This window comes from Pseudomonas sp. L5B5, assembly GCF_020520285.1.
Classification (GTDB): Bacteria; Pseudomonadota; Gammaproteobacteria; order Pseudomonadales; family Pseudomonadaceae; genus Aquipseudomonas.
This window is the reverse complement of record NZ_CP084742.1, coordinates 5,313,598-5,765,587: the sequence shown is the minus strand read 5'-3', so window position 1 is coordinate 5,765,587 and position 451,990 is coordinate 5,313,598. Positions and strand designations below refer to the sequence as shown.

Genomic DNA, 451,990 nt, shown 5'->3' with positions numbered 1-451,990 from the left:
CGACAGCTGGCTGACTACCTGCGCGCACGCTTCAGTGAATGCCCCTGACCTTGCGGACCGACGCTTGCACGTCGCTCAGACCGGTTCGCCCAGCACCCGCCGCGCCTCGCGCCAGCCCGACAACAGCGCGCCATGGACAGTCCCGCTGTAGTCCGGGTGGGTGGCTTCCCCGGCGAACAGCAAGGTGGCGTTGACGGGCGCGGCAAGATCGTGCCGATCGGAAGGCCGCGCACCTGTCTTGGGAAACGAATAACTGCCACGGGCAAACGGGTCCGACTGCCAGCGCGTGATGTGCATGTCGGTGGGTAGCGGAATCGCGGCGCCGAAGATCTTGCGCAGGTGGGCCATGGCATCCTCGAGAATGTCCTGGTTGGACATGGCTTCGAGCACCCGGGCCGGGCTGCCTCCATGCAAGGCACACAGCACGGGCTTTTGCGCGTAGTGGTTCAAGGGATACCAATTGGCCCACAAGCCCTTGTCGGTGTGCAGTTGGCTGATGATGGCAGCCTGGCCCCAGAACACCTCCGGAAACAGGAACACCGCCTTGTTGTAGACCCCCATGCCCAGGCGATCGATGGCACCGCGCTTGTTCTCCGGCAATGCCGGCGAGAAGGTGACCCCACCTTCTTGCAGGACGCCCAGGGGCAAGGTGACGATCGCGATGTCGGCTGCCAGTTCGCCATGGCTGGTGAACACCCGCGCCCCCGAAGCGTCATGCTGAATACGGGTGACCTTGTGGTTGAAACGAAGGTCCAGGCCTTCGGCCATCTTGTCGACCAGTTGCCCGTAGCCTTGGGGAAAAACCACTTCATGCCCCTGGAACCCACTGCCTTCGTTCACCCCCCAGGCGGCGATGTCCTGCGGATCGGCGGCCAGCCCGTCTTCCAGTTCGCGACTGAAGAGTTCCAGGACAGTGGCTTTTTCGGCCGCCGTGCCGGCCAGCCCGGCGAGCACCTGCTCCATCGCATCCCGGGCATTCAGTTCCGGCGCCGCACCGCGCACCGTACGCCCAAGCACCTTGTTCGCCTGGTCCTGGAGGTGCGTAAGCCACTCCAGCTCCTTGCTGCCCAACTGGTGACCGTTGGCGTCGTAGACCGGATTGGATGCAGGCCTTTCCACGTCGTATACCGCGGTGTCGATGCCCAGCTGCCGGACCAGGTCTGCCACCGGGTTGCCATCGATGCCGTGGATCCAGGAGGCCCCCAGGTCCACCGGTACATCCTTCCAGTTGCGATTGGTCCATATCCGGCCGCCCACTCGGTCTCGGCCCTCGACCACCGTCACTCGATGGCCGGCAGCGTGCAGCATCCGGGCGGCGGCCAGCCCGGAAATACCGGCACCGATCACCAGGACGGTCTTGGCAGCGGGAGCTGGCGCGCCCCTGGCGATGGCAGGAGCCACCAACGGCGATGCCGCCAGCAGGCTCAACTTGATCAGGGTTCTACGGGAAAAGGGAGGCATGCGCCAAACTCCAGATTGGATAATCCGAATGGTCCGGCCTTGTACCATGCAGAAACATGTATTCATTGGGCCTCGAGATCCCATGCTCCACGCAGCAGACTTATCGAGGTTTCAAGCAATAGCCGGCAACTTGCAACTGCGCAACCGGAAGCACAGCAGAATTCAGTCCAAACTTCTTCAACGGGTTAATTCAATATCTACTTGATATAAAAACGCAGTACGGCTGCACGCGCCAAACCAGCCACAACCTATATTTCTTTGGCCTTGACCTTCAGCCAGCAGCTTGCATCAGAGTCCAAAAGAACCTCATCGAAGTTAAATTTTGGTAAAAATTCGATAAACCCCGGCATATTGCCGAAGCACTTGTTCGAACATGTCGAAATTGCAATGAACGCCGCAGGCTATTGAGCCCACTACATTAACAATCAGGAAAAATGACATCTGTAAATATAAGTAAAAACAAGTTCATTCATATTCACAGGATGCGCGAACAGGCCAGCCCATCCCCCTGTTCATCGGCACGGGTGGATAGCGAGTACCAGGCTCAACGGACCACAGCCGCCCAATCGCTGCACTGCCCTGCGTGGGCCCGGTCGGATTCCTGCAACTGCCGTTCCCGGGCGTAGACCGGGTCTGCCGCGATCTGCCGCTCCTGGGCCGGGTTCAGGGCGATGCCATGTTCGATTCCCGCGTGCTCGAAGAATGCCTGGGCGGCCAGATAATCATGCAGGTCGATGATCGAAGCCTGGGCACACTCCAGGCTCGCCCCCTGCCCCTCCTCGAAGTACAGCAACAGGTCCGAGAAGGCATACAGGTACAGGTTGCCCATTATCTGGGCGCTGGTTGCATCCTGCTCGTCCACCACCACTGCATCTACCGCCACCTCCAGGCCTTCGCAATCCGGCGCCGGCCCTCCGGCCAGGCAGGCCCAGGCCTGGTCGATGAAGTCCCGGCAGAATCCGGGGACAGCCAGCGCCCGGGGACCCTGGAGCCCCGCCAAGCGGTCAAGGGATTTCAAGGCGACATACAGCTCAATAAGCTCTTGTGCTTGCATGGAACCTGCTCAATCCTCGGATCAAAGATACGGCTGCAGCTCGTCGTTGATCAGGCTGCCCAGGTCGTCGGGGCATATCACCACACCTTGTTGCGTCGGCACGGGAAACACCTGGCAGACCCGGCTATCCGCGCGCAGCCCCGGCAACCATCGGCCGCGAAAGTCATCGAGGGATATCGGCTGCGCCACGAAACCGGCCCAGGCACCCGTGGCACAGGCCTCGGCAAGCGCCGCTTCGGGCCAGAGGGGCACGGCCTCGCCAACGTCAAAGGCCGAGGTGGCCCAACCGTCCTGATACAGCCCCCAGGCCTGCTCGAAGTCCACGATCTTGCGCACGAAATAATCGAGTCGCTCTCCCGGCGCCATGGCCAGGAGGTTATGCCGTTTACGCTCATGCATCCTGGGTACCTGCTGGATTTTGTCGCACAGTAATTGCCAACAGCCAGCCCCACAAGTCATTGGCTACTGCCGTCCACCTCCGGAACCCAATGTTCCTGGTTATCCCGGGGCGGCTGCGCGACAAAATACGCTCCCAGGTCCTAGTCGATCCGCGGGTGCTGTTGCGCCAGGTTCTTGCGCTTGGCCTCGAGCTCGGCGATCTGCGTATCGATGTCTTCGATCTTCTGCTCGATGGTGTCGTGGTGCTCCTGCAACAGCTCTCGCGCTTCCTCGATATCGGCAGCCGCGGGGGCCGCACCGCGCAACGGCTTGTTGGCCGTCTCGCGCATGGAAATGCCGGTGATCAGGCCGATCACCGCCACCACCATCAGGTAGTAGGCGGGCATGTACAGGTTTTCCGTGGTTTCCACCAGCCAGGCCGCCACGGTGGGGGTCAGGCCCGCGATCAGCACGGAGATGTTGAAGGCACTGGCCAGGGCGCTGTAACGGATACGCGTGGGGAACATGGCCGGCAGCGTGGAAGCCATCACGCCGATGAAGAAATTCAGCAGCACGGCCAGGATCAGCAACCCGGCGAAGATCACCCCCAGCACACCACTGTTGATCAGCATGAAGGCCGGAATGGCCAGTACGAACAGGCCGATGCTGCCGCAGATGATGAACGGCCGACGCCCGACCTTGTCGCTCATGAAACCGATGATCGGCTGCACGAACAGCATGCCGACCATGATCGCAATGATGATCAGCACCCCGTGGTCTTCGCTGTAGTGCAGGTTATGCGACAGGTAGCTGGGCATGTAGGTCAGCAGCATGTAGTAGGTGACGTTGGTCGCCACCACCACGCCGACACAGGTCACCAGGCTGCGCCAGTGCTGGGTCGCCACTTCCTTGAAAGACACGGCGGGACCGGAAGCCAGGCCTTCCCGATCGCCCTGCTCCAGCTTTTCGACATGCTGCTGGAAGGCTGGGGTCTCTTCCAGGGCATGGCGCAGGTAGAGCCCGATAAGCCCCAGAGGCAAGGCCAGGAAGAACGGCAGGCGCCAGCCCCATTCGAGGAATTTCTCCTCACCGAGGATGGTGGAGATCAACACCACCAGGCCCGCGCCAAGGACAAAACCCGCGATCGAGCCAAAATCCAGCCAGCTACCGAGGAACCCACGCTTGCGGTCCGGGGCGTATTCGGCAACGAAGATCGAGGCGCCGGTGTACTCCCCGCCCACGGAAAAACCCTGGGCCATCTTGGCCAGCAGCAACAAGATCGGCGCCCAGATGCCGATCGAGGCATAGGACGGAATCAGGCCGATGGCGAAGGTGCTCAGGGACATGATCACGATGGTCGCCGCCAGGACTTTCTGGCGACCGTAGCGATCCCCCAGGACGCCGAAGAACAGCCCGCCCAGGGGCCGGATCAGGAAGGGGACGGAGAACGTCGCCAAGGCGGCGATCATCTGCACGCTGGGGCTGGCGTTGGGGAAGAAGACCTTGCCCAGCGCATAGGCGACAAACCCATAGACACCAAAATCGAACCACTCCATGGCGTTGCCCAGCGCAGCGGCGGTGATCGCCTTGCGCATCTTGGCATCGTCCACGATCGTGATGTCCTTCAAGCCGATCGGCTTGACCCTTTTTTTGCGCGACTTCATGGCAGATTCCCTTTGACTGGACTGTGCTCGTGGATACGGTTGCCCCGGGCCGGGTAGAGACAGCTATGAGCGAACAGTGAGATAACCCATGTGCAGCGACCCGGGGTCTATGCCATCAGATAGCCAGGAATCCGAAATAATTCACTGCTCACGGTAATTGGCGATTGTTTTGTCCCTCCGCGCTTGCCGTCACGCCCTGGTCCGAGAGCGCCCTGCGCTTTCCACCCGTAGGGCTTTAGTGCTATTGAAAATGCCGATCCGGCTGTTCGACAGTGACCCCGTCGACGGCAGTCTGGAACTCTCGGTGCTACCCACCCACTAATTTCGGTCGCCACACCCCAGTACCCAGTCATGGCCTCGTGCCGATAAGGACATCCAATGAACATTCCAAAAATCCTGCGTCCCTTGGCTATCCTGGCCCCCGCCAGCTTGCTGGCAGCCTGCGCCTCGATTGGCGGACCAGCCAGCCCCCCACAACAGAACCCCACCGGCAAACTGCTGGACATGCTCGACCAGGCCACCCGCGAAGGCATGTCCGTGGTGCTGGTGCCGACGCTGATGCCCAACAAGAGCGTGACCGATCTTTCCAGCTATTCGCACCGGGTCATCTTCAAGAACAAGGACATGCCCGGCATCGCCTACATGCAGGCCTTCGCCAACAACGACCTGGAGAAGATCAAGGACGCCGTCTACCTGTGGGACTTCCTCGAGGTCAACATCATCCCGCCAGGGACCTACCTGTTGTCTGGCGGGATCGACTACAAGATCGACAGCACCCTGGCTGACATCAAGGCGCCCAAGGGCCAGCCTGGTGCCACGCCCTTGGGCGCGGTGAACCTGTCCGCCGTGCTGTATCGCCGGTTCGTCAAGGAAGAGTATTGGCGGGATGCTTCCTATGCTGACAGGACCTACTCCCAGAATGTCTGCAGTGCCGTGCACATGGCTTCCGGGCAATGCGTGAGCTGGACGCAGCAGAACTACAACCAGCGCGAGCAGGTCTCCCAGGGCGGCTGGACCGAAGGCACGAAGATCCAGGACGTCCAGTCCATCAAGCTGCAAGCGCAGATACCCGACGCCTATGCCCCGCTGGCCTTCACCATCAAGCCCGGCCAGATCCTGCTCAGCGACCGCTTCCACCTGAAGACTCCGGGCGTGCACTACGACCCGAAAACCTGCAAGGCCGTGGACACGCAGAACATCAAGTGCGCCCTGCGGGACATCCAGGTCTACATGCGGCCCGCGCCCATGGAGTTTACGAAGAAGTTCATCGATCACGAGCAACCGAAACTCTCCGAGACAGGCCGCCAGGTACTGGCGCGCATCCAGCCGATGCAGACCCAGGTACTGGGTGAGAAAGGCATGGAGGACCTGGTGTGGGGCTTGCCGGTCACCTTGAAGAAACCCGGAAAATAGCTCCGTCAGCGTGCCGAGCCGACCTTTGTGGGGGCTCCACCGAGGCTGAGGTCCAAGATTGACCGGCCAGCTACGTGGCATGGAAGAGCTATGGAAGAAGCAGGGAGATCAGGCCCCACGGGGTGACGATTACCGGGACCTGCCGCCCAACCGGACTTCATTGCAGGAGCCATCCGGACAATCCGCGAGGCGGCAAGGCAACCAGGATTCTCACCAGTGACGTAGCCATGGCCCGCCGGTATCTGCACCAGCGCGTCTTGAGATCGGGGCCCCTGGTTTTGACGAACGTAGATGCCTGCGTCGTATCGAGGGGCCTTGAGGCAGCCCCTCGATAGCCCTGAAATGCTGGGCCCGGGCTTTTCCTACTGGCGCAGCGACAGTGGCACGCCCCAGATCGGATCCTCCATGCCTTGCTTGCCCAGCGGCGTGATCTGCAGGGGCTGGAGTCTGGACAACAGTTGCCGGTGCTTATCGCTCAGGTTGCGTTGCTCGATGAGATTCTGCGTAAAGCTCATGGGCGCCGGCCAGGTGTAGACCGTCAGGTTGTCGAGCGGACACTCGATCTTTTGCGGATCGATCGCCCGGCACTTCGACTGCTGATACTTGTAGCCAGGGGTCTTGAGGTGCATGCGCGGGGCCAGCAGCAATTGCCCGCCCTGGACGGTGAAGCTGGCAAGCGCCTTGTCGGCAGGAAGGCGCGCCTGGACCTTGATCGACGGAACATCGCGGGAGTCGGTCTGCTGGTAATAACCGGCCCCAGAGCCCTGCGTCGTCTGGGTATATTGCTGCTCGCCCCAGCTCACGCAGGCACCTGACGCCATGTGCACGGCGGTACAGACCTTCTCGGTCTTGATCTCGCTGCCATAGGTGGCGTCCTTCCAGACCTCTTCCCGGTAGTACTCGCGATAAAGCTCGGGGGACAGGTAGGCGGTGCCATTGGCGCCACGACCCGAACCGGGTGGCCCGCTGCGAGCGCCGACCTGGTCGAGCAAGCCGCGGATCTGGTAGTCATCGCCTCCGGTCAGCAGGTATTTGCCAGGGGGCAGGATATGCACCTCCAGGGCCTTGAACAGGTAGGTTTCGCCAGGCTTTCTCTGCAGCGCATTGGTCTGGAACTTGCGGCCGAAGGTTATCTTCGGGTCCTTCTCGTATTCCCAGATCGCCGTCGGCGTCCACTGGGTCATGGTCAGCGCATCGCTCAGCGACTTGTGCGGCATCACGTCGGCCACCAGCACCACCGTCATGTTCGCCTTGAGTGCCGCGTCCACCTGGTCCAACAGCTGCGCGTAACGCGGATCGTCCATGCTGCCGTAGGCACCCGAATCGAGATCGGACACGCAGCCGGACAGGGAAAGAGAGAGAAGTAACGCAGCAGGCAGGGCTAAACGCGGCCAGGACAGTTTCATGTATCGATCCTTGATAGGCGTTGGTATGGGTCGTCGAGCAGCCATGATTACTGGCTTGGAGTCCGAGCGCAATATTCAGGAACCTGAATCGGATGGCATGCGCAACGCGGACGAACAAGACATGAACGGCCCAGGGCTGCGAATCCTGGGCAGCTCAAGGGCCGTGGGTTGATGCGGGAACTGGCGTTAGTCAGCAAACAGCCTGGGGCGCAGGGTTACCAGTAGACCCAGGCCATCACGGATCACTTCGCTTTCAGTGGCATATTCACCGGTAGCGACCTTGGCTTTCACCACGTCGCCCACCTCCAGCGACTGTGCCATGGCGCACGAACCTCGGCGTACACGCCGATCGCCTCGACCTCCGGCGGCACCACCGAGCGGCTGGTCACACGCCGCTCGCGCGCAACCACGCGCTGTAGCCCCGCGACGGATCGGCCCGCCCTGCTGCCGCCATCAGACGGCTTTCCCGTGGCGTATAGCCGAAATACTGCTTGTAGGCGCGACAGAACTGCGTCGGACTGTTGAACCCGTATCGATACGCCAGCTCGGAAATGGTCCGGTGCGATACCTGATGCGCGAGCAGGTGAGTGCGGATCTTGATGAGCCGACGCCGACGAATATAGGTGGCGACGCCATCCATCGGCGTAAACAGCCTGTACAGCGCCGAACGTGACAACCCGACCTCGCGGCAGATCTGCTCGACGTTCAGATCGGGCGAATCCAGGTGCGCCTCGATGTATTGCCGCGCGCGCTCGTGCTTCAGGCGGTCGACGCCGTGCGCAGACTGCTCGATCACATCGGCATCCTGCACGAACACGGCGTGCAGCAGGCTCAGCGTACCCTGCGCGATGTGCGCGATCTGCTTCGCGTGCAGCCCCGGCAGGTAGCGCGCGGCCAGTTGCAACTGGCTGATGAGCAGTAGGCTCGCGTGGCAATTCAGCAGTTGGCCATGCAGCAGGCTCGCCGACACTGGGATCATGCTGCGCGGAACGATGAGGATCACCGATTCACCCTCCGGCACCGTGGCGCTGAACGGCTTCGACATGTCCAGCAGCGCCAGGCACGCGCACGGCTGCTCGAACCCGCGCCCGTCGATCTCGTAGCGCAGCGTGCCGACGGGATTGAGCAGCAGGTAGAAGAAATCGAAACCGTCCTGCCGGATCAGCGCCATGGTCCGTTCGAAGCGATAGCTCGACGGCGCGGCCGCCGTGGTGCTCTCGAAGCGCCGGAAGCCGAGCACCATCGACCCGAACGGCACATCCACCTGATCGAACGCGAAACCGCCCGCCTGCACGCCGTGCATCGTCAGTTCGAGCAGCCGATTGTGCTCGGCCCATGATTCAACGCGCTGCTCGCTCGGATAGTCCCGCGTGGAAAACCGGTAGCCGTCGCGCTTGCCACCCATCCAGGCCGGGCGCTCGCCGAGGCCGCACCGGCCGAACTCGAGCGACAGCAGGGGCATGCACGGCGTGGCCCACGCCTCCGTACGCATCTCTTGCACTTCTTCCATGATGTGTCTCGTTATTCTTGTTGGTTGACACTACAAATGCTGGTCCGACCGGGCAAGGCAGATGGTCACGCCGTCGCCTATTCAGGCGCCCTCCGCGCCGTGGCAACGCTCAGCCGGCTTCCTTGCTCAACGACGCGTCCGGCAACGGCATCTCGGACTCATCGTGCGTCCGTACTGAGCCTAGCGCGGCAAACACGACGAGCGCCGTGATCACGGCCGCCCCCGCCAGCAAATAGAACTGGAACTCGAAGGCTGCGTTATACACCTGCAACAGCAGCGCCCGCGGCGCTTCCGGCAGCAGCGATACGGCGTGCGTGACATCCGAGATCGCGAGCCGGTTCGCCGCCTCCTTCAGCGCGACGGGCTCCGCGCCCGCGATCCCCGCGCGGCTCAGGTCGCCGAAGATTCGCGCCGACAGGATTGCGCCGACCACCGCGATCGCTACCCCATCCGCCGTGAGGCGCACCGCGTTGAAGATACCGGTCGCCATGCCGGCCCGTTCCTTCTCGACGACGCTGACCGCCATCCCGTCCATCAGCCCCCATGGCAGGCCGATGCCCACCCCGATCACGATCAACGGTGCGACCGAGTTCGCAAGCGTGCCGGACGCCATCGCGACGCCGAGCCACGCGAGCCCGACAGCCGCAATCAGCAGGCCGATGCCGGAAATCACGCCGGCCGTGAGCCAGCGCGCGAGATACGCTGCAACGAATGGCAGCACCAACAGCGGCGCGGACAGCGCGATCATGAAGCAGCCGGCCTCGAACGCGCTCTGCCCGTCGATGCCCATCAGGCGCATCGGCAGTAGCAGGATCAGCACCACATAGGTATAGGCCGGCGCGGCCGCGAGCACCTGCACGCCAATGAAGCGCGTGTTGCGAAACAGCGACAGTTCGAGCATTGGCCGACGCACGTGGGTTTCGATCGCGATGAAGATCGCGAGCAGCACCGCCGACGCCAGCAGCGAGCCGATCACGATGCGGCTGCCCCAGCCGTTTTCCGGCACCAGCAGGATCGCATAGGTGAACAGCCCGAGCGTGCTCGTGAAGCTGATCGCACCCGGCCAGTCGAGTCCGGCCGCGTTCGGGTCGCGCGACTCGCGTGCACTGATCTGCACGAACAGCACCACCAGCACGCCGAGCAGCGCGGGCAGCCAGAACACCCAGCGCCAACCGAGTGTATCGACCAAAAAGCCCGCCACCAGCGGGCCGAACGCGGCACCGAGCCCGAAGGTCGTGCCGATCATGCTGAACACCTTGGTGCGGTCGCGGCCGTGGAATTCTTGCGCGAGCGTTGCCATCGCGCCCGCGAACGCGGCGGCAGCGCCGAGTCCCTGTACCAGGCGCAGCACATCGAGCACCAGCACGGTCGGCGCAAACGGGATCGCGGCCGTCACCAGCACATAGGCCAGCATGCCAAGCAGCCACAGCAGCTTGCGCCCATATACATCGGCGAGACTGCCCGCCGCCATCGTCGCGCTGCCGTAGGTCAGCAGGTACGCGTTGGACACCCAGTTCAGTTCGACCGCCGTGCCCCCCAGCGCTTGGCTGATCGACGGCACGGTCACGACGGGTCCCGCGATGCTGAGCGGAATCAGCACGGCGGTCATGCAGGCGGTCAGCAACAGTAGGTTCGCGTGGCCCCGGTTCGGATGATGCTCGGATTGGCTCATAGAATGTCAGTGGCTCGGTAAGGAAGAGGAAGGAGAGTTCGCGCGCGGGCTGACACGCCCGGCGCAGTCGCGCATGCGAATGCACGAATTGCCTGCAAACCGATTCACCCGGTTTGATTCAAGCGTACGAGATTCAGTGGGAGAGAAAAATCACATACAATTCCTTTGACACGGGAAATATATTCCGCACGGAAATAGCCATGGATAGGTTGAGCGGCATCACAGTCTTCGTTCTGGTCGCCGAGACGCGTAGCTACGTCGGCGCCGGACAGCAACTCGGGCTGTCCGCGTCCGCGGTCGGCAAAAGCATCGCGCGCCTGGAAAAACGCCTCGGCGTCAGGCTCTTGCATCGCAGTACCCGCAGCATGAATCTGACCGCCGAAGGCGCGCTCTACCTCAAGCGCTGCCAGCACATTCTCGCGGAAGCCGCCGTGGCGGAATCGGAGCTGTCGCACACGCTCGACGCGCCGCGCGGCAAGTTCCGTGTCAGCCTGCCGCTGGTGCGCGACCTGATGCTGCCCGTCATCGCCGCATTCATGCAGCGCTATCCCGAGATCGAGCTCGATATCGATTTCACCGACCGGCTCGTCGACCTGATCGACGAGGGTTTCGACGCCGCGGTGCGCACCGGCACGCTCAACGATTCGCGACTGATGTCGCGCCGGCTCGGCGTCTACCGTCTGCTGCTGGTCGGCTCGCCCGACTATTTCGCGCGCAAGGGCGTGCCGGAGCGGCCCGCCGACCTGCGTGAACACGACTGCCTCCAGCACCGCTTCCTCACCACCGGCAAGCTCGAGAAGTGGCCGCTCTGCGCGGACTCGCTCGACGAAAGCCTGCAACTGCCAGCGCGGATGACCTGCAACAATATCGAGACCCTGCTGCATGTCGCGAAAGCCGGCCACGGCATCGCGTGCCTGCCGGATTTCGCGGTGCGCGACGCGTTCGCCGCGCGTGAACTGCAGATCGTGCTCGACAAGTACACGCAGAACTCCGGCGCGTTCCACGTGCTGTGGCCATCCGGCAAGCATCCGTCGCCGAAGCTGCGGGTCTTCGTCGACTTCCTGCATGCGAACCTGTTCACCACGCCCGACGCCGAGCGCCTATACGTAGACCATGCCGCCGTCAATGACGATCTCAGAGCCGAGCAGGAAGCTTGACTCGTCCGAGGCCAGATAGACGGCCGCGCGCGCCACGTCCTCCGGCAGCCCGACCCGGCCGGCCGGAATCATCGCCTTGACCTGCTCAAACACGCGCTCGGTGTTGTCCAGCCCGAGCTTGTCGAACGCGGGTGTGCGGATCGGACCCGGGCTGATGCTGTTGACGCGGATGCGCCGGCTGGTGAACTCGCCCGCCAGCGCGCGCGCCATCGACAGCAGCGCACCCTTGCTGGTCGCATAGGCCGCGCTCACGCCACTGCGCCCGAGATGGCCGCTGACCGAGCCACAGAGGATGATCGACGACGGCTCCGCCAGCAACGGCGCCAGCGCCTGGATCAGGAACAGCGGCCCTTTCACGTTGATCGCCATCAGCCGGTCATAGCTTTCCTCGCTCTCCACATCGAGCCCGTGGCTGGTGACGATGCCCGCGTTCACGAACAGCGCGTCAATGCGCGGCCAGCGCTCGCGCAGCACCTGAGCGAGCACGTGTTGCGCAGCGACCGAGCCCGCATCGCTGCGGATTACCCACACGTCCCGCCCGAAACGGCTTTCCGCCGCCGCGAGCGTGTCGGGGTTCTGGCCAGTGATCGCGACAATCGCGCCTTCCTCGAGAAACTGCCGGGCAGTCTCCAGCCCGATCCCCGTCGTGCCGCCCGTGACCAGTGCATACTTTCCTTCAAGCCTTGCCATACATCCTCCTTGAGTTGATCGACAGCGGGGCGACGCCGCGCACCACGTAGATTTACGTTGCATAACTGTGTCGATGCATCCGCATCCATTGGCCGGTCAGTGCACCGCTGGGTCCGGCTGCGCGACGTGCGCGACCGGGCGCGACAGGCCAAGCAGCGGCAGCAGCACCTCGCGCAGGCGCGTCGTGCAGGTCGCCTCGTCACCGGGCGCGACGCCGATCCAAGCGATGTGGCCGTCCGGGCGGACCAGCACGCACGACGCCTCGTCGAAACCGCAGCGGGCGTACAGGTCGCCGTACAAGTCCTCGACCGCCTCGCCCGGGCCGATCACTTGCGCCCGCACCGGCAGGCCGAGCTGCGCCGCGCAGCGCGTCGCGGCCTGCGCCCAGGCGCGACCGGCGATGCCGGTCAGCACGGTGAACGCGCCGTGTCCGACCAGCTCGAGCGACGACACCTGCGTGCCGCGCGACGACAGCCACACGTGCGGCACGCGCGCGCCCGCGACAAACGACGAATGGAAGCGACAGAACAGGTCAGGGTCCTCGGCCGGCGGCGGTTCCTGCGGATCCGGCGCGATCGCCGCGGACCGGTACAGGTGGTTGAGTTCCGTGCCATGCCCGTTGAACTCATAGTTCTTCGCGCGCAGCGCGCGGTAATAGTGCTCGCGCCGGCGCTGCCCAGCCTCGCCGCCCAGCGTGAGGTAGTCGTCGTCCAGCCCGCCGCGGTCCAGGCCGAGCGCCGCACTGAGCGTGCGGCTCTCGTCGATGCTCTTCATCGCGCGCTCGACGATCCCGCGCCCGACCGGCGCGCGCTCCTCGCTATAGGTGTCGAGCAGCCCGGCGCCGGCCTGCCCCTTGATGACATAGGCCAGTTTCCACGCCAGGTTGTACGAGTCCTGGATCGAGGTGTTCGAGCCCAGTCCGTTGTTGGGCGGATGACGATGCACCGCGTCGCCGACGCAGAACATCCGGCCGTTCGAATAGCGCGTCGCGTAGCGGCTGTTGACCGTCCAGGTCGAGATCGAGCGCACGCGGATCTCGGTGTCGTAATCGCCGATCATCTGCTTCAGGATGTCGGTCGCGTCGTCGGCGCTCAGCTTCGGCGGTGGCAGGTTGATGTCGTAGTTCCACACGCCGAGCCATTCGTGCCATGGCCGCACCATCCGCAACGCGCCGACGCCGATACCACCCGCCATCGCCGCGCGGCTGAAGATCAGGAAGATCGCGCTCGGCCGGTGCTGGACCAGCGGTGCGAGATCCGCGTCGAAGAAGATGTTGATGCAACCAGCCTGGTTCTCTTCGCCGGTCATCGGCAGCGCCGCGTCTGCCGCGACCTGGCTGCGCGCGCCATCGGCGCCGATCACGTATTTCGCGCGAATTTCGTATTCGCGATTGTCGAGACGGTCGCGCACCGTCACGATCACGCCGTCCGCGTCCTGCACCGCGCGCACGTACTCGGTCGAGAACTTCGCATGTGCGCCGTTCTGCAGGGCCTTGCCGAGCACGATCGGCTCGAGGTAGGTCTGCGGAATATCGCACAGCAGGAACGGGCTCGCGATCCGGTAGTCGCTGATGCGCTCAGGATGCGCGCCCCAGGATTTGAGGCGGGCGATCTCGTTGCCCGCGAGCGTCTCGCAAAAGACGGTGTTGCCCATGATGTCGTTGAGCACCGCGTTCGCCGCCAGCGATTCGCCGACGCCGAACTCGTTCAGGATCTCCATCGTCCGCTGGCCTGTGATATGCGCGCGCGGAGTGTTGGCGAGCCAGCGGTGCTTGGTCACCACCATCACCTCGATACCGTAGCTGCTCAGGAACAGCGCCGCCGCGGATCCCGAGGGGCCGCTCCCCACAATCAACACTTCTGTTTCAATCATCGTGTTCCCCCCGTGACAAGAAAACCCATCCACCCTGCGCGCGGCCGTCAGATCCGGCCCACCGCACGATCGAGCACCGCGCCCGCGTGGCGCGGCGCCGTGTCGCCGCGCCACGCGACGTGCTGGTCGGGCCGCACCAGAACCAAGCGCCGCGCGTACAACGCGCGCGCCGCATTCGATTCCACATCGACGATCGACAACGGGATCCCGCGCGCACGTGCCGCATCGGCCAGCCGCGCGGCGCAGTCATCGTTCACCCCGGCGGTCGCGCCGCACGCGCGGACCCGCAGCAGCGTGAAGCCCGTACCGAGCAGGTCGAACATCGAACGCCGCACGCCGTCCGCCCCCGTCACCCACATATGCGGCAGCCGACCGCCCGGCACGCTGCTCGGTCGGTAAGCCAGCAGATCGTCGTCGGGCGGCGCGCCGTCCGGCCACACGATCGGCGAACCGTCGTAGCGCGCGCCCAGTTCCACACCCGGTGCCTCGAACTGGCGACGAAACCCCGTCAGCTGTTCGCCCAGCTCGCGCCGCGCCGCCTCACCTGCCGCGTCGTCGGCCTCCACGTGCGCCGGCACCCGCAGTTCGCCGACCCGCTGCGTCAGGAAGCGTGCGGCAGCGGTGTTACGATGCGCGATCGGCCGGCGCTCCGCCTCGTATGACGCCAGCAGGCTGTCTCCCGCCCAGCCCTGCACCGCCGCTGCGAGCTTCCACGCGAGATTCGCCGCGCCGTCGATGCCGGTGTTCATGCCGAGCCCGCCCGTCGGCGAGAACAGGTGAATCGCGTCGCCGGCCAGATGCACCCGCCCCGCCGAGAAGCGCTCCGCCACCAGCGCCACGCCGCCTTGCCACGGCGCATGCGCGAGCACCTCCACGTCCACCGCGCAGCCCACGCCTTCCTGGATCCGCCGGATCACCGTCGCATCGTCCGGCTCCGCCGCGCCGACCTCCGGCTTCGACATCAGCAGGAACTCGTCGCCGCCGTCCAGGCTCACCAGCAGCATCCGCGCGCCCGGCGCCATCACGTTGTACATCCAGGCCTTGCGGTCGCCGAGCAGCTCGCCGTGCAACGCAGGGATCCGCACGTAGCTCGAGAACATGTGCCCGCCCAGGAAGCCGTCGTGCGCGCCGCCAGGTCCGGCGTAGGCGATCCCCAGCGTGCGGCGCACGAAGCTCGCGCCACCGTCGCAGCCCACCAGGTAGGCGGCGCGCCAGCGCTCGACCGCACCGCCGCCGGCCGGCTGCGCCGACAGTGTCACGCCAGTCGCATCCTGCTCGAAGCCGCTTACCCGCCAGCCGTAGCACAGCGTGATGTTCGGACGCGTGCCCGCGTGCGCGAGCAGGAAGCGCTCCACATACATCTGGTTGGCGCGCAGCAGTGGTTCGGGTTGCTGATCGAGCTCACCGCCTTCGTGAGCCGCGCGTGATCGCTCCCGCTCCGTGCCCATGCCGAGCCGCGCCAGCTCCCAGCCCGCAAGCCGCGTGAAGTAGGCGATGTCGCGCGGATGATCCGCCGGCAACCCCAGCCCACGCACCGCCTCCGAAACGCCCAGCCGCCGGTAGTGCTCCATGGTCCGCGTGTTGTGGGTGCTCCCCTTCGGATGCCAGCGGCTGTCCTTTTCCAGGTTGAACACCACGCTCGCCACCCCGTGACGATCAAGGAACAGCGCCAGCATCAGCCCCACCGGCCCACCGCCGACGATCGCCACGGGGCGCTGTGCGCCTTGCGACAGCGCATCGAATGCATCCGTCGTCACGCGCCGGCCCCTCCCGCGTCGCGCCCGGACTGCGCGCCACCGGGCCACAGCCGCAGGATGTCGTAACGGTGTGCGCCCGGACCCTCGCCATACGCCGACGCGACCACCGTCGATGTATAGCCGTGCTCCGTCAGCAGCGCCGTCAGCGCGGACTCGTCACCCTGGCTGCTGAAGCCGATCAGCAGCTGGCCCGACGGACTCAGGTACGACGGTGCTTCCCGCAAGAAGCGACGATGGGCGACGTAGCCCGCATCGCAAAACGCGCGCAGGATCGGTTGCTCGAACGCGTAATCTTCCGGCACGAACACGAAGTTCGAGTTCCAGAAAATCATGTCGAACCGCTCACCGTCGTCCAGCACGTCAAACAGGTCGCCGTGGCGCGTTGATACCCGCTGCGCCACGCCGTGACGCAGCACGTTCGCCCGCGCGTTGCCCACCGCCGCCTCGCTGATGTCCGACGCCACCACCCGCGCGCAGCCCGACAACGCAGCCGTCACCGCCGTCACGCCCGTGCCGCAGCCGATCTCCAGGAACGCGCCGCCGTGCGGATACGGCAGGTGCTGCGTGAAGATCCGGGTCGACTGGAAATGCGTCGGCGGAAACACCCCGTCGTGAACCTCGAAGATGCGCCCGTCGCATTCGTACTGCGTCAACCGCTCCGCCTCGGCGGCGGCCAGCCGCCGCCGCACCGACGCGACTGCGTCGGATTCATAGTTCTGGTCAGTCATCTCTCTTGGCATCTCCATTCAGACCCCCACACCGGCTGTCGCCCGACGCGTCACATGCAGTACGTCGCGGCTCGCGGCCCCGCCGTCCGCTACCTGTTCCAGCAAGTCCCCCGCCGAGTGGCGCAGCAGCCGCTTCAGCACTTTCCCAGTCGCGCCCACCGGCAGGAACGACAGGCTGCGCACCACGACCACCGCGACCAACTCCTCCGGCAGCTGCGCACCGATCGCGTCGCGCAACGCGTCCTGCACCTGCGAGGCCAGCGCGGCGGGGTCCGTCACACGGCGCTCCGGCAGCACCAGCGCGAGCAGCGCGGGATCTCCCTGCGCGCCGCCTTCCACGCCGACCACAGCCACGTCGCACACGCCGTCCACCTGCTGCGCGACCTCTTCCAGCTGCAGCGTGTACAGCGCGCCGAACGGCGATGTCACCACATCGACCTCACGGTCGATCTGATAGAACACGCCGTCCTCGCAGTACGCGACGTCGCCCGTCAGGAAGTAGCCGTTGCGCCACGCGCCCTGGGTGCGCTGCGGCTGCTGCCAGTAACCCGAGGTGATCGTGGGAGCGCGCACCGCCAGCAGCCCAGTCTCGCCCGGCGGCACCTCGTCGCCCGTTTCCGAGTGCAGGATCTTCGCCACCGCGATGTCCACCGGCCGGCCGATCGCACGCCGCGGCGCCAGCGCGTCCAGCGTCGATTCGCTACGAAACAGCGCCATGCCCAGTTCAGAACTGCCGAACGCATCGATGAAACGCGACGCCGGCGCGCCCACCAGCAGGCGGCGCGTGTGGCTCTGGTGGGCCGCGTCGCCCATGCTGAACCAGCGCCGCACCGTGGCGAATTCGCGCTCCGCCACGCCGCCCTCCACCAACTGCATGTAGCTTTTCGGGAACGCCAGCACCGTGGTCGGCATGAATGCCTTGATCGCCGCACGCACCCTCTCGCCGTCCTGCGTACCCATCACGCAGGTCGGGATCCCGTGCAGCACCGCCGTCTCCAGATGGCTGATCGCCGCCGAATGCGACTGCGGCAGTGCCGTCAACAGGCGTTCGTCCGGACCTTCCGCGAAGCGCCCGATGCGCGCCCGCTTGCCCATGAAGAACTGCCGGTGCTCGAAGCGCACCGCCTTCGGCACGCCAGTTGTCCCCGACGTGTGGCTCAACATCACCAGCGTCGAATCCTCCGGCGCGACCGGCCACCACTCTGGCAGCTCGACCTCCGGCTCGAGGCGCGCCTGCGATACATCGACGAGGGCAGATGCGTTCAGCACCCGCCACTGCCGCACGAAGCCGCTCGATGCCTGTGTCTGCGCATCTACCACCAGCTTGTCGAAGCCGTTCTCGCGCATGTAGGCCTCGCCCACCTCGGCGGGCATCGCCGGATTGATCAGCGCGATCGCCGCGCCCAGGCTCGTCAGCGCCAGGTAGTGCAGGAACGGTGCGATGCCGTCTTCCACGCAGACCGCCACCACATCGTCGCGGCCCACGCCTTGGCGCAGATACCAGTCCGCCAGCGAGCGCCGGTACTGCTGCAGCGTCGCCAGGCTCAGCGCGTGCAGCCGGGTGCCGTCCGCATAGCAAAGCGGCTTGTCGAGGTACAGGAACTCGACGCCCTTCACCGGGCTCAGCCCGAGGCACAAATCGAGGAAGTTGCCGCTGCCCAGCGAGGCATCCGCGCGCAATGCGGCCAGCCCCGCTTCCGGCAGGCGCGCACCGCCGCCACCGCCGTAGGCCATCAGCTCGCTCAGCATCGCCATCCGCAGCTGCACCATCTCCTCGCCGACCGCCACCACTCGAGCTCTGAGATAGGGTCGCTCGGCGATCATCCGGTCGATGATCTCGCGCATCACGATTGCGTGCTGCTCGTCTTCTTCCACATGGATCTGGAAGAACCGCAACGCCCGCATCGGCGCATGCCGGTGCCGCAGCGCATCGAGGATCGGCCCGTAGACGATCGGCACGATCGCCTCCGCGCCGAGGCACAGGGCTGCCAGCCCATCCAGCGGATCCCCGCTGCGGCAATAGCGGAACATCGCGTCGATCAGCGCCTGCGTGCTCGATAGCACCGGCAGGCTACGCGGCACCGCGCCCAGCTCGTCCATCGCCTCGCGGTAAAGCTCCGCATGCGAGACCTGATCCGTGTCATTGCCCGACAGCTCTTCTGCCAGGTTGTGCGACAGCGCCTTGAATTCGCCCAGGTCCGTCAGGCTCCCCATCAGCGAGCACAGGTAACGTGTGAAGTACTGCGAATAATGATGGTGCTGAATCAGGAAGCCGCGCAGTTGCGCGTCGCTCACCATGCCCGCCCGGCACGCCGTCAGGAACGGGTTTGCGCTCAGATCCTCCAGCAATCCCGCCGGAAACATGTCCACCCACAACGGCGAGAGCCCATGCGCGACCGGAGCGGACAAACCTGTTTCCTGGTGATTCATTGTATTCATCGGTTCCACCCTCAAGAACCGCGCCCAGCCCGGGCGCGGAGATCAGACTCATGTCGGATTCACCTTCGCGCTCACACTGCGCTGAGCTCCAGCACCCGTTCGGTTTCCTCTCCCTTCACGCAGCCGGCGAGCAGCCTCAACAACGCCTGCGGTCGCGCATGCTGGAACACGTTGCGACCGATACACAGCCCGCTCGCTCCTTGCTGCACCACCGCCCGCGTCATTGCCACCAGCCCTTCCTCGCTCGCCTTCTCCCCGCCCGCGAAGAAAATCCGAATGTCGCTGCCATGCCGCCGCACCAGCTCTCCGATTTCATGCAGCGATTCCGGGTACGCCAGCTTCACCGCGTCCGAACCCAGCTCCGTTACCACCCGCACCAAATGGTTCAGCCGTCCCAACCGCTCCGCCGCCGTCGCCGCCTTCACCTTGTCGTAAAGCATCGTCAGCAACGGCAGGCCTGCCTCGTGCGCCGCGTCCGTCACCGCGCCCAGCATCGTGAAGTTGTGCGCGAAGTTCTCTTCCGTGAAGTTCACCTGCATCGACACCGCGTCCGCACCCAGCCTCAGCGCCGATTCGATATCCGACACCATCACCTTGGTATCCGCGTGCGGCGACAGGCTCGCCATTCCGTTCAAGTGCACGATCACCCCCGTCGCCGGGTGCAGCTGCTCACGCACAATCAGCCGCTCGATCAAGCCCTTGTGCCCCAGCACTGCACTGATGTGCGGGCTGCCGATCCAGCCTTTGAAGGTGTCCGTCGCCTCCAGGCCCGCGATCGGCCCCAGCGTCAGGCCATGATCCACCGGTACGATCAGTCCGCGCTGCGAATCCGGGAACAGAATCCGCCGCTCTCTCAGTTTTCTGCCGACGTAGCCCATGTCCCCTCCTACTTCTCGATGATCGTCTCGTTGATCTTGATCCCAACGTGACGACCCGGCTCCGTCACATAGCCCAGTACCTTGTCTCCCGGTTTCAGCTCCGAGATGTTCAGCGGCTTAGCCCCATCCGAGAACACCCGCACATGCCAGTCGTCCTGCATCAGGATGTTCACCCGCTCCCGACCCGCGAACTCCACCTCGATCAGCCGCAGCGGCCGCTGCTCGATCTTCATCCGCCCCACCGATGCACGCCTCACCCGTCCCTTCGAGTTCACCAGCATCACCGGCGAACCCGCCTTCAGCTCGCTCATGTAGTCGGTCCGGTTGTCCGTGTTGAACACATATGAGTGCACCGCCCCCGCATTCACCCGGAACGGCCGCAGCTCCATGTAAGGCAGGAAGAACACCTCCGGACAGCACAGCAGCCCGCCCTGCGAGGTGCTCCCCACCAGCATCCCCTCGTCCGGTTCGAACAACGTCGAAGTATCGATGCACGCGCGATAGCCCATGCCCACCGGTCGGCTCTCCACCACCGTCCCCACCTGGATCGCCAGGTTGCCGTGCTCCGCGTCCGACAACTGCCCCAGGAAGCTCGTCATCACCGCGTGGTCGCGCGGCGAGAAGATCACCCCTTCCGCCCCGTACTCCATCACCCCGTAAGACACGATCGCGTCGTCCACGTCGGCCGGGTCCTTGATCTCCTTCATCAGGATCGTCTTGGTCGATTGCAGCGACGCGATCACCAGCTCCAGCGGAATGTTGGTCGGGTCGCGGAACAGGATCCACAGATAGTTGAACGCCAACCCCTCGTTGATCGCGCTCAGCAGACTCTCGCGATCATCCACATAGCTCGTGTAGCAGGTCGTGAAGCCTTCAGCGCCCAGTTGCCCCAGCGCGCCCGCCTCGTGGTACGCCACGCCCCGGCGGTGCTTGCCGTCCGCCTTGAAGTCCGCGGAATGCGGGCTGCCGCGGAAGGCTTTCAGATCTGCGGCGTCGCGCAGCTTCAGCACCACCTGCATCCGTTCCGGAATCGCTGGCAACAGGTCCGCCACGTTGTCCAGGTACACCACCACCCCGCTGTACTGCGAGTTGATCACCCGCATGAACACGCTATCGTCCGGCTGTGGCCTCGCCAGTTGCACCGTGTCGTACCACACCAGTTGGCTGTCCAGCCCCGAGCGCTTCGACTGCCCTGCGCTCCCCAGATTGGTCAGCTTCACCGAGGTTCGTTTCGATACCGTCTCCGGTGTTTCGAACTGCTCTGTCGCCACCGGCGCTTCCTTGATCGACAGTGCTTCCTTAGCCTTCGCTACAACACTCACGTTGCTCATGCGGGTTCTCTCCAGGTGGATGTATGAAGCTGCGCCGACCAGGCGAGCCGGTCGCCGTGTGCAGTACGACGTGAAAAACCTCGGGCGGCGTGGCCGCGCCCAGCTTTCGCAGCATGCTGACAATCACCGGCAGGCATTCATCAAATGCGCTGACGGGCTCATTCGGGTGACACACGTAGCTTTGCTTCTGGCAGGAAAAAACAAATCCCTGCTCTGGCAGGCACATCGTCTCGAACAATTTGACTTCCCATCTGATCTGTCGTGATTCCTCCATATGAGTGCTCCTATGGCCGGATTATTTTCGGTGGTCACGACGACTTGGTTATCGTAGATCCCACACCAATCCGACTGTTAAGCGTTTCGTCCCAATTGATTGACGTTTTGTCCCGCGGGAAAAAATCATCGGCAAAGAATTGGCTATGCGAAAACTTTGGAAATAATTAACTAAGCGAAACATTGAATAGGGAGAGGAGAACAACCGATCGGGGAATGGCGCGGACGGCCGTAGAGTCGGGAGTGGTCTAATCATTCTGGACACCCATTCAGGCGAGAATGCTCGCCATAAAGAGGTGTCTGATGACCAAGCAACGGCGCACTTTTACGCCAGGGTTCAAGCGCGAAGTTGCCAGCCTGGCGCCGACCAAGGCTAGAGCCACATCGAAGCAGCGCGTTCGCTCGGGTTGGTTGAGTCGGCCTTGCGCCACTGGGTGAGCCAGCTTCAGGAAGAGCGCAATGGTGTGACTCCGCAAAGCAAAGCGTTGACGCCCGAGCAGCAAAAAATCCAGGAGTTGGAAGCCCGGATCAATCGGCTGGAGGGGGAAAAAACGATCCTAAAAAAGGCCACCGCGCTCTTGATGGCCGAGGAACACGAGCGTTCGCGTTAATTGATCAACTTCGTTCTGAAGAACCTGTTGATCTGTTGTGCTCGGTATTTGAAGTCACCCGATCTTGCTATTACGCGCACTGCCGCAAGCGTCGATCTCCGAATGTTGAGCGACTAATTTTGCGCGGCCGCGTCAACGAGCTGTTTACCCAACGCCACAGCGTAGCGGGCAGCGTAAGCATCATGTTGATGATGAACGAGGACGGCATAGCGATTGGGCAATGCAAAGTTCGTAGACTGATGAACGAGATGAAGCTGATTAGCAAACAGCCCGCTACAAGAAAGCGACGGTGGGGCGGTTATTTCGCAGTCTAATGGGTACCGACCATTGGCTAAATAAGGGCATCGCTGGCACAGCTGAATATTGGCGGTGTCTTGATGCAGCGCTACAACTGGCAGCGTCTGCATTAGTTCAATAGCAGGCTGACGTCCGCTGTTGCTGAGGAAACACTTAACGCAGTGTCCGGGATTAGTTGACCACTACAAGTCAGTGTTTCTGTGAGAGTTGCTGACGTGAGCGTCGAAATGGATCAGTTCGCACTAAGGCAAAGCTAATTTCTTGAGCGCTTAAACGAAAAAACCCGCTGACCGTGACCGGTAGCGGGTTATTTCATATTTACATCATTTTGGATGTGAACCTGATGTTCACTTCCGATGGCTGCAAGACTAGCAGAGCGGCTTAGCCAAGCCCTTTCCAGTGCTGCATCCGACCATGAATATGGTGGGTCGTGTGGGATTCGAACCTACGACCAATTGGTTAAAAGCCAACTGCTCTACCAACTGAGCTAACGACCCGCTGTGTGGTGGCGCGTATAATACTGATTTCTAACGGGAATTCAACACCCTATGTGAAAAAAATCAAAAATAAGGTGTTGGATCGCAGATATCGGCCGCGCGGAAGCCATCGGCGCGCAAACGGCAGCTGTCGCATTTTCCGCAGGCATGGCCATTGTCATCCGCCTGGTAGCACGAAACGGTCAGCCCGTAGTCGACCCCCAGACGAACTCCGGCCTTGATGATGTCGGCCTTGCTGAGGTTCTGCAAAGGCGCCTGGATCCGAAAGCCCTGCCCTTCGACACCGGCCTTGGTCGCCAGGTTGGCCATTCGCTCGAAAGCCTCGACGAACTCGGGACGGCAATCCGGATAACCCGAGTAATCCACGGCATTGACCCCGATGAAGATATCCCGAGCCTCAAGGACTTCCGCCCAGCCGAGGGCCAGGGAAAGGAACACGGTGTTGCGCGCAGGTACGTAGGTGACAGGAATCCCTTCGCCGGGGGACTGCGGGACATCGATGGAAGTGTCAGTCAGGGCCGAGCCGCCGATACCATTGAGGTTGAGGCCGATGACTTTATGCTCCACCACTCCCAGGTCCCGCGCAACGCGCTGGGCAGCTAGCAGCTCCGCACGATGACGCTGACCGTAGTCGAAGCTCATGGTGTAGCAGCGATAGCCTTCGGCGCGGGCCATGGCCACGACAGTGGCCGAATCAAGGCCGCCGGAAAGGAGGATCACCGCTCGTTTTTCAGGTACGGCCTGGCTCTGTAGGGATTCAGTCATTTCAGCGGCCCGGCTCATCATTCCAGAGGTATTTGTGCAACTGCAATTGCAGGCGCACCGGCAGGTTGTCGGCCACGACCCAATCGGCAAGATCCCGCGCGTTCAGGTCATGATGGCTCGGCGAAAACAACACCTCGCCTGCCCGCTCTTCGAGACGATACTGGATGAGCTTGGACACCGCCCAGTCATAGTCCTCGCGGGAACAGATGACGAACTTGACCTGATCATTGGCCGTCAACAGCTCGATATTTTCGTAGCGGTTGCGATGGGCTTCCTTGGAACCGGGAGTCTTGAGGTCCAGGACCCGGCTGACCCGTGGATCCACCGCCGAAATATCGAGGGCGCCACTGGTCTCCAGCGATACCTCGTAGCCTGCATCGCACAATTGCTTTAGCAAAGGAATGGCGTTGGGCTGCGCCAGTGGCTCGCCACCGGTGACACAGACATAACGCGGACGGAATCCGCCAACCTGCTCGAGCAGGCTGTCGAGACTACGTTGGGTACCGCCACTGAAGGCGTAGGCACTGTCGCAGTATTGGCAACGCAGCGGGCAACCGGTCAGGCGCACAAAAACCGTGGGCAGCCCGGCAGTCCGAGTTTCCCCCTGCAACGAGTAGAAAACTTCGGTAATTCTCAATGTGTCTTGCATATTCGCCACGGGCGTAACAGCTAAACAGGCTGTCCGCCTCCGTCAGGCACTTCGGGGAACCTCGCCAACGCGTAGATCCCGGGAAGCGTGTTTCATAAAAAGGGCGTGGATTCTAACGAAAAAACCCGCGACAGGCGCGGGTTTCTTGTAACGGTCGCCAGCACACTACATGCGCTGCAGATCCCGTTGTGCCAATTGGGCAGCGGAAGTGCCAGGATACTGGGCCACGACCTGTTGCAGAATACCCTTGACCCGGTCGGCATGACCCAGGCGGCGTTCTACATCAGCCAGCTTGTACAGTGAATCCGGTACCTTGGCGTGCTTGGGATAGAGCTGGGAAACCTTGGCGAATGCCTGGCCCGCGCCTTGCAGGTCGCCCTTGGCCAGGTTCACTTCACCCAACCAGTACTGGGCATTGCCGGCGTACTGGCTGTTGGGGTACTTGCGCAGGAATGCCGAGAAGGCCTGACTGGCCTTGTCGAAGTCCTTGGCCTTGATCAGGTCGAAGGCAGCATCGTAATAGAGCTTTTCCTTGGCCGGATCGCCCGGTTCACTACTGGCGGCTGGAGCTTGAGCAGCAGCCCCTGCTGCAGCACCGGCGGCGTTGGCATTGCCACCGGCAGAAGAATTCTCAGGAGTCGCGGCAGGTGCAACACCGCTTCCTATGCGCCGATCAAGATCCTGGTAACGCTCCAGGCCTTCTTGTTTCATGCGCGCTACATCATTTTGCAGAACTTCGATCACACCCTGTTGCCGTGCAATCTGCTCCTGCATTTGCTGCAGTTGCTGGAACAGCTCGCCCTGTGCCGAGACAGGGGTCGAAACCCCTCCCCCGGCATAGGCGCCGTTCGTGCCATAACCCGCTGGTGGATAACTGCTCCCGCTATTTCCATAGCCAGAGTTGCTATCGACCACAGGAACCGCAGACCACGCCGCGAGCGGCGTGAGACTGAGAGCCAAAATAGTTACAGCACGACGGCACGTTCGCATGACGAATTACTTACGCAGTTCGACGCGACGGTTTTGAGCCCAGGACTGCTCGTCGTGGCCAGTGGCAACTGGACGCTCTTTACCGTAGGAAACCAGCTCCAGCTGAGCTGGGGACACGCCCTGCAGTACCAGGTAGCGCTGAACGGCTTTCGCACGACGCTCGCCCAGAGCCATGTTGTACTCACGGGTACCACGTTCGTCGGTGTTACCTTCCAGAACAACGCGAGCGCCGTTACCTTTCAGGTCCTTGGCGTGAACGTCCAGAGCGCGCATGGCTTCTGGTTTCAGGTCCGAGCTGTCGTATTCGAAGTAGAAGGTGGTGATTGCGCGCAGAGCTGCTTCTTCGCTCAGGGAACCATCAACAGCACCAGTGTTAGCGCCGTAACCAGCGTTTGGATCAACAGCGCCTTCACCAGCGTTGTCGCCGCCTTTGGAGGAGCAACCTACAGCCACAGCCATGGCCAGAGCCAGCGCAGCAAACTTACCAAACTTCAACATTTCCATCGTGAAACTCCTAATGAACCCCAGTGTGTTAAGTGAAACATTGTAGCGCCGCGTCAGTTCAGGTAAGGGGACCAGGACGGTTCTCTGACTTCGCCTTGAGCGGTAGGAAGCGGGAGCCTCACACGTCCATTAATGGACACGAGCATCAAGACTCCCCGGCCCTGCTGGCGGGTGGCGTAGATTACCATGGTGCCGTTGGGTGCAACAGTAGCTGACTCATCAAGGTTGGTGTCTGTAAGGATTTTTACACTACCGCGCTGCAAATCCTGAGCCGCTACCCGAAAGTTGGTGAAACCGTCCTGGCGGTGGATCATTACCAGGGTCTTTTCATCAGCAGAAAGTTTCGGGTTGGCGTTGTAGTTACCAATAAAGGTTACACGCTCGGCACCACCACCATTGATGTTGCTTTTATAGACCTGCGGCTTGCCGCCACGGTCGGAAGTGAAATAGATGGTCGACCCATCCTTGCCCCAGAACGGCTCGGTGTTGATGCCCGGACCGCTGGTGACACGGCTGATTTGGCGAGACGCCATGTTCATCACGTAGATGTCCGGGTTGCCGTCCTTGGACAGCACGAATGCCAGGCGGCTGCCATCCGGCGACCAGGCAGGAGCACCGTTCAGGCCTTCGAAGTTGGTGATCTGCTCACGACGCCCAGTATCGATGTGCTGGACGAAGATGCGCGGACGCTTCTGCTCGAACGACACGTACGCAATGCGCTTGCCATCCGGAGCGAAACGCGGCGACAGGATCGGCTCGCGGGACTGCAGCAGCGTTACTGCCCGGGCACCGTCGTAGTCCGAACGCTGCAGGGTGTAGCGAGTGTTGTTCACAGAAAAGCGCTCGGCCGTCACATACAGCAGGCGAGTCGAGAACGCCCCCTTGATCCCGGTGAGCTTTTCAAAGGACTGGTCGGAAATGTAGTGCGACATGTCCCGCAGTTGATCGACGCTGCCCGACACGCTGCCGGTCAGCACTTGCTGCTCGGTAGCGACGTTGAACAGGGCGTACTGCACCTGCAGGCGGCCGCCGGCCGGAACAATGCTGCCGACCATCACGTACTGGGCGCCCAGTGCTTTCCAGTCGCGGAAAATGACTTCGCTGGCCTGGGTCGGCAAGCTGATCATGTTCTGCTTTGGAATCGGTGCGTAGTAACCCGAGTTGCGCAGGTCGTCACCGATGATCTGTGCCATGTCGTCCGGCAGCACGCTACCGCCCTGCCAGCCAAACGGCACTACCGCGATCGGCGTTGCCCGATCACTGCCACTGGTGACCAGAATATTTTTTTCATCCGCCGCCGCTATCCCTGCCATACAGCAAATAACGACAAGCATTCCTCGAAGAAGGTTTCTCACAAGGCTAGATCCTCAGGTGTGAATGTCATCTTGAATGAACGATAGGGAGCGAAATCCTTTGGACTCAAACCCTGCATCTCTGTCAAACGCCCAATATTCTTGACTGCCGCCACCGCCGAAGCGTCGAACGGACCATCACCACTGGACTTGATCACGCTGACCGTGGTCACCGTGCCATCAGGCAACATGCCGATCCGCAGTTCCACCGTCATGCCCTTGCGCGCCGAAGGGGGACGAGCCCAGCCTTCCGCCGCACGAATACGAATCAGGTCATCGAAACTGCCCGCGACACTGTCACCCACCTCATCCGATTTCGTGGCTTCACGCTCCGGCTTGTCGGAAAGCAAGTCTGCCAGGGCCTGGGCCTTTTTCTCTTCGGCAGATTTGCGTGCTGCTTCCTGAGCCTTTTTCTTCGCGGCATCGGCGGCAGCTTTCTTTTTCGCATCCTCGGCGATCTTTTTCTTCGCTTCGTCAGCTTCAGCTTTTTTCTTCGCGTCTTCCGCGGCTTTCTTCTTCGCGTCTTCGACGATTTTCTTCTTCGCTTCTTCAGCGGCCTTTTTCTTGGCCTCTTCTTCAGCGGCTTTCTTGGCTTCTTCTTCGGACTTCTTCTTGGCTATATCAGCCAATTGCTTCTCTTCAGCCTTTTTCGCTTCAGCGGCTTTCTTGGCGTCATCGGCCTTCTTCGCCTCATCGGCTTTCTTGGCCTCGTCGGCCTTTTTCGCTTCCTCGGCTTTTTGAGCAGCCTCTTCTTTCTTTTGTTCCGCGGCCTTGATCTCTTCCTGCTCGACCTTCTTCTGCTCCAGCTGCTCGGCTTCGGTCTGGCGCGCGGCGGATTTCTTCGCCTCACCCGCAATCTTGTGATTGGTCTGAGTGGTCGCCGGACTCTTGGATTTCAGCTGATACAGGGTCGCCTGGACGATCGGCTTGCTCGGTGGCAGCTCCGGGGTCATGGCAAAGCTGACGAACAGCATGCCAAACACCAGAACGTGCAGGGCGATCGCCCAGACACTGGGCCAGAAGTAGCTTTCCGAAGCGGACGGCTCTCGCTGTTGCTGCATCAGGGCGCCTCGGTAATCAAGCCAACGTTGCCGACGCCGGCTTTCTGCAGGCCGCCCATGGCACCCATCACGGCGCCGTAGTCAACGGACTTGTCGCCGCGAATGAACACCTGGGTGTGTTTGCCGCCTTCATTGCCGGCACGGATGATCTTGGTCACCGCGTCGGTCATCTGCGGCAAGGTCATTGCCTTGTCCTGTTGCTTGTCGGTATCGACTTCGCTGCCAAGGTTCCAGTAGTAGGTCTTGTCAGCCTTGATCGAGATAGTCAGCACCTGGGTGTTGTTGTCCTGGGGCAAGGCTTCGCTGGAAACCTTGGGCAGGTCAACTTTCACGCCCTGGTTGAGCATCGGCGCGGTCACCATGAAGATAACCAGCAGTACCAACATCACGTCGATGTAGGGCACTACGTTCATCTCGGCAACCGGCTTGCGTTTGTGGCGAACTCGGGCCATGGGGTCTACCTGCTCACTCTTCGCTGGTGTGCACTTTGCGGTGCAGGATCGCCTGGAACTCGTCGGCGAAGGTGTAGTAGCGGCTGATCAGCGTCTCGCCACGAGCAGCAAAACGGTTGTAGGCGATCACCGCCGGGATAGCTGCGAACAGGCCGATGGCCGTGGCGATCAGCGCTTCGGCGATACCCGGGGCCACGGTGGCCAGCGTTGCCTGTTGCGCGGAAGCCAGGCCGCGGAAGGAGTTCATGATCCCCCACACCGTACCGAACAGGCCGATGTACGGGCTGACCGAACCGACGGTGGCGAGGAACGGCAGGCTCTGCTCGAGCTTCTCCTCCTCACGGGAAATCGCTACGCGCATGGCACGGGCCACACCTTCCATGACCGCTTCAGGATCGACACCCGGCTGCTGGCGCAGGCGGGAGAACTCCTTGAAGCCGGCACGGAAGATCTGCTCGACGCCGGAGTCCGGATCAGGATTGCTGCCCGCTTGACGATACAGCTTTGACAGGTCGATACCGGACCAGAAGCGCTCTTCGAAGCTCTCCAGGGCACGTCGACCGGCGCGCAGCAGGTTGCTGCGCTGAAAGATCATGATCCATGAAGTCACCGATGCGGCAACCAGGGTCAGCATTACCAACTGCACTACAACGCTGGCATTGCTGACCAGGCTCCACATGGAGGAATGGTCGACGACGTTAGCTTCCACGCTTTATCTCCTGCTCTGAGTGTGTACCCGCGCTGCCCTCGTCGGCAAAGGCCGTACGCAGAGCGTCTGGAATAGCGCGGGGTTTGAAATTGTCGGCGCGTACACAGGCCACCAGGAACCGCCCCTCACAGAGCAGCGCATGATCCGAGGACCGCCTGACCTGCTGGGTAAAACGCAGGCTGACACGGTTCAACTCGGTGACTTGGGCACTGACCAGCAGTTCGTCGTCCAGTCGCGCCGGCGCGTGATAACGCGCTTCGCAGGAATGCACGACAAACAACAGGTTCTCTCCTGCCAGCTGCGACTGGGCAAAACCCAGGTGTCGTAGCCGCTCGGTTCGAGCCCGCTCCATAAACTTAAGGTAATTGACGTAATACACGATGCCGCCGGCATCGGTGTCCTCGTAATAAACGCGACAACGATGTGCGAACGGCTCAAGCCCGTTTTGCGCGCGCATACTCTAGTGCTTACTCCTCAGGTTGCCAATCCGGCCAGACAACTGTTTTTTCATTCTTGAACGACTTTTCGTGAAGTTTCAACGAGGCCAGCCCCCTAGGACAGCACAAACCTCGGATAGGTCGACAAAAAGTCCCCAATCAATCGTCCACGGCATCGAGGAACTCGTCTACCACGGGAGCCCCTGCCAATCGTGACGGAATATTTAGCCCGAAGTGCAGGTAAGCATGCCGGGTCACCACCCGACCGCGTGGCGTGCGCATGATGTAGCCCTGCTGGATCAGGTAGGGCTCCAGCACATCCTCGATGGTATGGCGTTCCTCGCTGATCGCGGCCGCCAGGCTGTCGACCCCCACCGGACCACCGTCGAATTTCTCGATCATGGTCAACAATAGACGCCGGTCCTGATGGTCGAAGCCACGCTCGTCGACATCCAGCAGGTTCAGAGCCAGGTCGGCGACCGCCTTGGTGATATGCCCCTTGGCCCGAACCTCAGCGAAGTCGCGCACCCGGCGCAACAGGCGGTTGGCGATCCGAGGTGTCCCACGCGCCCGGCGCGCCACCTCGACGGCCCCCTCCGGATCCAGCGGCAAGCCGAGGATGCCGGCGGAGCGGCTGACGATGGTTGCCAGGTCCGCGACGCTGTAGAACTCCAGGCGCTGGACGATGCCGAAACGATCCCGCAGGGGGTTGGTCAGCATGCCGGCCCGGGTGGTCGCACCTACCAGGGTGAAGGGTGGCAGGTCGAGCTTGATCGAGCGCGCTGCCGGCCCCTCACCGATCATGATGTCGAGCTGGAAGTCTTCCATGGCCGGATACAGCACTTCCTCGACAATCGGCGACAAGCGATGAATCTCGTCGATGAACAGCACATCATGGGGCTCGAGGTTGGTCAGCAGCGCGGCCAGGTCACCGGGACGCTCCAGAACCGGCCCGGAAGTGCTCTTGATCGACACTCCCATTTCCTCGGCGATGATATTGGCCAGGGTGGTCTTGCCCAGCCCGGGAGGGCCGAAGATCAGGGTATGGTCCAGGGACTCGTTGCGCCCGCGGGCAGCCTGGATGAACAGTTCCATCTGCTCGCGCACCCCCGGCTGGCCGATGTAGTCGGCCAGGCTGACCGGACGAATCGCCCGGTCCTGGATTTCTTCGCGCTCACGGGGGGCCGTGGCAGCGATCAGACGGTCAGCTTCAATCACTTAAATCATTCCCTTCAGGGCTCGGCGGATCATGTCTTCACTGCTCAAGCCTTTGTCTTTGATGGCGGACACCGCCTTGCTGGCCTCCTGAGGCTTATAACCCAGGGAGATCAACGCACTGACCGCATCCGACTCGGCGCTGGCCACCGGCATCGGCGCATCCGGCTGGTTCGGTACCAGGGCGAACATGCTCGGCACCGCTTCCCAGGCCTTGAAACGGTCCTTGAGCTCCACCAGCAGGCGTTCGGCGGTCTTCTTGCCGACCCCCGGCACCTTGGTCAAGGCCGAGGTGTCCTGAGCCTGCACGCAGCGCACCAGTTCATCTACCTCGAGACTGGACATCAAGGCCAGGGCCAGCTTCGGCCCCACACCATTGAGACGGATCAATTCGCGAAAAAAGTCTCGCTCACGCTTGCTGGCGAAGCCGTAGAGTAACTGGGCGTCCTCACGGACGACCAAATGGGTGTGCAAGGTCAGGGGTTCGCCGACCGACGGCAGGCGATAGAGGGTGGTCATCGGCACCTCGACTTCGTACCCCAGCCCGTTTACATCAAGAATCAGGTGCGGCGGCTGTTTCTCAGCCAGGGTGCCGCGCAAGCGTCCAATCACGTTTCAGATCCTTAGGCGATGGCCAGCCCGCAGCTGGCAACTCGTTGAGCGAGCGTCCACGCCGACTATCGGACGCACGACACTCAACCCCTAAAATGACTGCGCAGATGCTATCAGAGACGCAGGCGGCCGCCACGACTGCGTGCCGTTCCCAGGCCATGGGGTAACAGGCTGGACCGCGTGTGGGCGTGGCAGATGGCAATGGCCAGGGCATCCGAGGCATCGATTTGCGGCTTGGCAGTCAACTTGAGCAGGTGCATGACCATCATCTGGACCTGCTCCTTGTTGGCCCCGCCCGTGCCGGCTACGGCCTGCTTGACCTGGGTGGCGGTGTACTCGGCAATCTCCAGCCCCTCTTCGGCACCGGCAACAATCGCCGCGCCCCGTGCCTGACCGAGCTTCAGCGCCGAGTCGGCATTGCGCGCCATGAACACCTTTTCGATCCCCATGGTGACCGGGCCGTAGGTCTGGATCACCTCGCGCACACCGCGATAGACGATCTGCAGTCGATCGGGCAACTCGCCAGCACCGGTACGGATACAGCCCGAGGCCACGTACACACAGCCGCGCCCAGTGTCTCGAACCACGCCATAACCGGTAATGCGTGAACCGGGATCGATGCCAAGAATAAGAGTCATAACGCCTGCTGCTGGAATAAAGAGGCTTGCCGGCCATGACCGGAACCGCGAAAAGGCAGAAGCCGGAAGCGCCCTGCCGCACAATGATCACGGCTTCGCACTTCCGGCTTCAAGATTAGTGCAACTGAATCAGCCAAGCTGGGCGGCAACCGACTCCGGAATGTCCGCATTGGAATAGACGTTCTGCACGTCATCCAGGTCCTCGAGCATGTCGATCAGCTTGAGGATCTTCTCCGCGCCGTCCAGGTCCAGTTCGGCACTGGTGGTGGGCAGCATGACGATTTCCGCATCGGCCGCCTTGAAGCCCGCGGCCTCCAGGGCGTTACGCACGCCATAGAAACCGGCGAACGAAGTGAACACATCGACCGAACCGTCTTCGTTGCTGACCACGTCGTCGGCATCGGCTTCCATCGCCGCTTCCATCAAGGCGTCTTCATCGACACCTTCGGCAAAGGTGATCTGTCCCTTGCGTTCGAACAGATAGGCCACCGAACCGTCGGTCCCCAGGTTGCCACCGCACTTGCTGAAGGCATGGCGAACAGCTGCCGCGGTGCGGTTGCGGTTGTCAGTCATGCACTCGACCATCACCGCCACGCCATTGGGGCCGTAGCCTTCATAGGTCAGCTCGACCACATCGTCGCTGCCTGCAGCACCGGTGCCACGGGCAATGGCGCGATCAATGATGTCGCGACTCATGTTGGCGCCCAGGGCCTTGTCCAGGGCCAGGCGCAGACGCGGGTTGGAGTTCGGATCGCCACCGCCCTGACGGGCTGCGACGGTCAGCTCACGAATCCACTTGGTGAAGATCTTGCCTCTCTTGGCATCCTGACGCTCTTTGCGGTGCTTGATGTTCGCCCACTTGGAATGACCTGCCATAACGTGCTCCAAATTCTCTTTGAAACATTGCCCACGCCACTTGGCGGGTGCGGGCAACAAAAAACTCGACCCCATGAAAAAGCGCACCCGAAGGTGCGCCTTGTCGGGCCGACTTACTCAGCCTTGGGCTGTTCGCGCAGACGGATGTGCAGCTCGCGCAGAGCCTTGGCATCCACCAGTCCCGGTGCCTGAGTCATGACGCAGGCCGCGCTCTGGGTTTTCGGGAAGGCGATCACTTCGCGGATCGACTGGGCGCCGGTCATCAGCATCACCAGGCGGTCCAGGCCGAAGGCCAGGCCACCGTGTGGCGGTGCGCCGTACTTGAGGGCGTCCAGCAGGAAGCCGAACTTCTCTTCCTGTTCTTCTTCGGCAATGCCCAGCAGGCGGAACACCGCTTGCTGCATTTCCTTGCGGTGGATACGGATCGAACCGCCACCCAGCTCGGTGCCGTTCAGAACCATGTCGTAGGCGCGGGACAGAGCGGTAGCCGGGTTGGCCTCCAGCTCTTCAGGCGAGCACTTGGGCGCGGTGAACGGGTGGTGCAAGGCGGTGAAGCTGCCGTCTTCGTTCTCTTCGAACATCGGGAAGTCAACCACCCACATCGGTGCCCATTCGCAGGTCAGCAGGTCCAGGTCGTGGCCCAGCTTGATCCGCAGCGCGCCCAGGGCTTCGCTGACGACCTTGGCCTTGTCGGCACCGAAGAACACGATGTCGCCATCGACCGCGCCAACGCGATCGAGGATCACGTTGAGGTTGGCTTCAGGGATGTTCTTGACGATCGGCGATTGCAGGCCTTCAACGCCCTTGGCGCGCTCGTTGACCTTGATGTAGGCCAGGCCCTTGGCACCGTAGATGCCGACGAACTTGGTGTAGTCGTCGATCTGCTTGCGCGGCATGCTTGCCCCGCCAGGAACGCGCAAGGCGGCGATACGGCACTTCGGATCATTGGCCGGGCCGCTGAACACCTTGAAGTCCACTTCCTTGAGCTGGTCGGCAACGTCCACCAGTTCCAGCGGGTTGCGCAGGTCGGGCTTGTCGGAACCATAGCGGCGCATGGCCTCTTCGAAGGTCATGTGCGGGAACTCGCCGAATTCCAGGTCCAGCACTTCCTTGAACAGGTTGCGGATCATGGCCTCGGTCAGGCCCATGATGTCCTTTTCATCGAGGAAGCTGGTCTCGATGTCGATCTGAGTGAACTCAGGCTGACGGTCGGCACGCAGGTCTTCATCGCGGAAGCACTTGGCGATCTGGTAGTAACGATCGAAGCCGGCAACCATCAGCAGCTGCTTGAACAACTGTGGCGATTGCGGCAAGGCGAAGAAACTGCCAGCGTGGGTACGGCTCGGCACCAGGTAGTCACGGGCACCTTCGGGGGTGGCGCGAGTCAGGATCGGGGTCTCGACGTCGAGGAAACCGTTCTCGTCCAGGAAGCGACGGATACTGGTGGTCATGCGCGAGCGCAGACGCAGTTTCTCGGCCATCTCAGGACGACGCAGGTCGATAAAGCGATAGCGCAGGCGGGTTTCTTCACCCACGTCGGAGTATTCGTTGAGCGGGAACGGCGGGGTTTCCGCTTCGTTCAGTACTTCCAGCTCGTAGCCCAGGACCTCGATCATGCCCGAAGCCATGTTGGCGTTGCCGGCACCGGCCGGACGCAAGCGCACCTTGCCGGTGATCTTGACAACGTATTCGCTGCGCACGCGGTCGGCGGCGGCGAAGGTTTCAGCGCGATCCGGATCGAACACCACCTGGGCCAGCCCTTCACGATCACGGATATCGAGGAAGATCACCCCGCCGTGGTCACGGCGACGGTGGACCCATCCGCAAAGGGTTACTTCCTGACCTTCCAGGCTTTCGTTCAGTTGGCCGCAATAGTGGCTGCGCATCATGGTAGTGGTTTCACTTCTCGTAATTCGAAATTCGATGGAGGCCTTGCGCACCCTTGGGCGCCGGATAGTGCAAGAACTCGCGCGTGTCGTTCAACTTAGTCAGCTTTGTCGCCACCGGCCAGGTTCTTCTTGGAGCCGGTCTTGAAGTCGGTTTCATACCAGCCGTTGCCGCTCAGGCGAAAGCCGGGCATGGACAGCATCTTTTTCAGCTCAGGTGCCTGGCAGGCAGGGCAATCGACCAGCGGCGCAGCGCTGATCTTTTGAATGGCTTCCAACTGATGACCACAGGAAGCACATTGGTAGTCGTACATCGGCATGGGGCGTCTCGGCAATCCAGGTTACTGCTTGAATACAGCCAGAGCCCACGCCAAAGCTCGGGCTACGTAGCAAAGAGCGGGATTATATCCATTAAATCGGCCCTGTGCAGCCGTATGCCCCACAAGCCCGAAGAGGCGGATGGCACACCAGGCACCATCCGCCACGAAGGACTTAACGGTTTTCCAGCAGGGAGCGCAGCATCCAAGCGGTTTTTTCATGCACTTGCATGCGCTGGGTCAGCAGGTCCGCCGTGGGTTCGTCACTGACCTTGTCCAGCAGCGGGAAGATTCCGCGGGCGGTACGGGTCACTGCTTCCTGGCCGGCGACCAGTTGCTTGATCATTTCCTCAGCGGCCGGCACCCCCTCTTCTTCCTTGATGGAAGACAGCCTGGCGTAGATGGAATAGGCCCCTGGAGCCGGAAACCCGAGGGCGCGGATGCGCTCGGCAATCAGGTCGACCGCCAGGGCCAGTTCGTTGTACTGCTCCTCGAACATCAGGTGCAGGGTGCGAAATTGAGGACCCGTGACGTTCCAGTGGAAGTTATGGGTCTTGAGGTACAACACGTAGGTATCCGATAGCAGACGGGAAAGACCGTCGACAATGGATTTACGATCTTCTTCGCTGATACCGATATCGATTGCCATGTTTATCTCCGTTAACCAGATGAATTCACCCAATCAGCTACCGGGCCACTCTAGCAAGAGCCTGGCTTGCCCGCTGCCTGCGATCACCGATCGGCGTGCGGTAGATTGTCCCGTGGCCCGTCAGCATTTTTGATTCGCCAGGCTCGAGCCTGGTCTGACCGCGGGAAAAACCCTGCGTTCATCGGAAAATCCGGCACCATGCGTCTAGGACAGGCCTTTGCCTGATAATCCGAACCACCACTGCACAGAGCGAGGTTTCCAGCCCCTCGCCAGCCAGCACTGCTGATTTGAGAAGGCCTGGGCTTTGCGGTTAAATAGAGGCCGTGTCGTTGTTGCCTATTTCTTCGGCCAACGCGCATAGGCTGACACCGCGTATGTATCCGCCTTACCTATTTTTCTCCAAAGCGAACCATGCGCGATCAGCTCTTCCTTGTGCTACTTCTTAACGTGAGTTAATCAAAATGTTGAAAATCGTCCACCTGCTGACAGGCATTGCAGCTTTGCTGCTGTCCTTGATTCCCAGTCTGAGATCTGACGCAGTTCCCTACCTGCAACAACCCGATGCTCTTTACCTGGCCCTTTTCGGCCTGCTCAACCTGATCATGGCTCCAGTTGCTCCTCACTGGAACAAAGGCCCGCGCCAGCACCTGCAGAACCTGTCCAGCGCCCTGCTGGTCCTGGTGGTAGTACTGCAAACCCTCACTCTGCTGGCTCCCATGCCGGTGATCGGTGGGCAGCCAGCGGTACTGGTCAGCCTGCTGACCGCCTTGATTGCGGTACTGCTGCACCTGGCCGTGAGCTTCTACAAATCGTCACCTGCCGCTGCTGCTTCGCCTGCCTACGACATGAGTAATCGTGATACCGGCACCGTGAAGTGGTTCAACACGTCCAAGGGCTTCGGTTTTATCTCCCGGGATTCCGGCGATGATATTTTCGTGCACTTTCGCGCCATTCGCGGAGAAGGCCACCGTGTCCTGGTCGAAGGCCAGCGTGTGGAGTTCTCGGTGATGAACCGCGACAAGGGCCTGCAAGCCGAGGACGTGATCGCTGCGCTGCCGCGCCGCTGATCCCCCTTGAAAAAAAACCGCGCCAAGGCGCGGTTTTTTTTGCTCTGCAATCGCCCCTCAATAGTGGGGAGGCGGCGCTTCCTCTTCGAAGGAACTGAACTGCCCGACCATCTCCTCCTGGCGCTTGAACATGGCCATCATCTGCAATTGCAGGCGCTCCACCAGTTTCTGCTGCGCCACCAGCTCATCATTGAGGGCCTGGATGGTGTCATCCTGAAATGCCAGGCGACTTTCCAGATCGGTTACCCGTGCTTCCAGACTCATGGCTCAGCCCTCCAGAAAGCGAAAATCATCGGTCAGTACGACCCGCAGCCGCTCGCGGATCTGCGTCACCTGCTGCTCATTGTAGGGCTTGGCTGGATGCTTGCCCCACACTGGCGCAGGCCAGGCCGCATCATCGCGCCGGCGGACGATTACATGCATGTGCAACTGGCTCACCACATTACCCAGCGTCGCAACGTTCAGCTTGTCGGCATCGAACGAATCCTTGAGGACCTCGGCCAGCGCGGTGGTTTCCCGCCACAACTGTTGCTGATCAGTGCCATCGAGTTGAAACAACTCGCTGATATCCTCACGACGCGGCACCAGAATGAACCAGGGATAGTTTGCGTCGTTGGACAGCAATAGCCGGCAAAGGGGGAAATCCCCGATGGGCAATGTGTCCTGCTGCAATCGTGAATCTAAAGTGAACACCGCGCTTGCTCCCGCTCAACTCATTACAGCCCGGCTGTCCAGTATTACTGACACCTGCCAGGCGACAGAGGCGCAGCATACCTGCGAATGCCTTGCGCTTCATGGGCAATGAGCCTGCGCCCCTCACCCCCGACTTGGCAAGGAGCCACTTCATGCAGCCGATACGCCCCACAGCAGAACACTTTTCAAAACCCCGCACCATTTGCCTACAAAACCTCAGATGCATCCAAAAGATGACCGGCCAAGCCTTTGATGTTTCTCGATCTTTGCGCCCTCGGCGGCCTGAAACGGGTACAGCAATCGAGAAGATCTGCACCAAAACCGCACAACGGATCTACGCTGAGTACCCCAAGCATCCGCCGTTTACTCACATTGCGGTGTGCACCGGTAACATTCTGTAAGCCTGTGCAACTTATTGCACACGCTTGCACCATGTACCGCGCCACGTCAAGCCAACTAAAAAGGCAGCTGAAACGGCGGTTTTATGCGGTTTCTACAGGTTCGCATGGCACCTTGGCGAAAAAACGCCGAACAGATCGATTTTGTGCACGCTTGTTGCATTCAGTCTGACATCGTCTGTAATGGCTCATTGAAAGTGAGACTTTATAGACTCATAACAATAGTGGCAGGGCTGCCCAGAAGTACTATGGAAGTGTTTGCCTGAGGGGTTCTTATTTCCTCCCTGCAACCCCTTGAAAAGTACTATTCAAGTTGTCGCCCAGGATACATTTCGAGCGAACAATTGCGACACCGAACGAGCAGTTTGCGACGGTGCCGTAAAGAAGCTGAAAGGATAGGTAGGCAAGTATCGCCAACAATGTCAGCGTGATATAAGTTTGCGCCGACACAAAAAGAAAGAGCCGCCCAGATAAAAAAACAGGTGGGACGGCAGTACTCTTCTAAAAACCAAAGGAGCAAATCACGATGCGCGTGATGAAGTGGAGCATGATCGCCCTGGCTGTATCTGCCGGGACCTCGCAGTTCGCAATCGCGTCCTCCCAGGACGATGCCAAGGGCTTTATCGAAGATAGCACCCTGACTGCGAAAACCCGTGCGCTGTACATGAACCGTGACTACAAGGACGGCGTGGGCAACGTACGTCGCGGCAACGGCACCTACACCACCGGCACCGACGACAGAACGAGCGGCTATCGCCAGGACACCGGCGTCAGTGAGCTGATCAACTACCAATCCGGCTTCACCCAGGGCACCGTCGGCTTCGGCATCGACGCCATGGCCATGGGCAGCGTTAAGCTTGACGGCGGCTCGGGCCGCGCCGGTAACGGCCTCTTCGCCACCAATGGCTCGGGCGAGCCGGAGACCACCCAGTCCAAGCTGGGCGCGGCGGCCAAGTTCCGCATCTCCGATACCGTTCTGAAATACGGCAACCAGGTCGTATCCAGCCCGGTCTTCACCACTGACGACGGCCGTCTGCTGCCTGAAGTCGCCACCGGTACCCTGATCACCAGCAACGAGATCAAGGGCCTGGAACTGAGCGCAGGGCGCTTTACCGCCTTGAGCGCACAAACAGGCATGGGTCGCGACAGCATCAACGGCCGTAGCCGTATCACCGGCAAGCAAAACCCGGGCTTGAGCGCAGCGAACATCGCCGGCGTCACCTACTCGGGCCTTGAGAACTTCATTTTCGCGGTACACGCCTCCGACGTCGAAGACTACTGGAAGAAGCAGTACATCAACGTCAACTACACCTTGCCGCTCAGCGAAAAACAATCGCTGAACTTTGACCTCAACGGCTACCGCAGCAAGGATGATGGCAAGAAACTCGGTGGTGATCTGGACAACCGCGTCTGGAGCCTGGCAGCAGCCTATAGCATCGAAGCCCACAAGTTCACCATCGCCTACCAGCAGTCCAGCGGTAAAACCGGTTACAGCTACGGCGTCGACGGTGGTGGCACCGTATACGTCGCCAACTCCGTGCAGATCTCCGACTTCGTTGGCGAAGACGAGCGTTCCTGGCAGGCTCGCTACGACCTGAACATGGCGTCCTTCGGTGTACCAGGCCTGAGCTTCATGACCCGTTACATTCGTGGCAGCAACGTAACCGTTGCCGACTCCAACGATGGCAAGGAACATGAATGGGACATCGAAGCCAAGTATGTGCTTCAGGAAGGTCCGGCCAAGGACCTGTCCTTCCGCCTGCGTAACGCGATCTATCGTGGCACCAACAGCGATTACCGCGCGACCAACTATGACAATCTGAACGACCTGCGTCTGATCGTAGAGTACCCACTGAGCATCTTGTAATTCACTGCTCGCCAGGTTGCACTAACGCTACACTCCAATAAAAACCGCCGCCCTGATTCAGGGCGGCGTTTTTTTTGTGCCTGTAAAACTAAACAAGTGCATAGCAAGCTAACTAACAAGCTTCCCTCAAAAGTTGTTTTCCAGTGCCTTACCGAACGGGACATTAGTTGGTCTGTTCTGTTCTTGAAACAAGAAAAGGGGCCAATGGCCCCTTGTCTTGAACAACATTAGCTGACCGAACGGCCAACTTATGAAACTGCCTTACTGCGCGGCAGTTTCCTGGACCACACGAATCACTCGTTGTGGAAACGGGATATCGATGCCAGCGGCTTTCAAGCGATCACGCGACAGCTCGTTGAACTGGAACATCACATCCCAGTAGTCGGCAGTCTTGACCCATACCCGCAGTGACAGAGTGATGGCGCTGTCGCCTAGGGTAGAGACCACCGCCACCGGGGCCGGATCGGCCATTACGCGCTCATCCTTGGCCAGCTCCAGGAGCACTTCACGCGCCTTCTGCAGGTCCGCGTCGTAATCCACGCCCACATCGAACACCACTTTGCGGGTCGACTGGCGGTTGTAGTTGGTAATGATGCCGTTGGACAGGTTGCCGTTAGGCATGATCACCGTCTTGTTGTCACCGGTACGCAGCACCGTGTGGAAGATCTGGATGCTGTCGACGGTGCCGCTGATGCCCTGGGCTTCGATGAAATCGCCAATGCGGAACGGCCGGAACAGCAGGATCAGCACACCACCGGCGAAGTTCGCCAGGCTGCCTTGCAGTGCCAGGCCGATGGCCAGGCCGGCGGCACCGATGGCGGCGACGAAGGACGTGGTCTCGACACCGATCATCGAGGCGACGCTGACGATCAGCAGGACCTTGAGCACGATGTTGGCCAGGCTGCTGATGAACCCCTGCAGCGCCAGGTCGGCATTGCGCAGCGCCAAGAGCTTGCCCACCTTGTGGGTCAGCTTGTTGATCAGCCACCAGCCGATGGCCAGGGTCAATACGGCGAGCAGCACACGGCTGCCGTACTCCATGATCATGGGAATCCAGGCCTGGGAAGCCCGGACCAAATTGTCTACTTCAGCGTTCAAATCCATCTATTTCTCCAGGTTTCCGTGATTGCGCAGGACGCATGACTGACAGGCAGAACGATCGGCTCCAGGGAAGCTCAATCGTTTCTGCCATTGCTCCGGCCTCGGACGCCAATTGAAGCTAGAGGTTCCCGGAGATGCGAATCAATCGCGGAAGTTGTTGAATTGCAGCGGCATGCCGAACTCTTTGGCACGCAAGGCAGCGATAGCCTCTTGCAGGTCATCGCGCTTCTTGCCAGTGACCCGGACTTGCTCGCCCTGAATGGCGGCCTGGACTTTCAACTTGGCATCCTTGATATGGGCGACGATCTTCTTCGCCAGCTCCTTGTCGATGCCTTCCTTGAGGACTGCTTCTTGCTTCATCACCTTGCCCGAGGCATAGGCGTCCTTGACCTCCAGGCACTGTACGTCGATCTTGCGCTTGACCAGGGCCAGCTTGAGGATCTCGATCATCGCTTCGAGCTGGAATTCGGCTTCGGCGGTCAGGTTGACGGCCAGGTCCTTGTCCTTGAACTCGAAGCTGCCCTTGCCCTTCAGGTCGTAGCGGCGATCCAGTTCCTTGACGGCGTTTTCCACCGCGTTGGTGACTTCGTGCTTGTCCAGTTCGGATACCACGTCAAACGACGGCATGTACTCTCTCCAAATAAAAAGGGGCGCTGTTCAAAACATCGAACACGCCCGGCTTGCGGTTAAAATCCGCGCTCATTATAACGGGTCTTTCCCCTCCTTCACCGCGCGCCCGACCCGGGCCTGCCAAACAGAGTGAAAACTTGATGTCTACCCCTTGGCACGTCCTGGGTGCCGGCAGCCTCGGCACCCTCTGGGCCACCCGCCTGGCTCGCGCCGGCCTGCCGGTACGCCTGATCCTGCGGGACCAGGCCCGCTTGCAGGCCTATCAGGCCGCCGGCGGCCTGACCCTGGTCGAGCACGACCGCAGCTGCCTGCATGCGATTCCCGGCGAAACCTGCGCCAGCCCGGCACCTATCCACCGTCTGCTGCTGGCCTGCAAGGCTTACGATGCAGAAGCCGCGGTGGCTAGTATCGCCACGCGGCTGGCGCCTGGAGCAGAGCTGATCCTGTTGCAGAACGGCCTGGGCAGCCAGGACGCAGTGGCCGCCAGGGTCCCCGGAGCCCGCTGTATTGCTGCTTCCAGTACCGAAGGAGCCTTTCGTGATGGCGATTGGCGCGTGGTGTTCGCCGGGCATGGTTATACCTGGCTCGGCGACGCCGGCCATCCCACCGCACCGATCTGGCTGGACGAACTCGCTGCCAGCGGCATTCCCCACGAGTGGACTACCCAGATCCTGACCCGGCTCTGGCGCAAGTTGGCGCTCAACTGCGCGATCAATCCACTGACGGTCCTGCACAACTGCCGCAATGGCGGTCTGCAACAACACCAGTGTGAAGTGGCTACCCTGTGCGCCGAGCTGAGCGAACTGCTGCAATGTTGCGGACAACCCGATGCCGCGCAGAACCTGCAGCAGGAAGTCGAACGGGTAGTCCAGGCCACCGCCGCCAACTACTCCTCCATGCACCAGGACGTCACTCAGCGGCGCCGTACCGAAATCCGCTACCTGCTGGGCCATGCCTGCGAGGCCGCCCGCCGCCATCAACTGGTGTTGCCACACTTGCAGCAGTTGCAACTGCGCCTCAAGGAACACCTGCACCTGCGCGGATTGCCCAGCGACTGAGCAGCGGCTACGCTGCCCACTTGCTCATTTCCAGCGAACCAGCCGATGCCATTGCGCCAGCGCCTCGAAAACCTGCCGGTGGGCCAAAAGCTCCTGGCGGCCCTGCTTGTCTTGTTGACCACCGTGCTGCTGGTCGCCAACCTGACCTTCATCAGCGCCGCCTACTGGATTTCCCAGGAAAGCATGGCCCCCCAAGCCTTGCAGACCATCGGCCGACTGGTGTCCAACCCGAGCCTGGCGCTTCAGGCACTGAATTCTCCCCAGGACGCGCAACGGCTGCTCAACGAACTCGACAGCTACTCTCCCCTGCGCGCGGCGGCCATCTATGACGGCAGCGGCGCGCGCATCGCCCAGCTGCAACATGGCGATCGCCTCAAGCTGCCTGAACGCTACCGGCACATCGAAGCCTGGCAACTCACTGAATTTCGCAGCAACCAGGTGATCCCCCTGCCCCGCCCGGGCCAGGCCCCCGGTCACCTGCTGCTGGTGGCCACCAGCGAGTTGCCCATGGCCTTCTATACCGGCACCCTGACCGCGAGCCTGGGCATCCTGATTTTCAGCGTGCTGCTATGGATGGTCATCGCCAGGCAGATCAAGCGCCTGATCACCCAGCCGATCCATCAGCTCGAGGAGCTGTCGCGCCAGGTCACTCGCGAAGAGAACTACGCCCTGCGCGCGGGCCGCGGCAACCATGATGAAATCGGCAGCCTGGCGGAGGCCTTCAACACCATGCTGTCGCGGATCGAGGCCCGGGAGCAGCAGCTCAAGCGCGCCCGGGACGACTCCCAGGCCGCCTATGACCAGGCCCAGGGCCTGGCCGAAGAGACCCGCCACACCAATCGCAAGCTGGAGCTGGAAGTTCAGGTGCGCAGCAAGATCGAGAAGAAGCTCACCGGTTTCCAGAACTACCTCAACAGCATCATCGACTCCATGCCCTCGGCGCTGATCGCCCTGGACGAACAGCTGTACGTGACCCAGTGGAACCAGGAAGCCAGCGCCCTTTCCGGGACGCGCCTGGACGAAGCCCTGAACCAGCCGATCTTCCTTGCCTTCGAGCCGCTCAAGCCGTTCTTGCCCCAGCTCAAGGAAACCGTCGAGCAGCACACCGTGACCAAGGTCGAGCGGGTCACCTGGTTCAAGGACGAGGAAGCCAGGCACTATGCCTTGACCTTCTACCCGTTGATGGGCGGCGCCGGACGCGGGGTGGTGATCCGTATCGACGACATCACCCAGCGCCTGTCCCTGGAAGAAATGATGGTGCAGTCCGAGAAGATGCTCTCGGTGGGCGGTCTTGCGGCCGGCATGGCCCACGAGATCAACAACCCACTCGGAGCGATCCTGCACAACGTGCAGAACATCCGTCGGCGGCTGTCCCCCGATCTGCCGAAGAACCTCGAACATGCCGAGCAGAGCGGCGTCGAACTGCAAACCGTCAATCGCTACCTGGAAAGTCGCGAAGTGCCCCTGCTGCTCGACGGTATCCAGCAGGCGGGAGCCCGGGCCGCGAAGATCGTCACCCACATGCTCAGTTTCAGTCGCCGCAGCAACCGGCAGATGGCTCCCTGCGACCTGCCGGCGCTGATTGACCAGGCGGTGGAGATCGCCGGCAACGACTTCGACCTGACGATCGGTTTCGACTTCAAGGGCCAGGCCATCATCCGCCAGTTCGACCCAAACCTCGGGCCGGTACCCGGCACCGCCAACGAGTTGGAACAGGTACTGCTCAACCTGCTGAAGAACGCCGCACAGGCCATCCATCAGCGCGACGACGACAGCGAGCCCGGCCGCATCATCCTGCGCACCCGGCTCAATCCACCCTGGGCGGAGATCCAGGTGGAGGACAACGGTATCGGCATGAACGAAAACGTGCGCAAGCGCACCTTCGAGCCGTTCTTCACCACCAAGGAAATCGGCCAGGGCACCGGCCTGGGCCTGTCGGTGTCGTATTTCATCATCACCAACAACCACAAAGGGCAGATGGAAGTGCAATCGACCCGGGGCCAGGGCACCTGCTTCACCTTGCGCCTGCCCCTGGCCAGCAGCTCGCCCCTGGTCCAAGCACCGCTACCACTGGAGAACTAGACATGGGTTTTCGCTTGTCGAAGATTTACACCCGCACCGGAGACAAGGGCGAGACCGGCCTGGGAGACGGCCGCCGGGTTCCCAAGGATCACCCACGGATCGAGGCCATCGGCGAAGTCGATACCCTCAACAGCCAGCTGGGCCTGCTCCTGGCCGGACTGGAAGAACAGCACACGACCTGTCCCGGACTGACACCGGTGATCGAGGTACTGGCGCCTTGTCAGCACCGGTTGTTCGACCTGGGCGGTGAACTGGCAATGCCGGTGTACCAGGCACTCGATGAGCTGGAGGTACAGCGCCTGGAGGCGGCAATCGATCTCTGGAACGAGGAGTTGGGGCCGCTGGAGAACTTCATCCTGCCCGGCGGTTCAGCGCTGATCGCCCAGGCCCACGTCTGCCGCAGCCTGGCCCGCAGCGCCGAACGCCGGTGCCAGCAGTTGAATGCCATCGAGCCGCTGCAAGGGGTCGGGCTGGCCTACATCAACCGCCTGTCGGACCTGCTGTTCGTCGCAGCCCGGCTGATCGCCAAGCGCCAGGGAATCGCCGAGATCCTCTGGCAGGCTGCAGCCAAGCCCTGAGCGCAACGGGGCGCCGCTGAAGCCTCACTTCGGCGGCGAATCCGCTACTGGTTCAATCCTGCGGCCAGAAGGCCCGGATTCCCGCAACCCCCTGGGCACCGACTGCCCAGGCCTGCTCGCAGTGGGACGCCCCTACCCCGCCCAGCAGATACACCGGTTTGTTGAAGGCGCCGATCAACTGTCCGGCCTGCTCCCACCCCAGCGGCTGGGCATCGGGGTGAGTCTGGGTCGGCTGTACCGGTGACAGGGTCACGAAGTCCACGTCCATCTGCTGCGCCAGGGACAACTCCTCGGCGTTATGACAGGAAGCGGCCAGCCAACGCTCCTTGCCGAAGGGACGCCCGGCACTGGCGTACTTGCGCAATTGCGCGGCAGTGATGTGCCAGCCGGCCGAGGGGAAGTCGCCCAGCCATTCGAAGGGCCCCTTGAGCATCAATTGCGCCTTGCCTGCACACAGGCCTGTCGCATCCACCGCCAGGTCGCGGTATTGCGGATCATAGCCACCGGGGGCCCGCAGCTGGATCAGCTTGCAGCCCTGGGCGATGGCTTTCTGCATGCCTCGCAACAGGGCCGGGGTTTCCAGGCCTTGCGGAGTGATCAGGTATTGGGATGGCAAGCGCGCGGCGGCAACAATCGGTTGATTGGCAGCGGGAAATTCATAGTCGGCCAGTTCACGAGCAGTGACCCACGCCAGAGGTTGTCCCTCGACACCGCGGGGTTCGCCGTTGAACGCCGAGACCTCCCAGACATCCAGTAGCACCTGTTTGTCCGGATAATCATGCTGCACCTTGATCAGCGGGCGCGCAGCAGCCACGGCAATGCCCAACTCTTCCTGCAGCTCGCGGGCCAGCGCGGCCTCGACTGCCTCCCCGGCTTCGACCTTGCCTCCGGGAAACTCCCACAAACCACCTTGATGTTGAGTATCGGCACGCCGGGCAATCAGGATCTTGCCGCTGGCATCCCGGATAACGGCCGCAGCCACATGTACTCGTTTCACCGCTTTTTCCTCTGGTCCGGCATTCGACCGACCTGGGCGGCCGGTCATTGAAAGATGATGGTCGCGATCCTGAACGGCCTGCCCCGGTGGCTTCGAGGCAGGCTCGCCAGGGATCAGGTACGGTATTCAGCGTTGATTTTCACGTACTCGTGAGACAGATCGGTGGTCCAGATGGTTTCGCTGCAGGTGCCACGTCCCAGCTCGATACGGATGGTGATTTCTTCCTGCTGCATCACCTCAGCACCCTGGGCTTCGGTGTAGCTCGCCGCCCGTGCGCCGCGACTGGCGATGCAGACCGCACCGAGGAACACATCGATCTTGCTGACATCCAGGTCCGGCACACCGGCACGGCCTACCGCCGCGAGGATGCGGCCCCAGTTAGGGTCGGAGGCGAACAGCGCAGTCTTGATCAGCGGCGAGTGAGCCACGGTGTAGCCCACGTCCAGGCATTCCTGGTGAGTACCGCCGCCGTTGACTTCCACGGTGACGAACTTGGTGGCACCCTCGCCGTCACGGACAATGGCCTTGGCCACGTCCATGCAGACCTCGAGGACCGCCTGCTTCAGCGCGGCGAACAGCGGGCCTGCGGCCTCGGTGATTTCCGGGAGGTCGGCCTGGCCGGTGGCGATCAGCATGCAGCAGTCATTGGTGGAGGTATCGCCATCGATGGTGATGCGGTTGAAGGACTTGTTGGCGCCGTCCAGCAGCAGGTTCTGCAGCACCTCGCGGGAGACTTTGGCATCGGTGGCGATATAACCGAGCATGGTCGCCATGTTCGGCCGGATCATCCCCGCCCCCTTGCTGATACCGGTGACCGTGATGGTCACGCCGTCATGCTGGAACTGGCGGCTGGCGCCCTTGGGCAGGGTGTCGGTGGTCATGATGCCGGTGGCTGCAGCGGCCCAGTTGTCCACGGACAGATCATCCAGGGCGGCCTGCAATGCCCCTTCGATCTTCTCCACAGGCAACGGTTCGCCGATCACCCCGGTGGAGTACGGCAACACGGCATTGGCGTCGACCCCGGTCAGTTCCGCCAGCTTGGCGCAGGTCCGGCTGGCCGCTGCCAGGCCAGGCTCGCCAGTACCGGCGTTGGCATTGCCGGTGTTGGTCAGCAGGTAACGCACCGCACCCTGCACTCGCTGCTTGGCCAGGATCACCGGCGCCGCACAGAACGCATTGAGGGTGAACACCCCGGCCACCGTGGAGCCTTCGGCACAACGCATGACCACCACATCCTTGCGCCCCGGGCGCTTGATGCCGGCCGAAGCGATACCGAGTTCGAAACCGGCAACCGGGTGCAACGTGGGCAACGGACCAAGACCAACAGCCATGAATGCGCTCCTCTTATCAGGTGTGTGCACCGTCGTCACAAGAGACGGTGTTGCAAATGGAAAAACGCCGCGACGGCTGATGCCGTCACGGCGCGGGTGTTTCAGTGTCTGGCGAGGATCTTAGTTGATCTGGCCGTGACAGTGCTTGAACTTCTTGCCCGAACCGCAGTAGCACAGTTCGTTGCGGCCCAGCTTCTGTTCATTGCGTACCGGCGCGGAGGCCAGTGCCACATCGACCTCGACGCCCTCTTCCATGGCCTCGGGCTGATCCAGGCCCGGGGCCTCGGCGTGCTCGAACTGCATGCGACGGGCCAGGGCCTCGGCTTCCTGGCGCAGGCGCGCCTCTTCCTCGGCCGGATCCTCGCGACGTACCTGGACGTGGGACAGAACCCGGATCGAATCGCGCTTGATGGAATCCAGCAGCTCGGAGAACAGGGTGAAGGATTCGCGCTTGTATTCCTGCTTCGGGTTCTTCTGCGCATAACCGCGCAAGTGGATACCGTGACGCAGGTGATCCATGGTCGACAGGTGGTCTTTCCACAGGTCGTCCAGGACGCGCAATACGATCTGCTTCTCGAAGGAGCGCAGCGCTTCCGCGCCTGCCTGGTCTTCCTTCTCGTTGTACGCGGCGATCAGTTCGCTGAGCAACTTCTCGCGCAGGGTTTCCTCGTACAGGTGATCGTCTTCGTCGAGCCATTGCTGGATCGGCAGGCTCACCCCGAAATCGCTCTGGATCGCAGCTTCCAGGCCGGCCACATCCCACTGCTCAGGCAGCGACTGTGGAGGAATGTGGGCGCTGACGGTAGCGCTCAGCACGTCCTGGCGGAAGTCGGCAATGGTTTCCCCGATGTTGTCCGCGGCCAGCAGCGTGTTGCGCATGTGATAGATCACTTTGCGCTGCTCGTTGTTGACGTCGTCGAACTCCAGCAATTGCTTGCGGATATCGAAGTTGCGGCCTTCGACCTTGCGCTGGGCCTTTTCGATGGCGTTGGTCACCATGCGGTGCTCGATCGCTTCGCCGGACTGCATCCCCAGGGCCTTCATGAAGTTCTTCACCCGGTCGGAGGCGAAGATGCGCATCAGGCTGTCTTCCAGGGACAGGTAGAAACGGCTGGAACCGGCATCACCCTGGCGGCCGGCACGACCACGCAGCTGGTTGTCGATACGGCGAGATTCATGACGCTCGGATGCAATAACCTGCAGGCCACCGGACTCCAGTACCGCCTGATGGCGCTTCTGCCAGTCGGCCTTGATCTGGGCGATCTGCTCCGGAGTCGGGCTCTCCAGGGAGGCAACTTCCACTTCCCAGTTGCCACCCAGCAGGATGTCGGTACCACGACCGGCCATGTTGGTGGCGATGGTCAGCGCGCCCGGGCGACCGGCCTGGGCAATGATCTCGGCTTCCTTTTCGTGGAACTTGGCGTTCAGGACCTTGTGCTCGATGCCTTCCTTGTTCAGCAGGTTGGATACGTGCTCGGAAGTCTCGATGGTCGCGGTGCCGACCAGGATAGGACGCCCCTGGGCCATGCCGTCCTTGATGTCGTTGATGATCGCCGCGTACTTCTCTTCGGCGGTCAGGAACACCAGGTCGTTGTAGTCTTTACGTGCCAGCGGCTTGTTCGGCGGGATGACCATCACCGACAGACCATAGATCTGATGGAACTCGAACGCCTCGGTGTCAGCAGTACCGGTCATGCCGGACAGCTTGTTGTACAGGCGGAAGTAGTTCTGGAAGGTGGTCGAGGCCAGGGTCTGGCTTTCGGCCTGGATGTTGAGGTTTTCCTTGGCCTCGATGGCCTGGTGCAGGCCCTCGGAAAGACGACGGCCGGGCATGGTACGGCCGGTGTGCTCATCCACCAGGACCACCTGGCCATCCTGCACGATGTATTCGACGTTGCGGTTGAACAGCTTGTGCGCCCGCAGACCGGCATAGACGTGGGTCAGCAGGCCCAGGTTGTGGGCCGAGTACAGGCTCTCGCCTTCGGCCAGCAGGCCTACCTGGGTCAGCATCTCTTCGATGAACTGATGGCCGGCTTCGTTGAGTTCGACCTGACGGGTCTTCTCGTCGACGGTGAAGTGACCGGCCTTGGTGACCTGGCCTTCCACTTCCTCGATGTGCTGTTCAAGACGCGGGATCAGCTTGTTGATCTCGGTGTACAGGCGGGAACTGTCCTCGGCCTGACCGGAAATGATCAACGGGGTACGGGCTTCGTCGATGAGGATCGAGTCGACCTCGTCGATCACGGCAAAATTGAGCTCGCGCTGGAATTTTTCTTCCATGCTGAAAGCCATGTTGTCGCGCAGGTAGTCGAAACCGAATTCATTGTTGGTGCCGTAGGTGATATCGGCGGCGTAGGCGGCGCGCTTTTCCTCCGGCGGCTGGAACGGCGTGACCACGCCGACGCTCAGGCCAAGGAACTCATACAGCGGGCGCATCCAGTTGGCGTCGCGACGTGCCAGGTAGTCGTTCACCGTCACAACGTGCACGCCCTTGCCGGACAGCGCATTGAGGTAGACACCCAGGGTCGCTACCAGGGTCTTGCCCTCACCGGTACGCATTTCGGCAATCTTGCCTTCATGCAAGGTCATGCCGCCGATCAGTTGCACGTCGAAGTGACGCATCCCCATGATTCGCTTGCCGGCTTCACGGGCGACCGCAAAGGCTTCGGGTAACAGCTTGTCGAGGGTTTCACCCTTGGCGATACGGGCCTTGAACTCTGCAGTCTTGGCACGCAATTGATCGTCCGAAAGGGCCACCATTTGCTCTTCGAAGGCATTGACGATCTGTACCGTCTTGAGCATGCGTTTGACTTCACGCTCGTTCTTGCTTCCAAAAAGTTTCTTTAACAAAGGCGCAAACATATCGGCAGGATCTTCCACACATAGGGTTGGAGGGCGGCCCCGTGAGTCGCCCGAGCAGCCCTCATGGCCGCACGCGAACGAGCATTCTACCCGGAAACGATGGTGAGGAAAGTGGCGTTATTCCACGATGCTGGCACAGCGCTTTGACGGGGCCCACTTAAAATAAGGGCTTTTCGTTGAACTTCAAGTGCATTCGCCACAGAAGTTACTGATCACGATCAGCAAAGGTTCGCAAACCCATCCGAGACCCGAAAACGACGAGCCAGGTTTGCCGGACGCTTTCTGTTACCATGGCGGCTCTGTAACTTCAGGTTTCTGATCATGGCATTTCGCCCCCTTACGGCACGTCCCCCTGCCGTTCTTCTTCGCGAAGCCAAACCCCTCAAGGCCATACTCGGCCATGCCCAGCGGCTGGCGCACCTGCAGCGCCTGCTGGACAGCCAGTTGCAACCCGCGGCGCGTGAACACTGCCACGTCGCGTCCTGGCGCGAAGGCAGCCTGCTGCTGATCGTCACCGACGGCCACTGGGCCACCCGCCTGCGCTACCAGCAAAAACGCCTGCAACGCCAACTGCTGGCATTCGACGAGTTTGCCCACCTGACGCGCATCCTGTTCAAGGTCCAGCCCCCTACCGTCCAGCGAGGAGCGGCGGGGCATAACCTGGACCTGTCGAACAACGCCGCCCAGACCATCCAGGCCACTGCCGACGGTATCTCCGACCCCAACCTGCGCGCCGCCCTGGAGCGCCTGGCCAGCCACGCCAGACCGCGCGACTGACTCAGCGGCGCTTGCTACCGCCCAGCAGCGACCCCATCAGGCCTCGCACCAACTGCCGGCCCAACTGATTGGCCGCCTGACGCATCGCCGACTTCAACGCCTGCCCGGCTGCAGTGCCAAGGAACTCGCCGGCACGATCGGCCAGGCTCGGCTCCTGGGCTGCCGGCTTGCCGGCCTCGGCCTGGTCCTGCGGCGCCAGGTCCTTGCGCCCCATCAGCACTTCATAGGCAGACTCACGGTCGATCGGCTTGTCGTAGCGCCCCAGCAGCGCAGAACTGGCGATCAGTGCCTGGCGCTCGGCCTCGGTCAACGGCCCGATCCGTGATTGCGGCGGTGCCACCAGCACCCGCTGGACCATCTCCGGCGTCCCCTTGTCCTGCAGCGTACCCACCAGCGCCTCGCCGATACCCAACTCGGTGAGCACCGCCAGGGCGTCGAACGCCGGGTTGGGCCGGAAGCCATCAGCCACCGCACGCAGCGATTTCTGTTCCTTGGCCGTGAACGCCCGCAGGCCATGCTGGATACGCAAGCCCAACTGCGCCAGCACATCGTCCGGCAGGTCCCCCGGTGACTGCGTCACGAAGAACACTCCCACGCCCTTGGAACGAATCAGGCGCACCACTTGCTCCAGGCGATCCTGCAATGCCTTGGGCGTACCGGCGAACAGCAGGTGCGCCTCATCGAAAAACAGTGCCAGCAGTGGCTTGTCGGCATCGCCACGTTCGGGCAACTGCTCGAACAGCTCAGCCAGCAGCCATAAAAGGAAGGTGGCATAGACTTTTGGTGCCTCGTGCACCAGGCGACTGGCATCGAGCAAATGAATCCGCCCACGGCCATCGGCGGCTGGTTGCAGGATGTCCTCCAACTGCAGCGCGGGCTCACCGAACAGCGATTCGGCACCCTGCTGCTCCAGCGTGGCCAGGCGTCGCAACAGCGCCTGACTGGAACCGGTGGTCATCAGCGCTGCGTCTTCGCCCAGCAGCTGCGGGTTGTCCTTGAGATGGTTGAGCAGCGCCTTGAGGTCCTTGAGGTCCAGCAACAGCAAGCCTTCGCGGTCCGCCACCTTGAACGCCGCATACAACGCCGACTGCTGGCTGTCGGTGAGCTCCAGCAAGCTGCCCAGCAACAGCGGGCCCATTTCGCTCAGGGTGGTACGCAGTGGATGACCGGACTGACCATGAACGTCCCACAAGGTCACCGGATAAGCCTGAGGCCGATGATTAAGCCAGGGCATGCCGGCAATCCGTTCGGCGACCTTGCCCTGGGGATTGCCCGCGGCACCCAGTCCGCACAGGTCACCCTTGATGTCCGCTGCGAACACCGCCACCCCGGCATCGCTGAAGGCCTCCGCCAGGCGTTGCAGGGTAACGGTCTTGCCGGTACCGGTGGCACCAGCCACCAGGCCATGGCGGTTGGCCAGGCGCATGGCCTGGGCGATCGGCTGGCCATCGAGGCCGGCACCGATGATGAGTTGCGATGAGTCAGGCATTTTGTCACCCCTGGTTAATCTTTGGCCTTACACGGTCGATATGAAGAAATGATGGATCAGAAGTATCTGAAATAAAGGTCAGGTAATTCCTTAGGGACAGATGGAGATATCAGCTTACTTATAACACCGCCTATTTTGCGCGCCGTTCCAACCCGATGCCCTGGACTCAAAGACCTTAGCGGACACCCCAAGCCATGAACAAAAATCTGCGCTTCAGCCACAAGATCCTGCTTGCCGCCTCGCTGATCGTCATAGCTGCCTTTGCACTATTCACGCTCTATAACGATTACCTGCAACGTAACGCCATCCGTGATGATCTGGACAACTATCTTCAGGAAATGGGTGACGTCACCGCAAAAAATATTCAGACCTGGCTCGCCGGCCGCGCCTTGCTGATCGAAAATCTCTCCCAGTCGGTAGCCCTGAACCCCGACCCGGCCAATGTCAGCAACTTGCTGGAACAGAAGGCCGTGAGCTCCACCTTCATGGGCGCCTACCTGGGTAACAAGGACGGCAGTTTCATCATCCGCCCGGACAGCAAGATGCCCGACGGCTACGATCCGCGTGCCCGCCCCTGGTACAAGAGCGCTGAAAGCACCAACGGCTCGGCCCTGACCGAACCCTATGTCGACCTGGCGACCGGACAGCTGGTGATCTCCATCGTCGACAGCGTGCTCAAGAACGGCCAGCGCGTCGGCGCCGTAGGCGGCGACCTGAGCCTGCAAGTCATTGCCGACAGCATCAACGCCCTGGACTTCGACGGCATGGGTTACGCCTTCCTGATCAGCGCCGACGGCAAGGTACTGGTCCACCCGGACAAGAACCTGGTGATGAAGAACCTCAAGGACATCTACCCCCAGGACACGCCGAAGATCAGCAATGAACTGAGCGAGATCAGCGTCGATGGCAAGCCTCGCATCGTCACCTTCACCCAGATCAAGGGCCTGTCGTCGGTCAACTGGTACATCGGCCTGTCGGTAGACAAGGACAAGGCCTTCGCCATGCTCAGCGAATTCCGCACATCGGCGCTGATCGCCACCCTGACGGCTGTGGCGCTGACCATCGCCCTGCTGGGCCTGCTGATCCGCTTGCTGATGCAACCGCTGCACGTGATGACCCGCGCCATGCAGGACATCGCCGACGGTGAAGGCGACCTGACCCGCCGCCTGAACATCCACAACCACGACGAGTTCGGCATCCTGGGTACGGCCTTCAACCGCTTCGTCGAGCGTATCCACGGTTCGATCCGTGAAGTCTCCTCGGCCACCGAGCATGTCAACGAAGTAGCCCTGCGCGTGGTGAGCGCCTCCAACTCGTCGATGCTCAATTCCGATGAACAGGCCAGCCGCACCAACAGCGTCGCAGCCGCTATCAATCAGCTGGGAGCTGCAGCCCAGGAAATCGCTCGCAACGCGGCCCAGGCCTCGCAACAAGCCAGCGACGCCCGCAACCTGGCCGAGGATGGCCAGCAGGTGGTGGATCGCAGCATCCATGCGATGAACCAGCTGTCCGACATGATCAGCGCCTCCAGCAGCAACATCGAGACCCTCAACAGCAAGACCGTGAACATCGGCCAGATCCTCGAAGTGATCACCAGCATTTCCCAGCAGACCAACTTGCTGGCACTCAACGCCGCGATCGAGGCTGCCCGTGCCGGCGAGGCCGGACGCGGATTCGCCGTGGTGGCCGACGAAGTGCGCAACCTGGCCCACCGCACCCAGGAATCAGCGCAACAGGTCCAGACCATGATCGAGGAGCTGCAGGTCGGCGCCCGCGAATCCGTCAGCACCATGAGCAATAGCCAGCGCCACAGCCAGGACAGCGTGGAAATCGCCAACCAGGCCGGAGAACGCCTGAACAGCGTGACCCAGCGCATCGGCGAGATCGACGGCATGAACCAGTCGGTGGCCACCGCCACGGAGGAACAGACCTCGGTGGTGGAATCCATCAACATGGATATCACCGAGATCAACACCCTGAATCAGGAAGGCGTGGAAAACCTGCAGGCGACCCTGCGCGCCTGCTCCGACCTGGAACAGCAAGCGGCGCGCTTGAAGCAGCTGGTCGGCAGTTTCAGGATCTGAACATCGGGGCCAAAGGCCCCTGACAGGCCGGCCCGAACCAGGGCCGGCCGCGACTTTCAGTGCGATTGCTCGTCGGGGGCTTGTTGCAACTGCTGCCACAACTCGGCAGCCCCCGGAAACTCGGTGCCATCGTCGGCATCGAGTTCATCGGGGTCGTAGCGACTCAAGCAACCCTCACCGAGAACGGAGGGCGCCTGGGAGGTGGCTTTATCCAGTGGATCGGTCATCGGGCTGACCTCTTAGATTGCAAACCAGGACCGGGATATTCAGCACCCGCTCCTGGTTTTTTTTCAATCAGAACACCACGGTCTTGTTGCCGTGCACCAGCACGCGGTCTTCCAGGTGGTAGCGCAGGCCACGGGCCAGGACCATCTTCTCCACATCACGGCCGAACCGCACCATGTCCTCGATGCTGTCGCTGTGGCTGACCCGCACCACGTCCTGCTCGATGATCGGACCGGCGTCCAGCTCTTCGGTGACGTAGTGGCAGGTAGCACCGATCAGCTTCACGCCACGCAGGGAAGCCTGGTGGTAAGGCTTGGCGCCGACGAAGGACGGCAGGAAGCTGTGGTGGATGTTGATGACCTGCTGGGCATACTCCTGGCACAGCTGCGGTGGCAGGATTTGCATGTAGCGGGCCAGTACCACCACGTCGGCACGGTGTTCCTTCACCAGGCGGGAAACCTCGGCGAAAGCCGGCTGCTTGTCCTTCGGGTCCACCGGAACGTGGAAGAACGGAATGCCATGCCACTCGACCATGCTGCGCAGGTCGTCATGGTTGGAAATGACGCAAGGAATATCGCAGTCCAGCTCGTTGCTGTGCCAGCGGTGCAGCAGGTCGGCCAGGCAGTGGGACTCGCGGCTGGCCATCAATACCACGCGCTTTTTCTCGGCGGTATCAGTGATCCGCCAGTCCATCGAGAACTCTTCGGCGATCGGCGTGAACGCCTCGCGAAACGCTTCTAGGCCAAATGGCAGGGAGTCGGCACGAATCTCGTGGCGCATGAAGAACCAGCCACTCTGGTTGTCCGAGTGGTGGCTCGCTTCGGTGATCCAACCGTTATGGGAGGCCAGAAAGTTACTGACTTTGGCAACGATGCCAACGCGGTCAGGGCAAGAAATCACCAACCGAAAGGTGCGCATGGGGGGAAAACTCCAGAACTTCGCAAAGGTCGCCATTCTAGCCATTGCGCAGCAAAACTGCAGTATTCATTGCGCCTCGTCAGCGGATCAAGATCGAAGACAGGGCCTTAGATCCCGCTTAACCAGCAGTGTTCCCACTGCAGATGCCGAGACTTGCAAATAGCACACAACTAGTTTTGAACATCACAAGAAAATGTGCCGAGCTATTAAATAGCGAAATGGCTGTTACCCCTGAAGATACTAAGAAGATCAAATAAAACACCGACATTATGTTTACTTGCACAAAGTCCGTGACTATTATTGCGACATTGTCACCCAGCCACCCAGCGCCCACCAAGGTAGCCCTCCATGTCTCTGATCAACGAATACCGTGCTACAGAAGAAGCCATCAAAGAACTGCAAGCACGTTTGAAAAACCTGTCGCAAGACGACAAGCTGAAGGCCGAACTGGAGTTCGAAGGCAAACTGCGCAGCCTGATGGGCGAGTACTCCAAGTCCCTGCGCGACATCATCGCGCTGCTCGATCCAGACTCCAAAGTTAAAGCGCCTCGCGCCGCTGTAAAAACCACTGGCACCAAGCGCGCTCGTAAAGTTAAACAGTACAAGAACCCGCACAACGGTGAAGTCATCGAAACCAAAGGCGGCAACCACAAAACCCTCAAAGAGTGGAAAGCCAAGTGGGGTGGTGATGTGGTTGAAGGCTGGGCAACCCTGCTGGGCTAAGGCTCACAGACTGGTTCCCGGTCTTTTCAGCACAACTAAAAAACGCCAGGTCACTGGCGTTTTTTATGTCCGATGATTTCTCCGATCATCGGCGTCAACTTCTCAAAGAGCCAGACGCAGGGCCAGAGCACGAACATATTCCTGCCACTGCTCCAGGACCTGGCGCTGCGCCGAATCCGCACTTAACAGGGACTGTTCCAGGCCCTGCCGAAAACTTTCCAGGGTATTGGGCGCCCCCAGTTGCGGATCAAGCAAACGCTGCTGGCAGAACCCTCGCCAGCGCTCTTGCTCGTCCTTGCTCAATGTTTCTGTAAAGTTACGAGCCCGGTAACGGAACAGTAGTTCCGGCAACCGCTCATCATCGAATGGCCATTGTTGCAACGCCAAATGCTGCGGATCGGCCTGCCGCACTTGTTCGCACAAACGTCGGTCACGGTCGCCAATAAACCCATCGTACAACTGTTGCTCCGGGTCCTCGCTGGCAGCGAACTCGTCGGGGCCATAAATCAGCGAAAGTTTGTCCTGCCAAACTTCCCGGGCCTCGCTCAGGCGCACAGCACGGCGCTGATATTCTTGCAGGTCCAAGTTCAGGCGCTGTTGATCTTCGCCACGCAATACGTTCAACGGCGCCACCACCGGGCAACGATTGATATGAATGAGCTTGAGCGGCACTGGCAACTCACCCTCGGCCAGGTCCTCGCGCCGGGTATACAGACGCTGGCGCAATGTCTCGGCATCCAGGTCCAGGAGCCCCTGGGGATCCAGGTGCAGGTCGCAGACGATCAACGCGTTACGGTTGCGGGGATGCCACGCCAGGGGCAGGACTACACCGACGTAATGCCGGGCCGCCGAAAAGCGTCCGGAGATGTGCACCAACGGTTGCAACAAGCGGATCTGATCCATGACCTTCTGCTTGCTGCGCAACTGGAACAGCCAGTCATAGAGTTTGGGCTGCCGGTCGCGAATCAGTCGTGCCAGGGCAATGGTCGCCCGGACATCGGACAAGGCATCGTGGGCCTGGCCGTGATCGATCCCATTGGCCGCCGTCAGACGCTCCAGTTTCAGTGTCACCTGGCCCTGCTCCTCGGGCCAGACGATACCTTGGGGCCTGAGGGCATACGCCGCACGGACCACATCGATCAGGTCCCAGCGACTGTTACCGCCCTGCCACTCCCGGGCGTAAGGGTCGAAGAAATTGCGGTACAGGCTGTAGCGGGTCATCTCGTCGTCAAAACGCAAGGTGTTATAGCCCACGCCACAGGTTCCCGGACGCGCCAACTGTTCGTGTACCCGAGTCATGAAGTCCGCCTCGCCCAGGCCACGCTCGGCCAGGCGGTCAGGCGTGATACCAGTGATCATGCAGGCCGCCGGGTGCGGCAGGATATCGTCGGCGAGCTGGCAATGGAGATTGATCGGCTCTTCGATTTCATTGAGCGCCAGGTCGGTGCGAATACCAGCCACTTGCAACGGGCGATCGTTGCGTGGGTTGATGCCTGTGGTTTCGTAGTCGTACCAAAAGAGGGAAGTCACGGCCTGTTCCTGAACTGAAAGACCGACGCAGTCTAGGCGTTCGCAGGCCGCCAGGGCCAGCCGCATGCGTCTTCGCTCCTGCCGCACAGTGGTTTAATTCGCAGTTAATGATGTCGTTTGCCCCTCAGACACTGCTAGCATCGGCGCTGGATTTTTCTCTACCAGCCAGCAAGTCGCCCATGCTCCAGACCTCAGCAACGCCAAGGAACGCATCGCTGCCCCCGCCACTGGATACGCGGTACCAGGTCGAAACCCCGGAAGGGATCGATCTGCCACTGCGGCCTGCGGGGCTGCTGGTCCGTGCCTTGGCCTACAGCCTGGACCTGGGCATCCGTGGGTTGGTCATGGGCGTGCTGTTCGTTGTCCTCGGCTTTTTTGGCGAGATCGGTATCGGCCTGGGCTCGATCCTGCTGTTCCTGACCAGTTGGTGGTACATGGTGCTGTTCGAAGTACTGAACCAGGGCCGCTCTCCCGGCAAACAGATGATGGGACTGCGAGTGGTGCAGGACGACGGCACGCCGATCGGCTGGAGCGCCTCCCTGACCCGCAACCTGCTGCGCTTTGCCGACATGCTGCCGTTCGGCTATTTCCTCGGCGCCATCAGCTGCCTGCAGCACCCGGCGTTCAAGCGCCTCGGCGACCTGGCGGCTGGCACCCTGGTGATCTATCGCGAGCAGCCGGTCAAGCGTCCGGAACTGCCTCCAGCCACGCCCCGCACCGCACCCTTTGCCCTGAGCCTCAATGAACAGCGGGCGATCCTCGGTTTTGCCGAGCGCCAGGCCCAGTTGTCGACCGAACGGACCCGGGAACTGGCGGCCATCCTGGCCCAGCCGCTGCACGTACCCACCGCCCAGGCCACTGCCGAACTCAACGGCATTGCCCGCGGTTTCCTGGGAGCGACATGAAACAAAGTCTTTTTGAAAGTCGCCACCAGGCTCAGTGGCAGCAGTTCGAACAACAGCTCGCAGACCTTGAACGAGGACGAGCCAAGGCCGAGCAATGCCAGACCTTCGTGCAGGACTACCGACGCTTGTGCCAACACCTGGCACTGGCCGAGGAGCGTGGCTACAGCAGCTACCTGATCGATCCCTTGCAGCAGCTGGCCCTGCGCGGCCATCAGCAGCTGTATCGCCGGCGCACCACCATCAGCGCCAGCGTGCTGGCTTTCCTGCTGGCCGACTTCCCGCGCCTGGTCCGCAGGGAATGGCGCCTGGTGCTGATCGCCAGCCTGTTGTTCTTTGCCAGCCTGCTGGGCATCGGCCTGCTGGTCTACCTGTTCCCGGAGCTCATCTACAGCCTGCTGGACCAGCAACAGGTGAGCGAGATGCAAGGCATGTACGATCCCGCTGCCGGCCGCCTGGGCCGAGCCGTCGAACGTGCCTCCAGTGAAGACTGGGTGATGTTCGGCTACTACATCATGCACAACATCGGCATCGCCTTTCAGACGTTCGCCAGCGGCCTGCTGTTCGGCGTCGGCAGCGTGTTCTTCCTGGTCTTCAACGGCCTGATCATCGGCGCCATCGCCGGCCACCTGACCCAGATCGGCTTCGGCCAGACCTTCTGGCCCTTCGTCATCGGCCATGGCGCCTTCGAGCTGACGGCCATCGCCCTGTCCGGCGCCGCCGGCCTGAAACTGGGCTGGGCGCTGATCGCTCCCGGTCGCCTGCCCCGAGGTGAAGCACTGCTGCAAGCGGCGCGCGTCAGCGTGCAACTGGTGTACGGCGTGATCCTGTTTCTGCTGGTCGCGGCATTCATCGAAGCCTACTGGTCCTCCATGACCTGGCCCGCACCCTGGATCAAGTACAGCGTCGGCGCCGTGCTCTGGGGCCTGGTACTGGCCTACCTGACCCTCGCCGGACGAGCCCCTCATGCGCCTGAGTGACGCCAGCGTGGTGATCCGCCCGCGCAACGCCTGGGAAGCCATGGACCTGGGGATACTCCTGAGCCAGCGTCACCGACGCCTGCTGATGGCCAGTTGGGCCATCGCCAGCCTGCCGGTATTTGCCCTGCTGAGCCTGTTGCTGTGGGATTGGCCGTCCCTGGCGCTGTTGTTGTTCTGGTGGCTGAAACCAGCCTTCGAGCGCTTGCCGCTGTACATCCTGTCCAAGGCCCTGTTCGGCGAAACCCCGGGGCTGGGCCAGGCCCTGCGGCAGTGGCCGCGCCTGCTCAAGCCGCAGTTGCTAGCCAGCCTGACCTGGCGCCGCTTGAGCATGAGTCGCAGTTTCCTGATGCCGGTGGTGCAACTCGAAGGACTCAGCGGCGATGCCCGACAGCAGCGCCTGGGCGTGCTGCTGCAGCGCAACGCCGGCGCCGCACGCTGGCTGACGCTGATCGGCATGCACCTGGAAGGCGCCCTGTGGATCGGCTTGATGGTGCTGTTCTACCTGCTGCTGCCACAACAGGTGGAACTGGAATGGAACTGGCAGTCCCTGATCGTCGCGGCCCAGCAGGACTGGCTGTGGCTGGAGCACCTGACCAACGTGTTCTACGCCCTGGTGCTGGTGGCCTGGGAGCCGATCTACGTGGCCTGTGGTTTCAGCCTGTACCTCAATCGGCGCACCGAACTGGAAGCCTGGGACATCGAGCTGGTGTTCCGCCGGCTGCGCCAGCGCCTTGCAGGCACCACGGCATTGCTGGTGATGGCTGGCGCCCTGTTGCTGGCCCCGACCCAATCGCTCTGGGCCGCCCCCGCCAGCACTGCCAAGCAGGCCGTGGCGGGCCCAGAGAGTCCGCGCCTGCTGCAACAGCCGCTGACCAGCCAGGCGGCACAGGACAGCATCAAGGCCATCCTGGAAAAGCCGCCGTTCAAGAATCAGGAGTCGGTGACCCGCTATCGCTTCGGCGAAGAACAGGCCCCGAAAAAAGACGCCAAGGGGCAACCACCAGGCTGGCTCAAGAGCCTGCTGGAAAGCCTCGACAAGGGCCATTTCAGCACCCTGGGCAAAGTCCTTGAGATCCTGCTCTGGGGTCTGCTGCTCGGGGCCCTGGCCTGGCTGCTGTGGCACTATCGCGACTGGCTGCGCACCTTCGTCGGCTGGCGCCCGCACCCACGCAAGAAACGCCCACCGGTCAGGCCCCAGCAACTGTTTGGCCTGGAGGTCGGTAGCCAGACCCTGCCGGACGATGTCGCAGCCCGCGCTGCCGAACTCTGGCCGAGCCAGCCACGCGAGGCTCTGGGCCTGCTCTACCGGGCCCTGCTCAGCCGATTGCTGGAAGACTTCCAGTTGCCCCTGGACATCGGCGACACCGAAGGCCAGGTGCTGGAACACGTCAAGGCCCTGCAGCACCCGCAACTGGAGAGCTTCAGCACCGAGCTGACCCGGCACTGGCAGAACATGGCCTACGGACACCAGACTCCCGGTGCCCAGGCCCAACCGCAACTGTGCGATGGCTGGCGCCAGCTGTTCGGCCCCGGAGCCACCTCATGACCCGCGTTGTCTGGAGCATCCTTGCCCTGCTGGTGCTGCTGGTACTCGGCGCCAGTGGCTACTACCTCTACCGCCATGCCACTCCCTATCAAGAGCTGGTGGATCACGGCCCCTCGCCGGAAGCCCTGGCCAATCCCTACCTGGCCGCCGAGACGTTCCTGCGCGAACGCGGCCTCAAGGTGGAACACGCCAACGGCCTGCAAGTGCTGGGGGCTCTCAAGCCTGCCGGCAACAGCCTGCTGATGCTGGGGGAGCGCTCGAACATGAGCCCGCACCAGGCCGACCAGGTCCTGGACTGGGCCCGCGCCGGAGGCCACCTGGTGTTCGTCGCCGAAGCACTGTGGGACGAAGAGACCGAACAGAGCGGCGACCTGCTGCTGGATCGGGTCAAGATCCACCAGATGATGAGCGAGGATCTCGAGGAGCCGCCGGAACCGGACGAGCACGATGCCCATCCGAAACTGACCAAGGTCCATGTCGACGGCGAAAAGGCCCCGGCCTATGTCGGCTTCGACACCGCCTACCACCTCGACGACCCGGACAGCCTCGCGCTGTCATGGGCCAACAGCGGCATGGCGACCCACATGCTCCAGCTCGAATACGGCAAAGGCAGCATCACCGTGCTGACCGACGCCGACATCTGGAAGACCCCGGCCATCGGTCGCTACGACAACGCCTGGCTGTTGTGGTACCTGAACGCCGATACCGCGGTGACGCTGCTGTTCAACACCGATCATCCGAACCTCTGGCAACTGCTGTGGAAGAACTTCCCCCAGGCCCTGGTCGCCCTCGGCCTGCTCATCGGCCTGTGGCTGTGGCACGCCAGCGCCCGCCAGGGGCCGCTGCAGGCGCCCAAGCCCAAGGCCCGGCGCCAGCTGCTGGAACACCTGCGCGCCAGCGCCGTCTTCCTCCTGCGCCATGGCGGTCAAGGCCCGTTGTTGCATGCCCTGCAACTGGACATTCGGCGTCGGGCCAGGCGCCGCCATCCCGGATTCGAACAGCTGGAGCCTGACGCCCAATGGGAGGTGCTCGCGCTGCTCAGCCAGCAATCCGTGGATGCGGTCAGGCAAGCACTGCAACCCTTGTCCGGGCAACGCCTGTCCAGCACCGACTTCAGCCACCAGGTCGCCCACCTGCAAACTCTCAGGAATGCCTTATGAGCGAACAACCCATAGAACCGCTCGAATCCGCCGAGCCGTCCCGGGCTACTGCGGCCCAGCAGCGTCAACGAGCCAGCCAGCTGGCCCAGGCCGTGCGCCAGGAGCTGCAAAAGGTCGTGATCGGCCAGCAAGCCGTGATCGATGATGTGCTCACCGCTCTGATCGCCGGCGGTCACGTGCTGCTCGAGGGTGTCCCCGGCCTGGGCAAGACCCTGCTGGTACGGGCCCTGGCTCGCTGCTTCGGCGGCGAGTTCGCGCGCATCCAGTTCACGCCCGACCTGATGCCCAGCGACGTTACCGGCCATGCTGTGTATGACCTTCAGACCGAGCAGTTCAAGCTGCGCAAAGGTCCGCTGTTCACCAACCTGTTGCTGGCCGACGAGATCAACCGCGCCCCGGCCAAGACCCAGGCCGCCCTCCTGGAAGCCATGCAGGAACGCCAGGTCACGCTAGAGGGTCAGGCGCTGCCCATTGCCCAGCCATTCATGGTCCTGGCTACCCAGAACCCTATCGAGCAGGAAGGCACCTACCCGCTGCCCGAAGCCGAGCTGGACCGTTTCATGCTCAAGCTGCGCATGGACTACCCGGACGCCGACCAGGAACTGGAGATGGTGCGCCAGGTGGCGCGCTCGACCCGCGCCGACATGCTCGATGTCCAGCCCCTGCGCACCGTGCTGCAGGCCGAGGACGTGCAGGCCCTGCAACGCATCGCCAGCGAACTGCCGCTGGACGAACAGGTGCTCGACTATGCCGTGCGCCTGGCCCGGGCCACCCGTAGCTGGCCAGGCTTGATCCTCGGTGCCGGCCCGCGCGCGTCAATCGCCCTGGTACGCGGTGCCCGGGCCCGGGCCTTGCTGCGGGGCGGCGAGTTCGTGATTCCCGATGACATCAAGGACTGCGCCATGGCCGTGTTGCGCCATCGGGTGCGAGTCGCTCCGGAGCTGGACATCGAGGGTCTGTCGGTGGAACAGGTGCTCAAGCAGATGCTCGAGCAGATTCCGGCACCTCGCCTGTGAGCTGCCTCCGTCGATGAAACCGACCCGTCTGTTGCTGACCTGGCTTGGCGTCCTGGCCGGCCTGGGCATCGTTCTTGGAGCGGTACGCGCCCTGGGCGTGGAGATCGCCCCGCGCCTGGACTCGATCGCCTGGGGCCTGTTGCTGGCGCTGTCGCTGCTGGCCTTGCTCGATGCCCTGCGCGTCATGCGCCTGCCTGCGCTGCAAGTCCGCCGGCACCTGCCCGGCAGTCTGCCCCTGGGACGCTGGAGCGAAGTGCAACTGGAGATCCAGCACCCCTACCGGCAAACGCTGGAGGCGCAGGTGTTCGACCATCCGCCCCTGGGTCTGGCTTTCGAACACCTGCCCCAATCGGTCAGCCTCGAGCCCGGTCATGCCAGCCGCATCGGCTACAGCGTGCGTCCGTTGCAAAGAGGACACTTCGACTTCGAGCACTGCGAAATCAGCCTGCCCAGCCCCCTGGGGCTGTGGCACATCCGACGGTTGATCAAGATCCAGGACAGCACCCGGGTCTACCCAGACTTCGCCCGTCTCTACGGCGGGCAACTGCTGGCGGTGGACAACTGGCTCAGCCAGCTGGGTGTACGCCAGCGCCAGCGTCGAGGCCTGGGGCTGGAGTTCAATCAGCTGCGCGAGTTTCGCGAGGGCGACAGCCTGCGGCAGATCGACTGGAAAGCCACCGCCCGCCAACGCACGCCCATCGCCCGGGAGTACCAGGACGAACGCGACCAGCAGATCATCTTCATGCTCGATGGTGGCCGCCGCATGCGCAGCCAGGACGGCGAGCTGGCGCATTTCGACCATGCCCTGAACGCCTGCCTGCTGCTCAGTTACGTGGCGCTGCGCCAGGGCGATGCAGTGGGCCTGTGCAGCTTCGCCACCAGCCCTTCACGCTATCTGGCGCCGGTCAAGGGCCCCGCCCAGCTCAGCGTGCTGCTCAACGGCGTCTATGACCTGCAGAGCAGCCAGCGCCCAGCCGACTACCAGGCTGCCGCCAGCGAACTGCTGGCCCGCCAGAAGCGCCGGGCACTGGTGGTCCTGGTGACCAACCTGCGGGATGAGGACGACGAGGAGCTGCTGACGGCGGTCAAGCGTATCGGTCGCCAGCATCGCGTGCTGGTGGCCAGCCTGCGCGAGGAAGTCCTCGACCAGTTGCGCCAGACCCCGGTGCAGACCTTCCCCGAGGCACTGACCTACAGTGCCGCAGTCCACTACCTCAACCATCGCGCCGAACTCCACGAACGCCTGGGCGCCCACGGCATCACCCTGCTCGACGTCCGCCCTGGAGAACTGGGAGCCGAGCTGGTGAGCCGTTACATGAACTGGAAAAAGGCCGGCAGCCTGTAGCGGCTGCCCTGCGGATCAGGCCGACGCCTGCAATGGGTGGAAGCTGAAGTAATGACGCAGCGCCTGTTCCAGCTCGGCCAGCTCCGGCGAGGAGCGTTGCAGGCTGAAGCCACTGTCATAGTGGCGTGGTGTAAGGTCTTCGTGACACCACAGGCAGCGTGCACTGAAATCCACCAGCTGCACCTGGCCGTCACCGGCGGGAATCTTTACCCGCAGCTCGAACACGGCACCGACCAGCATCGGCAACTGGCTGATCAGCATCAGTCCGTCGGCCGAGAGATTGCCCAGAAAACCGACGGGCTGGTCGGTGAACCGGTTGAAGACTTTCAAAAAAGACGGCAGCTGGTGCCGTTCGATCCGACGTTCCGTGAACATGCTGGATATCGCTATGGAAAGGTCATTAAGCATGACCGCACTAGTGCTTCGAAACGGGCCCCGTAGTGGCTCGCTCTCCTGATCAGGCAGGCGAGGAATGTCGCCAGAAGGGCTCCAGAGCCCCTGCCCCGGGCAAGACCGGGACAGCGTTCGAACTGCGCCTGCCGAGCTACGTCTACAGGACCACGTTTACAAATGTTAGCTCAAGCACCCGGGGCGATGGCAATGCCCCCGGATGAATATCACAAGGCTGTGCGACGAACCTGGGCGCCGCCGTTGGACGGGTAGTGTCCCAGTTGCTGCAAGGTGTCCAGCCGCGCCCGGGCGCGATAGGCATATTCGCTGGTGGGGTACTGGGTGATGATGAACTGGTAGGTCTGCGCGGCATCGACGAACAGCTTCTGGCGCTCCAGGCACTGGCCACGCAGCATCGACACTTCCGGCTGGACATAACGCCGCGAGCGGCTGGTGCGGTCGACCTGGCTCAACTCGAGCATCACCCTTTCGCAGCTCCCGGCATCATAGGCGCGGTAGGCATTGTTCAGATGGTGGTCCATCGACCAGCGGGTACAGCCGACAACACTGACGGCCAGGGCAGCAATGAGTACGAATCGCATGGGGTATCTCCTGTCTTGTGCAGTGTATCGACTCATTGGCGAAAATCTTCAAGGTTGTTGCTGCAAACAAACAAAGCAATAAGTAGTGCAAACGAACAATGACTACAGCTGCGGAGCATAGTAGCCTCTCGTTGCGCTTGAATTCAGGAGTCCGTGCATGTCCGTTCGTCGTACCAAAATCGTTGCCACCCTTGGCCCGGCCAGTAACTCGCCGGAAGTTCTCGAACAACTGATTCTCGCTGGCGTGGATGTCGCCCGTCTGAACTTCTCCCACGGCACTCCGGCCGAGCACAAGGCCCGCGCCAAACTGGTTCGCGACCTGGCCGCCAAGCATGGACGGTTCGTCGCGATCCTGGGGGACCTGCAAGGCCCGAAGATCCGCATCGCCAAGTTCGCCAACAAGCGCATCGAATTGAAGATCGGTGACAAGTTCACTTTCTCCACCAGCCACTCGCTGACCGAAGGTTCCCAGGACATCGTCGGCATCGACTATCCGGACCTGGTCAAGGACTGCGGCGTCGGTGACGAGCTGCTGCTCGACGACGGCCGCGTGGTGATGCGCGTGGAAACCGCCACCGCCACCGAACTGCATTGCGTGGTGACCGTCGGTGGCCCGCTGTCGGACCACAAGGGCATCAACCGTCGCGGCGGCGGCCTGACCGCTCCGGCCCTGACCGAGAAAGACAAGGCCGACATCAAGCTCGCAGCCGAGATGGAAGTCGATTACCTGGCCGTGTCCTTCCCTCGCGACGCCGCCGACATGGAATACGCCCGCAAGCTGCGTGACGAGTCCGGCGGCACCGCCTGGCTGGTGGCCAAGATCGAACGCGCCGAAGCGGTCGCCGACGACGAGACCCTCGATGGCCTGATCAAGGCCAGTGACGCCGTGATGGTGGCCCGTGGCGACCTGGGCGTGGAAATCGGCGATGCCGAGCTGGTGGGTATCCAGAAGAAGATCATCCTGCACGCCCGCCGCCACAACAAGGCAGTGATCGTGGCGACCCAGATGATGGAGTCGATGATCCAGAACCCGATGCCGACTCGTGCCGAAGTGTCCGACGTGGCCAACGCCGTGCTCGACTACACCGACGCGGTCATGCTCTCGGCAGAAAGCGCTGCGGGCGCCTATCCGCTCGAAGCGGTCCAGGCCATGGCGCGAGTCTGCGTCGGTGCGGAAAAGCACCCGACCAGCAAGACGTCCAGCCACCGCATGGGCCAGGTGTTCGAAAGCTGCGACCAGAGCATCGCCCTCGCAGCCATGTACACCGCCAACCACTTCCCGGGCGTGAAGGCGATCATCGCCCTGACCGAGAGCGGCTATACCCCGCTGATCATGTCGCGGATCCGTTCTTCGGTACCGATCTACGCCTACTCCCCGCACCGCGAGACCCAAGCCCGGGCCGCCATGTTCCGTGGCGTCTACACCGTGCCGTTCGACCCGGCGTCCCTGCCGCCGGAGCAGGTCAGCCAGGCAGCCATCGATGAGTTGCTCAAGCGCGGCGTCGTGGAAAAAGGCGATTGGGTGATCCTGACCAAGGGTGACAGCTACCACACCATCGGTGGCACCAACGGCATGAAGATCCTGCACGTGGGCGACCCGGTAGTCTGAAGCCGGCTACGTGCAACGCAAAAGCCCCGGTGTGAAGACGCCGGGGCTTTTTCATGTCCGCTGGGTCCTTGTGGAACAGGCTCCGGGAGCATCAGCCTCTGGAGAGGAATCCCGACAGCGCGGCAATCGCTTCCGGTGAACGCAGGCGCTGAGTGAACAGAGTCCCCTCTTCTTCTATGACCTGGCGCAGCCGTTCACGGTCCGGAGCCTTCATCAACTGCTTGCTGATCTGCACCGCCTGGGGCGCCAGCTGGCTGAAACGCAGCGCTGCCTCCCGGGCCTTGGCCAGGGTTTGCGCGCCATTCTCCAGGGCTGCGGTGGCAATGCTCCAGGCGGCCGCTTGCTCACCGGAAAAACCCTCGCCCAGCAACAGCAACTCGGCAGCCCTGGCCTGGCCAAGCAGGCGCGGCAGGATCAGGCTCGAACCGAACTCCGGACACAGCCCAAGATTGACGAACGGCATGCGCAGGCGTGCATCACGGCTGACATAGACCAGATCACAGTGCAGCAGCAAGGTGGTGCCGATACCCACCGCCGGGCCCGCGACCGCTGCCACCACAGGCTTGCGGCACTCCAGCAGGCTGCGCATGAAGTGGAACACCGGGCTTTCCAGGTCGCTGGGCGGTTGTTGGAGAAAGTCGGCGATGTCGTTACCGGCGGTGAAACATTCGCTGCTCCCGCAGATCAGCAAGGCGTTGATCTCGGGATCGGCATCGGCCTCGACCAGAGTCCGTGCCAGGAAGCTGTACATCTCACGGGTCAGGGCATTTTTCTTGTCGGGGCGGTTCAGGCGCAAGGTCAGCAGCCCACCCTCGCGTTGCAGCTCGATGGCATCGGTCATGGGGATCTCGCTCTGGAGGAATCAGCACTCAACCACGGGGCAGGAACACATCGGCCAGCAGTTGATTGCGCGGCAACCCCGCCAGGTACAGGCGCCTGGAGAACGCTTCGACACTGTCGGGGTGACCGCAGAGTAAGGCCTGGGTTTGCCGGGAAACAAGCCGCAATTGCGCCAGGAATGAGCCCAGCTGCGCCCCTTCCAGCAGTTCCACGGTCAGTTGGGGCCGATTGGCCGCCAGTGCCTCCAGGGGTTTGGCCAGGTAGTGCTCGCTCGCATCATGGGCCACGTGAATGACCCGTATGGAGCCCTGGTGATCCTGGCGCAGGGCTTCGCGCAGCACACCGAACAAGGGCGCCAGCCCGGTACCCGCAGCCAGCAGCCACAGCGGGCGCTGCTGCCAATCCGGATCGTAATGCAGGGCACCACCACGCAACTCGCCCAGGCGCATCGGATCGCCCAGACGCAACTGGCGGGCCGCATCGCTGAACTGTCCCGGATAACGGCAATCGAGGTGGAACTCCAGGAAGCGATCTTCCTCGGGCAGGCTGGCCAGGGAGTAAGGCCGGGCGACCTGGCTGGCGGTCCACAGCACCAGGTGCTGGCCGGCCTGGTAGCGCAACGGCCGCCCGGGCTGCAAGCGCAGGCGCAGGACCGTGGCAGACAGCCAGTCGAGCCCGATGACGGTGGCGGGCAAGCCATCTCGCATGGGGTCGAAGGTCTCCACTTGCAGGTCCTCGACCACCTGGCACTGACAGGCCAGGCGCCAGCCCAGGCGGCGCTGCTCAGGGTCCAGGGCATCCGGCCGACTGTCGTTGGGCAGGCCCTGGACGCAGTGCACCAGGCAGGCATGGCAACTGCCGGCCCGGCAGCTGTAGGGCACGCGAACACCGGCTTGGTTCAGGGCATCCAGCAGGTTGCTGCCAGGCGCCACCGGCCAGCACCGGTCCCCCACGGTCAACTCAGGCATCGAGTGTTTCCCAGGCTGCGCAGCAGCGATTGCGGCCATCGCGCTTGGCCCGGTACAGCGCCTGGTCGGCGCGCTGCAGGGCACTATCGAGGTCGTCGCCGGCCTGCAGCAGGGTCATTCCGGCCGACAGGCTCAGGTCAGGTATGTCCAGCCCCACCAGTTGCACCTGGGTGAAGGCCAGGCGCAAGCGCTCACAACAAGACGTGAGGCGTTCGGCATCGCATTCGGGTAGCAGCACCACGAACTCTTCCCCGCCATAACGCGCCAGCACGTCGCCATCCCTCAGGCAGGCCGTGGCCACCGCGGAAAAAGCCTGCAGCACCTGGTCGCCCGCGGCGTGGCCATGAAGGTCGTTGATGCGCTTGAAATGATCCATGTCGATCAGCGCCAGCCCATGCACCTGCTCCTGATCCATGGCATGCAATTCACGACTGGCGATGCGCAGGAAGTGTCGACGGTTGAACAGGCCAGTCAGTTCGTCGGTGGCTACCAGGTCCTCGAGCTGGCGCATCATTCCGCGCAGCGTGTCCTGGTGGGCCTGCAAGGCGAACCGCCGCTGGCGCATGCGTGAGCGCGAGGCCTGGACATAGGCGGCATACAGGCACAGCCACACCAGCAGCACCAGCAGCACGCAGACCTGCAGCGCCGCCAGTTGCGGATCGTCCAGGGCAAAACGATAGCCATCCCAGAGATTGACCCCGGCAAAACAGAAGAAGATCAGTGCCGAGCAACGCAGGTAGGCCCGGCGCGACAAATGGAACAGCCCGAACAGCAACGGCAGGACATAGAACACCAGGAAGGAGCCCCGGGCCTGGTCGAGCAAGGCGATCAACCAAGTCTGCCAGGCGATCCCCAGGACCACCTGGACCTCTGTCAGGCTGGGGTCGGCCAGGCGCAGGTTGCGCCCACTGAGGAACATCCAGCACAGCACGCCCTGGCTGGCCATGACCAGGGCCGTGCCCAGCAAGGCACTGGCGGTGGACGCACGGTAATGCCCCGTGAGAACGGCCAGCCAGAACAGCAGCAGGATCAGTCCGTAGGTGCCCGCAGCGATGGTAAAGCGCTTGAATAACAAGCTCTGGATGGCTTTATGGGTCAATCGTTGACTCACCTTGAGATAAAGAGGCTCAAGAGTTTCCTACTCTGCCGGCCACTCGCCACTTTAGTGCTGCGCCTGGCAAATGACTATCCAAATTTCGAGCTGTCCTCCCAGCGGTCGCCGAAGGTGTAGGCAAGAACAGTGCCCGCCCGATAGGCGACTTTCGTTTGCCTGCCAAGCGGGTGTACCCGCCCCCCAGGCGCGGTATACTGCCGCGCCTTTTTAGCGTCGCGCCAGCAGCCCCGGCGTGCCTTGTAAAGGTGCTTGCGACCGACCGATGCACCCAAGCCGCAGGCACCTTATTGAATGTTCCCGTCTTTTAGAGGAGCGCGACTCATGACCGTGATCAAGCAAGACGACCTGATTCAGAGCGTTGCCGACGCCCTGCAGTTCATTTCCTACTACCACCCCGTGGACTTCATCCAGGCGATGCACGAGGCTTACCTGCGCGAAGAATCGCCGGCAGCCCGTGACTCCATGGCGCAGATCCTGATCAACTCGCGCATGTGCGCCACCGGCCACCGGCCGATCTGCCAGGACACCGGCATCGTCACCGTGTTCGTGCGCGTGGGCATGGACGTGCGTTGGGACGGCGCCACCATGGGCCTGGACGACATGATCAACGAAGGCGTGCGTCGCGCCTACAACCTGCCGGAGAACGTCCTGCGCGCTTCGATCCTGGCCGACCCGGCCGGCGCTCGCAAGAACACCAAGGACAACACCCCAGCAGTGATCCACTACTCCATCGTTCCCGGCAACACCGTGGAAGTGGACGTGGCGGCCAAGGGTGGCGGCTCCGAAAACAAGTCGAAAATGGCCATGCTCAACCCGTCCGACTCGATCGTCGACTGGGTCCTCAAGACCGTTCCGACCATGGGCGCCGGCTGGTGCCCACCGGGCATGCTGGGCATCGGCATCGGCGGCACCGCCGAGAAGGCCGCGGTGATGGCCAAGGAAGTGTTGATGGAATCCATCGACATCCATGAGCTCAAGGCCCGCGGCCCGCAGAACCGCATCGAGGAGATGCGCCTGGAGCTGTTCGAGAAGGTCAACCAGCTGGGCATCGGCGCCCAGGGCCTGGGTGGCCTGACCACCGTGCTCGACGTCAAGATCATGGACTACCCAACTCACGCCGCCTCCCTACCGGTGTGCATGATCCCCAACTGCGCCGCCACCCGTCATGCGCACTTCGTGCTCGACGGTTCGGGTCCGGCCGCACTGGAGGCGCCGCCCCTGGATGCCTACCCGGAAATCGTCTGGGAAGCCGGTCCATCGGCCCGTCGGGTCAACCTCGACACCCTGACCCCAGAAGACGTGCAGAGCTGGAAGCCGGGCGAAACCGTCCTGCTCAACGGCAAGATGCTCACCGGCCGCGACGCCGCGCACAAGCGCATGGTCGAGATGCTCAACCGCGGCGAACAGCTGCCGGTGGACCTCAAGGGCCGCTTCATCTACTACGTCGGCCCGGTTGATCCGGTCGGTGACGAAGTGGTGGGCCCGGCCGGCCCGACCACCGCTACCCGCATGGACAAGTTCACCCGGCAGATCCTCGAGCAGACCGGCCTCTTGGGCATGATCGGCAAGTCCGAGCGTGGCCCGACCGCCATCGACGCGATCAAGGACAACAAGGCCGTGTACCTGATGGCCGTCGGCGGCGCCGCCTACCTGGTGGCCCAGGCGATCAAGAAGTCCGAGGTCCTGGCCTTTGCCGAACTGGGCATGGAAGCGATCTACGAGTTCGAGGTCAAGGACATGCCAGTCACTGTCGCTGTCGACAGCAAGGGCGAGTCGGTACACATCACAGGTCCCGCCATCTGGCAGAAGAAGATCAGTGACAGCCTGGCGGTAGAAGTGCAGTAAGCCTTCCCTGCCTGGCTGGAGCGGCGGCGCTGTTGACCCAACGGCCCGCCGCTTTTTTTATGCCGCGCCTTTTGCCGACACTGTCCGCGATCAACGTTCCACCCGGCGCTCATGCTATCGTTCCCGCCCCCATTGCAGCCTGCCCCGACCCATGGCCCAGATCTCACGCCCCTTTCGCCTGACGTTCTACATCCTGGTGATTCTCGCTGGCACCATTGTCAGCGCCGGCCTGGCCATGCGCCACGCCGAGCGCCAGACCCTGGTGGAAGAGGCCGCGCGGGCCAACGAGCAACTGGGGCTGTATGCCAATTCCCTGCACACCCTGATCGAACGTTACCGTGCGCTGCCGGCGGTGCTGGCGCTGGACCCGGAACTGCGGGCGGCGCTCCAGGGGCCGGTGACGACAGAGACCCAGGATGCCTTGAACCGCAAGCTGGAGAAGATCAACGGTGCGGCCCGTTCCTCGACCCTGGAACTGCTCGACCACGACGGCCTGGCCGTGGCCGCCAGCAACTGGCGCCTGCCCAGCAGCTACGTCGGCCACAACTACGGGTTTCGTCCCTACTTCAAGCAGACGCGCAGCCAGGGCAGCGGACGCTTCTATGCCATTGGCGTGACCAGCGGCATCCCCGGGTACTTCCTGTCCAGTGCGGTCAAGGCCGATAACGACGACTTTCTCGGGGCCATGGTGGTCAAGCTGGAGTTTCCCGAACTGGAGCATGAGTGGAGCCAGGGCAACGATACCTTGCTCGTCACCGACGCCCGCGGCATCGTGTTCATCGCCAACCAGCCAGGCTGGCGCTATCGCCACCTGCAGCCATTGTCGGCCAACGACCTGGAAGAGATCCGCCTGACCCGCCAGTACGACAAGCAGTTGCTCGAGCCCCTGCAACACTCGACCCTGCAACAGATCGACGACAGCAGCCGCCTGATCCGCATCCAGAGCGACGAAAACGCTGCCAGCTACCTCTGGGAGTCCCTGCCGCTCAGCGCCGAAGGCTGGACCCTGCACCTGCTGCGCAAGCCACCCAGCGCCTTCGAGGAAACACGCAATGCGGGCCTTGCCGCCGCCGGAGCCTGGCTGACCCTGGTGTTCCTGCTGCTGTTCCTCAACCAGCGCTGGCGCCTGGGCAAGGTCCGCCAGCGCAACCGCCAGGAGCTGGAGCAACTGGTGGAAGAACGAACCCGTGACCTGCGCACCGCCCAGGAAGGCCTGGTGCAGTCGGCCAAGCTCGCGGCCCTGGGCCAGATGTCCGCAGCCCTGGCCCACGAGATCAACCAGCCCCTGACCACCCAGCGCATGCAACTTGCGACCCTGAGACTGCTGCTGGAGCACGGGCGAGTGGAGGAAGCCTACAAGGCCCTGCGGCCGCTGGACGACATGCTGACTCGCATGGCCGCCCTGACCAGCCACCTCAAGACCTTCGCCCGCAAGAGCCCCGGCGGCCTGCGCGAACGCCTGGACCTGGCGGCGGTGGTGGACCAGTCCCTGCAACTGCTCGATGCCCGGTTGCGCTCGGAGAACATCCAGGTGGTGCTGGAGCTGGCCCGCCCGGCCTGGGTCCGAGGCGACGCCATCCGCCTGGAACAGGTGCTGATCAATCTGCTGCGCAACGCCCTGGATGCCATGCAGGACAAGCCCCACAAACACTTGCAGATCAGCCTCGAAGCCGAGGACCAGCTGTGGCAACTGCGGGTGGCCGACAACGGCGGCGGGATTGCCGAAGAGCACCTGCTGAGCGTGTTCGACCCGTTCTTCACCACCAAGCCGGTAGGTGACGGCCTGGGGCTCGGGCTAGCGGTCTCCTATGCCATCGTCCACGAACTGGGGGGCCGCCTGAGCGCCGCCAACCAGGACCAGGGGGCCGTGTTCACCCTGAGCCTGCCCATCGACCTGGAGGCGCATATCCAATGCTGAATTCAGTGACCGTGGTGGACGACGAAGCCAGTATCCGCAGCGCGGTCGAGCAATGGCTGAACCTGTCCGGCTTCCAGGTGCAGTTGTTCAGCCGTGCCCAGGAATGCCTGGCACAACTGCCGCGGGATTTTCCCGGGGTGATTCTCAGCGACGTGCGCATGCCCGGCATCAGCGGCCTGGAACTGCTGGCCGAGGTTCAACGCCAAGACCCGGACCTGCCGGTCATTCTCCTGACCGGCCACGGCGACGTGCCCATGGCAGTGGAAGCCATGCGCGACGGTGCCTATGACTTCCTGGAAAAACCCTTCAGCCCCGACACCCTGCTCAGCAGCCTGCGCCGGGCCCTGGACAAGCGCGGCCTGGTCCTGGAAAACCGGCGCCTGCATCAGCAGGCTGACAGCCGGGCCAAGCTCGACGCCACCCTGCTGGGAGTGTCCCAGGCCTTGCAGACCCTGCGGCGCCAGGTCCTGGAGCTCGCCCCCCTACCGGTGAATGTGCTGGTGCGCGGCGAAACCGGCAGCGGCAAGGAACTGATCGCCCGTTGCCTGCACGACTTCGGTCCCCGCGCCGGCAAGCCCTTCGTCGCCCTGAACTGCGCGGCGATCCCCGAGCAGCTGTTCGAGGCCGAGCTGTTCGGCCACGAAAGCGGTGCCTTCACCGGCGCCCAGGGCAAGCGCATCGGCAAGCTGGAGTACGCCCACGGCGGCACCCTGTTCCTCGATGAGATCGAAAGCATGCCCCTGGCCCAGCAGGTCAAGCTGCTGCGGGTGCTGCAGGAGCAGAAGCTCGAGCGCCTGGGCTCCAACCAGAGCATCACGGTCGACTTGCGGATCATCGCCGCCACCAAACCCGATCTGCTGGAAGAAGCCCGGGCCGGACGCTTTCGCGAGGACCTGGCCTACCGCCTGACCGTTGCCGAACTGCGCCTGCCACCATTACGCGAGCGCCGCGAGGACATTCCGCTGCTCTATGCACACTTCGCGCACCATGCCGCCCTGCGCCTGGGCCGCAAGGCAGCACCACTGGGCGGCCCGCAACTGGGCCGCCTGCTCAGTCACGACTGGCCGGGCAATGTGCGCGAACTGGCCAACGCTGCCGAGCGCCAGGTACTAGGATTGCAAGAGCCCCAGGCCGAGGCGGTCGACAGCGGCCAGTCCCTCGCCGCCCAGCAGGAAGCCTTCGAAGCCCAGTGCCTGCGTGCCGCCCTGACCCGGCACAAGGGTGAGATCAAGGCCGTGCTCAACGAACTCCAACTGCCACGCCGTACGCTGAACGAGAAGATGCAGCGCCATGGCCTGAGCCGGGAAATGTTCGTCAAGAACAGCTGAGCGCCATGAACATCAAGCCGCCGGCCTTGCCCCCCAGCAGCGATCCTTCCTCGGCAATTTCTTGCTCACTCCTCCCCTAGCGATAGGCGGATTTCCGCTCACTCCTTGATCAAAACCCTTCTAGACCGGGCTTCGCGCTCCTGGCACAGGTCCTGCTATGGGCATTGCAGGTCGCGTTTGCGCGCACTCCACAACAACAATGAATAGAAGGGTCCTTCATGGATATCTCCAATACCCTGCCTGCCGGGTCGGCCGTTGCGCCTGCCCAGGAAAAGACCACTGCCAGCCGCTTGAAATCGATTTTCAGCGGGTCGGTCGGCAACATGGTCGAGTGGTACGACTGGTACGTCTACGCCGCATTTTCGCTGTACTTCGCCAAGGTCTTCTTCCCCAAGGGCGACACTACCGCCCAATTGCTCAACACCGCCGCCATTTTCGCCGTGGGCTTCCTGATGCGGCCGATCGGCGGCTGGCTGATGGGCCTGTATGCCGACCGCAAGGGCCGCAAGGCAGCGCTGATGGCGTCGGTCCTGCTGATGTGCTTCGGCTCCCTGATCATCGCCCTGACTCCGGGCTACGAGACCATCGGCGTCGGCGCCCCCATCCTGCTGGTGCTGGCGCGCCTGATGCAGGGCCTGTCGGTGGGCGGTGAATACGGCACTTCGGCCACCTACCTCAGCGAGATGGCGACCAAGGAACGTCGCGGCTTCTTCTCCAGCTTCCAGTACGTGACCCTGATCTCCGGCCAGCTCATCGCGCTGGCGGTGCTGATCGTGCTGCAGAACGTGCTGACCACCGAGGAGCTGCAATCCTGGGGCTGGCGGATCCCGTTCGGCATTGGCGCCCTCTGCGCCGTGGTAGCGCTTTACCTGCGCCGTGGCATGGAAGAAACCGAATCCTTCACTAAAAAGAAGGAAAAGCCGAAAGAAAGCCTGATGCGCACCTTGATGCGTCACCCCAAGGAACTGCTGACCGTGGTCGGCCTGACCATGGGCGGTACCCTGGCCTTCTACACCTACACCACCTACATGCAGAAATACCTGGTGAACACCGTCGGCATGAGCATCTCCGACTCCACCACCATTTCCGCTGCCACGCTGTTCCTGTTCATGTGTCTGCAACCGGTGATCGGTGCACTCTCGGACAAGGTGGGCCGGCGGCCGATCCTGATCGCCTTCGGCATCCTCGGTACCCTGTTCACGGTGCCGATCCTCACCACCCTGCACACCATCCAGACCTGGTGGGGCGCGTTCTTCCTGATCATGGCAGCGCTGATCATCGTCAGCGGCTACACCTCGATCAACGCGGTGGTGAAGGCTGAGCTGTTCCCCACTGAAATTCGCGCCCTGGGCGTGGGCCTGCCCTACGCTCTGACCGTGTCGATCTTCGGGGGCACCGCCGAATACATCGCCCTGTGGTTCAAGAGCATCGGCATGGAAACCGGCTACTACTGGTACGTCACGGCCTGCATCGCCTGCTCGCTGCTGGTCTACGCGACCATGAAGGACACTCGCAAGCATTCGCGGATCGAGACCGACTGAGAAACACCAGCGCCCGGGTGCAAGGCCCGGGCGCTGTCTTTCCATCTGTGGTGCGGCTTTCGCCGGCAAGGCGGCTGCCAAGCAGGAGGGACAGGTCAGGAAAGCTCGGCGGCGGCCTGACGCGAGTAGCGGTTCTGGGCCCAGGCAGCGCCGACGATCATGACCAGCAGAATCCCCGCCAATACCGCCGACGAGCCAATGGTGCCGAAGTCCAGGCCACCCTTTTCATGGGGTTTGGTGAGGAAGTCGCCCAGGGTCGCGCCGAACGGCCGGGTCAGTACGAACGCCACCCAGAACAGCAGCACCGACGAGATCCGGGTGAAGTACTTGAGCACTACCACCACGGCGATGGTCGAGCCGATCAACAGCGCCCCGCCGGCAAAACCCAGCCCCGAGTCGTCCGCCAGGTAATCACCGAGGGCGGTGCCCAGGGTGTTGGAAAACAGGATCGCCATCCAGTAGAACATCTCGCCACGAAAGGTCTGGATCTTGTTGACGTTCAGCGAGTCGCCACTCAGGCGCCAGGCCGCGAAGATCGCCAGCAGAATGCCGATCAGGATCAGCGAGCCACTGGCATAACCCAGGCCCAGGGTGCGGTCCATGAAGTCCGACATGGTGGTACCGGCCGTGCTGGTGGAGAGAATCACGATCCAGTACAGCACCGGGTTGTAGCGCTTGGAACACAGCTGGGTGACCAGGGTCAGCAGGAACACGCTGATCAGGATCATCGAGCTGATGGCGTACCCCACATTCAGGGTCATCGACAGCAAGTCGCCTGCGGTTTCACCCAGGGTCGTCGCGCAGATTTTCATGACCCAGAAGGCCAGGGTGATCTGGGGAAGTTTGTTCATTGGTTTGTGAGCTCCAAGGGTCGCATTCAAGGTGGCCTGTCTGGGGGTGCAGGCCTGCGCGGAGGCTGGAGGGCAGCGGGTGAAAAATAGGTAGGGCCTGGATGAAAAAACCGTTGGAGGGCATTTTTCAACCAAAACTGTTCAATTAATGATCAGTTAATGCCTGGTACTTAGCCTGCTAACTAGCCGGCCAGCCCCTGTCTCCCGCCCTTGGTCCAGAGGCGCGCTGCCCCAGGTACCGGGGTGAATCGATGACAAAACAATCGATTTAGTTGATTTTTATTAGCGCTATTTTGCGCTTTTTAATCAATTTTACAGGTGTAGGATTCATTCCAAGCCCAACACCAACACCCCAAACACACCCGGAGTCGCCATCATGAAAAGCAAACTGATCCTGGCCCTGACCTTGTCTGTACTGGCTGCCAACACCTTCGCTGCCGATGGCTATGACCGCACCGGCTCCGCCACCTTCGCCGCCGATGGCTACGATCGCACCGGCTCCGCCACCTTCGCTGCCGACGGCTACGATCGCACCGGTTCCGCCACCTTCGCCGCCGATGGCTACGATCGCACCGGTTCCGCCACCTTCGCCGCCGATGGCTACGATCGCACCGGTTCCGCCACCTTCGCTGCCGACGGCTACGATCGCACCGGTTCCGCCACCTTCGCCGCCGATGGCTACGATCGCACCGGTTCCGCCACCTTCGCCGCCGATGGCTACGATCGCACCGGCTCCGCCAACATCGGCTGATCGCTCCCATGTGACACCAGAGCCCGACGCACCCGCCGGGCTCAGTCTTTTCCATGCTGGAAAATCCTTCGGTGCGCGCTGGAATTCAGCCGATGCGCACTGCACTATGGCGCCCCCAAAAGCCCTCCAGCAGGAACCGCGAGCCATGCCTGACGATGTCCATTACTACGAACCCGCCCAGGGCCACGGTTTGCCCCACGACCCGTTCAACGCCATCGTCGGCCCGCGTCCCATTGGCTGGATCTCCTCCCAGGATGACCAGGGTCGCCTGAACCTTGCGCCCTACAGTTTCTTCAACGCCTTCAACTACATCCCGCCGATCATCGGGTTCTCCAGCGTCGGGCGCAAAGACAGCCTGAACAACATCGAGAAGACTGGCGAGTTCGCCTGGAACCTGGCCACCCGGCCCCTGGCCGAACAGATGAACCAGAGCTGCGCCGCGGTGGGCCCCGAAGTCGATGAGTTCACCCTGTCGGGGCTGACGCCCGTGGCCTCCAGGGTCATCAGTGTGCCGCGGGTAGCCCAGAGCCCGGTGTCCTTCGAATGCAAGGTCACGCAGATCATTCAGTTGCAGAGGGCGGATCGGGAGCTGGTGCCGAGCTGGCTGATCCTTGGCGAAGTGGTCGCCGTGCACATCGCCAAGTGGCTGCTCAAGGATGGGATCTATGACACCGCCGCGGCAGAGCCGATTCTGCGCGGCGGCGGTCCGGCGGATTACTTCCAGTTGGGCCCCGAGGCCCTGTTCAAGATGTACCGTCCGGGAGCGGTCAAATAGGTTTCCAGCACAATTGACCATCGGCGTCGACGTCGATCAGCTGTTCGAGTTGTTGCGCGGCAGCCTCGTCGGCGCCATGAGCGGTCTTGAATGTTTGCTCGTCCAGGACCTTGTGAAAACGCGGTGCCCCTGAAACACCGAGGGCCTTGACGGCGATGGCGGCGCTGTATCCCCCCTCCCCTGGAACCACAGCGGAAACTGCTTCGTAGTGTGCAAACTCTTTGCGTGCCATGTTGCGGGTCCTGGCCAATGGAAAGTCGGCCATTCTAAACCTTCAGCTGGCCAGCTGGTGCAATGGTACGTGGTGCAGCGCAGGGGACTCGCCAGAGAACTCCAGCGCCGAAACGGTATTGAAGGTATGCAAATCCAGGCTGTTGACCACCAGGTCCTGCACCAGGTCGGTAAACACTTGCATGGCCGGCGAGCTGAAGTAGGCCGTCATCGCCTGCTGGTTGTTCCAGAACCCGGACACCAGCCACAAATCGGCATCGCACTGCGAGCGCTGCAAGGCGAAGTGCAGGCAGCCAGGTGCCTGGCGAGACGGTTCGATCAGGCTGCTCAAGCGCGCGCCCAGTTCCGAGGAGCGCCCGGCACGGGCACGAACGAAGGCCATGTGGCTGACGGGAATATGCGTGGACATGTGCGACCCTCCCAGGTGTCGTCGAGGCAGCCGGGGGACAGGCTGCGACAGGATCCAACGATACGGGCCGGCGGCCGGGCGGCGTTAGTCGATTCCTGCTCCTGAGTTGCCCAATCCTGCGATATCAACTGCCAGGGCCGCGCTCACCCAGCCCCGTGCGACAAAACGGCTACAGTGGTGTTTCAAGCAAGTGAAACACCGTGCCGTGGCACTAAACCCTCTGTTATGCGCGCAAGCAGCAGAATCAGGCAAGTTTTACGCAGGATCGGCCTAGCCTGCCTGCTTGCACAAATTTAAGCTGTGCCGACCGCGAAACACCGGAGGCCACCCATGTCATTGCTGGAAAACCCGCCTGCTCCCCTCGCCCCGGAAATGGAGCGCCAGCGTGGAGAACTGGCGGCGATCATCGATCGCCACACCGTCGAGGACGGTAGCCATGGCACGGCCATCGACTCGCTGTTCGTCTCGCGCCACAGCCACTCCCACCAGTTCGCCCCGGTGCTGGCCCAGCCGGCACTGTGCATCATGGCCCAGGGTCGCAAGGAAGTGCGCCTGGCCGACGAGACCTACAACTACGACCCGCTGAACTACCTGGTGGTCTCGGTGGCCGTGCCTCTGAGCGGCAAGGTGGCGATCGTGTCTCCCGAGCAGCCGATCCTGGCTCTGCGCCTGGATATCGATCCCGGCGAGATCAACGCCCTGATCGCCGATGCCGGCCCCCTGGGCGTGCCCGCCCGTCCCACCAGCCGCGGCCTGTATGTGGAGCGCCTGGATCCGGCGATGCTCGATGCAGTGCTGCGCCTGACCCGCCTGCTGGATACCCCCAAGGACATCGCCATGCTGGCGCCCCTGGTACGGCGGGAAATCCTCTATCGCCTGTTGCGTAGCCAACAGGGTCATCGCTTGTACGAAATAGCCACCACCAACAGCCAGAGCCACCGGGTCAACCAGGCGATCAAGTGGCTCAATGGCCATTTCGAGCAGTCGCTGCGGATCGACGAGCTGGCGCGGGAAGTGAACCTGAGCGTGTCGACCCTGCACCACCGTTTCAAGGCCATGACCGCCATGAGTCCGTTGCAGTATCAGAAGCAACTGCGCTTGCAGGAGGCCCGCCGGCTGATGCTGGCCGAAGGCCTGGAAGCCTCGGCGGCAGGCTATCGGGTGGGTTATGAAAGCCCCTCGCAGTTCAGCCGCGAATACAGCCGCCTGTTCGGCGCGCCACCGTTGCGGGACATGGCGCGCCTGCGGGTCGGCGGCTGAGGCCTGGCTAGCGCCCGCGTACCACGTGCTTGATCTCCTGGAACGCTTGCAGGCCCCAGGGACCCAGCTCGCGGCCGATGCTGCTCTGCTTGTAGCCGCCCCAGGCCGCCTGGGGAAAGATCACCTGGGGAGCGTTGATCCATACCAGGCCGGCCTGCAGGGCATTGGCCACGTTTTCGGCATTCGAGAGGTCTGCGCCCACGACGCTGGCCACCAGGCCGAACTCACTGTCGTTGGCCAGCTCGATGGCCTCCTGCTGGCTGCCGACACTGCGCACGCACAGCACCGGGCCGAAGATTTCCTCGCGCCACAGGGCGCTGTCCAGCGGCACCTCGGAGAACACCGTGGGCTGAATGAAATAGCCCCGCGCCAGGTGCGACGGGCGACCGCCACCGCACACCAGCCGGGCACCTGCACTCAAACCACGGTCGATATGCCCCAGCACACGTTGGTATTGCGCCTGGTTGACCAGCGCCCCCATCTCTGACTGAGCCTCGAATGGATCGGCCACCCGAATGCCTTCGGCCCGGGCCTTGAGCCGCAGGAGGAACTCGTCGGCCAGCTCGGCGGCCACCAGCACCCGACTGGTGGCCGAGCACATCTGCCCGGCATTGAAAAAGCCACCGCCGCAGGCCAGCTCCACCGCCAGTTCCAGGTCAGCGTCTGCCAGCACCAGCAGCGACGACTTGCCACCCAGCTCCAGGCTCACGCCCTTGACCGTTTCCGCTGCCCGCTGCATGACCTGGACCCCCACCGCATTGCTGCCGGTGAAGGAGATCTTCGCCACGCGCGGGTCCGCCGCCAGGGGAGCCCCCACTGCCAGGCCGGTCCCGCAGACCAGGTTGAACACTCCTCGGGGCAGGCCGCTCTCGGCGATGATCGCCGCCAACTCCAGCTCCGGCAGCGGTGTGACCTCCGATGGCTTGAGCACCACGCTGCAACCTGCAGCCAGTGCCGGCGCAAGTTTCCAGGCCGTGGTGACCATGGGAAAGTTCCACGGCACGATCAGCCCGACGATGCCGCAAGGTTCGCGCCGCAGGCGGGCGCTGAAGTCGGCGCTGGGCAGCGCCACCTCGGTGTCCTGGCGGGCGTCCAGGCCCTCGGTCAGCTCGGCGTAATAGTCGAAGGTGGCGATCACATCGTCGACATCCATGGCGGCCTCTGCCTGGGGCTTGCCGTTGTTGCTCGACTGCAACTGCATCAAGCGTTCACGGCGCGCGGCCACGCCTGCGGCGATCCTGCGCAGCACCACCGCGCGTTCGGCGCCACTGCTCCCGGCCCAGCGCCCCAGTCCGGCCGAGGCCGCGCACAAGGCCTGGTCCACCGCTTCCGGTCCACCGCCCGCCACCTCGGCCAGAAGGGCCTCGGTGGCCGGGTTGATCACTGGCAGCCGCTCACGGCCCGCCGACCATTGGCCGTCGATGTAGAGGCCGTCCAACAGAGTACGCAACGTCATGCCTGTACTCCCTGGGTCCAGCGGTTCTGGTCGATTTCAATCAGGCTCGGCCCCTGGCGGTCGACCGCCAGGCGCAAGGCCGCCCGCAACTGCGCAACGCTGTCGATGCGTTCGGCGGCGCAACCCAGGCCCTGGGCCACGGTGACGAAGTCCGGGGTGTAGATGTCGACGCCCACCGGTTCGATGGCGCGGTTGACCATGTACTTCTTGATCTCTTCGTAACCCTGGTTATTCCACAGCAGGACAATCACCGGCGTGCGCGCTTCGACCGCGCAGGCCAGCTCCGCCAGGGTGAACTGCAAACCGCCGTCGCCGATCAGGCAGGCCACCGGACGACGCTGGGCCGCGCTGGAGCCGCCGCCGAGCCAGGCGCCGATGGCCGCCGGCAGGGCATAACCCAGGGTGCCGTAGCCGGTCGAGGCATTGAACCAGCGCCGCGGCCGTTCGGGGTTGAAGGTCAAGTTGCCGCTGTACACCGGCTGAGTCGAGTCACCCACCATGACGATCTCCGGCAGCTCATCGACCACGGTTTGCAGCAGCACGGTCTGGGCCCGGGTCGGGGCATCCCAGAGGCGCTCCAACTCCTGGCGCAAGGCCCCGGCGCGGACCGCCCCCCAATCACCGCTACGCTCGGCCAGGGGCTGGCGCGCCAACTCCGACAACAGGGCCTGGGCGGCAATGCCGGCATCGGCCACCAGTGCCACTTTCGGTGGGTAGTTGCGCACCGTCTGGTCGGCATCGATGTCGATCCGCAGGAGCGTGCCGGGGATCTCGAAGCCGCCGGCAAAGGTCACGTCGTAGTCGGTCTCCGCCAGCTCGGTGCCGATGGCCAGCACCACATCGGCCTCGGCCACCAGCGCCCGGGTCGCCACCAGTGACTGGGTCGAGCCGATCAGCAATGGATGCGCCGAAGGGAGCAGGCCCTTGGCGTTGATGGTCAAGGCCACGGGCGCCTGCAGCAGCTGCGCAAGCTGGGCCAGGGGCGCGGCGGCCTCGATGGCGCCACCGCCAGCCAGGATCAGCGGGCGCTTGGCGGTCGCCAGCAACTGGCTCATCTGCGCCACGGCAGCGGGGGCTGCGCCGGCCCGGGCGATCTGCACCGGCTCGCAGGCCAGCAAGTGGTCGGCGTCCTGGACCAGTACGTCGAGGGGAATCTCGATATGCACCGGACGCGGCCGGCCGGCCTGGAACAGGGCGAAAGCGCGGGCCAGCACCACCGGCAGCTCATCGGCGCACATCAGGGTATGGGAGAACGCCGCCACCCCGGCGACCAGGGCACTCTGGTTCGGCAGTTCGTGAAGCTTGCCGCGCCCGCCGCCCAACTGACTGCGCGCCTGTACGCTGGAGATCACCAGCATCGGGATCGAATCGGCATAGGCCTGGCCCATGGCGGTGGTGATGTTGGTCATGCCCGGGCCGGTGATGATGAAGCACACGCCGGGCTTGCCACTGGTACGGGCGTAACCGTCGGCCATGAAACCGGCGCCTTGTTCATGGCGTGGAGTAACGTGCCGGATGGACGAGCGGGCCAGGCCCCGATACAACTCGACAGTGTGGACTCCAGGGATGCCGAACACCTGCTCGACCCCATAGCCCTCGAGTAACTTGACCAGTACTTCGCCACATGTCGCCATCTCATCGCCCTTCTTGTTGGTTTGGATACCGCGCTGCCGGCAAGCGCCGGCAGACATCGCAAGGGGCTATTGGAACGGGCGGCCGGTAGCCGCAACAATGGATAAAAAGTCATACTAGCCATGTCCCCACGTCATGCCTTGGCCCTCCATGAAACGCCTGCCTCCCCTGCCTGCGCTGCACACCTTCCTGGTCACGGCCCAGTGCTGCAACTTCACCCGCGCCGCCGAGCAGCTGCATATCACCCAGGGTGCGGTGAGCCGGCAGATCGCCGGGCTGGAAAGCCACCTGGGCTATCCACTGTTCCAGCGCCAGGCCCGTGGCCTGATCCTCACTGCCGAAGGGCAGGAATGGCTGCCCCGGGTGCAGCAAGTGTTCGAGCTGATCAATGGGGCGGTGGACGACATCGGCAGTCGCAGCCGCAACCTGCGCCTCAAGGCGCCGACCTGCGTCATGCGCTGGTTGCTGCCGCGTCTGCTGCAGTGGCAGAAGGAGCGGCCAGAGGTACCGGTGCAACTGACCACCACCATCCAGCACGGCGTGGACTTCACTCGCGAGCCGTTCGATGCCGCCGTGATGTATGGCGCCCCACCGTCCCCCAGCCTCGGCTCACGGCACCTGTTCAATGAACAACTGACCCCGGTGTGCTCGCGGCCCCTGGTAGAAGGACCGACGCCACTCAAGAGTCCGGCGGACCTGCAGCAGCACCTGTTGCTGCATCCCTCCCATGACCAGCGGGACTGGCAACGCTGGCTGAAGGCCGCGGGCACGCCGCTGAACACCCTGGGCAAGGGTCAGCACTTCGAGACGCTGGACCTGGCCATGTCGGTGGCGTCCCAGGGGACCGGGGTGGCGATGGGCGATTGGGCGCTGATTGGCGACGACCTGAGTGCCGGGCGGCTGGTCATGCCATTCGAATTGAAGATACCGACGGGCCAGGCCTATTACCTGGTCTACCCGGAACACCCGGGCCCCTCGGCTCAGTTGCAGGAGTTGCTGGACTGGTTGGTGGAGCAGGCCCATCAGCGTTGAGCACCTGCTCGTGTAGCCGCTGCCGCAGGCTGCGTACGGGGGCGTAGCACCGGCAGGGAGTTCCTGATGGGGCCCTGCGGGCCCGTCGCAGCCTCGCAGGCTCGGCAGCGGCTACATCGCAGTCGCTTCGTATAGCCGCTGCCGCAGGCTGCGCACGGGGGCGTTACACCCGCAGGGAGTTCCTGATGGGGCCCTGCGGGCCCGCCACAGGCTATAGCCTTGAGAATCCGTTAGCCGAATCAGTAACCGACGGTGAAACGCTGGCGGACGTGGGCGGGGGTTTCCACTTCGTCGAGCAGGGCGATGGCGAAGTCGGCGAAGCTGATCCAGCTACGGCCTTCACCGCTGACCAGCAGCTCGTCCTGGCCCAGGCGGAACTTCCCGGTGCGCTCGCCTTCGACGAATTCCGCCGACGGCGAAAGGAAGGTCCAGTCCAGGTCCTGCTCCTTGCGCAAGGTCTCCAGGTACACGCCCCCGGCACTCGCCTCGGCCCTGTACTCCTCGGGGAAACCGGGGCTGTCGATGACCTTGCCGCCGCCAGGCAACAGCAGCGAACCGGCACCGCCCACCACCAGCAGGCGCTTGACCCCGGCCTTCTTCACCGGCTCGACGATGGCGCTGGCGGCGATGGGGGCAAAATGCGCGGCGCTGAGCACCACATCATGCCCGGCCACCGCCGCCTGCAATGCAGCGCTGTCGGCCACATCCACGTCGCGGCAGGTGACACCGGCACGCTGGCCGATCTTCGCCGTGTTGCGGGCAATGGCGGTGACGCTGTGGCCACGACGCAGGGCTTCTTCCAGGAGTTGGCTACCGGCCCGGCCGGTGGCGCCGATGATTGCGATCTTGCTCATGACAGTTCTCCAGTTGGCAAAGAGAGTACAACAGCCCCGCCCCCGACTCGGGAGCGGGTCAGAACGGTTTCACCACTTCATTTCGCCCTTGGCGACCTTGGCGCTCAGCTCCAGCGAGCTGTCCTCGCCCAGGTCCGGGTAGCGCTTCTTCATGGCTGCGATCAGCGCGGCGGAGTCCTTGGCCTTGGCGGTTTCCTCGTCAAAGGCCTTGATGTAGTCCGCAGTGAAGTGCACCGGCTTCAGGGAGCGCGCGCTGTCACCCAGGTAGTGCCCGGGGATCACGGTCTCGGGCTTGAGACCCTCGATGGTCTTGAGGGTCTTGAGCCACTGCTGGTGGGACTCGGCAGTCTGGGTATCGGCCATCCACACATGGATGTTTTCCGAGACCACCACGCCGCCGACCACCGCCTTGATCGAAGGGATCCAGACGAAGCTGCGGTCCGGCTGTTTGCCGTCCAGGCCGATGACGTCGAGCTTCTGCCCTTCCAGGGTCAGGCTGTGGCCCTCGAGCACGCTTGGCACGATGGTCTTGGCCGGGACGTCTGCGCCCATTTGCGGGCCCCAGAAGGCCAGCTTGCCTTCAACGGTGGCCTTGATGTGTTCCACCGTCGGCTGCGAGGCCACGACCTTGGCGTCCGGGAAGGCGCTGGTCAGGGTGTCGAGGCCGAAGTAGTAATCCGGATCACCATGGCTGATGTAGATGGTGGTCAGGTGCTTGCCGCTGGCGCGGATCTTGTCCACCAATTGCTGGGCCTGGGACTTGCCGAACTGGGCGTCCACCAGGATTGCATCCTTCTTGCCGCTGACCAGTACCGAACTGACCGGGAAGATGGCGTTGCTGCCCGGGTTGTAGACGTCCAGTTGCAGGGCGGGTTCGGCAGCGGCGGCATGGGCGGCAAAACCCAGAACGGCGGTGGCCAGCAGCAGGCGTTTGAATGAAGTGAATCCGATCATGGGGGCAACTCCGGCAGCGGTTGGCGTATTGAGAATGGAGCAAGCTTAGTTGCCAGACTCGTTACAAAAAATGCGATGCTTGGACATAGTTTGTTTCTGAAAGCGGGCAAATCATGGATCGTCTCCAAGCAATGCGGGTGTTTGTCACGGTAGTCGACCTGGGCAGCCAATCGGCCGCGGCCGATCAACTGGACCTGTCGCGACCGGTGGTGTCGCGCTATCTGGCCGAACTGGAAGACTGGGTCGGCGCCCGGCTGATGCACCGCACCACCCGCAAGCTCAGCCTGACCGCCGCCGGCGGCGAGATCCTGCCGCGCTGTCGGCAGATGCTGGAGCTGTCCAGCGACATGCAGGCCGCCGTGGGCGAACCCGACGATGTCCCGCGCGGGCTGCTGCGCATCAGCGTCAGCACCTCGTTCGGCCAGTCACAACTGGCCGACGCCATGGCCGACTACGTCAAGCGTAATCCCGGGGTGAGCATCGACCTGCAAATGCTCGATCGCACGGTGAACCTGGTGGATGAGCGCATCGACCTGGCGATCCGCACCAGCAATGACCTGGACCCGAACCTGATCGCCCGGCGCCTGACCGTCTGCCGTTCGGTGATCTGTGCGGCCCCAGCCTACCTGCGAGAACACCCGGCGCCCCAGCGGGTGGAGGAACTGAGCCTGCACAACTGCCTGACCCACTCCTACTTCGGCAAGAGCCTGTGGCACTTCGAACAGGATGGCGAACCGGTGTCGGTGCCGGTGCAGGGCAACATCAGCGCCAACGAAGCCAGCACCCTGCTGCGCGCCACCATGGCCGGTGCCGGCATCGCCATGCTGCCCAGCTACCAGGCCGGAGAACACATCAAACGTGGGGAACTGGTGCGTCTGCTGAGCCATGCCGAACCCCGCCGGATGAACATGTACGCCGTGTATGCCTCGCGCAAGCACATGCCGGCGACCTTGCGCAGCATGCTCGACTTCCTGGTGCTCAGGTTTCCCCTGGAGCCTCACTGGGACCAGGGCCTGTAAACGCCCTGGCACAGCGCCAGGGTCGATCCATTTGCTGAATGTCCTGCCAAACAAGCGGGGCAGAACTCTGGCAGGTACTGGCAACTGGCCTATTCTGATAACAGTGCTTTCGAAAATACGAAAGCACGAGTTCAGAGGTCATCGCCATGAACGTCAAGACAAGAAGGTACCTGGCCATTTTCATGACCTGCACCGTGACCCTGGCGCTGTACGGCACCGCCGCCTACCGCGTCGAACAGGCCCGCATGCAGACCCGTGCCTATGCCAGTTGCAACCTGGAACGCTGCATTCCCCACAACGCCACCCTGAACGCCCTCAGGTAAGCGACAGGGAGCCACGATCGTCGGCCGGGTCGGCTTTCAGGCGATCGCGGAAGACCTTGGGCGAGATGCCTTCCCGGCGCCGGAACAGCCGGGTGAAGTTGGTCGGGTCGGAGAACCCCAGCTCGGCGGAAATCTCGTAGATGGTCATTCCGGTATAGGTCAGCAGGCGCTTGGCCTCCAGCAACTGGCGCTCGTGCATGATCTGCAACGCCGGCTGCCCCGCCAGTTCGCGGCAGGTGCCGTTGAGATGCGATACCGAGATCCCCAGTTTGTGCGCAAGGTCCTCCACCTTCACATGCTCGCGGTAGTGGGCCTCCACCAATTGCATGAAACCATTGAAGTACTCCCGGGCCCGTTGCGGACGCTGGGTGGACTTGTTGCGCTGCTGGGCCTGGCGTGCGACCCAGACCACGATCGTGCTCACCAACGCATGCATGTGCATTTCCCGCGCCGGCTGCTGGCCCTGGTACTCGTTCTGCAGCGCGCAGAACAACTCGCTCAGGTAATGCACATCGTCACCCGCCGGGTAGCTGGCACAAGAGGCCAGGGTGCCCTTCGCCTGTCCCAACTGGGCTTGCAGATAGGCCACCAGCGGCGCCGCCAGGGTCACCACATGACCTTCGACGTCCTCGGAGAATTGAAAGCCGTGGACCGACAACGGCGGCAGGACCAGGATCGCCGCTTCGTCCAGCTGGGTCCGCCGGTCCTCGACCTGCAACTGGACCTGGCCACGCTGCACGAACAGCAACTGGCAGAGGTCGGCGTGGCGGTGGGGTTTGACTTCCCAGTGCAACTCACGACCGCGCAAGCTGATGGGCTCGCAGTGCAACAGGTCGGGAGTCGGCCACTCCAGGCTCTGGCCATAGAGTTTGAATACGGGAATGGATGCAAGGGCTGGCTTGTTCATCGCTGCAGTCCGGGCCTCGAAGGGAACGGGCAGGCATCGTGCCCGGAGATGGGGACGTGCAGATCCGTCGGATGGTCTTGCTCAATTGACGGATTCACCCGATCAAAATGCAAGCATAGGCAACATTCATACACACTCATTCTGTCGCCTGCCGAACAGCGCGCACAGATCCGACACTATACAGAATGCTTCCCATTCCGCTGCAAGCCATCACTAGGCCATGCCCGGGAATCTTCATGAAATAACCGTCAGCAACAAGGTTGCAGCGCTATCCGGTAGGCACCTATCCAGTACACTGGCCTGCATCTGTGCCGGCTCAATTCGCCCGCCCCATCACTGCCCGCAGGTTCTTCCGTGTCCCATCCTCAACAACCTGGCCCGTCCCCGGTGGCCATCCGCAGCGTGCTGGCCGCCCTGATGCTGGCGATCTTCCTCGGTGCCCTCGACCAGACGATAGTCGCGGTCTCGATGCCGGCCATCTCCGCCCAGTTCAAGGACGTCGGCCTGCTGGCCTGGGTGATTTCCGGCTACATGGTGGCCATGACCGTGGCCGTGCCGATCTACGGCAAGCTGGGCGACCTCTACGGCCGGCGCCGGCTGATGCTGTTCGGCCTGGGGCTGTTTACCCTGGCCTCGCTGTTTTGCGGCCTGGCCCAGAACATGGAGCAGTTGGTGCTCGCGCGGATCTTCCAGGGCATAGGCGCCGGCGGCATGATTTCGGTCAGCCAGGCGATCATCGGCGACATCGTCCCGCCTCGGGAACGCGGTCGCTACCAGGGGTACTTCAGCAGCATGTACGCGGTGGCCAGCGTCGCCGGGCCGGTACTCGGCGGCTACATGACCGAGTTCCTGTCCTGGCGCTGGGTCTTCCTGATCAACCTGCCGCTCGGCCTGGGCGCCTTTTGGGTGACCCATCGCACCCTGGTCGGATTGCCGGTGCCCCAGCGCAAGCCCATCATCGACTACCTCGGCACCCTGTTGTTGATCGTCGGCCTCAGCGCATTGCTGCTGGGCATTACCCAGGTCGGCCAGGGCTACTCCTGGCGCAGCGCAGAAGTGCTCGAGCTGCTGGGCATTGCGGTCATCGTCCTGGCCCTGTTCGCCTGGCATGAGCGCCGGACCCGCGAACCGCTGTTGCCGATGCATCTGTTCGCCAACCGCGATGCCCTGCTGTGCTGGTGCACGATATTTTTCACCAGTTTCCAGGCCATCTCGCTGATCGTGCTGATGCCCCTGCGCTTGCAGAGCATCACCGGGGCCGGCGCCGACAGCGCCGCCCTGCACCTGCTGCCCCTGGCCATGGGCCTGCCCATGGGCGCCTATTGTGCCGGGCGACTGACCTCGGTGACCGGCCGCTACAAACCGATGATTCTCACCGGCGCCCTGCTGATGCCGATCGCGATCCTCGGCATGGCCCTGGTGCCGCCCCAGGCCGTGTTCTGGAGCAGCCTGTTCATGTTGCTCTGCGGCATTGCCGGCGGCATGCAGTTCCCCACCTCGCTGGTGGGCACTCAAAATGCGGTGGAGCAGCGGGATATCGGAGTCGCCACCAGCACCACCAACCTGTTCCGTGCCCTGGGGGGTGCCGTCGGGGTGGCCTTGATGTCGGCGCTGCTGCTGGCTCTGCTGCAGAACTCCGGCCTGCCCCACGCCGATGGCGCTGCAGTGCTGGGCGAAGGACACTCCGGCAATGCCCTGCTCGAAGGCCTGAATGCCGCACCGGGTGCGGCCCGAGACCTGTTGCGAGGCGAACTGCTGCAGACCTTCCGGCACCTGTTGCTGGTCAGCGCCGGAGTGTCGCTGCTGGGGCTGGCAGCAGCCATCGCCATGCCCAACCGCCTGCTGCGCGGGCGTGAAGACAAGGCCCGCTGAGCGGGCCGCGGCTTCAAGGGCTGTAGTACCCCACCGCGACCAGCAGCGAGCCGACCTTGCGCAGATAGGCGTGCTTGTCTTCGATCCGGCCGGTCACCGGATTCTTCCAGCGATACCTGTACTCGCCCTGGTCCTGGCGCGCCAGCAACGCCAGCATCGGCTCGCCCACCGGCTTGCCATCGGGGTCACGGACCTTGGCGAAGTCGGTGTCGAGCAATCGCAAGTTGGTGCCGTGGGCCAAATAACGTCGGGTATCCAGGCTCACCACGAACACGTACAAATCGTCTTCGATGAATCCACCCTGCAGGTCATTGATGGCCTTGAGCGTGCCCGCCTGGTCCTTGGCCAGGGCGTCGGCCGTACGCTCGAGCAGCGCCCGGGCCTGGTCCGCCGACGCTCGGGGCAGGTAATAACCCACCGCCAGGATCCGCTCGCCAACGCGCTGGAAGTACACATGCTTGCGTTCGATCTTGCCATCGGCCCAGTTCTGCCAACGGTACTCGGCCTGCTGGATGCCGCTGCCCTGCGGGGTCCGCAATGCCTCTTCGAACGCCTTGCGCAAATCCGCCCCCAGCACTCGCGATACGTCGCGGCCGATCAATGCCGACGATGGGCCGCCGCTGGCCAGCATCACCCCGTGGGTGTCCACCACAAACACATAGCGGTCCTGGTCGACGAATTCACCCTGGCGGCTGAACGCGGCAAACGCCTTGTCACCCTGTTCCTGATAACGGACCAAGGCCTTTTCCAGCAGCGCTCGCGCCAAGGCCCCGTCATCGGCGGGCTCAGCCGCCTGGAGCGGACCGACACACAGCAACAGCCACCAGCCCAGCCAGGCATGCTTGCGCAACCGTTTCATCGCCCACTCCTCATTCGCATTGACGTTCGAAGAGCGTAGCCGGCTGCGGGACATGGGTGAACATTCAGCGGATCGCGGTCGGGCCCGGCCGCGCAACACGCGACGGGGCCCGGCGGATCAAGGGCGGGTGTTGATCTGCTGCTGCAGGTTCTGGATCTGGCTCTGCAGGGTATTGATATTACGGGTGACCTGACCACGAAAGGCATCGAACTCGGCGGTGCTGGCACCGTTCTGCGAGGCAGCAGGCCGGTTGTCCTGCTGGCTCTTGAGCACGATCAGGTCCTGCTCCAGGCGCTCGATGGCGGCGCTGGGGTTGCCCTGTTTCTTCAGCGTGGCCAGTTCGGCGGCCAGGCTCTTGAGCTGGGCATCGACCTTGCCACCATCGGCTTGGGCCCCCTTGAGGCTCGCCAGCTCGCTACCCAGGGCTTTCACCTGGGCCTGCAACTGGGCATTGGCGGCCTGCTGCTCGGTGCCCTGGGTACTGATCTGGGCCAGGCGCTTGTCCAGGTCGGTGGCCTGGCCGGCCACGCCCTGCTGCTGGCGCCCCTGGTCCTGCAAGCGACTTTCCAGCTGCTTGATCTGCAACTTCAACGCTTCGCTGTCGCTGGTGACGTTGGTCTGGCTGGCCACCACCTTGCCGGAGATGTCCTGCAAGCGGCCTGCGGCCTCTTCGCTGATCCTGGCGAAACTTTCCTGGGTGGCCACCAACTGCTGCTCCATCAGCGAGATCTGCTGGAAGCTCCACCAGGCCAGGCCGAGGAAGGCAAAGAACAATGCCCCCACCAGGGCCCACAACGGGCCGGTGCTGGGACGCTTGAGCGTGGCAGCCGGGGTGCTGCGCGAATGAGCCGTGGTGCGCTCGCGGGCACCACTGGTGGTCGGGAAGACATCGTCGTCGAGGGAATCGGCGCGCAGACTTGGAACGTCATCGAAGTCATCGTGTGCATCGTTACGCATGGGGCAACCTTTCTGAACCACGGAGGGGGCTGAGTGCGGCGAGTATAAACCGCCAATGGGCCTGGCCAATGGACCGAGCCAGGCGAAACCGGTTCAGTCCTGGGGCTTCATCCCATGTCCTGGGCCTTCCACCAGCTGCAGAACTCATCCAGGGCGGCCCACAGGCTGACCCTGGGCTCATAGCCCAGATGATGCCGGGCCCGGCTGATATCCAGGGTGAAATCCTTGTTCATGACCTGCATGCCTAGGCGTGTCAGGGTCGGTTCCGGGCGCCCCGGCCAAATCCGGCAGAAGCCTTCGTTGAGCGCCGCCACGCTGTAGGCCAGGCCATAGGAGCGGTAGCGCGTGACCTGCGGCACCTGCATCTGGCGCATCACGTAGTTGACCACGTCCCACAGCGGCACCGGGGCGCCGTTACTGATGTTGTAGACCTTGCCCAGGGCCGAGCCACTGGCCTGCAGGCAACTGAACAGGGCGTCATTGAGGTTGTGCACACTGGTGAAGTCGACCTTGTTCAAACCATTGCCAACGATGGCCAGGCGGCCCTTGCGCTGCATCTTCAACAGCCGCGGGAAGATGCTCATGTCGCCGGCGCCAGTGACGAAACGCGGGCGCAGGGCCAGCACTTCCAGACCGAATTCCTGGGCACCGAAGACCTTCTGCTCGGCCAGGTACTTGGTGGCGGCATAGGGATGCTTGAAACGCTTGGGCACCTGTTCTTCGGTCAAGCCCAGGTGATCGCGCCCGTCGAAGTAGATCGAGGGCGAGGACAGGTGCACCAGGCGCCGGACCCGCTGCTTGAGGCAGGCTTCCACCACGTTCTCGGTAACCTGCACGTTGCCCTGGTGGAAATCCTGGTAACGGCCCCACAGGCCCACCGCACCGGCACAATGCACCACGGTATCGACGTCGCGGCACAGCTCGCGCACCAGGTCGGCGTCGCCCAGGTCGCCCTGGATGAATTCGGCGCCACGGCGCACCAGGTGCTCCGCGGCTTCGGCGCGACGTCCGTTGACGCGCACCTCCAGGCCCTGCTCAAGGGCGAAACGGGCGAAGCGCCCGCCGATGAAGCCGCTTGCGCCGGTGACCAGAATCTTCATGAAATATTCCTAAGAAAGCAGTGACGAACAACAGAAAAGCAGCGACCAGCCACAAGCTGCAAGTGAAGAACTGCTGACTTGCAGCTTGTCGCTTGACGCTTACGGCTGCTCCCAGGGCACCAGCCACTGTGCGGATAAACGTGCCAGGTGCTCGGTGAGCAACCCCAGCAGTTGTCCACCATTGCGCCAATGATGCCAGTACAGCGGCACATCGATGGGTTTATCCGGCAGGAGTTCCACCAGGACACCGCGCTGCAACTGCTCGCGAACCTGCAATTCGGGCACCAGCCCCCAGCCCAGCCCGGCTTCCGTGAGGCGGATGAAGCCTTCGGAGGAAGGACACAGGTGATGCTCGAAACCGCCGTCGACCCCCAGGGATGCCAGGTAGCGATGCTGCAGGAAGTCATCGGGGCCGAACACCAGGGCTGGCGTCCGGGCCAGTTGCTCGGCACGCACGCCCTGGGGAAAGTGTCGGGCGATGAACGCCGGGCTGGCCAGGGCCCGGTAGCGCATGGCGCCCAGCAACAGGCTGCGGGCTCCGGCCACCGGCCGCTCGCTGGCACAGACGCAAGCCGCCACTTCCCCGGCACGCATGCGCTTGAGGCCCACCGTCTGATCCTCCACCACCAGGTCCAGGAGCAGATGATGCTCGGCGCAGAAGTCCCCCACCGCCTCGGCCCACCAGGTGGCCAGGCTATCGGCGTTGAGGGCGATGCGCAGGCGCTCCGGCAGCCCTTCTTCGTCCAGGGCCGGCACCAGGCTCTGCAGGTCGCGCTCCAGCAAGCGCACCTGCTGCACATGGTTGAGCAGGCGCCGGCCGATCTCGGTGGGAGCCGGTGGCGTGACCCGGACCAGGACCGGCTGGCCGACCCGGGCCTCCAGCAGCTTGATGCGCTGGGAAATCGCCGATTGCGACAAGCCCAGCACCTGGGCCGCACGCTCGAACCCGGCCTGCTCGACCACGGCGGCAAGAGCCGAAAGCAACTTGTAGTCGAACATCAGTTTTCCTAATGAGAGATCAGCACTATTGGTTTTTCTTATACAGCCCCACACCGGAAAATAGCCAGCATAAAGCCTAATGCCAGTCAGTTAAGCCAGGTGATCCCCTGCCATTTCCTCAACTGATCGGCATTAAGCACAAAGCCTCCGTATCGCCTTTTCGTTCAAGGATCTTCTTCATGGCCGGTGAAACCTCCCTCGCCACTTTGCTGCGCAGCATGAGCCCGCAACTCAACGACGGTGAGTATGTGTTCTGTTCCGTCACTGACCCCAGCCTGCTGCAGGGCTGCGAAGTGCTGGGCAGTTTTCGCGAGCATGAGGGCCTGACGGTGATCGTGCGTCGCGAACAGGCCGAACACCTCGGCCTGGGCTTCGACTACGTGGCGGCCTGGATCACCCTCCAGGTGCACTCGGCGCTGCAGGCCGTGGGCCTGACAGCCGCCTTCGCCGGGGCCCTGGGCCGGGCCGGGATCAGCTGCAACGTGATTGCCGGGTACTACCACGATCACCTGTTCGTCGGCCAGGCGGATGCCGGGCGCGCCATGCAGGTGCTGCAACAACTGGCCGCCGGCGAGGAGCAGTAATCATGTGGCAAAGCTATGTAAACGGCCTGCTGGTGGCCGCTGGCCTGATCATGGCGATCGGCACCCAGAACGCCTTTGTCCTGGCCCAGAGCCTGCGCCGCGAACATCACCTGCCCGTGGCCGCGCTGTGCGTAACCTGCGACGCGCTGCTGGTAGCCGCCGGCGTATTCGGCCTGGCCACCGTGCTGACCCAGAGCCCGACGTTGCTGGCGGTGGCACGCTGGGGCGGTGCGGCGTTCCTGATCTGGTACGGCTCCCAGGCCCTGCGCCGGGCCTGCTCGAAGCAAAGCCTGCAACAAGGTGATGGCCAGACCGTGCGTTCGCTGCGGGCGGTGATGCTCAGCGCCCTGGCAGTGACCCTGCTCAACCCCCACGTGTACCTGGATACCGTGCTGCTGATTGGTTCGCTGGGGGCCCAGCAGACCGAGCCTGGCGCCTACGTGGTGGGGGCGGCCAGCGCTTCGCTGCTGTGGTTCTTCACCCTGGCCCTGGGCGCTGCCTGGCTCGCTCCCAGGCTGGCTCGACCCGGCACCTGGAGGGTCCTCGACCTGCTGGTGGCGGCGATGATGTTCAGTGTCGCGTACCAGTTGATCAGCGCGGCGTGACTTATTCCAAAAGGCTCTGGAACCTCTATCCCACACAGTTGTTGCGTGGTTAAGCCGCACCCCCGGTGCTATGATCCGAAGCTTGCGCCGCAAAGAGTACAAACTCCCCGGCGCTTGTCCGGCCGCCCGTGATCGGCCTTGCGCTCACCGCAACAGACCTGATTAGGAGAATCACCATGGCTTTCGAATTGCCGCCGCTGCCTTATGCACACGATGCCCTGCAGCCGCACATTTCCAAGGAAACCCTGGAATATCACCACGACAAGCACCACAACACCTATGTCGTGAACCTGAACAACCTGGTGCCAGGCACCGAGTTTGAAGGCAAGACCCTGGAAGAGATCGTCAAGACCTCCTCGGGCGGCATCTTCAACAACGCAGCCCAGGTCTGGAACCACACTTTCTACTGGAACTGCCTGGCGCCAAACGCCGGCGGCCAGCCAACCGGCGCCCTGGCTGATGCCATCAATGCAGCGTTCGGTTCGTTCGACAAGTTCAAAGAAGAATTCACCAAGACTTCGGTTGGCACCTTCGGTTCCGGCTGGGGCTGGCTGGTGAAGAAAGCCGACGGTTCCCTGGCCCTGGCCAGCACCATCGGCGCCGGCAACCCGCTGACCAGCGGCGACACCCCGCTGCTGACCTGCGATGTCTGGGAACACGCCTACTACATCGACTACCGCAACGTGCGTCCGAAGTACGTCGAGGCGTTCTGGAACCTGGTGAACTGGAAATTCGTCGCCGAGCAGTTCGAAGGCAAGCACTTCGTGGCCTGAACCTGCCCGCAGTGAAAAAAACCCGGCCTGGCCGGGTTTTTTTTGCCTGTGACAAAGCCGGGATCTTGTCCCGCCTGCTCGAAGCGCTAAGATTCCATGCAGGTAAAAAACCGCGCATTCTCCTCAAGTTGCACGGCGTCGCTACCGACACACTACCCACAGCTAGAGCAATCCTGATTCTGATCACCCGGGCCTCGCCCGCAGACGTCCTGTCCTCGGCATTGATGTCACTTTGACGGCAATCACGGGATTGCCAATACTCATGGCAACTTGACGCTACGCGCACGGAACAAGGAATAGCCCTTTGAAGCTGGAACTCAAAAACAGCTTGTCGGTGAAGTTGCTCCGCGTTGTGCTGCTGTCGGCACTCATAGTGGGCGTGGTCCTGAGCTGCGCCCAGATCGTCTTCGATGCCTACAAGACTCGGCAGGCAGTAGCCAACGACGCCCAGCGCATCCTCGACATGTTTCGCGACCCATCGACCCAGGCGGTCTACAGCCTGGATCGGGAAATGGGCATGCAGGTCATCGAAGGCCTGTTCCAGGACGATGCTGTGCGCATGGCCTCTATCGGCCACCCCAACGAAACCATGCTGGCGGAAAAAACCCGTGATCTGCAGCAGTCCTCCAGCCGCTGGCTGACCGACCTGATCCTCGGCCAGGAGCGCACCTTCACTACCCAACTGGTAGGCCGTGGTCCCTACAGCGAGTACTACGGCGACCTGAGCATCACCCTGGACACCGCCACCTACGGCCAGGGTTTCATCGTCAGCTCGGTGATCATCTTCGTGTCCGGAGTGCTGCGCGCCCTGGCCATGGGCCTGGTGCTGTACCTGGTCTACCACTGGCTCCTGACCAAGCCGTTGTCGCGGATCATCGAGCACCTGACCAACATCAACCCCGACCGCCCCAGCGAACACCAGCTGCCCCTGCTCAAGGGCCACGAAAGAAACGAGCTGGGCATCTGGATCAATACCGCCAACCAGTTGCTGGCCTCCATCGAGCGCAACACCCACTTGCGCCACGAGGCGGAAAACAGCCTGCTGCGCATGGCCCAGTACGACTTCCTCACCGGCCTGCCAAACCGCCAGCAACTGCAACAGCAACTGGACAAGATCCTGGTGGATGCCGGACGCCTGCAACGCCGGGTCGCCGTGCTGTGCGTGGGCCTCGACGACTTCAAGGGAGTCAACGAACAGTTCAGCTACCAGACCGGCGACCAGCTGTTGCTGGCCCTGGCCGATCGCCTGCGGGGCCACAGCGGTCGCCTGGGTGCCCTGGCACGCCTGGGTGGCGATCAGTTCGCCCTGGTCCAGGCCGATATCGAACAGCCCTACGAAGCGGCAGAACTGGCCCAGAGCATTCTTGACGACCTGGAGGCCACCTTCGCCCTCGACCAGCAGCAGATCCGCCTGCGCGCCACCATCGGCATCACCCTGTTCCCGGAAGATGGCGACAGCACTGAGAAGCTCCTGCAAAAAGCCGAACAGACCATGACCCTGGCCAAGAGCCGCTCGCGCAATCGCTACCAGTTCTACATCGCCAGTGTCGACAGCGAGATGCGGCGCCGCCGGGAACTGGAAAAAGACCTGCGCGAGGCCCTGGCCAGGGAGCAGTTCTTCCTCGTCTATCAACCGCAGATCAGCTACCGCGACCATCGGGTGGTAGGCGTCGAGGCCCTGCTACGCTGGCAGCACCCGGAGCACGGCCTGGTGCCGCCGGACCAGTTCATCCCGCTCGCAGAGCAGAACGGCACCATCATCGCCATCGGCGAGTGGGTGCTGGACCAGGCGTGCCGCCAGTTGCGGGAATGGCACGACATGGGCTTCAGCGACCTGCGCATGGCCGTCAACCTGTCCACCGTGCAACTGCACCATGCCGAACTGCCGCGGGTGGTCAACAACCTGCTGCAGATCTATCGCCTGCCGCCACGCAGCCTGGAGCTGGAAGTCACCGAGACCGGCCTGATGGAAGACATCAGCACCGCGGCCCAGCACCTGCTGAGCCTGCGGCGTTCCGGGGCACTGATCGCCATCGACGACTTCGGCACCGGCTACTCATCCCTGAGCTACCTCAAGAGCCTGCCCCTGGACAAGATCAAGATCGACAAGAGCTTCGTCCAGGACCTGCTCGAAGACGATGACGACGCGACGATCGTGCGGGCCATCATCCAGCTGGGCAAGAGCCTGGGCATGCAGGTGATAGCCGAGGGCGTGGAAACCGCCGAGCAGGAGGCCTACATCATTGCCGAGGGCTGCCACGAAGGTCAGGGCTACCATTACAGCAAGCCGCTGAATGCGCGGGAGCTGGGCGCCTACCTCAAACAGGCCCAGCGCAGCAACGCGGCGATCCTCTGAAGCCAGCGTGGTGCGCGGCTTTGCGCTCCACGCAGCGGCTTGCAGTGAAAGAAATAATTACCGGTGCAACCCTTTACACATAATGCAAATCTTTCGCATTATGTCGCAGTTTTTGCGCACCCCGCGCCGTCCACTCCCCTCTCGAAGCAGGATGTTCGCCATGATTCGTATGCCTCTGGCTACCGCCAGTCTGTTGGCCATCGCTATTTCCCTCGCCGGCTGCGGCGAAGGCAAAGACGACAAGGCTGCCGCTCAAGCGCCGACCCCGGCTACCAGCACTGCCACCCCGGCCGGCGACGCTGCCGGCAAGGTCGACGAAGCCGCCGCCAAGGCCGTGGTCGCGCACTATGCCGACATGGTCTTCGCCGTCTACAGCGATTCCGAATCCACCGCGAAAACCCTGCAGGCCGCTATCGACGCCTTCCTTGCCAAGCCCAGCGAGGACACCCTCAAGGCCGCCAAGGCCGCCTGGGTCGCCGCCCGCGTGCCATACCTGCAAAGCGAAGTGTTCCGCTTCGGCAACACCATCATCGACGACTGGGAAGGCCAGGTGAACGCCTGGCCACTGGACGAGGGCCTGATCGACTACGTCGACAAGAGCTACGAACACGCACTGGGCAACCCGGGAGCCACGGCCAACATCATCGCCAACACCCAGATCCAGATCGGCGAAGACAAGATCGACGTGAAGGACATCACCCCGGAGAAACTCGCCAGCCTCAATGAGCTGGGCGGTGCCGAGGCCAACGTCGCCACCGGCTACCACGCCATCGAATTCCTGCTCTGGGGCCAGGACCTCAACGGCACCGGCCCAGGTGCCGGCGCCCGTCCGGTTTCGGACTACCTGGAAGGTGCCGGTGCCACCGGCGGCCACAATGATCGTCGTCGTGCCTACCTCAAGGCCGTGACACAGCTGCTGGTCAATGACCTGGAGGAAATGGTCGGCAACTGGAAACCGGACGTGGCCGACAACTACCGCGCGACCCTGGAGGCAGAGCCTGCCGATACCGGCTTGCGCAAGATGCTGTTCGGCATGGGCAGCCTGTCCCTGGGCGAGCTGGCGGGCGAGCGGATGAAGGTGTCCCTGGAAGCCAACTCCCCCGAGGACGAACAGGACTGCTTCAGCGACAACACCCACAACTCGCACTTCTACGACGCCAAGGGCATCCGCAACGTCTACCTGGGCGAGTACACCCGTACCGACGGCACCAAGATGACCGGCGCCAGCCTGTCGTCGCTGGTGGCCAAGGCCGACCCGGCCGCCGATGCAGCACTCAAGGCCGACCTGGCTGCCACCGAAGCCAAGATCCAGGTCATGGTGGACCACGCCAACAAGGGCGAGCACTACGATCAGCTGATCGCCGCAGGCAACGAGTCCGGCAACCAGATCGTGCGCGACGCCATCGCCGCACTGGTCAAGCAGACCGGCTCGATCGAGCAGGCCGCTGGCAAGCTGGGCATCAGCGACCTGAACCCGGACAACGCCGATCACGAATTCTGATCAGCATTGCGCCAGGCAGAAAGGCGACCTTCGGGTCGCCTTTTTTGTGCCCGCCGCAGCGATTTGCGCAACCTGCAACATCGTTGCCTGCGCCCCGGCCAGCTTGTCCTGGGTCAAACCAAACGATAATCCCTCTTATTCAAACCAGGTTGCCCTGTTAGACTTTGCGCCCTTGTTTTGCTTGCCCTGCAGGATATCCGATGCTTTCGTCGCTGCTTCGCTGGTCCGCGCTGTTCATGGCCTTGAGCCTGAGCGCCTGCGATGACGCCCCGCGCTTCACCCAGGCCGAACCCGGCGAAGCCCGGGCCGGCGGCGCGACGACGGTCAACAAGGCTGATCGAAACGCCTTCTCCCTGCCTTCGGCCAACCTGCCGCCCACCCGCCGGCTGGACTTCAGCGTCGGCAACAGTTTCTTTCGCAACCCGTGGGTCATAGCGCCGTCCACCACCACCGCCCGTGACGGCCTGGGTCCATTGTTCAATACCAACGCCTGCCAAAACTGCCATATCAAGGATGGTCGCGGCCATCCGCCGGCCCCGGACGCGCTGAACGCCGTGTCGATGCTGGTGCGCCTGTCGATCCCCGATGACCCGACCCTTGCCAGGCTCATCGAACAAGCCGGCATCGTCCCGGAGCCGGTCTATGGCGGTCAGTTGCAGGACATGGCCATCCCCGGCGTCGCCCCCGAAGGTCGGGTGCGGGTGGACTACGATCCCCTGCCGGTACGCTTCGAGGATGGCACCCAAGTGGAGCTGCGCAAACCGCGGTTGCAGATCACCGACCTGGGTTATGGCCCGATGCATCCGGATACCCGCTTCTCGGCACGCGTGGCCCCGCCGATGATCGGCCTCGGGCTGCTGGAGGCCATTCCCGAAGAGGCAATCCTGGCCAACGCCAGGCCGGTGAGCAAAAGCGCCATCTCCGGTCGCCCCAACTGGGTCTGGGACGATGCCCAGCAAAAGACCGTGCTGGGGCGGTTTGGCTGGAAAGCCGGACAACCGAACCTCAATCAACAAAATGTTCACGCGTTTTCTGGTGATATGGGCCTGACCACCCGCCTGAGACCCTTCGATGACTGCACCGACGCGCAAACCGCCTGCAAAAAGGCCCCCAATGGCAACGGCCCGGATGGCGAGCCAGAGGTCAGCGACAACATCCTGCGCCTGGTGCTGTTCTACACTCGCAACCTGGCGGTACCGGCGCGACGCAACGTCGACTCGCCCCAGGTCCTGGCCGGCAAGAACCTGTTCTTCCAGGCGGGTTGCCAGTCCTGCCATGTCCCAAGCTTCACCACCTCGGCCAACGCCGCCGAACCCGAACTGGCCAACCAGGTGATCCGCCCCTACAGCGACCTGCTGCTGCACGACATGGGCGAAGGCCTGGCCGACCAGCGTACCGAGTTCAAGGCCGGTGGCCGCGACTGGCGCACGGCCCCGCTATGGGGAATCGGCCTGACCGAGACAGTCAGCGGTCATACCCAGTTCCTGCACGATGGCCGTGCCCGCAACCTGATGGAAGCGGTGCTCTGGCATGGCGGCGAGGCTGAAGGCGCCAAACGCCAGGTGCTCGCGTTCAATGCCGAGCAGCGCGCTGCACTGCTGGCATTCCTGAATTCCTTGTAACGCTCGACTCATATGCTTTCTCCACAATAAAGGGAGCCCGAACATGTTCCGCCCCAAACTGCTCTTCACCAGCCTTGCCGCCCTCGCCCTGGGTGCCTGCTCGCCCCAGGACCCGCAGGCCGTGACTTCCGCGGCCATCGCCCAGCAGGTAATCCTGCCGACCTACAGCCGCTGGGTCGATGCCGACCGCCAGCTGGCCGTCAGTGCGCTGGCCTTCTGCGAGGGCAAGGAAAGCCTGGAGACCGCCCGCGCCGACTTCCTCCATGCCCAAAAAGCCTGGGCCGAACTGCAACCGCTGCTGATCGGTCCGCTGGCCGAAGGCAACCGCTCCTGGCAGGTCCAGTTCTGGCCGGACAAGAAGAACCTGGTGGGCCGTCAGGTCGAACAACTGGTCAGCGCCAACCCGCAGATCGATGCCGGCGCCCTGAGCAAGTCCAGCGTTGTGGTGCAAGGCCTCTCGGCCTACGAGTACATCCTCTTCGACAGCAAGATCGACATGGCCGACGACGCGCAGAAAGCTCGCTACTGCCCGCTGTTGACCGCCATCGGCGAACGCCAGAAGCAACTGGCCGAAGAGATCCTGTCGAGCTGGAACACCACCGACGGCATGCTGGCGCAGATGAGCAAGTTCCCCAACCAGCGCTATGCCGACTCCCATGAAGCGATCGCCGACCTGCTGCGCGTACAGGTCACGGCCCTGGATACCCTGAAGAAAAAGCTCGGCACCCCGATGGGCCGCCAGACCAAGGGCATCCCCCAGCCGTTCCAGGCCGCTGCCTGGCGCAGCCAGTCGTCGCTGCAAGGCCTGGAAGCCAGCCTCAGTGCTGCCCAGACCGTCTGGGCCGGGGTCGACAACAAGGGCCTGCGCGGCCTGTTGCCGGCCGAGCAGAAGCCTCTGGCCGACAAGATCGACGCCGCCTACGCCGCCTCGCTGAAACTCTTCGCCAGCACCCAGCGCTCGCTGACCGAAATGCTCGGCGACGATGCCGGACGCCAGCAGCTCAACGACTTGTACGACAGCCTCAACGTGGTCCACCGCCTGCACGAGGGCGAGTTGGCCAAGGCACTGGGTATCCAACTGGGCTTCAACGCCAACGACGGTGACTGATGATGCTGCGACGTCAGGCTTTGGCACTGGGCAGCCTGCTGCTCAGTGCGGTGACCTTGGGCGGCTGGACGCTGTTCAAGCAAAAGGGCAAGCAACCCTTGCTGCTTTCGGCCAGGGATGACGGCGACGGCAAGCATTACGCCGTCGGTTATCAACTGGACGGCAAACAGGTGTTCGCCACCCAGGTCGGCCAGCGTTGCCATGACATCATCAATCACCCCAGCTTGCCGATCGCACTGTTCGTGGCCAGGCGCCCGGGCACCGAAAGCTACCTGGTCGACCTGCGCGACGGCCGGCTGCTGCAGACCGTGACCTCGCAACCCGACCGGCACTTCTACGGGCACGCGGTGATCCACAAGGACGGTGAATGGCTGTACGCCACCGAGAACGACACCCGCGATCCAGGCCGTGGCCTGCTGGGTGTCTACCGTTTCGAAGGCGAGCGCCTGGTGCACAGCGGTGAGCTGTCGACCCACGGCATCGGCCCGCACCAGGTGTCATGGATGCCCGATGGAGAGACCCTGGTGGTCGCCAACGGTGGCATCCGTACCGAAGCCGAAAGCCGGGTGGAGATGAACCTCGACGCCATGGAGCCGAGCCTGGTGCTGATGCAGCGTGACGGCACCCTGCTGAGCAAGGAAACCCTGGCCCAGCAGATGAACAGCGTGCGCCACATGGGCATCGCCAACGACGGCACCATCGTCACCGGCCAGCAGTTCATGGGCGCGGCCCACGAATCCTCCGAGCTGCTGGCAATCAAGCGACCGGGCCAGCCGTTCACCGCCTTTGCGGTGGCCGAACAGCAGTTGCAGGCCATGGGGCACTACACCGCCAGCGTTGCAGTGCACAGCGAGCTGCGGCTGGTGGCCCTGACGGCTCCCCGGGGCAACCGCTTCTTCATCTGGGACCTGGACAGCGGCACGGTGCGGGTCGATGCGCCACTGCCCGACTGCGCAGGGGTCGGCGCCGTGGCCGACGGATTCGTGGTCACCTCAGGGCAAGGCCGCTGCCGTTTCTACGACTGCCGCCAGGCGCAGATCGTCGCCAAGCCCCTGGATCTGCCCGCCGGACTCTGGGACAACCACCTGCACCTGGCCTGACGTGCGGATCGCGGAAAAGCAAAGGCCTCGCATCGCGAGGCCTTTTTCTTGGCAAGCAAATAGCTTCAACTCTGGGGTTTCAAGCCCTGGCTCATGCCGAACATGAACAGCAACAGGTCATGATCAGGCTTGACCGCCGTGGCCACCTTGGCCACCCGCGGCAACGGGCAGTGGGCATCCCCCTGAGCCGCGCTCAGTACCTGGGTGCGTGGCTGCTCCCAGACCACCAGCGCCAGGGAAGCAACTGCCAAGGCTCCTGCCAGGAAAATACCTCGTGCAATTTCTAGCTTCATAGCTATAAACCTTTGATAGAGCTGCCAAACGCCGTCTTGTAAAAGTAGTAGAGCTTTTGCCAGTCGGTGTCATTCCACGACGAATGGCGGCGCAGTTGCTTCAGGTCATGGGCCGCGGCCCGCTGACTGGTCAGGCGCTGGCGGCACTTCTCGAAATCCAGCAAGGCAATCTTCGCCTGGGCCTGCTCGCCCTCGCCGTCCACGCGGATGAATACATGCTTGATATACAGGCAGCCATGCTGCCAGCGCCCCTTGTGCATGCGCGACAGGGTCGTCGCCAGGGCTTGCAGCACCTGGTCATGGAAGGCTTCGCCATGGCGCTCGCGCCCACCGGCGGCATACCAGTGTTCGATCTCGATGAACCCGTCGAGCGCAGCCGTGACCAGCAAGGCCTGCCACTCGTTCTGGGGCCCGCGCCGGGCACCGCAGAACACCGGCTCCGGAACCGTCACCTCCAGCAGCCGCAGGCCTTGCAGGGCATCGAGCTCGCGCAGGACCGTGGGGCGGCCGAAGGGATGCAGCCAACTGCGATAGATGTGCCCCACCTGGCGCTTGGCATACAGCAGGCGTCCATTGCCGCTCACAAGCCGTTGAACTCCGCTCTCCCCGCCTCGACGCTTGTTGGGCTCCTCGACCCACTCGCCTTGTTCGTTCCAGAAGTATTCAAAGCGATCTGTGGGCACGGCATCCATTTCCGAAGCACATTCAACAGCCATCTTCTTACCTCTTGCGTAGTACGTAGACCCGCCACATGGCGTAGAGCGGAAGGAAGTCCAGGTGTCGCTGGACGCTAAAGCCGGCTTGCCGGAATTCTTCTTCGACCGTGGCCGCCGGTAACACGAAACGATTCTGGTAACCCTTTTGCCCAACCTCGGATAGTCGCTTGCGCTCCAGCCGCTTGCGTTTCCAGGCCTTGAAATTGCCATCGACCCACAGCGAGACGATCACGCTATCGCGGGTCACCCGCTGGAACTCGCGCAACAGCGCCATGCGGTCCTGTGCGTCACCGACATGGTGCAACAAGCGCATGGAGAAAATGCAGTCCACGGCGTTGTCCGGCAGATCGATGGCAAACGCCGATGTCTGCAAGGGCCGTACCCGTTTCACCACTTCGGCGGGTTGCGCCACCGTGGCGGTGTTGAGCATAGCCGCTGAATAATCGGCACCAATGATGATTCGATTGCTCTTTTCGGCCAATAACGGCCAGAAGCGCCCAGCACCACACGGCAGGTCCAGTACCAACCCGGGATCCCCCGCCAAGGACAGGGCCATACGAGCCAAATGCTCATCACGCTTGTGGGACAACTGGCGCGCCAGTCCATCCTGATGCTTGAGCAGATACTCGAGGGCATGCTGGGTATCGTATTTTTCGGAAAACTTGAGCTTGATCGGTGTCGCCATCGCCAGGATCTCCTGCAATTGATGGCACTACCTTAGGCAGCGCCATGTCAGCGACAGGTCATCCCGTTGTGAAAACTTTGTGCCGTCCAGCGAAGAAATATTGCAGTTTTTTACAACGGCCGCACAGTGGCCTGGGGCCACTTCAGCAGAGAAATCGACAAGTGACAGGCCCGGTAAAACCGGGCCAGACAAGAGCACTCAGGGCTTGGCTGATTGCAATTGAACGTGAAAACGACAGCCATTGGGGGTCATGGTGCTGAGGCTGACACTCCAGCCCTGGTTCTCGCAGATGCGCTGGACCAGGGACAACCCCAGTCCCAGGCCCTCCCCACGCTTCTCATCGCCACGCACGAAGGGCTCGAACATCGCCTCGCGCTTCTCTTCGGGAATCCCCACGCCGCTGTCCTCCACCACGAAACCATCGGGTTCCAGGCTCAGGCGAATGAACCCCTGCTCGGTGTAGTGCAAGGCATTGCGCAACAGATTGCCCATCACCGCATGCAGGAAGGTGGCGTGATAGCGGGTGTCATCGGGCCGGCCGGGGTCGAAGAACAGCTTGATCCCCTTGGCCTCGATGGCTTCGCTCCAGACGCCGACCAGGTCACTGGCGGCCTGGTTCAGGGTCAATTGCGGCGACATGGCGGCGTCTTCGCGCTGGGCCCGTGCCAGCATCAGGAAGGTCTGCACCAGCTCGCGCATTTCCCCGCATGCCCGGGTGATGCGCTCCACCTGCGCCCGTCCGCGCGGGTCCAGGGCCGGATTTTCCAGCAGCAGTTCGCAAGAGGTGGCCAGGACCATCAACGGCGTACGCAACTCATGGCTGACATCGCTGGTGAACAACCGCTCGCGATTGAGCGCCTGGCGCAAGCGTCCCAGGGTCGCGTCGAAGGCGATGGCCAGTTCTCCCACTTCGTCCGCTGCGTAGTCCGGTGCCAACGGAGGCGCCAGGCCCAGCAACTGGTCGCGGTGCCGGACCTGGCGAGCCAGGCGCACCACCGGCGCCATGACCCGCCGCGCCAGTACCCAGCCCAGGAAGACCGCCAGCGCCAGGCTGAGGATGAAGCCCACCAGCACCACCGCGAACAGCACCCGCTCGCGTTCTTCGAAATCGCTCTGGTCCTGCAACAGTACATAGCGCCGGCCATCCACCACTTCGACCATGGCGTGGTAGGACAACTGCTCGCGAAACACTTCATGGAACCCGGGGTCGAGGTGACGCAGGTCCTTGGGCAACTCGAAGTCACCACGGCCACCGCTGTAGTAGAACAACTGGTCGGGCTCGGGACGGTGGCTCCAGTCTCCGACGTTGTCCATCAGCAGCAGGCGTTGCAGGTCGCCGCCGAGGCCGGCGGAGATGAGCTTTTCTTCCACCAGGTGCACGGTCGCCACGATACCCATGGCAAAGGCCCCGGCCACCAGGGCGCTCATCAGCGCAAAGGCGATGATGATCCGTTGGGCAAGGCTCTGCTTAAACTCCATCGCGCCCCTCGGCCAGGCGATAGCCGACACCATGCACGGTGTGCAACAGCGGCTTGGCGAACGGCTTGTCGATCACCTGGCGCAGTTGATGGACATGGCTGCGCAGGCTGTCACTGTCCGGGCAGTCATCGCCCCATAGGGCTTCCTCGAGAATTTCCCGGCGCAGTACATGGGGACTCTTCTGCATCAGCACCGCCAGCAGCTTCAGGCCGACCGGGTTGAGCTTGAGCAGGCGTCCCTCACGGGTGACTTCCAGCGTATCGAGGTCGTAGCTCAGGTCGCCGACCTGCAACGCCCGCCGCCCGCCGCCCTGGCTGCGCCGCATCACCGCCTCGATTCGTGCGGCCAGCTCCGAGAGGGCAAAGGGCTTGACCAGGTAATCGTCGGCGCCGGACTTGAAACCCTGGAGGCGATCATCGAGCTGGTCGCGGGCAGTGAGCATGATGACTGGGGTGTCGCGCCGGGCGTCCTCGCGCAAGCGCTTGCACAGGGTGTAGCCATCGATTCCCGGCAACATGATGTCGAGCACGATCAGGTCGTAATGCTCGGTGGCGGCCAGGTGCAACCCCGACAGGCCGTCCTGGGCACAGTCCACGGTATAACCCTTGAGCCCCAGGTAGTCCGCCAGGTTGGCGAGAATATCGCGGTTGTCTTCAACCAGTAGGATTCGCATCGGCACTCTCTCCGGACACAGTTGCAGCCGTCTTGGCTCGCGCAGCTTAAGGCCAAGTCCGGCCCGCCGCCACCCTTGTCGAGCGGCGCCTGACAGAGTTTTCCAAGGCTTGGGGGCTTAACAATATTTTCACCAGAGGCTCACACGCTGACTACAGGGACAACTTCAGACTGCGTGCCATTTGCCTCCAAGGAACACCCCCTGATGGATCTTCTCAAGACAGCTCCGGCGCGCTTCGTGCTGCTGCTGACCAGCACCTGGCTGGCGATCTTCCTGCTGACCCGCGGCATTTTGCTGCTCACCCACCTCGATGAAGCCGGTAGCGGCTGGCTGCCGGTGTTCGGTGTCGGCCTGCTTTACGACCTGGGTTTCCTGGCCTACGCGGCCCTGCCCATGGGCCTTTATCTGCTGCTCTGCCCGCCTGCCCTGTGGCGTCGGCGCGGCCACCGCTGGTTGTTGCAGGGCCTCTTGAGCCTGAGCCTGTTCGCCATGCTCTTCACGGCCGTGGCGGAGTGGCTGTTCTGGGACGAGTTCGGCGTGCGCTTCAACTTCATCGCCGTCGACTATCTGGTGTATTCCGACGAGGTCCTCAACAACATTCTCGAGTCCTACCCGATCGGCCTGTACATGGGCTTGCTGGCCCTGGCGGCAATCGTCCTGAGCCTGGCCCTGCGCAAACCCCTGAAAGCTGCCCTGGATGCGCCATTACCGCCACTGCGCGCTCGCCTGCTCGGCGTCCTGGGACTGCTGCTGATAGCCGGCGCCAGCCTGCAACTGCTGAGCCAGGACAGCCCGCGCAATCAGGGCGGAAACGCCTATCAGAATGAACTGGCGAGCAATGGCCCGTACCAGTTCTTTGCCGCCTTTCGCAACAACGAACTGGATTACCAGCAGTTCTACCGCAGCCTGCCCACCGATGTGGTGGCCCGCCAGATGCGCGCCGAGCTGAACGAACCCAATGCCCGTTTCATCGGCAAGGACCCGCTGGATATCCGTCGCGCCATCGACAACCCGGGCACCCCGCGCACACCGAATATCGTCCTGGTGACCATAGAAAGCTTCAGCGCCAAGTACATGGGCAGCAACGGCGATGACCGCAACCTGACTCCCAACCTGGATGCCTTGCGCAGGCAGAGCCTGTACTTCAACAATTTCTATGCCACTGGCACCCGCACCGACCGCGGCCTGGAAGCCATCACTCTGGCGATTCCCCCCACACCAGGACGCTCCATCGTCAAGCGCATCGGTCGTGAAAGCGGCTTCGCCAGCCTTGGCCAGCAATTGCGTGCCGTGGGTTACGACAGCGTGTTCGTCTATGGCGGGCGTGGTTACTTCGACAACATGAACGCCTTCTTCAGCGGCAACGGTTATCGCGTGGTGGACCAGAGCAGCGTCGAGGAGTCCGAGATCCACTTCAAGAACGCCTGGGGCATGGCCGATGAAGACCTCTATACCCAGACCCTGAAGCTGGCGGATGCCGACTATGCACAACAGCGGCCCTTCCTGTTGCAACTGATGACCACCTCCAACCACCGGCCATACACCTATCCTGATGGCCGCATCGACATCAAGTCCGGCAAGGGCCGCGACGGCGCGGTGAAATACACCGACTACGCCATTGGCGAATTCCTCAAGGCCGCACGCCAGAAGCCCTGGTTCGACAACACCATTTTCGTGTTTGTGGCCGACCACACCGCAGGCAGCGCGGGCAAGGAAGACCTGCCCATCAGCAACTACCAGATTCCGTTGTTCATCTACGCGCCCACGCTGATTCCGGCGCAGGAAAATGCACAGCTGGCCAGCCAGATCGACCTGGCGCCCACCTTGCTGGGCCTGTTGAACCTGGACTACGAGTCGACCTTCTTCGGTCGCAACCTGCTGCAGGACAACCCGCTGCCGCCTCGGGTGCTAGTAGGCAACTATCAGCACCTGGGCCTGTTCGACGGCAAGGACCTGGCGATCCTCAGCCCGCGCCAGGGGCTGCGCCGGCATGACCAGGCCCTGGGCGTCAGCCAGGAATCCCGAGTGCCGGACAGCGACCCGTTGATCCAGCGCGGCATCAGCTATTACCAGAGCGCCAGCTACGACTTCAAGCAACAGCTGCTGAGCTGGAAGGCCCCCAAGACCCCGGCCGTGGCGGCCAGGCAGAACTGAAACCAACACCCCTCCTGCGAGTGCACCGGCATGCCCAGTGCACTCGCCAAAGCTGGCCAGCCTGGCACCCTGCCCTGCTCCTTCCAACCGACATAAAAAAACCCCGCCGGCTTTCGCCGGCGGGGCTTTTTCAGTGCTGGGGTAAGGCTGGCTTACATCATGCCGCCCATGCCACCCATGCCGCCCATGTCTGGCATACCGCCGCCAGCTGGAGCATCTTTCTTCGGAGCGTCGGCAACAGCGGCCTCGGTGGTCAGGATCAGACCGCCGATGGAAGCTGCAGCTTGCAGGGCCGAACGGGTTACCTTGGTTGGATCCAGGATGCCCATTTCGATCATGTCGCCGTATTCGCCGGAAGCGGCGTTGTAACCGAAGTTACCCTGGCCGTTCTTCACTTCGTTGACCACAACGCTTGGCTCGTCGCCGCTGTTAGCGGAGATCTGGCGCAGCGGAGCTTCAACAGCGCGACGCAGAACCGCGATACCCACGTCCTGGTCAGCGTTGTCGCCCTTGAGGTCGACGATCGCTTGCAGGGCACGGATCAGGGCTACGCCACCGCCAGGCACCACGCCTTCTTCAACGGCTGCGCGGGTAGCGTGCAGGGCGTCTTCAACGCGGGCTTTCTTCTCTTTCATTTCAACTTCGGAACCGGCGCCAACCTTGATCACCGCAACGCCACCGGACAGCTTGGCCAGGCGCTCTTGCAGTTTTTCACGGTCGTAGTCCGAGGAAGTCTCGGCCACTTGGGCACGGATCTGAGTGATACGGGCTTCGATGTCGGCCTGGTTGCCAGCACCGTCGACAACGGTGGTGTTTTCCTTGGACAGGGTCACGCGCTTGGCGCTACCCAGGTGCTCCAGGGTGGTGCTTTCCAGGCTCAGACCGATTTCTTCGGAGATCACGGTACCGCCGGTCAGGACGGCGATGTCCTGCAGCATGGCCTTGCGACGATCGCCGAAGCCTGGAGCCTTGACGGCTGCAACCTTCACGATGCCACGCATGTTGTTCACAACCAGGGTCGCCAGGGCTTCGCCTTCGACGTCCTCAGCCACGATCAGCAGTGGGCGGCCGGCTTTGGCAACGGCTTCCAGCACTGGCAGCATTTCGCGGATGTTGGAGATCTTCTTGTCCACCAGCAGGATCAGCGGGCTGTCCAGCTCGGCAACCATGGTGTCCGGCTTGTTGACGAAGTAAGGGGACAGGTAGCCACGGTCGAACTGCATGCCTTCAACGACCGACAGTTCGTTTTCCAGGCCAGTGCCTTCTTCAACGGTGATCACGCCTTCTTTACCCACTTTCTCCATGGCTTCGGCAATGATGTCGCCGATGGAGTTGTCGGAGTTGGCGGAGATGGTACCTACCTGAGCGATGGCCTTGGTGTCGGCGCATGGCTTGGACAGGTTCTTCAGCTCTTTGACGATGGCGATGGTCGCCTTGTCGATGCCGCGCTTGAGGTCCATCGGGTTCATGCCGGCAGCGACGGCCTTCAGGCCTTCGTTGACGATCGACTGAGCCAGGACGGTAGCGGTGGTGGTGCCGTCGCCTGCGTCATCGTTGGCACGGGAGGCAACGTCCTTGACCAGCTGCGCGCCCATGTTCTCGAAACGGTCTTCCAGTTCGATTTCCTTGGCTACGGAAACGCCATCCTTGGTGATGGTCGGAGCGCCGAAGCTCTTTTCCAGGATCACGTTACGGCCTTTCGGGCCCAGGGTCGCTTTTACCGCGTCAGCCAGGACGTTGACACCGGTGAGCATTTTCTTGCGGGCGGAGTCGCCGAATTTAACTTCTTTAGCAGCCATGATCGATATTCCTTAAATACTTTGTAGTAACGGGAAAATGAGCGGGGAATCAGCCTTCGATAACGGCGAGAATTTCGTTCTCGGCCATTACCAGCAGGTCTTCACCGTCTACCTTCACAGTGTTGCTGCCGGAGTAAGGGCCGAACACAACCTTGTCACCCACTTTCACGGCCAGCGCACGTACTTCACCGCTTTCCAGCACTTTGCCGGTACCAACAGCGATCACTTCGCCGCTGTTGGCTTTTTCAGCAGCCGAACCTGGCAGAACGATACCGCCAGCGGTTTTCTTCTCTTCTTCGCTGCGACGGATGACGACGCGGTCATGCAGAGGACGAAGCTTCATTGTCGATCTCTCCTAATTATGGTTTTCAGCGGCCGGTGTCGTTACCGGCGGGTTAACAAATCCGGCGTGGCCGGTTGCGGCTCGACGAGCGAGACGCGGAAGTCTGTCTGGTGTCGCCACCAGAAACCTTGCGGTGACCGATACATAAGGGCGCATAAGGCTATTACAAGGGCCGGCTGATGAAATTTTTTACATCGCCTGCGCAATAACGAACACGGCACCCGAAGGTGCCGTGTTTTCAAGGCTGGAGGCGATCAGTCACGATGCTCGAATTCGCCTTCGATGACATTCGGCTCGCGACCCAGCGGCTGCTGGGGCGCGGGACCACCACGGGCCGCGCGCATATCGTCGGCAAAAGCCCGTTGGCGCAGGGCCTGCTCCTCGGCACGCTGGCGCATCTTGTTGGCCAGCAGGCGACGGCTGATCGGCAACAGCATGAGCAGGCCGAACACGTCACTGATGAAACCCGGCAGGATCAACAGGCCGCCGCCCAGGGCCAGCATCAGGCCCTCCAGCATCTGCTGGGCCGGCAGCTCGCCGCGATTGAGGCTTTCACGGGCACGCAGGGCGGTGGCCAGCCCGGCCACACGCAATACCATCACACCCAGCACCGAACCGAGGATGATCAGCAGCAGGGCCGGGAAAAACCCTATGGCCGCGCTGACCTTGACGAAAACGAACAGTTCCAGCACCGGGAACAACAAAAAGAGCAACAGAAAAGGGCGCATCAAATGGTTTCCTCTACGGAAGAATGCCTTCCAGTAGACCGTAAATGACGTCGCCAATTCGTGAATTCAAGCATCCACGGCCTGATTTTTCGGCCACTGATCGGCACGAGCCAGAAAAACCAAGGCTTCGCGCACTTGTGTCGGCGTGTTGCAAGGCGCCTGGAACGGCAGCCAGTACAGCGCCTGGCCGATCCGCAGGTGCATGCCCTCGGTATCGATCCCGGCCATGTGAGCCGGTACCTTGTCAGGCAAGCCGGTCAGTTCGACGTAGTGGGCGATGGCATTGGCATGATCGCTGTTCATGTGTTCCACCATGCTCAGCTCGGCCTTGCCGGCAAACGGGTTGGCCAGGGTCAGCTGGTCAACCCAGTGGATGGCGCCGAAACCGCCGATGTACCGATGCCGCACCGGCTTGAGGACCCAGAAGTCGAAATCGTGGGCCTTGTGATAGTTCTGCGAATCGGGGAAGTAGCGATAGTAGCGCTCGGCGGCAGCTTCGATCGCGCCCTCGTCGGAGAGCTTCTCGGCCTCGGACAGGTAGGTCAGGCGCCCCACTGCCTGGATGTCGTCGGCATCACGCTCGCCCACCAGCAGCGAACACTTGGGGTCCTTCTGCAGGTTGTGGGTGTGCTGGGCGATGCGGCTGATGAGAATCAACGGATAGCCTTGCGCATCCAGGCAATACGGCACCACGGAACCGAAGGGAAAACCCGGCATGGACTTGGAATGCGTCGACAGCACGCCACGGTATTCCTTGAGCAGCAGTTCTCGTGCATTCTTGGCAGCTTCAACGCTCACTTTATGACTCCTTTGATGAAGTCCGTCGAAAACGGACGGGCTACCTGGACATGGTCCGGCTACGCCAGCGGGGGGAATACTTGTCTGCAGCCTGGCCCGGCTGTCGCAGAGGCTCCCCGACAAGGACCCCCTCTCACGACCACTAGCAGGGCATGCGAATGCAACTCACTGACAAAGTAATCATTATCACCGGCGGTTGCCAGGGGCTGGGCCGCTCCATGGGCGAGTATTTCGCCAGCCGCGGGGCCAAGCTGGCCCTGGTGGACCTGAACCAGGAAAAACTCGACCAGGCCGTCGCAGCCTGCGAGGCCCTTGGCGTCGAAGCCCGCGCCTATCTATGCAACGTGGCCAACGAAGAACAGGTCGAGCACATGGTGGCCCAGGTCGTCGAAGATTTCGGCGCCCTCCACGGCCTGATCAACAACGCCGGGATCCTGCGCGATGGCCTGCTGCTCAAGGTCAAGGACGGCGAAATGGCCAAGATGAGCCTGGCCCAATGGCAGTCGGTGATCGACGTCAACCTGACCGGCGTGTTCCTGTGCACCCGGGAAGTGGCGGCGAAGATGGTGCAGCTCAAGAGCAGCGGTACGATCATCAACATCTCGTCCATTTCCCGCGCCGGCAACATTGGCCAGACCAACTATTCCGCGGCCAAGGCCGGGGTGGTAGCGGCTACCGTGACCTGGGCCAAGGAACTCGCACGCTACGGCATCCGCGTGGCAGGCATCGCTCCGGGCTTCATCGAGACCGAGATGACCCTGGGCATGAAACCCGAGGCCCTGGAAAAGATGACCGCCGGCATTCCGCTCAAGCGCATGGGCACGCCGCAAGAGATCGCCCATTCGGCGGCCTACATTTTCGAGAACGATTACTACACCGGACGCATCCTGGAAATGGACGGCGGCTTGCGGCTCTAACCCCCTAAACGACTGCTCCCCACCCTTGCGGCGCGGGAGCGGACCCGACAGCGCTTGCCGCACCCAACGGGTACGGCAAGCAGCCAGGTCGCAATCAATCGTCGCTGATGGTGATGTTGGGCATCGCCGGGGCGGCGGCTTCCTGCAACACGATGCGCGCCCCGACGTGCCGGGCCAGTTCCTGGTAGACCATGGCGATCTGGCTATCCGGCTCGGCGATTACCGTCGGCTTGCCACCGTCGGCCTGCTCGCGGATCAGCATCGACAGCGGCAACGAAGCCAGCAGTTCGACGTCGTACTGGCTGGCCAGTTTCTCGCCGCCACCTTCGCCAAACAGATGCTCGGCATGGCCGCAATTGGAGCAGATGTGCACTGCCATGTTCTCCACCACCCCCAGCACCGGGATGTTGACCTTGTTGAACATCTCGACGCCCTTGCGCGCATCCAGCAAAGCCAGGTCCTGGGGAGTGGTGACGATCACCGCCCCGGCCACCGGAACCTTCTGCGCCAGGGTCAGCTGGATGTCGCCGGTGCCCGGCGGCATGTCGATCACCAGGTAGTCGAGGTTGCCCCAGTCGGTCTGGGTCACCAGTTGCTGCAAGGCCCCGGAGGCCATGGGGCCGCGCCAGACCATCGGGGTGTTGTCGTCGGTGAGGAAGGCCATGGACATGACCTCCACGCCGTGGGCCTGGATCGGCACGAACCATTTCTGGTCCTTGATCCTGGGTCGGGTGCCCTCGGCGATCCCGAACATGATGCCCTGACTCGGGCCATAGATGTCGGCGTCGAGGATGCCCACCCGGGCGCCTTCACGTGCCAGGGCCAGGGCCAGGTTGGCCGCGGTGGTGGACTTGCCGACCCCGCCCTTGCCGGACGCCACTGCCACCACGTTCTTGACATTGGCCAGAGCCGGCACCTGGGCCTGGGCCTTGTGCGCGACGATCACGCTGCTGATCTCGACCTTGGCCGAGCCCACGCCATCCAGGCCCTCGATGGCCAACTGCAGCATCTGCGCCCAGCCGCTCTTGAACAGGTCGGCGGCATACCCCAGTTCCAATCGGACCGAGACCCGGTCGCCCTGGACATCGATGTCCCGCACACAGCCGGCGCTGAGCGGATCCTGGTTCAGGTAGGGGTCGGTGTACTGGCGAAGCACGGCTTCCACCGCTGCGCGATTGACGGCGCTCATGGGCAACTCCGATAACAAGACAGGAAAATCAGCCGGCTATCCTACGCCGCCGTTCCCTTCGTGGCGAGGGAACGGCACTGGCCCCAGAGCCACCTGCGGCCACAAGCATGCCTGGAAGGGTGAAAATTCCGTCCCGGCGTTTTATAGTGGCCGACCTTCGTTTCATCAAGTAGCCGAGCCCCATGTCCGAGCCACGCAAGATCCTCGTCACCAGCGCCCTGCCCTATGCCAATGGTTCCATCCACCTTGGCCACATGCTCGAGTACATCCAGACCGACATGTGGGTGCGCTTCCAGAAGCACCGCGGCAACCAATGCATCTATGTCTGCGCCGACGACGCACACGGCTCGGCCATCATGTTGCGCGCGGAAAAGGAAGGCATCACCCCGGAACAGCTGATCGCCAACGTCCAGGCTGAACACAGCGCCGACTTCGCCGATTTCCTGGTGGACTTCGACAACTTCCACTCGACCCACGCCGAAGAAAACCGCGAACTGTCGAGCCAGATCTATCTCAAGCTGCGGGATGCCGGGCACATTGCCACGCGCTCCATCACCCAGTATTTCGACCCGGACAAGAAAATGTTCCTGGCCGACCGCTTCATCAAGGGCACCTGCCCCAAGTGCGGCACCGAAGACCAGTACGGCGACAACTGCGAGAAATGCGGCGCCACCTACGCGCCCACCGACCTGAAGGATCCGAAGTCGGCGATCTCCGGTGCCACGCCGGTGCTCAAGGAGTCCCAGCACTTTTTCTTCAAGCTGCCGGATTTCCAGCAGATGCTGCAGGCCTGGACCCGCAGCGGCACCCTGCAGGACGCCGTGGCCAACAAGATCGCCGAATGGCTGGACGCGGGCCTGCAGCAGTGGGACATCTCCCGCGATGCTCCGTACTTCGGCTTCGAGATCCCCGATGAGCCGGGCAAGTATTTCTATGTCTGGCTGGACGCGCCGATCGGCTACATGGCTAGCTTCAAGAACCTTTGCGCCCGTCGTCCCGAACTGGACTTCGACGCATTCTGGAGCAAGGATTCCAGCGCCGAGCTGTATCACTTCATCGGCAAGGACATCGTCAACTTCCACGCCCTGTTCTGGCCCGCCATGCTCGAAGGCGCCGGCTATCGCAAGCCGAGCGGCATCAATGTCCACGGTTACCTGACCGTCAATGGCCAGAAGATGTCCAAGTCCCGTGGCACCTTCATCAAGGCCCGCACCTACCTGGACCACCTGTCGCCGGAATACCTGCGCTACTACTACGCCTCCAAGCTGGGCCGTGGCGTCGACGACCTGGACCTGAACCTCGAGGACTTCGTGCAGAAGGTCAACTCCGACCTCGTGGGCAAGGTGGTGAACATCGCCAGCCGTTGCGCCGGCTTCATCCACAAGGGCAATGCCGGGGTAATGGTCGACAACAACGCCGCTCCCGAGCTGACCGAGGCGTTCCTGGCCGCCGCGCCGAGCATCGCCGACGCCTATGAGGCCCGCGACTTCGCCCGGGCCATGCGTGAAATCATGGGCCTGGCCGACCGCGCCAACGCCTGGATCGCCGACAAGGCGCCCTGGTCGCTGAACAAGCAGGAAGGCAAGCAGGATGAGGTCCAGGCCATCTGCGCCACCGGCATCAACCTGTTCCGCCAGTTGGTGATCTTCCTCAAGCCGGTGCTGCCGGCACTGGCTGCCGACGCCGAGGCCTTCCTCAACGTGGCGCCGCTGACCTGGAACGATCACCAGCAACTGCTGGCCAACCATCAGCTCAACGAATTCAAGCCGCTGATGACCCGTATCGACCCGGTAAAAGTGCAAGCCATGACCGACGCCTCCAAGCAAGACCTGGCCGCCACCCAGACCGACACCGGTGCAGCCACGCCAACGGGCAATGGCGAATTGGCCAAGGATCCACTGTCGCCGGAAATCGACTTCGACACCTTCGCTGCCGTCGACCTGCGCGTGGCACTGATCATCAAGGCCGAAGCCGTGGAGGGCGCGGACAAGCTGCTGCGCCTGACCCTGGATATCGGTGATGAACAGCGCAATGTGTTCTCCGGGATCAAGAGTGCCTACCCGGACCCGTCCAAGCTCGATGGGCGCATGACCATGATGATCGCCAACCTCAAGCCGCGGAAGATGAAGTTCGGTATTTCCGAAGGCATGGTGATGGCAGCCGGCCCTGGCGGTGAAGAGATCTACCTGCTGAGCCCCGACAGCGGCGCCAAGCCCGGCCAGCGGATCAAGTAAGGCGGCCTGCTGGACCCCATCCCCCCGTTGCCCCTCGCGCAACGGGGGGATTTGCATATCTGGGCAACCCCGCCTACGCGCCAGTTGCCTACTCTTGAGGGACAGCCTGCTTGCACCGGCACCGACCATGACCCACCTCCTGCTCGCTCTTGTCAGCACCGCCCTGGTCAACAACTTCGTGTTGCACTGGCCGCTGGGCGCCGATCCGCTGCTCCAGGCGCAGTCCGAGGACAGACGGCGGCTCCACGCCCTGGGCCTGGCGACCACGATCTTGATGCTGGTCAGCAGTGTCCTGGGAACACTCCTTTATCGTGCGCTGCTGGCACCCTGGGGCCTGGAGTCGTTGCAACTGTTCGTCTGGCTGCCCCTGAACCTGTTGTTGATCCAGCCACTGCTGCAGGTGCTGGCACGGGCCCTGCCCGGGCTGCCATTCGATGGTCTCTGGCCCTTGCTCCTGGGCAACGCCGGTGTGCTCGGCCTGCTGCTGGCTGGCAGCCAGGGCAACCTGGGGCTCGCCACCCTGGGGGCGATGAGCCTGGGGGCTGGCCTGGGGTTCTGGCTGGTGCTCGGCCTGTTCAGTGACCTGCGCCAGCGTGTCCGCAACAACGATATCCCCCTGCCCTGGCAGGGCCTGCCGCTCGACCTGATCGGCGCCGGCCTGCTGGCAGTGGCGTTCCTAGGCTTCAACGGACTGGTCAAACCATGAGTCTGATTCAACGCATCGATGCCCTCCTGCCCCAGACCCAGTGCGGCAAATGCGGCCATCCCGGATGCAAACCCTACGCCCAGGGCATCGCCCGTGGCGAGGCCATCAACAAGTGCCCGCCCGGTGGGCAGGAAACCATTGCCGGCCTCGCCCAACTGCTGCAACTGCCGGTCCTGGATCTGGATCGCAGCCGTGGCGAAGCCCCGGCCCAGGTTGCCTACATCCGCGAGGCCGAATGCATCGGCTGCACCAAATGCATCCAGGCCTGCCCGGTGGATGCCATTGTCGGCGCAGCGAAGCTGATGCACACCGTCCTCGTCGACGAATGCACCGGCTGTGACCTATGCGTAGCACCCTGCCCGGTGGACTGCATCGACATGCTGCCCCTGCCTCAGGACCGGGTCGTACCGATTGTCGGCGGCCTGGCCCATAGCCCGGAGCAACGGCAAGCGCGCGCCAGCAAACGCGAGCACGCCAGGCGACGCTTCGAGCAACGCAACGAACGACTGCAACGCGAAGAAGCCCGACGCCTGGCCGAACGCCAGGCCCGTGCCCAGAAAGCCGCCCAGCCTGCCGACAGCGGCGACAATCCGGTCCAGGCGGCTATCGAGCGGGTCCGCGCGCAAAAGGCCGCGGCAGCCGATGCCGCACTGAAGAAGGCCAAGATCGAACTGGCCATGAGCCGGGCCCAGTTGAACAAGTCGCTCAAGGCCTTCGGGCACCCGCCAACCTTCGAGCAGCAGTCGCAGTTGATCATCCTGCAACGCCAGTTCGAAGCCGCCGAGCAGGCCCTGGCCCACCTGGAGGCCCAGACCCCGGCCACGCCACCGCCAGCGGCTCCCAAGGATGCCAATCTCAAGCGCGCCAAGATCCAGCTGGCCACCCGCCGCGCCGAACTGAAAAAGGCCGAGGCTGCGGGCGCCCCGTCCGCCGAGCTGGAGGCCTTGAGCGCAGCCCTGGCGGCTGCCGAACAGGACCTGCATGCCGCCGAGGACGCCAGCGCGAAACCGGCGCCAGTGCTCACCCGTATCGAGAAACGCCCCATCGCCCCACAACTGCGACGGCTCAAGACGGAACTGGCCTACGCCCGGGCCGAACTGCACAAGCTGCAGCGCCAGGCTGACAGCAGCGCCGAGCAACTGGCCCGGGCCCGGGAGCGCCTGAGCGACGTCGAGCGCCAGGTGGATGCCCATGTCGCTGGCTGAGGGTACCGACCCACGCCTGCATCAAGCCATGCAGCGCGTGTTGCTGGCCCTCTTGCCGGGACTGCTGGTGCTGCTGTGGCTGTACGGCTGGGGAGTACTGCTGAACCTGCTGCTGGCCGCCAGTGGCGCGCTGGCCATGGAGGCCGTGGTGCTGTTCCTGCGCAAGCGCCCGCTTAGGCCCTCTCTGTGCGACGGTAGCGCGCTGGTCAGCGCCACTCTGCTGGCCCTGGCCCTGCCGGCCTATTGTCCCTGGTGGCTGGCGCCAAGTGCCGCGGCCAGTGCCATGCTCCTGGGCAAGCATGTGTACGGTGGCGTCGGGCAGAACCCCTTCAACCCGGCCATGCTGGGCTATGCCCTGGCTCTTGTATGTTTCCCGCAATCGATGACCCATTGGCCCGCCCCCCAGGCCCTGGGGTTGCTCGACGGCCTGCAACTGGCCTTCGGCCTGGACAGCCTGCGCCCGGATGCCTGGGCCCAGGCCACCGCACTGGACAGCTTGCGCATCAACAAGAGCCTGACCATCGACGAACTGTTTGCCGGCAACCCGGCCTTCGGTCACTTCGGTGGTCGTGGCGCCGAGTGGGTCAACCTGGGTTTTCTCGCCGGCGGTCTGTTCCTGTTGCAACAGCGCGTCATCAGTTGGCACGCCCCCATGGGCATGCTCGCCAGCCTGCTGCTCATCAGCCTGGTGTGCTGGAACGGCACGGGCTCCGACTCCCACGGCTCGCCGCTGTTCCACCTGCTCGCCGGCGCCAGCATGCTGGGTGCCTTCTTCATCGTCACCGAACCGGTATCGGGCCCCAAGACGGCCCGGGCTCGCCTGATGTTCGGCATCGGGGTCGGCCTGCTGACCTACCTGATCCGTACCTGGGGCAGCTACCCCGATGGCATGGCCTTCGCCGTGTTGCTGATGAACCTGGCGGTACCGGCCCTGGAACGCCATTGCAGCGCACAGCCAGCCGGGGATCGGCCATGAAGAACCTGCGCAACCTGTTGCTGCTGGCAGCTCTTGGTCTCCTGGGTATCGGCACCACCTTGTGGCTGCAACACGCCACGGCACCACGGATCACGACCGAACAACGGGCCCTGCAGGCACGCAAGCTCCTGGACCTGCTGCCGGCGGGCAGCTATGACAATCAACCCCTGGACCAGCCACTGCTCCTGCCTAACGTACAACTGGATCACAGCCGCCTGCTGGAGGGTTACCTGGCCACCCGCAACGGCCAGCCCAGCGCCCTGTTGCTGCGCAGCCAGGTCACGGGGTATGCAGGGCCCATCGAACTGCTGATCGCCATCGACAGCCAGGGTCGCCTGCTAGGCAGCAAGGCCCTGAAGCAGGGTGAAACCCCCGGGCTTGGGGGACGTATCGGCGAGCAGCCCAGTGCCTGGCTGGCCGGTTTCGCCGGCAAGTCCCGCAACGATCCGGGCGACAGTGCCTGGGCCTTGAAGAAAGACCAGGGCCAGTTCGACCAGATCGCGGGGGCCACGATCACCTCTCGTGCAGCGATCAGCGCCCTGCACGACGCCCTGCGCTACTTCGACGAGCACCGTGAATCACTGATCAACGGAGCCTCCCATGAATAAACCGCTGGCCCTGCCCGGGCTGCTGATGCTTCCCGCACTGATCGGTGCCACGGATTCCTGGGTCAAGGCCCTGGGCATGGTCCTGTGTTTCCTGTTGCTGATGACGCTCTACAGTATCGGCATGCGACTGTTGCGCCCGCGCCTGGGAGCCGACCGCCAGCACCTGCTGGCCAGTCTGTTGCTGGGAGCCTCTTTGGGCAGTTGCCTGTGGCTGGCAGTGCAAGCCTGGAGCTACCAACTGCATCAACAACTGGGCCTGTACCTGGCAGTGCTGCCGCTGCAATGCGTGGCCATGGAGCAGGCCGGTTTTTTTCAACGTACCGACCGACTGCGCCTGGGCATTGCCTTCTGTAGCGCCCTGATCGTCCTGGGCGCCTTGCGCGAACTGCTGGGAACCGGCGCACTGGGCCGCCACCTGGGCTGGCTCGTGGGCCTGGACGACACGGGAAACGGCTGGGTGCTGCTACCCGATGGCGGCCTGCACCTGCTGACTCTTGCCCCTGGCGGTTTTATCCTGCTGGGCCTGTTGCTGGCCGCCCAACGAGCCTGGTCCCTCAACCGATCGCCTTCGAGGAAATGAAGCACCCATGAATGCAGCCAAACGCCTGGAAATATTTCGCCGGCTCCACGAAGACAATCCCGAACCGAAAACCGAACTGGCCTACTCCTCGCCGTTCGAACTGCTGATTGCGGTGATTCTCTCGGCCCAGTCGACCGACGTCGGCGTCAACAAGGCGACCGCCAAGCTCTTTCCCGTGGCCAACACGCCCGCGGCCATCCACGCCCTGGGCATCGATGGCTTGTCGGAGTACATCAAGACCATCGGCCTTTACAACAGCAAGGCGAAGAACGTCATCGAGACCTGCCGCTTGCTGGTGGAGCGCCACGGCAGCGAGGTGCCGCAAACCCGTGAGGAGCTCGAAGCTCTACCCGGTGTCGGCCGCAAGACCGCCAACGTGGTGCTCAATACCGCCTTCCGCCAGCTGACCATGGCCGTGGACACGCACATTTTCCGGGTCAGCAACCGCACCGGCCTGGCACCTGGCAAGAATGTGGTGGAAGTGGAGAACAAATTGATGAAGTTCGTGCCCCGGGAATACCTGCTGGATTCCCATCACTGGCTCATCCTGCATGGCAGGTATGTCTGCCTGGCCCGCAAGCCACGTTGCGGTAGTTGCCGAATCGAGGACCTTTGCGAATACAAGCAGAAGACTTCCGATGATTGATCGAACATTGAATTTCTTCATGCATCGATTGAAAAAATCTTTTTTACCCGCCAGGAGATTATCGATATAAGGAGCGCCAACGGCAGTCCTAGCCTGGAGTTGACCTTATGAGTGCTGGCAAAGAACAACTGGACGTAGAAGACGATTTCACTGCGGCAGAAACAGAGGATGCCGAACCTGCCGTCGAGGTGGCGAAAACCAATCTGAGCAAGCGCCGTACCATCGACAACCTCCTGGAAGAGCGGCGTCTGAAAAGGCAGTTGGCCGATTACGACTTTGATCTTTAGCAACAAGAAAACCTCCAGCTGGAGGTTTTTTTGTACCCTGGTTTTCCCTGCTTCCTAGCGGTCGGCCCTACAGGCCGACCCAGCACTTGCCACACCTCGAGGACCACCCGGTTCCTTGCTACCGCTAAAAACCGCAAAGTTCATATCAGCCGATGTCGCTGGGCGAACTCAATCAAGTCGACCAATGATCGGGCATTGAGCTTGGTCAGCAGGCGACGCTTGTAGGTACTGACCGTCTTGTTGCTCAAGCACAAGCCTTCAGCGATCTCCTTGTTACTCATGCCGCTGGTAAGTTGCTTCAATACCACCAGTTCACGCCCTGAAAGCAATTCGATCATTTCTTCCTCGCTGCTGACCCCCTGGCTGGAACGGAAGGTGTGAAGGGCTTCATTGGGGAAATAGCTGTAGCCGGCCAGCACCGCCCGTACCGCACTGATCAGCTCGGTGATGTCCTGTTGCTTGCACACATAACCGGCAGCTCCAGCCTGCATGCAACGCATCGAAAAAGGCCCGGGAGTTTGCAAGGTCAATACCAGGATCTTTATCGGCATGGCCCGGGACATCAGCCGAGTAATGACTTCAAGGCCATCAAGTTTCGGAAGTCCAATATCCAGTATCAGGATGTCGGGTACATACTCCATCGCCAACTTCAATGCATCCGTACCATTGTCCGTTTCCGCTATAACTTCAAAACCATGTCGCTCCATCAACATACGTACAGCCAGACGAGTTACAGGATGATCGTCCACGATCAAGACTCTTTTCATAGGTCCGTCCAGGTCCTGAGATTTTTTAGAGCCAGCACCATACCCGAGAGAAATGACTCTGGCACGGCGTCTCGGGTGGCTACGACTGTCGGAGGACGTTCCTTACAAACAATACCGAATCGCCTTACAAAATAACTTTTACAATGGGCGATAAACTTGAAAAGCACATAGGACTAATCGACACGCAAGCTACTTTCCGTACTAACAGAAATTTAATAACAAAAGATAGAGTATTGTTTCCAAATCTTTAGAACATAAGAACAACCGCAATAGCTATTCAACCCACCCACTATAAATTTTCACCCAAAGAGTGGGCTACTGGACTTGCCGTCGATTGATCAAGTGCGCCTTTATTTCATCGGCATATGCCGTCAGACCCTCTTCATGCCCCTGGAACAACTCGCACATCCTCTGCAACGCGTCGGCGTCCGCGCCATTGCCGGATTGGCGTAGCAACTGGGCAATGCGCCTGAGTTCCACCGCCGACCAGCGCAGGTCCGAGGCTGTGCCTTGCAGGTCACGCCTGAAGTCATTTTCCAAGTCATTGAGCCGCATGCTGATCTCCTGGGCTGGTGCTCATCCGATCCTGAACATCATAGGCCCTGCCCTGCGACCTGCCAGATCAAACGTCGACTGGTGCCATGCAACCCACGGCCCGGACGGAAAAATCCGGAGCTCCCGAGGGAGCTCCAGAGCACCGGGACGTGCCCGACAAAGGATCGCCAGTCTTCGCATTCAATCGCAAGTGGCGTGGTAGCGCCCCTTGGGGTTCTTGAATGAGAAGGCATGGCAGGTCTTGAGGCGGGTATTGGGGTCCGTGGATTTATAGATGTAGGCCGTCACATGCTGCTTGCCCTTGAACGGCTCGATACCGCCTATGTGCCACAAGTTACTTTTCAGGTAGAGGTCGGTATTGGCGACGCTGTTGTAGCCATTGGTGATGGATTCGCTCGCCGATTGGCTGAGGGTCTGGCGAATGGTGGTGTCTTCTCCATCGGTGGATTTGGTCTCGAACTGTTCTTCGGTAATCGGTGCCCAACCGCTGCAATCGGCATCGCTGCAGACATAGACCGCCGCCAGCGAGTGGCTGGAAAGCGCAGCCAGGCCCAACGTCGATACCAGGGGTAGCAGGCAGGATTTGAGTGTTTTCATTGGAGTCCCTCCCAATCGGAACTTGATGGGTGCAATGTTGCGTGAAGGTCTTGCCACCCCCTGGCCGATTACCGATAGCCTCCTGGCAGCCAGGGGCAGGAGCCTTGATAAACCTTAGTCCTGCTCGCACCGGCCCCACCACGGAGAAATGCTTCCCCGACAACCCCGATGACCTCTCGGATTGCCTGCAGGCAGGACGTCTTTTGAGCCCCATAAAAAAACGCCGCGGGACTCAATGAGCCAGCGGCGTTTGTCTCGGGTCACCGCAGTGGGTAGCGGTGTGCCTGTCGCGACCTGACACGGCCGCTCAAGCGATCAGAGCAGGGTCCGACCCTTGTTGGCAGCAATGCGCATGCGCAGTGCGTTGAGCTTGATGAAGCCTGCTGCATCCGCCTGGTTGTAGGCGCCACCATCTTCTTCGAAGGTGGCGATGTTGGCGTCGAACAGCGAGTCGTCGGACTTGCGGCCGGTAACGATGACATTGCCCTTGTACAGCTTCAGGCGTACCACGCCATTTACGCTGGCCTGGGAAGCATCGATCATCTGTTGCAGCATCAGACGTTCCGGGCTCCACCAGTAACCGGTGTAGATCAGGCTGGCGTACTTGGGCATCAGCTCGTCCTTGAGGTGGGCCACTTCACGATCCAGGGTGATGGACTCGATGGCGCGGTGCGCGCGCAGCATGATGGTGCCACCAGGGGTCTCGTAGCAGCCACGAGACTTCATGCCCACATAGCGGTTCTCGACGATATCCAGGCGGCCGATACCGTTCTCGCCGCCAATGCGGTTCAGGGTCGCCAGCACGGTGGCCGGGCTCATGTCCACACCATCGATGGCCACGATGTCGCCGTTGCGATAGGTCAGCTCGAGGTAGGTTGGCGTGTTGGGAGCGTTCTCCGGGGAGACGGTCCAGCGCCACATGTCTTCTTCGTGCTCGGTCCAGGTGTCTTCCAGCACGCCGCCTTCATAGGAGATGTGCAGCAGGTTGGCGTCCATGGAGTAAGGAGACTTCTTCTTGCCATGGCGCTCGATCGGGATGGCGTGCTTTTCGGCATAGTCCATCAGCTTCTCGCGGGACAGCAGGTCCCACTCGCGCCAGGGAGCGATCACCTTCACGCCCGGCTTGAGGGCATAGGCGCCCAGTTCGAAACGCACCTGGTCGTTGCCCTTGCCGGTGGCGCCATGGGAGATGGCGTCGGCGCCGGTCTCGTTGGCGATCTCGATCAGGCGCTTGGCGATCAGTGGACGGGCGATGGAGGTACCCAGCAGGTACTCGCCTTCATAGACGGTGTTGGCACGGAACATCGGGAAGACGAAATCACGCACGAATTCTTCGCGCAGATCGTCGATGTAGATCTCTTTGACACCCATGGCTTGAGCCTTGGCGCGGGCCGGTTCGACCTCTTCGCCCTGGCCCAGGTCAGCAGTGAAAGTCACTACTTCACAGTTGTAGGTATCCTGCAGCCACTTGAGGATCACCGAAGTGTCCAGGCCGCCCGAATACGCGAGAACGACCTTGTTAACGTCCGCCATGCCATCACTCCACGGGTTGTACGGAAAGCCGTCGAGTCTACCGATCAATGCGGATAATTTACAGAGGCGCGACAGCTTATGACGCCCAGGCGACAAATTATGTCAGGCGGGCGACGATGAAAACCGGGTCATGAGGTGGCCGCGGCCCCAGCTCCGGACGCCGCCTGGGGCGTGGTGGCCGGTTTTTCAGTAGGTGCTACCCGCTCCAGATGCACATTGACCCGACGGTTCTTCGCCCGGTTGGCAGGGTTGGTGTTGGGCGCCAGGGGATAGCGCTCGCCATGAAAGCGCACGACGATCTGGCTCTCGGCCAGGCCGTTGGCCTTGAAGAACTCCATGACCGCCAGCGCCCGGCGGCGTGACAGGTCACGGTTGGTCAGGCGGTTGCCGCTGTTGTCCGAGTGGCCGTCGAGTTCGACGTGATTGACCGTCGGGTCGGCCTTGATGAAGTCCACCATCACCTGCAACTTGGCCTTGGCCCGGGCGTCGAGTTCGATACCGCTCCCCGGGAAGCCGATCTCGGCCTGCTTGACCTGCTCATAGTTCATCGGCAGCAGCTTGGTCATGCAGGCCTGGTAATCGCTGTAGGCCTTGCTGAATTTCACCGGCAGCAGGCGCACTTCGGAAACACCGCCCTCACGGGAATAGTGACGGACCACAGGACTGCGCCCTTCCAGCAGACCGATGATCAGACGACCGGCCTGCATCTGGTTGCTGTTGAACAACACGCCATCGGTGCCGGCCCTGACGGCGCCGAGGTTGATGTCGCCACGTCCCGGCTGCCAAGGCGCGGCCGCCGCGAGCAGGGTCGCCGAACCACCCGCCTGCATCGGGTTGAAACTCTTGAGGCGGAAGATCGCCTGCTCGCCGGCACGGCGTACGAATTCGCCGGAGCCGAAATCGGTAACCGGCTGGATCAGGCGGCACTCGAACTTATCGCCTTCGACCGTCCACTCAATGCTCTCCAGACGGGTCTGGAAAGTGAGAGCCATCGCGGGCAGGCTGGCAAACACACTGAGCAAGGCTAGATAACGCTGGCGCACGGGAGGCTCCACTGACGTGTACAACAGAAAAATCGACAGGCGTGAATACGCCATACCTTCGGGGTATCGGTCGTGCTGAGCAAAACTTGATAGCGAGTGCCTGCAAGAGTCTTTTCCGGTAGGATTCCCCCCTAGTTTTACCCGCCTGGAACCTCCCATGTCCGACCGCCTGACCCTGCTGCGTCCCGACGACTGGCATATTCATCTTCGCGATGGTGCCGTGTTGCCCAATACAGTCGCGGATGTCGCGCGTACCTTTGGTCGCGCCATCATCATGCCCAACCTGGTACCTCCCGTGCGCAACGCCGCACAGGCCGATGCCTATCGCCAGCGTATCCTCGCTGCGCGCCCGACCGGCAGCCGCTTCGAGCCGCTGATGGTGCTCTACCTCACCGACCGCACCCAGCCGGACGAGATCCGCGAAGCCAAGGCGAGCGGCTTCGTGCATGCCGCCAAGCTGTACCCGGCAGGTGCGACCACCAACTCGGACTCGGGCGTGACCAGCATCGACACGATCTTCCCGGTGCTCGAAGCCATGGCCGAGGTCGGCCTGCCCCTGTTGGTCCACGGCGAAGTGACCCACGGCGACATCGATGTCTTCGACCGCGAGAAAATCTTCATCGATGAACACATGCGGCGGGTGGTCGAGCGCTTCCCTGCCCTGAAAGTGGTGTTCGAACACATCACCACTGCCGATGCGGTGCAGTTCGTCAACGAGGCCCCGGCCAACGTCGCCGCCACCATCACTGCGCATCACCTGCTGTACAACCGCAACCACATGCTGGTAGGCGGGATTCGCCCGCACTTCTATTGCTTGCCGATCCTCAAGCGCAATGTCCACCAGCATGCCCTGCTGGACGCGGCCACCAGCGGCAGCGAGAAGTTCTTCCTCGGCACCGACTCGGCGCCCCACGCCCAGCATGCCAAGGAAGCCGCCTGCGGCTGTGCCGGCTGCTACACCGCCTTTGCCGCGATCGAGTTGTATGCCGAGGCCTTCGAGCAGCGCAACGCGCTGGACAAACTGGAAGCCTTCGCCAGCCTCAATGGCCCGCGCTTCTATGGTCTGCCGGCCAACACCGATCGCATTACCCTGGTTCGTGAAGAATGGACCGCCCCTGCCAGCCTGCCATTCGGCGAGCTGACTGTCATTCCGCTGCGCGCCGGTGAAAAACTGCGCTGGCGCCTGCTGGAGGATCACTCGTGAGTGACGACCATTTCGACGACGAACAAGAAGGTAACAGCGGCGGTCCTCGCCACCCGATGGCGGCGCGCTTTCGCGGTTACCTGCCGGTCGTCGTCGACGTCGAGACCGGCGGCTTCAATTGCGCCACCGATGCCCTGCTGGAAATCGCCGCCACCACCATCGGCATGGACGAAAAGGGCTTCGTGTTCCCCGAGCACACCTACTTCTTCCGGGTCGAGCCATTTGAAGGCGCGAACATCGAAGCAGCGGCGCTGGAGTTCACCGGGATCAAGCTCGACCATCCATTGCGCATGGCCGTGAGCGAAGAAACCGCCCTCACCGATATTTTCCGTGGCGTGCGCAAGGCGCTGAAGGCCAATGGCTGCAAGCGCGCGATCCTGGTAGGTCACAACAGCAGCTTCGACCTGGGTTTCCTGAATGCCGCCGTGGCACGACTGGACATGAAGCGCAACCCGTTCCATCCGTTCTCAAGCTTCGACACCGCTACCCTGGCGGGCCTGGCTTACGGCCAGACGGTGCTGGCCAAGGCCTGTCAGAGCGCGGACATCGACTTCGACGGTCGCGAAGCCCATTCGGCCCGCTACGACACCGAGAAGACCGCCGACCTGTTCTGCGGCATCGTCAACCGCTGGAAACAAATGGGCGGCTGGCAGGACTTCGACGACTGAATGTCGAGTTCCACAGTCCCATAAAAAAACCGGCCCTGAGGCCGGTTTTTTTATGCGAGACGCCAGGCGTTACAGCTTGCCGGCGTTCTCGGTCAGGTAGGCAGCAACGCCTTCTGGCGAAGCGGTCATGCCTTTGTCGCCTTTTTTCCAGTTGGCTGGGCAGACTTCGCCGTGCTCTTCGTGGAATTGCAGGGCGTCGACCAGGCGGATCAGCTCTTCCATGTTGCGACCCAGCGGCAGGTCGTTGACGATCTGGGAGCGAACCACACCCTTGTCGTCGATCAGGAACGCGCCACGGAAGGCTACGCCGCCTTCGGACTCGACGTCGTAGGCCTTGGCGATGTCGTGCTTCATGTCGGCAGCCATGATGTATTGAACCTGACCGATGCCACCAGCATTGATCGGGGTGTTGCGCCAGGCGTTGTGGGTGAAGTGCGAGTCGATCGACACGGCGATCACTTCCACGTTGCGAGCCTTGAAGTCAGCCATGCGGTGATCCAGGGCGATCAGCTCGGACGGGCAGACGAAGGTGAAGTCCAGCGGGTAGAAGAACACCAGGCCGTATTTGCCTTTGATGGCCGAGGACAGGGTGAAGCTGTCGACGATTTCGCCATTGCCGAGAACGGCCGGGACGGTGAAGTCAGGGGCTTGTTTGCCTACGAGAACGCTCATTGGATATCTCCTGGTGTGGACGTACTGATGGAAGAAGGGGACCGGCCCCGAGTCTGTCATGTTGATGCGACAGCTGCGTGACCCGACCCCGCTTCGCAAGAACCGACCATCATACACGGCGTTTTTGAGCTGTCCTTAGTGGTTTTTCTCCGAGCCGGCCCGCCAGGCGAAAAATGCGATCGATCTGTGATTAACGAGGACAAAAGCCGTTCGTCACCCCGACTGGAAACGATGGACAAGGCTGTCGAAACCACTTTGACAATCATTCTCGTTAACATTAAGATCCATCGCAATTGAGCCCTAACCAGCGACGGTTCTCATCCTATGTATGTCTGCCTCTGCACCGGTGTCACCGACGGACAAATTCGCGAAGCGATCTACGAAGGTTGCTGCAGCTACCGTGAAGTGCGCCAAGCGACCGGCGTTGCCAGCCAGTGTGGCAAATGTGCCTGCCTGGCCAAGCAGGTAGTCCGTGAGACCCTGACCGAATTGCAGAGTGCCCAGGCAGCGATTTCCTATCCAGTGGAATTTAATGTCGCTTGATTTAATCGCCAAGATTCAAGAACCGGACCTAGTGTCCGGTTTTTTTATGTCTGTAATTCAATTGCTTAGGTGCAAAACGCGGAACACAAACATTCTTATTCCGATTAATTTTCATATATTATTCAATAACTTAGGTTTGACAGTAATCTTTGTGCAGCTCAGACTCTGCCCATATTCACCTAATTAAAGGGCAGGACCCCATCATGAAAGGCGACATTACAGTCATCCAGCATCTCAATAAAATCCTTGCCAATGAACTGGTCGCGATCAATCAGTACTTCCTGCATGCACGCATGTATGAAGATTGGGGCCTGAACAAGCTGGGCAAGCACGAGTATCACGAGTCCATCGATGAGATGAAGCATGCGGACAAGCTGATCAAGCGCATCCTCTTCCTCGAAGGCCTGCCTAACGTCCAGGACCTGGGCAAGCTGCACATCGGCGAACACACCAAGGAAATGCTCGAGTGCGACCTGCGTATCGAGCGTACCGGCCATGCAGACCTCAAGGCAGCAATCGCCCATTGCGAATCGGCCGGCGACTTCGGCAGCCGTGAACTGCTGGAAGATATCCTTGAGTCCGAAGAAGAACATATCGACTGGCTTGAAACCCAACTGGGCCTGATCGATAAAGTGGGTATCGAGAACTATCTGCAATCGCAAATGGGTGACGAGTAATTTAACTCGTCATACTTTCCCGACAATAAAAAGCCCCGCTTCTGGAAAAGAAGCGGGGCTTTTTTTGCATTACGTGGGCATGTTCGCGTAATGCACAGGAGCAGGCGGGCCCGCTCCTGAATATCAGCCTGACTCAGGCTTCGGTTTTGGCTGCAGCGGCCTTTTCGGCAGCCGCCTTGACCAGGGTCTGCAGCTCACCGTTGGCAAACATTTCAGCCATGATGTCGCTGCCACCGACCAGTTCACCGCCGACCCACAGCTGCGGGAAAGTAGGCCAGTTGGCGTACTTGGGCAGGTTGGCGCGAATTTCCGGGTTCTGCAGGATGTCCACGTAAGCGAACTTCTCGCCACAGCCCATCACGGCCTGCGCGGCTTTCGCGGAGAAGCCACACTGCGGGGCATTCGGAGAGCCTTTCATGTAGAGCAGGATGGTGTTGTTGGCAATCTGCTCTTTAATAGTTTCGATGATATCCATGGAACACCTCGGCTGAACTTTCCGACTCTGTTGTCGGCACGGTGGCGCATTGTAACGGAATCCGCTGCGCACTGCTTGGCCTGTCCGACAGACATCTCAAGCCGCCTCCACCTTGACCGGCACCCCGTTCAACGCGGCATTTCCCGACAACTCATCCAGGTGGCGCTCATCGGTGAGGTCGTTGGCACTGCAGCCCGGTTGTCCGGAAGCGATCCCCATCTGTACCCCAGAACGGGCATGTCCCCAGCCATGGGGCAAGCTCACCACGCCCGGCATCATCTCGCCACTGGCCAGGACCTCCACTTCCACCGTACCGACCCGGGAACTGATGCGCACCCGCTGGCCGTCGCTAAGCCCGCGCCGGGCCAGGTCCTGCGGATGCATCAGCAACTGGTGGCGAGGCTTGCCCTTCACCAGGCGATGATAATTGTGCATCCAGGAGTTGTTGCTGCGCACGTGCCGCCGCCCGATCAGCAGTAGCTCGTCCGCCTGCGGTGCAGGCTGCGCGGCAAAGCGTTGCAAGTCCGCCATGATCGCCGCTGGCGCGGCCTGGACCCGCCGGTTCTCGGTCTTCAGGCGCTGCGCCAGGTTCGGCTGCAACGGCCCCAGGTCCATGCCGTGGGGATGCTGGTCCAGCGTAGCCAGGGACAGCTTGAGCGGCGAGGCATCGCCGTAGAGCCCGGCCCGCAACCCCATATCGATCATCTGCGCCGGGGCCATGGTGGGCTTGAGCGAGCTGCCGGTTCTTGCGGCGAATGCCTTGGCCAGCCCGACGAAGATCTCCCAGTCGTGCAGTGCGCCCTCGGGCTTGGGCAGGATCGCCCGGTTGAAACGACTGACATTACGCACGGCAAAGAGATTGAACGTAGTGTCGTAGTGGTCGTTCTCCAGGGCCGAAGTGGACGGCAGGATAAGGTCCGCATAACGGGTGGTTTCATTGATGTACAGATCGATGCTGACCATGAACTCCAGACCGTCCAGGGCCTGCTCCAGGCGTCGGCCATTGGGCGTGGACAGCGCCGGATTGCCCGCCACCGTGACCAGGGCCCGGACTTGCCCTTCACCCTCGGTGAGCATCTCTTCGGCCAGGGCGGATACCGGCAGCTCACCGCCATACTCGGGAAGGCCGGAGACCCGACTCTGCCAGGCGTTGAAATGGCCGCCCGAGGTCGCTGCCACCAGGTCCAGCGCGGGGTCGGTACACAGCGCGCCCCCCACCCGATCGAGATTGCCGGTGATCAGGTTGAGCAATTGCAGCAGCCAGTGACACAGCGTGCCGAACGCCTGGGTCGAGACCCCCATACGCCCATAACACACCGCTCTGTCGGCACTGGCGAACTCCCTGGCCAGCTGGCGAATCTGCGACGCCGGGATCGCGCACAGCGGGCTCATGGCTTCTGCGGTGAAACGGGAAATCGCCTGACGCACGTCGGCCAGCCCATCCACCTGCAAATGGCTGTCCCGGGTCGGCCCATCCTGGAAAATGCTGTTCAGCAGACCGAACAGCAAGGCCACGTCCCCCCCTGGGCGAATGAACAGATGCTGGTCGGCCATCGCTGCCGTCTCGGTGCGCCGCGGGTCGACCACCACGACCTTGCCGCCACGGGCCTGGATGGCCTTCAGGCGTTTCTCCACGTCCGGCACCGTCATGATGCTGCCGTTGGAGGCCACAGGATTGCCACCGAAAATCAACATGAAATCGGTGTGATCGATATCGGGAATCGGCAACAGCAGACCATGGCCATACATCAGGTAACTGGTCAGGTGCTGGGGTAACTGGTCAACCGAGGTGGCCGAGAAACGGTTGCGGGTCTTGAGCTGGCCCAGGAAGTAGTTGCTGTGGGTCATCAGCCCGTAGTTGTGGACGCTGGGATTGCCCTGGTAAGTGGCGACAGCATCCTTGCCATGGCGTTGCTGGATGTCCGCCAGGCGCTCCGCCACCAGGGCGAAAGCTTCATCCCACTCGATCGGCTGCCATTCGTTGCCCACGCGTCGCACCGGGTGGCGCAGGCGATCCGGGTCTTCCTGGATGTCCTGCAGGGCCACGGCCTTGGGACAGATGTGACCACGGCTGAACGTATCCTGGTGGTCGCCCTTGATCGAGGTGATACGCGGGGCGCCCGGCTCTTGCTCGGTGATCTCCAAAGTCAGGCCGCAAATGGCTTCGCACAGGTGGCAGGCACGGTGATGCAGAGTCTTGGTCATGGCCAGTCTCTATTGTTTGACAGCACCTGGTCAGGCACCGGAGACGAAAACTATGGCGCCAGCCTCCAGTACACACCAGTGACGTTCGTCATATGAATCCACGGCCATCAACCCGGGACATGATCGCCGCTGTCAATTGGGCGGGAGCCTGGGCAAGCTCTCTGCCCCCACCTGCCCCCTCGATTCCACAGGTCCCTGCCCGGGGTAGCTTCCGGACAGTTGCGCAAGCAGCCGCCAATGTTCGTCGAGACCGGCACTGAGGGTCATCATCCGGTCGATCATCTTGCGCGCGGCGTCCCGGGTCACCTGGTCATCACTGCGCAGCAACTCGAACGAAAATGCGGTCACCGAAGCGGTCATGTCGGTGAGAGCCCGGGCCGTGAGCCCCAGCAGCGTCATCAATTGTTGCTCCTTGGACTCCATCGCAAACGCTTCCAGGCTGCTGATCCGCCTTTATAACCTCAGCACTTTGCATTAGGAAATGTTTCAGGCTGGCGACCGGGCAAGCCCTCGCCGGCAGGTCCCCGGCCCATGGGTCAGAAAGCGACCACAGTCCCACGGGCAGCGCCCCACCAGTTTGCCAAGCCGTGCCTGAGCAGTGTACAAATGCCCGGCTGCCGTCCGGAAACGGGTTTCGACAGTGCCCGCGCACTCGTGTCCTGGCCTCTGTGAATGCCCCTGATCGCCGTAGCACTATTGGTAATACGCGACATTTAATTATAAGATCGCGCCTTCCCCTATTTCGTCGCCCCGTGCGGCTTCCGCCGCAGGTCCAGCCCGTTGTTCGATAAACCAAGGCGTTGAGAATCTGCGGTCCGTGGCAAAAAGGTAGTTAATGATGAGCGCAAGGCACTTTCTCTCCCTGATGGATTGCACGCCCGATGAGCTGGTCAGCGTGATCCGTCGAGGCACCGAGCTGAAGGACCTGCGTAACCGCGGCGTACTCTTCGAGCCGTTGAAAAATCGTGTTCTGGGCATGATCTTCGAGAAATCCTCGACTCGTACCCGCCTGTCCTTCGAAGCCGGCATGATCCAACTGGGCGGCCAGGCGATCTTCCTGTCGCCACGCGATACCCAACTGGGCCGCGGCGAACCCATCGGCGACTGCGCCATCGTCATGTCGCGCATGCTCGACGCGGTGATGATCCGCACCTTTGCCCACAGCACCCTGACCGAGTTCTCTGCCAACTCCCGCGTACCGGTGATCAACGGCCTGTCCGATGACCTGCATCCCTGCCAGCTGCTGGCCGACATGCAGACCTTCCTCGAACACCGCGGCTCGATCCAGGGCAAGACCGTGGCCTGGATCGGCGACGGCAACAACATGTGCAACAGCTATATAGAAGCCGCCATCCAGTTCGACTTCCAGCTGCGTATCGCCTGCCCGCAAGGCTACGAGCCCAACCCTCGATTCGTCGCTCAAGCCGGGGACCGCGTGACCATCGTCCGTGATCCGCGGGAAGCGGTGAGCGGTGCTCATCTGGTCAGCACCGACGTCTGGACCTCCATGGGCCAGGAAGAGGAAACCGCCAAGCGCCTGGAGCTGTTCGCTCCGTTCCAGGTCAACCGCGCCCTGCTCGACCTGGCAGCGCCGGACGTGCTGTTCATGCATTGCTTGCCCGCCCACCGCGGCGAAGAAATCAGCCTCGACCTGCTGGACGACCCACGTTCAGTGGCCTGGGACCAGGCGGAGAACCGCCTCCACGCACAAAAGGCCCTGCTCGAGTTCCTCGTCGAGCCGGCGTACCACCACGCATGAGCCAACCATTGCTACTGAACCTGCGCAACCTGGCTTGCGGCTACCTCGACCAGCGGGTGGTGCAGAACCTCAACCTGCACCTCAACGCCGGTGACATCGGCTGCCTGCTGGGCTCCTCCGGCTGTGGCAAGACCACCACCCTGCGGGCCATCGCCGGCTTCGAGCCGGTGCACGAGGGTGAAATCCAGCTGGCCGGCGAAACCATTTCCAGTGCCGGCTTCACCCTGGCTCCGGAAAAACGCCGGATCGGCATGGTGTTCCAGGATTACGCCCTGTTCCCTCACCTGTCCGTGGCGGACAACATTGCCTTTGGCATCCGCAAGCATCCACAGAGGGACCGGGTGGTCGCCGAGCTACTGGAACTGGTCAACCTCAAGCAGCTCGGCCAGCGTTTTCCCCACGAATTGTCCGGCGGCCAGCAACAGCGCGTGGCCCTGGCCCGCGCCCTGGCTCCCGAGCCGCAATTGCTGCTACTGGACGAGCCGTTTTCCAACCTCGATGGCGAGTTGCGACGCAAGCTCAGCCATGAGGTGCGCGATATCCTCAAGGCCCGTGGCACCAGCGCCATCCTGGTCACCCATGACCAGGAAGAAGCCTTTGCCGTGAGCGATCAGGTGGGGGTTTTCAGGGAGGGTCGGCTGGAACAGTGGGACACGCCCTACAACCTCTACCACGAGCCGCAGACACCTTTTGTCGCCAGCTTCATTGGCCAGGGCTACTTCATTCGCGGCCAGCTGAGCAGCCCGGAATCGGTGCAGACCGAACTGGGCATGCTGCAAGGCAACCGCGCCTACACCTGGCCGACCGGCGGCGCGGTGGACGTGCTATTGCGGCCGGATGATATCGTCCACGCACCGGACAGCGCCCTTAAGGCCCGAGTCGTCGGCAAGACCTTCCTGGGTGCCTCGACCCTGTATCGCCTGCAACTGCCCACTGGCAGCCAGCTGGAATCGATCTTCCCCAGCCACGCCGACCATCAGGTGGGCGCCGACGTGGGCATCCGCGTGGCGGCAGAGCACCTGGTGCTGTTCCAGGCCTCAGGCAACACTGCTGCGCAGATTGCGCAAAACGACTCTGGTGTACGGCGCTACAGCAACGCCCACTGAACCCCTGAACCGGCCGTGACGCCCAGCGCCCCAGCCGGTTTTCGCCCAGCCTTGCACCTTCACGGGCGACCAATGTCGGCGAAGCTGGCCTGGGTATGCTCGGCCAGCACCGCCGCCGACAACTCCACCTCCAGGCCCCGACGCCCGGCACTGACGAAGATGCTGGTAAGGGGCTGTGCGCTTTTGTCGATAAAGGTCCGCAAACGCTTCTTCTGCCCCAGCGGACTGATGCCCCCCAACAGATAACCGGTCGCTCGCTGGGCCGCGGCCGGATCAGCCATCTCGGCTTTCTTCACCCCTGCGGCATGGGCCAGGGCCTTGAGGTCGAGGCTGCCTGCCACCGGGACTACCGCCACCAACAACTCACCTTTCTCGCTACTGGCCAACAAGGTCTTGAAGACCCGGGCCGGGTCGAGACTGAGCTTCTCGGCCGCCTCAAGCCCATAGGACGCTGCCTTGGGGTCATGTTCGTAACTGTGAATGCAATGTTCGGCGCGAACTTTTTTCAGCAGGTCCAGTGCAGGGGTCATGACAGCTCCATGGCAATGATGAAAGGCAAAACGAAGCCTGCGGATTTTAGGCCATTGATCGGCAAAAGGCTCTATCCCGAGCCTTGAAAACCAGCCTCTGGATCTGATGAAGCAACCAGTCCTGTCACTCTTGGTACAGCCCCCGGTAATCATTCATTTGACTGATATCTATAAAATGACTACTCGTTCACTTTCGACCTTTGACAGCGGTGTTTCTTGTCTATATTTTTTCGTTTCTGAATATCATGCAGTAGATCCAGGTTGCACCCAGTAGCAAGACGACGCCGGAATGGGGATTCCGTCGCCGTTGGAAGTCGCGCTCCCTGCCTTTTGCAGCAGCGCCAGACAACAACAAAAACCGAGGTTCACAATGACAACTGCTCTGCAACAACCATCATTATCGGGCCAGTGCATGGCCGAGTTCCTGGGTACCGCCCTGCTGATCTTCTTCGGCACTGGCTGCGTCGCCGCGCTCAAGGTCGCGGGTGCCAGCTTCGGCCTGTGGGAAATCAGCGTCATCTGGGGCATCGGCGTCAGCATGGCGATCTACCTGACCGCAGGCGTTTCCGGCGCGCACCTGAACCCCGCCGTGAGCATCGCCCTGTGGCTGTTTGCCGATTTCGACAAGCGCAAACTGCCGTTCTACATTCTGGCCCAGGTTGCCGGTGCCTTCTGTGCCGCCCTGCTGGTCTACACCCTGTACAGCAACCTGTTCTTCGATTTCGAACAAGCCCATCAGATGATTCGTGGCTCCCAGGCCAGCCTGGAACTGGCGTCGGTGTTCTCAACCTTTCCCAACCCGTCCCTGAGCACGGCCCAGGCGTTCCTGGTGGAAGTGGTGATCACCGCGATCCTGATGGGCGTGATCATGTCACTGACCGATGACAACAACGGCTTGCCACGCGGCCCACTGGCGCCGCTTCTGATTGGCCTGCTGATCGCCGTGATCGGCAGCGCCATGGGCCCGCTGACCGGCTTCGCGATGAACCCGGCGCGGGATTTTGGTCCTAAACTCATGACGTTCTTCGCCGGCTGGGGTGAAATCTCCTTCACCGGTGGCCGTGACATCCCGTATTTCCTGGTGCCAATCTTCGCCCCGATCCTGGGCGCCTGCCTCGGCGCCGCTGTCTATCGCGGCATGATTGCCCGCTACCTGCCCAACGCGGCCCCGGCAACACCCGCCGAACAAGACGCAGACGGCAAGGTCAAGGCTTCCTGAATCCCGTGGCGCGTGATCCTGCCCAAATCGATCCCGCGCCTGTTTCCACTCCCTTATTTCGTCCAAGGCAATCGACATGACCGACACTCAGAATAAGAACTACATCATTGCCCTCGATCAGGGTACTACCAGTTCCCGGGCGATCATTTTCGACCGTGATGCCAACGTGGTCTGCACCGCCCAGCGCGAGTTCGCCCAGCACTATCCGCAAGCCGGCTGGGTCGAGCACGACCCGATGGAAATCTTCGCCACCCAGAGTGCAGTGATGGTCGAGGCCCTGGCACAAGCCGGCCTGCATCACGACCAAGTGGCCGCCATCGGCATCACCAACCAGCGTGAAACCACTGTGGTCTGGGACAAGACCACCGGCCGGCCGGTCTACAACGCCATCGTCTGGCAATGCCGCCGCAGCACCGAGATCTGCCAGCAGCTCAAGCGTGACGGCCTGGAAGACTACATCCGCGAAACCACCGGCCTGGTCACCGACCCCTACTTCTCCGGCACCAAGCTCAAGTGGATCCTCGACAACGTCGAAGGCAGCCGCGAGCGCGCCCGCAATGGCGAGCTGCTGTTCGGCACCATCGATAGCTGGCTGATCTGGAAATTCACCGGCGGCAAGACTCACGTCACCGACTACACCAACGCCTCGCGCACCATGCTCTTCAACATCCATACCCTGGAGTGGGACGCGAAGATGCTGGAGGTGCTGGACATCCCGCGCGAGATGCTGCCGGAGGTGAAGTCCTCGTCGGAAATCTACGGTCGTACCAAGAGCGGCATCGCCATCGGCGGTATCGCTGGCGACCAGCAGGCTGCGCTGTTCGGCCAGATGTGCGTCGAGCCTGGCCAGGCCAAGAACACCTACGGCACCGGCTGCTTCCTGTTGATGAACACCGGCGACAAGGCGGTGAAGTCCCAGCACGGCATGCTCACCACCATCGCCTGCGGCCCGCGCGGCGAAGTGGCCTATGCCCTGGAAGGCGCGGTATTCAACGGTGGTTCCACCGTGCAGTGGCTGCGCGATGAACTGAAGATCATCAACGACGCTCACGACACCGAGTACTTCGCTGGGAAGGTCAAGGACAGCAACGGCGTGTACCTGGTGCCGGCCTTCACCGGCCTGGGCGCGCCCTACTGGGACCCCTATGCCCGTGGCGCATTGTTCGGCCTGACCCGTGGCGTGCGCGTGGACCACATCATCCGCGCGGCCCTGGAGTCCATCGCCTATCAGACCCGTGACGTGCTCGACGCCATGCAGCAGGATTCCGGCGAACGCCTGAAGGCCCTGCGCGTGGACGGTGGCGCCGTAGCCAACAACTTCCTCATGCAGTTCCAGGCCGACATCCTCGGCACCCAGGTGGAGCGCCCGCAAATGCGTGAAACCACCGCCTTGGGCGCCGCCTACCTGGCAGGCCTGGCCTGCGGCTTCTGGGGCAGCCTGGAAGAACTGCGCGGCAAGGCCGTGATCGAGCGCGAGTTCGAACCACAACTGGCCGAGGCGGAAAAGGAAGGCCTGTACGCTGGCTGGAAGAAGGCAGTCAGCCGCACCCGCGACTGGGAACCCCACGACGAGGCCAAATAAGCCACGTCGTGGATTGGTAACCGCTTGTAACTGGTAGGGAGCGAATTCCTGCGGCATCATGGGCAAATTTTGCACGGCAGCCCAAAGGAAGCCCCATGAATCTGCCTCCCCGCCAGCAACAAATCCTCGATCTGGTCCGCGAACGCGGCTACGTCAGCATCGAGGAATTGGCCCAGTTGTTCGTCGTCACCCCGCAAACCATCCGCCGCGATATCAACCAGTTGGCCGAAGCCAACCTGCTGCGTCGCTACCACGGTGGCGCGGCTTATGACTCCAGCGTCGAAAACACCGCCTACGCCATGCGCGCCGACCAGATGCGCGACGAAAAGCAGCGTATCGGCGAAGCCGTTGCGGCCCAGATCCCCGATCACGCCTCGCTGTTCATCAACATTGGCACCACCACCGAATCCATCGCCCGCGCCCTGCTCAACCACAGTCACCTGAAGATCATCACCAACAACCTGCACGTGGCCTCGATGCTCAGTGCCAAGGACGATTTCGACGTGCTGCTCACCGGCGGCAATGTCCGCCGCGACGGCGGCGTGGTGGGCCAGGCCAGTGTCGACTTCATCAACCAGTTCAAGGTGGATTTCGCCCTGGTGGGCATCAGCGGCATTGACGAGGACGGCAGCCTGCTGGACTTCGACTATCAGGAAGTGCGGGTATCCCAGGCGATCATCGCCAATGCCCGGCAAGTGATCCTGGCTGCAGACTCCAGCAAGTTCGGGCGCAACGCCATGATTCGCCTCGGCCCGATCAGCCTGGTCGACTGCCTGGTCACCGATCAGCAGCCGGTACCGGCCCTGACCCAACTGCTCAACCAGCACAAGATCCGCCTCGAAGTGGTCTGAGCCCGCTTCCTCCTTCCTTGCACAGCTCGCGAATTCAAACGATATCCAGCCAACCGGCACGGGTATCGTCGCGCCTGCGCGTCCGCCATCGACCGGCATAGCAACTACAGTTACCCCTCGGCAATGTTCGAAAATTTTCCTTTAGCGCCGCTTCGATCAGTTTTTTCAATCGAAGCGCGCTGGATGCGTGCATCTTTATGCGCTAGTATTTTCGAAAATGAACATTAATGTTCGAATTCAAATATCAAAGCAACACGAGGCTTGTCGATGCCCACTTCTACCTTGCCCGCGCGCCCTCTCTCCGAGGTTTACGATATCGCCGTCATTGGCGGTGGGATCAACGGTGTTGGAATTGCCGCAGATGCGGCAGGTCGCGGCCTGTCCGTGTTCCTTTGTGAAAAGGACGACCTGGCCAGCCACACGTCCTCCGCCAGCAGCAAGCTGATCCACGGTGGCTTGCGCTACCTGGAACACTACGAGTTCCGCCTGGTGCGCGAAGCCCTGGCCGAGCGCGAAGTACTGCTGGCCAAGGCGCCGCACATCGTCAAGCCCATGCGTTTCGTCCTGCCGCACCGGCCACACCTGCGTCCGGCCTGGATGATCCGCGCCGGGCTGTTCCTCTACGATCACCTGGGCAAGCGCGAGAAGCTCGCCGGCTCGCGAAGCCTGAAGTTCGGCGCCGACAGCGCGCTGCAAGCGCAGATCACCCGCGGCTTCGAATACTCCGATTGCTGGGTCGATGACGCACGCCTGGTAGTGCTCAACGCCATGGCCGCTCGCGAACACGGAGCCCATGTTCACACTCAGACCCGCTGTGTCAGCGCCCGCCGCAGCAAGGGCCTGTGGCAACTGGAACTGGAGCGTGCCGACGGCAGCCTGTTCTCCATCACCGCCAAGGCCCTGGTGAACGCCGCAGGTCCCTGGGTCGCCAAGTTCATCAAGGATGACCTGAAGCTGGAATCGCCCTACGGCATCCGCCTGATCCAGGGCAGCCACCTGATCGTGCCCAAACTGTACGAAGGCGAGCATGCGCATATCCTGCAGAACGAAGACCAGCGCATCGTCTTCACCATTCCCTACCTCGACCAATTCACCCTGATCGGCACAACCGACCGCGAATACACCGGCGACCCGGCGAAAGTGGCGATCACCGAAGGGGAAACCGACTACCTGCTGCAGGTGGTCAATGCCCACTTCAAGAAACAGGTGAGCCGCGACGACATCCTGCACACCTACTCCGGTGTCCGCCCGCTGTGCAACGACGAGTCCGACAACCCTTCGGCGGTCACCCGTGACTACACCCTGGCCTTGTCCGGCAGCGGTGACGAAGCGCCACTGCTGTCGGTGTTCGGCGGCAAGCTCACCACCTACCGCAAGCTGGCCGAATCGGCCATGGCCCAGCTGACGCCTTATTTCAAGCACGCCAAGCCAAGCTGGACCGCACAGGCCAGCCTGCCCGGCGGTGAAGACATGACTACCCCGCAAGCCTTGGCCGAGGCGATCCGCGCCAAGTTCGACTGGGTACCCAGCCAGATCGCCCGGCGGTGGGCCACCACCTATGGCAGCCGTACCTGGCGTCTGCTGGAAGGCGTACATGGGCTGAGCGACATGGGCGAGCACCTTGGTGGCGGCCTCTACAGCCGCGAAGTGGATTACCTGTGCGATGAAGAATGGGTGGTCAAGGCCGAGGATCTCCTCTGGCGCCGAAGCAAACTGGGGCTGTTCACCACGGAGCAGGAACAGCAGCAGCTACGGGACTACCTGCAGAAAATCCAGCACCATCGCGGCAAGATCAAGGCAGCTTGAGCCCCCGCACCCGACCAGGCCCCTGAACCGCGAGGTTCAGGGGCTTTTTTGTGCCTTGCCGACGGCACCTGCCCCCAACAGACGGCTCATGATCGTTCGGTTTTCCGAACGACAAACATGGAAGCGATTCGGTTAACCGGATATTCCAACTGAAAGAGCAACGTCAAAAATGTTTAATTATCTTTAAAATCAATAGCTTAAATATGATTTGCTGGCCTGGCACGACTCATGCTCTACACTGTTCGACGAATGCCTGTCGTGCCAACACAACAGGAGCCGTCAAGGCATTCGCTGTATAAAAGAGCCGTCGAACTGGCTTCATAAAAAAAACAAATGTCGAGGAAATATTGATGCGCATCGTTCCCCATCTGTTGGGCGCAGCTATTGCTGCAGCTCTGATTAGCACTCCAGTTTTCGCAGCCGAACTCACCGGCACACTGAAGAAAATCAAAGAGTCCGGCACCATCACCCTCGGACATCGCGACGCTTCCATTCCGTTTTCCTACATCGCTGACGCTTCCGGCGTGCCTGTGGGCTACTCCCACGACATCCAGCTGAAGATCGTCGAAGCCATCAAGAAAGACCTCGACATGCCTGACCTGAAGGTCAAGTACAACCTGGTCACCTCCCAGACCCGTATCCCGCTGGTGCAGAACGGCACCGTGGACGTCGAGTGCGGTTCCACCACCAACAACGTCGAGCGTCAGCAACAGGTCGACTTCTCCGTTGGCATCTTCGAGATCGGCACCCGCCTGCTGTCCAAGAAAGACTCCAGCTACAAGGATTTCGCCGACCTCAAGGGCAAGAACGTGGTGACCACCGCCGGTACCACTTCCGAGCGCATCCTCAAGGCCATGAACGCCGACAAGCAGATGGGCATGAACGTGATCTCCGCCAAGGACCATGGCGAGTCGTTCCAGATGCTGGAATCGGGCCGCGCCGTCGCCTTCATGATGGACGACGCCCTGCTGGCCGGTGAAATGGCCAAGGCCAAGAAACCTACCGACTGGGCCGTGACCGGCACCCCTCAATCCTACGAAATCTACGGCTGCATGGTCCGCAAGGGTGATGCCCCGTTCAAGAAAGCCGTGGACGACGCCATCGTTGCCACCTACAAATCGGGCGAAATCAACAAGATCTACGACAAGTGGTTCCAATCGCCGATCCCGCCAAAAGGCCTGAACCTGATGTTCCCGATGAGCGACGAGCTCAAGGCCCTGATCGCCAACCCGACCGACAAAGCGGCTGACGACAAAAAGTCCTGATTCCTGACTAACCTTACTCCTGAAGGGGCCCTGGCCTCTTCGGGAGCCTGTCACTACCTGCTGGCACATTTTGGAAACACTCGAACCGGTGGTTGTCGAGCCGATAGCGTGTGCCTGGCCGTCCTGGCCGGGCGGGAACGGATCTCCCCCAAGCGGGTGCTTGTACATCGAACGATCTGAGGGGTAACCCCAATGAATTACAACTGGGACTGGGGCGTGTTCTTCAAGTCCACCGGCGTGGGCAGCGAGACCTATCTCGACTGGTTCATTTCCGGCCTGGGCTGGACCATCGCCATCGCCGTGGTGGCCTGGATCATCGCACTGCTGCTGGGGTCGATCCTGGGGGTCATGCGCACCGTGCCTAACCGTCTGGTGTCGGGCATCGCCACGGTCTACGTGGAGATCTTCCGCAACGTACCGCTGCTGGTGCAGTTGTTCATCTGGTACTTCCTGGTACCCGACCTGCTGCCGCAAAACCTGCAGGATTGGTACAAGCAGGACCTCAACCCGACCACCTCGGCCTACCTGAGCGTCGTCGTGTGCCTGGGCCTGTTCACCGCTGCCCGGGTGTGCGAACAGGTGCGTACCGGCATCCAGGCCCTGCCCCGCGGCCAGGAATCCGCCGCTCGCGCCATGGGCTTCTCGCTGCCGCAGATCTACTGGAACGTTCTGCTGCCCCAGGCCTACCGGATCATCATTCCGCCGCTCACCTCGGAATTCCTCAACGTCTTCAAGAACTCCTCCGTGGCGTCCTTGATCGGCCTGATGGAGCTGCTGGCCCAGACCAAGCAGACCGCCGAGTTCTCGGCCAACCTGTTCGAAGCCTTCACCCTGGCCACCCTGATCTACTTCACCTTGAACATGAGCCTGATGCTGCTGATGCGCCTGGTGGAGAAAAAAGTAGCGGTCCCCGGCCTGATCTCCGTGGGAGGTAAATAATGGAATTCGACTTCTCGGGCATCATCCCGGCCATTCCCGGCTTGTGGAACGGCATGCTGATGACCCTCAAACTGATGGTCATGGGCGTGGTCGGCGGGATCATCCTCGGCACCTTGCTGGCCTTGATGCGCCTGTCCCACAACAAGCTGCTGGCGAACATCGCCGGCGCCTACGTCAACTACTTCCGCTCGATCCCGCTGCTGCTGGTGATTACCTGGTTCTACCTGGCGGTGCCGTTCGTGCTGCGCTGGATCACCGGCGAAGACACGCCGATCGGGGCATTCACCTCGTGCATCGTGGCCTTCATGATGTTCGAAGCGGCGTACTTCTGCGAAATCGTCCGCGCCGGCGTGCAGTCGATCCCCAAGGGCCAGATGGGCGCCGCCCAGGCACTGGGCATGAGCTACGGCCAGACCATGCGCCTGATCATCCTGCCCCAGGCGTTCCGCAAGATGACCCCACTGCTGTTGCAGCAGAGCATCATCCTGTTCCAAGACACCTCCCTGGTGTACACCGTGGGCCTGGTGGACTTCCTCAACGCCTCGCGTTCCAGCGGCGACATCATTGGCCGCTCCAATGAATTCCTGATCGTTGCCGGTCTGGTCTACTTCACAATCAGCTTTGCCGCCTCGCTGCTGGTCAAGCGTCTGCAAAAAAGGTTCGCCGTATGATCTCTATCAAGAACATCAACAAGTGGTATGGGGACTTCCAGGTACTGACCGATTGCAGCACCGAGGTCAAGAAAGGTGAAGTCGTGGTGGTCTGCGGGCCGTCCGGCTCGGGCAAATCCACCCTCATCAAGTGCGTCAACGCCCTGGAACCCTTCCAGAAAGGCGACATCGTGGTGGACGGCACCTCCATCGCCGACCCCAAGACCAACCTGCCCAAGCTGCGCTCCCGCGTGGGGATGGTGTTCCAGCATTTCGAGCTGTTCCCGCACTTGACCATCACCGAGAACCTGACCATCGCGCAGATCAAGGTGCTGGGCCGCAGCAAGGAAGAGGCCACCAAGAAAGGCCTGCAGCTGCTGGACCGGGTCGGCCTCGCCGCACACGCCCACAAGCATCCGGGCCAGCTGTCCGGTGGCCAGCAGCAACGTGTGGCCATCGCCCGCGCCCTGGCCATGGACCCGATCGTCATGCTGTTCGACGAGCCGACCTCGGCCCTGGACCCGGAAATGGTCAACGAGGTGCTGGACGTGATGGTGCAACTGGCCAACGAAGGCATGACCATGATGTGCGTGACCCACGAAATGGGCTTTGCCCGCAAGGTGGCGAATCGGGTGATCTTCATGGACAAGGGCCAGATCATCGAGGACTGCCAGAAGGAAGAGTTCTTCGGTGACATCAACGCCCGCTCCGAGCGCGCGCAGCACTTCCTCGAGAAAATCCTGCAGCACTGAGACGGCAGCGTTCTGCCTGCCCTTGTGGCAAGGGAGCCTGCTCCCGCGGGGTCGCGCCGCGACCCCGAACCTGCAAATGCATCTTGCCTGGCATAACGCATTCAACGGTTCACGACGGCTTCGCCGTCGTGCGGGAACGTGCCCCGTCGCCATGCTGGTTGACCCAAGGCATCTGTGATGAAATGCGACCCCACTCTCTATCGCGCCACGCCGCCATCACTCGCCGTGAAACCCCGCCTGATCCGCCATCTGCTGCTACCGCCCCTGGTCATTGCCCTGATGGCCACCCTGGGCTACGCCGGGTTCTGGATCAGCGAGCACAACGGCATCCGCACCCTCAGTGAAAATGGCGCGCGCCAGCTGGAACTGCATGCCCGTGCCGTAGAGAGCGAGATCAGCAAGTACACCTACCTCCCGAGCCTGCTGGAGCTGGAATCCAGCGTCTCGCAGCTATTGGCCGATCCGTCGCCGGAGCACCGCCAGGCGGTCAACCAGTACCTCGAAGGCCTGAACCGGCGCAGCCGCAGCCGGGCCATCTATGTCATGGACACCACTGGCCGGGTAGTGGCCACCAGCAACTGGCGCGATGTCGACAGCTACCTCGGCGAAGACCTGTCGTTCCGGGCCTACTACCAGAATGCCGTGCGCGGCTACCCCGGGCGCTTCTACGGCATCGGCAGTACCAGCGGCGAACCTGGCTACTACCTGGCCCACGGCCTGGAGGAACAGGGCAAGATCATCGGCGTGGCGGTGGTCAAGGTCCGCCTCGAAGCCCTGGAAGAGCGCTGGCAACGGGCGCGCATGGAAGCCTTCGTCAGCGACGAGAACGGCATCATCATCCTTTCCAGCGACCCGAGCCGGCGCCTCAAATCAGTACGCCCCTTGAGCGACGACACCAAGGAGCGCCTGGCCCGCAGCCTGCAGTACTACTGGTTTCCGCTCAACGAGCTGGAACCCCTGGCCCGCGAACGCCTGGACGAAGGCGTGGAGAAACTGACCTTCCAGGCCAACACCGACCTGGCAGACGACGGCCAGGCCACCAGCTACCTGTCCCAGTCCCGCCCCTTGAGCGACACTCCCTGGAATTTCACCCTGCTGACGCCCCTGCAGGACCTGCGCCGCGAAGCCATCAACCAGGGCATCCTGGTGGCCGTGGCCTTCGCCCTGGTGGCGTTCCTGATGATCGCCTGGAACGAGCGGCGCAAAGTCATCGCCACCCGCCTCGCCGCCCGTGAAGCCTTGCAGGAAGCCAACAGCCAGCTCGAACGCCGGATCACGGAACGCACCGCCGACCTGCGCGCCAGCAACGAACGACTCAAGGCACAGATCCGCGAGCGTCGCCAGGCCGAGGAAACCCTGCGCCGGGCCCAGGACGAACTGATCCAGGCCGGCAAGCTGGCGGCCATCGGGCAGATGTCCACCAGCATTGCCCACGAACTCAATCAGCCCCTGGCAGCGTTGCGCACCTTGTCCGGCAACACCGTGCGCTTCCTCGAGCGCGGAGCCCTGGACACCGCCAGCGCCAACCTCAAGACCATCAACGAGCTGATCGATCGCATGGGCCGCATCACCGCCAGCCTGCGCTCCTTCGCCCGCCGTGGCGATGACCAGGGCCAGGCCAGCCTGGGCAAGGCCGTGGATGCGGCCCTGCAGGTCCTCGGCGCGCGCCTCGAACCACTGCCGCTGCAACTGCACCGCGACTTCAGCGAACAAACCCTGCAGATCGACCAGACCCGCCTGGAGCAGATCCTGGTCAACCTGATAGGCAACGCCCTGGACGCCATGCAGGCACAGCCTGCGCCGCAGCTCTGGCTGGAGGGCGAGTTCAGCGACGGCAAATACCGCCTGCGGGTGCGGGACAACGGCCATGGCATCGATCCCGAGACCCGAAAACACCTGTTCGAACCCTTCTTCACCACCAAACCCGGCGAGCAGGGGCTTGGGCTGGGCCTGACCCTGTCCGCCAGCCTCGCCGCCGCCACCGGTGGCAGCCTGGGGGTGGAACATCCGGCAAGCGGCGGCACCGCCTTTGTCCTCAGCTTGCCTCTGGCAAGCCCTACTCAAGCCGAGCCGATATGAACAACGAGCTGACCGTGCTGATCGTCGAAGACGACCCCCATGTCCTGCTGGGTTGCCAACAGGCCCTGGCCCTGGAAGACATTCCCTGCATCGGCGTGGGCAGCGCCGAAGAAGCCCTCACCCAGGTCGGAGAGAACTTTCCCGGCATCGTGGTCAGCGACATTCGCCTGCCGGGTATCGACGGCCTGGAGCTGCTGACCCGCCTCAAGGCCCGCGATCGCAGCCTGCCGGTGGTGCTGATCACCGGCCACGGCGATATCTCCATGGCCGTAGGCGCCATGCAGAAAGGCGCCTACGACTTCATGGAGAAACCCTTTTCTCCCGAACGCCTGGTGGACGTGGCCCGCCGCGCCCTGGAGCAACGGGGCCTGGCCCGGGAGGTGACGTCGCTGCGTCGCCAGCTGGCCGAGCGCAACTCCCTGGAGGGCCGGATCATCGGCCGCTCGCCGGCGATGCAGAACCTGCGGGAACTGATCGCCAACGTCGCCGACACCTCGGCCAACGTACTGATCGAAGGCGAGACCGGCACCGGCAAGGAACTGGTCGCCCGCTGCCTGCACGACTTCAGTCGGCGCCACCAGCAACAGTTCGTCGCCCTGAACTGCGGCGGCCTGCCGGAAAACCTGTTCGAGAGTGAAATCTTCGGCCACGAGGCCAATGCCTTCACCGGAGCCGGCAAGCGGCGGATCGGCAAGATCGAGCACGCCCACCTGGGCACCTTGTTCCTCGACGAAGTGGAAAGCATGCCCGTCAACCTGCAGATCAAGCTGCTGCGGGTCTTGCAGGAGCGCACCCTGGAGCGGCTGGGCTCGAACCAGAGCGTCGCCGTGGATTGCCGGGTGATCGCCGCGACCAAGTCGGACCTCAACCAGTTGAGCCAGGCCAAGGCGTTTCGCAGCGACCTGTACTACCGCCTCAACGTGGTGACCCTGGAACTGCCGCCCCTGCGCGAGCGACGCGAGGACATCCTGCAGCTGTTCGAGCACTTCCTGCAGCAGTCGTCCCTGCGCTTCGACCGTGTGGCACCGGAACTGGACAACCAGACCCTGTCGCACCTGATGAGCCACGACTGGCCTGGCAACGTGCGCGAGTTGCGCAACGTCGCCGAGCGCTTCGCCCTGGGCCTGCCGGCCTTCAAGAAATCCGGCAGCGGCGGCAGCGGCCAGGGCCTGGGTTTCGCCGAGGCGGTGGAAGCCTTCGAACGCAACCTGTTGAACGATGCCTTGCAGCGCAGCGGCGGCAACCTGACCCAGGCCAGCCAGGAACTGGGCATGGCCAAGACCACGCTGTTCGACAAGGTCAAGAAGTATGGCCTGAGCCACTGACCCCAAGGCGCCTCTATTCATGGATCTATTGTTGAAAGCCGCGCTGGGCGCGGCCGTGGTGGTGATTCTCGCGGCCCTGGCCAAGACCCGGAACTACTACATCGCCGGGCTGGTACCGCTGTTTCCGACCTTCGCCCTGATCGCCCACTACATCGTCGGCAAGGGCCGCTCGGTCGATGACTTGAAGACCACCATCGTGTTCGGCATGTGGTCGATCATTCCCTACTTCGTCTACCTGGCAACCCTCTACGTGATGGTCGACCGCCTGCGCCTGGAGGCCTCCCTGGCGGTCGCTGCGGTGGCCTGGCTGATGGCCGCGACGATCCTGGTCAGCGTCTGGGTCCGGGTCCACGCCTGAGGCCAGGGCCACGCGCTGCGGTGCGCCCTGGCCCGACCCTTGCATTTACCCGGCAAAGCCCGCCCAGCCTGCGTTTCAGCCTGACTACGCAGTTTCTGGAGGGCGCTGCCATGGGTAACGTACACCTTGAACATTCTAGATCTCGACCACAGCCTGACCGCCCAGGAGCCCATCACCCGGCGCCTGAAAAGCGGCCAGGCACGACGCATCGACCTGCTCGACCTGGGCCCCAGGCTCCGACTCTGGTCCACCGAGCGCACCTATCGCCAGTTCATCGAGCGCCTCGGCCAACGTCCGCGCCACAGCGGGCCACAGCCGGAAATATTCTTCGTCGGCTCCGGTGACTATCACCACCTGACCCCGGCCTTTCTGCAGGGCTTGCCGGAGCCGGTCAGCCTGATCCATTTCGACAATCACCCCGACTGGGTGCGCTTCGCCCCCCGCCGGCATTGCGGTTCCTGGGTCAACCGGGCGCTGCAGCTGCCGAACATCCGGCGCATCGTCACCCTCGGCCCCTGCAGCGAAGACCTGCACAATCCGCAACTGCGCGGCGGTAACCTCGGCGCCCTGAAGCACGGCAAGCTGCAGCTGTTTCCCTGGCAACACGAACCCTCCAGGGTCTGGGGCCAGGTCGGCGACGGCGCCGGCCACCAGCAGCAGGAGCAGCACCTGCACTGGCACAACCTGGCACAACAGGACTGGAGCGCGTTCCTCCAGCGACTGATCGACGACCTGCCCACCGAGGCGGTGTGGATCACCATCGACAAGGACGTGCTGGCCAGCGAGGACGCCGCCACCAACTGGGACCAGGGAGGCATGCGCCTGACCCACCTGCTGCAGGCCCTACGTGCCCTGGCGGCGGGCAAGCGCGTGCTGGGCATCGATGTCTGCGGGGAGTTCGCCCAGCCGGCCTTCAGCAATGCCTTCAAGCGCTGGGAGGCCAAGTCCGACCAACCTTCGCCCGAGCGCTGGAGCGAGCAGGACCTGCTGCGCAACTCGGTCACCAATGAAGCCCTGATTTCGCTGTTCGAGGAGCTGTTCCCATGACCTTGACCGTCGTGCTGCTGGTGGCCTTTTCCATCCTCCTGGATGTGATCGGCCAGTTGTGTTTCAAGCTGGGCCTGGATCGCCTGCCGGAACTGGAGGGCGGCTTTCGCCTGAATGCCTTCTGGGGCCAGGTGTTCAACGCACCGCTGCTGTGGTGTGGCGTGGGCGCCTATGCAGTGGAGTTCTTCGTCTGGCTCGAGGCCCTGTCCCGGGCCCCGCTGAGCCTGCTGTTCCCCGCCGCTGCCCTGGCCTATTGCGGCGTGGTCCTGGCCGGCAAGGTGGTACTGGGAGAAGCCGTCAGTCGCCGACGCTGGCTCGGCACCCTGGTGATCACCGGCGGGGTGATGCTGGTCTGCATCGCCAGCACCTGAGCCCTGTTCAACGCATACAAGGAAACACTTCATGAGTTCGAACCACACTTACGACTGGCTGCACGGGCGCCTGGGCACCCTGGTGCTCTGGTTCCTGCTGATCAGCTTCGAGGGCGCCGGCCAGATCGCGACCAAGATCGGCGGCGACCAGCTGGGCCAGATGGATTTCAACCTGCAATGGCTGGCGGCCGTGGCCGCCAATCCCGGCGTGCTGACGGCGATTGCCTGCTACATCGGCGCGTTCTTCGTCTGGATGCTGATCCTGCGGCGCAGCAGCCTGTCCCTGGCCTTCCCCCTGAGCGCCCTGGTGTACGTGGTCGTCCTGCTGGGATCGTGGCTGGGGCTGGGCGAGCAGATCAACCTGCTGCACTGGCTCGGGGTCTTCGTGATCATGGGCGGCATCGCCCTGCTGGCCGAGGGCGAGGGCGAGGAGGCCTGAAGAGGACCTTCAGCTCCTGCGCCCGCTGCGCGGTCGTGCGCAGCCTTCGGCAGCGGCTACAGGTCACTGGTGGTGGGACACCAAAAAGCCCAGGCCGTGGGACACCGGGATCACTTTCACCCCCGCCGCCCGTTGCTGCTCGCGGATCTCGCGGTGGAAGGCCTTGACCTTGGTCCAGTGCATCTTCGGCCGGTAATGGTGTTCGGCGTGATAGCCATTGTTCATCCAGATCAGGTTGTACAGCGGGCTGTAGGAGCTCACGCCCCAGGCGATCGGCAGGTCCGGGTTGCCGCCCAGGTGCTCGTAGTAGCCATTGAGCGATGACAGCGACTGGCCCAGGTACCAGAACGGCAGCAACACCAGCACCGCATGCCAGTCAAGGAACGCCAGCACCAGGTAAAACACCACGGTCACGGCGATTTCCACCTTCACCCAGCGAGCATCGTCAGGACGCTTGCGCTGCATTTGCTGGTAGATCTCCTTGGGATCGTCACGAAAGAAGCTCAGGAAGGTATAGGCCCAGGGGTTGTCCGGCTGGCCGTTCTTGCCATGCAGGTAGATCGACAGGGGGTCGACGGTCTTGCCCTGGGCATCCGGCAGATCGGAGTTGCCACGGTGGTGGCGGTTATGGATGTCGCGATACAGGGTCTGGGAGAAACCGATGGTCACCGACAGCAGCAGGTCGAAGGCCCGGTTCATCCAGGAGGGGGTGAAATAGGCGTTATGGATCTGGTTGTGGGAAATGCTGTTGATGCTCCACGACAGGCTGACTGCGTACAACAGCGCGGCCGGGAGGATGACCCACAAGGACAGGTCGTGGAAATCCAGCACCAGCCACAGGACAAAGGCAAAGTGCGCCAGCGCCATGCAGATGGGGATCAGGTCCCAGAGGGAATAGGCAAGCAGACGATAGGCAGGTCGGGCCATGAAGAACTTCCTGAGAAATTGGGTTCATGGCGCCTGTTGCAAAGGCCAGACCAGTTTTTGCCTGGCCACCGTGGACGGCTCAGAAGCGGTAGCTGATCGCCGTCTGCACCTGGCCCTGGTTGACCTCGCCCTTGTCGCGCACGATGGAGCTGTTCGCCGCCGAGTTGACCAGGCGAATCCAGCTGGCACTGGCCACCAGCGACCAGTTCCTGCCCAGCGGTACCTGGATGTTCTGGCTCAGGGTGAAGTTCTGCAGACCGCCACCGGCGTGGTAGCGCTCGATGCCCGAGGCCAGGAACTCCTTGGTACTGACGCCGAAGAAGGTCTGGTTCTGGCGGGCGTCGGCAAAGTTCAGGGTCAGGTTGTTGCTGCCGATGATGCCCATGCCCAGGGGGTAGCCGATCTCACCACCGACCTTGCCCAGCATGCCGCCCTGCCCACCGGAGCCGCCGACAGCCTGGCCCACCGCTGCAAACACCCGCCAGAAGTCATCCGGGGCGTACTGCACGAAGCCCCCGACGTTGGCCATGTCCGGTACGTCCCGCAGGCCTCGTAGCGAACCATCGGCATTACGTCCCTGCAGGTAATTGATGTAGGGCCCGGCACTCCAGCCATTGCTCTTGAAGGCATCCCAGGTCAGGCCATCGTCGCCGCTCAAGCTGACGTCTCCCCAGTCCAGGTCCAGGTACGGCAACGGGCTGGTGTCATAACGGCTGCCCGTGGGGTCATGGGGCTGGTAGCCGATCCCCAGGCCCAGTTCGCCGGTGATGCCGGAATCGCCCCAGGCATTGCAAGCCAGGCCCAGCGATAACAATCCGGCCAGCAGGGATGAAGGGAATAGCCTTGGCATGAATGAGTTTCCTTGTCTGAACAGGCGCGCATCAATCACCAGCAACACCTTCACACGCAAGCACTGATGTTGTTTGTAGGGACCTACAAAAATTGTAGCTAGAAAGCTACAAAACACCTCCCTCCTTGCTGAGAGCCCCAGCCCTGCTGGGTTTTCCCGTACTTGGCACAGTCCCTGCTCTACCCCTGCCACAAGCGCAGACAGCGCTCTTATTCAACAGGTAACAGCAGATGATGCACTGGCATATCGTATGTGACTTCGACGGGACCATCTCCCGCGCCGACGTGATCGATAACGTTCTCCAACGCTTCGCCGACCCGAGCTGGGAAGGCATCGAGCAGGAATGGCTGGACGGTCACATCGGCTCCCGGGAATGCCTCAGCCGCCAACTGGCCCTGGTCAAGGCCTCGCCCGCCGAACTGCTGGGCTATTTCGACAGTGTCGAGATCGACCCCGACTTCCCCGACTTCGTCGACCACGTGATCGGCCTGGGCGCCTCCATCGAAGTGGTCAGCGACGGTATCGAACAAGGCATCGCCCGCATCCTGGCTCGCAACTACGTGACCCTGCTGCCGATCCTCGCCAACCGCTTGCGCCAGGTCGACCACAACAGCTGGCGCATCGACTTCCCCTACGCCAGCGACGCCTGCCGCGCGGCTTCGGGCAACTGCAAGTGCAAGTCCGTCCCACGCGGCAAGCGCGTGCTGGTGATCGGCGACGGCCAGTCCGACATGTGCGTGGCTTCCACCGCCGACTTCGTCTTCGCCAAGGGCCGCCTGGCCGAGTACTGCGAACGCAACAAGATTCCCCACGCGCGGTTCGACTCCTTCGCCGAACTGCCGTCGCTGCTGGCCAGACTGCCACGCAACGCGGCCAACGCGACCAATTTCTCTCTTGAAACCCAGGAACTCTTCCACCATGTCTGATATCCGCATCGCTACCGCAGAAGACCAGATCCTTCTGGAAAAAGAAGCCAAGTACTGCTCCTACGGCGATACCGTGCACTACATCGAACCGCCGCGCATCTTCAGCCGCTGCGAAGGTTCCTACGTCTGGGATACCGAAGACCAGGCCTACCTCGACCTGCAGATGTGGTACTCGGCGGTGAACTTCGGCTACGCCAACCCGCGCCTGAACAACGCCCTCAAGCAACAGATCGACACCCTGCCGCAGATCGCCAGCCAGTACCTGCACAAGGGCAAGATCGAACTCTCGGAAATGATCGCGGTAGACGCCAAGAAGAAGTTCGGCCTCGATGGTCGCGTGCACTTCAACGTCGGTGGTTCGCAATCCGTCGAGGACTCGCTGAAAGTGGTGCGCAACGCCACCAACGGCAAGAGCCTGATGTTCGCCTTCGAGGGCGGCTACCACGGCCGTACCCTGGGCGCCTCGTCCATCACCTCCAGCTACCGCTACCGTCGCCGCTACGGCCACTTCGGCGAGCGCGCCCAGTTCATCCCGTTCCCGTACCACTTCCGTGGCCCTAAAGGCATGACCAAGGAAGAGTACGGCAGCCACTGCGTGCAGCAGTTCGCCCGCCTGTTCGAAACCGAATACAACGGTGTCTGGGACCCGAAAGTCGGCCAGAGCGAATACGCGGCCTTCTACGTCGAGCCGATCCAGGGCACAGGCGGCTACGTGATCCCGCCCATGAACTTCTACCGCGAGCTCAAGCATGTGCTGGATCAGCACGGCATCCTGCTGGTGGTCGACGAAATCCAGATGGGCTTCTACCGTACCGGCAAGCTGTGGTCGATCGAGCACTTCGACGTCCAGCCCGACGTGATCGTATTCGGCAAGGCACTGACCAACGGCCTCAACCCGCTTGGCGGCATCTGGGCCCGTGAAGAGCTGATCAACCCGGGCGTGTTCCCGCCAGGCTCGACCCACTCCACCTTCGCCTCCAACCCGCTGGGTACTGCGGTAGGCCTGGAAATGTTCAAGATGACCAGCGAAGTCGACTACGGCGCCATGGTCATGGAGAAGGGCAAGTACTTCCTCGAAGGCCTCAAGGACCTGCAGAAGCGCTACCCGATCATCGGCGACGTCGACGGCCTGGGCCTGGCCCTGCGCTGCGAGATCTGCACCACCGACGGCTTCACCCCGGACAAGGCGACCCTGGACTACATGGTCGAGGAAGGCATGAAGGGCGACATCGAGATCGACGGCCAGCGCCTGGGCCTGATCCTCGACGTGGGCGGCTACTACAAGAACGTGATCACCCTGGCCCCGTCGCTGGAAATCAGCTACGCGGAAATCGACCTGGGCATCGCGCTGCTGGACCGCCTGCTGGATCGGGCCATGAAGCGATGAGCATGGCTGAGATCGATCTGGGCGAAGGCAACGCCGGCTTCGTTCTCGGCACGGGCCAGGTCGGGATCCTGTTGATCCACGGCCTGACCGGCACCCCGACGGAACTCCGTCGGGTGGCCCAGGGCCTGGCCAAGGACGGTACGTGCACCGTATACGTACCGACCCTGCCCGGGCACTGCGGGGATAACAGCGACCTGCAGGCCACCGGCTGGCAGGACTGGTACGAGGGCGTGCGCAAGACCTTCAGCGCCATGCAGCAACGTCACGAGCAGGTGTTCGTCGGCGGCCTGTCCATGGGCGCGGTGATGTCCATGTACCTGGCCTCCGAGCACCCGGGACGGATCAGCGGCCTGCTGATGTACTCCACCACCCTCAAGTACGACGGCTGGAGCATCAACAAGCTGGCGTTCCTCACTCCCCTGCTGATGAAGATCCCGTTCGGCGTGCATATCTGCCGCTTCGAGGAAAAACCACCCTACGGCATCAAGAACGAGCGCCTGCGGGCCATCGTCGAAAAGCAGATGAAGGCCGGCGCCAGCAGCGATGCCGGGCTCCTGACCATGGAGGGCGTGACGGTGCGCGAGTTGCACCGGATGAACGCCGTGGTCAGGAAACGCATGCCTTCGATCATGACCCCGGCCCTGGTCCTGCACTCTAGCGAAGACGACATCACCAGCACCTGGAATGCCGACTACGTGGAGCGCAAGCTCGGCGGGACGGTCACCAAGATCCTCCTCGACAACTGCTATCACATGATCACCGTCGACCTGCAATACCAGCGCGTGATCGAGCTCAGCGCGGACTTCATCCGCCAGCGGGTACCCAGCCTCCCGGTGCGCGAAGACTACCGACAGCTGGCGTGATTTAAGGAAGATACGTGATTACCGCCCAAGCCTTTTCAACCATACAGGCCATCGAACGCAGTGCCTGGAATGACTGTTTTCCAGAGGTCCTGGAGGATTGGGACTACTACCTGGCCGTGGAGAAAGCCGCCATTGCCGACTTTCGCTGGCGCTACCTGGCGGTCTACGAGGGCTCGACCCTGGTGGCGGTCGCTCCGGCGTTCACGACCCAGTATCGACTCGACACCACGGTCTCGGGCCTGGCCAAGCGCTTTACCGACCGCCTGGAGCGCCAGTGGCCCGGCGTCCTGCAATTGCGCTTGTATGCCATCGGCTCGCCGGTGGCCGAACAGTGCAATGCCGGCACCGCCAGCCACGTGCCGAGCGAGCGCCGCCAGGCCTTGCTCGACGAACTGCTGAAGCTGGCCCGGGCCGACGCCGACAGCTTCGGCATCGGCCTGATGGCGGTCAAGGACGCTCCCAGCCATGACCGGCAATGGACCGCCAGTTGCCTGGCCGCCGGCCTGCAAGCCATGCCGAGCCTGCCCAGCGCCCTGTTGCCGATTCCGTACGCCTCGATCGATGCCTACCTGGGCACCCTGGGCAAGTCCACCCGCAAGGATCTGCGCCGCAAGCTACGGGCGCCGGGACCACGCATCGAATGGCGGCAGCAGATCGACGACGTGCTGCCGGACATCATGCGCCTGTACGAGGCGACCCTGAACCGCGCCGACCTGCAATTCGAACGTCTGCCGGCGGACTATTTCACCGGCATCCTCGACCAGCTGGGCGAACGTGCCGCCTGCGTCCTGTACTGGGTCGGCGAGCAACTGGTGGCGTTCAACCTGGTGCTCGTCGACCAGCATCGGCTGATCGACAAGTTCTTCGCCCATGACCTAGACGTCAGCCGCGAGCACAACCTGTACTTTCGCAGCTGGCTGGCCAACGTCGATCACTGCATCCAGCAACGTATCCCGCTGTACGAGTGCGGTCAGGCCGGTTATGCGAGCAAATTACGCCTGGGTTGCCGTTTCACCGCTAACATGCTGTTTTTCCGTCACCGCAATCCCTTGCTCAACGCAGCGCTCAAAGTGATAAAACGCTTTGTCCGCCCGGATCGCTCCGACCCCGCCATGGCCGCTGCTATAAGCGAAAGTACATGACCAGAAAAGATCGTCGTCCTCCCCGCCCCTTCGCCATCTCTCGCTGGAGCCTGCAACGCAAGCTGGTGCTGGCGTTCTGGCTGGTCAGCGTGATCCCCACCATGATCGCCGCCGAACTGGCGGCCACCACGCTGTCGGATATCTTCGACAGCAACATGCGTATCTGGCTGCAGGAGTCCACCAAGATCGTCGAGGACGAGATCACCGAGATCCTGCGCGACAACGCCCGGATCGCCCAGCTGTTCCTGCGCTATACCCGTCCGCCTGGCGACCGCACTGCGGCCAGGCATGACAAGCTGACCGCCGACATCGCCGATTCCATGGGCATCGATGTGGTGGCGCTGATTCGCAAGAGCGATCACAAGGTGGTGTTCACTACCGCCGCCGACGACGTGGTGGGACAGATCAGCACCGCCTCCAACGCCGTGCTGCAGACCATCCAGGTCGGCGGCGCGACCACCGGCGTGGTGGTCTCGACCTTCCAGACCAACCTTGACGGGGTCGACTACTCGCTGTTGATCGCCACCTACCTGGACGCCAGTTTCCTCACCAGCGTGGCCGAAGTTCACTCCCTGGACCTGCGCCTGTACCTGGCCAAGGCCGACAATTTCTCGGAGATCTTCGCCACCCAGCGTTTCGAGGATCACCCGCCACAGGTGCCGCACAAGATCGAGGACATCCTGCGCACCACCCGCCAGCCCACCGAGCAGTTCACCAACCGCTACAGTGGCCTGTACCGGCCGATCTTCAACGACAGCGGCGACCTGGTGGGGGTGATCTTCAGCGGCCTGCTGCGCCACAGCACCCTGGTGGGCCTGATCAACCAGAGCAACCTGTTCATCCTGATCTTCCTCCTCAGTTCAGCGGCCTCGCTGTGTGTCGGCTGGCAGATGTCGCAACGCCTGACCCGGCCGCTGCGCGGTCTGTCCAAGGGCGTGCAGGCGGTGATCGCCGGCGACTACCGGCAGCGGGTGCCGGTGATCGGTGGCGACGAGCTGGCGGAGCTGAGCAGCACCTTCAACCACATGACCGAGCGCCTGGGCGAGCTGCAGCACCTGGAGGCCCAGCTGCGGCGCCGAGATCGCCTGCATGCGCTGGGCGAGGTGGCCATGGGCCTGGCCCACGAGATCCGCAATCCGCTGGGCATCATCAAGACCGCCACCCAGCTGCTGCACCGGCGGGTCGACCTGCCCGAGAACGACAAGCGCCACCTGGAATACGTGATCAGCGAAGTCAGCAGGATCAACGACCTGATCACCGAGTTCCTCGATTTCGCCAAGCCCAGTGCACCAATCCGCTCGACCCAGCCGGCACGACCGCTGCTGGAGGAGCTGCTGGGTTTCTGCGGCCCGGAACTGGCGACCCACAATATCGATGCCAGGATCGAAGACCTGGCGCCGGGGGCGACCATCCACGCCGACGCGCGCCAGCTCAAGCAGGTCTGCCTGAACCTGATCCTCAACGCCATCGACGCCATGCCCGAGGGCGGCCGCCTGACCCTGGGCATCGCCCAGCAGGAAGATGAAACCATCATCAGCATCGCCGACACTGGCCAGGGTATCGAGCCGGACATGCTCGAACGCATCTTCACGCCGTTCGTGACCACCAAGGCCTCGGGCACCGGCCTGGGCCTGGCCAAGGTCTACTCGATTCTGGAAAGCCATGACGGCCACATCGAGTGCACCAGCGAAAAAGATGCCGGCGCCACCTTCAGCCTGTACATTCCGGCCAACGGTGAAGACGACGAGGACAATGAGGACAGCGATGACGCATAACCTGTTGGTGGTCGATGATGAACCCAAGCTCTGTGATCTGTTGTCCTCGGCCCTGGGCCAGAACGGCATCCAGGTGTTCACCGCCGGCAACGGCCTGCATGCGCTCAAGGTGCTGGAACAGGAAGACATCGACCTGGTGATCAGCGACTGGCGCATGCCCGGCATGGACGGCCCGCAACTGCTGGCGGAAATCAAGCAACGCTATCCGCAGTTGCCGGTGATCGTGATGACCGCCTACAGCACCGTGAAGAACGCTGTGCAGTCCATGCGCAACGGTGCCTACGACTACATCGCCAAGCCTTTCGACATCGACGAGCTGGACATCACCGTCAGCAAGGCCCTGCAGTTTCGCGACATCCTCAAGGACAACCAGCGCATGCGCGCCGAGCTTGAGGAGCACCAGCAGATCGACAGCCTGGTGGGCGACAGCCCGGCGTTCCGCCGGGTGTTGCAGGCAGTGGATTCGGTACGCGAAAGCAATGCCACCATCCTGCTCACCGGGGAAAGCGGCACCGGCAAGGAAATGGTCGCCCGGGCCATCCACAAGCACGGCAACCGGGCCGGCAAGCCCTTCGTCGCGGTCAACTGCGCAGCCATCCCCGAAGGTTTGCTGGAAAGCGAGATGTTCGGCCATCGCAAGGGCGCCTTCACCGGCGCCGTGGCCGACCGGGTCGGGCGCTTCCAGCAGGCAGACAAGGGCACGCTGTTCCTCGACGAAGTGGGCGACATGCCCCTGGCCCTGCAAGCCAAGATCCTGCGCGCCCTGCAAGAGCGGGTGATCGAGCCGGTGGGCGACCCCCGGGAACGCAAGGTCGATGTACGGGTGATTGCCGCGACCAACAAGGACCTGCTCGAAGCGGTGGCCAACAAGGAGTTTCGCGAGGACCTGTACTACCGCCTCAACGTGTTTCCCATTCCCCTGCCCGCCCTGCGCGAGCGGGTCGAGGACATCGCCCCGCTGGCCCGGCACTTCGCCCACAGCCTGGGAGTCACCGCCGGCAAGCGCATCACCGGTTTCAGCTCCCAGGCCCTGCAGGCCATGGCCAACTACACCTGGCCAGGCAATATCCGCGAACTGCAGAACTGCGTGGAACGAGCCACCATCGTCGCCACCGGCCAGACCATCGAGGAAAACGACCTGCCAGGCTATCTGTTCGACAGCCGGCCCCAGGGAGCCGAGGGCAGTGCCAGCATCAGCGTCGGGCCGCAAGTGCCCAGCGACCTGGACGCTGCCCTGGCCGAGGTGGAGAAAGCCTACATCCTGGCGGCCCTGCACCAGAGCAATGGCGTCCAGGCAGCCGCTGCCCAGATGATCGGCATCTCCGAACGCAGCTTCTGGTACCGCCTGAAGAAACTCGGGATCCAGGTGGACAAGATCGTCCGCTGACGCGAACAGCGACAAGCTGCAAGCTGCAAGCTGCAAGTGAAAATCTATCCGCTTGACGCTGGCCCTTCAGAGCACCCTGCCCGTCTCCAGCGGCTCGATCTGCACCCAGTGCGAAGTATCTTCGCGATGGCTTTGCAGGTATGGCAGCACCGCTCCCAACAGAGGAGCCTTGAACGCCTCCTGGAAACGGTGGGCCAGCCCCGGGATCAGCTTCAGCTGGCTGCCCTGGATCTGCGCCGCCAGGTGCACCCCGTGCATCACCGGCAACAATGGGTCGGCGGTGCCATGGACCACCAGGGTCGGTACCCGCAACTGCTTGAGCATGACCACCCGGCTCGGCTCGGCGAGGATCGCCATGATCTGGCGCTTGACCCCTTCGGGATTGAATGCCCGGTCATAGGCCACTGCTGCCTGGTGCAACAGCACTTGGCGATCGTCCCTCACCCTTGGGCTGCCCAGGGCCGCCAGCAGGTCCGCCTGCTGCTCCAGGGCCGCCTCACGGTTGGGCGCATTGCGCCGCGACAGCAGTTGCACCAGCGCAGCGTTGGGGGCCGGCAGGCCTTCGGCGCCCGAACTGGTCATGACCAGGGTCAGGCTCTCGACCCGCTGCGGAGCCATCGCCGCCAGGTGCTGGGCGATCATCCCGCCCATGCTCGCCCCCAGTACATGGAACTGCTCCACATGCAGGGCATCCATCAGCCCCAAGGCGTCATCGGCCATGTCGGTCAAGGTATAGGGCGCGGCGACCGGCAGGCCGAGCTTGTAACGCAGCACCTCGAACGTCAGGTTGGCGCTGGCCGGAGCCTGGCGCCAGGTGGACAGGCCAACGTCGCGGTTGTCATAACGAATGACCCGGAACCCCTGCTGACACAGGGCGACCACCACTTCGTCCGGCCAGTGGATCAACTGCCCGCCCAGGCCCATGACCAGCAGCAGTGCCGGGTCCGAGGCGCGACCGATGCTCTGGTAGGCCAGGCTCACCTGTGGCAGGTCGACCCGCTGGGTCGCCACGTTGACATCGCAGCGCCCGGCCGCAAAAGAAAACTGGCCGAGCAATAGCCCGGCCAGCAAGAAGCAACTTGATAGAAATCTTGCCCGCATGAAAAACACCGAAACGCAGAACCCCAGTAGAGCGCGAGTCTGATGAAGTTCGATGATTCGCGCTGCCACACTTGCGTGACAGTTTGATGAAGATTGCCCAGCGGTCATGGCCCCGCTAACGGCGCTGGCGGAGCAACCTCAGGGCAAAGCGGGTCCAGTGGTCGACAGCCCCCGGCGCCATGAGACAAACTCAACCTTTTCGCCTTTATCTCAAACTTTGTTCATGGAGAACCTGGTGCTCGAAATCCGTCACCTGAAGACCCTGCATGCCCTGCGCGAAGCCGACAGCCTGGTTGAAGCCGCCGAGCGCCTGCACCTCACCCAATCCGCCTTGTCCCACCAGTTCAAGGAGCTGGAAGAGCGCCTGGGCATGCCCTTGTTCGTGCGCAAGACCAAACCCGTACGTTTCACCAGTGCCGGCCTGCGCCTCCTGCAACTGGCGGACGCGACCCTGCCGCTGCTGCGCGGCGCCGAGCGCGATCTGGCGCGGCTGGCCGGCGGCACTGCGGGACGTCTGCACATGGCCATCGAATGCCACAGCTGCTTCCAGTGGCTGATGCCCACCATCGACCAGTTCCGCGATGCCTGGCCGGAAGTGGAACTGGACCTGGCTTCGGGTTTCTCCTTTGCCCCGCTGCCGGCCCTGGCCCGTGGCGACCTGGACCTGGTGGTGACCTCAGACCCGGTAGACCTGGCCGGGATCACCTACGTGCCGTTGTTCACCTACGAAGCCATGCTGGCAGTGGCCAACCAGCACCCGCTGGCCAGCAGGCCCTACGTGGTGCCCGAAGACCTGCGCAGCGAAACCCTGATCACCTATCCGGTGGAACGCGATCGCCTGGACATCTTCACCCGCTTCCTGGAACCGGCGGACATCGAACCGGCGCAGGTGCGGACCTCGGAGCTGACCGTGATGATGATGCAACTGGTGGCCAGCGGCCGTGGTGTGTGCGGCATGCCCCATTGGGCCCTGCATGAATACAGTTCGCGCGGTTATGTGAAGGCCAAGCGGCTGGGGGAAAAGGGCCTGTTCGCCACCCTGTACGCGGCGATTCGCGCCGACATGCTGGACGCGCCCTACATGCGTGACTTCCTGCTGACCGCCAAGGACACTTCGTTCTCGACCCTCGACGGGGTCAGCGCAGTACGTTGATGCTCCCGACCTGCCGGTGCAGCCTCAGGCTTGCGTCGGCAGTGCGTACCACATGTGGATCTTGTCGAAGTAATCGTCCCCTACCCGCACCGCCAGGGGCTCGAGGCCGTACTGGACGAAACCGCAGCGCCGGTACAGGGACAACGCGGCGTCGTTGCCCGCGGTTACCGTCAACTGCACCAGGCGCAATCCCTCGTACTCCTCGGCCTCGGCCAGCAGGCTCTGCACCAGGCGCTGGCCCAGGCCGCCATTGCGCTGTCCGGCGGTGACGTAAAGGCCGAAGAGTGTCGCCTTGTGCCGGGCTTTCTCGCGAAGGTCGAAGGCCAGGCCGACAATGCCCTGCAAGCGTCCTTGGCAGAACGCGCCCAGCAATACATCCAGTTCGCCGTCCAGGCGCGCCGCCCACCACGCGAGGGGCAGTTTTTCCCGCTCGCGGACACTGGAGGTAAACGCCTGGGGATGGCGGTCGTAGGCTTCGAGCATCAACGCCCGGTACTGCTCGACATCGTCGGGGACCAGGCGCTGGATCTGCAGGCTCAATCGAGGGTCTTCTGGCCGGTGATGAATGAAGCGCATTTTATCTTGCCGTCCTGCACCTCATAAATGGCCACGGTTTCCAGGGTTCCTGGGCCGTCGGCGAAAGTCCGGCTGATCAGTTCATGATCCACCACCACATTGCCCATCACCGAGCGCTGCAGCAGCCGGGCATGCAGATTGGGCTCCTGGAAGCGCAATTGCGCGCGGGCGCGAATCTCATCATGGCCACGGGCCAACAAGGTGGCCGGATGCTCGTATTGCCGGGCATCCCTGGCATAGGTCGCCAGCCAGGCGTCCAGGTCCTTGCGGTTGTAGGCTTGCAGTTGCTCCTCGACCACGGTCTCGGGGCTGGAAAACGCTGTCATCACGCAGCTCCTGTCTTCAGTTGGCACGACGTTGTTCGAACATCAGGCGCACCGCCAACCCGGCCAGCACAAAACCCATGAAATAGCGCTGCACCGAAAGCCAGGTCGGATTGCTGGCGAACCAGGAGGCGATGCCAGCGGCGAACAGGGCAATCAGCAGGTTCACCGAGAAGCTGACGGTGATCTGGGTCAGGCCCAGGATGATGCTCTGGGAGAACACCGAACCGTACTCGGGATGGATGAACTGCGGAAAGATCGACAGGTAGAACATCGCGATCTTGGGGTTCAGGGCGCTGGTCAAAAAACCCATGGTCATCAGCTTGCGCGGCGAATCCGCCGGCAGTTGCTGAGCTTCGAAAGGCGACCGGGCACCAGGCTTGAGCGCCTGCCAGGCCAGCCACAGCAGGTACAGGGCACCTGCCCACTTGAGGACTTCATAAGCCATGGGCACCGCCATGAAAACAGCGGTCAGCCCCAGGGCCGCAGCCATCAGGTGCACGAAGAACCCCGCCACCACGCCCAGCAGCGAAGTCACGCCGGCCTTGCGCCCCTGGCAGATCGAACGGGAGATCAGGTAGATCATGTTCGGCCCCGGGGTCAGTACCATCAACAGGGAAGCGGCAGCAAAGATCAGATACTCGTGCAGTGGAATCATGGCAGTCCTTGGCAAGTGATCAGTCAGACGAGGGTCGCTTGGGCCTGGCGATAAAACGGCAAGATCAGATCCCGTGTCAACGGGGCAAGGAAAAGATCACCGTCACCGGCCGGATCGATCCAGCGTACCTCTTCGATCTCCGCCGCCGGGGTCACCGGGGCATCGATGCGGATCAGGAAGACTTCAGCCTGCACCACATGGCCCGGCTCATTGGCGGCGGGAGCGGAAAACTGCTGCAGGTAGCGGGCCTGGGCCGGATCGATGCGCAGGCCCAGTTCTTCTTCCAGTTCGCGGGCCAGCGCATGCACCGGCTGCTCGCCGGCCTCGATCTTGCCGCCAGGCTGCATGAAGGCGCGGGTACCACGCTTGCGCACCAGCAGGGTGTGTCCGTCGGCACCGATCAGTAGTGCAGCGGCGATGCGAATGATGGAGGAATCAATGGCTGAGGAGGCAGGCATGGCAGTTCGAAGACCTTGAAAATGAAGGTTCAAGGATCACACGCACCTGCCTTCAGCGCCATTGGCCAATGGTATTTTTGCCGTTCAGGCGCTCACGGGCGCTTCACTGGGCAGCTTGACGAACACGCTGTAGCGAGCGCCCTCCATGGTTTCGAAGGCGATCAGCTTGTCCACCAGCGGCAGGCTGAGCACCTTGCCGGCATTGAGCAACAGCATGCCATTGTCGGCGTTGAGGTTGCGCGCCAGGATCATGCCCGGCGCCAGCTCCCGGGTGCCCAGGACCTTGACCGAAGGATCGCCCAGGGTCACGTCGTGCAGGTACACCGAGCACACCTGGATGAAACCTTCCACCCGTTGCGGGTCGTACAACCGGCCGGCGTACTTGCGGATGAACACCAGGGCCTCGTCGCTGTTCATCCGCCGTTCCAGGATCAGGCCGCACTGCAGCTCGATGAAGTCCACCGCCAGCTTGAGTATCCGCGACCCCACGGGAATGGCTTCGCCCCTGAGCCGATCGGGGAAACCGGTACCGTCCCAGTGCTCCTGATGATGGCGGATCAGGCGCGCGGCATCCTGCACCGGCTCCAGGGTCATCAGCAATGACTCGCTCTGTTGCGGATAGGCCCGGTAGCGCTCGCGCTGCTGATGGTGCAGCAGGTCCGCCGGGGTGGTCATCATCTGGTCGCTCCAGCTCAGCTTGCCGATATTGTGCAAGGCCGCGGCCATGGCCAGGTCGCGCTGGTCGACCTCCCCCAGCCCCTGGATCGTGCAATAGGCGCGTACCAGCTCGATGATCCGCCGGTTGGTCTGCTTGGCCAGGGGCAGGCGCTGGTTCACCAGCAGGGAAAACAGCTCCGCACCGGTGGCGTAGCTGTGCTTGAGCTCTTCGTAGGCCAGGTCGAGCATGTCGGCGGTCTGCCGCAACTCGGCAGTGCGAGCCTCGACGCGCTTTTCCAGCTGGGCATTGAGCATCTTGAGTTCTTGGTTCTGCTGGCGGGCCAGGAGCTCCAGGCGTTGGCGCTCATGTTCGGAATGCTGGTGATCGAGGGCCTGGCGCAAGGCCAGCAACAGCTCCTGGTCGTCCCAGGGCTTGTTCAGGTAGCGGTAGATCTCACCTTCGTTGATAGCCCTGGCAATCAGCTTCGAATCCGGGTCGCCGGTCAGCAGGATCCGGGTGGTGGCCGGGTACTGCTGGTGAATGCGCGCCAGCAGGGCTGGGCCATCCATCTGCGGCAGATGGGCTGCACTGATCACCAGGTCCACCTCGCAATGGGCCATGACGTGCAAGGCCTGGATGGCGTCCCGAGCAAAGTGCAGCGTGTAGGGATGAGGGCTGAGCAACTGGCGCAGGCGCTGCAGGACAAGGTCCTGGGCATCCACCAGCAGGACCCCGGGCAAACGGGAGACTGTGACAACGTCCGGATTACCCATGGCATACCTCGGGTCAACGTTGATGCACGCGTCCATCATTGGGAGTGCTGGCAACCACAACTGTGGCTGCCTGATTCAAGCGTAGAAGAATTTCCACCCGAAATGATGGCTTTTTAACACCACCCATCCAGCCACCGTGTTTCTCGAGCGGTCGGCGTCCCCCTGCCTTGCTGCCGACAGGGGGCGTTGCCCGTGCACTCACTGGGCAGCCTTGCCACCTGAACCGAAGGAGGCGAAGCGCTTGTTGAACCCGGCAATGCGGCCTTCGGACTGGGTCTTGCGCTGCTGGCCGGTGTACACCGGATGAGAGGCGCTGGAAACGTCCAGGGCCACGTAGGGATAGGTCTGGCCGTCGCTGTACTGCTGGGTGCGGTCGGTATCGACTGTGGAACCGATGAGGAAATACACATCGGCAGCGGTGTCGTGGAACAGAACGGTACGGTAGTCGGGATGGATACCAGGTTTCATGGGGGCCTCCAGGGCGCGTGTTGAACTAGATATGTTACACAATAACATATCATAAACCTCATAAACGAGAAACGATTGCAACAACCGCCATGCCATCCACTACACAGGTCCCAGGTTGGAGACCGGGAAACTGGGTGCCCGGTGTTCAACGGTTGCCCCGATAAGGAAATCGCCCGTAAGCTGGAAAATTCCAGCAAGACCGTGAAACCCCAAAAAAACCCATCGATAGCAAGCCGGCCATCAAGCCCGGCCCTAATCGTTCTCGAATTTTCTCCAGGCGCCCAGCGCCTGGTTCCCGGCATGGCCTGCCACCGGGTCCGAACATAACAACAAGAACCAGCGCTCCAACAAGAATGAGTACCGACAAACGATCTTAATGAGTCCGAACCAAGGAATCCGTATGAGCCTGTCACTCCTGAGCCGCTATGCCTTTTTTGCCGCCTGCGTGATATTCACCCTCGCCAGCCTGCCCTTCGTCGAACATGACTGGGTCTGGCCCTTCACCCTGGTCACCGGCTTGCTGAGCCTGCTGGGGATCTTCGATCTACTGCAGAGCCCCCATGCGGTGCGCCGCAACTACCCGATCCTGGGCAATATCCGCTACCTGGTCGAAGGCATCCGCCCGGAGATCCGTCAGTACCTGCTGGAATCCGACAGCGACGCGCTGCCCTTCTCCCGAGCCCAGCGCTCACTGGTGTACTCGCGGGCCAAGAACCAGAGCGCCGACAAACCCTTTGGCACGCTGATCGACGTCTACCAGTCGGGTTTCGAATTCATCGGCCACTCCATGCGCCCGGCGCCCCTGAGCGATCCCGACAGCTTTCGCGTGATCGTCGGTGGCCCGCAATGCGCCCAGCCGTACTCGGCTTCGGTATTCAACATCTCGGCCATGAGCTTCGGCTCCCTGAGTGCCAACGCGATTCGCGCGCTGAACCAGGGCGCCAAGCTGGGCAACTTCGCCCATGACACTGGCGAAGGCAGCATCAGCCCCTACCACCGCGAACATGGTGGCGACCTGACCTGGGAACTGGGCAGCGGCTACTTCGGCTGCCGCACCAGCGAAGGCCGTTTCGACCCGGAACGTTTCGCCGCCCAGGCGCAGAACCCGCAAGTGCGGATGATCGAGATCAAGATGAGCCAGGGCGCCAAGCCCGGCCACGGCGGCATCTTGCCCAAGCACAAGGTGACCCAGGAAATCGCCGATACCCGGGGCATCCGCATGGGCGAGGACTGCATTTCGCCGTCGAGCCACAGCGCCTTCTCCACCCCCATCGAAATGATGCATTTCATCCAGCAACTGCGTGAGCTGTCCGGCGGCAAGCCGGTGGGCTTCAAGTTCTGCCTGGGCCACCCGTGGGAATTCATGGGCATCGCCAAGGCCATGCTGGAGACCGGCATCCTCCCGGACTTCATCGTGGTGGACGGCAAGGAAGGCGGCACCGGCGCCGCTCCAGTGGAGTTCACCGACCACATCGGTGCGCCAATGCGCGAAGGCCTGCTGTTCGTCCACAACACCCTGGTGGGCCTGAACCTGCGGGACAAGATCAAGCTCGGCGCCAGCGGCAAGATCGTCAGCGCCTTCGACATCGCCAGCGTACTGGCCATCGGCGCCGACTGGGCCAACTCGGCCCGGGGCTTCATGTTCGCCATCGGCTGCATCCAGTCGCAGAGCTGCCACACCAACAAGTGCCCCACCGGCGTGGCCACCCAGGACAACCTGCGCCAGCGCGCCCTCGTGGTGCCGGACAAGGCCCAGCGGGTGTTCAGCTTCCACCGCAACACCCTCAAGGCCCTGGCCGAGATGCTCGCCGCCGCCGGCCTGCAACACCCTTCGCAACTGGAAGCCAAGCACCTGGTGCGGCGCATGTCGGCCACCGAAATCAAGCTGTTCTCGCAATTGCATGTATTCCTCAAGCCTGGCGAGTTGCTCACCGGCGAGGTCAACGGCGAGTTCTACTCGCGCATGTGGCAACTGGCCCGGGCCGACAGCTTCGAGCCCAACACCGAAGCCGCGGCTTAAACACCAAAGCCCCGTGATAGCCCCGTGCTCCCCGGTTACCGGGGGCACCGGGTGCTACCCAAGGAAGACTGCAATGCTCAAGGTCATCGCTGAAGACTTCATCCAGCCCGAACACCTGGACAGGGTGCGCCCTTGGTACGCCGAACTGGTGGAAAAAACCCGCCAGGAGCCGCTGTGCATCGCCTACGATCTGTTCGTCGACCAGAAAGACCCAGGGCACTTCATCTTCGTCGAACAGTGGCCGGACCAAGCCGCCCTCGACGCCCATTGCAAGACCGAGCACTTCACCCGCCTGGTACCGCAGATCAACGCCTTCCAGCGCCGCGAATGCCGCGTGCTGCTGATGGAGGAGTTCTAGCAAGACCGTCCCTGCCGATGCTTGACCGGACCACCGAAAGCAGACCCCAGCCTCACTGAGCTTTTGGAGATCCGTCATGCCCCTGCTGTCCTTCGAACAACTGTCCCGCCAGCTGCCAGCTCCCTGGCAATCCTCGCTGGTGGGCCAGGTCGGCCCCACACGCATCAAGGTGCTGCGCATGGACGGCCAGCCCTACCCGGAAGAAACCCACGACTACAACGAGGGCCTGCTGGTGACCCAGGGCTGCCTGCACCTGGGCATTGGCCAGGCGATCGTGCAAGTCGGCGCGGGCCAGATGTACCTGGTGGAAGCCGGCCAGGCCCACAGCGTGCTGCCTGGCAGCCATGGCACCCTGGTGATCATCGACGTCTAGCCAGTCCTCCATTGACTCAATCGCGGTAACCACCTGCCCAAGGTCGGTCCGACCGAAGGGCCCATGCACGGAGAAACCCATGCCTCGTCGTCTGTTTGCAGTGATCGCTCTACTGATGTCCTTCAACAGCGCCTTTGCCAGCGAACGCTGGCAGACCCTGCCGCCCACTCCGGCCCCGGTGGCTGGGACACAGTCCGGCCATGCAGAGGTCAACGGCATCCGCCTCTACTACAGCAAGGTCGGCCACGGCTCGCCGGTGGTGCTGCTGCATGGCGGCCTGGGCAACGCCGACTACTGGGGGCTCCAGGCCAAGGCCCTGGCCGCCAGGCACACGGTGATCAGCGTCGACAGCCGCGGCCACGGGCGCAGCACCCGGGACGCCCGGCCCTATGGCTACGACCTGATGGCCGACGACGTCATCGCCCTGCTGGATCAGTTGAAGATCCCCCGCGCCGATTTCGTCGGCTGGAGCGACGGCGCGATCCTCGGCCTGGACCTGGCCATGCGCTACCCGCAGCGGGTCGGCAAGGTCTTCGCCTACGCCGCCAATACCCGGACCTCCGGGGTCAAGGAAGGCGTGGAGCACAACCCAACGTTCGCCGCCTACATCGAGCGCGCGGGGCAGGAGTACACCCGCCTGTCACCGACACCCAAGGAGTACCCGGCCTTTGTCGAGCAGATCGGCCACATGTGGGCCAGCCAGCCAAACTGGAGCGATGCCGACCTTGCGAAGATCAAGACCCCGGTGCTGATCGTCGATGGCGACCACGATGAAGCCATCAAGCGCGAGCACACCGAATACATGGCCGCGGCTATTCCCGGGGCCGGGCTGCTGATCCTGCCCAATGTCAGCCACTTTGCCTTCCTCCAGGACCCAGGCTTGTTCAACGCCGCCCTGGAACACTTTCTCGACGAAAAATAATCCCTGGATCCACCAGCCTCCCGGCTTGGGATGCCCTCTTTAATGGGGACATCCTTATCCGTTGTTTTGCATAAACGCATATTTAAATTGCATTGACGCATAATTATTCTAAGGTGAATGACAGACCCGACAACGCCTGCCATCGAGGCTGGCATGGCGCGATGCACGACAACCGGGTCCGGCCCGCCGCTTGACCACAAGCGGCAACGACACCAGCCGGAGGCTGGTTTTCATTCACGGAGGATGAACATGCTCAGTACTACCCTGCCCCCTGTCGGCAACTCCCAGGTCATGCCCCAGTGCCTGGCCGGCACCCTGCTCGATCCCGAGCTGGATGACATCGGCCAAGAGGCCGAGGCGGCGCCCCTGGCAAATGCCCGACTGAACTTCAATATCCAGCAACAGACCCAGACCAACTGGTGCTGGGCCGCCCTGTCGGCCTCGGTCGGCAACTACTACCGCACCGGTTCCTGGACCCAATGTGGCGTGGCCAACGCCGAGCTGGGCCGCGGCACCTGCTGCAGCCAACCCGGGCCATGCAACGTCTACGGCTACCTGGACTCGGCCCTGCGCACCACCGGCAGCTACGGCGGTATGCGCGAGGACCGCATGCAGATGCCGGCCATCGAGAACCAGATCGGCATGGGGCGCCCCGTCGGCCTGCGCTGCGCCTGGTACGGCGGTGGGGCGCACTTCCTGACGATCTACGGCATCGACGGCGGTTACGTGCTGGTGGCCGACTCGATCTTCGGCTACTCGACCCGCGTCCTGAACAGCTTCCCCGGCACCTATAACGGCGGCGGCAACTGGACTCATACCTACTTCACCCGGAAAAACTACTGAGGAGGCAGCATGCAACTGACTTACCCCAATCCGCCCGCAGGCGGCATCCAGCAACTGCGCCCGGCCCTGCAGGCAGCACTGCAGACCCAGGGCTTCGGTATCAATCGCGCCTTCGCCAATGCCGGCCCCGGCACCCTGAACCTGTCCCAGGCCTTTCGTGGCTACACCCTGAGCCTGGAGGCCCTGGCCAACGGCCAGGGCCTGGACCACGCCACGCCGGGTGACTGGCATTACCTGGTGTTCACCGGTGGCGTGTCGATCGCCGACGCCCAACTGACCGAAACCGCCGGCCAGGCGCAGTTCTGCGCACTGAACCACGGGGCCCTGGCGGCTTCGACCATCAGTGCCCTGAACCTGGCGGAGCAAGCCCCGCAACTGCAAGGCAAGTCCTGTGAGCTGCGTTGGCTGTTCGTTCCGGCCCTGCAGTCCACGCTGGTCTGGCTGCATGGTGACGATGAGGACGTGCTGATCCCCGTCGACCCGACGCCTGCCAGCCTTGCGCCCCGGCAGCTCTACAGCGAGGCAACGCTGCTGGGCCTGCTGGGGCCGGCCGCACGCAATGCCAAGGCAGTGTTCGATGCCGACACCAGTGGCACCCTGGGCGGTTGAGCCCGGCCAAAAAAAATCCGGCGCCCCTCGTGGGACGCCGGATTTTTCATTGCCAAGCCATCAGGCCGGGAAGCTCACGCCTGGAGCATCGACAGTGCAGCACTCAGGACGAGCGGGTCGCCGCCTCATGGCTATTGGTCGGATGCAGGTTGAGCATGTAGAACAAGGCCGTCAGCAGCACCAGGAACGCGGGGCCGACATACAGCGCCACACGAGTCTCCGGGAAGTAGGCCATCAGTCCCACCACCAGCACCAGGAACGCCAGCGCCAGGTAGGAACTGACCGGGTACAGCCACATGCGGTACTTCAGGGCGGCACGCTCGGCCGGGCTCAGGCCCTTGCGGAACTTGAGCTGGGCCAGGAGGATCATCACCCAGGTCCAGATCGCACCGAAGGTCGCGATGGACGTCACCCAGACGAACACCTTTTCCGGCACCAGGTAGTTGAGCAGTACACCCAGCAGCAGGGCGAAGATCGACAGCAGCAAGGCGCGGCGTGGCACCCCGCTTTCGGAAGTCTTGGCGAAGCTGGCTGGGGCCTGGCCGTTCTGCGCCAGGCTGTAGAGCATGCGACCGGTGCTGAAGATCCCGCCGTTGCAGGACGACAGGGCCGCGGTGATCACCACGAAGTTGATGATGCCGGCTGCGGTCTTGATCCCCAGGCGTTCGAAGGTCATCACGAAGGGGCTGCCCTGGGTGCCGATTTCGTTCCACGGGTAGATCGACAGGATCACGAACAGCGCGCCCACGTAGAACAGCAGGATGCGCCAGAACACCGAGCCGATGGCGTTGGGAATGGTCTTTTGCGGGTTGCGCGCTTCACCGGCGGTCAGGCCGATCATCTCCACGCCCAGGTACGCGAACATCACCATCTGCAGGGACATCAGCACGCCGGTCACGCCATTGGGCATGAAGCCGCCGTGGGTCCAGAGGTTGGAAATGCCCAGGGCCACGCCGTCGTTGCCGAAACCGAAGGCAATGATGCCGACACCGCCGATGACCATGGCGATGATGGTGACGATCTTGATCAGGGCGAACCAGAACTCGAACTCGCCGAAGGCCTTCACCGCGATCAGGTTGATCGAGCCCATGCTCACCAGGGCCGCCAGGGCCCAGATCCAGCGCGGTACATCGGGGAACCAGATGCCCATGTACACCGCTACGGCGGTGATTTCCGCGACGCAGGTCACCAGCCACAGGAACCAGTAGTTCCAGCCGGTGAGAAAGCCCGCCAACGGGCCCAGGTAGTCTTGTGCGTAGCGGCTGAAGGAGCCGGCGACAGGGTTATGCACCGCCATTTCACCGAGGGCGCGCATGATCACCAGGATCGCCAGGCCGCCGATGATGTAGGACAGCATGATGGCCGGACCGGCCATTTCGATCGCCTTGGCCGAGCCGAGGAACAGGCCGACACCGATACAGGCGCCAAGGGCCATCAAGCGAATATGCCGTTCGCCGAGTTCGCGTTTCAGCGGGCCGCCCTGAGCGGTTTCGCCGTGGGGCAGTTGGTTGCCAACTGGCATAGAGATACAACCTCATTTTGTTATTGGATATGAACCACCGAGTCTTCCAGGCAGCGGCGGATAACCGCAGCCTGCTCGACCGGACCGACCTTGTGGGACGGTGCGCCTGTAGGACAAAACCTGCCAGATCAGCGGGGTACGCAGTATAAAAAGCTCACTACAGGGCTTTTCACTCTATAAACAGCTAAATTCAGAGATAAATCTCGGCAAAAACCGCTTTCACGGAGAAGCATTCCCTGCTTTTTCCACCAGACCCCACTCGGAAAGGGTCGCGAGTATTGCACAGCCCCGATGCCTCGTCATGCCCCTACCTAGGGCGTATTTACCTGGGAAAAGTCGCTGTTCTGTGGTGAAGGAGCTTGCTCCCCCCGGTCGGCGCAGCGGCCCTGAAGTCGGCTTGCGTGACCTCCCTGACAGAACGCGTGCTCCGGTCTTGCGGCTGCTGCGCAGCCGGACGGGAGCAAGCTCCCTCGCCACAAACAAGCTTCCTTGCCACAACCCGCAGCAGCGCTGAAATACCTGCAAACCATCGTGGACTTCAGCCCGGGAGCAAAAATGCTAGCGTCCAGCACTCACTCGCTTAGCCCGAAGGCAATTAACCCATCATGTGGCGAGGGAGCTTGCTCCCGCTGGGCCGCGCAGCGGCCCTGAAATCGGCTTGCGTGATCTCCTTGACAGAACGCGTGCTCAGGGCTTGCGGCTGCTACGCAGCCGGACGGGAGCAAGCTCCCTCGCCACAAACAAGCTTCCTTGCCACAACCCGCAGCAGCGCTGAAATACCTGCAAACCATCGTGGACTTCAGCCCGGGAGCAAAAATGCTAGCGTCCAGCACTCACTCGCCTAGCCCGAAGGCAATTAACCCATCTTGTGGCGAGGGAGCTTGCTCCCGTTGGGCCGCGCAGCGGCCCTGAAATCGGCTTGCGTGATCTCCCTGACAGAACGCGTGCTCAGGGCTTGCGGCTGCTACGCAGCCGGACGGGAGCAAGCTCCCTCGCCACAAACAAGCTTCCTTGCCACAACCCGCAGCAACGCTGAAATACCTGCAAACCATCGTGGGCGTCAGCCCGGGAGCAAAAATGCTAGCGTCCAGCACTCACTCGCCTAGCCCGAAGGCAATTAACCCATCATGTGGCGAGGGAGCTTGCTCCCGCTGGGCCGCGCAGCGGCCCTGAAATCGGCTTGCGTGACCTCCCTGACAGAACGCGTGCTCAGGTGTTGCGGCTGCTGCGCAGCCGGACGGGAGCAAGCTCCCTCGCCACAAACAATCTTCCTCGCCACAACCCGCAGCAACGCTGAAATACCTGCAAACCATCGTGGGCTTCAGCCCGGGAGCAAAAATGCTAGCGTCCAGCACTCACTCGCCTAGCCCGAAGGCAATGGAATGCCATCTCGTCCAAGATCCCATCGCTTGCGCCGCGGCCGCCATTCCGAAAGCGGACGCGCCTACCTCATCACCACCGTGGTTCATCAACGCCAACCGTTATTCTCCGATTGGCGCCTGGGGCGGCTGGTGGTCACTGAACTGAGACAGGTTCAGGACCTGGGGCTTGCCGACTCACTGGCCTGGGTCCTGATGCCGGACCACCTGCATTGGCTGCTCCAACTGCGCACGGCAACATTGCCCGAGGTGATGCAAAGGGTGAAATCGCGCAGCACCCGCCAGCTCAATCAACACCTGGGGCTGTGCGGTGCCCTCTGGCAAAGCGGCTATCACGACAGAGCAATCCGCGATGGCGAAGACATTCAGCCCCTTGCTCGCTACATAGTCGCCAATCCCTTGCGTGCGGGCCTGGCGCAACGCATTGGCGACTACCCACTGTGGGATGCTTGCTGGCTCCAGTAACCCATCATGTGGCGAGGGAGCTTGCTCCCGCTGGGCCGCGCAGCGGCCCTGAAGTCGGCTTGCGTGATCTCCCTGACAGAACGCATGCTCAGGTCTTGCGGCTGCTGCGCAGCCGGACGGGAGCAAGCTCCCTCGCCACAAACAAGCTTCCTTGCCACAACCCGCAGCAACGCTGAAATACCTGCAAACCATCGTGGACTTCAGCCCGGGAGCAAAAATGCTAGCGTCCAGCACTCACTCGCCTAGCCCGAAGGCAATTAACCCATCATGTGGCGAGGGAGCTTGCTCCCGCTGGGCCGCGCAGCGGCCCTGAAATCGGCTTGCGTGATCTCCCTGACAGAACGCGTGCTCAGGTGTTGCGGCTGCTGCGCCGCCGGACGGGAGCAAGCTCCCTCGCCACAGAAGCAAGGCAGCGTCTGTTTTCACAATTTCCTCACCGCTCGCCACCACCGACTAAGCTTCAGACAAGTCCGATCAATCTGCGTGAATGGATCAATCGACTATGGGCGCTTTGTGGCACACCGACTCACGCAATACCGCAGTGCCACGCCACAGCGACGACGAAACGCCTTTGCCTGAACGTCCCAAGCCCCGTCGGTATTTCTGGCGCCTGTTCTGGCTGTTGCTGCTGATCGCCCTGGTTGCCCTGGGTGTCGCCGCCAGCCGGGAAATGCGCACCTCCAAGCTCCAGGCCCGGGAATTCAGCAGCCTGGCCCGTAACCTGGACTATTCCCTGCAACCGGGGGCCAGCGATGCCATGGTCTACCCGGGCGCCGGCCCTTTCGACCGGCGCCTGGGCTACAGCGCGCTGGGCGAGTTCCTGCCGCGCCTGCTCAAGCGCGGCTATCTGATCGAATCCCAGGTACGTTTTTCCGCAGCCTTGATGGACTACAGCGAGAACGGCTTTTTCGTGCCCTATGCCGAGAAGATCCAGGCGGGGCTGTCCATCACCGACTGCCGGGCTGCTGCGCTGTATCAGTTCAAGTATCCGCAACAGTTCTACCCACATTTCGCCAGCATTCCGCCCCTGGTGGTCCACAGCCTGCTGTTCATCGAAAACCGCGACCTGCTGGACCCCAGGCTGGCCCAGGCCAACCCTGCGGTGGATTGGCCGCGCTTCGCCAAGGCCGCCTGGTCCCAGGTGGCCCGGCTGCTGCACCTGCCTGGCCAGAGTGCCGGGGGCAGCACCCTGGCCACCCAGCTGGAAAAGTACCGGCATTCGCCGGATGGCCTGACCGTATCCGGGGGCGAGAAGCTGCGTCAGATGGTGTCCGCCAGCGTGCGGGCCTACCAGGACGGCCCACAGACCCTGGAGGCTCGCAAGCGCATCGTGCGTGACTACCTCAACAGCGTGCCGTTGTCGGCAGTGCCCGGCCACGGTGAAGTACATGGCATGGCCGAAGGGCTGCGGGTCTGGTACGGCGCGGACTTCGACAAGGTCAACCAGGTACTCGGCGGCACCGCCATGGACTCCAGGAGCCTCGCCGAACGAGGGCTGGCGTTGCGCCAGGTGCTGTCGCTGATGATTGCCCAGCGCCGGCCCTCCCATTACCTGGCAAAGGGCCGGGCAGAATTGGCGGACCTCACCGACAGCCATATCCGCCTGCTGGCGCAGAACAATGTCATCGACCCGGCACTGAGCGCCGCCGCCCTGGCCAGCCAGGCGACCTACCGTGACTGGCAGCAACAGCCGACGATCCAGCCGATCGAGACCAACAAGGGCATCAGTGTCGCCCGCAGCCGTCTCGCCGCGCTGCTCAACCGGCCCCTGTATGACCTGGATCGCCTCGATCTGTCGGCCACCAGCACCTTGCAGAGCGACCTGCAGCGCCAGGCCACCGAGTACCTCAAGCACCTCGCCGATCCGGCCTTCGCTGCGCAGGTGGGCCTGCTCGGCGAGCGCCTGCTGACCCCCACCAGCACCACCCAGGTGCGCTACAGCTTCACCCTGTTCGAACTCACCCCCGACGGCTCCCGAGTGCGGGTGCAGACCGACAGCACCGATCAGCCTTTCGACATCAACGAAGGCAGCAAGCTGGAACTGGGCTCCACCGCCAAGCTGCGGGTGCTGACCACCTACCTGCAGATCATTGCCGAGCTGCATGACAAGTACGCCGGACAGACACCCGCGCAATTGAAAACCATCCCGGTGAACGATCAGGACCGGCTGAGCCGCTGGTCCATCGACTACCTGATGCAGAACGGCGACCGCAACCTGCCGAAGATGCTCGACGCGGCCCTGGACCGTACCTATTCCGCCAGCCCCGGCGAGGCGTTCTTCACCGGAGGCGGCCTGCATCACTTCCACAACTTTCGCAACGAGGACAACGGTCGCAGCCCGACCTTGCGCGATGCCCTGCGCGAGTCCATCAACCTGCCGTTCATCCGATTGATGCGCGACCTGGTGCGCTACAGCACCTACGGCGGCGACAGCAGCAGCGCCGAACTGCTCAAGGACGATGACAACCCGCGGCGCCAAGAATACCTGGCACGTTTCGCCGATCGGGAAGGCACCTCGTTCCTGCTGCGGTTCTGGAAGAAGTACCGCAACAAGGACACCCAGTCGCGCCTGGAAACCTTCCTCGACAGCATGCACCCCACCGCGATCCGCCTGTCCGCGGTGCATCGCTACCTGCTACCGGATGCCAGCCAGGAGAGCTTCAACCGCTTCGTGCGGGCCCATATGAAAAACGCCAAGGTCAGCGAAAAACTCACCGACGAACGCCTGGACAAGCTCTACGCCAGCTACGGCCCGGGCGCCTACGACCTGCCGGACCAGGGCTATATCGCCAAGGTCCACCCCCTGGACCTGTGGCTGCTGGGCTACCTGATGAACAACCCCGAAGCCAGCTTCAGCCAGGTGGTCAAGGCCAGCGAGTTCGAACGCCAGGAGGTCTATAGCTGGCTGTTCAAGAGCCGTCATCGCAGCGCCCGGGACAGCCGCATCCGCACCATGCTGGAGATCGAGGCGTTCCTCGACATCCACCAGCGGTGGCAGGCAGTGGGCTATCCGTTCGACCACCTGGTACCGTCCCTGGCCACCGCCATCGGCAGTTCGGGTGACCGGCCGGCGGCGCTGGCCGAACTGGTGGGCACCATCCTCAACGACGGTGTGCGCCTGCCAACCTTGCGCATCGACAGCCTGCACTTCGCCGCCGGCACCCCCTATGAAACCCGCCTGCTCAACGACCCGGACAAGGGCAAGCGGGTGATGCCCTCGCAGGTGGCCACGGCGCTACGCGGGGCCCTGTCCCAGGTGGTGGATGCCGGCACCGCGAAACGGGTTTCCGGCAGTTTCAAGCTGGCCGACGGCACGCCCCTGGCCATGGGCGGCAAGACCGGCACCGGCGACAACCGAATCGAGGCCATCGGCGCCGGAGGCCGAGTGCTGAGCTCCAAATCCATCAACCGTACCGCGACCTTCGTGTTCTACATCGGCGACCATCACTTCGGCACTCTCACTGCCTATGTTCCCGGCGCTTCCGCCCAAGCCTTCAAGTTCACCTCGGCCCTGCCGGTGCAGGTGCTCAAGGGCATGGCGCCGATCCTCATGCCCTATCTGCAACCGGGCAGCGCCACCCAGTGCCAGGGCAACCTGGCACAGCGCTGACACCCACCACGACGGCCAGTCCTGGGGCTGGCTGCACGACATTTCTCGCTCTCCTTGCCAACCAGCCCCTGCGACGAACGGTGGTCCAGGGTCGTGCAGAACGACTTGCGCCACTCTTAAGATATATCTTAAGTTATGTCTTAACCAAAACGGAGAGCACAAGAATGAGAGAGCACCACCATCACAGTGGACACGGCGACGGCCCTGAAGGCTTCGAGCGGCGCGGCGGTCGTGAGCGTGGCGGCCGCGGTCCCCGGGTATTCGCCCCCGGTGACCTGAAACTGCTATTGCTGGCGCTGATTGCCGAGTCGCCCTGCCACGGCTATGACCTGATCCGCCAGATCGAAAGCATGTTCGATGGCGTCTACAGCCCCAGCCCAGGCGTGATCTACCCGACGCTGACCTTCCTGGAAGAAAGCGAAATGATCCAGGGCGATGCCGAAGGCGGAAAAAAACGCTACAGCGTGACCGACACCGGCCGTCTGTTCCTCAAGGAACAGGCCATTGCCCTGGACGGCGTACGCATGCGCATCGAAGTCAGCAAACGCTCGCTGCGCGGGCATGACCGTCCCGCAGAGATCCATGAGGCCGTGCACAACCTGCGCCATGCCTTGCAAATGCATAACGGACGCTGGAACCCGGAAGAAATCCTGCGGGTTCGCGATCTGTTGAACAACACCGCCAAGGCCATCGTCGATGGGCCAGCCACCCCTTCCAGCCAGGAGAAAGCCGAATGACTGCCATCCCTGAGTTATCCATTCATCGAGTCATGCACGAGATCAAGCGTCGACGCCTGAACGTGCTCCGCGTGGTCGACGTGACCCCGCGCATGCGCCGGATCACCCTCGGTGGCCCGGAACTGGCCGGGTTCCTCAGCCTGGGCAGCGACGACCATGTGAAGTTGCTGTTTCCACAGAACGCCGAGCAGCAGGCGGCCCTGGACACCCTGGTGCTGGGCCCGGGCAAGGACAGCGGACCGATGCCGGCGATGCGCGACTACACTCCGCGCCGCTACGACCCGCAATTGGGTGAGCTGGACATCGACTTCGTCCTGCACGGCGACGGCCCGGCCTCGACCTGGGCCGAGCAGGTCCAGCCCGGCCAGCATCTGCACATCGCCGGCCCTCGGGGCTCGATGATCGTGCCGGACATCTTCGACAGCTACCTGCTGATCGGCGATGAGACTGCGCTGCCGGCCATTGCCCGGCGCCTGGAAGAACTGCCGGCCGGTCGCCGGGTCCTGGCGGTGATCGAAATCCAGGATCGCGCCGAGCGCCAGGCGCTGCACAGCGCTGCCGAAGTGGAGGTGATCTGGGTCGAGCGCGACGGCGGCCAGCAGGACCTGCTCAGTTGCGTACGTGGCCTGCGGGTGCCACAAGGCCGGCTGTATGCCTGGATCGCCACCGAGAGCAAGGTCTCGCGACAACTGCGCCGGGTGCTGCTCGACGAGCACCAGCTCGACGATGAGTTCGTCAAGGCCGTCGGCTACTGGCGCCTGGACACCAGCGAAGCAGAGTGACCCCCGCGCGTTTCAGCCATTCGCCGGCGCAGGTGCCCGCCACCTGCGCCGGCGAATCATTTGCGGCGCCCGGAAAACCGGTGGCCGAGCCAGCTGTCCAGGCCCAGCAGTACCAGGGACACCAGGACAAACCCCGCCAGCAGCCCCAGGGCATTGAGCAAGGCCCCGGGATAACCCAGCCGGTCCACGGCAATGAAGGGATAGGGGTACAACCCGAGCAGGTGCCCGCGCAACAACAGGTAGGCGAAGTACAGGATCGGATAGAGGGTCCACCAGAGGACATGGCGCAGGCGCAATTGCCCCTTGGGGACGCAGCACCACCAATAGACCAGGAACAGCAGCGGCATGACATCGTGCAGCAGCTCGTCCGCCAGCCATTGCCAGCCCTGGGGATGCCACAGGTGACGCAGCAACAGGTTGTAGGCCAGCCCCACCAGCACGATGCTGGCCGCCACGGCGCCACTGACCCAGGGCTGGAGCATGAAGGCTTGCCCCCGGGAGGCCCTGAGGTTCAGGGCGCAGGTCAGCACGCTGGCCACCAGGGTGTTGCTCAGCACGGTGAAGAAGCTGAAGAAATTCACCAGGCCGCCCAGCAGGCTGGCCCCGGCCTCCCAGCGCAAGAACAGGATCAGGTACAGCTGAACCGCCAGGCCGAACCAGCCCAGAAAGGCGGCGAGCGCGATCAGGCTACGTCGGCGGCCTTGCCTCATGAAGCGCTTCAGAGCGGACGCTTGGTGCGTTGCAGCTTCACATAGAGCCGCTCGACCTTTTCCCGGGCCCAGGGGGTCTTGCGCAGGAATGTCAGGCTCGACTTGATGCTCGGATCGCTCTTGAAGCAGCGGATATCGACGCGCTCCGCCAGCCCCGACCATTCGTAGTGCTCCACCAGGGCCTTGAGAATCTGTTCCAGGGTCACGCCATGCAGCGGGTCGGTGTGGGTAACGGTCATGCCAGGCCTTCGAACGCAGAATGAAAAGAAGCCGCGCACCTTAGCCGAGGGCCTGCGCCCGCGCCAGTGCGCTGACATAACTGTAGTCGCTGCCAAGCCCGCGAGGCTGCGACAAGGTTGACGCTCCACCAGACAATCAAGCAACCAAACAACCACGTCGCCAGGACGAGCCGACAGCCACTGCGCGCCTGGTCGCCGACGACGGCAGCGGCGACGCGATGCGTGTCGTTCCGGCAACCGCTGCCGGGCAAGCGAATAAAGAAGTTCCCGGCTTTTCCAAATAAAAGAGATGTTATATTGTATCAACAAATATCAACTCCCCCACACTTCGGGCACCCCCGTGCCCCACCCGTTTTCGACTCACATGCGCGCTGCGCAATGCTTGCCAAGGAATGACCGATGTCCCTCTCGACCCTCCGCCCTTCTCGCTCGATCCTGTGGCGCTTGTCGCCATTGTCCGCGGCCTTGTTGATCGCCTCCCAGGCACATGCCGTGGAACTGCCTCAGCAGGTCATCACCGCCAACCCCCTGGGCAGCACCGAACTGGCGGCCCCCACCACCGTGGTGGAGGGCGACCAATTGACCCTGGCGCAAAAAGGCAGCCTCGGCGAGACCCTGAACAAACAGCCTGGGGTGTCTTCGTCCTATTTCGGCCCGGGTGCCAGTCGGCCGGTGATCCGCGGCCTGGACGGCGACCGCATCCGCCTCCTGCGCAATGGTGTCGGCGCCCTGGATGCCTCGTCGTTGTCCTACGACCATGCGGTGCCCCTGGACCCGGTCAACGTCGAGCGCATCGAGATCGTGCGTGGCCCGGCGGCCCTGCTGTACGGTGGCAATGCCATTGGCGGAGTGGTCAACAGCTTCGACAACCGCATCCCCACCGAAGCCATCGAAGGCATCCACGGTGCCGGTGAGCTGCGCTACGGCGGCGCCGACACTACCCGCAGCAGCGCCGGCAAGCTGGAAGCCGGCGACGGCACCTTTGCCCTGCACCTGGACGCCAGCTCACGACAGTTCAACGACCTGAAGATCCCCGGTTATGCCCGCAGCCGCCATGCCAAGCCCAGCGAGGACGGAGACGGCAAGAAAGGCCGCCTGGGCAACAGCGACGGACGCCAGGACGGTGGCGCCATCGGTGGTTCGTACACCTGGGACGACGGTTATGCCGGCCTGTCCTACAGCAATTACGACTCCAACTACGGCTCCCCCGCCGAGCAGGATGTGCGCATCCGCATGAAGCAGGATCACTACGCCTTCGCTTCGGAACTGCGCAACCTTGAGGGCCCCTTCAGTTCGCTCAAGTTCAATGCCGGTTACACCGACTACGAACACCGCGAGATCGAGGGTGGCGAAACCGGCACCACCTTCAAGAACAAGGGCTACGAGGCGCGTGTCGAGGCCCGGCACCAGCCCCTCGGCCCGCTCGAAGGAGTGATCGGTGCCCAGGTCAACCGCAACGAGTTCTCGGCCCTGGGCGAAGAAGCCTTCGTGCCGAAAACCGACACCAACAGCGGCGCCCTGTTCATCCTCGAGGAGCTGCAAGCCACCGATCGCCTGAAACTCAGCCTAGGCGGGCGCCTGGAACACACCGTCGTGGACCCGGATGGCAAAGGCAACGAACGCTTCGCCCAGGCCGACAAGTCCAGTAGCTTCACTGCTGGCAGCCTGTCCTCGGGCGCGGTCTATACCCTGACCCCGGTCTGGTCCCTGGCCGCCACCCTGGGCTACACCGAGCGCGCACCGACCTTCTACGAGCTGTATGCCAACGGCGCCCACGTCGCCACCGGCACCTATGAAGTGGGCAGCGCCAAGCTGTCGAAGGAAAAAGCCGTCTCCAGCGACCTGGCCCTGCGCTTCGACAACGGCGTGCACAAAGGCAGTGTCGGCGTGTTCTACAGCCACTTCTCCAACTACATCGGCCTGCTGGGCACCGGTCGCACCCTCAACGATGAAGGCGAGGAAGATGCGGCAGGCATCCCGGAATACGCCTACAGCGGGGTGCGCGCGCGCTTCACCGGGATCGAAGCCCAGGATCGCTGGACCCTGGGAGAAAACGCCTATGGCAAGTTCGCCCTGGAACTGTCTGGCGACTACACCCGGGCCAAGAACCTCGACAACGGCCAGGACCTGCCGCGCATCGCCCCGCTGCGCCTGAACAGTGGCTTGCTATGGGAGCTGGATCGCTGGCAGGCACGCCTGGATGTGCAGCATGCCGCGAGCCAGGGTCGGGTGCCGGATAACGAAAGCGGCACCGATGGCTACACCACCTTGGGTGCCAGCGCTGGTTATCGCTTCGATATCGGTCATAGCCAGTGGCTGGCCTTCGTCAAGGGCGAGAACCTGACCAACCAGACCGTGCGTTACGCCAGCTCGATCCTGCGGGACATCGCGCCGGCCGCCGGGCGCAGTGTGGAAGTAGGCTTGCGCACCACCTTCTAAGCGCCTCGCCGCGCTCCTGCACGGACCCGCAGGAGCCGGCTGGCCGGGGAAGGCGTCAGCGATAACGCCGCGGGTCGGTGTCGATCAGGCTGGCCAGCTGGGTCAGGGCAAAGCGCAGTTCGTCGCGGGTGGTGGGCGACATCAGCACCACCCGCACGTGACGGCAACTGGCATCACGCTCCACCTGGAACTGCGTGCCGCTCAGCACCAGCACACCATTGGCCCGGGCCAGGGTGGCGAACTCATCGGCGGTCCAGGGCTGCGGCAAGGTCAACCACAGGTGGTAGCTGTGGGGCTGGGTCCGGAACTCGAAACCGGCGAACACTTCCCGGGCAATAGCCTGGCGCGCCGCCGCCTCGCTGCGCTGGGTCTGTACCAGCTTGCGGTCCAGCCCCTCGACGATCACATTGCTGGCCAACTGGGCAGTCAGCGGCGAGGGCATCCACACGCTGCTGCGAACCATCGAACTCAAGCGCGATAGCAGCCTGGGCGGGCTGTACAGGTAGCCGACCCGCAGGGCCGGCATGATCGCCTTGGACAGGCTGGTGAGGTACACCGAACGCTCCGGCGCATAGGCCGACAAGGGCTTGATCTGCGGATCGGTGGCGAGAAACCCGTAGATGTCATCATCGATCAGCAGGAAGTCGAACTCTTCGGCAAGCGCCGCGATCTGCGCTCGGCGCCCTGGCGACATGGTCGCCGTGGTGGGGTTCTGGCAGCTGGCGACACACACCAGCAGCGCCGGCTTTTCCCGCAGGCATTGCTCACGCAGCGCCTCGGGCAGTATTCCCTCCTCGTCCATGGCCACGCCCCGCAGGCGCCGCTCCAGGCCATGGGCCACCGAGATGATGCCCGGGTACGCCAACGACTCGCAGAGCACCAGGTCACCAGCGTTGCTCAGGGCACTGATGGCGACCATCAGGCCATGCTGGGCCCCGGAGGTGATCACCACCTGCTGCCACTGGGCCTCGGGCAATGAATGCCGCAGCCACTGCGCCCCGGCTTCACGATGGGCCGGATGCCCGCCGTCGGGAGCGTAGTCCAGGGCTCGACCGAAGTCGCTGCTACGGGCCATGCCCACCAAGGCACCGCGCAACCAGTACTCCAGGGTTTCGCTATAGGGCTTGATGAGCGACAGATCCAGGGCCTCGGACTGCCCCAGGGCCAGCGACGGCGCGGCACTTCCTTCGACCAGCGCCAAGGCGGGGCGTGCCAGCACGTAGGTGCCGCGCCCCACCTCGCCCTGCACCAGGCCCCGACGCTGAGCCTCGCTGTAGGCCCGGCTGATGGTGCCGGGGGTGACATTCAAGGTCACCGCCAGCTCGCGCAGGGTCGGCAGGCGGTCGCCATCGTTCAGCAGCCCGCTGTCGATATCCCGCGCCAAGGCGTCGGCAATGGACAGGTAGACCGGCTGGTTGAAGTCACTTAACTGGGGAGCCCACATGGATGCTGATGACCATTGCTGCCTTGAAATGCGGCGCAGCATATCACAGGGCCTCCGTGGCCCTCCCATCGACTCAATCGGCAAATTGAGTCGATATCCGGCAAAGAGCAAGGAACAGCAAGGGTGCACAAACGGCTAGTTTTCATATAACTAATTGATAATTAATAAATTACTTGAGTCCTCAGGCGCCCGAGGCGTGATCTTCGATCGTTGATTGCATCGAATCAATTGAATCGATTCAATTTTCTGAAATACACTGATACACGTTCAGAACAATCGAATCAATCATTCACCCTCCCACAGCCAGTCGAGATGCCATGCACAGTCTCAGAAAGGATTTGTCCCTCAGCGCGGTGATCGCCGGCCTGATCGCCGTGATCATTTCCTACGCAGGCCCCCTGATCATCGTGTTCCAGGCCGCCCGCGAAGCCCATATGCCCGAAGACCAGGTCTCGTCCTGGATCTGGGCCATTTCCATCGGCAGCGGCCTGACCGGCCTGCTGCTGAGCTGGCGCCTGAAAGTGCCGGTCATCACTGCCTGGTCCACCCCCGGCGCCGCGCTGCTGGTGTCGATGCTGCCAACGGTATCGTTGCCCCAGGCCATCGGCGCCTACATCGTTGCCTCGCTGATCATCGCGGTGCTCGGGTTCTCGGGTGCCTTCGACAAGCTCATGGCCCGCCTGCCCAAGGCCATCGCCGCCGCCATGCTGGCAGGCATCCTGTTCCGCTTCGGCGCCGGCCTGTTCACCTCGCTCAGCCTGCAGCCGACCCTGGTGCTGGCGATGCTCGCCGCCTACCTGCTGGGCAAGCGCCTGTCGCCGCGCTACGCGATCCTGGCCGTTCTGCTGGTGGGCTGCGCCGTGGCCGCGGGCCTGGGCGAATTCCAACTGGGGACCATCACCCTGGCGGTGGCCCAGCCGCTCTTTATCGCCCCCCAGTGGGACTGGCATGCCATCGTCAATATCGGCCTGCCCCTGGCCCTGGTGACCCTGACCGGGCAGTACGTACCCGGCATGGCCGTCATGCGCAGTGCCGGCTACGACACGCCGGCCCGCTCGATCGTCTCCTGGACGGCCATCACTTCGGTGCTGCTGGCGCCCTTCGGTTCCCATGGCATCAACCTGGCGGCCATCACCGCAGCCATCTGCACAGGCCGCGAAGCCCACGAACAACCCGAGAAACGCTACATCGCCGGCATTGCCTGCGGCCTGTTCTACCTGCTCATGGGAGTGTTCGGCGCGACCTTGGCTTCAGTCTTCGGCGCCCTGCCCAAGGAGCTGATCGCCGCCCTGGCCGGCCTGGCGCTGTTCGGCGCCATCAGCAGTGGCTTGAGCGGCGCCATGGCCGACGACAAGCAACGCGAGGCCGCGCTGATCACTTTCCTGGTCACGGCGTCGGGGATGAGTTTCCTGGGCCTGGCTGCGGCATTCTGGGGGCTGATCTTCGGCCTGGTGGCGCATTTCGTCCTGAGCTACACCCGAGCCAAGCCAGTCGCGGTTCAACCGGCCACTTCGTGCTGAACGACTCGGCGCGCTGACTGTTACCGAATACGAAACGGTTCATGTCAATAAAAGCGCTTTCTCTTGACGAGAGGGCGCTTTATCCTTCGCCACCTGAAGCTGAAACGCTTCATCTTTCCTTTTTGAAATCAGCGGCATGCCACCTCGATCAGCAACGATCCAGGCCTCGCGCCCTGTCCTTGTTTCTGCCTATTCCTAGAAAAAGACCTTACCCGTATGCCTATGCCCTTCTCTTCGCGCGCCAAAGACAGCGCTGTCCTATTGCCCGTCGCCCTGCCCAGGACCCTGGGCCTGCTCAGCGCCCTGGGTTTTGCCGCTTGCGCCCAGGCCGCGCCGGCCTTCGACAGCGACTCACCCTGGATGCTCGGCGACTGGAACGGCACCCGCAAGGAACTGGCCGACCAGGGCTACGACTTCAAGATCGACTACGTCGGCGAGATGGGCGCCAATCTGCGCGGCGGCTACGACCATGACCGCACCGCGCGCTACAGCGACCAGTTCGCCTTTGGCAGCCACCTGGACCTGCAAAAGATCCTCGGCTGGCACGACGCCGAATTCCAGCTGACCGTGACCAAGCGCAATGGCGAGAACATCAGCAACGACCGGATCAACGATCCACGGGTTGGCGGTTTCACCTCGGCCCAGGAAGTCTGGGGTCGCGGGCAGACCTGGCGCCTGACCCAGATGTGGTACCAGCAGAAGCTCTTCGACCAGAAGCTCGACATCAAGGCCGGTCGCTTCGGCCAGGGCGAGGACTTCAACAGCTTCCCCTGCGACTTCCAGAACCTGGCGTTCTGCGGCTCCCAGGTGGGCAACTGGGCCGGCAGCGTCTGGTACAACTGGCCCGTCAGCCAATGGGCCCTGCGGATCAAGTACCACCTCACCCCCGAGCTTTATGCCCAGGTCGGCGCCTACGAACAGAACCCGTCGAACCTGGACCGCGACAACGGCTTCAAGCTCAGCGGCAGCGGCACCCAGGGCACCCTGCTGCCCGTGGAACTGGTATGGACTCCGCGCCTCAACGGCCTGCCCGGGGAATACCGCGCCGGCTACTACTACAGCAGCGCCAAGGCCACCGACGTCTACAAGGATGGCAACGGCCAGAGCGCGGCCCTGAGCGGCGAGGCCTATCGCAGCAGTTCGAGCAAGCATGGCCTGTGGCTGGGCGTGCAACAGCAGGTCACCAGCCTGGCCAGCGACCAGTCCCGGGGCCTGGGCCTGTTCGCCAACGTCACCGCCCATGACAAGAAGACCAACGCCATCGACAACTACGTGCAGGCCGGCCTGGTCTACAAGGGCCCGTTCGATGCCCGCGCCAAGGATGACATCGGCTTCGCCCTGGCCCGGGTCCACGTCAACCCGGCCTACCGCAAGAACGCCCAGGCCAGCAACCAGGCCCACGCGCTGTACGACTACGACAACCCGGGCTACCTGCCGCCCCAGGACACCGAGTACAGCGCCGAGCTGTACTACGGCGTGCACCTGGCCAACTGGCTGACCGTGCGTCCCAACCTGCAATACATCCGCCATCCCGGCGGGGTGAACCAGGTGGACAACGCCCTGGTCGGCGGCATCAAGCTGCAGAGTTCGTTCTGAGGCCCGCCGGCAAAAAAAGCCGGCGCCACCCACTTTCCTGCTGAACCAAGCCCACGCCTGAACGTCATCTACAGTGAACATGCGCGGGTACATTCTTAACGTCACGGAGAACCACACTATGAGCACAGAGGGCGCTTCGAGCCCGAGCCGCTTGCTGCCAAGCCTGCTCGGGATCTTGCTGCTGCTAATGGGCCTGGCCTTGCTGGCCGGGGGGATCAAGCTGAGCATGCTCGGCGGCTCGCTGTATTACGTCCTGGCCGGTATCGGCCTGGCGCTCACCGGCCTGTTGCTGCTGGCCGGCAAACGCGCGGCACTGGGCCTTTATGCCCTGGTGCTGTTCGCCAGCAGCATCTGGTCGCTGTGGGAGGTCGGCCTGGACTGGTGGCAACTGGTCCCGCGCCTGTCGCTGTGGTTCGCCCTGGGCGTGGTCCTGCTGCTGCCCTGGTTCCGTCGCCCGCTGCTGCGTGACGGCCCCGCCCCCATGGGCACCGCCGCCCTGAGCGTGGCGGTGGTCCTGGCCGGTGGCGCCGCCATCGGTAGCCAGTTCACCAACCCCGGGGAAATCTCCGGCGACCTGGGCCGCGACAGCGCGGACATGACCAGCACCGCCCCGGCCATGCCCGAGGGTGACTGGCAGGCCTATGGCCGCAGCGAGTTCGGCGATCGCTACTCGCCGCTCAAGCAGATCACTCCCGCCAACATCGGCAAGCTGCAGGAAGCCTGGCGCATCCGCACCGGTGACATGCCGACCGCCAAGGACCCGGTGGAGATCACCAACCAGAACACCCCGCTCAAGGCCAACGGCATGCTCTATGCCTGCACCGCCCACAGCAAGGTGCTGGCACTGGACCCGGACACCGGCAAGGAAATCTGGCGTTTCGACCCGCAGATCCAAGGCCCCAACGGCGACGACTTCCGTGGCTGGGCGCACATGACGTGCCGTGGCGTGTCGTACTACGACGAAGCCAACTACCAGAATTCCACCGCCATCAGCCGTCCGGCGCCCCTGTCCCCCGCCGGCCAGGCCATCACCGCCAGCTGCCCGCGTCGCCTGTTCCTGCCGACCGCCGATGCGCGCCTGATCGCCATCAACGCCGACACCGGCAAGGTCTGCGAAGACTTCGGCAACAAGGGCGCCGTGGACCTGAAGGCCGGCATCGGCTCGTTCACTCCCGGCGGCTACTACTCCACCTCGCCGGCGGCCATCACTCGCAACCTGGTGATCATCGGTGGCCATGTCACCGACAACGAGTCGACCAACGAGCCGTCCGGCGTGATCCGTGCCTTCGACGTGCACGACGGCCACCTGGTCTGGAACTGGGACTCGGGCAACCCCGACGAAACCACGCCGCTGCCTGAAGGCAAGACCTACACCCGCAACTCGCCGAACATGTGGTCCCTGGCCAGCGTCGACGAGAAGCTGGGCCTGGTCTACCTGCCACTGGGCAACCAGATGCCCGACCAATGGGGCGGCAACCGCAGCGCGGGCGCCGAGAAATTCAGCGCCGGCACCGTGGCCCTGGATATCGACACCGGCAAGCTGCGCTGGAACTACCAGTTCACCCACCATGACCTGTGGGACATGGACGTGGGCAGCCAGCCGACCCTGCTGGACATGAAGACCGCGGACGGCATCAAGCCGGCGCTGATCCAGCCAACCAAGCAAGGCAGCCTGTACGTGCTGGACCGTCGCGATGGCACCCCGATCGTGCCGATCCGCGAGATCCCGGCGCCGACCGGTGCGGTCGAAGGCGACCACACTGCGCCGACCCAGGCTCGCTCGGACCTGAACCTGCTGAACCCGCCACTGGATGAAAAAGCCATGTGGGGCGCCACTCCGTTCGACCAGATGCTGTGCCGCATCCAGTTCAAGGAGCTGCGCTACGACGGCCAGTACACCCCGCCATCGGTGCAGGGCAGCCTGGTCTATCCGGGTAACGTCGGCGTATTCAACTGGGGCAGCGTGTCGCTGGACCCGGTCCGCCAGTTGCTGTTCACCAGCCCGAACTACATGGCCTTCGTTTCCAAGCTGGTACCACGTGCCGAAGTGGCCGCCGACAGCAAGCGCGAAAGCGAGACCTCGGGCGTGCAACCCAACGCCGGTGCACCTTATGCGGTGATCATGCATCCGTTCATGTCGCCGCTCGGCGTGCCTTGCCAGGCTCCGGCCTGGGGCTACGTGGCCGGCATCGACCTGACCACCAACAAGGTGGTGTGGAAACACAAGAACGGCACCAGCCGTGACAGCTCGCCAATCCCGATCGGCCTGCCGATGGGCGTGCCGAGCATGGGCGGTTCCATGGTCACCGGTGGTGGCGTGGGCTTCCTCAGCGGCACCCTGGACCAGTACATCCGCGGCTATGACGTGAAGAACGGCAAGGAACTGTGGAAGTCCCGCCTGCCGGCCGGCGGCCAGGCCACGCCGATGAGCTACACCGGCAAGGATGGCAAGCAGTACGTGCTGGTGGTCGTGGGTGGCCACGGCTCCCTGGGCACCAAGATGGGCGACTACATCATTGCCTACAAACTGTCGGAATAAGCCCTGACAGCGGTTCGAAACAGGCGGCTACCTTTGGGTAGCCGCCTTTTTTGTGCCCGCCATCACACGCCTTCGTGCAATGGCTGCCGCGACGCTGGATAGCGTGCTCAGACAACCGGCAGATCCGAGCCGCTTCGTGTAGCCGCTGTCGCAGGCCGCGTACGGCCGCGCAGCGGACGCAGACACAGGTAGGCCCTGCGGGCCTTGTCGCAGCCTCGCAGTCTCGGCAACGGCTACAGCCGTGGGTTTTGAAAAGTCCTACAGCTCACAGAGAACAGCATCACCTTGTTCCCTGCGCCCCACTGCCTTTAAGGTCGGCAGGATCACCGGGCAGGCCCCAGGCAATGGACGACGACACCGCACACTCCCCAAGGCGCTTCATGCCCCTCACCAGCAACGACTACAACATCCCCGCCCTGCTGGTGGATACCCAGGCCCCACTGGATGCCCTGCACGAGGCGGCCATCCATCGCATCCGCGCAGCTACCCAATTGCTGGAGAGCATCGCCAGCCAGGACAACCTTGAGGGCAATCCGCAATTACTCCAGGACTTCGCCCAACTGTGCGTCATTCCCCTGCGCGATGGCTGCGACCTGCTGGATGTGCTGGGCCGCCGCCTGCAGGAACAACTGGCCGATTGACCCTGCCAACTCGGGTAATTGCAAAGGGACATTAGCCCATCTGTGCTAATCGACCCTCCCCGCCCCCGGCGCTATAGTTTTGGCCAACCACCTCGTTCCCACCAACACTGCCGTCCTGCGGTGCGGGGGACGGCTGCGCCGTGGAAAACACAACAACACCAAGGAAGCGTCATCATGAAACTCCATTCCAACATCCGCTCCATCACCCTGCTCAGCGGCCTGGTGCTGGCCCTCGCCGGCTGCGCCGTTGCCAAGCCCAGCAACGACGACCTGAAAAACCGCGCCCAACTCACCATTGGCAAGAACGTGACCAGCGTCTCGAACGTGCGTAACGACAATACCCAGACCTACTTCACCGCCAACACCAGCGTCGGTGGCTACAACTGCGTGCTGCCCTCCGGCGGCATGATTGCCTTTGCAAGCATGGGTGGCCTGGTCTCCATGCCTGCCGAGTGCAACAAGGAATAATGCGGCCATCCCGGTAACCCGCGACGAGCCACCGCGCCTGCCCGACGCAGGGCGGGGCTGCGCGAACTCGCCACTCCCTGCAAAGGTCCCGACGTCATGAAATCCCGCCTATTAATGGTCTCCGGTACGGTGCTGCTCGCCTGTGCCCTGAGCGCCTGTGCCCCGCGCCAGGGACGAACCCTGGACGAATACCCGCCGGTAAAGATCCCCACCGTGCAATACCCCGACGTCCCCTTCGACACCCAGGCCGCACGCGCGGCCCTGCAACCCGGCACGGCAACCCTCACCGGCAAGTTCTGCATCGTCGGCAACGATGGCATCGAGAGCAGCCGCAACGTCGAGATCTATCTCTACCCGGTCACCCCGCACTTGCAGGCCTGGCACAAGTTGCGCTCATCCCAGCCCGAAGGCGCACCGGTGAGCATGCTCCCCGAGGCCGTGGCCGTGCACAGGGTGACCCGGACCAACGACAACGGCATCTTCCAGTTCACCGGCCTGCAACCGGGCCGGTACTTCGTCCAGGGTCAGGACATGGTGTACGGCACCAGCCGCTGGAACGAGTACGTGGGCACCGGCCAGAGCAACACCAACTACGGGCCGGTGACCACCCACTACTACACCGAGCGCAGTTCGACCTCTTCGTACTCGGGCATGCTGGATGACTTCGTCGAACTCGCCAGTGGCGACAACAAGAAGCTGACCATGACCAACTACCCCCTGCTCATCCCGTGCCGGACCTGGTAGCGGCCTCTGTCACCGCGGCCCTGTGAGTGGACGCCATTGGCGTCTCGCGCAGGGCACGCAAGGTGCTGCGCAGCTCCACCGGCCGCACTGGCTTGGACAGGATGGCGATGTTGCGATCGTGCAGGGCGGCATGGATCTTCTCGATGTCGTGGCCGGTGATGATCAGCGCCGGCACTTCCCAGCCCCGCTGCTGGCGGATGTGGTCGATGCACTCGATGCCCGAGACTCGGGTGCCCAGGTCATAGTCGGCGACGATGATGTCGCAGTCGGTGAGCAGATTCTCCGCCGAGGCCTCGGCCTGGACCACGCAGCCCCAGCGCTCCAGCAGTGCCGAGGTGGCCAGCAGCACGTTGCGGTCATCCTCCACCAGGCATACCCGCAACCCGCTCAGCAGGCCGTTCTGCAACGCCTCGTCGTGGCGCCGCAGTTGTTGCGGCGCGGCCGGTTGCAGGCCCGACAGAGTCACGCTGGTGCCATGGCCAACCCGCGAGCGCAAGCGCACTTCCAGGTCCACTAGGTGCCCCAGGCGCTTGACGATGGACAACCCCAGGCCCACGCCCTCGACATCCTTGTCGCGTAATTGGCGAACCCGGTAGAACTCTTCGAAGATCCGCGGCAGGTGCTCTTCGGCGATGCCTCGTCCGCGGTCATGGATCTCGATGGCCAGGCCCTGGCCACGGCGGCGCACGCCAATCAGCACGGGCCCCTGCGGCGCGTACTTGAAACAGTTGGACAGGATGTTCTGCACCATGGTGGTCAGCAGCCCGGGGTCGGTCCGTACCCAGTGGTTGCCGGGCCGCAACCGCAACTCTACCCCGGCCCAGCGCGCCGCCTCGGCGTTCTGGCGCAGCAGGTCGCGCAACAGCTGCCCCAGGTGCACGGTTTCGAACTTGGGTTGCACCCGCCCGTTGTCCAGGGTGTAGAGATCCAGGATGGAGCGGAACAACTGCGACACGTTGAGCAGCGAACGGTCGATGTTGTCCACCAGGCGCCGCTCGTCCTGGCCCAGGTTGGCTTCCCGCAGGCAGGCGGTGAACAGGCCGATGGAGTGAATGGGTTGGCGCAGGTCGTGGCTGGCCTGGGCCAGGAAGCGCGACTTTTCCAGGTTGGCGGCGATGGCCTGCTCGGAGGCGAGCCGGGTGCGCTTGAGCAGGATATGGGCATAGATCGGGATCACCGTACTGGTGACCATCAGCATCAGCACCATGTAGGGGTGGCTTCGCCAGTACGGGGTCAGCAGGTAGACCATGAACAACGCGAACAGCGCCAGCACGGTGGCGATGGCCAGGTAGCGCGAGCCGAAGCGCATGCCGTTGCCCAGGTTGACCCAGACCATCACCGCATAGATGGGCAGGGCGCCTTCGCCGCCCATTACCAGGCCGAAACAGGTGCCGGTGTAGTCGTAGACCATCCCCAGGATTCGCCGGGCCGGGTAATGCCCCGGCCAGCGGGCGATGGCCATGCGCAGGCCAATGGATACCAGGGTGAAGACGATGATGTAGATGATCACCGGCAGGTAGGTGTCGAAATCCTGTCCCGGCAGGCAGCTGGTGATGATCACGTAGACCAGCGCACAACTGGCGACGATGATGCGCAACGTGGCCTGGTCGAGCTCACTGTCCTTTTCGACTTTCATGCAAGCAACTCCTTGTTCCGGACACCAATACGGTGCCTTGCTGGCAATACGCGGTATCGGACACGACCAGCGGGCAGGTACAGTGCCGACCCGCCAAGGTAGCATGGCCTCAGGACTGAATGTTTCAAGGAGCTTCAAACATGACATGCAGGATCATCGTCGCCGACGACCACCCCCTGTTTCGCGAGGGCATGCTGCGCACCGTCCAGCGCCTGCTGCCCGAGGCGGTCCTCGAAGAAGCCGGCGACCTGGCGGCCGTGCAGGCCCTGGCCAGCACCGGCGAGGAGCCGGACTCGCTGATCCTGGACCTGCGCTTTCCCGGACTGACCTCGGTGGGCATGATTGCCGAGTTGCGCCGGCAATTGCCCCGAACCTCGATCATCGTGGTGTCGATGGTCGACAACCAGGACCTGATCAGCGAAGTCATGGCCGCCGGGGCCGACGGTTTCATCGGCAAGAACATCTGCCCGGAAGAAATCGCCCAGGCGATCCTGGACATCCGCCAGGGAGAGGTGGTGGTCAAGTACGCACCGTCCGGCCTGTTGCTGCCCCTGGACTCCTGCGCCGAGGTCAGCTTGCTGACCACCCGCCAGCAGGAAGTGCTGCGCCTGATCGCCCAGGGCAAGACCAACAAGGAAATCGCCCGGGAGCTGGACATCTCGCCCTTCACGGTGCGCATCCACGTGTCCTCCCTGCTGCACACCCTCAAAGTGCCCTCCCGGGCGGCGGCAGCGGTGAAATTCGCCGGGAACGGCTGAAAAACCGTCAATTGTCATACAGACCGCAGACGCCCAGCCCAGGCGGCTGTGCTGGAGAGAACATGCACACCGCAGCACCCGAAGACATGCTCGAACAACTGCAACACTGGATCGGCGACAGCGAATCGGCCAACTGGAACGAGTACATCACCGAGCACGTGGCCAAGGGCGTGCTCCGGGCCTTTACCCCAGTGCAATGGCAGCGCCTTGACGCAATGCTCCTGGATCAGCCCGAGTACTGGCAGCAACGTTGCGCCGTCTCCCTGGGGGAACTGCGCGGCCCGCAAGCCATCGAGCTGCTGAAGCGCTTGCTGGCGGAATCGCCGTACCTGGATGTGCGGATCATGGCGATCTATGAACTGGACTGGGCGGAAATAGCCATCGAACGGCGCTACGCACTGCCAATCCGCGAGGTCATGGCCCGGCTCCCCGAAGACCAGGTCGAACCCGAACTGCACAGCCTGCTGGCCAAGGCCGAGGCCGCTACCTGCTGATCCGCCGGGCAACGGCAAAACCAGTCCCCCTGACCTTCAGCTCGATACCCGGGACTTGAGCAGCCAGCGTTCGAAGGCTTCAGTAGCCAGCGGTCGGCTGATCAGGTAACCCTGCACGGTATCGCACCCCCAGCTCTCCAGCAGCTTCAGGCAATGCTCGAACTCCACCCCCTCGGCCACCACCTTGAGCCCCAGCTTGTGGCTCATTTCAATGGTCGAGCGCACGATCACCGCATCCCCGCTGGTTTCGTCCAGGTTGCGAATGAACGACTGGTCGATCTTCAGTTCCTGCACCGGCAGGCGCTGCAATTGTGCCAGGGACGAGTAGCCGGTGCCAAAGTCATCCACCGACAGGCTGATGCCACAGCCACGCAAGCGCTGGAGTACCGCCAGGGACTCTTCCGGGTGGCGCATGATCGCGCTCTCGGTGATCTCGAAGACCAGTTGCTCGGCCGCCACCTGATAACGGTCCAGGCACTGGCTGACCCGGTCCACCAGGTCGCTGTCCTCCAGATCACGGGCCGAGATGTTCAATGACAGGCGCACCGGCAGGGCCCGGCGATTCCATTCGGCCAACTGGCGGATGCAGGCCTCGATGACCCAGGTCGTCAGGCTGTGCATGCTGCCGGTACGCTCGGCCAGGGGAATGAATTCCGCCGGGGGCACCACGCCGAACACCGGGTGCTGCCAGCGCAGCAGAGCCTCGGCCTGGTGCAGGTAATCCCGACGCAGGTCCAGTTTGGGCTGGAACAGCAGGAACAGTTCACCCTCGGCGGCGGCACGTCGCAAGTCGCGAATCAGGCTGATCTGCCGCTGATGGGCCAGGTCGCGGTCCTGCTGGTAGACCTGCAGGTAACCCGGCTTGAGCGAAGCGTCGTGGCGGGCGATGGCGGCGCGGCTGATCAACTCCTCGGCGGACTGGCCATCGGCCGGGTACACCGCCACCCCCACGCAGATCTGCAATCGGACTTCATCGCCCTGGATCAGCTGCGGCCGGCTAAGCAGGCCATGGAGCCGGTCGGCCATGGCAATGGCACCGTTGAGCTCGGTGTTCTCCAGCAACAGCAGGAACTCGCTGGTGGTGATGCGGGCCGCGGTATCGCCCTGGGACAACACCTCGCGCAGGCGCCAGCTGAGTTCGCCCATCATCTGCTCCAGGCCCTCGGCGCCGAAGCCTTCGTTGATCGCCCGGTAGTTGTCGATCCCCAGGTACAGCAGCACCACGTTGCGCCGCTCGGCAATCGCCTTGCTCAGGCGCTCGATGGCCAGGGCACGATTGGGCAAGCCGGTCAGGGGGTCGTGCAGGGCGTTGTGGGACAGCTGCCGTTCACGGGTGGCAATGGCGCTCTGCATCGCGTTGAAGGCATCGGTCAGCACGCCAAACTCATCACTGCGCTTGATCGCCACCGGCGCCTGATAGTTGCCGGAACCGATGCGCCGGGCCGCCAGGGCCAGGTCTTCCAGGGGCCGTGCCACCCAGCGCGCCATCAGCAGGGCGCAGAGCAGGGACGCCACCAGCGCCACCGTGGCGATCCACAAGAACTCCCGGTCCAGCGGGGCAAAGGCTTCCAGGGCCTGCTCCATGGGGCTTTGCAGCAGGGCCATGACCCGCGGGTCGCCTTCGCCACCGGTATTGGCCAGTTGCAGGGCCTGGTTGAGAAAGCGCTGGCCGTGGATTTCGCTCAACTGGGGCAACGGTTGCCACAACGAGTCACGCAGGATGTTGATGATGGCCGACCAGAGCACCTCCGGCTGGGTACTGAACAGCTCTCCGGAGTGTGACCCGTCGACCGCCAGGAACGACACCTCCAGGTTGCTCATCGAACGCAGTTCCTGGGCGAACGACTCATCCATGGGAAACCCCATGACCACCCGGGCGATCGGCAGGGGCTCGAGCACCTCGCCCTGCACCAGCAGGTAGGGCCGGTCCTGGATCGCCACCAGCAGCATGTGGGTATCGCGTCGCAGGGCCCGGCGCAACGCCTGGTCATAGGGGAATGGCTGGCCCCGGCCGATGGCCGCCAGGGTGCTGGCGATGACCTGGCCCTCAGGGCTCAGGACGAACATTTCGCTGGAACGGATGCCACCACGGTGCTGCGCCAGGGCCGCGAGGATATCCACCGGCTTGCCGCTGATCACCGCTCGGCGGAATTCGGAATCCACCACCAGCCAGTCGATCCCGTACTGCAGGTTGCGTCCACGCAGGTCCAGCAAACGTTCGAAGACCCGGGTGCCCGTCTTCAACTGCAATTGCGCCTGGCGCTCCACCGCCTGGGTGGTGGCGGTCTTGACCGCGAAATACACCGCGGCGATCAGCACCAACAGCAACAGCGCCAGCACCCCGACAATCCTTGCCTGAAAGGTTCGGCGCCACCTCATACGCGTGCTCTCGACAACTCCGATCGCCAGCAGGATCCAGGAATCGACAACGCAGTTGGCAGCCATCGGGCGCTGAAAAATCCGTTCTTCATACCCATCCCTCTGAGAAGCTGAATGTGGTCGTCAAATAAATGACATATTGATTCCGGCATTCCGGACGCTCAGATTAATCCTCAAACAATAGAAGATCACACAATAAAACAGGCGATCTCGCAGTCATTTTATTGACAAATCTTCTCAAGAAACTACTGCAAGTCATGCCCCGAATTCCACCACATGGGCCACGAACAGCGCCATGAGCCAGGACAAGCCTGTATGTTCGCGTGACCGCGGCGCCGGACGAGGCGCTGCCGCAATCGGAAAAACGCTGCAACCTTTGCCCCATTGAAACCCGCCATGATCCGCCCCATCTATCCCTGCATAGCCCAGCGTGCAGGAGCCTCCATGAGCGATCAGCAAGAATTTCCCGAAGATCTGCGTGACTACGTCGATCCGGAAGAAACCGAACATCCGGCCGCCCATGGCACCGGCCTGGCATTGCCGGGACAGACCCTTCCGGACAAGGTCTACATCATTCCGATTCACAACCGGCCGTTCTTCCCGGCCCAGGTGTTGCCGGTCATCGTCAACGAAGAACCCTGGGCCGAAACCCTGGACCTGGTGAGCAAATCCGAGCACCACTCCCTGGCCCTGTTCTTCATGGACACGCCCCAGGAAGACCCGCGGCACTTCGACACCTCGGCGCTGCCGGAGTACGGCACCCTGGTCAAGGTTCACCACGCCAGCCGCGAGAACGGCAAGCTGCAATTCGTCGCCCAGGGCCTGACCCGGGTGCGCATACGCACCTGGCTCAAGCACCATCGCCCGCCTTACCTGGTGGAAGTCGAATACCCCCGCCAGCCCGCCGAGCCCACCGATGAGGTCAAGGCCTACGGCATGGCGCTGATCAACGCGATCAAGGAGCTGCTGCCACTCAACCCGCTGTACAGCGAAGAGCTGAAGAACTACCTCAACCGCTTCAGCCCCAACGACCCTTCGCCACTGACCGACTTCGCCGCCGCCCTGACCTCGGCCACCGGCAACGAGTTGCAGGAAGTGCTCGATTGCGTGCCCATGCTCAAGCGGATGGAGAAAGTCCTGCCGATGCTGCGCAAGGAAGTGGAGGTCGCTCGCTTGCAGAAGGAGATCTCCGCCGAGGTCAATCGCAAGATCGGCGAGCACCAGCGCGAGTTCTTCCTCAAGGAACAGCTCAAGGTGATCCAGCAGGAACTGGGGCTGACCAAGGACGACCGCAGCGCCGACCTGGAACAGTTCGAGCAGCGCCTGCAGGGCAAGGTCCTGCCGCCCCAGGCGCAGAAACGCATCGACGAGGAAATGAACAAGCTGTCGATCCTCGAGACCGGCTCGCCGGAATATGCCGTCACCCGCAACTACCTCGAATGGGCCACCGCCGTGCCCTGGGGCATGTACGGCAAGGACAAGCTCGACCTCAAGCACGCCCGCAAGGTCCTGGACCAGCACCACGCCGGCCTGGACGACATCAAGAACCGCATCCTGGAGTTCCTCGCCGTGGGCGCCTACAAGGGCGAGATCAGCGGCTCCATCGTGCTCTTGGTCGGCCCGCCCGGCGTCGGCAAGACCAGCGTCGGCAAGTCCATCGCCGAATCCCTGGGGCGCCCGTTCTACCGTTTCAGCGTCGGCGGCATGCGTGACGAAGCCGAGATCAAGGGGCACCGCCGCACCTACATTGGCGCCCAGCCGGGCAAGCTGGTGCAGGCCCTCAAGGAAGTGGAGGTGATGAACCCGGTGATCATGCTCGACGAGATCGACAAGATGGGCCAGAGCTACCAGGGCGATCCGGCCTCGGCGCTGCTGGAGACCCTCGATCCCGAGCAGAACGTGGACTTCCTCGATCATTACCTGGACCTGCGCATGGACCTGTCCAAGGTCCTGTTCGTGTGTACCGCCAACACGCTGGACTCGATCCCTGGCCCTCTGCTGGACCGCATGGAAGTAATTCGCCTGTCGGGCTACATCACCGAGGAAAAACTCGCCATCGCCAAGCGCCACCTGTGGCCCAAGCAGCTGGACAAGGCCGGGGTGGCCAAGGCCAGCCTGAGCATCAGCGACAGCGCGCTGCGCACAGTGATCGACGGCTACGCCCGGGAGGCCGGGGTCCGTCAGTTGGAGAAACAACTGGGCAAGCTGGTGCGCAAGGCCGTGGTCCGGCTGCTGGATGAACCCGAGGCGCGCATCAAGATCGGCCCCAAGGACCTGGAGGCGTCGCTGGGCATGCCGGTGTTCCGCAACGAGCAGGTGCTGAGCGGGGTCGGGGTCATCACCGGCCTGGCCTGGACCAGCATGGGCGGCGCTACGCTGCCCATCGAGGCCACGCGCATCCACACCCACAACCGCGGTTTCAAACTCACGGGCCAGTTGGGCGATGTGATGAAAGAGTCGGCGGAAATCGCCTACAGCTACGTCAGTTCGCACCTCAAGCAGTTTGGCGGTGACAGCAAGTTCTTCGACGAAGCGTTCGTTCACCTGCACGTCCCCGAAGGCGCCACGCCCAAGGACGGCCCCAGTGCCGGGGTCACCATGGCCAGCGCCCTGCTGTCCCTGGCACGCAACCAGCCACCGAAGAAAGGCGTGGCCATGACCGGCGAGCTGACCCTGACAGGCCACGTGCTGCCGATCGGCGGGGTGCGGGAGAAAGTCATCGCCGCACGCCGGCAGAAAATCCACGAACTGATCCTGCCGGAGCCCAACCGCGGGCACTTCGAGGAGTTGCCGGACTACCTCAAGGAAGGCATCACCGTACATTTCGCCAAACGTTTCGCCGACGTGGCCAAGGTGCTGTTCTAACCCGGGGTCTGTAGGCGCGAGGCTTGCCCGCGATGAAAGTGACGCGCAGTACCTGAGGTACGGCGTCACCACTCATCGCGGGCAAGCCTCGCTCCTACAACGATCCAGCCCCGCCACACATTTTTCCATCTTCAGTTATGCTCGCCGTTCGTCACGAATGATCGGAGCTTCCTGACCCATGCCCGCCTCCCGCCTGCTCGCCCTGCTCGGCCTTGCCCTGTTGACTGCCTGCGCCAGCCAGCCCAAGCAAAACGTCACCGTGGAAAACCAGAGCGAATGCCCGCTGCAACTGCACAACGGACAGAATCTCACCCTCACGCTGCCGAGCAACCCCACCACCGGCTACCGCTGGGCGATCCAGGATTCGGCAGGGGGCGTCCTGCGCAAGGTCAGCCCCGAGGTCTACAGCAACCCCGAAGACACCGGCCTGGTGGGCAGCGGTGGCCAGTCGACCTGGCGCTTCCAGGCCTTCGCCAACGGCACGGGCCGCCTGCTGCTGACCTACCAGCAACCCTGGGCGCCAGAGGAAGCACCGGTGAAAGCCTTCGATTGCGCGATCACGGTTAATTGATATGGGCTGGCTAATCCTTGCGCTGATGGGCGCCGCAACCTTCATCTACGGTACCGTCATACACGCCACCCTGCTGTGCCTGCTGGTCAAGCCACTGCCGGTGCTGGCCCTGCTGGGCTGGCTGCACGATGCGCCGCCAGGGGACTATCGGCGCTGGATCATCATCGGCCTGCTGTTCTCGGTGCTGGGCGACATCCTGCTGGCCTGGCCCGTTGACCTGTTCGTGTTCGGCCTGGGCGCCTTTCTGGTGGCCCACCTGGCCTACCTCAAGGCCTACCTCAGCGACTGCCGGCGCCTGGCACTGCTGCCGCTACTGGTAGCCCTGGCCATCGGCGCGGTGCTGCTGGGCATCCTGATCAGCCATGGCCTGGGGCCGCTGCTGGTGCCGGTGATCGTCTATGCCCTGACCATCAGTGCGATGCTCTGGCGGGCCCTGGCGCGCCTGGGTACGGCAGTGCCCAAGCGTTCGGCTGTACTGGCCGCGCTCGGCGCCCTGAGCTTCGCCTTCTCCGACAGCCTGATCGGCCTCAGCCGCTTCGTCACGGCCTTCGATGCCGCGCCCTACCTGATCATCGTCTTCTACTGGCTGGGCCAATGGGGCATCGCAGCGTCGGCATTCAGCCAGAAGCCCCGCTAGCCCCCCTGAAGGGCGACACCCGCTGTCGCCCTCACACCCCCAGGCCTTATCGCAGCCGGCCGCAGCGGCTACAATGCCGCCCCTTCTGTTATCGCCATCGCCGGAACCGCCGTGAGCAAAGAACCCGATCGCCTATTCGCCCAACCCCTGGCCCAGGTGCCTGACTTCGCCTTCAACGAAGATGTGGTGCGGGTCTTCCCGGACATGATCAAGCGCTCGGTGCCAGGCTACCCGACCATCGTGGAGAACCTCGGGGTACTGGCGGCGCAGTTCGCCCAGCCCCACAGCGTGCTCTATGACCTCGGCTCCTCCCTCGGCGCGGTCACCCAGGCCCTGCGCCGCCATGTGCGGACCGAGGGCTGCCGGGTGATTGCCGTGGACAACTCGGCGGCCATGGTCGAGCGCTGCCGGGAGTACCTCAACGGCCAGGACTCGATGTTCCAGGAGCTGCTGCCCGTGCAGGTGGTCGAAGGTGACATCCTGGCCCTGGAGTTCCAGCCGGCCTCGGTGGTGGCCATGAACTTCACCTTGCAATTCATCGCCCCCGAACAGCGCCAGGCCCTGCTCGGGCGTATCCGCCAGGCCCTGCTGCCCGGCGGCGCGCTGATTCTCTCGGAGAAGCTGCGTTTCAACGATACCCAGGAACATGAGCTGCTCACCGACCTGCACGTCGCCTTCAAACGGGCCAACGGTTACAGCGAGCTCGAGATTGCCCAGAAACGCAGTGCCATCGAAAACGTCATGAAGCCCGATAGCCTCGAAGAACATCGCGAGCGCCTGCTGGGCGCCGGGTTCTCGAAAGTCGTGCCGTGGTTCCAGTGTCTTAATTTTGCTTCGTTGATTGCCCTGCCATGATCGATCTGTCTCCCCTGGCCCGCCATCTGGTGGGCACTCCCCTGGCCGTCTGGGCCCAGGGCCTGCAAGCGCAACTCGATGCCAAGATGGAAAAGGGCCATGGCGACCTGGCCCGCTGGCAAAGTGCGCTGGACGCCCTGCCCGATGTGCAGCCCAGTGAAGTCGACTTGCTCGATGGCCTGGTCCTGGACACCGACTGCGACGCCGCGACCCGCGAGCGGATGCGCAGTGCCCTGATGGGCCTGAGCCCCTGGCGCAAGGGCCCGTTCGACCTGTTCGGCGTGCATGTGGACACCGAGTGGCGTTCGGACTGGAAATGGTCGCGGGTCGCGCCGCACCTGGACCTGCAAGGCAAGCGCATCCTCGATGTCGGCTGCGGCAACGGCTACTACATGTGGCGCATGCTCGGCGCCGGTGCCGACAGCGTGATCGGCGTCGATCCGAACTGGCTGTTCTTCTGCCAGTTCCAGGCCGTGCAGCGCTACCTGTCGCAGCCCAGGGCCTGGCACCTGCCATTCCCGTTCGAGGACTTGCCGGCGAACCTCGAGGGGTTCGACATGGTGTTCTCCATGGGGGTGTTCTACCACCGCCGCTCGCCCATCGAGCACCTGCTGGCGCTCAAGGACTGCCTGGTCAAGGGTGGCGAACTGGTGCTGGAGACCCTGGTGGTCGAAGGCGATCGACAGCAGGTGCTGGTGCCGGAAGACCGCTATGCGCAGATGCGCAATGTGTGGTTCTTGCCGTCGGTGCCGGCCCTGGAGTTGTGGCTGCGCCGCGCCGGGTTCAGCGACGTGCGTTGCGTGGATGTGAGCCTGACCACCGTGCAGGAGCAGCGGGCCACCGAGTGGATGAAGTACCAGTCGCTGAGCGACTTCCTTGACCCGAATGACCCCAGCAAAACCATCGAGGGCCTGCCGGCACCGATGCGCGCCGTGATCGTCGCCAGGAAATGAATCTCCGGCATTCGTAGGAGCGAGGCTTGCCCGCGATGGCGACTTCGAACATCACGCCCGACTCAAGATGAGCATTGCCCGGGCTGGCGTCATCGCGAGCAAGCTTCGTACCTGCATCAGTCGCGGCTGGCCCGCCGCGCCTTGAAGAACTCGCTGAGCACCGTACCGCACTCCTCGGCCAGCACCCCGCCTTCGAACAGCACCCGGTGGTTGAGAAACCCCTGGGAAAAGAACTGTCCCTGGCTCTGCACGATGCCCGCCTTGGGCTCCAGGGCCCCATACACCACCCGTGCGATGCGCGAATGGACGATCAGCCCGGCGCACATGCTGCAAGGCTCCAGAGTGACGTACAGGGTACTGCCCGGCAGACGATAGTTGCTCATCGCCCGAGCCGCGTCACGAATGGCCACCATCTCGGCATGGGCACTGGGGTCGCTGCCGCTGATGGGACAGTTGTAGCCCCGGCCGATGACCTCGCCGTCGAGTACCAGCACCGCCCCCACCGGCACCTCCCCCAGGGCAGCCCCCTGGGCAGCCAGCGCCAGGGCCTCGCGCATGAACGCCTGGTCACGGCTGCGATCGATGATCGGGGCCGGGCGAATCTGACGCATCACACCACCTCGATCGCGGCCATCAGGCCGGTTTCCATGTGGTCGATCACATGGCAGTGGAACATCCAGGTGCCAGGGTTATCGGCCACCAGCGCCACCTGGGCGCGCTCGTTCTTGCCCAGCAGGTAGGTGTCGGTGAACCAGGGTTCGACAATCTTGCGCCGGTTGGAAGCAATGACCTTGAAGCTCATGCCATGCAAGTGGATCGGATGCTGGTACTGGGTCATGTTCTTGAGTTCGAAAATGTAGCTCTGGCCCTTCTTCAATGTAGCGATCGGACGGTCGGCGCACGTCTTGTCGGTGATGTCCCAGGCCTGGCCGTTGATCTGCCACAGGCTAGGCGGCTTGCCATTCTCGGTGTTCACCGAAACCTTGCCGGCCCATTCGAAATTGAAGTTGAGCTTCTCGGCCTTTTCCAGGTCCGGTTCGGCGATGGGGTTGGCCGGCAATGCCTTGGGCCATTCCCCCGGAGCGTCGTCGCTGGCCACCGAACGCAAGGTGCCCAGGCGCACGGAACCATCGCGCAGGGAGATTTCCTCACCCGCCTCGGGAATGCGGATGGCCAGGCAGATACGCATGCCCGGCCCCAGCCAGTAGTCGTCGTCCAGCGGGCGCGGAGTGATCGGGTTGCCGTCGAGGGCATAGATCATCGCCTCGCAGTTGCCCTTGAGGTTCAGGCGATAGGTCCAGGTGTTGTCCAGGTTCAGCAGGCGTACCCGCACCACCTGGCCAGCCGGCAGTTCGGTCACGGCATTGGCCTGGCCATTGATGGTGATCAGCCGCCCGGCGGTGCCGTTGCGCGCGGCTTCGCGCGGAATGCTGAAGGGCATCCAGGCGCCCTGTTCGTCCACGTGCCAGGTCTTCAGGCTCAGGGTACGTTCATGCATGAAGCCGGTCGGCTCGCGCTCCTCGACGATCAGCGGGCCCACCAGGCCGCGCCCCAGTTCCTCGGAACTGCTGACGTGGGGGTGGTACCAGTAACTGCCGGCATCCGGCACACGGAACTTGTAGTCGAAGAACTCGCCCGGCTTGACCGGCAGCTGCGAGACGTAGGGCACGCCGTCCATCTCCAGCGGCAGGCGGATACCGTGCCAATGGATGGTGGTTTCCACAGGCAGGTGGTTGATGAAGCGCACCCGTAGCCAGGTGCCTTGGCGTACCCGCAATTCGGTACCCGGCGCCGACGGACCGAAGGCCCAGGCCTCGGTCTTGAAGCCCGGCACCAGCTCCACGTCCAGTGGCGCGGCGATCAACTCGTAGTCGTGCCCGGCGTTGTCGTCGGCAACCTTGCCCAGCCAGTAACGCGATGCACCGCTGGCGCCCACGCCAACCACTACCAGACCGGCCAGACCACCGAGTATTTGTCGACGGGTAAAGGACATGGACTCAACTACCTCACGTATCTGCCGCGGGCCCGGGCCCGCAAAAAGGCGAATACGATACACCCGCAGTTGAGAAACAGTAAGGCCGGCGCGGCGACGGGACGCAGATGCAGGGTCGTGGATCCGCTCAGCCTCGCAGCCCCAGCAACAGATGCACCACGCCGCCTGCCAGGGGCATCACCGCCGGCACCCCTGCCCTTTCCAGGGCCGTGCTGTCGAGCAATTGCGGGTCATGCAGCTCCAGGCGCAATCGGGTCAGGGCCAGCCATTGCTGACTCTTGATATTGGCACTGCCTCCCACTGCCGCCAGCATCGGCTCATCCAGGGCATGACCGTCAGCCTTGGGCACTTTCGGCTGATCGGGCACCAGGTCCGGGGTCAGGGCTTTCCAGAATGCCCGCTGTAGTTTCTCGAACATCTTCAGTTCTCCAGAACCAGTGAGGGGGCTGCAACCGACTGCCGCTGCAGGCATTCACGCACCTGGGCGGCATCCTCCAGATCGATGATGCGCGCGGCCAGGGCCTGGCATTCGACCAGGTCCAGCTCCCGCACCCGGGCCTTGATGGCCGGAATCAGCGGCACGCTCACCGACAGTTCGTCCACCCCCAGGCCCAGCAATAGCGGCACCGCCAGGGTTTCAGATGCCAGCGCACCGCATACGCCGACCCATTTGCCATGGGCATGGGCCGCCTGCACTGTGGTGGCGATCAAGCGCAGCACCGCCGGGTGGAAGCTGTCGGCCTGGCTGGCCAGGCGCGGATGATCGCGGTCCATGGCCAAGGTGTACTGGGTCAGGTCGTTGGTGCCGATGGAGAAGAAATCCACCTCCGGGGCGAAACGATCCGCCAGCAGCGCCGCCGACGGCACCTCGATCATGATCCCCAGCTTGGGCGATTGGGCGAGCCCCAGGGCCTGCACCTCCTGCTCCAGCAACTGGCGCGCCTGGCGCAGCTCCGCCAGCTGACTGACCATCGGCAGCATGATATGCAGGCGCGCCTGCCCGGCGCTGGCCAGAATCGCGCGGAACTGTTCCCGCAGCAGTTCAGGACGCTCCAGGCACAGGCGAATGCCGCGCAGCCCGAGAAAGGGGTTGGCCTCGCTGTCCATCGGTACATAGGCCAGGGGTTTGTCACCCCCCACATCCAGGGTGCGCACCACTAGATTGCGCTCAGGGCCCAGGGCCTGGGCGATGGCCTGATAGGTGGCCGCCTGCTCCTCCGGACTTGGGGCCTGGGTACGGTCCTGATAGAGAAACTCCGAGCGCAGCAGGCCCACACCCTCGCCCCCCAGGCTGACGGCCTGCTGGGCTTGCGCCAGGGAAGCAATATTGGCGGTGACCTCAAGGTGATGCCCGTCACGGGTCACCGCCGGCAGCGCCGCCTGGGCCAGGTCCTGGTGCTGGCGCTGGCGTTGCTGCTGGCGCTGGGCATCGCGTTGCTGCAGCAGTTGCGGGTCCGGGTCCTGGTGCAGCTCGCCGCGGTCGGCATCCAGCAACACAGGCGTGCCGTTGGCCAGGGACAGCACCTGGGACGACAGGCCGCAGATCGCCGGCAGGCCCAGGGCCCGGGCGAGAATCGCCACATGGCTGGTGGCGCCGCCGCACACGGTGACAAACCCCAGTACCCGGGAAGTATCCAGGCTCGCGGTTTGCGAGGGGGTCAATTGCTCGGCCACCAGGATGGCCTGGTCCGGCAGGCTCAGAGCCTGCTCCTGGACTCCGAGAATCAGTTTCAGCACCCGCTGGCCGACGTCCGCCAGGTCCACCGCGCGCTCGGCCAGGAGGCTGCTGCCCAGGCCCCGAAACAGTTCTGCGGTGACCTCGATGGCGCGATTCCAGGCAAAGGCAGCGCTCTTGCCACTGGTGATCAGCGACTCGGCCTGCTCCAGCAGGCTCGGGTCGTCCAGCAGCTCCTGATGGGCGCGGAAGATCTCCTGCTGTGCTTCACCTGGGGCATCGTCCCGCAGACTTTGCAGGGCAACCGTCGCCTCGCGCAGGGCCCGCGCCAGGGACTGGCGCTCCTGCTGCGGGTCTGCTGCCAGCTCATCGAGCTGCCAATGCTGTTGCGCCACCTGCAACACCTGGCCGAAAGCCGAGCCCGGGGAGGCGCAGACTCCGCGCAGGATGCTCTCAAGTGTTTCATCCGCCACCGCCATGGGCACCGGGCTCGACGCCGCGGCGACCTGCTCCCCACAGCCGGAGGCCAGCAATGCCACCAGGGCCTGGATCGCCTGCTCGGCATCCTCGCCCACGGCGCTGACCTGCAGGACATCGCCCTGCACCGTCTGCAACGCCATGATCGATACCAGGGACTTGGCGTTGGCCGAGTCCGTGCGCCGATGCAGGCAGATGCTCGCGGCAAACCCCTTGGCGGCCTGGGCCAGCAGGGCCGCCGGGCGCGCATGCAACCCCTGGGGGTTGGCCAGGGTCAGCGGCTTGGAAAACAGCGCCTCGCCCTCGACCTCAGCATCCCCGGCAGCGCTCCGGGCAGTCGGGGCGAGTTGCAGCAGCGGCTGGCCCTGCTCCACCAGCAGGTGGTCGGTCACCAGGCCCGTCACCGGTTCGCCGCTGACCACCAGCATCAGAGTCAGCAGGCTGCGGGCATGCTGGGCCAGGTAGTCGGCATCGAACTCGATCAGCGGCTGGCCCGCCGTTACCTGCTGGCCTTCGCGGACCAGGCAGGTAAAGCCCAGGCCCGCCAGGTTCACCGTGTCCAGGCCGATATGCAGCAGCACCTGCTGGCCCTGCTCGCCAGTGATGCTCACTGCGTGGCCGCTGTGCTGCAGGTTGCTGACCACCCCACTCAGGGGCGCGCAGAGGGTCTGGGAGATCGGGTCGATGCACACGCCGTCGCCGATCACCCGGCTGGAAAATACCGGGTCGGGCACCTGCTCCAGGGGCAACAGCACTCCGGACAGGGGCGCAAGCAATTGCAAGGGTTGGGTTATGGCCATGACGTTACCTGCTGTTGATTCCTTGAAGTGCCGATGGAGCGCGAGCCCCGGCAGCATCGCTTATTTCCACCAGTACTCGACCTGCAAACCGACGTTCGCCCCATGTCGGGCGCTACCGAACACTCCGCTGTCGGACAGCGCGGACCCGGCCGCCAGTTGGTTGGCCGCACGCTTGGCTGCCTCGTTCCAGCTGGCATAGGTGTAATACAGCCGCACCTCGGGCCGCGCCCAGAACGCCGGTCCCTTGGGCGACCAGGTCGGCGCGACGGTGAACTTGCTGAGCTTGCGCGTCCCGCCGGGGGCCTCCACTTGATCGTGGCCGAACTCGGCCACCAGCTTGAACTGCTCGGTGATGGCATAGGCCGGGCGCACGCCCAGGGAAATCCAGTTCTGATCCTGGCCGTCGGGGCGGATGTCCTTCTGATAGACCGCCTCCACCTGGCCGCCAAACCGTGGGGTCAGCTGCCAGTCGAAGAACTCCACCAGGCGATAGCTCTTGTTGCTGTCATCCAGGTAGGGATTGCCGGTATAACCCAGGCCCGTGCCCGGGCCTTCGCCGTACTGCAGGGCGAGTTTGTTCTTGCCGCCGAGAAAGCCCTGCTGCACATGCTGGGTGGTGATCGCCCAGCCGTTGTGGGCGCCACGGCGATCGGGCTTTTCCAGGTAGCTCAGGCCCAGCTCCAGCTCGCCACCAGGGTTGCTCTGGAATCCGGCGACGTTGAAGTCGTGACGGGTCACGGCCTGCTTCTGATAGAGGTTGTCCTTGCGGGAAAAGGCGTAGCTGTATTTCAGGTCGCCAATGCGCACGTCCTCGACCCCGCCTCCTGTGGCGCTCTGGTTCCAGTAGTAGAAGTCGGAGATATGGATATCGTTACGCTTGTAGTAACGACGCCCGGCCCACAGCGAACCGCCGTTGAGGCTGGGCAGGTTCGACCACTGGGCATACATCTGCGGCATGCGCGCCGTGCCGTTCTCGCCCTGGAAGGTCAGGTTGCGGTCGTAGCGGTTGTAGAGCGAGGCCATGCCGTCGACGCTGAGCACCGAACCGTCCTCCAGGGTGTACAAATCTTGGCGCAGCTCCAGCTCGGCATACTGCTCGCACTCGTTGCCCAGGCGGTACTTGGACGGCGCACCGGGCAGCTGGAAGCAGGATTGCGGGCCGCTATTGACCGAAGTGCCAAGGCCGCTGCGCAGGTAGCCGGCGAACTCCAGGGCCTGGGCCGGAAAGGGCAAGGCCAGGCACAGGCAGGACGCCGCCAGGCCGCGATTTATTGTTGTGTTCATGAGCCACCCCATTATTTTTATTGTGATGTTTCGATCCGCGAAAGCCGGCTGGCCGACGAGCGAAGCCCTGCGCTGCAACTGGCACAGCTCATTCGCGGCAGACGGAAACCGCCTGGCAGCGTCTGCAAGGATTGTCAGCAGTCGATCAGGTGCAGGACAAAGGACTCATAGGGCCGCAGCAGCAGATGCCGGCTGCGGGCCTCATCGCCCGGGTAGTTGGTGATCAGCAGGCGCTGCTGCATGGCCCGGTCGATGACCTCCTGCGGCAACTCGACCTCGCACGGCGAACCGTAGAAGTTGTTCACCACCAGCAGGCGCTCGCCCTGCCCTTCCCGCACATAGACCCAGACCTGCGGATGCTCGGGCAGCAACTGGCGATAGACCCCGTGCTGGATCAACCCTTGCTCACGACGCAACGCGATCAGTTGGCGATAGTGGTGCAGCACCGATTGCGGGTCGTCGAGTTGTGCCTCGGCATTGATCTGGCCGGCATTGGCCGCGACCTCGATCCAGGGGGCGGCGCTGCTGAAACCGGCATTGGCCCCGGCATTCCATTGCATGGGCGTACGCCCGTTGTCCCGGGACTTCTGCTGGATCGCCGCCATGATGTCCTGCGGCTCCTCACCGGCCTCACGCTTGAGCCGGTAGATGTTCAGGGTCTCGACGTCGCGGTACTGCTCGATGCGCTGGAAATGCGGGTTGGTCATGCCCAGCTCTTCGCCCTGATAGACAAAGGGCGTGCCCTGCAGCAGGTGCAACGCGGTGGCCAGCATCTTCGCCGAGACCACCCGATGCTCGCCGTCGTCGCCGAACCGCGATACCACCCGGGGCTGGTCGTGGTTGCACCAGAACAACGCGTTCCAGCCGCCACCGGCCTGCATGCCGCACTGCCAGTCGGACAGGATGCGCTTGAGCTCGAGGAAGTCGAAATCGGCCCGCAGCCACTTCTGCTGGTTGGGATAATCCACCTTCAGGTGATGGAAGTTGAAGGTCATCGACAGCTCCTTCGACTCCGGGTTCGAGTAGCGGATGCAGTGTTCCAGGCGGGTGGAGGACATCTCGCCGACATTCACCAGGTCGTGGCCTTCGAACACCTCCCGGTGCATTTCCTGCAGGTACTCATGGACGTTCGGGCCGTCGGTGTAGAAACGCCGGCCGTCGCTCTGGTCCTCGGGGAAGTCCGCGGGCTTGGAGATCAGGTTGATCACGTCGAGGCGAAAACCGCCGACGCCCTTGTCCCGCCAGAAGCGCATCATCTTGAAGACTTCGGCGCGCACCCGGGGGTTGTCCCAGTTGAGGTCGGCCTGGGTGTGGTCGAACAGGTGCAGGTAGTACTGGCCAGTCTGCGCTTCGTATTCCCAGGCCGAGCCGCCGAACTTGGACTCCCAGTTGTTGGGCTCATCGCGCCAGATGTAGAAGTCCCGATAGGGGTTGTCCAGGCTGCTGCGGGCCTGCTGGAACCAGGCGTGCTCGATGGACGTGTGGTTGACCACGATGTCCAGCATCAGCTTGATACCACGCTTGCCGGCTTCCTCGATCAGCAGTTCACAGTCGGCCATGCTGCCGTAGCTGGGGTCGATGGCGTAGTAGTCGCTGATGTCATAGCCATTGTCCCGCTGCGGCGAACGCAGGAACGGGGTCAGCCACAGGCAATCGACCCCCAGCCAGTGCAGGTAGTCGAGCTTGTCTACTACGCCCAGCAGGTCACCGGTGGCCTGTCCTGAGTGGCTGTGAAAACTTTTCGGGTAGATCTGGTAGATCACCGAACGCTGCCAGTCTTGCATGGGAGATTCCTTTGAAAAGTGCGCAGGCATTCGCCAGCGCCTGCCGGGCCGGTCAGGCCACTCGGTAACCGGGGCGGATGATCTTAAGGCTCAGGCCACATGTGAGGACGAAGGGCACCACCAGGGCCAAGAGCATGCCAATGACGAACATCGGGATGTATTGCGGAATGATTGAGATGAACCCCGGCAGCCCGCCGACCCCGATGGCCGAGGCCTGGACCTTGTTCAGCGAGAGAAATACGCTGCCCAGGGCCGAGCCGATCAGCGCGGCATAGAACGGAAACTTGTAGCGCAGGTTGACCCCGAACATCGCTGGCTCGGTGATGCCGAAGTAGGCCGAGATCGCCGAGGTCGAGGCCATGCTGCGATCCCGGGCGTTGCGGCTCATGGTGAACACCGCCAGGGCCGCGCTGCCCTGGGCCAGGTTGGACATGACGATCATCGGCCAGATGAAGGTGCCACCCTGGGTGGAGATCAGTTGCAGGTCGACCGCCAGGAACATGTGATGCATGCCGGTGATCACCAGCGGCGCATAGAGCAGGCCGAAAATTGCCCCGCCCACCATCGGTGCCAGCTCGAACAGGGTGACCACGCCCTCGGTGATCAGGATCCCCAGGTGGCGGGTCACCGGACCGATGATGGCCAGGGCCAGCACCCCGGTCACCACGATGGTGGTAATCGGCACGACCAGCAGTTGAATCGCGTTGGGCACTCGGGCCCGCAGCCATTTCTCGATGACGCTCATCACATAGGCCGCCAGCAGGATCGGCAGGATCTGGCCCTGGTAGCCGACCTTCTCGATCTGGAACAGGCCAAGGATGTCGAAGTACGGCAGGCTCTGGCCATCCAGCCCGGCCACGGCCTTGCCGTAGTTCCAGGCATTGAGCAGGTCCGGATGCACCAGCATCAGGCCCAGGACGATGCCGAGGATCTCGCTGCCGCCAAAGCGCTTGGCCGCCGACCAGCCCACCAGGGCCGGCAGGAACACGAAGGAGGTGTTGGCCATCAGGTTGACCAGGCTCCAGAGCCCACCCAGGTCCGGGTAGGCCTCGAGCAGGGTCTGGCCCTCGATGAACATGCCCTTGGCGCCTAGCAGGTTGTTCACCCCCATCAGCAGGCCGGCGATGATCAGGGCCGGAAGGATCGGCATGAATACATCGGAGAACACCCGCACCAGCCGCTGCATGGCATGGGTCTTTTGCGCGCCCTTGTGCTTCACGTCGGCAATGGTCGAGGCGGCCAGGCCGGTCTGCTCACGCAGCGCCGCATAGACCTTTTCCACTTCGCCGGGGCCGATCACGACCTGGAACAGGCCACCGGTGAAGAACGAGCCCTTGACCAGGTCGATCTGGTTGAGCGCGGCGCTGTCGACCCGGCTCGGGTCCTTCAGGGCCAGGCGCAGGCGGGTCACGCAATGGGCCGCCTGCTCGAGGTTGTCGGCGCCACCAAGGCTGTGCAGCAGCTCGCTGGCGATCATTGAATAGTCGTGGCTCATGCTCGTTCTTCCACCTGAGATTTTTGTTATTGGCAGCACGCCGAGGAGGAAACTACTCGTCTGTACGAGTTAAATCAACAACTCGTACAGACGAGTCTGAAATTTTCCTCGGTGCCATAGCCTGGATGCGCCTTCCAGGACCGGCACCGGCCCGCCCGGCGCATGGACAAATACCCCGCCCAGCCCTTAAGGTGCCTGCCTTGAGCACAGCCCGGCACAGAGCCATCCCATGAGCAAATACAACCAGATCTACAGCGATCTGCTTGCCAGCATCACCACCGAACGCCTGGAGCGCGGTGCCCGCCTGCCCTCGGAAACCGAACTGATGGACAGCTACCAGGCCAGCCGCGGCACAGTGCGCAAAGCCATCGAACTGCTGCAGGAACGCGGTTTTGCCCAGAAGATCCATGGCAAGGGCACCTTCGTGCTGTCGCCCACGCCCATCGAATTCCAGCTGGGCGGTATCGTCAGCTTCCAGGAAACCTATCCACGGCTGGGGGATGACGTCAGCACCGAGGTGGTGGAGTTCAGCCAGTTCCCTCTCGAAGGTTCGCTGCGGGCACATCTGCAGGCAGAAGAAGGCAGCCTGATCACCCGGATCAAACGCGTGCGGCGAATCGACGGCAAACGGGTGATCCTCGACATCAACCACTTCGTCGCCGAACTGATACCCGGGCTGGACCGGCAGATCGCCGAACACTCGATCTATGCGTACATCGAACAGACCCTGCAACTGAGCATCAGCTACGCCCAGCGCACCATCGAGGCCAGCCCGCGAAGCAAGGACGACCAGCAGTTGCTCGACCTGGACGACCAGAGCCATGTGATCGTGGTGAGCAACCAGACCTTCCTGCAGGACGGTCGGCAGTTCGAGTACACCGAGTCACGGCACACCCTGGACAAGTTCTACTTCTCCGACGTGGCGCGACGCTGAGCACCACGCTGCACAGTCAGCCCAACAGGGCCACCAGTTCACTACTGAGAGGGCCGATGCGCTTCGATTCCTTGGCGGCATTCACCTGCTGAGCCACCCGCGCCACCTCGATCACAGGGTGCTTGAGGGGGTAGCCGCCCTTGCTGTCCAGCCAGCTCAAGACCTCAGCCAGATGCCACAGCGAAGTGCTGCCTTCATGGATCGCCAGGGGAAAACTCTCGGCGTGACCGAGCATCAACTTGCGCATGTTCTGCCGGGACACACCGACAATCTCCGCGATCTCGCTGAGGCCGACGAAATCCGGGCTGGCTTCCACCAAGCGAGCCTCGGGAATGATCCGCTTGATATCCCCCAGGGCACCGAGCAGGGCCGCTTCGGCACTCTCGGCCTCGCGACTGAACTCCAGGGCCAGCCGCCCGGCTACACCGGTTCCCACCAGGACATCGGTGCAATCCGCTGCGCCAAGGCGCTCCACCAGTTGCAGGGGGTCGCAATCTTCGGCCGGCAGCAGATAGTTGAGGGTAAACAGGTACTCCATGATCCTTACTCCTATCGAGGTGCGGGGGTCTTGCCCCCACGCAGCTGGTTCAAGGTGCAGTTGTCGATCACCCGACAAAGGGCCCGGGCATGCAGGGTCGGATTCTTAGGGGTGCGCCACACGCTGGTAATGCAGAACTCACCACAACGACACACCTCATTGTTGTACGGGCAGTAAATTCTGCCCCAGGCATGACCACCGCCAACTTCGATCCGCCAACCCTGCCATTCGGCGTAGCGCAGGGCCATTTCAACGTCCTTCTTGGGATGAATTGCACGAGCCATCCATAGCCTCCAGTATCGCCAGCAAACCATGGTTGTCAACTGACAACCATGGAGACTCCGAACAAACCCGCTCAACGGATAAACCGCGAAAGAAACAGCGGGGGAAACCTCAAGAGTAGAGAGACGCACGGGGCACAGTGCCGAACATGTCTTGCGTAATATTGCCGGACGCTTGAAAACCGTGGTTTGCAAAGGTTCGGCAACACAAATGCCGATAGCGCCAAATGCATGCGCCCTTGAACGAAAATGGCGATCGGCCCCCAAAGGTTCCGATCGCCATTGTTTACCGCGAATGGATCAAGTGCCGATCACTCGGCGTCGATCATTCCCACTCGATGGTCGCTGGTGGCTTGCTCGACACGTCGTAGGTGACGCGGGAGATGCCTTCGATCTCGTTGATGATCCGGCCGCTGACGGTCTCCAGCAGCTCGTAAGGCAGGTGCGCCCAACGAGCGGTCATGAAGTCCACGGTCTCTACCGCACGCAGGGCGACGACCCAGGCGTAGCGACGACCGTCGCCAACGACGCCCACCGATTTCACCGGCTGGAACACCACGAATGCCTGGCTGGTCTTGTGGTACCAGTCGGCCTTGCGCAGTTCTTCGATGAAGATGTGGTCGGCGCGACGCAGGATGTCGGCGTACTCCTTCTTCACTTCACCCAGGATACGCACGCCAAGACCCGGGCCCGGGAATGGGTGACGGTAGACCATGTCATACGGCAGGCCCAGTTCCAGGCCGATCTTGCGTACTTCGTCCTTGAACAGTTCGCGCAGCGGCTCGACCAGCTTGAGGTTCATCTCCTCAGGCAGGCCACCGACGTTGTGGTGGGACTTGATCACATGGGCCTTGCCGCTCTTGGCGCCAGCCGACTCGATCACGTCGGGGTAGATGGTGCCCTGGGCCAGGAACTGGATGTTGTCCAGCTTGCTGGCTTCGGCATCGAAGATATCGATGAAGGTACGACCGATGATCTTGCGCTTCTTCTCGGGGTCGGCTTCGCCTTCCAGGTTACCCAGGAACTGGGCTTCGGCATCGGCACGGATCACCTTGACGCCCATGTTCTCCTTGAACATGGCCATCACCTGGTCACCTTCATGCAGGCGCAGCAGGCCGTTGTCGACGAATACGCAGGTCAGCTGGTCGCCGATGGCGCGGTGCAACAGCGCGGCAACCACCGAGCTGTCGACGCCGCCGGACAGACCCAGCAGGACGTTGGCCGAACCCACCTGTGCACGCACCTGGGCGATGGCGTCTTCGACGATGTTCGATGCAGTCCACAGGGCCTCGCAGCCGCAGATGTCCTGCACGAAGCGGGACAGGATGCGACCGCCCTGCTTGGTGTGGGTCACTTCCGGGTGGAACTGCACGCCATAGTAGCCACGGGCGTCGTCGAACATGCCGGCGATCGGGCAGCTTGGGGTGCTTGCCAGGATGTTGAAGTTGCCCGGCATCTGGGTGACCTTGTCGCCGTGGCTCATCCACACGTCCAGGCCCAGCACGCCGTCGTCGTCGACATGGTCTTCGATGCCGTCCAGAAGGCGGCTCTTGCCGACTACGTCAACGCGGGCATAACCGAATTCGCGCAGCTCGGAACCTTCGACCTTGCCACCCAGCTGTTCGGCCATGGTCTGCATGCCGTAGCAGATGCCCAGCAGTGGAACGCCCAGGTCGAACACCGCTTGCGGGGCACGTGGGCTGTTGGCTTCGTGGACCGACTCCGGGCCACCGGCCAGGATGATGCCGCGTGGGTTGAATTCGCGGATTGCCTCATCGTCCATGTCGAACGGGTGCAGTTCGCAGTAGACACCGATCTCGCGCACTCGGCGGGCGATCAACTGGGTGTACTGGGAACCGAAGTCGAGGATCAGGATGCGGTGAGCATGAATGTCGAGGGCCATGGTCAGTCTCGTCTAATTTCAGAAACGACACGGGGCTGAAAAACACAGCCCCGGTTACTAGATTCGTCAATCGCCTGCAGGTCTGGACCTGAAGGCGATCACTATCAACCTACGCGATAGTTGGGTGCTTCCTTGGTGATCTGCACGTCGTGGACGTGGGACTCAGCCATGCCGGCACCGGTGATGCGAACGAACTCCGGCTTGGTGCGCATCTCGTCGATGGTCGCGCTGCCGGTGTAGCCCATGGAGGACCGCAGGCCGCCCATCAGCTGGTGGATGATTGCCGCCAGGGCACCTTTGTATGGCACTCGACCCTCGATGCCTTCCGGTACCAGCTTCTCGGCACCGGCCGAGGAATCCTGGAAGTAACGATCGGAGGAGCCTTGCGCCTGCGCCATGGCACCCAGCGAGCCCATGCCGCGATAGGCCTTGTAGGAGCGGCCCTGGAACAGCTCGACTTCACCTGGAGCCTCTTCGGTACCGGCGAACATCGAACCCATCATCACGCAGGAAGCACCGGCAACGATGGCCTTGGACAGGTCACCGGAGAAGCGAATACCGCCGTCGGCGATCAGTGGCACACCCGTGCCTTCAAGGGCGGCGGCGACGTTGGCGATGGCACTGATCTGCGGCACGCCGACACCGGCGACGATGCGGGTGGTGCAGATCGAGCCAGGGCCGATACCGACCTTGACAGCATCGGCACCGGCCTCGGCCAGGGCCTTGGCGGCAGCGCCGGTGGCGATGTTGCCGCCGATCACCTGGACTTGCGGGTAGGTTTCCTTCACCCAGCGAACGCGATCGATCACGCCCTTGGAGTGACCGTGGGCGGTGTCGACGACAACGACGTCAACGCCGGCGGCAACCAGGGCCGCGACGCGCTCGCCGGTGTCCTTGCCGGTGCCGACCGCGGCGCCGACGCGCAGACGACCCTGGTCGTCCTTGCTGGCCAGCGGATAGGCCTTGGCCTTCTCGATGTCGTTGACGGTCATCATGCCCTTGAGAACGAAGGCGTCATCGACGATCAGCACCCGCTCGATACGGTGCTTGTGCAGCAGTTCGCGAACGGCGGACTTGTCGGCGACGGCCCCGTCCTTGACAGTGACCAGACGCTCTTTGGGGGTCATCACTTCACGGACGCTGACTTCCAGGCGGCTTTCGAAACGCACGTCGCGGGAAGTCACGATGCCTACCAGGTCGCCATTGTGCAGCACCGGCACGCCGGAGATGTTATGGGTCCTGGTCAGGTCGAGCAGGTCACGCACGGTGGCGTCGGCTTCGATGGTGATGGGGTCCTTGACCACACCGGCCTCGAAACGCTTGACCTTGCGCACTTCGGCAGCTTGCTGCTCGACGGTCATGTTCTTGTGGATGATGCCGATGCCGCCTTCCTGAGCCATGGCGATTGCCAGACGGGCTTCAGTGACGGTGTCCATGGCGGCGGAAACCAGTGGAATATTCAGCTCGATGCCACGGGTCAAACGGGTCTTTAGACTGACTTCGTTAGGCAGTACTTCGGAATAACCGGGCACTAAGAGGATGTCGTCGAAGGTGAGGGCTTCTTGGCTGATACGCAGCATCGCGGGGGCTCCCGGGCGGGAAAATGGAAGCGCGCCATTATACTCAGACAGCCCACCGTGCTCAATGTAAAACTCGATCTAATATCGCTGGAGTGATGGATGGAGGAAGCTCGCCTCGGTCAGCAACAGGCCCAGCCCCCCGGACACCCTCCCGGGATGAACTAGAGCTGTACCTTGACCCAGCTCATCGGCTGGTCCAGCCAGTCGGCGAACTCATCAATGAAACGCTGCTTGAAACCCGCCTCGGCCCAGTTGTTGAAGATGAACCCCAGGTTGGAGAACCCGCACTCCTGGAGGAACAGGAAACCGTTGATGTCGTCCTCATGGCCACATTCGGGGCAGGTGAAGTTGTCGGTGCGCCCGGGCATCCAATCTTCCAGGCTTTCGAACAGCGCCTCGCCTACTTCCTGGCGACACTTGGCGCAGCCGGCCTCTTCGAGAAACCCCTTGGCCGGGGTATAGATGCAGCGCTTGGTGATGATCTCCAGACCGTTGACCGGCTGACCAAAAGGCAGCAGCTCGGGATGCAGCACCACGTCTCTGGCTCCCGGCGCGATCGCATGCCCCATGCGGCTGCCGGTACGCCCACAGGTGCTCAGGGTTTCCTCGACGATGTTCTTGCGTACCAGCCAGCGCACGATGGCCCGGGCCCGGGGTTCGTGCACCGGCAGGGTGGAAATTTTCGGGACGAGGATGCTTTGGGAATTCATGGGCCAGCCTGGAGGGTCACGTATGAGGAAAGCGCAGCGCCGGCCAGCCGGCTTCTACCATCCAAGTGTAGAAGCCGGCTGGCCGACGAGCAGAACCGAGGGCCGGCAGCTTAATCCCTGGACCCCGCAGGTCAAGCGCTCAAGTAACGGCCAATGAGGGCAATGCCACTGGCCAGGACCAGCCAGGTCACCAGGCGTATAAATGCCTCGCGCGATAACTTCATGGTCAGGCCTCGTCCGATCCACAACCCCAGAGCCATTGCTGGTAACAGGCACAACGCCAGCAGCAACAGCGGCAAATCGGCGTAGACCCCGGCCAGGGCGAACAGGCTCAGGCGTACTACTGTGCTGCAACTGATCAAGGCGCTCTGCGTCGCCCGAGCCGACTCCATGGGCAGGCGACTGTTCAGGTAGATCGCATACAGGAAGCCACCACTGCCGAACAAGGCACCGAACAACCCGCCCACTATCCCCATGGGCACTGACCAGCCTGGGGCCAGTCGGGCAGGACGCACCTTCACCCAAAGGCTGTAGATGGCGTAGGCACTGATGAACAGGCCCATCAGCAATAGCAGGACATCGGACTTGAGGTTGAGCAGGAATATCACCCCCAGGGTGCAGCCCAGCGCCATGCAAGGCAGCAGGCGCAGCAACTCGGGCCGGGCGACGTTCTTGCGCGAGGGCAGCAGGTTGCCGAAGGCGGCGATGAAATCCAGCAGCACCAGCAGCGGCACGATCTTCGACAGCGGCATGAACAGGATCAGCACCGGGCCTGCAACCAGGGCAGTGCCAAAACCGGCAATGCCGAACACGATGTAAGCCAAGACAATGCCCAGGCCGACCGCCACCCAACTCCCCAGGCCGAAAGACCATTGGTTCAACCCTTCAACGAACAGACTCATCAGCGCCACTTCCCAGATCCAGACGGCATGACTTTAGCCAGAGCGCAGCCTTGCGACTAATATCGTCAAAGCCACTCACTCATCGCAAAAAGGCATGACTTGTGATTTCAACCCGTCAATTGCGCTATTTCGTGGAAATCGCCGAATGCGGCAGCTTCAGCGCTGCGGCAGAACGCCTGTTTGTCGCCCAGTCGGCCTTGAGTCGGCAGATCAAGGCGCTGGAGGACCAATTGCAGACTCCGCTGTTCGAGCGCACCGCCCGCTTGCCACGATTGACCGCCGCGGGTGAGGCGTTCTTTCCCAAGGCCCGCAACCTGCTGGCCGAATTGCACAAGGCCGGCGAACTGGCGACCCAGGTAGGCCACGGACAACTGGGTACCCTGCGCCTGAGCCACTCCAGCACCGTGCCCATGAGTGGCCGCCTGCTACGGGGGATCAGCGGATACCTGCATCATTGTCCGGGAGCCTCGATGGACATCGCCAAGCTGTCCTCCGAAGCGCAACTGGCAGAACTGGCCGAAGGCCGCCTGGACGTCGGTCTGTTACGCCTGCCCGTGTTGCGCCAGCGCGAAGGCGTGCAGGTCATCCCGTTGTTCAGCGAACCCTTGCTGGTGGCCCTGCCCCCGACGCACCCTCTTGCACTCGACCCTCCCGACCAGGGAATCGATCTGGCGCAACTGCGGGACGAAGCCTTTATCTCCATCCCTCACCCTCAGCGCGGCGGGCTGAGTTACCTGTCGGCCGAACTGTGCATGCGCCAGGGCTTTTTCCCCAAGGCGGCGCGGGTGATGTCGCGCAAGACCACCCAGCTCCAGCTGATCCAGGCGGGCTTCGGCATCGCCCTGCTACCCGAGTCGATGCAGGACATCGCCCCCGCCAGCATCCGCTTCCTGCCCCTGGCGGATGCCGACTGCCAGAGCACCATCGCCCTCGCCTATCACCAGGAACCGACACCCCTGGTGGCGCAGTTCGTCGAGTATTTTCGCGATTGCCTATAAGCGATTTGCCTTGGCCCATACGGAAACAGCCCTTTAAACTGCGCCCCATGATTAAAGATCCCTTTGCTCGACTCGGACTGGACCGCGAAGTCCTCACCGTCACCCAACTCAACGGCCGCGCCCGGGTGCTGCTCGAGGACGTGTTCAGCAATATCTGGGTCGAAGGCGAGATCTCCAACCTCGCCCGCCCGGCTTCCGGCCATGTGTACTTCACCCTCAAGGACAGCGGTGCCCAGGTCCGTTGCGCGTTGTTCCGACAGAACGCCGCACGGGTGCGCCAGGCGCTCAGGGACGGCCTGGCAGTCAAGGTCCGGGGCAAGGTTTCACTGTTCGAAGGACGCGGCGACTACCAGCTGATTCTCGATACCGTGGAACCTGCCGGCGACGGCGCACTGCGCCTGGCGTTCGATGCATTGAAGGACAAGCTCAGTACCGAGGGTCTGTTCAGCTCCGAGCGCAAGGTGCCGCTCCCGGCCCATCCCCAACGGATCGGTATCATCAGCTCGCCCACCGGAGCGGTGATCCGCGACATCATCAGTGTCTTCCGCCGCCGTGCGCCGCAGGTTGCGCTGACCCTGATCCCCACGGCCGTACAGGGGCGTGAAGCCACGGCGCAAATTGTCCGGGCCCTGCAGCGGGCCGATGCCCGGGGCTTCGACGCCCTGATCCTGGCTCGCGGCGGTGGCTCCCTGGAGGATCTCTGGTGCTTCAACGAAGAACCCGTGGCTCGAGCCATAGCGGACTGCGTGACACCGATCGTCAGCGCCGTGGGCCATGAAACCGACGTCTCCATCAGCGATTTCGTGGCCGATGTCCGCGCCCCCACGCCCTCCGCCGCCGCCGAGTTGCTAGCACCGGACTCCAGCGACCTGCAACGGCAAGTCGACAGCCTGCAGCGGCGCCTGGTAATGCGCATGCGCGACCGGCTGCTGCGCGAGCGCCTGCGCCTGGACGGCCTGACCCGACGCCTGCGCCATCCTGGCGAACGCCTGCGCCAGCAAGCGCAGCGCCTGGACGATCTGGACATGCGCCTGCGCCGCGCCTTCGAGCGTAGCCTGAATACTCGTCGCGAGCGCCTGATCCGCCTGGAGACCCGTCTCGGCGCCCAGCATCCGGGACGTCATCTGGCCCTGCTGCGCCAGCGCCTGGACAGCCTGGCCGAACGTCTGCCCCGGGCCATGCGCGAGGGCCTCAAGGCCCGCCGCCTGCAATTGCACAGCCAGATGCAGACCCTGCATGTGGTCAGCCCCCTGGCCACTCTTGGCCGGGGCTACAGCATTCTTCTGGATGAGCGTGGCCAGGCCATTCGCAAGGCTGCGCAAACCCGCAATGGCCAGCGCCTTACCGCCCGCCTGGGCGAAGGCGAACTGCAAGTGCGGGTCGAAGACAACCACCTGACACCTGTCACCCTCTCCCTACTGGATTGATCCATGCCGCGCTTTTTCTGCTCCCTGCTGTTGCTGTGCCTGGCCTTCAATGCTCACGCCGACAGCTACATCACCCGCATGCTGAACAAACCCGTACCCGGTGGCGTCGCAGTGGTCGACCTGGGCAGCGCCGCCCAGCCCCCCAAGGCCAGCTACCAGGGCAAGCCGGTGCTGGTGGTCAAGGAGCAGAACAACTGGCTGGCGATTGTCGGCATCCCACTGACGGTCAAGCCCGGCACCCAACAAGTGAGCAGCAGTGGGCGCAGCCTGAACTTCGTGGTCGGCAACAAGAAATACCCCGAGCAGCACATCACCCTGAAGAACCAGCGCCAGGTCAATCCGAACCCGGCTGACCTGAAGCGCATCGATGCCGAACTGGCTGAGCAACTGCGCGCCTATCGCAGCTTCAGCCCCAATACCCCGAGCAACCTGCTGCTGGACAAGCCGGTGAGCGGGCCGCTGTCGAGCAAGTTCGGCGTACGCCGCTTTTTCAACGGCGAGGAGCGCAATCCGCATTCAGGCCTGGATTTCGCCGTGCCAGCGGGTACGCCGATCAAGACCCCGGCCGCGGGCAAGGTGATTCTGATCGGCAACTACTTCTTCAATGGCAACACGGTGTTCGTCGACCATGGCCAGGGGTTCATCAGCATGTTCTGCCACATGTCGAAGATCGATGTGCAGGCCGGCCAGTCCCTGACCCGTGGCGCCGTGGTGGGCAAGGTCGGCTCCACGGGCCGGGCCACCGGACCGCACATGCACTGGAACGTGAGCTTGAATGACGCCCGGGTCGATCCGGCGATCTTCATCGGCGCGTTCCAGCCCTGACCCCACTGGCCAGGCCGGTCATCGCCAGCCTTAACCGGGCAGCTCCCGCTCACCCGGGGATTGCGCAGCTCGTAGGGAGTGCGCAATCCACATAAAATAAATGCTAATCAGGCAGGATAAAATCTCGCCGATTCTAGAAATTCGAGTATTCCTCTCAATTTTTTTTCGTTGCTTGCCATCTCTCACCCCAATAGTTAGGGTTGAGCCCATGAAAACCTCTCACACCCTCATTCAGCGTCGTCAACACCGGAGCCTCTGCCTCGTCAGCGCACGACTGCCAGGCTGAACCGCGGTGCCTCATCCCCCTGCGTCAACAATTCATTCTTGACTCACCGGTAGGCCGCCCCTCTTCGGCCCGGACAATAAGGATTTCTCCATGACCATGCTCAAAGACCCATCCTCGAAGTACCGTGCGTTCCCGACCATCAACTTGCCAGACCGTGCCTGGCCATCGAAAACCATCACCAGCGCGCCGATCTGGTGCAGTTCCGACTTGCGTGATGGCAACCAGTCGCTGATCGAACCGATGGATGCCGTCAAGAAGCTGCGTTTCTGGAAGACCCTGGTGGCTGTGGGCGTGAAGGAAATCGAAGCCTCGTTCCCGGCGGCCTCGCAAACCGACTTCGACTTCGTTCGCACCTTGATCGAAGACGGCCACATCCCGGACGACACCACCATCCAGGTGTTGACCCAGGCTCGCGAAGACCTGATTGCCCGTACCTTCGAATCCTTGCGCGGCGCAAAGAAGGCCATCGTCCATCTCTACAACGCCACCAGCCCTTCGTTCCGCCGCATTGTCTTCAACCAGGACAAGGCCGGGGTGAAGGAGATCGCGGTGAATGCGGCCAAGCTGTTCGTCAAGTACGCCGCCCAGCAACCGGAAACCCAATGGCAGTTCGAATACTCGCCAGAGACCTTCAGCGCCACCGAACTGGAGTTCGCCAAGGAAGTCTGCGACGCCGTGGTGGAAGTCTGGAACGCCACGCCAACCAACAAGGTGATCCTCAACCTCCCGGCCACCGTTGAAGTCGCCACTCCGAACATCTACGCCGACCAGATCGAATGGTTCTGCCGCCACATCAAACGTCGCGACAGCGTGCTCATCAGCCTGCACACCCACAACGACCGCGGTACCGGCGTGGCGGCCACCGAGTTGGGCCTGATGGCCGGCGCCGACCGTGTCGAAGGCTGCCTGTTCGGCAACGGCGAGCGCACCGGTAACGTCGACCTGGTCACCGTTGCCTTGAACCTCTACACCCAGGGCATCAATCCCGAGCTCGACTTCTCCGACATCGACGGCGTGCGCAAGGTGGTGGAAGAGTGCAACCAGATTGCCGTGCACCCGCGCCACCCCTACGTCGGCGACCTGGTCCACACCGCTTTCTCCGGCTCCCACCAGGACGCGATCCGCAAGGGCTTTGCCCAGCAGAAAGCCGACGGTTTGTGGGAAGTGCCGTACTTGCCGATCGATCCCGCCGACATCGGTCGCAGCTACGAGGCGGTCATCCGCGTCAACAGCCAGTCGGGCAAGGGGGGGATCGCCTACCTGCTGGAACAGGAATACGGCATCAGCTTGCCACGGCGCATGCAGATCGAATTCAGCCAGGTGGTACAGCGGGAAACCGATCGCCTCGGCTTGGAAATGACTGCCCAGCAGATCCACGCGCTGTTGCACAGTGAGTACTTGCAGGCCAACACCCCATACGCGCTGGTCAGCCATCGCCTGCAGGAAGAGAACGGCCACAGCGCCGTGGAAGTGGAGGTTTCGAGCAAGGGCCAGGGCGAAACCAACCTGCACTGGCGTGGCAAGGGCAACGGCGCCCTGGAAGCCCTGGTGGCCGGTCTGCCGGTGCCAGTGGAGATCATGGACTACAACGAACACGCCATCGGTGCAGGCACCAATGCCAAGGCGGCGGCCTACATCGAGTTGCGGGTCAATGGTGAGCGTGCAGTGCACGGCGTGGGTATCGATGAGAACTTCACCACTGCAAGCTTCAAGGCATTGTTCAGCGCCCTGAACCGCTCCCTGAGCGAACAACAGGCCAAGGCCGCTTAACCGTAGCCTTCACGCAAAGGCCCCGGGGAGTCGGACTCCCCGGGGCCTTTTTGCATCTCACCGGCCACCCCGGAATTTGCCACCGTCACTCAGGCATGCACGTCGACACTGACCCGTACGTTCACCGCAGACGATGGGTAAGGATTGACGGTATGGGCATTGATGGCGATTCCTCCCGGACTCATGTCCTATCGACGGCACGAAGCTTGATGAGCCGAAGCGATCCTAGGTGAAGCGGAAGCTGTCGGCATCGAGATTTGCCGGGAATCGGGCCCGGTAGGCAGCCAGGTCTGCGGCGTTCAGGCAGACCTGGAACACACCATCCGCCTCCCCGGCACTGAGCAGGGACTCGCCCTGGAAATCCAGCACCTGGCTGTCGCCGGTATAGGCGAAACCCTTGCCATCGGTGCCCACACGGTTCACAGCGACGACATAACACAAGTTCTCGATGGCCCGTGCCGGCAACAAGCGGTTCCAGTGCTGGCGCCGGGCCCCCGGCCAGTTGGCGGTGTACAGCAACAGGTCGGTATCCTGGGCGTCACGGCTCCAGACCGGAAAACGCAGGTCGTAGCAGATCAGCGGGCGAATGCGCCACCCCTTGAGCTCGAACTGCACCTGGCGCTCGCCCGGGGTGAAATGGTCGTGTTCGCCGGCCATGCGAAACAGGTGGCGTTTGTCGTAGTGCCAGACTTCTCCGTCGGGGCGCGCCCACAACAGGCGATTGCGGTGGCTGCCATCCGCCGCCTGGATGATCACGCTGCCAGTGATCACGGCATCGAGTTTTTTTGCCTGGCAGCGCAGCCACTTGCTGGTGGGGCCGTTTTCAGCCTCCGCCAGGACCGTGGACTCCATGGAAAAGCCAGTGGTGAACATCTCCGGAAGGATGATCAGGTCGGCACCCCGGGCCTGTTCCAGCAGTGGCTCGAAATGCTCCAGGTTGGCCTGGCGATCATGCCAGGCCAGGGTGGTCTGAATCAGCGCCAGATTCAGATCGGGTAACGCACTCAGATCACGCATAGTTTCTCCGCTGCCTGACGCAACGTCTCCTCACGCTTGGCAAAACACAGACGCACCAGACGCTGCCCCGAAGGCGGCTGCTGATAGAACACCGACACCGGAATGGCCGCGACCCCATGCTCACGGGTCATCCAGGTCGCCATCTCGACATCGTTCAAGTCCGGACGAATCTGCGAATAGTCCACCAACTGAAAGTAAGTGCCGGGCACCCGGGTGAACGTGAAGCGTGAAGCGCTCAACAGATCACAGAACAGATCGCGCTTGGCCTGGTAGAACGCAGGCAATTGCTCGACATGCTCCGGGTGCTCGGCCATGAAGTCGGCGAGAGCGTACTGCAAAGGGGTCACCCCGCAGAAGCTGACATATTGATGCACCTTGCGCAGCTCCGCGCTCAAGGCGGGCGGCGCCACCACATAACCGGTCTTCCAACCTGTGACGTGATAGGTTTTGCCAAAGGAGCTGACCACAAAAGCCTTCCGGTACAGCTCTTCATGGGCCAGCAGGCTGACATGGGCCACACCGTCGAACACCAGGTGTTCGTAGACTTCATCACTGACCAGATAGATGTCGCGATCACGGATCAGAGCAGCCAACTGGTCCAGCTCGGCACGGCTGATGAGGGCCCCACTGGGGTTGTGGGGTGCATTGAGGATGATCATCCGCGTGCGCGGACTCAGAGCGTGGGCAAGCTTCTGCCAGTCGATGGCAAAGTCACCCAGCCCCAGTTGCACATGCACACAACGGCCACCCGCCAATTCGACCGACGGCTCGTAGCTGTCATAACTGGGGTCGAAGACGATGACTTCATCACCCGGCCGGATCACCGTCTGGATAGCACAGAAGATCGCCTGGGTAGCGCCCGGGGTGATGGTCACTTCACGGTCGGCATCGACCTGCACGCCGTAGCTGCGAGCGATCTTCGCTGCCACCTGCTGGCGCAGTACCGGCAACCCGGTCATGGGGGCATATTGATTGTGACCGCTGGCAATATGCCGGCCAACCGCATCACGCAAGGCTTGCGGACCATCGAAATCGGGAAAACCCTGGGACAGGTTGAGGGCTCCGGTTTCCACCGCGAGCTGAGACATTTGGGTAAAGATGGTGGTGCCGACATTCGGCAGCTTGCTGGTGATCATGAGGGTTCCCTGCTGAACACCCGGCTCTACGAAGGCACGGGAGGCCCCGAGAATAGCCCAAAGCGCAGCGATTAAAAAAGGGGCCTGGAAGGCCCCTTCTTAGTCGCCGTTGCCTGCTGCAAGCCACGAGCCGCAAGACTTCGCGGCGGTTGCCTGGAGCAGGCTACTTGCAGCTTTTTCAGCGCTTGTCGCGGCGCTTCTTGTCGGCTTTCTTGTGGTGCGACATCAAGCGGCGCTTCTTGTTGACCTGACGGTCGGTCAGGGTGTTCTTGTTGCCTTCGTACGGGTTGTCGCCGCCCTTGAATTCGATGCGGATCGGCGTACCCACCAGCTTCAGCACCCGGCGATAAGTGTTCTCCAGGTAGCGCACATAGGACTTGGGCACCTTCTCCACCTGGTTGCCGTGAATCACGATCAGCGGCGGGTTGGCGCCACCCAGGTGGGCATAACGCAGTTTGATCCGGCGGTTGTTGACCATCGGCGGCGCATGCTCGCCCACGGCGTCTTCCAGAATCTGCGTCAGGCGGCTGGTCGGCCAGCGGGTCACCGCCGACTTGAAGGAGTTCTGCACCGACTGGTAGAGGTTGCCCACACCGGTACCGTGCAGCGCCGAGATGAAGTGGATGTCGGCAAAGTCGACGAAGAACAACCGGCGTTGCAGCTCGGTCTTCACGTAGTCGCGCTCGCTCGGCTGCATGCCGTCCCACTTGTTCAAGGCGATCACCAGGGCCCGACCGGCTTCCAGGGCAAAGCCCAGCAGGTTCAAGTCGTGGTCCACCACCCCTTCCCGGGCGTCCATGACAAAGATCACCACGTTGGCGTCCTTGATCGCCTGCAGGGTCTTGACCACCGAGAACTTCTCGACTTCCTCGTGGATCTTGCCGCGCTTGCGCACACCGGCAGTGTCGATCAGCGTGTACTTCTCGTCGTTGCGCTCGAACGGGATGTAGATACTGTCGCGGGTGGTACCGGGCTGGTCATAGACAATGACCCGGTCCTCGCCCAGCATGCGGTTGACCAGGGTCGACTTGCCGACGTTGGGACGACCGATGATGGCGATCTTGATCCCGTCCTTCTCGCTTGGGCCCGGAATACGCTTGGCTTCCTGACCCTCGGCAACGATCTCCTCTTCACCTTCTTCAGGTTCGTCGGCGTCATCCTTGGGGAATTCGCGCAGGGCGATCTCCAGCATCTGGCTGATGCCACGACCATGGGCGCCGGCAATCGGGATCGCATCGCCCATGCCCAGCGGTGCAAATTCGGCACGGGCCATGTCCGGGTCGATATTGTCGACCTTGTTGGCGATCACATAAGAGGTCTTGTTACGTTTGCGCAGGTGCTCGCCGATCATCTGGTCGGCTGCGGTAAACCCGGCCTTGGCGTCCACCAGGAACAGCACCACGTCAGCTTCTTCAATGGCCAGCAGCGACTGCTCGGCCATCTTTTCGTCCATGCCATGCTCGTCACCGGAGATACCACCGGTGTCGATGAGGATATAGGTACGCCCTTGCCACTTGGCCTCACCGTATTGGCGATCACGGGTCAGACCGGACAGGTCGCCAACAATGGCGTCACGGGTCCGAGTCAGGCGGTTGAACAAGGTGGACTTGCCGACGTTGGGTCGGCCCACCAGGGCGATTACGGGAACCATGCGGCTCTCCACTGCATTATTTCAGAAAATACAAAAGCCGCTGCGAGGCAGCGGCTGGTGCTCGGGGCAGCACCTTGAAGTGCTGCGAACCTTGTCCAGACAAGGCCGCTTGGGGAATCAACCCCAAGCATAGTCAAACCATTACTTGATGGTCAGGGCTTCCAGTTTGCCGCTGTTGCCATACACGTAGATCATGTCGCCCACCACCAGCGGACGGGCCCGCAGGCCGTCGCTGTCGATGCGCTCACGAGCGACGAAACGACCGTCCACCTGGCTTAGCAGGTGCAGGTAACCTTCCAGGTCACCCACGGCTACGTAGCTGGAGAAGACTTCCGGTGCCGACAGTTGGCGGCGAGCCAGGGAATCGTTGCTCCACAAGGCTGAGGTCGAGCGCTCGTCGATGCCTTCCACGGTACCCGAGGACAGGCTGACATAGACGCTGCCGAAGCCCTGGGCGACACCCGCGTAGCTGGAAGCATCACGCTGCCACAACGGACGGCCGCTCTCCAGGTCCAGAGCCGAGACCCGGCCCTGGTAGCTGGCCACGTAGAGCGTGCCACCAGACAGCAGCAGGCCACCATCGATGTCCACTACCCGGTCCAGTTCGGAACGACCTTGCGGGATGGCCACACGCTGCTCCCACACCGGCACGCCGTTGCGGATATCCAGCGCCACCACCTTGCCGGTGGAAAGGCCTGCCACGGCCAGACGGTTGGTCGCCAGCGGGGCACTGGTGCCACGCAGGGTCAGTACCGCTGGAGTGCTGTCGTAGAGCCACAGCTGGTTACCGGTGCTCGCATCAAGGCCAATCACCCGGTCATCCTGGGTCTGGACCACAACCACGTCACCGTTGGTAGCGGGAGGTGCCAGCACCTCGCTGGTGACGCGGGCACGCCATTTTTCTTCGCCACTGGAAGTGTCGAGGGCGACCACTTCACCTTTCAAGGTGCCGATCATGACCAGGCCATAACCCACGCCTACAGCACCGGAAACAGGCAGTTCCAGGTCCTGCTTCCATTTGACATCGCCGTTCATGCGGTCCATGGCTACCACAACGCCAGTGACATCGGTGGCGTAGATGGTGCTGCCATCGATGGCCGGAACCAGCATGTTGTACGTGTCGCCCTGGCCATCACCGATAGAGCGGCTCCACTGTTTCTGCAGGACCACCTCTTCCTTGAAGTCGACCAGTTCGGCCGGTGGCAGTTCTTTCTTGCTGTTGCTGCTGCAACCCGCGGCCAACAAGGCCAGGGCCAGCAATGCTGCATGTTTCCAACGGATCACGTCACGCATCCCCTTTGGCCAGGTCGTCGAGCTTGATTTGTAAGCCACCGACCGCCGCTTCATCCGACAGCGCCGCCTTGGCTTTTTGGTACGCAGCATGGGCTTCATCGACACGGCCCAACTGGACCAGCAGATCGCCCTTGAGTTCTTCACGGGTGGCCAGGAAGGCCTTGTCAGCATCACCGTCGAGCAGTTTCAGGGCATCATCGACCTTGCTCTGCGCCGCCAGTACCTGAGCCAGGCGCTGACGCGCCACTTCGCCCAGGGTCGGGTTCGCCGGTTTGTCGGCCACAGCCTTGAGCTGGGCCGCAGCGTCGTCCAGCTTGCCGCTGTCCACTGCCACCTTGGCCACGAACAGGCTGCCGTACTGCGCGTATGCCGTGCCGCCAAACTCGCTGTTGAGCTTGCCGGCCAGGTCGGCGACACGGGCCGCATCCGGCTTGCCATCAGGCGTCAGGGTGGTTTCCAGCAACTGCTGATAGAGCACCGAAGCGCCTTGCGACTGGTTGTTCTGATACTTGTGCCAGGCCTGCCAGCCGAACACGATGACCAGGGCCAGCAGGCCACCGGTCACCAGGGGTTTGCCGTTACGCTGCCACCAGTCCTTAAATTCCGCTAGCTGTTCATCTTCGGTACTCGACACCCCAATACTCCTTATTCGCTAAATCGGCTGTTTGACAGCTTCAACCCTGCACGATGCAGGTGGCCAGGTGCGCAGCGAGCGCATCCCAGGCAATGCTTTGTTGTTCGCCCTGGCCACGCAGGGGCTTGAAACCTACCACTTGCTGGGCCATTTCGTCGTCACCGAGGATCAGCGCGTACAGCGCACCGCTCTTGTCGGCCTTCTTGAACTGGCTCTTGAAGCTGCCAGCACCGGCGTTGACCTGCAGGCGCAGGTTCGGCAACTGGTCGCGTACCCGCTCGCTCAGGGCCAGGCCTGCCAGCTCGGCTGCCTCGCCAAAAGCGCAGAGATAGACGTCCACCTGGCGGGAAATTTCTTCCGGCACCCGCTCCAGCGTTTCCAGCATCAGCACCAGACGCTCGATGCCCATGGCAAAACCCACACCCGGAGTCGGCTTGCCGCCCATCTGTTCGACCAGGCCATCGTAGCGGCCGCCGGCACAGACAGTGCCCTGGGCCCCGAGCTTGTCGGTCACCCATTCGAAAACAGTCTTGCTGTAGTAATCCAGCCCGCGTACCAGCTTCGGATTGATCACATACGGAATGCCGGCAGCATCCAGGCGAGCCTTGAGACCCTCGAAATGCACCCGGGACTCTTCGTCCAGGTAATCGGCCAGCTTCGGCGCATCCACCAGTACCGCCTGGGTGCCAGGGTCCTTGGTGTCCAGTACGCGCAGTGGATTGCTCTTGAGGCGACGCTGGCTGTCTTCGTCCAGCTTGTCCATGCGCGCCGAAAGAAACTCGACCAGGGCTTCGCGATAACGCGCGCGGGCTTCGGAAGTACCCAGGCTGTTGAGTTCGAGCTTCACCGCATCACGGATACCCAGCTCGCCCCACAGGCGCCAGGTCAGCACGATCAGCTCGGCGTCGATATCCGGACCGTCGAGGTTGAACACTTCCAGGCCGATCTGGTGGAACTGGCGATAACGGCCTTTCTGTGGACGTTCGTGGCGGAACATCGGACCGATGTACCAGAGTTTCTGTACCTGGCCGGCACCGGTCAGGCCATGTTCCAGGGCCGCACGCACGCAGGCGGCAGTGCCTTCTGGACGCAGGGTCAGGGAGTCGCCGTTGCGGTCTTCGAAGGTGTACATCTCTTTTTCGACGATATCGGTCACTTCACCGATGGAGCGCTTGAACAGTTCGGTGAACTCGACGATCGGCATGCGGATCTGCTTGTAACCGTAGTTATCCAGCAGGCGCGCCACGGTGCCCTCGAAATAACGCCACAGGGGCGTCTGCTCGGGCAGGATGTCATTCATGCCACGAATGGCTTGTAGAGACTTGCTCACAAAAAATCCTTAAATACGTTCGGTTAGCCGCGAGCGATCAGCGCTGCGTCGGCTTCGACCTTTTCGGCCGCCTTCTGCCGGATCAGCCTTTCAAGCTCTTCCACCAGATTGTCATTGGTCAGTTTCTGTGCCGGCTTGCCATCGATGTAGATCAGGTTCGGCGTGCCACCGGTCAGGCCGATGTGCGCCTCTTTGGCCTCACCCGGGCCGTTGACCACGCAGCCGATCACCGCAACATCCATGGGCACCAGCAGGTCTTCAAGACGCCCTTCCAGCTCGTTCATGGTCTTGACCACATCGAAGTTCTGCCGCGAGCAGCTCGGGCAGGCAATGAAGTTGATGCCACGGGAACGCAGATGCAGGGACTTGAGAATGTCGTAGCCGACCTTCACTTCCTCGACCGGATCGGCCGCCAACGAAATACGAATGGTATCGCCAATCCCTTCGGCCAGCAGCATACCGAGGCCGACGGCGGATTTCACCGTGCCTGAACGCAATCCACCGGCTTCAGTGATTCCCAAATGCAGGGGCTGGATGATTTCCTTGGCCAGCAGACGGTAGGCTTCGACGGCCATGAACACATCGGATGCCTTCACGCTGACCTTGAAGTCCTTGAAGTTCAGACGTTCCAGGTGTTCCACATGACGCAGGGCCGACTCCACCAGGGCAGCCGGGGTCGGTTCGCCATACTTCTTCTGCAGGTCCTTCTCCAACGAGCCGGCATTGACTCCGATACGGATCGGAATACCTCGGTCGCGAGCTGCATCGACCACCGCACGCACCCGATCCTCTCGACCGATGTTGCCCGGATTGATACGCAGGCAGTCGACACCCAGCTCGGCCACGCGCAGGGCGATCCGGTAATCGAAGTGAATGTCGGCCACCAGCGGCACCTTGACCTGCTGCTTGATCCGACCGAACGCCTCGGCGGCGTCCATATCCGGCACCGAAACCCGCACGATGTCGACACCGGCGGCTTCCAGGCGGTTGATCTGGGCCACGGTCGCAGCCACGTCATTGGTGTCGCTGTTGGTCATGCTCTGCACCGCGATGGGGGCATCGCCGCCCACCGGTACCGAGCCGACCCATATCTTGCGGGACTCGCGACGTTTGATTGGAGATTCGCCGTGCATGACTTATTGACCTAACTTCAGGCGAGCAGTCTCGCCGGTGGTGAACGGGGCGATATCCACCGCCTGACCGTTGTAGCTGATTTGTGCGCCGCGGGCGTAGCCCAGGCGTATGGCAAAAGGCGGCTTGCCGCTGACATCGACAGTCTCGCCCTTGCGCTTGAGGGCGCTGAGCAGGATCTTGCCACTGCCATCGCTGACCTGGGTCCAGCAGTCGGCACTGAACTGGATCTGTACCTGACCGGAACCTGCAGATGCTATAGCAGGCGCTGGCACGCTTGCGGCTGCAGCAGGTGCGGGTGTAGCAGCCGCCGGCGAAACAATCACTGGGGCTGGAGCCGGAACCGCAGCCCCCTGGGCAGGGATGGATGGTGCAGCAGGAGCCGGCACCTGGGCTGCAACTGCTGGCGTCACCGGAGCGGCTGCGACCTCGCTGGACACCTGGCCGGCCGACTGTGCGGCATTGGCTTCGGCTTCGCTCTGGCCTTCGGCAACGGCCTGGTCTTCCGGCTCATCGATCGGGTGAATCTGGGTCTTGCCGTCAGCACCCTCGACCTCGACATGCTCCGGGCTCAGGCTAACCTGCTCCTTGCTGCGTTGCGACGTCTGGTCCTGCCACCAGATGAAACCACCGCCAACCACAGCCACCAGCAGCAACAGGCTGACGATCCGCAGGATGGTATGGGATACCCGCACTGGCTCCTCGATGCGACCCAGGGCATGCACGCTGCTGCCTTGGGAATCGGTGCCGGTGTACTGGTCGAAGGACTGGACCAGGGCCGCCTGGTCCATGTCCAGCAGCTTGGCATAGGCGCGAATGTATCCACGGGCAAAGGTATGTCCCGGGAGCTTGTCGAAGGCTCCGGCTTCCACGTTGCTCAGGGAGCTCACGGTGAGATTGAGCTTGTGAGCCACTTCAGCCAGCGACCAGCCATTGCTTTCACGGGCCTGGCGCAGGGTTTCTCCGGGATTGACGCGAGTCGCTGCTTGAACTTCGGGTTGCGCCACTTTCATCATTGCTCCGACAGGTATTGCTGATATTCCGGCGTACCGGGATAAAGTCGCTTTAGTTGCAGACCGTAACTGGAGGCCTTGTCGTGATCCTCGAACACCGTTGCCAGACGGATGCCGAGCAATAGACTACGTGCATTTTGCTCGCCAAGCAGGCCAAAACGATCGTAGTAGTCACGCGCGGGCACATAATGCCTGTCTTCGTAAGACAACTCAGCCATTTCCAGTAATGCGCGAGGTTGCTGCTGGTTCAAACGCAGGGCTTTCACCAATTGCAACTGGGCCAGTTCGCGCTGTCCCAGCTTTGAAGCGGTTACCCCCAGATTCTCGAAGACCCGGGAACGTTCAGGATACAGGGTATCAGCAGCCGCTTGCTCGAAGCGCTGATAAGCCTCTTTGTAACGTTTTTCTTCGAACAGGAAACTGCCGTAGTTATTGAGAATCCGGGCGTTGTTCGGACGTGCTGACAAGGCTTTGCGAAATTGTGCATCAGCCAGCGCTGGCTCCATCTCGGCCTGGAACACCAACGCCAGGGCAGCGTTGGCATCGGCATCATCCGGTGCCAGCTCAAGGGCCTGCTTGAGCGGCACCTTGGCTCGCTCGCTCATGCCTTGCTGAAGGTAGCCCAACCCCAACTGCACATAGGCCTGACGCGCTTCATCGCGGCCCTTGCCGGTGTTCAAAGGAGCAGGATCGCCCGACAGAACACAGCCAGCACCGAGGCTGGCAACAAGCAGGAGCAGCGCTAGGCGCAAGACCATGGAGATCCTCTCTCAGGTACGGGCCGCGGCGCTTTGCGGCATATCCGCGTCGGCGCTCAACTCGCGCACGGCGATGTAACGCTCGCTGCGCCGAGTGCGGTCCAGCACCTGGCCTACCAGCTGGCCGCAAGCAGCGTCGATGTCTTCACCACGGGTGGTACGCACCGTGACGTTGAAGCCGGCGTGGTGCAGTTGGTCCTGGAAACGCCGAATGGCGTTGTTGCTAGGACGCTCGTAGCCGGAATGGGGAAAGGGGTTGAACGGAATCAGGTTGATCTTGCAAGGAATGTCCTTGAGCAGCTCGATCATCTGTACTGCGTGCTCAGGCTGGTCGTTGACGTCCTTGAGCAGGGTGTACTCGATGGTCAGCACGCGCTTCTCGCCCAGGGCCGACATGTAGCGCTGGCAGGATTCGAGCAGCATCTTCAGTGGGTATTTCTTGTTGATCGGTACCAGCTGGTTGCGCAGCGCATCGTTAGGTGCGTGCAGGGACAACGCCAGGGAGACGTCGATGTGCTTGGCCAGCTCATCGATCATCGGCACCACGCCGGAGGTCGACAGGGTCACCCGGCGCTTGGAGATGCCGTAGCCCAGGTCGTCCATCATCAGGTGCATGGCCGCGATGACGTTGTCGAAGTTCAGCAGCGGCTCGCCCATGCCCATCATCACCACGTTGGTGATGGCACGGTCGACGGTCGCCGGGACGCTGCCAAAGGATTTGTTGGCAATCCACACCTGGCCAATGACTTCGGCGGCGGTGAGGTTGCTGTTGAAGCCTTGCTTGCCGGTGGAGCAGAAACTGCAATCCAGGGCACAGCCTGCCTGGGACGAAACGCACAGAGTGCCGCGCTTGCCCTGGGGAATGTAGACGGTCTCGACGCAGCTGCCGGACGCCACGCGCACCACCCATTTACGGGTGCCGTCGCTGGAGATGTCCTCGCTGACCACTTCCGGACCGCGAATCTCGGCAACAGCCTTGAGCTTCTCGCGCAAGGCCTTGCCGACATTCGTCATGGCGTCGAAATCATCGACGCCAAAGTGGTGAATCCATTTCATTACCTGACCGGCACGGAAACGCTTCTCCCCGATTGAGTCGAAGAATTTCTCCATTTCCGGTTGAGTAAGCCCCAACAGGTTAGTTTTGCCGATCGATGTAGTCATGGTTTCACCCCTCACTCACAGGCCTGTCGGCTCAGCGAGTGGTTACCTCGGTAGCTGCGAAGAAGTAAGCGATTTCGCGAGCAGCGGCAGCTTCGGAGTCCGAACCGTGAACGGCGTTGGCGTCGATGGACTCGGCGAAGTCGGCGCGGATGGTGCCGGCAGCAGCTTCTTTAGGGTTGGTAGCGCCCATCAGCTCACGGTTGCGAGCAATGGCGTTTTCGCCTTCCAGAACCTGAACGACAACCGGACCGGAGGTCATGAAGGCAACCAGTTCGCCAAAGAAGCCGCGCTCGCTGTGCTCAGCGTAGAAGCCTTCGGCTTCGGCCTTGGACAGTTGCTTCATTTTCGAAGCTACAACGCGCAGGCCGGCTTCTTCAAAACGGGAAACGATCTTGCCGATAACGTTTTTTGCAACAGCGTCAGGCTTGATGATGGAGAAAGTACGTTGAACAGCCATGGTGTAACTCCAGAAACGGTGATTAAAGCGAAAAATTAAACCCGCGAATTATACGCGGGTTTAAAGGGATTGCCTAACTGCGTAGCCCGCGGATTCAGTCAGTTTCGTCGATCCAGGCGGCCTGAATTGCTTCAAGAACCTTCTCGCCTCCGCGAGCCGGATCGTCACTGAACTCCGGCAATGCCAGAACCCACTTGTGCAGATCGACAAAGTTCACATAACGCGGATCCACATCCGGCTTGGAATCAGCCAGCTGGATCGCGATCTCCAGTACATCAACCCACTTCAGACTCATGATGGCTCCTTGAATCAGTGCGGCGCTTCGGCGGCATGGTTGAGCGAGTACTTGGGAATTTCAACGGTCAGGTCTTCATCGCCGACGATAGCCTGGCACGACAGGCGCGACTGGGCTTCCAGGCCCCAGGCCTTGTCCAGCAGGTCCTCTTCCAGCTCATCGGCCTCGTTCAGCGAGTCGAAGCCCTCACGAATGATGCAATGGCAGGTGGTGCAGGCACAGACGCCGCCACAGGCGCTTTCGATCTCGATGTGGTTGTCATGGGCAACGTCGAGCACCGAAACACCAGGCTCGACCTCTACAACCAAGCCGTCCGGACAGAACACGGCGTGTGGCAGAAAAATGATCTGCGGCATCAGTTATTCCTCGATTTCATTCAGGTTGCGCCCCGCCAGAGCGGCTTTCACCGTCGAATCCAGGCGGCGGGCAGCAAAGGCGTCGGTCACTTGCGACAGACGTTTGGTCTGCTGCTCGATGGCGTAACCATCGGTGCCACGCATCAATTCACTCAGTTCCTGCATCTGCAATTCGATGACCATGCGCTCCTCGGCATCCAGCAGACGCTCACCATCGGCGTCCAGAGCCCCTTGCACAGCCTCGATCAGACGTTGGGCATCAACCTGCTGCTCGCGCAGCACGCGGGCTACCTTGTCGTCGCCGGCGTACTGGAAGGAGTCCTTGAGCATCTTGGCGATCTCGCCATCGGTCAGACCGTAGGACGGCTTGACCTGGATGCTAGCTTCGACGCCCGAACCCAACTCCCGCGCAGAAACACTGAGCAGGCCATCGGCATCGACCTGGAAGGTCACGCGGATCTTCGCCGCACCGGCCACCATCGGCGGGATACCACGCAATTCGAAGCGTGCGAGGGAACGGCAATCGCTGATCAGCTCGCGCTCACCCTGCAGCACATGAACCATCATGGCCGTCTGGCCATCCTTGTAGGTGGTGAAATCCTGGGCACGGGCAACCGGAATGGTCGTGTTGCGCGGAATCACCTTTTCCATCAGCCCGCCCATGGTTTCCAGCCCCAGGGACAGCGGAATGACATCCAGCAGCAGCAACTCGCCGCCTTCGCGCTTGTTGCCGGCCAGGGTATCGGCCTGGATCGCAGCCCCAATGGCCACCACCTGGTCCGGATCGATCTCGGTCAGCGGCTGGCGAGCGAACATCTCGGCGACCGCTTCACGCACTCGTGGCACACGGGTCGAACCACCGACCATGACCACGGCCTGCACTTCTTCCAGCTCGACATTGGAGTCACGCACGGCTCGGCGACAGGCCTTGAGGCTGCGCGCCACCATGGGCTCGATCAGAGCGTCGAAGGTTTCGCGGGTCAGTGCTGCGCGCCAATCGCCGTATACCACTTCCACCGAAGCGGCGTGGGTCAGGGCTTCCTTGGCCGCGCAAGCGGTTTGCAACAGATTGCGCTGAGTGCCCGGATCCAGATCGGCGGACAAGCCCGCCCCCTCGATGATCCAGCCGGCAACGGCATGATCGAAGTCATCGCCGCCCAGCGCGGTATCACCGCCAGTGGCCAGCACTTCGAAGACACCGCCAGTCAGGCGCAAAATGGAAATATCGAAAGTACCGCCACCCAGATCGTAGATTGCCACCACACCTTCGGCGTGCTGGTCCAGACCGTAGGCCACGGCTGCAGCGGTCGGCTCGTTAAGCAGGCGCAACACATTCAGGCCGGCCAGCTTGGCAGCATCCTTGGTGGCTTGGCGCTGGGCATCGTCGAAATAGGCGGGAACCGTGATCACCGCACCTACCAGCTCGCCACCCAGTGTCGCTTCAGCACGCTGACGCAGCACCTTGAGCACTTCAGCCGAGACTTCCACCGGGCTTTTCGGCCCTTGGATGGTCTCGATGAACGGCATGTGCGACTCACCTCCGACGAAGCGATAGGGCAATTGCTCACCCAGCTGCTTGACGTCGGACAGGCCGCGTCCCATCAAGCGCTTGACCGAAAGCACGGTATTCAAGGGATCAGTGGGAGCCGCCAGGCGGGCAGACTCGCCCACTTCGACGCGATCGGCGTGATAACGCACCGCAGACGGCAGAATGACCTGCCCCTGCGCATCCGCCAGCGGCTCGGAAAGGCCGCTGCGCAAGGCAGCGACCAGCGAATTGGTAGTACCCAAGTCGATACCCACAGCCAGACGACGCTGGTGCGGTTGAGGACTTTGGCCGGGTTCAGCGATCTGCAGTAGGGCCATGTCTATCTGGACTTATCTGTATATCAGGCGTGCGACCGGAGCGGCACTAGGTTAATCGTCGAGGCGCTCTTCTAGCTGGCGCACTTCGTAGGTGAGCTTGTCGAGGAACTGCATGCGCCGCATCAGGCGTTCGGCCTGCTCGCGCTGCGCTGCATCATCCCAACAGGCTGCGAAGCTTTCGTTCAGTTCATCCTGGGCGATCTTGAGCCGACGCTTGAACGCTGCCACACCGGGAAGGTCGGCACTGTCCTGCAAGTCTTCGAGCTCTTCGCGCCATTGCATCTGCTGCAGAAGAAACTCCGGATCATGCACCGTGACTTCCAACGGCAACTCACCGCCATTCAAGGCCAGCAGGTAACGAGCGCGCTTGGGTGGACTCTTGAGGGTCTGGTAGGCCTCGTTGAGGCTTGCCGACTGCTCCAGGGCCAGGCGCTGCTCGCGCTCGGAAGCATCGGCAAAACGGTCTGGATGAACCCCACGCGCCAACTCTCGGTAGCGCGCGGCCAGCTGCTCGAGATCCAGGCGGAAACTCGGTTGCAGCTCAAATAATGCGAAATGACAAGGAGTACCCACAAGAAGCCTCAGATATTGAAGCTTTCGCCGCAGCCACACTCACCGCGCACGTTCGGGTTGTTGAACTTGAAGCCCTCGTTCAACCCTTCCTTGACGAAATCAAGCTCGGTGCCGTCCAGATAGGTGAGGCTCTTGGGGTCGATGATCACCTTCTCGCCGTGACTCTCGAACACCTGATCGTCCTCACCTATCTCATCGACGAACTCCAGCACGTAGGCAAGGCCGGAACAGCCCGTGGTGCGAACACCCAGACGAATCCCATCACCCTTGCCGCGCCCATTGAGGGAGCGTCGCACGTGTTGAGCAGCCGCTTCTGTCATGCTGATAGCCATCGTGACTCCTTACTTGTCGCCAAATCTGTGAAAGCCGATCGGTCAGATCAGGCCTTTCTTCTGCTTGTAGTCGCGCACGGCAGCCTTGATGGCGTCTTCGGCGAGTACAGAGCAGTGAATCTTCACTGGAGGCAGAGCCAGCTCTTCAGCCAGCTGGGTGTTCTTGATGGTCTCGGCTTCGTCCAGAGTCTTGCCCTTCATCCACTCAGTGGCCAGGGAACTGGAAGCAATGGCCGAGCCGCAGCCGTAGGTCTTGAACTTGGCATCTTCGATGATGCCCTGCTCGTTGACCTTGATCTGCAGGCGCATCACGTCGCCACAGGCAGGAGCACCGACCATGCCGGTGCCGACATCCGGATCTTCCGCGTTCATCTTGCCGACGTTACGCGGGTTCTCGTAGTGGTCGATGACCTTTTCGCTGTAAGCCATGATTCTTAATCCTCACTCATCAGAGAGTCGCTCTCGAGCTCCGCAAATCGTCGTCTCTTACGCCCTGCAGAGCCCCGTGCGGCGACTTAAATTCAATGTGCCGCCCACTCGATCTTCGAGATATCGACACCGTCTTTGAACATGTCCCACAACGGCGACAGGGCGCGCAGCTTGGTAACAGCCTCGCAAACCTTCTGCGCGGCGTAGTCGATTTCCTCTTCGGTAGTGAAGCGGCCGAAGGTGAAGCGGATCGAACTATGAGCCAGCTCGTCGTTGCGGCCCAGGGCGCGCAGTACGTACGAAGGCTCCAGGGAGGCCGAAGTACAGGCAGAACCGGACGACACCGCCAGATCCTTGAGAGCCATGATCAACGACTCGCCTTCGACATAGTTGAAGCTCAGGTTCAGGTTGTGTGGCACACGGGCAGTCATGCTGCCGTTGATGTACAACTCTTCCAGATGTTCAACTTGCTTGTAGAACCGATCGCTCAGCGCCTGGATGCGAGCATTTTCGACCGCCATGTCTTCCTTGGCGACACGGAAGGCTTCACCCATACCGACGATCTGGTGAGTAGCCAGGGTGCCGGAACGCATGCCGCGTTCGTGGCCGCCACCGTGCATGGTGGCTTCCAGGCGCACACGAGGCTTGCGGCTGACGTACAGCGCGCCAATGCCTTTAGGGCCGTAGGTCTTGTGGGCAGAGAAGGACATCAGGTCGACTTTCAGGGCCTGCAGGTCGATTTCGACCTTGCCGGTGGACTGAGCGCCGTCGACGTGGAACAGAATGCCTTTGGAACGGGTCAACTCGCCGATGGCGGCGATGTCGTTGACGGTGCCGATTTCATTGTTCACGTGCATGATCGAAACCAGGATGGTGTCGTCACGCAGGGCAGCCTCAACCATGGCTGGAGTAATCAGACCATCTTCACCGGGCTCGATGTAGGTCACCTCGAAGCCTTCGCGCTCGAGTTGGCGCATGGTGTCCAGGACAGCCTTGTGCTCGATCTTCGAGGTGATCAGGTGCTTGCCCTTGGTGTGGTAGAAATGCGCGACACCCTTGATAGCCAGGTTATCGGACTCGGTGGCACCGGAAGTCCAGACGATTTCACGCGGGTCGGCGTTAACCAGGTCAGCCACTTGGCGACGGGCGTTTTCCACCGACTCCTCGGCCTTCCAGCCGAACACGTGGGAGCGGGAAGCCGGGTTACCGAAGTTCCCGTCAACCAGCAGGCATTCACTCATCTTTTGCGCAACACGCGGATCGACCGGCGTGGTTGCTGAGTAATCAAGGTAAATCGGCAATTTCATGGACTCTCTCCTAAATCAGGCTGGCTGGCGTACCGCTAGCTCTTCGGCTGTCATTCGACGGCGGACGCTTCAATCTTGTCCAGGCGCGGCGCCTTGCCATTACAACGGCGCTGGTCCTGACGCTGGGCTACCTCTTGCACCTCACGGCGAGTCACAAGGTCAGCCAAGCTGATACCGCTTAGAAATTCGTGAATTTGCAGGCTCAGATCGCACCACAAGTGATGGGTGAGACACGTGTCACCGGCATGGCAGTCGCCCAATCCCTGGCATTTGGTCGCATCGACCGATTCGTTCACCGCATCGATCACCTGGGCCACCTGAATCCCCTGCATGTCGCGGGACAGCTGATAGCCGCCGCCGGGTCCCCGGACACTGGACACCAGATTGCTTCGGCGCAATTTGGCGAAAAGCTGTTCGAGGTAGGACAGAGAAATGCCTTGGCGCTCAGAGATATCGGCCAGGGAGACCGGGCCATGTTGCGCATGCAACGCCAGATCAAGCATGGCGGTCACCGCATATCGGCCTTTAGTAGTCAGTCGCATGGACAAGTACCACGGAGTTTCGGAATGGAGGCGAGTATGCAATACCCGAGTAATCGAGTCAACTATAAGACCAACTACTTTAGTCGGGTTTACCCGCAAAAGAGCGCGCGAATCATAGCAAAGTCTGCGACGTAATGGCACATCGGGATAGCGACAACCGACCCGCGGGTCGATTACTGCCCCGCGCGACTGTTATTTACGGAAAACCCGGCACCACTGCAGGGACCGAACCGTAATTCCTCAGCCGACCTGACTATCGCTCTTGTCTTTCACGCCGGCGAAATCCTCCTCGCGCAGCGCAGGCAGGTCCTTGGCACAGTAGTCGCTCCCCAGGTCCTTCAGGGCGCCGCACATACCCTCGAGGCGTCCATCGACAGCCTGCAAGTGATCGAGCAACTGACCAATGGCGCGAGCCACCGGGTCCGGCATGTCCTCACTGACGCCATAGGCATCGAACCCCAGCTTCTCGGCCATGGCCTTGCGCTTGGCTTGCTGCTCGTCGCTGGACTTCATGATGATTCGCCCAGGAATCCCCACCACCGTCGCCCCCGCCGGCACCTCCTTGGTCACTACCGCATTGGAGCCGACCTTTGCCCCTGCCCCGACGGTGAACGGGCCAAGCACCTTCGCCCCGGCCCCGACCACCACGCCATCCTCCAGAGTCGGGTGACGCTTACCCTTGTTCCAGGTGGTACCACCCAGGGTCACCCCCTGATAGAGCGTCACATCGTCGCCAATTTCGGCCGTTTCACCAATGACAATGCCCATGCCATGGTCGATAAAGAAACGACGCCCAACCTTGGCTCCCGGATGAATCTCGATTCCGGTCAGCCAGCGACCGAAGTTCGATACCAGACGCGCTAGCCACTTCCAACCCATGCCCCACAAGGCGCCGGACAAACGATGAATCCAGATTGCGTGCATGCCGGGATAGCAGGTCAGCACCTCGAAGGCGTTGCGCGCCGCCGGGTCACGATGAAACACACTTTGGATATCTTCACGCAGTCGCTCGAACATCATTGATCCTTCCGCTTCTGCAGCTCCCCGCGGGCCGACTTCTGGGTTTCCGTGAGGATGCCGCGCAATATATTCATTTCCACCCGGCTGACCGAGCTGCGGCCATACAACCGACGCAGGCGCGCCATCAAGTGCCGAGGCTTCTGCGGATCGAGGAAATCGATATCCACCAGCGTCTGCTGCAGATGCTCGTAGAATCGCTCCAGCTCATCCATGGTCGCCAGCTCATCGCCGGGCGCGGCCGCTTCATCCCTCGCAGTCTTGTCTGGCCGGCCTTGTACTGCCAACCAGGACATGCGCACTTCATAACTCAGCACCTGCACCGCCGTCGCCAGGTTCAGCGAGCTGAACGTCGGATCCGACGGGATATGCACATGGAAATGACATCGCTGCAGCTCGTCATTAGTCAAGCCGGAGTCTTCGCGACCGAACACCAGGGCGATCTGCGCGCCCTGCGCTGCTTGCTCCACTACCTTGGCACCGGACTCCCGAGGGTCGAGCAAGGGCCAGGGGATGCTCCGCTCTCGGGCGCTGGTGCCGAACACCAGCGTGCAACCGACCAGAGCCTCCTCAAGCGTGGCAACCACCTGGGCGTTTTCCAGGATATCGGTGGCACCAGACGCCCGCGCGTCCGCCTCAAGGGAGGGAAACACCCGCGGCTCCACCAGTACCAGCCGCGCCAGCCCCATGTTTTTCATGGCGCGCGCAGCCCCACCGATATTGCCGGGATGACTGGTATTGACCAGGACGACACGAATGTTCTGCAGCAAGGGAGGCGCTCTCGGACACGGGAAAGGGGAACAAATCTTACAGAACGGACCGGTCTCTCGTCTTAAAAATAACCGCTCCAGCCCACAAGGGGGCTTGCAAGCTGCCAGCACGCACCATACGGCGGCCAGATGCAATCGAAGCGAACTCCGAACTTCATCTGCAAAGTTTTTCTGCTAGAATGCTCGGCTTTCTTTAACAACCTTAGGTGACCTATCCATGCAGCCAATGCTGAATATCGCGCTGCGCGCCGCCCGCAGCGCCAGTGAACTGATTTTCCGCTCCATCGAGCGCCTGGATACCATCAAGGTCGATGAAAAAGACGCCAAGGACTATGTGTCCGAAGTCGATCGCGCCGCCGAACAGAAGATCATCGACGCGCTGCGCAAGGCCTACCCGAATCACTCGATCATGGGCGAAGAGACCGGCCTGCACGCCGGCACCGGGATCGAAGGCGAAGAGTACCTGTGGATCATCGACCCCCTGGACGGTACCACCAACTTCCTGCGCGGCGTCCCGCACTTTGCCGTGAGCATCGCTTGTAAATATCGCGGTCGCCTGGAACATGCAGTGGTCCTGGACCCGGTTCGCCAGGAAGAGTTCACCGCCAGCCGCGGTCGTGGAGCCCAGCTCAATGGCCGGCGCCTGCGAGTCAGCAGTCGCACCAGCCTCGATGGCGCACTGCTGGGCACCGGCTTCCCGTTCCGTGATGACCAGATGGACAACCTCGACAACTACCTGGGCATGTTCCGCGCCCTGGTAGGCCAGACCGCTGGCATCCGCCGCGCTGGCGCCGCAAGCCTGGACCTGGCCTACGTTGCCGCAGGTCGCTTCGACGCGTTCTGGGAGTCGGGCCTGTCCGAGTGGGACATGGCAGCAGGCGCCCTGCTGATCCAGGAAGCCGGCGGCCTGGTGAGCGACTTCACCGGTGGTCACGACTTCCTGGAAAAAGGCCACGTGGTGGCGGGTAACACCAAGTGCTTCAAGGCGGTTCTGACTGCAATCCAGCCGCACCTGCCTGCCTCGCTGAAGCGTTAAGCATCAGCCACAAAAAAGCACCCCTAGGGGTGCTTTTTTTATGCCTGCAGTACAGCCGGATGACCGGTCCCGGGCAAAATTTTATTGACCTGGCTGGTTCTGACCGAGAATCAGCCGACCTTCCTTGTCCACCGGGATCTGGTTCCCCGGATCACGATCCATGCGGACCTGGCCCTGCTTGCCACCCAGGTCGTACTTCACGTCATAACCCACGACCTTGTCGCTGATATCGTTGACCGTGCTGCAACGGGTCTGCGTCGTGGTGTAGGTATCGCGCTCCTGCATACCCTCCTGCACCTTGTTGCCCGCGTAACCACCACCCACCGCGCCCGCCACTGTCGCGATCTTGCGGCCATTACCTCCGCCGATCATGCTGCCGAGCAACCCGCCACCCACTGCGCCCGCCACGGTACCCAGGATCTGATGCTCGTCCTTGACCGGTCGCTGCCGAGTCACAGCGACATCCTTGCAGACTTCACGAGGAGTCTTGATCTGTTGCTTGACCGGCTGAACCGCCAGTACTTGCGCATACTCAGGGCCGCTTTTAACCAGGCTGTAGGTGGCCACAGCACCCCCGGCGGTGACACCGACAGCACCCAATACCGCACCAACCAGCAACGACTTGTTCACGTGAACCTCCTGACCATACATACGGGTCATAACCCGCGCTTCTCCCAGCCTTGGAGCAAAAAAAAAGGCGCGAGTTCAACACTCGCGCCTTTTTTGCTGACAGCCGGAGAGCTCAGGCCCTCATGGACGATCGTCCACTTCCTTCTCGGTGTTGGCCGCAGGGATCAAGTCCTCGCTGCTCAGGTTTAACCAGATCAGCACCACGTTGGCGATGTAGATCGAAGAGTAGGTACCTGCCAGCACACCAACGAACAAGGCGATGGAGAAGCCATGCAAGTTGTCGCCACCAAAGAACAGCAGGGCAATGATCGCCAACAGGGTGGAGATCGAGGTAGCCATGGTCCGCAGCAGAGTCTGGGTGGTCGAGATGTTGATGTTTTCGATCAGACTGGCCTTGCGCAGCACACGGAAGTTCTCACGCACCCGGTCGAACACCACGATGGTGTCGTTGAGCGAGTAGCCAATGATCGCCAGCACCGCCGCCAGCACCGTCAGGTCGAAGGTGATCTGGAAGAACGAGAGAATACCCACCGTCACCACCACGTCGTGGATCAGCGAAACGATGGCACCCACGGCGAATTTCCACTGGAAGCGGAAGGCCAGGTAGATAAGGATGCCACCCAGCGCCATGAGCATGCCGAGGCCGCCCTGGTCGCGCAGCTCCTCACCCACCTGCGGGCCGACGAACTCGACGCGCTTGACCTGCGCCGGGTTCTCGCCGCCGACCTTCTGCAGGGCCGCTGCCACCTGGTGACCCAGTTGCGGGTCTTCACCCGGCATGCGCACCAGCAAGTCGGTCGTCGCACCGAAACTCTGCACGATCGCTTCGTGATAACCGGCGTCGCTCAACTGGGAGCGCACCTTCATCACATCCGCCGGACGCTCGTAGGTCAGCTCGATGAGCGTACCGCCGGTGAAGTCCAGGCCATAGTTCAAGCCCTTGTGGAACCAGCTGAACAACGCCAGAACGGTCAGGAGCACGGTGAGGCTGAACGCAACGCTGCGCACGCCCATGAAGTTGATAGTACGTAACATGGCAGCCCCTTAAATCCACAACTTCTTGAAGTCACGACCGCCGAAGATCAGGTTGACCATCGCGCGGGTCAGCCAGATGGCCGTGAACATCGAGGTAAAGATCCCGAGGGACATGGTCACCGCAAAGCCCTTGACCGGGCCGGTACCCATGGCGAAGAGAATCCCACCCACCAGCAGTGTGGTCAGGTTGGAGTCCAGAATCGCCGTGAACGCACGACCAAAGCCTTCGTTGATTGCCCGCTGCACAGTCATGCCGGCCGCTATTTCCTCTCGAATCCGCGAGAAGATCAGCACGTTGGCGTCCACCGCCATACCCATGGTCAACACGATACCGGCGATACCTGGCAGGGTCAGCGTTGCCCCCAGCAAGGACATCAGGGCCAGCAGCAGGACCATGTTCAGTGCCAGTGCCACTGTGGCGATCAGGCCGAAGAAGCGGTAGATGGCGATGATGAACAGCGACACGAACAGCATGCCCCACAGCGACGCATCGATACCCTTGGTGATGTTGTCGGCACCCAGGCTCGGACCGATTGTGCGCTCTTCGGCGAAGTACATCGGTGCAGCCAGACCACCGGCACGCAGCAACAGAGCCAATTCCGAGGACTCACCCTGGCCGTTCAGGCCGGTGATGCGGAACTGGCTGCCCAGTGGCGACTGGATGGTCGCCAGGCTGATGATCTTCTTCTCTTCCTTGAAAGACTGCACGGGCACGTCTTTCTCGACACCGTCCACCACTTGCTTGGTGTAGGTGGTGATCGGTTTCTGCTCGATGAAGATCACCGCCATGCCACGACCGACGTTATTGCGGGTCGAACGGCTCATCAGCTCGCCGCCATGGCCATCGAGCTTGATGTTCACCTGTGGACGACCATGCTCGTCGTAGCTGGCCTGGGCGTCGGTGACCTGGTCACCGGTGATGATCAGGCCACGCTCGATAAGCGCAGGAGGACGGTTGCCTTCACGGAACTCGAAGGATTCGGCAGTAGCCTTGGTAGCTCCCGGCTCGGCGGCCAGGCGGAACTCCAGGTTGGCAGTCTTGCCCAGGATCCGCTTGGCTTCGGCAGTATCCTGCACACCCGGCAACTCGACCACGATCCGGTTGGCACCCTGGCGCTGGACCAGAGGTTCGGCCACACCCAGTTCGTTGACCCGGTTACGCACGGTGGTCAGGTTCTGCTTGATGGAGTATTCGCGGATTTCCGCCAGCTTGGCCGGGGTCATCGCCAGACGCAGCACCGGTTGACCATTGAGGTCGGCCGGTACGATGTCGAAATCATTGAAATTCTTGCGGATCAGCGAACGGGCCTGTTCACGGCTGTCTTCATCGCTGAAGCCCAGCTGGATGGCACCATTGAGCTGCGGCAGGCTGCGATAGCGCAGACGCTCTTTGCGCAGCAGGCTCTTGACGTCGCCTTCGTAGACCTTCATGCGTGCGTCGAGGGCTTTTTCCATATCCACTTCCAACAGGAAGTGCACACCACCGGAAAGGTCCAGGCCCAGCTTCATCGGGTGCGCGCCGAGGTTGCGCAACCATTGTGGAGTGGTTTGCGCCAGGTTCAACGCCACCACGTAGTCATCGCCCAGCGCCTTGCGCACTACATCCTTGGCCGGAAGCTGGTCTTCCTTGTTGGTCAAGCGCAGCAGGCCACCCTTGCCGTTGGCGGCAATGGAAGAAGCCTTGACGTTGATACCGGCGTCGTTGAGCGCTTTGCTCGCACGATCCAGATCCACCTGAGTGACCTGCAACGCAGTACTTGCGCCGCTGACCTGAATGGCCGGGTCATCAGGGTATAGATTGGGAGCGGAATAAATAAAACCGATCGCCAGCACCGCCAGGATCAGTAGGTACTTCCACAGAGGATATTTGTTCAGCATCACGCCGCCCGTTTATGACGCGGGGCGCCTTGCGCGCCCCGTCGATTGGTAAAAGATGAAACTTAGATCGCTTTCAGCGTGCCTTTTGGCAGCGTGGCAGCGATCGCGCCCTTCTGGAACTTCAGTTCAACCGAGTCCGACACTTCCAGAACCACGAAGTCGTCGGTCACTTTGTTGATCTTGCCGGCGATACCGCCAGTGGTCACAACTTCGTCGCCTTTCTGCAGGCTACCCAGCAGGTTCTTCTGCTCTTTGGCGCGCTTGGCCTGTGGACGCCAGATCATCAGGTAGAAGATGGCCAGGAAGCCAATCAGGAAAATCCACTCGAAACCAGTGCCAGCAGGACCGGCAGCGGCAGGTGCAGCGGCATCCGCATAAGCGGCAGGGATCAAAAAGCTCATTTAGCACTCCGATAGTTGCAAAATTAGTATCTGACGCCTCTGGAACTCAATCCAAAGGCGGCACGGGCAATCCGCGCTTGGCATAGAAGGAATCGACAAAGGCGGCCAATGTACCTTGTTGAATAGCCTCGCGCAAACCAGCCATAAGGCACTGGTAATGGCGCAAGTTATGGATGGTATTGAGCATACTTCCCAGCATTTCTCCGCACTTGTCCAAGTGGTGCAGGTAGGCACGGGAGAAGTTCTGGCAGGTATAGCAATCACAAGTTGGATCCAGCGGCGAATCATCATGGCGATGGAACGCGTTACGGATCTTCAGCACGCCGGTGTCGATGAACAGATGCCCATTGCGGGCATTACGGGTTGGCATCACGCAATCGAACATGTCCACACCGCGGCGCACACCCTCAACCAGATCTTCCGGCTTGCCAACCCCCATAAGGTAACGAGGTTTGTCGGCTGGCATCTGACCTGGCAGGTAGTCCAGAACTTTGATCATTTCATGCTTGGGTTCACCCACCGACAGGCCACCGATAGCCAGGCCATCGAAGCCGATCTTGTCCAGGCCCTCCAGGGAACGCATGCGCAGGTCCTGGTGCATGCCGCCCTGGACGATACCGAACAGAGCCGCAGTATTGTCACCATGGGCGTTCTTGGAACGCTGGGCCCAGCGCAAGGACAGCTCCATCGAGATCCGCGCCACATCTTCGTCAGCCGGGTACGGAGTGCATTCATCGAAGATCATGACGATGTCCGAACCCAGGTCGCGCTGCACTTGCATCGACTCTTCCGGCCCCATGAACACCTTGGCGCCGTCCACCGGCGAGGCGAAGGTCACGCCCTCCTCCTTGATCTTGCGCATGGCACCCAGGCTGAACACCTGGAAGCCGCCAGAATCGGTAAGAATCGGCCCCTTCCACTGCATGAAGTCATGCAGGTCGCCGTGGGCCTTGATCACTTCCGTACCCGGACGCAGCCACAGATGGAAAGTGTTGCCGAGGATGATCTCGGCACCAATGGCCTCGATGTCACGCGGCAGCATGCCCTTGACCGTGCCGTAGGTGCCCACCGGCATGAAGGCCGGGGTTTCCACCGTACCGCGGGGGAAGGTCAGGCGACCGCGACGAGCCTTGCCATCAGTGGCTAGCAGCTCGAAGGACATACGACAGGTGCGACTCATACAGTTTCCTCGGGGGCCAGATCCTTGGGAGCGGTTGGCGCGGGATTACGGGTGATGAACATCGCATCACCGTAGCTGAAAAAGCGGTATCCATTTTCCACTGCGGCGCGATAGGCGGCCATGGTCTCGGGATAACCGGCGAACGCCGAAACCAGCATCAACAGCGTGGATTCCGGCAGGTGGAAGTTGGTCACCAGGGCATCGATCACATGGAACGGCCGGCCCGGGTAGATAAAGATGTCGGTGTCGCCGCTGAACGGCTTGAGCACGCCATCGCGGGCGGCACTTTCCAGGGAACGTACGCTGGTGGTGCCCACTGCGACCACACGCCCGCCACGCGCCCGACACGCTGCCACAGCGTCCACCACGTCCTGGCCGACTTCCAGCCATTCATGATGCATGTGGTGATCTTCGATGCGCTCGACCCGCACGGGCTGGAAGGTTCCGGCACCCACGTGCAGGGTGACGAACGCTGTCTCCACGCCCTTCGCAGCGATGGCATCCAGCAGCGGCTGGTCGAAGTGCAGTCCCGCCGTCGGCGCAGCCACTGCACCCAGACGCTGGGCATAGACAGTCTGGTAGCGCTCGCGGTCTGCCCCTTCATCCGGGCGGTCTATATAAGGAGGCAACGGCATGTGCCCGACCCGATCCAGCAGCGGCAGCACTTCCTCGGCAAAGCCCAGCTCGAACAGGGTGTCGTGACGAGCCAGCATCTCGGCCTCGCCACCGCCGTCGATCAGGATCTTCGATCCCGGCTTGGGCGACTTGCTGGAGCGTACATGGGCCAGCACGCGGTGACTGTCCAGCACCCGCTCGACCAGGATCTCCAGCTTGCCGCCGGAGGCCTTCTGGCCGAACAGGCGGGCCGGAATCACTCGGGTATTGTTGAACACCATCAGATCGCCCGGGCGCAAATGCTCAAGCAAATCAGTGAATTGACGGTGGGCCAGTGCACCGGTTGGCCCATCAAGGGTCAGCAGGCGACTACCGCGACGCTCGGCCAGTGGGTGGCGGGCGATCAGCGAATCGGGAAGCTCAAAAGTAAAGTCAGCAACGCGCATGATGGGGTTCGTCTAGCAGGGCCGGGAAGTTTAGCGGAATAGACTAAAATTGACCATGAAAGCTGATTGACCAACGGTATTCACCTCTCTATACTTCGCCGCCATTGAGCCCTGATGGCGGAATTGGTAGACGCGGCGGATTCAAAATCCGTTTTCGAAAGGAGTGGGAGTTCGAGTCTCCCTCGGGGCACCACATAGCAGTATCTGAGAGTCTCTACCAGCCTCTCAGCAGCAGAGAAACCGGCCACTTGAGCCGGTTTTTTTGTGCCCGCCTGTTTATCCCTGCCCGCCCTGATCCGTTGTGCTCCTGTTTGTATCCTGAGAAAAATACCGAACCTCGGGTTACAAGGATGAAACGCGCAGGTAGCAAACACCGCCCTTTCGCTGACACCATGCTGCCGGGATAAAACCTCAAAGAAAGAAATATCTAGAGCTGAATGGAAATGACCCGTACTTTCGGGCCAAACCGAATGAACGCAAGGTCATGACAACGGTACAAGTATCCTGCAGAAAAATGCATCTGAATGGGCCTTGGCGGCTATCCAAAAGTCAGCGGTACACTCGCACATAGGAAAGGGAGGCTGTCAGTAACAGTGTCAGCTCGAACGCAGACGCTCAGAGCAGCTGGAGCCAGCGCCAGGCAACAGCGCACAAAGATCACCTCTCCTCGCTCAATAAGACTCCCAGGCCCCCTCCTGAACGGCTGGACAGGTATTGAAGAGCTATTGCCCAGATTGAAGTGATACGGCGACCTTTCCTTGGTCTGATGGCCTTCCAAGCGCTGGACAAGCTGCCCCGGGTGGGTATGGGAGGTGATCAGCACCGAAGATGGATCAGCTCCAGGCCTCCTCTTCCCTGCTGTCATTCAACCTTACTGCCGGCCAAACTCCAGGCATCTCAGGGACACAGAACAGTACGGCAGGAGGATCAGCCAGTTGCAGCGTGGGTACTCCTTCAGCCGAGCCACTGGCATGTTTTCCGCGCACAAAGACAAAACCCCAACTGCTTTCGCAATTGGGGTTTCGGAATTTAATCTTGACGATGACCTACTCTCACATGGGGAAACCCCACACTACCATCGGCGATGCATCGTTTCACTACTGAGTTCGGGATGGGATCAGGTGGTTCCAACGCTCTATGGTCGTCAAGAAATTCTGGAGCCGATCCGTTGCTTATGCAACGAGCCAGCAAATGGGTATGTAATAGGTTTGGTTTGTGCTTCAAACTTTCGGTCTGTCATCTTCACACACCGCAATCTGGCCTCTTTCGAGTTCGCAAATTGCTTGGGTGTTATATGGTCAAGCCTCACGGGCAATTAGTATTGGTTAGCTCAACGCCTCACAGCGCTTACACACCCAACCTATCAACGTCGTAGTCTTCGACGGCCCTTTAGGGGATTCAAGATCCCAGTGAGATCTCATCTTGAGGCAAGTTTCCCGCTTAGATGCTTTCAGCGGTTATCTTTTCCGAACATAGCTACCCGGCAATGCCACTGGCGTGACAACCGGAACACCAGAGGTTCGTCCACTCCGGTCCTCTCGTACTAGGAGCAGCCCCTCTCAAATCTCAAACGTCCACGGCAGATAGGGACCGAACTGTCTCACGACGTTCTAAACCCAGCTCGCGTACCACTTTAAATGGCGAACAGCCATACCCTTGGGACCGGCTTCAGCCCCAGGATGTGATGAGCCGACATCGAGGTGCCAAACACCGCCGTCGATATGAACTCTTGGGCGGTATCAGCCTGTTATCCCCGGAGTACCTTTTATCCGTTGAGCGATGGCCCTTCCATACAGAACCACCGGATCACTAAGACCTACTTTCGTACCTGCTCGACGTGTTTGTCTCGCAGTCAAGCGCGCTTTTGCCTTTATACTCTACGACCGATTTCCGACCGGTCTGAGCGCACCTTCGTACTCCTCCGTTACTCTTTAGGAGGAGACCGCCCCAGTCAAACTACCCACCATACACTGTCCTCGATCCGGATAACGGACCTGAGTTAGAACCTCAAGATTGCCAGGGTGGTATTTCAAGGATGGCTCCATGAGAACTGGCGTCCCCACTTCAAAGCCTCCCACCTATCCTACACAAGCAAGCTCAAAGTCCAGTGCAAAGCTATAGTAAAGGTTCACGGGGTCTTTCCGTCTAGCCGCGGATACACTGCATCTTCACAGCGATTTCAATTTCACTGAGTCTCGGGTGGAGACAGCGCCGCCATCGTTACGCCATTCGTGCAGGTCGGAACTTACCCGACAAGGAATTTCGCTACCTTAGGACCGTTATAGTTACGGCCGCCGTTTACCGGGGCTTCGATCAAGAGCTTCGCTTGCGCTAACCCCATCAATTAACCTTCCGGCACCGGGCAGGCGTCACACCCTATACGTCCACTTTCGTGTTTGCAGAGTGCTGTGTTTTTAATAAACAGTCGCAGCGGCCTGGTATCTTCGACCGGCATGGGCTTACGGAGCAAGTCCTTCACCCTCACCGGCGCACCTTCTCCCGAAGTTACGGTGCCATTTTGCCTAGTTCCTTCACCCGAGTTCTCTCAAGCGCCTTGGTATTCTCTACCCAACCACCTGTGTCGGTTTGGGGTACGGTTCCTAGTTATCTGAAGCTTAGAAGCTTTTCTTGGAAGCATGGCATCAACCACTTCGTCGCCTAAAGGCAACTCGTCATCAGCTCTCGGCCTTAAGATCCCGGATTTACCTAAGATCTCAGCCTACCACCTTAAACTTGGACAACCAACGCCAAGCTGGCCTAGCCTTCTCCGTCCCTCCATCGCAATAACTAGAAGTACAGGAATATTAACCTGTTTTCCATCGACTACGCTTTTCAGCCTCGCCTTAGGGACCGACTAACCCTGCGTCGATTAACGTTGCGCAGGAAACCTTGGTCTTTCGGCGTGGGAGTTTTTCACTCCCATTGTCGTTACTCATGTCAGCATTCGCACTTCTGATACCTCCAGCAAGCTTCTCAACTCACCTTCACAGGCTTACAGAACGCTCCTCTACCGCATCACTTACGTGATACCCGTAGCTTCGGTGTATGGTTTGAGCCCCGTTACATCTTCCGCGCAGGCCGACTCGACTAGTGAGCTATTACGCTTTCTTTAAAGGGTGGCTGCTTCTAAGCCAACCTCCTAGCTGTCTAAGCCTTCCCACATCGTTTCCCACTTAACCATAACTTTGGGACCTTAGCTGACGGTCTGGGTTGTTTCCCTTTTCACGACGGACGTTAGCACCCGCCGTGTGTCTCCCATGCTCGGCACTTGTAGGTATTCGGAGTTTGCATCGGTTTGGTAAGTCGGGATGACCCCCTAGCCGAAACAGTGCTCTACCCCCTACAGTGATACATGAGGCGCTACCTAAATAGCTTTCGAGGAGAACCAGCTATCTCCGAGCTTGATTAGCCTTTCACTCCGATCCACAGGTCATCCGCTAACTTTTCAACGGTAGTCGGTTCGGTCCTCCAGTCAGTGTTACCTAACCTTCAACCTGCCCATGGATAGATCGCCCGGTTTCGGGTCTATACCCAGCGACTAAACGCCCTATTAAGACTCGCTTTCGCTACGCCTCCCCTATTCGGTTAAGCTTGCCACTGAATATAAGTCGCTGACCCATTATACAAAAGGTACGCAGTCACAGAACAAAGTCTGCTCCCACTGCTTGTACGCATACGGTTTCAGGATCTATTTCACTCCCCTCTCCGGGGTTCTTTTCGCCTTTCCCTCACGGTACTAGTTCACTATCGGTCAGTCAGTAGTATTTAGCCTTGGAGGATGGTCCCCCCATATTCAGACAAGGTTTCTCGTGCCCCGTCCTACTCGATTTCACTTCTAAGATCCTTTCGCGTACAGGGCTATCACCCACTATGGCCGCACTTTCCAGAGCGTTCCGCTAAAATCAAAGAAGCTTAAGGGCTAGTCCCCGTTCGCTCGCCACTACTAAGGGAATCTCGGTTGATTTCTTTTCCTCAGGGTACTTAGATGTTTCAGTTCCCCTGGTTCGCCTCTTGCACCTATGTATTCAGTACAAGATAACCATCTTATGATGGCTGGGTTCCCCCATTCAGACATCTCCGGATCACAGTCTGTTTGCCGACTCCCCGAAGCTTTTCGCAGGCTACCACGTCTTTCATCGCCTCTGACTGCCAAGGCATCCACCGTATGCGCTTCTTCACTTGACCATATAACCCCAAGCAATCTGGTTATACTGTGAAGACGACATTCGCCGAAAGTTTGTTCTCACAAACTTTACCTTAGCCTGATCCACTACCAGTGAAAGTAGTGTTCAGTCTATCTTTCTATCACATACCCAAATTTTTAAAGAACGATCTAATCAAAAGACTAGAAATCAACATTCGTGTCTGAATGCTCATTTCTAAGCTTTTCGAAGCAGTTTATGGTGGAGCCAAGCGGGATCGAACCGCTGACCTCCTGCGTGCAAGGCAGGCGCTCTCCCAGCTGAGCTATGGCCCCATAACAAAATTGGTGGGTCTGGGCAGATTCGAACTGCCGACCTCACCCTTATCAGGGGTGCGCTCTAACCAACTGAGCTACAGACCCAATTTCGAGCTTGTAACTGTTAGCTTGGAGCTATCAGCTTGGAGCTTAAAGCTGCTTCTATCGTCTTCTTCAATGAATCAAGCAATTCGTGTGGGTGCTTATGAAGCAGCTGATGTCGTCGATTAAGGAGGTGATCCAGCCGCAGGTTCCCCTACGGCTACCTTGTTACGACTTCACCCCAGTCATGAATCACACCGTGGTAACCGTCCTCCCGAAGGTTAGACTAGCTACTTCTGGTGCAACCCACTCCCATGGTGTGACGGGCGGTGTGTACAAGGCCCGGGAACGTATTCACCGCGACATTCTGATTCGCGATTACTAGCGATTCCGACTTCACGCAGTCGAGTTGCAGACTGCGATCCGGACTACGATCGGTTTTGTGGGATTAGCTCCACCTCGCGGCTTGGCAACCCTCTGTACCGACCATTGTAGCACGTGTGTAGCCCAGGCCGTAAGGGCCATGATGACTTGACGTCATCCCCACCTTCCTCCGGTTTGTCACCGGCAGTCTCCTTAGAGTGCCCACCATAACGTGCTGGTAACTAAGGACAAGGGTTGCGCTCGTTACGGGACTTAACCCAACATCTCACGACACGAGCTGACGACAGCCATGCAGCACCTGTGTCAGAGTTCCCGAAGGCACCAATCCATCTCTGGAAAGTTCTCTGCATGTCAAGGCCTGGTAAGGTTCTTCGCGTTGCTTCGAATTAAACCACATGCTCCACCGCTTGTGCGGGCCCCCGTCAATTCATTTGAGTTTTAACCTTGCGGCCGTACTCCCCAGGCGGTCAACTTAATGCGTTAGCTGCGCCACTAAGAGCTCAAGGCTCCCAACGGCTAGTTGACATCGTTTACGGCGTGGACTACCAGGGTATCTAATCCTGTTTGCTCCCCACGCTTTCGCACCTCAGTGTCAGTATCAGTCCAGGTGGTCGCCTTCGCCACTGGTGTTCCTTCCTATATCTACGCATTTCACCGCTACACAGGAAATTCCACCACCCTCTACCATACTCTAGCTTGCCAGTTTTGGATGCAGTTCCCAGGTTGAGCCCGGGGCTTTCACATCCAACTTAACAAACCACCTACGCGCGCTTTACGCCCAGTAATTCCGATTAACGCTTGCACCCTCTGTATTACCGCGGCTGCTGGCACAGAGTTAGCCGGTGCTTATTCTGTCGGTAACGTCAAAACAGCAAGATATTAGCTTACTGCCCTTCCTCCCAACTTAAAGTGCTTTACAATCCGAAGACCTTCTTCACACACGCGGCATGGCTGGATCAGGCTTTCGCCCATTGTCCAATATTCCCCACTGCTGCCTCCCGTAGGAGTCTGGACCGTGTCTCAGTTCCAGTGTGACTGATCATCCTCTCAGACCAGTTACGGATCGTAGCCTTGGTGAGCCATTACCTCACCAACTAGCTAATCCGACCTAGGCTCATCTGATAGCGCAAGGCCCGAAGGTCCCCTGCTTTCTCCCGTAGGACGTATGCGGTATTAGCGCTCCTTTCGAAACGTTATCCCCCACTACCAGGCAGATTCCTAGGCATTACTCACCCGTCCGCCGCTGAATCCGTAAGCAAGCTTACTTCATCCGCTCGACTTGCATGTGTTAGGCCTGCCGCCAGCGTTCAATCTGAGCCATGATCAAACTCTTCAGTTCAATACTGCTTGGGTTTTTAAGTAACCCTAAACTTGGCTCAGCAATCTCAAATGACTATGTGATTTCTCGCATGGTCACTCGTGATGCTGATAATCTTTCTGACTATCAGTCTGACTACACAAGCACCCACACGAATTGCTTGATTCAGTTGTTAAAGAGCGGTTGGTTAAGAGCTTTCGTCTCAACCGAGGCGCGCATTCTACAGCAGCCTCATTTACTGTCAAGTGATTATTTTCAGAAGCTTTCGAAGATTTCTTCAACAACTTCAACCACTTGCGCTTCCGATCTCTCGTCAGCGGGAGGCGAATTCTACAGCGTTACACGCTGCTGTCAACACCTCTTTTTATCCGCTTTCGATCGAGAGGATCGAAACGCTAACAAGGCGAAAAACGCTGCCTTATCAGCTCCTTCTGGGCTTCGATGAACTGAAGCGTTACCGCTGTCGAAAACCGTGTAACTCATTGAATCTCAAGGAGTTTTCCGTTTCGACTGCGCCGGAAGTGGGGCGAATTATAGACCTGTAGAATTGAGCGTCAAGCATTAATTTGAATTTTCTATGATTCAACGCAAAACAGCCTGCTCACAGCTTCTATATAGAAGCCTCGCTCACTGGAGTGGAGCATCATGACGCCAACTCCCTTCTCCCCCCTGAATGCATGAGCCACCTCCCTGGCTTGTCTCAGACCTGTTTCCGGGTGGCTTACTGCTTATCCCCATACTGAAGCTCCGCTTGCCCCATCCCGAAAACACAACTGCCACGCGACCCTAAAGTCGCGCGGCAGGATGAGTGAATGCGTCGAGCCCCTCAGGAAGTCACGCGCTTGACCTCCAGACGCCCGCAGGGTGGACCACTGAGTTGCTCACCGGTCTCCAGGCTGAACACCGAAAAGTGCAAGGGGCAGGTGATGCTCTTGCGCTGCTCGTTGATGTTGCCATGGACCAGCCAACCCTCACGGTGCGGGCAAGTATGAGGCACCTCATACTGCTGGTTATCGATCTTCACAATGAAGGTACCGGGGCGATGAAACTCAGATAGCTCGCTCAACGGCTTTCTCCCGGCTGAAATGCTTGAGACGCTGCGCCTTCTCCACCGCGGCGTCGAAAGCCGCATTGGTGATGTCCCGACCCATGCAGATACCTTGCCAGGCCTTGACCGGATCCAGGTCTCCCGCCACGTCCATGGCCTTGAGCAGGCGCTGGCCTTCGATGGCGTGGTACACGTCGATATGCACGTGCTCCGAATAATAGACGTGGGCCTTGATCTTCAAGCGATCACAGATAGCGGTGTAGCATTCGAAGAAGAATGGCACCACGGTTTCGAAGTAAGTGATCACTCCAGCGAAATAGGAGGGGTCATCGGCTCGCATGGTCAGCCAGCAGAACATGTTGGGGAAGGAATAGCCCGCCGAGGAGTTAGCCTCGATGTAGAACGGCAGATCGGTGGGCATCTCCAGCTCTTTGAGCAGGTCCATGTACAAAGTGGTATGGGAGCGCTTGATGTTCCCCGAGCCGAACTCGTCGATCATCATCCGCAGCATTGGCATCTGCGCTTCCAGACTCAAGCGAGGCATCAGGTGATAGAACACCTGCGCTTCGGTCAGACCGTCGAGCGCGAACTCCTGGACCAGGATCCGGAATTCGTCGAGAGTCATCTGCTCAGCTACATACACCGCGCTGGGTGGCACGTCGCTGCGATCCTGCTCCACCAGGTCGGCCAGCCGCTGGCGCAGGCTGGCCAAATCGCGCGGCACCTCGGCAGTGATAGTCTTATCGATGGTGGAGAAAATCCAATCGTGCTCGAATTCGGCAATCCGGCGTTCAAGCGGCTTGAGATGCTTGATGCAGGAACGATTGGCCAGAAACAGTTCCTTCTGAAGATCATTCATCACGCTGCTCCCTCTTCTGCCAGCACCCGGTCAGTGGTGATGACACCCCGGGCCTTGAGTTCCTTTTTCACCTGGGCGTACCAGTCGTCCGCGCCCAGATCGAAATAACCGTTGAGCGTTTCCACCCATTGCGCGACCACCTGTTGCCGTGCACCAATCGCCAGACGGCACAGCGCCGGCTCCAGGTTAGCCAGGGACACCACGTTGCCGTCCGACTCCAGGTCTCGTGCCAGGGACATCTCCCAACCAATGAGGTAGTCCAGCCCCTCGGCTCGCAACTGCTGGATCTGCTGCTGAGTACGAGGCTCCGAAGGCGAGTCCTTGATACCGATCACCCGAGGCAGACGAGCGATGGTCAACAGGGTTTCGAAGCTCTTCTCATTGCCCGACAGCGCGGACTCGTTATAAATGAAGATATCCAGCGAAGTGGCATCGTGGACCGCACGATAATGCGCGATGATTTCTTCCTGGGTAGTGCCCTTCGCGAACGGAGAGGTGAACATCACCCCGTGTGCGCCCAGCTCCTGGGCCAGCTTTGCATACTCCAGAACCTCGGCGGTGGTACCACGCTCAATGCCGGCGATCACCGTCCGCTCCTGGGCATGAGCCAGGGTCAATTCCAGCATGCGTTGCCACTCCCGCCGTTCCAAGCGCCAGCCCTCGCCCGAGGTCAGGCAGGGAATGTAGCCATCGACATACGGGTGCGAACAATGCAACAACTGGCGCACGCTGGCTTCACAGATCTGCGACTGATCATCCAGTGGCGAGATCAGGGGCACGAAAATGCTCTTAGCTGAAATCATGGAAATCCTCCTGCTCAATCAGCATTTCCCGGGACTGCTCGAACAACCCTTGCAGGAACTCCGGGAAGGCCGGTCCGGAGACCGGCTGGGGAAACGACTGCAGGTAAGGTTGCAGGTCTGCCAACTCACGCAACTCCTGATCATGGGTGTACAGCGGTTGGCCGTACTCCACTACCTGAGCAGCTAGCAGCTTCTTCTCGACACTCAGATGAGCCCATGCCGGTTCCTCAGTGGCACGACGCAACACCGCGTTGCAGTAGCCCTGACGCTGGATGTCCATATCGGTGTGCAACACATCCATGAAGGGATAGTAGACATCCTGCAGGTGCCGGCTCTTCTTCCAGATGATGGCGTCGCAGATGCCGATCTGACCGAAATTCATCTGCACCTGGCGCTTGTAGAAGTGGCTGAAAAATCCCAGCGACTTGGCTCGCAGATGCGAATCGGCGTGATGCATGCCCATGAATACAGTGGCATCGATCACCGGCAAGAGGGCCTCAGCCATGATAGCTCTCCAGTGCCCGGGCAATGGCCTCGACCGCCAACTTGAACTCCTCCGGCTTACGCGCCAGAGCCAGACGGATGTACTTCTGCCCAGCTTCCGGCTGGCTCCAGTAGAAGTATTTGCCTGGCAGCACGTAGACGTCGTAATCCATCAGGTAAGCCTGAAGGTCATCGGCGGTTACACCTTCACGGGTGATTTCGAACCACGCCACACTGGTATCCACCATAGGCGTCAGATAGTTGAGGAAGCTCCCCTGCAAACCGTTGCGCGCCACTTGGCGGTTGATGTCCAGCACCGACCGCACGGACTCGAAGCCATCTTCACTGCTGTCGAGAATGTACTGGGTGACCACGTTGAGGATGAAAGGCGAAACGTTAAGCAGCACGCTGGTGACAATGCTGTAGATGTCGGCGTTGATGCCCTTGCTCGACATGATCGTGGCGCACTTGGCGTCCTGCAGCGGCCATGTCTTGCCAGTGTCTTCCATGATGATGTACTGGGTACCGATCTCATCGAGGATCGCATAGGCGTCATAGCGGTTGCCGCCAGAGGCCTTGATGAACGCGGCAAAGCAGAAGTCGAGGATCAGCAGCTTGCCGTGATCCTTGCAGTAGCGCGCCACTTCGATGAAGGTTTCCGGGCCCTCGGCAAACAGGCTCGAACCAGTAGGGTTGTTCGGGTCGACCAGGAAGATTGCATCGACCTTGGCCGCAGCAGTCTCAAGGTTGGCATAAACGTGCTCCGGGGAATGGAACAGCGACTCGTTCAGCGACGACAGCGGTACTTCCATGTGCTTGAGCAGGTCGTGCAGGTTGTCGAAGCACGGTTCGATCAGGCCGACGCTCATATCACGCTTGCGCAGGTAGGTCGCGGTAATGTGCATGGCGATCGACGCGGCATAGACCAGGTAGATCTCGTCGTGACGTTTGAGGGCATGCTCCTGTCCGTGGAAGGTGAAGAATGCCTTGATGAACTCCTGTTCGCTCTGGTACTGGGTCTGGTTCTGGGCGCGATACCACAGCTCAGGAAGTCTCTCGACAATCTGGCGCTGGGTTACGCTCTGGTCCTGGTGAGTATGGGCATCTGCAAGATTGAAACGGGTCTTCAGGGCAGAGATTTCATGCTGAGTGATATCCTGCTTAACTTCCTGACGCGTAATTACGACACTCATATTATTATTCCTGTAAGAGCTAATACAGTCGCCTGCGGGATAGATTTAGTTATTGAACCACGGGTAAATCCTCTCCATGTTTATCGTTCCGAGACAGGCCGACAACTGTACCTAAGTGCAAATCACTGTTTATAAAAACAAGTGTTTAATTCTTTTCTCAAAGCCTGCCCTTAGGTACAGTTGCTTTCCCCAAACAATCGATTCATACTTTCCGCGCTTCGGCGCGATATATGATCGAGTCTTGCCTTTATTTCTCGTACGGAAATAGCAATAAGCATGGATAAAATCAGTTTTTATAATATCGACTACACAAACGCATCCCAGGACCTGCTGGGAAACTTGTATGGGCTACGCAAGGAAGTCTTCGCCGATCGGCTCAACTGGAAGGTCAATGTCTGTGGTGATCAGGAAGTCGATGAATACGACAATCCCTTTGCCACCTACCTGGTGGGTGCCTACGCCGGGATCCCTCTGGCCAGCCTGCGCCTAATCAGCACACTGCACCCCTACATGATGGAAGGACCGTTTCGCGGCTTTTTCAGCCTGCCCTCACCCAAGCACGGTCTGATTGCCGAATCCAGCCGATTCTTCGTCGACAAGACCCGCTCCAGAGCCCTGGGCCTGGGTCGCCTGCCGCTGACCGAAATGCTCCTGCTGGCCATGCACAGCCACGCCGCACATGCAGGTCTGGAGTCAATCATCACGGTGGTTAGCCAGGCCATGTCACGTATCGTGCATCGAGCAGGATGGCACTACGAGATCCTCGACAGCGGGCAAGCCTCTCCTGGAGAACAGGTGTTGCTGCTCGAAATGCCGGTAACCGAGGAGAATGCTCGGCGCCTACGGGAAACGATCATCGCGAAGGGTGGCGATCATCTTTTCGATTGGCGGGCTGCGGACCTACAACAACGCCCGCACCCCGCCCATGCCAGCCGCTCGAGTCAGACCATTCCCATGCTCACGGCCTTGTAGACCGCCTGCTTGGCATTACAGACCTGCAGCTTGTGGACAATGTTGGACATATGGAATTTCACCGTGCGCACGGAAATCGCGTGTATCGCGGCGATTTCTCCATAGGTCTTGCCCATGACCACCCACTTTAGAACACCCATCTCACGATTCGACAAACTAGCATCGTCTTTTTCGGGAAACAGCTCATTGGGCGTGAACCTGTCCATCAGGCTGTTGTGAAATCGGATCAGCGCCATCTGGATCTCAGCGGTACGGCGAGTCATGACCTGATCGAAATCAGCCCGCAACTCGGTATTGCAGATACTCAGGGCTGCAAACAAACCGTTGGAATCATGCAAATTGAAGGTAAACCCAGTTGAAATCCGGTATTTTTCAGAAAGGGCGAACAGCTCTTTGCCCCGCCCAGGCTCTGCGGACTCAAGCGCTTCGCGCCAGGAAAACGGCGCAATGGACTTCAACCCATGACTGATTACCGGATCTATCAGGTGATAGTTGGAAGCCTTGTAGACATCAAGCCATCGTTTCGGATAACTGGAGAATATCAGCGGCTTTACTTGGCGTCCCTTATGCATGGTGAAATAAGCATATTGACATCCATCAAGCGGCGGCAGACGCTTCTCGAATGCATTTTTTAACAAATAATCCAGTTCAGCTTCATCATCGGTTACTTGTCTGCCACTAACTAATTGAGTGCTCATAAGAACTCCCTGTTCTTTGTAGTGTTCAGTCCTTGAATCTTCTTGTTCTGACGTCACCCCCTGATACTCAACTCAAAAGCCACTGTGTAGTAAAGACAAATAATCACTACACAAATTAACTATAGTGTGAGTTCAAAAGAGATATCGATGCCCTGAAACTCGCAGATCAATGACAGAACCGGCAGTAAAACCAACCTCGTACCCATCGACATGAATGTGTGAACCGCCCTCACCCGACAGAGCCAGGACGGTTCCTCGAACCCGTTGCTCTCCTCAGCTCACCGAGGCTTCCCGAGAGTCAGCCAACCCGGCCTTGACCGCCGGTCGTGCTTCGATCGCATCAAGCCAGCGCCGTACATGAGAGAAAGGAGTGATATCCAGATTCAGTTCTTCATGGGTACGCAGCCAGGGGAAGGCAGCGACATCGGCGATGGAGTAGTTGCTGGAAGCCAGGTATGCATGCTTGGCCAGTTGACCATCGACCACACCGTAGATCCGCAGCGACTCCTTGCGGTAGCGGGTGATGGCCTCCTCATTGGAGGTCTTGCTGCCATGAAGGAACCACCAGAGCTGGCCTAGCATCGGACCAATGGCACCCACCTGGAAGAACAGCCATTGCTGGACCGCCAGTTGTTCGGCTGGTGACTTGGCCCGGAGGCAGTCGTATTTTTCCGACAGGTAGCCAAGGATCGCCGCCGACTCGAACACCGAAACCCCGGCTTCATGGTCAACAATGGCTGGAATCTTGCCATTGGGGTTGATCTGCAGGAACTCCGCAGAATGCTGGCGTCCTTCGGAAAGATTGAATTTCACCCGCTCACAATCAATGCCGGCTTCCTTGAGGAAAATGCTGATTTTCTGTCCGTTCGGGGTATCCGCAGTGTAAAAAGTGAGGGATTTTGACGTGTTCATGAGTCCTCCGTTGACTGCTCTGAGTGTCGCTGCATTTGAATCTTATTGCATTTGCAATCATATTGAGGCGTACAGTATGGTGCAAGAACGACGAAACGCACGGAGAGCTTCGAAGTTATGATGGGTTTTTCCAGTTTCAGGACCACGCGGGAGACCGGCCAGGCCGCTCAAGCCTGCATCGACAAAATCCAAACGCTGGTCGACCAGGCCAGCGAAGGACTCTCTTCCCCGCTCTACACCATGATCGATATTGCCAATCGTCTGGAGAGAGATCCGGGAACGGCGAAGAACATCTGGGTAGTGCGCTCCAACAAGCGTCCCGGCGCCACGCCGGAGCATACCCGTATCAGCGCCTGGCCCCTGCACTTCAGCGCCCAGGCCCGTGCCAGCGAAAAACCCCTGCTGTACCTGACCAGTTCCTCCACATCCGCCCAGCTGTGCGCCCTGTCGAGTGAATCGTCCCAACGCGGGATTCTATGCAACGACATCGAGACCATTTCCTCACTTTGGCCCAAAGGTGCCCATCCTTGGGTTCCGTTGTGGCTGGCGGCCAACCCGCGCTGCCTGCCGTTCGACCCGGCCAGCGGTGCCGAGGCCCGAGCCATTGCGGTTGCAGCACTGAAAAGCCTGTATGTGGATGGTAGCAATGGCTTCTACTACATGGCGTTGCATGACGAGCCCAATGACTTCGTCGGTCCGATGGACAAGCACAGCGCCAGTCATGCCTTGCAGGGCATGTACAAGGTTGCGGAACTGGAGGCTGGGCCAGGTCGGCCCAAGGTTCGCCTGCTGGGTGCAGGCCTTAGCCTGCGAGCAGTGATCGCTGCGGCGCAGATACTGCGCGAGGATTGGGGCGTGAACTGCGAACTGTGGAGCTGCCCGAGCTATACCCGCCTGGCTCGGGACGCCGACAGCGCACAACGCTGGAACCGCATGCACCCGGATCTGCCTCGACGCTCATCGCACCTGCGCGACAGCCTGAACGCGGAGGATGCGCCGGTCATCGCCGTGACTGGCTACGCCCAGCACGTGGCCGATCAGATCGGCACACACCTGACTTCGCGCTTCGTCGCATTGGGTGCCGACTCCATCAGTTCGCTGCCTACCCGTCCTACCTCGAGCAAGATCGTGGACAAGCGCTGGATTGCCACCTTGGCCCTGCGCGCCCTGGCCCAAGATGGCAAGGTGCCGCAGGAATACGTCAAGCAGGCCATGCGCCGCTACCTGCTGCAATGAGTGGCGTCGTGGCCTAGGCTTGCCGCCCGCTCTTGCGCGCAGCGCTGGCTGCGCGCTCCAGGGCATCACTGAAAAAAAGCTGTTGCTGTTCATCGAACTGCACCAGGAACAATTCGGCAACTGCCTCTTCGTAGATTTGCCACATCTTTTTGCGTAATGCCTTGCCAGCCTCCGTGATCGAGGCGCAGGCACCACGGCCGTCTTCAGTGGCACGGCTGCGTTCGACCAGGCCTTCGGCCTCCAGACGGTCGACCAGGCGTGTCAGGTTATAGCGCTCGATCGCCATGACATCGGCCAGTTCGCTCATCCGCCGGGTACCGCCAGGGCCGCTTTCCAGCCCCCACAAGGCGTCGTACCAGGCATAGGCCGGAAGCCCGGCAGCCGCCAGGCGGCGTTCGATTTCGCGGATCAGGCAGCGGTGAGCCCTGACGAATCTGAACCAGGTATCCGGCTCGCTGGAAGACATGCATCACCTTTTTCAAGAATCGATTTAGTTGCAATTGTAACGCGGTGCACGATAAATTCCCGCAGATAATTGCAACTGCAACCACCTCGATTCTGAACAAGATCGGCACCCGCCGATACCCCTCGCAATGGCACCGAAAGACTCGGTGTTCCCCGCTGTACTGCCCAGGAGACGACGATGGCACAACAATCAGTGTTTCTCGACGAGGATCCACAAGAGACTCGTGAATGGCTCGAATCCATTGAATCGGTTCTGAGTGTCGAAGGCCGCCCTCGGGCGCATTACCTGATCGACCAACTGCTGGATTTCGACGTAGCCCAACATGGCGATTTCTACGGGCGTGTCACCACGCCCTATGTCAACACCATCCCGGTCAACCGCCAGCAGCCCTATCCTGGCGACCTCAGCGTCGAGAAGCGGATCAATGCCTATATCCGCTGGAACGCCCTGGCCATGGTGCTGCGCGCCGGCAAGCATTCCAACGTTGGTGGACACATTGCGTCCTATGCCTCGGCGGCAGTGCTCTACGACGTTGGCTTCGATCACTTCTTCCGTGGCCGTACCGAGCAGTTCGCCGGTGACATGGTCTACATCCAGGGCCACTCTTCGCCAGGCATCTACGGTCGCGCCTTCCTCGAGGGTCGCCTGAGCGAAGAGCAGCTGGACAACTTCCGCCGCGAAACCGACCGCGACGGCGTGTCCTCCTACCCTCACCCACGGCTGATGCCCGATTTCTGGCAGTTCCCCACCGTGTCCATGGGCCTGGGCCCGATCACTGCCGCCTACCAGGCACGCTTCATGCGCTACCTGGAAAACCGTGGGCTCAAGGAACACCAGGGACGCAAGGTCTGGGCCTTCCTGGGCGATGGCGAGATGGACCAGCCCGAATCCCTGGCGGCGATCTCTCTGGCCGGCCGTGAAAAACTCGACAACATCATCTTCGTGGTCAACTGCAACCTGCAGCGCCTCGACGGTCCGGTGCGCGGCAACAGCAAGGTGATCCAGGAGTTCGAGAGCCTGTACCGTGCTGCTGGCTGGAACGTGATCAAGGTGATCTGGGGCAGCGGCTGGGACGCCCTGCTGGACAAGGACAAGACCGGCCTGCTGCGCCGGCGCATGATGGAGTGCGTGGACGGCGACTATCAGAACTACAAGTCGCAGAACGGCGCCTACGTGCGTGAGCACTTCTTCGGCAAGTATCCCGAGCTGCTGGAACTGGTCAGCGACATGACCGACGAACAGATCTGGAAACTGTCCCGTGGCGGTCACGATCCGGAAAAGGTCTACAACGCCTACTCTGCCGCGATGCGTCACACCGGTGGTCCAACCGTGATCCTGGCCAAGACCGTCAAGGGCTTCGGCATGGGCGAGGCCGGCGAAGGGCAGAACATCAACCACCAGCTCAAGAAGATGGGCGACCAGGCAGTCAAGGCCTTCCGTGACCGCTTCGGCCTGGAGCTCAGCGATGAGCAACTGGGCGACATGCCGTACCTCAAGCCAGCGCCAGACAGCGTCGAAGCCAACTACCTGAAATCTGCACGTGGCAAACTCGGCGGCCATATCCCGGCGCGCTTCAGCGACGCCCAGTCCCTGCAGATTCCGCCGCTGTCAGCCCTGGAAACCCAGCTCAAGGGCACAGGCGACCGGGCCATTTCCACCACCATGGCGTTCGTGCGCATCCTCGGCACGCTGCTCAAGGACCCGAACATCGGCAAACTCGTGGTGCCGATCGTACCGGACGAATCCCGTACCTTCGGCATGGAAAGCCTGTTCCGCCAGATCGGCATCCACTCCCACGTGGGCCAGTTGTACACCCCGCAGGACGCCGGCCAGCTCAGCTACTACAAGGAGAGCAAGGACGGCCAGATCATGCAGGAGGGTCTCAACGAGTCCGGGGCCATCTCGTCGTGGATCGCCGCCAGTACCTCCTACAGCAACCACGGGGTGATGACCGTCCCCTTCTACATCTTCTACTCGATGTTCGGCTTCCAGCGGGTTGGCGACCTGGCCTGGGCCGCTGGCGATGCGCGGGCACGGGGCTTCCTGCTCGGCGCCACCTCCGGGCGTACCACGTTGATGGGCGAAGGCCTGCAGCACGATGATGGCCACAGCCACGTGATGTCCTCCACCATCCCGTGCTGTGTCTCCTATGACCCGACCTATGCCTACGAGCTCGCGGTGATCATCCAGGACGGCATGCGCCGCATGTATGTAGAAAACGAGGACATCTACTACTACATCACCCTGCTCAACGAAAACTACGCCCACCCGGACATGCCCGAAGGCGTCGAGCAAGGCATTCTCAAAGGCATGTATCGCTTCTCGGCTCCGGCCAAGCAGAACAAGGGCAAGCATGTGCAACTGATGGGCTGCGGCTCGATCCTGCAGGAGGTCAACGCTGCGGCGAAGCTGCTGGAAGCCGACTTCGGCGTCTCCAGCGAGGTCTGGAGCGTCACCAGCCTGACCGAGCTGCGCCGCGATGGCCAGGAAGCCGAGCGCTGGAGCCTGTTGCATCCACAACAGGAACCCCGTGTGAGCTACGTCGAAAGCTGCCTGCAGGACAAGGAAGGTCCTGTGGTGGTTGCCACCGACTACATGAAGATCTTCGCCGACCAGATCCGTCCATTCGTGCCCAAGCGTCGCTTCGTCGCCCTGGGTACCGATGGCTTCGGACAATCGGATACTCGTGAGTCCCTGCGGCGTTTCTTCGAGGTCGACCGCCACTTCATCGCGGTAGCCGCCCTGAAGGCCCTGGCCGACGACGGCAGCCTGCCACGGGAGAAGGTCGCCGAGGCCATCGCCCTCTACGGCATCGATCCGGAGAAAAAGAACCCGGCCAAGGTCTGATGCCGGAACCTGCCTTGCCCACCCGGGCAAGGCACCTCCTCGCTGTATCCCCTCCAACGCCAAACGCCCCGGGGCTTGCCCCGAGGCGTGGACGCGTATACGACCCGCCCGCTCAGTCGTACATCTGTTCCTCGTAGTATTCGTAGTTGTCGGCGTTATCCACAGCCTCGTCCGGATGATTGGTCGCCAGGTTGCGCGCACCCACCGGCCCGTAGCCGCCTGGAATGTCATCGGTATGACCAATCGAGTGGGTCAGCTCATGTACCACGCTGCCGGCCTGGGTATCGAAGCCCACCCGTGGCGGCAGGGCGAAGAACGCCGTGCAGAACCAGGCTTCGATGTCACCGCGGGCGTTCTCGTAGGTAGCCGCGATAACCCCAGCGCTGTCACAGGGGTCAACCGGATTGGTCCGGCAACGAGCGGTCAGGGTATTACCGCTATTGAGTTTGTAACGCACCCCATCGAGCACTGCCCGCACCCGCTGGTAACGGTCCTGGCTGAAGACGCCGAACCATGTCTGATAGACCGGATCTTCGTTACGGCGAAAGATCGCTTCGTTGTTATTGACCCGGTTATAGGCATCATTGGACCAGGTAGTGGCCACCGTCACTGCGTTCCTCACCGCGGTGCGATCGGCCTCGGTGGCGCAGGAGCCGTCGAATTCCACATTGATCGCCAACGCCGACTGCGCCAGCGTGCTCATGCCCACCAACAGCAACAACCCCGGCAGCCGGCGGGCCAGCCGGGAACGGGATGAATAGACAACGGGGCCGATATCCATGATTCAGCATCCTTTTCAAGTTCCAGAGGCCGCCCCGGACGGGACGACACCTGCATTGGATTCCCCTCCCAAAGGCTGCATCAGCAGGAATCGCTTCCACTTATTGGCCGGCCCCTAGCGCCCTATCCGGGACACAACCTTGATGGAGGTCAAAGAGCAGTGCTTTGAGCGCCATACACTGGTCGATACCCCTTTGAACAAGACCCGCAGGCCCCTCCCATGAGTGAAGATTCCAGCGCACTTGCGCTTCCCGAAGTGCCCCCAAAGACCACTGCCCCCAGCCCCGCCAAGACCGCCGCCCGCAAACCCGCCACACCCCGCACCCGCCGCCCGCGCAGCACTCCCGTCAAGGCCGCAGCGGTGAAGGCCGTCGAAACCGATATCGGCGCGACTGCCCAGACCCCGATGGCCCTGCAAGTAGCCCGCGCGCCGCGTGGTTCCAATGAAGACAGCGTCTCGGCAAAACTGCCGGGCAACTACCCGTATCGTCAGCGCATGCGCCGTGCCGAGTACGAGAAGGCCAAGCATGAACTGCAGATCGAACTGCTCAAGGTGCAAAGCTGGGTCAAGGAAACCGGACAACGCATCGTGGTGCTGTTCGAAGGTCGTGACGCGGCCGGCAAGGGTGGCACCATCAAGCGCTTCATGGAGCACTTGAATCCCCGCGGTGCCCGGATCGTCGCCCTGGAAAAACCTTCCGAACAGGAGAAGGGCCAGTGGTACTTCCAGCGCTACATCCAGCACCTGCCCACCGCCGGGGAAATGGTCTTCTTCGACCGCTCCTGGTACAACCGTGCCGGCGTCGAGCGGGTCATGGAATTCTGCTCGCCCCTGCAATACCTGGAGTTCATGCGCCAGACCCCGGAGCTGGAGCGCATGCTGTGCAACAGCGGCATCCTGATGTTCAAGTTCTGGTTCTCGGTCAATCGCGAGGAGCAGCTACGGCGCTTCATCTCCCGTCGTGACGATCCGCTCAAGCACTGGAAACTCTCGCCCATCGATATCAAGTCCCTGGACAAATGGGATGAGTACACCGCTGCCAAACAGGCGATGTTCTTCCATACCGACACCGCCGATGCACCGTGGACGGTGATCAAGTCCGACGACAAGAAACGCGCCCGGATCAACTGCATCCGTCACTTCCTGCACGAGCTGGACTACCCGGGCAAGGACCCCAAGGTCGCCCACGCCCCTGACCCGCTGCTGGTGGGCCGCGCCTCGCGAGGGCTGGAAGAAGATGAACGCCCCGGCCAGCTGGCAGCGGACATCGATACCACGGGGCCTGCACTGTCGTTCTGAGGCCGCCCTCGCCTGCTGCACACAGGCCTCAGGGCCTGTGTCGCGGTACGCCTGGCCCATGTCCTCGCCAAGGTGTTAAATTGCCGGCCCGGCAATGACCGCGTATTGCACAGACCGGACTTGGACATGGATGCCCAGCAACACCCTCCGCTACCCACGCCACTGGCGCCCGCTGTTTTCGCACGTCCCGCAAGCTCCTTGCGCGCGACTGGCCACTCGCTCCCCCACTGCACCCGGCCACCAGCGTCCGGGGACCGTGTTATGCCCGATCCCCCTGCAACGGTCGGCCATGCTCGACCGCTTGCCAGTTGTCCTCCCGAATCGCGCAGTGGCTTGCGCCCATTAATCGCCTGATACCAAGGATGTTCCATGCCCACTATCCCGACCCCGGAATTCAACCAGCTGCCCGCTGGCGCCGTGGCCTATCCCGATGCCCGTGACCTGTTCGTCGCCGACCAGCAAGAACTGGCCGAACACCTGCTGCCGCTGCTGTCCTTCGATGCCAGCCTGATCAACCCCGAATGGTCCGCTCGCCTGCACCTGGTGAACCCCATCGAGCCCAGCGGCGGCCTGGTCGGCATGTTCACCGAAGGCCAGGGCTTTGGCAGCGAGTTGCTCAAGACCAACTGGATCGGCTTCAAGATCGAGGATGGCCGCTATCGCCTGTGCGGCGACCCACGTTACTTCTTCCTGCACCCGGGCAACGCTCACCTGGCCGATCCGGAGCGCAACGCCCGCGCCGACCTGCAACAGCACTACACCGAGCAACACGCCGCCTACCAGGCAGCACGCCAGCGCTACCACGAACTCGGCCACCTGACCTGGCCTGAGGACAACGGGCAGAAGCTCAACTTCATCGAGGAAATCGGTGGCGTGGCCGAGGGGTATGGCAACTGGGTGGAAACCGTGGAGTTCCCCATGGACATCGTCGAAGCCACCGATGACAGTGGCGACATCGATGTCTGGCCCCTGAGTCCGGCGGGCCGCCGTTTCCAGCATGTACTCGGGGTCCCGGCCTACAACTACGGCATCAGCGGCGCCGACCTGATCGTGATGTTCTACGAACCGGTGGAGGGCTTGGTGCTGTTCTGCTTCGACTGGTCCTGACCCCCGTAGCCGCTGTCGAGCAGCGCGAGGCCGCGACAAGGCCCGCAGGGCCTTCAACCAGCAGCGGCCGTAGGCAATCGCAGGCTCGGCGGCGGCTACCAGGATCACCAGGCAACCAGGCTTACAGCGGCAACTCCACCTGGGCCTCGAGTCCGCCGCCCTCGCGATTGAACAGGCGCAAGTGGCCGCCATGTTCACGGACGATGGCTCGGGCGGTTGATAAACCCAGGCCCACACCGCCGGTGCTTTTGTTGCGTGAAGTCTCCAGGCGGAAGAACGGCTCGAACACCTGCTCCAACGCCTCGGGCGCGATGCCCGGGCCACGATCCAGGACCCGCACCCGCACCTGCTCCGCCCCCTGCTCCAGCACGATCACCGGTTCGCTTGCGTACTTGAGCGCGTTGTCCAGCAGGTTGGTCATCACCCGCTTGAGCCCCAACGGCCGGCCGCCATACACCAGACGTGCCGGGCCGCTGAAGGCCACCTCCAAGTGCTGGTCACGATAATCGTCCACCAGGGTCTGCAGCAGCTCCGCCAGGTCGAACTGGGTGGCCTGCTCCAGGCGCGCATCGTCGCGAAAGAACTCCAGCGCCGAGTTGATCATGGCCTGCATCTCGTCCACATCGCGGAACAGCCGTTGCTGCTGGTCGGGATCCTCGATGAATTCGCCCCGCAGGCGCATGCGCGTCAGGGGGGTGCGCAAGTCATGGGAAATCGCCGCCAGCATCTGCGTGCGATCCTTGATGAAGTGCTGCAACTGCGCCTGCATGGCGTTGAATGCCAGGATTGCCTGGCGAATTTCGTGAGGCCCCACCGGGTCGATGGGCGGGGCATGAAAGTCCACGGCAAAACGCCGCGCGCCCTGGGCGAACTGCTGAAGCGGCCTGGCCAGGCGGCGAGTGGCGATCCACGCCACCAGGCCGGTAGACACCAGCACCAGGGCGATCACGATCAGGTTGCGGGTGCTCTCGTCCAGTCCCCAACTGCGCGAGGTCGAGGAAAACATCAGCCAGGATTGGTCGTTGAGCTGTACCAGCAGCGCGTAGCGACCATTGGGCCCCGGCCAATCGCTGGGCAGGTAGGCCTCCATCCGCCGTGTGGGCGGTTCCAGCGCCTGACGGATGCCCTCCCCGACGTACTCCGAATCCTCGATGACCGGCAGATTGAAAGCCTCCCGGTTCGGTTGCCAGACCACACTGGAATACTCATGGCTGACCGCTGCCGCCAGCCGCGCTCGCTGGCTCGGTTCCGAGGCCTCGATCATGAGCACGATGGACGCCGAGTTCTCCAGGATCCCGGACTCCTCCAGGGACGGGTAGGCCCAGACGCCAGCCAGTTGCACGAACAAGGTATTGAAAGCCAGGGCCGTGAGCATGGCCATGATGATGGTCAGGGCGATCCAGCGCGCCACCGTGTCCCGCAGCCGATAACGCCACAAGGATTTGACCGCCTTCACTGGCGAGTCACGCTGGGAGTGAACAGGTAACCGCCATTGCGCACGGTGCGAATCATCGCCGGGCGCTTGGTATCGAACTCCAGTTTGCGCCGCAGGCGACTGACCTGGACATCGATGCTGCGGTCGAAGGCGTCATGGGTTTGACCCCGGGCCAGGTCGAGCAATTGCTCGCGGGTGAGGATGCGTTGCGGGTGTTCGACGAACACCAGCAACAGGTCGAACTCCCCCGCCGACAGCGGGATCATCACCTGGTCCGGCGAGCGCAGCTCGCGCCGGGTCAAGTCCAGCTGCCAGTCGGCGAAACGGATCAACGGCCGTGGTACCTCACCCACCAACGGCAGGCTGTCCCCGACCCGGCGCAATACCGCCCGCACCCGCGCCAGCAATTCACGAGCATCGAACGGCTTGCTCAGGTAATCGTCGGCGCCCATCTCCAGGCCCACCACCCGGTCGCTCAGCTCGCCCATCGCGGTGAGCATGATCACCGGGGTGGCGTGCTGCAACCGCAGGCGCTGGCACAGGGTCAGGCCGTTGTCGCCGGGGAGCATCAGGTCGAGAATGATCAGGTCCGGCACCTCCCGCTCCAGAGCCGCCCACATGGCGGCGCCATCGGTGGCCACACTGACCTGATAGCCCTGTTGGACAAAGAATTTCTTCAGCAGGGCGAGGACTTCGACGTCATCGTCCACGATCAGGAGACGGCTCACCGGCGGGTTTCACTTCGAGAGGAAAGGAGCGTTATCTAAAACCATTCACAGCCTCGCGTCATATATTTCAACCCGGTAACAAACCTTCAGCGACGCAATAAAGCAGACATCTTTGCGCAAGGTTCAGCTGTCAGCATCGTCCTCCCCTACTGGAGAACAGCGACCATGCACCTGATCAAGAACGCCTCGGCGCCTGCCCCAGCTATCCTTGAAGAGCTGCCAGAACCTTGTATCGGACAACCGGCCCTGACGCTGCTGCAACGGGTGACCAAGCTCGACGACGCCAGCCTGCATTGCCGCGAGGTCAGCCTGCGTCTCTCCGATGATCAGAACCACCTGGTGCTGACCCGCTACAGCGAGCACTACAGCCCCGAAGGCATGGAATGGGTGGAGCGCAAGCACCGAGTCTCGGTCACTGACCTGCTGCGCTGGGTCATCGAACAGGGCCAACCCCAGAGCACCGAGCGCGGCGAGGAACGCCAGGACGTGGGTTGAGGGCTCAAGCGCGAGGCTTGCCGCACGCCTTCGGCAGGAGCGATGATCCCGGACATCCCCCATCGATAATCGCCTTGTTCAACTGGTTGAAGTAATGGGTTGCCCAGGCATGGCGAAGTAACCGCCCTACTCAGCCGATGGAGGCGGCGAGGGAGCTCTGCCAGCCTCCCGACATGCCAGCGCACTCAGCGCCAGGCACCCTGCCGCCACCGAATACACCCACACCGTGGAGGCCACCGGCAGCAGCAAGCCGGCGATCAGCGGCCCGGTGCCGGCACCGATATCCCGCCATACCGCATTGGCCGCCAGTGCCCGTACTCGTGCCGCTCCCGGCTGCCGTTGAGCGACCACCGTCACTACCAGCGGCAATTGCAGGGCCCGCAGTATCAATACCAGGGCGCCCCCGACGATCAGCCAGTGGCAACCGAATCCCACCAGGGCCACACAGGTCAGCAGCGAGAAGACGATCAGCATCCGTGTCGCCCCCCAGCGTTGCGCAGCGATGCCACCCAAGGGACTGAGGAGCATTTCCGAGACGTAGCGCAAGGCCAGCAACACACCGGCCACCAACAGGGCGTTGCCGGCCATCAATTGCTCGGCCTGGAGCGACAAGCCAATGATGAACAGCCCATCCAGCACCAGGCCTTCGATGAAGGACCACAGCGCCACGCTGTCGGGCCACTGGAGGCGCCGACCGGAATGGGCCAGCAGGTGAGGCCTGCCGGGCAGACCAAAGGCCAGCAGCATCGCGACTAACGAGGTCAGGGCCATCAGCACGAAGATCAGCCGTGGACCATATTCGACGCTGACCAGGGCACCAATGGGCAGGGCCAGCATCGGCCCGGTGGCGATCAGCGCACGCGAGCGCCCGGTACGTCGCGCAGCCCCAGTGGGCTCGGCAGTGGCCGTGACCTGGGTCGAGAGATTGAGGGCGGCATAGCTCAGGCCCCACCCCAGGCGCAGCAACAACAGCCACCAGAAGCCCGACAGCGTGGCGTAGCCCAGGGCGCACAACGCGGCTGTGGTGGCGGCCAGCACGCACACCGGACGGTCGCCGTGCCGGGCGTAAAAGCGCATCACCTGGCTATAACCGAAGATCCGCACCAGGCGGTTCGCCGCCAGCAGCAGTCCGGCCTCGGCCAGCGTCACGCCGAAGGTTTCGTGCTGCATGGGCAGCAGCAGGTAGAGCAGGACGTCACCGGGCAGGCACAAGCCGAGGATGGTGGCGCAACGGGCGGAGTCTCGATCGGTGCGGCGAAGGGTACTATCTGGCATGTCAGGCAAACCGGCAGAAGCTGTACGACAAGCAGCGTGCCGTCCGTGGCACTCGCTGACAAACGCTTTATTTGCGCTGCATAGGTGACTAAATTAGACACATGATCAGCGACCTGCCCCCCCTGAATGCGGTCCGCGCCTTCGCCGCGGCCGCCCGCCACGAGAGCTTCAGCCGCGCCGCGGACGAGTTGCACGTGAGCCACAGCGCCATCAGCCGGCATATCAAATTGCTGGAGGAACACCTGGGCGTGCTGCTGTTCGAGCGCCGCATCCGCCAGTCGCTCCTCACCCCGGCCGGACAGACTTTCTATGAGCAGGTCAGCGTGGCCCTGACCCAGATCGCCCAGGCCGCCACCGCCCTGCGCCAGGGTGCAGCACTGCGCAAGGTGACCGTCAATGTGCGGCCGTCCTTCGCCGTGCGCTGGCTGATTCCGCGCCTGCCACAGTTCATGGCGCAGTTCCCGCAGATCCACCCGGAAGTGGTGACCAGTACCCTGGCCCCCGATCCGGCTCGGGAAACCTTCGACCTGGTGATCCGCCGCGGGCGCTCGGGCTGGGCGGCGACGCTGCAACCGCAACGCTTGCTGGATGATGAGATCCTGGTGGTGGCCGCCCCCTCGCTCTTGCAGGACACTCCCTTGCACAGCCCCAAGGACCTGACACGGCACACCCTGCTGGTCAGCCGCACCCGGCTCGGCGACTGGTCGAAATGGCTGGAGCACTGCCGGCTCAAGCCGCTGCGCAACCCGCCGACCCTGCATTTGGACCATATGCACTTCGTGCTCCAGGCCTGCGTCGACGGTTTGGGCTTGGCCTTGTGTCCGGCCTCGCTGCTAGCCAAGGACCTGGTCAACGGCCGGCTGGTCTGCCCATTGCCGGAGTTGCGCCAGCCCCTGCCCCACTATTACTACGCCCTGGCCGACGACACCGCACCCGAGGCCCAGCTGTTCATCGACTGGATGCAAGCCCAGATCCAGCACGAGGCGGCCCACAACCTGGCCCAGGTGCCAGCGCGCCACGGCGACCAGTGAACCTGCCCTGCAAATCGCCCATGTGTCTGATTCCGGCACAGCAGCGGTGCAATTAAAGCGTGTGTCAGCACTTGACTGCACGCTCACCCTGCATAGCGCCGCCGGCCATTGCCACGGCGCTCTTCCATCGTCCAAACCCGGAGTGCCCCATGGCGAGCTACGGACTGTTCCTTCTGCTGGCTACCCTGACTATCCTCAGCCCCGGGCCCGGGGTGGTGCTGACCCTGTCCAACGCCCTGCGCCATGGCTGGACGGGCGCCTTGCCGGGCATCCTTGGCATTGCCCTGGGCGCCTTCGTGGTGGCCGGGCTCTGCGCCAGCAGCCTGGGCCTGGTGCTGGCCGCCTCGGCCACCGCGTTCACCCTGCTCAAGTACCTCGGCGCCCTGTACTTGCTGTACCTGGGCATCAAGATGTGGCGCACCCAGCGCTTCATTGCGCAACTCCAGGCCAGCGCCTCGCGCCCCTGGCGGCGCTTCGTCGAGGCGCTGTCGATCCAGTTGCTCAACCCCAAGGCCGGGTTCTTCTTCCTCGCGGTGTTCCCACAGTTCATCCAGTCCGAGGGCAGCTATCTGCGCCAGTTCCTGTTGCTGGTGACCAGCTACAGCCTGCTGGTGGTGGCGGTGCACAGCGCCTATGCCGGGCTGGCCAACGGTGCCCGGGGCTGGCTGTCCAGCCGGCGCGGGGCACGGATCGCCGGCAAGCTGTCGGGGATCACCTTCTTGGGCTTCGGGGTGATGATGGCCACGGCCAGTAAATAACTGGATACAAATGCCCCGGGAGGGCGCCGATAGACAACGTTTCTGTGACATTGGCTACGCTACCATGGCGCCCTTTTTTGGCTCCAGAGCACCTTCGCGCATGCCCCTGACCACCCCTCTCGACACCCTGCCTCCCGTACTCGCCGGCCCGCTGTTGCGCCGCCTGGAACCGGGCCGGCTGGTGTTGTGGCTGGTGGGCTCGCGGCCTCTATCGCTGATCCTGCAACTGCAGGCCGAAGGCGCAGCCGTGCAGGAACTGCCCCTGGATGAGCGCCAGTGCCAGGTCATCGCCGTGGGCCGCGAAGCCTATATCCACCTGATCGACGTGAGCCTGGATGCGGCCCTGCCCGAGGATGTGCCGATCGCCTATGACCTGCTGCTCAGCGACGCGCCGCACGGCCTCCAGGGCATGGCCGACTGGGCGCCCCACTTGCTGTATGGCGATGCCCGGCGGGCCGAGTTCGTGCTCCACAGCCGTATCGAAAACCTGCTCCACGGCTCCTGCCGCAAGCCTCATCACCCGGCTCCCGATGGCCTGCTGTGTGCCGACCGCCTGCTGGCGCAAAGACCCGCGGCCAAGGAGCGGCCAGCGCTGCTGCTGATGAGCGGAGACCAGGTCTACGCCGACGATGTGGCTGGTCCCATGCTGCGGGCCATTCATGCGCTGATCGAGCGCCTGGGCCTGTTCGACGAGCATCTGGACGGCGCCGTGGTGGACGACAGCCAGGCGCTCTACCGCCATGGCGCCAGCTACTACCGGCGGGCCGAACTGCTGCCGGCGCTCAAGAGCAACGAGACCCTGCGCGAACGGTTTTTCGGCGGGGTGAAAAAGCCGATCTTCACCAGCAGCAGTGCCGACAACCACCTGGTGACCTTTGCCGAGGTGCTGGCCATGTACCTGCTGGTCTGGTCGCCGGTGCCCTGGTCCCTGATCGCGCCCCAGGTGCCGCAACTGAGCCCGGAACACCAGGCGCGCTATGCCAGGGAACAACGGCATATCGAGGCCTTCGTTGCCGGCCTGGGTGGCGCGGCCCGGGTCTTCGCCCACCTGTCATGCCTGATGATCTTCGACGACCACGACATCACCGACGACTGGAACCTCAGCGCCCAATGGGAAGAAACTGCCTACGGCCACCCCTTCTCCAAACGCATTATCGGCAATGCCCTGCTGGCCTACCTGCTGTGCCAGGGCTGGGGCAACAACCCCGATGCCTTTGGGGCACTGCTGGAACAGACACTGGCCTTGAGCACCACGGCATACGGCAGCCAGGGGCAACTGGAGCCGCAGTTGCACGATCAGTTGATCGAGCAGTTGCTGCACTTTGAACAGTGGCAATACGTATTGCCCAGCACCCCGCCCCTGGTGGTGCTGGACACTCGCACCCGGCGCTGGCGCAGCGAGTTCAGCCTGGGCCAGCCCTCGGGCCTGCTGGACTGGGAAGCCTTGAGCGAACTGCAGCACGAACTGCTGGACCACCCCTCGGCGATCATCGTCTCGCCGGCACCGATCTTCGGCGTCAAGCTGATCGAGACCGTGCAGAAGGTCTTCAGCTGGTGCGGCTACCCACTGCTGGTGGACGCCGAAAACTGGATGGCTCATCGCGGATCGGCCCAGGTGATCCTCAATATCTTTCGTCATTCGCGTACCCCGGGCAGCTACGTGATCCTCTCCGGCGACGTGCACTATTCCTTCGTCTACGAAGTGCTGATCCGCCATCGAAGGGGCGGCCCGCGGATCTGGCAGATCACCAGCAGCGGCATCAAGAACGAGTTTCCCGCAGCCTTGCTGGAATGGTTCGACCGCCTGAACCGCTGGCTCTACTCGCCACGCTCGCCCTTGAACTGGTTCACCAAGCGCCGGCGCATGAAGGTGATTCCCCATGTTCCCGAGCATGCCCAGGCTGGCGAGCGGCTGTGGAACTCTTCCGGGCTGGGCCAGGTGTTCTTCGATGGGCAGGGCCAGCCCGTGGCGATCTACCAGCACAATGCCAATGGCCACGAGCCGACACGGATGATCGCGCCAGGATAGAATCCCCCCTTCGCCTGCCACTCGGAAGGACCCGCCCGATGGAAAAGCAACCGCTGTATCGCAAGGTCAACACCCGGACCCACGGCGTGTCTCACAAGGTCCACCCGCCCTATGCCCGGCAACGCCACAGCAAGGCCCTGGCCGCCAAGGAACAGCAGCGTGGCAGCATGCACTCCGGACTGCGCCTGGGGCTGGACTACACACCGTTGTTCCGCTTCCTGCTCAGCCGGGTAGGCGAGCCGTGGGATGCGGTGTTCAGCGAAGCCAAGAGCCGCCTGGACCGCGAGGAACCGGTGTTCTGGCTGGTGGCCCTGCATGAGCATGAACGCACGGACTACGTGCGGATCGGCCACTTCAGCTTCTTCAGCGGCTTGTACGTCGATGCCGAAGGACGGCTGCAAATGGTCGACCCGCAATTGCGGGCAGCGAACATGAGCCCCGACTGCCCCTGCTGCACCCACACCCTGAATGGGGTGCCCTTCGGTCAACCCTATTGCCGCCCTTGATCACGCCCCAGACGAGTCTGCCCAAGCATGCCTAGCAGCCCCATCACCCAGGAACAGCTAAACGAGATCCGCTATGTACTGTCGGACGCTTTCGTCGACAACGAGGTGGACTACGCCTATATCGCCCAGCAGACCCAGGCCTACGATCGAGCCGAAATAGAGCGCATCCTCTACTGTGAAGTGGCGCCGGTGTGCTACATCAACCTGATGGCGGTGGTTCCGGAAATCTGGATAGGTTTCGAGCGCCATTCGCTGCTGGCGGACATCGAAGAGAGCCTGCAGCGGCGGCGCGACAGCCGCTGGCAGGCCTTTCTCGATCATCTGTATATCCGCTGGATCCGCTACAGCGGTGGCTATATCTGGAAGGAAATCTGCCTGCATTACCCAACCTGAAAGCCCTACCTGGGATCTCTTATCCGGGCATCTGGGCTGCAACAGAAGCGGCTTGACCATCAGGCCCGAGCCCGGCTTGGGCCAGTCGATGCAATCGCTGTACGGCACGCCACGGACCATGCCCTGGGACACGATACGAATCAGCGTCCTGTCACCGCGCGATAGCTGACGGTGCTGGCCTTGAGGGTCGAGACGAAGGTGCAACCGCCCAGCCCCAAGGTCAGGCCGAGCAGCAACACCGTGGGAAACCGCATGGTTCGTCCTTGAAGAAAACGGCAACCGGCGGCTGCCAAAGAACGGCGATCTTGCTTCGGCGTCATCGCACGACGACAGGTTTTTTCTGGGGTTCGGGCAATCTGCTCACAATCGGCCATGGCGGCTAGCGAGGTAGCCGCCATGGTTGCAGTCAGTAGCGAGCGTCTACCGGACGGCCACCGTTGGGCCAGTCCTTGACCTTGTCCGGGAAGTCCGGACGCGGTTGATGGGAGAAGTACTCGGCCACATCCAGCGCTTCCTGGTCCGAGAGACCGCCCTGGCCTAGCGGGAACTTCTCATGGAAGCCGATGGGCATGTTGCGCTTGACGAAGGCCGCAGCGGTGTAGGTACGGGCCATGCCGGCGCCGATGTTGAACGACTCATCGCCCCACAGCGGCGGGAAGATCAGGCTGCCGTCGGCACGCTTCAGGCCTTCGCCATCAGCGCCATGGCACACCGCGCATTGCTTGGCGTACACCTGCTTGCCGTTCTCGGCGTTGGGCTTGAGGGCCGGATCGATCTTGCCCACGCCACGCCCGGCCACCTTGTCTTCGGGGCGGGTGTTCATCTTCATCCACTCGAAGTAGGCCACCATGGCTTGCATGTCCGGACCCGCCACCGGCAACGGCTTGCCGTGCATGGAGCGGCGGAAGCAACCGTTGATGCGTTCCTCCAGGGTGATGGTCTTGCCGGCCCGTGGCGCATAGCCGGGGAAGAAGGCCGAGACACCGACGAAGGGCGAGCCATCGGCCACGGTGCCGGCATTGAGATGGCAACTGGTGCAATTCAGCGAATTGCCGACGTTGTCCGGCAGCAGGGCCTTGGTCTCCAGGTGCAAGCGCATGCCGCGTACCACTTGCTCGGCGTTTGGCGCCGCCAGCAGGTTGGCCAGGCGCGGGGTTTCGAACAGCGTGCTTTCCACCTGCGGGCTCAACTGGGCACGCATCTTCTTGACCTGGTTGGCGTCGATGGCCGAACCGTTGTTGCCCCAACTGCTGCGAACGAAGGTCAGGATCTCGGCGATTTCCTCATCGGCCAGCTGGGCGAAGCCCGGCATGGTGTACACCCGTGGATGAGCCGCGGTCTGGGCGGTCTTCCAGCCGGTCAGGGTGATGTGCAGCAAGGAGGTCGGGTTGCTCGACGCCACGCTGGGGTTGCCCGCCAGGGACGGGAACATCTGCGGTACGCCGGCGCCATCCTGGCGATGGCAGTCGGAGCAGAACTGTGCATAACCCAGGCCGCCACGGGAGGTGAACAGGTTGCTCGGCGGTGCTGCCGGGGCCAGGACCTCGGACGGCATCGGCAGGTCATCCTTGCCTGCCGGCAACGACTTGAGATAGGCCGCGATGGCAGTCAGGTCGGCCTCGGTGAAGTGCTGGGTGCTGTGGTGGATCACGTCAGCCATGTTGCCCGAGACCGTGGCGAAGCGGTTCTGCCCGGTCTTGAGCAGTTGCACGGTGTCTTCCACAGTCCACAGGTTGCGCAGACTCAGGGCCCGCCACTCCTCCACCGTTTCCCCGGCCAGGTAGTGCTGGCCACCGGATTCGGTGTCGCTCATGGCCTTCTCCTGGAAGGCGATGCCCCGTGGGGTGTGGCAAGAGCCACAGTGGCCCAGGCCCTGGACCAGGTAAGCGCCACGGTTGAGTTGTTCATCGCGCTGGGGATCGGGCTGGAAGGGCTGCTTGTCGACGAAAGCGAAGTTCCAGAACCACAGGCCCCAGCGCTGGTTGAACGGGAAGCCCATGTCGGCCTCCAGGTTGCCCTGGGCTACCGGCTCCACGCCATTGATCAGATAGGCATAGAGGGCACGCATGTCCTCTTCGGTCATCTTGGCGTAGGACGGATACGGCATGGCCGGGTACAGATGGCTGCCATTGGGCGTCACGCCTTCGCGCATGGCACGATCGAACTGCTCAAAGCTGTAGTTGCCGATGCCGGTGTTCTTGTCCGGGGTGATGTTGCTGGAGTAGATGGTGCCCATGGGCGTCTTCAATTCCAGGCCACCGGCCATGACGGCACCGCCGCGGGCGGTGTGGCAGGCGATGCAATCGCCAAGCTGGGCAACATACAGGCCGCGCTGGATCAGCTCGGCATCGGGGGTGGGGGGAGCGGCCGGAGCTGGCTCGCTAGCGTGGGCAGAATGTACGCAGAGCAACGCAGCGCCCAGGAGGCACAAGCGTGACAGAGAAAAAGCCATCAGGTTATTCCTTTAAACCTGCCTGGGGTGGTCCCCTCGGCCGGTATCCACAAAGGTTTTTATTGGTTATCTCGGGCACTTACGGTGCAGGCCCGGGGCTCGATACCTTGTGGGTCCGAGCCTGATTCCCTTTTATCGGATTTCTCTGAAAACCCTGTTGATGTGGATCATGCCCCTGTAGGCAATGGCCTATACGGCCCCTTGTGCGACGCTTTCACTGGCTACTTTCCACGCCCAATCCGGCGGCTTGCCAGTCGGTGAAGCCATCGTCCAGGCGCCGCACCTTGAAACCCTTGGCCCGTAACAGGGCCGCGGCATTGTGCGAGAGCACGCAATAGGGGCCGCGACAGTAGGCTACCAACTCCTGCGCCACCGGCAGCTCCGCCAGGCGCTGCTCCAGCTCCTCCACCGGAATATTCACCGCCCCCGGCAGGTGCCCCTGGGCGAACTCCTCCGGCGAACGCACATCCAGCAGGGTCATGCCGCCCTCCTGCAAGCGCTGGCGCAGCTCATCCCGGGAGATGCCCTCCAGCCGGGCCGGCTGCTGAACGCTGTCGCTGAGCAGTTCGCGGATCTGCCCATGGTTGTAGTCGACATACTGGCGCAGGGCCTCGAGCAAACCGGCCACCGGCCCCTGGGCGAGGCTGTAGAGCACGCGCTTGCCGTCACGCCGGGTCTGCACGACCCCCCCGCGACGCAACTGTTGCAGATGCTGGGAAGTGTTGGCCACCGAGAGGCCCGAGGCCTCCACCAGACGCTCCACCGGTTGCTCGCCACGCGCGATGTGCTCCAGCAGGATCAGGCGATGATGGTGCCCCAGGATGCGCGCCAGCTCAGCCATGTCTGCCAGTGGCTGCTGGGGAGAAAACGAATCGGTCATTGACAGTTCCTGCTGCTTTATTGATCATTCAATCATTAAATTGAATGAAATCTTAACACGGTCAGACCGGGCACTGCGCGGCCAGGCTACCGTACCTCGAGGAGTCGTTATGCATGCACTCATGGCGTTGATCTTACCGGCACTGGCGATCGGTGTCGGCGCAACCGTGATCCTGGATCTCTGGAACCTGTTCCTGGCTCGTGCCCTGAACATGCCCAGCCCCAATTGGGGCATGGTCGGGCGCTGGGTCGGCCACTTTCCCAAGGGACGGTTCGTGCACCAGAACATCGCCAAGGCGACGCCAATAGCCGGCGAACAGGCGCTGGGCTGGCTGGCTCACTATCTGGTCGGGATCGCTTTCGCGGTACTGTTGCTGCTGACCCAGGGCCCGCAATGGCCGTTGCAGCCAACCCTGGCCCCGGCGCTGATCGTCGGCGTACTGACGGTGGCCGCCCCGTTCTTCCTGCTGCAGCCGTGCATGGGCGCGGGAGTCGCGGCCAGCAAGACGCCCAAACCGAACGTCGCTCGGCTGCGCAGCCTGATCGGCCACTCGGTGTTCGGCCTGGGCTTGTACGGTGCTGCCATGGCCTGGGCCTGGATTCTCGGACAAACTGCCTGACCACTTCCGATCACCAGCGTGCAGGAACCGCACCAGCGATGAAACCCGCCATCTGCGATCTATGCCTCAACGACTTTCGCTCGGAGATGTTCCATGCCGCCAGCGGCGGCGACTTGGTGCGCTTTGCCGACTACAGCCCCCTGGACGCCGGCTGCGCGGGCCATCCTCATGGTTATGAGTGGTTTTGCGCTGAACACCTGGCCAGCGCCCAGGCACTTGCCTCGCTGAACTACGCCGATGCCATGGCCAGGCTGTTCCGGCAATTTGGGCCATTCCCGGAATATCCGGCACTGGCCCATAGCGATCCGGCCCTGTGGGTCCTCCAGGTCGGCCCGAATCCCACCCGGGTGTTCTGCATCATCCGCCAGGCCATGGCCCTCAGTCCCCGGCAGGCCAAGATGCTGATGGCCACTGCTCCCTTCAAGGTCATGCAGGCCTGGCCCCAGGCATTCAGAACCTGGCAGCAGGCCCTGGAACAAGCGGGGGCCAGCGTCGAGACACGCTACCCTTCGTCAAGATCCGCCCTGGTTGAAAGCACAGCCCCGCCGCGTCGCTGAAGCACCTACCCACGCCTCCTTGAACGCAGCGGTTGCCAGCAGCGAATGTTCCAGGCACTTGTGCCGGCCAATGGAATCAGAGTCCTGTGTAGCATCGCTACCGACCACCGGCTCCATCTGCCCATGGAAGACCCTGCCCATGCTCGAACACCTGGACCTCAACGCCCTGATCGCCACCTACGGCTACTGGGTGATCTTCATCGGTTGCCTGCTGGAGGGCGAGACCGTACTGATCCTCGGCGGCATGGCAGCGCACCAGGGCAACCTGCAGTGGCCCCAGGTGATCGGCTTGGCGGCCCTGGGCGGCATTCTCGGCGACCAGTTGCTGTTCTGGACAGGACGCTACTCCGGTGCCCGCATCTTGCCCAAACTGAAGCGGCACCAGGCGGCCATCGAACGAGCCAATGGCCTGATCAAGCGTTATCCGCTGACCTCGGTATTCGCCGTGCGCTTTCTCTACGGCATGCGCCTGGTAGGCCCGATGGTGATCGGTGCCAGCGGCCTGGCCGCCTGGCGCTTCGCCCTGCTCAACGTCATCGGTGCGGCGGTGTGGGCCGTGTTGTTCGTCAGCGCCGGATACTGGGCCGGCGAGGCCTTGCAGCATTTTCTTGGCGACCTCAAGCCCTATCGCCTGCCGATCTTTCTCGGCGTCGTGGCCCTGCTGGCCCTCGCAGCCCTGGTGCGACACCTGCGCAATCGACGCAAGGCGCACAGGTCCTGAGCAGGAGGCAAAGGCCACATCGGGAATTTTCATACTGACCCGGCGACTTTATTTCGTTTGTCCCGGGCGGCCGCGGCCGGCTTAGATAACGGCTCGTTTCCGGCATGCAGAGCCCGCCCCATGAGCCACGAGAACATCAGCCGTTCGATCGCCACCGTCCACCCGATCCAGCTCAGCCACGGGCGCAATGCCGAGGTCTGGGACACCGAAGGCAAGCGCTACATCGACTTCGTCGGCGGTATCGGCGTGCTCAACCTCGGGCACTGCCATCCGCGCATCGTCGCCGCCATCCAGGCACAAGCCAGCCGCCTCACCCACTACGCCTTCAACGCCGCCCCCCACACGCCCTACCTTGAATTCATGGAACGCCTGGCCAGCTTCATCCCGGTCAGCTATCCGGTCAGCGGCATGCTCACCAACAGTGGCGCCGAAGCCGCCGAGAACGCCTTGAAGATCGTCCGTGCCGCCACTGGGCGTACAGCGGTGATCGCCTTCGATGGCGGCTTCCATGGCCGCACCCTGGCCACCCTCAACCTCAATGGCAAGGTGGCCCCCTACAAGCAGAAGGTCGGCGTGCTGCCAGGCCCGGTGTATCACCTGCCCTACCCCAGCGCCGACAACGGCGTCAGTGCCGAAGAAGCCTTGAAGGCCCTGCAGCGGTTGTTCAGCGTGGAGATCGATGTCGGGGAAGTGGCTTGTTTCATCCTCGAACCGGTGCAGGGTGAAGCCGGCTTCCTGGCCCTGGACCCGGGCTTCGCCCAAGCCCTGCGACGCCTGTGCGACGAGCAACGGATCCTGCTGGTCGCCGACGAAATCCAGTCCGGCTTCGGCCGCACCGGCCAACGGTTCGCCTTTTCCCGGCTGGGTATCGAGCCGGACCTGATCCTGCTGGGCAAGAGCATTGGCGGCGGGCTGCCACTGGGCGCGGTGGTGGGACGCAAGGACCTGCTGGACAGCCTGCCCAGGGGCGGCCTGGGCGGCACCTATTCCGGCAATCCGATCGCCTGCGCGGCAGCCCTGGCGACCCTGGACGAAATGACCGACGAGCACCTGCAAACCTGGGGTGAATGCCAGGAACGGGCAATAGTCGAGCGGTATGAATCCTGGAAAGCCAACGGCGTGTGCCGCTATCTGGGACGCTTGACCGGGGTGGGCGCCATGCGCGGGATCGAGTTGCAGAACGAACGGGGCGAACCCGGTTCGGAGCAACTCAACGCCCTGCTGGCCAAGGCCCGGGACGCCGGCCTGCTGCTGATGCCCAGTGGCAAGTCACGGCACATCGTGCGCCTGCTGGCGCCCTTGACCACGGAGCCGGAGATATTCGAAGAGGGGCTGGATATTCTCCAGCAGTGCCTGGCGCACCTGTGAATCCAGGTACGCCGGCAGGCAGGGCTAGAACAGGTAGCCCATGTAGATCGCTGCACCACCGCCGGCTTGCAGGCCGGCATTCATGCCTGCCATGACCACCGCGCCCTTGGCCGACTGCAACAGTTGTCGGTTGATGGTGGTGGCGGCGAAGACCGAGGCGGCGGTGCTGTTCACCGCCACGGCCAGCGCCAGCAGCTTGGGGTCCAGGCCGAACAGCAAGGCCGTGGCCGAGCCGCCCACCCCAAGACCGGCACCCACTTCGGTGTACAGGCAAGGGCCAGTGATGTCGTCGCTGGTCAGGTCACGGCTGGCCAGGGCATCGCAGACGAACACCTTGCCAGTGCTGGGGAAGGCTTCGGCCGCACCGGCACCGCCGACGGTCTTGCCCTTGATCCGGATATTGACCTTGCCGAAGCGCGGCAGGCGCGCGCCGAACCCTACGCCCACGCCGAGGCCGCCGTAGTGATACTGGACCTCCTTACCCTGTGGCGAACGCAGCACCAGCGAAGCGCCACTGCCGGCCAGCAGGGCTACGGTCAGGCCACCGCCACTGGCGGTCTGGTACTGCCAGCGGCTTTCATTGACCGGGATCGGGATGTCGTAACTCATGGGTTCAAAGTCCTTTTAATGGATGGGCGGCGCGGCGCCCGCGCTGACTGCTGATGCCTACCAGGCCGGCGATGACGAACACCAGACCGATCACTCCCAGGACACCGGGGGTGGCCCAGAGAGCCGCCGGGTCGTCGATGACCGCACTGTTGGCCGGTCGCTCCGGCTGGTAGTAGACGCGGACCGGTTGGTCCTTCTGATAACCGAAGATAAAGCCGCCCTGGGGATAGGAGATTCTCTCCCCGCTGGCGGTATTGAAGGCAATTTCGGGGTGCGAACCACCGGCATTCAGGTCGCTGACAATGCCGTCGGCGGTCTGGGCGCCAGCGATGAATTCGCGGCGCTCGAGGGCCAGGTTGCCGGCGATGACCAGCAGGCCGATGCCGATCAGGGCGAAGAGCAGGCCCTGGATGATCTTGCCGAAGCGTGACGGGGTGGAGTTAGCCATGGGCTGTCTCGATATTCGTCCGTGAATGGGGGTGGCCAAGATAGCAAGAAACCCCCAGCTAAAAAAACCGTTGTGGCGGTGCAGGCACCACACGACATCGGCGTTCAGGCGCCCGGATCACGATTGCGGATGCCTGCTGCACGGCACCTGTAGACCGAAAACCCGACGGGCATTGCCCTGGAGGAATTTGTCCGCAATTGCCGGTGGAAGTTCCAGCGCCTGGACCTGCTCCAGGCATTTTTTCAGCGACAGCTGGGGGAAGTTGCTGCCGAACAGCACCTTGTCCTGGCCGTAGGTGCGGATGAACTGCAGCAGTTGCGGCGGATAGTAGGCCGGCAGGTAGGCCGAGGTATCGATATGGACGTTGTCGTGCTTCCAGGCCAGGCCAATCATTTCGTCGGTCCAGGGATGGCCGATATGCCCGCCGACAATGACCAGTTCGGGAAAATCCAGGGCCACCTCGTCCAGGTAAGGCACCGGACGCCCGGTCTCCGAGGGCATCAGCGGCCCGGTATGGCCAACCTGGGTGCAGAAGGGAATTCCCAGCTCGATGCATTTGGCATACAGCGGGTAATACAGGCGGTGGTTGGGAGGCAGCTTCCACAGCCAGGGCACGATGCGCAGTGCCTTGAAGCCCAGCTCGCCCACGGCCCGTTCAAGTGTGGCCAGCGCTGCCATGGGCCGGCTCAGGTCGACCGTGGCCACCCCCACGAAGCGCTCGGGAAAGGCCCGGGTATAGGCCGCGACCTCATCGTTGCTGAACACCCAGCCCTCGGGCCGGCACCAGGCCGACAGCATGAGTTTCTCCACTCCGGCCTGGTCCATCAGTTCCACGGTCTGCTCGATGCTCACCGGCTGGTCGAGCAAGTGCGCCGAGCCGGATTTCTCGAACAGCCGGGCGACTTCCGGCAACAGCGCCCGCGCGCGACCATTGGCCGGCTGCGCCCAGGCATCGATGGCTCCCAGTTTCAAGGTCATGCTTGTATCCTCCAGGCTGCTCAAGATCGAACCGACACGCTACGCCCGGGTTCTGGTGGCAACAATGTCCACAGTGCTCGCCCCGGTTGACCTAAGCGTCCAGCCTCGCTGGACGGCTGACATGCCGATGGAACGCAACCTGCCCCACTGGAGATTTCCCCATGCTGATCCGCGACGCCCAAGCCGAAGACTGCGAAGCCCTGTGGCAATTTCTCGGCGACAACGGCTGGCGCCATCGCATTGGTACCCGCGAGTACTTCAGCCAGTTGCTGGCCAACTCCCAGCGCACGGCGGTGGCCTTGCACGACAACAGCATCATCGGTTTCGCCCGCGGCATCAGCGACGGTCTCTCCAACGGTTACCTGTCCATGGTGGTGGTGGCCCAACAGCACCAGCGGCGTGGCACAGGCCGCGCCCTGGTGCACTGGGTGATGGGTGACAACCCGCAGATCACCTGGGTCCTGCGCGCCGGTCGTCCCGGGGCAGCGGAATTTTTCAGCACACTGGGCTTCGAGCCCTCGGACATCGCCATGGAGCGCAAGCGCCATAGCGCCTGATCGCCCTTCACCTGCTGCTCACCCAAGGAATCCTCATGTCAGAACAACACGACACCAATGCCGACTGGCCACCGGCCGGCTGCCCACCCCTGGCCTGGCCGGACCTGCCCGATCAGGCCACGCGCCTGGCCTGGTACCGGGCGGCGATTGGCGCCTACGGCGCGTTATGGGAAGGACACATCAACGAACCCGAGCTGACGCCCGTCAGCGAAGACGCCTTGCAGGCCCTGGAACAGCGCCTGGGCTGCCCGCTGCCACCGGCGCTGCGTGACTATCACCGCCAGCTGGGGGTGCTGTCCCTGGCCGAGACCCTGTGCAGCGTCGAACCCGGCGACATCTCGATCCAGCCTCTGCTGGAGGCCTACCCCGGCATCGTCGAGATCGACGAGCAATACCTGGACCTGGCACTGGCGCAAAGGCTGGTGGCCTTCGGCGACTACCTGGGCAACGGCAACCTGTTCTGCTTCGAGCGCGACACCGGCGCGGTCTACTACTTCGACCACGATAGCGGCATGGCCCTGACACGTTTCTTCGATTCGCCCGAGGCCTACCTGGATGCGCTGATGCTGCTGTGCCTGGCCGAAGTACATGACGACGATGACGGCGTCGAAGCGCTGATCAGCCAGCGCTATGGCGAGGATCTGCTACGCAAGTGGCGCTACTGATCTCCCCGCCCTCAAGGCCGGTCATCAACCGCCAGACTTCACCCGTATCGGCTGCTCCTGGTAACGCTCGGGAAACAGCTGCTTGAGGTGCGCCACCTTGGGCAGGTCATTGATCACGATGTAGGGATAGACAGGGTGCTCGGTAAGAAAATCCTGGTGATAGGCCTCCGCCGGGTAGAAGGTCTTGCCCGATTCCAGGCGGGTGGCAATGGGCTTGGCGAATGCCTGCCCTGCATCGAGCTGGGCGATGTAGGCCTGGGCCACCCGTTGTTGCTCGGACGTCTGCGGGAACAGCGCCGAGCGGTACTGGGTGCCGCTGTCCGGCCCCTGGCGATTGAGCTGGGTAGGATCGTGGGCCACCGAGAAGTAGATCTGCAGCAAGCTGCCGTAGCTGACCTGGGCCGGATCGAAGGTCACCTGCACCGACTCGGCATGCCCGGTATCACCTTCACTGACCCGCTGATAGTCCGCCGTCTGCGCCGCGCCCCCGGCATAACCGGAAACCGCACGCTGCACACCTTTGACATGGGCGAACACGCCCTGCACACCCCAGAAGCAACCACCGGCAAATACCGCAGTCTCGCTAGGGGCCGGATTGCGCTCATCCAGCGCTGGCGGTGCGATCACCACCGCTTCATCGCTGCCGCCAAGGGAAAAGGCCGAGCACTGCCCCGCCAGCCCCAACACGGCCATTGCCACCACTGCACCCAGAATGTTTTTCATACCTGCCTCGCTTGCCATGAGTGAACCTGCAAGGCCGCGCACGGCCTTTCCACGATCCAGGCCAACCGACCGTCGTGCCCGCGGCTCTCAACCAAAAGTGAAGGCATAGGCCTGCACCCCCGGTTCGAGAAACTCGATGCTGAAGGTGTGCTCCGCCACATCGCCGGCCTGACGCACCAACTGGTACAGGCGCTGCTCGGTCACCTGGCCGGTGCCGTCGGGCGCCACATCCACGCCGTGGTCCGCCCCCGGTGCATGGCCGTCGATCAGCACCTTGAAGCGCACCGGCTGGCCATCGCCCCCCGGGCCCAGTACCAGGTGCAGGTCACGGGCGTGAAAGCGGTACACCAGCGTTCCACCTGACGCAGTGGATCGTGCACTTTCGGCCCCGACCTTCCACTGCCCGCGCAGGCCCCAGTCGTTCAGCGCCAACTGCGTCGGCACGTCATAGGCCGCGACGATGTCCGGTGCCAGGCTGGCCTGGGGCACGAAATTCTCCGAGCGCTGGTAGCCGACATAGGTTTCCGGCGAGCGCACCTCGTCCATGTCCGCCGCTTGCTGCACCCCCTTGGCCTCGGCCTGGATCAAGCCACCGGCGACCTGGGCATTGCCGGCCTCACGCAGCAGTTGCTGGATCACCCGCTCCGACTCGGCGTACTCGCCCTCGCCGAAGTGGTGGTAGCGAATGCGCCCCTGGGCATCGGCGAAGTAGTGCGCCGGCCAGTACTGGTTGTTGAAGGCGCGCCAGATCCGGTAGTCGTTGTCGACGGCCACGGGATAGTCGATGCCCAAGTCCTTCACGGCCTTGGTGACATTGCCCAGATCCCGTTCGAAGGCGAACTCCGGGGCGTGCACACCGATCACCACCAGCCCCTGATCGCGGTACTTCTCGGCCCAGGCTTTGACATAGGGCAGGCTGCGCAGGCAGTTGATGCAGGAGTAGGTCCAGAAATCCACCAGCACCACCTTGCCCTTCAGCGCCTCGGCACTCAGGGGGGCCGAGTTGAGCCACTGCACGGCGCCGCTCAGTGGCGGCAGCTGGCCCTGCACCGGCAAGGCCGGCGCGGACATCGCGCCACCGGCAGCCATCATGGCGCCGCCGGGGTAGTCCTGGGCCTGCATCGCCCCGGCCGGTGTGGCCGCCCCGCCCGCCAACCGTCCCACCAGGGCCTGCTCCAGGCCGGCGGTGGACGCCGTGGAAAGGCGCGCCAGGAATCCGGTATCCCACCCCATGGCAATCGCCGCGACCCCAACCAGCATCGCTGCCCCCAGGCCCTTGCGCAGCCATTCACCGGCGCCGAGGGAGCGCTTCATGGCGGCGAACACCTTGCCACCGAGCAACAGCGCCACGGCCAGCGAGGTCGCAGCGCCGCCCGCGTAGGCCAGCAACAGCAGGCTGGTAGCGAGGTTGGCGCCCTGCAGCGCCGCACCGGTCAGCAACAACCCGAGAATCGGCCCGGCGCACGGCGCCCAGAGCAGGCCGGTGGCAACGCCGATCAACAATGAAGCGCCGGGCCGCGGCCGTGGGTCGTGGCCGGCAGCCTCCGAGAGCCGCCCGCCCACCGCCACCAGCGGCCGGGTCAGGCGCTCGGCCAACCGCGGCAGCAGCAGCGTCAGCCCGAACAGTGCTACGCACAGCAACGCGAGCCAGCGACCGTACTGATTGGCTTGCACCACCCAGGCGCCGCCGACCGCCGCCAGGCTCGCGACCACGGCGAAGGTCAGGGCCATGCCCAGCAACAGCGGCAAGCCACTGCGCAAGAACGGCTGGCCGGTGCGAGCGAAGACAAAGGGCAATACCGGCAGAATGCAGGGGCTGACAATGGTCAGCGCACCACCGAGATAAGCGAGAAGCAGTAGCCACATGAGGTCATCCTTCTATCGGTGAGTAACAGCATCAGGCCGCTTGCACGGTGAAGTTCATGGCCAGCCCATTCATGCAGTAGCGCAGGCCGGTAGGCGCCGGGCCATCATCGAACACATGCCCCAGGTGGCCGCCACAACGCCGGCAATGCACTTCGGTGCGCTGCATGCCCAGGGAACCATCGCGGCGCTGCCCCACCGCCTGGGCCAGGGGCGCCCAGAAACTCGGCCAGCCGGTATGGCTGTCGAACTTGGTGGTCGAGGAAAACAGCGCCAGGGCGCAGCCGGCACAGGCGAAGGTGCCCGCACGGTGCTCGTCGTTGAGCGCGCTGCTGTAGGCCCGTTCGGTGCCCTCCTGGCGCAGCACCCGGTACTGCTCGGGGCTGAGCAAGGTGCGCCACTGGTTGTCGGTGTGGCTCACCGCGAAGCCCTCATCGGCCTGGGCCGCGCCCACCAGGCTGCCTTCACCGCCCTGCCAGGGCAGCGCCTTCAGGGCCAGGGTGGCCACTCCAAGACCTGCACCTGCCGCCAGCAATTGTCGCCGTGTGAACATGGGTCTCTCCCGCAATCGGCCTCTGAACGTTAGGCAGAGCCTATGCTTGGGCTGATCGCCAAATCCTCACGCACAGTTAAACAATTCGTGATAACTGGCCGAGGCGAAACACCGCACAATGCGCCCATTGCCCCCGCGAGGCCCGAGTGTCGATGGAACAAGCCAAACGCGTGCTGGTGGTCGAGGATGACCAGCACATTGCCGAGCTGATTGCGCTGCACTTGCGCGACGAACACCTGCAAGTGGTGCACAGCGCCAACGGCACCGAGGGCCTGCGGTTGCTGGAACAGGGCGGCTGGGACGCACTGGTCCTGGACCTGATGCTGCCCGGGGTCGACGGCCTGGAGATCTGTCGCCGCGCCCGGGCCATGACCCGCTATACCCCGATCATCATCACCAGTGCCCGCTCCAGCGAGATGCACCGCATCCTTGGCCTGGAACTGGGCGCCGACGACTACCTGGCCAAGCCATTCTCGGTGCTCGAACTGGTGGCCCGGGTCAAGGCGCTGCTGCGCCGGGTCGATGCGCTGGCGCGCAACCTCAAGCTGGACAGCGGCAGCCTCGACCTCGACGGACTGGCCATCGATCCGCTGACCCGCGACGCCAGCCTGGACGGACGACGCCTGGACCTCACGCCGCGGGAGTTCGATCTCTTGTATTTCTTCGCCCGCCAGCCGGGCAAGGTGTTCTCGCGCATGGACCTGCTCAATGCCGTCTGGGGCTACAACCACGAAGGCTACGAGCACACCGTCAACACGCATATCAATCGCTTGCGGGCCAAGATCGAAAGCGACCCGGCGCAGCCGGCGCGGATCCTCACTGTCTGGGGCCGCGGCTACAAGTTCGCCGCCCAGGAGCCGACATGAGGTTGACCCTGACCCAGCGCCTGTCCGTGGTGTTCGCCCTGTTGCTGCTGGTGTGTTGCTCCACCTCGGCCTGGCTGCAAGTGCGCTCCAGCCGCATGCATGAACTGGAAGTGGTCCAGGGCCTGTCGCGGGACCTGGCCGGGCATATCGCCCAGGACACCCAGTTGATGGATGCCAATGGCCTGATGCCCAACGCCCTGCGTACGCTGTTCAGCCAGCTGATGCTGGTGAACCCCAGTGTCGAGGTGTATCTGCTGGACACCCAGGGACGCGTGATGGGCAACGCCGCCCCTGCCGGTCGCCTGCGCCGCGACCAGGTCGACCTGGCGCCGGTCCGGCGCCTGCTGGCCGGCGATCCGCTGCCGATCCTCGGTGACGACCCGCGCAGCCCGGACGGACGCAAGGTGTTCAGCGCAGCGCCGTTGATGGTGGCCGGCAAGCAGGCGGGCTATCTGTACGTAGTGCTGCTCAGCGAGGAACACGATCGCCTGGCCGAACGCGGCGCCACGGGGGCGGCCCTGAACATCGCCTTGTGGTCGATCGCCCTGGTGGCGCTGTTGTGCCTGATCGCCGGCCTCACGGCCTTCGCCCTGATCACTCGGCCATTGCGCACCCTGACCGAACGGGTCGGCCACTTCGATATCGAGGGGGCCTCGCCACCACTGGAGCCCGCGTCACCACCACAACCCAAGAACGGCAGCCTGGATGAAATCGCCGTGCTCGACGCCACGTTCCGGCAGATGCAGACCCGGCTCAACGAACAGTGGCGCACCCTGACCCGCCAGGATCAGGAGCGCCGCGAGCTGGTGGCGAACATTTCCCACGACCTGCGCACCCCGTTGTCATCCCTGCACGGCTACCTGGAAACCCTGTCGCTCAAGGACGCCACCCTGAGTGCCGAGGAACGTCGGCGCTACCTGGGCATCGCCCTGGACCAGAGTCGCAAGGTCGGTGGCCTGGCCCAGGCGCTGCTGGAACTGGTGCGCCTGGAACACGGTTTCGTCCAGCCGGTGCTCGAGGCCTTTTCCCTGACCGACCTGCTGCAAGACATCTTCCAGAAGTTCGAACTGGCCGCCGAGGCGCGCCAGGTGCAGCTCAAGGCCGACTTCGCCCCGGGTGCCTGGGGCGCCTGTGCCGACCTGGGGCTGATCGAACGGGTGCTGACCAACCTGGTGGACAATGCCCTGCGCCACACCCCCGGCGGTGGCGAGATCGAGATCGGCCTGCGTGCCGACGGCCCGCAGGTGCAGGTACGAGTCAGCGACAGTGGTCCCGGCATTGCCGAGCACCTGCGCGAAGGCCTGTTCCTGCGCCCCTTCACCATCGGTGGCGCCCGTCGTGACGGCGGCCTGGGCTTGCGCATCGTGCATCGCATCCTGCAACTGCATGGCACCAGCATCCGCCTGGAGGACCTGCCCGGGCGCGGCGCGACCTTCTGCTTTGCCCTGCCGGTCCAGGCAAGGACCGCCGAGGAATGGGCCAGGCAATCGCGGACAACCCAATAGCGCTGATTCCGAGACTCATCGCTTCGACCGGCTAACCCCGCTCGCTGCCTGCCTGTCGCAAAGAAGCCAGGCTACCGAATGCCAGCGTAGGAGCGAAGCTTGCTCGCGATAGTCGTTAACGGTAGCGCTTGTTTACGGGATAAACGCAGCGCTCTGAGGTCCATCGCGGGCAAGCCTCGCTCCTGCCATTTCCTTTACTGATCGGCACTGGCCGGGCTGCCAATTCTGCCCAAGGGCTGGAAACTCCTGCGGCATCAGCGATGCTAAGGCGCGGCCCGATACAGGGTTTGCAGGTGGGAAAGGCGCAAGCCGCCATGCTCCAGGTTGCGTCGACTCTGCGAGTTCACCAGCGCCGTGGCCGCCACACTCCGAGCACCGAAGGCGACGGCCTGCTGCAACCGATGGGCGATCAGGGCCCGGTGATGACCCTGGCCCCGCGCGGCCTTGGTGGTAAAGGCGGTGCCCAGGTAGGCCACGCCGTTGTCGGCGATGAACAGCGCCGCGCCGGCCACTGCAACGCCCTGGTCCCGCAGCAGGTACAGATGCCCGCGGCCATCGTTGAGCAAGCCGCCAAAGGCCGCCTGATTGACTGGCCGGGCGGCCGCTGGAGTATTGAAGCCCTCACGGTGCAGCGTGCAGAACGCTTCCAGCGTCGCGGCAGTCACCGGCTCGATCTCCAGCCCTGAAGGCGACGCCACGATCTCGTCCACAGGGGCGAACAACTGCCCATGGGTCCAGCCCTTCAGGCGCTGCAACGGCTGCCCTTCCAGCTCCAGGGTGGGCGCGATCCTGGCAGACTCGGCGATCAAGGCGATCGCCGGGGCGTACGCCGCTTTGCGCTGCAGCAGATCGACCAGGCGTCGGGCATCCTGTGCCCTGTCGCCATGTACCCGGTTCATCATCGGGCTGGGATTGCCAGCGACGACGAACGCACCACACCCTGGCTCACCCAGCAGGCGGGCTCCATAAGGGTTGCCCGGCAGGCTCGCCAGGCCCTGGACCCGGGCCCGCAGGTATTGGGTTTCGGCAGATTCAAGCGCCAGCGCGCGGCTACGGTCCATATCAGCGACTGCCCACAGGGGTTTCACTGACCCAGGGCACCCGCACCTGCTCGGCGATGCTCGTGGCCTGCGCCTGCAAAGCCTCCAGTTTCGTCCGGCGTCCGAACAACCCGGTGAGGTGCAGCAGCAGGCGCCCGGCGAACCCCAGGCCATCGCCGCTGCGACGGGGGATCAAGTGCATGTGGGCATGGGGAATGTGCTGGTTGGTGGCCCGGCCATCGTTGACCAGCAAGTGCGTACCTTCCACGCCGTAGCCGGCGCGGCGCTGCGCGGCCACCAGGCCGTCGAACACCTGGTACAGGTGCTGGCGGACAAAACCGGGCAACTGCTCGAGTTTTTCCACGTGGGAATGGGGAATCAGCAAGACATGGCCCTGGCCCAGGGGGTGCACGTCCATGAAGGCCATGCAGTGTTCATCGCGATAGACCACGGCCGCTGGCAGGGTTCCAGCGATAATCTGGCAGAAAATACAGTTCATCCATGAATCCTCAAGTGACAAGGTGCATCCCGGCGACAGCCTGAATGTAACCCACCTTGCCCCTTGCCTGCGCATTCCTTGCGGTGTAGCTCCTGACGATCGAGGCTCAGTCCAGGGCCAGGTAGGCGCCAGCGTCGACTTCGATCATCACGGGTTGGCGGGTGCCCTTGAGGCTCGCCAGCAGCTCCTGCAACTGGGTGGGGCTGTCGGCCTGGTGATGGGACACATGGCAGCTGCGGGCCAGGGCCTGGAAGTCCGGGGTGAGGATGTCCACCCCCAGCGGCTCGATGTCCCGGGCGTGCATGTAGTCACGAATCTCGCCATAACACTGGTTGTTCCAGACCAGCAGGATCACGCCGATCTGCGCTTCCCGGGCCGCGATCAGTTCGCCACTGGTGAACTGCAAGCCACCGTCCCCCACCAGGGCCACCACCGTTCGTTCCGGCTGTGCCAACTTGGCGCCCATGGCCGCGGGCAGGCCATAACCCAGGGTGCCGTAGCCGCTGCCGGCATTGAACCAGCTGGCCGGGGCCGGGGCCTGGTAACCACACGCGCCCTGGTACACGGGTTGGGTCGAGTCACCCACCAGGATCGGTGTATCGAGGTTATCGCGCAGCAGGTCCAGCAAGCCTTGCAGCCCTCGCTGCCTGGCGCTCCAGCTGGCGCGCTCGGCCTGGTTCACCCGTTGCACGCTGTCCACCGCCCAGCGCCCGCGGGCCGTCTGCGGCGCCACCTGGTCCAGTAGTGCCTGCAAGCCCTGAAGGGCATCGCCCAGCAGGCCGACATGGGCCCGCTGCACACCCATGACCTGCATCGGGTCGATGTCCAGGCGGATCAGCGAACCCTTGAAGCGCAACGGCCCCAGGCCAAAGAAGTCGTAGTCGGTCTCGCCCAGCTCGGTACCTACCGCCAGCACCACATCGGCTTCGTCGATCAGCGCCCGGCCATGGACCGCAGACTGCACCCCATCGAGCAGCAGCGGGTGCGCCTGGGGCAGCAGGCCCCGGGCGTTGGTGGTCAGCGCCACCGGGGCCTGCAGGCGCTCGGCCAGTTGCTGCAATACCTGGGCGCAACCGCGGGCACCGCCACCGGCGAGGATCAGCGGCCGGTGAGCGACGTCCAGCAGGGCCAGCGCCGCCTTGATCGAATCCGCGGCCGGTGCCGGTGCCCCGGGCAGGCTGCGCGGCATCAGGTTGAGATCGGCGGCCGGCATCTCCAGCACATCCAGGGGAATCTCGATATGCACGGGCCGTGGACGCGCGCACTTGAACACGGCAAAGGCCCGGGCCAGGATTTCCGGCAGCTCGGCCGGCGACTGCAAGGTGTGGCTGAAGGCGCAGACCCCGGCCACCATCGCCCGCTGGTCCGGCAATTCGTGCAGGTGGCCGTGGCCCAGGCGCAGGTGCTCGCGGCGGTTGACCGTGGAGATCACCAGCATCGGCACCGAGTCGGCGTAGGCCTGGCCCATGGCGGTGAGGATGTTGGTCATGCCGGGACCGGTGATGATGAAGCACACCCCGGGCTTGCCGCTGGCCCGGGCGTAGCCGTCGGCCATGAAACCCGCGCCCTGTTCATGCCGCGGGCTGACGTGGCGCAGGCGACTGCCATGCAGGCCGCGATACAGTTCAACGGTATGCACGCCGGGAATCCCGAACACCGTGTCCACGCCATAACCTTCCAGCAAACGAACCAGCGACTGCGCACAGGTGGTCATCGACTACTCCTCTTGTTCTTATGGCGGGCGACACCCTGCGCCCGGCTGATGCCGACGGACATTAGTCGCAGCGACCGAGGAGCAACAATCGAAAAAAATCCTCGCGATTGATCAATAAAATTCACGCTTTACCGTTACGGCGCGGCTCTGGGTGCAAGCGGGTGATGCCCTGCAACTGGGACTTGACCCACTCGCTGAAGGCCAGCACCACCGGGCGCTCGGCCTTTAGCAAGTCGGCCACCAGGTAGTAGCCGCGATTGGACTCGATCTCGGTGCCGAACGGCTGCACCAGCAGCCCCTTGGCCAGGGCCTCGCCGCTGATCAGGTTGTCGCCCATGGCAATACCCTGCCCGGCGATGCAGGCCGATTGCACGAAATGCGCGTCGGCGAACACGATGCCCCGGCGTACATCGACGTTCGGTGCTCCGGCCGCCGCCAGCCAGATGCGCCAGTCGGAGTAGTCGATCATGTGCAGCAGCAGGGCGTGGTCCAGGGCATCGAGGCTCTTCAACCCGCCCATAGCATTCACCAGGCTCGGGCTGCACACCGGGAAATACCGCAGGGAAACGATCTTCTGCACATGCTGGTTGGGCCAGTCGCCCATGCCGTAGGCGACGAACAGATCGACGCTGCTGTCACTGGTATCACCCGGCGTACGCGGCGACACCAGGTGCAGTTCCACCTGGGGATACAACGCCTGGAACTCGGCGATGTGGGTGCACAGCCAGTAGGTGGCGAACCCCGGCGGGCTGCTGATGCACAGCCGCCCGCTGACCTGCTGGCCGTCCGAGCGCTGCCCGGCCTCGAGGATGTTGGCCAGCAGCAGATGGATGTCACGGGCGTAGCGCTCGCCCTGGTAGGTGATGCGAATGCTGCGGCCCAAGCGCTCGGTCAGGGCGAACCCCAGCGTCTGCTCCAGGCTCTTGATCTGGTGGCTGATGGCGCTGGGCGTCAGGTTCAGCTCGCTGGCAGCTTCGGCGACACTGCCCAGGCGGGCCACCGCATCCAGGGCCCGCAGCGCCGTCATGGAGGGATAACGCATACCGATCATGCCTCGACTACAGGAAAACGAGTGGCTGCACGATAACGGCAATCGCCGTGGGGCAATAGTCTTGTCTGTCGGCGATAAAACCCCTGATTACTGAAAAAAATTTCCGTTTGCGGCTAAAAATGCTCGATTGACCCCATGCCCTCGATGGCTAATTCTCAGGTCCTACCCTGTGCCGGGAACTGCCCGGCCATCGCACAATAACAAGAGGGTCGACCCTTGCATTCGCAGCCCAACTCCGCCAATCCCGTGGTGGCGATCGACGACCTGCACAAGAGCTACGCCGATCACCACGTCCTCAAGGGCATCGCCCTGCGCGCCAATGAAGGCGAAGTGGTCTCGCTGATCGGCTCCAGCGGTTCGGGCAAAAGCACCCTGCTGCGCTGCATCAACCTGCTGGAGATTCCCTGCAGCGGCAGCCTGCGCATCAATGGCGAGCAGGTGCGCCTCAAGACCGATCGTGCCGGCAACCCACAGGTCGCCGACCCGGCCCAGGTCGCCCGCCTGCGCACCCAACTGAGCATGGTGTTCCAGAGCTTCAACCTGTGGCCCCACCGCACCGTGCTGGAGAATGTCATCGAGGCGCCGGTGTATGTCCTCGGCGAAGACCGCAAGGAGGCCATCGCCCACGCCGAGCATCTGCTGGAAAAGGTCGGGCTGGCCCACAAGCGCGATACCTTTCCTTCCTTTCTGTCCGGCGGCCAGCAACAGCGGGTGGCCATCGCCCGGGCCCTGGCGATGCGCCCCAGGGTGCTGCTGATGGACGAGCCGACCTCGGCCCTGGACCCGGAGCTGGTGGGCGAGGTGCTCAAGGTCATCCAGGGCATCGCCGAGGAAGGTCGCACGATGATTCTGGTGACCCACGAGATGGCGTTCGCCCGCGATGTGTCGAGCAAGGTGATGTTTCTCCACCAGGGACTGGTGGAAGAGGAAGGTCCCCCGCAGCAGGTGTTCCTCAACCCGGTCAGCGAGCGCTGCCGGCAATTCGTCATGGCCCAGGAAAACCGCGTCTGACGTCCCGCTTCAATCCTTGAAAACAACAACTTCGATAAAGGGTAAAGCCATGAAAAACCTGCTCAAGGTGCTCGCCACCGGTTGCCTGTTCAGTGCCCTGTCCAGCCACGCCCTGGCTGCCGACAAGATCGTCTTCGGCATCGCCCTGGAACCCTACCCGCCGTTCTCGATGAAAAGCGGTGCCGGCGACTGGAGCGGCTTCGAACCGGAACTGATCAAGGCCCTGTGCGAACGCATGCAGGCCCAGTGCCCGCTCAAGGAAGTGGCCTGGGACGGCCTGATCCCGGCCCTGCAGTCGAGCCAGATCGACGCCATCCTCAATTCCCTGAGCATCACCGAGGAACGGCAGAAGGTCATCGATTTCTCCGCCCCCTACTACCAGACTCCAGCCATGTGGGTCGCCGACCAGGCCCTGGAACTCACCACCACGCCCGACGGGCTCAAGGGCAAGCTGATCGGGGTGCAGGGCTCGACCTCCAACGCCACCTTCGCCAAGACCTACTACGGCAAGACCTCGACCCTGCGCTACTACACCACCCAGGACGACATGCTCTCGGACCTGCAAAGCGGGCGCATCGACGTGATGCTGGCCGATGCCCTGACCATCGAGCCGGTGCTCCAGTCGGCGGCCGGCGCCGGCCTGGCGAGCAAGGGCCTTGCGCCCAAGGACCCGCTGTTCGGTTCCGGTATCGGCGTTGGCTTGCGCAAGGGTGACAGCGCCCTGCAGCAACGGATAGACAGCGCCCTGGCAGCGCTCAAGGCCGACGGCACCTACGACAAGATCCGCAGTCGCTACTTCAGCGTCGACATCTCTGCCAACTAAGCCGACCGGCCGGCCCGCTGCGGTGGGCCGCCGGCGTTGACTGGATACGCCATGATTTCTCTGTCCGACCTTTCCCAACTGTTCGTCGCCGACGGCTGGCTCGGCGCCCTGGCCCAGGGCGCGCTGGTGTCCCTGCAGATTTCCGCCGGGGCCTTCGTCCTCGGCCTGGGCATCGGCCTGCTGGTGGCGATGATCAAGCTTCGCGGACCGCGCTGGCTGGTGAAGCTGGCCAACCTCTACACCACCCTGTACCGGGCCATGCCCGAGCTGCTGCTGATCCTGCTGCTGTACTACGCCGGCACCGACCTGCTGAACATGGCCATGGCCGCCATGGATAGGCCCAGCGTCACGGTCAACGGCTTCATCGCCGCGATACTGGTGCTGGGCATCGTCCAGGGCGCCTATTCGGCGGAGATCATCCGCGGCGCGATCCTGGCCATCCCCCACGGCCAGATCGAAGCCGCCCGGGCCTACGGCATCGAGCGCTGGCTGCTGGTGCGACGCATCCTGCTGCCGAGCATGCTGCCCTTCGCCATGGCCGGGCTGTCGAACCTGTGGCTGGTACTGGTCAAGGACAGCGCGCTGATCAGCATCGTCGGCTACAGCGAACTGCTCTCGGTGGGCAAGCAGGCCGCCGGCTCCACCAAGCATTACCTGGTGTTCTACCTGGCGGTCGCGGCGTTCTACTTCGTCATCACCCTGGTGTCCGGCAGCGTGTTCCGCGTGCTCGAACGACGCACCAACCGCTGGCTGCCCCAGCACTAGGAGCTTGCAATGGATTTTTCCTGGATCAACGGTTTTTCCACCGAGCTGGTACGCGGACTGGGCATCACCCTCAAGCTCCTGCTGCTCAGCGGAATCTGCGGTTTTGCCCTGGCGGTGCTGGTGGGACTGGGCCGGGCGTCGCGCAATCCACTGATTCGCGCGCCGATGCAGTTCTACATCAGCGTGTTCCGCGGCACGCCGCTGCTGGTGCAGATCTACATCCTCTACTACGGGGTCGGCAGCCTGTTCGCCGCCTACCCGCCGATCCGCGGCAGCTTTCTCTGGCCCTACCTGCGCGAGGGTTTCTGGTACGTGGCCCTGGCCCTGACCCTGAGTGTCGGTGCCTATGTGGGCGAAGTGCTGCGTGGCGGACTGCGGGCCGTGCCCCGGGGCGAGCTGGAAGCGGCCCGCGCCTACGGCATGGGCCACTGGCTGACCCTGCGCCGGGTGTGGCTGCCCCGGGCCCTGGAGCTGGTACGCCCGACCCTCGTGGGTGAGTGCGTACTGCTGCTCAAGGCCACCGCCCTGGCTTCCACCGTGGCGGTCACCGACCTGCTGGGCGCGGCCAACCTGGTGCGCGCCCAGACCCTGAAAGTCTACGAGCCGCTGCTGGCCGTGGCGCTGATCTACATCGTCCTGGCCTTTGTCATCGAACATCTGTGCAACCGCCTGGGCGCCACACCTCACAAGCAGGCGCCCCAGCGCCAGGCCTGAACCCATTCATTGCGCGGGCCACGAGGCCCGTGAGGAGAACCACATGCGTTACTCACCTTTCGTCCAGCGTATCAGCGGCGAATCCGTCAGTGCCTGGGACATCCACTACGCGGCCATCGAGGCCCGTGGCCGTGGCGAGGACGTGATCGTCCTCAGCGTCGGCGACCCGGACTTCGCCACCGACCCGCGCATCAGCGCCGCCGCCAGCGCCGCACTGGAGCAGGGCGACACCCACTACACCCACGTCCTGGGACGCCCGGCCCTGCGCGAAGCGATTGCCGCCAAGCAGCGCCGCCTGCTGGGCATCGACGTCGGCGCCGACAACGTGGCCCTGGTGGCCGGGGCCCAGAACGGCCTGTTCGCCACGTCACTGTGCCTGTTCGGCAGTGGCGACGAAGTACTGGTGCCTGAGCCCATGTACCTGACCTACGAGGCCTGCATCCATGCCTCGGGGGCACGCCTGGTGGGTGTCGAGCAGCCCGCGGCCAACGGTTTTCGCCTGACCGCTGCAGCCCTGGAAGCGGCCCTGAGCGACAAGACCCGGGGCATCGCCCTGGCTACACCGTGCAACCCCACAGGCAATGTCTACAGCCGCGAAGAACTCGAAGCGGTGGCCGAAGTGGCGCGCAAGCACGACCTGTGGGTGATTTCCGATGAGGTGTATGGGCAACTGACCTACGACCGCCAGCACCTGAGCATCGCCTCGCTGCCGGGCATGGCCGAGCGCACGGTGATCCTCAACAGCCTGTCCAAGACCCACGCCATGACCGGCTGGCGCGTGGGTTGGGTGGTCGGTCCGCAAGCCCTGGTGGGTCACCTGGACAATTTGCTGCTGTGCATGCTCTACGGCTTGCCGGGGTTCGTCCAGGAAGCCGCGCTCAAGGCCCTGGAGCTGGATGAAGAGGTGGTCGACAGCGCCCGCGAAGTCTATCGCCGGCGCCGCGACCTGGTGGTGGCGGGCCTCGGCCAGGTGCACCTGCTGGACTGCCGTGAGCCAGAGGCCGGGATGTTCATGCTGGTGGACGTGCGGCGCACCGGCCTGTCGAGCATGGACTTCGCCTGGCAGCTGTTCCGTGCCACTGGGGTCTCGGTGCTCGATGCCCAGGCCTTTGGTGCCAGCGCCGAGGGTTTCGTGCGCATCTCCTTCACGGTCGCCGACGAGGTGCTCAAGGACGCTTGCCAGCGCATCGCCGGTTTTGTCGAGGCCCTGGGCGCACAACGCTGAACAAAAGACCGATGGTGGCGAGGGAGCTTGCTCCCGCCCGACTGCGAAGCGGTCGTAAAGGCCCGGCCCGCGATTCAATTGTTGCATCGCGGTCGCGGACTTTGGGGTGGCTACGCCACCCAGCGGGAGCAAGCTCCCTCGCCACAGCAATGCCCATGACAACACCTTTGCAACTGAGCCTGTCGCCCATTTTCTGCCCAACGTTGAAGGGCCCCTGCTTGAGAGGTTGACCCGTGACCGCTTCCGACCAATTCAATTCCACCCATAGCGCCGTCGACCAGTACGCCGAACTGGTCCTGCACAACGGCCGGATGTACACCCTCGATCCAGCCCAGCCCTGGGCCGACGCCGTGGCCATGCGCCAGGGCAAGCTGATCGCGGTGGGCAGCCTTGCGTCGCTGGCCTCGTTGATCGGCCCCAATACCCGTCAGCACGACCTGGACGGGGCCTTCTGCATGCCCGGCCTGCACGATATGCACACCCACCCGGACCTGGCCCTGGCGCCGCGCTACGCCGACGACCTGGACGTGGGCATCGAAGACCCGACCCCGGAGCAACTGGCGGCGGCGATCCATGCCTACGCCGACAGTCACCCGGGCGATGGCTGGATCTACGGCCAGTACTGGGTGCGCTACACCTTCCGCGAAGCCGGCCTGACACCGGGTCGCGAGTGGCTCGACAGCATCATGCCGGACCGTCCCGTGGCCCTGCTGGACCGCATGTGGGGGACCATGATGGTCAACTCCAGGGCCCTGGAACTGGCCGGCATCGACCGTCATACCAGCGACCCGCGCAACGGCTACCTGGAGCGTGACGAGCTGACCGGCGAGCCCAACGGCCTGCTGATCGACGGCGCCTACGCCCTGATCCACGCCGCCATGCCGCCGACGCCAGTGTCGGTACTGCGCCGCGCCTATCGCGACGGCGTGCACTTCCAGACCTCCCGTGGCGTGACCGCCACCAAGTACGTGCACGTCTGCGAGAACCGCCTGCAGGCCCTCAAGGAACTGGACGATGCCGGTGAGCTGACCCTGCGGGTGGAAGCCGCCATCAGCTGGCAGGACGATATCTTCCCGGTGCGCCGGCGCTGGGAGCTGCTCAGCGGCGAGCGGCACTTCTATCGCAGCTCCCGGCTGAGCGCCAACGCAGTGAAGTTCCACTTCGACGGCACTGTCGAGCCCAAATCCTCGTACCTGCTGACCCCCTGGCCCGAGGAATCGAGCTGGCGCGGCAAGCTGAACCTGACCCCGGAACACATCACCGACATGGTGGTGGACATGGACAAGCGCGGCCTGCGGGTGATCGCCCACTGCACCGGCGACGGCGCCTCCGACGTGTTCCTCGATGCCGTGGCCGAGGCCCGCCGGCGCAACGGCAACAGCGGCATTCGTCACCAGTGCGCCCACAGTACCCTGCTGCACCCGGGCAACCTCAAGCGCTTCCAGGCCCTGGACGTGATCGCCGAGTTCTCCCCGGCGGCCTGGTACCCAACACCGTTCGCCAGCGGCGCGCGCTCCGGCTACGGTCAGGAACGCCTCAAGCGCATCTACGACTTCAAGGGTGTACTGGCGGCCGGCGGTATCGCGGTGTTCGGCACCGACTGGCCGGTGGCGTCCATCGACCCCTGGCTGGCCCTGGAAACCATGGTGACCCGGCAGAACCCCTGGAACCAGGAGCCCGATACCTTCGGCGATCCCATCAGCCTGGAACAGGCCCTGCAGGTAGCGACCCTCAACGGCGCCCATGCCATGGGCCTGGAACACCTGACCGGCAGCCTGCAAGTTGGCAAGTCGGCGGACCTGATCGTGCTCGACCGTGACCTGTTCGCCCAGGGCGCACGCAACTACATCCACCACACCCAGGTGCAACTGACCTTCGTCGAGGGGCAACTGGTCTACGACCGCCAGGGCACCTTCAGCGACACGCCGCTGCAGGCGGTCTGGGAAGGCCTGCCACCGGTGATCGAGGGCCAGGAGCCATGAACAAGCTGGCGAGCATTCCGGTCACCGTGGTCTCGGGCTTTCTCGGTGCCGGCAAGACCACCCTGCTCAACCGCCTGGTGCAGCGTACCGACAGCGGCCGGCTGGCGGTGATCGTCAACGATTTCGGCGAGCTGAACATCGATGCGGCGATCATCGCCGAAGTCACCGATGCGGTGTACAGCCTGCAGAACGGTTGCATCTGCTGCACCGTTCAGGAGGACCTGCTGGCGCAACTGGTGAGCCTGTCCAAGCTGCGTCCGGCCCTGGAGCGGATCGTCATCGAGTGCAGCGGCGTCTCGGACCCTCAGCGCATCGTGCAGACCATCGGTTACCCGCAACTGCGCGACCGCCTGCACCTGGATGCCGTGGTCACCCTGGTCGACGCCAGCGGTTACCAGGCCCTGGAGGGCGACATGGCCCGGTTGTCCAGAGCCCAAGTGGCCTGCGCCGACTGGGTGCTGCTGAACAAGGTCGACCTGGTGACTCCGGAGCAGTTGCAGGGCATCCGCGCCAGCCTCGTCTGCCGCGCGCCGGTATTTGAAACCGTGCAGGCCCAATTGCCCCAGGAGTTGCTGCTGGCCCCACCGGTGCGCTCCACCGACGTGTTGTTCAAGGCCCTGCCCCAGGCCCACGACCAGTTGTTCGAGAGCTGGGTGTGGAAAAGCTCCCGGCCATTGCAACCCAAGGCCTTGCGCGACTGGCTGGCGCAGTTGCCTGCCGACCTGCTGCGCCTCAAGGGCCTGGTGCACCTGGAAGGCAACGAGCAGCCCTACTGGTTGCAGCACGTAGGCCGCCGCAGCCAGTTCACCCTGGCCACCGACCAGCCTGCCGAGCATGCCGCACAGCTGGTATTCATTGCCCGACGGGGCAGTGGCCTGCGCCAGGAACTGGAAGCGGGAGTCACCCTGACCCAGGCACAGTAGGCGTCGAGCCGGGGGCTTCCCGGCAGAGTGGGCGAAGCGCACCATGGGCCGCCCTTTTCCACGCCAGCAAGGACGCCGCAGATGCTCGATATCCTCCAAGGAACGCCCCTGTGGGTGTATGCCGTCTTCGCCCTGGTCTGCTACTACGGTCTGCGTGCCCTCTCCCCCACCCGCGAAAGCCGTCGCTCGCTGCTGCTGATGCCGGCAATTCTTCTGGTCTGGTCGGTGTGGTCGCTGCACCTCGGCGACCACCCGTTGCTGGCGCTGGTGGCCTGGGCCGGCGGGGCAGCGCTGGGCAGCCTGCTGGCCATGCTGCTGTTTTCCAGCGCCGGGGTCCTGCTGGAGTCGAGCAGCGAGACCCTTCTGGTGCCCGGTACCCTGAAGATCCTCGGCATCTCGTTGCTGTTCTTCGCGGTCAGATACTGGATCGGCTACCAGAGCGCCGTGCATCCCGAGCACGCCGCCAGCGTGCAGATGCTGGGTATCAGCGGCACCGCCGCAGGCTTTACCGTTGGTCTGTTCTGCGGACGGGCGTTCAGGCTGTACCGTCACTTCCTGCAACTCCGGCTCAGGGCCTGAACGCCGCCTGGCCGTGCCCTTCGGGCGATGGGGAATCTTCGTTGGCCAATCCGGTCTTTAAGGACCGTGCGGGCCATCCGGGCGCTTGGTCCGTGACAACGGCCCTGCGCTCCAATAGATTAGGCGCCCCCGAAAATCCTCCGGGCTTTTCGCGCCTCAAACCTGTCAAACCAAGTAGTGGATGTTCAATGCCTGATTCCAACACCGAAGAGTCCGTGATCGCCTTGTCCAGCAAGGCCGAATACGAAAACGCCATTCATCTTTCCCAGCACGTGTCCCAGGCCAAGACCATCAGCGAGATGGTGCTCGACGCCTTCCACACCTCGAAAGAAAGTGACCAGATTCGCGAACTGCGCGCTGCGATTCGCCAGGCCCACGACCGCTTTGACGACGACACTGCCTATGAACTCATGGGCCAGCTCAAGCAACTCAAGGACGCCGAGGCTGCAGACCTTGCCGCCCTGGAAGACCTGAGCAAGCGATTCCCCATCAGCCGGATTCTCTCCAGCTACAAGGATGACCCGGACTTCCAGGAGCTGGTCTATGGCCTGGCCCTGAAGGTGCTGAACCAGACTCACCAGGCCATCAGCAATCCGAGCGGCAGCAAGAGCAAGGCACGCCCGAAGAAGGAAATGGAAGTGTTCGCCATCAGCAAGGATGGCATCAGCGTTACCCTGCCAATGCGTCCGCGCTCCAAGGCCAACGTCGACCGTGAAGCCTTCGAGTTCCTGGGCTTCAGCTTTGTCGGCGAAGGCGACGAGGCCGAGCTGGAAAGCGAGATTTTCATCGACAGCAACGGTAACGAACAGCCGGCAACTCGCAAGAACATCGTCACTGCGATCCAGCAGCAGACAGCCTTCGAAGGCTTCAGCGCCACGGCGCAATAAGCTGCTGCTTCGCTGACGACCAGTGGCAAGCCCCGCCTTCGGCCTGAAGCCGGGGCTTGCTCGCCTTAGCGTCCCCCGTACTCAACGATGGGATACATCGCGCACAGCGCCTCGGTCTGCAACCGGAACTGCTGCTGCAATGCAGGTTCCAGGACGTATTGCTGCCCACCGTGGAGCTTCAACTGATCCAGTATCCGACAGACCAGATCGACCAGCTCGCTGCAGCCTTGGGAATCCATGTAGCGCTGGGCAATGGAACCGGTGCCGATACACAAGCCATTGGCGGAAAATGACGATCGGGTTTCACCCGGCCCGCGTTTTTTGCTGACGATGATTCCGCACGACTCCAGTACCGATTCAGCGATGGAGCCACTGATGCCTTCATGCAAGCGCAGCAGGATCGTGTGATTTTCCGTCCCACCTCCCACGACTTCGTAGCCCCGCGCCATGAACGCGCAGGCCATTTCATCCGCGGTGGCGCGAATTCGACCCATGTAGCCATCGAACGACGGGGACATGGCGTAACCCAGCGCGGCCGCCTTGGCGGCAATCACGTTGACCGCAGGCGCGCCCTGCATCCCGGGGAACACCGCCTGATCGAGAACCCGTCGAAAGCTCGACCTCAGGCCCGGCACCTTGGCGTCTGCGTCTCGCCCGCAAAGAATCAGGCCGCCGCGTGGCCCGGCAAGCTGCTTGTGGGTGCAGGTGGTCGTGACATGCGCGACATCGATAGGACTCGGATGGCGGCCCGTGGCAACGAGGCCGGCAATATGTGAAATATCGGCAAGGACAATGGCCCCGGCTTCGTCGGCAATGGCGCGAAAACGCTGGAAGTCCACGACCCGTGAATAGGCCGTGGCCCCGCAGATGATGATGCGTGGACGATGGGCCAGCGCCAGCTGGCGCACCTCCTGGTAGTCGATGACACCCTGGGGGGTAGTGCCGTAACGGATCGCCTTGTAGTTGGCCGCGGTGAATGCCAGAGAACTGCCGTGGGTCAGGTCGCCGCCATGATCCAGGGCCATGCCGAGAATCGTGTCCCCGGGTTCGGCCAGGGCGCTCAGCACCTGGTAGTTGGCGTCGGAGGCTGAATGCGACTGCACGCCAGCATACTGGGCCGCAAACAGCTCCTTGGCCCGGCGGATGGCCAAGGACTCGACCAGATCGGCGTTCTCGCACCCGGCGTGCTGACGCCGACCTGGAGTGCCTTCCACGGTGACATTGAGCAAGGCCGAGGCCGAGGCCGCCAAGGTTCGCGGGCCAGCCGCGCAGGAAGATGCCACCAGAGACAGCGTGCGGTGTTGACGCGTGACTTCGGCATCCAGGATGCTAGCCAGCTCGGCATCTTCAGTTCGCAGTTCGGCCAAACCACGTCGCAGCAGGTCGGCCTGGGTCCTGAGTGGTTCAGTATCAGCTGCCATGATTCTCTGTCCCTTCCTTGTGTGTTGCGTGCCACGAACGAGAGCGCGCTTCCTGGTTTTACGTTCGCTTGGGTCAATCGAGACCAGCCAGCCTCGGCGCTGAATGTACGAGGCGTAACAGAGTTAATCAAAAAATTAAACATTAACCAAATTAAATGATGCTTTCCGACCGGGACAGGACAGCGTCGACATTGCGTTATCAGCCCTGCTCAACCTGGAGAACCATGACGCCAAGCTCCTGGGGCTGTATTGTCATGACCAAGCCATGCAACACTTGTCTTGGACAGCGCCCCAAATCGGATCCCCCGGCGGTCTGATCGCCCTAGCACCCACAGCGAAATACTCCAGGACGGATTCCGGCTGAATTGAACGCGTACTAGCGAAGCATTAAAAACCTGAAGCAGCCTGACAGGCTCTTGCCGCAATGACCGGGTTCCTGGCGTTGAGCAACTGAATGTCATGCACGCCGCGAGTTACATGACCGCTCGATGCATTACGACTATAAGGAAATAGTGAGGTACTTGATGCACAGAAGGGAAAGAACAGAGTATTTAAAGAGCAATATAAAATACCTGATTAAAAGCCGTGGCGAGACCCAACTGTCTTTATGCAACGCCAGCGGCCTGACCAGAACGACCATATACAATATTCTTGAAGGCAAGGTCAGCAACGTCCAGCAGTCCACCATCCGAAAAATCTCCGACTTCTTCGGCATCTCCTATGAGGAAATAGAAACGGTCAACTTCGAAGAGAAGGAGATCATAGAAAGCAGTATTTCTCCCCAGGGAAACATGAATCCGGCAGCTGTTCCGATCATCAAGGAAAGCTTGTTGCTGGCCAATATCGACAAACGTATTGGTGAGCTTGCCACGCTGTTCCCGCTGACCTACTACTTCGGCACATGCAGCAACTTGATAGCCGTATTGCTGGAGAAGGAAATCGATGGTGCGAATGAGCCTGGCGACCTGTTGATCGTACAAAAGGGATCGTCCACCGATGACACGGAAAAACTCGTTTACGACAGACTGACAAAAAGGCTGTCCATCATGAACGAGAACCTCTGCAATTCGGATCGTGTATGTGTAGTGGGCGACATCATTGAGGAGCGCTTCAATGACTGCATATGAAGGTGATGTCGAAAACGACAAATACAAGCTTCTGGGATTTGAAAACAACAAGAACCTGGCTGTGATCATGATCATCGACACGGGCAAGGTCATAAAGATAAAACTGAGTGAATTGTTGAAAAGCGAAATAATGGACAACTTGAATAAAATGGAAGTTAAAAACCTCTACAAGAAATTCTATTCCCAAGGAGGGGCGCTGACTGCTTACGACCTGAATGACCGCAATGAAAACTCGTGGATGATCTACATCATCCTCAACCTGCTGTTGTTCACCTTCTACATTTTCACCAGTATCGCCGCAACAAAACCGATCTACCTCGAATCACTCGATATCATTATCACCCCCGGCACCTTTCTATATCCGCTGACCTTCCTGATCGTTGACTTGCTGAACGAAAATTTCGGACTCAGGCTCGCACGAAGAGCCATCCTGTTTGCCTTCGCAAGCAACGCCATGATCATCATCCTGCTGTATGCCTCGACCTTTCTTCCGGGGCTGCCGGGCTGGAAGCTCGACACACCTTATAACGACGTCATCATCCAGGTATCGTCGGTACTGGTAGCCTCTTCAGTCTCTTTCCTGGTTTCCGAGAACATAAACTCATACTTGCTGTGCAAGATAAAGGAACTCACGAACTCCAGATTCCTTTTTCTGCGGATATTCCTGAGCACCTTGTTTGCGGTAATCATCGACAGTTTCGTGTTTTGCTACATCGCATTTTATGGCGCGATGCAAAACAGCGATATCCTCAATATGATTTATGTCCAGATCGCGATCAAGGTATGTTTTGCGTTCCTCAACATACTGCCCGCCTATGGTGCAAGATCGCTGTTCAAGCGATACATAACCGACAGCCAGGCAAAATAATCAGGTTGCGGTGCCAGTCAACATTGGAGCTCAACACTCATCTGCCCATTGGCACCGGTGTTGAACTCCAAGGTTCACCGACAACTCAGTTCGTTACTTCAGGTCCAGTTTGCTTTTCAAGCCTTGCATGACTTCTGCCTTGTTCCCCAGATAAGCGCTCAACCCTCTCGCCCGTAGATTGCAGGCATCGCAGTTGCCGCAGCCACTTCCCATGATGCCGTTGTAGCAAGTCAGTGTCTGCTCGCGAACCAGGTCCAGCTGATTGTGGTAATCGGCCAGCGCCCAGGTCTCTGCCTTGTTCAGCCACATCAGCGGCGTTTCAAGCCGCAACGTGTATTCCATGCCCAGTTCAAGGGCCTTGTTCAGCGCCTTGACGAACTCGTCGCGACAATCGGGGTAACCCGAGAAGTCTGTCTCGCACACCCCGGTAATGACGGTTTCGGCCTTGACCTGATAGGCATAAATGGAGGCCAGGGTTAAGAACAGGATGTTTCTCCCCGGTACAAAAGTGCTCGGCAGACTCTCGCCTGAACTGTTCACCGTGGGCACCGGGATGTTGTCCCGGGTAAGGCTGCTGATTGCCAGCTCGTTCAACAACGAGGCATCCAGTACCTTGTGCACGGTAGCCCCCAGTTGTTTCGAAAGCCGCTGCGCGGTCTCGATTTCCGCATGGTGCCGCTGACCGTAGTCGAACGTGATGCAATGCACCTCGTCATAGAGCGGCAAGGCGTGAATCAGGCAGGTTGTCGAGTCCTGTCCGCCGCTGAACACGATAACTGCTGTTTTCTTGATCATTCTGCTTCCTGCATGAGTTGGGTCATTTGAGTAGGTCGGAAAGCCCAATAAAGGACATTCGATAAGATACCCCGTGCTTATCGCAAAGACGGGGCTTTGTGCGTCAAGGCGCAAGCCTCAGGCGTTGTCTGCAGTCCCGACCATGCGACGCAGAACATGCCCCTGGCCCTTGATGCAATGCAGGACCAGCGCCGCGACATGACCGACGATCAGCACCAGCAGGGTCCAGCCCAACAGACTGTGGAAGTTGTTGCCCAGGTCGGTCATCCACTGGATCTTCGCCCCTTCGAAACCATTCATGACCGGCAGGCCGAAAGCAGAGAAGGCACGGCCCGAGCCGTACTGGCGCAACAGCCCGAGAAATGGAATGGCGAACATTCCGGCATACAGCAGCCCATGCCCCAGCGTGGCCGCGAGGTTGAGGCTCGGGGGGCGACGATGGCGGTTCAACAGGCTCCAGACCACCCGCACCAGCAACAGGACCATCAACAGCAGGCCCACTGGCTTGTGGGTCGCCCAGAGGAATTCGTCCAGGGCCGAATCAGCCAGCAGGTAATGCGCGCTGGCAGTGCTGTAGATCCAGATAAAGGCCAGGGCCATGGCCCAGTGCAGCCCGCGACTGATAGCGCCATAACGCGTCTTCGAGTCGTTCAGTTCGATACGGCTTTGCATTGCATCCACTCGGTTTCATCACAAACGGCGCATTTTACCCGGCCAGGCACGGACTCCGGACCAAAAAACTTTAAATGATGTGACCGCACTGGAATGAAAAAGCCCCGCGCTTCTTGCGAAGGCGGGGCTTTTTCGTAGCCTGAGCTTAATGTGCGTAGGTCAGCAACAGCTCGGTCGGGGCCTTGAAGTCCACCGACATCATCACGCTCAGCGCGGTGATGGTGAAGATCGAGAACACGAAGAGCTTGCGGGCCCACACGGTGTCATCCACCGCCTTGTAGCCAGTCCATGCCATGTACAGCCAGTACATGCCCATCGCTGCCGCTACCGCCATGTAGCTCATGCCGGCATACCCGCTGAAGGTCAGCATCAGGGTCGCCACCAGGAACGCCAGGATATAGAACAGGATGTGCTTCTTGGCCACACGGATACCGCGCTTGACCGGCAGCACCGGAATCGATGCAGCCAGGTAGTCATTGAAACGGAAGATCGCGATGGCATAGGAATGCGGCATCTGCCACAGGCTGAACATCACCAGCAGGGTCAACGCAGCCATGTCGAAGCTGTTGCTCACGGCCACGTAACCGATCACCGGCGGCATGGCTCCGGACAGACTGCCCACCAGCGTGCCGTGAACCGACTTGCGCTTGAGGTACAGGCTGTAGAAGCCAACGTAGATGACAAAGCCGATTACCGCGAACAGCGCGGCCAACGGGTTGGCCACGTAGTACAGCAGGGCGACGCCGGCGACGCCGAGGATGGAGGCATAGACCAGGGCCACTTCCAGGGAGATCAAGCCCTGGACCAGCACACGGTTCTTGGTGCGCTCCATCTTCAGGTCGATGTCACGGTCGATGCAGTTGTTGAACACGCAACCGGACGCTACCACCAGCGAGGTGCCGATCATGGCGGCCAGGAAAATGGCCAGATCGACATGCCCCTTCGAGGCCAGGAAGAACCCGCCTGCCACCGAAAGCACGTTACCGAAAATGATCCCCGGTTTGGTGATTTGGATAAAGTGCTTGAGTGACATCGGGTCTACCTCACTTCGCCATCATGACGGTGTGGATGCTGAACATGATCCACAACGACAGACCAACCAGCAGGACAATGACCAACGCGGCGAAGATGAACGCCACCACGTTGTCGCGCTGCGCCGCGGAACGGTCCAGGTGCAGGAAGTACACCAGGTGCACCAGCACCTGGATCACCGCGAAGGCCAGGACGATCCACAGGGTCACGTCTTTAGGCAGCGATGGGTACATCACCAGGCCGAACGGGATCAGTGTCAGGATCACCGACAGGATGAAGCCGATGGCGTAGGACTTGACGCTGCCGTGACCGGCTTCGTCGTGGGAGTGTGCGTTGGCCATTTACATAGTCCCCATCAGGTAAACAACGGTGAATACGCAGATCCACACCACGTCCAGGAAGTGCCAGAACAGGCTCAGGCAGCTCAGACGGGTCTTGTTGGTCGCCGTCAGGCCTTTTTTCTGCACCTGGTACATCATGATTGCCATCCAGATCAGACCGCTGGTCACGTGCAGACCGTGGGTGCCGACCAGGGTGAAGAATCCGGACAGGAAGCCGGAACGGCTAGGGCCGTAGCCTTCGGAGATCAGCAAGTGGAACTCGTTGATCTCCATGCCGATGAAGCCCAGACCGAACAGGAAGGTCATGCCCAGCCAGCCCAGTACCTGCTTCTTGTTGCCCCGGAAGAACGCCAGCATGGCGAAGCCGTAGGTGATCGAACTGAACAGCAGCAGAGCGGTTTCGCCCAGTACGTATGGCAGTTCGAAGATGTCGTGGCCCGACGGGCCACCCGCTACGTTGTTCACCAGTACCGCGTATACCGCGAAGATCGACGCAAACAGAATGCAGTCGGTCATCAGGTAGAGCCAGAAACCGAATACGGTCATCTCGCCCGAGTCGTGGTGATGGTCATCGTGCCCATGGTCATCGACATGGGCGTGTCCAGCATTGGTCACTAAGTTCGACATGGATTAAGCCTGTTCCAACGAGGTTTCAACACGGGTAGCCGGGATCTTGTTCTCCGATACCAGACGCTTGTGCTGCTCGGCTTCGATGCGCTCGATCGTCTCGACCGGCACCATGTAGCCTTGATCATCACGGGCAGCGTGGATCGCGAAATAGATCACGGTGCCAGCCAGGCTTGCGATGGCCAGCCACCAGATGTGCCAGATCATGGCGAAACCGAACACGGTCAGCAGTGCCCCCATGACCACACCGGTAGCGGTGTTGTTGGGCATGTGGATCGGCTGGTAGCGGCCTGGCTGCGCGTAGGCAGTGCCGTCTTCCTTGGCTTCGGTGAACGGGTCGATGCCTTCGGCTTTCGGCAGTACAGCGAAGTTGTAGAACGGCGGTGGCGACGAGGTCGACCATTCCAGGGTGTGAGCATTCCATGGGTCGCCGGATACGCACATGTTCTGCTTGCGGTCACGCACACTGACGTACAGCTGGATCAACTGGCAGGCGATACCCACGGCGATCATCACCGCGCCCACCATGGCCACGTACAGGTACGGTACCCACTCAGGGTTGGTGGTGGCGTTCAGACGACGAGTCATGCCCATGAAGCCCAGTGCATAGAGCGGCATGAAGGCGACGAAGAAGCCCGAGATCCAGAACCAGAATGCTGCCTTGCCCCAACCTTCGTGCAGCTTGAAGCCGAAGGCTTTCGGGAAGTAGAAGCTGAAGCCGGCGATGTAGCCGAATACCGCGCCGCCGATGATCACGTTATGGAAGTGCGCGATCACGAACAGGCTGTTGTGCAGGACGAAGTCCGCACCCGGGATGGCCAGCAGTACGCCGGTCATGCCGCCGATGGCGAAGGTCACCATGAAGCCCAGGGTCCACAGGACCTGGCTGGTGATGCGCAGGCGACCGTGGTAGATGGTGAACAGCCAGTTGAACAGCTTCACCCCCGTCGGGATCGAGATCAGCATCGTCGCCAGACCGAAGAAGGCGTTGACGCTGGCCCCCGAACCCATGGTGAAGAAGTGGTGCAGCCAGACCATGAAGCCCAGGATCGAGATCGCGCCGGACGCGTAGATCATCGAGTGGTGGCCGAACAGGCGCTTGCCGGAGAAGGTCGAGATGACTTCGGAGAAGATACCGAACGCCGGCAGGATCAGGATGTACACCTCGGGGTGACCCCAGGCCCAGAACAGGTTCACGTACATCATTGGATTGCCACCAAGTTCATTGGTGAAAATGTGGAAATCCATGTAACGGTCAAGCGTCAGCAGTGCCAGGGTAGCGGTGAGGATCGGGAACGAAGCCACGATCAGCACGTTGGCCCAGGTGCAGGTCCAGGTGAAGATCGGCATGTCCATGATCTTCATGCCCGGGGTACGCATCTTCAGTACGGTGGCGAGGAAGTTGACCCCCGTCAGCGTTGTCCCCAGACCCGAGAGCTGTAGCGCCCAGATGTAGTAGTCCATACCCACGCCAGGACTGTATTGCAGACCCGACAACGGCGGATAGGCAACCCAGCCGGTCTTGGCGAATTCGCCAACGCCCAGGGACAGGTTGATCAGCACGACGCCGGACACCAGCAGCCAGAAGCTCAGGGAGTTGAGGAACGGATAGGCCACGTCACGGGCACCGATCTGCAGCGGCACGACAAGGTTCATCAGGCCGGTGAAGAATGGCATCGCCATGAAGATGATCATGATCACACCGTGGGCGGTGAAGATCTGGTCATAGTGTTCAGGTGGCAGGTAACCAGGCGAACCCTCGGTGGCCATGGCCAGCTGGGTACGCATCATGATGGCGTCAGCGAAGCCGCGCAGCAGCATGACCATGGCGACGATGATGTACATCACGCCGATTTTCTTGTGGTCGACCGAAGTCAGCCACTCGGTCCACAGGTAGGTCCACTTCTTGAAGTAGGTGATTGCCGCGAACAGCGCCAGACCACCCAGCGCGATCATGGCAATGGTCACCATGACAATCGGCTCGTGGAACGGAATCGCTTCCAGACTTAATTTACCAAACATCGTTTACTCCTCTGCCCCGGCAGCTGAATGCGAACTCACGTCCATCCCTTGCGTTGCAGCCAGTTCCTTTTCTTTCTTCTCGTGCTTGAGCGGCTTGCCCGGTTTCATGCCTTCATACTTGTCGATGATGGTCTGGAACAGGTTCGGCGCGTAGGCGGAGTAGAGCTCTACAGGATTGTTCTGGCTCGCCTTGGAAAGGGCTTCGTATTCAGCGGTGTCCAGCTGTTTAGGTGCCTTCTTGACTTCGTTTACCCAGGCGTCGAAATCTTCCTGACTGGTTGCGATCGCTTTGAACTTCATGCCGGTGAAACCCGCGCCGCTGTAGTTGGCGGAGATACCTTCAAGTTCGGTGTTCTGGTTGGCGATCAGGTGCAGCTTGGTGGTCATGCCCGCCATCGCATAGATCTGGCCGCCCAGGCCCGGGATGAAGAACGAGTTCATCACGGTGTCGGAGGTCACGCGGAAGTTGACCGGGGTATGGGCCGGGAACACGATCTTGTTGACGGTGGCGATCCCTTGCTCGGGATAGATGAACAGCCACTTCCAGTCCATTGCCACGACCTCGATGGTCACCGGCTTGACGTCGGACTCCAGCGGACGATAAGGGTCCAGGGCGTGGGTCGACTTGTAGGTCACATAGCCCAGGGCAATGATGATCAGGATCGGCACGGCCCATACGGCCACTTCGATCTTGGTAGAGTGGGACCACTTCGGCGCGTAGGTAGCGTCTTTGTTGGAAGCCCGATATTTCCAGGCAAAAGCGAAGGTCATGATGATGACCGGCACAACCACCAGCAGCATCAGAATGGTTGCAGTGATGATCAGGTTTCGCTCGTCCAGACCAACCTGACCCTTGGGATCAAGCAAGGTCCATTTGCAGCCTCCCAGCATCAACATGCTGAGCAGCGGCAATAAGCCTAGTAATCTGGGGTACCTGTTTTTACTCATCTCACGACCTCTAAAGCAGCTTGCGCAATGCAGTTGGGTTTTGATCGCCAACACTTCACCCTGCCAAGGGTTGGCATTTTTCTTCAATTGAATAAGGGCCTGCCCGTTGGGTGAAACGCTCAACGACACATCCCGGGCTAGCAGTGGTTCTTATTCGATCTCGTGGTCAAAGGCCTTGTTACAGACCAATTCCATTTGGTGCGGAAGTTAGGAAGGCGCCGACACCTGCAGTCGCATGGAACGCTCAAATCGCTCCTCGACTGTCCTCGTGTGCTCAGGGGTGAGCAGCGTCGGAAATTCAGTGCGGGCGATTGTAGATATGTCGCGTTTTATAAACCATGTCTTATCCCGAAATAATTTTTATCGCTCACCGCAACAATCCCACATGATTGTTACGAAGGCGCCCAATCATATCGATTTTCATTCTCAACAAAAACCCCAAAAAAGCCCCTCTGACAGACTCGTCCAAGGCTGGAAAAAGTGGCTGAAAGCCGCCATCCACATGGCTTTACCCCTTGTAAAACGGGGTCTGTGAAGATTTGTATAGATAGCAGGCTATGATTTCCCGCAACCCTGCTCGCATACACAAATTGACAGGCTTGAGTTGAACCAGTTGGGTAAATTGCAGTCCCTTGAAACTCTTCTTCCCTCCTCCTGCGACCGCATCAGTGTGACAACATGTCGCACTTTTGTTGCACCCCGTCTTGCCGCAAATCACGGACTTTTCAACATCACCGTGCCCGACACGAAAAAGCCCCGGCCCCTGTCGAGGGGCCGGGGCTATTTCCGGTGGATCAGTAGCTGTTCTTGCGGTTGCGCACGATACCCAGCGGCACCAGGATCACCGTCAGCACGAAGGCCACCAATGCCCATTGGGCCAGGGACAACCCCAGGATCGGTGGGTATGGCGTGGAGCAAAAGCCATCGACCTGGAAGCCCAGGGGAAAGATGCTCGCCAGCGGCAGGCTGTCGACGATTGGCTGCAGCACATCGATGCCACAGCTCACCGACGGGTAGAACTGGGTATACACATGGTGCCCCGCGACCCCGGCGCCGGCGATGGCACTGATGACCACCAGGGTCTCCATGATGGTGATGCCGCGCCGCGAACTCAGGGCAGCGCCGATGAAGGCGAAGATCGCGATCAGCAGCAAAGCGTAGCGTTGCAGGATGCACAACGGGCAAGGCGCCTCGCCCAGCACCACCTGCATGTACAGGGCTCCGCCGATCAGAGCCAGGCAGATCACCCCAAGCAGTACCAGGAAGCGTCGTTCCCGTCCCAAACGCAGTCTGTCGTCACTCATCCCTATTCCTTTTTCTGTCTGTTGCAGCGGCCCGCCCGCGTCTGTCGCGGCGGCACGCAGTGGAGTTGCCAAGTGGCCGGTTTGCCGTCGCAATGCCCGGAAGTCTACACGCTGAACATGACCTTTGAATGCATTGCTTGAAGGCTGAAAGCCAAGGCCCGCCGGGCAGCCACAGGTGTCCACCCGCTGATTCGGGCACCCGCGGGCCGGGCGTTATCGCTGGGAATTAACGACAGGCAGGTTAAGCCGGGATTAACGAGACAGTCGCCCTTTCAAGGTTGGCCAATGGCTGGGGAAATTGCCGATGCCCCAAGGCTCCTGGAGGACAGGAGCAGGTAGGCGGGTGATGCTGGCAGGAGCGAGGCTTGCCCGCGATGGACTTCAGAGCGCTGGGTTTATCCAGTGAACACGCGCTAGCGTTAACTACCATCGCGAGCAAGCCTCGCTCCTACAGGGGATCAGCTCCCTTTACTGATGGGTATTACGGCAGGCGGGAGGGTTATACCAGGGCCGCAGCCGGGCCGAAGAACTCGTAGCGGCTCTGCTGCTCGGGAATGCCCAGGGCCTTCAGATGACGCTTGATCGCCACCATGAAACTCTTGGGCCCCAGGAAGTAGGCATCCAGATCACGCTGCTCGGGCAGCCATTGGGCCAACTGATCCTGGCTCAACAGGCCCAGCTTGTCAGCCGCTGGGCTGACGCCATCATCCTCGGCATAACAGTAGAAGCGCTTGAGCTGTGGATAACGCGCGGCCAGGGCGTCGACCCACTGGCGGAACGCATGCACCTGGCCATTGCGTGCGCAGTGAATGAAGTGCACCGGGCGCTCGGTGGCCAGCGCAGCCTCCAGCATCGGCAGGGTCGGGGTGATACCGACGCCGCCACTGATCAGAACCAGCGGCTTGTCGCTGGCCTGCAGGGTGAACTCCCCGGCGGGCGGGAACAGCATGATGCTGCTGCCCACCTGGCAGCGATCGTGCAGGTAGTTGGAAGCCACGCCACCGGCTTCGCGCTTGACGCTGATGCGGTACTGACCCTGGTCGGACAAGGCCGACAACGAGTAGTTACGACGGATTTCCTGACCATCGACGAACAGTTGCAGGCCAATGTACTGGCCCGGCTCGGCTGCGAGAATGGGTGCCTGGTCGACAGGCTCGAAATAGAAGGACGTGATTTCCGCGCTCTCTTCCACCCTGCGCACCAGCTTGAACGCCCGGGCACCACGCCAGCCGCCCGGGGCCTGGGCCTTCTCGTCATAGATGGCCGCCTCGGCGCCGATCAGGATATTCGCCAGCTGGTTGTACGCCGCGGCCCAGGCAGCGATCACTTCCGGGGTGGCGATCTCGCTGCCCAGGACTTCTGAAATGGCCCGCAACAGGCAACTGCCGACGATCGGGTAGTGCTCTGGCAGGATTTGCAGCGCGACGTGCTTGTTGATGATCTTGGCCACCAGGTCTCCCAGCTGGTCCAGCTGGTCGATATGCCGGGCGTACATCAGCACGCCGTTGGCCAGGGCCCGGGGCTGGTCACCGCTGGTCTGGTGGGCCTGGTTGAACAGCGGACGGACCTCGGGGTACTCGGAGAGCATCATCCGGTAGAAGTGGGTGATCAGGGCCTCACCGCCGCTTTCCAGCAGGGGCACGGTGGATTTGATGATGGCGCGGTCTTGGACGCTTAGCATGGGACAACTCCTGGACTTATGACTGCTTGCAGGTTTCCCTTTCCTAATCAGTATTCATGCCAGAATTTAAATTCAATAAAATCAGTATGTTAAAACAAAGATGGTCAAAAAGACCCTTAGGCACTTATAGTCATTAGGACCATAAGGAGTCTTTATGACTGCAAAAGCCCTGCTGACCACGCTGCTGCCGCTGGTCACTGACCTGTCCCGGGAACTGCCGGAAGGGGAACGCTATCGCCGACTGCTGGAAGCCCTGCGCGTACTGCTTCCATGCGACGCCGCCGCGCTGCTGCGCCTGGATGGGGAATGGCTGGTGCCGCTGGCCGTCGACGGCCTGAGCACCGATACCCTGGGGCGGCGCTTCAAGGTCAGCGAACACCCGCGCTTCGCCGCGCTGCTCAGCAGCCCGGGGCCTACCCGCTTCGCCAGCGACAGCCAGTTGCCGGACCCCTACGACGGCCTGGTGGAGGGGCTCGCCGAGCACCTGGAAGTCCACGACTGCATGGGCTGCCCGCTATTCATCGAAGAGCGGCCCTGGGGCCTGCTGACTCTCGACGCCCTGGACCCGCAGCGCTTCGAACCCATCGAACTGGACGCCCTGCAAGCCTTCGCCAGCCTTGCCGCCGCCACGGTCAGTGCTGCCCAGCGTATCGAACGCCTGGCCCAACGTGCCGAGAACGAACACCAGCGCGCCGAGGTGTATCGCCAGGCCAGCGGCCAGCCCCGGGAAATGATCGGCCAGAGCAAGGCCCACAAGCACCTGATGGAAGAAATCGCCCTGGTGGGCAGCAGCGACCTGACGGTGCTGATCACCGGTGAAACCGGAGTCGGCAAGGAGTTGGTGGCCCAGGCCATCCATGCCGCCTCGCTGCGTGCCGACCAACCGCTGGTCAGCCTCAACTGTGCGGCCCTGCCGGACACCCTGGTGGAGAGCGAGCTGTTTGGCCATGTACGTGGCGCCTTCACGGGGGCTACTCAGGATCGCCAGGGCAAGTTCGAACTGGCCAACGGCGGCACCCTGTTCCTCGATGAAGTCGGCGAACTGCCACTGCTCGTCCAGGCCAAGCTGCTGCGCGTGCTGCAAAGCGGCCAGCTACAGCGCCTGGGCTCGGACAAGGAACACCGGGTGGACGTGCGCCTGATCGCCGCCACCAATCGCGACCTGGCACAAGAGGTACGTAACGGCCGCTACCGCGCCGACTTCTACCATCGCCTCAGCGTCTACCCGCTCCGGGTACCGGCCTTGCGCGACCGGGGCCGCGACGTCCTGTTGCTCAGCGGCTACTTCCTGGAACAGAACCGTTCGCGCATGGGCCTGGGCAGCCTGCGCCTGAGCGCCGACGCCCAGGCGGCGCTGCTGGCCTACAACTGGCCGGGCAACGTCCGCGAACTGGAACACCTGATTGGCCGCAGCGCCCTCAAGACCCTGGGCAACCACCGGCAACGGCCGAAGATCCTCACCCTCGACGCACCGGACCTGGACCTGCCCCGGGCCAGCGAAAAGCCTGGCGCGCCTGCCGAGCCCGGCCCGCCACCCGTGCTACCGACCGCAGTGCCGGGGGACCTGCGCCAGGCCACCGAACACTACCAGCGCCGGCTGATCGAGGCCTGCCTGGAACAACACCAGGACAACTGGGCCGCCGCCGCCCGTGAGCTAGGCTTGGACAGGGCCAACCTGGGCCGCCTGGCCAGGCGCCTGGGCCTGAAATGATTGCACCTGGCCCCTCACCGGCTGCGACTGCATGGATCGGGCAATCCGGCTAAAGCCCATCCTGAAAGCGTCGATAACCCGTTATCAATGGTTGTCCGTGGCTTGATCCACGCGCCAATTCTTCCAGAGAAGGTTTTTATGTCCTCCAACAAAGCCCGCGCAGATTCGCTTTCGCTTCTGCTGTTTACCTTGCGCAGCGGCAAGCTGATGGCAATCAACCTGCTTAAAGTCAGTGAAATCATTCCCTGCCCGCCCCTGACCAAGCTGCCTGAGTCCCATCCGCACGTAAAAGGCATCGCCACCCTGCGTGGCAATTCCCTGTCGGTGATCGATCTCAGCCGGGCCATCGGCGAGCGCCCCCTGGCCGATCCCGATGCCGGCTGCCTGATCGTCACCGACGTCAGCCGCTCCAAGCAGGGCCTGCACGTACAGGCCGTGAGCAAGATCGTGCACTGCCTGACCACAGACATCCGCCCACCACCCTACGGCTCCGGTGGCATCAAGTCATATATCACCGGGGTGACCCAGGTGGACGGAACCCTGGTCCAGGTACTGGATATCGAGAAGGTGATCCACGGCATCGCTCCGACCCAGATCGAAATGGCGCCCACCGAGCTGAGCATGGAAGACGCCGAAGCCCTGGGCAGCGCACGCATCCTGGTAGTGGACGACAGTCAGGTGGCGCTGCAGCAGTCGGTGCACACCCTGCGCAACCTTGGGCTGCAATGCCACACGGCCCGCAGCGCCAAGGAAGCCATCGACTGCCTGCTGGAACTGCAAGGCACGGCCAACGAAATCAACCTGATCGTCTCGGACATCGAAATGTCCGAAATGGACGGCTATGCCCTGACCCGGACCCTGCGCGAAACCCCGGACTTCTCCCATCTGTACGTGTTGCTGCACACCTCTCTGGACAGCGCCATGAACAGCGAGAAGGCGCGCCAGGCCGGTGCCAATGCAGTACTGACCAAGTTCTCCTCGCCGGAGCTGACTCGCTGCCTGATCGAGGCCGCCAAGGCCATCGCCACCCAGGGACGCTGACCATTGGACGACCGCTATTGCCTGTTGATGCGCCGCGAGCTGTCGGGGCCCCTGGCCACTCCCCTGTGGCCCGAAGGGATCACCGTGCAGCGTTACGCTCCCCAGCTGGCTGGCGATGTGCATCATCTGATGCAACAGGGCTACCTGGACGGTGGCGGTCGCGTCCCGGACCTCGACACGTGGCGCAACGCCTTCCAGTCCGATGCCGAATACGATCCCCAACTGTGCCTGGTCGCCCTGGAAGCCGGGCGGGTGATCGGCGTGGCCCAGTGCTGGACCAGCGCCTACCTCAAGGACCTGGTGGTAGATGCCGACGCCCGTGGCCGGGGCCTGGGCCAAGCATTGCTGCAACAAGTGTTCGTGATGTTCGCCGAACGCCGTGAAGCCTGGGTCGACCTCAGGGTCCTGGAAGACAACCTGCCGGCCCGTCGTTTGTACGACAGCGCCGGCATGCACGTGGTCCGCCGCGAACGAGTGCCGTAGCCCTGAAGATCCGCCGACCGCTGCGCAAAACCCGCTGCCGAGCCTGCGAGGCTGCGACAAGGCCCGCAGGGCCTTCAGTGACCTCGATCCGCCGTCCTGCAGCAGCGGCCACATGCAGCGAACGGAGCACCGTTGGCGTGGTCCACCGTCGTACTCCACATCGAGGCTCCGTCACCATGAACTGCAAGCCCCTGGCCCTGCTCTGTCTCTGCGCCCTCGCCGGCCAGGTCCATGCCTCCAGCGACCAGGCCTGGGCCGAGCTGGAACAGGCCGTGCAGCGCAGTTGCATCCAGGCCAGCGGCCTGAAGAATCCGAAACCGTTGGGCCACAGCGCGCAGTTCGACGACCAGCTCGGCTACACCGCCCTCCTGCTGCAAGGCCAGTACCCACAGAAACACATGCAGGGCCGCAGCGGCATCGAGCTGTGCCTGTACCACCGCCCCAGCCGCAAGGCTGTGGTCAGCGAGTGGGACAGCATTCGCCCAGCACTCAAGGCCCGTTGACTGGCGCAGTACTTGCTTCGCTAGCGGCATCCGTGGCGTCGGACAACAGAAAAACGACGCCCCCATCGATCCGCTTTGGTTGCTTGCCCCATGAACACTCGGTTTTCCTGCGTAGGCTGCGGCAAGTGCTGCCACGACCACCATGTCCCCCTGACTCTCGCCGAAGCCCGCGCCTGGGCAGTCGATGGCGGGCAGGTGATCGTGCTGGTAGAAGCCTTTCTCGGCAACGGCCTGGGCTTGCCGGCAGAGCAGCGTGAACATGCCCAAAGACGCTCGTGCCGGGTGCCCAGCGGCAACACCGACGCCTATGTGGCGATCACTTTCGCCGCCTACAACGTCGGGCCCTGCCGGAATCTTGACGAACAGCAGCTGTGCCGCATCTACGAGCGCCGGCCACTGGTGTGCCGCATCTATCCCATGGAGATCAATCCGCACATTCCCCTCGCCCCCGAGGCCAAGGAATGCCCGCCGCAATCCTGGGAACAGGGCCCGCAGCTGATCCTGGGCGGCGAATTGGTGGATGAAGAACTGGCCGCGCTGATCCAGCGCTCGCGCCAGGCGGACCGCGATGACATCCAGATCAAGCAAGCCGTCTGCGCCCGGCTAGGCATCCGCACCACGGCGCTCAAGGGTGACGGCTTTACCGCCTACCTGCCGGACATGGGCGCCCTGGCCAATACCATCGACCAGCTCCAGGCCGCCCCCCTGGCTGCGCCGGAACAAGCCTGGAGTTTCCACCTGTCCGGCGAGCAGGTAGCCGCAGAAGTGGCGGCCAGCGGTGCTCTGGTGATCAGCGACACGCCCCTGAACTACGCGTTCATCCCGCTGCGGGCCGCCTGAGCCGGGGCTTTGCGGCGAGCGGTCAGGGGTCAGGGGTCAGGCGCGCTTGTGCCAGAACTCCAGGGCCAGCTGCCGCAAGTCTCCTGCCAGGCCGGCCACGTCGCCGGAATTGACATGGCTGAGCTGACCGGCACTGACCGTGGCCTCGCAGGCGTTGCGAATACCGATGATGTTGCGGTTGATGTCCTCGCTCACCGCACTCTGCTCTTCCACCGCTGCGGCGATTTGCAGGCTCATCTCGGTGATCTGGTTGACCCGCTGGCTGATGCCGTCCAGGGCCACGGCCGCACGCTGGGCCTGGTCGACACTGCTCTCCACATGCTGGCTGCTGTGCTGCATGGCCTCCACTGCATGGCGCGCGCCGGTCTGCAGGGTGCTGATCATGCGCTGGATTTCGTTGGTGGAGTCCTGGGTGCGCTGGGCCAGCCCCCGCACCTCATCGGCCACCACGGCAAATCCACGCCCCTGCTCCCCGGCCCGGGCCGCCTCGATCGCCGCATTCAGGGCCAGCAGGTTGGTCTGCTCGGCAATACTGCGGATCACTTCCAGCACCCCGGAGATATCGATGCTGTGGCTCTCCAGTTGGTGGATGACTTCGGTGGCTCGCTCAAGCTCGCTGGCCAGGCGCAGCACCGCACTGCGGCTTTCTCCCACCAGCAAGTGACCTTCGCGGGTTTCGCTCTCTGCCTGATCAGCCGCCACCGAAGCCTGCTGCGCATGGGTCGCCACCTCGGCCACGCTGGCAGCCATCTGGTGGATGGCCGCCGCGACCTGGTCGGTCTCGGCCTGCTGCTCCAGGGTGCTGCTGTGACTGCAGTGCAAGTGTTCCACCAGCTCCGCGGCATGCCCGGCCAGGCGCTGGGACGCATCACCAATACGCCCGACCACCGCGCCGACCTGGGCCTCGAGCATCTGCAGGGCGAATTCGATACGCCCGAACTCATCCAGCCGCCCGGTGTAGATGCCCTGGCTCAAGGGGTTGTCGCCAATCTGCCGGGCCCGCTCGGTGAGTCGCTCCAGTGGCCGCAACTGCCAGCCGACCCCCAGCGCTCCCAGGCAGCAGCCCAGGGCCACCGCCGCCCCCTGGTAGATCCACGAATGGGGCAACAGCCAGACCGAGATGCCGAAGCTGCCGATTAAACTGGCACTGATCCAGGTCCACAGGCGCAGACGCAGGCTCATCACCGGCAACAGGTTCCACCAGGAAGGCCCCGGATTGTTCAGGCGACCATAGGCTCGTTCCGCCGCCTCGACCTGACGCTGGCTGGGCTTGGTCCGCACTGACTGGTACTCCACCGCCTGGCCGTCGCGGGTGACGGGCGTGACATAGGCGCTGACCCAATAATGATCGCCGTTCTTGCAACGGTTCTTGACCATGCCCATCCACGAACGACCGCGCTTGAGGGTGCGCCACATGTGGGCGAAGGCCGCCGCCGGCATGTCCGGATGGCGCAGCAGGTGATGGGGCGAGCCCAACAATTCCTCACGGCTATAACCACTGATATTGATGAAGTCAGGGTTGGCGTAGGTGATCGCGCTGGTCAGATCGGTGGTCGAGAGGATGTTCGCATCGGGGGCAAAGTCCACGTTTCGCCCAGTAACCGGAAGGTTGATCTTCATGGGAAGCGCGCTCGTATTTGTTGGGTGGAGTCAGCAGGGCTGCTGACTCTAAGCGCACTGAAAGCACAAATACTGATCCAGCTCAGTTTTAAAGCAATTAGCCATCATCGTGCTGGAGAAAGGGTAAATCACCGCTTTATCCGCGATTGTCGGCGATCTCAGCGTTTGCCCATCGAGCGCCGAGTGCCCGAAGGCGCTACACCGGGAGTCTTGGCGTGGTAGTCGCCGGCGCCGCGCTGATGGTTGGGCTGGCGGGCGTTCTTGGCCACCAGGAACTGCGCGGGCTTGAAGGGGAACTTGAATGCTGGGATCGCAGCCTTGCCTTCGCTGTCGATGGCGACCGGATCGGCATTGGCAACTTCGCCAGCATCGGGCTGTACGGGGGACGTCATGGGAACTCCGGGGAGAATGGACAATTCGGGCCAGGGGCGGCCACGCAAGAGCGGCAGTATACCTGCGCACCGCAGGACTTTGATCGAGTCCGCCACGGGGAGTTTTCTGACAGCGCTGACAGCTGGCCGTCACCGTGCTGACCCGGTCGCTGGCTTATAACTGCCCACAGATCATGGCCATTCCTGCGACATCACAGCCTCGGCGCCCTCCCCCATGCCCATTGCCAAGAAAACCATCGTCACCGTCGCCCTGCTCGTGGCCCTCGCCGCCAGCGCCGCGTGGCTCCTGAGCAAGCCGTCGACCGCCAAGCTGGCCACCCCCACGGCGATCCCGGTGCGGGTCGTGGAGGTCATGCGCCAGGACGTGCCGCGCTACAGCAGTGGCATCGGCTCGGTGCTGTCGCTGCACAGCGTGGCCATTCGACCCCAGGTGGACGGCATTCTTACTCGGTTACTGGTCAAGGAGGGGCAACAGGTCAAGGCCGGTGATCTGTTGGCGACCATCGACGACCGCTCGATCCGCGCCGCCCTCGACCAGGCCCGGGCACAGCTGGCGCAAAACCAGGCGCAGTTGCAGGTGGCCCAGGTCAACCTCAAGCGCTACAAGTTGCTGTCGGTGGATGACGGCATCTCCAGGCAGACCTACGACCAGCAAGCAGCCCTGGTCAATCAGCTCAACGCCACGGTCCAGGGCAACCTGGCGGCCATCGACGCGGCCCAGGTACAGCTGTCCTACACCCAGATCCGCTCCCCTGTGACGGGTCGCGTGGGCATTCGCACCGTGGACGAAGGCAACTTCCTGCGAATGACGGACACCCAGGGCCTGTTCTCGGTGACCCAGATCGATCCCATTGCCGTGGAATTCTCGTTGCCGCAGCAGATGCTGCCGACCCTGCAACGGCTGATCAAGGCCCAGTCCCCGGCGGCCGTCATGGCCTACCAGGGCGCCGACAGCGACAGCCCGGGGGCGCTGCTGGGCAACGGCCACCTGACCCTGATCGACAACCAGATCAACACCAGCACCGGCACCCTTCGCGCCAAGGCCGAGTTCGACAACGCCGGGCAAGCGCTCTGGCCCGGGCAACTGGTGACGCTGAAGATCCAGACCGCGCTGGACCAGGGAGCACTGACCGTACCGCCGACCGTGGTCCAGCGCGGCCTGGACCAGCACTTCGTGTACCGGGTCAAGGGCCAGCAGGTGGAAGCGGTGCCCGTGCAGGTGCTGTATCAGGACAGCGGCTTGACTATCGTTTCCGGGGTCCAGGCCGGCGATGTGCTGGTCAGCGACGGCCAGTCGCGACTCAAGCCCGGCTCCCAGGTCCAGGTGGTGGGTGACCCACCCCAGCTGGCCCGGGCCGAGGAATCCAAGCCATGAAAGGTCAGGGCTCGATATCCGCCTGGTGCGTCGATCATCCGGTCGCCACCGTCCTGCTGACCTTTGCCCTGGTACTGCTGGGGCTGATCGCCTTTCCGCGCCTGCCGGTGGCTCCGCTGCCGGAAGCCGAGTTCCCCACGATCCAGGTCTCGGCGGCCCTGCCCGGGGCCAGCCCGGACACCATGGCCTCTTCGGTGGCCACACCGCTGGAAGTGCAATTCAGCGCCATTCCCGGCATGACCCAGATGACCTCCAGCAGCGCCCTGGGCACCTCCTTGCTGACCTTGCAGTTCACCCTGAACAAGAGCATCGACACCGCCGCCCAGGAAGTGCAGGCGGCGATCAACACCGCCGCCGGCAAACTGCCCAAGGACATGCCCACGCTGCCCACCTGGAAGAAGGTCAACCCCGCGGACAGTCCGGTGCTGATCCTCAGTATCAGCTCGATGCAGATGCCCGGGACTGAACTGAGCGACTATGCCGAGACCCTGCTGGCCCGGCAGATCAGCCAGATCGACGGCGTCGGCCAGATCAACATCACCGGCCAGCAGCGCCCGGCGATCCGGGTCCAGGCCTCGGCGGACAAACTGGCGGCCATCGGACTGACACTCGCCGACATCCGCCTGGCGATCCAGCAGACCAGCCTCAACCTGGCCAAGGGTGCCCTGTACGGCGAGTCGAGCATTTCCACCTTGTCCACCAATGACCAACTGTTCCATCCCGAGGAATATGGGCAACTGATCGTTTCCTACAAGGATGGCGCACCGGTGCACCTGCAGGACGTGGCACGGGTGGTCAGCGGCCCGGAAGACGCCTACGTCCAGGCCTGGTCCGGCGACCAGCCCGGGGTCAACCTGGTGATTTCGCGCCAGCCCGGGGCCAACATCGTCGAGACCGTGGACCGGATCCAGGCGGCCCTCCCGGGCCTTGAGGCGATGCTGCCGGCCTCGGTGCAGGTCAAGGTGCTGGTGGACCGGACCCAGACCATCCGCGCCTCGCTGCACGAAGTGGAGATCACCCTGCTGATCGCAGTGCTGCTGGTGGTGGCGGTGATGGCGCTGTTCCTGCGCCAGTGGTCGGCTACCTTGATCGTCTCGGCAGTCCTGGGCGTCTCGCTGACCGCCAGTTGCGCGCTGATGTACGTGATGGGGTTCAGCCTGAACAACCTGACCCTGGTGGCCATTGTCATCGCCGTGGGGTTCGTGGTGGACGACGCCATTGTGGTGGTCGAGAACATCCATCGGCACCTGGAGGCCGGCGACGGCATGCGTGAGGCAGCGATCAAGGGTGCCGGGGAGATTGGCTTCACCGTGGTGTCCATCAGCTTTTCCCTGGTGGCGGCCTTCATTCCCCTGCTGTTCATGGGCGGCGTGGTGGGCCGGCTGTTCAAGGAGTTCGCCTTGACCGCGACCTCGACCATCATGATCTCGGTGGTGGTCTCGCTGACCCTGGCGCCGACCCTGGCCGCGCTGTTCATGCGTGCACCGGTGCACTCGGAACACACCGCCCCCGGTTTCGGCGAGCGTCTGCTAGCCCTTTACGAACGCGGCCTGCGCCGGGCCCTGGCTCACCAGAAGCTGATGTTGGGGCTCTTCGCCCTGACCCTGGGCATGGCCATCGCCGGCTACATCATGATTCCCAAGGGGTTCTTTCCGGTGCAGGACACCGGTTTCGTCCTTGGCACCACCGAAGCTGCGGCGGACATTTCCTACCCGGACATGGTGAAGAAACACCAGGCGCTGGCCGAGATCGTTGCCGCCGATCCGGCAGTGCAGGCGTTCTCTCATTCAGTGGGCGTCTCGGGCAGCAACCAGACCATCGCCAACGGTCGTTTCTGGATCTCGCTGAAAAAACGTGGCGAACGTGACGTCTCTGCCAGCGCCTTCATCGACCGCATTCGCCCGCAACTGATGGCGGTGCCGGGAATCACCCTCTACCTGCGGGCCGGCCAGGACATCAACCTCAGTTCCGGCCCAAGCCGGGCCCAGTACCAGTACGTGCTGAAAAGCAATGACGGCCCGACCCTGAGCACCTGGACCCAACGCCTGACCGAGAAGTTGCGCGGCAACCCGGCCTTCCGCGATATTTCCAACGACCTGCAACTGGGTGGCAGCATCACGCACATCGATATCGACCGGACCGCCGCGGCCCGCTTCGGCCTGACGGCCAGCGATGTCGACGAGGCGCTGTACGACGCCTTCGGCCAGCGCCAGATCAACGAGTTCCAGACCCAGGTCAACCAGTACAACGTGATCCTCGAACTCGATACCCGGCAACGGGGCAAGGCCGAGAGCCTCGCCTACTTCTACCTGCGCTCGCCGCTGACCGGGGAGATGGTGCCGCTCTCGGCCCTGGCACGCTTCGACGCGCCCACCGTAGGGCCGTTGTCGATTGCCCACGACGGCATGTTCCCTGCGGCCAACCTGTCGTTCAACCTGGCGCCGGGCGTGGCCCTGGGGGACGCGGTGATCCTGCTGGACCAGGCCAAGCGCGAAATCGGCATGCCAGCGGCCATCAGCGGCAATTTCCAGGGCGCGGCCCAGGCGTTCCAGAGCTCCCTGGCCAGCCAGCCGTACCTGATCCTCGCGGCGCTGGTGGCGGTGTACATCATCCTCGGGGTGCTCTACGAAAGCTTCGTGCATCCCTTGACCATCATCTCCACCCTGCCCTCGGCGGGCCTGGGCGCCCTGCTGATGCTCTGGCTGTGCGGCCAGGACTTCTCGATCATGGCGCTCATCGGGCTGGTGCTGCTGATCGGCATCGTCAAGAAGAATGGCATCCTGATGATCGACTTTGCCCTGGAGGCCCAGCGCAATCGCGGGCTTGCACCGCAGGAGGCGATCTACCAGGCGTGCATCACGCGCTTTCGACCGATCATCATGACCACCCTGGCCGCCCTGCTCGGCGCCTTGCCGCTGATGCTCGGCTACGGCGCTGGTGCGGAGTTGCGCCAGCCCCTGGGCATCGCCGTGGTCGGCGGCCTGCTGGTGAGCCAGGCCCTGACGCTGTTCACCACGCCGGTCATATACTTGTGGCTCGAGCGGCTGTTCCACCGGCCCCAGCCGGCCCTGATGCCGGCGACCAAAACCTGAGGCGGGTCATGCGCGTTCTGATTATCGAAGACGAAGAAAAAACCGCGGACTACCTGCATCGCGGGCTGACCGAACAAGGCTATACCGTGGACCTGGCCCGGGATGGCATCGAGGGCCTGCACCTGGCCCTGGAAAGCGACTACGGCGTGATTGTGCTGGATGTGATGCTGCCTGGCCTGGATGGCTTCGGAGTGCTGCGGGCCCTGCGTGCTCGCAAGCAGACCCCGGTGATCATGCTCACCGCCCGTGAACGGGTGGAAGACCGGGTCAAGGGCCTGCGCGACGGCGCCGACGACTACCTGGGCAAGCCGTTCTCCTTTCTCGAACTGGTCGCCCGGCTGCAGGCGCTGACCCGCCGCAGCGGTGGCCACGAACCGGTACAGATCACCATCGCCGACCTGTGGATCGACTTGATCAGCCGCAAGGCCAGCCGTGCCGGCACTCGCCTGGACCTGACCGCCAAGGAGTTCTCGCTGCTCAGCGTGCTGGCCCGGCGCCAGGGCGAAATCCTGTCCAAGACCGCCATTGCCGAGATGGTCTGGGACATCAATTTCGACAGCGATGCCAATGTGGTGGAGGTGGCGATCAAGCGCTTGCGGGCCAAGCTCGACGGTCCTTTCGAGCACAAGTTGCTGCACACCATCCGTGGCATGGGTTATGTACTGGAGAGCCGCGGTGGCGAGTAACTCCATCGCCCTGCGCCTGAGCGGGCTGTTCACCCTGGTGGCGCTGCTGGTCTTCCTGTTGATCGGTGCCGCCCTCTATCAACAAGTGGACAAGGGCCTGGGCCTGCTGCCGGAAGCCGAACTGGACGCGCGCTACAGCGTGCTGGAGTCGGCCCTGACCCGCTACGGCAATCCCGAGCACTGGGCCAAGATCAACGCCAAGCTCAAGCTGCTCAGCGAGGAAGACAAGCGCATCCGCTTCTGGGCCATCAGCGGCGATCCCGCCTATGAGTACGGCAACCCCGATGCGCGCCTCCGCGCCTTCGCCCAGGGCCCGCTGGGCATGCGCGACCTGGCCTTGAACGACCATCCCTATCCCCTGCGGGTGCTGGTCAGCCAGTTGCCGGCCAAGGAGCAGCGGCCGGCCCTGCGCTTCCTGATTGCGATCGATACCGACACTTTCCACCAGACCCAGCATCAGTTGCTGATGGCCCTGATCGGCCTGGCCATCGCCGGCGTGCTGCTGGCTTCGGCCATGGGCTACTGGGTGGCACGGATCGGCCTCAAGCCGCTGATCAAGCTGTCCCAGGAGGCCCAGCGCCTGACCCCGCCCAGGCTCTCCGGGCGTCTGCAGCTCTCTCCGTTGCCACCAGAACTGAACCAGTTCGTCAATTCGTTCAATTCCACCCTGGAGCGAGTCGAGCAGGCCTACTCGCGCCTGGAGTCGTTCAATGCCGATGTGGCCCATGAACTGCGCTCGCCCTTGACCAACCTGATCGGCCAGACCCAGGTCGCCCTGACTCGCGGACGCTCGGCGGAACACTATTTCGAGGTGCTGCAGTCCAACCTCGAAGAGCTGGAGCGCTTGCGCACGATCGTCAACGACATGCTGTTCCTGGCCAGCGCCGACCAGGGCAGCAAGGCCACCAAGCTCACCAGCGCCTCGCTGGCCACGGAGGTGGCGACCACCCTGGACTACCTGGATTTCATCCTCGAGGATGCCCAGGTCAGGGTCGAGGTCGAAGGCGATGCCCAGGTCCGGATCGAGATCGCCCACCTGCGCCGGGCCCTGATCAACCTGTTGAGCAATGCCGTGCAGCACACGGCTGCCGGGGAAGTGATCCGCGTGCGCATCGAGTTGCAGGAGCAACAGGTGGCAATCGCCGTCAGCAATCCGGGCCAGGAAATCGCCAGCGAGCACCTGCCGCGGTTGTTCGAGCGTTTCTATCGGGTGGATGCTTCTCGCAGCAACAGCGGGGCCAACCATGGCCTGGGCCTGGCCATCGTCAAGGCCATCGCCTTGATGCACGGGGGCGACGTCTTCGTGCACAGCGACCAGGGCATCAATACCTTCGGCCTGCATCTGCCCCTGTGAATTGCGCGGCCAGCGCCCGGTGCTGACCGCTGGCTGCAAAATATTGCAACCATCATCCTGTTGACTGTTGTTTTTTTGGTAACAGTCCTTATCCTGTTCGGCTCTTTTTCCAGGCGGGTCGTGGTTATATTTTTGTCGCACCGAATAGAACTTGCTCTGCAAGAAGGTCTTCAGAAATGTCCAACAGTATGGGTATCGCCAGCGCGTTTGTTTTGTCTTCCCTGTTCGTGGCCCCGGCTGCCATGGCCGAGGAATCCCAGGCTTTCGTCGCTCGCAATGCCGCACGCGCCGCCGCTTTCGAACAAGCGCAGATGGCCCAGGCCGCCCAGCAGCAGAACAGTCAGCAAGCCCAGAAGATCACTGCCGAGCACAGCCAGGCTGATGCCCGCAAAGACAGTTGATTCGCGACACCGACTCGTTTCCCTCGATAACTTCTGCGGGTTCAATCCCGAAGTGAGTTGTCTTAAAGCCGCTGACTTCAGCGGCTTTTTTTTGTCGTGGAGAAATCCTCGGCACATTCGTCATGTACAGAACAAGAGACAACCGAATTCAAAATAAAAAATCATCTTCACCCACCAAAGGAGCTACACGTTGTTCAGGACTTCACTGAAGGTCAGCCCGCTGTTCATTGCAATCGCTGCAACGATCCCAAGCCTGGGACACGCCGCCGAAGAAGGCACCAGCGAGGGTTTCGTCGCTGGATCAAGCCTCAAGCTCAACGCCCGCAACTACTACATGCACCGCAACCGCCAGCAGCACAACGATGACAACATCGAGTGGGGCCAAGGGTTCCTCGGGGTCTTTGAATCCGGATACACCGAAGGCACCGTGGGTTTCGGCCTGGATGCCAATGCCATGCTCGGCCTCAAGCTGGACGGCGGTGGCGGCACCGATGGCTCGAGCATCCTGCCGATCAGCGGCAGCGGCAGTGACGGCGGCAAAGCTCCGGGATCGTTCTCCACCGCTGGCGCGACCCTGAAAATGCGTGCCTTCGATACCGAACTCAAGGCTGGCGACCTGTTCCTCAACAACCCGGTGATCGCCGGCGGCATGAGCCGCATGCTGCCCCAGACCTTCCGTGGCGTGAGCCTGGCCAACCACAGCTTCGACGGCTGGTTGATCGAGGGTGGCCAGGCCAGCTTCACCAAGCTCTACAACCAGAGCGGCCACAAACGCATTGGCACCGCCTACGGCACCTTGCCCAGCAGTGATAAGAGCCGACATCTGAACTGGGCCGGGGTGGCCTGGAGCGCAGTGCCGGGACTGACCAGCAGCCTCTACGCTTCCGAGCTCAAGGACATCTGGAACCAGTACTACTACGATCTGGACTACACCTACGCGGTGAACGAACTGGTCAGCCTCAACCCGGGCCTGCACTTCTATCACACCCAGGACACCGGCCAGGCCCTGCTGGGCAACATCGACAACAACACCTACAGCCTGCACCTGACCGTTGGCGTGGGCAGCCACAGCGTCACCGCGGCCTACCAGCGGGTCAACGGCAACACGCCGTTCGACTACATCAACCAAGGCGACAGCATCTACCTGGACAACTCCCAGCAATACTCGGACTTCAACGGCCCGAACGAGCGCTCGTGGAAGCTCAAGTACGTCTACGATTTTGCCGGCCTCGGCTTGCCAGGCCTGACCTCCGGCCTGTCCTACTCGCGCGGCGAACTGGACCTGACCAAGGTCGATCCGGGCAGCCGTGGTTATGCCAAGTGGTACAGCGCCGATGGCAAGCACGCCAAGCACTGGGAGCGCGACCTGGATATCAAGTATGTGGTGCAAGGCGGCAAGGCCAAGGATCTGGCTGTGCGCCTGCAGTGGGCTACCAACCGTGGCGGCAACGGCTACGGCGCCCTGGACAACGACACCGATGAATACCGGGTGATCGTCGACTACCCGATCAACGTGTTCTAAGGGGCTGCAAACAAAAGGCCAGCAGGTTTTGCTGGCCTTTTGTTCAGGCGAGATTTATATAGCGCGCAGACGTGACCGATTTCTTTAGCCCACGTCCACACTAGACTTGAATCCGTCGACGTAGCAGAAGTCAAAATCATGAGCGTGAGCAGTGCGACACCCCGCACAGGGACAATCGCGTCAAATCCTGAACGTCTGCTGGTCCTGGTCAGTTCACTGACCGTCGTGGCCATTCTCGGTATCGTCACCTCCCTGCTGATCCGTGAACACGGGGCCGCCGAACAGGCCGCCACCCGTGCCGCCAACAATATCGTGCAACTAATCGACGCCGACGTATTGCGCAACGTCGAACTCTACGACCTGTCCCTCAAGGGGCTGATCAGTGCAGCGCAACGCAACGACCTGAAGGACGTTTCGGCGCCCATCCGTCATCTGGCGCTGTTCGACCGAGCCACCGCCGCGCCGTACAAAGGCGATATCCTGTTGTTGGACAAGCACGGCGATGTGGTTGCCGACTCGGCTTCGGTCGTGCCTCGCAAGGGCAATTTCGCCGATCGCGAGTACTTTCGGCCGCACATCGACGATCCGGACCCGGGAATGAAGATCAGCCCTCCGTTTCGCGCCCGCACTGCAGAGCATGACTGGCGGATCAGTTTCAGTCGTCGGCTGAGCAACGAGAATGGTGAGTTCATCGGCGTAGCCGAAGCGGCCATGCGCCTGGGCTACTTCAATGAGCTGTTCAAGAATTTGGACATCGGCCGCAACGGCACGATCAACCTGATCAGCCGCGATGGCTTTTTGCTCGCCCAGCAACCGCCCCTGGCGGACGACCTGATTGGCAAGAGTTTCAGCAATCGCCCCAACTTCGTACGCATCCTGCAAGAAGGCAATGGCAGCTTCAGCGGCGTGTCCAGCGTGGACAAGACACATCGGCTGTATACCTTTTCCCAGGTGGGCGACCTGCCGCTGATCGTGATTGTCGCGCTGTCCATCGATGAGGTCTTCAGCTCCTGGCGCCGCACCGCGCTGCTGGTCAGCGGTGCCACGGGAGTACTGTGCATTGCCCTGCTATGGCTGACCTGGCTGTTGTGTCGCGAACTGCGGGGTCGCCACCGCGCCGAACAGGAACTGTTGCGCCTGGCCGCTGTTGATCCCCTCACCGGCCTGGCCAATCGCCGCAGCCTGGACCTGGCCCTGAAAAACGAATGGGCCCGGGCTCAGCGCTCGCTCCAGCCGCTGTCGCTGTTGATGATCGATATCGATCACTTCAAGTCCTTCAACGATCGTTTCGGCCATCCGCTGGGGGATGAGGCCTTGCGCCTGGTGGCGCAGAACATTGCCGCCTGCGTGGGCCGCCCGACGGATCTGGCGGCACGTTATGGCGGCGAGGAATTCACGGTGATCCTGCCCGGCACCGATACGGCCGGGGCCTCGCTCATGGCCGAGAAGATCCGCGCCAGCATCGAAGCGCTGCCGGCCGTGACCGAACACGCCGTGCCCTTGACCGTCAGCATCGGCATCAATACCTGGTCAGGCGATGCTGGCACCCGCCAGGAGGACTGGGTGAGCAATGCCGACAAGGCGCTATACCAGGCCAAGTCCAGTGGACGCAATCGAGTGGTTTCCAACATGTCCCACGGTTGCTCCAGGTCCAGAGCCTGATTATCACGGGCATAAAAAAAGGCCATCCGGGGGGATGGCCTTCAAAACAAAAGGAAAGAGAGAGTTACTTACACGGCCGCAACGGGACGCATGTAAGAGATCGGTGCAGTGCTGGCATCTTCGAAGGTCACGACTTCCCAGGCATCTTTCTGCTCAATCAACTTGCGCAGTAGCTGGTTGTTCAGTGCGTGGCCCGACTTGAAGCCTTTGAACTCGCCTATCAGGCTATTGCCCAGCAGGTAGAGGTCACCAATTGCATCCAGGATCTTGTGCTTGACGAATTCGTCTTCGTAACGAAGACCGTCTTCATTCAGTACGCCATCCGAATCGACCACAATGGCGTTTTCCACGCTGCCACCGAGTGCGAGGTTGTGCTTGCGCAGGTACTCGATATCACTCATGAAACCAAAGGTACGGGCGCGACTGACTTCTTTTACGAACGAAGTGCTGGAGAAGTCCACGCTTGCACTCTGGGTGCGGTCACGGAAAACCGGGTGATCGAAATCGATCTCGAAGCTCACTTTAAAACCATCGAAAGGTACGAAAGTGGCGCGCTTGTCGCCGTCTTCCACTGTCACTTCACGAAGGATGCGGATGAACTTTTTAGCTGCGTCCTGTTCTTCGAGGCCAGCAGATTGAATCAGGAATACGAAGGGTCCGGCGCTACCGTCCATGATCGGGACTTCGGACGCGGAGAGCTCGACGTAGGCGTTATCGATGCCCAGGCCAGCCATGGCCGAGAGCAAGTGCTCCACCGTGTCCACTTTGACGTCACCGTTGACCAGAGTGGTCGACATGGTGGTTTCGCCAACGTTTTCCGCGCGAGCAGGAATCTGCACCACAGGGTCCAGGTCGGCACGACAAAACACAATGCCGGTGTCGACAGGCGCAGGCTTGAGGGTCAGGTATACCTTCTCCCCGGAGTGCAGGCCTACACCTGTGGCACGGATAATATTCTTCAGGGTGCGTTGTTTAATCATGGCTTGGGCCGCTTCAGCGCAAATTGCGAACTGGTATCAACAAAGGCTGGCGATAATAGCAGACCATGCCTTTGCTGAACACCAATCACCCTAATACCCCTGATACATTCCATCAATCGGCCTGACGACGCAGGAATGCCGGGATGTCCAGGTAGTCCAGATCATCTTGCGGATTCAGCTTCGCCGCGGTCGCCGCGTTCGACTGCGCCTGATTACGCATGACGGTCGGGCGATCCAGGTCACGGTAGTTCACCGACGGCAGTTCCTGGCGAGCAGGAGCTGGCGCTTGCGACTGGGCGGACATGGACGTCTGGACGGTATTGTCGATGACCTTCACAGGCTTCTCGATTTTCGCGCCCAGGCCGGTAGCCACTACGGTTACATGCAGCTCGTCACGCATGTCCGGATCGATAACGGTACCGACCTTGACCATGGCGTGTTCGGAAGCGAAGGCTTCGATGATGCTACCCACGTCGGAGTACTCACCCAGGGAAAGGTCAGGACCGGCGGTGATGTTCACCAGGATGCCGCGTGCACCTTCCAGGTTCACGTCTTCCAGCAGCGGGTTGCGGATGGCCGCTTCAGTGGCTTCACGTGCACGGTTAGGACCGCTGGCGCAGCCAGTGCCCATCATCGCCATGCCCATTTCGCTCATCACGGTACGTACGTCGGCAAAGTCGACGTTGATCATGCCTGGACGCTTGATGATGTCGGAGATACCGCGAACGGCACCGGCCAGCACGTCGTCTGCCTTGGCGAAGGCCGACAGCAGGCTTGCATCCTTGCCCAGGATGGTCAGCAGCTTCTCGTTGGGGATGGTGATCAACGAGTCGACGCTTTCGCTCAGCGCGCGGATGCCCTCATCGGCGATCTGCATGCGCTTGCGGCCTTCGAACGGGAACGGACGAGTCACCACCGCGACGGTGAGGATGCCCATTTCCTTGGCCACTTCAGCAATGATTGGCGCCGCACCGGTACCGGTACCGCCGCCCATGCCAGTGGTGATGAACACCATGTTGGTGCCCGTCAGTACTTCGGCGATACGCTCGCGGTCCTCCAGGGCGGCTTGACGGCCGACTTCCGGATTGGCACCTGCACCCAGGCCCTTGGTCACACCGGTACCCAGTTGCAGGATGGTCCGCGCGCCGATGTTTTTCAGCGCTTGAGCATCAGTGTTGGCGCAGATGAACTCCACGCCCTCAATGTTGCTCTTGACCATGTGATTGACCGCGTTGCCGCCGCCACCGCCTACGCCGATAACCTTGATTACCGGACTTTGCGGGATGTTGTCTACGAGTTCGAACATTTTCCCTCTCCTTTCATTCTCTAGTTTTTCGCCTACTGCCTACTGCCTACTGCGTTTACTGCTTGTCGCTTGAAACTGCTTCTTAGAAGTTGCCCTGAACCCAGCTCTTGATGCGATCGAGCAAGGCCGCCTTGGGTTCATCGCTGCTGTAGCTGTCGCGATTGCCGATGCCGGAGAACTGGATGCCGTCGGACTGCTTCTGCAATCCGTACTGCAACAGGCCGACACCGGTGGAGTAGATCGGATTGCGCACGACGTCCGACAGGCCCTTGACACTGTGGGGTACGCCCAGGCGGACCGGCATGTGGAAAATTTCCTCGGCCAGCTCCACCGCACCTTCCATCTTCGAAGTGCCGCCGGTGAGCACGATGCCCGCCGGGATCAAGTCTTCGTAGCCACTGCGACGCAGCTCGGCCTGGATCAGGGTGAACAGCTCGTCATAGCGTGGCTCGACCACTTCGGCCAGGGCCTGACGCGACAGCTCGCGCGGAGGACGATCACCGACGCTCGGCACCTTGATGGTCTCGCCAGCGCCGGCCAACTTGGCCAGGGCGCAGGCGTAGCGGATCTTGATCTCTTCGGCGTACTGGGTCGGGGTCCGCAGGGCCATGGCGATGTCGTTGGTCACCTGGTCGCCGGCAATCGGGATCACCGCGGTATGGCGGATAGCGCCTTCGGTGAAGATCGCCATGTCGGTGGTGCCGCCGCCGATATCAACCAGGCACACGCCCAGCTCCTTCTCGTCGTCGGTAAGCACCGCATAGGCCGAAGCCAGTTGCTCGAGGATGATGTCGTCGATTTCCAGGCCACAGCGACGCACGCACTTCTCGATGTTCTGCGCGGCATTCACCGCACAGGTCACTACGTGGACCTTGGCTTCCAGGCGCACGCCGGACATGCCCAGCGGCTCGCGCACGCCTTCCTGGTTATCGATCACGTAGTCCTGCGGCAAGGTGTGCAGGACTCGCTGGTCCGCCGGAATCGCCACCGCCTGGGCTGCGTCCAGGACCCGCTCCAGGTCCGCGGAGCTGACCTCGCGGTCGCGGATCGCCACGATGCCGTGGGAGTTGAGGCTGCGAATGTGGTTGCCCGCCACGCCGACGAATGCCGAGTGGATCCGGCAGCCGGCCATCAGTTGCGCTTCTTCCACTGCGCGCTGGATCGATTGCACCGTGGACTCGATATTCACCACCACGCCCTTCTTCAGGCCGCGGGATGGATGGGTGCCGATACCGACGATTTCCAGCGAGCCATCGGCCGCGACTTCGCCTACCAGCGCCACCACCTTGGAGGTGCCGATATCCAGGCCGACGATCATTTTGCCGCTTTGCACATTTGCCATGGTCCTGCCTCTTCTTAATTCTTCGCGACGGCGGGCTGCGCCGTCGTGGGTGCCGCTGGATCGCGCCAGCCGACGGCCAGGCCGTTGGCATAACGCAGATCGATGCGTGCGATGTTCGTGATCTGTTCTTTCAGCGTTTTTTCATAAATGGCAATGAAGCGGCGCATCTTTTCCACCAGATGATCGCGACCCAGCAGCAACTCGATCCCCGGCCCGGCACTGCCGGCTCCGGTGGTCAGGAACCAGCTGCCACGCTCGCGCAGTTCCAGACGGGCAATCGAGAAACCCAGCGGTCGCAGCATCTGGCTCAACACCTGATACTGCTGCATCACTTGCTGCTGGGCCCGCTGCGGCCCGAACAACTGCGGCAAGTGCTCATAGTTCGCCAGCTCACGCGGGGTGAAGGCCTGGCCCTGGTTGTTCAACAATGCTTCGTCACCCCAGCGGGCCACGGGCAGTTGTTCTTCCAGGCGAATCACCACCTGGTCCGGCCATACCCGACGTACCTCGGCATGGGCGATCCAGGGCATCTGTTCCAGTTCGGTGCGCATGCTCGCCAGGTCGATGGTGAAGAAGCTCGCCGCGACGTAAGGCGCGATCCGCTGCTGCACCGCCTGCTGGCTGATGTAGCTCAAGTCCCCCTGTACCGCGATCTTGGTGATCGGCCGGTCGGCATAAGGCAGCAGGCGCTGGGCGCCTTCGTAGGTGCCAAAGCCCAGGGCCACCAGCATCACGGGCCAGAACAGGCTTTTCAGAAAGCCGAAATTGGCTTTCGGCAGGCGCACCGACATTGGCTCCTTGGCCACCATTCGGCTGGCACCCCGCGGCACCGGCTTGCGGCCGGGTGCGGGTGGCTGATGACGAACCGATGCGCCTTGCATGGACTTAACCTCGCGCCTCAAGACTGGCCGCCAGGATGGCCAATACCAACTGCTGGAAATCCAGACCGGCCGCACGGGCGGCCATCGGCACCAGACTGTGGTCGGTCATGCCCGGAGCGGTATTCACTTCCAGGAACCAGAACTGCCCCTGGGCATCCTGCATCACATCGGCACGCGCCCAACCGGCGATACCGAGCGCCTCACAGGCCTTGGCCGTGAGCTCCATGAGTTCCTGCTCTTTGTCGCTCTCGAGGCCGCACGGGATCCGGTACTGGGTATCGGAAGCCAGGTACTTGGCGTCGTAGTCGTAAAACGTGTGGGGGGTGCCCAGGGCGATGGGTGGCAGCACCTGGTCACGCAGGGTCGCGATGGTGAACTCCGGACCCTGGATCCATTGTTCGACCAACACTTGCGAGTCGTAGGTACTGGCCGCCTTCCATGCCTCGATCAACTCGGAGCTGGTGGTCACCTTGGCCATACCGATACTGGAACCTTCATGGGCCGGTTTGACGATCAAAGGCAGGCCCAGTTCCGCCACCGCGGAAATACAGTCGGCCTCGCAGCCCAATACCGCATGGCGTGGGGTCGGAATCCCCAGGCTGTGCCAGACCTGCTTGGTGCGCAATTTGTCCATGGCCAGGGCCGAAGCGAGGATGCCGCTGCCGGTGTAGGGGATCCCCAGGCACTCCAGCAAGCCTTGCATGCTGCCGTCTTCACCACCACGACCGTGGAGAATGATGAAGGCACGATCGATCTTCTCGCTCAGCAGGCGCTGCAGCAGGTCGTCGCCGACATCGATGCCAAAGGCGTTCACTCCGCCGCTCTGCAGGGCTTCTAGCACGGCCTTGCCGGACTTCAGCGACACTTCGCGCTCGGCGCTCTTGCCGCCGTAGAGCACGGCAACCCGACCGAAATCGCTCGGTTTCACGGTGGAGAACAGCTTGGCGTAGGCAGCGATCATTTCGCCCCCTTGCCAGCGGCCACAGCGCCGGCGAACAGCGGGCTGTTGAGCAGTTTTGGCGCAAGGCCGCCGATATCACCGGCACCCTGGCACAGCAGGATGTCACCAGCGCGCAGCAACGGCTTGACCAGTGGCGCCAGATCGACGCCACGTTCGATGTAGATCGGATCCAGCTGGCCACGCTGGCGGATGCTGTGGCACAGCTGGCGGCTGTCGGCGCCCGGGATGGGCTCTTCACCGGCCGGGTAGACTTCCATCAACAGCAAGACGTTGGCATCGGCCAGCACCTGCACGAAGTCGTCGTATAGGTCGCGGGTACGGCTGAAGCGATGCGGCTGGTAGACCATCACCAGACGGCGCTCCGGCCAGCCACCACGCACGGCCTTGATCACCGCGGCGACTTCGGTCGGGTGGTGACCATAGTCATCCACCAGCATCACGTTGCCGCCTTCCACCGGCAGCTCGCCGTAGACCTGGAAGCGCCGGCCCACGCCCTGGAAGCCCGACAGGCCCTGGACGATGGCTTCATCGCTGATGCCTTCGTCGGTGGCGATGGCAATGGTTGCCAGGGAGTTGAGCACGTTATGGTTGCCCGGCATGTTCACCGATACATCCAGCGGCTCGCAGTCGCGGCGCAGCACGGTGAAAAAGGTCTGCATGCCTTGCTGGCGAACATTGATGGCGCGCACGTCGGCTTCTTCACTGAAGCCATAGGTCACGGTCGGGCGCTTGACCAGCGGCAGGATCTCGCGCACCACCGGATCGTCCAGGCACATCACCGCCAGACCATAGAACGGCAGGTTGTGCAGGAAGTCGACGAAGGTTTTCTTCAGCTTGTTGAAGTCGCCGTCGTAGGTCGCCATATGATCGGCGTCGATGTTGGTGACCACGGCGACCAGCGGTTGCAGGTGCAGGAAGCTGGCATCGCTTTCGTCGGCTTCGGCGATCAGGTAGCGGCTGGTGCCCAGCTGTGCATTGGTGCCCGCGGCATTGAGCCGACCACCGATGACGAACGTCGGGTCCAGGCCGCCAGCGGCGAACACCGAGGCCAGCAGGCTGGTGGTGGTGGTCTTGCCGTGGGTACCGGCCACGGCAACACCGTGACGATAGCGCATCAGCTCGGCGAGCATCTCCGCACGCGGCACTACCGGAATACGCCGCTCCAGAGCGGTGGCGACTTCCGGGTTGGAGGTGTTCACGGCGCTGGAAACCACCAGCACATCGGCATTGGCAGCGTTCTCGGCGCGGTGGCCGATGAAAATCTGCGCGCCAAAGGACTCCAGGCGCTCGGTGACCGGCGATGCCTTGAGGTCGGAGCCAGACACCTGGTAGCCCAGGTTCAGCAGCACCTCGGCGATCCCGCACATGCCCACCCCGCCGATACCGACGAAGTGAATACGGCGGATACGGCGCATTTCCGGCTGCGGCATGGCTTTCTGGTTCTCAACCATGGGCCACCTCCAGGCAGATATTCACCACGTCCTGGGTTGCTTCGGGCTTGGCCAGCTGGCGTGCGGCGCGAGCCATGTTGTCGAGTCGTTCTGGTTGCATCAAAACCTCTGTCAGGCGTGCGGCAAGGTCCGCTGCGCCAGTCGTTCTTTGCGGCATCAGGAAGGCAGCACCTTCACGAGCCAAATATTCGGCATTGCGAGTCTGGTGGTCATCGATCGCATGGGGCAAAGGCACCAGCATCGAAGGCAGACCGGCGGCAGCCAGTTCGCTGACGGTCAACGCACCTGCGCGACAGACCACCAGGTCGGCCCAGCCATAGGCCTGGGCCATGTCTTTGATAAAGGGCTGCACCTGCGCCTCGACGCCAGCCGCGCGATAGCGCTCTGCAGTCACCCCGTCGTGGTTTTTGCCAGCCTGGTGGAACACCTCCGGACGCAGCTCGGGGGCGACCTGTGCCAAGGCTTCCGGCAGCAGCTTGTTCAATGGCTCTGCGCCCAGGCTTCCGCCCAGGATCAGCAAACGCGCCTTGCGTCCGGCCAGGGCCTCGCGCGGTGTGTCGAGGAACAGTTCGGTGCGTACCGGATTGCCCGTGGTGCGGCGACTGCCGGAGGCCCCGAAGGTGTCCGGGAAAGCTTCGCAGACTCGGGCAGCCAGCGGCACCAGCAGCCGATTGGCGGTACCGGCAACCGCGTTCTGTTCGTGAACGACCACCGGCACCGAAGACAGTCTGGCGGCGACCCCGCCAGGCCCGGTCACATAACCACCAAAACCCAGTACGCAGACCGGTTTGAGCTGGCGAATGATCCGCCGCGCCTGCAGCACCGCCTTGAGCAGCACGAAAGGCGCCTTGAGCAACGACAGCTTGCTCTTGCCGCGCAAGCCGGTGACGTTGATCAAGTGCAACGGCAGGCCCGCCGCAGGCACCAGGTCGTTCTCGATTCCCCGAGGCGTACCCAGCCAGTGCACGGTGTAGCCCCGCGCCTGGAACTCACGGGCACAGGCCAGCGCCGGGAACACATGGCCACCGGTGCCACCTGCCATGATCAGCACGTTAGCGCCCATGGGTCGGCTCCTCGGCAAAGTCACTTTCGTTGAACTCCATCTCCTCGCTGCCCAGGTGGGTCCTGCTCTCCCATTCGATACGCAGCAACAACCCCAGGCAGGCGCAGCAGATCACCAGCGAGCTGCCGCCATAACTCAGGAACGGCAGGGTCAGCCCCTTGGTTGGCAGCAGGCCGACGTTTACCCCGATGTTGATCAGGAACTGGCCGATCCAGAGGAACGACAGACCATAGGCGACGTAGGCGGCAAAGAACTGCCGGGCCTTCTCGGCCCACAAGCCGATGTACATCCCGCGAATGCAGACAAAACCGAACAAGGCCACGGTGCACAGCGAACCCACGGCGCCCAGCTCCTCGGCCAGGACCGAGAACACGAAGTCGGTGTGAGCCTCAGGCAGGTAGAACTGCTTTTGCACACTGTTGCCCAGGCCCACGCCCAGCCACTCGCCGCGACCGAAGGCAATCAGGGCCTGGGACAGCTGGTAGCCCGCGCCGAACTGGTCGGCCCAAGGGTCGGCAAAGTTGGTCAGGCGCGCCATCCGATAGGGCTGCATCTGGATCAACAGCACCACCGCCGCCACCGCCAGCAGCACCATCAGCGAAAAACGGAACAAGCCGACGCCGCCGAGGAACAACATCGCCGCCGCAGCCCCCATCATCACCACCGTGGCGCCGAAGTCCGGCTCCATCAGCAGCAGGCCCGCCATCGGCAACAGCACGATGAACGGCTTGAAGAACCCCATCCAGCTTTCACGTACTTCTTTCTGGCGACGTACCAGGTAACCCGCGAGGTAGATCACCACGAACACCTTGGCGATCTCGGAAGGCTGGACGTTGAAGAAGCTGAAGCCGATCCAGCGCATCGACCCGTTCACCTCGCGGCCGATCCCCGGAATGATCACCATCACCAGCAAGCCAAAGGCGCCGATCAGCATCAGCCAACCCAGGCGCTGCCAGGTGGCGAGGGGGATCATCATGGTGACGATGCAGGCCCCCAGCCCCAGCAGGATGTAGATCAGGTGCCGGATCATGTAGTACAGGGCGCTGCCGGACTGGGCCGCCGCCACTTCGGTGGATGCCGAGGCGATCATGATCAGCCCGAGCCCGAGCAGCGTCAGGCAGCCGGCGAGCATCGGGAAGTCGAGGTCGACGCCTCGTCCAGTGATAATCGGCGAAGGGTAAGGCTTGATGATGTTTCTCAGGTTCATGCCAGTGCCTCCACGATGCGGACGAACTGCTGGCCACGATCCTCGTAGTTCTTGAACATGTCGAAGCTGGCGCAAGCAGGCGACAGCAGCACGACATCCCCAGCCTGGGAAACCGAACGGCACTGCTCCACCGCCTCGCCCAGCGAGCTGGCACGAATCAGCGGTACGCCCTCGCCAATGGCTTCGCCGATCTGCTGCGAATCACGACCCATCAGGATCACGGCTCGGCAATGGCTTGCCACGGGTCCTTGCAGATCACGGAAGTCGGCACCCTTGCCGTCGCCACCGGCAATCAGCACGATCTTGCCGGCAATATCCGCTCCCAGGCCTTCGATGGCTGCCAGGGCAGCGCCAACGTTGGTGGCCTTGGAGTCGTTGTAATAACCCACGCCATCCAGGTCTCGCACCCACTGGCAGCGATGTTCGAGGCCGGCAAAGGTACGCAGGGCCGCGAGCATGGCATCGAACGGCAGGCCTACCGCATGCCCCAGGGCCAAGGCCGCCAGGGCATTGGACTGATTGTGCGCTCCACGGACCTTCAGCTCGCGTACCGGCATCAGGTTCTGGAATTCGAAAGCCAGGTATTTCTCGCCATTTTCCTCGCGCAGGCCGAAGGCCTTGAAGTCCGGTGCACCCAGGCCGAAGCTCCAGCACGGCAGGCCTTCACCGACCAGTGGCCGGGTCAGGGCATCCTGACGGTTGAACACCACCTGCCGGGCGCCACGGAAGATCCGGTGCTTGGCCAGGTGATATGCCGGCAGGCCGCTGTAGCGATCCATGTGGTCTTCGCTGACGTTCAGCACAGTGGCCACTTCGGCCCCAAGCTGGTCGGTGGTTTCGAGCTGGAAGCTGGACAACTCCAGGACATACAACTCGACATCATCGCCGAGCAGGTCCAGTGCGGGGGTTCCGAGGTTGCCGCCCACGGCGACACGCTTGCCTGCCGCAACAGCCATTTCGCCCACCAGGGTAGTCACGGTGCTCTTGGCATTGGAACCGCTGATGGCAACGATCGGCGCCTTCGCGTTACGCGCGAACAGCTCGATGTCTCCGGACAACTTCACACCCCGCGCGGCCGCCGCCTGCAGGGCAGGAGTCGCCAGGGCCAGGCCGGGGCTCACGTAGAGCTCATCGGCACGGCACAGGAAGTCCACGTCCAGCTCGCCACAACGCACTTCCACCTGCGGATAGTCACGGCGCAGCGTGGCCAGTTCCGGTGGATTGTCCCGCGTGTCGGCCACTGCAAAGGCAACGCCCCGGTTCGCCAGGAAGCGAACCAGGGACATGCCGCTCTTGCCGAGGCCGACAACGATGCGGAAGTGGTCAGAAGCGATCAGGGACACTCGTTCTACCTCAGCTTCAGGGTGGCAAGGCCGATCAGCACGAGAATCACGGTGATGATCCAGAAGCGGACGATCACGCGTGGCTCGGGCCAGCCCTTGAGTTCAAAGTGGTGGTGGATGGGCGCCATGCGAAACACCCGGCGACCGGTCAGCTTGAAGGAGGCGACCTGGATCACCACCGAAAGGGTTTCCATCACGAACACACCGCCCATGATGAACAGCACGATTTCCTGACGCACGATCACTGCGATGGTGCCCAGGGCCGCACCCAGCGCCAGTGCGCCGACATCGCCCATGAACACCTGGGCCGGATAGGTGTTGAACCACAGGAAGCCCAGGCCGGCACCGATCAGGGCACCGCAGAAGACAATCAGCTCGCCCGCCCCCGGTACATAGGGAATCAGCAGGTATTCGGCGAATTTCACGTTACCCGACAGGTAGCAGAAAATCCCCAGCGCGCCGCCGACCATTACCGTCGGCATGATCGCCAGGCCATCGAGGCCGTCGGTCAGGTTGACCGCGTTGCTCGAGCCGACGATGACGAAATAGGTCAGGACCACGAAACCTGCGCCCAAGGGAATGCTCACATCCTTGAGCATCGGGATCAGCAGGGTGGTATCCACCGGGCTTTGCGCAGTCATATAAAGGAAGATCGCCGCGCCCAGGCCGAACACCGACTGCCAGAAATACTTCCAGCGACTGGGCAGGCCCCGCGAGTTCTTCTCGATCACCTTGCGGTAGTCGTCGACCCAGCCAATGGCGCCGAAGGCCAGGGTCACCAGCAATACCACCCAGACGTAGTGGTTGCGCAGGTCGGCCCAGAGCAGGGTACTGATACCGATGGCCGAAAGGATCAACGCGCCACCCATGGTAGGCGTGCCGGACTTGGACAGGTGCGATTGCGGGCCATCGTTACGTACGGACTGGCCAATCTGCCGGTTCTGCAGAGTACGGATCATCCACGGACCCAGGCACAGTGCCAAAGACAATGCGGTCAGTACCCCGAGAATCCCGCGCAGGGTCAGGTACTGGAAGACCGCGAAGCCTTTGTAGAACTGTTGCAGGTACTCCGCTAGCAGCAGCAGCATTAATGTCTCACTCCGTCTTTTTCTTGAAGATGGGAACCACACAGGGCCGCAACGATGTTTTCCATCGCTGCGCTGCGCGATCCCTTGATCAAAATGGTGGTGTTTGGATCTTGCTCGACGTCCAGGGCGGCAATCAGCTCGGCCTGGCTGGCGAAGTGCCGCGCGTGCTCGCCAAAGGCGGCAACGGCATGCGTCATCATCGGGCCTACGGCGTAGAGGGCCGAAACCTTGCCAGCGGCATATGCACCTACATCGCGGTGCCCCTGCTCCGCCCACTCGCCCAATTCGCCGATGTCTCCGAGCACCAGGACGGTGCGACCGGAAAAGCCGGCGAGTATATCAACGGCTGCACACATTGAGGTGGGGTTTGCGTTGTAAGTGTCATCGATCACCCGCATGCCATTCCTGGCCAACTGGGCGACCGTACGGCCCTTGACCGGTTGCACGGCGTTCAAGCCCGTGATGATGCCAAACAGCGATACGCCCATGGCATGGGCAGCCGCGGCCGCAGCCAGGGCATTGGCGACGTTGTGGGCACCCAGCAGGTTCAGCTGAACCCGTTCGGCGCCCTTGGGACTGTGCAGGGTGAACGCCGGGCAACCGCGGGCATCACGGCCGATATCGCTGGCATGGAAATCCGCAGTGCTGTCATGCAGGGCGAAACTCAATACCTGACGTCCCGCCGCACGGGCCTTCCAGATCGAAAATGCCTTGTCGTCCAGGTTCAACACGGCGATCCCGGCAGCATCGAGCCCCTCCAGGATCTCGCCCTTGGCTTCGACAATCTTCTGCGGACCACCGAATTCGCCCACATGAGCGGTCCCGGCATTGTTGATGATCACCACATGGGGGCGCGTCATGGCCACGGTGTAGGCAATCTCGCCAATCCGCGAGGCACCCAGCTCGATCACTGCGGCACTGTGTTCCGGGGCCAGCTCCAGCAAAGTCAGGGGCGCGCCCAGATCGTTGTTCAGGTTGCCACGGGTGGCAAGCACCGGCCCGCGAGTGCGCAGGATACTGGCCAGCATTTCCTTGACCGTGGTCTTGCCACTGGAGCCGGTCACTGCAGCCACCGGTTTGCTGAAGGCTCCACGATTGAGGGCCCCCAACTGCCCCAGCGCCAGCCGGGTATCCTTGACCAGCAATTGCGGCAGCGTGCTATCGGGAATCTCGCGTTCGACCAGTGCGGCCACGGCGCCTTTGCCGGCCACTTCGTTCAGGTAGTCGTGGCCGTCGAACCGCGGGCCGGTGAGGGCCACGAACAACTGGCCTGGCTTGATTGCCCGGCTATCGATGCTCACGCCGCTGAAGCGGACATCGCCCGCGATCAGGCGGGCGTCCAAGGGGGCCGAAACCTCACTGAGCAGCAGGGCCTTAAGCATGGTCCACCTCCCATGCGCCCAAGGCCTTGTCCGCCTCGACGAGATCGGAGAAGGCATGGCGCTGGCCATTGATTTCCTGGTAGTCCTCGTGCCCCTTGCCAGCCAGCACCACCACATCATCCGCCGAGGCGGAAGCAATCAGACGGGCGATCGCAGGTCCGCGGCCTGCGATGAACTCGACCTTGTCCACAGCCAGGAAACCGGCACGGATGTCCTCGAAGATTTGTACGGGGTCTTCACTGCGCGGATTGTCGTCGGTGACGAGCACGCCGTCGGCCAGGCGCTCGACCACTTCGGCCATCAATGGCCGCTTGCCGCGGTCGCGGTCACCGCCACAACCGAACAGGCACAGCAGGCGCCCCTTGGCGTGAGGGCGCAGGGCCAGCAAGACTTTTTCCAGGGCATCCGGAGTGTGGGCATAGTCGACCACCACCAGCGGCTGGCTTCCACCCCCCAGGCGCTGCATGCGCCCGGCCGGGCCTTCCAGCTTGGGCAAGACCGCGAGGATTTCATCCAACGCATACTCCAGGCCCAGCAATGCGCCCACGGCAGCCAGCACGTTGCTCAGGTTGAACCGGCCCAGCAGGCTGCTACGCAGATGGTGCTCGCCTTGCGGGGTGACCAGGATCGCGCGTACGCCATCATCATCGAAGTGTGCTTCGCGGCAATACAGATAGGCGCGGGCATCGTCCAGGCTGTAAGTGATCAACCGTGACTCATGAGACTCAGCCGCCAGCTGCCGGCCGAACTCATCGTCCAGGTTGATTACCCGGCAACGCAGGTCGGTCCAGTTGAACAGCTTGGCCTTGGCCGCACCGTAGGCCTGCATGGTGCCGTGATAGTCCAGATGATCACGGGACAGGTTGGTCAGTACCGCGACATCGAACGCCAGGGCAGCCACGCGCCCCTGGTCCAGGCCATGGGAAGAGACTTCCATGGCCACGGCCCTGGCCCCAGCACTCTTCAGGTCGGCCAGCGTCGCCTGGACGGCAATGGGGTTCGGCGTGGTATGCAGGCCACTTTCCAGCGCCCCGTAAAAACCGGTACCCAGGGTACCCACCAGGCCACAACGCTGGCCAAGCAGGTCCAGGGCCTGGGCCACGAGCTGGGTAACGCTGGTCTTGCCATTGGTGCCAGTCACGCCGACCAGGTTCAACTGACGGCTCGGCTCGCCATAGAAACGTCCGGCGATGTCCGACAGTTGCGCAGCCAGGCCCTTGACTGGAATCAGCGGCACATCGGTCAGCGGCAACACGGTTGCGCCTTCCACTTCATAGGCCACGGCGGCAGCACCGCGCTGCAAGGCATCGGCGATGTGCGCACGACCATCGAACTTGGCGCCCGGCACGGCCAGGAACAAATCACCGGCGCGCACATTGCGGCTGTCCAGGGTCAACTCACGGATCAACAGGTCGCGACCGGCGTGGGGGAATATCTTGTTCAGGCTAAGGGACATCAGCCGCGCCCTCCATTGGCTCGTGGGGGGGCACCGGCGGCATTGGCCTGCTGCGTGGTCGGCAGGTTATCCGGGGTGATATTCATCAGGCGCAGCGTGCCGGACATCACTTTGCTGAATACCGGGGCCGATACCAGGCCGCCGAAGTAGCCGGCCTTGCTCGGCTCGTCGATCACCACGACGATGGCGTAGCGCGGATCGCTCATGGGGCCGAAACCGGCGAACAGAGATCGATAGGAGTTTTCGGCGTAGCCCTTGGTGCCCACCGAGGTCTTGCGCGCGGTACCACTCTTGCCTGCGACGTGATACGCCGGGACCTGGGCGCGGAACACCCCACGCGGGGCCTCGATCACCTGCTGGAGCATGCCCTGCATGGTCTTGGCGACTTTCTCCGGGATCACCTGGGCGGTTTGTGGCGCCTTGTCGGATTTGATCAGCGTCAGGGGGGCGATACGTCCATTGTTGGCCAGCGCGGAGAACGCGTGTACCAGCTGGATCGCGGTCACCGAAATGCCGTAGCCATAAGACAGCGTTGCCGTTTCGGCCTTGCGCCACTCGCGGTAGTTGGGGAGGTTGCCGACACGTTCGCCCGGGAATCCCAGACCGGTGTCCTGGCCCAGGCCGATTTTCTGCGCCAGGCGGAAAATGGTTTCACCCCCGATGTCGAAGGCGATCTTGCTCATGCCCACGTTACTGGAATTGATCAGGATGCCGGTCAGGTCGAGTATCGGGCCCTCGGTCTTGGATACGTCACGAATGGTGTACTTGCCCAGTTGCAGGGTACCCGGGTAGACCTCGACGGTATCACTGGGCTTCCAGCGCCCGGTCTCCAGCGCGGCACTCATGGAGATCGCCTTCATGGTCGAGCCAGGCTCGAACACATCGATCATCGCGCGGTTGCGCATCATCGCCGGCTGCAGGTTGCGACGGTTGTTCGGGTTGTAGGTCGGCTGGTTGACCATGGCCAGGATCTCGCCGGTCTTGACGTCCATGATCACCAGGCTGCCGGCCTTGGCACCATTCTCGACGATGGCGTTGCGCAGTTCACGGTTGGCCAGGTACTGCAGGCGCAGATCGATCGACAACGCCAAGGGCTTGCCGGCCTTGGCGTTCTTGGTGACCTGCACATCCTTGATCAGCCGGCCGCGGCGATCCTTGATCACCTGGCGCTTGCCGGGAACACCGGCCAGCCATTCGTCATAGGCCAGCTCGACACCTTCGCGACCACGGTCGTCGATGTCGGTGAAACCCACCATGTGCGCGGTCACTTCACCGGCCGGATAGAAGCGCCGGAACTCCTCGATGCCATAGACACCCGGGACCTTGAGATCGAGCACAGCCTGGCCCTGTTCCGGGGTCAGGCCGCGAACCAGGTAGATGAACTCCTTGTTGGCCTGGGCTTCGAGGCGTTCGGTCAATGACTTCGGGTCCTGGCCCAGCGCGATGGCCAGGGCCGGCCAGCGGTCCTTGGCCAGTTGCATTTCCTTGGCGTTGGCCCACAGGGTGGTCACCGGGGTACTCACCGCCAGCGGCTCGCCATTGCGATCGGTAATCAGGCCACGGTGAGCGGGAATCGGAATATGGCGCACGCTGCGGGCATCGCCCTGGCCCTTGAGAAAGTCGCGATCGACCACCTGCAAGTCGATGATGCGCCAGGCGATCGCCGCCACCATGACCGCCAGCAGGCCCAGCACCACGCGAAAACGCCAAGGGTAGAGAGCGCCGTCGAGTTTCATGGCGCCACCATTCGGACTTCGGCTGCGCCGGGGATGCGCATTTTCAGTTGCTCAGTTGCCAGCACCTCGATGCGGCTATGGGCAGTCCAGGTACTTTGTTCCAGGATCAGTCGCCCCCATTCAGCCTGGGCCTTGTCCCGCACACTCAACTCGCCGTACAGCGTATTGAGCAGCTGACGATTCCAGTGAGCGCTGTAGGACACCGCGATCGCGGAAACTAGAACGCCTATGAACAGCAGGAGCATGAAAAAGCTTCCGCCTGGGAGTGGCTTGGCGAAAAGCTTGCTCACCGAAGCTTCTCCGCGACACGCATGACAGCACTGCGGGCACGAGGATTGGCTTTGAGTTCGGCCTCGGAGGCGAACTGCGCTTTGCCATGGATCTTGATTTTCGGCTGGAAGGCTTCGAAGCGCACCGGCAGGTTGCGCGGCAGGTTATCAGCCTCGCCCTTGACCAGGCGGCGCATGAAGAGTTTGACGATACGGTCTTCCAGAGAGTGGAAGCTGATCACCACCAGGCGCCCGCCGACTTCCAGAGACTCCAAGGCAGCCTCCAGGCCCGTCTCGAGGTCGCCCAGTTCGTTGTTCACATGGATGCGCAGACCCTGGAACGCACGGGTTGCCGGGTTCTTGCCTTTTTCCCAGGCAGGGTTGGCGACCTTGAGCACTTCGGCCAGGTCGGCGGTACGTTCGAACGGCTGGACTTCCCGACGCTCGACCACAGCCCGAGCCATACGGCCAGAGAAACGCTCCTCACCGTACTCTTTGAATACACGGGCGATTTCTTCCACTGGGGCAGTGGCGATGAACTGGGCAGCGCTGACACCCCGCGTCGGGTCCATGCGCATGTCCAAGGGACCGTCATTGAGAAAACTGAAGCCGCGCTCGGGGTCGTCCAACTGAGGCGAGGACACTCCCAGGTCCAGCAAGACGCCGCTGACCTTGCCAGCCAAACCGCGGCCCTCAACCTCGGAACCCAGCTCGGCAAAACTGCGCTGCACAACGACAAAGCGGCCGTCTTCGGCCGCTAGCGCTTGCCCGGTGGCAATCGCTTGGGGGTCCTTGTCGAATCCGAGGAGTCGACCTCCTGGCCCAAGCTGGCTGAGAATCAGCCGACTGTGCCCACCACGCCCGAAGGTGCCATCCAGATAGCAGCCATCAGGACGTACGGCGAGAGCCTCGACGGCTTCGTCAAGCAGTACGGTGATGTGGTTAAAGCCGCTATCAATAGTCACAGTATCAAATCACGCAGTTCATCAGGCATGGCGCCCGGTTGTTGAATAGCTACCAGGTCAGCTGCAGAAACAGCGTTCCAGGCGTCCTCGTCCCACAGTTGAAACTTGTTCAGCTGGCCCACCAGCATCGCGCGCTTATCCAACTTGGCATATTCACGCAGGCGCGGCGGCACCAGAAAACGACCACTGCCGTCGAGTTCGAGATCGACGGCATTACCAATCAGCAAACGCTGCAAGCGACGGTTCTCTTCGCGCAGCGAAGGCAACGCACGCAGCTTGGTTTCTATCAGCTCCCACTCATCGAGGGGGTAAACGCACAAACAAGGATCAACGGCGTCAATGGTGACGATCAACTGCCCGGAGCTTCGCGAAACGAGCTCGTCGCGATACCGGCTGGGCATGGCTAGCCGGCCTTTGGCATCGAGACTGATAGCGTTGGCTCCGCGAAACACGTCAGCGCTTCTCCAAATTTTAGCGTTTTTCGTTCAAAAAACCCACTTCATGCCACTTTCTGCCACTTGCGCACACTATAGGAATGCGCCCACACCACCGTCAAGGCGCGTAGCGACGGAAAACCCTTATAGAACGGAGATTTAGGACGCTTAAAGGAGGGGAAACGAGAAATCGGGAGGCGCCCAGCAGCAATAACTTCACACAGCTCAGTAAGCTGTATCGCGAAGTTAAAGTAATTTGTTAAGAGTAAGAATTTTTCGGTATTACAAAAACGTTTCTGCTATTGAATCAAGCAGGAAGGGAAAGAGGTGGAGAGTCGATCTGTAAGCCGGGTTCTGTCGAGGACAGTCATTCCTCTACGATGGCCATCGCTGGACATCTTTAGCAACCTACCCGGTTCCAGCGCGGGCCACGCCTTGGAACCCTATTTGGTCTTGCTCCGAGTGGGGTTTACCTAGCCACGAACTGTTACCAGACGTGCGGTGCGCTCTTACCGCACCTTTTCACCCTTACCGGCACCGAAGTGCTTAGGCGGTTATTTTCTGTGGCACTTTCCGTAGGCTCACGCCCCCCAGGCATTACCTGGCACTCCGCCCTATGGAGCCCGGACTTTCCTCCCCCCTCTAATTTTCATAGAGGGCAGCGACTGTCCAATCGACTCTCCGCCGCGCAGGTTAACGGCAGAGCGACCCAAGAACAAGCGATAAAAGCCTTTGGCCACTCTGCTACGCCATTTATTGCTCTTTCTGTTTTTCCAGAGCGATCTGGTACAGCACGTTTTTACGCTCTCCGGTGATCTCGGCTGCCAACGCAGCAGCCCTTTTAAGTGGCATTTCCTTGAGCAGCAGATCCAGGATGCGCATCGCCTCGCTGCTGATCATCTCGCCAACTTCTGGAGCAGACCATCCCGCCACCAGCACTACACACTCTCCACGCTGCTGGTTGGAGTCGGATTCGACGAACTGACGCAGTTCGGCAAGCGGCAAACCCTTGAGCGTCTCGAACGCCTTGGTCAGCTCACGGGCCAGCAACGCTGGCCGATCACCACCGAACACCGCCTCCATATCCTGCAGGCACTCGAGGATGCGATGGGGAGCCTCGTAGAAAATCAGCGTGCGCGGCTCTTCACGGACCTGTTCCAGGCGCGCCCGACGACCGGTGGCCTTGGCCGGCAGGAAACCTTCGAAAATGAAACGATCTGACGGCAGCCCCGCCGCAGACAATGCCGCTATCAATGCGCAGGCCCCAGGAACCGGGACCACATTGATCCCGGCAGCACGGGCCTGGCGTACCAGGTGGTAACCCGGATCGGAGATCAACGGCGTGCCGGCATCAGAGATCAGGGCAACGTCATCGCCCGCCAGCAGGCGCGCGATGAAACGACTGCCCTCATCGCGCTCGTTATGCTCATGGCAGGCCGCCAAAGGCGTGGAAATACCGAAGTGCTGCATCAGACGCTGGGAGTGCCGAGTATCCTCGGCGGCGATCAAGGACACCTCGCGCAACAGTTTCAGGGCCCGGGCACTGATATCGTCCAGGTTGCCGATAGGCGTCGCGACGACATAAAGCGAGCCGACAACGGAATTCATGGAACCTGGAGCAGTCAAAGCGCACACCTCGCGATCAGCAAAAGCGCCATTGTAGCGCGTTGAAGACATCTCAATGCGCATCGCGCACCCTCGAGCGTGAATGACACAGCAACAATTGCACTCGCTAAATAGATGGTTTATCGCCAGCAACATCGCGCCCCGGCCAGCGCTTGGGTACAATTGAACGTTCATTTGATCGAGTATCAGGAACACTTACATGATCGCTTGCCTGCGGCTGTTTATCGCCCTCTGCCTGGCTACCCTTCTGGTGGCTTGCGCCAGCTCGCCCTCCTCCAGCCTTGGCGAACTTCCACGGACACCGGATGCCAGCATCGAGCAACTGCTCGAGCAGGCCGCCACCAGCAAAAATCCCGACAAGGCAGCACTGCTGCGGCTGAGCGCTGCCGACATGGCCTACCGCCAGGGTAATGCCGGACGCGCCGGGCAGATCCTGCAACAGGTCCAACTGGACCAACTCAAGCCCGCCCAGCAAATCTTCGCCAGCACACTGACGGCGGAGCTGGCCATGGTCCGCAACCAGCCCAAGGCTGCGCTGACGGCCCTGAGTCATCCAAGCCTGCAACACTTGAGTGAGCTTCCCGCCACCCAACAGATTCGGACACTCAGCATTCATGCTCGCGCCCTGGAGGCCGACGGCCAAACCCTGGCTGCGGCCAAGGAACGAATCACGCTGGCTCCCCTGCTGAAGGATGACGCTGCGGCAAAAAATCACGAAGCCATCTGGGCCCTGATCGCCGCCCTGCCCACCGACCAACTGCAACCTGCCGGGAACGACGACCTGAGCGGCTGGATGGGCCTGGCGCTGGCGGTCAAGACCGCAGGCACACTGGAACAGCAACAGGCAGCCATCGACAACTGGCGCGCCCAGAACCCGAAGCACCCGGCAGCCCTGCAACTGCCGCAGCCGCTGATCAAGCTCAAGGAACTGGCCAGCCAGTCCGTATCGAAAATTGCCCTGCTATTACCACAGGATGGCCCGCTGGCGGCGGTCTCCAAGGCCTTGCGCGAAGGTTTCATGGCCGCTCACTACCAAGCCCAGCAAGCCGGCCAGAAACCGCCCAGCATCGAATTCTATGACAGCTCCCGACTGAGCTCGCTGGACGAGTTCTATCGCAAGGCCCAGGCGGATGGCGTACAGCTGGTGGTCGGCCCACTGGAAAAACCACTGGTCAAGCAACTGGCTGCACGCCCCCAGCTACCGATCACCACCTTGGCCCTGAACTACAGCGAAGGCGAACAGGCTCCGGCACAACTGTTCCAGTTCGGCCTGGCCGCCGAAGACGAGGCCCGCGAAGTGTCTCGCCGCGCCCGCGCTGACGGCCTGCATCGCGCTGCGGTGCTGGTGCCCAAGGGCGAGTGGGGCGAGCGCGTACTCAGGGCGTTCCGCCAGGACTGGGAAGGCAATGGTGGCACCGTGCTGGGTATCGAGCGGGTGGACCAGCCCGTCGCACTGGCCCAGCAGATTGCCAATCTGTTCCAGTTGCGCCAGAGCGAAGCACGAGCCAAGAGCCTGCAGAGCACTGTCGGCGCCCAGGTGGCGGCACAACCGTCACGACGCCAGGACATCGAATTCATCTTCCTCGCCTCCACTCCACAGCAGGCCCAGCAGATCAAGCCGACCCTGAACTTCCAGTACGCCGGCGATGTTCCTGTGTATGCCACCTCCAACGTGTTCAGCGCCAGTGGCGATCAGAACCAGTACAACGACATGAACGGCATCATGTTCTGCGAGACACCATGGCTGCTGGACGCGAACGGCACGCTGCGACGCCAGGTCACCGCCCAATGGCCTCAGGCCGGCGGTAGCCTGGGCCGCCTGTATGCAATGGGCGTCGACGCCTACCGCCTGGCTCCGCGCCTGGGACAGCTCAAAGCCCTGCCTGATAGCCGCATCGAAGGTGAATCCGGCAGCCTGGGCATCACTGCCGGCCAGCGGATCGAACGCCAGCTGCCTTGGGCCAAGTTCGTCAGCGGCCAGGTCACTCGCCTGCCCGACACACCACGCTGATGCATCAAGGATCACGCCAGCAAAGCGGACGGGATGCCGAGAGCCTTGCGCTCGAGCATCTCCAACGACAGGGTCTGCGCCTCCTGGCGCAGAACTGGCTGTGCAAACGCGGCGAGCTTGATCTGGTCATGCTTGACGGCGATACAGTAGTATTCGTCGAAGTCCGCTACAGACAACACACACAATGGGGTGGCGCTCTGGGCAGTATCGATGGGCGCAAGCGCCAAAAACTGATCCTTGCCGCGCAGTTCTTTCTGCAGAGCGAATCACGCTGGTCCAATCACCCCTGTCGTTTCGACGTGGTCGCCATTGACGGCACTCCAGGTGCGCAAGCCCAGTTGAACTGGCTACGTAACGCCTTTGACGGCTGAAAGACGCCCATAGGCCGCGCCTACTTCCAATCAATTTCTTTGCTCTTTGCTTTGCGGGCTGCACATTCACGTGCCACCAAGCCGCGCTACTTAAGGTCACACAGATGGACATGCAATCCCGAATTCGCCAGCTTTTCCAAGCCAGCATCGACACCAAGCAACAGGCGATGGACGTACTTGCACCGCACATCGAGCAAGCCAGCCAGGTAATGGTCAACGCCCTGCTCAACGAAGGGAAAATGCTGTCCTGCGGCAACGGCGGTTCGGCTGGCGACGCCCAGCACTTTTCCTCCGAACTGCTTAATCGCTTCGAGCGTGAACGCCCCAGTCTGCCAGCCATCGCCCTGAGCACCGACAGCTCGACCATCACCTCGATCGCCAACGACTACAGCTACAACGAAGTCTTTTCCAAGCAGATCCGTGCCCTGGGGCAGCCCGGCGACGTACTGCTGGCCATTTCCACCAGCGGCAACTCCGCAAACATTATTCAAGCGATCCAGGCCGCACATGATCGCGAAATGATTGTCGTAGCATTGACTGGTCGCGACGGCGGCGGCATGGCTTCCCTGCTGCTGCCCGAAGATGTCGAGATTCGCGTACCCGCCACCGTCACTGCACGCATTCAAGAAGTCCACCTGCTGGCGATCCATTGCCTCTGCGATCTGATCGACAGCCAACTGTTCGGGAGTGAAGAATGACCTCTAATCGCCTTGGCCTCCTGGCCTTGACCTTGTGCCTGAGCATCACTGGTTGCAGCTCGGTGATTACCGCTACCCGCGATAAACCCATCGACGATGACCGCGGCACCCGCACCTTCGGTAGCAAGATCGACGACTCACTGATCGAGACCAAAGTCGCCGTGAATGTCGCCAAGGCCAGTCCGGACCTCGAAAACAACTCCCACATCGTCGTCACCAGCTTCAATGGCATCGTGCTTCTGGCCGGCCAGACACCACGCCCAGACCTCAAGGCCACGGCCGAGCAGGCCGCCAGCGAAGTGCAGCGCGTCAAGAAAGTGCATAACGAATTGCAGGTTCTGCCACCCTCTGGATTCCTGGCTCGACAGAACGACAGCTGGCTGACCACCAAGATCAAGACCCAGATGCTTGCCGACGCCAGTGTTCCAGCCTCGCGCATCAAGGTGGTGACGGAAAACGGGATCGTCTACATGCTGGGACTCCTGACCCAGCAAGAGGCCGCCCAGGCCACCAACCTGGTACAAGGCGTGTCTGGCGTGCAGAAGATCGTCAAGCTGTTCGAATACATCGACTGAGCTGCGTCCCGGGCACAAAAAAGGCGATCCAACCGGATCGCCTTTTTCATTACTTGACCACCTTCAGACTCGGCCTGCCGCTTGGGCGCGGCGGCTCGCTGTCCGGCGGCGGCATATCATCGTCCGGCTCGATATCATCCTCTTCGTCCAGAGGCGATTCCAGATCGAAGACCATGCCCTGACCATTCTCCCGAGCATAGATCCCCAGGATTGCGCCAATCGGCACGTGCAGGCTGTGAGGCACGCCACCAAAACGCCCCTCGAAGGTCACAGCATCGTTATCCATGTGCAGATGACGTACAGCACTGGGAGAAATGTTCAGGACGATCTGGCCGTCACTGGCAAAACCCTGGGGCACTTCCACCGCAGGGTAATCGGAGTTGACCAGCAAGTGCGGGGTGCAATCGTTGTCCACAATCCACTCATAGAGCGCGCGGACCAGATAAGGTCGACTGGAGTTCATAGCGGCTCCTTAAGCCTCAGCGCATGTCACGTTCGACACCAGACAGACTTGCCTGGAAAGCCTCACGTGCAAATTGACGTTCCATATAATCAAGCAGCGGCTTGGCCTGCCGCGGCAGCTCAATACCCAGGACCGGCAATCTCCAGAGTATTGGCAGTAGGCAGCAATCCACCAGGCTTTGTTCCTCACTGAGGAAAAACGGCTTGTCGGCGAACAACGGCGACACACCGGTCAGGCTTTCCCGCAACTCCTTGCGCGCCAGCACCCGCGCGGCCTCCTTGGTCCGAGAATCAAGAATCAGGTCCACATGCCCACACCAGTCACGCTGGATACGATGTATCAGCAGACGGCTATTGGCTCGCGCCACAGGATAGACCGGCAGCAATGGGGGATGCGGATAGCGCTCATCCAGATACTCCATCACCACAGTCGACTCCCACAACGCCAAGTCACGATCGACCAGCGTAGGCAAGCTCCCATAGGGATTCACTTCGATCAGCTTCGGCGGCTGACGGCCCGCCTCCACACTGATGATCTCGGCGCTGACACCTTTCTCCGCAAGCACAATGCGCACCCGGTGGGAATAGTGGTCGGCGGGGTCGGAGTAACAGGCCAACCGATTGGTCACGCCCATGGCGATCCTCCTCGCGTGTTGAAATTATCGAAAGCAGAAAAAACGAGCGCGCCCTGAGGGCGCCTCTGGTAACCCCCGAATGATACAGGGTTGTTACAACTTCAGAGACGCCCTTGGGCGCGCGCGTTCAACAACGGATGCTTAAAGCGGTATCAATGCACATCTTTCCAGTATTCGCGCTTGAGCAGATAGGCGAATACGAAGAAGAAGGCCAGGTACAGGAGCACATAGGTGCCAATACGCTGGTGCTGCAGCTTGACCGGGTTGGCCGAGTAGGCCAGGAACGTCACCAGATTCTTGACCTTCTCATCGAACTGAGCCTCGTTGAGAGTACCGGTGTTTTCCTTGACGGTCAGCTGATCACAGGCCTCATGAGTCAGTGGCGTGCCAGTCAGCGGGTCGAACTGCTTCTTGCCATCCTCGACAATCTGCACCTGCTTGCAGCCGACCACCTGGCGCCCTTGCAACCCGACCAGAACGTTCGGCATGCCCACATTCGGGAACACCTTGTTGTTCACACCCCAAGGGCGTGCCGGATCTTCGTAGAAGGACTTCAGGTAGCCATACAGCCAGTCAGTGCCACGAACGCGAGCCACCAGGGTCAGGTCCGGCGGAGCAGCACCGAACCAGGTCTTGGCGTCCGCCGGCTGCATGCCGATGTTCATGTGGTCACCAATCTTCGCACCGGTGAAGACCAGCTTGCTCATCATCAGGTCATGAGGAATGCCCAGGTCATCGGCAACTCGCTCGTAGCGCTGAAACTTCGCGCTGTGGCAACCCATGCAGTAGTTGGCGAAGGTCCGCGCGCCGTCCTGCATGGCGGCCTTGTCGGACAGGTCGATATCGACCTTCTCCAGTTCAGGACCACCGTGCTCGGCCGCGAAGGACAGTACAGGCATAGCAGCAAGAATCAGTACAGCAAATAGCTTTTTCATCAGCCAGTCACCCTTTCCGGAACCGGTTTGGTCTTCTCGAGCCTGGTGTAGAACGGCATCAGAATGAAGTAGGCGAAGTACAGGAAGGTACATACCTGCGACAGCAGCGTACGGCCTGGAGTCGGCGCCAGAACACCCAATACACCCAGGATCACGAACGAGATGCAGAACACCAGCAGCCAGATCTTGCTCAGCCAGCCCTTGTAACGCATGGACTTGACCGGGCTACGGTCGAGCCAAGGCAGTACGAACAGCACGGCAATCGCAGCACCCATGGCGATCACGCCCATGAGCTTGTCCGGCACCGCACGCAGGATCGCGTAGAACGGAGTGAAGTACCAAACCGGAGCAATATGCTCAGGCGTCTTGAACGGGTTGGCCTGTTCGAAGTTCGGCTTCTCGAGGAAGTAACCGCCCATTTCCGGGAAGAAGAACACGATCGAGCAGAAGACGAACAGGAACACCACTACGCCGACGATATCTTTCACGGTGTAGTAAGGGTGGAAAGGAATGCCGTCCAGCGGGATGCCGTTCTCGTCCTTGTTCTTCTTGATGTCGACACCGTCCGGGTTGTTCGAGCCCACTTCGTGCAACGCCAAGATGTGCAGCACCACCAGACCAAGGATCACGATCGGCAGGGCAACAACGTGCAGGGCGAAGAAGCGGTTCAGGGTGATTCCGGAAATCAGGTAGTCACCGCGGATCCACTGGGTCAGGTCATCACCGATGACCGGGATCGCACCAAACAGCGAGATGATCACCTGCGCACCCCAGTAGGACATCTGCCCCCAAGGCAGCAGATAGCCCATGAAGGCCTCGGCCATCAACGCCAGGTAGATCAGCATACCGAACAGCCACACCAGCTCGCGTGGCTTCTGGTACGAACCGTAGAGCAGGCCACGGAACATGTGCAGGTAGACCACGATGAAGAACGCCGAAGCACCGGTGGAGTGCAGCAGGCGCAGGATCGCGCCGTACTCGACGTCACGCATGATGTATTCAACGGAAGCGAAGGCCTCTTCCGCCGAAGGGGTGTAGCTCATGGTCAGCCAGACACCGGTTACGATCTGATTGACCAGAACCAGCAGCGCCAGGGAGCCAAAGAAATAGAAGAAGTTGAAGTTCTTCGGAGCGTAATACTTGCTGAGATGGTCTTCCCACATCTTGGTTGCGGGGAAGCGCGCATCAACCCAATCCATGAACTTGCTCATCACGCTTTCTCCGTGTCGACGCCAATGACGATGATGTCATCCGACTCATAGGAATGCGGGGGTACTGGCAGGTTCAACGGCGCAGGCTGCGACTTGTAGACACGACCAGCCAGATCGTAGTGGGAGCCGTGGCAAGGGCAGAAATAGCCACCTACCCAGTCCTTGCCCAGGTCCGCGGGCGCCACTTCAGGACGGAAGGTCGGAGAACAGCCCAGGTGGGTGCAGATACCGATCAGCAGCAGAATCTCTGGCTTGATCGAACGCACTTCCGGGTCGACGTAGGTTGGTTGTACTGAGTTCTTGGAGTCAGGGTCAGACAGCTGGCCCTCGATCTTTTTAAGATTCCCCAGGATTTCCTCGGTACGGCGGACGATGAATACCGGTTGACCACGCCATTCAGCAATCATCTGCTGACCTGGATCGATCTTGCTGATATTCACCTTCACCGGTGCACCTGCGGCTTTCGCCTTGGCACTGGGAAACCATGACCCCACGAACGGGACCGCAGCCCCCACCGCTCCAGCAGCACCCACCACGGATGTGGCTGCCACCAAGAAGCGACGCCGGCCTGCATTCACGCCGTCATTGCTCATTCAGTCCTCTCCCATCAGCTTTGTGGCCTGTTAAATCAGGCATCTACTAAGTAAAAATCTGAACTTATAAAAATTTTGCAGAATGGTAATGAAAAGCCCCTATTCTGACAAGGTAATTACCAAGCCGACTCTGCGCCAAGCCTTGTAGTATAGGGCCTCCACGGATGTGGCAAGTTGTCACACAGCAAATTTCGAGCAATAAAAAACGCCCAGCTCCGAAGGAGGCTGGGCGTTTTTTTGAACGCAGTAGCGAATTAACGCTTGGAGTATTGCGGACGCTTACGCGCTTTACGCAGACCCACTTTCTTACGCTCAACTTCACGCGCGTCACGGGTTACGAAGCCAGCTTTACGCAGTGCGCTGCGCAGAGTTTCGTCGTAATCCATCAGGGCGCGAGTGATGCCGTGGCGGATTGCGCCAGCTTGACCACTTACACCGCCGCCGATAACGGTGACGTAGATATCGAACTTCTCAACAGTTTCGGTCAACTCCAGCGGCTGACGAACTACCATGCGGGCAGTTTCGCGACCGAAGAAGTTATCCAGGGAACGGTTGTTGATCGAGATATTGCCAGTGCCCGGACGCAGGAAAACGCGTGCGGTTGCAGTCTTGCGACGGCCAGTGCCGTAATTTTGAGTCGCCGACATAATGAACTATTCCGTTAAATCTTCAGTTCTTGGGGCTGCTGAGCAGTATGAGGGTGAGCAGCGCCCGCATATACTTTCAGCTTACGGTACATGTCGCGACCCAGCGGGTTCTTAGGCAGCATGCCTTTTACCGCGGTCTCGATCACGCGCTCAGGGGCCTTGGCGATCAGCTTTTCGAAGTTGATCGACTTGATGCCGCCCGGGAAACCGGAGTGGGAGTAGTACATTTTGTCAGTGGTTTTAGCACCAGTAACACGTACCTGCTCGGCATTGATCACGACGATGTAGTCGCCAGTGTCAACGTGAGGAGTGTACTCAGGCTTGTGCTTGCCACGCAGACGGCTCGCGATTTCGGTAGCCAGACGACCCAGGGTCTGACCAGCGGCGTCGACGACGAACCAGTCGCGCTTTACTGTTTCCGGTTTAGCAGTAAAAGTTTTCATTCTTTATAGCCTCAGGGGCCGCCCAGCAAAATAGACGGCGGATCTTACTGAATAGTGCTTACTTTGACAAGGTCAAAGGCAGCCGAACACGGACGCTTTCGGGGGCTCGGGTCAGCGCGTCTCATATACGGCAAGATTCTTCGGCAGGCGGGGCATCACTTCCACCGCTGAAAGAGCTGGAGGATTATGCAGATTGCGAAAAAAAATTCAACCTGCTTTTATGGTTGCTTTGCCGAGGAAGTACCCAATGGACTACCGCCAACTGGGCCGAACCGACCTGAAAGTGAGTGCCATCTGCCTGGGCACCATGACCTGGGGCGAGCAGAACACCGAAGCTGAAGCCTTCTCCCAGATCGAACGGGCCAAGCACGCTGGAATCAACTTCATCGACACCGCCGAGATGTACCCGGTACCGCCCAGGGCCGAAACCTACGCCACCACTGAACGCTACATCGGCAACTGGTTCAAGCAGCGCGGCGACCGGGCCGACTGGATCCTGGCCAGCAAGATCGCAGGCCCGGGCAACACCATCGACTACATCCGCGACAAACACCTCAAGCACAACCGCCAGCACATCGTCGAAGCGGTAGACGCCAGCCTCAAGCGCCTGCAAACCGACTGGATCGACCTCTACCAATTGCACTGGCCGGAACGCAGTACCAACTTCTTCGGCCAGCTCGGCTACAAGCACAAGGCCGACGAAGACTTCACGCCACTGGAGGAAACCCTCGAGGCCCTGGACGAACAGGTTCGGGCCGGGAAGATCCGCCATATTGGCCTGTCCAACGAAACTCCGTGGGGCACCATGAAGTTCCTCGCGCTGGCCGAAAGCCGTGGTTGGCCGCGCGCGGTTTCGATCCAGAACCCCTACAACCTGCTCAATCGCAGTTTTGAAGTGGGCCTGGCAGAAATCGCGATTCGCGAACAATGCGGTTTGCTGGCCTACTCCCCCCTGGCATTCGGTGTCCTGTCCGGCAAGTACGAAGGTGGCGCCCGCCCCGCCACGGCACGACTGAGCCTCTACAGCCGATTCAGTCGCTATTTCAACCCACAGTCGGAAGCCGCCTGTAGCCGTTATGTTGCCCTGGCTCGCGAGCATGGCCTGGATCCGGCGCAAATGGCTCTGGCCTTCGTGACTCAACAGCCATTCGTGACCAGCAACATCATCGGTGCCACCACCCTGGAGCAGTTGGACAGCAACATCGCCAGCGCCGAGCTGACGTTGTCGGAAGAAATCCTGGCCGGCATCGACGCCATCCACAAGGACCACCCAAACCCAGCCCCCTAGGCGATGATCGGCTCTACTTGCCTGCCAGCGGGCAGCCTGCCCGTTTCGCCGGCAAGTACGATCCGGCCCGAATGCCTCTACAGCGAACGGGCGATGATTTCCTTCATGATCTCGTTGGTCCCGGCATAGATCCTCTGCACCCTGGCATCGGCCCAGGCCCGGGCTATCGGGTACTCCCACATGAAACCGTAGCCACCGTGCAACTGCACGCACTCATCCAGGACTTTGCACTGCAGGTCGGTAACCCAGTACTTGGCCATGGCTGCCGTTGGCACATCGAGCTTGCCCTTCAGATGCAACTCCAGGCAACGATCGACGAATACCCGACCCACCTGGGTTTCGGTGGCCATCTCCGCCAGCTTGAAGCGACTGTTCTGAAATTCGGCGATCGCCTTGCCGAATGCCTTGCGCTCCCGGGTGTATTCCAATGTCCACTTCAGCGCCGCCTCGGCGCTGGCCAGGCCGGCAATCGCCACGGTCAAGCGCTCCTGGGGCAACTCCTGCATCAGGTAGGCGAAACCCGCCCCGGCCTGCCCCAGAAGGTTTTCCTTGGGCACTCGCACATCCTGGAAGAACAGTTCCGAGGTGTCCTGGGCCTTCATCCCGACCTTTTCCAGGCGCTTGCCCTTGGTGAACCCCGGCGTATCGGCTTCCACCAGGAACAGGCTCGTCCCCTTGGCGCCCGCCTTGGGATCGGTCTTGGCCACCACGATCACCAGGTCCGCCAGGTAGCCGTTGGTAATAAAGGTCTTGGAACCGTTGATCACATACTCATCGCCATCGAGCACTGCCGTGGTCTTCACCCCCTGCAGGTCGGAACCGGCTCCAGGCTCGGTCATGGCAATCGCGGTGACCATCTCGCCCGAGACCATCCTCGGCAGGTACTTGTGCTTCAGCGCCTCACTACCGTAATGCAGGATGTAGGGCGCGACGATGTCCGAATGCAGGGAAAAGCCAATGCCGGTCAAACCCAGGCGGCCGACCTCCTCGATCACTACGGTGCTGTAGAGAAAATCCGCCCCCAACCCGCCGTACTCCTCCGGGATATGCGAGCACAGCATCCCCGCCTCCCCCGCCTTGCTCCACAACTTGCGATCGATGTAGCCCTGCTTTTCCCAATCGCCATGGAAAGGCACCGCATCTTTTTCAAGGAAGGTACGCACGCTGTCACGGAAGAGTTCGTGTTCGGAACTGAACAAGGTTCTGGGAATCATGCAGCCACCTGTGGTTGTTGTTTATCGACTCTGGCTGCCAGAGCCTAAGCCCAGCCACCGGCACGGGACACTGGACACATCCGACAAAAAATAAGACGATCCAGCCGTCTGGTGACCACTTTCCCCTATAAGAACAATTGAATTATGTCTAACCAAACTACCACGCCCTTGCGGCGCGTCAGCATCCTGGCTATCGATCGGGTTTTCGCCTCCACCCTCATGCAAGCCAAGGATTTTTTCCACCTGGCCAGCCTGCGCTACGGCAAGCAGCTGGGCCATGGCCTGACCCCAGCTTTCGAGACCCGCCTGGTCAGCCCCGACGGCCTGCCGGTTTGCAGTTTCAGCGATGTGATCATGCCGGTGGACGGTCCGCTGGAAGATACCGATGTGATCATCCTCCCGGCCTTCTGGGACGATTTCGATTCCCTGTGCCAGCGCTATCCACAGATACTGCCCTGGCTGCGCGCCCAGCACGCTCGCGGAGCGGTGCTCTGCGGTGAAGCCACCGGAGTCTTCTGGCTGGCCGAGGCCGGACTGCTCGATGGCAAGGAAGCCACTACCTACTGGCGTTTCTTCAGCGCTTTCTGCGAGCGCTTCCCCAAGGTCCAGCTCAATCAGGACAAACACCTGACCGACGCCGACAACCTCTACTGCGCCAGCGGTACCACCTCGGCCTGTGACCTCTATATCTACCTGATCGAACGTTTCTGTGGCGCCAACGTGGCCCAGGCCGTGGCCCGGGATATCCTCTACGAGGTCCAGCGCAGCTACGCTCCGGGACGCATCGGTTTCGGCGGCCAGAAGCTGCATCAGGACGTGATCATCCTGCAGATCCAGCACTGGCTCGAAGAACACTTCGCCGACAAGTTTCGCTTCGAGGATGTGGCCCGGGAGCATGGCATGAGCATTCGCAACTTCATGCGCCGCTTCCAGACAGCTACCGGCGACAAGCCCCTGCACTACCTGCAGCGCCTGCGAATCGAGACCGCCAAGGGCCTACTGTCGGGGACGCGCAAGAGCATCAAGACCATCAGCTACGAAGTCGGTTATGACGATGCCAGCTTCTTCGCCCGGCTATTCCGCCAGCACACCGAGCTATCCCCCAACCAGTACCGCCAGCAATTCCAGCAGCAGGCAGCATAAAAAAAGGGCCTGCATTGCAGGCCCTCTTTCATAGGTTCGGCTTTACGGCTTGTGGGCCCGCGAAAGGAACTCGTGGGACTGCATCTCCAGCAAACGACTGAGGGTCCGCTGGAACTCGAACATCAAGCGGCCACCCGTGTAGAGGTCCTTGAGTTCCACCTCGGCGGAAATGATCAGCTTGACGTTGCGATCGTAGAACTCATCAACCATGTTGATGAAGCGCCGGGCGATGTCGTCGGTGGCAACGCCCATCTGCTCCACGCCGCTGAGCAGGACCGCATGGAAAATCTTGCCCAGCTCGATGTAGTCGTTCTGGCTGCGAGGACCGTCGCACAACTCGCGGAAGTCGAACCAGGCCACATCGTCACAGGTGCGCACGGCCCGGATCTCACGATTCTCGATGATCAGCACATCGTTTTCCACGGCTTGGGTGCACTCTGGCGTCAGGGCCCGAAAGCTCTTGCGCAGGCTTTCGTGGGCGACTTCATCCAGTGGATAGTGGAACAGCTCGGCCTGCTCCAGATGACGCAGGCGATAGTCGACACCGCTGTCGACGTTGACGATTTCAGTGTTCTGCTTGATCAGGGCAATGGCCGGCAGGAAGCGAGCACGCTGCAGGCCATCCTTGTACAAACCATCCGGCACGATGTTCGAGGTGGCCACCAGGGTGACGCCATTCTTGAACAGCTCCTCCATTAGCGTGCCGAGAATCATCGCGTCAGTAATGTCGGATACGAAGAACTCATCGAAGCAGATAACTCGCGCCTCTTGCGAGAAACGCTTGGCAATGATGGTCAGCGGGTTCTTTTCGCCACCCAGGGTCTTCATTTCCTCGTGGACACGCTTCATGAAACGGTGAAAGTGCGTCCGTACCTTTTCCTTGAACGGCAGCGCTTCGAAGAAGGTGTCGACCAGGTAAGTCTTGCCGCGTCCTACGCCGCCCCAGAAGTACAAGCCCTTGACCGGCGCCTGGTCCTTCTTGCCAAAGAGCTTGCCGAGCAGGCCCGGCTTGTTGTGCCCGGCCGCGATCAGATCGTCATACAGGCGCTGCAGATGACGCACAGCAGTCTCCTGTGCCGCGTCATGAAAGAAGTCCGGGCGTTTCAGATCTGCTTGGTATCGTTCTAGGGGCGTCATAATTCGTTAGCAAGGTAACAAAAACGGGCCGTCACTTTAGCGACGGCCCCGGGGAATGGCAATCAGCCCTTGGTCGGGAAGACTGCGCTCAGTCCTGGGCAGGCGCCAGGGCAATCCGTACTTCCTCGATGGTCGCATCACGGGTAGCCGCGTCGGCAAACACCGCGCTGTCGGCCACGCAAGCGCCATCCAGCCAGAGACTGAAGCTGCTGGCTTCAGTACGCAGGTCCAGCTCCTGGCCCGACTGCAGCTGCTTGCTCGCCGCACCGGCAGCCTTGCCGTCGGCGAAGTTGCGCGACAGCAGCAACTGCTCGCCATCGGCAGACAACAGGCGGAAGCGGAAGCTGCCATCGTCCTCGCGAAAGCTGACGATCCGCGCAGCCTTGGCGGCCTTTTTCTTGGTGGTAGCGGCAACCTGCACCTGGTTTTCGAAGGAACGCAGGCCCACGGCTTCGCGCAACTCGGCGAGGAACGGCGTGGCCACGTTGCGGGCCTTGGCCGCACCGGCCTGGAGGATATCTTCAAGGTCCGATGGACGGGCAATCAACTGGTGGTAACGCTCGCGAGCCTCGCCCAGCTCGCCGTCCAGCAACTGGAACAGGCGGCTCTTGGCTTCGCCCCAACCCAGGCCCTGCAGCAGCTCGCCACGGAACTCGGCGGCTTGTTCGACCGTGGAGAACGCCTGGAACAGGGTGAACAGGTGGGAGTTGTCCGGGTCCTTGGCCTCTCCCGGCGCCCTGGAGTCGGTGACGATGCGCGAAATCGCGTCCTTCATGTCCTTGGCGCTGGTGAACAACGGAATCGTGTTGTCGTAGCTCTTGGACATCTTGCGACCGTCCAGGCCTGGCAAGGTGGCAACGCTTTCCTCGATCAGCGCTTCGGGCATGGCGAAGAAGTCCTTGCCCTGACCAAACAGATGGTTGAAGCGCTGGCCAATGTCTCGGGCCATCTCCACGTGCTGGATCTGGTCGCGGCCCACCGGCACCTTGTGCGCATTGAACATCAGGATGTCGGCAGCCATCAGTACCGGGTAGCTGTACAAGCCCATGGTGACGCCGGCATCCGGGTCTTCACCGGCTTCGACGTTCTTGTCCACCGAGGCCTTGTAGGCATGGGCACGGTTGAGCAGGCCCTTGGCCGCGACACAGGTCAGCAGCCAGGTCAGTTGCGGGATTTCCGGGATATCGGACTGGCGATAGAACGTCACGCGATCCACATCCAGGCCACCGGCCAGCCAGGTCGCGGCGATCTCCAGGCGCGAACGCTGGATGCGCAAGGGATCATCGCACTTGATCAGGGCGTGGTAATCGGCCAGGAAATAGAAGGAGTCGGCATTGCTGTCGCGACTGGCGAGGATCGCCGGGCGAATCGCCCCGGCATAGTTGCCCAGGTGCGGCGTGCCGGTGGTAGTGATGCCGGTGAGGATGCGCGTACGAGTAGTCATGGGTAATCGCTTATCAGACTGCTATCAATTTGAAAGTCGCGGCAGCACCAGATCCTTCAGATCGGTGAGCTTGCCATGAAAAAAGTGCCCGCATTCTGCCACTTTCAGCAGCTCATGGGGGCGAACCAGAGCATCGGACCAGTCATAGACGGCCTGAGGGTCGATGACCTCGTCGGTCTCCGGCTGGATCAGCGTCAGGGGGCAGCCGTGCGGCAGCGTGTCGGTGTCACGCAAGCGGGTCACCGCCGCAGCCACCATGAACAGGTGCTTGAGCGGCACCCCCCGGGCTTCAAGGCGTCCGCCCAGGCTTGCAGCAACGAAACCACCGAAAGAGAAACCCAGCAACGTCAACGGTAACTGCGGATGCTTGGCCAGCAACCAGTGGGCCGCGGCTTCGGCATCGTCGACTTCACCGCTGCCCATGTCATGGCTGCCTTCGCTGGCGCCGACGCCACGATAGTTGAAGCGCAGGGTAATCAACCCGGCATCCCGCGCAGTACGCTGCAAGGTGGACACCACCTTGTTGAGCATGGTGCCGCCCTGTACCGGGTTCGGATGGCAGATCAGCGCCACGCCGCGAGCGTCGGGCACCTCCAGATACAGCGCTTCCAGTTGGCCCACGGGGCCGGCAATCACTACAGGGGTTTCACGCATTAGCAAGGAAGGAACTCCGTGACCTCGAAGGGGGTCGACTCGTCTAGCAAATGGTCTGTGCCAATCTATTGCGAGTGAATCGCGGTATACAGCGCAGGTTCGAGCCGTTAACGTAAAGCAAAGCCGTTTATAGAGGAAGGACTCGTGGAACACTCGCTCTTAGTTTGGTTGTTGCCGACTCTTGCCCTGGTTGCGGGTGTCGCCATTGGATTCCTGGTCGCTCGCCTGCTGCCCAATGCGGCGCCTAATCGCACGCAGCGTCAGTTGGATGATATTCAGGAACGTTTCGACAATTACCAGAATGAAGTAGTAACGCACTTCAACAGCACCGCCAACCTGGTGAAGAAACTCACCCAGAGCTACCAGGAAGTGCAGGATCACCTTGCCGAGGGCGCCAACCGCCTGGCCCTGGACGAACTGACCCGCCAGCGCCTGCTGGCCGCCCTGCACTCCGAATCGGTGCAGGCTCCCCGCGAACGCCTGACTCCACCACGGGACCAGGAACCGCCACGGGACTACGCGCCCAAGACGCCGAACGCCCCGGGCATGCTCGACGAGCAATATGGCCTGAAGAAGTAACCGGCTCCTGCCAGCCAACAAAAAGCCCGCCCGACTTTCATCGGGCGGGCTTTTTTATGCCTCGGCTCACAGCGGTTCGATCAGTAACCCTGCTGATAGGGCTGCTGGTATTGCTGTTGGGCCGGCTGCTGGTATTGCTGGCCAGGAATCGCCTTCAGGTTGACCTCGACCCGACGGTTCTGGGCACGGCCGTTGACGTCTGCGTTACTGGCAATCGGATTGTCCGGGCCGGCACCACGCGAAGACAGGTTGGAGCCGCTCACGCCCTGGGACGTCAGGTAGGTAGCCACGCTCTGGGCGCGACGCTGAGACAGATCCATGTTGTGCTGGCGACTGCCAGTGCTGTCGGTATAGCCGACGATCTCGATCTGGTTCTGGCTGAACTCACGCAAGGAGTTGGCCAGGTTGTTCAGCGGTTGGTAGAAGCTGGGAGCAATGTTTGCCGAATCAGTGGCGAATGTGATGTTGCCCGGCATGATCAGCTTGATCTGGTCACCCTGGCGCTGCACCTCGACCCCGGTATTGGCCATGCTGGCGCGCAACTTCTTCTCCTGCTGGTCGGCGTAGTAGCCATAACCGGCGGCGGAGGCACCGACCACCGCAGCGCCGATCAATGCGCCCTTGCCACGGTTGTTGTGGTCGATTGCGGCACCAGCCAGCGCACCGGCCAAGGCACCAAGGCCACCATATTTCGCAGTTTTGCTCATGCCCGACGAGCCGCCGTCGGCCTGCCCCTGGTTGTCATAGGGGTTAGGCGAAGCGCAGCCGGACAGCAAGGCCACAGCAGAAGCGACAACAATCAAACGACGCGAGGTGAACATGGAAAGCTCCTACATTTTCATTCTGTGATGCAGAGGACGTTGGCATCAGACCTTTGCCGGCGTTGGAACACGCCGAACGGCAAAAATTCCATGAGTGATCGAGCAAAAGCTCAGGCTCTCACGAACGGGTTCTGACGCATCTCATCGCCCAGCCGCGTGTCTGGACCGTGCCCGGCAACCACTGTGGCGTCTTCATCGAGGGTATACAGACGCTGCTTGATCGAGCGCACCAGGGTCGCTTGGTCGCCACCCCACAGATCCGTACGTCCGACCCCGCGCTTGAACAGCGTGTCGCCGGTAATCAGAAGCTTAGCCTCGGAAAACCAAAAGCTCATGGAGCCTGGCGTATGTCCCGGCGTGTGCAGGGCCACACCGCAACCGCAGGCCAGCTCCTCGTCATCGCCCAGCCAGCGGTCCGGAGACGGCACCGGAGTATAGGGCACGCCGAACATGCTGCATTGCATTTCCAGGTTGTCCCAGAGGAACTGGTCATCCTTGTGCAGGTGCAAGGTGGCGCCGGTTTTTTCCTTCATCTGCCCCGAAGCCAGGAAATGATCCAGGTGGGCATGGGTATGGATAATGCTGACCACCTTCAGGCCCAGGGCATCGAGGCGCGCCATGATCAGGTCCGGGTTGCCGCCCGGATCGACAACGATGGCTTTGCCGGTCAACGGATCGCCGATGATCGTGCAGTTGCACTGCAACGGCCCGACAGGGAAGGTTTCGCGGATAAGGTTGGGTTTGGCGGCGTCCATGGGAATGTTCCAGAAAAACGAAAGGACATTCTGGCACAACAGCCGCCCCTGCTCATTCAGAACGCCAGTGGCAGCGTTTCCCCACCTTCGAGCGCCAACAGGAACTGCTTGGCTTCGAGCCCCCCGGCAAAACCGGTAAGGCTGCCCGAAGCGCCGATCACTCGATGGCAGGGAGTGACGATGGAGATCGGATTGCGCCCATTGGCCGCGCCCACCGCACGCACGGCGCTGGGGTTGCCGATCTGCCGGGCGATCTGGCTGTAGCTGCGGGTTTCACCGAACGGAATGGTCAGTAGCGCCTGCCAGACCTTGCACTGGAACTCTGTACCGAGGAAGTCCAGTTCGAGGTCGAAGCGCTTGCGCGTACCGGCGAAGTATTCCCGCAACTGTCGCTCGGTTTCCAGCAGCTGTGGATGCTCCGGGGCTTGCTCGAGCGGGCCGAGGCGCACCCGGTTCTGGCGCTCCTGTTCCCAGAGAATCGCGGCAAGCTTCGCGCCCCTGGCCACCAGGGTCAGCTCTCCCACGGGAGAGGGGATGATCTTGAATACACAGGACATGTCGGGGACTCCTTCAATCCGCCAAGGGAATCGGACCGGCCTCCTTGTGGAGCTCCAGCCCTGATGTCCCTCACTATAAATCGGAGTTCGAACACAAGAACCACGCATCTTGCGCTCGAACTCGACGGAGAACCCTGCGCCTGCGAACTAGCTGTCGTCTTCGACCAGGTAGCAATTGTCACTGCTGCTGCGGTGGCCATAAGTATCGACGATAAAGGCTCCGCGTCCCTGGCCACACTCGAGCAGGTGCACCGGGGACAGTTCGCGCTGCTTATCGACCTGCGCGTTGAAACGCACGATGTAGACGCCCAGGGAAACCGAGATACACAGTATCAACACCAGGCACAACACCAACTGATCGGTGTAGCTGGCTTCATCACAATGCGCTGGCGACATAATCCTGACCTGCACGTTCGGCGTTCTGCCCAATCAGGAACCAGCTCAGCGGCCCGCCCTCACCCATGCGCACCAAGGGCGCCCTGGAAGGCAGGACAAAGGCCATCAGGCCCAGGAGGATCAAGACCAGCAGGATGCCTCTGATCACCGAAGACAGGTTCATGGCGGCGCCACGCTCGAGAAAAGTAGGTTTGCAGACTAGCTATCCGCCGGTTAACACCAGGTAAACATCGACGGAGCCCGGTCGGAGTTCGCTATTCTTCGCAGCAATGAGCAACGCCGGCCCCGAGGGACATTCCCGTGCACATCAACCTGCTGCTGGTCGAGGACAACCTCGACCTGGCCAACACCGTCATCGAATACCTGGAGATCAGCGGTATCGTCTGCGATCACGCCAGCAATGGCCAGACAGGCCTTAACCTGGCACTCAACCAGCACTACGACGTGATCCTCCTGGACATCATGCTGCCGCGCCTGGACGGCCAGCAGCTGTGCGCGAAACTGCGCCAGCAGGGCAGCCAGACCCCGATCCTGATGCTCACCTCGCTCGATGCCCTGGCGGACAAACTGGCCAGCTTCGCCGCCGGTGCCGACGACTACCTGGTCAAGCCCTTCGAGCTGGCCGAACTGGTCGCCCGGATCCGCGCCCTGAGCGTGCGGCGCAGCGGCCAGGCCAGCCGCCTGCAGGTGGCCGACCTGGTCATGGAACTGACCACCCGCAGGGTCAGCCGGGCCGGCCAGGACCTGCACCTGTCGCCCATCTGCTGGACCTTGCTGGAGTGCCTGATGCGCGCCAGCCCCGAGCCAGTCAGCCGCGAGCGCCTGGAAGCGACAATCTGGGGCGACGAGCCGCCGGACAGCAACACTCTCAAGGTGCACATGCACCGGCTGCGCAAGACCGTGGACAAGTCCTTCGACCAGCCGCTGATCCATACCCTCCCCGGCGTCGGCATACAGTTGAGGTCCCATGCATAAGGGTCTGGCTCTGAAGTGGGTGATCAGCAGCAGCTTCCTGCTGTTGATCGCCATCGTGCTGCTGATCTACAGCCTGCTGCTGCCCCAGTACAGCGTGCGCGGCCTGCTCTATACCGCCAGCGCGATGATGGAAGAGGAAGCCCAGTACTTTGCCAGGCACTACGCCAAGAACCCCGATACGCCGCCACCGCACAACTACTTCTATACCAGCGTCATCGGCAAGGAGGCGTTGCCCGAGAAGATCCGCCAGATGCTCGACACCCCGCCCAGCATGTCCTTCGGTGCGGTGCAGGTGTTCGGCGACCTGGACTCCGACGACGAAGACGAAGGCCGGGCCGTCCTCGCCCAGCCCTTGAGCGACGGCAAGACCCTGTACATGTACGACATCGACCATGACCAGGAAGAAGGCGGAGAAGTGGAGACCCCGCTCTCCGACGCCTACCTGGACCATGAGATGAGCGGCATCATCTTCATCAGCCTCGCGGTGTTCATACCGGCCCTGTTGATCATCGCGCTGCTGGTCTGGTGGGTGGTCCGGCCCCTGGGGCGGCTGGCCCAGTGGTCCACCACCCTCAAGGACCCCGAGGCCGTGTCCGGTGAGCGTCCGAATTTCGGTTTCAAGGAGTTCAACATGTTGGCAAATGCCCTGGCCCAAAGCGTCGAACAAGTACAGGCCGCCAGCGTGCGCGAAGGTCGCCTGCTGCGCTACACCAGCCACGAACTGCGCACGCCGCTGGCAGTGCTCAAGGCCAATATCGAACTCCTGGCCCTGCAATCCGGCGGGGTTCTGCCACCACCGCTGCAACGAATCGAGCGCTCCGTGCTGAACATGCAGCGCATCGCCGAAACCCTGCTGTGGATGAGCCGCGAGTTGCCCGAGCCTTTGCCCGAGGAACCCATCGACATGAGCGGGCTGGTCAACGACCTGATCCAGGAGCATCGCTATCTGATCGGCACGCGGGACATCGAACTGATCCTCGACGTCAGTGATGAACCCTGTCGCCTGCCGCTTACCGCCTGTCGCATCGTGGTGGGCAATTTTCTGCGCAACGCCCTGCAGTACGCCGACGACGGTATCGTCGAAATCAGCTTCGGCTACCCGCAACTGCGCCTGGTCAACCGTATTCGCGACACCCAGCAGAGCGAGACGTCCAGCGACTTCGGCTACGGCCTGGGCCTGGAGTTGATGCGTCAGCTGTCGGCACGCCTGGGCTGGCACATCGAAGTGATCGTCGAAGAACAGTGCTACATCGTCACCCTGGCATTCGAAGCCGCCCCGGCTGACGAAGGGCTTCCAGCAGACGAAGGCAACGAGCCACGGGAGTCGTCCTAGCCGCCCTGCAAAGCGAGGAAAAATATGCTCGCAAACGATGAAAAAGCTGGGGGAAGTTCCCCCTGCACAGCATCGCTTGTGGGTATTGTGGGAGGACAAGAATCGCGCTTGGGAGGCCTGCCAGTGCGTGAGCGGCATGCATCGAGCCAGCCCCGACCCGCGATGCACTCCACTCGACCCGCCCTCTCCTTGCGCCCCAGGCAAAGAACGAGGTTCGCCGTGGCCGCCTACAACCTGCGTCAGTTGAAGTACTTCATCACCACCGTCGAATGTGGCAGCGTCGCCGAGGCCTCGCGCAAGCTGTACATCGCCCAGCCGTCGATCTCCACGGCCATCAAGGGCCTGGAAGACAGCTTTGGCGTGCAACTGCTCATCCGTCACCATGCCCAGGGCGTTTCCCTGACCCCCAGCGGCGCACGCTTCTACCGCAAGGCCCAGGAACTGTTGCGCATGGCCAAGGAGTTCGAACAGAACGCCCTGGCGGACAACGACGTGGTCTGCGGACAGATCGATATCGGCTGCTTCGAAACTGTCGCCCCCCTGTACCTGCCACAACTGATCGCCGGATTCAGCGCGCTCTATCCCGGGGTGGAAATCCGCATTCGCGACGGCGAACAACAGGAACTGGTGCAAGGCCTGACCGGCGGCGCCTACGACCTGGTGATCCTGTACGAACACGAACTGGACGGCACCATCGAGACCGAACAGCTGATGCCGCCGCAGCGCCCCTATGCCCTGCTGCCGGCCGACCACCGCTACGCCCAGCAGGCCCAGGTATCACTGCGGGACCTGAGCCTGGAACCCATGATCCTGCTGGACGTGCAACCGAGCCGGACCTACTTCGTCAGCCTGTTCGAAGAACTCGGCCTGACCCCGCAGATCGCCTTCAGCTCTCCTTCCATCGAGATGGTTCGGGGCATGGTGGGCCAGGGCTTCGGCTTCTCGATCCTGGTGACCCGCCCTCACTGCCAATGTTCCTACGACGGCATGCCGGTAGTCTGCGTGGACATCGTCGAAGACGTGACCGGCTCGGGGCTCGTGGCGGCCTGGCTCAAGCGCGGACAGCTGACCAAGCCCGCGCGCCTGTTCGCCGATTACTGCAAGCAGCACCTGGCCCGCTGACCGCTCGCCGCGCCCTAGCCCAGCAAGCCCAGCTCCTGGGCCCTGGCCACCGCCTGGGTACGACGCTCCACGCCCAGCTTGCTGTTGATATGGCTGGCGTGGGTTTTCACGGTATGCAGGGAAATGAACAGCCGTTCGCTGATCTCCTGGTTGGAGCAACCTCGAGCGATCAGTTGCAGCACCGCCAACTCACGGGAACTGAGGTACTCGCTGTGGGTACTGGCCTCATGCAGCTCGCGAGGTGCCGCAGGCAGGCGTTCGAGCAAGGTCTGGGTCAGCGCGGTGCCGGGACCTTGCTCCAACTGCTCGCGCATCCAGCCTGGATGCTGGATGAGCAACCCCTCGAAAGGCTGCAACACCCCACCCACGGCCGCCTCCAGGGCCAGGGCGAAGTCCTGGCGTGCCTCGGGGCCGCGACCCAGTGTCAACAGCAGCGCGGTCTTCTGGGTCAGGGCCATCGCACACAACAATTGCCGGCCGCTGTTTTGCCCATGTTCCACCAACCGCTCCAGGCGCTGCTCGGCCCTGGCACTGTCGCCCTTGATGCTTTCCAGCCTCGCTTGCTGCAACTCGATGTGCAGCGGCAACTGCGGATGAAACTCCGGTGGAGCTGCCGCCTGCCCTCCCGTGTAGGTCTGTCCCAGGCGGGCCAGCCAGGCCTCGGCCAGGTCGGTTCGGCCCTGGGTCAGCCAGAGCTCGCACTTCACCAGGGTGATCATCGCCAGGTAGTAGATCGGCGGCACATCCCAGATGTGCATCAGGCGCTCGGCCTCGGCCAGTTCGGCAAAGGCCCGGGCAAACTCTCCTCGCATGCCCTCCTGCTTGGCGATCACGCAATGGCCGATCAGCACACTGATGTCGCGGCAGGCCCTGGCCTCCACCAGCCCGGCCTGCAGCCTGGCCAGGCCGGCGTCGGACTGCAGGCGCAAGGTCAAAAGGTAACCTTCGTACAGGGTCAGGCGTGCCCGCACCGCGTACAGCCGCTGCGCCGACAACCCCTGCAGGCGTTGCAACCCCTGCTGAACTTCGTCCATCGCCCGCAAGATCTCGCCCCGCGCCTGCAGCACCCGCGCCCGATCGTAATGGGCCAGGGCTTCGAACAGCGGATTGCCAACCCGTTGCGCCAGCTCCAGAGACTCGCGGTTGAGGCCGCGGGCGCGCCACAGGTCGGCATCGGTGATGGCCAGGTTGGACAAGGTCGACAAGCACATCAGCCGTTGTCCATAACGCTTGTGGGGCAGGCTTTCCAGGGCTTCCCCGCAGTAGGCCAGGGTCTTTTCCCGCTGGCCGCGCCCGCGCGCGATGATCCCGCTCAAGGCCAGCCATTGCGCCAGCATCGACTTTTGCGCGGTGGCCGAAGGCGCCGGCAGGAACCGGCTCAGGTGGGCCGCCAGTTCCTCGGCCGCATCCAGCTGGCAGGCCAGGCCCAGGGCCCAGCTATAAAGCACGATCAGGCGCGGCGTGCTGATCAGCAGGCTGTCGGGCAGGTCCATTTTCCAGCGCAGCAGCATGCCGACGTTCTGCTCTGCCAGCAGTTGCTCCTCGGACAGGTTCTGTACCAGGTTGGCAGCCACGTCCAGGTGCCCGGCACGCAGCGCCTGCTCTACCGCTTCATCCAGCAGCCCCTGGGCATTGAACCAGCGACAGGCTCGCAGGTGCAGGCTGGCGGCCGGCACCAGGGCACTGGCGGGCGGGCGGCTGCGCAACAGGTCGGAAAACAGATGGTGGTAACGGTACCAGTGCCCGTGCTCGTCCAGCGGAACCAGAAATACCTGGTGCGCTTGCAGGAAGCCCAGGATCTCGGCGCTGTCATGGGCCTCGCGCAAGGCATCGCAGAGCTCGGCGCAGAAGCGTTCCTGCGGCGCGGTGTCGTACAGGAAGGCCTGGACCTCGGCGGGCAGGCAGTCAATGACCTCTTCGAGCAGGTAGTCGCGAATCAACCCCTCCCCGCCATGCAAGCCCTGGGGCAGGGTACCCACGGCACCGGCCTCGGAAGCCGCCAGCAGCCAGAAACGCAAGCCCGCGACCCAGCCCTCGCTGCGCTCGATCAGGTTTTCCAGGGCTTCGCCACGCAAGGCACTGCTGTGCCGATCCAGCAGGCTCAGGGATTCGTCATGGGTCAGGCGCAGGTCCTGTTCATGCAGCTCCAGCAGTTGCCGCGACAACCGCAGGCGCGCCAGATGCCAATCCGGGCGCTGCCTGCTGGTGACCATCACCAGCAGGCCGTCGGGCAAGTGATTGAGGAAAAACTGCAGGCAGCGATCCAGGACCGGCCCCTGGGCCAGGTGATAGTCGTCCAGGACCAGCAATAAGGGATTGGCACTCGACAGTTGCTCCGCCAACTCGTCCAGCAAGCCATCCAGCCACTCCTCGAAGGCAAACGGCTGGTGACGCTGGCGCATTTTCAGCAGGCCCAGGGATTGTCGACCCAGTTGCGGAAAATACTGTTGCAGCCCGGCCAGCAGCCGCTCGAGGAAACGCCCGGGGTCGCTGTCCCGACGACTCAACCCCAGCCACAGGCTCTGCCAGTTCCCCGGCAGGTTCTGGCAGAACTCCACCGCCAGCGAGCTCTTGCCAAACCCGGCCGGTGCCGAGACCAGCAGCAACCGCCCTTTCAGCCCTCCCTTCAAACGCTCGCAAAGGCGCGGCCGCGACACATAACCATCAGGCAATGGTGGCCGGTAGAAACGCCCCTCCAGCGCAGGAAGCACTGCGTTGTCAGACCGTTTGAGGGAAAACAGATCAGTCATGGCCAACTCTTATTGGTGTACGGTTGTCGGCGTAGTAGATGTCCGCAGACTAGCGGTAAAAGGCCACCTGTTGAAGATTTTTGCGACCATTCACGAAAAAAAGACTATGACCAAATCGGTCAGATATCTCCGAATTATCGGGTGATATTTCCTTTATCTATTTAGATCGGCTCTTTGGTGTCCCCGAGAAAGATAGTCGCGTTGCCACCGATTTCTACGCCAGCGAGCCAGTACCGGTCCTACGGGCAAAAAAAAGCCCCGAACCAGTCGGGGCAATTTTGAGGATGCGGCCTCTAAGGGGTAACGCGAATCAGCGAACGCCGTCCTGGCGCAGCGCGGCCGGAGTGAAATCGCTCGTGGTCGCGGTGAAGCCGAAGTCATACGCCTGCTTCTCTTCGTTCTTCATGCCCAACGCCAGGTAGCGGCCGGACTGCAGGTCGTAGAGGGTTTCCAGGGCGTACCAGGGCACTTGCTTGTCGTAGTAGTCCTCGCCATGGGCCTCGGCCACGCGCCACAGCTGGCCACGACCGTCGTAATGGTCGATCACCGCGGCCTGCCAGGTGTCTTCGTCGATGTAGAAGTCACGCTTGGCGTAGATGTGGCGCTGGCCTTCCTTCAGGGTCGCGACCACATGCCAGACCCGGCGCAGCTCGTAGCGAGCCAGGTCCTGGTTGATGTGCCCGGCCTTGATGATGTCGGCGTACTTGAGGGTCGGCGAATCGATCTTGTAGCTGTTGGAGGCGATGTAAATTTCCTTTTTGCCTTCCAGCTTCCAGTCGTAGCGATCCGGGGCGCCGTTGTACATGTCCAGGTTGTCGGAGGTCCGCAGACCGTCGGCAGCGGTGCCCGGGCCGTCATAGGAGACTTGCGGGGCTCGACGCACGCGGCGCTGGCCGGCGTTGTAGACCCAGGCCGAGCGTGGTTCCTTCACCTGATCCAGGGTTTCATGCACCAGCAGCACACCACCGGCCAGACGCGCCGGAGCGGTTACCTTCTGCTTGAAGTAGAACAGGATGTTGCCCGGGTTTTTCGGGTCATAGTCCTTCATCTTGTCGCGGAACACGAACTGGTCCTGGAAGTACACCAGGCTATAGGAGCCATTGGCCTGTGGCGTGGCCTGGGTCACCAGGCGAGTCACGCTGCCCCCGCGATAGCGGGTGATGTGGTTCCAGATCACTTCCACGCCGCTCTTGGGAATCGGGAACGGAATCGCGCTTTCGAAGTTCTCCAGGCCGTTGCCGCCGGACACCAGGTTGGTCTTGGTGGCGTTGCGCTTGATGGCCGCAAACACATCGGCCGGCACGGTGGCACCGCGGTGGGAGGGGTACACCGGCATCTTGTAGCTGTCCGGGTAGCGCTTGAGCATCGCGTATTGCCCCGGCGCCAGCTTGTCCTTGTACTGCTCGACGTTCTGCGCGGTGATGATGAACAGCGGTTGTTCATTGCCATAGGGGTTGGACAGGAAACCCTTGCTGTCCACGCTGCCGGCATTGGTGGCCAGCGGCTTCCAGGCCGGGATGGTGCCGGCGGCGTTGCCAGCCGTCTCGGCGCCCATCGGCGTCAGGCTGGTCCCCAGCTTGGCGGCCTCATCGGCCGATACTGCGGCCATGACCCCCGAGGCCAGGAGCGACAGGCCCAGCACACCGATGTGCAACAGACTCTTGGTGACTTTCATATTGTTGTTCTTCCTGAAAATACAGTGTGCTTAGAAGTTCACGCCAACGCTCAAGGCGAGGAAGTCCCGGTCATCCACGGTGCTGTAGTCGCCACCGAAGAAGTTGGTGTAGGCCAGGCTCGCGGTGTAGGTGTTCTGGTACTCGGCGTCCAGCCCCAGGCTGATGGCCTTGCGACCTTCCTCGAAGTTGCCGCCAGGACCTGGGGAGTAACCCTTGACGTCATGGGACCAGGCCACGTTGGGCTTGAGGTTCACACCGGCGAATACATCCGGGTATTCCCAGATGGCCCGGCCGCGGTAACCCCAGGAAGTGGTCGTGGTGAAGCCATCGTTGTTGCAGTTGCTGGTGACGTTGCTGGCATCCGCGCCCGGACCCGCACCGACGATGGTGGTGTTGTTGAGCCCGGCGCAGGTGTTCTGCCCGAACGTGGCTGGCAACTCGCCTGGTCCGAACACTGGATCACGGCCGTAACGTACTTTCGATTTGCTTTCCAGGCCGCCCACGCGGGTGATGCCCAGTTCACCCACCAGGGTCAAGCGACTGGCGCCCATGACTTGATCGAAGAAATGGGTGAGCGTGGTCTGGAACTGGGTGATTTCCTTGCGACGATAGCCATTGAGATCCTGCCCCGGGATACCCTCCAGCAACGAAGCATTGGTGAAGGCGCCTTTCAACGGACGCACGGCGGAATACAGGATATCGGTGGAGTTGAGCTGGACAGGCGCGTTCGGCCGGTAGCTGATCTCGCCGCTCCATGCGGTCCCCGTAGGCAGGGTGGTGGAGAAGCTCAGGCCATACAGGCGGATATCCTCGGGGTACTCGACGAAGTACTTCGAGTTGCCGGCGATCCATACCGGAGCCAGCGTGCCGAAGGCCGGGGCCATGGTATAGGCCGACTGCGGAGCTGCAGTGGCGCTGAAGATCGGCGCACGGCTGTGGTAGTTCATGAAGTAGGCGCCGAACTCGGTGTCCAGCGGCTCGAAGTTGTAGCGGAAAGCCACGCCGAACTGGCCGCCGTCACGGGCATCGCGATCGCCGCTGCGGCGTACCAGGGTGCCTTCTTCGTTGGTGTCGACGCCAAAGGCCTGCATCCCTGCCAGGGCGGCCCGGCCCGGAGCCGTGGCGGCAATGGTCGAGCGCTTGGCCAGCAGCCGCAGGTTGTCATCGCAACCATCGGAAATGTTGTCCGGCTGCGAGAAGAAGGTCCCGCAGTTGTCGGTGACGGTCTGGTCCCATTCCAGCTGGTAGAAGGCTTCGGCCGACAGGTTCTCGGTCAGGTTCTGGGAGATGTAGAACATGTTGACCGGAATCAGGCCTTCCTTGACTTCGGCACCAGGACGGCGGAACGCCGAGACGTCGATCGGGTTGATCGAGTTGATGCCGCCGCCGATGAAGGTGCTTTCGCCCCAGCTCACCACCTGCTTGCCCAGGCGCACCGAACCCGGCTCATCGCCGATGGAGTAGTTGTGATAGACGAAGGCATCGAGGATCTGCCCGCCGGAGGACTTGGCGCCTTCCTTGCGGTTGCTGTCGCTGATGTTCTTGAAGTCCATGTCTTCGTCTTTGAGCTTGAAGTCATACCAGTACTTGCCACGCACGAACACACCGGTATCGCCGTACTTGAGCTCCAGGTCATGGATGCCCTTGAAGATCTTCGAGAAGGTCTGCCCCTTGTTGAAGTTCAAGTGGCCATCGTCGGTGGTCTGGGACAGGCCCTTGCCGCCGTTGTTGACCCCGATCAGGTCCTTGTTGCGCCCGGCGGTCGACCAGCTGGCGCCCAGGGAAAGGGACGAATCGAAGCTGCCTTCGATTTCACCGATATTGAATGTGACGCCGAATGCAGGCCCGGCGAGCGTGGAGGCGAGACCGACGGCCAGGGGCAGTTTCGCCCGGCGCCAGAACTGGTTTGCTGATGTCATCGACGCTACTCCATGTGCATTATTGTTATGGCAGTAAGTTCTTCCGAGACCGCCCCGGATGCCGGCACCAGGACGCTGGTACCCACCCCGGGGTTGCGTGGCGCCAACACCGCGCAATGCCCCGTCCCTCGAAAAAGACTGTGAACGGACTATAGCCAGCAAGGATTACTGCTTGATCCCTCTAAAGTGTGATTTGCAGCCATCCGGCCGCACTGGGACGGCCCGTTGCCATAACCATTGAAAATCGGCCGGCAAGAATGACGGAAAAATTCGCGAGCACAAGGCAAAGGCTTGTGGGTCGGGCATGCCGTGCCCGGACGGGCACGGCAACAGGCGGTCAGAGGGTGGACAGAAAGGCGCTGTTGCTGGCCTGCCACTCGCTGATGTTGACGCGGATGCGCTTCTTGTCGAGCTTGCCGACGCTGGTCTTGGGAATTTCAGTAACAAGGGCGATCTGGGTGGGAATGGCCCACTTGCTCAGGTGCCCCAACTCCACGAACGGCTTGAGGTGTTCCTTGAGCTCCCGGGCGCCGATCTCGTGCCCTTCGCGGATCACCAGCAAGGCGAACGGGCGCTCGCCCCACTGCGGGTCGGCAATCCCCACCACTGCTACTTCGCGTACCGCCGCGTGCCGACTGATGAGGTCTTCCAGGTCCAGGGACGAGATCCACTCCCCGCCGGTCTTGATCACGTCCTTGATCCGGTCGCGGATGTCGATCACTCCCATGCCATCCAGGGTCGCTACATCGCCGGTGTGCAACCAGCCGCCATCCCACAGCTCGGCGCCCTTGTCCGGCTCGTTGAAATAGCCCTCGGACAACCAGGGTGCCCGGAGTACCAGTTCCCCCTGGGACTCGCCATCCGCCGGCAGGAAGTTGCCCTCGGCGTCGATGATTGCCGCCTCCACCAGAGGCCCCGGCACCCCCGCCTTGATCCGGTAGGTGGTGCGTTCGTCTTCGCTGCCGGCCATCAGCTCGTCGTTGAGGTGGGCGCAGGACACCAGCGGCCCGGTCTCCGACATGCCATAGGCAGCGGTCAGCTGGACCCCCTTGGCCTTGGCCGCCTCGTACAGCGCGCGATTCAGGGCGCTGCCGCCGATGACGATCTTCCAACCGCCAAAATCTGTGTCCTGGGCCGCCTTGGCGTTGAGCACCATCTGCAGGATGGTCGGCACGCAGTGGGAGAACGTGACCTTCTCCCGGCGCCACAGCTCCACCAGGTATTCCGGGTCATAGCGCCCCGGGTAGACCTGCTTGAGGCCCAGCATGGTGGCCACGTAGGGCAGGCCCCAGGCGTGCACGTGGAACATCGGGGTGATGGGCATGTAGACGTCGTTGGTGCCCAGCAGGCGCACGCTGTCGATGGCCCCCATGATGGTGGACACGCCCATGGTGTGCAGCACCAGCTGGCGGTGGGTGAAATACACACCCTTGGGATTGCCGGTGGTCCCCGTGGTGTAGAAGGTGGTGGCCACCGAATTCTCGTCGAAATCCTCGAACGAGTAGTGCGGGCTCGCTGCGGCCAGCAGGCTCTCGTATTCGCCCACCAGGTTCGGCAGGTCGGCAGTCTTCTGCTCGCCGTCGGTGAGCAGCAGGGTCTTGTCCACCGTGGTCAGGTGTCCGGCAATGGCCTGGTACAGGCCGACGAACTCGCTGTTGACCAGCACGAAGCGGTCCTCGGCGTGGTTCATGGTGTAGAGGATCTGCTCCGGCGACAGGCGCACGTTGATGGTGTGGATCACCGCACCGATCATCGGGATGGCGAACATGCACTCCAGGTAGCGATGGCTGTCCCAGTCCATCACCGCCACGGTGTCCCCGGCCTTGACCCCCGCTGCGGTCAACACGTTGGCCAGGCGCGCTACCCGCTCGATCAAGGTCGGGTAGGTGTAGCGCAGCTGGTCGCGATAGATGATCTCGCGGGTCTTCTCGTAACGAGTGCCGGACATCAGCAACCGCTTGATCAACAGCGGGTATTGATAGGCGCCTTCGGCGGGGGGGATAACGCGAGTCTGCAACATAAGAATCCCTTTTCTGACGGCTCGGTCGTAACTGGAGAATACGCACTCTAGAGTGCCCGAGCGCCAGCCAAATCAGCCAAAGGGATGATTTGCAGGGCCGCTCCATACTAGCTCCAGGCCAGCACTGGCACGGCCCCACGTGACTTCATGCCTGCTGGCCCAGCGTCGCCTCTGCCGGTGTGCGAGGAAAGGCCAGGGCCGCAACGAAGGTCAACGCCGCGATGGCCCCCAGAATCAGGTACAGCCCGGCGAGGCCCTGGCGCGCTTCCACCAGGGCGATCACGTTCCCGCCCTGGGCGTGAGCCAACGCCAGCAACAGCGGCGCCTGGAACAGGGTCATGACGATAAATGGCCATTTCGGGCTGAAGCGGTGCAACAGCCGGCCCATGGTCAACTGCGCCACCGCACCAAAGGCATAGGCCAGGCTGACCACCAGGCCCAGGGTTTGCGGCGAGGTGAAAACATCCTGCAAGCGCTCCTGGAACATCGAGATCTGCTGCCCGCCCTGCCCTTTGAGGGGCACATGGGGTCGTGAAGGAATCGGCCCCTCACGCACCTGCAAGGCAAAACCAGCAGCATCCGCCGCCAACTCCAATGGTCCCCCAGCCAGCCCGCGGGCAGCGAACAGGCACCGAAGGCGATGAAGCCGCCCAGGGACAGGCCGATCAGCGCGGCATAGTCCATGGCAAAAACCTGGGTCATGCCCAGTACCGCCGCCGGGAAGATCAGCATGAACATGTGATCGATGACATGGGCTGCATTGACGTAACGAATGACATTTCGGGCTTGGTTCATGGCGGCACGCTGCGGCATTACGTGGCGACCCTGAACCAGCTCAGCGCCCTCAATGCATCTCGGTGAAGGCCAGCTTGACGCCGATGGCGATCAGCACCGCCCCCATGGTGCGGTCGAACCAGTGGCCCATGCGGGCAAAACCGGCGCGCACCCGCTGCTGGCTGAACAGCATGGCCACCAAGCAGAACCACACGGCTGTGGCTGCTGCCAGGTACACCCCGTAACCGGCCTGGATCGCCAGCGGCGTGTGCGGGTTGATCACCACGGTGAACAGAGAAAGGAAGAACAGGGTCGCCTTGGGATTCAGCCCATTGGTGACGAACCCTGACGTGAAGGCGCCACGGGCAGTGCGCACCCCGGCCTCCTTGTGCAGATCGTCCGTCGCGGGCTTGGCGGGCTGGGCACGCAGCGCCTTGTAGCCGATGTACAGCAGGTAAGCGGCCGCCAGCCACTTCAAGGCGTTGAACAGCACGATGGACTGGGACACGATCAGGCCGATCCCCAGCAACGAATAACCCACGTGCAGGAAGATCGCGGATCCCACGCCCAGGGCCGTCCAGGTGCCGGCACGACGGCCATGGGTCACGCTTTCGCGAACCACCACGGCAAAGTCCGGGCCGGGGCTGGCCACGGCCAGCAGGTGGATGAGAGCAACGGTCAAGAACTCGGTGAGGTACATGCAGGCTCCTGTATATGTCTAATTATTTCATCTGTTAGGCTCGGCAGATTACGCCTTGGTCCCCTCCCACGAAAGGTACAGTTCATGAGCAACAATCGCCGCGCCGTCTTCCTCGATCACAGCTCGCTGGACTTGGGCGACCTGGATCTTGGGGCGCTGCACGACAGTTTCAGTCCCTTGCGCCTGCATGCCCACACATCCCCGGAGCAGGTAGCGGAACGCCTGCAGGGGGCCGAGGTGGCCATCAGCAACAAGGTAGCCATCAACGCCCAGGCCATGGCCGCCTGCCCCGACTTGCGACTGATCCTGGTAACGGCCACCGGCACCAACAACGTCGACCTGGAAGCCGCCCGGCGCCAGGGCATCACCGTCAGCAATTGCCAGGGCTACGGCACGCCATCGGTAGCCCAGCACACCCTGATGCTGCTGCTCAACCTGGCAACGCGGGTCGCCGACTACCAACAGGCGGTGGCTGCCGGACGCTGGCAGCAGGCCAGCCAGTTCTGCCTGCTGGACTTCCCCATCATCGAACTGGCGGGCAAGACCCTGGGCCTGCTGGGCCACGGCGAACTGGGTGGCGCCGTGGCGCGCCTGGCCGAAGCCTTCGGCATGCGCGTGATCCTGGGACAGATTCCCGGGCGCCCGCCCCGCGCCGACCGCCTGCCACTGGAGGAACTGCTGCCCCAGGTGGATGCCCTGACCCTGCACTGCCCGCTCAACGAACATACCCGCCACTTCATTGGTGCCCGGGAGCTGGCTCTGCTCAAGCCAGGCGCCCTGGTGGTCAATACCGCCCGTGGCGGCCTGATCGACGAACAGGCCCTGGCCGACGCGCTGCGCAACGGCCACCTGGGTGGTGCTGCCACCGATGTCCTGAGCGTCGAGCCGCCCGTGCATGGCAATCCCCTGCTGGAGCCCGGCATCCCGCGCCTGATCGTGACTCCGCACAATGCCTGGGGCAGTCGCGAGGCACGCCAGCGCATCGTCGGCCAACTGGTTGAAAATACCCGGGGCTTCTTCAGCGGTGACCCGTTGCGGGTCGTGAGTTGATAAACTGCGCCACTTTTTCCGGGTGCGGACGATGGACATACGCAGTGAAATACTCTTACGCCAGGCTGAACTGTTTCAGGGCTCACTGCTACTGGCTGGCCTGAGTGCCGATGACCTGCTCGGCCGCCTGCCGGCCGCCCAGGGCTGGTCCTGGCATGCCGGAGATCAGGCCGCCCTGCAGACACGCTTCCCGGGGCGCAGTCACTTCGGGGTGAACGCCCCGGACAGCACCTTCGACAGCGCGGTGCTGTTCCTGCCCAAGTCCAAGGACCTGGCTCACTACCTGCTCAACGCCCTGGCCTCGCGCCTGGCCGGACGCCAGCTGTACCTGGTGGGCGAAAAGCGCAGCGGCGTGGAAAGTACCGCCAAGCAGCTCACCGCCTTCGGCAAGCCGCGCAAGCTCGACAGCGCACGGCACTGCCAGCTGTGGCAGGTCACGGTGGACAACGCACCTGAACCCGTGGCCCTGGAGAGCCTGGCCCAGGAGTACCAGTTGCCGCTGGCCGAAGGCCCGTTGAAGGTCATCAGCCTGCCCGGCGTGTTCAGCCATGGACGCCTGGACCGCGGCACCGCCCTGTTGCTCGAGCACCTGGACCATCTGCCCGCCGGTCACCTGCTGGACTTCGGTTGTGGTGCCGGGGTACTGGGCGCCACGGTGAAACGCCGCTATCCGGAAAGCCGTGTGACCTTGCTGGACGTGGACGCCTTCGCAGCCGCCAGCAGTCGCCTGACCCTGGCCGCCAACGGCCTGGAGGGCGAGGTCCTGACCGGCGACGGCATCGACGCCGCGCCCCGGGAGCTGGATTGCATCCTGACCAATCCACCGTTCCATACCGGGGTCCACACCGATTACCAGGCCACCGAGAACCTGCTGCGAAAATCAAGGGAACATCTTCGAAAAGGCGGAGAGCTACGGGTAGTTGCCAACAGCTTCCTGCGCTACCAACCACTGATCGAAGAGCATCTTGGGCCCTGCGCCATCAAGGCCGAAGGGGATGGTTTCCGCATCTACCGGGCCAAACGCAGCTGAGCGAAGTTTTCGCAAACAAGGCTTGCCGAAAGGATTTTGCCTAGGCAGAATCCGCTCCGTCCTAGGGGAGTAGTCTCCCACGAGCGCCACGCTCGTCCGGCATGCGTCAACATACTTGGTCCTCAGACCATGGCGCATGCGACCCAGGAGTCCGCACAGACGGACCGCAGGGTTTGACAAGACCTATGACACGCACACCTTACCCGGGGCGGGAAGGCTGTACGTGTCATAGCCGTGTCGACCCGCCCCTTAGGAAAATCCTGATGCTGGACTCTCTGCTCGTTCCCACCGCAATCGTTGCCTTGGCCGAAATCGGCGACAAGACGCAATTGCTCGCCCTGATCCTCGCTGCGCGCTTTCGCAAACCCTGGCCGATCATCGCCGGCATCGTTGCCGCGACCCTGGCCAACCACGCGGCGGCCGGTGCGGTAGGTGCCTGGTTCGGCAGCTTCTTCTCGGACGCGACCCTGCACTGGATCCTCGCCGCGAGCTTCGCAGCCACCGCGCTATGGACCCTGGTCCCGGACAAGATGGACGACGACGAGGCCAATACCGCACGCAAGTTCGGCCCCTTCCTGACTACCCTGATCGCCTTCTTCCTGGCGGAAATCGGCGATAAGACCCAGGTCGCCACCGTCATGCTGGCCGCGCAGTACCCGGATCTGTGGCTAGTGATCATCGGCACCACGCTGGGCATGCTGATCGCCAACGTGCCGGTGGTCCTGGCAGGCAACTTCGCTGCGGACAAGCTGCCGCTGACCCTGATCCGCCGCCTGGCGGCATCGGCCTTCTTCATCCTCGCCGTAGTGGCGGTGTACAAGGCCATGCAGATCAGCGGCTGGGTATAAACGAAATCGCCGGCAAGCGGCCCCTGCGCTATGCGTCGCAGGAGCCACTTGCCGGCGAAGGCGTCATCGACGATGACGCGTAGGGATCAAGACTTCTTGGCAGCCTGGTACAACGGCATCACCTTGGGAATCGCGGCCTGCAACGAGGCAATACGACTGGTGGAAGCCGGGTGGGTGCTCATGAACTCGGGCGGCGCGGAGCCACCGGCAGCCTGGCCCATCTTGTTCCACAGGGTAATGGCCGCGTTCGGGTTGTAACCGGCGCGGGCGGCGAGTTCCAGACCGATCAGGTCGGCCTCGTTTTCATTCTCGCGGCTGTTGGGCAGCGTCATCAGCAGGTTGACGCCGTTGTCGCCCAGGGCAACCGTCTGCTGGGACACCCCGAACAGGGTAGCGATCTGCTTGCCGGCACCCAGCGCGTACTGCTTGGACATCGCCTCGCGACCATGCTCGCGCAGGGCGTGGGCGATTTCATGCCCCATCACCGCAGCGATTTCATCGTCGGTAAGCTTCAGCTTTTCGATCAGGCCGGAATAAAAAATGATCTTGCCGCCAGGACCGCAGTTGGCGTTGAGCTCGTCGCTCTTGATCAGGTTGACTTCCCACTTCCACTGCGCGCAATCCGGACGGAAGTTCGGGGCCTGGGCGATCAGGCGGTTGGCGATGACCTGCAGGCGCTTGGCGTTGGCGCTGCTCTTGTCCAGCGCGCCCTGGCTGCCGACCTCGCTCAGGGTCTCCTGATAGGACTGCGCGTAGGACTGATTGACCTCGGCACTCGATACCATGCTGAACATGGACTGCTTGCGATCCACGCCCACGACGCCGGCGTTGGTGGTGTTGACCGTCTCGCAACCGCTGAGCAATACCGCTGCGCTCAGCGCACATACAACCAATGACTTCTTCTTCATGAAACCGCTCCCTGAAAACATGGCGCGTATCCTAAGGGCGCGGCTCTCTCTGCGCCAGATGCAAAATGAGCTTTTGATCGCAATTGAGATGCAACCAGCCCTGTAGGAAAAAATTCATCTCATGGCCAGGCCATCAATCAAGAGACATGGCATCTTGCCATTAACGACGCCAGCCTCTCCCAAAACGTCATTTGCACAATCCAGGCTAATGGCCGGCAGGGCGGCGGCCGATACAGCACGGCAGACCTCAATTCCTGCGCCCGGAGCCTCTATGAAGTTCAAGTCGATCCAGTTTTCCGTGGCCGCCCTGGCCGGAGCCATCGTCCTCAGCGTGGTTGCAGCCCTGGTGCTGTACGCCCTGTTCTCGGGGGCCCGGACCCAGCAGATGGTGCAGGAGAGAACCCAGGCCCAGTTCGAGCAGGTCATCGAACAGCGCCTGAGCGGCCTGGCGCAAACCCAGGTCAGCCAGATCCAGCGTGAACTGGAAGCACCGTTGCTGATCGCCGATGGCCTGGTCCGGGTCAACGCCTTGATGGGCAGCCGCAACGAGCAGGGCCAGGCGCAATTGAACCTTAGCCGTGAGCAGCTGATTGCCCTGATCAAGGAAAACGTCACCCAGAACCCGAAGATCCTCGGTGCCTACATTGGCTGGGAAGCCAACGCCATCGACCACAATGATGGCGCCTACGTCGGCACCACGGTGGTGGGTATCGACGCCGCCACCGGCCGCTTCCTGCCCTGGTGGTTCCGCAACCAGGACGCCAGCCTGGGCCTGGACAAACTGGCCGACGTCAATGATCGAACCGTGCTATCCACCGGCGTAAGGGCCAGCGAGTACTACCTGTGCGCCAAGGAAAACCTCAAGCCCTGCGTGATCGACCCTGCGCCTTACAAGGTCGGCGACAAGGTGGTGATGCTCGCCTCCTTCATCCAGCCCATCCTGCTCGACGGCAAGTTCCAGGGCATCGTCGGCGCCGACCTGTCGGTGAACTTCATCCAGGACATGCTGCTGGGGGCCAACCAGAAACTCTATGCCGGTGCAGGGGAAATGGCCCTGATCGGCGGTAACGCACGCCTGGTGGCCTATACCCGGGACCCGGGCAAGTTCGGCGAGAAAGCCAGCGACGTACTCAACAGCGAGACCGTCTCCAAGCTGTCCAGCCTCAAGCGCGACGAGGTGACCTACAGCATCGACCAGGCCAACGACAAGATCGCCCTGTACCTGCCCTTCGGCATCGGCCAGACCAACGCCCAGTGGACCCTGATGCTGCAACTGCCCCTCGGGGCCGTGATGGCCGACCTGAACGCACTGCAGGGCGATCTGGCCCAGCAGCGCAAGGCCGATACCTTCGGCATGGCCATGGTCGGCCTCGTCATCGCCGGTATCGGGCTGCTGGTGATCTGGCTGGTGGGCCACGGCATTGCCCGGCCGCTGCGGCAGATGGTGGCGATGCTCGACGATATCGCCCAGGGCGAAGGCGACCTGACGCGCCGCCTGAGCAGCGACCGGGCCGACGAACTGGGCTCCATCGCCAAGGGTTTCAACACCTTCCTGGCCAAGCTGCAGGCCATGATCAGCCAGGTGGTGACCTCGGTACAGAGCGTCAGCGACTCCTCGGAGCACACCGCCGACATCGCCATTCGCACCAACCAGGGCGTGCACAAGCAGATGGTGGAAATCGACCAGGTGGCCACCGCCGTACACGAGATGACCGCCACCGCCCAGGACGTGGCACGCAACGCCACCCAGGCCGCACAAGCCGCCAGCCATGCCGATCAGGCCGCCAGTCAGGGCATGCAGATCGTGCGGGACACCTCCAGCGCCATTGGCGCCCTGGCCGAAGAGATCGGCCGTGCGGTGACCGTGGTGCAGACCCTGGCCAAGGACAGCGAGAACATCAACGCCATCCTGATCGCCATCCGCGGGATCGCCGAACAAACCAACCTGCTGGCCCTCAACGCAGCGATCGAGGCCGCCCGAGCCGGCGAGCAGGGCCGCGGCTTTGCGGTGGTCGCCGATGAAGTGCGCAACCTGGCACAGAAAACCCAGCAGGCCACCGAGGAAATCCAGTCGATGATCCAGCAGCTGCAACAAGGCACCCGGGAAGTGGTACGGGTCATGGAAGACAGCCAGCACAAGACCGACCAGAGCGTGGAGCATGCAGCCAAGGCCGCCCAGGCCCTGGAAACCATCACCCAGGCGGTTTCGGTGATCAACGACATGAATACCCAGATCGCCAGCGCCGCCGAGGAACAGAGCGCGGTGGCCGAAGACATCAACCGCAATGTGATCAACATCGGCCAGGTGGCCAATGAAGTGGCCGGCGGGGCCGATGAGTCCAGCGCCGCCAGCGCCGGCCTGACCAAGCTCGCCGAGCAGCAGCGCCGACTGATCAACCAGTTCAGGGTCTGACCGGCTGCCCGTCCGCCCCCAGGGTCAGGCGGGAGTCAGGCACTCCGGGCCGTTGAGCTTGGGGTCGTTGACCAGATTGGCCAGGACCCGCTCACGCAAGGCTACAGGCGGGTGGGCCAACAGCGCGTGCAGGACATGCAGCGGCGTTTGGGGATCGAGCCAGGCGTCCTGGCCGGCGGCGTCGAGGATCAGCGGGCGACGCAAGGTCGAGGCCGCCTGAGTCACCACCGCAGTGCTCAGCCAGACCTGTTCCTGCACCGGGTACGCCTCCCAGATGGCGGCAAAGAAAATCGACGAGCCTTCTCCCGGGGTCAGCCAGTAAGGACGCTTGCGGCTGCCTCCGCGCCATTCGTAGAAGCCGTTGGCGGGGAGCAGGCAGCGCCGTTCACGAAACGCCTGACGAAACATCGGCTGCTCGGCCAGGGTTTCCGCCCGGGCATGGGCCGGCGTGCGCGACAGGTCGGTCAACCAGGCCGGGGTCAGGCCCCAGCGGGCCCGTGCCAGGGTGCGCTGGCCGTGTTCCAGGCGCTGGATCAGCACCGAATCATTCGGCGAGATGTTCCATTGGGCCCGCTGGTCCCCGGGAAATCCCGGCAGGGCCGCGAACGCGGGGTTCCAACGAAACAGGGCATAACGTCCACACATGGGGCAATACAACTCTCGGCAAATCGGCGCTCAGCCTAACAGACCAGCACCCCGGCAAAACTATCCGGTTCTTCGAAGGGCAACGGCAGGGCCGCATTGTACGCGGCGATCAGCTCCTGTGCCCGCTGCGCCTGGTGGTTTTCCACCGACAGCGCCAGCAAGCCGAACACCGGCAACTCCCCGGCTCCACCCAGCAGGTCGCGCCCCTGCAGGTGGGCGTCGATGCCCTCGCTGGCCAGCATGCACTGGAGCAGTTCGCCTTCCATCAGATTTTCCGGCTCGTAGATACGCAGCATGAAGACCACTCCCCCCGGCTCAATCGTTTTCCGTGTGCACCTCGAGCATCCATTCCCGGCCATCGGTCTGCAGCATGAACACGATGGGGCGGCAGCAAACCGGGCAGTCCTCGATATAGGTCTGGTCGCCGGCGGACAGGTCAAGTACCGCCTCCGCCTGCTCGCCACAATAAGGACATTGGTAATGGTCAGTTTCCAGCATCGCGGTCTCCCGAGTGACTTATGCGTATAATCGCCGGTCTATTTGCAGGGCTTTTAATGCTTGAGCTGAATCTTCAGACCGCGCCCGGCTTTTTTGATCCGAACCTTCTTCTTACCCTAGCCGTTTCCAACAAGAGAGCATGATGGGCGAATTCGATGCCATCCGACCTTACCACGACAGCGAAGTACCAGCGGTGCTGGCCCGGCTGCTCAGCGACAAGGCATTCCTAGATATCCTCACCCACTTTCGCTTCCCGCGTTTTGCCAACACATTCGGCTGGCTGCTCAAACCCCTGATCGCCCACCGCCTGCGCCGGGAGTTCGCCGGCATCACCTCGGTGGCCACCTTGCAGGACAAGGTCGAGTTCTACGTCGACCACACCATTGAACGCGCCACCGATGGCGTGACCTATACCGGTGTCGAGCAATTCAAGTCGGGAACCGCCTACCTGTTCCTGGCCAACCACCGCGATATCGTCATGGACCCGGCTTTCGTCAACTATGCGGTCTATCACGCCGGCCTGCCGACTCCGCGCATCGCCATCGGTGACAACCTGCTGCAGAAACCGTTCGTCAGCGATCTGATGCGGCTGAACAAGAGCTTCATCGTGCATCGCTCCCTCAGCGGGCGCAGGGAAAAGCTCGCGGCCTACCAATTGTTGTCGGCCTACATCAACCATTCGATCCGCAATGACGGCCAGTCGATCTGGATCGCCCAGGCCGAAGGCCGGGCCAAGGATGGCGACGATCGCACCGAGTCGGCGATCCTCAAGATGTTCCACATGAGCCGCAAGGACGAGCCATTCGGCGAGGTCATCCAGTCACTGAACCTGACGCCGGTATCCATCAGCTACGAATACGATCCTTGCGACCAGGCCAAGGCCCGGGAGCTGTACATCCGCGCCACCACTGGCAGCTACACCAAGGCGCCGGGAGAGGACGACGTGAGCATTGCCAAGGGCATCACCGGCTACAAGGGCCGGGTCCATGTGAACTTTGCCGCGCCCATCAGCGAACGGTTCGAGGACACCAAGCAACTGGCCCTGGAGATGGACCGGCAGATTCTCGGCGGCTACCGCCTGTTCCCGGTGCACTACCTGGCCTATGCCCAGTGGGACGATGCCGACCCGCAACTGCAGGTGCCTCGCGCTGCCGAGGTGTTCCCGGCCCAGGAGCTGGCCAAGGCCGAGCAGGAGTGGCAACGCCGCCTGCAAGACTGCCCGCCGGAGCATCGTCCCTACCTGGTGCTGCAATATGCGACGCCGGTTCGCAACCAGTACCGGGTCAAGGCCGGCCTGGCGCTGTAAAGACCGCTGCACACAGCACAACGGCGCCTTCGGGCGCCGTTGTTGCATGCGTTGCCTGGAACGCGATCAGAAACGCGTGCTGGCCCAGGACATCAGCAGCGCCACCGCCAGGCAAGCGAAACCGAAGCGATAGAAGAAGCGATTGATGCGCAAGGTGGCAGGATCAGGCAGCAGCATGGGCTGATCCATCGCCCGCTCTTCGCTCCGAGTCGCCAGGCTGGCCAGGGCCCGCAGTTCGCGGCGACGGGTAGCATGCAGCAGCCAACTGCCCGGACAGGCCAGCAGCAGGGCGAACAGGTTGATCAGCTTGCCGGGATGGGCATTGAACATCGACCAGATCAATTGCAACGACATCATGAACCTCGAAGAAAACCTGTGTTCGGGACGTCGAGTGCGCCCGCGGCGCGGATTCTACTCAATCGCCGGGCGGCCCCGCGTGCCTTTCCGACCAGTAACGAGGCGGCGGGCCATTAATTTAGACCGTCATCTTTTCGTCATCAGAACAAGCCACTCTATCGCCCCTCGATGCCCCACGGAGCTTGTCATGTTGCACGCAGAAAACCAGGACCGCCTTTACCTGATCGCCCCCAGCGAGGAACAGCAGGCGCTGGTAGATGCCCTGGCATTCAACGTCCAGGATCGCCACTGGCTGGTGTATTGCGCCCTGGGTGGGCACCCGCATGCGGACCTGCCCGAGACCGACCTGCTGACCGGCGTCAGCGTGCTGGACTTCTATGTCGAGGCGGCGTGAGCCCGTCGAATGAGCGGCAATAAAAAAGCCCGGAGTCCAACAGACCCGGGCTTTCTTGTATCGGTCGCCGATGCCCTCGGGCACGGTCCTTGCGGCCTTGTCGCAGCCTGAGGCAGCGCTTACAGAAGCAGCGTCATTCGCCGAGGATCTGACCGATGGTCGGATCCTTGAACAGACGAGTCAGTGCATCGCTCAGAACATCGCCCACCAGCTTGGTGTTGGTGTCCTGGTTTGGCGCCATGCCGAAGCGCTGGTCCAGGGACGCGCCATAACGGCCACTGTAGCGGCGGTTGGCGTTCTGTACATCGGAGCGGAACGTCGCGCCGATGGTGGCCTCGGTCACATACATGCCTTCCTTGGGGGACTGGTACTTGAGCTCGGCCAGGGTCACGGTCAGCTGGGGAGCATTGGCACCACCGGCGGTCGGGGTGAAGCCCAGCAGACGTACCGCAGCTTCGGCCTGGGCCTGCAGCTTGGGCAGGATCTGCGCGCTTTGCACCGTGATGGCGCTGGTTTCCGGGTACAGGCCACCGCGGGTTCCCAGGGTTGGCGATGGACGACCATCGACCACTTTCACCACCACCGGCTGGCCGCGACCCACCGCCGCCAGCTGGGAGGTGAGCTTGGGCTCCGGGCTGAGTTGTTGCGGGCTGTGGGCGCAGCCTGCCAGCGACAGGCTGGCTACAGTGATCAAACCGAACAACAGGCGTTGCAACATGCTCATTTCTCCAGGAATCAGGCACAAACAGGCCCGCAGTATAGCGGGGCACAACAACGACGAACCAGCATCGGGCGGGACTTAAATCACCAGTCAGACAGGTCCCGTACAACTGGGTTCCTGTAACCTGCTGTTCACTCGCAATACATGATGATGTAACGGCTCGGCGGCATGCTTATCGTCAATGACACATCAGGTGCCTGGTCATGAAATTCCTTCGCTCCCTGTTCGCTCCACGCCAAGAGTTCCGTAGTTTCGCCTTGCTGGACTGCCAGGGGCGGTGCCAGGCATTGCGCCACAGTCTTGCACCACCGGTGGGCGACGGCTGGGTGGAAATACAGGAAATCCGCCTCAACTGGTTGCACCAGACACTGCCTGCCAGTGCCCGTATCAGCCCGCGCAGCCTGACCAGCGGGGTACAGCCGATACTGGCCACCTGACCAAAAGCCTAATAAAAGTCGCGAAACAGGATCATTTCTGCGCATTTCTTCGTTACAATCTCCCCCCGATTATAAGGACGTCTCCTGATCGGGCCTCGCAGTATCGCCAATGCCACTGCCTTGGCACCCCGCACCGCCCACAGAGAGCCGCCCACACAGTTCGAGTGAAGCTGGCGTGCTTGCTGTCCCACCGTGCAATCCTCCACTTTTCACGAATCTGCAGAGCTGCCATTGCTCGGACACTGAAGCTGTTTGCCCGTCGTGCCCGCATGCCATCATGCCGGTATCACCGCTCGGGCCAGGTGCCAGGCCAAGGCAGCCCTTTTTGAGGTTCACGTCTTCAAAAGAGCGTGAAAAAACGGGTTTTCACAACTTCACAAGAGTGTGGCGAGCAAATGAATAGTTTTGCGTCTGAACTGGCACCATCAGCCTCTACAACAGCCCGATTACACAGGACCGAGCCCTCCTCAGATAGTTGCGCTTGATGCCTGTCCGCTGACGGATTTGGTTGCACTAACGGATGTATCGACCATAAGTCGAATTGCCCCGAGGCTCCCCAGGATGCGTTCATATGCACCTTGAGGCCCGGTTGGTAGCGTCCGTAGAAGTTGCAAAAAATTGCGAAGACTCGGACATGGCAATCCTGGCCATGGGTAACCTGGGGCACCACGTGAATCGCCCTGTCACTCCTGGCAGCCATGCCGTCAATTTGGTGCTGCAGATTTTGGAGACGCGTTAATGGCGCATAACGAAGCAGTAGACGTCGTATTGGTCGGGGCCGGCATCATGAGTGCCACCCTGGCCGTACTGCTCAAAGAGCTCGACCCCGCAATCAAGCTGGAAGTCGTCGAGCTGATGGATTCGGGTGCCGCGGAAAGTTCCAACCCGTGGAACAACGCCGGTACCGGCCACGCCGGCCTCTGTGAGCTGAACTACACGCCACAGGCCGCCGATGGCAGCATCGACATCAAGAAAGCCGTGCACATCAACACTCAGTTCGAGGTGTCGAAGCAGTTCTGGTCCTACCTGACCAAACAAGGCACGTTCGGCTCGTCCAGATCGTTCATCAGCCCGGTGCCGCACCTGAGCTTCGTCCAGGGCGACAAGGGTGTTTCCTTCCTCAAGAAGCGTTTTGAAGTGCTGAGCCAGCACCATGCCTTCGCGGATATGGAGTACACCGAGGACAAGGCCAAGATGGCCGAGTGGATGCCGCTGATGATGCCGGGACGCCCGGCAGATGAAACCATCGCCGCCACCCGTGTGCTCAATGGTACCGACGTCAATTTCGGCGCCTTGACCAACCAGTTGCTCAAGCACCTGACCAGCGCGCCCGACGCCCAGGTCAAGTACTGCAAGCGCGTAACCGGCCTCAAGCGCAACAAGGCCAACGGCTGGACCGTGAGCATCAAGGACGTCAACAGCGGTAACACCCGCGAAGTCGACGCCAAGTTCGTGTTCCTCGGCGCCGGTGGCGCAGCCCTGCCGTTGCTGCAGGCCTCGGGTATCGAGGAAAGCAAGGGTTTCGGCGGCTTCCCGGTCAGCGGCCAGTGGTTGCGCTGCGACAATCCGGAAGTGGTCAAGCAGCACCAGGCCAAGGTCTACAGCCAGGCCGCCGTAGGTTCGCCACCGATGTCCGTGCCGCACCTGGACACCCGCGTGGTCGATGGCAAGAAGTCCCTGTTGTTCGGACCTTATGCCGGCTTCACCACCAAGTTCCTCAAGCACGGCTCGTTCCTGGACCTGCCGATGTCGGTTCGGGCCGGCAACATCGGCCCGATGCTGGCCGTGGCTCGCGACAACATGGACCTGACCAAGTACCTGGTCAGCGAAGTCATGCAGTCCATGGAGCAGCGTCTCGAGTCCCTGCGTCGCTTCTACCCCGAGGCCAAGGCCGAGGACTGGCGCCTGGAGGTAGCCGGCCAGCGGGTGCAGATCATCAAGAAAGACCCGAAGAAAGGCGGCGTCCTGCAGTTCGGCACTGAACTGGTAGCGGCCAAGGACGGCTCCCTGGCCGCCCTGCTCGGCGCCTCTCCGGGTGCCTCGGTGACCGTGTCGATCATGCTGGAGCTGATCGAGCGCTGCTTCCCGGCCAAGGCCAGCGGCGAATGGGCTGCCAAGCTCAAGGAAATCTTCCCCGCGCGGGAAAAGGTCCTGGAAAGCGACGCCGCTCTGTACCGCACGATCAACAGCGAGAACAACCTGAGCCTGGAGCTGGTCGAGCCCAGCAAGGAAACCGAAAGCTACGCCTGATCCGGCGCCATGAAAAACGCCCCGTCCTTTGCAGGACGGGGCGTTTTTTTTATGCCTGGCCAGCACGGCCCGGCATCGCGCGCGATGAGGAATCAGCCGCGGGCCTTGTCCATCAGTTCGATGTAGTCGGCGGCATTGCGCTGGTCACGAATCAGCTCGACGAAGGTCCTGCCCTGTTCGTCCTTGCCATCGAGGTCGTGGCCGGCCTCGACGAAAAACCCCAGGAACCGTTCGAAATCGTCGATGCGCAGACCGCGGTAGGCCTTGATCAGCTTGTGCAGGGACGGAGAAGTGGCGTCGACCGGCTCGAAATCGAGGAACAACTTGACCTGCTCATCACCGATTTCGTCACCAATTACCTGTTTCTTATCTTTACGCATTGCCGACTCCAGCTCGCAGACATTTCACGGGGCGGGCAGTTTACCCCCAGCCCACCTCCGGCCTCAACGCGGACGCACGCTGCCAGTATGAAGGTCGGCCCAGACGTGGCCATTGGCGTAGCTGAGAAACTGGCAATACACGGTGTCGTTGCGCAGCAGGTCGATCACCGCCCGATACTGCGCCATAGGGTAATAGAGGGTCAGCGTCCGGCTCTTGGCGTCGTACTGCGGTTTTTTCAGGCTTTTGCTCTCGCCGTCGAAGTTCACCAGCACCTGGCTGATGGTCGCGCCCTTGTTCAAGGGCTTGCCCTTGAGTCGCACCCACACCGGCGAGGTCACGGGAATCGGCTGCTGGTTGGATTGACGCTGGCTACCGATCACCACCGAATACTCGGTGACCTGCAGCAACTGTTGCTGTTCCGGGACGCTGTCGCGCAGGGTCAGATCGTCGGGAGGCAGAAACTGCCCATGCAAGGGAGCCGGAGCGGCTGCCAGGGGCAGGCTCAAGCACAGAAGAAAGGCCGCGCTACTGCGAATCAACAGGCTCATGACAGGCTCCAGACAAGGGCCGAGCACTCTAGCATGGGTTTCCCGGGATACGGCGGGTGCCGAGCGACCCTGGACGCCAAGGGCGGTACTTGCTCAAGAAAACGCAGCCTGCGGTGACAGTCGAGGCTGGGCTCGCTCAGTCGAACTGGGCGCGCATCCAGGCCTGGTATTCGGCCACACCGGGCTCGCCTTCACGAGGCGCCCAACTGGCCTGCTCACTCTCGTTCAGCGCTCGATAGGGCCCGGCCTTGCATTCGAACATCAGGCTATCGGGCTCCAGCACCACCAGGCCGTGGAATACCCCAGATGGCAGGTCCACCCCGACACAGTCGCCACCTGCCTGCAGGATCTTCCTGTCCTGAACCTGGCCAGCCTCATCGAAGATCAGCAGGCCCAGGCGCCCCTTGAGCACCAGCAGGGTCTCGGCCTTGTCGGCACTCATGTGGCGATGTGGCGGGATGTAGGTCGCAGGCTGCAGCCCCACCGCCAGGCGGTGGCAGGGCTCTTCCATGGCGTGGAAGTTATGGTGCTGGCGCCCCCGGGGATTGGCCGCGGCCTTCTCTGCCAGGTCGCTGAACAACGCTTGATCGAGAAAGCTCGGCCCGGTCATGTTTTACATGCCCTTCACGGCATAGATGCCGGCGGCGTTGCGCCAGTAACCCTTGTAGTCCATGCCGTAGCCGAACACATAACGGTCGACGCACGGCAGGCCCATGTAATCGGCCTTCAGGTCCGAACGTGCCTTGCGGTCATGGTCCTTGTCGATCAGCACGGCGGTGTGCACTGCACGAGCGCCGGCGTGGCGGCAGAAATCGATGATGGCGGTCAGGGTATGCCCTTCGTCGAGGATGTCATCGATGATCAGCACATCGCGGTCAATAAAGGAGATTTCCGGCTTGGACTTCCAGAACAGCTCGCCACCGCTGGTTTCATTGCGATAACGGGTTGCGTGCAGGTAGGAGGCTTCCAGAGGGAAGCGCAGGTGCGTCAACAGCTTGCCGGCGAAGATCAGACCGCCGTTCATGACACAGAACACCACCGGATTGCGCTCAGCCAGTTCTTCAGTGATTTGTGCACCGATCCGGGCGATGGCCGCCTCGACTTCAGCTTCGGTGTACAGGCAGTCAGCCTCGCGCATGATTTGACGGATATGCTCGAGATCAGCGGACATGGCGCTCTCCAAGGGGTGGCAGTTTCGGAAAAGCGGGCAAAGGTACGCATCCGGCCCGGTCAGATCAAGCGTTTCTGGACTAACGTACTTCATGTCTATAGGACAACAACCCCGGATAGATTAATCTAGGCCGTTTTTTTTGCCCGCCGCCGGAGCCTTTCCCTATGCCCATCCATGAGATCCGCCATCCGCTGATCCGTCATAAACTTGGCCTTATGCGCCGCGCAGACATTAGCACGAAGAACTTTCGCGAGCTCGCTCAGGAAGTCGGCGCCCTGCTGACGTACGAAGCCACCAAGGACCTGCCCCTGGAAAGCTATGAGATTCCAGGCTGGTGCGGCCCCGTCCAGGTGGAAAAGATCGCCGGCAAGAAAATTACCGTGGTGCCTATCCTGCGCGCCGGCATCGGCATGCTTGAAGGCGTGTTGAGCCTGATCCCGGGTGCCAAGGTCAGCGCCGTGGGTGTTGCCCGCAATGAGGAAACCCTGCAGGCCCACACCTACCTGGAAAAACTGGTACCGGAGATCGACGAGCGCCTGGCGATGATCATCGATCCGATGCTGGCCACCGGCAGTTCCATGGTCGCCACCATCGACCTGCTGAAGAAAGCCGGCTGCCGGGACATCCGCGCCATGGTCCTGGTAGCTGCCCCCGAAGGCATCGCCAGCGTCCAGCAGGCCCACCCGGACGTGACCATCTACACCGCGTCCATCGACGAAAGACTCAACGAGCATGGCTACATCATTCCTGGCCTGGGCGATGCCGGAGACAAGATCTTCGGTACCAAGCAGAAGGACTCCTGATCATGCAGGATGAGTTCAACGATCCGCTCTGGCGCCAGGTACTGTCTGGCGCACAGATGCTTTTCGTAGCCTTTGGCGCCTTGGTGTTGATGCCGTTGATTACCGGTCTTGACCCCAACGTGGCGCTGTTCACGGCGGGTCTCGGGACTCTGTTGTTCCAGGTAGTGACCGGGCGCCAGGTGCCGGTGTTCCTGGCGTCGAGCTTTGCCTTCATCACCCCGATCATCCTCGCCAAGGGCCAGTTCGGCCTGGCCGCGACCATGGGCGGAGTGATGGCGGCAGGTTTTGTCTACACCTTCCTTGGCCTCGCGGTGAAGATCAAAGGCACCGGTTTCATCGACCGCCTGCTGCCGCCGGTAGTCATAGGCCCGGTGATCATTTCCATCGGCCTGGCCATGGCCCCCATCGCCGCCAACATGGCCATGGGCAAGGCCGGTGACGGCAGCGAGCTGATTCATTACCAGACGGCAATGATGATCTCGATGCCGGCGCTGCTCACCACGCTGATCGTCGCGGTGTTCGGCAAAGGCATCTTTCGCCTGGTGCCGATCATTTCCGGCGTGCTGGTGGGGTTTGCCCTGTCGTTCTACTTTGGCGTGGTGGACACCGCGAAGATCGCCGCCGCCCCGTGGCTGGCACTGCCGCACTTCACCGCACCGGAGTTCAACTGGCAGGCGATCCTGTTCATCGTCCCGGTGGCCCTGGCCCCGGCTATCGAACACATCGGAGGGGTGATCGCGGTAGGCAGCGTGACCGGCCGCGACTACCTGAAGAAGCCCGGCCTGCACCGCACCCTGCTCGGTGACGGCATCGCCACCACCGCTGCCGGCCTGTTCGGCGGCCCGCCCAACACCACCTACGCCGAAGTGACCGGCGCGGTGATGCTGACCAAGAACTACAATCCGAAAATCATGACCTGGGCGGCAGTCTTCGCCATCACCCTGGCCTTTATCGGCAAGTTCGGCGCGCTGCTGCAAAGTATCCCGGTACCGGTGATGGGCGGGATTCTCTGCCTGCTGTTCGGTTCGATTGCCGCCGTGGGCATGAATACCCTGATCCGGCACCGGATCGACCTGGGCGAGGCTCGCAACCTGGTGATCGTGTCGGTGACGCTGGTATTCGGCATCGGCGGCATGCTGGTAGGCAGCGGTACCGGCCAGGATGACTTCGGCCTCAAGGGCATCGCCCTGTGCGCCATCGTCGCCATTGCCTTGAACCTGGTCCTGCCGGGCAATGATGGCTGGAAGAACAAGCAGTCCGACGATCCGCTGATCTGAAAACGCCCTTGCGGGCCCGGCCCTGCAACAACGCAGCGCCGGCCCCGCGAAGCGGACTATAGCGCCAGCGGCGCCCGCGAACACAAGGTGCCCAAGGCCTGGGCCCATTGCGGGTCGTCGTTCAGGCAGGGAACCAGCACCAGTTCTTCTCCTCCCGCTGCACGGAACTGCTCAAGCCCGCGGTCACCGATCTCCTCCAGTGTCTCGATGCAATCGGCAACGAAGGCCGGGCACATCACCAGCAGCTTCTTCACCCCTTGCCTGGCCAGCTCATCGAGACGCGCCTCGGTGTACGGCTCGATCCACTTGGCCCGCCCCAGGCGCGACTGGAACGACACCGACCATTGCTCGTCAGCCAGGCCCATTTGTCGAGCAAAGGCCTTGGCGGTGCGGAAACACTGGCCGCGATAACAGTTGGCGAGCACCTGCGGCGAAGCGTCCTGGCAGCAATCGCCGGCACCATCCAGGCGATGCCCCGGGTTGAGCTTGTGCAAATGGCGCTCGGGCAATCCGTGGAAACTCAGCAGCAGGTGGTCGAAGGGCTGTTGCAGGTGCGGCTTGACGCTGGCGACCAGGGCATCGATGTACTCGGGCTCGTCGTAGAAGGGCTGCAGCACGCTGAGCTGCACATCCAGCTGGCGCTCGCGGATCACCCGTCGAGCTTCCTCGACCACGGTGGTCACGGTGCTATCGGCAAATTGGGGGTACAGCGGCGCCAAGGTGATCTTGCGCTGCCCCTGGGCCACCAGCTTGAGCAACACCGACTCGATCGACGGTTCGCCATAACGCATCGCCAACTCTACCGGCCCCTGCTTCCACTGCTCGCTCATCACCCGCTGCAAACGTTGGCTGAGCACCACCAGTGGCGAGCCCTCCTCCCACCAGATCGACTGATAGGCATGGGCCGACTGGGCCGGGCGCTTGATCAGGATCAGCGACACCAGCAGGCGTCGCACCGGCCAGGGCAGGTCGATGACATAGGGGTCCATGAGGAACTGATTGAGGTAGCTGCGCACATCCGCCACGGAAGTGGAGGCTGGCGAACCGAGATTGACCAGGAGCAACGCGTGATCGGTCATGCAACGTCCTATTTCAATGGCGGCCGGACACATCGCCCAGGGCCGCAGGCAAATCGGTGAACTGGAAAGTGAAACCCGCTTCCAGCAAGCGCGCGGGCACGGCGCGTTGGCCTCCCAGCAGCAACAGTGACAAATCGCCCAGCATCAGGCGCAAGACAAAGGCCGGCAACGGCAAGAATGCTGGCCGATGCAGGACTTGCCCCAGGGCCTTGGCAAATTCGCCGTTGCGCACCGGCTTCGGCGCGCAGGCATTATAGGGACCCCGCGCTTGCTCCTGATGCACAAGAAAATCAATCAGGGCGATCTGATCATCGATGTGAATCCATGGCATCCACTGTCGGCCACTACCAATCGGGCCACCCAGGCCCAGCTTGAATGGCAGCAACAGACGCGACAAAAAGCCGCCTTCAGCAGACAGCACCAGGCCGGTGCGCACCAGGACCACACGCACTCCCATGGCCTCGGCGCGCAGCGCAGTTTCTTCCCAGGCGATGCACAACTGGCTGGCAAAGTCCTCGCTGACCGGAGGCGAATCCTCCGCCAGTTCCCGCTCGCCACCATCGCCATACCAGCCCACCGCCGACCCCGACACCAGGACCCGGGGCTTTTGCTCACGGCTCTCGAGCCAGGCCAGCAGGGTTTCGGTGAGCGTGATGCGACTGGCCCACAACAGCGCCTTGCGCTTGTGGGTCCAGGGACGATCGGCTATGGGAGCACCGGCCAGGTTGATTACCGCGTCCAGCGGAGCTTGGTCCAGTTCCTGCAAAGACTTGACTGCGCGCACCTGGGGACCGCACAAGGCGGCAACTTTATCGGGTTGGCGAGTCCATACACTCAACTGATGACCCTGGGCCAGCCAATGACGACACAGCGCCCGCCCGATCAAACCAGTACCGCCGGTCAGCAATATATGCATGACGTCTTCCTCGCGTGGCGTTTTACCCGAATCACTAGTCTATTTTTATAAGCAGGGATCTTTTCAATCGGGCAGGCTGTATTTCAACGATAGACAACCTGCACAACCGATGACGCCGAAAGCTATACCAAAGAACAACATTGTACAGGTTTTGACGGCGGCGTAGTCTGTACAGAAAGGTAAACGAGGCCCCTATGACAGTACCCATTGCAATCATCGGTATCGGCATCGCCGGACTCTCCGCAGCCCAGGCGCTTCGAGACCTCGGGCACTGCGTCCAACTCTTCGACAAAAGCCACGGCAGCGGTGGGCGCATGGCAAGCAAGCGCAGCGACGCCGGCAGCCTGGACCTGGGGGCCCAGTATTTCACCGCCCGCGATCGTCGCTTCGTCACCGAAGTCCAGCGATGGCAATCCAGGGGCTGGGTCGCCGAATGGACGCCACAGCTCTACAACTCCCATGGCGGCCAGCTCAGTCCCTCACCGGACGAACAGACCCGCTGGGTCGGCACGCCGCGCATGAGCGCCATCACCCGTGCGCTGATCGGCGACCTGCAAGTTCATTTCGCCTGCCGCATTACCGAGGTCTTTCGCGGCGAGCGACACTGGCACCTGCAAGATGCCGAAGGGGCCAACCACGGCCCGTTCAGCCACGTGGTCATCGCCACTCCCGCCCCCCAGGCCACCGCGCTGCTGGCCGCCGCACCGAAGCTGGCGGCCGTTGCCGCCGGGGTGAAGATGGATCCGACCTGGGCCATCGCGCTGGCCTTCGAAACACCCCTGGAGACCCCGATGCAGGGCTGTTTCGTCCAGGACAGCCCACTGGATTGGCTGGCACGCAATCGCAGCAAGCCAGGCCGCGACAGCCACCTCGACACCTGGATCCTGCACGCCACCAGCACCTGGAGCCGACAGCACATCGACCTCCCCAAGGAGGCCGTCATCGAGCAGTTGCATGGCGCCTTCGCCGAGCTGCTGCACAGCGTCATGCCCGCGCCCGCCTTCAGCCTGGCACACCGCTGGCTCTACGCCCGCCCCGCCACCAGCCACGAATGGGGTGCACTGGCCGATGCCGACCTGGGCCTGTACGCCTGCGGCGACTGGTGCCTGTCCGGGCGCGTCGAAGGTGCCTGGCTCAGTGGGCAGGAGGCAGCTCGCCGGCTGCACGCGAGCTTGCAGTGAACCGGCTCGACCCACGCAAATTGCTGCTGTCGAAATGGACAGCAGCTCACCCGCAACATCGCGAGAAGCACTTTCTCGTCACCGAACTGTTCTGCGATGAAAAAGGCACCCTGCTGGACATCCAATTGCAGGCAGTGCTCACCCGACGCAACCAGCGCCTGAGCTGGCAGACCCTGCAGAACGATCGAGAATGGCGAATGGGCTGGCAATAGCCTGGCGCCTTCGTCCCGGGGTAATACCTATACAAACAATTTGACTTGTACAACTTTAATCCTATGATGGATTAAAGTTGTACAAGACCTAGAGCTTTGTACAGGAATGTTTCCCGGAGGTTGAACCATGTCCGCCCAGCCGAAAATCGCCATCAGCGCCTGCCTGATGGGTGCCGAGGTCCGCTACAACGGTGGCCACAAGGAATCTCGCCTGTGCAGTCAGGTACTCAGCGCCCATTTAGATTTCCTGCCCCTATGCCCGGAAGTCGCCATTGGCCTGGGTACCCCCCGGGAGCCGATCCGCCTGGTGGGCGACCCAGAACAGCCTCGCGCCGTGGGCACGCGGGACAGCGGCCTGGATGTCACCCGGCCCCTGGCGCAATACGCTGAACACATGGCCGCGCAGTTGGACGATATCTGCGGCTACATCTTCATGCAGAGCTCACCGTCCTGCGGACTGGAACGGGTCAAGGTGTACCAGGCCAACGGCATTCCCCATCGCCATGGCGGTCGCGGCATCTACGCTCAGGCTATTTGCACCCGGTACCCGGACCTGCCGGTGGAAGAAGCCGGGCGCCTCAACGATCCGGTGCTGCGGGAGAATTTCCTGACCCGGGTCTACGTCTATCGCGACTGGCAAGCACTGCTCCGGCAAGGCCTGAGCCGGCGCGCCCTCACCGACTTCCACGCACGCTGCAAATACCTGCTGATGGCCCACCACCCCGTCCAGTACAAGACCCTGGGCAACCTGCTGGGCAGCATGGGCAAGGGCGATCCGATGCTGATCGGCCCGCGCTATTTCAGCGAACTGATGGCCGCGCTGAGCCGCTGCGCCACCCGTGGCACCCACAGCAATGTGCTGCAGCACATCAGCGGCTACCTCAAGCGCGCCATCAGTGCCGGGGACAAACAGGAAATGCAGCACGTCATCGGCCAGTATCGCCAGGGCATCGTACCGCTGGTGGTGCCCATGACCCTGCTCAAGCACCACTTGCGCCAGAACCCCGATCCCTACATTGCCCGGCAGCTCTACCTGCAGCCGCACCCCGAAGTCCTCAGCCTGCGCAATGCGATCTGAGCCATGAAACACCTCACCCAAGCGGCTGACGAAAACCGCGCTCCGTACCAGGACGCCCTGGAGGAAGGCTGGCTGCCGATCCGCGAAGTGGCGCGCCAGACCGGCGTCAACGCGGTCACCCTGCGAGCCTGGGAGCGGCGCTATGGCCTGATCGTGCCCCGGCGCACGCCCAAGGGCCACCGGCTGTACTCCCGGGAGCAGGTGCAACAGATCCTGACCATCCTGACCTGGCTCAATCGCGGCGTTGCGGTAAGCCAGGTCAAGCACCTGCTGGCCAGCACCGCCCGCTCCAGCCCCCCGGTGGAGAATGACTGGCAGCGCCTGCGCCAGACACTGGCCCAGGCCATCGGCCAGCTGGAGGAGCGCAAGGTCGACGACACCTTCAACCAGGCCATGGCGCTGTACCCCCCACGGACCCTGTGCGAGCACCTGCTGATGCCGCTGTTGGCAGAACTGGAGCAGCGCTGGCAGGGCCAGTTCGGCAGCCAGATGGAGCAGGTGTTCTTCTACTCCTGGTTGCGCAGCAAGCTGGGCGCACGGATCTATCACAACAACCGCCAGGTCCAGGGTGCGCCGCTGTTGCTGGTCAACCAGTCGGATCTGCCCCTGGAACCCCACCTATGGCTCACCGCCTGGCTGGCCAGCAGCGCCGACTGCCCGGTGGAAGTCTTCGACTGGCCCCTGCCCGGGGGTGAGCTGGCCCTGGCCACCGAGCGCCTGCAGGCCCGAGGCCTGTTGCTGTATTCCAGCAAGGCGCTCAACCCCGCCCAACTGGCCAGGCTGCTCAGCGGTATTGCCTGCAAGAAATTCATCGCCGGACCCGCGGTGTGCATCCACCCCACCGAGTGGTCCGTATGTCTCACTGAAATCGCCGATCTGCACCTGGCTCAGGACCCGCTTGCGGCCTGCCAGGCACTGCTCGAGCAAGGACTCTTCTGATCCGGGAACCCTCATGCAATTGATCTGGCTGCGCAGCGACCTGCGCCTACACGACAACACCGCCCTGAGCGCCGCCGCCCAGCAGGGCCCGACAGTGGCGGTCTACCTGCTGAGCCCGGACCAGTGGCGAGCCCATGATGACGCCCCCTGCAAGGTCGATTTCTGGATGCGCAACCTGCAATCGCTGAGCGCCGCCCTGGGTCGCCTGAATATTCCGTTGCTGGTCCGCAACGCCGCCACCTGGGACCAGGCGCCCCGGGTTTTGCTGGAACTGTGCCGGCAACTGCAGGTACGCAGGGTGCACTTCAACCAGGAATACGGCATCCACGAGAGCCGTCGCGATACAGCAGTGACCCGTGTCCTGGAAGAGGCCGATATCAACGTCCAGAGCCACTTCGATCAACTGCTGTTCAAGCCCGGCAGCGTGCTGACCAAGAGCGGCAGCTACTTCCAGGTGTTCAGCCAGTTCCGCAAGGTCTGCTACAGCCGCCTGCATACCGCGCTGCCCACCCTGGTGGGCGCGCCCAAGGCGCAGACGCCGCTGTCGATCAAGGCCGATCCGCTGCCGCATCAGGTCGAGGGTTTCCCCACCCCGGGCCCGGCCTTGCGCGAACTGTGGCCAGCCGGCGAGGACGAGGCCCAAGAACGCCTGGAACGGTTCAGCGATGAGCAGATCCACTACTACCAGAGCGAGCGCGACTTTCCGGCCAAGCCCGGCACCAGCCAGCTGTCACCCTATCTCGCCGCCGGCGTGATCTCGCCCCGCCAATGCCTGCACGCCGCCTTGCGCGGCAACCAGGGGGAGTTCGAAAGCGGCAACCCCGGGGCCGTCACCTGGATCAACGAGCTGCTCTGGCGCGACTTCTACAAGCACATTCTGGCGGGCTACCCACGGGTGTCTCGGCACCGCGCCTTCCGCCCGGAAACCGAAGCCGTGAAATGGCGCGACGCACCCGAGGAACTGGCGGCCTGGCAAGAGGCCCGCACCGGCCTGCCGATCATCGATGCCGCCATGCGCCAGTTGCTGGAGACCGGCTGGATGCACAACCGCCTGCGCATGGTGGTGGCGATGTTCCTGACCAAGAACCTGTTGATCGACTGGCGCGAAGGCGAACGTTTCTTCATGCGCCACCTGATCGATGGCGACCTGGCCGCCAACAATGGCGGCTGGCAGTGGAGCGCGTCCACCGGCACCGATGCAGCGCCCTATTTCCGCATCTTCAACCCCGTGAGCCAGTCGCAGAAGTTCGACAGCGAAGGGCGCTTCATCAAGCACTGGCTGCCGCAACTGGCCGGACTGAACAAGAAAGATATCCACAACCCGGCGGCCATGGGCGGCCTGTTCGGCGTCGCCGACTACCCGGCGCCGATGGTGGATCTTTCACGGTCCCGCGAACGGGCCCTGGCAGCTTTCAAGGCACTGCCCTCGCGACTGGATGCAGGAGCCGGCGATGAATGACTTCCTCGACCACTTCGCCCGGGAATTCGCCGCCCTCGACTCGCACAATCTCGATCGCCTGGGCCAGCTCTACAGCGACGACATCCAGTTCACCGACCCTCTGCACCAAGTCCAGGGCCTGGCTCACCTGCGCAGCTACTTTGCCGAGCTGTACGCCAACGTCCGCGAGCTGCACTTCGACTTCCACGGCAGCGACCAGTGCGGCGAGGGCCAGGGTTACCTGCGATGGACCATGAGCTACCGCCACCCGCGCCTCAACGGCGGCGGCCTGATCCAGGTGGCCGGCTGTTCACACCTGCAATGGCGCGACGCCAGGGTCTACCGCCACCACGACTATTTCGACGCCGGCGCCCTGCTCTACGAACACCTGCCCGTGATCGGGGCCGTGATCGCCTGGTTGAAACGGAGGCTGGGATGAACACTGCCATGCCAAGACGGATCTGGCTCACCGGCGCCAGCAGCGGCATCGGCGCGGCCTTGGCCGAAGAGCTGCTCCAGGCCGGCGCCCAGGTGGCGCTGAGCGCCCGTTCCCGCGAGCCCCTGGAAGCCCTGGCCCAGCGCTATCCGGGCCGAGTGCTGGTGGTATCCGGCGACCTCACCGATGCGCTGCAAGTGCGCGAGATCGGCAAGCGCATCGCCCAGGCCTGGGGCGCCCTGGACACGGTGATCCTCAATGCCGGGACCTGCGAGTACATCGAGGTGCAGGAGTTCGACGCCGAGCTGATCGAGCGGGTGATGAGCACCAACCTGCTGGCCGCCGGCTACTGCATCGAGGCCGCACTACCGCTGTTGCGCGCCGGTACTCGCCCGCACCTGGTGGGCGTGGCCAGCTCCGTGACCTACCTGGCACTGCCCCGGGCCGGCGCCTATGGCGCTTCCAAGGCGGCGCTGCGCTACCTGCTGCAATCGCTGCGCATCGACCTGGCCGCCGAGGGCATCGACGTGACCCTGATCAGCCCGGGCTTCGTCGATACCCCGCTGACCGCGCGCAACGACTTCGCCATGCCCATGCGCTGGACCGCCCAGAAGGCCGCCCGGCATATCCACAAGCGCCTGCCCCGCCGGGACCTGGAGATCGCTTTCCCCGCCCCGTTCATCTTCGGCCTCAAGCTGCTTTCCTGGCTGCCCGGGCGCCTGCAACTGGCCCTCGCCAAACGGCTGGCGCGCACGGGGAATGCCTCATGAAAATCGCCATCATCGGCAGCGGCATCGCCGGCCTGACCTGCGCCTACCTCCTGAACCGTCGCCATGACATCCAGGTCTACGAGGCCGGTAGCTGGATCGGCGGTCACACCCATACCGTGGACGTCAGCCTGAACGGCGAAACCCAGGCCGTGGACACCGGTTTCATCGTCTTCAACGACTGGACCTACCCCCATTTCATCCGCCTGCTGGGACAGATCGGCGTCAAGTTCAAAGCCACCGAAATGAGCTTCTCGGTGTGCGATCCGGGCACGGGTTTGGAGTACAACGGCAACAACCTCAACAGTCTGTTCGCCCAGCGGCGCAATCTGCTGTCGCCGGGGTTCTGGGGCATGCTGCGGGATATCCTGCGATTCAACCGGGCCTCCCAGCGCGACCTGCAGCAACAGCGCATCGCCGCCGACACCACCCTGGGCCAGTACCTCGACAGCCAGGGCTATGGCGAGCGTTTCATCCGCCATTACATCGTGCCCATGGGCGCGGCGATCTGGTCGATGGCGCCGGGGCAGATGCTCGGTTTCCCCTTGCAGTTCTTCGTGCGCTTCTTCAAGAACCACGGTTTGCTGTCGGTGAGCAATCGCCCCCAGTGGTGCGTGATCGAAGGCGGCTCCAGCCGGTACATCGAGCCGCTGACCGCCAGCTTTCGCCAGCACATCCGCCTCGACTGCCCGGTGCGGCGGGTCGAGCGCGACGAGCAAGGGGTACTTATCCACAGCGCCGCCGGCAGCGAGCGGTTCGACAAGGTGGTATTCGCCTGTCACAGCGACCAGGCCCTGCAACTGCTGGCCAGCCCGAGCCGCGCCGAACAGGAGATTCTGCAGGCCCTGCCCTACGCCGACAACGACGTGGTGCTGCACACCGATACCCGACTGCTACCGCGCCGGCGCCTGGCCTGGGCCAGCTGGAACTACCGCCTCGATGCCAGCGCCGAGAAGGCCGCTGCCGTGACCTACGACATGAACATTCTCCAGGGCCTGCAGAGCAACAGCACCTTCTGCGTCAGCCTCAACCAGAGCGCGGCCATCGATCCATCGAAAATTCTCGCCCGCTACACCTACGCCCACCCGCAATACAGTCTCGGCGCGGTGGCCGCGCAAGCACGCTGGAGCGAACTGCAAGGCCCCCGCCACAGCTTCTATTGCGGTGCCTACTGGGCCAACGGCTTCCATGAAGACGGCGTGGTCAGCGCCCTGCGCGTGGCCCAGGCCTTTGGTGAACAGCTGTGAACAGCGCCCTGTACAGCGGCTGGATCAGCCACCGGCGCTTTGCCCCCAAGGGCCACGCGTTCCGCTACCGGATCGGTCTGCTGTACCTGGACCTGGACGAACAGGACGCAGTACTGGGCCTGTCGCCCCTGGCCGGATCAGGCCGCTTTGCCCCCTTCGCCTTTCGTCAAGGCGATTACCTGCCGGCCTTCACCGGTCAGGGCATGCGCCTGATCGACGTGGTGCGCCAGCAAGTGGCCATGGCTCTCGGCCATGCACCGAGCGGCAAAATATGCCTGCTGACCCAGGTGCGCAGCTGGGGCCTGGCCTTCAATCCGGTGAGTTTCTTCTACTGCTTCGAGGCCGACGGGCAACTGGCGGCGATTCTCTGCGAAGTCAGCAATACCCCCTGGCGCGAGCGCTATCACTATGTATTGCCCGCTCGCCCGGGCACTGCCACAACGCCCGAGCACCAGCACTTCGCCGTGGCCAAGGCCTTCCACGTGTCGCCGTTCCTGCCCCTGGAGCTGGAATACCGCATGAGCTTCAGCCCGCCGGCCGAACGCCTGGGCGTGCACATGGCCGACTGGCAAGGCGAGCTCAAGGTGTTCGACGCCACCCTCAACCTGAAACGCCAGGCCCTGGATCGTCGCAGCCTGCACCAGTACCTGCGACGTTTTCCATGGATGACCGCCAAGACCTGCCTGGCGATCTACTGGCAGGCCCTGTGCCTGTTCGCCAAGGGCCTGCGTTTTTTCCCCCATCAGGCCGCCGATGGCGCCTTTCGCACAGCCGCTGTACAACCCAAGGATCGCCGCCATGAAATCCTCTAGCGTCTCGGCCAGAGCCCCCTTGTTCAGCACCCACAGCCTCACCGCCAACCTGCTGCGCCGTGGCGTGCTGCGGCAACTGGCGCAACTGCGGCACGGCCAACTGGTGGTCCACGAAGACGGCGAACGCCTGGTGTTCGGCAGCAGTGGCGCTACCCTGCTGGGGGAGATCCACATCCACGACAGCAGCGTCTGGGGTTTTGTGGCCAGCAGCGGCTCTATCGGTGCCGGCGAGGCCTACATCCATGGCTATTGGAGCACTCCGGACCTGACGGCGGTCATCCGCGTGTTCGTCAGCAACCTGGAGGTGCTGGACGCCATGGAAGGCGGCCTGGCGAAACTCGGCCGGCCGCTGATCCGCGGCCTGCACTGGCTCAACCGCAATACCCGCAAGGGCTCGCAGAAAAACATCGCCGCCCATTACGACCTGGGCAACGAGCTGTTCGAGCAGTTCCTCGATCCCACCATGATGTATTCCGCCGCGCAGTTTCGCAGTGACGCAGACAGCCTGGAGCAGGCCCAGTTGAACAAGCTGCATCGCATCTGCCAGAAGCTTGCGCTCACCCCCGACGACCACCTGCTGGAGATCGGCACCGGCTGGGGCAGCATGGCCCTGTATGCCGCGCAGCACTATGGCTGTCGGGTCACCACCACGACCCTGTCCAGGGAACAGTTCGCCTATGCCCGCCAGCGGATCGAGGCCGCCGGCCTGCAAGACCGCGTGACCCTGCTGCTGGAGGATTACCGCGACCTGCGCGGCCAGTACGACAAACTGGTGTCGATCGAGATGATCGAAGCCGTGGGCCACCGCTTCCTGCCCACCTACTTCAAGCAATGTGCGCACTTGCTCAAGAGCAACGGCCTGATGCTGCTGCAGGCCATCACCATTCGCGACCAGCGCTATGAGCAGGCGAAGAACAGCGTGGACTTCATCCAGCGCTACATCTTCCCCGGCGGCGCCCTGCCCTGCGTGCAGAAGATGCTCGAAGTGGTCAGCCGCGAGACCGACATGAACCTGCTGCACATGGAGGATTTCGGCCTGCACTACGCCCGTACCCTGCGCCTGTGGCACGAGAATTTGCGCCGTGCCCATGGCCGCCTCGGCGAACTGGGCTACGACGAGTACTTCCTGAGGCTCTGGGAGTTCTACCTGTGCTACTGCGAAGGCGGCTTCCTGGAACGCACCATTGGCACCGCGCAACTGCTGCTGGCCAAACCTGCGGCGGCGCCACAACCGCTGCTGGGACGCCTGGATGCCTAGGCAACTGGCCAATGCCCTGCTGTTCCAGCTGGGCTGGTTCACGTGTGTGCTCAGCGGCGACAGCCTCTGGCTGCTGCTGGGGGTGGCGATCCTGCTGGCGCATTTTCGCTGGGTCGGCCGCTGGGCCGACGAAGGCCCGATGACGCTCGGCGTCGCCTTGATCGGCATCGCCCTGGACAGTTTCCTGAGTTGGCTCGGGGTGTTCCAGTTCCAGCAAGTCAGCCTGCTGGTCCCCTTCTGGCTGATGCTGCTCTGGGCCTTGCTGGGCACCACCTTGCGCCATTGCCTGGCGTGGAGTACCCACCCCTGGTGGCTGGCATGCGTGCTGGGGGCGCTGGGCGGACCACTGTCCTACTACGCCGGAGGCCGCTTGGCCGGGGTGACATTTCCCTACGGAACAGGGCCAACCCTGGTGGGGCTGGGCGTGCTCTGGGCCCTACTCTGGCCGCTGCTGCATGTGCTGGTGCGAGCGGCGCCCGAGGATGCGCCACTGGCCACTGAAGACTGAGCGTCTGTCAGGGCTTTCACACAGCCCGGGCTCAGTGCCTTACACTTCGCGTCTATGACTACCATCCCCGTTACCATCATCCCCGCTACCCCCATCGCCGAACCTGCCATCAGTTGCTCGACCTGCGCCGCCTGCTGCTGCCAGCTGGAAGTCATGCTGATCACCGACACCGGGGTGCCCGAGCGTTTCATCGATGTCGACGACTGGAATGGGGAAGTCATGCGCCGCCTGGATGACGGCTGGTGTGCAGCCCTGGATCGCGACACCATGCGTTGCAGCATCTATGAGCTGCGGCCGTTGATCTGTCGCGAGTTCGAACTGGGCGAGGCGGACTGCTTGAGCGAACGCCGGGGAATCGCCACGGCGTATCGCTGATAGCAGCCTCAGAGCGGCATCGTGTAGTGCAGCGCGTAGCTTTCGATACCGTCGTTGGGGGTCTTGAGGCCGGCGTTGGAGTAATGCGTGGCGCGGATGCCCACTTCATGTCCACCATTGAAGCGCAGGCCGAAACCGATGCGGTCCTCGAACTGGAAGGACGAGCCCAGCTTGTTGCCTTCCACCTGGGTATGGGCAAAGGCCGCGACGCCGATCCCGGCCTCGACATAAGGCTTGATGTTGCCTGCGGAGAACTCGTAGACCAGTACCGGGGAGAACGACAGGCTGTGGTTGCTCGACGCCTTGTCACCGTCCCAGTAGGTATAGGCACCGCTCCAGTAGCCGGTCAGGCGACCGACGTCGCTTTGCAGCCAGCTCTTGTCCCAATCGAATTGCATGCCCAGCCGGTAGGTTTGCGTCGATTCCCCGGTTTGCCCCACCGAAAACTCCACACCGGCCGCCTGCGCGGAAAGACTTTGCCCCAACAACGCGGCCGCAAGCGCGGCCAGACCCAACAGTCGCTTCATCAGGAACATCCTTTTTTTGAATGATTTTGAACGTTTTTGTACAACCCCATGGCTAGGCTATAGAAATCCGCGCTGATCCAGAAGTTCAGCAGGAGAGCGCTTAATTCACGCTTTTTTCACAAATCGAACGACTGAACACTACCGGATGTTTGCCACAGCAGGGGCAGTACCTGCGCAAAATGCGCAACGTTGCCGCTGGTCCAGAACCGGGTTTGCAGGGCAGGCCCACGGGCACGCAGGCCCCGCTCGTCCAGCAGCCGCTGCAACTGGCGGGCAACTGCACCACCGGTGTCGATCAGGCTGATGTGGGCCGGCAGCATCTGCAACAGGACGGGCTTGAGGAACGGATAGTGGGTGCAACCCAGGATGATGGTGTCGCAACCGGCTGCCAGCAGCGGTTCGACATAACCGCGCAACAACTGGCACAGGGCCGGGCTATGCAAGTCGCCGTTCTCGATCATCTCCACCAGCCCCGGGCAGGGCTGGGTGACCACCTGCACATCGGCGGCAAAGCGATCGAGCAAGGCGGCGAACTTGGCGCTCTGCAAAGTGCCGGTGGTCGCCAGGACTCCGACCACGCCGCTGCGGGTGGCCGCGGCAGCCGGCTTGACCGCAGGCTCCATGCCGACGATGGGCCAGTCGGGAAAGTCTCGACGCAGCTCGGCGACCCCGGCCACGGTGGCGGTGTTGCAAGCCAGGACCAGGGCCTTGGCCCCTTGTTCCCGGAAGAAACGAGCCATCAGGCCGCAACGCTGGCGGATGAATTCCGGCGTTTTTTCACCGTAGGGAATGAAACCGCAATCACCCAGGTACAGCAGCGACTCGTTGGGCAGCAATCGCTGGATCTCCGCCAGCACCGACAGGCCGCCGACGCCAGAATCGAACACCGCGATGGGTGCGTCACTCATGATGAACTCCGCAGACAGTGCAACCCGGATCACGCTTGACTCGCAGTTCACGAAAGCGCGTGCCCAAGGCATCGATTAATAACAGCCGACCCACCAGGGGCTCGCCAAACCCGGCCAGCAGCTTCAGCGCTTCCAGTGCCTGCAGGCTGCCCACGGTGCCCACCAGCGGGCCGAGTACCCCGGCTTCGCTGCAAGTCAGCTCGGCTTCGCTGCCATGCCCGTATAGGCAGTGGTAACAAGGGCTTTCGGGGCGGCGAGGATCGAATACCGACAACTGCCCTTCCAGGCGAATCGCCGCACCACTGACCAGGGGCTTGCCGGCGGCGACACAGGCGGCGTTCACCGCCTCGCGGGTACTGAAGTTGTCGGAGCAATCGAGCACCAGGTCCACTCCCGCCACGGCAGCAACCAGGGTATCGACATCCAGCGCCTGGCGATGGGGCACCAGGCGGACTTCTGGGTTGAGGGCGGACAGGCGGCTGATGGCCGAGTCCACCTTGCTGGCCCCCACGCTGTGGCTGTCGTGGATGATCTGGCGCTGCAGGTTGGTCATGTCGACGGTGTCGAAGTCTGCCAGGTGCAGTTCACCGACCCCGGCTGCCGCCAGGTACAAGGCCGCGGGAGCGCCGAGGCCGCCGAGGCCGACGATCAGCACGCGGCTTTCCTTGAGGCGCAACTGGCCGTCGATATCGACATGCTGCAACAGAATCTGTCGGCTATAGCGCAACAGCTCCTGATCGGTCAGCACGGCAGGCACCCGAGGCTGATGCGCTCATGCCCACCCAGGTCGACCCGACTGTGGACTTCGATGAAGCCCTGGGCAGCCAGCAACTCGCGAACGGCCGCGCCCTGATCGTAGCCATGCTCCAGCATTAGCCAACCGCCTGCCTCCAGGTGTCGAGGGGCTTGGGCAACGATCAGGCGCAGGTCGTCGAGGCCGTCCTTGCCGGCCACCAGGGCGCTTTCCGGTTCGAAACGCACGTCGCCAGCTGCCAGGTGCGGGTCGGCCTCGGCAATGTAGGGCGGGTTGCTGACAATCAGCCCGAAGCGCTGACCGTCAACGGACGCGAACCAGTGGCTGCTGAGTACCGTGACGTTGCCCAATTGCAAGCGCTGGCGGTTGCGCTCGGCCAGGGCCACGGCCTCCAGCACCCGGTCCACCGCAGTGACGTGCCAGGCCGGACGCTCGCTGGCCAGGGCCAGGGCGATGGCGCCGCTGCCGGTGCCCAGGTCGAGGACCCGCGCCGGACCGACCGGCAGCAGTTGCAAGGCGGCCTCCACCAGCAGCTCGGTATCGGGCCGGGGGATGAGGGTATGCGGAGCCACTTCCAGGTCAAGCTTCCAGAAACCCTGCTGGCCGAGGATATAGGCCACCGGCTCGCCGGCGCGGCGCCGTTGCAGGTACTCGCTGAACAGCAAGGCCGCCTCGCTGGGCACGATACGCTCCGGCCAGGTATGGAGAAAACTGCGAGGCTTGCCCAGGGCGGCGGCCAGGAGCAGTTCGGCATCCAGTCGCGCAGTGGGCGAGTCGGGCAGTTGGGCGGCACGCAGCAGGCTGGCGATGATGGTCATTTATTCACCCAATGCCGCGAGTTGATCGGCCTGATATTCAGCCAGCAGTGGCTCGATCACCGCTTCCACCCCCCCAGCGAGGATTTCGTCCAGGGAATACAGGGTCAGGTTGACGCGGTGATCGGTCACCCGGCCCTGGGGGAAGTTGTAGGTACGAATACGCTCGGAACGATCGCCCGAGCCCACCAGCAGCTTGCGCTCGCTGGCGATGGCATTGGCCGCGGCGCTGGTCTGCTGGTCGTTGAGCTTGGCCGACAGCCAGGACATGGCCCGAGCCCGGTTCTTGTGCTGGGAGCGCTCTTCCTGGCACTCCACCACGATCCCCGTGGGAAGGTGGGTGATACGAATGGCCGAGTCGGTCTTGTTCACGTGCTGGCCACCAGCGCCGGAAGAGCGATAGGTATCGACTCGCAGGTCCGCCGGGTTGATTTCAATGGCTTCCTGCTCATCCGGCTCGGGCAGCACCGCCACGGTGCAGGCGGAGGTATGGATACGTCCCTGGGACTCGGTGGCAGGCACCCGTTGCACACGGTGTGCACCGGACTCGAACTTCAATTTGCCGTAGACGTTCTCGCCTTCGACCCGGGCAATGACTTCCTTGTAGCCACCGTGCTCACCCTCGTTTTCCGAGAGGATCTCCAACCTCCAGCCACGCCGCTCGGCATAGCGCGAATACATGCGAAACAGGTCGCCGGAGAAGATCGCCGCCTCGTCGCCGCCGGTACCGGCACGGATTTCCAGGAACACGTTGCGCCCGTCGTTGGGGTCCTTGGGCAGCAGCATGCGTTGCAGGGCGCTTTCCAGCTCGACCAGTTGCTCCTTGGCCTCGCGCACTTCCTCCACGGCCATTTCCCGCAGGTCCGGGTCGCTGTCCTTGAGCAGCGCCTGGGCGCCTTCCAGGTCGGCCTGGACCTTGAGCACTTGTTTATAGGAGGCAACGATCGGCTCGACTTCCGCATATTCCTTGGAATAGGCACGGAACTTGGCCTGGTCGGAAATGACCTCGGCATCGCCGAGCAAGGCGGTGAGTTCCTCGAAACGGTCCTGGAGAATTTCCAGTTTATTGAGCAGTGACGCTTTCATTACGGGGTTTTATCCGAAGGGCCCTCACCGAGGGCAAAGAGTTCTTGGGCCATGGCCAGCGCATCGAGGCGGCCTTCGGCAGACAGCTTTTTCAACTGCACGCTCGGTGCGTGCAGCAACTTGTTGGTCAGGCCACGGGCCAGTTGGGCCAGCACATCTTCGGCACTGCTGCCGTTGGTCAGCATGCGCAGCGCCTTTTGCAGTTCTTCGTCACGCAGGCGCTCGCTCTGTTGACGATAGGCCTTGAGCACATCCACCGCCGCCAACTCGCGCAGGCGCACCATGAAATCCTCGGCGCCGATGCTCACCAGTTCCTCGGCAGCCTGGGCCGCACCCTGGCGACTCTTGAGGTTTTCCGCGACCACTTCGTGAAGATCGTCGACGGTATAGAGGTAAACGTCGTCCAATTCACCGACTTCCGGCTCGATATCCCGGGGAACGGCGATGTCCACCATGAAGATCGGCTTGTGCTTGCGCAGCTTCAGGGCGCTCTCCACCGCCCCCTTGCCCAGGATCGGCAACTGGCTGGCGGTGGAACTGATGACGATATCGCTGTGCACCAGTTCCTGGGGAATCTCCGAGAGCAGCACCGCGTGGGCTCCGAACTGCTCGGCCAACTGGCTGGCGCGCTCCAGGGTACGGTTGGCCACCACGATGCGCTTGACGCCCAGTTCGTGCAGGTGCCTGGCGACCAGGGTAATGGTCTCGCCCGCACCGATCAGCAGCGCCTGGCTGCGCTGCAGGTCACTGAAGATCTGCTTGGCCAGGCTTACCGCCGCAAACGCCACGGACACCGGGTTTTCACCGATGGCGGTATCGGTGCGCACCTGCTTGGCCGCATTGAAGGTCGCCTGGAACAACCGGCCCAGCAAGGGCCCGACGGTGCCGGCCTCACGGGCCACGGCATAAGCGGACTTCATCTGTCCGAGAATCTGCGGTTCGCCCAGCACCAGCGAGTCCAGGCCGGAGGCCACCCGCATCATGTGACGAACTGCCGCATCGTCTTCATGCACGTAGGCGCTGGCACGCAGTTCATCCAGGCTCAGTTGGTGATATTCCGCCAGCCAGCGCAGCACCACATCCGCCGACAGATGATCCTGTTCTATATAGAGCTCACTGCGGTTGCAGGTGGAGAGGATCGCAGCTTCGCGGCTGTCGGTGAGTCGGCAGAGCTGCTGCAAGGCCTCAACCAACTGCTCAGGGGTAAAGGCCACGCGCTCGCGGACGTCTACAGAAGCAGTCTTGTGGTTAATACCAAGTGCAAGGAAGGCCATTCAAGATCGCTGATGATGTCGAGAAGCCGGCAATTGTCCTACTTCGTCAGATTCAGAACAACTCCTGCCGACTATTGTCCTGGTTTTGGGCCAAAACTCGCCGAGCCAAGATCAGGCAAGGCAAAAATGGGCGAACAAGCGAGGCCTGGGCCTCAAATGAGCATTCCAAGCCTGTTTCTGCATCATGTGAAGAACGCCCAGCGCGCAGCAAGGTCGAAGCGCAGGCCATTTTCGCGCACAAACCACTAGACTGCCTATGTTCTGGCGTCCCATTGAGTCTCGGTTATGTTTGGTCGAAGGCTTGTGTCATGATGATCCGACCGCAGGTTAGTCGCCCTCTTCCTATATGAATAGATCTTCCGCGTTGTTCCTCGCCCTCGCCCTCCTCAGCGGGTGCCAGTCCCTTGCCCCTGGCTCATCGGACGCCACGTCGCCGGTGGAGGACAGTGCTCCGGCCCCTGAAAGACCCAAGGTCTATTCCTCGTTCAGCGAAGACACCGTCTTCAGCCTGCTGAGCGCGGAGCTGGCGGGCCAGCGCAATCGCTTCGACATTGCCCTGGACAACTACGTGACCCAGGCGATCAACACCCAGGACCCGGGCATTTCCGAACGAGCCTTTCGTATCGCCGAGTACCTGGGCGCCGACCAGGCGGCCCTGGACACCTCGTTGATCTGGGCCAAGAACGCCCCTGACGATCTCGAAGCCCAGCGCGCCGCCGCCATCCAGCTGGCCCGCGCCGGACGTTATGACGACTCCATGCTTTACATGGAGAAAGTCCTGCAGGGCAAGGGCGATACCCATTTCGACTTCCTGGCCCTGTCCGCCGCCGATACTGATCAGGAAACCCGTGATGGCCTGATGAAAGGTTTCGACCGGCTCCTGCAGAAACACCCGCACAACAGCCAGCTGATTTTTGGCAAGGCCTTGCTGATGCAGCAGGATGGCGATGCCAAGGACGCACTGGCCCTGCTGGAACAGAATCCGCCGGAGGACGGCGAAGTAGCGCCGCTGCTGTTGCGCGCCCGCCTGCTGCAAAGCCTGAACCGCAGCAAGGAGGCCCTGCCCCTGCTGGAAAAAAGCATCCGCAAGTATCCGGATGACAAGCGCCTGCGCCTGACCTATGCCCGCATGCTGGTGGAGCAGGACCGCATGGAAGATGCCAAGGCCCAGTTCTCGAGCCTGGTGCAGCAATACCCCGAAGACGATGAACTGCGTTACTCACTGGCCCTTGTGTGCCTGGAAGCCAATGCCTGGGATGAAGCCAAGGGGTACCTGGAAGACCTCATTGCCCGGGAAAGTCATGAGGACTCTGCCCACCTGAACCTGGGACGCATCGCCGAAGAACTCAACGATCCGCAAGGCGCGCTGATTGAGTACGCCCAGGTCGGCCCCGGCAACGACTACCTGCCGGCACAGCTGCGCCAGGCCGATATCCTTATGAACAACGGTCGTACCGACGAGGCGCAAAAGCGCCTGTTGGCGGCCCGCGACGCCCAGCCCGACTACGCCATCCAGCTGTACCTGGTCGAGGTCGAGACCCTGTCGGCCAACAACCAGGGCGAACGTGCCTGGAAAGTGGTCCAGCAGGCGCTCAAGCAATACCCCGACGATGTGAACCTGCTTTATACCCGCGCCATGCAGGCCGAGAAGCGCAATGACCTGCCCCAACTGGAAAAGGACCTGCGCCTGATCATCCAGCGCGAACCGGACAACGCCATGGCATTGAACGCCCTGGGTTACACCTTGTCCGATCGTACGACCCGTTATGCCGAAGCCAAGGCCCTGATCGAACAAGCCCACCAGCTGACACCGGACGATCCGGCAGTGCTCGACAGCCTGGGCTGGGTGAATTTCCGCCTGGGCAACCTGGACGAAGCCGAGCGCCTGCTGCGCCAGGCCCTGGAGCGTTTCCCCGATCCGGAAGTCGCCGCGCACCTGGGCGAAGTCCTGTGGCACAACGGCAAGCAGCGCGAAGCCCGGCAGACCTGGAGCAAGTTCATCAAGGACCAGCCTGACAGCCGCGTGCTGCGCGATACCATCAAACGCCTGACCGGATCAGAGACTCTTTAAGACCATGCTTTTGCGCCATTTCATCGTTTTCAGCTTCATCGCCCTGCTGGCCGGTTGCGCCGGCTTCGGCGCCCGCGAGTCCGTCCAGGGCCAGGGCAACCCGGCGCAATGGCGCCAGCACAAGGACCAGTTGAGCGGCCTCGACGGCTGGCAGATCAACGGCAAGATCGGCATTCGCGCCCCCAAGGACTCAGGCAGCGGCACGCTGTTCTGGCTGCAACGCCAGGACTACTACGACATCCGCCTGTCCGGCCCGCTGGGCCGTGGGGCCGCACGCCTGACCGGCCGCCCGGGCCAGGTCAGCCTGGAAGTGGCCAACCAGGGTCGCTACGAAGCCAGCAGCCCGGAGCTGCTGCTGGAAGAACAACTGGGCTGGAAACTGCCGGTGTCTCACCTGGCCTGGTGGGTGCGCGGTTTGCCCGCGCCCAATAGCAAGAGCCGCCTGACCCTGGATGGCGACAGCCACCTGGCGACCCTGGAACAGGACGGCTGGCAAGTGGAATACGGCAGTTACACGCAACAGAACGGCTACTGGTTGCCCGAGCGCATCAAGCTGCACGGCAGCGACCTTGACGTCACCCTGGTGATCAAGGAATGGCAACCACGCAAGCTGGGCCAATGACATGAGCGCGGAAAAACTGACACTGCCCTCCCCGGCCAAGCTCAACCTGATGCTGCATATCCTGGGACGTCGCGAAGACGGTTATCACGAACTGCAGACCCTGTTCCAGTTCCTCGACTACGGTGACGAAATCACCTTCGCGGTACGTGATGACGGGCTGATCCGCCTGCATACCGCGCTCGAAGGCGTGCCCCACGACAGCAACCTGATCGTCAAGGCCGCGAAAAAACTCCAGGAACAATCCGGCTGCAGGCTGGGCATCGACATCTGGATCGACAAGATCCTGCCCATGGGCGGCGGTATCGGTGGCGGCAGCTCCAATGCCGCCACGACCCTGCTCGGCCTCAACCACCTCTGGCAACTGGGCTGGGACGAAGACCGCCTGGCAGCACTGGGCCTGACCCTGGGTGCCGATGTACCGGTGTTCGTGCGCGGGCATGCGGCATTCGCCGAGGGCGTGGGGGAAAAACTCAGCCCTGAATACCCAGAGGAACCCTGGTACCTGGTGCTGGTCCCGCAAGTCTCTGTAAGTACAGCAGAAATTTTTTCCGATCCGCTGTTGACACGTGACACCGCGCCCATTAAAGTGCGCCCCGTTCCCAAGGGAAACAGCAGAAATGACTGCCTTCAGGTAGTTGCAAGGCATTATCCAGAAGTACGTAACGCATTGAATTTGCTAGGTAAATTTACCGAAGCAAAACTGACTGGAACTGGAAGTTGTGTGTTTGGGGGCTTCCCAAGCAAAGCTGAAGCTGATAAAGTCTCGGCCCTTCTTACAGAGACCCTTACAGGGTTTGTAGCAAAAGGAAGCAACGTTTCGATGTTGCATCGCAAGCTGCAAAGTCTGCTCTAAAGGAACCGAATGCCAGGCATTCGAAGCAACAGATACAGGGGCGTCGCCAAGCGGTAAGGCAGCAGGTTTTGATCCTGCCATGCGTTGGTTCGAATCCAGCCGCCCCTGCCATTTTCCTTATACTCATCCAGGTATACCCTCAGCCTTCAGGTACTGCGCGTGTCCAAGATGATGGTCTTTACGGGGAACGCTAACCCCGATCTGGCTCGGCGTGTCGTACGTCAGCTGCATATCCCTCTCGGTGACATTTCTGTTGGAAAATTTTCCGACGGCGAAATTACTGCCGAGATCAATGAAAATGTCCGCGGTAAAGACGTCTTCATTATTCAGCCGACCTGCGCTCCGACCAACGATAACCTGATGGAACTCGTCGTGATGGCTGATGCCTTCCGCCGCTCCTCAGCCACTCGTATCACTGCTGTTATTCCTTATTTTGGTTATGCCCGTCAGGATCGCCGTCCGCGCTCCGCACGTGTGGCCATCAGCGCGAAAGTCGTGGCTGACATGCTCACCGTAGTCGGCATCGACCGTGTTCTCACGGTTGACCTGCACGCAGACCAGATTCAGGGTTTCTTCGATATTCCGGTAGATAACATCTACGGTTCCCCAGTTCTGGTGGACGATATCGAAGACCAGCGTTTCGAAAACCTGATGATCGTCTCTCCGGACATCGGCGGCGTCGTGCGTGCACGTGCAGTGGCCAAGTCCCTGGGTGTGGATCTCGGGATCATCGACAAGCGTCGTGAGAAAGCCAATCACTCCGAAGTGATGCATATCATCGGCGACGTCGAAGGACGCACCTGCATTCTGGTCGACGACATGGTCGATACCGCCGGCACCCTGTGCCATGCGGCCAAGGCCCTGAAAGAACACGGCGCCGCCAAGGTCTTCGCCTACTGCACACACCCTGTGCTGTCGGGTCGGGCCATCGAGAACATTGAAAATTCCGTGCTGGACGAACTGGTGGTGACCAACACCATCCCGCTGTCCGCAGCAGCACAAGCCTGTGCACGTATCCGCCAACTGGATATCGCACCGGTAGTTGCCGAAGCGGTTCGCCGTATCAGCAACGAAGAATCGATCAGCGCGATGTTCCGCTAGGGGTTCACCCCAGGCAGAACACCTCGATGACGAAAAGCGCCCCGTCCCAACCTGTGTTGGGACGGGGCTTTTTTGCCCATATCGCCTTTAGCGCTGGTCGCAAACGCTAGGGCGAGTGTGGTTATTTTGGAGATACAACATGAACGATTTTACTCTGAATGCTGAAGTGCGTTCCGACCTGGGGAAAGGTGCGAGCCGCCGCCTGCGTCGTCTCGCTAGCCTGGTTCCAGCTGTAGTTTACGGTGGCGACAAAGCCCCTGAATCCATCAGCATGCTGGCCAAAGAAGTTGCCAAGCTGCTGGAAAACGAAGCTGCCTACAGCCACATCATCGAACTGAACGTCGGTGGCACCAAGCAGAACGTCGTGATCAAGGCCCTGCAACGTCACCCGGCCAAAGGCCACGTGCTGCACGCTGACTTTGTTCGCGTGGTTGCTGGTCAGAAACTGACCGCCATCGTTCCAGTGCACTTCATCAACGAAGCTGCACCTGTGAAGAAAGGCGGCGAGATCTCCCACGTAGTGTCGGAAATCGAAGTTTCCTGCCTGCCAAAAGATCTGCCTGAGTTCATCGAAGTCGACCTGGCTGACGCTGAAATCGGCACCATCGTTCACCTGTCCAACCTCAAGGCCCCTAAAGGCGTTGAGTTCGTGGCCCTGGCACACGGCAACGACCTGGCAGTAGCCAACGTCCACGCTCCACGTGTTGCTCCAGAAGCTGCTGAAGGCGCTGCAGAGTAATTTCACTCTGACGCCGGAGTAGCGGAAACATCGCGGACAGTGACGTAGCGAGAAAGCGGGCGAGAACGCGAAGTTTACGCATCATGGTAAATGAGCATTTGTCGTCCACTTTCGCCGCTGCCAACCTGCGCGGCGATGTTGTCCACCACTCCAGAGAAGGGCCCCTATCGTGACTGCCATCAAACTGATCGTTGGCCTGGGTAATCCAGGCACCGAATACGAACAGACCCGGCATAACGCAGGGGCCCTTTTTGTTGAGCGCATCGCCGAAAAACAAGGTGTCAACCTTGTGGCCGATCGCAAGTATTTCGGCCTGACCGGGCGTTTCAGTCACCAGGGTCAGGATATTCGTCTGTTGATTCCCACCACGTACATGAACCGCAGCGGCCAGGCCGTGGCGGCGCTTGCCGGTTTCTTCCGCATCAAGCCCGAAGAAATCCTGGTGGCCCACGACGAACTAGACTTGCCTCCCGGCGTCGCCAAGCTCAAGACCGGCGGCGGACACGGCGGGCACAACGGACTGCGCGACATCATCGCGCAGCTCGGCAATCAGAATACCTTTCACCGCCTGCGGCTCGGCATCGGCCACCCGGGCGTCGCCAGCATGGTTTCAAACTTTGTCCTGGGTCGTGCGCCGCGCGCCGAACAGGAGAAACTCGACGCCAGCATCGATTTTGCCCTCGGCGTGCTGCCGGATATCTTCGCCGGTGAATGGAACCGTGCGATGAAAAACCTGCACAGCCAGAAGGCCTGACTCTTATCCGAGGGGAAACACCATGGGATTCAATTGCGGCATCGTCGGCCTGCCCAACGTCGGCAAGTCCACCCTGTTCAACGCCCTGACCAAGTCTGGTATCGCGGCAGAGAACTTCCCCTTCTGCACCATCGAGCCCAATAGCGGCATCGTGCCAATGCCCGACCAGCGCCTCGACGCCCTGGCCGAGATCGTCAAGCCGAACCGCGTGCTGCCGACCACCATGGAGTTCGTCGACATCGCAGGCCTGGTAGCCGGTGCATCCAAGGGTGAAGGCCTGGGCAACAAGTTCCTCGCCAACATCCGCGAGACCGATGCCATCGCCCACGTGGTGCGCTGCTTCGAAGACGAGAACGTGATCCACGTCTCCAACAGCGTCGACCCCAAGCGCGACATCGAGATCATCGACCTGGAACTGATCTTCGCCGACCTCGACAGCTGCGAGAAACAACTGCAGAAGGTCGCGCGCAACGCCAAGGGTGGCGACAAGGAAGCCCTGGCGCAGAAAGCCATTCTCGAGAAGCTGATCCCGCACTTCACCGAAGGCAAGCCGGCTCGCAGCCTGATGAAGAACATGGCTGACGACGAAAAGACCGTGATCCGTGGTTTCCACTTGCTGACCAGCAAGCCGGTGATGTACATCGCCAACGTGGCCGAGGACGGCTTCGAGAACAACCCGCACCTGGATGTGGTACGCGTCATCGCCGAAGAAGAGGGTGCCGTCGTGGTGCCGGTGTGCAACAAGATCGAGGCCGAGATCGCCGAGCTGGATGAAGGCGAAGAAAAGGACATGTTCCTCGAGGCCCTGGGCCTGGAAGAGCCTGGCCTGAATCGCGTGATCCGCGCCGGTTACGAACTGCTCAACCTGCAGACCTACTTCACCGCCGGCGTGCAGGAAGTACGTGCCTGGACCGTCCGCGTCGGTGCCACCGCACCACAGGCAGCGGGTGTGATCCACACTGACTTCGAAAAAGGTTTCATCCGCGCCGAAGTAGTGGCCTACAACGACTTCATCCAGTTCAAGGGTGAAGCCGGCGCCAAGGAAGCAGGTAAATGGCGCCTGGAAGGCAAGGAATACATCGTCAAGGACGGCGACGTGATGCACTTCCGCTTCAACGTCTGATCCCGCGCCAGATCCATCCGGACGACTCAAGCCCCCGTACATCCCCCAGGTGTACGGGGGTTTGTCTTTGTGCCCCGCCCTCCCCCGCCTTCTCGCTGCCTCTTGCCGAAAACCGACAGCCATTCACGGCCCGACATTACAGATAAGTAATGCCCCCGCGATGCTGGTGAAAGGCGGCGTTACGTATCCTTGTGCCTCAATCTCCACTCGGGAGCCGGACATGGGGCAGCGAATGGCCATGCCCGTTTACCCGCGCAATGCCGGTTAGGGTCCATGGATGACAGCTGAAGACCAGCGCATCGATACGCAGTCGATCGATACACACTCTGCTCAATACTTTCTGGTCAGTGCGCGTTGTGCTTCGTTCAAACAGGCGGCCCGCAGCTTGAACATCAGTGCCGCGGTGTTGCGCAAGAAGCTGCTGGTGCTGGAACGTCTCATCGGCACACCGTTGTTCCTTTATCAGGACAACAGGCTGAGCCTGACCCTGGTGGGCAAACGCCTGCAAAAAAGCCTCGTCAATCGACAGGGTGAAGGGCTGCCGGCCAAGGTCGATAGCCCCCGCCAGGCCACAGTGGTGATCGCCGTGGTGGATGTTCTGCTGCGAGACATTCTCGCGCGGGACCTGATTGCCTTCCTGCGCCGTAATGCCGCCTCACGCCTGGAACTGATTCCCCTGCACGGTGCGCCTTCGAGCAAGGCCGATATCATGCTGTGGCTGGCCGATCCGGGCAGCCCGCGCCCGGACCCTGGCTTCGCCACCACCCAGCCTCTTCGACTGGCGCAAGTCCAGTATTCGCCTCATCTGGCCAAGCGTTATGCGCCCAAGGCCGCACTGCCCAGATGCCTGGAACAGCTGGACGACTACATGCTGGTCCAGCTCAGCAGCCACAATGGCCTGCCCGCCCTCGAGCCCTGGAACCGCCTGATACGCCGCCGCGCCAACGGCATCGCACAAACCAGCGATCCTCACCTGGCATTGGAGCTGATCAAGAACAGCGCCTGTATTGGCCTGTTACCTGACTACATCACTCAGGTGGACAGGACGCTGGTTCGGCTGCCACACCTGTTCGATATCCCGCTGGTGCAATACGCCTGGCTCACTACCCACGCGCAAGCGGCCTCACGCACCGAGGTCAGGGCGCTGGTGGAACTGATTCAACGAACCTTCGCCAACCGTCGCGAGTGGTTCACCTCAAAAAGTCCTTGAGCAAAACCCGCTCGTCCACATCAACGGCGCCCTTCACGCGAGCTGCATTGGCATCGACCTGATCGGCTAGCCCTTAAGGGTGGTCCGGACACTGGAGCCTGTGACTCTTATCTTTAATGCTTCTGACATATTCAAGGATTGTTCACGTCCTGCTCCCGACAGGCCGCATCCCTTGAAAAACCTGGATCGAAACAGCCAGCCAGATGAGCCAGGCTTGAACGGCATGAAAACGTCACGCAAATGAACAAAAACCTTCATGTCCGCTGACAACTATCCGCCCAGCCAGCCGGTTCAGGCATGGCCAACCAACGCACAAAGAGAACGGACGGGAGAGCAGCATGTCGGTCAGAACCATCGGAAACACACCCGGCTATGGAGTACTTTTCGGCCTGCTGGGCATGGCAACCACCCTCACCACGCATGCAGGCACAGTCACCACCGACGGCGCCGATATCGTGGTGAAAACCAAGGGCGGCCTTGAAGTGGCCACGACCGACAAGGCGTTCAGCTTCAAGCTGGGCGGGCGCCTGCAGGCGGACTATGGTCGCTTCGACGGTTACTACACCCGCAACGGCAATGGCGCGGACGCCGCGTACTTTCGCCGCGCCTACCTGGAGTTCGGTGGCACGGCCTACCGGGACTGGAAATACCAGGTCAACTACGACCTCTCGCGCAACGTCGGCAATGACAGCACCGGTTACTTCGATGAGGCAGCCGTCACCTACGTGGGCTTCGACCCGGTGAACCTGAAGATCGGGCGCTTCTACACCGATTTCGGCCTGGAGAAAGCCACCAGCTCCAAATGGGTGACCGCACTGGAACGCAACCTCTCCTATGACGCCGCCGAGTGGGTGAATGACAACAGCGGCATGGGTATCCAGGCCAACAGCGTGGTGGGCAAGCTCGCCTATCTGTCCGCCAGTGTGTTCAGCGAGAACAACAACGATACCGATGGCGACAGCGTCAAACGCTACAACCTGCGTGGCGTGTTCGCGCCCTGGCATGAACCGGGCAACGTACTGCACCTGGGGTTGCAATACGCCTACCGGGATCTCAAGGACAGCGCCGTCGACACCCGCATTCGTTCCCGCATGGGCGTACGCGGGGTGGACACCAATGGCGGCAACAGTGCTGGCAGCAATGGCAACCGCGTGGTGTTCGGCGGTAGCACTGCCCAATCAGGATTGTGGAAGGGCGATTCGGTGTGGGGACTCGAAGGAGCGTGGGCGCTGCAGGCCTTTTCCATCCAGGCCGAATATCTGCGGCGTACGCTCAAGGCCGATACAGCGGCCAATGACATCAAGACCTCGGGTTACTACACACAACTGGCCTACACCCTCACTGGCGAGCCGAGGATCTACAAGCTCGATGGCGCCAAGTTCGACACCATCAAACCACAGGACAAAGCCTTCGGCGCCTGGGAGCTGTTCTATCGTTACGACGCAATGAAGGTCGAGGATGACAACCTGGTTGCCAGCAGCGCAGTGCGCCAGGTGGGTGATGCCCAGGGCAAGACCCACACCCTCGGGGTCAACTGGTATGCCAGCGAAGCCGTGAAACTCAGCGCCAACTACATCAAGGCCAGTACCAACAACACCAGCAACACCGTGGGTGACGACACCGGCCAGGGCCTGGTCATGCGCCTGCAATACGTGTTCTAGCCAGGCAACCCGGCCAGCGGAGGCTCATTGCCAGGCAACGAGACTCGGCTGGCCACGACCTCAGAAGTAGGTGGTCGCCCCCGCGAAGAATGCCCTGCCGGGCACATAGAACGTGGTCGAGCCATCGCGCAGATCCTTGTCCAGCAGGTTCTGTACCCCGCCATTCAAGGTCAGCCATTTGGTCAACGCCAGGTTCGCCGTCAGATCGTAGGTGGTGTAGGACTGGACGAAATCATTGCCCAGCCCCCGCTGCTTGCCGACATGTTGCGCCGACAGCTCGGTGCTCAGCCGATCGTTGACCTGCCAGTCCAGTGCGCTGAACAGCGACAGCTTGGGCGTACTGATCAGGTCCTCGCCGGTGGACAGGTTGCGGCTTTCCAGCATGTAGGTGGCGTTGGTGCGCCAGTTTACCGAGTCGCCCAAGGGGATCCGGGTCGTGCCTTCCCAGCCACGGGTCCGGGCCTTGTCGACGTTTTCCAGCATGGTCCACCAGCGACCCTGGAACTTGCCCAACGGGCCGTACTCGATCTTGTCGGTGAAGTCGGTATGGAAGTAGGTCAGGCCCAGCTCCCAATCGTCATGGTTGAAGGACACCCCAATCTCTTTGTTGGTACTGGTCTCCGGCGTCAGGTCCGGATTACCAGCCATCCAGCAGCTCCCCCGTTCATATCCCAGGGGTTTGAGCGAACCGCAACCACGACCACCGGATTCAGTGGCTGCACCGGCGCTGCCTTCCTTCAGGCTTGGCGCACGAAAGCCCTTGGATATCCCGCCCCGCACCGTCCAGTCCGAATGCGGGTGATAGACCACGTAGGCCCGCGGGCTGTTGTGATTGCCATATTTGTCGCTGTGGTCGAAGCGGTTGCCCAGGGTCAGGGACAGGTTGTCCAGGAGGAACAGCTCATCCTCGATGAAAGCCGCCGAGTAGTCGCCCTTCAGGGTCGAACCACTGACTGGCGCGCCCTTGTAGTCCACCGGCACCGTGCCCAGGGTGTCGGTGTTGGTGAGCTCCTCGCGCTTCCATTGCCCACCGACGGTCAGGCGCTGGTCCACCAGCAACTCGAACGGTATGTTCAGGCTGCCCTCGACGATCTTCTCCTCGGAGCTGGCCTTGCCCCAGTCGATATCGTTGCGGTACTTGTTCAGGTAGGCATCGAGTTTCGAGGTGCCGAAACCCCACTCCCCCACATGGGACAGGATGTAGCTGTCACGGGTCAGCCGGCTGGGGCCGAAAGCCCCGCCAATGGTTTCATCCCAATCGCCAAAGGTTTTCTTTGAGGACCAGGAGCGTTCTACCCCGTGCACAGCCTCGAACGACAGGCTCTGTTCATCGTTGATCTGCCAATCCAGCAAGGCATTCAGACTCTGGTCCTTGGAACCCCCGGCCCCATCGCCGTACATGTATTCACCTTGGGCATCGAGGCGGGCATCCACTTCATCCGCCGCCCGACGGGTCACGTTGGCCCCCAGGCGCAGCCCCAGGGATTCGGTCAACGGACCGGACAGGTTGGCGCTGTATTGGGTGCTCTGGCCACGGTCGGAATCCTTGGGCACCGTGATGTTGGTGCTGGCCGAACCGCTCCAGGCTCGCGAGACCTTGCGGGTGATGATGTTGATCACCCCGCCCATGGCATCCGAGCCATAGAGCGAGGACATCGGCCCGCGAACGATCTCGATGCGCTCGATCATGTTCGGCGAGATCCAGTTCAGGTCCTGGCGCGCCAGGTCCCGACGGTAGCTGATATCGCCGGAACTGCCGACGCGCTTGCCATCCACCAGGATCAGCGTGTACTTGTCGTCCAGCCCCCGCAGCTTGATCTTCGACTGCTCGCCCACCGGGCCGAAACCACCGGTCACGCCCGGTACCCGGCGCAGCAGGGTGTTGAGGTCATAGACCGGCTGGCGTTCGATTTCCTCACGGGTGATGACGCTGACGCTGGCCGGCGCATCCTTCAGGTCGGTGGCGCCGCCAGTGGCCGTGACAAAGGCGGTATCGAGCTCGAGCGGCGCCGGCTTGGGGTCTTCACCGACCTCGCCGGCCTGTGCCAGCGGGCCGAGCAGACCGACGCCAGCACTGAACAGAAGGGAGTTGAACAGGCAGGAACTGACTTTCATTACACGCGATCCTTGTCGATCCAATGCACCTTAACGGTGCGCTAAGGGAGAGGGGGACCGGAGTGTAATACTAACGATTATCATTTAGATACGAGAAAATTACAGAACCGACATATTCGGGCGTGTCTCAAACATCGTCGTCCAAGCGGCCATCCCTGCAAGCAAAACGTGATGGCTGCAGCGTCGATGATTCAGCCCACTTCCTCATAAGGCAGGCCCACATAGTTCTCGGCAATGCTCACCAGACCCGCGTGGGAGTTGAGGAAATACTCGCGGTCGGCCTGCTGCATCTTGTGTGCCCAGGCATCCTGATGCTCGCCGAAATCATGCAGCAGGTTGGTCATGAACCAGCTGAACCGCTCGCCTTTCCAGACCCGGCGCAGTGCCAGTTCGGAATACCTTGGCAGCAGATCGAGGCGCCCTTCCCGATAGACCTTGACCAGGATGCGATACAGGTAGTGCACATCGGACGCCGCCAGATTCAGGCCCTTGGCCCCGGTGGGCGGGACGATGTGAGCCGCGTCCCCCACCAGGAACAGCTTGCCGTGCTGCATGGGCTCCACCACATAGCTGCGCAGGGGTGCGATGCTCTTTTCCAGCGAGGGCCCGGTCACCAGTCGCTGCGCCAGCTCCTGCGGCAGGCGCATCTTGAGCTCCTGCCAGAAACGCTGGTCGGACCAGTCCTCGACCTGGTCTTGCAGCGGCACTTGCAGGTAGTAGCGACTGCGAGTCAGCGAGCGCTGGCTGCACAGGACAAAACCGTGGTCGTGCTGGGCATAGATCAGCTCATGACTCACCGGCGGGGTATCGGCCAGCAGGCCCAGCCAGCCGAAGGGGTATTCGCGTTCATAGTGCCTGAGCACGTCCTGGGGAATGCTCTGGCGCGCCACGCCATGAAAGCCGTCGCAACCGGCAATGTAGTCGCAGTCGATGCGCTGCTGCCGGCCGTCCTGTTCATAGGTGACGTAGGGGGATGCACCCTGCAGGTCATGGAGTTGCACATCATTGACCGAATAGAAGGTCGGCGCGCCGCAGGCTGCGCGGGCCTGCATCAGGTCGCGGGTGACTTCGGTCTGGCCGTAGACCATCACGGTCTTGCCACCAGTGAGGGCCTTGAGATCGATACGTACCCGCCGCCCGCCCAGCAGCAGCTCCACCCCTTCATGGACCAGGCCCTCGGCGTCCATGCGCCGGGCCACACCCGCCTCGCGCAGCAACTCCACCGTGCCTTGCTCCAGCACCCCGGCCCGGATGCGACCCAGGACGTAGTCCGGGGCCTGGCGCTCGAGAATCACCGTGTCGATACCAGCCTGGTGCAGCAATTGGCCCAACAGCAGTCCGGATGGGCCGGCACCGATAATCGCAACCTGAGTCTTCATTGTCGTCGTCTCACAGGGTGTTCCGATGCGGGCCACAGGCGTCGATCGGAATTTATGGTTATTGTTCTACCCCTGCATTTTTGCTGACAAAAATCGCAAAAAATGATGATAAACCGGTACAAAAATGCACTTTTACAAACAGCGTTCGATTATCGAGCAGCCCGTTCCCTCTCCTCGCCAAAGGTCCAGAGCCCATGAAAGCCAGCCTCTCCAGCATCCCGGTGTTCAAGCTCTACGGCGAGAGCCAGGCCTGGCCGACCCCCGACCTGCTGCACTGCGAATCCATCCCCAAGCGCAGCAGCCTGCATCATTGGGAGATCAAGGCGCACCGCCATGCCGACCTCTACCAGTTGCTGTACGTGCAACGCGGCCAGGCCCTGGTAGAGGTCGAAGGCCAGCGCCGGGAAGTGCAGGAGGCGGCGGTCCAGGTCATACCGCCGCTGATGGTCCATGGCTTCCAGTTCAGCGCCGATATCCAGGGCTACGTGCTGACCCTGGCGGCCCCTCTGGTCGTCCAGCTGGAAACGCAGTTGGGGGTTCCCCTGGCAGTGCTGGCGTCTTCTGGCTGCTACTCGGTGGGTCCCGACCGGCGCAGTCTCGACACCCTGTTCAAGACGCTGCTGCATGAGTACGAAGGCAGCGCCTCGGCCCGGGATCTGCTGCTGCAGTCACTGGTCAACGTGCTGATGATCTGGATCGCCCGCCGCGGTCAGCAGAACGCCATGCCCGGCAACCGCAACGAGCGCCACCAACAGTTGCTGGGGCATTTCATCAGGCTGGTGGAGCAGCACTACCGGGAACACCCCACAGTGGAATCCCTGGCCCACCGCATCGGCCTGTCCAGCGTGTACCTCAATACCCTGTGCCGTGAACTGGCCGGACAGACCGCCCTGCAGATCATCCATCAGCGCCTGATGCTGGAGGCCAGGCGCAACCTGGTGTACACCAATATCGGCATCAGCCAGCTCTCGGACCACCTGGGCTTCAGCGATCCGACCTACTTCTCGCGATTCTTCAAGCGCCTGGCTGGCCAGTCGCCCAACACCTTCAGGCAAGATGCCGCGCGCGCGCTCCAGGACCGCTGACTGGCCCACAAACGAAACGCCCGGGCATGGCCCGGGCGTGTTCGACAGCGCTTGGCCTCAGGCCTTGCGGGTCCTGGGCAGGAAGATCGCCAACACGCCGAACAGCGGCAGGAACGAGCACAGGAAATACACATGCTCGATGCCATGGAGATCCGCCAGGTGCCCCAGCAGCGCCGCACCGATGCCGCCAAAACCGAACATCAGGCCGAAGAATATCCCGGCGATCATGCCCACGTTGCCCGGCACCAGTTCCTGGGCGTAGACCACGATGGCCGAGAACGCCGAAGCCAGGATGAAACCGATCACCACGCTCAGCACGCTGGTCCAGAACAGGTCCACATGGGGCAGCAACAGGGTGAACGGCGCCACGCCGAGGATCGAGAACCAGATCACTGCCTTGCGCCCGATCCTGTCGCCAATGGGCCCGCCGAAGAAGGTCCCCGCCGCCACCGCCCCCAGGAACAGGAACAGATGCAGCTGCGAGCTGGCCACCGACAGGTCGAACTTCTCGATCAGGTAGAAGGTGAAATAGCTGGTGAAGCTGGCCATGTAGAAGTACTTGGAAAACACCAGCAGCCCCAGGACCACCAGGGCACTGATCACCCGCTGCTTCGACAGCCCGTGGGTGGCCGCCTGGCCCTGCTTGATCTTGTAAAGGCGCAAGTGGTTGGCGTACCAGCGACTGATCGCGTAGAGCACCACCAGGGCGAACAGCGCGAACAGGCCGAACCAGGCCACGTTGCCCTGGCCATAGGGAATGATGATCGCCGCCGCCAGCAGCGGGCCGAACGCGGTGCCGGCATTGCCGCCAACCTGAAAGCTCGACTGCGCCAGCCCGTAGCGCCCCCCGGAGGCCAGGCGCGCCACGCGTGAAGCTTCCGGGTGAAAGGTCGAGGAGCCGATGCCGATCAACCCGGAAGCCAGGAGGATCATGGCGAAACTGCCCACCTGGGACATCATCAAAATGCCCACCAGGGTGCAGATCATGCCCGCTGGCAGCAGGAACGGCTGGGGCCGACGGTCGGTGTAGTAGCCCACCCAGGGTTGCAACAGCGATGCCGTGAGCTGGAAGGTCAGGGTGATCAGCCCCACCTGGGTGAAGGTCAGGCCGTAGTTGGTCTTGAGCATCGGGTAGATCGCCGGCATCACCGCCTGGATCAGGTCGTTGATCAGGTGTGCCAGGGCCACCGCGCCGATGATGCGCAGGACCAGCGGGCTGCCTTGGGAAGCAGGAGAAGCCGTCGTTGCGACAGGCTGGGCATTGCTGATAGCCATAGGAGTTTTTCCGTACAACGGGTGGATGCACAGGGGCAGGTGCGTCAATGTGCCACTTTTGCGGGCACTGGCGCCATCCCCTTAGCTTGCTAACGACCCGATTCGCCCATGACATATCACGGTCTCCGGGGCCAGAACGGGAGCCCGGCAACCTTGCCGGCACGAGGGGTTTGGATAAGCGGTTGATAGCGTAGATATTTTTTTGAAAAAAACGCTTGACGCATTGCCGTTCCAAGCGAATAATGCGCGCCACTTGGCTACATAGCTCAGTTGGTTAGAGCATAGCATTCATAATGCTGGGGTCCGGGGTTCAAGTCCCTGTGTAGCCACCAAGTACTAAAAACGGCTTACCGCAAGGTAAGCCGTTTTTTTATGCCCGCGCAAAAGTACTCGGGATTACGCCTCATTGATCCAGAATCGCGACACCTGCATTGAGCCCCCGCCTGGTGTGAGATAGAACACCCGGGCAGTGTTCGTGAGAGCTGCGCAATCCTCACTTCTAGGGCTCGACCATGACAATAAAAACCACCGGGACTTCCCTCTCCCCCTGGCTCTTCTCGCTTCTGACCCTGACCTGTGCCCCGGCCTTCGCCGACCAGGCCAGCACCCCGCCTTCCAACCTGTTGACCGCCGCCGTGGCCTGGCGCCAGACCGCCGCCGAGTTCCAGGCCCTGTACTACCAGGGCTTCAATGTGGCCAGGATGCAATTGGACCGCGCCCTGCAGGAACGCAAGGACGGCGACCGCCCGCTGGCAATCATCAGCGACATCGACGACACCGTGCTCAGCAGCAACAGCTACTGGGGCTACCTGATCAATTCGGACAAGGAATTCTTCGACGACGCGGCCTGGGATCAGTGGGTGGCCGACAACGGCCCGGTCGCCACCCCGGGCGCGGTGGAGTTCCTCAAGTACGCCCAGTCCAAGGGCGTGGAGGTGTTCTACGTCACCAGTCGCGACCAGGGCGAAAAGACCTACGAATACGCCCTGGCCAACCTGCGCCACAACCAGCTGCCGTTCGCCGACGAGCAGCACCTGACGGTATATCGCGACAGCTCCAACAAGGAGCCACGCCAACAGGAAATCGCCAAGGGTCACAACGTGGTGGTGATGCTGGGCGACAACCTCAACGACTTCAAACGCAAGTACTACGTGGCAGACGTCAAGCAGCGCAGCAACCTGATGAGCGAAGACAAGGAGCAGTTCGGCCGCAAGTTCATCCTCTTCCCCAACCCCACCGACGGCCATTGGCTGAAGGCGATCTTCGGTGATTCCGAACCGCCGGCCACCCCGGAGAACCGCGCCAAGTTCAAGGCGGCCGCCGGAGCGAATGCCTGGCAGATGAAGCCCTGACAGAGTACCGCCGCATCGGCGCAGCGCTGGCCCGTAATAGCCAGTGTTGCGCCGCTCTCCCAGGAATGTCATAAACGCCCGCCCCTGCATTCAGGCAGGAACAAGGAGTCGGTTTTTCATGTGGGCAAGGATGACGTTGCTGTTGCTGATCTCGTGCGGGGTACTTGGGGCCTGCAGCGCGCCCGAGCCGATTCGATACCTGCCCGGCCGAGTCATCTACCGCATCGACGCATCGCGTTTCTTCGAGGTCGACCGAACCACCTTCAGGCTCTGCAACGGCACCTCACCGCTCATCGCCAGCAGTGGGGACATGGTGCACTACACCGACACCCGGCTCGGCATCCATACCCCGGTTGCGCCCTTTGGCTCGTTCAATGGCATCACCGTGCGTGGCAGTGGTACGCCATTGATGATCGATGCCGCCAACTCCAACTACCTGGTGATTCCGATTGCCCGGGGACCGGGTTTCAGTAAAGGCGGAGGGGGTTTGCCGCGCCTGTACTTTTCCCAGGATGCCGGGCGCACCTGGCTGCGCATCGCCGCTCCCATGTACCTGGAAAGCCCGGAGCGAACCTGGCTGACCGGTTCCCTCCTTTCGATCGAAGGCCCCTTCCTGCAAGGCGCCGCGCAGATCGACCTGTCCTTGAACTACGAGACGCTCAAGGACAATTCACCCTACTCGATGCTGTCTTATCCACAACGCTGGCAACGCACCGACAACCGCCTGACACCAGGCTACTTCGCGCCCCCGCACCAAGCCCCTATCGATGACCGGTTCAATTGCGCGACCGGTGACAGGCAAGGCTGACAGCGCCAGGGGCCAGGACCTCGGGATAAAAAAACCGCAGCGAGCTGCGGTTTTTCATGATCAGTTGAACGGCTGCGGACGTGGTGTCTGCGCCGAGGATGGCGGCAGCATCGGCAACTTGAAGTCCGGCTGATCGCCCGTCAGGGTTTCGAGGAAGGCAACGATCTGGCTGACCTCCTCAGTGCCCAGCTTGCGGCCCAGTTGCAGGCGGGCCATCACGTCCACCGCCTCTTCCAGCTTCCAGCAGGCACCGTCATGGAAGTAGGGATAGGTCAGTGCCACGTTGCGCAAGGTCGGCACCTTGAAGCGCATCCGATCGGCGTCCTTGCCGGTCAGCCCGGCGACGCCCTGGGCAGGATTCTTGGTCACGTACGGCTCGAGCATGCCCATCTTCTGGAACGAGGTGCCACCCACCGCCTCACCGTTGTGGCAGGCCACGCAGCCGATGGACTTGAACAACTGGTAGCCCTTCAGTGCAGTCGGGCTGATCGCCGCCTGGTCGCCCTTGAGCCAGCGGTCGAATGGTGCGTTGGGGGTCACCAGGGTGTCTTCGAAAGCGGCGATGGCGTTGGTGACATCGTCGAACTTGATGCCATCGTCGCCATAGACCTGCTTGAAGGAAGCACGGTACTGAGGGATGGAGCGCAGCACGTCCACCGCCAGGTCATGGGTGAAACCCATCTCCCCCGGGTTGGCGATGGGGCCACCCGCTTGCTCCTGGAGCGTGGCGGCGCGACCGTCCCAATACTGCGCAAAACTCAGCCCTGAGTTGAGCACCGTGGGCGAGTTGATCGGACCCTGGTGCCAGTTGTGGCCGATGGAAGTCGGCAGGTTGTCGCTGCCGCCCATGCTCAGGTTGTGACAGGAGTTGCAGGAAATGAAACCGGACTTGGACAGGCGCGGGTCGAAGAACAATTGCTTGCCCAGCTCCACCTTGTCGACATCCGTGATCTTCGCCGGCTGCACCGGCTGGATCGGTTCGCTGGGCGTCGCTCCCCACGCCTGGCTCCCCCACAGCAATCCGAAAACAAGCAACCACTTACTCGTGTACATGGCGTCCTCTCATCAGGCTTTATGGTTTGCGCCACCATGTGCCCAACGGGAGCCGGTTACCCTGATACAGGTCAATCGGTGCCGGCTGAAGCCGCGCAGCCGGTCGGTTCGGAACGGCATCCCCGGGCCAGCGAAGCCCAACGACACGCTTCACTGCTGTACATTGCCCCCACGGACGACACCTCAATTCCCCTGCGAACGGAGCTCAACGCGTGTTCTTGACCCTGCCCTCCCGTTACCGCCAACTGGCCAGCGTCGGCCTGATCGCCGCCGCCCTGGGCCTTGCCGCCTGCCACAACCCACCGGCCTCCACCGCCCTGCCGCCCGCTCCGGAAGTCGCTTCCGGCTACCGTACCGACATGCAGACCCGGCACGCCGCCCAGCACATGGCCGCCGCCGCCAACCCGCTGGCCGCCGAAGCCGGGCGCGAAATGCTGCGCAAGGGGGGCTCGGCCATCGATGCGGCGATCGCCATGCAGGCCGTGCTGACCCTGGTGGAGCCACAATCCTCGGGAATCGGCGGCGGCGCGATGATCGTGCTGTGGGACGGCAAGGCCGTGCGCACCTATGACGGCCGCGAAACCGCTCCGGCAGGCGCCACCGAGAAGCTGTTCCTGCAGGCCGACGGCAAGCCCATGCCCTTCCCCCAGGCGCAGATCGGTGGACGCTCGGTCGGCACCCCGGGCGTGTTGCGGGCCCTGGAAATGGCCCACCAGAAACACGGACGCCTGCCCTGGGCACAACTGTTCGAACCCGCGATCCGCCTGGCCGAACAAGGTTTCGCCATCTCGCCACGGCTGCACACCATGATCAGTTCCGACAGCGCCTTGCCCCGCTCGCCGGACATGGCCGCCTACTTCCTCAACGCCGATGGCACCCCCAAGGCCGTCGGTACCCTGCTGAAGAACCCGCAACTGGCCGCAGTGCTCAAGCGCATCGCCCAGGAAGGCCCGGACGCCCTGTACAAAGGCCCGGTAGCGGCGGAAATCGTCGCCAAGGTCCAGGGCCATGCCAACCCCGGCAGCCTGTCGCTCAATGACCTGCAAGGCTACCGCGCCAAGGAACGCGCGCCGCTGTGCAGCGACTACAAGCGCTGGCAGGTGTGCGGCATGCCACCGCCCTCTTCCGGCGGCGTGGCGGTGGCGCAGATCCTCGGTACCCTGCAAGCCCTGGAACAACGCGACCCGCGCTACACCCTGGCCAACCTCAAGCCGCAGAAAACCAACCTGCCCGCAGGCCTTGAGCCGGCGCCACAAGCAGTGCATCTGATCGCCGAAGCCGAGCGCCTGGCCTATGCCGACCGTGGCCTGTACGTGGCCGATAGCGACTTTGTGCCGGTGCCGGTGGCCGGCCTGATCGCCCCGGACTACCTGGCCAAGCGCGCCGCGCTGATTGGTGAGCGCAGCATCGTCAAGGCCGAACCGGGCAAGCCCCAGGGCATCCAGGTGGCCTACGCACCGGACCGTTCGCCGATGCGCATTTCCACCTCGCAAGTGGTCGCGGTGGATGACCAGGGCGGCGCCGTGTCCATGACCACCACGGTGGAAGCGGCCTTCGGCTCGCACCTGATGGTCCAGGGCTTCATGCTCAACAACCAGATGACCGACTTCTCCTTTATCCCCGAGGAAAACGGCCAACCGGTGGCCAACCGCGTCCAGCCGGGCAAGCGCCCGCGCTCCTCCATGGCCCCGACCCTGGTCTTCGACCGCGCCAGCGGTGAACTGCTGGCCAGCGTCGGCTCCCCCGGCGGCTCGCAGATCATCGAGTACGTGGCCAAGTCGGTGATCGGCATGCTCGATTGGAACCTCGACCCGCAAGCCGCCGTCGGCCTGCCCAACTTCGGCAGCCGCAACGGCCCCACCGAACTGGAACAGGGCCAGTTCAGCCCGGCGTTGAAACAGGCGCTGCAAGCCCAGGGCCATGAAGTGAACGAGATCGACATGACCAGCGGCACCCAGGCCATCGTTCGCGTGCGCGATGCCCAGGGCAAGGCATCCTGGGCCGGCGGCGCCGACCCACGGCGCGAAGGCGAAGCGCTGGGAGATTGAGGGCTTAGTAATGCACCCAAGGGCTGGCCGTGAGGCTGGCCCTTTTTTGTGGGCTGTGTCCCATCCTCAGCAGGGTCGCCCCGAGTTTCAGGTCATGCAAGAGGTGACATTGGGTGCATGGGTCACAAACAAGAATACGAATGGGCTGACTGGATATCAGGACTCCGGTCATTGGCGTTGCAAGTCCACGCTCCTAATCTCTCAGGCGTCATCTTCCAGCCCCTCACATTGCCTCAAGGTACGTCAAAGACGTAGAATTCTCCCGCATGCTGACGATCATAGAATCTCCGCTGTTTTCCAGACTCTGGCCCGATTACTGGTCCGAAGAAGAGCATGGTGAGTTCATGATGTTTCTTGCCAACGACCCAGCGTCCGGCGTTGTCATCCCGGGTTCTGGCGGTTGCAGGAAAATCAGATGGAGCGTTGATGGACGTGGAAAAAGTGGCTCGGTGCGGGTCATCTATACCACTCATCTCGCATGCGGAGCTCTGGTTGCTCTGGTGATATATGGCAAAGGCGCGACCGAAAACATTCCAGCCTCTGTTCTGCGCAGAATTGCAAAGGAGATGAATCATGCCCCTCGCTGAAAAAGAACTATTGGAGCGCGATGCCAAGCGCAATATCGGCCAAGAGCTTCTGGAAGCGGTCATCGATGTCAAAGCCGGCCGGCATGGCCATACCCATAGCATTCCGATCACCAAGGCCGCTCAAGCGCGCGGTAAAACCGGATTGTCGCAACCCAGGTTTGCGCAATTGCTTGGCGTGTCGGTAAGGACCCTTCAGGAATGGGAGCAAGGCAGGCGCACGCCTTCCGGTGCTGCCCGTTCCTTGCTGCATATCGCAATGCTCAGGCCCGATGTATTTCGCGAGGTACTGGCACAACCTCTGTAGCCGCGGATCGCGAACAGAGCTTCGTGTAGCCGCTGCCGCAGGCTGCGACAAGGACCGAAGGGCCTTCGGCGTCTGTGAGACCGCTGCGACCGTTCCGGTCGTTCGCAGCCTGCGGCAGCGGCTACAGGATCGGCTCACAGAATGTCGCAGTAACGCCGTTGCTACACCCTCCCCTCCCGGCTATCCTTCGCTCGTCGCTGCAGTATCAGCGAACGGGCTTGGCGGCCCGAACCACGAAAGGCGCAATAAGCGCCAAAACACCAATGCAGGCGCTTTTTTTGTGCCCGCATTTCTGTGTCATGGCGGATTGCGCAGGGACCCCTTCGGGGGTGCCGGTTCCTTTCGTGCCGGTCCGCCAACCTTGTGCAATCCGCCACCCTAATCTGCTTGGCGGCAGACGGTGGTGGTTCCCAATACGAAAGGAGTCGTCACCATGCATCCCACTCGAAATCCGTCCTCCCCCCACCTCCCCTCACACAAAACCGGAGGTGCCCGATGACCACTCAATCGCCCCTGACCACCCTCGGCGAAATCCGCTTTTCCCAGTGCGGCGAACACCTGCATCCGATGTTTCGCGTGAATAGCGATGTGCTGATCAGCGACGCCCTGGAACACGCCTCGGCGCTGTTGCATCTGGCAAAGCAATTCACCCTGGAGGCGGCGATGGAGCCCCGGTGTGACCGCTATGCTTGGGCGGCACACTACCTGGCAGAGATGGGCAAGGCACTGATGGATGACGTGCACGCCACACTCTCTGCATGACCTGATCGTCACTCAAGTCGGCGGCCTGTACGGGTAAATCCAACGATTTGCCCGTACATCGCCTGACGCACTCAGTGACTTGTTTATGTCCCAGGACGGGACTAGGATCACGCCATGAGAATTATTGCAGTCAGTCAGTTGAAGGCCTTCTGGGCAAAGCACCCGGATGCGGAACAGCCTCTGCTGGCCTGGATCGATGAAGCACGGAATGCAGGGTGGTCCACCCCTGCGCAGATCAAGGACCAATATCGCAACGCGAGCATTCTTAAAAGCCGCAGGGTGGTCTTCAACATCAAGGGCAACGAGTATCGATTGATCGTTGCCGTGGCCTATCGTTTCGGCGCGCTCTACATCAAGTTCGTCGGCACCCACCAAGAGTACGACGCGATTGACGCTGACAGCGTAGACATGGAGTAACTCACATGAACATCCGCCCCATCCACACCGACCAGGACTACCGCACGGCGCTGAAGAGCGTCTCGCCGCTGTTCGACAACGAACCACAACCGGGAACCCCTGAAGGCGATTACTTCGACGTGATGATCACCCTGATCGAAGCCTACGAAGCCAAGCGGTTCCCCCTGGACCTGCCCAATCCGATCGAGGCGATCAAGTTCCGCATGGAGCAGTCCGGCTTGTCCGCCGCCGACCTGGTGCCCGCCATCGGCCGCACCAACCGCGTCTACGAAGTGCTCAATGGCAAGCGCGCGCTGACCCTGCCGATGATCTGGAAACTGCACCAGCTGTTCGGCATTCCCGCCGAGAGCCTGATCAAGCCCACCAAGTCGTCCTGAGCCCCCTGCCGGGCTTGAGCTTGCCCCTGGGTAAAGGCTCACCATGCCGGCAAGCCCAGCAACACCAAGGACGCTCCATGCTCACCATCGGACAAATGGCCCGCTGCCACGGCCTCACCACCAAGACCCTGCGCCACTACGACAGCATCGGCCTGTTCGCGCCGGCGCTTACCGGGCGTGACAATGGTTACCGCTACTACACACCACAGCAGATCGTGACCCTGGGTCGGATCGTCTGGCTGCGCCAGTTGGGCATGTCCCTGGAGGACATCCGCGTCCTTGCCGGCCAGGGTGGCCTGGACAGCCCCCTGGACATGGAGCAGGCGCTGCAGGCGCATGCCAAACACCTGGAAGGCGAGATCGCCCGCAGTCAGAAGGTGCTCGGCCACCTGCAACGCTACCTGGCGCAGCCGCCGCGCCAGTTGCCCACAGCCCAGGTGCCAGAGCGGGTATTGCTGGGCGCACAGCGGATCATCGGCATGGCCTGGCAGCACGGCGATCCGGGGTCCATCGCCGAGCTGTGGCAGGGCTTCGAACCCCGCGA

General features: G+C 62.3%; 428 protein-coding genes, 6 tRNA genes, 3 rRNA genes, 1 other RNA gene, 6 pseudogenes and 1 riboswitch (2 of these 445 running past the window's edge). Of the genes and pseudogenes, 203 read left to right on the top strand and 241 right to left on the bottom strand.

The genetic code is table 11. The features are described 5' to 3' along the window. Positions 1-48 carry the 3' portion of an aminoglycoside adenylyltransferase domain-containing protein gene (locus LGQ10_RS26535; protein WP_226526202.1) on the top strand. The gene continues 732 nt to the left of window position 1, outside the view, so 48 of the gene's 780 nt are visible here — the last part of the coding sequence; its start codon lies off the left edge, out of view; the stop codon is at positions 46-48. A 27-nt stretch (positions 49-75) separates the two neighbouring features. Here LGQ10_RS26535 and LGQ10_RS26530 read toward each other — a convergent pair whose 3' ends face one another. The 4 genes from LGQ10_RS26530 to proP form a co-directional block, all read right to left on the bottom strand. After that, positions 76-1,461, bottom strand: a complete 1,386-nt coding sequence (locus LGQ10_RS26530) for a flavin monoamine oxidase family protein (RefSeq protein WP_226523679.1) — start codon at positions 1,459-1,461, stop codon at positions 76-78. 544 nt (positions 1,462-2,005) lie between these two features. After that, positions 2,006-2,515: a hypothetical protein gene (locus LGQ10_RS26525; protein ID WP_226523678.1), complete on the bottom strand. Its 510-nt coding sequence runs from the start codon at positions 2,513-2,515 to the stop codon at positions 2,006-2,008. 21 nt (positions 2,516-2,536) lie between these two features. Further along, positions 2,537-2,914 (bottom strand): DUF2750 domain-containing protein, encoded by a 378-nt coding sequence (locus tag LGQ10_RS26520; RefSeq protein ID WP_226523677.1) that lies wholly within the window; start codon positions 2,912-2,914, stop codon positions 2,537-2,539. A gap of 140 nt (positions 2,915-3,054) precedes the next feature. After that, a complete protein-coding gene (proP, locus tag LGQ10_RS26515) occupies positions 3,055-4,557 on the bottom strand; it encodes a glycine betaine/L-proline transporter ProP (protein WP_058434258.1) in 1,503 nt (500 codons plus the stop codon). A 378-nt stretch (positions 4,558-4,935) separates the two neighbouring features. Between proP and LGQ10_RS26510 the strand changes: the two genes are divergently transcribed. Beyond that, on the top strand, positions 4,936-5,970 hold the full coding sequence (locus LGQ10_RS26510) for a hypothetical protein (RefSeq protein ID WP_226523676.1): 1,035 nt from the start codon (positions 4,936-4,938) through the stop codon (positions 5,968-5,970). Positions 5,971-6,332: 362 nt separating this feature from the next. Here the strand turns inward: LGQ10_RS26510 and LGQ10_RS26505 are convergent, their stop codons facing one another. The 4 genes from LGQ10_RS26505 to LGQ10_RS26495 all read right to left on the bottom strand — a co-directional run bounded on the left by LGQ10_RS26505 (position 6,333) and on the right by LGQ10_RS26495 (position 10,558). Next, positions 6,333-7,376 carry a hypothetical protein gene (locus tag LGQ10_RS26505; protein WP_058434256.1) on the bottom strand — a complete coding sequence of 348 codons (1,044 nt, stop codon included), beginning with the start codon at positions 7,374-7,376 and terminating at the stop codon, positions 6,333-6,335. Between the two features lie 186 nt (positions 7,377-7,562). Next, on the bottom strand, positions 7,563-7,697 hold the full coding sequence (locus LGQ10_RS31370) for a type II toxin-antitoxin system ParD family antitoxin (protein ID WP_264194083.1): 135 nt from the start codon (positions 7,695-7,697) through the stop codon (positions 7,563-7,565). A 64-nt stretch (positions 7,698-7,761) separates the two neighbouring features. Continuing rightward, entirely contained in the window at positions 7,762-8,886 is a 1,125-nt protein-coding gene (locus LGQ10_RS26500) for an AraC family transcriptional regulator (RefSeq protein ID WP_226523675.1), read from the bottom strand. Positions 8,887-8,995: 109 nt separating this feature from the next. Further along, positions 8,996-10,558: an MFS transporter gene (locus LGQ10_RS26495; protein ID WP_058434254.1), complete on the bottom strand. Its 1,563-nt coding sequence runs from the start codon at positions 10,556-10,558 to the stop codon at positions 8,996-8,998. Between the two features lie 200 nt (positions 10,559-10,758). Between LGQ10_RS26495 and LGQ10_RS26490 the strand changes: the two genes are divergently transcribed. Beyond that, positions 10,759-11,715 (top strand): LysR family transcriptional regulator, encoded by a 957-nt coding sequence (locus tag LGQ10_RS26490; protein WP_226523674.1) that lies wholly within the window; start codon positions 10,759-10,761, stop codon positions 11,713-11,715. Here LGQ10_RS26490 and LGQ10_RS26485 read toward each other — a convergent pair. The 8 genes from LGQ10_RS26485 to LGQ10_RS26450 form a co-directional block, all read right to left on the bottom strand. Further along, positions 11,659-12,405 carry an SDR family oxidoreductase gene (locus LGQ10_RS26485; protein WP_058437784.1) on the bottom strand — a complete coding sequence of 249 codons (747 nt, stop codon included), beginning with the start codon at positions 12,403-12,405 and terminating at the stop codon, positions 11,659-11,661. The two genes, LGQ10_RS26490 and LGQ10_RS26485, sit on opposite strands and share 57 nt — an antisense overlap. Positions 12,406-12,501: 96 nt before the next feature. Continuing rightward, positions 12,502-14,277 (bottom strand): FAD-dependent oxidoreductase, encoded by a 1,776-nt coding sequence (locus LGQ10_RS26480; protein ID WP_226523673.1) that lies wholly within the window; start codon positions 14,275-14,277, stop codon positions 12,502-12,504. Between the two features lie 47 nt (positions 14,278-14,324). After that, positions 14,325-16,034: an FAD-dependent monooxygenase gene (locus LGQ10_RS26475; protein WP_226523672.1), complete on the bottom strand. Its 1,710-nt coding sequence runs from the start codon at positions 16,032-16,034 to the stop codon at positions 14,325-14,327. Further along, positions 16,031-16,762, bottom strand: coding sequence for a methyltransferase (locus tag LGQ10_RS26470; RefSeq protein ID WP_226523671.1), 732 nt, complete (start codon positions 16,760-16,762; stop codon positions 16,031-16,033). The genes LGQ10_RS26475 and LGQ10_RS26470 overlap by 4 nt, the downstream gene beginning before the upstream one ends. 18 nt (positions 16,763-16,780) lie before the next feature. Continuing rightward, the gene (locus LGQ10_RS26465; RefSeq protein ID WP_226523670.1) at positions 16,781-19,201 is read right to left on the bottom strand and encodes an AMP-binding protein; all 2,421 of its coding nucleotides are present in this window, start codon (positions 19,199-19,201) and stop codon (positions 16,781-16,783) included. 71 nt (positions 19,202-19,272) lie between these two features. Then, positions 19,273-20,079, bottom strand: a complete 807-nt coding sequence (locus tag LGQ10_RS26460) for a class I fructose-bisphosphate aldolase (RefSeq protein WP_058435830.1) — start codon at positions 20,077-20,079, stop codon at positions 19,273-19,275. Between the two features lie 8 nt (positions 20,080-20,087). Further along, the gene (locus tag LGQ10_RS26455) at positions 20,088-21,410 is read right to left on the bottom strand and encodes a 3-dehydroquinate synthase II (protein ID WP_226523669.1); all 1,323 of its coding nucleotides are present in this window, start codon (positions 21,408-21,410) and stop codon (positions 20,088-20,090) included. Next, a complete protein-coding gene (locus tag LGQ10_RS26450) occupies positions 21,379-21,684 on the bottom strand; it encodes a hypothetical protein (protein WP_226523668.1) in 306 nt (101 codons plus the stop codon). The genes LGQ10_RS26455 and LGQ10_RS26450 overlap by 32 nt, the downstream gene beginning before the upstream one ends. Positions 21,685-21,986: 302 nt before the next feature. On the opposite strand from LGQ10_RS26450, the pseudogene LGQ10_RS26445 reads away from it, so the two are divergent. Further along, a pseudogene (locus tag LGQ10_RS26445) lies at positions 21,987-22,584 on the top strand (transposase); the annotation flags it as partial. A 428-nt stretch (positions 22,585-23,012) separates the two neighbouring features. Here LGQ10_RS26445 and LGQ10_RS26440 read toward each other — a convergent pair. From LGQ10_RS26440 to LGQ10_RS26360, 17 genes are all read right to left on the bottom strand, one after another. Further along, positions 23,013-23,088 (bottom strand) — tRNA-Lys (locus tag LGQ10_RS26440). A gap of 63 nt (positions 23,089-23,151) precedes the next feature. After that, a complete protein-coding gene (gene queC, locus LGQ10_RS26435) occupies positions 23,152-23,853 on the bottom strand; it encodes a 7-cyano-7-deazaguanine synthase QueC (RefSeq protein WP_058434892.1) in 702 nt (233 codons plus the stop codon). Between the two features lies 1 nt (position 23,854). Beyond that, complete coding sequence (queE, locus tag LGQ10_RS26430) at positions 23,855-24,502, bottom strand: 7-carboxy-7-deazaguanine synthase QueE (protein WP_058434891.1); 648 nt, start codon at positions 24,500-24,502, stop codon at positions 23,855-23,857. A gap of 165 nt (positions 24,503-24,667) precedes the next feature. Continuing rightward, the gene (gene ybgF, locus LGQ10_RS26425; protein WP_226523667.1) at positions 24,668-25,492 is read right to left on the bottom strand and encodes a tol-pal system protein YbgF; all 825 of its coding nucleotides are present in this window, start codon (positions 25,490-25,492) and stop codon (positions 24,668-24,670) included. Positions 25,493-25,498: 6 nt separating this feature from the next. Further along, on the bottom strand, positions 25,499-25,996 hold the full coding sequence (gene pal, locus LGQ10_RS26420) for a peptidoglycan-associated lipoprotein Pal (RefSeq protein ID WP_022640504.1): 498 nt from the start codon (positions 25,994-25,996) through the stop codon (positions 25,499-25,501). Between the two features lie 53 nt (positions 25,997-26,049). Next, positions 26,050-27,330 carry a Tol-Pal system beta propeller repeat protein TolB gene (gene tolB, locus LGQ10_RS26415; protein ID WP_170001676.1) on the bottom strand — a complete coding sequence of 427 codons (1,281 nt, stop codon included), beginning with the start codon at positions 27,328-27,330 and terminating at the stop codon, positions 26,050-26,052. A gap of 17 nt (positions 27,331-27,347) precedes the next feature. Beyond that, positions 27,348-28,409, bottom strand: coding sequence for a cell envelope integrity protein TolA (tolA, locus tag LGQ10_RS26410; RefSeq protein WP_226523666.1), 1,062 nt, complete (start codon positions 28,407-28,409; stop codon positions 27,348-27,350). Beyond that, the gene (gene tolR, locus LGQ10_RS26405; RefSeq protein WP_022640507.1) at positions 28,409-28,861 is read right to left on the bottom strand and encodes a protein TolR; all 453 of its coding nucleotides are present in this window, start codon (positions 28,859-28,861) and stop codon (positions 28,409-28,411) included. The genes tolA and tolR overlap by 1 nt, the downstream gene beginning before the upstream one ends. Positions 28,862-28,874: 13 nt before the next feature. Beyond that, positions 28,875-29,570, bottom strand: a complete 696-nt coding sequence (gene tolQ, locus LGQ10_RS26400) for a protein TolQ (RefSeq protein WP_058436069.1) — start codon at positions 29,568-29,570, stop codon at positions 28,875-28,877. Further along, positions 29,560-30,027, bottom strand: coding sequence for a tol-pal system-associated acyl-CoA thioesterase (gene ybgC, locus LGQ10_RS26395; protein ID WP_058436070.1), 468 nt, complete (start codon positions 30,025-30,027; stop codon positions 29,560-29,562). The genes tolQ and ybgC overlap by 11 nt, the downstream gene beginning before the upstream one ends. Positions 30,028-30,166: 139 nt before the next feature. Beyond that, complete coding sequence (gene ruvB / locus LGQ10_RS26390) at positions 30,167-31,225, bottom strand: Holliday junction branch migration DNA helicase RuvB (RefSeq protein WP_058436071.1); 1,059 nt, start codon at positions 31,223-31,225, stop codon at positions 30,167-30,169. Beyond that, a complete protein-coding gene (gene ruvA / locus LGQ10_RS26385) occupies positions 31,226-31,834 on the bottom strand; it encodes a Holliday junction branch migration protein RuvA (protein ID WP_161756146.1) in 609 nt (202 codons plus the stop codon). A 113-nt stretch (positions 31,835-31,947) separates the two neighbouring features. Further along, positions 31,948-32,472 (bottom strand): crossover junction endodeoxyribonuclease RuvC, encoded by a 525-nt coding sequence (gene ruvC, locus LGQ10_RS26380; protein ID WP_072442684.1) that lies wholly within the window; start codon positions 32,470-32,472, stop codon positions 31,948-31,950. A 129-nt stretch (positions 32,473-32,601) separates the two neighbouring features. Further along, positions 32,602-33,348: a YebC/PmpR family DNA-binding transcriptional regulator gene (locus tag LGQ10_RS26375; RefSeq protein WP_058433414.1), complete on the bottom strand. Its 747-nt coding sequence runs from the start codon at positions 33,346-33,348 to the stop codon at positions 32,602-32,604. A gap of 113 nt (positions 33,349-33,461) precedes the next feature. Next, positions 33,462-35,237: an aspartate--tRNA ligase gene (gene aspS, locus LGQ10_RS26370; RefSeq protein WP_226523665.1), complete on the bottom strand. Its 1,776-nt coding sequence runs from the start codon at positions 35,235-35,237 to the stop codon at positions 33,462-33,464. 95 nt (positions 35,238-35,332) lie between these two features. After that, complete coding sequence (locus LGQ10_RS26365; protein ID WP_003209804.1) at positions 35,333-35,554, bottom strand: FmdB family zinc ribbon protein; 222 nt, start codon at positions 35,552-35,554, stop codon at positions 35,333-35,335. A gap of 172 nt (positions 35,555-35,726) precedes the next feature. Beyond that, positions 35,727-36,200, bottom strand: coding sequence for a Dps family protein (locus tag LGQ10_RS26360; protein ID WP_011063023.1), 474 nt, complete (start codon positions 36,198-36,200; stop codon positions 35,727-35,729). Positions 36,201-36,661: 461 nt separating this feature from the next. On the opposite strand from LGQ10_RS26360, the gene LGQ10_RS31430 reads away from it, so the two are divergent. Next, entirely contained in the window at positions 36,662-37,267 is a 606-nt protein-coding gene (locus tag LGQ10_RS31430) for a cold-shock protein (RefSeq protein ID WP_319003935.1), read from the top strand. Between the two features lie 57 nt (positions 37,268-37,324). Here the strand turns inward: LGQ10_RS31430 and LGQ10_RS26350 are convergent, their stop codons facing one another. Both LGQ10_RS26350 and LGQ10_RS26345 read right to left on the bottom strand, forming a co-directional pair. Continuing rightward, on the bottom strand, positions 37,325-37,531 hold the full coding sequence (locus LGQ10_RS26350) for a SlyX family protein (RefSeq protein ID WP_058433342.1): 207 nt from the start codon (positions 37,529-37,531) through the stop codon (positions 37,325-37,327). 3 nt (positions 37,532-37,534) lie between these two features. Then, the gene (locus tag LGQ10_RS26345; RefSeq protein WP_058433343.1) at positions 37,535-37,960 is read right to left on the bottom strand and encodes an HIT family protein; all 426 of its coding nucleotides are present in this window, start codon (positions 37,958-37,960) and stop codon (positions 37,535-37,537) included. 924 nt (positions 37,961-38,884) lie between these two features. On the opposite strand from LGQ10_RS26345, the gene LGQ10_RS26340 reads away from it, so the two are divergent. Continuing rightward, positions 38,885-40,225, top strand: coding sequence for an OprD family porin (locus tag LGQ10_RS26340; protein WP_058433344.1), 1,341 nt, complete (start codon positions 38,885-38,887; stop codon positions 40,223-40,225). A gap of 261 nt (positions 40,226-40,486) precedes the next feature. Here the strand turns inward: LGQ10_RS26340 and LGQ10_RS26335 are convergent, their stop codons facing one another. Beyond that, positions 40,487-41,329, bottom strand: a complete 843-nt coding sequence (locus tag LGQ10_RS26335; protein ID WP_226523664.1) for a mechanosensitive ion channel family protein — start codon at positions 41,327-41,329, stop codon at positions 40,487-40,489. A 138-nt stretch (positions 41,330-41,467) separates the two neighbouring features. Continuing rightward, positions 41,468-41,953, bottom strand: coding sequence for a YajQ family cyclic di-GMP-binding protein (locus LGQ10_RS26330; protein WP_058433346.1), 486 nt, complete (start codon positions 41,951-41,953; stop codon positions 41,468-41,470). A 143-nt stretch (positions 41,954-42,096) separates the two neighbouring features. On the opposite strand from LGQ10_RS26330, the gene LGQ10_RS26325 reads away from it, so the two are divergent. Genes LGQ10_RS26325 through LGQ10_RS26315 form a run of 3 tightly spaced genes read left to right on the top strand, consistent with a single transcriptional unit; the run spans position 42,097 to position 45,674 of the window. Beyond that, positions 42,097-43,014 (top strand): putative 2-dehydropantoate 2-reductase, encoded by a 918-nt coding sequence (locus LGQ10_RS26325; RefSeq protein ID WP_226523663.1) that lies wholly within the window; start codon positions 42,097-42,099, stop codon positions 43,012-43,014. 45 nt (positions 43,015-43,059) lie between these two features. After that, positions 43,060-45,096, top strand: a complete 2,037-nt coding sequence (locus LGQ10_RS26320) for an ATP-binding protein (protein WP_226523662.1) — start codon at positions 43,060-43,062, stop codon at positions 45,094-45,096. A gap of 2 nt (positions 45,097-45,098) precedes the next feature. Further along, positions 45,099-45,674, top strand: a complete 576-nt coding sequence (locus LGQ10_RS26315) for a cob(I)yrinic acid a,c-diamide adenosyltransferase (RefSeq protein ID WP_226523661.1) — start codon at positions 45,099-45,101, stop codon at positions 45,672-45,674. A 52-nt stretch (positions 45,675-45,726) separates the two neighbouring features. On the opposite strand, the gene LGQ10_RS26310 is transcribed toward LGQ10_RS26315, so the two are convergent. From LGQ10_RS26310 to secA, 3 genes are all read right to left on the bottom strand, one after another. Further along, on the bottom strand, positions 45,727-46,671 hold the full coding sequence (locus LGQ10_RS26310) for a Nudix family hydrolase (RefSeq protein WP_226523660.1): 945 nt from the start codon (positions 46,669-46,671) through the stop codon (positions 45,727-45,729). 113 nt (positions 46,672-46,784) lie between these two features. Continuing rightward, the gene (gene argJ / locus LGQ10_RS26305) at positions 46,785-48,002 is read right to left on the bottom strand and encodes a bifunctional glutamate N-acetyltransferase/amino-acid acetyltransferase ArgJ (RefSeq protein WP_226523659.1); all 1,218 of its coding nucleotides are present in this window, start codon (positions 48,000-48,002) and stop codon (positions 46,785-46,787) included. 120 nt (positions 48,003-48,122) lie between these two features. Further along, positions 48,123-50,864: a preprotein translocase subunit SecA gene (secA, locus tag LGQ10_RS26300; RefSeq protein WP_226523658.1), complete on the bottom strand. Its 2,742-nt coding sequence runs from the start codon at positions 50,862-50,864 to the stop codon at positions 48,123-48,125. A gap of 321 nt (positions 50,865-51,185) precedes the next feature. Between secA and LGQ10_RS26295 the strand changes: the two genes are divergently transcribed. Further along, positions 51,186-51,641 carry a DUF721 domain-containing protein gene (locus LGQ10_RS26295; protein WP_226523657.1) on the top strand — a complete coding sequence of 152 codons (456 nt, stop codon included), beginning with the start codon at positions 51,186-51,188 and terminating at the stop codon, positions 51,639-51,641. 1 nt (position 51,642) lies between these two features. Here LGQ10_RS26295 and LGQ10_RS26290 read toward each other — a convergent pair whose 3' ends face one another. After that, positions 51,643-53,130, bottom strand: a complete 1,488-nt coding sequence (locus LGQ10_RS26290; protein ID WP_226523656.1) for a helicase HerA-like domain-containing protein — start codon at positions 53,128-53,130, stop codon at positions 51,643-51,645. Between the two features lie 194 nt (positions 53,131-53,324). Here LGQ10_RS26290 and LGQ10_RS31680 point away from each other — a divergent pair. Further along, positions 53,325-54,356: pseudogene (locus LGQ10_RS31680) on the top strand (cache domain-containing protein); the annotation flags it as partial. A gap of 93 nt (positions 54,357-54,449) precedes the next feature. Then, positions 54,450-55,214 carry a methyl-accepting chemotaxis protein gene (locus LGQ10_RS31675; protein WP_413247637.1) on the top strand — a complete coding sequence of 255 codons (765 nt, stop codon included), beginning with the start codon at positions 54,450-54,452 and terminating at the stop codon, positions 55,212-55,214. Positions 55,215-55,270: 56 nt separating this feature from the next. Here the strand turns inward: LGQ10_RS31675 and LGQ10_RS26280 are convergent, their stop codons facing one another. Then, positions 55,271-55,441 carry a hypothetical protein gene (locus LGQ10_RS26280; protein ID WP_226523654.1) on the bottom strand — a complete coding sequence of 57 codons (171 nt, stop codon included), beginning with the start codon at positions 55,439-55,441 and terminating at the stop codon, positions 55,271-55,273. Between the two features lie 67 nt (positions 55,442-55,508). After that, positions 55,509-56,357 (bottom strand): formyltetrahydrofolate deformylase, encoded by an 849-nt coding sequence (purU, locus tag LGQ10_RS26275; RefSeq protein ID WP_058436398.1) that lies wholly within the window; start codon positions 56,355-56,357, stop codon positions 55,509-55,511. 348 nt (positions 56,358-56,705) lie between these two features. On the opposite strand from purU, the gene mvaT reads away from it, so the two are divergent. Next, a complete protein-coding gene (gene mvaT, locus LGQ10_RS26270) occupies positions 56,706-57,080 on the top strand; it encodes a histone-like nucleoid-structuring protein MvaT (protein WP_011063041.1) in 375 nt (124 codons plus the stop codon). A gap of 102 nt (positions 57,081-57,182) precedes the next feature. Here mvaT and sbcB read toward each other — a convergent pair whose 3' ends face one another. Then, positions 57,183-58,610, bottom strand: a complete 1,428-nt coding sequence (gene sbcB, locus LGQ10_RS26265; RefSeq protein ID WP_058436406.1) for an exodeoxyribonuclease I — start codon at positions 58,608-58,610, stop codon at positions 57,183-57,185. Positions 58,611-58,789: 179 nt separating this feature from the next. Between sbcB and LGQ10_RS26260 the strand changes: the two genes are divergently transcribed. The 6 genes from LGQ10_RS26260 to LGQ10_RS26235 are packed head-to-tail and all read left to right on the top strand — an operon-like array spanning position 58,790 to position 65,559. Further along, positions 58,790-59,515 (top strand): RDD family protein, encoded by a 726-nt coding sequence (locus LGQ10_RS26260; RefSeq protein ID WP_058436399.1) that lies wholly within the window; start codon positions 58,790-58,792, stop codon positions 59,513-59,515. Beyond that, on the top strand, positions 59,512-60,492 hold the full coding sequence (locus LGQ10_RS26255) for a stage II sporulation protein M (protein WP_058436400.1): 981 nt from the start codon (positions 59,512-59,514) through the stop codon (positions 60,490-60,492). Before LGQ10_RS26260 ends, LGQ10_RS26255 begins: the two co-directional genes overlap by 4 nt. After that, positions 60,479-62,038, top strand: coding sequence for a DUF4129 domain-containing protein (locus LGQ10_RS26250; protein WP_226523653.1), 1,560 nt, complete (start codon positions 60,479-60,481; stop codon positions 62,036-62,038). Before LGQ10_RS26255 ends, LGQ10_RS26250 begins: the two co-directional genes overlap by 14 nt. After that, positions 62,035-63,198: a DUF4350 domain-containing protein gene (locus LGQ10_RS26245; RefSeq protein ID WP_058436402.1), complete on the top strand. Its 1,164-nt coding sequence runs from the start codon at positions 62,035-62,037 to the stop codon at positions 63,196-63,198. The genes LGQ10_RS26250 and LGQ10_RS26245 overlap by 4 nt, the downstream gene beginning before the upstream one ends. Further along, positions 63,195-64,214, top strand: coding sequence for an AAA family ATPase (locus LGQ10_RS26240; protein WP_058436403.1), 1,020 nt, complete (start codon positions 63,195-63,197; stop codon positions 64,212-64,214). The genes LGQ10_RS26245 and LGQ10_RS26240 overlap by 4 nt, the downstream gene beginning before the upstream one ends. A 13-nt stretch (positions 64,215-64,227) precedes the next feature. Then, complete coding sequence (locus LGQ10_RS26235; protein WP_226523652.1) at positions 64,228-65,559, top strand: DUF58 domain-containing protein; 1,332 nt, start codon at positions 64,228-64,230, stop codon at positions 65,557-65,559. A 15-nt stretch (positions 65,560-65,574) separates the two neighbouring features. Here the strand turns inward: LGQ10_RS26235 and LGQ10_RS26230 are convergent, their stop codons facing one another. Beyond that, positions 65,575-65,934, bottom strand: coding sequence for a PilZ domain-containing protein (locus LGQ10_RS26230; RefSeq protein WP_058436405.1), 360 nt, complete (start codon positions 65,932-65,934; stop codon positions 65,575-65,577). A gap of 242 nt (positions 65,935-66,176) precedes the next feature. After that, on the bottom strand, positions 66,177-66,551 hold the full coding sequence (locus tag LGQ10_RS26225; RefSeq protein ID WP_226523651.1) for a tetratricopeptide repeat protein: 375 nt from the start codon (positions 66,549-66,551) through the stop codon (positions 66,177-66,179). A 157-nt stretch (positions 66,552-66,708) separates the two neighbouring features. On the opposite strand from LGQ10_RS26225, the gene pyk reads away from it, so the two are divergent. Further along, positions 66,709-68,160, top strand: a complete 1,452-nt coding sequence (gene pyk / locus LGQ10_RS26220) for a pyruvate kinase (RefSeq protein WP_058438167.1) — start codon at positions 66,709-66,711, stop codon at positions 68,158-68,160. A gap of 91 nt (positions 68,161-68,251) precedes the next feature. On the opposite strand, the gene LGQ10_RS26215 is transcribed toward pyk, so the two are convergent. Genes LGQ10_RS26215 through LGQ10_RS26205 form a run of 3 tightly spaced genes read right to left on the bottom strand, consistent with a single transcriptional unit; the run spans position 68,252 to position 71,067 of the window. Next, positions 68,252-69,001: an enoyl-CoA hydratase-related protein gene (locus tag LGQ10_RS26215; protein WP_226523650.1), complete on the bottom strand. Its 750-nt coding sequence runs from the start codon at positions 68,999-69,001 to the stop codon at positions 68,252-68,254. Between the two features lie 28 nt (positions 69,002-69,029). Further along, positions 69,030-69,968, bottom strand: a complete 939-nt coding sequence (locus tag LGQ10_RS26210) for an iron-sulfur-binding ferredoxin reductase (RefSeq protein ID WP_226523649.1) — start codon at positions 69,966-69,968, stop codon at positions 69,030-69,032. Continuing rightward, complete coding sequence (locus LGQ10_RS26205) at positions 69,961-71,067, bottom strand: sensor domain-containing diguanylate cyclase (RefSeq protein WP_058435734.1); 1,107 nt, start codon at positions 71,065-71,067, stop codon at positions 69,961-69,963. The genes LGQ10_RS26210 and LGQ10_RS26205 overlap by 8 nt, the downstream gene beginning before the upstream one ends. 336 nt (positions 71,068-71,403) lie before the next feature. Here LGQ10_RS26205 and LGQ10_RS26200 point away from each other — a divergent pair, with 336 nt between their 5' ends. From LGQ10_RS26200 to LGQ10_RS26185, 4 genes are all read left to right on the top strand, one after another. Beyond that, positions 71,404-72,927, top strand: a complete 1,524-nt coding sequence (locus LGQ10_RS26200) for a fumarate hydratase (RefSeq protein WP_058435735.1) — start codon at positions 71,404-71,406, stop codon at positions 72,925-72,927. Positions 72,928-73,078: 151 nt separating this feature from the next. Further along, on the top strand, positions 73,079-74,845 hold the full coding sequence (locus tag LGQ10_RS26195; protein ID WP_226523648.1) for an ATP-binding protein: 1,767 nt from the start codon (positions 73,079-73,081) through the stop codon (positions 74,843-74,845). Beyond that, complete coding sequence (locus tag LGQ10_RS26190; RefSeq protein ID WP_226523647.1) at positions 74,839-76,173, top strand: sigma-54-dependent transcriptional regulator; 1,335 nt, start codon at positions 74,839-74,841, stop codon at positions 76,171-76,173. The genes LGQ10_RS26195 and LGQ10_RS26190 overlap by 7 nt, the downstream gene beginning before the upstream one ends. Positions 76,174-76,391: 218 nt before the next feature. Further along, positions 76,392-77,714 (top strand): MFS transporter, encoded by a 1,323-nt coding sequence (locus LGQ10_RS26185; protein WP_058435737.1) that lies wholly within the window; start codon positions 76,392-76,394, stop codon positions 77,712-77,714. A gap of 95 nt (positions 77,715-77,809) precedes the next feature. On the opposite strand, the gene LGQ10_RS26180 is transcribed toward LGQ10_RS26185, so the two are convergent. Then, positions 77,810-78,565, bottom strand: a complete 756-nt coding sequence (locus LGQ10_RS26180) for a hypothetical protein (RefSeq protein ID WP_226523646.1) — start codon at positions 78,563-78,565, stop codon at positions 77,810-77,812. 376 nt (positions 78,566-78,941) lie between these two features. On the opposite strand from LGQ10_RS26180, the gene LGQ10_RS26175 reads away from it, so the two are divergent. Together LGQ10_RS26175 and LGQ10_RS26170 are read left to right on the top strand one after the other, a co-directional pair. Beyond that, on the top strand, positions 78,942-79,316 hold the full coding sequence (locus tag LGQ10_RS26175; protein ID WP_226523645.1) for a heme utilization protein: 375 nt from the start codon (positions 78,942-78,944) through the stop codon (positions 79,314-79,316). A 145-nt stretch (positions 79,317-79,461) separates the two neighbouring features. Next, positions 79,462-80,091, top strand: coding sequence for a flavin reductase family protein (locus LGQ10_RS26170; protein ID WP_058435740.1), 630 nt, complete (start codon positions 79,462-79,464; stop codon positions 80,089-80,091). Here LGQ10_RS26170 and LGQ10_RS26165 read toward each other — a convergent pair. Together LGQ10_RS26165 and LGQ10_RS26160 are read right to left on the bottom strand one after the other, a co-directional pair. Then, positions 80,084-80,356, bottom strand: coding sequence for a hypothetical protein (locus LGQ10_RS26165; protein WP_058435741.1), 273 nt, complete (start codon positions 80,354-80,356; stop codon positions 80,084-80,086). The two genes, LGQ10_RS26170 and LGQ10_RS26165, sit on opposite strands and share 8 nt — an antisense overlap. Positions 80,357-80,365: 9 nt before the next feature. Next, positions 80,366-80,731, bottom strand: a complete 366-nt coding sequence (locus LGQ10_RS26160) for an antibiotic biosynthesis monooxygenase family protein (RefSeq protein ID WP_058435742.1) — start codon at positions 80,729-80,731, stop codon at positions 80,366-80,368. Positions 80,732-81,061: 330 nt separating this feature from the next. On the opposite strand from LGQ10_RS26160, the gene LGQ10_RS26155 reads away from it, so the two are divergent. After that, positions 81,062-81,991, top strand: coding sequence for an AraC family transcriptional regulator (locus tag LGQ10_RS26155; RefSeq protein ID WP_226523644.1), 930 nt, complete (start codon positions 81,062-81,064; stop codon positions 81,989-81,991). Between the two features lie 7 nt (positions 81,992-81,998). Here LGQ10_RS26155 and LGQ10_RS26150 read toward each other — a convergent pair whose 3' ends face one another. Continuing rightward, complete coding sequence (locus LGQ10_RS26150; protein ID WP_226523643.1) at positions 81,999-83,447, bottom strand: aldehyde dehydrogenase family protein; 1,449 nt, start codon at positions 83,445-83,447, stop codon at positions 81,999-82,001. After that, positions 83,444-85,081, bottom strand: coding sequence for a 5-guanidino-2-oxopentanoate decarboxylase (locus tag LGQ10_RS26145; RefSeq protein ID WP_226523642.1), 1,638 nt, complete (start codon positions 85,079-85,081; stop codon positions 83,444-83,446). Before LGQ10_RS26145 ends, LGQ10_RS26150 begins: the two co-directional genes overlap by 4 nt. 148 nt (positions 85,082-85,229) lie before the next feature. On the opposite strand from LGQ10_RS26145, the gene LGQ10_RS26140 reads away from it, so the two are divergent. Continuing rightward, on the top strand, positions 85,230-86,111 hold the full coding sequence (locus tag LGQ10_RS26140) for a LysR substrate-binding domain-containing protein (RefSeq protein ID WP_058438215.1): 882 nt from the start codon (positions 85,230-85,232) through the stop codon (positions 86,109-86,111). A 239-nt stretch (positions 86,112-86,350) separates the two neighbouring features. Here the strand turns inward: LGQ10_RS26140 and LGQ10_RS26135 are convergent, their stop codons facing one another. Both LGQ10_RS26135 and LGQ10_RS26130 read right to left on the bottom strand, forming a co-directional pair. Beyond that, positions 86,351-86,965: an NAD(P)-dependent oxidoreductase gene (locus tag LGQ10_RS26135; protein WP_226523641.1), complete on the bottom strand. Its 615-nt coding sequence runs from the start codon at positions 86,963-86,965 to the stop codon at positions 86,351-86,353. A 69-nt stretch (positions 86,966-87,034) separates the two neighbouring features. Continuing rightward, complete coding sequence (locus LGQ10_RS26130) at positions 87,035-87,919, bottom strand: MBL fold metallo-hydrolase (RefSeq protein ID WP_058438195.1); 885 nt, start codon at positions 87,917-87,919, stop codon at positions 87,035-87,037. Positions 87,920-88,032: 113 nt separating this feature from the next. Between LGQ10_RS26130 and LGQ10_RS26125 the strand changes: the two genes are divergently transcribed. Both LGQ10_RS26125 and LGQ10_RS26120 read left to right on the top strand, forming a co-directional pair. Further along, complete coding sequence (locus LGQ10_RS26125) at positions 88,033-88,938, top strand: LysR family transcriptional regulator (protein WP_226523640.1); 906 nt, start codon at positions 88,033-88,035, stop codon at positions 88,936-88,938. 146 nt (positions 88,939-89,084) lie between these two features. Next, positions 89,085-89,261: a hypothetical protein gene (locus tag LGQ10_RS26120; RefSeq protein WP_164485040.1), complete on the top strand. Its 177-nt coding sequence runs from the start codon at positions 89,085-89,087 to the stop codon at positions 89,259-89,261. Here LGQ10_RS26120 and LGQ10_RS26115 read toward each other — a convergent pair. Then, complete coding sequence (locus tag LGQ10_RS26115; RefSeq protein ID WP_226523639.1) at positions 89,254-90,168, bottom strand: helix-turn-helix domain-containing protein; 915 nt, start codon at positions 90,166-90,168, stop codon at positions 89,254-89,256. The genes LGQ10_RS26120 and LGQ10_RS26115 overlap by 8 nt on opposite strands. A 417-nt stretch (positions 90,169-90,585) precedes the next feature. Here LGQ10_RS26115 and LGQ10_RS26110 point away from each other — a divergent pair, with 417 nt between their 5' ends. Further along, positions 90,586-92,040, top strand: a complete 1,455-nt coding sequence (locus LGQ10_RS26110; RefSeq protein ID WP_413247636.1) for an MDR family MFS transporter — start codon at positions 90,586-90,588, stop codon at positions 92,038-92,040. A 13-nt stretch (positions 92,041-92,053) separates the two neighbouring features. Here LGQ10_RS26110 and LGQ10_RS26105 read toward each other — a convergent pair whose 3' ends face one another. The 4 genes from LGQ10_RS26105 to LGQ10_RS26090 form a co-directional block, all read right to left on the bottom strand. Further along, the gene (locus LGQ10_RS26105; RefSeq protein WP_058438203.1) at positions 92,054-92,899 is read right to left on the bottom strand and encodes a cache domain-containing protein; all 846 of its coding nucleotides are present in this window, start codon (positions 92,897-92,899) and stop codon (positions 92,054-92,056) included. Between the two features lie 117 nt (positions 92,900-93,016). Next, positions 93,017-93,856 (bottom strand): ATPase, encoded by an 840-nt coding sequence (locus LGQ10_RS26100; RefSeq protein ID WP_226523637.1) that lies wholly within the window; start codon positions 93,854-93,856, stop codon positions 93,017-93,019. 107 nt (positions 93,857-93,963) lie between these two features. After that, positions 93,964-94,956, bottom strand: coding sequence for an NAD-dependent epimerase/dehydratase family protein (locus tag LGQ10_RS26095; protein ID WP_226523636.1), 993 nt, complete (start codon positions 94,954-94,956; stop codon positions 93,964-93,966). Between the two features lie 99 nt (positions 94,957-95,055). Continuing rightward, positions 95,056-95,955: a LysR family transcriptional regulator ArgP gene (locus LGQ10_RS26090; RefSeq protein WP_226523635.1), complete on the bottom strand. Its 900-nt coding sequence runs from the start codon at positions 95,953-95,955 to the stop codon at positions 95,056-95,058. A gap of 179 nt (positions 95,956-96,134) precedes the next feature. Between LGQ10_RS26090 and LGQ10_RS26085 the strand changes: the two genes are divergently transcribed. The 8 genes from LGQ10_RS26085 (at position 96,135) to LGQ10_RS26050 (ending at position 105,604) form a co-directional block, all read left to right on the top strand. Next, a complete protein-coding gene (locus tag LGQ10_RS26085) occupies positions 96,135-96,539 on the top strand; it encodes an ACT domain-containing protein (protein WP_058438210.1) in 405 nt (134 codons plus the stop codon). Between the two features lie 2 nt (positions 96,540-96,541). Then, positions 96,542-97,144 carry a LysE/ArgO family amino acid transporter gene (locus LGQ10_RS26080; protein ID WP_226523634.1) on the top strand — a complete coding sequence of 201 codons (603 nt, stop codon included), beginning with the start codon at positions 96,542-96,544 and terminating at the stop codon, positions 97,142-97,144. A 176-nt stretch (positions 97,145-97,320) separates the two neighbouring features. Further along, complete coding sequence (locus LGQ10_RS26075; protein WP_058433801.1) at positions 97,321-97,917, top strand: superoxide dismutase; 597 nt, start codon at positions 97,321-97,323, stop codon at positions 97,915-97,917. A gap of 304 nt (positions 97,918-98,221) precedes the next feature. Then, positions 98,222-100,273, top strand: coding sequence for a putative bifunctional diguanylate cyclase/phosphodiesterase (locus tag LGQ10_RS26070; protein WP_058433802.1), 2,052 nt, complete (start codon positions 98,222-98,224; stop codon positions 100,271-100,273). A gap of 160 nt (positions 100,274-100,433) precedes the next feature. Next, positions 100,434-101,774, top strand: a complete 1,341-nt coding sequence (locus LGQ10_RS26065; protein WP_058433803.1) for an imelysin family protein — start codon at positions 100,434-100,436, stop codon at positions 101,772-101,774. A gap of 200 nt (positions 101,775-101,974) precedes the next feature. Then, positions 101,975-103,396, top strand: a complete 1,422-nt coding sequence (locus LGQ10_RS26060; protein ID WP_413247570.1) for a di-heme oxidoredictase family protein — start codon at positions 101,975-101,977, stop codon at positions 103,394-103,396. A gap of 43 nt (positions 103,397-103,439) precedes the next feature. Next, positions 103,440-104,504, top strand: coding sequence for an imelysin family protein (locus LGQ10_RS26055; RefSeq protein WP_058433805.1), 1,065 nt, complete (start codon positions 103,440-103,442; stop codon positions 104,502-104,504). Positions 104,505-104,506: 2 nt separating this feature from the next. Continuing rightward, positions 104,507-105,604, top strand: coding sequence for a DUF1513 domain-containing protein (locus LGQ10_RS26050; protein ID WP_226526198.1), 1,098 nt, complete (start codon positions 104,507-104,509; stop codon positions 105,602-105,604). A 65-nt stretch (positions 105,605-105,669) separates the two neighbouring features. On the opposite strand, the gene LGQ10_RS26045 is transcribed toward LGQ10_RS26050, so the two are convergent. The 5 genes from LGQ10_RS26045 to colR form a co-directional block, all read right to left on the bottom strand. Continuing rightward, positions 105,670-105,897 carry a hypothetical protein gene (locus LGQ10_RS26045; protein ID WP_058433806.1) on the bottom strand — a complete coding sequence of 76 codons (228 nt, stop codon included), beginning with the start codon at positions 105,895-105,897 and terminating at the stop codon, positions 105,670-105,672. 2 nt (positions 105,898-105,899) lie between these two features. Then, positions 105,900-106,613, bottom strand: a complete 714-nt coding sequence (locus LGQ10_RS26040; protein ID WP_058433807.1) for a lipopolysaccharide kinase InaA family protein — start codon at positions 106,611-106,613, stop codon at positions 105,900-105,902. A 4-nt stretch (positions 106,614-106,617) separates the two neighbouring features. Further along, a complete protein-coding gene (locus LGQ10_RS26035) occupies positions 106,618-107,298 on the bottom strand; it encodes a class I SAM-dependent methyltransferase (protein ID WP_226526197.1) in 681 nt (226 codons plus the stop codon). Positions 107,299-107,496: 198 nt separating this feature from the next. Continuing rightward, positions 107,497-108,777, bottom strand: a complete 1,281-nt coding sequence (locus LGQ10_RS26030) for a sensor histidine kinase (RefSeq protein WP_226523633.1) — start codon at positions 108,775-108,777, stop codon at positions 107,497-107,499. Then, positions 108,767-109,450 (bottom strand): two-component system response regulator ColR, encoded by a 684-nt coding sequence (gene colR / locus LGQ10_RS26025; protein ID WP_226523632.1) that lies wholly within the window; start codon positions 109,448-109,450, stop codon positions 108,767-108,769. The genes LGQ10_RS26030 and colR overlap by 11 nt, the downstream gene beginning before the upstream one ends. 204 nt (positions 109,451-109,654) lie before the next feature. Between colR and LGQ10_RS26020 the strand changes: the two genes are divergently transcribed. Continuing rightward, complete coding sequence (locus LGQ10_RS26020) at positions 109,655-111,604, top strand: LTA synthase family protein (RefSeq protein WP_226523631.1); 1,950 nt, start codon at positions 109,655-109,657, stop codon at positions 111,602-111,604. 152 nt (positions 111,605-111,756) lie between these two features. Here LGQ10_RS26020 and groL read toward each other — a convergent pair whose 3' ends face one another. The 4 genes from groL to LGQ10_RS26000 form a co-directional block, all read right to left on the bottom strand. Next, positions 111,757-113,403: a chaperonin GroEL gene (groL, locus tag LGQ10_RS26015; protein ID WP_226523630.1), complete on the bottom strand. Its 1,647-nt coding sequence runs from the start codon at positions 113,401-113,403 to the stop codon at positions 111,757-111,759. 49 nt (positions 113,404-113,452) lie between these two features. Continuing rightward, positions 113,453-113,746, bottom strand: coding sequence for a co-chaperone GroES (locus tag LGQ10_RS26010; RefSeq protein WP_058435399.1), 294 nt, complete (start codon positions 113,744-113,746; stop codon positions 113,453-113,455). Between the two features lie 254 nt (positions 113,747-114,000). Next, on the bottom strand, positions 114,001-114,474 hold the full coding sequence (locus LGQ10_RS26005; RefSeq protein ID WP_058435400.1) for an FxsA family protein: 474 nt from the start codon (positions 114,472-114,474) through the stop codon (positions 114,001-114,003). Between the two features lie 66 nt (positions 114,475-114,540). Beyond that, the gene (locus tag LGQ10_RS26000; RefSeq protein WP_226523629.1) at positions 114,541-115,272 is read right to left on the bottom strand and encodes a HugZ family protein; all 732 of its coding nucleotides are present in this window, start codon (positions 115,270-115,272) and stop codon (positions 114,541-114,543) included. Positions 115,273-115,430: 158 nt separating this feature from the next. Between LGQ10_RS26000 and LGQ10_RS25995 the strand changes: the two genes are divergently transcribed. Then, entirely contained in the window at positions 115,431-116,189 is a 759-nt protein-coding gene (locus tag LGQ10_RS25995; protein ID WP_226523628.1) for an SDR family oxidoreductase, read from the top strand. 94 nt (positions 116,190-116,283) lie between these two features. Here LGQ10_RS25995 and apbC read toward each other — a convergent pair whose 3' ends face one another. Then, positions 116,284-117,378, bottom strand: coding sequence for an iron-sulfur cluster carrier protein ApbC (gene apbC, locus LGQ10_RS25990; protein ID WP_226523627.1), 1,095 nt, complete (start codon positions 117,376-117,378; stop codon positions 116,284-116,286). Between the two features lie 182 nt (positions 117,379-117,560). On the opposite strand from apbC, the gene metG reads away from it, so the two are divergent. From metG to LGQ10_RS25950, 8 genes are all read left to right on the top strand, one after another. Continuing rightward, on the top strand, positions 117,561-119,612 hold the full coding sequence (metG, locus tag LGQ10_RS25985; protein ID WP_226523626.1) for a methionine--tRNA ligase: 2,052 nt from the start codon (positions 117,561-117,563) through the stop codon (positions 119,610-119,612). Positions 119,613-119,739: 127 nt separating this feature from the next. Further along, complete coding sequence (locus LGQ10_RS25980) at positions 119,740-120,318, top strand: Rnf-Nqr domain containing protein (RefSeq protein WP_226523625.1); 579 nt, start codon at positions 119,740-119,742, stop codon at positions 120,316-120,318. Further along, positions 120,315-121,523: an electron transport complex subunit RsxB gene (rsxB, locus tag LGQ10_RS25975; RefSeq protein ID WP_226523624.1), complete on the top strand. Its 1,209-nt coding sequence runs from the start codon at positions 120,315-120,317 to the stop codon at positions 121,521-121,523. Before LGQ10_RS25980 ends, rsxB begins: the two co-directional genes overlap by 4 nt. Continuing rightward, the gene (locus tag LGQ10_RS25970) at positions 121,510-122,499 is read left to right on the top strand and encodes an RnfABCDGE type electron transport complex subunit D (protein WP_226523623.1); all 990 of its coding nucleotides are present in this window, start codon (positions 121,510-121,512) and stop codon (positions 122,497-122,499) included. Before rsxB ends, LGQ10_RS25970 begins: the two co-directional genes overlap by 14 nt. Beyond that, positions 122,496-123,107 (top strand): RnfABCDGE type electron transport complex subunit G, encoded by a 612-nt coding sequence (locus LGQ10_RS25965; RefSeq protein WP_226523622.1) that lies wholly within the window; start codon positions 122,496-122,498, stop codon positions 123,105-123,107. Before LGQ10_RS25970 ends, LGQ10_RS25965 begins: the two co-directional genes overlap by 4 nt. Further along, complete coding sequence (locus LGQ10_RS25960) at positions 123,100-123,687, top strand: Rnf-Nqr domain containing protein (RefSeq protein ID WP_226523621.1); 588 nt, start codon at positions 123,100-123,102, stop codon at positions 123,685-123,687. Before LGQ10_RS25965 ends, LGQ10_RS25960 begins: the two co-directional genes overlap by 8 nt. A gap of 7 nt (positions 123,688-123,694) precedes the next feature. Continuing rightward, a complete protein-coding gene (gene nth, locus LGQ10_RS25955) occupies positions 123,695-124,333 on the top strand; it encodes an endonuclease III (protein WP_226523620.1) in 639 nt (212 codons plus the stop codon). Between the two features lie 107 nt (positions 124,334-124,440). Continuing rightward, positions 124,441-124,620, top strand: a complete 180-nt coding sequence (locus tag LGQ10_RS25950) for a PA3496 family putative envelope integrity protein (protein WP_226523619.1) — start codon at positions 124,441-124,443, stop codon at positions 124,618-124,620. A 140-nt stretch (positions 124,621-124,760) separates the two neighbouring features. On the opposite strand, the gene LGQ10_RS25945 is transcribed toward LGQ10_RS25950, so the two are convergent. The 5 genes from LGQ10_RS25945 to LGQ10_RS25925 form a co-directional block, all read right to left on the bottom strand. Then, positions 124,761-125,387 carry a response regulator transcription factor gene (locus LGQ10_RS25945; RefSeq protein ID WP_058433207.1) on the bottom strand — a complete coding sequence of 209 codons (627 nt, stop codon included), beginning with the start codon at positions 125,385-125,387 and terminating at the stop codon, positions 124,761-124,763. Positions 125,388-125,702: 315 nt separating this feature from the next. After that, the gene (locus LGQ10_RS25940; RefSeq protein ID WP_058437349.1) at positions 125,703-125,942 is read right to left on the bottom strand and encodes a hypothetical protein; all 240 of its coding nucleotides are present in this window, start codon (positions 125,940-125,942) and stop codon (positions 125,703-125,705) included. Between the two features lie 180 nt (positions 125,943-126,122). Continuing rightward, positions 126,123-126,539, bottom strand: a complete 417-nt coding sequence (locus LGQ10_RS25935; protein WP_226523618.1) for a hypothetical protein — start codon at positions 126,537-126,539, stop codon at positions 126,123-126,125. Positions 126,540-126,854: 315 nt separating this feature from the next. After that, positions 126,855-128,072: an argininosuccinate synthase gene (locus tag LGQ10_RS25930; RefSeq protein ID WP_058437351.1), complete on the bottom strand. Its 1,218-nt coding sequence runs from the start codon at positions 128,070-128,072 to the stop codon at positions 126,855-126,857. 128 nt (positions 128,073-128,200) lie between these two features. Then, positions 128,201-129,115: a flagellar protein MotY gene (locus tag LGQ10_RS25925; RefSeq protein ID WP_058437352.1), complete on the bottom strand. Its 915-nt coding sequence runs from the start codon at positions 129,113-129,115 to the stop codon at positions 128,201-128,203. A 157-nt stretch (positions 129,116-129,272) separates the two neighbouring features. On the opposite strand from LGQ10_RS25925, the gene pyrC reads away from it, so the two are divergent. Next, complete coding sequence (pyrC, locus tag LGQ10_RS25920; protein WP_058436725.1) at positions 129,273-130,319, top strand: dihydroorotase; 1,047 nt, start codon at positions 129,273-129,275, stop codon at positions 130,317-130,319. Next, positions 130,316-130,987, top strand: a complete 672-nt coding sequence (gene rnt, locus LGQ10_RS25915; protein WP_058436726.1) for a ribonuclease T — start codon at positions 130,316-130,318, stop codon at positions 130,985-130,987. Before pyrC ends, rnt begins: the two co-directional genes overlap by 4 nt. A gap of 69 nt (positions 130,988-131,056) precedes the next feature. On the opposite strand, the gene LGQ10_RS25910 is transcribed toward rnt, so the two are convergent. Next, on the bottom strand, positions 131,057-131,659 hold the full coding sequence (locus tag LGQ10_RS25910; protein ID WP_019693358.1) for a peroxiredoxin: 603 nt from the start codon (positions 131,657-131,659) through the stop codon (positions 131,057-131,059). A 324-nt stretch (positions 131,660-131,983) separates the two neighbouring features. On the opposite strand from LGQ10_RS25910, the gene LGQ10_RS25905 reads away from it, so the two are divergent. Next, entirely contained in the window at positions 131,984-132,202 is a 219-nt protein-coding gene (locus LGQ10_RS25905; protein ID WP_058436727.1) for a bacterioferritin-associated ferredoxin, read from the top strand. A gap of 203 nt (positions 132,203-132,405) precedes the next feature. Continuing rightward, positions 132,406-132,879, top strand: coding sequence for a bacterioferritin (gene bfr / locus LGQ10_RS25900; RefSeq protein WP_022640618.1), 474 nt, complete (start codon positions 132,406-132,408; stop codon positions 132,877-132,879). A gap of 133 nt (positions 132,880-133,012) precedes the next feature. Here the strand turns inward: bfr and grxD are convergent, their stop codons facing one another. The 3 genes from grxD to LGQ10_RS25885 all read right to left on the bottom strand — a co-directional run bounded on the left by grxD (position 133,013) and on the right by LGQ10_RS25885 (position 135,982). Continuing rightward, positions 133,013-133,354 carry a Grx4 family monothiol glutaredoxin gene (grxD, locus tag LGQ10_RS25895; RefSeq protein WP_058436728.1) on the bottom strand — a complete coding sequence of 114 codons (342 nt, stop codon included), beginning with the start codon at positions 133,352-133,354 and terminating at the stop codon, positions 133,013-133,015. Between the two features lie 96 nt (positions 133,355-133,450). Beyond that, a complete protein-coding gene (locus tag LGQ10_RS25890) occupies positions 133,451-135,559 on the bottom strand; it encodes a molybdopterin oxidoreductase family protein (RefSeq protein ID WP_226523617.1) in 2,109 nt (702 codons plus the stop codon). A gap of 132 nt (positions 135,560-135,691) precedes the next feature. Further along, complete coding sequence (locus tag LGQ10_RS25885) at positions 135,692-135,982, bottom strand: hypothetical protein (protein WP_058435650.1); 291 nt, start codon at positions 135,980-135,982, stop codon at positions 135,692-135,694. A gap of 415 nt (positions 135,983-136,397) precedes the next feature. On the opposite strand from LGQ10_RS25885, the gene argF reads away from it, so the two are divergent. After that, positions 136,398-137,318 carry an ornithine carbamoyltransferase gene (argF, locus tag LGQ10_RS25880; RefSeq protein ID WP_058435651.1) on the top strand — a complete coding sequence of 307 codons (921 nt, stop codon included), beginning with the start codon at positions 136,398-136,400 and terminating at the stop codon, positions 137,316-137,318. After that, positions 137,315-138,424, top strand: coding sequence for an ABC transporter ATP-binding protein (locus tag LGQ10_RS25875; protein ID WP_226523616.1), 1,110 nt, complete (start codon positions 137,315-137,317; stop codon positions 138,422-138,424). The genes argF and LGQ10_RS25875 overlap by 4 nt, the downstream gene beginning before the upstream one ends. Positions 138,425-138,483: 59 nt before the next feature. On the opposite strand, the gene ybaK is transcribed toward LGQ10_RS25875, so the two are convergent. Continuing rightward, a complete protein-coding gene (ybaK, locus tag LGQ10_RS25870) occupies positions 138,484-138,954 on the bottom strand; it encodes a Cys-tRNA(Pro) deacylase (protein WP_058435653.1) in 471 nt (156 codons plus the stop codon). Between the two features lie 370 nt (positions 138,955-139,324). Between ybaK and LGQ10_RS25865 the strand changes: the two genes are divergently transcribed. The 14 genes from LGQ10_RS25865 (at position 139,325) to LGQ10_RS25800 (ending at position 153,637) form a co-directional block, all read left to right on the top strand. Further along, on the top strand, positions 139,325-140,173 hold the full coding sequence (locus LGQ10_RS25865) for an MIP/aquaporin family protein (RefSeq protein ID WP_226523615.1): 849 nt from the start codon (positions 139,325-139,327) through the stop codon (positions 140,171-140,173). A gap of 76 nt (positions 140,174-140,249) precedes the next feature. Further along, a complete protein-coding gene (gene glpK, locus LGQ10_RS25860; protein ID WP_226523614.1) occupies positions 140,250-141,755 on the top strand; it encodes a glycerol kinase GlpK in 1,506 nt (501 codons plus the stop codon). A gap of 95 nt (positions 141,756-141,850) precedes the next feature. Further along, positions 141,851-142,606, top strand: a complete 756-nt coding sequence (locus LGQ10_RS25855; protein ID WP_226523613.1) for a DeoR/GlpR family transcriptional regulator — start codon at positions 141,851-141,853, stop codon at positions 142,604-142,606. Positions 142,607-142,873: 267 nt separating this feature from the next. Continuing rightward, positions 142,874-144,412 carry a glycerol-3-phosphate dehydrogenase gene (glpD, locus tag LGQ10_RS25850; protein WP_058436078.1) on the top strand — a complete coding sequence of 513 codons (1,539 nt, stop codon included), beginning with the start codon at positions 142,874-142,876 and terminating at the stop codon, positions 144,410-144,412. A gap of 350 nt (positions 144,413-144,762) precedes the next feature. Next, positions 144,763-145,677, top strand: a complete 915-nt coding sequence (locus LGQ10_RS25845) for a glutamate/aspartate ABC transporter substrate-binding protein (protein WP_011063125.1) — start codon at positions 144,763-144,765, stop codon at positions 145,675-145,677. A gap of 192 nt (positions 145,678-145,869) precedes the next feature. Further along, positions 145,870-146,616, top strand: a complete 747-nt coding sequence (locus tag LGQ10_RS25840) for an amino acid ABC transporter permease (protein WP_226523612.1) — start codon at positions 145,870-145,872, stop codon at positions 146,614-146,616. Continuing rightward, positions 146,616-147,287 carry an amino acid ABC transporter permease gene (locus LGQ10_RS25835; RefSeq protein WP_226523611.1) on the top strand — a complete coding sequence of 224 codons (672 nt, stop codon included), beginning with the start codon at positions 146,616-146,618 and terminating at the stop codon, positions 147,285-147,287. Before LGQ10_RS25840 ends, LGQ10_RS25835 begins: the two co-directional genes overlap by 1 nt. Beyond that, a complete protein-coding gene (locus LGQ10_RS25830) occupies positions 147,284-148,018 on the top strand; it encodes an amino acid ABC transporter ATP-binding protein (RefSeq protein ID WP_058435329.1) in 735 nt (244 codons plus the stop codon). Before LGQ10_RS25835 ends, LGQ10_RS25830 begins: the two co-directional genes overlap by 4 nt. A gap of 177 nt (positions 148,019-148,195) precedes the next feature. Further along, positions 148,196-150,097, top strand: a complete 1,902-nt coding sequence (locus tag LGQ10_RS25825; RefSeq protein ID WP_226523610.1) for a sensor histidine kinase — start codon at positions 148,196-148,198, stop codon at positions 150,095-150,097. Next, positions 150,094-151,422 carry a sigma-54-dependent transcriptional regulator gene (locus LGQ10_RS25820; protein WP_058435331.1) on the top strand — a complete coding sequence of 443 codons (1,329 nt, stop codon included), beginning with the start codon at positions 150,094-150,096 and terminating at the stop codon, positions 151,420-151,422. The genes LGQ10_RS25825 and LGQ10_RS25820 overlap by 4 nt, the downstream gene beginning before the upstream one ends. Positions 151,423-151,450: 28 nt before the next feature. Then, entirely contained in the window at positions 151,451-151,780 is a 330-nt protein-coding gene (locus LGQ10_RS25815) for a GlpM family protein (protein WP_226526196.1), read from the top strand. Positions 151,781-151,906: 126 nt separating this feature from the next. Continuing rightward, positions 151,907-152,827 (top strand): arginase, encoded by a 921-nt coding sequence (locus tag LGQ10_RS25810; protein WP_058435333.1) that lies wholly within the window; start codon positions 151,907-151,909, stop codon positions 152,825-152,827. Next, positions 152,824-153,198, top strand: coding sequence for a transporter (locus LGQ10_RS25805; RefSeq protein ID WP_058435334.1), 375 nt, complete (start codon positions 152,824-152,826; stop codon positions 153,196-153,198). Before LGQ10_RS25810 ends, LGQ10_RS25805 begins: the two co-directional genes overlap by 4 nt. 31 nt (positions 153,199-153,229) lie before the next feature. Beyond that, entirely contained in the window at positions 153,230-153,637 is a 408-nt protein-coding gene (locus LGQ10_RS25800; RefSeq protein ID WP_058435335.1) for an EamA family transporter, read from the top strand. 63 nt (positions 153,638-153,700) lie between these two features. Here LGQ10_RS25800 and LGQ10_RS25795 read toward each other — a convergent pair whose 3' ends face one another. Continuing rightward, positions 153,701-154,564: a fatty acid desaturase family protein gene (locus LGQ10_RS25795; RefSeq protein WP_226523609.1), complete on the bottom strand. Its 864-nt coding sequence runs from the start codon at positions 154,562-154,564 to the stop codon at positions 153,701-153,703. A gap of 79 nt (positions 154,565-154,643) precedes the next feature. Next, positions 154,644-155,414, bottom strand: coding sequence for a MipA/OmpV family protein (locus LGQ10_RS25790; protein ID WP_058434294.1), 771 nt, complete (start codon positions 155,412-155,414; stop codon positions 154,644-154,646). A 230-nt stretch (positions 155,415-155,644) separates the two neighbouring features. On the opposite strand from LGQ10_RS25790, the gene LGQ10_RS25785 reads away from it, so the two are divergent. Genes LGQ10_RS25785 through LGQ10_RS25760 form a run of 6 tightly spaced genes read left to right on the top strand, consistent with a single transcriptional unit; the run spans position 155,645 to position 162,894 of the window. Beyond that, positions 155,645-156,340, top strand: a complete 696-nt coding sequence (locus tag LGQ10_RS25785; RefSeq protein ID WP_058434293.1) for an HAD-IB family phosphatase — start codon at positions 155,645-155,647, stop codon at positions 156,338-156,340. Continuing rightward, a complete protein-coding gene (locus LGQ10_RS25780) occupies positions 156,333-157,727 on the top strand; it encodes an aspartate aminotransferase family protein (protein ID WP_058434292.1) in 1,395 nt (464 codons plus the stop codon). Before LGQ10_RS25785 ends, LGQ10_RS25780 begins: the two co-directional genes overlap by 8 nt. Beyond that, the gene (locus LGQ10_RS25775) at positions 157,724-158,590 is read left to right on the top strand and encodes an alpha/beta hydrolase (RefSeq protein WP_058434291.1); all 867 of its coding nucleotides are present in this window, start codon (positions 157,724-157,726) and stop codon (positions 158,588-158,590) included. The genes LGQ10_RS25780 and LGQ10_RS25775 overlap by 4 nt, the downstream gene beginning before the upstream one ends. 14 nt (positions 158,591-158,604) lie before the next feature. Continuing rightward, complete coding sequence (locus tag LGQ10_RS25770) at positions 158,605-159,732, top strand: GNAT family N-acetyltransferase (protein WP_226523608.1); 1,128 nt, start codon at positions 158,605-158,607, stop codon at positions 159,730-159,732. After that, entirely contained in the window at positions 159,729-161,507 is a 1,779-nt protein-coding gene (locus LGQ10_RS25765) for a sensor histidine kinase (RefSeq protein WP_226523607.1), read from the top strand. Before LGQ10_RS25770 ends, LGQ10_RS25765 begins: the two co-directional genes overlap by 4 nt. Further along, positions 161,497-162,894 carry a sigma-54-dependent transcriptional regulator gene (locus tag LGQ10_RS25760; protein WP_226523606.1) on the top strand — a complete coding sequence of 466 codons (1,398 nt, stop codon included), beginning with the start codon at positions 161,497-161,499 and terminating at the stop codon, positions 162,892-162,894. The genes LGQ10_RS25765 and LGQ10_RS25760 overlap by 11 nt, the downstream gene beginning before the upstream one ends. A 66-nt stretch (positions 162,895-162,960) precedes the next feature. On the opposite strand, the gene LGQ10_RS25755 is transcribed toward LGQ10_RS25760, so the two are convergent. Then, positions 162,961-163,995 carry an alpha/beta fold hydrolase gene (locus LGQ10_RS25755; protein WP_226523605.1) on the bottom strand — a complete coding sequence of 345 codons (1,035 nt, stop codon included), beginning with the start codon at positions 163,993-163,995 and terminating at the stop codon, positions 162,961-162,963. A gap of 235 nt (positions 163,996-164,230) precedes the next feature. Between LGQ10_RS25755 and metR the strand changes: the two genes are divergently transcribed. Continuing rightward, positions 164,231-165,148, top strand: coding sequence for a transcriptional regulator MetR (gene metR / locus LGQ10_RS25750; RefSeq protein WP_226523604.1), 918 nt, complete (start codon positions 164,231-164,233; stop codon positions 165,146-165,148). A gap of 24 nt (positions 165,149-165,172) precedes the next feature. Here the strand turns inward: metR and LGQ10_RS25745 are convergent, their stop codons facing one another. The 6 genes from LGQ10_RS25745 to LGQ10_RS25720 all read right to left on the bottom strand — a co-directional run bounded on the left by LGQ10_RS25745 (position 165,173) and on the right by LGQ10_RS25720 (position 169,062). Next, positions 165,173-165,682: a GNAT family N-acetyltransferase gene (locus tag LGQ10_RS25745; protein WP_226526195.1), complete on the bottom strand. Its 510-nt coding sequence runs from the start codon at positions 165,680-165,682 to the stop codon at positions 165,173-165,175. 2 nt (positions 165,683-165,684) lie between these two features. Then, positions 165,685-166,050: a nuclear transport factor 2 family protein gene (locus LGQ10_RS25740; protein WP_058437554.1), complete on the bottom strand. Its 366-nt coding sequence runs from the start codon at positions 166,048-166,050 to the stop codon at positions 165,685-165,687. 16 nt (positions 166,051-166,066) lie between these two features. Next, positions 166,067-166,705 (bottom strand): LysE family translocator, encoded by a 639-nt coding sequence (locus LGQ10_RS25735; RefSeq protein WP_058437555.1) that lies wholly within the window; start codon positions 166,703-166,705, stop codon positions 166,067-166,069. 23 nt (positions 166,706-166,728) lie between these two features. Continuing rightward, complete coding sequence (locus LGQ10_RS25730) at positions 166,729-167,163, bottom strand: NUDIX hydrolase (RefSeq protein WP_226523603.1); 435 nt, start codon at positions 167,161-167,163, stop codon at positions 166,729-166,731. An 84-nt stretch (positions 167,164-167,247) separates the two neighbouring features. Continuing rightward, the gene (locus LGQ10_RS25725; protein WP_226523602.1) at positions 167,248-168,594 is read right to left on the bottom strand and encodes an HD domain-containing phosphohydrolase; all 1,347 of its coding nucleotides are present in this window, start codon (positions 168,592-168,594) and stop codon (positions 167,248-167,250) included. Between the two features lie 198 nt (positions 168,595-168,792). Then, complete coding sequence (locus tag LGQ10_RS25720) at positions 168,793-169,062, bottom strand: type B 50S ribosomal protein L31 (protein WP_058433338.1); 270 nt, start codon at positions 169,060-169,062, stop codon at positions 168,793-168,795. Positions 169,063-169,462: 400 nt separating this feature from the next. Between LGQ10_RS25720 and LGQ10_RS25715 the strand changes: the two genes are divergently transcribed. From LGQ10_RS25715 to LGQ10_RS25690, 6 genes are all read left to right on the top strand, one after another. Beyond that, positions 169,463-171,082, top strand: coding sequence for an FMN-binding glutamate synthase family protein (locus LGQ10_RS25715; protein WP_226523601.1), 1,620 nt, complete (start codon positions 169,463-169,465; stop codon positions 171,080-171,082). 73 nt (positions 171,083-171,155) lie between these two features. Next, positions 171,156-171,440 carry a putative quinol monooxygenase gene (locus LGQ10_RS25710; RefSeq protein WP_226523600.1) on the top strand — a complete coding sequence of 95 codons (285 nt, stop codon included), beginning with the start codon at positions 171,156-171,158 and terminating at the stop codon, positions 171,438-171,440. Between the two features lie 76 nt (positions 171,441-171,516). Then, positions 171,517-171,813, top strand: a complete 297-nt coding sequence (locus tag LGQ10_RS25705) for a cupin domain-containing protein (protein WP_058437296.1) — start codon at positions 171,517-171,519, stop codon at positions 171,811-171,813. 79 nt (positions 171,814-171,892) lie between these two features. Continuing rightward, positions 171,893-172,735 (top strand): alpha/beta fold hydrolase, encoded by an 843-nt coding sequence (locus LGQ10_RS25700; protein WP_226523599.1) that lies wholly within the window; start codon positions 171,893-171,895, stop codon positions 172,733-172,735. A 249-nt stretch (positions 172,736-172,984) separates the two neighbouring features. Then, a complete protein-coding gene (locus LGQ10_RS25695; RefSeq protein ID WP_226523598.1) occupies positions 172,985-173,578 on the top strand; it encodes a papain-like cysteine protease family protein in 594 nt (197 codons plus the stop codon). Positions 173,579-173,587: 9 nt separating this feature from the next. Next, positions 173,588-174,187 carry a hypothetical protein gene (locus LGQ10_RS25690; RefSeq protein WP_226523597.1) on the top strand — a complete coding sequence of 200 codons (600 nt, stop codon included), beginning with the start codon at positions 173,588-173,590 and terminating at the stop codon, positions 174,185-174,187. A 103-nt stretch (positions 174,188-174,290) separates the two neighbouring features. Here LGQ10_RS25690 and LGQ10_RS25685 read toward each other — a convergent pair whose 3' ends face one another. Further along, positions 174,291-175,709 carry an amino acid permease gene (locus LGQ10_RS25685; protein WP_226523596.1) on the bottom strand — a complete coding sequence of 473 codons (1,419 nt, stop codon included), beginning with the start codon at positions 175,707-175,709 and terminating at the stop codon, positions 174,291-174,293. Positions 175,710-177,091: 1,382 nt separating this feature from the next. Between LGQ10_RS25685 and LGQ10_RS25680 the strand changes: the two genes are divergently transcribed. From LGQ10_RS25680 to LGQ10_RS25665, 4 genes are all read left to right on the top strand, one after another. Next, positions 177,092-177,553, top strand: coding sequence for an REP-associated tyrosine transposase (locus LGQ10_RS25680; protein WP_058433511.1), 462 nt, complete (start codon positions 177,092-177,094; stop codon positions 177,551-177,553). 502 nt (positions 177,554-178,055) lie between these two features. Continuing rightward, positions 178,056-181,163, top strand: coding sequence for a transglycosylase domain-containing protein (locus tag LGQ10_RS25675; RefSeq protein ID WP_226523595.1), 3,108 nt, complete (start codon positions 178,056-178,058; stop codon positions 181,161-181,163). Between the two features lie 164 nt (positions 181,164-181,327). Next, a complete protein-coding gene (locus tag LGQ10_RS25670) occupies positions 181,328-181,900 on the top strand; it encodes a PadR family transcriptional regulator (RefSeq protein WP_226523594.1) in 573 nt (190 codons plus the stop codon). Further along, entirely contained in the window at positions 181,897-182,682 is a 786-nt protein-coding gene (locus LGQ10_RS25665) for a siderophore-interacting protein (protein ID WP_226523593.1), read from the top strand. The genes LGQ10_RS25670 and LGQ10_RS25665 overlap by 4 nt, the downstream gene beginning before the upstream one ends. 56 nt (positions 182,683-182,738) lie before the next feature. Here LGQ10_RS25665 and LGQ10_RS25660 read toward each other — a convergent pair whose 3' ends face one another. Next, on the bottom strand, positions 182,739-183,392 hold the full coding sequence (locus LGQ10_RS25660; RefSeq protein WP_058436704.1) for a Pr6Pr family membrane protein: 654 nt from the start codon (positions 183,390-183,392) through the stop codon (positions 182,739-182,741). A gap of 8 nt (positions 183,393-183,400) precedes the next feature. Then, positions 183,401-183,631, bottom strand: a complete 231-nt coding sequence (locus LGQ10_RS25655; protein WP_058436705.1) for a VF530 family DNA-binding protein — start codon at positions 183,629-183,631, stop codon at positions 183,401-183,403. A 399-nt stretch (positions 183,632-184,030) separates the two neighbouring features. Here LGQ10_RS25655 and LGQ10_RS25650 point away from each other — a divergent pair, with 399 nt between their 5' ends. Then, positions 184,031-186,070 (top strand): TonB-dependent receptor, encoded by a 2,040-nt coding sequence (locus tag LGQ10_RS25650; protein ID WP_226523592.1) that lies wholly within the window; start codon positions 184,031-184,033, stop codon positions 186,068-186,070. Between the two features lie 55 nt (positions 186,071-186,125). Here the strand turns inward: LGQ10_RS25650 and LGQ10_RS25645 are convergent, their stop codons facing one another. Further along, positions 186,126-187,514, bottom strand: coding sequence for a PLP-dependent aminotransferase family protein (locus LGQ10_RS25645; RefSeq protein WP_226523591.1), 1,389 nt, complete (start codon positions 187,512-187,514; stop codon positions 186,126-186,128). Between the two features lie 317 nt (positions 187,515-187,831). On the opposite strand from LGQ10_RS25645, the gene LGQ10_RS25640 reads away from it, so the two are divergent. From LGQ10_RS25640 to LGQ10_RS25615, 6 genes are all read left to right on the top strand, one after another. Next, complete coding sequence (locus LGQ10_RS25640) at positions 187,832-189,034, top strand: benzoate/H(+) symporter BenE family transporter (RefSeq protein WP_226523590.1); 1,203 nt, start codon at positions 187,832-187,834, stop codon at positions 189,032-189,034. Positions 189,035-189,256: 222 nt separating this feature from the next. Continuing rightward, complete coding sequence (locus LGQ10_RS25635; protein ID WP_226526194.1) at positions 189,257-190,630, top strand: carbohydrate porin; 1,374 nt, start codon at positions 189,257-189,259, stop codon at positions 190,628-190,630. A 118-nt stretch (positions 190,631-190,748) separates the two neighbouring features. Next, positions 190,749-193,169: a glucose/quinate/shikimate family membrane-bound PQQ-dependent dehydrogenase gene (locus LGQ10_RS25630; protein ID WP_226523589.1), complete on the top strand. Its 2,421-nt coding sequence runs from the start codon at positions 190,749-190,751 to the stop codon at positions 193,167-193,169. A gap of 380 nt (positions 193,170-193,549) precedes the next feature. Beyond that, positions 193,550-193,810 carry a hypothetical protein gene (locus LGQ10_RS25625; RefSeq protein ID WP_226523588.1) on the top strand — a complete coding sequence of 87 codons (261 nt, stop codon included), beginning with the start codon at positions 193,550-193,552 and terminating at the stop codon, positions 193,808-193,810. A 174-nt stretch (positions 193,811-193,984) separates the two neighbouring features. Further along, the gene (locus LGQ10_RS25620; RefSeq protein WP_226523587.1) at positions 193,985-194,278 is read left to right on the top strand and encodes a hypothetical protein; all 294 of its coding nucleotides are present in this window, start codon (positions 193,985-193,987) and stop codon (positions 194,276-194,278) included. A 96-nt stretch (positions 194,279-194,374) separates the two neighbouring features. Then, on the top strand, positions 194,375-195,022 hold the full coding sequence (locus LGQ10_RS25615) for a carboxypeptidase-like regulatory domain-containing protein (protein WP_226523586.1): 648 nt from the start codon (positions 194,375-194,377) through the stop codon (positions 195,020-195,022). Here the strand turns inward: LGQ10_RS25615 and LGQ10_RS25610 are convergent. Then, entirely contained in the window at positions 195,000-196,658 is a 1,659-nt protein-coding gene (locus tag LGQ10_RS25610; protein ID WP_058436166.1) for a hybrid sensor histidine kinase/response regulator, read from the bottom strand. The genes LGQ10_RS25615 and LGQ10_RS25610 overlap by 23 nt on opposite strands. A 140-nt stretch (positions 196,659-196,798) precedes the next feature. On the opposite strand from LGQ10_RS25610, the gene LGQ10_RS25605 reads away from it, so the two are divergent. Together LGQ10_RS25605 and LGQ10_RS25600 are read left to right on the top strand one after the other, a co-directional pair. Continuing rightward, on the top strand, positions 196,799-197,416 hold the full coding sequence (locus LGQ10_RS25605) for a LuxR C-terminal-related transcriptional regulator (protein WP_058436167.1): 618 nt from the start codon (positions 196,799-196,801) through the stop codon (positions 197,414-197,416). 62 nt (positions 197,417-197,478) lie between these two features. After that, positions 197,479-197,910, top strand: coding sequence for a HEAT repeat domain-containing protein (locus LGQ10_RS25600; RefSeq protein WP_226523585.1), 432 nt, complete (start codon positions 197,479-197,481; stop codon positions 197,908-197,910). A 36-nt stretch (positions 197,911-197,946) separates the two neighbouring features. Here the strand turns inward: LGQ10_RS25600 and LGQ10_RS25595 are convergent, their stop codons facing one another. Continuing rightward, positions 197,947-200,289 carry a putative bifunctional diguanylate cyclase/phosphodiesterase gene (locus tag LGQ10_RS25595; protein ID WP_226523584.1) on the bottom strand — a complete coding sequence of 781 codons (2,343 nt, stop codon included), beginning with the start codon at positions 200,287-200,289 and terminating at the stop codon, positions 197,947-197,949. Positions 200,290-200,733: 444 nt separating this feature from the next. Between LGQ10_RS25595 and lon the strand changes: the two genes are divergently transcribed. The 5 genes from lon (at position 200,734) to cmoB (ending at position 206,170) form a co-directional block, all read left to right on the top strand. Then, positions 200,734-203,154, top strand: a complete 2,421-nt coding sequence (gene lon, locus LGQ10_RS25590) for an endopeptidase La (protein WP_226523583.1) — start codon at positions 200,734-200,736, stop codon at positions 203,152-203,154. Positions 203,155-203,332: 178 nt separating this feature from the next. Next, positions 203,333-203,725 (top strand): protease inhibitor I42 family protein, encoded by a 393-nt coding sequence (locus LGQ10_RS25585; protein WP_226523582.1) that lies wholly within the window; start codon positions 203,333-203,335, stop codon positions 203,723-203,725. Between the two features lies 1 nt (position 203,726). Beyond that, positions 203,727-204,362: a lysoplasmalogenase gene (locus LGQ10_RS25580; RefSeq protein WP_226523581.1), complete on the top strand. Its 636-nt coding sequence runs from the start codon at positions 203,727-203,729 to the stop codon at positions 204,360-204,362. A 111-nt stretch (positions 204,363-204,473) separates the two neighbouring features. After that, complete coding sequence (gene cmoA / locus LGQ10_RS25575; RefSeq protein WP_058438718.1) at positions 204,474-205,217, top strand: carboxy-S-adenosyl-L-methionine synthase CmoA; 744 nt, start codon at positions 204,474-204,476, stop codon at positions 205,215-205,217. Further along, positions 205,214-206,170: a tRNA 5-methoxyuridine(34)/uridine 5-oxyacetic acid(34) synthase CmoB gene (gene cmoB / locus LGQ10_RS25570; RefSeq protein ID WP_226523580.1), complete on the top strand. Its 957-nt coding sequence runs from the start codon at positions 205,214-205,216 to the stop codon at positions 206,168-206,170. Before cmoA ends, cmoB begins: the two co-directional genes overlap by 4 nt. A gap of 116 nt (positions 206,171-206,286) precedes the next feature. Here the strand turns inward: cmoB and tadA are convergent, their stop codons facing one another. The 7 genes from tadA to treP form a co-directional block, all read right to left on the bottom strand. After that, entirely contained in the window at positions 206,287-206,781 is a 495-nt protein-coding gene (gene tadA, locus LGQ10_RS25565; RefSeq protein ID WP_058433311.1) for a tRNA adenosine(34) deaminase TadA, read from the bottom strand. Next, positions 206,781-208,163 carry a multicopper oxidase family protein gene (locus LGQ10_RS25560; protein WP_226523579.1) on the bottom strand — a complete coding sequence of 461 codons (1,383 nt, stop codon included), beginning with the start codon at positions 208,161-208,163 and terminating at the stop codon, positions 206,781-206,783. The genes tadA and LGQ10_RS25560 overlap by 1 nt, the downstream gene beginning before the upstream one ends. Positions 208,164-208,290: 127 nt before the next feature. After that, the gene (locus LGQ10_RS25555) at positions 208,291-208,581 is read right to left on the bottom strand and encodes a PTS transporter subunit EIIB (RefSeq protein ID WP_226523578.1); all 291 of its coding nucleotides are present in this window, start codon (positions 208,579-208,581) and stop codon (positions 208,291-208,293) included. 2 nt (positions 208,582-208,583) lie between these two features. Further along, the gene (gene ptsP, locus LGQ10_RS25550) at positions 208,584-211,115 is read right to left on the bottom strand and encodes a phosphoenolpyruvate--protein phosphotransferase (protein ID WP_226523577.1); all 2,532 of its coding nucleotides are present in this window, start codon (positions 211,113-211,115) and stop codon (positions 208,584-208,586) included. A 60-nt stretch (positions 211,116-211,175) separates the two neighbouring features. Next, complete coding sequence (locus tag LGQ10_RS25545) at positions 211,176-212,399, bottom strand: maltoporin (protein ID WP_058436181.1); 1,224 nt, start codon at positions 212,397-212,399, stop codon at positions 211,176-211,178. A 134-nt stretch (positions 212,400-212,533) separates the two neighbouring features. Continuing rightward, the gene (gene treC, locus LGQ10_RS25540; protein WP_226523576.1) at positions 212,534-214,183 is read right to left on the bottom strand and encodes an alpha,alpha-phosphotrehalase; all 1,650 of its coding nucleotides are present in this window, start codon (positions 214,181-214,183) and stop codon (positions 212,534-212,536) included. A gap of 52 nt (positions 214,184-214,235) precedes the next feature. Further along, complete coding sequence (gene treP / locus LGQ10_RS25535; RefSeq protein WP_226523575.1) at positions 214,236-215,678, bottom strand: PTS system trehalose-specific EIIBC component; 1,443 nt, start codon at positions 215,676-215,678, stop codon at positions 214,236-214,238. A 229-nt stretch (positions 215,679-215,907) separates the two neighbouring features. Here treP and treR point away from each other — a divergent pair, with 229 nt between their 5' ends. Then, the gene (treR, locus tag LGQ10_RS25530; protein WP_226523574.1) at positions 215,908-216,612 is read left to right on the top strand and encodes a trehalose operon repressor; all 705 of its coding nucleotides are present in this window, start codon (positions 215,908-215,910) and stop codon (positions 216,610-216,612) included. 16 nt (positions 216,613-216,628) lie between these two features. Here treR and LGQ10_RS25525 read toward each other — a convergent pair whose 3' ends face one another. The 6 genes from LGQ10_RS25525 to LGQ10_RS25500 all read right to left on the bottom strand — a co-directional run bounded on the left by LGQ10_RS25525 (position 216,629) and on the right by LGQ10_RS25500 (position 222,526). Continuing rightward, positions 216,629-217,150: a helix-turn-helix transcriptional regulator gene (locus LGQ10_RS25525; RefSeq protein WP_226523573.1), complete on the bottom strand. Its 522-nt coding sequence runs from the start codon at positions 217,148-217,150 to the stop codon at positions 216,629-216,631. Positions 217,151-217,161: 11 nt separating this feature from the next. Beyond that, positions 217,162-217,434 (bottom strand): hypothetical protein, encoded by a 273-nt coding sequence (locus tag LGQ10_RS25520; RefSeq protein ID WP_226523572.1) that lies wholly within the window; start codon positions 217,432-217,434, stop codon positions 217,162-217,164. Positions 217,435-217,756: 322 nt separating this feature from the next. Next, entirely contained in the window at positions 217,757-219,334 is a 1,578-nt protein-coding gene (guaA, locus tag LGQ10_RS25515; protein WP_226523571.1) for a glutamine-hydrolyzing GMP synthase, read from the bottom strand. Positions 219,335-219,438: 104 nt separating this feature from the next. Then, a complete protein-coding gene (guaB, locus tag LGQ10_RS25510) occupies positions 219,439-220,914 on the bottom strand; it encodes an IMP dehydrogenase (RefSeq protein WP_058438865.1) in 1,476 nt (491 codons plus the stop codon). 161 nt (positions 220,915-221,075) lie between these two features. Next, complete coding sequence (locus LGQ10_RS25505) at positions 221,076-221,624, bottom strand: sugar ABC transporter ATPase (protein ID WP_226523570.1); 549 nt, start codon at positions 221,622-221,624, stop codon at positions 221,076-221,078. 131 nt (positions 221,625-221,755) lie between these two features. After that, a complete protein-coding gene (locus tag LGQ10_RS25500; protein WP_226523569.1) occupies positions 221,756-222,526 on the bottom strand; it encodes a sulfite exporter TauE/SafE family protein in 771 nt (256 codons plus the stop codon). Positions 222,527-222,627: 101 nt separating this feature from the next. Between LGQ10_RS25500 and LGQ10_RS25495 the strand changes: the two genes are divergently transcribed. From LGQ10_RS25495 to leuA, 4 genes are all read left to right on the top strand, one after another. Further along, positions 222,628-223,524, top strand: coding sequence for a LysR family transcriptional regulator (locus tag LGQ10_RS25495; RefSeq protein ID WP_226523568.1), 897 nt, complete (start codon positions 222,628-222,630; stop codon positions 223,522-223,524). A 47-nt stretch (positions 223,525-223,571) separates the two neighbouring features. Then, the gene (gene xseA, locus LGQ10_RS25490; protein ID WP_226523567.1) at positions 223,572-224,951 is read left to right on the top strand and encodes an exodeoxyribonuclease VII large subunit; all 1,380 of its coding nucleotides are present in this window, start codon (positions 223,572-223,574) and stop codon (positions 224,949-224,951) included. Positions 224,952-224,954: 3 nt separating this feature from the next. Continuing rightward, positions 224,955-225,776 carry a peptidoglycan DD-metalloendopeptidase family protein gene (locus tag LGQ10_RS25485; RefSeq protein WP_226523566.1) on the top strand — a complete coding sequence of 274 codons (822 nt, stop codon included), beginning with the start codon at positions 224,955-224,957 and terminating at the stop codon, positions 225,774-225,776. A 376-nt stretch (positions 225,777-226,152) separates the two neighbouring features. Continuing rightward, on the top strand, positions 226,153-227,832 hold the full coding sequence (gene leuA / locus LGQ10_RS25480) for a 2-isopropylmalate synthase (protein WP_058434514.1): 1,680 nt from the start codon (positions 226,153-226,155) through the stop codon (positions 227,830-227,832). 225 nt (positions 227,833-228,057) lie between these two features. Here the strand turns inward: leuA and LGQ10_RS25475 are convergent, their stop codons facing one another. The 21 genes from LGQ10_RS25475 to trmJ form a co-directional block, all read right to left on the bottom strand. Next, a complete protein-coding gene (locus LGQ10_RS25475) occupies positions 228,058-228,849 on the bottom strand; it encodes an amidohydrolase (protein WP_226523565.1) in 792 nt (263 codons plus the stop codon). Next, entirely contained in the window at positions 228,837-229,985 is a 1,149-nt protein-coding gene (locus tag LGQ10_RS25470; protein ID WP_226523564.1) for a pyridoxal phosphate-dependent aminotransferase, read from the bottom strand. The genes LGQ10_RS25475 and LGQ10_RS25470 overlap by 13 nt, the downstream gene beginning before the upstream one ends. A gap of 178 nt (positions 229,986-230,163) precedes the next feature. Further along, positions 230,164-231,636: a ribosome biogenesis GTPase Der gene (der, locus tag LGQ10_RS25465; RefSeq protein ID WP_226523563.1), complete on the bottom strand. Its 1,473-nt coding sequence runs from the start codon at positions 231,634-231,636 to the stop codon at positions 230,164-230,166. A 141-nt stretch (positions 231,637-231,777) separates the two neighbouring features. Then, positions 231,778-232,929, bottom strand: a complete 1,152-nt coding sequence (gene bamB / locus LGQ10_RS25460; protein WP_226523562.1) for an outer membrane protein assembly factor BamB — start codon at positions 232,927-232,929, stop codon at positions 231,778-231,780. Continuing rightward, the gene (locus LGQ10_RS25455; RefSeq protein ID WP_226523561.1) at positions 232,922-233,563 is read right to left on the bottom strand and encodes a tetratricopeptide repeat protein; all 642 of its coding nucleotides are present in this window, start codon (positions 233,561-233,563) and stop codon (positions 232,922-232,924) included. Before LGQ10_RS25455 ends, bamB begins: the two co-directional genes overlap by 8 nt. A 40-nt stretch (positions 233,564-233,603) precedes the next feature. Next, positions 233,604-234,893 (bottom strand): histidine--tRNA ligase, encoded by a 1,290-nt coding sequence (hisS, locus tag LGQ10_RS25450; RefSeq protein ID WP_058435782.1) that lies wholly within the window; start codon positions 234,891-234,893, stop codon positions 233,604-233,606. 23 nt (positions 234,894-234,916) lie between these two features. Then, positions 234,917-236,026 carry a flavodoxin-dependent (E)-4-hydroxy-3-methylbut-2-enyl-diphosphate synthase gene (gene ispG / locus LGQ10_RS25445; RefSeq protein ID WP_058435783.1) on the bottom strand — a complete coding sequence of 370 codons (1,110 nt, stop codon included), beginning with the start codon at positions 236,024-236,026 and terminating at the stop codon, positions 234,917-234,919. A 3-nt stretch (positions 236,027-236,029) separates the two neighbouring features. Next, a complete protein-coding gene (locus tag LGQ10_RS25440) occupies positions 236,030-237,037 on the bottom strand; it encodes a RodZ domain-containing protein (protein ID WP_226523560.1) in 1,008 nt (335 codons plus the stop codon). After that, on the bottom strand, positions 237,037-237,795 hold the full coding sequence (pilW, locus tag LGQ10_RS25435; RefSeq protein ID WP_226523559.1) for a type IV pilus biogenesis/stability protein PilW: 759 nt from the start codon (positions 237,793-237,795) through the stop codon (positions 237,037-237,039). Before pilW ends, LGQ10_RS25440 begins: the two co-directional genes overlap by 1 nt. Before the next feature lie 12 nt (positions 237,796-237,807). After that, complete coding sequence (gene rlmN, locus LGQ10_RS25430) at positions 237,808-238,956, bottom strand: 23S rRNA (adenine(2503)-C(2))-methyltransferase RlmN (RefSeq protein WP_226523558.1); 1,149 nt, start codon at positions 238,954-238,956, stop codon at positions 237,808-237,810. A 31-nt stretch (positions 238,957-238,987) separates the two neighbouring features. Then, entirely contained in the window at positions 238,988-239,413 is a 426-nt protein-coding gene (gene ndk, locus LGQ10_RS25425) for a nucleoside-diphosphate kinase (RefSeq protein WP_022640700.1), read from the bottom strand. Positions 239,414-239,507: 94 nt separating this feature from the next. After that, a complete protein-coding gene (iscX, locus tag LGQ10_RS25420; protein ID WP_022640701.1) occupies positions 239,508-239,708 on the bottom strand; it encodes a Fe-S cluster assembly protein IscX in 201 nt (66 codons plus the stop codon). A 14-nt stretch (positions 239,709-239,722) separates the two neighbouring features. Next, the gene (gene fdx, locus LGQ10_RS25415; RefSeq protein WP_025129554.1) at positions 239,723-240,064 is read right to left on the bottom strand and encodes an ISC system 2Fe-2S type ferredoxin; all 342 of its coding nucleotides are present in this window, start codon (positions 240,062-240,064) and stop codon (positions 239,723-239,725) included. Between the two features lie 3 nt (positions 240,065-240,067). After that, complete coding sequence (gene hscA / locus LGQ10_RS25410; protein WP_226523557.1) at positions 240,068-241,930, bottom strand: Fe-S protein assembly chaperone HscA; 1,863 nt, start codon at positions 241,928-241,930, stop codon at positions 240,068-240,070. Positions 241,931-241,981: 51 nt separating this feature from the next. Then, the gene (hscB, locus tag LGQ10_RS25405; RefSeq protein ID WP_058435678.1) at positions 241,982-242,503 is read right to left on the bottom strand and encodes a co-chaperone HscB; all 522 of its coding nucleotides are present in this window, start codon (positions 242,501-242,503) and stop codon (positions 241,982-241,984) included. A gap of 8 nt (positions 242,504-242,511) precedes the next feature. After that, a complete protein-coding gene (gene iscA, locus LGQ10_RS25400) occupies positions 242,512-242,835 on the bottom strand; it encodes an iron-sulfur cluster assembly protein IscA (RefSeq protein WP_007929524.1) in 324 nt (107 codons plus the stop codon). Between the two features lie 42 nt (positions 242,836-242,877). Further along, on the bottom strand, positions 242,878-243,264 hold the full coding sequence (iscU, locus tag LGQ10_RS25395; RefSeq protein WP_007929523.1) for a Fe-S cluster assembly scaffold IscU: 387 nt from the start codon (positions 243,262-243,264) through the stop codon (positions 242,878-242,880). Positions 243,265-243,356: 92 nt separating this feature from the next. Next, positions 243,357-244,571 carry an IscS subfamily cysteine desulfurase gene (locus LGQ10_RS25390; RefSeq protein ID WP_058435679.1) on the bottom strand — a complete coding sequence of 405 codons (1,215 nt, stop codon included), beginning with the start codon at positions 244,569-244,571 and terminating at the stop codon, positions 243,357-243,359. A 50-nt stretch (positions 244,572-244,621) separates the two neighbouring features. Next, positions 244,622-245,113, bottom strand: a complete 492-nt coding sequence (gene iscR / locus LGQ10_RS25385; RefSeq protein WP_011063217.1) for a Fe-S cluster assembly transcriptional regulator IscR — start codon at positions 245,111-245,113, stop codon at positions 244,622-244,624. A gap of 240 nt (positions 245,114-245,353) precedes the next feature. Beyond that, the gene (cysE, locus tag LGQ10_RS25380) at positions 245,354-246,130 is read right to left on the bottom strand and encodes a serine O-acetyltransferase (RefSeq protein ID WP_226523556.1); all 777 of its coding nucleotides are present in this window, start codon (positions 246,128-246,130) and stop codon (positions 245,354-245,356) included. Beyond that, positions 246,130-246,900 carry a tRNA (cytosine(32)/uridine(32)-2'-O)-methyltransferase TrmJ gene (trmJ, locus tag LGQ10_RS25375; protein ID WP_226523555.1) on the bottom strand — a complete coding sequence of 257 codons (771 nt, stop codon included), beginning with the start codon at positions 246,898-246,900 and terminating at the stop codon, positions 246,130-246,132. The genes cysE and trmJ overlap by 1 nt, the downstream gene beginning before the upstream one ends. A 217-nt stretch (positions 246,901-247,117) precedes the next feature. Here trmJ and suhB point away from each other — a divergent pair, with 217 nt between their 5' ends. Beyond that, positions 247,118-247,936: an inositol-phosphate phosphatase gene (suhB, locus tag LGQ10_RS25370; RefSeq protein WP_058435682.1), complete on the top strand. Its 819-nt coding sequence runs from the start codon at positions 247,118-247,120 to the stop codon at positions 247,934-247,936. 81 nt (positions 247,937-248,017) lie between these two features. Here suhB and LGQ10_RS25365 read toward each other — a convergent pair whose 3' ends face one another. The 6 genes from LGQ10_RS25365 to queA form a co-directional block, all read right to left on the bottom strand. After that, a complete protein-coding gene (locus LGQ10_RS25365) occupies positions 248,018-248,566 on the bottom strand; it encodes a glycine zipper 2TM domain-containing protein (RefSeq protein WP_058435683.1) in 549 nt (182 codons plus the stop codon). A gap of 120 nt (positions 248,567-248,686) precedes the next feature. Further along, complete coding sequence (gene secF, locus LGQ10_RS25360; RefSeq protein ID WP_058435684.1) at positions 248,687-249,601, bottom strand: protein translocase subunit SecF; 915 nt, start codon at positions 249,599-249,601, stop codon at positions 248,687-248,689. Between the two features lie 9 nt (positions 249,602-249,610). Next, complete coding sequence (gene secD / locus LGQ10_RS25355; protein WP_226523554.1) at positions 249,611-251,479, bottom strand: protein translocase subunit SecD; 1,869 nt, start codon at positions 251,477-251,479, stop codon at positions 249,611-249,613. A gap of 62 nt (positions 251,480-251,541) precedes the next feature. Beyond that, entirely contained in the window at positions 251,542-251,880 is a 339-nt protein-coding gene (yajC, locus tag LGQ10_RS25350; RefSeq protein ID WP_015636884.1) for a preprotein translocase subunit YajC, read from the bottom strand. A 46-nt stretch (positions 251,881-251,926) separates the two neighbouring features. Continuing rightward, positions 251,927-253,042: a tRNA guanosine(34) transglycosylase Tgt gene (gene tgt, locus LGQ10_RS25345; RefSeq protein WP_226526193.1), complete on the bottom strand. Its 1,116-nt coding sequence runs from the start codon at positions 253,040-253,042 to the stop codon at positions 251,927-251,929. A gap of 14 nt (positions 253,043-253,056) precedes the next feature. Continuing rightward, entirely contained in the window at positions 253,057-254,121 is a 1,065-nt protein-coding gene (queA, locus tag LGQ10_RS25340) for a tRNA preQ1(34) S-adenosylmethionine ribosyltransferase-isomerase QueA (protein ID WP_058435687.1), read from the bottom strand. Positions 254,122-254,229: 108 nt separating this feature from the next. Between queA and LGQ10_RS25335 the strand changes: the two genes are divergently transcribed. Next, positions 254,230-254,314 (top strand) — tRNA-Leu (locus LGQ10_RS25335). 840 nt (positions 254,315-255,154) lie between these two features. Here the strand turns inward: LGQ10_RS25335 and rrf are convergent. The 10 genes from rrf to LGQ10_RS25285 form a co-directional block, all read right to left on the bottom strand. Beyond that, a 5S ribosomal RNA gene (gene rrf, locus LGQ10_RS25330) occupies positions 255,155-255,270 on the bottom strand. A 145-nt stretch (positions 255,271-255,415) separates the two neighbouring features. Continuing rightward, positions 255,416-258,306, bottom strand: a 23S ribosomal RNA gene (locus LGQ10_RS25325). 216 nt (positions 258,307-258,522) lie between these two features. Continuing rightward, positions 258,523-258,598 (bottom strand) — tRNA-Ala (locus LGQ10_RS25320). Between the two features lie 10 nt (positions 258,599-258,608). After that, positions 258,609-258,685, bottom strand: a tRNA-Ile gene (locus tag LGQ10_RS25315). 123 nt (positions 258,686-258,808) lie between these two features. Then, positions 258,809-260,345, bottom strand: a 16S ribosomal RNA gene (locus tag LGQ10_RS25310). The 16S, 23S and 5S rRNA genes sit together here with 2 tRNA genes alongside, the layout of an rRNA operon. Positions 260,346-261,150: 805 nt before the next feature. Next, the gene (locus tag LGQ10_RS25305) at positions 261,151-261,390 is read right to left on the bottom strand and encodes a Rieske (2Fe-2S) protein (RefSeq protein WP_058435304.1); all 240 of its coding nucleotides are present in this window, start codon (positions 261,388-261,390) and stop codon (positions 261,151-261,153) included. Beyond that, entirely contained in the window at positions 261,374-262,231 is an 858-nt protein-coding gene (locus LGQ10_RS25300) for an iron-containing redox enzyme family protein (protein WP_226523553.1), read from the bottom strand. Before LGQ10_RS25300 ends, LGQ10_RS25305 begins: the two co-directional genes overlap by 17 nt. Further along, entirely contained in the window at positions 262,231-263,031 is an 801-nt protein-coding gene (locus tag LGQ10_RS25295) for a dihydrodipicolinate synthase family protein (protein WP_058435306.1), read from the bottom strand. The genes LGQ10_RS25300 and LGQ10_RS25295 overlap by 1 nt, the downstream gene beginning before the upstream one ends. Next, positions 263,021-263,539: a DUF6190 family protein gene (locus LGQ10_RS25290; RefSeq protein ID WP_058435302.1), complete on the bottom strand. Its 519-nt coding sequence runs from the start codon at positions 263,537-263,539 to the stop codon at positions 263,021-263,023. Before LGQ10_RS25290 ends, LGQ10_RS25295 begins: the two co-directional genes overlap by 11 nt. After that, positions 263,532-264,710 (bottom strand): pyridoxal phosphate-dependent aminotransferase, encoded by a 1,179-nt coding sequence (locus tag LGQ10_RS25285; RefSeq protein ID WP_226523552.1) that lies wholly within the window; start codon positions 264,708-264,710, stop codon positions 263,532-263,534. The genes LGQ10_RS25290 and LGQ10_RS25285 overlap by 8 nt, the downstream gene beginning before the upstream one ends. A 276-nt stretch (positions 264,711-264,986) precedes the next feature. Here LGQ10_RS25285 and LGQ10_RS25280 point away from each other — a divergent pair, with 276 nt between their 5' ends. Continuing rightward, a complete protein-coding gene (locus tag LGQ10_RS25280; protein WP_226523551.1) occupies positions 264,987-265,682 on the top strand; it encodes an acyl-homoserine-lactone synthase in 696 nt (231 codons plus the stop codon). Here LGQ10_RS25280 and LGQ10_RS25275 read toward each other — a convergent pair. Together LGQ10_RS25275 and LGQ10_RS25270 are read right to left on the bottom strand one after the other, a co-directional pair. Further along, positions 265,652-266,380 carry a helix-turn-helix transcriptional regulator gene (locus LGQ10_RS25275; protein WP_226523550.1) on the bottom strand — a complete coding sequence of 243 codons (729 nt, stop codon included), beginning with the start codon at positions 266,378-266,380 and terminating at the stop codon, positions 265,652-265,654. The genes LGQ10_RS25280 and LGQ10_RS25275 overlap by 31 nt on opposite strands. Before the next feature lie 273 nt (positions 266,381-266,653). Then, the gene (locus LGQ10_RS25270) at positions 266,654-267,292 is read right to left on the bottom strand and encodes a glutathione S-transferase family protein (RefSeq protein ID WP_226523549.1); all 639 of its coding nucleotides are present in this window, start codon (positions 267,290-267,292) and stop codon (positions 266,654-266,656) included. Between the two features lie 117 nt (positions 267,293-267,409). On the opposite strand from LGQ10_RS25270, the gene LGQ10_RS25265 reads away from it, so the two are divergent. Continuing rightward, positions 267,410-268,528 (top strand): transketolase-like TK C-terminal-containing protein, encoded by a 1,119-nt coding sequence (locus tag LGQ10_RS25265; protein ID WP_226523548.1) that lies wholly within the window; start codon positions 267,410-267,412, stop codon positions 268,526-268,528. 13 nt (positions 268,529-268,541) lie between these two features. Here LGQ10_RS25265 and LGQ10_RS25260 read toward each other — a convergent pair whose 3' ends face one another. Further along, a complete protein-coding gene (locus LGQ10_RS25260) occupies positions 268,542-268,994 on the bottom strand; it encodes a MarR family winged helix-turn-helix transcriptional regulator (protein WP_226523547.1) in 453 nt (150 codons plus the stop codon). 177 nt (positions 268,995-269,171) lie between these two features. Here LGQ10_RS25260 and aceE point away from each other — a divergent pair, with 177 nt between their 5' ends. Further along, positions 269,172-271,841, top strand: coding sequence for a pyruvate dehydrogenase (acetyl-transferring), homodimeric type (aceE, locus tag LGQ10_RS25255; protein ID WP_226523546.1), 2,670 nt, complete (start codon positions 269,172-269,174; stop codon positions 271,839-271,841). A gap of 112 nt (positions 271,842-271,953) precedes the next feature. Here the strand turns inward: aceE and LGQ10_RS25250 are convergent, their stop codons facing one another. Beyond that, positions 271,954-272,622 carry a M35 family metallo-endopeptidase gene (locus tag LGQ10_RS25250; protein ID WP_058436019.1) on the bottom strand — a complete coding sequence of 223 codons (669 nt, stop codon included), beginning with the start codon at positions 272,620-272,622 and terminating at the stop codon, positions 271,954-271,956. A 405-nt stretch (positions 272,623-273,027) separates the two neighbouring features. Here LGQ10_RS25250 and ppk2 point away from each other — a divergent pair, with 405 nt between their 5' ends. Further along, positions 273,028-273,921: a polyphosphate kinase 2 gene (gene ppk2 / locus LGQ10_RS25245; RefSeq protein WP_226526192.1), complete on the top strand. Its 894-nt coding sequence runs from the start codon at positions 273,028-273,030 to the stop codon at positions 273,919-273,921. A gap of 369 nt (positions 273,922-274,290) precedes the next feature. After that, positions 274,291-275,028: a hypothetical protein gene (locus LGQ10_RS25240; RefSeq protein WP_226523545.1), complete on the top strand. Its 738-nt coding sequence runs from the start codon at positions 274,291-274,293 to the stop codon at positions 275,026-275,028. Positions 275,029-275,149: 121 nt separating this feature from the next. Here LGQ10_RS25240 and LGQ10_RS25235 read toward each other — a convergent pair whose 3' ends face one another. Together LGQ10_RS25235 and LGQ10_RS25230 are read right to left on the bottom strand one after the other, a co-directional pair. Continuing rightward, complete coding sequence (locus tag LGQ10_RS25235) at positions 275,150-276,484, bottom strand: ATP-binding protein (RefSeq protein ID WP_226523544.1); 1,335 nt, start codon at positions 276,482-276,484, stop codon at positions 275,150-275,152. Beyond that, a complete protein-coding gene (locus tag LGQ10_RS25230; protein ID WP_226523543.1) occupies positions 276,481-277,191 on the bottom strand; it encodes a response regulator in 711 nt (236 codons plus the stop codon). The genes LGQ10_RS25235 and LGQ10_RS25230 overlap by 4 nt, the downstream gene beginning before the upstream one ends. 165 nt (positions 277,192-277,356) lie before the next feature. On the opposite strand from LGQ10_RS25230, the gene LGQ10_RS25225 reads away from it, so the two are divergent. After that, complete coding sequence (locus LGQ10_RS25225; RefSeq protein ID WP_226523542.1) at positions 277,357-277,686, top strand: hypothetical protein; 330 nt, start codon at positions 277,357-277,359, stop codon at positions 277,684-277,686. A 4-nt stretch (positions 277,687-277,690) separates the two neighbouring features. Here LGQ10_RS25225 and LGQ10_RS31670 read toward each other — a convergent pair. Further along, a pseudogene (locus LGQ10_RS31670) lies at positions 277,691-277,801 on the bottom strand (DUF3077 domain-containing protein); the annotation flags it as partial. Between the two features lie 11 nt (positions 277,802-277,812). Beyond that, positions 277,813-278,961, bottom strand: a complete 1,149-nt coding sequence (locus tag LGQ10_RS25215; protein WP_226523541.1) for an MFS transporter — start codon at positions 278,959-278,961, stop codon at positions 277,813-277,815. A gap of 101 nt (positions 278,962-279,062) precedes the next feature. On the opposite strand from LGQ10_RS25215, the gene gcvA reads away from it, so the two are divergent. The 5 genes from gcvA to LGQ10_RS25190 all read left to right on the top strand — a co-directional run bounded on the left by gcvA (position 279,063) and on the right by LGQ10_RS25190 (position 283,678). Further along, positions 279,063-279,992, top strand: coding sequence for a transcriptional regulator GcvA (gene gcvA / locus LGQ10_RS25210; protein ID WP_226523540.1), 930 nt, complete (start codon positions 279,063-279,065; stop codon positions 279,990-279,992). A 149-nt stretch (positions 279,993-280,141) separates the two neighbouring features. Continuing rightward, positions 280,142-280,750, top strand: a complete 609-nt coding sequence (locus LGQ10_RS25205) for a LysE family translocator (protein ID WP_226523539.1) — start codon at positions 280,142-280,144, stop codon at positions 280,748-280,750. A gap of 100 nt (positions 280,751-280,850) precedes the next feature. After that, a complete protein-coding gene (locus LGQ10_RS25200) occupies positions 280,851-282,779 on the top strand; it encodes an alkaline phosphatase D family protein (RefSeq protein ID WP_226523538.1) in 1,929 nt (642 codons plus the stop codon). A gap of 38 nt (positions 282,780-282,817) precedes the next feature. Continuing rightward, positions 282,818-283,285, top strand: coding sequence for a hypothetical protein (locus LGQ10_RS25195; protein ID WP_226523537.1), 468 nt, complete (start codon positions 282,818-282,820; stop codon positions 283,283-283,285). A gap of 27 nt (positions 283,286-283,312) precedes the next feature. Next, complete coding sequence (locus tag LGQ10_RS25190) at positions 283,313-283,678, top strand: hypothetical protein (RefSeq protein WP_058434692.1); 366 nt, start codon at positions 283,313-283,315, stop codon at positions 283,676-283,678. A gap of 406 nt (positions 283,679-284,084) precedes the next feature. Here LGQ10_RS25190 and LGQ10_RS25185 read toward each other — a convergent pair whose 3' ends face one another. Both LGQ10_RS25185 and LGQ10_RS25180 read right to left on the bottom strand, forming a co-directional pair. Then, positions 284,085-286,130, bottom strand: coding sequence for a c-type cytochrome (locus LGQ10_RS25185; protein WP_226523536.1), 2,046 nt, complete (start codon positions 286,128-286,130; stop codon positions 284,085-284,087). A gap of 214 nt (positions 286,131-286,344) precedes the next feature. Beyond that, positions 286,345-287,010, bottom strand: a complete 666-nt coding sequence (locus LGQ10_RS25180; RefSeq protein WP_226523535.1) for an ArsR/SmtB family transcription factor — start codon at positions 287,008-287,010, stop codon at positions 286,345-286,347. A 109-nt stretch (positions 287,011-287,119) separates the two neighbouring features. On the opposite strand from LGQ10_RS25180, the gene LGQ10_RS25175 reads away from it, so the two are divergent. The 4 genes from LGQ10_RS25175 (at position 287,120) to LGQ10_RS25160 (ending at position 290,275) form a co-directional block, all read left to right on the top strand. Continuing rightward, positions 287,120-287,629, top strand: coding sequence for a DUF2938 domain-containing protein (locus LGQ10_RS25175; protein WP_058434695.1), 510 nt, complete (start codon positions 287,120-287,122; stop codon positions 287,627-287,629). 38 nt (positions 287,630-287,667) lie between these two features. Then, positions 287,668-288,186, top strand: a complete 519-nt coding sequence (locus LGQ10_RS25170; protein ID WP_226523534.1) for a hypothetical protein — start codon at positions 287,668-287,670, stop codon at positions 288,184-288,186. Positions 288,187-288,325: 139 nt separating this feature from the next. After that, the gene (locus tag LGQ10_RS25165; RefSeq protein ID WP_226523533.1) at positions 288,326-288,907 is read left to right on the top strand and encodes a DedA family protein; all 582 of its coding nucleotides are present in this window, start codon (positions 288,326-288,328) and stop codon (positions 288,905-288,907) included. Between the two features lie 120 nt (positions 288,908-289,027). Further along, positions 289,028-290,275 carry an aspartate aminotransferase family protein gene (locus LGQ10_RS25160; protein ID WP_058435430.1) on the top strand — a complete coding sequence of 416 codons (1,248 nt, stop codon included), beginning with the start codon at positions 289,028-289,030 and terminating at the stop codon, positions 290,273-290,275. 24 nt (positions 290,276-290,299) lie between these two features. Here the strand turns inward: LGQ10_RS25160 and LGQ10_RS25155 are convergent, their stop codons facing one another. The 3 genes from LGQ10_RS25155 to LGQ10_RS25145 all read right to left on the bottom strand — a co-directional run bounded on the left by LGQ10_RS25155 (position 290,300) and on the right by LGQ10_RS25145 (position 292,310). Then, positions 290,300-290,884: a hypothetical protein gene (locus LGQ10_RS25155; protein ID WP_058435429.1), complete on the bottom strand. Its 585-nt coding sequence runs from the start codon at positions 290,882-290,884 to the stop codon at positions 290,300-290,302. A 4-nt stretch (positions 290,885-290,888) separates the two neighbouring features. Next, positions 290,889-291,332, bottom strand: a complete 444-nt coding sequence (locus tag LGQ10_RS25150) for a DUF3592 domain-containing protein (protein WP_058435428.1) — start codon at positions 291,330-291,332, stop codon at positions 290,889-290,891. Between the two features lie 117 nt (positions 291,333-291,449). Next, positions 291,450-292,310: an amidohydrolase family protein gene (locus tag LGQ10_RS25145; RefSeq protein ID WP_226523532.1), complete on the bottom strand. Its 861-nt coding sequence runs from the start codon at positions 292,308-292,310 to the stop codon at positions 291,450-291,452. Between the two features lie 161 nt (positions 292,311-292,471). On the opposite strand from LGQ10_RS25145, the gene LGQ10_RS25140 reads away from it, so the two are divergent. Both LGQ10_RS25140 and LGQ10_RS25135 read left to right on the top strand, forming a co-directional pair. Next, positions 292,472-292,867, top strand: a complete 396-nt coding sequence (locus tag LGQ10_RS25140; protein ID WP_226523531.1) for a GNAT family N-acetyltransferase — start codon at positions 292,472-292,474, stop codon at positions 292,865-292,867. A 35-nt stretch (positions 292,868-292,902) separates the two neighbouring features. Continuing rightward, on the top strand, positions 292,903-293,532 hold the full coding sequence (locus tag LGQ10_RS25135; RefSeq protein ID WP_058435425.1) for an SMI1/KNR4 family protein: 630 nt from the start codon (positions 292,903-292,905) through the stop codon (positions 293,530-293,532). A gap of 24 nt (positions 293,533-293,556) precedes the next feature. Here the strand turns inward: LGQ10_RS25135 and msrA are convergent, their stop codons facing one another. The 3 genes from msrA to msrB form a co-directional block, all read right to left on the bottom strand. Next, a complete protein-coding gene (gene msrA, locus LGQ10_RS25130) occupies positions 293,557-294,255 on the bottom strand; it encodes a peptide-methionine (S)-S-oxide reductase MsrA (protein WP_226523530.1) in 699 nt (232 codons plus the stop codon). 87 nt (positions 294,256-294,342) lie between these two features. Continuing rightward, entirely contained in the window at positions 294,343-296,121 is a 1,779-nt protein-coding gene (locus LGQ10_RS25125; RefSeq protein ID WP_226523529.1) for a cytochrome c biogenesis protein DipZ, read from the bottom strand. 31 nt (positions 296,122-296,152) lie between these two features. Beyond that, the gene (gene msrB / locus LGQ10_RS25120) at positions 296,153-296,671 is read right to left on the bottom strand and encodes a peptide-methionine (R)-S-oxide reductase MsrB (RefSeq protein WP_226523528.1); all 519 of its coding nucleotides are present in this window, start codon (positions 296,669-296,671) and stop codon (positions 296,153-296,155) included. Between the two features lie 152 nt (positions 296,672-296,823). Here msrB and LGQ10_RS25115 point away from each other — a divergent pair, with 152 nt between their 5' ends. After that, on the top strand, positions 296,824-297,537 hold the full coding sequence (locus LGQ10_RS25115) for a response regulator transcription factor (RefSeq protein WP_226523527.1): 714 nt from the start codon (positions 296,824-296,826) through the stop codon (positions 297,535-297,537). Next, entirely contained in the window at positions 297,534-299,042 is a 1,509-nt protein-coding gene (locus tag LGQ10_RS25110) for a sensor histidine kinase (RefSeq protein WP_226523526.1), read from the top strand. The genes LGQ10_RS25115 and LGQ10_RS25110 overlap by 4 nt, the downstream gene beginning before the upstream one ends. Positions 299,043-299,305: 263 nt before the next feature. Here LGQ10_RS25110 and LGQ10_RS25105 read toward each other — a convergent pair whose 3' ends face one another. The 4 genes from LGQ10_RS25105 to LGQ10_RS25090 form a co-directional block, all read right to left on the bottom strand. After that, positions 299,306-300,103, bottom strand: a complete 798-nt coding sequence (locus LGQ10_RS25105; RefSeq protein WP_226523525.1) for a GNAT family N-acetyltransferase — start codon at positions 300,101-300,103, stop codon at positions 299,306-299,308. A gap of 1 nt (position 300,104) precedes the next feature. After that, positions 300,105-300,581, bottom strand: coding sequence for an HIT family protein (locus tag LGQ10_RS25100; RefSeq protein ID WP_058438453.1), 477 nt, complete (start codon positions 300,579-300,581; stop codon positions 300,105-300,107). A gap of 106 nt (positions 300,582-300,687) precedes the next feature. Next, the gene (locus tag LGQ10_RS25095; RefSeq protein ID WP_226523524.1) at positions 300,688-302,295 is read right to left on the bottom strand and encodes a 5-guanidino-2-oxopentanoate decarboxylase; all 1,608 of its coding nucleotides are present in this window, start codon (positions 302,293-302,295) and stop codon (positions 300,688-300,690) included. 121 nt (positions 302,296-302,416) lie between these two features. Further along, positions 302,417-303,337, bottom strand: a complete 921-nt coding sequence (locus tag LGQ10_RS25090) for a LysR substrate-binding domain-containing protein (RefSeq protein WP_226523523.1) — start codon at positions 303,335-303,337, stop codon at positions 302,417-302,419. A gap of 225 nt (positions 303,338-303,562) precedes the next feature. Between LGQ10_RS25090 and LGQ10_RS25085 the strand changes: the two genes are divergently transcribed. From LGQ10_RS25085 to LGQ10_RS25045, 9 genes are all read left to right on the top strand, one after another. Beyond that, the gene (locus tag LGQ10_RS25085) at positions 303,563-304,357 is read left to right on the top strand and encodes an ABC transporter ATP-binding protein (protein ID WP_413247569.1); all 795 of its coding nucleotides are present in this window, start codon (positions 303,563-303,565) and stop codon (positions 304,355-304,357) included. Positions 304,358-304,406: 49 nt separating this feature from the next. Next, a complete protein-coding gene (locus tag LGQ10_RS25080; RefSeq protein WP_058438521.1) occupies positions 304,407-305,180 on the top strand; it encodes a transporter substrate-binding domain-containing protein in 774 nt (257 codons plus the stop codon). A gap of 51 nt (positions 305,181-305,231) precedes the next feature. Then, complete coding sequence (locus LGQ10_RS25075) at positions 305,232-305,945, top strand: ABC transporter permease (RefSeq protein WP_058438523.1); 714 nt, start codon at positions 305,232-305,234, stop codon at positions 305,943-305,945. Positions 305,946-305,954: 9 nt separating this feature from the next. Continuing rightward, positions 305,955-306,659: an ABC transporter permease gene (locus LGQ10_RS25070; RefSeq protein ID WP_226523522.1), complete on the top strand. Its 705-nt coding sequence runs from the start codon at positions 305,955-305,957 to the stop codon at positions 306,657-306,659. A gap of 43 nt (positions 306,660-306,702) precedes the next feature. Continuing rightward, positions 306,703-307,884, top strand: a complete 1,182-nt coding sequence (locus LGQ10_RS25065; protein ID WP_226523521.1) for a pyridoxal phosphate-dependent aminotransferase — start codon at positions 306,703-306,705, stop codon at positions 307,882-307,884. A gap of 233 nt (positions 307,885-308,117) precedes the next feature. Next, positions 308,118-309,866: an amidohydrolase gene (locus LGQ10_RS25060; protein ID WP_226523520.1), complete on the top strand. Its 1,749-nt coding sequence runs from the start codon at positions 308,118-308,120 to the stop codon at positions 309,864-309,866. Continuing rightward, entirely contained in the window at positions 309,863-310,789 is a 927-nt protein-coding gene (locus LGQ10_RS25055; protein ID WP_226523519.1) for a CobW family GTP-binding protein, read from the top strand. Before LGQ10_RS25060 ends, LGQ10_RS25055 begins: the two co-directional genes overlap by 4 nt. Positions 310,790-310,870: 81 nt before the next feature. Beyond that, the gene (locus LGQ10_RS25050; RefSeq protein ID WP_226523518.1) at positions 310,871-311,368 is read left to right on the top strand and encodes a DUF6622 family protein; all 498 of its coding nucleotides are present in this window, start codon (positions 310,871-310,873) and stop codon (positions 311,366-311,368) included. Between the two features lie 188 nt (positions 311,369-311,556). Continuing rightward, on the top strand, positions 311,557-312,255 hold the full coding sequence (locus LGQ10_RS25045; protein ID WP_226523517.1) for a hypothetical protein: 699 nt from the start codon (positions 311,557-311,559) through the stop codon (positions 312,253-312,255). A gap of 65 nt (positions 312,256-312,320) precedes the next feature. On the opposite strand, the gene glyA is transcribed toward LGQ10_RS25045, so the two are convergent. Then, entirely contained in the window at positions 312,321-313,676 is a 1,356-nt protein-coding gene (gene glyA / locus LGQ10_RS25040) for a serine hydroxymethyltransferase (RefSeq protein ID WP_226523516.1), read from the bottom strand. Between the two features lie 524 nt (positions 313,677-314,200). On the opposite strand from glyA, the gene LGQ10_RS25035 reads away from it, so the two are divergent. Continuing rightward, a complete protein-coding gene (locus LGQ10_RS25035) occupies positions 314,201-314,803 on the top strand; it encodes a helix-turn-helix transcriptional regulator (RefSeq protein WP_226526190.1) in 603 nt (200 codons plus the stop codon). Continuing rightward, positions 314,790-315,671, top strand: a complete 882-nt coding sequence (locus LGQ10_RS25030; protein WP_058438616.1) for a queuosine precursor transporter — start codon at positions 314,790-314,792, stop codon at positions 315,669-315,671. Before LGQ10_RS25035 ends, LGQ10_RS25030 begins: the two co-directional genes overlap by 14 nt. Positions 315,672-315,764: 93 nt before the next feature. On the opposite strand, the gene queC (LGQ10_RS25025) is transcribed toward LGQ10_RS25030, so the two are convergent. From queC (LGQ10_RS25025) to hmpA, 9 genes are all read right to left on the bottom strand, one after another. Continuing rightward, entirely contained in the window at positions 315,765-316,463 is a 699-nt protein-coding gene (queC, locus tag LGQ10_RS25025; protein WP_226526189.1) for a 7-cyano-7-deazaguanine synthase QueC, read from the bottom strand. A gap of 120 nt (positions 316,464-316,583) precedes the next feature. Next, complete coding sequence (locus tag LGQ10_RS25020) at positions 316,584-317,138, bottom strand: cytochrome b (protein ID WP_226523515.1); 555 nt, start codon at positions 317,136-317,138, stop codon at positions 316,584-316,586. 145 nt (positions 317,139-317,283) lie between these two features. Continuing rightward, positions 317,284-318,171 carry a heme o synthase gene (gene cyoE / locus LGQ10_RS25015; protein WP_058436538.1) on the bottom strand — a complete coding sequence of 296 codons (888 nt, stop codon included), beginning with the start codon at positions 318,169-318,171 and terminating at the stop codon, positions 317,284-317,286. A gap of 10 nt (positions 318,172-318,181) precedes the next feature. Next, entirely contained in the window at positions 318,182-318,511 is a 330-nt protein-coding gene (cyoD, locus tag LGQ10_RS25010; RefSeq protein ID WP_058436539.1) for a cytochrome o ubiquinol oxidase subunit IV, read from the bottom strand. Next, positions 318,512-319,138, bottom strand: a complete 627-nt coding sequence (locus LGQ10_RS25005; protein ID WP_058436540.1) for a cytochrome o ubiquinol oxidase subunit III — start codon at positions 319,136-319,138, stop codon at positions 318,512-318,514. Positions 319,139-319,141: 3 nt separating this feature from the next. After that, the gene (cyoB, locus tag LGQ10_RS25000; protein ID WP_058436541.1) at positions 319,142-321,160 is read right to left on the bottom strand and encodes a cytochrome o ubiquinol oxidase subunit I; all 2,019 of its coding nucleotides are present in this window, start codon (positions 321,158-321,160) and stop codon (positions 319,142-319,144) included. Between the two features lie 3 nt (positions 321,161-321,163). Then, the gene (gene cyoA, locus LGQ10_RS24995) at positions 321,164-322,108 is read right to left on the bottom strand and encodes a ubiquinol oxidase subunit II (RefSeq protein ID WP_226526188.1); all 945 of its coding nucleotides are present in this window, start codon (positions 322,106-322,108) and stop codon (positions 321,164-321,166) included. Between the two features lie 794 nt (positions 322,109-322,902). Continuing rightward, on the bottom strand, positions 322,903-323,412 hold the full coding sequence (locus tag LGQ10_RS24990) for a disulfide bond formation protein B (RefSeq protein WP_058436363.1): 510 nt from the start codon (positions 323,410-323,412) through the stop codon (positions 322,903-322,905). A gap of 499 nt (positions 323,413-323,911) precedes the next feature. Then, the gene (hmpA, locus tag LGQ10_RS24985; protein WP_226523514.1) at positions 323,912-325,093 is read right to left on the bottom strand and encodes an NO-inducible flavohemoprotein; all 1,182 of its coding nucleotides are present in this window, start codon (positions 325,091-325,093) and stop codon (positions 323,912-323,914) included. Between the two features lie 154 nt (positions 325,094-325,247). On the opposite strand from hmpA, the gene norR reads away from it, so the two are divergent. The 5 genes from norR (at position 325,248) to LGQ10_RS24960 (ending at position 329,671) form a co-directional block, all read left to right on the top strand. After that, positions 325,248-326,804, top strand: coding sequence for a nitric oxide reductase transcriptional regulator NorR (gene norR, locus LGQ10_RS24980; RefSeq protein WP_226523513.1), 1,557 nt, complete (start codon positions 325,248-325,250; stop codon positions 326,802-326,804). Between the two features lie 138 nt (positions 326,805-326,942). After that, positions 326,943-327,845 carry a chemotaxis protein CheV gene (locus tag LGQ10_RS24975; protein ID WP_058438159.1) on the top strand — a complete coding sequence of 301 codons (903 nt, stop codon included), beginning with the start codon at positions 326,943-326,945 and terminating at the stop codon, positions 327,843-327,845. A 3-nt stretch (positions 327,846-327,848) separates the two neighbouring features. Next, on the top strand, positions 327,849-328,328 hold the full coding sequence (locus LGQ10_RS24970; protein ID WP_226523512.1) for a GNAT family N-acetyltransferase: 480 nt from the start codon (positions 327,849-327,851) through the stop codon (positions 328,326-328,328). A 176-nt stretch (positions 328,329-328,504) separates the two neighbouring features. Then, positions 328,505-328,831, top strand: coding sequence for a hypothetical protein (locus tag LGQ10_RS24965; RefSeq protein ID WP_058438155.1), 327 nt, complete (start codon positions 328,505-328,507; stop codon positions 328,829-328,831). A gap of 90 nt (positions 328,832-328,921) precedes the next feature. Continuing rightward, the gene (locus LGQ10_RS24960; protein ID WP_226523511.1) at positions 328,922-329,671 is read left to right on the top strand and encodes a YkgJ family cysteine cluster protein; all 750 of its coding nucleotides are present in this window, start codon (positions 328,922-328,924) and stop codon (positions 329,669-329,671) included. Between the two features lie 36 nt (positions 329,672-329,707). Here LGQ10_RS24960 and LGQ10_RS24955 read toward each other — a convergent pair whose 3' ends face one another. The 3 genes and pseudogenes from LGQ10_RS24955 to LGQ10_RS24950 form a co-directional block, all read right to left on the bottom strand. After that, positions 329,708-330,853 carry a methyl-accepting chemotaxis protein gene (locus LGQ10_RS24955; protein WP_413247635.1) on the bottom strand — a complete coding sequence of 382 codons (1,146 nt, stop codon included), beginning with the start codon at positions 330,851-330,853 and terminating at the stop codon, positions 329,708-329,710. Between the two features lie 156 nt (positions 330,854-331,009). After that, positions 331,010-331,291, bottom strand: a pseudogene (locus LGQ10_RS31665) (PAS domain-containing protein); the annotation flags it as partial. Positions 331,292-331,449: 158 nt separating this feature from the next. Further along, positions 331,450-331,683: a hypothetical protein gene (locus LGQ10_RS24950; RefSeq protein WP_058433710.1), complete on the bottom strand. Its 234-nt coding sequence runs from the start codon at positions 331,681-331,683 to the stop codon at positions 331,450-331,452. Between the two features lie 214 nt (positions 331,684-331,897). Here LGQ10_RS24950 and LGQ10_RS24945 point away from each other — a divergent pair, with 214 nt between their 5' ends. From LGQ10_RS24945 to LGQ10_RS24915, 7 genes are all read left to right on the top strand, one after another. Next, positions 331,898-333,058 (top strand): efflux RND transporter periplasmic adaptor subunit, encoded by a 1,161-nt coding sequence (locus tag LGQ10_RS24945; RefSeq protein WP_226523509.1) that lies wholly within the window; start codon positions 331,898-331,900, stop codon positions 333,056-333,058. Continuing rightward, positions 333,055-336,150: a multidrug efflux RND transporter permease subunit gene (locus LGQ10_RS24940; RefSeq protein ID WP_226523508.1), complete on the top strand. Its 3,096-nt coding sequence runs from the start codon at positions 333,055-333,057 to the stop codon at positions 336,148-336,150. Before LGQ10_RS24945 ends, LGQ10_RS24940 begins: the two co-directional genes overlap by 4 nt. Before the next feature lie 8 nt (positions 336,151-336,158). Continuing rightward, positions 336,159-336,836: a heavy metal response regulator transcription factor gene (locus tag LGQ10_RS24935; protein ID WP_058433713.1), complete on the top strand. Its 678-nt coding sequence runs from the start codon at positions 336,159-336,161 to the stop codon at positions 336,834-336,836. After that, positions 336,826-338,190 (top strand): heavy metal sensor histidine kinase, encoded by a 1,365-nt coding sequence (locus tag LGQ10_RS24930; protein ID WP_226523507.1) that lies wholly within the window; start codon positions 336,826-336,828, stop codon positions 338,188-338,190. Before LGQ10_RS24935 ends, LGQ10_RS24930 begins: the two co-directional genes overlap by 11 nt. A 176-nt stretch (positions 338,191-338,366) precedes the next feature. After that, a complete protein-coding gene (locus tag LGQ10_RS24925) occupies positions 338,367-338,591 on the top strand; it encodes a hypothetical protein (RefSeq protein WP_058433715.1) in 225 nt (74 codons plus the stop codon). Between the two features lie 190 nt (positions 338,592-338,781). Beyond that, entirely contained in the window at positions 338,782-340,113 is a 1,332-nt protein-coding gene (locus LGQ10_RS24920; RefSeq protein WP_226523506.1) for an OprD family porin, read from the top strand. Between the two features lie 138 nt (positions 340,114-340,251). Continuing rightward, the gene (locus tag LGQ10_RS24915) at positions 340,252-341,775 is read left to right on the top strand and encodes a sensor domain-containing diguanylate cyclase (RefSeq protein ID WP_226523505.1); all 1,524 of its coding nucleotides are present in this window, start codon (positions 340,252-340,254) and stop codon (positions 341,773-341,775) included. Between the two features lie 68 nt (positions 341,776-341,843). Here LGQ10_RS24915 and lpxC read toward each other — a convergent pair whose 3' ends face one another. From lpxC to rsmI, 18 genes are all read right to left on the bottom strand, one after another. Then, positions 341,844-342,755, bottom strand: a complete 912-nt coding sequence (lpxC, locus tag LGQ10_RS24910) for a UDP-3-O-acyl-N-acetylglucosamine deacetylase (protein ID WP_011063304.1) — start codon at positions 342,753-342,755, stop codon at positions 341,844-341,846. A gap of 112 nt (positions 342,756-342,867) precedes the next feature. Beyond that, the gene (gene ftsZ, locus LGQ10_RS24905) at positions 342,868-344,061 is read right to left on the bottom strand and encodes a cell division protein FtsZ (protein WP_058437373.1); all 1,194 of its coding nucleotides are present in this window, start codon (positions 344,059-344,061) and stop codon (positions 342,868-342,870) included. Between the two features lie 82 nt (positions 344,062-344,143). Next, positions 344,144-345,403 (bottom strand): cell division protein FtsA, encoded by a 1,260-nt coding sequence (gene ftsA / locus LGQ10_RS24900; RefSeq protein ID WP_058437374.1) that lies wholly within the window; start codon positions 345,401-345,403, stop codon positions 344,144-344,146. A gap of 14 nt (positions 345,404-345,417) precedes the next feature. Continuing rightward, the gene (locus tag LGQ10_RS24895; RefSeq protein ID WP_226523504.1) at positions 345,418-346,284 is read right to left on the bottom strand and encodes a cell division protein FtsQ/DivIB; all 867 of its coding nucleotides are present in this window, start codon (positions 346,282-346,284) and stop codon (positions 345,418-345,420) included. Between the two features lie 4 nt (positions 346,285-346,288). Next, positions 346,289-347,245 carry a D-alanine--D-alanine ligase gene (locus LGQ10_RS24890; RefSeq protein ID WP_058437376.1) on the bottom strand — a complete coding sequence of 319 codons (957 nt, stop codon included), beginning with the start codon at positions 347,243-347,245 and terminating at the stop codon, positions 346,289-346,291. Beyond that, positions 347,242-348,696 (bottom strand): UDP-N-acetylmuramate--L-alanine ligase, encoded by a 1,455-nt coding sequence (gene murC / locus LGQ10_RS24885; RefSeq protein WP_226523503.1) that lies wholly within the window; start codon positions 348,694-348,696, stop codon positions 347,242-347,244. The genes LGQ10_RS24890 and murC overlap by 4 nt, the downstream gene beginning before the upstream one ends. Next, on the bottom strand, positions 348,689-349,759 hold the full coding sequence (gene murG, locus LGQ10_RS24880; protein WP_226523502.1) for an undecaprenyldiphospho-muramoylpentapeptide beta-N-acetylglucosaminyltransferase: 1,071 nt from the start codon (positions 349,757-349,759) through the stop codon (positions 348,689-348,691). Before murG ends, murC begins: the two co-directional genes overlap by 8 nt. Beyond that, positions 349,749-350,966 (bottom strand): putative lipid II flippase FtsW, encoded by a 1,218-nt coding sequence (ftsW, locus tag LGQ10_RS24875; protein WP_058437378.1) that lies wholly within the window; start codon positions 350,964-350,966, stop codon positions 349,749-349,751. Before ftsW ends, murG begins: the two co-directional genes overlap by 11 nt. Further along, the gene (gene murD / locus LGQ10_RS24870; RefSeq protein WP_058437379.1) at positions 350,963-352,309 is read right to left on the bottom strand and encodes a UDP-N-acetylmuramoyl-L-alanine--D-glutamate ligase; all 1,347 of its coding nucleotides are present in this window, start codon (positions 352,307-352,309) and stop codon (positions 350,963-350,965) included. Before murD ends, ftsW begins: the two co-directional genes overlap by 4 nt. 5 nt (positions 352,310-352,314) lie before the next feature. Next, positions 352,315-353,397, bottom strand: coding sequence for a phospho-N-acetylmuramoyl-pentapeptide-transferase (mraY, locus tag LGQ10_RS24865; protein WP_058437380.1), 1,083 nt, complete (start codon positions 353,395-353,397; stop codon positions 352,315-352,317). Then, positions 353,397-354,779, bottom strand: a complete 1,383-nt coding sequence (locus tag LGQ10_RS24860) for a UDP-N-acetylmuramoyl-tripeptide--D-alanyl-D-alanine ligase (RefSeq protein WP_226523501.1) — start codon at positions 354,777-354,779, stop codon at positions 353,397-353,399. The genes mraY and LGQ10_RS24860 overlap by 1 nt, the downstream gene beginning before the upstream one ends. Next, positions 354,772-356,235, bottom strand: a complete 1,464-nt coding sequence (locus LGQ10_RS24855) for a UDP-N-acetylmuramoyl-L-alanyl-D-glutamate--2,6-diaminopimelate ligase (protein WP_226523500.1) — start codon at positions 356,233-356,235, stop codon at positions 354,772-354,774. Before LGQ10_RS24855 ends, LGQ10_RS24860 begins: the two co-directional genes overlap by 8 nt. After that, positions 356,235-357,971 carry a peptidoglycan D,D-transpeptidase FtsI family protein gene (locus LGQ10_RS24850; protein WP_226523499.1) on the bottom strand — a complete coding sequence of 579 codons (1,737 nt, stop codon included), beginning with the start codon at positions 357,969-357,971 and terminating at the stop codon, positions 356,235-356,237. Before LGQ10_RS24850 ends, LGQ10_RS24855 begins: the two co-directional genes overlap by 1 nt. Further along, positions 357,968-358,261 (bottom strand): cell division protein FtsL, encoded by a 294-nt coding sequence (gene ftsL, locus LGQ10_RS24845; protein WP_058437383.1) that lies wholly within the window; start codon positions 358,259-358,261, stop codon positions 357,968-357,970. Before ftsL ends, LGQ10_RS24850 begins: the two co-directional genes overlap by 4 nt. After that, positions 358,258-359,205 (bottom strand): 16S rRNA (cytosine(1402)-N(4))-methyltransferase RsmH, encoded by a 948-nt coding sequence (gene rsmH / locus LGQ10_RS24840; protein WP_413247568.1) that lies wholly within the window; start codon positions 359,203-359,205, stop codon positions 358,258-358,260. The genes ftsL and rsmH overlap by 4 nt, the downstream gene beginning before the upstream one ends. Beyond that, the gene (gene mraZ / locus LGQ10_RS24835) at positions 359,202-359,657 is read right to left on the bottom strand and encodes a division/cell wall cluster transcriptional repressor MraZ (protein ID WP_058437385.1); all 456 of its coding nucleotides are present in this window, start codon (positions 359,655-359,657) and stop codon (positions 359,202-359,204) included. Before mraZ ends, rsmH begins: the two co-directional genes overlap by 4 nt. A 309-nt stretch (positions 359,658-359,966) precedes the next feature. Next, positions 359,967-360,320, bottom strand: an RNA gene (gene rnpB, locus LGQ10_RS24830) — RNase P RNA component class A. Between the two features lie 72 nt (positions 360,321-360,392). Continuing rightward, complete coding sequence (gene rsmI / locus LGQ10_RS24825) at positions 360,393-361,247, bottom strand: 16S rRNA (cytidine(1402)-2'-O)-methyltransferase (protein ID WP_226526185.1); 855 nt, start codon at positions 361,245-361,247, stop codon at positions 360,393-360,395. A gap of 217 nt (positions 361,248-361,464) precedes the next feature. Between rsmI and LGQ10_RS24820 the strand changes: the two genes are divergently transcribed. The 4 genes from LGQ10_RS24820 (at position 361,465) to LGQ10_RS24805 (ending at position 364,920) form a co-directional block, all read left to right on the top strand. After that, positions 361,465-363,276, top strand: coding sequence for a penicillin-binding protein activator (locus tag LGQ10_RS24820; protein WP_226523498.1), 1,812 nt, complete (start codon positions 361,465-361,467; stop codon positions 363,274-363,276). Further along, positions 363,276-363,647 carry a YraN family protein gene (locus LGQ10_RS24815; RefSeq protein WP_226523497.1) on the top strand — a complete coding sequence of 124 codons (372 nt, stop codon included), beginning with the start codon at positions 363,276-363,278 and terminating at the stop codon, positions 363,645-363,647. The genes LGQ10_RS24820 and LGQ10_RS24815 overlap by 1 nt, the downstream gene beginning before the upstream one ends. A gap of 104 nt (positions 363,648-363,751) precedes the next feature. Beyond that, positions 363,752-364,345 (top strand): phosphoheptose isomerase, encoded by a 594-nt coding sequence (locus LGQ10_RS24810; protein WP_226523496.1) that lies wholly within the window; start codon positions 363,752-363,754, stop codon positions 364,343-364,345. Next, positions 364,342-364,920 (top strand): BON domain-containing protein, encoded by a 579-nt coding sequence (locus LGQ10_RS24805; RefSeq protein WP_226523495.1) that lies wholly within the window; start codon positions 364,342-364,344, stop codon positions 364,918-364,920. Before LGQ10_RS24810 ends, LGQ10_RS24805 begins: the two co-directional genes overlap by 4 nt. 49 nt (positions 364,921-364,969) lie before the next feature. Here LGQ10_RS24805 and LGQ10_RS24800 read toward each other — a convergent pair whose 3' ends face one another. From LGQ10_RS24800 to rplM, 7 genes are all read right to left on the bottom strand, one after another. Beyond that, entirely contained in the window at positions 364,970-365,383 is a 414-nt protein-coding gene (locus LGQ10_RS24800; protein WP_058433842.1) for a ClpXP protease specificity-enhancing factor, read from the bottom strand. A gap of 16 nt (positions 365,384-365,399) precedes the next feature. Further along, positions 365,400-366,017 (bottom strand): glutathione S-transferase N-terminal domain-containing protein, encoded by a 618-nt coding sequence (locus tag LGQ10_RS24795; protein WP_226523494.1) that lies wholly within the window; start codon positions 366,015-366,017, stop codon positions 365,400-365,402. A gap of 152 nt (positions 366,018-366,169) precedes the next feature. After that, complete coding sequence (locus LGQ10_RS24790; protein ID WP_226523493.1) at positions 366,170-366,952, bottom strand: cytochrome c1; 783 nt, start codon at positions 366,950-366,952, stop codon at positions 366,170-366,172. Continuing rightward, a complete protein-coding gene (locus tag LGQ10_RS24785) occupies positions 366,952-368,163 on the bottom strand; it encodes a cytochrome b (RefSeq protein ID WP_226523492.1) in 1,212 nt (403 codons plus the stop codon). The genes LGQ10_RS24790 and LGQ10_RS24785 overlap by 1 nt, the downstream gene beginning before the upstream one ends. Further along, positions 368,163-368,756, bottom strand: coding sequence for a ubiquinol-cytochrome c reductase iron-sulfur subunit (gene petA / locus LGQ10_RS24780; RefSeq protein WP_011063329.1), 594 nt, complete (start codon positions 368,754-368,756; stop codon positions 368,163-368,165). Before petA ends, LGQ10_RS24785 begins: the two co-directional genes overlap by 1 nt. A 254-nt stretch (positions 368,757-369,010) precedes the next feature. Beyond that, the gene (gene rpsI, locus LGQ10_RS24775) at positions 369,011-369,403 is read right to left on the bottom strand and encodes a 30S ribosomal protein S9 (protein WP_003228056.1); all 393 of its coding nucleotides are present in this window, start codon (positions 369,401-369,403) and stop codon (positions 369,011-369,013) included. Positions 369,404-369,417: 14 nt separating this feature from the next. Beyond that, positions 369,418-369,846, bottom strand: a complete 429-nt coding sequence (gene rplM, locus LGQ10_RS24770) for a 50S ribosomal protein L13 (RefSeq protein ID WP_007928449.1) — start codon at positions 369,844-369,846, stop codon at positions 369,418-369,420. 247 nt (positions 369,847-370,093) lie between these two features. On the opposite strand from rplM, the gene LGQ10_RS24765 reads away from it, so the two are divergent. Further along, positions 370,094-371,134 carry an NADP(H)-dependent aldo-keto reductase gene (locus LGQ10_RS24765; protein WP_226523491.1) on the top strand — a complete coding sequence of 347 codons (1,041 nt, stop codon included), beginning with the start codon at positions 370,094-370,096 and terminating at the stop codon, positions 371,132-371,134. Positions 371,135-371,211: 77 nt separating this feature from the next. Here the strand turns inward: LGQ10_RS24765 and LGQ10_RS24760 are convergent, their stop codons facing one another. Further along, complete coding sequence (locus LGQ10_RS24760) at positions 371,212-372,348, bottom strand: acyl-CoA dehydrogenase family protein (protein ID WP_058433847.1); 1,137 nt, start codon at positions 372,346-372,348, stop codon at positions 371,212-371,214. 243 nt (positions 372,349-372,591) lie between these two features. On the opposite strand from LGQ10_RS24760, the gene LGQ10_RS24755 reads away from it, so the two are divergent. Further along, positions 372,592-373,491, top strand: a complete 900-nt coding sequence (locus LGQ10_RS24755) for a GlxA family transcriptional regulator (protein ID WP_226526184.1) — start codon at positions 372,592-372,594, stop codon at positions 373,489-373,491. Between the two features lie 42 nt (positions 373,492-373,533). Here the strand turns inward: LGQ10_RS24755 and zapE are convergent, their stop codons facing one another. The 3 genes from zapE to LGQ10_RS24740 form a co-directional block, all read right to left on the bottom strand. Further along, positions 373,534-374,628: a cell division protein ZapE gene (gene zapE, locus LGQ10_RS24750; RefSeq protein ID WP_058433849.1), complete on the bottom strand. Its 1,095-nt coding sequence runs from the start codon at positions 374,626-374,628 to the stop codon at positions 373,534-373,536. A gap of 88 nt (positions 374,629-374,716) precedes the next feature. Next, positions 374,717-376,072, bottom strand: coding sequence for a tryptophan--tRNA ligase (locus LGQ10_RS24745; RefSeq protein ID WP_226523490.1), 1,356 nt, complete (start codon positions 376,070-376,072; stop codon positions 374,717-374,719). A 24-nt stretch (positions 376,073-376,096) separates the two neighbouring features. Next, positions 376,097-376,726 carry an alpha/beta hydrolase gene (locus tag LGQ10_RS24740; RefSeq protein ID WP_226523489.1) on the bottom strand — a complete coding sequence of 210 codons (630 nt, stop codon included), beginning with the start codon at positions 376,724-376,726 and terminating at the stop codon, positions 376,097-376,099. A gap of 144 nt (positions 376,727-376,870) precedes the next feature. Between LGQ10_RS24740 and LGQ10_RS24735 the strand changes: the two genes are divergently transcribed. After that, complete coding sequence (locus LGQ10_RS24735; RefSeq protein ID WP_058433852.1) at positions 376,871-377,305, top strand: YhcB family protein; 435 nt, start codon at positions 376,871-376,873, stop codon at positions 377,303-377,305. Positions 377,306-377,385: 80 nt separating this feature from the next. On the opposite strand, the gene LGQ10_RS24730 is transcribed toward LGQ10_RS24735, so the two are convergent. The 5 genes from LGQ10_RS24730 to LGQ10_RS24710 form a co-directional block, all read right to left on the bottom strand. Then, positions 377,386-378,126, bottom strand: coding sequence for an OmpA family protein (locus LGQ10_RS24730; RefSeq protein ID WP_058433853.1), 741 nt, complete (start codon positions 378,124-378,126; stop codon positions 377,386-377,388). Between the two features lie 110 nt (positions 378,127-378,236). After that, positions 378,237-378,881 carry an MBL fold metallo-hydrolase gene (locus tag LGQ10_RS24725; protein ID WP_226523488.1) on the bottom strand — a complete coding sequence of 215 codons (645 nt, stop codon included), beginning with the start codon at positions 378,879-378,881 and terminating at the stop codon, positions 378,237-378,239. A gap of 56 nt (positions 378,882-378,937) precedes the next feature. After that, on the bottom strand, positions 378,938-379,438 hold the full coding sequence (locus tag LGQ10_RS24720; RefSeq protein WP_226523487.1) for a methylated-DNA--[protein]-cysteine S-methyltransferase: 501 nt from the start codon (positions 379,436-379,438) through the stop codon (positions 378,938-378,940). 147 nt (positions 379,439-379,585) lie between these two features. Beyond that, positions 379,586-379,834: a hypothetical protein gene (locus tag LGQ10_RS24715; protein ID WP_226523486.1), complete on the bottom strand. Its 249-nt coding sequence runs from the start codon at positions 379,832-379,834 to the stop codon at positions 379,586-379,588. After that, positions 379,815-379,997, bottom strand: a complete 183-nt coding sequence (locus LGQ10_RS24710) for a hypothetical protein (RefSeq protein ID WP_226523485.1) — start codon at positions 379,995-379,997, stop codon at positions 379,815-379,817. The genes LGQ10_RS24715 and LGQ10_RS24710 overlap by 20 nt, the downstream gene beginning before the upstream one ends. A gap of 137 nt (positions 379,998-380,134) precedes the next feature. Here LGQ10_RS24710 and LGQ10_RS24705 point away from each other — a divergent pair, with 137 nt between their 5' ends. From LGQ10_RS24705 to LGQ10_RS24695, 3 genes are all read left to right on the top strand, one after another. Further along, a complete protein-coding gene (locus LGQ10_RS24705) occupies positions 380,135-380,809 on the top strand; it encodes a response regulator transcription factor (protein ID WP_058438671.1) in 675 nt (224 codons plus the stop codon). Further along, entirely contained in the window at positions 380,802-382,142 is a 1,341-nt protein-coding gene (locus LGQ10_RS24700) for a sensor histidine kinase (RefSeq protein WP_226523484.1), read from the top strand. Before LGQ10_RS24705 ends, LGQ10_RS24700 begins: the two co-directional genes overlap by 8 nt. A gap of 219 nt (positions 382,143-382,361) precedes the next feature. Then, positions 382,362-383,264, top strand: coding sequence for a LysR family transcriptional regulator (locus LGQ10_RS24695; RefSeq protein ID WP_226523483.1), 903 nt, complete (start codon positions 382,362-382,364; stop codon positions 383,262-383,264). Between the two features lie 14 nt (positions 383,265-383,278). Here LGQ10_RS24695 and LGQ10_RS24690 read toward each other — a convergent pair whose 3' ends face one another. The 6 genes and pseudogenes from LGQ10_RS24690 to LGQ10_RS24665 form a co-directional block, all read right to left on the bottom strand. After that, positions 383,279-386,014 carry a LuxR C-terminal-related transcriptional regulator gene (locus tag LGQ10_RS24690; protein WP_226523482.1) on the bottom strand — a complete coding sequence of 912 codons (2,736 nt, stop codon included), beginning with the start codon at positions 386,012-386,014 and terminating at the stop codon, positions 383,279-383,281. A gap of 310 nt (positions 386,015-386,324) precedes the next feature. Beyond that, complete coding sequence (locus LGQ10_RS24685; protein WP_226523481.1) at positions 386,325-387,689, bottom strand: DUF1329 domain-containing protein; 1,365 nt, start codon at positions 387,687-387,689, stop codon at positions 386,325-386,327. Positions 387,690-387,719: 30 nt separating this feature from the next. Then, entirely contained in the window at positions 387,720-389,609 is a 1,890-nt protein-coding gene (locus LGQ10_RS24680; protein WP_058437235.1) for a DUF1302 domain-containing protein, read from the bottom strand. A 337-nt stretch (positions 389,610-389,946) separates the two neighbouring features. Next, entirely contained in the window at positions 389,947-391,629 is a 1,683-nt protein-coding gene (locus LGQ10_RS24675) for a fatty acid--CoA ligase (protein WP_226523480.1), read from the bottom strand. Positions 391,630-391,774: 145 nt separating this feature from the next. Beyond that, a pseudogene (locus LGQ10_RS24670) lies at positions 391,775-392,424 on the bottom strand (hypothetical protein). Between the two features lie 49 nt (positions 392,425-392,473). Continuing rightward, positions 392,474-393,103: a LysE family translocator gene (locus LGQ10_RS24665; RefSeq protein WP_058437238.1), complete on the bottom strand. Its 630-nt coding sequence runs from the start codon at positions 393,101-393,103 to the stop codon at positions 392,474-392,476. Between the two features lie 84 nt (positions 393,104-393,187). Between LGQ10_RS24665 and LGQ10_RS24660 the strand changes: the two genes are divergently transcribed. The 3 genes from LGQ10_RS24660 to LGQ10_RS24650 all read left to right on the top strand — a co-directional run bounded on the left by LGQ10_RS24660 (position 393,188) and on the right by LGQ10_RS24650 (position 396,031). After that, entirely contained in the window at positions 393,188-394,153 is a 966-nt protein-coding gene (locus LGQ10_RS24660) for a 2-hydroxyacid dehydrogenase (RefSeq protein WP_058437239.1), read from the top strand. Between the two features lie 31 nt (positions 394,154-394,184). Further along, a complete protein-coding gene (locus tag LGQ10_RS24655) occupies positions 394,185-395,183 on the top strand; it encodes a class I SAM-dependent methyltransferase (RefSeq protein WP_226523479.1) in 999 nt (332 codons plus the stop codon). A 52-nt stretch (positions 395,184-395,235) separates the two neighbouring features. Beyond that, positions 395,236-395,357: riboswitch (yybP-ykoY riboswitch) on the top strand. Positions 395,358-395,446: 89 nt separating this feature from the next. Beyond that, positions 395,447-396,031, top strand: coding sequence for a TMEM165/GDT1 family protein (locus LGQ10_RS24650; RefSeq protein ID WP_058437241.1), 585 nt, complete (start codon positions 395,447-395,449; stop codon positions 396,029-396,031). Positions 396,032-396,117: 86 nt separating this feature from the next. Here the strand turns inward: LGQ10_RS24650 and LGQ10_RS24645 are convergent, their stop codons facing one another. Further along, positions 396,118-396,939: a M48 family metallopeptidase gene (locus LGQ10_RS24645; protein ID WP_226523478.1), complete on the bottom strand. Its 822-nt coding sequence runs from the start codon at positions 396,937-396,939 to the stop codon at positions 396,118-396,120. 121 nt (positions 396,940-397,060) lie between these two features. Between LGQ10_RS24645 and LGQ10_RS31660 the strand changes: the two are divergent. Both LGQ10_RS31660 and LGQ10_RS31655 read left to right on the top strand, forming a co-directional pair. Then, positions 397,061-398,497 (top strand): annotated as a pseudogene (locus LGQ10_RS31660) (HAMP domain-containing protein); the annotation flags it as partial. Positions 398,498-398,509: 12 nt separating this feature from the next. Further along, a complete protein-coding gene (locus tag LGQ10_RS31655; RefSeq protein WP_413247634.1) occupies positions 398,510-399,352 on the top strand; it encodes a methyl-accepting chemotaxis protein in 843 nt (280 codons plus the stop codon). A 24-nt stretch (positions 399,353-399,376) separates the two neighbouring features. Here LGQ10_RS31655 and LGQ10_RS24635 read toward each other — a convergent pair whose 3' ends face one another. Genes LGQ10_RS24635 through LGQ10_RS24625 form a run of 3 tightly spaced genes read right to left on the bottom strand, consistent with a single transcriptional unit; the run spans position 399,377 to position 400,495 of the window. Further along, a complete protein-coding gene (locus LGQ10_RS24635; RefSeq protein WP_058435895.1) occupies positions 399,377-399,997 on the bottom strand; it encodes an SOS response-associated peptidase in 621 nt (206 codons plus the stop codon). A 35-nt stretch (positions 399,998-400,032) separates the two neighbouring features. Beyond that, positions 400,033-400,293, bottom strand: coding sequence for a DUF2007 domain-containing protein (locus LGQ10_RS24630; RefSeq protein ID WP_226523476.1), 261 nt, complete (start codon positions 400,291-400,293; stop codon positions 400,033-400,035). Between the two features lie 19 nt (positions 400,294-400,312). Further along, entirely contained in the window at positions 400,313-400,495 is a 183-nt protein-coding gene (locus LGQ10_RS24625) for a CPXCG motif-containing cysteine-rich protein (protein WP_058435894.1), read from the bottom strand. A gap of 139 nt (positions 400,496-400,634) precedes the next feature. On the opposite strand from LGQ10_RS24625, the gene LGQ10_RS24620 reads away from it, so the two are divergent. Continuing rightward, positions 400,635-401,801: a 1-acyl-sn-glycerol-3-phosphate acyltransferase gene (locus LGQ10_RS24620; RefSeq protein ID WP_058435893.1), complete on the top strand. Its 1,167-nt coding sequence runs from the start codon at positions 400,635-400,637 to the stop codon at positions 401,799-401,801. A gap of 66 nt (positions 401,802-401,867) precedes the next feature. Here LGQ10_RS24620 and LGQ10_RS24615 read toward each other — a convergent pair whose 3' ends face one another. Then, the gene (locus LGQ10_RS24615) at positions 401,868-402,155 is read right to left on the bottom strand and encodes a hypothetical protein (protein ID WP_226523475.1); all 288 of its coding nucleotides are present in this window, start codon (positions 402,153-402,155) and stop codon (positions 401,868-401,870) included. Positions 402,156-402,345: 190 nt separating this feature from the next. On the opposite strand from LGQ10_RS24615, the gene LGQ10_RS24610 reads away from it, so the two are divergent. Then, the gene (locus LGQ10_RS24610; protein WP_058435891.1) at positions 402,346-402,552 is read left to right on the top strand and encodes a hypothetical protein; all 207 of its coding nucleotides are present in this window, start codon (positions 402,346-402,348) and stop codon (positions 402,550-402,552) included. Between the two features lie 133 nt (positions 402,553-402,685). On the opposite strand, the gene LGQ10_RS24605 is transcribed toward LGQ10_RS24610, so the two are convergent. Next, entirely contained in the window at positions 402,686-403,270 is a 585-nt protein-coding gene (locus LGQ10_RS24605) for a YajG family lipoprotein (protein WP_058435890.1), read from the bottom strand. Positions 403,271-403,476: 206 nt separating this feature from the next. On the opposite strand from LGQ10_RS24605, the gene LGQ10_RS24600 reads away from it, so the two are divergent. Next, entirely contained in the window at positions 403,477-403,710 is a 234-nt protein-coding gene (locus LGQ10_RS24600; protein WP_058435889.1) for a hypothetical protein, read from the top strand. A 738-nt stretch (positions 403,711-404,448) separates the two neighbouring features. Further along, on the top strand, positions 404,449-405,960 hold the full coding sequence (gene mqo / locus LGQ10_RS24595; RefSeq protein ID WP_226523474.1) for a malate dehydrogenase (quinone): 1,512 nt from the start codon (positions 404,449-404,451) through the stop codon (positions 405,958-405,960). A gap of 92 nt (positions 405,961-406,052) precedes the next feature. On the opposite strand, the gene LGQ10_RS24590 is transcribed toward mqo, so the two are convergent. From LGQ10_RS24590 to LGQ10_RS24575, 4 genes are all read right to left on the bottom strand, one after another. Continuing rightward, positions 406,053-406,340, bottom strand: coding sequence for a PA4642 family protein (locus LGQ10_RS24590; RefSeq protein ID WP_058438236.1), 288 nt, complete (start codon positions 406,338-406,340; stop codon positions 406,053-406,055). 63 nt (positions 406,341-406,403) lie between these two features. Next, the gene (locus LGQ10_RS24585) at positions 406,404-406,889 is read right to left on the bottom strand and encodes a hypothetical protein (RefSeq protein ID WP_058438238.1); all 486 of its coding nucleotides are present in this window, start codon (positions 406,887-406,889) and stop codon (positions 406,404-406,406) included. A 136-nt stretch (positions 406,890-407,025) separates the two neighbouring features. Next, the gene (locus LGQ10_RS24580) at positions 407,026-407,499 is read right to left on the bottom strand and encodes a WbuC family cupin fold metalloprotein (protein WP_226523473.1); all 474 of its coding nucleotides are present in this window, start codon (positions 407,497-407,499) and stop codon (positions 407,026-407,028) included. A 3-nt stretch (positions 407,500-407,502) separates the two neighbouring features. Next, positions 407,503-408,060, bottom strand: coding sequence for a hypoxanthine-guanine phosphoribosyltransferase (locus LGQ10_RS24575; protein WP_058435970.1), 558 nt, complete (start codon positions 408,058-408,060; stop codon positions 407,503-407,505). A 164-nt stretch (positions 408,061-408,224) separates the two neighbouring features. Here LGQ10_RS24575 and upp point away from each other — a divergent pair, with 164 nt between their 5' ends. Beyond that, positions 408,225-408,863 carry a uracil phosphoribosyltransferase gene (upp, locus tag LGQ10_RS24570; protein ID WP_226523472.1) on the top strand — a complete coding sequence of 213 codons (639 nt, stop codon included), beginning with the start codon at positions 408,225-408,227 and terminating at the stop codon, positions 408,861-408,863. Positions 408,864-408,865: 2 nt separating this feature from the next. Then, on the top strand, positions 408,866-410,140 hold the full coding sequence (locus LGQ10_RS24565) for a uracil-xanthine permease family protein (RefSeq protein WP_226523471.1): 1,275 nt from the start codon (positions 408,866-408,868) through the stop codon (positions 410,138-410,140). A 56-nt stretch (positions 410,141-410,196) separates the two neighbouring features. Here the strand turns inward: LGQ10_RS24565 and hemH are convergent, their stop codons facing one another. Both hemH and LGQ10_RS24555 read right to left on the bottom strand, forming a co-directional pair. Beyond that, complete coding sequence (hemH, locus tag LGQ10_RS24560) at positions 410,197-411,219, bottom strand: ferrochelatase (protein ID WP_226523470.1); 1,023 nt, start codon at positions 411,217-411,219, stop codon at positions 410,197-410,199. A 13-nt stretch (positions 411,220-411,232) separates the two neighbouring features. Then, positions 411,233-412,135: a TIGR01777 family oxidoreductase gene (locus tag LGQ10_RS24555; protein WP_058435974.1), complete on the bottom strand. Its 903-nt coding sequence runs from the start codon at positions 412,133-412,135 to the stop codon at positions 411,233-411,235. A 194-nt stretch (positions 412,136-412,329) separates the two neighbouring features. On the opposite strand from LGQ10_RS24555, the gene LGQ10_RS24550 reads away from it, so the two are divergent. The 12 genes from LGQ10_RS24550 to LGQ10_RS24495 all read left to right on the top strand — a co-directional run bounded on the left by LGQ10_RS24550 (position 412,330) and on the right by LGQ10_RS24495 (position 422,386). Then, positions 412,330-413,316 (top strand): NAD(P)/FAD-dependent oxidoreductase, encoded by a 987-nt coding sequence (locus LGQ10_RS24550; RefSeq protein ID WP_226523469.1) that lies wholly within the window; start codon positions 412,330-412,332, stop codon positions 413,314-413,316. Then, positions 413,313-413,528: a TIGR02450 family Trp-rich protein gene (locus LGQ10_RS24545; RefSeq protein WP_058433876.1), complete on the top strand. Its 216-nt coding sequence runs from the start codon at positions 413,313-413,315 to the stop codon at positions 413,526-413,528. The genes LGQ10_RS24550 and LGQ10_RS24545 overlap by 4 nt, the downstream gene beginning before the upstream one ends. Before the next feature lie 127 nt (positions 413,529-413,655). Beyond that, entirely contained in the window at positions 413,656-414,606 is a 951-nt protein-coding gene (locus LGQ10_RS24540; RefSeq protein ID WP_226523468.1) for a YbgA family protein, read from the top strand. A gap of 3 nt (positions 414,607-414,609) precedes the next feature. Next, positions 414,610-415,545 (top strand): MerR family transcriptional regulator, encoded by a 936-nt coding sequence (locus tag LGQ10_RS24535; protein WP_226523467.1) that lies wholly within the window; start codon positions 414,610-414,612, stop codon positions 415,543-415,545. Between the two features lie 13 nt (positions 415,546-415,558). Further along, complete coding sequence (gene phrB, locus LGQ10_RS24530; protein WP_226523466.1) at positions 415,559-417,004, top strand: deoxyribodipyrimidine photo-lyase; 1,446 nt, start codon at positions 415,559-415,561, stop codon at positions 417,002-417,004. After that, complete coding sequence (locus tag LGQ10_RS24525) at positions 416,997-417,422, top strand: nuclear transport factor 2 family protein (RefSeq protein ID WP_058435881.1); 426 nt, start codon at positions 416,997-416,999, stop codon at positions 417,420-417,422. Before phrB ends, LGQ10_RS24525 begins: the two co-directional genes overlap by 8 nt. Then, positions 417,419-418,189 (top strand): SDR family NAD(P)-dependent oxidoreductase, encoded by a 771-nt coding sequence (locus tag LGQ10_RS24520; protein WP_226523465.1) that lies wholly within the window; start codon positions 417,419-417,421, stop codon positions 418,187-418,189. Before LGQ10_RS24525 ends, LGQ10_RS24520 begins: the two co-directional genes overlap by 4 nt. Further along, entirely contained in the window at positions 418,186-419,433 is a 1,248-nt protein-coding gene (locus LGQ10_RS24515; protein ID WP_058435883.1) for an NAD(P)/FAD-dependent oxidoreductase, read from the top strand. The genes LGQ10_RS24520 and LGQ10_RS24515 overlap by 4 nt, the downstream gene beginning before the upstream one ends. After that, the gene (locus tag LGQ10_RS24510) at positions 419,430-420,245 is read left to right on the top strand and encodes a DUF1365 domain-containing protein (RefSeq protein ID WP_226523464.1); all 816 of its coding nucleotides are present in this window, start codon (positions 419,430-419,432) and stop codon (positions 420,243-420,245) included. Before LGQ10_RS24515 ends, LGQ10_RS24510 begins: the two co-directional genes overlap by 4 nt. Further along, positions 420,232-421,503, top strand: a complete 1,272-nt coding sequence (locus LGQ10_RS24505; RefSeq protein WP_226523463.1) for an SAM-dependent methyltransferase — start codon at positions 420,232-420,234, stop codon at positions 421,501-421,503. Before LGQ10_RS24510 ends, LGQ10_RS24505 begins: the two co-directional genes overlap by 14 nt. Next, positions 421,496-422,011: a DUF2878 domain-containing protein gene (locus LGQ10_RS24500; protein WP_226523462.1), complete on the top strand. Its 516-nt coding sequence runs from the start codon at positions 421,496-421,498 to the stop codon at positions 422,009-422,011. The genes LGQ10_RS24505 and LGQ10_RS24500 overlap by 8 nt, the downstream gene beginning before the upstream one ends. A 54-nt stretch (positions 422,012-422,065) precedes the next feature. Continuing rightward, the gene (locus LGQ10_RS24495; RefSeq protein ID WP_058436345.1) at positions 422,066-422,386 is read left to right on the top strand and encodes a YkgJ family cysteine cluster protein; all 321 of its coding nucleotides are present in this window, start codon (positions 422,066-422,068) and stop codon (positions 422,384-422,386) included. 8 nt (positions 422,387-422,394) lie between these two features. Here the strand turns inward: LGQ10_RS24495 and LGQ10_RS24490 are convergent, their stop codons facing one another. The 6 genes from LGQ10_RS24490 to hemA form a co-directional block, all read right to left on the bottom strand. Beyond that, positions 422,395-422,913 carry an acyloxyacyl hydrolase gene (locus tag LGQ10_RS24490; protein WP_058436346.1) on the bottom strand — a complete coding sequence of 173 codons (519 nt, stop codon included), beginning with the start codon at positions 422,911-422,913 and terminating at the stop codon, positions 422,395-422,397. 116 nt (positions 422,914-423,029) lie between these two features. Next, complete coding sequence (gene murI, locus LGQ10_RS24485) at positions 423,030-423,821, bottom strand: glutamate racemase (protein ID WP_226523461.1); 792 nt, start codon at positions 423,819-423,821, stop codon at positions 423,030-423,032. Further along, positions 423,814-424,569, bottom strand: a complete 756-nt coding sequence (locus LGQ10_RS24480; protein WP_058436353.1) for a molybdopterin-synthase adenylyltransferase MoeB — start codon at positions 424,567-424,569, stop codon at positions 423,814-423,816. Before LGQ10_RS24480 ends, murI begins: the two co-directional genes overlap by 8 nt. Continuing rightward, positions 424,563-425,393, bottom strand: a complete 831-nt coding sequence (gene prmC, locus LGQ10_RS24475) for a peptide chain release factor N(5)-glutamine methyltransferase (RefSeq protein ID WP_226523460.1) — start codon at positions 425,391-425,393, stop codon at positions 424,563-424,565. The genes LGQ10_RS24480 and prmC overlap by 7 nt, the downstream gene beginning before the upstream one ends. After that, entirely contained in the window at positions 425,394-426,476 is a 1,083-nt protein-coding gene (prfA, locus tag LGQ10_RS24470) for a peptide chain release factor 1 (RefSeq protein WP_226523459.1), read from the bottom strand. Continuing rightward, the gene (gene hemA / locus LGQ10_RS24465; RefSeq protein ID WP_226523458.1) at positions 426,476-427,750 is read right to left on the bottom strand and encodes a glutamyl-tRNA reductase; all 1,275 of its coding nucleotides are present in this window, start codon (positions 427,748-427,750) and stop codon (positions 426,476-426,478) included. The genes prfA and hemA overlap by 1 nt, the downstream gene beginning before the upstream one ends. Before the next feature lie 346 nt (positions 427,751-428,096). Between hemA and LGQ10_RS24460 the strand changes: the two genes are divergently transcribed. The 10 genes from LGQ10_RS24460 (at position 428,097) to LGQ10_RS24415 (ending at position 437,884) form a co-directional block, all read left to right on the top strand. Next, a complete protein-coding gene (locus LGQ10_RS24460; RefSeq protein ID WP_226523457.1) occupies positions 428,097-429,821 on the top strand; it encodes a tetratricopeptide repeat protein in 1,725 nt (574 codons plus the stop codon). Positions 429,822-429,825: 4 nt separating this feature from the next. Continuing rightward, positions 429,826-430,443: a lipoprotein insertase outer membrane protein LolB gene (gene lolB / locus LGQ10_RS24455; RefSeq protein WP_226523456.1), complete on the top strand. Its 618-nt coding sequence runs from the start codon at positions 429,826-429,828 to the stop codon at positions 430,441-430,443. 1 nt (position 430,444) lies between these two features. Then, entirely contained in the window at positions 430,445-431,296 is an 852-nt protein-coding gene (gene ispE / locus LGQ10_RS24450; protein ID WP_226523455.1) for a 4-(cytidine 5'-diphospho)-2-C-methyl-D-erythritol kinase, read from the top strand. A gap of 36 nt (positions 431,297-431,332) precedes the next feature. Beyond that, a tRNA-Gln gene (locus LGQ10_RS24445) sits at positions 431,333-431,407 on the top strand. 48 nt (positions 431,408-431,455) lie between these two features. Beyond that, positions 431,456-432,397 (top strand): ribose-phosphate pyrophosphokinase, encoded by a 942-nt coding sequence (locus tag LGQ10_RS24440; protein ID WP_003171603.1) that lies wholly within the window; start codon positions 431,456-431,458, stop codon positions 432,395-432,397. Between the two features lie 139 nt (positions 432,398-432,536). Further along, positions 432,537-433,136 (top strand): 50S ribosomal protein L25/general stress protein Ctc, encoded by a 600-nt coding sequence (locus tag LGQ10_RS24435; protein ID WP_058436351.1) that lies wholly within the window; start codon positions 432,537-432,539, stop codon positions 433,134-433,136. 169 nt (positions 433,137-433,305) lie between these two features. Further along, complete coding sequence (gene pth, locus LGQ10_RS24430; RefSeq protein WP_041119850.1) at positions 433,306-433,890, top strand: aminoacyl-tRNA hydrolase; 585 nt, start codon at positions 433,306-433,308, stop codon at positions 433,888-433,890. Between the two features lie 22 nt (positions 433,891-433,912). Then, positions 433,913-435,013 carry a redox-regulated ATPase YchF gene (gene ychF, locus LGQ10_RS24425; protein ID WP_058436352.1) on the top strand — a complete coding sequence of 367 codons (1,101 nt, stop codon included), beginning with the start codon at positions 433,913-433,915 and terminating at the stop codon, positions 435,011-435,013. A 277-nt stretch (positions 435,014-435,290) separates the two neighbouring features. After that, positions 435,291-436,223: a LysR family transcriptional regulator gene (locus LGQ10_RS24420; protein ID WP_226523454.1), complete on the top strand. Its 933-nt coding sequence runs from the start codon at positions 435,291-435,293 to the stop codon at positions 436,221-436,223. Between the two features lie 338 nt (positions 436,224-436,561). Then, positions 436,562-437,884: an OprO/OprP family phosphate-selective porin gene (locus LGQ10_RS24415; protein ID WP_226523453.1), complete on the top strand. Its 1,323-nt coding sequence runs from the start codon at positions 436,562-436,564 to the stop codon at positions 437,882-437,884. A 60-nt stretch (positions 437,885-437,944) separates the two neighbouring features. Here the strand turns inward: LGQ10_RS24415 and LGQ10_RS24410 are convergent, their stop codons facing one another. Together LGQ10_RS24410 and pobA are read right to left on the bottom strand one after the other, a co-directional pair. Next, on the bottom strand, positions 437,945-439,999 hold the full coding sequence (locus LGQ10_RS24410; RefSeq protein WP_226523452.1) for a TonB-dependent receptor domain-containing protein: 2,055 nt from the start codon (positions 439,997-439,999) through the stop codon (positions 437,945-437,947). A 191-nt stretch (positions 440,000-440,190) separates the two neighbouring features. Continuing rightward, positions 440,191-441,378, bottom strand: a complete 1,188-nt coding sequence (gene pobA / locus LGQ10_RS24405) for a 4-hydroxybenzoate 3-monooxygenase (protein WP_226523451.1) — start codon at positions 441,376-441,378, stop codon at positions 440,191-440,193. A gap of 194 nt (positions 441,379-441,572) precedes the next feature. Between pobA and LGQ10_RS24400 the strand changes: the two genes are divergently transcribed. After that, positions 441,573-442,463: a helix-turn-helix domain-containing protein gene (locus tag LGQ10_RS24400; protein WP_226523450.1), complete on the top strand. Its 891-nt coding sequence runs from the start codon at positions 441,573-441,575 to the stop codon at positions 442,461-442,463. 57 nt (positions 442,464-442,520) lie between these two features. Here LGQ10_RS24400 and LGQ10_RS24395 read toward each other — a convergent pair whose 3' ends face one another. Continuing rightward, positions 442,521-443,738 carry an MFS transporter gene (locus tag LGQ10_RS24395; RefSeq protein WP_226523449.1) on the bottom strand — a complete coding sequence of 406 codons (1,218 nt, stop codon included), beginning with the start codon at positions 443,736-443,738 and terminating at the stop codon, positions 442,521-442,523. A gap of 255 nt (positions 443,739-443,993) precedes the next feature. On the opposite strand from LGQ10_RS24395, the gene LGQ10_RS24390 reads away from it, so the two are divergent. The 3 genes from LGQ10_RS24390 (at position 443,994) to LGQ10_RS24380 (ending at position 445,898) form a co-directional block, all read left to right on the top strand. Then, positions 443,994-444,070 (top strand) — tRNA-Met (locus tag LGQ10_RS24390). 180 nt (positions 444,071-444,250) lie between these two features. Continuing rightward, positions 444,251-445,090 carry a 5'-nucleotidase, lipoprotein e(P4) family gene (locus LGQ10_RS24385; RefSeq protein ID WP_226523448.1) on the top strand — a complete coding sequence of 280 codons (840 nt, stop codon included), beginning with the start codon at positions 444,251-444,253 and terminating at the stop codon, positions 445,088-445,090. Between the two features lie 118 nt (positions 445,091-445,208). Next, positions 445,209-445,898, top strand: coding sequence for a hypothetical protein (locus tag LGQ10_RS24380; protein WP_226523447.1), 690 nt, complete (start codon positions 445,209-445,211; stop codon positions 445,896-445,898). 60 nt (positions 445,899-445,958) lie between these two features. On the opposite strand, the gene LGQ10_RS24375 is transcribed toward LGQ10_RS24380, so the two are convergent. Next, a complete protein-coding gene (locus LGQ10_RS24375) occupies positions 445,959-446,951 on the bottom strand; it encodes a cytochrome-c peroxidase (protein WP_226523446.1) in 993 nt (330 codons plus the stop codon). Between the two features lie 212 nt (positions 446,952-447,163). Between LGQ10_RS24375 and ggt the strand changes: the two genes are divergently transcribed. From ggt to LGQ10_RS24340, 7 genes are all read left to right on the top strand, one after another. Next, positions 447,164-448,999, top strand: coding sequence for a gamma-glutamyltransferase (gene ggt / locus LGQ10_RS24370; protein ID WP_226523445.1), 1,836 nt, complete (start codon positions 447,164-447,166; stop codon positions 448,997-448,999). A gap of 266 nt (positions 449,000-449,265) precedes the next feature. Next, positions 449,266-449,586 carry a transcriptional regulator gene (locus LGQ10_RS24365; protein ID WP_226523444.1) on the top strand — a complete coding sequence of 107 codons (321 nt, stop codon included), beginning with the start codon at positions 449,266-449,268 and terminating at the stop codon, positions 449,584-449,586. Next, a complete protein-coding gene (locus LGQ10_RS24360; protein WP_226523443.1) occupies positions 449,573-449,890 on the top strand; it encodes a helix-turn-helix domain-containing protein in 318 nt (105 codons plus the stop codon). Before LGQ10_RS24365 ends, LGQ10_RS24360 begins: the two co-directional genes overlap by 14 nt. 495 nt (positions 449,891-450,385) lie before the next feature. Then, positions 450,386-450,652, top strand: a complete 267-nt coding sequence (locus LGQ10_RS24355; RefSeq protein ID WP_226523442.1) for a DUF3077 domain-containing protein — start codon at positions 450,386-450,388, stop codon at positions 450,650-450,652. A 114-nt stretch (positions 450,653-450,766) separates the two neighbouring features. Then, positions 450,767-451,069, top strand: coding sequence for a type II toxin-antitoxin system HigB family toxin (locus tag LGQ10_RS24350; RefSeq protein WP_226523441.1), 303 nt, complete (start codon positions 450,767-450,769; stop codon positions 451,067-451,069). A gap of 5 nt (positions 451,070-451,074) precedes the next feature. Further along, positions 451,075-451,446 carry a helix-turn-helix domain-containing protein gene (locus LGQ10_RS24345; RefSeq protein ID WP_226523440.1) on the top strand — a complete coding sequence of 124 codons (372 nt, stop codon included), beginning with the start codon at positions 451,075-451,077 and terminating at the stop codon, positions 451,444-451,446. Positions 451,447-451,523: 77 nt separating this feature from the next. Next, positions 451,524-451,990, top strand: partial view of a MerR family transcriptional regulator gene (locus LGQ10_RS24340; protein WP_226523439.1) — the 5' portion only. 346 nt of this gene lie beyond the right edge of the window; the window shows 467 of its 813 coding nt (coding positions 1-467); its start codon is at positions 451,524-451,526; its stop codon lies beyond the right edge, outside the window.

Excerpts from the sequence above, each read along its gene's own strand:
- LGQ10_RS26530 (WP_226523679.1), bottom strand. The coding sequence starts at position 1,461 with ATGCCTCCCTTTTCCCGTAGAACCCTGATCAAGTTGAGCCTGCTGGCG.
- LGQ10_RS26525 (WP_226523678.1), bottom strand. The coding sequence starts at position 2,515 with ATGCAAGCACAAGAGCTTATTGAGCTGTATGTCGCCTTGAAATCCCTT.
- LGQ10_RS26520 (WP_226523677.1), bottom strand. The coding sequence starts at position 2,914 with ATGCATGAGCGTAAACGGCATAACCTCCTGGCCATGGCGCCGGGAGAG.
- proP (WP_058434258.1), bottom strand. The coding sequence starts at position 4,557 with ATGAAGTCGCGCAAAAAAAGGGTCAAGCCGATCGGCTTGAAGGACATC.
- LGQ10_RS26510 (WP_226523676.1), top strand. The coding sequence starts at position 4,936 with ATGAACATTCCAAAAATCCTGCGTCCCTTGGCTATCCTGGCCCCCGCC.
- LGQ10_RS26505 (WP_058434256.1), bottom strand. The coding sequence starts at position 7,376 with ATGAAACTGTCCTGGCCGCGTTTAGCCCTGCCTGCTGCGTTACTTCTC.
- LGQ10_RS31370 (WP_264194083.1), bottom strand. The coding sequence starts at position 7,697 with ATGGCACAGTCGCTGGAGGTGGGCGACGTGGTGAAAGCCAAGGTCGCT.
- LGQ10_RS26500 (WP_226523675.1), bottom strand. The coding sequence starts at position 8,886 with ATGGAAGAAGTGCAAGAGATGCGTACGGAGGCGTGGGCCACGCCGTGC.
- LGQ10_RS26495 (WP_058434254.1), bottom strand. The coding sequence starts at position 10,558 with ATGAGCCAATCCGAGCATCATCCGAACCGGGGCCACGCGAACCTACTG.
- LGQ10_RS26490 (WP_226523674.1), top strand. The coding sequence starts at position 10,759 with ATGGATAGGTTGAGCGGCATCACAGTCTTCGTTCTGGTCGCCGAGACG.
- LGQ10_RS26485 (WP_058437784.1), bottom strand. The coding sequence starts at position 12,405 with ATGGCAAGGCTTGAAGGAAAGTATGCACTGGTCACGGGCGGCACGACG.
- LGQ10_RS26480 (WP_226523673.1), bottom strand. The coding sequence starts at position 14,277 with ATGATTGAAACAGAAGTGTTGATTGTGGGGAGCGGCCCCTCGGGATCC.
- LGQ10_RS26470 (WP_226523671.1), bottom strand. The coding sequence starts at position 16,762 with ATGACTGACCAGAACTATGAATCCGACGCAGTCGCGTCGGTGCGGCGG.
- LGQ10_RS26465 (WP_226523670.1), bottom strand. The coding sequence starts at position 19,201 with ATGAATACAATGAATCACCAGGAAACAGGTTTGTCCGCTCCGGTCGCG.
- LGQ10_RS26460 (WP_058435830.1), bottom strand. The coding sequence starts at position 20,079 with ATGGGCTACGTCGGCAGAAAACTGAGAGAGCGGCGGATTCTGTTCCCG.
- LGQ10_RS26455 (WP_226523669.1), bottom strand. The coding sequence starts at position 21,410 with ATGAGCAACGTGAGTGTTGTAGCGAAGGCTAAGGAAGCACTGTCGATC.
- LGQ10_RS26450 (WP_226523668.1), bottom strand. The coding sequence starts at position 21,684 with ATGGAGGAATCACGACAGATCAGATGGGAAGTCAAATTGTTCGAGACG.
- queC (WP_058434892.1), bottom strand. The coding sequence starts at position 23,853 with ATGACTGAATCCCTACAGAGCCAGGCCGTACCTGAAAAACGAGCGGTG.
- queE (WP_058434891.1), bottom strand. The coding sequence starts at position 24,502 with ATGCAAGACACATTGAGAATTACCGAAGTTTTCTACTCGTTGCAGGGG.
- ybgF (WP_226523667.1), bottom strand. The coding sequence starts at position 25,492 with ATGCGAACGTGCCGTCGTGCTGTAACTATTTTGGCTCTCAGTCTCACG.
- pal (WP_022640504.1), bottom strand. The coding sequence starts at position 25,996 with ATGGAAATGTTGAAGTTTGGTAAGTTTGCTGCGCTGGCTCTGGCCATG.
- tolB (WP_170001676.1), bottom strand. The coding sequence starts at position 27,330 with ATGCTTGTCGTTATTTGCTGTATGGCAGGGATAGCGGCGGCGGATGAA.
- tolA (WP_226523666.1), bottom strand. The coding sequence starts at position 28,409 with ATGCAGCAACAGCGAGAGCCGTCCGCTTCGGAAAGCTACTTCTGGCCC.
- tolR (WP_022640507.1), bottom strand. The coding sequence starts at position 28,861 with ATGGCCCGAGTTCGCCACAAACGCAAGCCGGTTGCCGAGATGAACGTA.
- ybgC (WP_058436070.1), bottom strand. The coding sequence starts at position 30,027 with ATGCGCGCGCAAAACGGGCTTGAGCCGTTCGCACATCGTTGTCGCGTT.
- ruvC (WP_072442684.1), bottom strand. The coding sequence starts at position 32,472 with ATGACTCTTATTCTTGGCATCGATCCCGGTTCACGCATTACCGGTTAT.
- LGQ10_RS26375 (WP_058433414.1), bottom strand. The coding sequence starts at position 33,348 with ATGGCAGGTCATTCCAAGTGGGCGAACATCAAGCACCGCAAAGAGCGT.
- aspS (WP_226523665.1), bottom strand. The coding sequence starts at position 35,237 with ATGATGCGCAGCCACTATTGCGGCCAACTGAACGAAAGCCTGGAAGGT.
- LGQ10_RS26365 (WP_003209804.1), bottom strand. The coding sequence starts at position 35,554 with ATGCCGATGTACGACTACCAATGTGCTTCCTGTGGTCATCAGTTGGAA.
- LGQ10_RS26360 (WP_011063023.1), bottom strand. The coding sequence starts at position 36,200 with ATGGCAATCGATATCGGTATCAGCGAAGAAGATCGTAAATCCATTGTC.
- LGQ10_RS31430 (WP_319003935.1), top strand. The coding sequence starts at position 36,662 with ATGTTGAAAATCGTCCACCTGCTGACAGGCATTGCAGCTTTGCTGCTG.
- LGQ10_RS26350 (WP_058433342.1), bottom strand. The coding sequence starts at position 37,531 with ATGAGTCTGGAAGCACGGGTAACCGATCTGGAAAGTCGCCTGGCATTT.
- LGQ10_RS26340 (WP_058433344.1), top strand. The coding sequence starts at position 38,885 with ATGCGCGTGATGAAGTGGAGCATGATCGCCCTGGCTGTATCTGCCGGG.
- LGQ10_RS26335 (WP_226523664.1), bottom strand. The coding sequence starts at position 41,329 with ATGGATTTGAACGCTGAAGTAGACAATTTGGTCCGGGCTTCCCAGGCC.
- LGQ10_RS26330 (WP_058433346.1), bottom strand. The coding sequence starts at position 41,953 with ATGCCGTCGTTTGACGTGGTATCCGAACTGGACAAGCACGAAGTCACC.
- LGQ10_RS26325 (WP_226523663.1), top strand. The coding sequence starts at position 42,097 with ATGTCTACCCCTTGGCACGTCCTGGGTGCCGGCAGCCTCGGCACCCTC.
- LGQ10_RS26320 (WP_226523662.1), top strand. The coding sequence starts at position 43,060 with ATGCCATTGCGCCAGCGCCTCGAAAACCTGCCGGTGGGCCAAAAGCTC.
- LGQ10_RS26315 (WP_226523661.1), top strand. The coding sequence starts at position 45,099 with ATGGGTTTTCGCTTGTCGAAGATTTACACCCGCACCGGAGACAAGGGC.
- argJ (WP_226523659.1), bottom strand. The coding sequence starts at position 48,002 with ATGGCTGTTGGTCTTGGTCCGTTGCCCACGTTGCACCCGGTTGCCGGT.
- secA (WP_226523658.1), bottom strand. The coding sequence starts at position 50,864 with ATGTTTGCGCCTTTGTTAAAGAAACTTTTTGGAAGCAAGAACGAGCGT.
- LGQ10_RS26295 (WP_226523657.1), top strand. The coding sequence starts at position 51,186 with ATGGCATTTCGCCCCCTTACGGCACGTCCCCCTGCCGTTCTTCTTCGC.
- LGQ10_RS26290 (WP_226523656.1), bottom strand. The coding sequence starts at position 53,130 with ATGCCTGACTCATCGCAACTCATCATCGGTGCCGGCCTCGATGGCCAG.
- LGQ10_RS31675 (WP_413247637.1), top strand. The coding sequence starts at position 54,450 with ATGCTCAATTCCGATGAACAGGCCAGCCGCACCAACAGCGTCGCAGCC.
- LGQ10_RS26280 (WP_226523654.1), bottom strand. The coding sequence starts at position 55,441 with ATGACCGATCCACTGGATAAAGCCACCTCCCAGGCGCCCTCCGTTCTC.
- purU (WP_058436398.1), bottom strand. The coding sequence starts at position 56,357 with ATGCGCACCTTTCGGTTGGTGATTTCTTGCCCTGACCGCGTTGGCATC.
- mvaT (WP_011063041.1), top strand. The coding sequence starts at position 56,706 with ATGTCTCTGATCAACGAATACCGTGCTACAGAAGAAGCCATCAAAGAA.
- LGQ10_RS26260 (WP_058436399.1), top strand. The coding sequence starts at position 58,790 with ATGCTCCAGACCTCAGCAACGCCAAGGAACGCATCGCTGCCCCCGCCA.
- LGQ10_RS26255 (WP_058436400.1), top strand. The coding sequence starts at position 59,512 with ATGAAACAAAGTCTTTTTGAAAGTCGCCACCAGGCTCAGTGGCAGCAG.
- LGQ10_RS26250 (WP_226523653.1), top strand. The coding sequence starts at position 60,479 with ATGCGCCTGAGTGACGCCAGCGTGGTGATCCGCCCGCGCAACGCCTGG.
- LGQ10_RS26245 (WP_058436402.1), top strand. The coding sequence starts at position 62,035 with ATGACCCGCGTTGTCTGGAGCATCCTTGCCCTGCTGGTGCTGCTGGTA.
- LGQ10_RS26240 (WP_058436403.1), top strand. The coding sequence starts at position 63,195 with ATGAGCGAACAACCCATAGAACCGCTCGAATCCGCCGAGCCGTCCCGG.
- LGQ10_RS26235 (WP_226523652.1), top strand. The coding sequence starts at position 64,228 with ATGAAACCGACCCGTCTGTTGCTGACCTGGCTTGGCGTCCTGGCCGGC.
- LGQ10_RS26230 (WP_058436405.1), bottom strand. The coding sequence starts at position 65,934 with ATGTTCACGGAACGTCGGATCGAACGGCACCAGCTGCCGTCTTTTTTG.
- LGQ10_RS26225 (WP_226523651.1), bottom strand. The coding sequence starts at position 66,551 with ATGCGATTCGTACTCATTGCTGCCCTGGCCGTCAGTGTTGTCGGCTGT.
- pyk (WP_058438167.1), top strand. The coding sequence starts at position 66,709 with ATGTCCGTTCGTCGTACCAAAATCGTTGCCACCCTTGGCCCGGCCAGT.
- LGQ10_RS26215 (WP_226523650.1), bottom strand. The coding sequence starts at position 69,001 with ATGACCGATGCCATCGAGCTGCAACGCGAGGGTGGGCTGCTGACCTTG.
- LGQ10_RS26210 (WP_226523649.1), bottom strand. The coding sequence starts at position 69,968 with ATGCCTGAGTTGACCGTGGGGGACCGGTGCTGGCCGGTGGCGCCTGGC.
- LGQ10_RS26200 (WP_058435735.1), top strand. The coding sequence starts at position 71,404 with ATGACCGTGATCAAGCAAGACGACCTGATTCAGAGCGTTGCCGACGCC.
- LGQ10_RS26195 (WP_226523648.1), top strand. The coding sequence starts at position 73,079 with ATGGCCCAGATCTCACGCCCCTTTCGCCTGACGTTCTACATCCTGGTG.
- LGQ10_RS26190 (WP_226523647.1), top strand. The coding sequence starts at position 74,839 with ATGCTGAATTCAGTGACCGTGGTGGACGACGAAGCCAGTATCCGCAGC.
- LGQ10_RS26185 (WP_058435737.1), top strand. The coding sequence starts at position 76,392 with ATGGATATCTCCAATACCCTGCCTGCCGGGTCGGCCGTTGCGCCTGCC.
- LGQ10_RS26180 (WP_226523646.1), bottom strand. The coding sequence starts at position 78,565 with ATGAACAAACTTCCCCAGATCACCCTGGCCTTCTGGGTCATGAAAATC.
- LGQ10_RS26175 (WP_226523645.1), top strand. The coding sequence starts at position 78,942 with ATGAAAAGCAAACTGATCCTGGCCCTGACCTTGTCTGTACTGGCTGCC.
- LGQ10_RS26170 (WP_058435740.1), top strand. The coding sequence starts at position 79,462 with ATGCCTGACGATGTCCATTACTACGAACCCGCCCAGGGCCACGGTTTG.
- LGQ10_RS26165 (WP_058435741.1), bottom strand. The coding sequence starts at position 80,356 with ATGGCCGACTTTCCATTGGCCAGGACCCGCAACATGGCACGCAAAGAG.
- LGQ10_RS26160 (WP_058435742.1), bottom strand. The coding sequence starts at position 80,731 with ATGTCCACGCATATTCCCGTCAGCCACATGGCCTTCGTTCGTGCCCGT.
- LGQ10_RS26155 (WP_226523644.1), top strand. The coding sequence starts at position 81,062 with ATGTCATTGCTGGAAAACCCGCCTGCTCCCCTCGCCCCGGAAATGGAG.
- LGQ10_RS26150 (WP_226523643.1), bottom strand. The coding sequence starts at position 83,447 with ATGACGTTGCGTACTCTGTTGGACGGCCTCTACATCGACGGCCAATGG.
- LGQ10_RS26145 (WP_226523642.1), bottom strand. The coding sequence starts at position 85,081 with ATGGCGACATGTGGCGAAGTACTGGTCAAGTTACTCGAGGGCTATGGG.
- LGQ10_RS26140 (WP_058438215.1), top strand. The coding sequence starts at position 85,230 with ATGAAACGCCTGCCTCCCCTGCCTGCGCTGCACACCTTCCTGGTCACG.
- LGQ10_RS26135 (WP_226523641.1), bottom strand. The coding sequence starts at position 86,965 with ATGAGCAAGATCGCAATCATCGGCGCCACCGGCCGGGCCGGTAGCCAA.
- LGQ10_RS26130 (WP_058438195.1), bottom strand. The coding sequence starts at position 87,919 with ATGATCGGATTCACTTCATTCAAACGCCTGCTGCTGGCCACCGCCGTT.
- LGQ10_RS26125 (WP_226523640.1), top strand. The coding sequence starts at position 88,033 with ATGGATCGTCTCCAAGCAATGCGGGTGTTTGTCACGGTAGTCGACCTG.
- LGQ10_RS26120 (WP_164485040.1), top strand. The coding sequence starts at position 89,085 with ATGAACGTCAAGACAAGAAGGTACCTGGCCATTTTCATGACCTGCACC.
- LGQ10_RS26115 (WP_226523639.1), bottom strand. The coding sequence starts at position 90,168 with ATGAACAAGCCAGCCCTTGCATCCATTCCCGTATTCAAACTCTATGGC.
- LGQ10_RS26110 (WP_413247636.1), top strand. The coding sequence starts at position 90,586 with ATGCTGGCGATCTTCCTCGGTGCCCTCGACCAGACGATAGTCGCGGTC.
- LGQ10_RS26105 (WP_058438203.1), bottom strand. The coding sequence starts at position 92,899 with ATGAAACGGTTGCGCAAGCATGCCTGGCTGGGCTGGTGGCTGTTGCTG.
- LGQ10_RS26100 (WP_226523637.1), bottom strand. The coding sequence starts at position 93,856 with ATGCGTAACGATGCACACGATGACTTCGATGACGTTCCAAGTCTGCGC.
- LGQ10_RS26095 (WP_226523636.1), bottom strand. The coding sequence starts at position 94,956 with ATGAAGATTCTGGTCACCGGCGCAAGCGGCTTCATCGGCGGGCGCTTC.
- LGQ10_RS26090 (WP_226523635.1), bottom strand. The coding sequence starts at position 95,955 with ATGTTCGACTACAAGTTGCTTTCGGCTCTTGCCGCCGTGGTCGAGCAG.
- LGQ10_RS26085 (WP_058438210.1), top strand. The coding sequence starts at position 96,135 with ATGGCCGGTGAAACCTCCCTCGCCACTTTGCTGCGCAGCATGAGCCCG.
- LGQ10_RS26080 (WP_226523634.1), top strand. The coding sequence starts at position 96,542 with ATGTGGCAAAGCTATGTAAACGGCCTGCTGGTGGCCGCTGGCCTGATC.
- LGQ10_RS26075 (WP_058433801.1), top strand. The coding sequence starts at position 97,321 with ATGGCTTTCGAATTGCCGCCGCTGCCTTATGCACACGATGCCCTGCAG.
- LGQ10_RS26065 (WP_058433803.1), top strand. The coding sequence starts at position 100,434 with ATGATTCGTATGCCTCTGGCTACCGCCAGTCTGTTGGCCATCGCTATT.
- LGQ10_RS26060 (WP_413247570.1), top strand. The coding sequence starts at position 101,975 with ATGCTTTCGTCGCTGCTTCGCTGGTCCGCGCTGTTCATGGCCTTGAGC.
- LGQ10_RS26055 (WP_058433805.1), top strand. The coding sequence starts at position 103,440 with ATGTTCCGCCCCAAACTGCTCTTCACCAGCCTTGCCGCCCTCGCCCTG.
- LGQ10_RS26050 (WP_226526198.1), top strand. The coding sequence starts at position 104,507 with ATGCTGCGACGTCAGGCTTTGGCACTGGGCAGCCTGCTGCTCAGTGCG.
- LGQ10_RS26045 (WP_058433806.1), bottom strand. The coding sequence starts at position 105,897 with ATGAAGCTAGAAATTGCACGAGGTATTTTCCTGGCAGGAGCCTTGGCA.
- LGQ10_RS26040 (WP_058433807.1), bottom strand. The coding sequence starts at position 106,613 with ATGGCTGTTGAATGTGCTTCGGAAATGGATGCCGTGCCCACAGATCGC.
- LGQ10_RS26035 (WP_226526197.1), bottom strand. The coding sequence starts at position 107,298 with ATGGCGACACCGATCAAGCTCAAGTTTTCCGAAAAATACGATACCCAG.
- LGQ10_RS26030 (WP_226523633.1), bottom strand. The coding sequence starts at position 108,777 with ATGGAGTTTAAGCAGAGCCTTGCCCAACGGATCATCATCGCCTTTGCG.
- colR (WP_226523632.1), bottom strand. The coding sequence starts at position 109,450 with ATGCGAATCCTACTGGTTGAAGACAACCGCGATATTCTCGCCAACCTG.
- LGQ10_RS26020 (WP_226523631.1), top strand. The coding sequence starts at position 109,655 with ATGGATCTTCTCAAGACAGCTCCGGCGCGCTTCGTGCTGCTGCTGACC.
- groL (WP_226523630.1), bottom strand. The coding sequence starts at position 113,403 with ATGGCTGCTAAAGAAGTTAAATTCGGCGACTCCGCCCGCAAGAAAATG.
- LGQ10_RS26010 (WP_058435399.1), bottom strand. The coding sequence starts at position 113,746 with ATGAAGCTTCGTCCTCTGCATGACCGCGTCGTCATCCGTCGCAGCGAA.
- LGQ10_RS26005 (WP_058435400.1), bottom strand. The coding sequence starts at position 114,474 with ATGCGCCCTTTTCTGTTGCTCTTTTTGTTGTTCCCGGTGCTGGAACTG.
- LGQ10_RS25995 (WP_226523628.1), top strand. The coding sequence starts at position 115,431 with ATGCAACTCACTGACAAAGTAATCATTATCACCGGCGGTTGCCAGGGG.
- apbC (WP_226523627.1), bottom strand. The coding sequence starts at position 117,378 with ATGAGCGCCGTCAATCGCGCAGCGGTGGAAGCCGTGCTTCGCCAGTAC.
- metG (WP_226523626.1), top strand. The coding sequence starts at position 117,561 with ATGTCCGAGCCACGCAAGATCCTCGTCACCAGCGCCCTGCCCTATGCC.
- LGQ10_RS25980 (WP_226523625.1), top strand. The coding sequence starts at position 119,740 with ATGACCCACCTCCTGCTCGCTCTTGTCAGCACCGCCCTGGTCAACAAC.
- rsxB (WP_226523624.1), top strand. The coding sequence starts at position 120,315 with ATGAGTCTGATTCAACGCATCGATGCCCTCCTGCCCCAGACCCAGTGC.
- LGQ10_RS25970 (WP_226523623.1), top strand. The coding sequence starts at position 121,510 with ATGTCGCTGGCTGAGGGTACCGACCCACGCCTGCATCAAGCCATGCAG.
- LGQ10_RS25965 (WP_226523622.1), top strand. The coding sequence starts at position 122,496 with ATGAAGAACCTGCGCAACCTGTTGCTGCTGGCAGCTCTTGGTCTCCTG.
- LGQ10_RS25960 (WP_226523621.1), top strand. The coding sequence starts at position 123,100 with ATGAATAAACCGCTGGCCCTGCCCGGGCTGCTGATGCTTCCCGCACTG.
- nth (WP_226523620.1), top strand. The coding sequence starts at position 123,695 with ATGAATGCAGCCAAACGCCTGGAAATATTTCGCCGGCTCCACGAAGAC.
- LGQ10_RS25950 (WP_226523619.1), top strand. The coding sequence starts at position 124,441 with ATGAGTGCTGGCAAAGAACAACTGGACGTAGAAGACGATTTCACTGCG.
- LGQ10_RS25945 (WP_058433207.1), bottom strand. The coding sequence starts at position 125,387 with ATGAAAAGAGTCTTGATCGTGGACGATCATCCTGTAACTCGTCTGGCT.
- LGQ10_RS25940 (WP_058437349.1), bottom strand. The coding sequence starts at position 125,942 with ATGCGGCTCAATGACTTGGAAAATGACTTCAGGCGTGACCTGCAAGGC.
- LGQ10_RS25935 (WP_226523618.1), bottom strand. The coding sequence starts at position 126,539 with ATGAAAACACTCAAATCCTGCCTGCTACCCCTGGTATCGACGTTGGGC.
- LGQ10_RS25930 (WP_058437351.1), bottom strand. The coding sequence starts at position 128,072 with ATGGCGGACGTTAACAAGGTCGTTCTCGCGTATTCGGGCGGCCTGGAC.
- pyrC (WP_058436725.1), top strand. The coding sequence starts at position 129,273 with ATGTCCGACCGCCTGACCCTGCTGCGTCCCGACGACTGGCATATTCAT.
- LGQ10_RS25910 (WP_019693358.1), bottom strand. The coding sequence starts at position 131,659 with ATGAGCGTTCTCGTAGGCAAACAAGCCCCTGACTTCACCGTCCCGGCC.
- LGQ10_RS25905 (WP_058436727.1), top strand. The coding sequence starts at position 131,984 with ATGTATGTCTGCCTCTGCACCGGTGTCACCGACGGACAAATTCGCGAA.
- bfr (WP_022640618.1), top strand. The coding sequence starts at position 132,406 with ATGAAAGGCGACATTACAGTCATCCAGCATCTCAATAAAATCCTTGCC.
- grxD (WP_058436728.1), bottom strand. The coding sequence starts at position 133,354 with ATGGATATCATCGAAACTATTAAAGAGCAGATTGCCAACAACACCATC.
- LGQ10_RS25890 (WP_226523617.1), bottom strand. The coding sequence starts at position 135,559 with ATGACCAAGACTCTGCATCACCGTGCCTGCCACCTGTGCGAAGCCATT.
- LGQ10_RS25885 (WP_058435650.1), bottom strand. The coding sequence starts at position 135,982 with ATGGAGTCCAAGGAGCAACAATTGATGACGCTGCTGGGGCTCACGGCC.
- argF (WP_058435651.1), top strand. The coding sequence starts at position 136,398 with ATGAGCGCAAGGCACTTTCTCTCCCTGATGGATTGCACGCCCGATGAG.
- LGQ10_RS25875 (WP_226523616.1), top strand. The coding sequence starts at position 137,315 with ATGAGCCAACCATTGCTACTGAACCTGCGCAACCTGGCTTGCGGCTAC.
- ybaK (WP_058435653.1), bottom strand. The coding sequence starts at position 138,954 with ATGACCCCTGCACTGGACCTGCTGAAAAAAGTTCGCGCCGAACATTGC.
- LGQ10_RS25865 (WP_226523615.1), top strand. The coding sequence starts at position 139,325 with ATGACAACTGCTCTGCAACAACCATCATTATCGGGCCAGTGCATGGCC.
- glpK (WP_226523614.1), top strand. The coding sequence starts at position 140,250 with ATGACCGACACTCAGAATAAGAACTACATCATTGCCCTCGATCAGGGT.
- LGQ10_RS25855 (WP_226523613.1), top strand. The coding sequence starts at position 141,851 with ATGAATCTGCCTCCCCGCCAGCAACAAATCCTCGATCTGGTCCGCGAA.
- glpD (WP_058436078.1), top strand. The coding sequence starts at position 142,874 with ATGCCCACTTCTACCTTGCCCGCGCGCCCTCTCTCCGAGGTTTACGAT.
- LGQ10_RS25845 (WP_011063125.1), top strand. The coding sequence starts at position 144,763 with ATGCGCATCGTTCCCCATCTGTTGGGCGCAGCTATTGCTGCAGCTCTG.
- LGQ10_RS25840 (WP_226523612.1), top strand. The coding sequence starts at position 145,870 with ATGAATTACAACTGGGACTGGGGCGTGTTCTTCAAGTCCACCGGCGTG.
- LGQ10_RS25835 (WP_226523611.1), top strand. The coding sequence starts at position 146,616 with ATGGAATTCGACTTCTCGGGCATCATCCCGGCCATTCCCGGCTTGTGG.
- LGQ10_RS25830 (WP_058435329.1), top strand. The coding sequence starts at position 147,284 with ATGATCTCTATCAAGAACATCAACAAGTGGTATGGGGACTTCCAGGTA.
- LGQ10_RS25825 (WP_226523610.1), top strand. The coding sequence starts at position 148,196 with ATGAAATGCGACCCCACTCTCTATCGCGCCACGCCGCCATCACTCGCC.
- LGQ10_RS25820 (WP_058435331.1), top strand. The coding sequence starts at position 150,094 with ATGAACAACGAGCTGACCGTGCTGATCGTCGAAGACGACCCCCATGTC.
- LGQ10_RS25805 (WP_058435334.1), top strand. The coding sequence starts at position 152,824 with ATGACCTTGACCGTCGTGCTGCTGGTGGCCTTTTCCATCCTCCTGGAT.
- LGQ10_RS25800 (WP_058435335.1), top strand. The coding sequence starts at position 153,230 with ATGAGTTCGAACCACACTTACGACTGGCTGCACGGGCGCCTGGGCACC.
- LGQ10_RS25795 (WP_226523609.1), bottom strand. The coding sequence starts at position 154,564 with ATGGCCCGACCTGCCTATCGTCTGCTTGCCTATTCCCTCTGGGACCTG.
- LGQ10_RS25790 (WP_058434294.1), bottom strand. The coding sequence starts at position 155,414 with ATGCCAAGGCTATTCCCTTCATCCCTGCTGGCCGGATTGTTATCGCTG.
- LGQ10_RS25785 (WP_058434293.1), top strand. The coding sequence starts at position 155,645 with ATGATGCACTGGCATATCGTATGTGACTTCGACGGGACCATCTCCCGC.
- LGQ10_RS25780 (WP_058434292.1), top strand. The coding sequence starts at position 156,333 with ATGTCTGATATCCGCATCGCTACCGCAGAAGACCAGATCCTTCTGGAA.
- LGQ10_RS25775 (WP_058434291.1), top strand. The coding sequence starts at position 157,724 with ATGAGCATGGCTGAGATCGATCTGGGCGAAGGCAACGCCGGCTTCGTT.
- LGQ10_RS25765 (WP_226523607.1), top strand. The coding sequence starts at position 159,729 with ATGACCAGAAAAGATCGTCGTCCTCCCCGCCCCTTCGCCATCTCTCGC.
- LGQ10_RS25760 (WP_226523606.1), top strand. The coding sequence starts at position 161,497 with ATGACGCATAACCTGTTGGTGGTCGATGATGAACCCAAGCTCTGTGAT.
- LGQ10_RS25755 (WP_226523605.1), bottom strand. The coding sequence starts at position 163,995 with ATGCGGGCAAGATTTCTATCAAGTTGCTTCTTGCTGGCCGGGCTATTG.
- LGQ10_RS25740 (WP_058437554.1), bottom strand. The coding sequence starts at position 166,050 with ATGACAGCGTTTTCCAGCCCCGAGACCGTGGTCGAGGAGCAACTGCAA.
- LGQ10_RS25735 (WP_058437555.1), bottom strand. The coding sequence starts at position 166,705 with ATGATTCCACTGCACGAGTATCTGATCTTTGCTGCCGCTTCCCTGTTG.
- LGQ10_RS25730 (WP_226523603.1), bottom strand. The coding sequence starts at position 167,163 with ATGCCTGCCTCCTCAGCCATTGATTCCTCCATCATTCGCATCGCCGCT.
- LGQ10_RS25725 (WP_226523602.1), bottom strand. The coding sequence starts at position 168,594 with ATGGGTAATCCGGACGTTGTCACAGTCTCCCGTTTGCCCGGGGTCCTG.
- LGQ10_RS25720 (WP_058433338.1), bottom strand. The coding sequence starts at position 169,062 with ATGAAACCTGGTATCCATCCCGACTACCGTACCGTTCTGTTCCACGAC.
- LGQ10_RS25715 (WP_226523601.1), top strand. The coding sequence starts at position 169,463 with ATGAGCCTGTCACTCCTGAGCCGCTATGCCTTTTTTGCCGCCTGCGTG.
- LGQ10_RS25710 (WP_226523600.1), top strand. The coding sequence starts at position 171,156 with ATGCTCAAGGTCATCGCTGAAGACTTCATCCAGCCCGAACACCTGGAC.
- LGQ10_RS25705 (WP_058437296.1), top strand. The coding sequence starts at position 171,517 with ATGCCCCTGCTGTCCTTCGAACAACTGTCCCGCCAGCTGCCAGCTCCC.
- LGQ10_RS25700 (WP_226523599.1), top strand. The coding sequence starts at position 171,893 with ATGCCTCGTCGTCTGTTTGCAGTGATCGCTCTACTGATGTCCTTCAAC.
- LGQ10_RS25695 (WP_226523598.1), top strand. The coding sequence starts at position 172,985 with ATGCTCAGTACTACCCTGCCCCCTGTCGGCAACTCCCAGGTCATGCCC.
- LGQ10_RS25690 (WP_226523597.1), top strand. The coding sequence starts at position 173,588 with ATGCAACTGACTTACCCCAATCCGCCCGCAGGCGGCATCCAGCAACTG.
- LGQ10_RS25685 (WP_226523596.1), bottom strand. The coding sequence starts at position 175,709 with ATGCCAGTTGGCAACCAACTGCCCCACGGCGAAACCGCTCAGGGCGGC.
- LGQ10_RS25680 (WP_058433511.1), top strand. The coding sequence starts at position 177,092 with ATGCCATCTCGTCCAAGATCCCATCGCTTGCGCCGCGGCCGCCATTCC.
- LGQ10_RS25675 (WP_226523595.1), top strand. The coding sequence starts at position 178,056 with ATGGGCGCTTTGTGGCACACCGACTCACGCAATACCGCAGTGCCACGC.
- LGQ10_RS25670 (WP_226523594.1), top strand. The coding sequence starts at position 181,328 with ATGAGAGAGCACCACCATCACAGTGGACACGGCGACGGCCCTGAAGGC.
- LGQ10_RS25665 (WP_226523593.1), top strand. The coding sequence starts at position 181,897 with ATGACTGCCATCCCTGAGTTATCCATTCATCGAGTCATGCACGAGATC.
- LGQ10_RS25660 (WP_058436704.1), bottom strand. The coding sequence starts at position 183,392 with ATGAGGCAAGGCCGCCGACGTAGCCTGATCGCGCTCGCCGCCTTTCTG.
- LGQ10_RS25655 (WP_058436705.1), bottom strand. The coding sequence starts at position 183,631 with ATGACCGTTACCCACACCGACCCGCTGCATGGCGTGACCCTGGAACAG.
- LGQ10_RS25650 (WP_226523592.1), top strand. The coding sequence starts at position 184,031 with ATGTCCCTCTCGACCCTCCGCCCTTCTCGCTCGATCCTGTGGCGCTTG.
- LGQ10_RS25645 (WP_226523591.1), bottom strand. The coding sequence starts at position 187,514 with ATGTGGGCTCCCCAGTTAAGTGACTTCAACCAGCCGGTCTACCTGTCC.
- LGQ10_RS25640 (WP_226523590.1), top strand. The coding sequence starts at position 187,832 with ATGCACAGTCTCAGAAAGGATTTGTCCCTCAGCGCGGTGATCGCCGGC.
- LGQ10_RS25635 (WP_226526194.1), top strand. The coding sequence starts at position 189,257 with ATGCCCTTCTCTTCGCGCGCCAAAGACAGCGCTGTCCTATTGCCCGTC.
- LGQ10_RS25630 (WP_226523589.1), top strand. The coding sequence starts at position 190,749 with ATGAGCACAGAGGGCGCTTCGAGCCCGAGCCGCTTGCTGCCAAGCCTG.
- LGQ10_RS25625 (WP_226523588.1), top strand. The coding sequence starts at position 193,550 with ATGCCCCTCACCAGCAACGACTACAACATCCCCGCCCTGCTGGTGGAT.
- LGQ10_RS25620 (WP_226523587.1), top strand. The coding sequence starts at position 193,985 with ATGAAACTCCATTCCAACATCCGCTCCATCACCCTGCTCAGCGGCCTG.
- LGQ10_RS25615 (WP_226523586.1), top strand. The coding sequence starts at position 194,375 with ATGAAATCCCGCCTATTAATGGTCTCCGGTACGGTGCTGCTCGCCTGT.
- LGQ10_RS25610 (WP_058436166.1), bottom strand. The coding sequence starts at position 196,658 with ATGAAAGTCGAAAAGGACAGTGAGCTCGACCAGGCCACGTTGCGCATC.
- LGQ10_RS25605 (WP_058436167.1), top strand. The coding sequence starts at position 196,799 with ATGACATGCAGGATCATCGTCGCCGACGACCACCCCCTGTTTCGCGAG.
- LGQ10_RS25600 (WP_226523585.1), top strand. The coding sequence starts at position 197,479 with ATGCACACCGCAGCACCCGAAGACATGCTCGAACAACTGCAACACTGG.
- LGQ10_RS25595 (WP_226523584.1), bottom strand. The coding sequence starts at position 200,289 with ATGAGGTGGCGCCGAACCTTTCAGGCAAGGATTGTCGGGGTGCTGGCG.
- lon (WP_226523583.1), top strand. The coding sequence starts at position 200,734 with ATGAGCGATCAGCAAGAATTTCCCGAAGATCTGCGTGACTACGTCGAT.
- LGQ10_RS25585 (WP_226523582.1), top strand. The coding sequence starts at position 203,333 with ATGCCCGCCTCCCGCCTGCTCGCCCTGCTCGGCCTTGCCCTGTTGACT.
- LGQ10_RS25580 (WP_226523581.1), top strand. The coding sequence starts at position 203,727 with ATGGGCTGGCTAATCCTTGCGCTGATGGGCGCCGCAACCTTCATCTAC.
- cmoB (WP_226523580.1), top strand. The coding sequence starts at position 205,214 with ATGATCGATCTGTCTCCCCTGGCCCGCCATCTGGTGGGCACTCCCCTG.
- tadA (WP_058433311.1), bottom strand. The coding sequence starts at position 206,781 with ATGCGTCAGATTCGCCCGGCCCCGATCATCGATCGCAGCCGTGACCAG.
- LGQ10_RS25560 (WP_226523579.1), bottom strand. The coding sequence starts at position 208,163 with ATGTCCTTTACCCGTCGACAAATACTCGGTGGTCTGGCCGGTCTGGTA.
- LGQ10_RS25555 (WP_226523578.1), bottom strand. The coding sequence starts at position 208,581 with ATGTTCGAGAAACTACAGCGGGCATTCTGGAAAGCCCTGACCCCGGAC.
- ptsP (WP_226523577.1), bottom strand. The coding sequence starts at position 211,115 with ATGGCCATAACCCAACCCTTGCAATTGCTTGCGCCCCTGTCCGGAGTG.
- LGQ10_RS25545 (WP_058436181.1), bottom strand. The coding sequence starts at position 212,399 with ATGAACACAACAATAAATCGCGGCCTGGCGGCGTCCTGCCTGTGCCTG.
- treC (WP_226523576.1), bottom strand. The coding sequence starts at position 214,183 with ATGCAAGACTGGCAGCGTTCGGTGATCTACCAGATCTACCCGAAAAGT.
- treP (WP_226523575.1), bottom strand. The coding sequence starts at position 215,678 with ATGAGCCACGACTATTCAATGATCGCCAGCGAGCTGCTGCACAGCCTT.
- treR (WP_226523574.1), top strand. The coding sequence starts at position 215,908 with ATGAGCAAATACAACCAGATCTACAGCGATCTGCTTGCCAGCATCACC.
- LGQ10_RS25525 (WP_226523573.1), bottom strand. The coding sequence starts at position 217,150 with ATGGAGTACCTGTTTACCCTCAACTATCTGCTGCCGGCCGAAGATTGC.
- LGQ10_RS25520 (WP_226523572.1), bottom strand. The coding sequence starts at position 217,434 with ATGGCTCGTGCAATTCATCCCAAGAAGGACGTTGAAATGGCCCTGCGC.
- guaA (WP_226523571.1), bottom strand. The coding sequence starts at position 219,334 with ATGGCCCTCGACATTCATGCTCACCGCATCCTGATCCTCGACTTCGGT.
- guaB (WP_058438865.1), bottom strand. The coding sequence starts at position 220,914 with ATGCTGCGTATCAGCCAAGAAGCCCTCACCTTCGACGACATCCTCTTA.
- LGQ10_RS25505 (WP_226523570.1), bottom strand. The coding sequence starts at position 221,624 with ATGAATTCCCAAAGCATCCTCGTCCCGAAAATTTCCACCCTGCCGGTG.
- LGQ10_RS25500 (WP_226523569.1), bottom strand. The coding sequence starts at position 222,526 with ATGAGTCTGTTCGTTGAAGGGTTGAACCAATGGTCTTTCGGCCTGGGG.
- xseA (WP_226523567.1), top strand. The coding sequence starts at position 223,572 with ATGATTAAAGATCCCTTTGCTCGACTCGGACTGGACCGCGAAGTCCTC.
- LGQ10_RS25485 (WP_226523566.1), top strand. The coding sequence starts at position 224,955 with ATGCCGCGCTTTTTCTGCTCCCTGCTGTTGCTGTGCCTGGCCTTCAAT.
- leuA (WP_058434514.1), top strand. The coding sequence starts at position 226,153 with ATGACCATGCTCAAAGACCCATCCTCGAAGTACCGTGCGTTCCCGACC.
- LGQ10_RS25475 (WP_226523565.1), bottom strand. The coding sequence starts at position 228,849 with ATGCGTGATCTGAGTGCGTTACCCGATCTGAATCTGGCGCTGATTCAG.
- LGQ10_RS25470 (WP_226523564.1), bottom strand. The coding sequence starts at position 229,985 with ATGATCACCAGCAAGCTGCCGAATGTCGGCACCACCATCTTTACCCAA.
- der (WP_226523563.1), bottom strand. The coding sequence starts at position 231,636 with ATGGTTCCCGTAATCGCCCTGGTGGGCCGACCCAACGTCGGCAAGTCC.
- bamB (WP_226523562.1), bottom strand. The coding sequence starts at position 232,929 with ATGCGTGACGTGATCCGTTGGAAACATGCAGCATTGCTGGCCCTGGCC.
- ispG (WP_058435783.1), bottom strand. The coding sequence starts at position 236,026 with ATGCACGGCGAATCTCCAATCAAACGTCGCGAGTCCCGCAAGATATGG.
- LGQ10_RS25440 (WP_226523560.1), bottom strand. The coding sequence starts at position 237,037 with ATGAAAGTGGCGCAACCCGAAGTTCAAGCAGCGACTCGCGTCAATCCC.
- pilW (WP_226523559.1), bottom strand. The coding sequence starts at position 237,795 with ATGGTCTTGCGCCTAGCGCTGCTCCTGCTTGTTGCCAGCCTCGGTGCT.
- rlmN (WP_226523558.1), bottom strand. The coding sequence starts at position 238,956 with ATGACTACATCGATCGGCAAAACTAACCTGTTGGGGCTTACTCAACCG.
- ndk (WP_022640700.1), bottom strand. The coding sequence starts at position 239,413 with ATGGCTGTTCAACGTACTTTCTCCATCATCAAGCCTGACGCTGTTGCA.
- iscX (WP_022640701.1), bottom strand. The coding sequence starts at position 239,708 with ATGAGTCTGAAGTGGGTTGATGTACTGGAGATCGCGATCCAGCTGGCT.
- fdx (WP_025129554.1), bottom strand. The coding sequence starts at position 240,064 with ATGCCGCAGATCATTTTTCTGCCACACGCCGTGTTCTGTCCGGACGGC.
- hscA (WP_226523557.1), bottom strand. The coding sequence starts at position 241,930 with ATGGCCCTACTGCAGATCGCTGAACCCGGCCAAAGTCCTCAACCGCAC.
- iscA (WP_007929524.1), bottom strand. The coding sequence starts at position 242,835 with ATGGCTATCAGCATGACAGAAGCGGCTGCTCAACACGTGCGACGCTCC.
- iscU (WP_007929523.1), bottom strand. The coding sequence starts at position 243,264 with ATGGCTTACAGCGAAAAGGTCATCGACCACTACGAGAACCCGCGTAAC.
- LGQ10_RS25390 (WP_058435679.1), bottom strand. The coding sequence starts at position 244,571 with ATGAAATTGCCGATTTACCTTGATTACTCAGCAACCACGCCGGTCGAT.
- iscR (WP_011063217.1), bottom strand. The coding sequence starts at position 245,113 with ATGCGACTGACTACTAAAGGCCGATATGCGGTGACCGCCATGCTTGAT.
- cysE (WP_226523556.1), bottom strand. The coding sequence starts at position 246,130 with ATGTTCGAGCGACTGCGTGAAGATATCCAAAGTGTGTTTCATCGTGAC.
- suhB (WP_058435682.1), top strand. The coding sequence starts at position 247,118 with ATGCAGCCAATGCTGAATATCGCGCTGCGCGCCGCCCGCAGCGCCAGT.
- secF (WP_058435684.1), bottom strand. The coding sequence starts at position 249,601 with ATGTTACGTACTATCAACTTCATGGGCGTGCGCAGCGTTGCGTTCAGC.
- secD (WP_226523554.1), bottom strand. The coding sequence starts at position 251,479 with ATGCTGAACAAATATCCTCTGTGGAAGTACCTACTGATCCTGGCGGTG.
- yajC (WP_015636884.1), bottom strand. The coding sequence starts at position 251,880 with ATGAGCTTTTTGATCCCTGCCGCTTATGCGGATGCCGCTGCACCTGCC.
- tgt (WP_226526193.1), bottom strand. The coding sequence starts at position 253,042 with ATGTCCTTCGAGCTGCTAGCCACTGATGGCAAGGCTCGTCGCGGTCGC.
- queA (WP_058435687.1), bottom strand. The coding sequence starts at position 254,121 with ATGCGCGTTGCTGACTTTACTTTTGAGCTTCCCGATTCGCTGATCGCC.
- LGQ10_RS25300 (WP_226523553.1), bottom strand. The coding sequence starts at position 262,231 with ATGAATGATCTTCAGAAGGAACTGTTTCTGGCCAATCGTTCCTGCATC.
- LGQ10_RS25290 (WP_058435302.1), bottom strand. The coding sequence starts at position 263,539 with ATGGCTGAGGCCCTCTTGCCGGTGATCGATGCCACTGTATTCATGGGC.
- LGQ10_RS25285 (WP_226523552.1), bottom strand. The coding sequence starts at position 264,710 with ATGAGTGTCGTAATTACGCGTCAGGAAGTTAAGCAGGATATCACTCAG.
- LGQ10_RS25280 (WP_226523551.1), top strand. The coding sequence starts at position 264,987 with ATGGATAAAATCAGTTTTTATAATATCGACTACACAAACGCATCCCAG.
- LGQ10_RS25275 (WP_226523550.1), bottom strand. The coding sequence starts at position 266,380 with ATGAGCACTCAATTAGTTAGTGGCAGACAAGTAACCGATGATGAAGCT.
- LGQ10_RS25270 (WP_226523549.1), bottom strand. The coding sequence starts at position 267,292 with ATGAACACGTCAAAATCCCTCACTTTTTACACTGCGGATACCCCGAAC.
- LGQ10_RS25265 (WP_226523548.1), top strand. The coding sequence starts at position 267,410 with ATGATGGGTTTTTCCAGTTTCAGGACCACGCGGGAGACCGGCCAGGCC.
- LGQ10_RS25260 (WP_226523547.1), bottom strand. The coding sequence starts at position 268,994 with ATGTCTTCCAGCGAGCCGGATACCTGGTTCAGATTCGTCAGGGCTCAC.
- aceE (WP_226523546.1), top strand. The coding sequence starts at position 269,172 with ATGGCACAACAATCAGTGTTTCTCGACGAGGATCCACAAGAGACTCGT.
- LGQ10_RS25250 (WP_058436019.1), bottom strand. The coding sequence starts at position 272,622 with ATGGATATCGGCCCCGTTGTCTATTCATCCCGTTCCCGGCTGGCCCGC.
- ppk2 (WP_226526192.1), top strand. The coding sequence starts at position 273,028 with ATGGCCCTGCAAGTAGCCCGCGCGCCGCGTGGTTCCAATGAAGACAGC.
- LGQ10_RS25240 (WP_226523545.1), top strand. The coding sequence starts at position 274,291 with ATGCCCACTATCCCGACCCCGGAATTCAACCAGCTGCCCGCTGGCGCC.
- LGQ10_RS25225 (WP_226523542.1), top strand. The coding sequence starts at position 277,357 with ATGCACCTGATCAAGAACGCCTCGGCGCCTGCCCCAGCTATCCTTGAA.
- LGQ10_RS25215 (WP_226523541.1), bottom strand. The coding sequence starts at position 278,961 with ATGCCAGATAGTACCCTTCGCCGCACCGATCGAGACTCCGCCCGTTGC.
- gcvA (WP_226523540.1), top strand. The coding sequence starts at position 279,063 with ATGATCAGCGACCTGCCCCCCCTGAATGCGGTCCGCGCCTTCGCCGCG.
- LGQ10_RS25205 (WP_226523539.1), top strand. The coding sequence starts at position 280,142 with ATGGCGAGCTACGGACTGTTCCTTCTGCTGGCTACCCTGACTATCCTC.
- LGQ10_RS25200 (WP_226523538.1), top strand. The coding sequence starts at position 280,851 with ATGCCCCTGACCACCCCTCTCGACACCCTGCCTCCCGTACTCGCCGGC.
- LGQ10_RS25195 (WP_226523537.1), top strand. The coding sequence starts at position 282,818 with ATGGAAAAGCAACCGCTGTATCGCAAGGTCAACACCCGGACCCACGGC.
- LGQ10_RS25190 (WP_058434692.1), top strand. The coding sequence starts at position 283,313 with ATGCCTAGCAGCCCCATCACCCAGGAACAGCTAAACGAGATCCGCTAT.
- LGQ10_RS25185 (WP_226523536.1), bottom strand. The coding sequence starts at position 286,130 with ATGGCTTTTTCTCTGTCACGCTTGTGCCTCCTGGGCGCTGCGTTGCTC.
- LGQ10_RS25180 (WP_226523535.1), bottom strand. The coding sequence starts at position 287,010 with ATGACCGATTCGTTTTCTCCCCAGCAGCCACTGGCAGACATGGCTGAG.
- LGQ10_RS25175 (WP_058434695.1), top strand. The coding sequence starts at position 287,120 with ATGCATGCACTCATGGCGTTGATCTTACCGGCACTGGCGATCGGTGTC.
- LGQ10_RS25170 (WP_226523534.1), top strand. The coding sequence starts at position 287,668 with ATGAAACCCGCCATCTGCGATCTATGCCTCAACGACTTTCGCTCGGAG.
- LGQ10_RS25165 (WP_226523533.1), top strand. The coding sequence starts at position 288,326 with ATGCTCGAACACCTGGACCTCAACGCCCTGATCGCCACCTACGGCTAC.
- LGQ10_RS25160 (WP_058435430.1), top strand. The coding sequence starts at position 289,028 with ATGAGCCACGAGAACATCAGCCGTTCGATCGCCACCGTCCACCCGATC.
- LGQ10_RS25155 (WP_058435429.1), bottom strand. The coding sequence starts at position 290,884 with ATGAGTTACGACATCCCGATCCCGGTCAATGAAAGCCGCTGGCAGTAC.
- LGQ10_RS25150 (WP_058435428.1), bottom strand. The coding sequence starts at position 291,332 with ATGGCTAACTCCACCCCGTCACGCTTCGGCAAGATCATCCAGGGCCTG.
- LGQ10_RS25145 (WP_226523532.1), bottom strand. The coding sequence starts at position 292,310 with ATGACCTTGAAACTGGGAGCCATCGATGCCTGGGCGCAGCCGGCCAAT.
- LGQ10_RS25140 (WP_226523531.1), top strand. The coding sequence starts at position 292,472 with ATGCTGATCCGCGACGCCCAAGCCGAAGACTGCGAAGCCCTGTGGCAA.
- LGQ10_RS25135 (WP_058435425.1), top strand. The coding sequence starts at position 292,903 with ATGTCAGAACAACACGACACCAATGCCGACTGGCCACCGGCCGGCTGC.
- msrA (WP_226523530.1), bottom strand. The coding sequence starts at position 294,255 with ATGAAAAACATTCTGGGTGCAGTGGTGGCAATGGCCGTGTTGGGGCTG.
- LGQ10_RS25125 (WP_226523529.1), bottom strand. The coding sequence starts at position 296,121 with ATGTGGCTACTGCTTCTCGCTTATCTCGGTGGTGCGCTGACCATTGTC.
- msrB (WP_226523528.1), bottom strand. The coding sequence starts at position 296,671 with ATGTTCACACGGCGACAATTGCTGGCGGCAGGTGCAGGTCTTGGAGTG.
- LGQ10_RS25115 (WP_226523527.1), top strand. The coding sequence starts at position 296,824 with ATGGAACAAGCCAAACGCGTGCTGGTGGTCGAGGATGACCAGCACATT.
- LGQ10_RS25110 (WP_226523526.1), top strand. The coding sequence starts at position 297,534 with ATGAGGTTGACCCTGACCCAGCGCCTGTCCGTGGTGTTCGCCCTGTTG.
- LGQ10_RS25105 (WP_226523525.1), bottom strand. The coding sequence starts at position 300,103 with ATGGACCGTAGCCGCGCGCTGGCGCTTGAATCTGCCGAAACCCAATAC.
- LGQ10_RS25100 (WP_058438453.1), bottom strand. The coding sequence starts at position 300,581 with ATGAACTGTATTTTCTGCCAGATTATCGCTGGAACCCTGCCAGCGGCC.
- LGQ10_RS25095 (WP_226523524.1), bottom strand. The coding sequence starts at position 302,295 with ATGACCACCTGTGCGCAGTCGCTGGTTCGTTTGCTGGAAGGTTATGGC.
- LGQ10_RS25090 (WP_226523523.1), bottom strand. The coding sequence starts at position 303,337 with ATGCGTTATCCCTCCATGACGGCGCTGCGGGCCCTGGATGCGGTGGCC.
- LGQ10_RS25080 (WP_058438521.1), top strand. The coding sequence starts at position 304,407 with ATGAAAAACCTGCTCAAGGTGCTCGCCACCGGTTGCCTGTTCAGTGCC.
- LGQ10_RS25075 (WP_058438523.1), top strand. The coding sequence starts at position 305,232 with ATGATTTCTCTGTCCGACCTTTCCCAACTGTTCGTCGCCGACGGCTGG.
- LGQ10_RS25070 (WP_226523522.1), top strand. The coding sequence starts at position 305,955 with ATGGATTTTTCCTGGATCAACGGTTTTTCCACCGAGCTGGTACGCGGA.
- LGQ10_RS25065 (WP_226523521.1), top strand. The coding sequence starts at position 306,703 with ATGCGTTACTCACCTTTCGTCCAGCGTATCAGCGGCGAATCCGTCAGT.
- LGQ10_RS25055 (WP_226523519.1), top strand. The coding sequence starts at position 309,863 with ATGAACAAGCTGGCGAGCATTCCGGTCACCGTGGTCTCGGGCTTTCTC.
- LGQ10_RS25050 (WP_226523518.1), top strand. The coding sequence starts at position 310,871 with ATGCTCGATATCCTCCAAGGAACGCCCCTGTGGGTGTATGCCGTCTTC.
- LGQ10_RS25045 (WP_226523517.1), top strand. The coding sequence starts at position 311,557 with ATGCCTGATTCCAACACCGAAGAGTCCGTGATCGCCTTGTCCAGCAAG.
- glyA (WP_226523516.1), bottom strand. The coding sequence starts at position 313,676 with ATGGCAGCTGATACTGAACCACTCAGGACCCAGGCCGACCTGCTGCGA.
- LGQ10_RS25035 (WP_226526190.1), top strand. The coding sequence starts at position 314,201 with ATGCACAGAAGGGAAAGAACAGAGTATTTAAAGAGCAATATAAAATAC.
- LGQ10_RS25030 (WP_058438616.1), top strand. The coding sequence starts at position 314,790 with ATGACTGCATATGAAGGTGATGTCGAAAACGACAAATACAAGCTTCTG.
- LGQ10_RS25020 (WP_226523515.1), bottom strand. The coding sequence starts at position 317,138 with ATGCAAAGCCGTATCGAACTGAACGACTCGAAGACGCGTTATGGCGCT.
- cyoE (WP_058436538.1), bottom strand. The coding sequence starts at position 318,171 with ATGTCACTCAAGCACTTTATCCAAATCACCAAACCGGGGATCATTTTC.
- cyoD (WP_058436539.1), bottom strand. The coding sequence starts at position 318,511 with ATGGCCAACGCACACTCCCACGACGAAGCCGGTCACGGCAGCGTCAAG.
- LGQ10_RS25005 (WP_058436540.1), bottom strand. The coding sequence starts at position 319,138 with ATGTCGAACTTAGTGACCAATGCTGGACACGCCCATGTCGATGACCAT.
- cyoB (WP_058436541.1), bottom strand. The coding sequence starts at position 321,160 with ATGTTTGGTAAATTAAGTCTGGAAGCGATTCCGTTCCACGAGCCGATT.
- cyoA (WP_226526188.1), bottom strand. The coding sequence starts at position 322,108 with ATGAGTAAAAACAGGTACCCCAGATTACTAGGCTTATTGCCGCTGCTC.
- LGQ10_RS24990 (WP_058436363.1), bottom strand. The coding sequence starts at position 323,412 with ATGAGTGACGACAGACTGCGTTTGGGACGGGAACGACGCTTCCTGGTA.
- hmpA (WP_226523514.1), bottom strand. The coding sequence starts at position 325,093 with ATGCTAAGCGTCCAAGACCGCGCCATCATCAAATCCACCGTGCCCCTG.
- norR (WP_226523513.1), top strand. The coding sequence starts at position 325,248 with ATGACTGCAAAAGCCCTGCTGACCACGCTGCTGCCGCTGGTCACTGAC.
- LGQ10_RS24975 (WP_058438159.1), top strand. The coding sequence starts at position 326,943 with ATGTCCTCCAACAAAGCCCGCGCAGATTCGCTTTCGCTTCTGCTGTTT.
- LGQ10_RS24965 (WP_058438155.1), top strand. The coding sequence starts at position 328,505 with ATGAACTGCAAGCCCCTGGCCCTGCTCTGTCTCTGCGCCCTCGCCGGC.
- LGQ10_RS24960 (WP_226523511.1), top strand. The coding sequence starts at position 328,922 with ATGAACACTCGGTTTTCCTGCGTAGGCTGCGGCAAGTGCTGCCACGAC.
- LGQ10_RS24955 (WP_413247635.1), bottom strand. The coding sequence starts at position 330,853 with ATGAGCCTGCGTCTGCGCCTGTGGACCTGGATCAGTGCCAGTTTAATC.
- LGQ10_RS24950 (WP_058433710.1), bottom strand. The coding sequence starts at position 331,683 with ATGACGTCCCCCGTACAGCCCGATGCTGGCGAAGTTGCCAATGCCGAT.
- LGQ10_RS24945 (WP_226523509.1), top strand. The coding sequence starts at position 331,898 with ATGCCCATTGCCAAGAAAACCATCGTCACCGTCGCCCTGCTCGTGGCC.
- LGQ10_RS24940 (WP_226523508.1), top strand. The coding sequence starts at position 333,055 with ATGAAAGGTCAGGGCTCGATATCCGCCTGGTGCGTCGATCATCCGGTC.
- LGQ10_RS24935 (WP_058433713.1), top strand. The coding sequence starts at position 336,159 with ATGCGCGTTCTGATTATCGAAGACGAAGAAAAAACCGCGGACTACCTG.
- LGQ10_RS24925 (WP_058433715.1), top strand. The coding sequence starts at position 338,367 with ATGTCCAACAGTATGGGTATCGCCAGCGCGTTTGTTTTGTCTTCCCTG.
- LGQ10_RS24915 (WP_226523505.1), top strand. The coding sequence starts at position 340,252 with ATGAGCGTGAGCAGTGCGACACCCCGCACAGGGACAATCGCGTCAAAT.
- lpxC (WP_011063304.1), bottom strand. The coding sequence starts at position 342,755 with ATGATTAAACAACGCACCCTGAAGAATATTATCCGTGCCACAGGTGTA.
- ftsZ (WP_058437373.1), bottom strand. The coding sequence starts at position 344,061 with ATGTTCGAACTCGTAGACAACATCCCGCAAAGTCCGGTAATCAAGGTT.
- ftsA (WP_058437374.1), bottom strand. The coding sequence starts at position 345,403 with ATGGCAAATGTGCAAAGCGGCAAAATGATCGTCGGCCTGGATATCGGC.
- LGQ10_RS24895 (WP_226523504.1), bottom strand. The coding sequence starts at position 346,284 with ATGCAAGGCGCATCGGTTCGTCATCAGCCACCCGCACCCGGCCGCAAG.
- LGQ10_RS24890 (WP_058437376.1), bottom strand. The coding sequence starts at position 347,245 with ATGATCGCTGCCTACGCCAAGCTGTTCTCCACCGTGAAACCGAGCGAT.
- murC (WP_226523503.1), bottom strand. The coding sequence starts at position 348,696 with ATGGTTGAGAACCAGAAAGCCATGCCGCAGCCGGAAATGCGCCGTATC.
- murG (WP_226523502.1), bottom strand. The coding sequence starts at position 349,759 with ATGGGCGCTAACGTGCTGATCATGGCAGGTGGCACCGGTGGCCATGTG.
- ftsW (WP_058437378.1), bottom strand. The coding sequence starts at position 350,966 with ATGAACCTGAGAAACATCATCAAGCCTTACCCTTCGCCGATTATCACT.
- mraY (WP_058437380.1), bottom strand. The coding sequence starts at position 353,397 with ATGCTGCTGCTGCTAGCGGAGTACCTGCAACAGTTCTACAAAGGCTTC.
- LGQ10_RS24860 (WP_226523501.1), bottom strand. The coding sequence starts at position 354,779 with ATGCTTAAGGCCCTGCTGCTCAGTGAGGTTTCGGCCCCCTTGGACGCC.
- LGQ10_RS24855 (WP_226523500.1), bottom strand. The coding sequence starts at position 356,235 with ATGTCCCTTAGCCTGAACAAGATATTCCCCCACGCCGGTCGCGACCTG.
- LGQ10_RS24850 (WP_226523499.1), bottom strand. The coding sequence starts at position 357,971 with ATGAAACTCGACGGCGCTCTCTACCCTTGGCGTTTTCGCGTGGTGCTG.
- rsmI (WP_226526185.1), bottom strand. The coding sequence starts at position 361,247 with ATGAATTCCGTTGTCGGCTCGCTTTATGTCGTCGCGACGCCTATCGGC.
- LGQ10_RS24820 (WP_226523498.1), top strand. The coding sequence starts at position 361,465 with ATGATCGCTTGCCTGCGGCTGTTTATCGCCCTCTGCCTGGCTACCCTT.
- LGQ10_RS24815 (WP_226523497.1), top strand. The coding sequence starts at position 363,276 with ATGCATCAAGGATCACGCCAGCAAAGCGGACGGGATGCCGAGAGCCTT.
- LGQ10_RS24810 (WP_226523496.1), top strand. The coding sequence starts at position 363,752 with ATGGACATGCAATCCCGAATTCGCCAGCTTTTCCAAGCCAGCATCGAC.
- LGQ10_RS24805 (WP_226523495.1), top strand. The coding sequence starts at position 364,342 with ATGACCTCTAATCGCCTTGGCCTCCTGGCCTTGACCTTGTGCCTGAGC.
- LGQ10_RS24800 (WP_058433842.1), bottom strand. The coding sequence starts at position 365,383 with ATGAACTCCAGTCGACCTTATCTGGTCCGCGCGCTCTATGAGTGGATT.
- LGQ10_RS24795 (WP_226523494.1), bottom strand. The coding sequence starts at position 366,017 with ATGGGCGTGACCAATCGGTTGGCCTGTTACTCCGACCCCGCCGACCAC.
- LGQ10_RS24790 (WP_226523493.1), bottom strand. The coding sequence starts at position 366,952 with ATGAAAAAGCTATTTGCTGTACTGATTCTTGCTGCTATGCCTGTACTG.
- LGQ10_RS24785 (WP_226523492.1), bottom strand. The coding sequence starts at position 368,163 with ATGAGCAAGTTCATGGATTGGGTTGATGCGCGCTTCCCCGCAACCAAG.
- petA (WP_011063329.1), bottom strand. The coding sequence starts at position 368,756 with ATGAGCAATGACGGCGTGAATGCAGGCCGGCGTCGCTTCTTGGTGGCA.
- rpsI (WP_003228056.1), bottom strand. The coding sequence starts at position 369,403 with ATGTCGGCGACTCAAAATTACGGCACTGGCCGTCGCAAGACTGCAACC.
- rplM (WP_007928449.1), bottom strand. The coding sequence starts at position 369,846 with ATGAAAACTTTTACTGCTAAACCGGAAACAGTAAAGCGCGACTGGTTC.
- LGQ10_RS24765 (WP_226523491.1), top strand. The coding sequence starts at position 370,094 with ATGGACTACCGCCAACTGGGCCGAACCGACCTGAAAGTGAGTGCCATC.
- LGQ10_RS24760 (WP_058433847.1), bottom strand. The coding sequence starts at position 372,348 with ATGATTCCCAGAACCTTGTTCAGTTCCGAACACGAACTCTTCCGTGAC.
- zapE (WP_058433849.1), bottom strand. The coding sequence starts at position 374,628 with ATGACGCCCCTAGAACGATACCAAGCAGATCTGAAACGCCCGGACTTC.
- LGQ10_RS24745 (WP_226523490.1), bottom strand. The coding sequence starts at position 376,072 with ATGACTACTCGTACGCGCATCCTCACCGGCATCACTACCACCGGCACG.
- LGQ10_RS24740 (WP_226523489.1), bottom strand. The coding sequence starts at position 376,726 with ATGCGTGAAACCCCTGTAGTGATTGCCGGCCCCGTGGGCCAACTGGAA.
- LGQ10_RS24730 (WP_058433853.1), bottom strand. The coding sequence starts at position 378,126 with ATGTTCACCTCGCGTCGTTTGATTGTTGTCGCTTCTGCTGTGGCCTTG.
- LGQ10_RS24725 (WP_226523488.1), bottom strand. The coding sequence starts at position 378,881 with ATGGACGCCGCCAAACCCAACCTTATCCGCGAAACCTTCCCTGTCGGG.
- LGQ10_RS24720 (WP_226523487.1), bottom strand. The coding sequence starts at position 379,438 with ATGTCCTGTGTATTCAAGATCATCCCCTCTCCCGTGGGAGAGCTGACC.
- LGQ10_RS24715 (WP_226523486.1), bottom strand. The coding sequence starts at position 379,834 with ATGTCGCCAGCGCATTGTGATGAAGCCAGCTACACCGATCAGTTGGTG.
- LGQ10_RS24710 (WP_226523485.1), bottom strand. The coding sequence starts at position 379,997 with ATGAACCTGTCTTCGGTGATCAGAGGCATCCTGCTGGTCTTGATCCTC.
- LGQ10_RS24700 (WP_226523484.1), top strand. The coding sequence starts at position 380,802 with ATGCATAAGGGTCTGGCTCTGAAGTGGGTGATCAGCAGCAGCTTCCTG.
- LGQ10_RS24690 (WP_226523482.1), bottom strand. The coding sequence starts at position 386,014 with ATGACTGATCTGTTTTCCCTCAAACGGTCTGACAACGCAGTGCTTCCT.
- LGQ10_RS24685 (WP_226523481.1), bottom strand. The coding sequence starts at position 387,689 with ATGAAAGTCACCAAGAGTCTGTTGCACATCGGTGTGCTGGGCCTGTCG.
- LGQ10_RS24680 (WP_058437235.1), bottom strand. The coding sequence starts at position 389,609 with ATGACATCAGCAAACCAGTTCTGGCGCCGGGCGAAACTGCCCCTGGCC.
- LGQ10_RS24675 (WP_226523480.1), bottom strand. The coding sequence starts at position 391,629 with ATGTTGCAGACTCGCGTTATCCCCCCCGCCGAAGGCGCCTATCAATAC.
- LGQ10_RS24665 (WP_058437238.1), bottom strand. The coding sequence starts at position 393,103 with ATGTACCTCACCGAGTTCTTGACCGTTGCTCTCATCCACCTGCTGGCC.
- LGQ10_RS24660 (WP_058437239.1), top strand. The coding sequence starts at position 393,188 with ATGAGCAACAATCGCCGCGCCGTCTTCCTCGATCACAGCTCGCTGGAC.
- LGQ10_RS24655 (WP_226523479.1), top strand. The coding sequence starts at position 394,185 with ATGGACATACGCAGTGAAATACTCTTACGCCAGGCTGAACTGTTTCAG.
- LGQ10_RS24650 (WP_058437241.1), top strand. The coding sequence starts at position 395,447 with ATGCTGGACTCTCTGCTCGTTCCCACCGCAATCGTTGCCTTGGCCGAA.
- LGQ10_RS24645 (WP_226523478.1), bottom strand. The coding sequence starts at position 396,939 with ATGAAGAAGAAGTCATTGGTTGTATGTGCGCTGAGCGCAGCGGTATTG.
- LGQ10_RS31655 (WP_413247634.1), top strand. The coding sequence starts at position 398,510 with ATGATCAGCCAGGTGGTGACCTCGGTACAGAGCGTCAGCGACTCCTCG.
- LGQ10_RS24635 (WP_058435895.1), bottom strand. The coding sequence starts at position 399,997 with ATGTGTGGACGTTATGCCCTGTTTCGTTGGAACCCCGCGTTCGCGGCC.
- LGQ10_RS24630 (WP_226523476.1), bottom strand. The coding sequence starts at position 400,293 with ATGCTGCGTATCTACGAGCCGGAAAATCTGATGGAAGGCGAACTGCTC.
- LGQ10_RS24625 (WP_058435894.1), bottom strand. The coding sequence starts at position 400,495 with ATGCTGGAAACTGACCATTACCAATGTCCTTATTGTGGCGAGCAGGCG.
- LGQ10_RS24620 (WP_058435893.1), top strand. The coding sequence starts at position 400,635 with ATGATGGGCGAATTCGATGCCATCCGACCTTACCACGACAGCGAAGTA.
- LGQ10_RS24615 (WP_226523475.1), bottom strand. The coding sequence starts at position 402,155 with ATGTCGTTGCAATTGATCTGGTCGATGTTCAATGCCCATCCCGGCAAG.
- LGQ10_RS24610 (WP_058435891.1), top strand. The coding sequence starts at position 402,346 with ATGTTGCACGCAGAAAACCAGGACCGCCTTTACCTGATCGCCCCCAGC.
- LGQ10_RS24605 (WP_058435890.1), bottom strand. The coding sequence starts at position 403,270 with ATGTTGCAACGCCTGTTGTTCGGTTTGATCACTGTAGCCAGCCTGTCG.
- LGQ10_RS24600 (WP_058435889.1), top strand. The coding sequence starts at position 403,477 with ATGAAATTCCTTCGCTCCCTGTTCGCTCCACGCCAAGAGTTCCGTAGT.
- mqo (WP_226523474.1), top strand. The coding sequence starts at position 404,449 with ATGGCGCATAACGAAGCAGTAGACGTCGTATTGGTCGGGGCCGGCATC.
- LGQ10_RS24590 (WP_058438236.1), bottom strand. The coding sequence starts at position 406,340 with ATGCGTAAAGATAAGAAACAGGTAATTGGTGACGAAATCGGTGATGAG.
- LGQ10_RS24585 (WP_058438238.1), bottom strand. The coding sequence starts at position 406,889 with ATGAGCCTGTTGATTCGCAGTAGCGCGGCCTTTCTTCTGTGCTTGAGC.
- LGQ10_RS24580 (WP_226523473.1), bottom strand. The coding sequence starts at position 407,499 with ATGACCGGGCCGAGCTTTCTCGATCAAGCGTTGTTCAGCGACCTGGCA.
- LGQ10_RS24575 (WP_058435970.1), bottom strand. The coding sequence starts at position 408,060 with ATGTCCGCTGATCTCGAGCATATCCGTCAAATCATGCGCGAGGCTGAC.
- upp (WP_226523472.1), top strand. The coding sequence starts at position 408,225 with ATGCCCATCCATGAGATCCGCCATCCGCTGATCCGTCATAAACTTGGC.
- LGQ10_RS24565 (WP_226523471.1), top strand. The coding sequence starts at position 408,866 with ATGCAGGATGAGTTCAACGATCCGCTCTGGCGCCAGGTACTGTCTGGC.
- hemH (WP_226523470.1), bottom strand. The coding sequence starts at position 411,219 with ATGACCGATCACGCGTTGCTCCTGGTCAATCTCGGTTCGCCAGCCTCC.
- LGQ10_RS24555 (WP_058435974.1), bottom strand. The coding sequence starts at position 412,135 with ATGCATATATTGCTGACCGGCGGTACTGGTTTGATCGGGCGGGCGCTG.
- LGQ10_RS24550 (WP_226523469.1), top strand. The coding sequence starts at position 412,330 with ATGACAGTACCCATTGCAATCATCGGTATCGGCATCGCCGGACTCTCC.
- LGQ10_RS24540 (WP_226523468.1), top strand. The coding sequence starts at position 413,656 with ATGTCCGCCCAGCCGAAAATCGCCATCAGCGCCTGCCTGATGGGTGCC.
- LGQ10_RS24535 (WP_226523467.1), top strand. The coding sequence starts at position 414,610 with ATGAAACACCTCACCCAAGCGGCTGACGAAAACCGCGCTCCGTACCAG.
- phrB (WP_226523466.1), top strand. The coding sequence starts at position 415,559 with ATGCAATTGATCTGGCTGCGCAGCGACCTGCGCCTACACGACAACACC.
- LGQ10_RS24525 (WP_058435881.1), top strand. The coding sequence starts at position 416,997 with ATGAATGACTTCCTCGACCACTTCGCCCGGGAATTCGCCGCCCTCGAC.
- LGQ10_RS24520 (WP_226523465.1), top strand. The coding sequence starts at position 417,419 with ATGAACACTGCCATGCCAAGACGGATCTGGCTCACCGGCGCCAGCAGC.
- LGQ10_RS24515 (WP_058435883.1), top strand. The coding sequence starts at position 418,186 with ATGAAAATCGCCATCATCGGCAGCGGCATCGCCGGCCTGACCTGCGCC.
- LGQ10_RS24505 (WP_226523463.1), top strand. The coding sequence starts at position 420,232 with ATGAAATCCTCTAGCGTCTCGGCCAGAGCCCCCTTGTTCAGCACCCAC.
- LGQ10_RS24500 (WP_226523462.1), top strand. The coding sequence starts at position 421,496 with ATGCCTAGGCAACTGGCCAATGCCCTGCTGTTCCAGCTGGGCTGGTTC.
- LGQ10_RS24495 (WP_058436345.1), top strand. The coding sequence starts at position 422,066 with ATGACTACCATCCCCGTTACCATCATCCCCGCTACCCCCATCGCCGAA.
- LGQ10_RS24490 (WP_058436346.1), bottom strand. The coding sequence starts at position 422,913 with ATGAAGCGACTGTTGGGTCTGGCCGCGCTTGCGGCCGCGTTGTTGGGG.
- murI (WP_226523461.1), bottom strand. The coding sequence starts at position 423,821 with ATGAGTGACGCACCCATCGCGGTGTTCGATTCTGGCGTCGGCGGCCTG.
- prmC (WP_226523460.1), bottom strand. The coding sequence starts at position 425,393 with ATGACCATCATCGCCAGCCTGCTGCGTGCCGCCCAACTGCCCGACTCG.
- prfA (WP_226523459.1), bottom strand. The coding sequence starts at position 426,476 with ATGAAAGCGTCACTGCTCAATAAACTGGAAATTCTCCAGGACCGTTTC.
- hemA (WP_226523458.1), bottom strand. The coding sequence starts at position 427,750 with ATGGCCTTCCTTGCACTTGGTATTAACCACAAGACTGCTTCTGTAGAC.
- LGQ10_RS24460 (WP_226523457.1), top strand. The coding sequence starts at position 428,097 with ATGAATAGATCTTCCGCGTTGTTCCTCGCCCTCGCCCTCCTCAGCGGG.
- lolB (WP_226523456.1), top strand. The coding sequence starts at position 429,826 with ATGCTTTTGCGCCATTTCATCGTTTTCAGCTTCATCGCCCTGCTGGCC.
- ispE (WP_226523455.1), top strand. The coding sequence starts at position 430,445 with ATGAGCGCGGAAAAACTGACACTGCCCTCCCCGGCCAAGCTCAACCTG.
- LGQ10_RS24435 (WP_058436351.1), top strand. The coding sequence starts at position 432,537 with ATGAACGATTTTACTCTGAATGCTGAAGTGCGTTCCGACCTGGGGAAA.
- ychF (WP_058436352.1), top strand. The coding sequence starts at position 433,913 with ATGGGATTCAATTGCGGCATCGTCGGCCTGCCCAACGTCGGCAAGTCC.
- LGQ10_RS24420 (WP_226523454.1), top strand. The coding sequence starts at position 435,291 with ATGACAGCTGAAGACCAGCGCATCGATACGCAGTCGATCGATACACAC.
- LGQ10_RS24415 (WP_226523453.1), top strand. The coding sequence starts at position 436,562 with ATGTCGGTCAGAACCATCGGAAACACACCCGGCTATGGAGTACTTTTC.
- LGQ10_RS24410 (WP_226523452.1), bottom strand. The coding sequence starts at position 439,999 with ATGAAAGTCAGTTCCTGCCTGTTCAACTCCCTTCTGTTCAGTGCTGGC.
- pobA (WP_226523451.1), bottom strand. The coding sequence starts at position 441,378 with ATGAAGACTCAGGTTGCGATTATCGGTGCCGGCCCATCCGGACTGCTG.
- LGQ10_RS24400 (WP_226523450.1), top strand. The coding sequence starts at position 441,573 with ATGAAAGCCAGCCTCTCCAGCATCCCGGTGTTCAAGCTCTACGGCGAG.
- LGQ10_RS24395 (WP_226523449.1), bottom strand. The coding sequence starts at position 443,738 with ATGGCTATCAGCAATGCCCAGCCTGTCGCAACGACGGCTTCTCCTGCT.
- LGQ10_RS24385 (WP_226523448.1), top strand. The coding sequence starts at position 444,251 with ATGACAATAAAAACCACCGGGACTTCCCTCTCCCCCTGGCTCTTCTCG.
- LGQ10_RS24380 (WP_226523447.1), top strand. The coding sequence starts at position 445,209 with ATGTGGGCAAGGATGACGTTGCTGTTGCTGATCTCGTGCGGGGTACTT.
- LGQ10_RS24375 (WP_226523446.1), bottom strand. The coding sequence starts at position 446,951 with ATGTACACGAGTAAGTGGTTGCTTGTTTTCGGATTGCTGTGGGGGAGC.
- LGQ10_RS24365 (WP_226523444.1), top strand. The coding sequence starts at position 449,266 with ATGCTGACGATCATAGAATCTCCGCTGTTTTCCAGACTCTGGCCCGAT.
- LGQ10_RS24360 (WP_226523443.1), top strand. The coding sequence starts at position 449,573 with ATGCCCCTCGCTGAAAAAGAACTATTGGAGCGCGATGCCAAGCGCAAT.
- LGQ10_RS24355 (WP_226523442.1), top strand. The coding sequence starts at position 450,386 with ATGACCACTCAATCGCCCCTGACCACCCTCGGCGAAATCCGCTTTTCC.
- LGQ10_RS24350 (WP_226523441.1), top strand. The coding sequence starts at position 450,767 with ATGAGAATTATTGCAGTCAGTCAGTTGAAGGCCTTCTGGGCAAAGCAC.
- LGQ10_RS24345 (WP_226523440.1), top strand. The coding sequence starts at position 451,075 with ATGAACATCCGCCCCATCCACACCGACCAGGACTACCGCACGGCGCTG.